Origin of the sequence: Flagellimonas flava (genome assembly GCF_050617915.1) — a bacterium.
GTDB lineage: Bacteria > Bacteroidota > Bacteroidia > Flavobacteriales > Flavobacteriaceae > Flagellimonas > Flagellimonas flava_A.
In genome coordinates this window covers 1-461,373 of record NZ_JBODQE010000002.1, presented here as the reverse complement: position 1 = coordinate 461,373, position 461,373 = coordinate 1, and the positions used below count along the sequence as shown (strand labels likewise).

The window sequence follows — 461,373 nt, the reverse complement described above, 5'->3', positions numbered from 1 at the left end:
ATGGTTACTAAAAAAGAAATGAACAACACAGCGGTAGACATCCAAACGAATGTTGCAAACAAAAACTCTTAAATGAAAGTTTTCCAAAAGAAATATCTGGCACTTTTTATCATGGTCCTTACCGTTGTTGCTGTCACGGCTCAAACAGATACCAATAGTGTTGCAGCATCAGATGTTAAGCCAGCAAAGAAGAAACAAAAGAAGAAGAAAAAGGTAAAACTTCCGAGCATTGATTTGAGTCATTGGAAGGTGACCATCCCGGAAGGTAAAGGCAAGGGAGGAGCCATAAGTGTAGCCCCCCCGGAGATTTTGCAATATGCAACCAATGAGACCTTAAAACCTTATATGTACAATGATTCCACATCTGGTGCCTTGGTGTTTTATGCATTTCCAACCACGGCCACTACCGCGAATACCAAATATTCCAGATCTGAGCTACGGGAACAAATGGTACCTGGCAACGACAACGTGAACTGGACCTTTCCACAAGGTGGTACCCTAAAGGCTAAATTGGCCATGGACGAGGTATCCCGGGATAGAAATGGGAAGTATCACCGGGTGATTATTGCACAAATACATGGAAGATTGACCAATGAGCAAAAAGAACTTATTGGACAAAAAGATAACAATGCCCCGCCCATCCTAAAAATATATTGGGATAATGGGAAAATTAGGGTGAAGACCAAACAATTGGTTAATCCAGCGGTTTCTTCCAAAGGAATTTTATATAAAGAGGCTTGGAAAGATGACAAAGGAAAGAATTTCCAAGAAGAAGTAGGTTTCGGGAAGTTCAATTTGGAGGTCAAGGTTTCAGACGGGAAAATGGTGGTCTCGCTCAATAAAAATGAGTTTTTTGTTTACGACAATCCAAGTATTAAGCGCTGGGGAATCTTTGAAAACTATTTTAAGGCAGGGAACTATTTCCAATCCCGGGATGAAGGAGCATATGCAAAAGTCAAGTTTTACGAACTATCAGTAACGCATTAGTAATAGGTTTAATGAGCAACTATACACACATATTAGGCTTGCCACTTGTACTCTTTATGGGTTTGATCCTATTCAATTGCGAACCATCTTCAGAGGAGGTGCCAATAAACACTCAAGTAGAGGACGACCCAACGGAGGATGTGGTTGATGATACGGTTTCGGAAAATGGGGAACTAGACTATTTGCTTCCAGAAATTGATTTGAGTCATTGGAAAGTAACCTTGCCAATTGGAGGGCCGGATGAGGTGAAACCGCCAGAGATTCTGGATTATGCCACTAATGAGGCGTTGCTTCCATATATGTACAACGATTCCACAGATGGCTCGTTGGTTTTTTACACTTTTCCAGGGTCATCCACTCCTAATTCCACTTATTCCAGAACAGAATTGAGGGAGCAAATGGTGCCAGGGAGCAACAACACCAATTGGACGTTTTCCGAAGGAGGGAGAATGAGAGGAACCCTTTCGGTTCCTTTTATTTCGGAAGACGAAAATGGGAATAAATATCGGACCATTATCATGCAGATTCATGGCAGATTGACCAACGAACAACGGGATTTAATTGGAGAGGATGATAATAATGCGCCGCCAGTTTTAAAGATCTATTGGAATGATGGTAAAGTTAGGGTACACACTAAAAAATTGAAAGATTTGAATGTGTCGGATGAGGAATTATTGACTACTTCGGCATGGGAGGATGATGAACCCTATTCTTTTCCGAATCCTGTGGGTACAGAAAAATTCTCATTGGAGGTTATCGCAACAGAAGGACGCATCGAGGTGATATTAAATGGTGAAGAATCATTCATTAAGGAAAATGAAGATCTAGAAAAGTGGGGAATCTTTGAAAACTATTTTAAGGCAGGCAATTATTTAATTAGCAAAGATGAAGGTACATCTGCTACAGTAAAATATTATGAATTAGAGGTTGAACATTGAGTTAGTTAGGTTTTGGTAGCTATTGGCCAATTATATTGGCCAATAGTTAATCAAACAGCATGAAAATTTGGGAGTTGGTATTACTATAAACTATGTTTTCCTGATTAGGACAAATTGATTAAATTTAACAAACCAATCTGGTTAACCAATTTTATTTGAGATAATTTATGAGAGTTGACATTCTTACAAAGAGTGAGAACCGAGAGGTGCAAAAGGAAATAATCTCCAAGTTGCGTGATTTGATAAGTTATAAGAATCTCGAACCAGGCGATAAATTGCCTTCGGAAAGAATGCTTTCGGAAAAATTTGGGGTGAGCAGGAGTAATGTCAGGGAGGTAATCCAAAAACTGGAGTTTTTTGGGATTCTAAAATCAAGGCCTCAGAGCGGAACTTTTATTGCGGATATTGGTCAAATAGCCATGAGTGGCATGATGGCCGATATTTTAAGACTGGAGGATCCTGATTTTAAATCCCTGGTTGAAACGCGAATTCTGTTGGAGCTCAAAACAGTGCGCTTGGCGTCCTTGAGGAGAACGGATGAAGATTTGGGCAAAATGAGACAGGCGTTGGATGCTTACAAGGAAAAAGTATTAAACGGACAAGATGCGGTTCAGGAAGATCTGTTGTTTCACTTGGCCATTGCACAGGCAAGTAAAAATGGCACCATGAATACGTTCATGTTGATTATTACCCCGGAGATTATCACAAATTTTGAAAAGTACCATGTATGTGATGCCAACCTCTCCTTTCAGGGAATTCAGGAACACGAAGATATTTACGAAGCAATAAAAAATCAGGACCCAAAAATGGCCAAGGAGAAAATGAAGGCACATTTTAAAATCTTGTATCAATATTGCTATAACATTTAACGGTCATTGTAATTAGGGTAAAAACAAAAATGCACGCTTTTGTTTTTGCTGGTTAAAAAATTTGGAGGGAAGAAAACTAAACAGAATACGATAGCTGTTCCTACCTATCTGTAGGAATTACTTATCATGTTTAAGAATCAAAAGTGTTTGATAAATAGGGCTGGTTTGGATTGGAACCATTTTGCCTACAGGGAAAACTCTTGTCGTACTTCCTTAAAACTTTAAAAAGATGAAATTAAAAGGCTTACGTTGGTGGGTAATAGCATTAATATGCATTGCTACCGTTATAAACTACATAGATAGAACGGCATTTGGCGTAATGTGGCCCGAGATGGGTAAGGATTTGGGCATGGATGAGGCGGATTATGCAGTTATGTTGAATGTCTTTATGATTACCTATGCACTGGGCAAATTCCTGTCAGGAAAACTCTACGATCAGATCGGTACGCGATTTGGTTTTGTGTTCTCCATTGCCTTATGGTCTGCCGCCGCCGTACTTCACGCATTTGCCAGGGGTTTGGTATCACTATCCATAGTGCGTGCCATGTTAGGTCTGGGTGAAGCGGGTAATTGGCCGGGAGCCGTAAAAAGCAACGGTGAATGGTTTCCAGTTAAAGAACGGGCCATTGCCCAAGGTATTTTTAACGCTGGAGCCTCTTTAGGCAGCGTAATAGCACCAGCCTTGATCGCATACTTGTATGCACAATTTGGATGGCGTACTACCTTTATCATTTTAGGTCTGGCCGGTTTTGTTTGGATTTTCCCTTGGCTAATCGTCAACAAGGCAAAACCAGAGAAACATCCATGGATCACCGAAGAGGAAAGGAACATGATTCTCTCTGACCAAATTGCCCCTGTTGAGGAAACCCAAAAAGAAAAAGGATCTTCCTTGGCAAAAATTCTGAGCTACAGAGAATCTTGGGGTGTTCTGGTTTCCCGATTTTTCATAGAGCCCATTTGGTGGCTGTTTGTAGGATGGATGCCTTTATATCTAAACTCAAAATTTGGTTTTAGCATTGAAGAAATAGGGTCAACCATATGGATTTCCTACCTAGGCGGAATGGCAGGAAGTATTTTAGGTGGATGGTTCTGCGGGAAACTGATGGAAAAGCATTCGGTTGATTATTCAAGAAAGATGTCCATTCTTATAGGAGGTGTCTTGATTTTCTTGGGACTCTTGGGAATCATATTCTTCGTGAAAGGCAATAATCCGATGACCTTCATTTATATAGTGGCGTTGGTACTATTTGGTTTCCAATTTTCCATTGGCAATATCCAGACACTTTCAAGTGACCTTTTAAAAGGTCCTTCCGTGGGAACATTGGCAGGTCTGGCAGGTACCGTAGCTGCTATTTCGGTTATTATCATGAACTGGCTTATACCAAAGATAACCACGGTCTCGTATACCCCTGCATTTATAATAATTGCCGTACTGGCCCCACTGGCAGTACTATCAATATACATTTTAATACGAAAAATAAAACCAGTCGAACTCGATTCGATATAACGCACATCAAATAAAAAAACAACAAATGATATCAAAAGAAAAAGTAGCCGTTGTAACAGGTGCAACCGGCGGAATTGGCTTTCAAGTTGCAAAAAGACTCGGAAAGGATGGATATACTGTGATCTTGAATGGAATAGAGGATGAAGTAGGAGCACAACGGGTAGAAGAGCTTGCAGCAGAGGGCATCACGGCAGAATATTTTGGTTTTGACGTAACGAACGAAGAAGCGGTGAATTCCAACATCAATGCCATTGGTTCGAAATACGGAAAAATTGACGCATTGATAAACAACGCCGGAGGCCTGGGGGGAAGGTCTAGATTTGAAGAGATGTCCACAGAATTCTATAGAGGGGTAATGGCTTTAAATCTTGATTCAACATTTTTTGTTTCCCGGGCGGCCATACCGTATCTTAAAAAAGGAGAAAACCCATCAATAATTAACTATACTTCCATTGCAGGATGGAATGCAGGAGGTCCTGGCGCAGGCATTTATGGCACATCAAAAGCAGCGGTACATGCCATGACACGAGCGCTGGCAAAGGATTTGGCGGAATATGGTATTCGTGTTAATGCGGTATCCCCTGGAACAATTGATACGCCATTTCATACGCAGATTAAATCGACCAAACCTGAAGTATTTGCTTCTTGGAAAAATAACATCTTGTTAGGGCGATTGGGTGAACCCGAGGAAGTTGCCTCCGTTATTTCCTTTTTGGTGGGCAATGATGCGGCATTTTTAACAGCCGAAACCATCCAAGTTGGTGGTGGACAAGGTTTAGGAATATAAATTGAAAATGAAGAGATTAGAAGGTAAAATAGCGGTCGTCACTGGAGGCTCTAGGGATATTGGGAGGGCTATTTCGGTAAAACTTGCCAAAGAAGGCGCAAAAGTGGTTGTGAATTACTACAACTCTGAATCGGCCGCCATGGAAACCGTGGAAGAAATTAGGTCCCTGGGACAGGAAGCCATCGCTGTAAAAGCAGATGTTTCAAATCTTGGAGACATTGAGAACCTAAAGAAAAAGGTGGTTGAAGCCTATGGTGATAAAGTTGATATTCTAGTGAACAATGCTGGAGGGCTTTTTGCCAGAAGAACGTTGGAAGAATTTGACGAAAGTTTTTACAATCTGGTTTTGAACGTAAATTTTAAATCCACAGTGTTCGTGTCCCAAGCGTTTGAACCTTTAATGGGCCAAGGCGGCTCCATAATAAATCTATCATCCTTGGCAGCAAGAGATGGCGGAGGGGGTGGCTCGGCTTTGTACAGTTCTTCCAAAGGGGCGGTTAGTACATTCACCAGGGCTATGGCCAAAGAACTCGGACCCAAAGGAATTCGGGTAAACGCCCTTTGTCCTGGCTTAATAGGAACCAAGTTCCATGATGACTTTACAAAAGATGAAGTTCGGTCCAAAGTAGCGGCCGGGACTCCTTTACGGAGGGAAGGTAGTGCCCAGGAAGTTGCTGATTTAACAGCTTATCTGGCCTCTGATGAAGCCTCTTTTATCACTGGGAACAACATTGATATTAACGGTGGCTTGGCATTTAGCTGAGAAAAAAGAGCAAATCTGGAAAATTGAGCGGTTGGTTTTTGATTAGCTCGAGACACTTGAATAACTTTAAGTGATAGCAGTTTAAATGTAAGTATCAAATTGTGAGATGGCTGAAAAGCAAAACCTATTTAAGAAACTAATTGCTCTTGTGCTGGCTTTCGGCCCTGGTATTTTTGCCATTGGCTATACCATTGGTACGGGAAGTGTTACCTCCATGATTGTGGCAGGTAGTACCTATGGGATGCAACTTTTATGGGTACTGTTGCTCAGTTGTTTTTTTTCTGGAATTCTAATTCATGTGTATGGCAATTTTACCTTGATCACAGGGGAAACTGCCCTCTTTGCGTTTAAAAAACACCTTAAATGGGGTAGGGTCATGGCAATTCTCGTCATTCTGGGAATTGCCTTGGGGCAGTGGAATTCTTTGATGGGAATCATGGGTATTTCCGCCAACATCATTTATGAGATATTCGCAATTTACTTCCCACAGATTTCCGAAAACAAATATGAAGTGGTGATCGTTATCGCCGTGTCGGTAACATCTATTTTGTATGCCCTTCTTTTGGTTGGCAAATACTCTTTCTTTGAAAAGATCCTTGTCATTTTTGTTACCATCATGGGATTCTCTTTTCTGATTTCCCTGTGTATGGTCTATCCATTGCCAGTTGATGTGGTACGCGGACTTGTTCCCAGCATTCCCGAAGTATCTGGAGGTAAAATGCTGGTGGCCGCATTTGTGGGAACCACCATGGCAGCGGCAACATTTTTATCGCGCCCACTCTTTGTAAAGGGCAAGGGCTGGACAGTGAATAACCTTAAGGAACAGAAAAAAGATGCCATTTTAGCGGCCATCTTAGTATTTGCTATTAGTGCGGCTATTATGGCCGTTGCAACCGGGGCACTTTTTTATGATGGGAAACCAGTGACCAAAGTACTTGATATGGTCAACACCTTGGAACCCATAGCTGGGAAATTCGCATTGACGCTATTCTTTTTTGGTACCCTAAGTGCTGGACTTTCTTCAATTTTCCCCATTTTACTCATTGTTCCCATTTTAATAGCAGACTTCCAATCCGGCGAATTGGATACCAGTTCCAAACAGTTTAAGCGAATTACGGCCTTCGCCTGTCTATTTGCACTGATAGTTCCCATATTTGGGTCAAACCCGGTTGAGATGCAGATTCTCTCCCAAATTTTTAATGTTTTTGTACTGCCGCTGGTGATCATCGGGATTATGCTTCTGATCAATAACACCAAATTGATGAAGGGAAACAAGACAAGTAGGTGGATCAATATAAGCCTAATTGCTGCATTATTCTTTTCCCTTATTATTTCTTACAATGGAATTTTGGCTTTGACCGATTATTTCTAGCAAGGTTCACTTAACTATGACCTGCTCTAGAAAAAGTTTATGTGAGTTCACGCCCACAAGATTAGAAATTATGAGAAGGTTATGGATTGAACCAAGCTAATTTGCTAACAGTAAGTTGTTCTCGAGTGTTCGTAAAATAGCCGGAGAACAAAGGTTTTTAGATCTATTTTGCATTTGGCTGGAAAATGTTGGAAATTAACTGAGGTTAATTGTATATTTGCACCCGCAAAATAGGTCGTGTAGCTTCCCGATAAATAAATCGGGACTGGCAGCTTCGCCACGCGACAGGAAATAGCAAGGTCGCGTAGCTCAGCTGGATAGAGCATCTGCCTTCTAAGCAGACGGTCGAAGGTTCGAATCCTTCCGCGATCACACTCTAGAAACCCCAGTATTACTGGGGTTTTTTGTTTTCTGTTTACCTGAAAAATGTCATGTAGTTCCATTAAAAGTTATTTACTGATGGGAAATATTTACAACCTTAACGAAGTTGACTAAACCGAAACACTGTTTGCCCACAAATACTTTACCGAAGCCTTTAAAGTTGGGTTCTTTAGTGTTTTTCCAAATATTAAATTATCCTTATGAATCGATTATAATAATTGTCATTTTTCAATGATAATGACATTTTTTATACATTTATTGCATGGAAATTTCATTTAATCAAGTATTAGATTGAAATGTCAGGCACTAAAAGGAAAACTAACGAACTACTCTTAGCGGAATTCAAAAAAGGGAACAAAAAAGCTTATCATAAGCTATTTGAACTTTTTTGGGAACCCATGTTTGTTCGTGCCAAGTCCATCGTTTTAAATGAAGATGCAGCCAAAGATATTGTCCAGGAAATATGGATCAATTTGTGGCAAAAAAGAGCAAATTTGGACATCGTTCATTTTGAGGCGTACATCTTCCGTTCGGTCAAATATGGTTGTTTTAAATATTTGAGGGATAACAAACTCAATGCAGTGCATCTGCAAGTACTGGATTCCCTGGAACTGAGTGGGGCGGCAAAAGTGGAAAACCAGCATAACCTGGAACAGACCCAGTTCATTATAGAGAAATCCTTAACGGAATTATCCCCAAGGTGCCAACAAATTTTCCGACTTAGTAGAATGGAGGCAGCTTCCAATGAAGAAATCGCCAAAAAATTGGGTATTTCAAAAAGGTCTGTGGAAAATCAAATGTCTATAGCGCTTAAATCCATTCGTCAGAATCTGGGATTGGCACAATCCTCCCTTACCGCACTTATCACTTTGATTGCAAATCTTTAATTTTTTTCAGTCTTAAGGTAGCGCTGGCTATGGCCATCCCATTATGTTAAAGAAATGTTAAAGTGCATTTTTCAATGTGAGTTGCAAGCCTTTTCTGGTTCATCATAGTATAGCGCACCAATTATGCAAGAGAACGAATTCAGAAAGTTATTGGATAAATACTTGGATGGTACCATTTCCGAGCAAGAATTGGAACTGTTGGAAAAGTTTAAGGATGATGTCAATCTAGCCAATTTAGAACCCCACTTTAAATCCGAGGCACACAAAAAAGACATCAAAGAGGCTTTGTGGAGTTCAATCCAGTCGCAAACCCAAAATGATTCCAGAAAAAAATCTTCTATTTGGAAGGTATCCGCAATAGCGGCTACTTTCCTGGCCCTGCTTGCTACGGCTTATCTTCTTATGCAAAATACTGCCCTAGGAACAGATGTTATCATACCTGAAAACGCAATTACCCTGCAACTTGAAAACGGGGATATTCAGGTAATCAGCGAGGATGGCGAAGTGGAAGTACTGGACAAGGATGGTAACATAATAGGGAAACAAGATGGTAAAAGCTTAAAATATTCGGTAGTGAGTTCCAACAGGGAATTAGCATATAACACCTTGACTGTTCCCCATGGAAAAACCTTTCAACTTCAACTCTCCGATGGTACAATTGCGCACCTTAACGCGGGATCTTCCATAAAGTACCCGGTTCAATTCATGGAAGGCTTGCAGCGACAGATTTTTGTGGAAGGGGAAGCTTTTTTGGATGTTGCCAAGGATTCCAATCATCCATTTGTAGTGAATACCAATGGCCTGAATGTTCGGGTTTTGGGAACACAATTTAATGTTTCTGCCTATCCGGAGGATGAAACCACAGAGGTAGTCCTTGTGGAGGGTGCAGTAAGTCTATATACGGAAGATGATGGATACGGTTCGGATAAAAATGTAAAATTGGAACCTGGGTTTAAAGGGAGTTTTGATAAAGCCAGCAACCATATTGACACCTCCAAGGTCATTACCAGTCTGTATACGTCATGGGTAAATGGCAAACTGGTGTTCCGAAATATGACCTTTAGCAACATCATGAAGAAGTTGGAAAGACATTATGATGTCACCATTGTAAACAACAACAAGGATTTGACACATGATCTGTTCAATGCCAACTTTGGTAAAGAGCCCATAGAAAATGTACTTATGGAACTAAAGGCCAATTATGGCATTGATTATCAAATCCTGGATGAAAAAATAGTCATAGAATAACTAACAAACAGCTAAACTTAAAACACAAAACTGCCTATGGGATAAAATTCAAAAAAGATGTAACCAATTACGAATGATTACTTCTTGTTATGGTCAAAATAGGCCATAAAAAAATCGGAAAATGCTAGGAACATCTTCCGATTGGTCGAAGTGATTAAACTTAAAAGATTAACCACAATTAACACTATAAAAGTATGAAAAAACTTCTTACACCTAAAAGAAGCCTATTTCCAGTATTTAAATATGACCTAAAAATGAAACTCAGTACGTTGTTCATCTTGGCCGCTTTCTTTTCAATGCAGGCCAATGACGCCTACGGGCAACGTGCAAAGGTGACGCTGGATTTGGACAACGTTTCCGTTGGACAATTAATAGATGAAATTGAAAGTAAAACCGAGTTTGAGTTTGTTTACAAGATCAAAGACGTAAACATAGACCGGATTGTATCGATTAAAGTGGATCGAGAGCGCATAAGCAAGGTGCTTAACCAGATTTTTCAAAATACCAATACAACCTTCAACCTTAACGATAGGCGGATTTATTTGGTAAAACGCAGCGAACCGGAACCGACTTCCCAACCGCAAGGGGCCAATGTACAACCCAACCTGCAGTTTTCTGTGAGCGGAACGGTAACGGATGTGGATGGGCAACCTCTGCCCGGAGCCAGTATCATTGAGCAAGGAACAACCAATGGGGTCAGTTCTGATTTTGATGGCAACTATACTATTGATGTATCCTCACAAGATGCTGTTTTGGAGGTCTCCTATCTAGGATTTTCCACCCAACAAATTGCCGTTAGTGGTCAATCCACGGTGAATGTGCAATTGCAACCCGATGCTGGGAAATTGGCCGAGGTGGTGATCATAGGTTATGGTTCCACTACCAAGGAGAAATTTAACGGAGCTGTCTCCAAAGTGGATAGCGAAGCATTGAACAATTTCTCAACCGCTAATTTTGAGCAGGCTTTGGCCGGTAACGTTTCGGGGATACAAATTCTGGGAAATGGGAAAAACCCAGGGGAGAATTCCGTAGTTCAAATTAGGGGTCTCAACACGCTTACCGCTGGAACAAACCCCTTGATTGTGATAGATGGGAACCCATTGTCCGAAGGTTCTTCCTTTAGTTCCATCAACACCCAGGACATCGAATCCGTTAACATTCTGAAGGATGCCGCATCGGCGGCCATTTATGGATCTAGGGCATCCAATGGAGTTATTCTGATTACCACCAAAAAAGGAAAAAAGGGAAGCTTAAAAGTTACCTATGATACCTACTATGGATTCCAAGACCGAATTGACAATTTTGAATTGGTAGATGCCTATGATGCGGCGCTGTTTGATTCAGATTCCAGAAATTTTGGATATGTTTCGGGAGGCCCAGGACGAAGTGTTTCTGATGATAATGCCACCCGAGATGCCAATGGAGGAGGAAAACGAAGTAGAATCCCTGGATATCTTCAAGGGTACCTGGACGGACAAGCTGGACTGACCAATACCAACTGGACGGACGCCGTTTTTCGTACCGCTTCCCAGCAAAATCATTACCTAAACCTAAGTGGTGGTTCTGAAAACACCGATTACTCCATATCCTTTGGCTACTTGGATCAAGAAAACATTATCATGGATTCTGATTACAAGCGCTATACAGCCAATGTGCAACTCAATTCACAGATTAGTGATCGTATTCGCTTTGGGGTTACATCCAATGTCTCTTTAGTGAATTCCAATCCTACAGGTGAGGCCGGTTGGTCTAACTATGGGTTAGGGAATAGGGCTCAGCCAGATCCCAGTTTTTCCATTATTTTGATGCAACCCTATTATCCCATCCGTAACCAAGATGGAACCTTTGCCATTGCAAACCAATTGCATGACAACAATGACAATTGGGACGGACCCATTTCAGAAAACACTGTGGCCCAAACTGCATTGACCGACTTTTTTGAAAGAAGGCTACGGGTTTTTGGAAACGCTTACCTTGAAGTGGAGCCCTTGGAAGGATTGAAGTTTAAAACTTCCTTGGGTGGTGACTACAATTCCATATTTACCGAGTTTTTTGCCCCTTCAAACATTGGGAATTACAGAACCCCTGTGGCCAACAATCGTACCCAGGCAATGGAAAACAATGCAAGAAGGGAAAACTTCATCACAGAGAACCTCTTGACCTATAACAAATCCTTGGACAAACACAATTTTGATGTTTTGTTGGGTTTCAGTTACCAAGAAGAGAGTGTTTTCAACACCAGGTTGGAGAGCAACAACTTTGCGGATGACAACCTTCGCAATATTTCGGGAGCAACCAATCCTTCGGCTGAGGTAAGAAGAAGCAAATGGGCACTTGAATCCTATTTTACCCGTTTGCAGTACGATTACGACAGCAGATATGCCCTTTCAGGTTCCTTCAGAAGGGACGGTTCATCCCGCTTTGGAGCCAATACCAAATACGGAAATTTTGCTTCCGTTTCTGCGGGTTGGACGCTGAGCAATGAATCATTTTTCCCAGAAGATGCATTGGTGAGCTTTACCAAGTTAAGGGCAAGTTGGGGACAAACGGGAAATAACCAAATAGGGGATTTTGGTTCCATAGCCTTGATAGAACCGGATAATTATGTTGTTGACGGACAATTGGTACCAGGTTCATATACCGCAACGTCACCTAATCCAGATTTGTCATGGGAAACCAACACCGCACTGAACGTTGGATTGGACCTAGGTATCTTGGACAACAAACTACTGTTCACTGCGGAGTACTATAAATCCAACACTACGGATTTATTGTTGGAGGTACCTGTACCACAGCAATCTGGTTTCTCCCAATCATTGCAGAACATTGGTGAATTGGAGAATAGAGGATTTGAATTCGAAATCCGTGGGAATAACTTTGAGATTGGCGACTTGGCCCTCTCGTTTAACGCCAATATTACCAGTAGTCAAAACGAAGTTTTGGCGTTGGGAGAAGGGCAGGAACAGATTATCCAGAACAATGGAGGTATGGGCTTTCTCACCAAGGTGGGTGGAAGCATTGCAGAATTTTATGCATACGATATCCAAGGAGTATTCAGGACCCAAGCAGAGATAGATGCAGCTACCATCACCCCATTGGCCGGTACCGAGGTTGGGGATTATATCGTAAGGGATGCTGATGGAGATGGGCAAATAACCCCAGATGACAGGGTGACCCTTGGTGATTACAATCCTGATTTTACCTATGGTTTTGGTTTTAACCTGAACTACAAAAACTTTGACTTTACCGCCCAATTTGCAGGAGTTGAGGGACGGAAGGTCTCGGACCGGATGGTCTATTTTGCCGAAAGTGGGGAAGGGTTTTTTGTACCTACCCAACACTATTTTGACAATTACTATTCGGATAGAAATCCAAATGGTTTCTTCAGAAGACCGGATTTTTCCAGTTTTTCTTCCGCAGGTAGGTTGACCCGGGCCTCAAGTCTTTCGGTATACGATGCGGACTACTTCCGTTTAAGAAGCATGCAAGTGGGATACAACTTCCCAGAAAGTGCCACGGAGTATTTGGGCATCGATTTCCTTCGACTTTACCTGACTGGAAACAACATTTTCAACAGTACCAAATTCAGGGGATATAACCCTGATGCCTTGGATACCAGAGACAGCAATAACCAACAGACCTTGACAAGGGGCTGGATCCAGTCTGCTAGTCCGTTGACACGCTTTATAGCGCTTGGATTAAACGTTAAATTTTAAACCAAAAACTTAAGACAAATGAATTTCAATAAATATATATTTCTAATGGTTGGTGTCTTGGTAGGGTTGACGTCCTGCGAAAAGGAATTGGACATCGTACCTATTACCGAAAAGGCTTCCAACAATTTTTACACCAACGAACAGGAGTTGGAAAGTGCTGTGGCGGGAGTTTATGCCCAGCTTCAGAATGGAGGGCTTTACGGGCTTGATTTAATTGGTGTTGGCGAGATTTCTGGAGAAGACTCCTTTGAAGAAATAGCTGCCAATGACGGTGGTCGTTTTGGACAATTGGACGACTTTTCCACCAATGCAGGAAATGATTTGGTAGGGGATATTTGGAGAGAATCTTATAAGGGAATCCAACGGGCCAATACGGTGCTGAACCGAATAACGGATATCGAATATGAATCCAGTGCCTTAAAAACCAATAGGATAGGGGAGATGAAGTTTGTTCGGGCCCTATTATACTTCAACTTGGTGCGTTTGTATGGGGATGTTCCCTTGGTTGTGATAGAAACCGAAAGTCCTTTTGATTTCTTTGGACAGGGTCGTACCGCCTCCTCCGAGGTCTATGCCCAAATTCAGGCAGATCTCAACGATGCCATCCAAGATTTACCTGTAGAGAAATCCTCCGGAAAACCAGCCAGGGGTGCGGCCCAGGCCCTATTGGGCGATGTGCTTTTGACGCAAGGTAATTTTAGTGGAGCGCTGACCAATTATGAAGCCGTTGTTAACTCAGGGGTATATGACTTGGAGCCAACAACAGCCGATATTTTTGGGGTAGCCAACGAAGGGAATTCCGAAATTTTGTTTGAAGTACAATTTGCAAGTGGATTTTTGGTGGATGGAGAATTCGAGGGTAGTCCCGCTGGATCCCAGTTTCGCCCATCTGGAACCACGGCAAACGCCAAAGGCCATAATTTAACTACACAGGCCTTTATAGATTCCTTTGAGGCAGGGGACACCAGGCTAAACGACTATGTGGCAGTTGACGTGGGCGCCAACCCCTTTTACTTTTCCACTAAGTACGAGGTATCTGCTACTGGTGCTGACGATGGTGGCAGTGATCATCTCATTATCCGTTATGCAGATGTCATTCTTAAATATGCGGAGGCGTTGAACGAAAACGGTCAAACCGCAGAGGCCATAGTGCAGTTGGATGCCATACGCGCCAGAGCTGGACTGGCTGGTACAACGGCGACCACGCAAGTAGACGTTAGGGATGCTATTAAGCAAGAAAGACGTTTCGAGTTTATCGGGGAAGGACATCGCTGGCTGGATCTTAAGCGGTACGGCAATGCGGTGGAGGTCATGAATGCTTTCTTCAGCAGTACGGGAGCCAATGTTACCATTGACGCCACTAAGTTGATCCTTCCCATACCGCAAAGTCAATTGGATACCGACGCATCCATTACACAAAACCCGGGATATTGATCCAAGGGCTAAACACACACAAGATGAATTCTTGTAACTAGTAGAGAGATAGTTAGTTTGAGTTAGTTTTTTTAATTCAATTGGGGGGACTATGTCCCCCCTTTACTTCTTTTTACTTTCTAACTAACGAAGCACACAGTATGAAACGATTATATTTTTTGACCGCTCTCCTAATATGGGTTGGTTGCAAGGAACAAAAGGAAATCCAGGAGCATATTGCTTCTGAAGCAATACCAAATGTAAGCTCGATTGCAGATAAAATTGCCAATCTAAAGGATTCGCAAAACAAGGAAGTGATGGTAGTGGCCCATCGTGGCGATTGGCGAAATGCCCCTGAAAACTCCATACAAGCAATTCAAAACTGCATAGATATGGGGGTAGATATGATTGAGATAGACATCAGGGAAACCAAGGATGGACATTTGGTGCTTATGCACGATGACACTATCGATCGCACAACCACGGGAAAAGGTGCAGTTAAGGAATGGACTTTGGACTCCCTGAGAACCTTGAGGTTGAAAGACGGTTTGGGCGTTCCCACTCCCCATGTAATCCCAACCTTGGAGGAAGCACTTAGAACGACCAAGGACAAAATTTTGGTAAACTTGGATAAGAGCTACCCCATTTTTGATAAGTGTTTTCAAATTGTAAAGATGACAGGAACCTTGGATCAGGTCATCATAAAAGGAACTAAGACTAGAGCGGAAGTGGAACAAGAATTTGGAGCTTATCTAGACCAGGTTTACTTCATGCCCATAATTCGGTTAAAAAAAGGAAGCGACCAAATTGTATCTGATTATTTAAAGCATCAGAAACCTGTTGCATTCGAATTTATTGTTACCAAGGATACGCTTGGCTTGGATTCCTATTTCAGCCAAATTCGGAACGAAGGAGCAGGGGTATGGGTCAATTCCCTATGGCCCCGATTAAGCGCGGGACATGACGATGAAAAAGCCGCTATGGATATCAATACCTATCAATGGTATATTGACAATAATATAGATATCATCCAAACGGATAGGCCAAAGTTGTTGTTGGAATTTTTAAGAAGCAAGAATCTGCATAAGTAAGGGTGATATGATTTTGGATTCTGAATTAATTGTCAACCCTGACGGGAGTATTTTCCATTTGCATCTGAAGCCGGGCCAGATTGCAGATAAAGTAATTCTTGTGGGAGATCCTAAAAGAGTGAGCGTATTTGAATCCTTGTTTACGGAGATCGAGTTCAAGATAGCCAATAGGGAATATGTTAGCATGACAGGCCAATTCAATGGGAAGCGGATTACCGTGGTTTCAACAGGCGTTGGCATTGGAAATATTGACATAGTCATGAATGAGCTGGACGCCTTGGTCAATATTGATTTTGGCTCAAGGGAAATCAAAAAAGCAAAAAGAAAGCTCCAATTTATAAGAATTGGTACCTCGGGGAGCCTTCAAAAAGATATCCCTGTCAACTCCTATGTGATTTCCGAAAAATCAGTTGGTTTTGATAATCTCTTATATTTCTATGATGATGAGGCAGAAGTAGTAAATGAGGAGTTCCGAAGATTGCTTCGGATATTGGTAGGAGGACATTCCATCTTTCTGAACCCATATGTGGTGGATGCCTCCCCAAAACTCCTGAAAATGTTAAAAAGCAAGGACACGTTTACAGGAATCACCATAACGGCACCAGGATTTTATGTTCCGCAAGGACGGGAACTGCGCCTTTCCAAAAAGTTGGATGATATCAATAACAAACTTTCCGACTTTGAATATCACGGATACAAAATCACCAACTACGAAATGGAAAGCTCCGCGCTTTATGGTCTCGCCAAAATGTTGGGGCACGAAGCCATTGCCATTTGCTTGATTATTGCCAATAGGTTGAATAAGGAAGCCAATCAGAATTATCGGGACAATGTAAAAGAACTTATAAGCTATGTTTTATACAAAATTACCACGGATGATGCTTAAGAGAACCGGAATATGTATTGGCTTGACCCTAATATTGGGGATGGGCTTTGCACCCAAACCCGAGGCGTATAAAGCCTGTCAAACGGATTCAGAACCTGAGAAATCCAATAGGAGTTTTCCAATGTGGGAAGAAGGCTATTTGGACATCCACCATATCAACACAGGTAGCGGCAACACTACCTTTTTTGTGCTGCCTGATGGCACCACCATGCTATTTGATGCGGGAAGTATGGACAAGGAAGGGTTTGAGAAAAAGTACGCCCCTTTAAAGGCAACTTCGCCGGTACCTGATGATAGTAAACCCACTTGGGAGTGGATTTCCGACTATATAAGACGGGTTACCCCAAGAGTTCATCAAGATTCCATTGACTATGCGCTGGTTTCCCATTTTCATTCCGACCACTATGGAAGTTTGGTGGAATTGGGTAGGGAAATTCCCTTTGGGAAAATTATAGATCGAGATTCCCCATCTCTAAGTTTCCCCGTTGATCTTACAAGCTATCTGAAGGATGATAAAATTTTTCAGGATTACCTGTCTTTTATTTCCGAAGAAAAAGTACCGACTGAAGCCTTGAAAGTTGGTAGTCAATCCCAGATTCACTTAAGAAATAGACAGGCTAAATATCCAGGTTTTTCTATAAGAAACATCAAAACCAACGCAACGCTTTGGACAGGAAATCAAGAAGAAACCCGCAAACTTTTTACTGCTGAGGACATGACTGCTTTTTACAACGGAGGGTATAATGAGAACCCATTAAGTCTGGCAATTAAAATATCGTATGGCCCCTTTGATTATTTCACTGGGGGTGACAATACAGGGCTTCAAGGTTATGGACTACCACCATGGTTTGATGTGGAGACCCCTATGGCTAAAGTGGTAGGGCCTGTGGAGGTCACGACCCTTAATCATCATGGAAATAGGGATGCCACCAATGCTTTTTTTGTGGAAACGCTTGACCCCCAAGTTGTGGTTCAGCAGTTGTGGTGCTCAGACCATCCAGGCCAAGAAGTTTACCAACGGCTTATTTATCAAGATGACGAAACAAGTTCCAGACATATTTTCTCCACCAATATGCACCCAGAGACCTTGGTTACCTATGGCCCGTGGTTTAAAGATAATTACAAAAGCCTGCAAGGACACATTGTTGTTCGGGTAGCCCCAAATGGCTCAACCTATCAAGTCTATATTTTGGACGAACCCACCCTCAAGATTAAAGAAGAATATGGTCCTTATCAAAGCAAATAAAATGAAGATTGGAATTTACGCAGTAATTGTACTTTTTACGCAATTGGCTCTAGCACAACAGGAAGCCAAACCTAAGCTGGTTGTTGGAGTTGTGGTTGACCAAATGCGAGCCGAATATTTGTATCGCTTTCAGGAGAACTACGGAGAGGATGGTTTTAAAAGATTGATGCGGGAGGGCTTTAATGTCAAGAACATGCACTACAACTATGTGCCAACGGCCACAGGCCCTGGACATGCATCTATCTATACAGGTACTACACCGGCAAACCATGGAATAGTCGCCAATGATTGGTATGACAAAACTGCGAATAGAAATATGTATTGTGCCCAAGATGAGCGTGTTTTTTTAACAGATGGAACCTCCAATGTAAAAAAGGAAATCAGCAGATATTCCCGATCTCCCAAAAACTTACTGGCCTCTACCATTACAGATGAATTGAAACTATTTACCAATGGTCGTTCCAAAGTGATTGGGATTTCCCTCAAGGACAGAGGAGCCATATTTCCTGCGGGACATTTGGCCAACCACGCCTTTTGGTATCATGAGCAGACTGGCAAATTCATAACTAGCTCATATTATTCAGACAAACTTCCCCATTGGTTGATGGAATTCAATAGAAGACAACTAGCGGATTCCTTGCTCAATTTGACTTGGAATATGTTGAAACCCTCGGAGAAATATCAAAATAGCGGACCTGATGCTGCTGCTATGGAAAAGGTATTCAAAGGAAGGACGGATGCCACATTTCCATATGGTCTAAAACGGCTTCACAAAGCCAATGGAAACTTTGCCATGATGCCTTATGTTCCCTTTGGGAATTCATTGCTGACAGCCCTGGCTAAAACGGTTGTTAAAGGAGAAGGTCTAGGACAACGAAATGAAACCGATTTTTTGACCATAAGCTACTCCAGTACCGACTATATAGGGCATAGTTATGGCATTAGATCCAAGGAATTGGAGGATACCTACATTCGAATGGATGGGGAAATAGCCAATCTGTTGTCCTTCTTGGATTCCAAAGTGGGAAAAGGCAACTATCTTGTGTTTCTTACCGCAGACCATGCTGCCAGTGATCATCCAGATTTTCTTAAAACCTCAAATTTACCTGGGAATTACTTCGGAGTGGAATCCATCAAACAACACTTGAATGAGGAACTGTCCAAGCTTTTTGGAATGGAAAATTATGTTGCATTCATGGACAAAACGCAGGTTTATCTTAATCCGGTAAAAACACCAAAAAAAGAAATACTCAAAGCGGCCATAGATTTTTTAAGCAAGATAGAAGGAATTAAAGAACTGTATGTTCCTGAATTCCATTCCAACAGGAATCAGGACATGGATTCGGTTTTTAGAAGAAGTTTCCACTCGGATAATTCGGGTGATATTTTGTTGCATTTCAAATCCGGTTGGATACCAAAACGGTTGGCGGGGACCACCCATGGTGCTTTCTACAATAATGACAAGCACGTGCCTTGCCTATGGTTTGGATGGAATGTCCCGACGGGGGAGACGGTTAGCCCCAAAAGTATTGACCAAATTGCACCAACTCTTTCCATGCTATTGAATATACCCCTCCCTTCCCATGCTTCCAACAAGCCGATTGGGGAGTTGTTCCGTTAAAAGATAACTCTGGTGACATTTAAATCGATGCTTTGGCCAGTGGATTTAACTCCCTTTGCAATGGTCAAAGATTCCATCCTTGATTGCAAGTATTTTTGGGGACTTTGACTATCTTAGGGGTCATTTCTTGCAATTGTCTGTATAAGTTGTACTTCTGGAATTCAAAAGGCCAAACCACCAGAATAAAATTTTAATGGGTTTAACCTAAAAAAGAATGCTCACCGCTTACCGAATCATTGTTGTCTTTTTCTTTTGCACGGTTTCCATTCACTCGCAAAACTTACTGCCCCCTATTTATAACTACAAACTGTCAGAATATAAAGGGGCAAGTAAAAACTGGGGAGTAGCGGTCAACCCGGATGGTGAACTCTTTGTGGCCAACAATAAAGGATTGTTACACTACAATGGTGAAAAATGGGTTTTGTACAAACTACCAAACAACACCATAGTTCGGTCTGTGGCCGTGATAGGAGATAAAATTTTTACTGGATCTTATGAGGAGTTTGGGTTTTGGTTAAAGGATGATTTGGGCTCGTTGCAATATACCTCACTTACCCATCTTATTAAAGACCATGAATTTACCAGCGAGGAGTTCTGGGAGATTCGATCCGTGAAAGACCAAGTCGTATTTAGATCTTTTTCTGCCATTTATACCTATAATGGTGATACAATTGCGGTCTTGGATCCAACCCAGGTTATTTCGGATATTTTGGCACTTGATGGCAAGCTGATTGTTGGCGGCAGCTCGGAAGGTCTGTTTGAGTTGGGTGAAGATGAACTGGTTCCTTTGGAAAATCAGGAAATTTTGATGGGTAAGGCGGTAACGGATATGATTCCTTATGGGGATGGTATTCTAGTTGGAACCAAGCTCAACGGCTGCTACGTCTTGAATGAAAATGGGATAAGGCCCTGGGAGGCGGCACTGAACCAGGAACTCAAGCAACACCAACTGAACAAAATCTTAAGATTTGATGGCGAACAGATTGCGTTTGGCACCATTAAAAATGGAATATATCTGTACAATCAAAATACTGATAAGTCCAAGGTGTTGAATCGGGAGGCGGGTCTTCAGAACAATACGGTCTTATCCATGGCACGGTTTCGGGATCAATTATGGCTTGGTCTGGATAATGGAATTGCTAGAGCTGAACTTCACAACCCCATTACCTACTACACGGATTTTTCGGGGACCTTGGGAATGGTCTATGATATGGCCCTTCACAACGATAAACTGTATTTGGGCAGTAATACCGGGGTATTTTATTTTGATGAAAACGAGCTTAAGTTCGTAGAAGGGTCACAGGGTCATGTCTGGGATTTGGAAGTTGTGGAAGGGGATTTGCTATGCGGCCATAATACAGGCACATATAAAGTGGAACTAGATAACTTTGAGCAAATTTCTTCTTTTTCTGGAGGTTATGGTTTAGTAAGAATACCGGAACGCCGTTCGGGTTATATACAAGGCTTTTATAATGGTCTGGTTAAATATGAAAAAGATGGGGTAGGAGACTGGGAGGTTTCCAAAATTGAGGGAATTAACGTACCCATCAAATATTTGTGTTTTGAAACACCTCATGTGCTCTGGGCCGCTCATTCTTATAAAGGATTTTACAGAATCCAACTGGATGACACCTATTCAAAAGTGGTGGACATAAAAGAATACCTAGGGTCACAGACCCCCAGTGCTTATAACATCAAAATTTATCAAATCAAAAACCAAATTGTTTTTCGAGGGGAGAAATCTTGGTATAAATACGACCCCATTCTTGACCGTATTAGTGTTTTTGAGGAATTTCAAAAATTTAATAGCCAGGAATTGTTGTTCTATGAGGAAGATCAATTTTGGTTTGTCAACAGGGATGGTAAAAAAGAAATAATACATACGGATTTAAAGCAGGACAGCCTGGCCATATCAGATTTTTCGCTGAATGAACGTTTGGCGCCTGATTCCCAAAACTTGATCAAGGTTAACGATTCCACTTCTTACATCACCCTAAGTGATGGGTTTGCTATGATTCATGAAAACACCTTAAAGGATTGGTTACATGGATTAAGTCTTCCCATTCCACATATAAATCTTGTTCGGGATGAGCGTTCAGCCTATTCCGGTATACAGGACCCTGTTCGTGTACCGTATAAAAACTCACAGATCTTGACTTTTGAGGTTTCTTCGCCCGAGCTTTTGCAATCCAGATATCACTATGAACTCTTGGGACCAAAAAGTTACGCTGAGTTTGTGGAAAGCGGAACTATTCAATTCCAAAACTTGTCCCATGGAGAATACCTTTTCAAGGTCTCCAATGTAGGTCATGACAATAAAATTTCTGAAGCTCAAACTTTTGCATTCGAAATTGCACCGCCTTGGTTTTTATCAGGCGTTAGTATAGCACTCTACGTATTGTTAGGGATTGCTACCGTATTTGTAGTTCGCTATTATAACAGACGAAAGTTAAGGAGAAAGCAAAAGGAACTGGAGTTGCAAATGAAGAAGGAACAAGAAGAGCAAATGGCGGCCATGGAAAAGGAAAAACTGGCCAGGGAGATTAAGCTCAAACAGAATGAGTTGGCCAGTACAACGCTCAACATAGCCAAAAAGAATGAAATGATTCTTGAGCTTAAAAACATGCTGTTGGTCAATAAAGACAAGTTTTCCAATTCGCAGCGCTACCGTTCATTTATTAAAAAATTGAACAGTTCCATACAAGACACGGATGACTGGAAGCGTTTTGAGGTCAATTTTAAGGAGCTTCATGAGGACTTTTTTGAGCGTTTGCTCAAAGCCTATCCCAAACTCACTCCAAAAGACCTTAAACTATGTGCCTATCTTAAAATGAATTTGTCCACTAAGGAAATTGCCCCTCTGATGGCCATTTCGGTAAGGGGTGTGGAAATACATCGGTACAGATTACGGAAAAAGTTGGAAATAGATAGCTCTAAAAGTTTATCTAACTTTTTAATAACCTTCTAAGAACCTTGGAAAACTGAAGTTTTCCTACAATTCACTGCAAAACAGCAATACATCATTACTACATCATTATTAAAAAAATCTTTCTCATTTGAACATATTTACTACTGCAAAGCCTATGAAAATAGAGCTTTCCAGACGGTTCCAAAGTGATGTATTTTTTATGTACCCCTTTTAACTATGGAGGGGGAGTTCCATTATTAAATTAGCAAAAACATAACTCAACTATTAAACAATTATGAAATTTGGAAACGTATTATTGGTAATATCACTTTTGTGCTGCCAAATCGTTGCATTTGGGCAAAATGATATTACGGTTTCAGGAACCGTGAATGATGAGCTGGGAGAACCTTTGCCCGGAGCTTCAGTAATCTTACAGGGTACTACAATTGGGGTACAGACTGATTTTGATGGAAATTACTCCATTTCCAACATTGACCCTAACGGCACCTTGGTTTTCAGCTATATTGGCTATAGTACCCAAGAAATAGCTATAAATGGCCAAACCACTATAAATGTAACGCTACAGGAAGACACCCAATTCCTGGACGAGGTGGTTGTGGTAGGATATGGTGAATTAAAGGTAAAGGACCTCACATCTGCCATCACCACAGTTGATTCCGAGGTGTTGGAGCTTGCCCCAGTGGGTCAACCCATGCAAGCCTTGCAAGGACGGGTAGCAGGACTTCAAATTGTGAACAATGGAGGTCCAGGGCAGTCGCCCACCGTGCGAGTTCGGGGTATTGGATCCTATGACACCAATCTAAACGACAACTTTGATCCAAGTCAACCGCTTTATGTGGTGGATGGTGCATTCTTTGGGGATATCACCTTCCTAAATCCAACGGATATCGCATCGGTTTCCATTTTAAAGGATGCTTCGGCCGCGGCCATTTATGGGGTACGTGCGGCTAATGGGGTTGTTCTTATTGAAACCAAATCGGGAAAATTCAATCAAAAACCACAAATCACCTATGATGGTTATTCCGGTTATCAGGTACCACAGAATGTATTGAAAATGGCCAATGCCGAACAGTTTACAACTTTGGCTTTGGAATCAGGTTCCGATCCTGATGCAGAATTTATTCTAAATGCGATGCAACGATATGGACGTAGTAGAATTAATCCCAACGTACCAGATGTAAACACGGATTGGTATGATGAGGTAATGCGATTGGCCTTGATTCAAAATCACAGCATTGGAATCTCTGGAGGAAGTGAAAATGCCACCTATGCCATTGGAGCCAACTATTTTGAGCAAGGAGGTATTCTAAAAATGAAGAACGAATATGAACGCTTTAACTTAAGAAGTAAAATAGATTATAAAGCCAATGATTGGCTTAAAGTGGGTGGAAGTGTTGTATTCAGTAATTCAACTCGGTTTGATGCGGAGGCTTCCGCATGGCGAAGAGCATATTTTGCGGTTCCCATACTTCCAGTTTTTGATCCACTTTTGGCAGAGGATCCCAGTGTTTTTCCAACGCCATATGCCAACGCCCAGGATTTGGGTTACCGTGGAGGACAAAATCCATTTCCTATTATGGACTTCAGCGAGAACCGTTCCAAAATCAGAAACATTGTAGCCAATTTCTACGCAGAGGTTGACCTCGTACCGGAGAAATTGAAATTTAGGACGGCCTACAACCACAACTTTGAGACCATTGACAGAAGGGAAGTACGACTACCCTATTTCATAGGCGATAATTTCCAAAGAGTGGATGCATCGCTCTTAAAAAGAAGTACGACCACCTCCAACCAGATTTGGGATAATACCCTTACCTATACGGATGATTTCGGCAAGCACAATTTCACAGTATTGGCGGGTTCCTCATTTAGGGATGAAGCTATCGATTTGATTCAGGCAAGAGGCTTAAACTTTCCACTTACGGGTGAAGAAGCTTATTTTATCAATCTTGCGCAAACCATTGTGGAAGAAGATACCTTTGATGGAGGTGCTAGGGAATTTGGTTTTTCCTATTTCGGAAGGGTGTCCTACAACTTTGACAACCGCTACCTGTTATACGGAACGTTCCGTGCGGATGGTACCAATAAATATCAGGAAAAATGGGGTTATTTCCCCACTGTTGGTGCAGGCTGGGTAGTATCAGAAGAGAGCTTTTTCCCAGAAAACAAGACACTTAACTATCTAAAGCTAAGAGGAAGCTGGGGTGAATTGGGGAACGACAGGGTTCCTTCCAGTGAGGGTTCCATTACCTCGGAAGTGGTGACTACCGCATTGGGTGACATTCTTTTTAGTGGTTTAAATACCAGTAGCGATTTCACTGCCCTTAAATGGGAAGTAACCGAAGAAATCAACGCTGGACTTTCGGCAAGAATGTTCAACGACAATCTTTCTATTGAAGCCGACTATTATATAAGGGACACCAAGGATGCTGTCATTCCTGTTCTGCGCCCTCTTATTCCTGGTTCTACTAGACAAAATGTGGGTGAAATCAGAAATAGCGGGTTGGAAATCGCCCTGAACTGGGACAAAAGAGTTTCTAATGACTTCAGCTATTCCATAGGGGCCAACTTTGCTTCCTTGGATAACGAGGTACTGGGTCTGGGCGGAGCGGAATTTTTGGATGCCGGTACTGCCGAATTCCGTCAGCGATCCATTGTAGGTGAATCCATATTTGCTTTCTATGGCAGGGAGATTGTCGGGGTGTACCAAAATGAAGCCCAAATACAAGCTGATCCGGTGGCGGTTGCCAATGATTTGGAACCTGGGGACTTTATTTATAGGGATATCAATGGCGACGGCGACATTAACGATGACGACCGAACTGTTTTAGGATCTTTCCTTCCCTCATATACCTACGGAATCAACATTGGGTTCAATTATAAAAATTGGGATTTCAGCACTAGTGCCATTGGTCAAGGAGGGAATTCCATTCTCAACCGAAAGCGCGGTGAGGTCATCTTTACAAACGATACCAATTGGGACCGTGACTTTGCCGTAAACAGATGGCATGGTGAAGGTACTTCTAACAGCTATCCCTCTTCGGCAGGAATTAGAAAGGGATGGAACCAAAGGCTGAACGACTTTTTCATAGAAGACGGCGATTTCTTTAGAATTCAAAACATAACCCTGGGATATACCATCAATAAAGGTGGGAGTCAACAAGGAATACCACAGGTAAGAATCTATGCTACAGCAGAAAAGCCATTGACCTTGTTCAATTACAATGGATTCAATCCTGAGGTGCCGAATGGGGTGGATAACGAAACCTATCCAATACCTGCAGTTTATACCATTGGAGTAAACGTAAAAATCTAAAAAAAAGAAAATGAAGCTAATCAAGAAAATCAAGAACATAACCCTAACGGCACTCCTTCTTTTTGCCGCAGTTGGTTGCTCGGACAAACTGGATGAGCCACAATTGAATAACAATTTTGCTGGGGGTACGGACTTTACAAATACCGATGACATGATACTCTCCATCATTGGAGTGTACGAAGCCTTTCAATCCCGAGGTTGGGAACAACCTTTGCTGATAGCAGTACGTGGAGATGATGTCAATGCCGGTGGATTGGGAGATCAGCAGGATTTTGCGGAAACTGATCTGTTCAACTACAACAAAGATTATTGGATGTATAATTCCCTTTGGGAAAACATCTATGTGGATGTGATTACGGCCCACACGGGTATGGAGCAAATAGCCAGGTACCAAGAAGTCGCGGATGCGGCGGGGCAGGCTCTGGGAGATCAATACATTGCAGAGGCGAAAGTGTTGAGGGCTATCATGTTATTCCATATTTCACAAGTTTGGGGGGACGTATTTATTCCTACTTCTTCAGAAACATCTGAACTTTTTGATGTAGAGACGGTGCCAACCCAAGCCGAGGTTATGCAGCACATTTCGGATCAAATGGATGAAGCTCTGCCATTTTTACCCGATGTACGTCCAAATGAGAGACTGGACCTACCAGGTGGGGTAACCGAATATACGGCCTTGGCCATAAAGGCTTTAGCTAATCAAGAATTAGGAAATTATCAAGTAGTGGCTGATGCTTGCTCTGAGATTATCAGCTCCAACAAGTTTAGTTTGTTCCCAGATTTCTACGAGCTATTTAAAACCCCTGGGAAATTAAGTGATGAGAGCATTCTAGACATGCAATACTCAGATTTTGGACAAGGCGAAGGAGATCGTGAGGGTCACTTGTATGCACCTTACGGACCACAGGGATGGACGCCAGCTGTGGACGGAGCTTCCAGCGGTTGGGGCTTTTTTGAGCCCAGTATGAAATTCATCAAGTTTATGTTGGATCGTGGAGAAACCGTGCGCTTGGAAACCAGCGTATTGTTCACCGACAGGGGAATCGCAGAACTCCAAACTGACCCTAATTACGCCACATTACCTGCTTTCGTAAGCAACACTACAAGAGATGGGGATGTTATTGAGGATTATGCCCGAGCCCTGTTTGCCAGTGGAAAACACTATTTACCTTCCAATCAACTGATATCTGGAAGAACAGCATATGGAAGCAATAAAAACTTCAACATTATAAGGTATGCAGAGATTTTGCTCATGTATGCCGAAGCTTTGGCCCAAGGTGCAACCACATCGGGAATGTCCGCGGATCAAGCCGTGAATTTGGTTCGGGCCAGAGCCAATATGCCAGCTGTTTCAGGCGCTACCTTAGATCAAATTTTGGATGAAAAGTTTGCCGAGTTGGGAATGGAATGGGGAAAGAGATATTACGATATGGTCCGACTCAATAGAACCAGTGAACTAAGTTATGATGGGCGAACTTTTAGTGCCGACAAGGCGTTCTTGCCCTATCCACAGGCACAAGTAGATCAGTTTCCAATCCTGGGCAACTAACAGAAATAACCGAAAAGAACTAAACGATGAAAAAAACATATAAAATACTAGCAGCCTTAGTTACGGTGGTATTTTTTACCGCATGTGATCAAGGTATAGATCCTATAACCGAAGTCGGTGCAGGTGCGGATGAATCTGCCCCACAGGTCACCATCAATTACCCCACAGAAGGGACAGAAATCAAGGTTTTTGAGGATGAGACCACCTTGGATATCGACATTAGGGTTACAGATGACATTGAGGTCAAGGACATCAAGGTACTTTTGGATGGAAACCAAATAGCGTCCTTCAATACATTTAAGGACTACAGAATTGTTTTGGAAGAATTCACCTATGATGGGCTGAAGGACGGAGACCACAAACTAACGGTCACGGCTTCGGATATAGAGGGGAAAACAACAACGGAAGAGGTGAATTTCGCCAAAGCCCCTCCCTATGTTTCCATGTTTGATGGGGAAGTGTTCTACATGCCTTTTGATGGTGATTACAGGGACTTGATTGGATTTCAACAGGCTACTGAAGTTGGAGCGCCTGGCTTTGCAGGGGGTGGCTTTGTGGGATCGGATGCCTATAGAGGTACCACCGATGCTTATTTGGAGTTTCCCATGGATAATTTAAAAAGCAATGAATTTAGTGCTGCATTTTGGTATAAAGTCAATTCTACCCCGGACCGCGCAGGTATTTTGGTGGTTGGCGATGATGCGGATGATCGCCGTCAAGGATTTAGATTGTTTAGGGAAGGAAGTGCTGATGAGCAGCGAATCAAGTTGAACGTGGGCACAGGAGATGGCGAAAGCTGGAACGATGGAGGTGTTATAGATGTTAATGCCGGGGAGTGGGTGCATATTGCCATTTCTATTTCCGGAACAAAAAGTACGATCTACTTCAACGGCATGGAAACGCTTTCAGCCGATTTGGCGGCACCCATTGATTGGACCAATTGTGAGGTGATGACCATTGGCGCAGGGGGTCCAACTTTTGACTATTGGAATCACAAGTCTGATTCCAGTGACATGGATGAGCTGCGTATTTTCAACAAGGCGCTTTCGCAAACCGATATTCAAATCATGCTGAATGCGGTGAATCCGTATATCCCTAAGTTCCCTGGTGAGTCATTGTACATGCCGTTTGAAGGAGATTACATTGATTTGGTGGGAAGCAAAGTGGCCCAACAAGTGGGATCCACTGGATTTACCAATGATAGCCAGGAAGGAGATCAAGCCTTTATGGGAGCTACGGATTCCTATATCAATTACCCCGCTGAAGGACTTTTAACCAATGAGTTTAGTGGTGCGTTTTGGTACAAGGTCAATGCAGATCCAGATCGTGCTGGAATCATTGTGATTGGGGACGATGCGGATGACCGTTTCCAAGGATTTAGATTGTTCAGGGAAGGTAGTGCGGACGAGCAGCGTATCAAACTAAATGTAGGAACAGGTGCAGGTGAAAGCTGGAACGATGGAGATGTGATTGATGTGGCTGCAGGAGAATGGGTTCATATTACCTTTACCATAGCCAATGATAAGAACACCATCTACTTTAATGGAGTGGAAGCTCGCTCTTCGGATATGTCGGCACCTATAGATTGGACAGGTTGTGAGACCTTTAATATTGGTTCGGGTGGCCCCACCTTTGATTATTGGAACCATTTGTCCGACCTAAGTGCCATGGACGAGCTTCGTTTCTTTACCAAAGCATTGAGTTTTGAGGAAGTACAAGAAGTCTATGGGGGAGGATATCAACCACTTGATGGAGAAACATTATACCTTCCATTCAATGGTAACAATACCGATTTGGTGAGTGGAGCTGATGCCACTACGGTGGGAACACCTGGAACGGCAGGCGAAGGAGTCAGTGGGGATGAGGCCTATGCTGGCGCTACGGATTCCTATTTAACCTTTCCAACCACAAACCTGACAGGCGATGAATTTAGTGCCACCATGTGGTACAAGATTAACGCTGACCCTGATAGGGCTGGAATTTTGGTCATGGGACCACCAGATACAGAAAATGCAGAATATCCTGATGTACAGAATTTGAGAACCAATGGTTTCCGATTCTTCAGGGAAGCAGGGGGAGATGGACAGGTATTCAAGCTCAATGCTGGTAACGGCACAGCAGATAGCTGGTTTGACGGCGGAGCAACCGCTTCAATACCAAGCGACACGACAGATTGGGTTCATTTGGCCTTCACCATTTCAGGAACAGAATGCGTGGTCTACATCAATGGTGATGTTGTGGCGCAAGGTGCATTTGACGGAATCGATTGGAGCGGATGTGATGTATTGTCCATTGGATCGGGTGCTCCGAGATTCACCCAGTGGAATCACAAATCGGATTTGAGCTATATTGATGAGCTTAGATTGTTCAACAAAGCTTTGACACAGACCGAGATTCAAGACATTATAAATTAGTAGCAATTATTAGAGTTAGTTAGTTTTCAATGAGGTTATTTTTAATTTCAGTTCTTTTGGTCGTTGCATCCATAGTAGCGGGATGCAATGGCCAAGGGACCAACAAAAAAGCCATAGCTCAAAATACTTCGGCTAAAACATATTCAGATGAAGATTTGTTGAACCTGGTTCAAGAACAGACCTTCAATTATTTTTGGGAAGGAGCAGAACCAATTTCAGGACTCGCCCGTGAGCGCATCCACTTGGATAACATCTATCCCAGTCATGACAAGGACGTGATCACCATTGGAGGTTCCGGCTTTGGCTTGATGGCCATTTTGGTTGGTGTGGAACGTGGTTTTATAAGCAGGGAACAAGCATTGCTTCACTATGAAAAAGCAGTATCCTTTTTGGAAAAAGCCGACCGATTTCACGGGGCTTGGCCCCATTGGCTGCAACCAAGCGGCAAAACGGCACCTTTTAGTCCAAAAGACAATGGGGGAGACCTTGTGGAAACCGCCTTCCTTATCCAAGGGCTGCTTGCGGTAAAATCATACTTTGGAAACGGAAATGAACAGGAACAGCAGCTCTGTGAGCGCATTCAAAAACTCTGGGAAGAGGTGGAGTGGGATTGGTATACCAAAAATGGGGAAGAGGTACTCTACTGGCATTGGAGCCCGGAATACCAATGGGAAATGAATTTTCCAGTGGGTGGATACAATGAAGCCTTGATCATGTACATTTTAGCGGCCAGTTCTCCTACCCACCCTATTGAAAAAAGTGTGTATGAAAAGGGTTGGGCCAAAAGCGGTAACATCACCAAGGATACGATTTATTATGGCTTGGAAACAGAACTGGATCATTATGAACACGATAGTTCGCCAGTTGGGCCTTTGTTTTGGGCACATTATTCTTATTTGGGGTTAAACCCCAAAGGGCTTACGGATACTTATGCAGATTATTGGAAATTGAACGTAAACCATGCTCGGATCCATTACAACCACAGTATGGAAAACCCAAAAGGCTTTAAGGGATACGGAGAGAAATGTTGGGGTCTGACTTCCAGTTATTCTCCCAAAGGTTACGCTAGCCACCGACCAGATAGGGACATTGGTGTAATTTCACCCACGGCAGCCCTCTCGTCCATGCCGTACACCCCTAAAGAAAGCATGCGTTTCCTTCGATATATGTACACAGAACAGGATAGTCTGGTAGGCAAATATGGACCGTATGATGCATTCAGCTTGGACAAAAAATGGTATTTACCTAGGTACTTGGCCATCGACCAAGGTCCCATTCCTGTAATGATTGAAAACTATCGAAGTGGGTTGCTATGGAAACTGTTCATGTCTAACCAGGAAGTGCAAAATGGTCTTGATAAACTAGGTTTTCAACATTCCAAAACCGAAAATGATGGGTAAGGTTTCTTGCTTTTTTCTCTGTTTGCTCTGTCTTTTTGGCGCCTGTGGAGAAGATGATTATACCTATACCCCAATCGCATTTCCAGACGATGACGAGCCTGTGGTTCCAGAACCCTCAATAAGCGATGAGGAACTTTTGGATTTGACTCAAAGGGAGACCTTCAGATATTTCTGGGATTTTGCAGAGACCAATTCGGGTGGGGCGAAAGAACGGTATCACCCCAATGACCCTGGCAGGGACTCGCATGTGGTCACTTCTGGAGGAACAGGCTTTGGACTGATGGCTATTTTGGTGGGGATTGAAAGGGGATATATTACAAGAGAACAAGGGGTACAACGTCTTTCCCAACTGTTGGACTTTTTGGAAAACGCAGATAGATTCCACGGGGCTTGGTCCCATTGGATAAATGGAAGTACGGGCAACGTTATACCTTTTAGCCCAATGGACAATGGGGGGGATTTGGTGGAAACCGCATTTCTTGTCCAGGGACTAATCTGTGTAAAAGAGTATTTCAAAAATGGAACGGATGTCGAAAAAGAGCTGTCAGGACAGGCGGATACGTTGTGGAAAGAAGTGGAATGGAATTGGTACACCCAAGAAAAAAATGCTTTGTATTGGCATTGGAGCCCCAATTTTGGATTCGATATCAACCTGGAACTAAAAGGATATAATGAGGTGCTAATAACCTATGTTTTGGCAGCCGCATCTCCTGATTATGGGATTACTAAGGAGGTCTACACCAATGGTTGGGCTTCAAATGGCGGAATCAGATCTTCCAATACCCAGTACGACATTCCTCTAATTGTAAGGCATCCAGGAGCCCAACAGTATGGAGGGCCGTTATTTTGGGCGCATTATTCCTATTTGGGACTGAACCCAAAAGGGCTTTCCGATGAATTCGCAAACTATTGGAGCGTAAACCTTAATCATACCAACATCAACTACAATTATTGCGTTGAAAATCCCAAAAACTTTGAGGATTACGGACCTGATTGTTGGGGTCTTACTGCTAGTTATACCAGAAACAGTGATGGAAACCTGGGCTATAATGCCCATCATCCCGCCAATGATACTGGGGTGATTTCGCCCACTGCTGCTATTTCTTCGATTCCCTATGCTCCCGAAAAAGCACTGGAGGCCATGCATTATTTCCATCGGAACAAGGATAAGTTACTCGGCCCGGCTGGATTCTATGATGCCTTTAGTCCTGAAAATGATTTTTGGGTGGCAGAAGCTTATTTGGCCATTGATCAGGGGCCTCAAATACTCATGATAGAAAATTATAGAACGGCACTGCTCTGGAATCTTTTCATGCAGAATGAAGATGTTCAGAACGGACTTGATCTGTTGGGATTCCAATACAACAAATAAACCCTTAACAATTTAGTGGGACAATCTCTTTCTAACAATTCAACATGACCAAAATCCAATATTACTTTTTTTTCCTGATAGGAATTTTAATCACAAGACATTCCTTGGGTCAGATTAATTCGCACATTCCAGAAGTGGAGATCTTGCTGGAGAAAATGACCTTGGAAGAAAAAATAGGACAATTAAATTTACTTACTCCAGGAGGTGGGGTGGTAACGGGCGCAGTGGTAAGCAAAAATGTGGAAGCCAAAATCAAGGCAGGTCAGGTTGGGGGACTGTTTGGGGTTTCTGGCCCGGACAAGGTCCGGATGGCACAAGAAATGGCTGTAAACCATACGCGGCTTAAAATTCCGTTGCTCATAGGAGCTGATGTTATTCATGGTTACCAAACCACCTACCCCATTCCATTGGGGATGTCCTGTAGTTGGGATATGGACTTGATGGAAGAGGCTGCGAAGATGGCCGCAAAAGAAGCCACGGCAGATGGGATTATGTGGAATTTTTCTCCGATGGTGGATATTGCCCGCGATCCCAGATGGGGACGAATAGCGGAAGGAGCAGGGGAGGATCCTTTTTTGGGTTCAGCTATTGCCAGAGCTATGGTTAAAGGATATCAGGGACAGGATTTAACCGCTCCGAATACCATGTTGGCCTGTGTAAAACACTTGGCGCTTTATGGAGCTTCCGAAGCTGGGAGGGATTATCATTCCGTGGATATGAGCAAGATCAAGATGTTCAATCAGTACTTGCCTCCGTACAAAGCTGCTGTGGATGCAGGTGTTGCCAGCGTGATGAGTTCCTTTAATGACATCGATGGCATTCCCGCATCGGGCAATAAATGGTTGCTTACAGAATTGTTGCGTAAACGTTGGGGGTTCGTTGGATTCGCAGTTTCGGATTATACATCGGTCAATGAAATGGTAGCACACGGTCTAGGCGATTTGCAAGCCGTTAGCAGTTTGGCCTTAAAGGCCGGTTTGGATATGGATATGGTGGGAGAAGGATTTCTCACCACCTTGAAACAATCTGTTGAAGAAGGCAAAGTGACCGAAGCTGATGTTACACAAGCTTGTAGAAGAGTTTTGGTGGCCAAATACAAAGCAGGTCTGTTTGATGACCCCTTCAGATATCTTGACCCAAATCGCCCCAAACGGGATATACTGACTGCTGAAAATAGGGCATTGGCTAGAAAACTGGCGACCCGTTCTTTTGTTCTTCTCAAAAATCATGATCAAATCCTCCCGTTGCAAAAAAGTGCGAAAATTGCCTTGATCGGCCCTTTGGCGGATAGCAGAAACAATATGTTGGGTACTTGGGCACCTACGGGAAATCCAGATTTGGCGGTTACCATCCTGGAAGGGTTTAAACATGTAGCTCCAGGTGCAGATATCCAATATGCTAAAGGTGCCAATATTTCCAATGATAAGGATTTTGCCAAAAAAGTTAATGTATTTGGCCCTCGGATTCAAATTGATAAAAGGCCTGCAAACCTATTGCTGACCGAAGCCATAGAAACTGCAAAAAAAGCGGATGTTGTAGTTGTGGTTGTCGGTGAAGCCACGGAAATGAGCGGGGAAGCCGCAAGCCGCACCGATATTTCAATTCCTGAAAGTCAAAAGAAACTGATCAAAACCTTGGTAGATACGGGGCAACCTGTGGCGGTGGTATTAATGAGTGGAAGACCCTTGACCATTCGGGAAGAATTTGATTTGCCGATTGCCTTGTTGCAAGTTTGGCATCCCGGAGTTGAAGCAGGAAATGCGGTAGCCGATGTTGTCTTCGGGGATTACAATCCATCGGGTAAGCTTACCGCTACATGGCCAAGAAATGTAGGACAGATTCCCATTTACCACAGTGTAAAAAATACAGGAAGACCGGCTCCAGACGAAAAATTTCAAAAGTTCACCTCCAATTATTTAGATGCTCCCAATACACCATTGTTTCCCTTTGGGTATGGATTGAGTTATACCACCTTTGAATATTCGAACTTAAAATTGGATAAACAGGAAATCCATCAGAATGAATCATTGGAGATACAGGTGGAAGTTGAGAATACCGGAAATTATGATGGGGAAGAAGTGGTTCAGCTCTACCTGCGGGATGTAGTCCGCTCCATAACCCCGCCCAAGAGGGAACTAAAGGGATTTAAAAAGGTTTTTGTCAAAAAAGGTGAACGCAAAATGGTGCACTTGACATTGGAACCTGATGATTTGAAGTTTTACAACGGGAACTTGGAATTTCTTTCTGAACAAGGAGCCTTTGAAGTTTTTGTTGGGACAGATTCCAATGCCGATCTGAGGACAACTTTCACTTTAAAATAGAATCAAATAGGCAATAATAGACGGATGCAAAAAGTGATTACATACATAGGCATTTTATTGCTTGTGGCTTGTAAAGGTCAGAAGCAGGAGACCAATATTGCACCACCCAATATTATTTTTATCATGGCAGATGACCATGCGTTCCAGGCAATCAGCGCATATGGTCATGAATTGTCTCAATTGGCACCCACTCCCAATATTGACCGCATCGCTGCCAACGGAGCAATTTTTCAGAATAGTTTTTGTACTAATTCCATTTGCGGCCCTAGTAGGGCTGTAATTCTAACGGGAAAACACAGCCATCTCAACGGATTTAGAATGAACGGGGAAAGGTTTGATAACAATCAGGCTACCTTGCCCAAATACCTTCAAAAACTGGACTACCAAACAGCGGTCATTGGAAAATGGCACCTACATGGGCAACCAACAGGATTCGACCATTGGGAAATTTTGAATGATCAGGGGAATTACTATAATCCAGAGTTTATTCAAGGAAAGGATACCACTATAGTTGAAGGGTATGCTACAGATATCATTACCCGGAAAAGCTTGGATTGGTTACAGGACAAAAGGGATGATAAGAGACCTTTTTTTATGATGGTCCACCATAAAGCCCCCCACAGGAACTGGATGCCGGCTTTGAGACATACAAACAAATATGATTCGGTTACTTTTCCGTTGCCCGATACTTATTTCAACAAGCACAAGGGTCAACTGGCGGCACAACAGCAGCAACAGACCATTTATACGGATATGTACGAAGGGCATGATCTAAAAATGACGGCAACACTGGGAGACCCAAGGTTGGCCCATAATCCTTGGACAACGGATTTTGAAAGAATGACATCCGAACAACGGAATGCATGGGACAAAGCCTATAATGCCAAGAATGATGCTTTTCATGAAGCCAAGCTTTCTGGTAAGGAATTGGACATTTGGAAAGGACAACGTTATCTGCAGGATTATTTGGCCACGGTAGCCGCAGTGGATGAAGGGGTAGGGCAAATCCTAGATTACCTGGGGGAAACAGGACTGGATGAAAACACTTTGGTGGTGTACACTTCGGACCAAGGATTCTATTTAGGCGAGAAAGGATGGTTTGATAAGCGGTTTATGTATGAAGAATCCCTGAGAATGCCCTTATTGATGCAACTTCCAGGTGTTATTGAGCCGGGTTCCTCAGTGGATGCGATGGTACAGAATCTGGATTTTGCACCCACCTTTTTGGACTTGGCAGGTGGAAGCCAATATGCTTCCGAGATGCAGGGCGAATCGTTTACAGGAGTTTTGGAAGGTTCCCAAACTGATTTTAAAGAAGCCATTTACTACCATTATTATGACTACCCGGCCTTCCACATGGTCAAAAAACAATATGGCGTACGAACCAAAAGATACAAACTCATACATTTCTATGATGACATTGATGCATGGGAGTTTTATGACCTCAAAGAAGACCCCAGTGAACTGTACAATGCCATCAACGACCCCAGTTACGCAGAAGAGATTGAAGAGTTGCATAAAAAATTGGACAGTCTCCAAGCGCAATATGGAGTAACCCAAAAGGAATTTGAAAAGGCATCACAACAAGATGTGGACAAGGCTTTTGCCCAGTTTAAAAAACTGAGAGGTGCCGACTAAGCTGCAATCATCCAGTGATTGAGAAGTTACATCACAATGTCATTAATCCATTGATAAGGTTCGGGGATATCCGTATCGTCTATGAGCTGTCGGATATCTATTTCAATTCCTCGACTCAAATCAGTAATGGGAACGTCATTGGGCCCCCCTTCAAACGGATTTTCCGTGTTCTCCCCAATGGCTTCCATGGTGTGAAAGACCCAAGCTATCAAAGCACTGAATGGAATGGAAAACCATGCGAAATGCTTTCCTATAAAGAGTTGAAGATTTTGCGTTACCTCAAAATAGGCCGGATTCTCATTTAAGTCCGAAACAATACGATCTCCTATCACTTCAAACCCTTCCATTATACCAAAGGGGACCAATAGGATAAACACCCAGACAAATACATAGTTCAAGGTGGCAAACTGTCTGGGGTACGGAAAATTCTTGATTCGCTCACTTTTCCCTTGGAGGGTATGTAGTTCGGTGAGCATTGCCATCATTTCCATATGGCGAAAATCCTCAATCAAACCTTGGTCCATAAGTTCTCCCAACCTTTTGGATTGAATTCCCAACAGTTGCGACGCCTGATTTCCTTTTTTGAAAATGGTATCAAATTCAGCTTTGGAAATATAGGGAGCGATGGCCTCTTCTATAGGAACGGTGTCTTCCAACACGGTATATTGGGTTTCGCGGAATTCCTTGTTGGACTTCTGATTTTTAAGGTGCGATTCCCAGGGTTTGTCCTTCCTTAATTGATATCGCAGGGCAGTGAGCCAGGCAACATGCCGATGTACCAATTCTCTTTTTATGGTTTTGAGCTCTTCATCGGCAATCGGATTTTTAGCGTGTTTATTGGTGATAAAATCCTTGACCATGATAGTCCAAGACCTAGAGGTGTTAACGATTCCTCCCCAAATCTTTCGCGCTTCCCAGAGTCTATCGTAGGACGCGTTGTTCTTAAAACTCACAATAAAGGCCACGGCGGTTCCCAACACTCCTAGAGGTAACCACGGTATATGGAGCCACTTCCAGCGTAAAACATCAAAAAGAATAACAGGGACGGTGGCTAACAGAAGAAAGAGTAAAATATGTCTACGGGTCCATCGGATTACGCCTTTAACTGGAAATATTCTTCGGGTGTACATGAGTTAGTTGGATCAAAAGGATTCAACTACAAAATAGCCATTTTTTACAATTCTTGTGTTATTGGGAGCTGACCAAATCATGTAAATATGATAAATATCATGTGTTCAACTACGACACCTTTCTATTTTTACATAATAAAGGATAAAATAGTCTTTTATTATCAAATACTAATCAATTTACCATGTTATCAAAAAAACAAGCACGTACTTTTTTTCTTGGAGGAACGGTAGTGACATTTCTTGTCTTTATCGGACTTACGATTTATTCCTTTAGCAAGGAACAGGATCAATCCAACTATGAGAACATTACCGAGCAGGTTGTTCGGGGAAAACAATTGTGGGAAGCCAACAATTGTATGGGGTGTCACACCATTCTAGGTGAGGGCGCCTATTATGCGCCAGAACTCACCAAGGTCATAGATCGAAGAGGGGAAGGTTACATCAAGGCCGTACTTACCACTCCTAATGCCTGGGCACCCAATGGAAGAAAAATGGTGGCCTATGGATTTTCAGACGAAGAAGCGGCAGACTTAATCGCCTTTTTTGATTGGATAGACGACATTGATCTCAATGGCTTTGATACCGTGGTATCGCCATTGGCAAAAGATAAAACCAACAACTAAACCCAACGTTATGAAATACAAATCACAAAAAGTAGCCTATTGGTTTTTTGCACTTTCCATGCTGCTATTAGTTTTACAATTGGTCTACGGTTTTATCATGGGCTTTGCCCGTGTGGGACTGGATGGGCTTCATGATTTTATACCCTTTAATACCGCTCGGGCGGTGCACACCAATTTGTTGGTGGTTTGGCTGCTTTCAGGGTTTATGGGGGCAGCTTATTACATTATCCCGGAGGAAGCACAGCGCGAATTGGTCAACGTGAAATTGGCCTATGTGCAATTGATTTCACTTGCTTTGGTAGGTGTTGCGGCCATAGTGGGCTATCATTTTAACTGGTGGGAAGGACGAAAATTCCTGGAAATTCCAAGACAATTGGACTTTTTGGTGGTAGCCAATGTACTCTTGTTTTTAGGCTTGATTTTGGTCACCCTGTTTAAAGGAAAACGAAGGACCACCACAGCCTTGGTACTCTCCATGGGACTTTTGTTTGCAGCACTTCTGTATTTACCTGGAATGTTGCCCTTTGATAGTCAGGTAATGGACTCTTTCTTCCGTTGGTGGGTAGTCCACCTTTGGGTTGAAGGCGTTTGGGAACTGATTATGGGAGGTATCCTTTCCTTTTTGCTGATAAAGCTAACAGGAGTGGATCGGGAAGTCATAGAAAAATGGCTTTACGTTATTGTAGGACTTACATTCCTTTCAGGTGTATTGGGAACGGGTCACCATTACTATTATATAGGGGTGAACAAGATTTGGTTGGTTGTTGGAGGGATATTTTCCGCCTTGGAACCCTTGGCTTTCTTGGCCATGGCCTTGTTTGCGGTGAACATGTACCGCAAAGGAGAAAAAAGACACCCCAACAAGCTGGCATTGTTCTGGACTTTGGGTGCAGCCATCGTGTCCTTTTTGGGCGCGGGGTTGCTAGGTTTTGCCCATACGTTACCACAAACCAACCTGTATACCCACGGAACTTTGGTGACCGCCATGCACGGACACCTGGCATTTTGGGGCGCTTATGCAATGATTGTGTTGGCCATTATATGCTATAGTATGCCCAACATGACAGGAAGGAAACTGTATTTGAGTGCAAGGGGCAGGGCCGCATTTTGGCTTTCAAATATTGGTATGATTGGAATGACCGTGGCCTTTGGAGTTGCAGGTGTTGCCCAGGTGTACCTGGAACGAAAGTTTAAAATGGAGTTTATGGCAGTGCAGAATGAAATTAGCATACACTTTTGGGTGTTATTGATCTGCGCAACCATTTTAACCTTGGGAATTGCCTTGTACATTATCGACTTTGTCAAACACGGTAAACCAACTGATCAGGCTTTGGAACTACAAAGGTGAATCCAAGAGCGAAGAGAATAACAAGGCTTAAAAGGGGATTTTCCATCGACGACACCCATAATATCATGGAGGATTAAGAGCATGAGAAATCCCTGGGAAAATTTTGGAAACAATCGATAAATAGGTCTATTAAGCAATCTTAGCCAGTGGTGAAGCATTCAATTTACTCATACCTGACTCTTCAAGGATTGCTTCAATCATGATTGCTTTTTAGACCTTAAATTATAAGCCATGATCAATTCAGTGGAAACAAAAAGTACCCAAATGGAAATAAATTCCAAGTCCAAGCCTTTTTACAAATCCGTAGGGAAGGAGGTAGACATTTTTAAGCATGCGTATAGTAGTAGGATTCCATTTTTGTTAAAAGGTCCCACAGGTACTGGTAAGTCCCGATTTATCGAATACATGGCCCATGAACTGGACCAACACTTGATTACGGTTAGTTGTCATGAGGAAACCTCTTCCACGGATTTGATCGGACGATATATTATCAAAGGAGCTGAAACGGTTTGGATGGATGGCCCCCTGACCATTGCCGTTAAAACTGGAGCCGTATTGTATTTGGATGAAATTGCCGAGGCTAGGCCCGATGTGATCGTGGCCATACATTCGTTGACCGATCACCGTAGGGAGCTGTTTATCGATAAATTGGGAACTACGGTAAAAGCGCATCCCAATTTTATGTTGGTTGCTTCCTTTAACCCTGGCTACCAAAGAGGATTTAAAGAACTAAAGCCTTCAACCCGGCAACGTTTTGTCGCTATTTCCTTTAGCTATCCGGAGGCCAAAGCTGAGGCGGAAATTTTGGTACAAGAAACCAACATTTTGGAGGCTGATGCCAAGAAACTGGTCAACATTGCAAATAAAATCAGAAATCTGACGGAGTTGGGACTTACGGAATCGGTTTCTACCAGATTATTGGTGGATGCCGCTAAATTGATTCGTTCAGGTTTGCCTAAAAGATTGGCGGTACATGCCGCTGTTGTGGAACCCCTCACAGATGATTTGGATGTTATTAGTGCACTGAACGATCTATGTGATTTAATGATCTAAAGACCAAGATTGATTCTTGGGTCTTGAATCTTGATACTCTCATTACTAAAAGCCAAAAGCATGTTTGAGTTTGAGCCGGATGAATACATCTTTACCAAGTTTGCCCACTATTTCAAAAAACGAAAAAAGAATAGAGAGGCCAACTTATCCCATGCGGTTCACCTTTCCGATATAAAACCTCGACTCACCATCTTTGCTCGGGCAGTTACAGGAAAACCTATTGAACTCTATGCAGCCGAAAGGGAAGGGGGCTACAAAAACAACAATTTCTTTCTACCTCCAAAATATGCCCAATTTGCCACTGTCAAGGAAAACCTCTCTTTTTACTTGTTCAGAATCCTATACTTATCCGTTCAAAAAAACTTGGGCTTAAACTGGAAAGACGGTAACGAACATGAGTTGATAACTTCCCAGGAACAAGCCCAAAAAACCTCTTCGTTGGTGTTGGAACAATTGTTCCGGGAATTTCCTGTTACCCAGGAGTATTATCAAAGGTTGATATCCCATTATTCGGTTCAGACAAAACCGAAAGTGTTACCGGACTTCTCTTTTATATATGGCAAATGGATGCGGGACACTGCTGTGGAAGAAATGGGAGACACTTTGGAAAATTTTTCCCAGAAAGTAAAAAAGACAACCCAAGACCAGCCCAAAACAACCTTAAAAGCCAATGCCGTAGAAGAAATTGTTTCCGTTCAGGTAGATGAAAAACAAGTGGAGGATGCGGTATTACAACACCAGTTTGAAAAAGTGGAAACTGCCGATGAGTTCGGAGGTAATTTCAGGAACATGGATGGAGATGATGACTTGGAAGATCATGCCAATGCCCTTGAGGATTTAAACATGAAATTTACCGTTAGGGTTGACGATACAGCACATTCCGTTTACCAAGCAGATTTTGTGGAGAATACTACCATTGCGGAAAGTGCAGATAGGGACAGCGGCGGCTATTTTGTCCGCTATGATGAATGGGATCAATCCAAACGTAGCTACAAAGAAGATTTTTGCAAGGTGTACCCCAAAACGATTGAAAGAATCGACCCAGATTATTATAAGGAAGCAATTGCCAAAAACAGGTCGACTTTATTGGGGCTGCGAAAAATGTTGACAACGGTAAATAACAAATATCAGCAGCAACGAAGACAGACCCAAGGGGAGGAGTTTGATTTGGATGCCATAACAGACCTTTTTGTTGATGTGAATAAGGGTCATACCCCTTCTGAAAAAGTATACCTGTCCAAACGTAAAAAGGAAAAGGATCTTTCTATCCTTTTACTGCTGGATAGTAGCTTGTCCAGCGATGGCTATGCTGCTGGGAACAGGGTGATAGATGTTGAAAAGCAAGTGTCCATTCTTTTTGGTGAAATATTGGAGGAATTCAATATTGATTTCTCCATCAATAGTTTTTATTCGAAAACCAGGAATCACTCTTCCTATATCACCATGAAGGGCTTTGATGAGGATTGGAATCGAGCGAAATTCAAAATCGGGGCAATAGAACCCAGCGGTTATACGAGAATTGGACCTGCCGTGCGACATTCGGGAGCCTTGCTGGACCAAAGGGATACCAAAAACAAATGGGTCATTCTTGTTTCTGACGGAAAACCCAATGATTATGATAGGTACGAAGGAAAATATGGAATAAATGATATCAAGCAAGCCTTACGGGAACTCAACGAAATTGGAATCAACTCCTATGCCTTGGCTATTGAAGCCCAAGCTAAATATTACCTACCCCAAATGTTCGGACAAAACCACTATCAAATTTTGACCACACCTGTGGAGTTATTGCAATCCTTGGTAAAACTTTATGAAAGAATTAAACATCAGTCCTAATTCTCTTGGACGACTTCAAAGTCCTTTAATGATATAAACCTGCCCTTTTGTTTAATTTCTTCCACAAACTCCTTTATGGTTTTGTCTTTGAAATCGGCATAGATTTTTTTCTTGAACGGAGCCACGGTGAAATGTACGGGGCATGGATTTTCATCTCCGCAAGATGGCAAGCCCAAAAAGCAGCTATCAAATTTTGACGTGCCATCAATACACTTGACAACATCCCAAATGGAGTTTTCTAGATTGTGTTCATCCAAGAAAAAACCTCCTGTGGGCCCTTTATGGGAAGAGACCAGCTTGTTTTTGGCTAACTGTTGCAACAATTTGGCCAAAAAAGGTTGGGGGGTTTCCAAGGCTTCGGCAATTTTCTTAACCCCCACTTTTTCCTCTTCCTTGACGTACATTGCCAAATAAAGAATGGATCGGATAGCATATTTACATGCGTTGGATAACATAAACTTTTGCTTTGTTCAAATGTATAGAAAGATGTTTTAGTCCGAAATAGAATCGCTGGAATTCTTACAAAGGTTATCCAGCAGGAAAATGTTTTGTAATCATTCAAAACGCACTTTCTGAAATGTCTTTTCGTCTTAATTGAAGAACCAAAATATTACCGATGGCAAATGCCAAAATACCTGTAGCCAACACCAACAGCCATGGATAATGCTGAATCACAGGTTCTTTGAACCAAACCATTGTGCCTTTATAGAAAATAAGTCCTTCCGTTAGCATAAAACCTAGAAAGTACAATACCATGGACCTTGATGTGAGCCGGATTATTTTGGAATGGAATAAAAAAGAAAGGACAGTCACGCTAACAACACCCAAAAAAATCCAATGCAAATACCCAATGACCAGGTCAATGTTGCTAGAAATCCTGGAAGCAAAATAGGGAATGGACCCCAATAGTTGCATAAGCAATTTGACCAAAAAGAAGATAGCTGCAATTTTTAGTGAAAGATGGAACAGCTTGGACATCCTTTTAATCTCTTTTTGGAAAGGCAATACATGTTTGACCAAAATAGAAAAAGCAAACAGCTGCAATACTGACCCTAAGATGGAAATGACATAGATGGAGTTGATAGGATTCATCCATAACAAAGAGATGCAAAAGGTTGTCACGACACCAAGGTTCATGGTCCAAAAGAATTGGGTGAAAGCAAAGCGGGGCAATGCTATTTCTTTTTGTTCCAAAAAATATAGCAAAAGCCCAAGGAGCGCCATTATAAACCATCCATTGTATTGAAAATGCAAATAGAAATAAATGGCATTCCGGTACAAATCCGAACCACTTCCGGCGGTATTCATTATTGCTCCCAACGCCCATGGACCCAAACTGGATAGCACCATATACCAGAGGGAGACATATATGCATTTATAGGCGGGGGTTTTCTTTTGTTCCTTTGAAGTGTGTCTTACAAAAACCCACATAAAGACATAGGAAGCAAAAAGGAAAAGCGTCGAAAAAATGATTGAAAATAAAGCATATCCCGTAAATGGAAAGGTCAACAACATTCCAATAATGGTCACTTGGGTGCACCAAAACAAGACTCTATACTTACTTTGTATGGATGCTTTGCCCAGGTACGCCTTATAGATCATGGTGGTCAAGGCAGTGTAGGTCCAGCCCAACAAAGCCACATGGGAATGGGTATGCACCATATAACGGTAATCAAAGGAAAGCTCAACAACTGGGAACAAGCGTAATGCAAGTCCTAAAAGAGCAATCAAAAGAAAATAGCCCAAGGCAAGAACGCTGTGTTTTTTGAGTGAGTGCACCAAACCAATTTACCCTCTAAAAGTACAGCTTAAAGTGATTTCTACGGTACACAGACGAATTAAAAAGGGAGGCTTTGCTGGTCGAATCCAAAGTTTGATGCCCAACCAATCAAAACGCTATTTTCTCTATAAATGGGTGGCTTATGGGCATAGAACGTTGTTATTCAAATGGATGTGAAGATGCAAATCCACTTCAAATTCTTACAAGGTTGAAGAAACTTGTTAAACTTTATAGAGCTTGAAAGCGTAGAAATAGTTTTAAGGTATATTATTTTTGCTATATAGTCTTGATTGTTGCTATTTGGTTTGAAACAGAATTGATTAAGTTGAACTGGCGTTTGTATTATTACCGTTAATCTTTACCATCTTGGCCAAAACGGCAATCAAAATTGAAACAGGAAAACTTCGGTACAAAAAGAAAGGTTCCCAATAAGGATGAAAAAATGGAGTAAAATCTTTAAGTAAAGCATGAAAATTAGAATTAAAGGCAATTCGGTTCGATATAGATTGACCAAGACAGAGGTAGAAACCTTTTGCAAGACCGGATATTTTGGGGAACAAACAGCATTCAATACCAAGACTTTGACCTATGCATTGAAAGCGGTGGATGCGGATAACTTGGGAGCCGAATTTGAGGAGGACACCATAACTTTGTTGGTTCCCAAAAAATTTACTGCAAACTGGTTTGAAAACGACAAGGTCGGCTTTGAAAACACGATGCTATTGGACAACAAAAGTGAGCTTTTCCTTCTATTGGAAAAGGATTTTGCGTGCTTGGACAATACCACCGAGGATCAATCCGATAATTACCCCAATCCTAAAGCCTGTTAACCCAAATAGGACTATAGCAGTTCAAACAATTTCGGCAACCAGAGGCTTAATTGTGGGAAATAGGTAATCAGGAACAACGCAATAATCATGGCCACAAAGAGTGGGAGTAAGGGCTTTACCACCTTCTCAATGGTAGTTTTGGCAATACCTACCCCTACAAACAGCACGGAACCCACTGGAGGGGTACATAACCCAATACAAAGATTCAAAATCATAATAATTCCAAAGTGAACCGGATCAATTCCAAGTTTGGTCACTATCGGAAGAAATATGGGGGTGAAAATCAATACGGCTGGCGTCATATCCATAAAAATCCCAACAAACAGTAACAACAAATTAATGATAATCAAGACCATGATTTTATTGTCGCTTAAGGCCAATAAAGCGGTGCTTATGTCTTGTGGAATATTTTCATAGGACAAAGCCCAGGACATACTCATGGAAGCTCCAATCAATAACATCACCACAGCTGTGGTTGCCGAGGAATCCAACAGAATTTGAGGAAGTTTTTTAAAGTTGATTTCCTTATAAATAAAACCCAGAATAAGGCTGTAAAGCACAGCTATAGCGGATGCTTCAGTGGCGGTAAAGATTCCCGAGACAATCCCTCCAATAACAACTATCAACATAAATAAGCTAGGGAGTGCTGTGAAAAAAGTCTTTACTACTTCCTTAATGGAGCTTCTGTTTCCAAGTTTATAGCCTTTTCTTTTGGCCCAGATAGAAGCCACGATCATTAAGAAGGCACCGGTCAAAATTCCTGGAATATAACCAGCTAGGAACAGAGCTGCAATGGATGCACCACCACTGGCCAAGGAATACACAATGAGAATGTTGCTGGGAGGAATCAGCAGGCCCGTAGTAGCTGAGGTAATGTTCACGGCTGCCCCAAATTCTTTGGAGTATCCATCCTTTTCCATTTCAGGACCCAAAATACTTCCCATCGCAGAGGCCGATGCCATGGCAGAACCGGCAATAGCCCCCATGAGCATGGCGGAAATAATGTTGATCAAAGCCAAACCTCCGGGAAGGGCTCCCACCAGTGTTTTGGCAAAAGCTATCAGTCTATGTGCAATACCCCCTTTGTTCATTAACTCGCCCGATAAAACAAAGAACGGGATGGCCAAAAGCGCAAAGCTGTCAAGTCCTGCACCAATTCGTTGCGATACAGCCGTAAAAGCTGGCAAAGCGGGAATACTCACTAACATGGTCAACAATGATGAAATGGCAATACTCCATGCTACAGGTGTGCCCATGCCCAAAAGCACGATAAAACTCAATATCAAGGTTAGAATAGGGATGTAGTCCATGTTTATAATTTTTTAAGATCAAGGAGTTTGTAATAAATAATGAGGATACCGCTTATGGGCAGAATCAAATACACTATAGCCAAAGGCAGCTGTAGGGCAGGGGAGTATTGTTCCAAAACATAGGTAATATATACCAATCTGGAACCCCCAATAACCAATGCTGCCAAACTGAATAGTATAATCATGATGCCTACGACTTTCTTGAATCGCTTTTGAGCCTTACCACTCATTTTGGATGGGATAAGATCAATGGCAACATGGCCATTCTTGCCAGAAACATAGGCTGCACCCAAAACACCAAGCCAAATCATTAAATACCGTGCCAGCTCATCCGTAAAGGAACTGGGTGAGCTTAGTATATATCGACTAAAAACCTGCCATAATACGTTAATGACCATGATTGCCATAATGACAATCAAAGCTTTACCTACTATTAGGTCTATTTTGTTGCGTAATCCCATAATTATTTGGTTTCCTGTATTGCTTTAATTAATTCGTAAAATGCTTTATCCTCTTTGTATTTATCCAAATTGGATTTGAGCTTCTCCGCAAAAAGTGTTTTATCCGGTCTAATGATCTCAACCCCTGCCTCTTGAACTGCATCCAATGCTTCTTGTTCGGATATCGCCCAGAGCTTCCTCTGATGTACTACCGAAAGGTCCACGGCCTGTTTTAACCATTGTCGCTCCTGTTCGTTAAGTTTCTTCCAAGTATGTGTGCTGGAGAGAACCACATCGGGCAAAACTGTATGTTCATCTAGGGAATAGTATTTGCAGACTTCATAGTGTCTGGATAAATAAAAGCTTGGAGGGTTGTTTTCAGCACCGTCCACCACTCCTTGTTGTAATGAAGTATACAGTTCGCCCCAAGAAATGGGTGTGGCTGCACCACCAAGTCCGTTCACCATGTCCATGGCCGTAACACTTTCCATAACCCTGATTTTAAGGCCATCCAGATCTTCGGGTTTGTGAACAGGGCGGTCTTTGGTGTAAAAGCTTCTGGATCCTGCATCATAGTATCCCAATCCTTTTAACCAGTATTTTTCTCCCTCATCCAATAGATGCTGCCCAATAGGTCCGTCAAGAACTTGGAAGGAATGTTCTCTGTCCCTGAAGACAAAGGGAAGACCCAAAACTTTCATTTTTGGTGCAAAGTTTTCCAACACCCCAACAGATACCTTGGTCATATCCAAGGCTCCCAGTTGCAAGAGTTCCAGACATTGTCGCTCTGTACCCAATTGTTGGTTCGGATAAATTTCCAATTGCATTTGACCCTTGGAAATACTGTCAAGATCCTTACTCATTTGCACCATAGCTAAATGTACAGAGTGCTTCACATCCAGTCCATGGGCTAATTTTAAGGTACGTATGCCACCAGTTGTATTACAACCTAGAAGTAAGATTACCGCCAATATCGGGAAGATATGGCGTGAGATTTTTTTATGGAATCGAATGAACTGTGTCATGTGGTTAAAATTGTTGTTTATTACGAGTCAAGGCCTCTAAATAATAATAATCCGCATAGTTTAAAGGCACATCTATTTCTGCCCCATGGGGAATACTGCCCACGGAATGATCCAGGACAAATCCTTTGTTTTCTCCAAGAGCAGCTGAGTAGGTTTCAGATGCTAGCGACGAAAGTATCTTATCAATGACGGGTCGATAGGAGGTGCTAGTGAAAGCGTCCAATTCTATCAAGGCCGATACTACTATGGCCGCAGCCGAAACATCACGGGGTTCTTCCGGAATGTTGGGAGCGTTGAAATCCCAATAGGGAATTAGGTCCGCAGGAAGGTTTTCATGCTGCAGGTAAAAACTTGCAATATTTTCGGCAAGTTTTAAATATTCGGTGTTCTGGGTAAAGCGGTAACACAAGGTATATCCGTACAAACCCCATGCTTGTCCCCGGGCCCAAGAACTTTCATGGGCATACCCTTGGGCGGTTTCCTTGCTTCGGACTTCCCCAGTTTCTGGATCATAATCCACTACATGATAGGAACTATGGTCTGGTCGAAAATGATTTTGAAGCGTGGTATTGGCATGGGTAATGGCGATATTGGCATATTTTGGATTGTTTGTCAGTTTTGAAACCTCGAATAGTAGCTCAAGGTTCATCATATTGTCCACAATCACAGGGAATTTCCATCCCCTTTCTGATTGCCATCCTTTATCCACATTCCAACTCTGAATACAGCCAACTTTAGGGTTGAATCTTGTAATCAGTGAATCCGCAGCGGTTACCATTACTTCTTTGAAGGCTGGGTTTTGGGTAATCCTGTACCCGTTTCCGTAAGAACAGTTGAAGATGAAGCCTAAATCGTGATTGTCAATGTTGTATTTGTGGGATTCATAAGGAGCTTGAAACTTTTCTGCGGCCTTTCTCCATTTTTCATCACCTGTATGCTCATATAGATACCAGCAGCTCCCAGGAAAAAATCCTTCCGTCCAATCAAACCCCTTATTGATCCAATGGATTTCCTTTTTGGCATTTAAAGTTCTCGGAATGTCGTTGGCTTTTTCGGCCGCTTGAAGTAGATGGTTCAATTGTGTTTCGGCCTTCCCCAACAATTGTTCAGCATTGGGGACTGTCTCTTTTTTGGTGCAAAAAAACAGCACCAAACATAGCAGGGATATTGTTATAAGTTTGAAATACTTCATGTCTTTGGGAGTATGATTGGTTTTTTTTGGGTAGAACCCCGTTTAATCAAAGTAGGTTCCAGAATTATGGTCTCAGGGTCAAGCGGATTGGGTTTTGCATGGATTTGCTTGATCAGCAGTTCCGTAGCCAATCTCCCCATTTTTTTACCCGATTGATCCACCGTGGTCAAAGACGGATCAATAACTGAGGAAGTTGGTCCATTACTAAAACCGACGATGGCTATTTCATCTGGGATTTTGACCTTTTTTCTTTTTAGGAACTGCATGGCACCCACCGCAGCTACATCATTGGCAGAAAAAATGCCGTCCACTTGAGGCAGAGACTCCAATATTTTCTGGGCTGCATTTGCCCCATCCTCTTCCATCAAATTGGAATCGATGACTAAATCGGGTTGAAATAGAAGGCCATTTTTTTCCAAAGCTTCCTTGTATCCATTGAATCGGTTTTGATAGAGTTTTAAGTCTCTGGGCCCAGCAAGATGCGCAATGTTTCTGCATCCTTGTGAAATAAGGTGGTCTGTGGCATCAAAACTGCCCTGATAATCGTTTAATAGCACATTGTTGTTTCCAGGGATGTCGCAATGTCTATCAAAAAAAACCGTCGGGATACCGTTCTTTCGAGCCAATTCCATATGCTCATAGTCCAGTGTTTCCATGGAAATGGATACAATCATACCATCCACTCTGTTAGCGACCAAGGTTTGTACCAGATTGGTTTCCCTTTCCAACTTTTCCAAGGATTGGCACATGATCACGTTGTAGCCATTTTCAAAGGCAGTTTCTTCAATACCTTCAATGGCAGAGGAGAAGAAAAACCTGGAAATCCGAGGAATGATAACCCCTATGGTATTGGTTTTGTTCTTGCGAAGATTGGATGCCAGAACATTCCGTTGATAGCCCATTTCTTCCGCCTTGGCCAAGATACGTTGCTTGGTCTTTTGGGTGACTCTGGGACTGTTGTTGAGGGCACGGGATACCGTGGAACTATCAATCTTGAGCGCAGCTGCTATATCGTGTATGGTAACATTGTTGGCATGCATAGGGGTAGTGTAATCAACACTGAGGTCTAAATATATGAAAATAATACAATCGATTGTATTTTATTTTTTTACATAACTTTGTTTGATTGATTTCCATAAAAATATAACAGCATGAATACCCAATATGAAAGCCGATATGCCTCTAATCCAGAAACGGTAAAGCAATATGATACTACCAAGCTCAGGGCGGAGTTTCTCGTGGACAACCTGATGCAAAAAGATAAAATCGTCATGACGTATTCCCACTATGATCGCTACATTGTGGGTTCTGCGGTTCCCGGAAAAAGTTTACAATTGGAACCCATAGCTCCATTAAAGGCGGATTATTTTTTGGAACGCAGGGAATTGGGGATTATTAATGTTGGAGGGGCAGGAACGGTTGAAGTGGATGGTGCCCCTTACCATTTGGCACACAAAGATGCACTCTACATAGGGCAAGGAAACAAGCAAATTGTGTTTAAGAGCGATGACCCTGTGCAACCGGCTATGTTCTATTTCAATTCGGCACCGGCTCATACTTCATATCCAACTAAAAAGGTCAACTTGCAAGAGGCCAATGCATTGGAACTCGGAAGCATGGAAACCGCCAACCACAGAATAGTACATCAGATGATCATAGGAGGGGTGGTGGATACATGCCAAATGCAAATGGGAATGACCACTTTGAAATCTGGAAGCGTCTGGAACACAATGCCCGCCCATGTACATGATAGGCGTATGGAAATCTATTTTTACTTGGATGTTCCGGCAGAACAAGCTGTATGTCATTTTATGGGCCAGCCTGAAGAAACAAGACATATCTGGGTGCATAATCATCAAGCGGTGATATCTCCACCCTGGTCCATACATTGCGGCTCGGGGACTTCAAACTATTCTTTTATTTGGGGTATGGCTGGGGAAAATTTGGACTATTCCGATATGGATGTGGCTCCGATTACCGAACTTCGTTGAATCAATCCGTTGACCATGAATAAAATTCTAATTACCCTTTTAAGTGTCGCTTTTCTAAATGCTTGCGCTCCCAAGGATTCTGGTTTCACCTTTGTTGTTGAAAATGACTTGGATATGGATAGAGCATTTGAAACGGTTGAGCTTACCAACGCCTTTTTAAAGGTTGACAATCTGAACAACTACGGCATCCAGGATTTTGAAACGAAAGAAATTTTGGTAACCCAGGGAGTTGATACGGATAAAGATCAGTATGCTGACGTGCTTTTGTTCCAGCCTAAGATTGATGCAAATTCCAAAAGAAAATTTGAATTGATTGAAATTCATCATTCAAAAAGACCCAAGTCCAAATCGGTATGTTTTTCACGTTTTGTTCCTGAACGGATGGACGATTATGCCTGGGAAAACGACAAGGTGGCTTTCCGGGTTTTTGGTCCAAAGGCACAGAAACTGGCTGAAGAGAATCAAGAGGGGGGTACGCTATCCAGCGGAGTGGATGCTTGGTTAAAAAGGGTGGAACGTCCCATCATCAACAAATGGTATCGCAAAGAATTGAACACCGAAGGAAGTTATCATGAGGATGATGGTGAGGGTTTGGACAATTTTCATGTAGGACCAAGCAGAGGGGTAGGAGGATTGGCTGTAAAAAGGGACAGTACATATCATTTTTCCAAGAATTTCACCAACTGGAAACACATTGCATCTGGACCTATCAGAACTAGTTTTTATTTGGAGTACGAGAATTGGGATGCCAAGGGTGTTTTAATCAAGGAATCCAAGATTATTAGTTTGGATAAGGGAAGCAACCTATCCAAATATGAGGTAAGTCTTGATGGAGCGGAATACATTGCTGCTGGGATTACCTTACATGAAAAAGACGGAGTAGTCAATGGAAACAAAGCGCAGGGGTGGCTAAGCTATTGGCAACCCCATGGTGATTCTGCATTGGGTATGGCGATTGTAGCACCTACTTCTGTTTTCAAGGATATGGAATCGTATGAAACAGACCAAACGGATTTGAGCAACGCCTATGCACATCTACAAATGGAGAATGGCAAAGTAATCTACTATGCTGGTTTTGGATGGAAAAAAAGTGGTCAGTTCCAATCCCAAAAAGAATGGGAAGACTATTTGTCCCAGTTCGCCCTAAAACTTTCCAACCCGTTGATAGTTCATTAACCAAATTGATAACCGTGTCCTTTGAATTCGCGAACAGTTTACAATGTATTTATAACAAATAAATGGCTCAAGGTGATTGATTCCTATACCTATGATGAAGTATATTGTTTGCTCAAACTGAAATGGGAATATTTCAGTTAAAAAGAGCGAAGCCAGAAGTCCAATTAAACAACAATCCATGAACTCCATTAAACCAATCTCATCATTTGCCTTATGCACCATGCTACTTCTGTCTTTTGGTAGCTGTAAACACGAAAAGCCAGCACCAAAAGAACAAACTGCGCAGAAACCCAACATCATTGTTATTTACTTGGATGATTTAGGATATGGAGACGTAGGATTCAATGGGTCTACAGAATTACAAACGCCCAATATGGACAAGCTGGCTTCTGGAGGTTTGGTGTTTACCAATGGATATGCCTCATCAGCAACTTGTACACCAAGCAGATATGCGCTGCTAACTGGGGTATACCCTTGGCGTGAGAAGAACGCGAAAATTTTGCCCGGCACAGCCCCCTTGATTATTGGAACTGAACAGATGACCTTGCCCAAAATGCTCAAGGGTGTTGGATACCATACCGGAATAGTTGGGAAATGGCACTTAGGTTTGGGAAGCGGACAGGTAGATTGGAACACTACAGTATCGCCTGGACCCAATGAGGTTGGCTTTGACCACTCCTATATAATGGCGGCAACCCAGGACCGGGTTCCAACCGTTTATATTGAAAATGGTACCGTGGAAGGCCTTGACCCGGATGACCCCATAGAAATTAATTATGCGGAAAATTTTGAAGGGGAACCCACTGGATTGGACAATCCGGAAGAGCTAAAAATGAGATGGCATCACGGTCATAATAATAGTGTGGTCAATGGAATTCCTAGAATTGGGTTTATGAAAGGGGGTAAAAAGGCGCAGTGGCGCGATGAGGATATGGCCGATGTATTTTTAAAAGAAGCCCAAGATTATATCAAAGCACAAAAGGATGCTCCTTTTTTCCTGTATTATGCGCTGCAGCAGCCCCACGTACCAAGAACCCCACATGAACGTTTTGTAGGGAAAACAGGACTGGGACCTAGAGGTGATGTCATTTTTGAAGCGGATTGGTGCATAGGGGAGTTGGTAAAGACCCTGGAAGCAGAGGGAATATTGGAAAACACCATGATTGTTTTTACCAGTGACAATGGACCTGTACTCAATGATGGCTATTATGATGATGCGGTAGAAAAAAATGGGAGTCACACGCCATGGGGACCCTTTAGAGGAGGGAAGTATAGCTTGTTTGAGGCGGGTACGCACGTGCCATTTTTCACCTATTGGAAAGGAACCATTAAGCCGGGAACCTCAAGTGCGTTGGTATGCCAAATGGATTTGCTCTCTTCTTTGGCCACACTTGTGGGTAGTGATGTTGAACTTGAAGATAGTGAGGATTTATTGGCTGCATTTTTGGGAGAGAGCTCACAAGGTAGGGAGGAGCTGGTCATTGAAGCTTCAACCCGAACTGCCCTCCGCAAAGGAGATTGGGTAATGATTCCGCCCTATGGAGGACAAAAAGTGAGCCCCAACGTACAAATAGAATTGGGCAACTCGGATGAATTCCAACTCTACAACTTAAAAGAGGATATTGGGGAAACCCAAAATTTGGCGAAATCCAATCCGGAAAAACTTCAAGAATTGATTGCGGTATTCGAAAGGATTAGGGGCGAAAACATGAATATTGAGCCACTGGAACTCAAATAGGATTTGTTTCCGGGTCTCTTTGAAATCCTGCTTCCATCTTTGAGAGCAATTGCTATTTTCCTGAAAATGAGGAATCCATTTCCGTTTTCCTTCGTGTTCCACGAAAATTTACGAAAAGGTTTTCGAAAAAGTTTCGTAAAAATCGCATCGCTATAAATATCTCATAATCAATTAAGTAAGAACAGAATTCCATTTAGAATAAAGCTTGACTTGTATTCAAATGGAACCATTTTACACAAAAACACCTCCATTTACCCATGGCAATTTCTACATTTGGTTAAACCCAAGCCACTTGTTACATGTATTACTTAGGAATTGATTTAGGAAGTTCTTCCATCAAAGTTGCTTTAGTGGATAGCTCCAAAGGAAAGAGCGTTGGGGTGGTTCAGCAACCCGAAGAAGAGATGTCCATGCATGCCGCCCAAAAGGGATGGGCAGAACAGAAACCAGAGGACTGGTGGTTTCATGTGTGTGAGGGCATTCGTCGAATAAAGAAAAGCCACAATGTTTCCAAAAAGGAGATAATAGGCATTGGCATATCGTACCAAATGCATGGTCTGGTAGTGTTGGATAAGGAAGGTATTCCCCTTCGTAAATCCATTATATGGTGCGATAGTAGAGCTGTGGAAATTGGCAACCAAACCTATGAAGCCATTGGAATGGAAAAGTGTGATACGCATCTGTTGAATTCCCCAGCAAATTTTACCTCTTCCAAATTGCGATGGGTCCAAGACAACGAGAAGGAGATCTATGATAACATAGATAAGTTCATGTTGCCGGGAGATTATTTGGCCTATCGGTTTTCCAACGAAATAAATACAACCATTTCCGGATTATCCGAAGGTATTTTTTGGGATTTCAAACAAGATGAAATCTCACAGGACATTTTGGATTATCATAATTTCTCCCAAGCCCTTGTCCCGGAAATAGTGGAAACTTTTGGCGTTCAAAGCAAAGTATCTGCAAAAGGAGCTGAGGAAAGCGGGTTATTGGAAGGAACTCCTATCATGTACAGAGCTGGGGATCAGCCAAACAACGCATTGTCATTAAATGTGTTTCACCCGGGGGAAGTAGCGGCAACTGGAGGAACTTCTGGGGTGGTATACGCGGTAACCGACAATCTTTCTGTTAAGGAAAGCTCCAGGGTCAACAACTTTGCCCATGTAAATTACAAAAAAGGTGAAGTCCAAAATATAGGCAAACTACTCTGCATCAATGGAGCTGGAATCCAGTACCGTTGGTTGCTCAACAACTTGGCGGTTTCGTCCTATGAGGAAATGAACAATTTGGCAGCCGGAGTGGAAATAGGTTCAGATGGACTTTGTATTGTTCCCTTTGGCAATGGGGCCGAACGCATGCTGATGAACCAAGATGTGGGAACCCGCATCCTGAACTTGGATCTCAACCGTCACACCAAAGCACATATGTGTCGAGCAGCCTTGGAAGGGATTGCTTTTTCCTTTGTGTATGGTATGGAAATCATGAAATCTGATGGCATTGACCCCAAGGTAATCAAAGCGGGTAACGACAACCTTTTCCGATCGGATATCTTTTCAAATACCATTGCAACATTAATTCAACAAGAAATAGAAATATACAATACCACAGGAGCCATTGGGGCGGCCAGGGCCTGTGCGATTGCAGAACAAGGGTATGATGGTTTTTCGGCCTTTATGCGAAACGATCACGTAATGACCTACATGCCCTTCGAGGATAGGGAATCGTATCAAACCGCATATCATAACTGGAAAAAAGAATTGGAACTAATCATTAAAAAATAAGATAAAATGGGACTTATAGGAGACAAAGAATACTTTAAAGGAATTGGCGAGATTACATATGAAGGCAAGGAATCGGACAACCCTTTGGCCTTCAAATTTTATAATCCGGAGCAGGTAGTTGCAGGCAAGACCATGCGGAAACACTTTAAGTTCGCCATGGCGTATTGGCATACCCTCTGTGGAACGGGAGGAGACCCATTTGGTCCAGGTACCAAACAGTTTCCATGGGCTACAAGTTCTGACGCAGTGCAAGCTGCAAAGGAAAAAGCAGATGCCGCATTTGAGTTTATAACCAAAATGGGCTTTGATTACTACTGCTTCCACGATTTTGATTTGGTGGATGAGGCTTCTACTTTGGCCGAATCGGAAAAAAGGATCCAAGCAATTGTGGACTACTTGAAGCAAAAGCAGGACGCCTCGGGTGCCAAGCTCTTATGGGGAACCTCCAACTGTTTTTCCAATCCAAGATATATGAACGGGGCAGCCTCCAATCCCAATTTTGATGTGGTGGCCAGGGCAGGTGCCCAAGTAAAGATTGCCTTGGATGCCACTATGGCGTTGGAAGGTGAAAACTATGTATTCTGGGGAGGCAGGGAAGGTTATATGTCCTTGTTGAATACCAACATGAAGTTGGAACAGGACAACATCGGGAGGTTCTTGAATTTGGCCAGGGATTATGCACGAAGCCAAGGGTTCAAAGGAACGTTTTTCATTGAACCAAAGCCTATGGAGCCTACCAAACATCAATACGATTTTGATGCCGCTACCTCCATCAACACCATACGGGAATATGGGCTGGAGAACGATTTTAAATTGAACATAGAGGTAAACCACGCTACCTTGGCACAGCACACCTTCCAACATGAATTGCAAGTGGCGGCCAATGCCGGAATGTTGGGTAGTATTGATGCCAATCGTGGTGATTATCAAAACGGATGGGACACCGACCAATTTCCAAATAACGTTTTGGAAACCACGGAGGCTATGTTGGTCTTCCTAAAATCTGGCGGACTGCAAGGAGGAGGAATCAACTTTGATGCCAAGACCCGAAGAAACTCCACGGATCTGGAAGACATCTTCCTAGCACATATTGGTGGTGCAGATACCTTTGCCAGAGCCTTGTTGTTAGCCGATGAAGTACTGCAAAAATCTCCTTACGAATCCTTGTTGGATAAGCGCTACAGCTCTTTCCAATCGGGCAAGGGTGCAGATTATGTGGCTGGAAAACTATCCTTGAGCGATCTATATGACTATGCTGGTACCAAGGGTGAACCCGAACAAATTAGTGGCAAGCAGGAATTATATGAAAACATTTTGAACCAATACAGCTAAAAAAAACAACTATATGGAATCAATATTGGAAACAGCGGACTGGTGGGTCCTTGGAGGATACCTCGCGGCCTTGATTGCAGTGGCCGTTTGGGTCGTACTTCAAAAGAACAAAAACACTGAGGATTACTTTTTAGCCGGTAGAAATGTGGGCTGGTTTGTAATCGGAGCCTCAATTTTTGCATCCAATATTGGTTCTGAACATGTTGTGGGTTTGGCGGGAACAGGAGCTGAGTCCGGGATGCCCATGGCACACTACGAGCTGCATGCATGGATTGTGTTGTTACTAGGTTGGCTATTCCTTCCGTTCTATTTTAGAAGCAGGGCCTTTACCATGCCTGAATTCCTCGAAAAGCGATTTGATAGCCGTTCCCGTTGGTTTTTATCAGTTTTTTCCTTGGTGGGATACGTGATTACCAAGGTGTCGGTGACTATTTATGCGGGGGGAATCGTTGTTTCCGAATTATTGGGAATCCCATTTTGGTACGGAGCCATTGGCATTGTGATTTTTACAGGAGCCTATACCATTATTGGTGGAATGAAGGCCGTAATATATACGGAAACGCTCCAAACGGTAATTTTGATTGCAGGTTCCTTGATCATCACTTATTTGGGCCTTCAACAAGTTGGAGGATGGGAACAACTCCGTGAAGCAGCAGGCAGTCAACATTTTAATATGTGGCGACCTATATCTGACCCTGATTTTCCATGGACTGGGATGCTGATTGGAGGAACCATTGTTGGGGTATGGTATTGGTGTACAGATCAATACATTGTTCAGCGTACCCTAGCGGCCAACAATATTAAAATTGGTCGACGGGGAGCCATCTTTGGCGCCTATTTGAAGCTACTTCCTATTTTCATTTTCTTGATTCCTGGTATTATAGCTTTTGCACTGGCCCAGCAGGGTGTATTGACCTATGAAAAAAGTGATGAGGTATTTCCGGTACTGGTCAAGACTTTGTTGCCAGTAGGGTTAAAAGGTTTGGTAGCGGGAGGTCTTATGGCGGCTTTGATGAGTTCACTGGCATCCGTCTTTAACTCTTGCTCAACGATCTTCACAATAGATATCTATAAAAAACTAAAACCCCTGACCGAGGAGAAAAAGCTACTCCGTATTGGAAAAATAGCAACATCCATTGTGGTGATATTGGGTATCATTTGGATTCCCATCATGGACAAAATAGGCGGAGGTGTTCTATATCAGTACCTCCAGAGTGTTCAGTCGTACATAGCACCACCCATAACAGCGGTTTTTCTATTGGGAATTATTTGGAAAAGGGTGAATTCACAAGCGGCCATAGTTACCCTTTTTAGTGGGTTGGTCATAGCCGCCTTGCGTATCATGGCAGAAATCTATCAAGCTGATTTATCTGGAGCTTTGCTCACTTTTGCTACCATAAACTTTGCCCATATGGCCATTTTTATGTTCATTTTTTCCGTGGTGGTATGCATTGCGGTCAGCCTTGGGACCAATCCGCCCAACTACGCAACCATTAGTGGACTATCGTTGGGGACTTTAACTGAGGAGGATAGAAGGCTGAACAAAGAAAGTATTTCCACCATTGACATCGTACTTTCGGTACTTTTGATCGTTGTGGTGATAAGCGTTTTGTCCTATTTTGTGGGTTAAATGATATAACCCTTGCTTGTTGGGGATAATTCGATTTTTGAGGATACGGTTTATCATTTTGGAATGAGCCTATGAAAAAAATAACCTTAAAAGATATAGCAGCCCATTTTGGGGTTTCCGTTTCCACGGTTTCCAAGGCTATTAATGATAGCCATGAAATAAGCAACGACCTTAAACAAAGAATCCAGGAATTTGCCAAGGAACACCATTACAGACCCAACCATGTAGCATTGAGCCTTTTAAAAAAGAGCACCAAGACCATTGGGGTCATTGTTCCCAATATTTTGAATTATTTTTTCACCCAGGTCTTTTATGGGATTGAGCAAACGGCCAATGCCCGCGGGTATGGCATCATTAGTTGTATTTCGGATGAATCGTACCTGAAAGAATGTCAGACAGTGGATTTGCTAAGTTCGGGAACGGCTGATGGTATCATTATGTCACTTTCTGAAGAAACACAAGCAAAAGGCAATGTGGAACATCTTCAAGACCTCATTGAAAATCAAATTCCCATGGTCATGTTCGATAGGGTTTCAGATGATTTGGATTGTGATAAAATCGTAGTTGATGATTTTGAAGCGGGATACAAGACAACTCAACATTTACTGGGGACGGGGTGCCAAAAAATAGCCATTGTCTCTTCCATCTATAATTCCAGCGTTGGGAAGCTACGGGTGGAAGGCTATAAAAAGGCGCTTCAGGAAAATGGAAAGGACTTCGATGAAAAATGTGTAGTAAAAGTGGGAAGGAACGATGATTTGGAACTTCTCATCTCCCTGCTCATTGCGGATAAGGAAATTGATGGCATCATAGCCTTGGATGAAATGACCGCGGTGGACACTTTGAATATTCTTAAAATGAAAGGTGTGGACGTACCTGATCAAATATCGATTGTAGGGTTCACCAATGGACGTTTGTCCAAATACGTTTCCCCTGCACTTAGTATGGTGAGTCAACATGGAAAATACATTGGTGAATTGGCCGCAAACATTCTGATTGATAGAATTGAATACAAGGGAGAAATGCCTTTTACTACCAAGCTTGTGAAAACCACGCTTATTGAGCGGGAATCTACCAAAAAACTGGGAGCCAAATCCAGTACAGTTGGGATAGACCATTCTTGACCATAAAATGGTCTTATCTGGAACTTTGGGATGTGTTTGGGTTAAATAATCATTATAAAACCCAAGTCTATTGGTAAGCTGACCATTTTTTATTTCCTTCGGGACTAATTTAATCGAGATGACACTTTTTGTTGATATGGATGAGGTGTTGGCCGACACCTATTTGGCCCATTTGGAATTGTACGAACAGGATTATGGAATAAAACTAAACCCTGAAGATTATCAAGGTAAGGAGGCTTGGGAGAGTGTTCCAAAGGAGCATTCCGCATACATGAAAGGACATGCCTGGGAAAAGGGCTTTTTCAGGGATTTGAAGCTTATCGAGGGAAGCCAGAAAGTCATGTCCGAACTGGACAAGAAATACGAGCTCTATATAGCTTCCGCAGCCATGCAATTTCCTGAATCCCTAAAAGAGAAATCGGATTGGTTGGATGAGTTCTTCCCCTTTATCCCATGGCAACGAAGAATATTGTGCGGACACAAGTACATTCTAAAGGGAGACATTCTCATTGATGATAGGGCTTATAATTTGGAGAACTTCGAGGGACGCTCCATTATGTTTAGCTCTCCCCATAATATAAATACCAATGGTTTTGAAAGAGCAAACAATTGGGAGGAAATCGCAGCCAAACTTTTGTAACTTGGGGCATGCAAATGCCTAGACTTTGGTGCAAGCTTCTTGCTATGTGCAGTTTCTTTCTGCTTCAAGCCTGTTCCGCACAGACACAGATTATTGAGGATAATGTGGAAACGGTTACTCGAGAGAACCTTAGCTACTATCTGTACTATCCCCAAGATTATGAAACCGATGGTGATAAGAGTTTCGGTTTATTGCTGTTTTTGCATGGGGGAGGAGAAGCAGGAGGTAATTTGGAGGAAGTCAAGGAAAATGGCCCGCCCAAACTTTTGGTTGAAGGCAAGCAGTTTCCATTTTTGGTCTTGGCTCCCCAAAATCCTCATAAAAAGAAATGGTGGAACGCCGAGGCTGTCAAACAACTTTTGGATTCCGTAGTGGCCACCAACAATGTAGATGTGAACAAAATCTACCTAACAGGTTTGAGTCGTGGTGGAAGCGCAGCCTGGGAATTGGCAACCCAATATCCAAACACTTTTGCAGCCATGGCCGTGGTCTGTGGAATGACCCCATTGCCCTACGCGCATTGGATAGATAAGAACATGCCTATTTGGGTCTTCCATGGCGAGGATGACAAGGTGATATCCGTGGAAGAATCCGATAAAATGGTGGAAAAGCTGCGGAAAATGAATTACAAGGTGAGATATACCCGATATGGAAATGTTGGACATAATTCATGGGAACGGGCCTATACCACAGATTCCTTATATACCTGGTTTGCCAATCAAAAACGAATAAGATGAAAAAACTTTTGCTTATAACCTTGGTTTTGCTCGCCGCCTGTAAAGAGGTCAAAGAAAAACCAGAGGAAGCTAACACCACTAATGCACAAACTGTCCAACAGGAAATAAAGGACACGATAATTCAGGTTCCAAAACGTGTTTTTAAATCTTTTGAGGGGTTGGCGGATACCACCTTTGTACGATTGGCCGATTTTAGTGATGATTTTGCATATGATATGAGGTATGCAACGGAGAACAACTTTTTAAAGGCCAAGGTGTACGACTGCGCGGAATGTTACACACGAGTAAAGACAGCTAAAGCGCTTATTACAGCAAATAAGGATTTCCTGGCAAAAGGAGTAAAAATCAAGTTTTTTGATTGCTACCGTCCCAATAGTGTCCAGTATAAAATGTGGGAAATTGTGCCCAATCCGCAATATGTTGCTGATCCGGTGAAAGGATCCATCCATAATAAAGGAGGTGCCGTGGATATCACCTTGGTGGATATGGAGGGGGAAGAATTGGATATGGGAACCGATTTCGATTTTTTTGGGAAACGCGCTTACCACGATAATATGGATTTACCCCAAAACATCTTGGACAACAGGAAATTGTTGAAGGAGACTATGGAGGCCCATGGTTTTTGGTCCATCCGAACAGAGTGGTGGCACTATAACCTATCTGCAGGTTCAAATGATAAGGTGGCTAACTTTAAATGGGATTGTGATTAAAACCAAAAAGAATATGAATAGATACCACCTCTTTCTTGTTTTCATGCTACTGTTTATGCATGGCCTATTTGGGCAAGATACAATTATGAATCTGTGGCCTAAAAGTGTACCCAATCAGCTAGACATAGGGGAAAAGGAGGTGGATACTTTGGAAAATATTCGTTGGATACGCTATGTACAACAACCATCCATAGAGGTGTATCTGCCAAGTCTTCCAAACAATACAGGGAAAGCCATTTTGTTATTTCCGGGTGGAGGTTACCAAGGATTGGCGTACAACTGGGAAGGAGTGGATTTTGCCAAGGCATTTAATGCGCAGGGAATTGCGGGTATTGTAGTTAAGTATCGTTTGCCCAATTCCAAAACCATAGTTAAAAACAGGCACGAAGTGCCCTTGCAAGATGCCCAAAGGGCCATTAGATTGGTAAGAAAGATGGCACCAAAATGGAACCTTGACCCCAACAAGATTGTAATCATGGGCTTTTCTGCTGGCGGCCATTTAGCCTCAACCTTGAGCGTTCATTATGATGAGAAGGTCTATGAAAAACAGGATGAGGCGGACGATCTTGGGGCTAGACCCAATTTTATGGCATTGATTTACCCAGTGATCACTATGGACGATAAGATAACCCATCGAGGGTCTAGAGAAGCTTTGTTAGGCGACCAAGGGTCAGATGAACTTATGAAGCGTTTTTCCAACGAGCTGCATGTGAACGCCGATACTCCGCCAACATTTTTATTGCATGCTACGGATGATGAGGCCGTAGTGGTTGAAAATAGTCTTAGGTTTTATAGCTCCCTCAAGGACCATAAGGTGCCGGTAACCATGCATATTTATCCTTCAGGCGGACATGGTTTTGCGCTGGGACTGAACCATACTTTATTGAACGGTTGGCTCAATAGATTTTTTGAATGGTTGGCTTCTATGGATTAGGTATCAGCTTTCGCCTTACGCTTTTAAAATTGCATTCAATTACACTTTTTTGACACGATAACAATTCGCTTGTTGTCCTTATCCGTGGTAAAGAACAGATAAGTTTCCCCGCCATCCTTGATCTTGTGCTTTTTACGCAGTTCGGAAACGGAGAGGGGAAAGTTGCGGGTACTTACGTTGGCTTTGGAGTTTAATAAGGATTTCATTCCATTTTTGGAATAGGGTAGGACTTCTACAGTTTTAAAAGCTCTACCCGGAAAATTCAAGCGCTTTTCCGAAGTGTACAAATGGGAATGTTGATGCAGTTTCTGAACCCCAAAGGATTTGCCAATGGATTTGAATCCGCCTGATTTTAAAATGGCAGCATTGGGTTCATAAAGATAGTTTTGGGGTTTGTCCAATTGAACGCTTATCCGTTGTTCGTCCTGTAGGTCAAAATCGAAACAAACTTGTTGGTCTTGAAATAGGTTGGCTGTTTTTATCCTGACTTCTCCAACATAGCCGTGTTCCAAAACATATAAAAGTTCCTTTACCTCATTTTGAACTGCAACTACGTGGATCTCTTTTACGAAATTGAGTTCTTGGATGCCCTGTTTTATATCCAAAAGGGGAGAGGTTTTGATCAAGATTCGGGATGCTTTTTCAAAAAGTGATGGAAGATGTTTTGGTAAATTGGGCAAACAATCCTCAAGCAAAAACACCTTTCCTTTTTTGTCATTCCTTCTGGAGGGGTCTACAAAAATCCAATCAAAAGTATGTTCGGTTGTTTTCAGAAATTCCAATCCATCACCAGGAATGCAGGTGATGTTTTTTCTATCTAAAACCTTAAAATTATGCTCCGTAATTTGACTCAAATTTGAGTCCATTTCACAATAAAAAACCGCCTCAAAATGGGATGAAAAAAAGTAGCTGTCCACGCCAAATCCTCCAGTAAGATCCAACAGTTTTTTTCCTTGTATCAAACTTGCTTTGTAACCTGCGGTCTGCTCAGAACTTGTTTGTTCAATATGCAGTTTGGGAGGGTAGTAAATGGTTGGTGTTTGGAACCAGGTTGGTAGTTTTTCGCTACATTTTTTTTTGGCTTCCATCTGGATTACGAGCTCTTTTTGCGAAATGCCCTCAAAAAGCGGTTTCTTAAGCAAAACTGACATGATGTCAGTATTCCAATTATTTTCTATAAAGTTTTGAACACCAGTATTTAATATCAATTTATTCAAACTGATACTATAAATTTTTTGTTAGCTTTTTCACGACCTCGTTTTCTGCTAAAAACTCCTTTAAAATCACCTTAATTGCGGTATATCCGGGTACGGCAACCACCATTCCAACGACTCCAAAAAGTAAACCGGCAATGATGATCACCAAGAAGATTTCTAAAGGATGGGACTTCACGCTGGTGGAAAAAATAAAGGGCTGGGAAAAGAAATTATCGATCAATTGACCGATCACCAAACCAATCAAAACGTACATGGCTTTGGGAAGAATTACAGTGCTGAAATCTGCACCCAAAAAACTGGTCATGGTCAGGGTGATCATGATGGCACCGCCAATGATTGGACCGATGTATGGAATGATGTTGAAAAGGGCACAAAGAAATGCAATCACGATGGCATTTTCCACCCCTACAATTAACAAGGCTATGGTATAAATTACAAAGAGGATGAACAATTGTAACAAGATTCCCGCAAAGTATCTGGACAACAAATTATTGATTTTGTCAACGGACTTTACCAAGTTGTTTTCCTTGTCATCGGGGACAAAAGTGAGCATCCCATTTTGAAAAAGTTTGCTGTCCTTCAAAAAGAAAAAAGAGATGAACAGCACCGAGAAAAGACCAATACTAAAACTGCTCAAGGCATTCATGAAGGAGTTAAGAAAGTTGGGAATAAAGCCAAGATCCAATCCCTCCAGAACATTCTTCTCCAAATCAGAGTCCTCTATCAAATGGCTTACACTGTCTGTAGTTGCCCCAAAATATTCCAGAATCTGAAGGTATAGGGTATTGACGTCTGCTTTTAACGAATCAATATCCAATAGGGAAAGATTTCTACTCTGCTCGTTGATCAGTGGGATAAACAAGGCCAGAATGCCCAAAAAAATAGCCAACATAAATACCATGGTTGCAATCACGGCCAGGGTATTTGGGAATTTGAGTTTTCTTCTGAGGAACAGAACAATGGGTCTTCCCAACAAGGCAATAACTGCGGCTATGGCCAAGTACGCCAGAACAGACTGGATTTTATACAGCAAATAGCCAATAAGCACTACACCTACTATGATGGCTACCGCCCTCAAAATTCCGTTGGCAATGGTTTTGGATCTCATGGTTTAACTTTTAAATGCGTATTCCACAATATTGGCTCCCATTTGCAGGGCTTTCAATCTAACTTCTTCTGGATCGTTATGCACGGAAGGGTCTTCCCATCCATCCCCTAGATCACTTTCAAAAGTGAATAGCAGGAGTAGGCGACCTTGGTCAAAAATTCCCAGCGCCTGGGGCCGTTTGCCATCATGCTCATGAATCTTGGGCAAACCATTGGGAAATTTGTATTGTTGATTGAAAATGGGATGGTCCGCCCCCAATTCCTCCAGTTGTTTTTCGGGAAAGACTTTTTCCAGTTGACTTACCAGATAAGGCTCCATGCCGTAGTTGTCATCCACATGAAGGAAACCGCCAGCAAGTAGATACGTTCTTAGGTTTAGCGCTTCTTCATCAGTGAAAAAAACATTCCCGTGGCCAGTCATGTGTAAATATGGATATCTAAAAATGGATATACTACCAGCCTCCACGGTTTGTGGTTCGGGATTGATTTTCGTTCCGATATTGGCATTGCAAAAGGCTATCAGATTGGGTAGTGCCGTGGGGTTGGAATACCAATCCCCTCCACCTCCGTATTTGAGTACGGCTACTTCTTGTGCATGACCCAAGGTCATCACAAAAAAAGTTAAAAAGAGCAAGCGTGTCGTAAGTAGTTTCATGAACCTCCGATTAACCAATGAATCAAATGTACAGTATTCATGATTAAAAAAATCATAATTTCTTCCATGGCACTTTTTGGGATGTCTTTGGCCATCTTATACAAGGCGGATAAGACTGAGGTTCTGCCCAGTCCACCTATGGAGGTTGAAAACATGGCCAATGAACCCATTGTGGTCTTGGAACTGTTTACCTCCCAGGGATGTTCCAGTTGCCCACCCGCCGACCGGCTTTTGGACAAGGTGAAAAACCAATTCCCCGATGAGGTTTTTGCACTTTCGTATCATGTGGATTATTGGAATTACATTGGTTGGGAAGACCCTTTTAGTAAATCGGGATACAGCAAAAAGCAGGGACAATACAATTTGAAGTTCAGAAACCGTAGCAACTATACGCCGCAGCTTGTAGTTAATGGAAAAGACCACTTTGTGGGATCCAATTCCTCAAAATTATATGCAAGCATCAACACCTATACCACAGAAAACCCAGCAAATACAATTCAACTTAGCAATGTTCAGCGTACATCTTCCGAAGTAAAGTTTGATTATACTTTATTTGGGAATTTGGAAGGGAGACAAGTAAGGTTTGTTTTGGTCTTGGATGAGCGCACAACCCAAGTCAAACGGGGAGAAAACCGAAACAGATCACTCAAGAACAGCAATATTGTGGTTGCCGAAAAGTACATCATTTCACCTGAGAGAAATGGGAACGCTTACCTACCCATCCCAAGTTTGGTTTCCCCAAATGATAATATTACAGTGATGGCCCTGGTGGAAACGGAGAATTTGGATATTGTTGGGGCGACCAAAAAGGCCTTACGCTAACTATTGATCATAACAACGGTGGTGCAAGCGACTATTGCTGCAGTTTCCGTTCGTAGCCTATTGTTCCCAAGAGAAACTGGAACAAAACCTTTTTTCAACGACAATTGAATCTCCGCTGTTGAAAAATCCCCTTCGGGTCCAATAAGAATAGTTACATCCTTATCTGCGGCTGCCATTCTCTTTAACTCCATTTTTTCCCCTTCATCGCAATGGGCAATAAATTTTAGCCCTTCCACTTGCTGCTCCATAAACTGTTTGTATGAAATGGGAGGATTTAGCTTAGGTAAAAAGGTCTGCAAGGATTGTTTCATGGCCGATTGCAGCACCCGCTCCATCCGATCTTGTTTAATAATCTTGCGCTCGGACCGTTCGCATATGATTGGAGTAATCTCGTCCACTCCAATTTCAGTGGCCTTTTCCAAAAACCATTCATAGCGGTCGTTCATTTTGGTGGGGGCTACAGCCAGATGCAAATGATAGCGCTTGGGAATGCTCTTCTTTTCCGATACGATCTGTGCTTTACACTTTCTGGGATCTGCAATCAAGATTTCAGCTTCGAACAAATAGCCCATCCCATTGGTGATATGAAGAATGTCTCCCTCTTTCTTCCGAAGTACTTTGGCGATGTGCTTGCTCTCTTCGGGGTTAAAAAAGAACTGTTTAAAACTATTGTCCAACGAAGGATTGTAGAAGAGCTGCATAAATTACAATTTACCTTTGGCGTGTTCCAATCCTAGCTCGATCCAACCTTGAAGTTGTTCCTCTGTTTTGAATCCTTCTGGGGAAACAAAGATAAATTCCTTCATGGGTTTACCTGTAAAGTCCATGGGTCGTACAAAATCTTGCTGCAACACCGCCTCCATTTTTTCGGAGATTACCCGAACCATCAAATCATCCTTAACGGGCCCAACGGTCATCTTTCCTCCATATAAAAATGCGATGCCCCCAAACATTTTCTTTTCGGTAAAGGGTTCTGGAAACAATTTTACTGCTGCTCTAATCCGCTCAGCAAGTTCTTCATTATAAGCCATGGGTTAAAGTTAATGGTTATGTGTGGAAAGTTGAATGTCGGATGTCCAATGTTAAGTTCTAAATTTTAAATGCTCAATGGATTTCCAATTCAACATTTAAAACTTAAAATTGAACATTAGCTTCCGATTGCGTAACGCGCCTTGGCTGCTACACTTAGGTCTGTGCACTTACCCTCTAAGAATTTAAGATAGCCCACAATCCCGATCATGGCCGCGTTATCCGTACAGTAGGCAAATTTGGGAATATAGGTTTGCCAGCCCATGGTTGCTTCCGCTTCCTTCAATCGAGCCCTAATACCTGAATTAGCGGCAACCCCACCTCCAATGGCAACCTGTTTTATCCCGGTTTGTTTTACAGCCAGTTTTAGTTTGTCCATCAAGATTTCCAAGATGGTATGCTGAACGGATGCACAAATGTCTTTTATGTTTTCCTTGACAAAGTCTGGATTTTTCTGTGTTTCCCGTTGCAAGAAGTAGAGAATACTCGTTTTTAATCCACTAAAGCTGAAGTTGAGACCGTCCACCTTGGGTTTTGGGAAGGGATATGCCATGGGATTTCCTTCACGAGAATATTTATCCACTAAGGGGCCTCCAGGGTAGGGCAGTCCCATGAGCTTGGCACTTTTGTCAAAAGCCTCCCCAACGGCATCATCCAGGGTTTCGCCCAAAACTTTCATATCAAAATAATCGTTGACCTGAACAATTTGGGTGTGTCCACCGCTAATGGTCATTCCCAAAAACGGAAATTCTGGTCTTTGGGTGTCCTCATCGTCAATAAAATGCGCCAAAATATGGGCTTCCATGTGGTTGACCTCGATCAAGGGAATATCCAGTCCCAGAGCCAATGATTTGGCAAAGGAAGTGCCCACCAATAGGGATCCCATAAGTCCTGGTCCGCGGGTAAATGCTATGGCGGATAGTTGTTTTTTGTCGATATTTGCCTTGGCCAAGGCCTGATGGACCACAGGAACAATATTTTGCTGGTGTGCCCTGGAAGCCAATTCTGGGACAACACCTCCATATTGCCTGTGGATCTCTTGCGTTGCCACCACATTACTGAGCACCTCGGTATTGCAAAGTACGGCCGCCGAAGTATCGTCACAAGAAGATTCTATGGCAAGGATGTATTTTTTTTCTGTAGTCACGAATTTTGGAACAAAAATTGGTCGAGCAAAGGTAAAACATAAAGCCCTATCAAAAAATTAAGGAAAATACTGTTGCGCTTGGTATTGGCAATTCTGCTGATCATGGTTTTGGGCTCCTTGGTTTTGTCCATTCCCGCAGTACAGACCCGCATGGCCAAATATGCCACGGAATCCCTCAACGCTGAGTTTGGTACCAACATCAACATTGATCGGGTAAGTCTTTCACTTTTTAGTCTCAATACGGGAATTAAGGGCATCTATGTGGAAGATTACAAGAAAGATACTTTGGCCTACATTGAAAAACTCACCACCTCCATTCTGAATCTTAGGAACATGGCGAATGGCAAAATGGAATTTGGTGACATTGCTGTTGATGGATTGTTCTTCAATCTAAAGACGTATGAAGGGGAAAGGGATACCAATCTAGATGTTTTTGTAGCAAAACTGGATGACGGACAGCCACGGGCGCCCGGTACACCGCCATTCTTTATGGCTTCGGATGAAATAGAAATTGCCGAGGGGAGATTCAGGTTGACTGATGAAAATGTAGAAAAACAAGTGGTCCTGGATTTTGTGGACTTGGAAGTCAAAGCAAAGGACTTTCAAATTCTTGGACCTGATGTGACCTTGCATATCGAAGAGTTGTCTTTACTGAGTAAAAGAGGAGTGCGTTTGGAAAATTTGGCAACGGAATTTACCTATACCAAGGAATATATGCGCTTTGAATCGCTCAACATTCGCACTAAAGAATCAGAACTGAAAGGACAGCTGGTTTTTGAATACGACCGTGAAGATTTTAAGGAATTCTTGGACAAAGTCAACATAAAGGCCCAGTTTACAGAGTCCACTGTATCGCTGAATGACGTCAATAGCTTTTATAACGAATTTGGAAAGGATAGATCTGTTACATTTTCTGGTGACTTTGGCGGGGTATTGAATGCCCTGTCCGTGAACAATCTCTTTCTGGAATCCGGTCGAACGGGAATCAGGGGCGATTTTCAATTCAACAATATGTTCAGCAAGGATGCACCTTTCGTGATGCAGGCGGAGATGAAAAATTTGACCTCGAGTTACTATCAATTAAGGGCTATTTTGCCCAATATTTTGGGAAAGACCATACCTCCACCCTTGCGAAAATTGGGTCAGTTTACCATTCGGGGAGATGCTGAGGTCACCGAAACCTCCTTAGATGTTCAGGTGAATCTGAATACGGCTATAGGAAGCAGTTATGCCGACCTTCAAATGACCAACATACAGACCAATGAAAATGCATCCTATATTGGGTTTATTTCCTTGATTGATTTTGATCTGGGAAATTTTGTGGAGGAAGAGCAATTGGGCTTGACTTCCATGGACGTAAATGTGGAGGGTAAAGGTTTGATTTCCGAATACCTGAATACCGAAATCATTGGGCAGGTATACAAGTTGGATTACAATGACTATATGTATACCAACATAAGGGTTTCCGGAATTTTGAAGGAGCAACTTTTTGATGGATCTCTGGTCAGTAACGACCAAAATGTGAAATTTACCTTTGAGGGTTTGGCCGATTTTGCGGAAGACGAAAACCAATTCAACTTCATAGCCTCGGTAGACCACGCAGACCTCAAGAAAATGAATTTTATTCAGGACAGCGTATCTGTATTTAAGGGGGACCTTAATATGAACGTTGCCGGAAGCACTTTGGATAATATTGTTGGACAGGTTCGTTTCTCCAACACCGTATATCAGAACAAGAATGAAACCTACTACTTTGACGATTTTGCGGTTACCTCTTCTTTTGATGCAGATACCATACGAACGGTGGAAATTAATTCCCCGGACATCATTACAGGCTATGTAAAAGGGAAATTTAAGGTGGAGGAACTGGGCAGATTGGTGCAGAATTCCATCGGGAGTATCTATACCAACTATAAACCCTTTGAAATATCAGAAGGACAACATCTCAGTTTCAATTTTAAGATCTACAATAAGATTGTGGATGTCTTTTTCCCTGAGGTGGCCTTTGACCCCAATACCTTTATACGGGGCAATATAGTTTCTGATGAAGGGGACTTTAAGCTCACTTTTAAATCCCCCAGCATAAAGGCCTACGGAAATGAACTGGATGATATTGAGCTGAAGATAGACAATAAGAACCCCTTGTTCAACACCTTTGTTTCTGTCGCCGACATGTCTACCATTTACTATGACGTCAAGGATTTTAATCTGATCAACACCACCCTTAAGGACACCTTATTCTTTAGAACCGAGTTCAAGGGGGGGAGGGGTTATGATGACAGTTACAAGCTCAACTTTTACCACACCTTTAATCAGCAGAACAAATCTGTTATAGGATTGAAGACATCGGACATTAACTTTAAGGGCAATACTTGGGTTTTAAATAAGGACGGGGATAACAAGAACAAGGTCATCCTGAATAAAACCCTGGACAGTATCCGTATTGAGGATGTGGTGATGGACAATAACAACAGGGAACAGATCAGGTTAAGGGGTGAACTGGCAGATTCCACCTATAAAGACCTGGATCTTCAGTTTAAAATTGTTTCCTTGAACAAGATTACCCCAGACATTGATAGTTTAAAGTTGGATGGCTCCGTTGACGGATTCCTGAATATACTTCAGAAAGATGGGAACTATTTGCCCACTTCCAGTCTTAATGTGAGAGATTTTAGCGTGAACGATATGCGCATGGGAGACTTGGAGATAGGTATTTTCGGTAACAATGACCTTACCCAGTTTGGGGTGAATTCCTGGCTGATTGATAACGGCAAGGAAGTGATGAGCGTAAACGGGAAGGTGTTCAATCGCAATAATCAACAAGAGCTTAACCTATTTGCCAATTTCACGGGCTTCCAATTGGAACCGTTTAGCCCATTGGGAGATGGGGTTATTTCCAACATTCGGGGAAGATTGGATGGCAATACCAGAATTGTGGGGAATTTGGACAATCCTTCCATTAATGGGATTCTCAGTTTGAATGATGCAGGCTTGGGGATACCCTATCTAAATGTGGATTACAATTTTGCACCCTATTCGCGCGTCCGCCTTTTTGACCAAACCTTTTACTTTGAACAGGTAAGACTTTCAGACGTGGTGGAAGGCACCGAAGCTACTTTGGACGGCACCATAAACCATACAGCTTTTGGGGATTGGTCCTTGGATTTGGATGTGGATACCAATAACGATCGTTTCATGATTCTCAATACGGATTTTGATGAAGAGGCGCTATACTACGGAACCGGTTTTATAAATGGAACGGGAAGTATTTATGGTTCCACGGATGCATTGACCATTGCCGTGGACGCTACAACGGCAAGAGGAACCTCATTAAAAATACCATTGAGCGACGTAACCACGGTAGGGGATTACTCCTTTATCAACTTTGTGGAAAAGGGTAGCGCGGAAGCTTTTAAGGAAGAGCGGACCCTGGAAGATTATCAAGGTTTGGAAATGGCCTTTGACCTGGCTGTGACACCGGATGCAGAGGTAGAGATTGTGGTGGATCAAAACACGGGTAGCTCGCTTAAGGGAACAGGGGAAGGAATTCTGTTGATTGAGATCAATACCAACGGTAAGTTCAATATGTATGGGGAATTTGTGGCAGTTACCGGAGAATACAACTTTAAGTATGGTGGGGTAATAGATAAAAAATTCCAGGTACGACCGGGGGGAACCATTCTATGGGAGCGAGATCCCTTGGAGGCCCAATTGGATTTGGAAGCTGTATACAGGCTCAATGCCAATCCCGCTCCCTTGCTGGACGGACAGGCGTACCAGTCCAGAATTCCTACCGAAGTGGTGGTACGGTTGGATGGAGAACTGGAGAGCCCTAACATTGCTTTTGACATTGATTTTCCAGGAACCAATTCTGTGGTGCAATCCGAACTGGAATACAGACTCCAAGACCCTACGGTAAAGGAACGAAATGCATTTTTCCTTTTGGCTCAAGGAACCTTTGTTGATGAAGAAGCTGGAATTAGCCAGCAAGCAGTAACAGGAAACCTAATTCAGACGGCATCCGGATTACTCAACCAGCTGCTGGGAGGAGAAAATGATAAATTTAATTTGGGACTTTCCTATGAGCAAGGGCAGTTCAATACCGAGGCAGATATTCGGACGGAGAATAGAATTGGGGTTACCGTTTCTACCCAGATATCAGACCGAATCTTGGTCAATGGAAGGGTAGGGGTTCCTGTAGGTGGTGCCGGAGTATCGGAATCTGTTGTTGCAGGTGATGTGGAAGTTCAAGTACTTTTGAATGAGGAGGGCACGTTGAGTGCCAAGATTTTCAATAGGGAAAATCAAATCAGGCAATGGGCAGAACGTCAAGGGTATACTCAAGGTGTGGGTTTATCTTACCAGGTGGATTTCAACAGTTTCAAAGAGCTGATGCAGCGAATTTTCAAGAAACAGGAAGAACAACCTGCCCCGACGACACAACCCGAGCAATCCACAGAAATTATGGGTAAGGATAGTTTGATTCGCTTTACCCCAAAAAACCGCGTTACCAAAAAGTCATTCAAATAGGGCTATTTTTTTTGATTATTCAATAAAATTTTCACGAAAACGTTTGAGAATTTTACTGAAATCAAATTAGTTAGTATGTCATTCGTAAATTAAATAAAGTTTCCTAGTTTTGGCTTTTTAAATCATTTAATGGCTTTAGAAATTAAGAAAATAGGCGTGTTCACGTCGGGAGGTGATTCTCCGGGAATGAATGCCGCTATTCGTTCTGTTGTGCGAACTTGCGCATATTTGGAAATTGAATGTGTGGGGATTTATCGGGGATATCAGGGAATGATAGAAGGTGATTTTAAAACTTTGGACGCCCGTAGTGTCAACAACATAATCAACAAGGGGGGAACCATTCTTAAATCTGCTCGTTGCGAGGAGTTCCGCACCCCAGAGGGACGTAAGAAAGCCCACGATCAGCTGGTCAAGGAAGGTATTGATGCATTTGTGGTCATTGGAGGCAATGGAAGTTTTGGTGGTGCTTTGGTTTTTAATGAAGAGTACAACTTTCCGGTAATGGGAATTCCAGGTACCATAGATAACGATATTTTAGGTTCTACATATACTATTGGTTTTGACACGGCCATCAATACCGTGGTAGAGGCCATAGATAAGATTCGGGATACGGCAAGTTCGCATAACCGTCTGTTCTTTGTGGAAGTGATGGGGCGTGATGTAGGGCATATTGCTTTGAACGCAGGTGTTGGTGCAGGAGCCGAGGAAATTTTGATTCCTGAACAGAACTTGGGACTGGAGCGCTTGGTGGAATCCTTGAAACGAAGTAAGAAATCGGGAAAATCTTCCAGTATTGTTATTGTCGCCGAAGGGGATAAAATTGGAAAGAACGTTTTTGAGCTTAAAGAATATGTGGAGGAACATCTTCCGATATACGATGTAAGGGTCTCGGTTTTGGGACACATGCAACGAGGCGGAAATCCCACTTGTTTTGATCGGGTACTGGCCAGTAGAATGGGAGTAAAGGCCGTGGAAAGCCTCTTGGAAGGTAAATCCAACTATATGGTGGGAATACGGGATAATAATCTGATTTTGACCCCGATTGCAGAAGCAATTAAGGCACATACGGAGATTGATGAAGAACTCATCCGCGTCTCCGATATAATGACTACATAATTAAAACCAAATAAAGTAAAAATGTCAAATTTGAAAATAGGAATCAACGGATTCGGGAGAATTGGAAGATTGGTCTTTAGGGCTACCGTGAAAAGGGACAACGTTGATGTTGTGGCCATTAACGATTTGTTGGATGTAGAGCATCTTGCATATTTGTTGGAGTACGATTCTGTACATGGAAGGTTCGATGGAACAGTGGAAATTAAGGATGGAAACTTGGTTGTAAATGGAAAAACAATCAGGATTACTGCAGAAAGAGACCCAAAGAACTTGAAGTGGGATGAGGTTGGTGCCGATATCGTTGCTGAATGTACGGGTATCTTTACCACTTTGGAAACTGCCCAATACCATATTGATGGTGGTGCCAAAAAAGTGGTTATTTCTGCGCCGTCAAAGGATGCGCCCATGTTTGTGATGGGAGTAAACCACCAAGACGTGAAAGCTTCCGATAACATTGTATCCAATGCTTCCTGTACTACCAACTGTTTGGCGCCTATGGCCAAAGTATTGAACGACAAGTTTGGTATTGTTGAAGGTTTAATGACAACCGTTCATGCCACCACAGCTACCCAAATGACTGTGGATGGGCCTTCCAGAAAAGATTATAGAGGCGGAAGAAGTGCATTGTTGAATATTATACCTGCATCTACCGGAGCTGCTAAAGCGGTGACCAAGGTAATTCCAGAACTTGTAGGTAAGCTTACAGGGATGGCCTTTAGAGTTCCCACCGCAGATGTTTCTGTTGTGGATTTAACCGTTAAGTTGGGCAAAGAGACCTCATACGATGAAATTAAAGCAGCTTTCAAAGAAGCTTCTGAAGGCGATTTGGCTGGAATTTTGGGTTATACCGAAGAAGCAGTGGTATCCCAGGATTTTGTTGCGGATCCAAGAACCAGCATTTTTGATGCAGGAGCAGGGATGGAATTGAACTCTTCCTTCTTTAAAGTAGTTTCTTGGTACGATAACGAATCCGGATATTCCAACAAATTGGTGGATTTGGCCGAGCACGTGGCAAGCCTTTAATTTACTATCTTAATATAGAATTTCGGGAAGTGGCTAGCTGCTTCCCGAAACCTAACTAAAAACCGACCTATGATATTGATTGTTGACAGTGGAGCAACCAAATCGGATTGGATTGCCTTGGATGAGAAAGGGGAACAATTATTTATGACCCAAACCTTGGGACTTAGTCCAGAAGTGCTCACCCGCGAGGTAATCGAGGATCGATTGGCCAACAATTTTGAATTGTCCAAAAACAAGGAAGTCGTAAGTCAGTTATATTTCTATGGGGCGGGTTGCGGAACCGATAGAATGAAGAATTTCCTTAAGGAGATCTTTAAGGATTTTTTCCCCAATGCCAAGGCAGAAGTTCGGGAAGATACCTTTGCAGCCATATATTCCACAACCAAGATTGGGCATCAAGGTATAGTTTGTATTCTGGGCACGGGATCCAATTGTAGCTACTACGATGGTCACCAACTCTTTCAAAAAGTGACCTCCCTCGGATACATTCTTATGGATGATGGTAGTGGGAATTTTTTCGGTAGAAAATTACTTCGGGATTACTACTTCCATAAAATGCCACAAGATTTGGGTATCAAGTTTAGCAAAGAGTACAATTTGGAAGCTGATGTAATCAAGGAAAACTTGTACAAACAGCCCAATCCAAATACTTATTTGGCAACATTTGCCCGTTTTATCATCGAAAATAAGGAACACCCCTACTGCCGTGGTGTTATAGATAAAGGATTGCAACAGTTTGTGAACAACTACATCATGCAGTTCGAATTGGCCACCAAGGTACCCATCAACTTTGTGGGTAGTATTGCGCATTTCCTCAAAGATGAATTGGCTACCGTATTGGAGCGCAACGATTTAATTTTGGGAGTAATTCGGCGTAGACCTATAGAAGGCCTAATGGAGTTCCACAAGGAAACTATTTAACCGCAATCATAGAAATTTCCACATTTACAAACTTTGGCAGGTTGGCTACTTCCACGGTTTCCCTGGCTGGTGCCGTATCCGCATCAAAATAGGAACCGTACACCTCATTGATTTGCGCAAATTGGTGCATATCCTTGATAAAAATGGAGGTTTTTATCACATGCTCAAAAGTCATTCCTGCTTCTAGTAGAATGGCCTTTAAATTCTCCATGGATTGTTGGGTCTCCTTTTGAATATCTCCTTCTACCAAATTGCCCGTTTTGGGGTCAATGGGAATTTGCCCAGAAATATAAAGGGTGTCCTTGATCAATACAGCCTGATTGTAGGGGCCAATTGGAGCTGGGGCATGGGGAGTGTTGATTATTTTTTTCATGGAGATGTAATTTTAGTACGGCTAATGTTAACAAGTTAGCGAATTTACCTCACGCTTCTAAAAGGTTGACTTCGGTTTTCCCATTTCAGGTCACTCAAAATATTGGCTTTTATACCAATGAAAAAGTACCAACGCTCAAAGCGCCCAAAAGGTGTCCAATCAAAGCTCAACCTAAAACTGTCCAAATCCCGTTTAAATGCAAATCGGGTATCGGCAAATCCTTTGTTCTTAATATCGTAACCAGAAGTGACACCAACCTCCCATTTTGGGGTTAGCTTCACATTTCCATTGAACATGATGGAATGGTTGGTAATTTCGTTTTGCCTGTTGCTGTTATTATATGTGGCCACGTAGGTAATCCGCATATCCCACGGAATTTCATTGGCATATAATGGATTATTTACATCATCGTCGGTTTCCCGTTCATCCCGATCAAATTGGAATTCCCCATCCCTGGCTCCCTTTAATTCAAAGGGGTTGGCACTGTAATCAGGATCTCTGTCCTTGGAATCATCCTCACTTTTCTTTCCTCCTTTCTTGAACATTTCGCTGTCCAACCTAAAACCGGTGTTCAATCTAGCCGAGGTTAGCCTAAAGAGACCACCGCCATTTTTAATATTAAAGGTGTTTATACGTCTCCCATTATTATCTATGGCATAAGGATCCAAGGTGGCCGAGAAGTTGATGGGGACATTTTTGATTATTTGGGTGGCCCCACTAACATTCACCGGACTTAACTTAAGGGAATCCGCTTCAAAATTATAATTGGTAGAGAAGCTGAGGTTGCTCAATATCTGCACTTTCTTGGGTTCCAGAACCGTGGAGTCTTTATCCCGTACCTTGGCCTCCAAGGTATTCTGAATGGCAAAGCCAATGGAATTTCCTCTACTTAGGGAAGGTCTACCATAAATACTGGTTTCAAAAGGAGTGTATTGCACTTCGTTGTTATCACCATCCGTATAGGTCTCATAGAATTTTTCAAAGGAGGGCGAATAGTTATAGCTTATGGAAGGTCTGATGGTATGTCTTATGGCCTGGATCTTTTTGTCCTCTCCACGATTAAAGGTTCCGTACAGCACGGTTCCAATACTGGCTCCCATGCTATAGCGGTTAAATCGGTCAAACCCCGCGATGGTATCGGTTACCACGGTTTGCTCTTCTTCATCAAACCTACGGTTTATGGTCTCCAAAGTCCATACGTCCTCATAATTACCATTCAAGCTTACGCTGAGGTATTTGGCCACTTTGAAGTTGGTCCCGATAGGGATGCGGTGTCTGGCCCCAACACGGGCATCCTCGAACATCTTACTTGTAAAAAAGTCCTCCTCCGTTGTGGTTATGCTGTTTTGAGCATTAACGTCATACTGAAAGTTGATATTTTGAAGGATTCCTTTTTTAATTCCATCTCGTTTGGCCAAAGGAAAAATACGTTCCATACTGGCCTGAAATGTCGGTAAGGACATGCTTATGGCTTGGGTTCTGGAGTTTTGCGAGTGCGTCAGGGTCAAACTAGTGTTGACTGAAGGATAGGCCGGAAACGTCTTGGAATAACTAATGGAAGACGCAAAAGTGTTGGTCTGTGTATTGGATCTGTTTACCTGATTAAGCGAGTTGGTAAAGAACTGGCTACTACCCAAGTTTACCGATGCCGAGAATCTTGAGTACGGACTTGCCTTGGGATCCTGGGTATGTTGTATTCGGATGTTGTAGTTGCTGGTACGGCTAAAATCATCAAATCCTTTCTGGCTTCTGATCAGGTTTTCATAACTAATATTGATGCCCCCATTGAACTTATACCTTTTACGATAACGGGTTGCCGATCGGAAACCGTAACTGCCGTTGGTGTAATAATCCCCCGTAATTGCAATGTCCGCGACATCGCCAATGGGGATATAATACCCCCCATTTTGGATAAAATACCCCCGCTGCGGGTCGTTTCCGAACGTTGGAAAAATAAGCCCCCCTTCCCGTCCCTGACTTAATGGGAAATACGCAAAAGGCAACGCTATAGGGGTTGGGACGTCAACAATATAAAGATTACTGTACCCAGCTATAATTTTCTGTTTGGGAACAAACTTGGCTTTCCGAATTCTGATGTAGTAATCCGGGTCAACCGTATCCTTGGACGTTGTCAATTTTCCTTCACTTAAGAAGTAAACAGAGTCGTTTTCCTTTTTGGTCACTTCCGCATACACCTTCATGGCATCACTACCCAGTTTTCCCAAACCAGCTTGCTGCTCCGAGCGGGAATTCCAGATAAGGGCCTTTTGCGTGTCAAAATTAAAACGAATGGAATCCGGTCTTACTTCATTGGTTCCTTGTTTAAAAAAAGGCAACTGGGAGTAGGTACCGGTGGAGTCTTTTAAGCGGCCGGCATATACTTCGTTTTTAACGTAGTCCATTACAATGACACCGGCCTTTAATTCGGTGTCCTGGTAATAAATTTCAGCCTCGTCGTATAAGTAAATTTTATTATCTTTCTGGCTCAACTTCACGTAGTCCTTGGCCTTATATTTGATTTTGTCCAGGAGCAAAGGTTTTTTACCTCGAACACTATCAGCGGCCACGGAATCAACGGTAATAGAATCATTCAGTATGTTGGCGGGCATTAAAGGCGCCGTAATACTATCCTGCAATGGCTTAATGGGCAAAGGGATAATAGGATCTTCCTGAGCTCTTAGGATTAGTAAGTTACCGAGAAGAACAAATAGGAGAACTAGAAAATGTTTATTTGATTGCAACGCTATAAATCCTATTTTTGTGCTAGTTTGGCTCAGTTTTTGGGATCAAACTTACATATATTTTTTGTTCTGTTGATTGGGGATTACAATATTTTTAACCTTAGCGGAACACCTTTATTGTATAGTTCTTATGAATAAAAGTTGGTTATCTTTTCTTATAGTCCTTTTAATTGTTATCCCCCTGACTTCGTTCACCAATAATGATACCGAAGTACCTCCTAAAGATAAGTTTGTGGTTGTTTTGGATGCTGGTCACGGTGGACATGATCCAGGCAATTTGGGTAATGGGTACCTCGAAAAGAACATCGCATTGGGGATTGTCCTCAAAGCAGGAGCGGAGTTGGAAAAACACCCTGATATTAAGGTGGTGTATACCCGTAAGGATGACAGTTTTGTGGATCTTTTTGTTCGCGGGGAAGTAGCCAATCAGGCCAATGCGGATTTATTTGTATCCGTGCATTGCGATTCCCATAACTCGGATGCCTATGGAGCTGGCACCTTCGTTCTTGGTCTCCACGCCAATCGTCAAAATTTTGAAGTGGCCAAAAAGGAAAACTCCGTGATTTATTTAGAGGACAACTATGAGCAGCGTTATGCCGAATATGATATCAATTCTCCAGAGTCCGTAATTGGATTAACCATTATGCAAGAGGAGTTTTTGGAGCAAAGCATTATGTTGGGTAAGAAGTTGCAGGATAACTTCACCAAAAGATTGAAGCGGAAGGATCGCAAGGTGAAACAAGCAGGATTCATTGTGCTGCACCAAACTTTTATGCCCAGTGTATTGGTAGAGGCAGGATTCCTTACCAATAAGAGTGAGGGGGGGTACCTAAATTCGTCCAAAGGCCAAGCAGAAATGGGAAAGGCCATAGCCGATGCCATTTTGGGCTACAAGAACGACATATCAACCGTAACGGACACTTCGTCCGCTCCAGTGGTCATCGAAGATTCATCAGGAGCGGTACATATGACCACACAGGACGAAGGACAGTCCAAACAAGAAGTTGTTGGTACAAATACAAATACCTCAAAGGAAAAAGAAACAGTCGCGGTTAAAAAAGAGGAAATAAAAACAGCACCCAAAAGTGATGTGGTTTTTAAAGTCCAGTTGATGGCCAGTGGAAAAAATATTCCCTTGAGAGGAGAGAACTTTAGGGGATTGGATATGCTTTCCAAAGAACCTTTCAAGAACTTGTACCGATATATGTACGGGGAGGCTACAACATTTGATCAGGCCAAAAAACTCAAATCCCAAGCGGACGCAAAAGGATATACTACTTCCTACATTGTGGCTTACAAAAATGGGGTTAGGGTACCTATTAAGACCGTGTTATAAGAGGTGATTAAAACCGTGGTAGCTTTGTCAAAATTATTCCTAATTTTGTTTAGAACCGTAAACCGAACCTTGTGAAACTATCCAGGGAAATTAAAACTGGGATTATTGTACTTACTGGAATCCTGGCATTCATTTTTGGCCTTAGTTATCTTAAATCCTCCTCCTTATTTGAAGACAGCAAAACGCTGTATGCCATCTACGATCATGTGGGAGGGTTGCAGCCCGGCACCCAAGTAACCATTAATGGCTTGGCTGTTGGCAATGTGAACAGCATCAAATTCAAGGACGGATCGGGTAAATTGTTGGTCACTTTTTCCATCAATGATGACTTTGAATTTTCCAAAAACAGCAAAGCAGAGTTGTATGATACGGGAATCATTGGAGGGAAAGGCATTCAAATCAACCCAGTGTTTGATGGTGCACCGAGCGCCAGGTCTGGGGATACCTTAATTACCAACACCAAACCTGGATTAACCGAATTGGTTCAGCAAAAATTGACCCCCTTACAAATGAAGGTGGAGGGAGCCGTGTCCCACGCTGACACCCTATTGATGAATGTAAATAAGGTGCTTGATGACCAAACCCGAATGGAATTAAGACAGAGCATTGCAGGCCTCAATGAGCTTATAGCATCGTTTAAAGTAAGCGCGGACAAGTTCAGTATCTTGTTGGAGAACAACAAGGAACAACTGGACAATTCCTTGAAGAATGTGGACAAAATAACGACCAACTTCTCCAAACTATCAGATTCCTTGGCCAACGCTGGTTTGGCAGGAACGGTATCCAATTTTAAGACCACCGTTGAAAAGTTGAACGCCGTTCTGGAAAAGATAGAGAAAGGGGAGGGGTCATTGGGCAAATTGGCCCAAGACGACAAATTATATGACAACTTAGCGGCCGCTTCTAGGGAACTCGATTTATTGCTGCAGGATTTCCGATTGAATCCAAAGCGTTATGTCAATGTTTCGGTATTTGGGAAAAAACAGAAGGATTACGAACTTCCGGAAAACGACCCCGCAGCTCAAAAACAGGAATAATAGATGGAGTACTTACCCAATATTTTATTCACCCTGGCCCTGATTTTTGGAATCGGATTTTTCATCAAAAATGTAAAAAAGCTTACCAGGAACATCAACTTGGGAAAGGACGTGGATGTAAGTGACCATAAGCCCCAACGTTGGAAAAACATGCTTCGCATTGCCTTGGGTCAAACCAAAATGGTGGTCAGACCTATTGCTGGACTCTTACATATTATTGTGTATGCAGGTTTCCTGATCATCAATATTGAGGTGCTGGAAATTATCTTGGATGGCATCTTGGGAACGCATCGCATATTTGCGCCAATGGGAGCTGTTTATGACTTCTTGATTGGTTCTTTTGAAATTTTGGCCGTATTGGTCATTGTTTCGGTAGTAGTTTTTTGGATTCGAAGAAATACGATCAAACTACAGCGTTTTATCAAGCCAGAAATGGAAGGTTGGCCCAAAAAGGACGGGAATATTATCCTATATATAGAAACGGTGCTTATGTGCCTGTTCCTTACCATGAATGCGGCTGATTTTCAATTGCAGCAGCTGGATGCTCCGCATTATGTTAAGGCGGGAGCTTTTCCTGTCAGTCAATATATAGCTGGCCTGTTCCAGGATTTTTCTATTTCCACTTTGATTTTGATTGAACGGAGTGCCTGGTGGATTCATATTTTGGGCATTCTTGCTTTTTTGAATTACCTCTATTACTCCAAGCACCTCCATATCATTTTGGCCTTTCCCAATACGTTCTATGGAAAGTTGAGTCCACAAGGGCAATTCAATAATTTGGAAGCGGTGACCAATGAAGTTAAGTTGATGATGGATCCATCGGCTGATCCTTATGCTGCTCCAGCTGATGACGCCCCCGAACCCGAGAAATTTGGAGCTTCGGATGTTATGGATTTGAGCTGGGTACAGTTGATGAACGCCTATACCTGTACGGAATGCGGTAGATGTACCTCGGAATGTCCGGCCAACCAAACCGGAAAAAAGCTTTCACCCAGAAAGATTATGATGGATACCCGTGACCGATTGGAGGAAGTGGGCAAGATTATGGATGCCAACAAAGGCGAGTTTGTATCGGATGGAAAACAATTATTGGATGACTATATTACCAGAGAGGAACTCTGGGCCTGTACCACATGCAATGCCTGTGTGGAAGCCTGTCCCGTTAGCATAGATCCTCTTTCAATAATTGTAGAGATGAGAAGGTATTTGGTCATGGAGCAGTCCGCTGCGCCAACAGAATTGAACAATATGATGTCCAATATTGAAAACAACGGGGCGCCTTGGCCTTATAATCAAATGGACCGATTGAACTGGGTAAACGAATAAATGAAGTCCTATGAGTGAAGTACTTACGGTGAAGACCATGGAAGAGTTTATGGCTGAAGGCAAACAGCCCGAAATATTGTTTTGGGTGGGTTCTGCTGGCAGTTATGATGATAGGGCCAAAAAGATTTCCAGGGCTTTTGTGAAAATATTGAACCAAGCCAATGTGGACTTTGCAGTTTTGGGGCCAGAGGAAAGTTGTACTGGGGATGTGGCCAAGCGTGCGGGTAACGAATTTCTGTTCCAAATGCAGGCCATGATGAACATTGAAATTCTAAATGGCTACGAAATAAAGCGAATTGTAACCTGTGACCCCCATTCCTTCAATACCCTAAAAAATGAGTACCCTGGTCTGGGAGGGAACTACCAAGTTGTCCATCATACACAGTACATCAAGGAATTATTGGATGATGGACGTCTGTCCTTGGAAGGCCAAGTCTACAAAGAAAAACGCATCACTTTTCACGACCCTTGCTATTTGGGAAGGGCCAACTCGGTCTATGAGGCACCAAGAGAGGTGCTCCAGAAAACCAACGCGGATATAGTGGAAATGAAACGCCATAAGAAAACTGCACTGTGTTGCGGAGCCGGTGGGGCACAGATGTTCAAGGAACCGGAAAAAGGGGATATGGACATTAATGTAATGAGAACCAAGGACGCCTTGGAAACCAAGCCCCATATCATTGCCACGGGATGCCCGTATTGCAATACCATGATGACGGACGGAATTAAGGCCCATGAAAAAGAGGAAAGTGTTACTGTTTTGGATGTGGCCGAACTTATTGCAAATTCTATTTAAACATGCTAATTGACTTTGAATCCCTTGCGGATAATTCAAGAATATGGATTTATCAGTCCAACCGAAGCTTTACAGAGCACGAACTGAAGGAAATTGAAGCTGGACTATCCGGTTTCTTACAGGAATGGACAGCTCACGGAAGCGATTTACAAGCAGGTTTCGAGATTCGGTACAAACGTTTTATCATCATTGGTTTGGATCAGTCCCAGTCAAGTGCTTCAGGCTGTTCCATAGATGCATCTGTCCATTTTATACAGAGCTTGGAACAAAAACATGGTGTGGAACTCATGGATCGAATGAATGTCTCTTTCAAGCAAGGAGAGTTCATTGCATATAAATCTTTGAAAGACTTCAAAAAAATGGCAAAAGCCAAGTCCATTTCCAAAAACACCATTGTTTTTAACAACCTTGTGGCCAACAAATTGGAGTATATGGAACATTGGGAAGTTCCTGCCGAAGAAAGCTGGCATTCCCGTTTTTTATAGATGATATCTGTAAATTATCCCAATTTCAGTGCATTGTTCGATGAAATGCAATATTTTTATCAGCAATAAGTATATGCCCTAGAATGTTACTTATGCGGATAAACTTTTACCTTCCCCTCTTTTTCTTTGTTCTAATTAGTATGCAGGCCCAACAGAATCCGTTGGTGGCCAACGATACTTTGGCACAACAGAACTGGGTAGATGCCCAGTACAATGCCATGACGTTGGAAGAGCGGATTGGGCAGTTGTTTATGGTCATGGCCACATCCAACCAGGATAGGGAGGCCAGTGACAAAATCAAGCAGTTGATTACCGAGCATCATATTGGTGGGGTGGTCTTTTCAAGGGGAGGTCCAGTTCGTCAAGCTAAACTAACCAATGAATTTCAAGAAGCTTCCAAAACACCACTGCTGGTAGGCCTGGATGCCGAATGGGGACTTGCCATGCGTTTGGACTCTACCCATGCTTTCCCTTGGAATATGACCCTGGGAGCCATCAAGGATAGCTGTATTATTGAAAAAATAGGTTTTCAAATTGGAAAACACGCCAAAAGATTAGGAGTTCACATCAATTTTGCGCCGGATATCGACGTAAATAACAACCCACAGAATCCCATTATAGGGAATCGTTCCTTTGGAGAAGATCCCAAAAGTGTTGCGCAGAAAGGTATTGCTTTTATGGACGGTATGGAAAGGGCAGGGGTTTTATCCTGTGGAAAACACTTTCCCGGTCATGGCGACACGGCAACGGACTCCCATAAATCCCTTCCTATAATTGAGTCGACCAAGCAGCGGTTGGATACTGTGGAACTGTTTCCATTTAAATCATTGATTGATAACGGGCTTAGTTCTGTAATGGTGGCGCATTTGGAGGTGCCCCAGGTGGAATTTTTGAGGGCGGGACTGCCTTCTTCTCTTTCCGATCAGGTGATAACAGAGCTTTTACAAAATGAATTGGGATTTAAGGGGCTGGTGATTACGGATGCCCTAAACATGAATGCGGTTGCAGAATTTGCACCAGAGGGGGAAGTGGAACTCAACGCCTTTCTGGCTGGGAATGATATGCTCTTGATGCCCAAAAATGTACTTCAGGCCAAGGATAAGCTTGTGGAAGCCTACAATCGAGGGATTGTTACCGAATTGAGATTATCAACATCCGTCAAAAAGATTTTGATGGCCAAGTATAAGGCCGGTCTTCATGAATACAGACCCATTAAGCTGGATGGGCTTTATGAAGATTTAAATACTGTGGATAATGATGTGCTCCACGAAGAGGCCTTGGAAAACGCCATAACGGTGGCTAAAAACAATTTTTCATTGCTGCCCATCAAGAAATTGGAGAACAAAAAAATTGCTTATGTCCATTTTGGCGATGATTCGGGCGATACATTTCTCCAAACCTTGAATCAATATGCAGAGGTGACAGAGATAAAGGCCAAGGATGCAGCGGGCTATCGAAATCAATTGACCCTATTTAATTTGGTGATCATAGGGTTCCATAAAAACAATTCGAGCCCTTGGAAATCCTATAAATTTTCCAAAAACGAATTGTTCTGGCTGCAGGAAATTTCAAGATTGCGAACCAGCAACACGATACTGGCACTTTTTGCAAAGCCGTACGCACTATTGGACGTAGCCAAATTTGATACCATCGATGCCTTGGTGGTAGGATATCAAAATAGCAAGATTGCCCAAGAAAGTGTCGCTGAGGTCATTTTTGGGGCTGTCGGGGCCAATGGAAAGCTACCAGTATCTGCCCATCCAGATTTTCCGGTAAATACAGGGATTCAACTCCAACCACTGCAACGATTGGGGTATACCATCCCGGAAAGGGTGGGAATGAGTTCTGGAAAACTGGCTGCTGTGGACAGTTTGGTAAGACAAGGACTGGATTCTTTGATGTACCCTGGCGCGCAGGTGTTGATTGCAAAAAAGGGAAAGGTGGTTTATCATAAGAACTTCGGAAAACCTACCTACAACTCGGAAGAGATAATCGAAGAATCCCATATCTATGATTTGGCTTCCTTGACTAAAATCCTATCCACGTTGCCCATGATAATGAAGATGGAAGAGGAAGGAAAAATAGCATTGAACAATACCTTCAAGGAATTGGTGCCAGAGTATGAGGAAACCGAATTAAAGGATGTAACTGTACTAAAAGCCTTGTCGCATTACGGTCGACTTCCAGCCTGGATTGCATTTTATATCCAGACTTTGACCAAAAATAGGAAACCTTCCCCTGATTTTTATAGAAACACACCTACAGAAGGATTTTCGTATAAAGTGGCGGACAACCTTTATTTAACCGATGCCTATAAGGATTCCATATACAATAGGATTGGGCGCCAAGAGTTAAAGTCCAACAGATACCGTTATAGCGATGTTGCCTACTATGTATTTAAAAAGTACATAGAAGAAACTTATGGAGAATCCATAGATAAGTTGGTCAATGACTTTTTGTATGTTCCCATGGGATTGCGAAGAACCACGTTTAATCCTTTGGATAGGTTTTCCAAAGAGGAAATAGTTCCTTCAGAAGAGGACAACTATTACCGACACCAGACCATTCAAGGGTATGTGCATGATATGGGAGCGGCCATGCAGGGGGGTGTTGGGGGCCATGCAGGCTTGTTCAGCAATGCCAATGACGTGGCCAAAATCATGCAAATGTATCTCCAAGGTGGGGTCTATGGTGGTGTTCGTTTCTTGAATGAGCGTACCATTAAAAAATTCAACACCTGTTACTTCTGTCATAAGGATGTTAGAAGGGGAGTAGGTTTTGACAAGCCCCAACTGAAAGAAAAAGGACCAACCTGTGGCTGTGTGTCCAGAAAGAGCTTCGGACATAGCGGATTTACAGGAACCTATACTTGGGCAGACCCGGATGAGGAGTTGGTTTATGTGTTTTTATCCAATAGAACTTACCCTTCGGCATCCAACACACTTTTGGTAAAATCAGGACTGCGTACCCGAATTCAGCAAGCTATTTATGATTCCATTATAAATTAGAATGTAAATATTGCTTTAGATTTGTTCCTATGAAAATTGCAATAGTTTGTTATCCCACTTTTGGTGGTAGTGGTGTTGTAGCTACCGAATTGGGAATCGCCCTGGCCGAACGCGGACACGAGATACATTTTATAACCTATAAACAGCCAGTTCGCTTGGAGTTGTTGGGCAACAACATCCATTTTCATGAGGTGCATGTGCCAGAATATCCCTTGTTCCATTATCAGCCATATGAATTGGCTTTATCCAGCAAATTGGTGGATACGGTTAAATTCTACGGGATTGAGCTCTTGCATGTACATTATGCCATTCCGCATGCCTACGCTGGATTTATGGCTAAAAAGATGCTACAGGAAGAAGGGGTTTTTATCCCAATGATCACCACCCTGCACGGCACAGATATTACCTTAGTAGGTAAACATCCTTTTTATAAACCGGCGGTTACCTTTAGCATCAATAAATCCGATGTCGTAACTTCTGTCTCCGAAGCGTTGAAGCAGAGCACTTTGGACACCTTTACAATTGAAAAGGAAATAGAGGTCATCCCTAACTTTATAGACAGCTCCAAATACAGTCAGGATTACACGGACTGCCAACGATCGTTAATGGCCAATGATGATGAGCGGATCATCACGCACATCAGTAATTTTAGAAAGGTAAAACGCATCCCGGATGTCATCAACATTTTTTATAAGGTCCAGAAGGAAATTCCTGCCAAGTTGATCATGGTTGGCGAAGGACCCGAAAAAGAATACGCTGAGCAGCAGTGCGACGATTTGGGAATCAAGGAAAAAGTGGTTTTCCTGGGGAATAGCACGGAAATTGATAGGATTCTCTGTTTTAGTGATTTGTTTTTATTGCCTTCGGAATCAGAAAGCTTTGGTTTGGCGGCCTTGGAAGCCATGATCAATAGGGTAGCGGTCGTATCCAGTAATACCGGTGGTATTCCAGAGGTGAACAAGGAAGGAATATCAGGTTATTTGGCAGATGTTGGGGATGTGGATACCATGGCAGCAAAAGCATTGGAAATCCTTCGTAATGACGAAGTTTTGGAAAAATTCAAGGAAAACGCTTTCAAAGTGGCGTCTAAGTTCGATATTTTGAATATTTTGCCCTTGTATGAGGAGGTTTATGAAAAAGCCTATAAGTACAGATTTAAGAACACCTATTGATGTATGAAGTACGCGCTGTTGATTATACTTGTTTGCATGGCTTCCTGTAAAGCACAGAAAGAGGGTCAGTCCCAAGGCGACCCAGACATTGTGCTGATAGCCCAGGATGGTTTTAGCGGCATACAGGAATATGAAGCAGGGGCCATTAAGGATACCAAGTCCCTTAACAAGTTCTATTCACGAATCAACAGAACACGAAAGCCTGGCCTTCCCGTACCTGTGGTGGATTTTTCCCAAGAAATGGTTATTGTGGTTTGTTTGGGCGATTATCAAGGTCAACCAAAACCAGTAATTGCACGGGTGGCCGAAACGGATACGGACGTGTCTTTGGCTTTGGAATTGGGCAGCGCTTCCAAAGAAGAAATTCAAACCACCGTAATCTCAAATCCCTTCTACGTATTTAAGATGCCTCTGACTACCAAAAAGGTAGATATTCAGAAAGTTGCGAGGTAGCTTATCGATACTTTTTGCCTTTCATCTTATTATCGAAAAATTGAGGTACTTGAAAGTACAAAACTGGTAAATTGCCCTCTTTAATTTAGTTTTGTCATAGATAACCTCAAATCACAGCTATGAAAACTTTGAGAACGCTGCTCATTTTGGCTATGTGCTTGATTTCTCTTCATTTGAATGCACAGGAGCAGCCAGAATTGACTGCAAAGGACAGTATCGTAAAAAGTTCTTGGATTTTTACAGTGGGAACCAATTTCGTTGACGATTCCGGTGACGAATTTGGAAGCCTTTTTGATATTGAGGATAGCTGGAATACGGTTCCTTACCCATCTCGGATTAGCATAGGGAGGTATCTTAAAAATGGAATTGGTTTGGAAGCAATTGCCACTTATAACAAGTACAAAGAAGGCAAAGTTGTGGATAATCAAATCAACACTGAGGATATAGACTATCTTGGGCTGGATTTTAGACTCAGCTATGATCTTAATATGATTTTGGGCGAAACGGGTTTCTTTGATCCGTATGTGGGCGTTGGAGCAGGGTACGCAGATGCCAATAATCAAGGTAGGGGAACATACAATGCCATTTTGGGCTTTAGGACCTGGTTTTCGGAGCATTGGGGACTGGATTTTAGCTCCACAGGTAAATGGACCATGAATACCGAAAACTCTTCCAATCACATTCAGCATGCAGTTGGGTTGGCTTATCGCTTTGCAACCGAAAAAGGACTTTCCAGAAAAGGTGAGGAAAAGAAGGCATTGTTGGACGAAATTGAAAAAGAGCAACAGCGCATCCAAGATTCCATAGCGGAACAACAAAGAGCAGAGGAAGAAGCACGCCTGTTGGCAGAACGATTAAAAAGAGAAAAGGAGGCAGCTGAATTGGCAGCCGCTGAGAAAGCCAAAAAAGAAGCCCAAGAAGCACGCAGAGCCAAGATAAGAAGTGATATTGAAAGCCTGGGCAATGTGTTCTTTAGCTTGAATTCTTCCTATCTGACTCGAAGGGATAAGCAAGTACTGGACCAGCTAGCACAGATTTTAACGGACAATCCATCTTTGATAATTAAAATTGAAGGGCATACGGATTCTAGGGGAAGCGACCATTATAACCAATGGTTATCGGAACGAAGGGCCAAACGCACATGGGAGTATATAGTGGGCAAGGGAGTATCTGAAGACAAGGTGCTGAATGAGGGGTTTGGAGAAAGCAGATTGAAAAATGAATGCGATGACAATACACCTTGTTCAGAGGAAAAGCATTCTAAAAATAGAAGGTCAGAGTTTATTATCCAAGCATTGGATTAATGGGAATCCTGATCGTGGTTTGAAGCAAAGGGATTTTGTTTAGAAATGCAAGATAAAAGCTAATAGTTAAAGAAGATTGCAACTTAAAATATGTAATGAATCTTTAAAAAAAAGAAGCTAAATTAGAAGGTTGCCGATGGAATGATTGCAATTGGTATTTTTACCCCATTTGGTTGGCCTACAAGAACACTAATTAAGACATGAAAAAGAAAGTATTTGGTAAATTTTTACTACTACTTGCCTTTATTATCTCATCATCGGTCTTTGGCCAATATGACAAGGTTGTTATTATTGGTGCCTCTATTGTTGAACAGACTTTTGGCCAGGACCTAAATAATCCCAACGCTACCAGGACAGCAGAATGGCAGGCTAATGGAGTGAATGTCGATGTATATGGCTACGGTTTTAGTGGCTATGAAATCAATGATATAATTACAGAGGTGCAAACTGCAATGAGCACCTATACCACCAATACCTTGTTCATGATTCATATTGGGGGTAATAATGTAAGTACCACAAGACCTTACAGTACGGCCACCCCAGCAGAGCTTCAAAGTATTAGCGATGATTACGATGCGCTTATCACGGCTATTGGACAAACACGGAAAGAGGATGTAATTCTTATGCCCATTACTTTTAGAACCTATTCCATCGCAGAGGATATTGCAAATAATCAAGAATTGGGTAGCTTGCCTTACAATCGGGAAATTTTGATTCCGAAGATACTGGCCAATACCCCTTCACAGATTAATATTGATGGGAATCCGATTGTCGACCTTTACAATTTCACCCATCAAAATTATACCACCTATTTTGATATTGGAGGACCAGGTTTTGATGGTATTCACCCTTCAGTAGCGGGACGCACACTTCTATCTGATTTTATGAGTGGCAGAGCTTCTTACTGGGTTAATGGTGGAGCAGTGCCAGATCCTCTAACTTCAAATATTGCGGTAACAGGGGTAAGTCTGTCTTCAAACGCAGAAAGCCTGACTACTGGAGAATCCGTGACCTTGGTTGCGACGGTAATTCCAAACAATGCAACCAATCAAACGGTAATGTGGAGCAGTGATAATTTAGCGGTTGCAACAGTAACCAATGGGCTGGTAAATACTCTTTCGTCAGGGACTGCAATAATTACAGTTACTACGGATGACGGAGGCTACACTGATACTGCAACAATCACGGTAAACGATGACACAGACGGAGATGGCATAACGGACAATCTTGAAGCTAATCCGGCAGCGGCGCTTGATCCTTGCCTCCCGGTTCAGGCAGCTGGATACACGGGATATAATGCCTCCAATGGCATCTGGAGTACCGCAGACTGTGACGGCGATGGGGTGAGCAATGGGAACGAGGATTCCAACGGGACGGACCCCTACCAAGTTTCCGGTGATGCCGATGGCGACGGTGTTGATGATGATAACGAGACCAATGACGGAACGGATTTGAACAACCCTTGTGATCCTGTTCAGAGCGTCGGATACACAGGTTATAATGCTTCCAATGGCATTTGGAGTGCCGCGGACTGTGACGGTGATGGGGTAAGCAATGGGGACGAGGATTCCAACGGGACGGATCCCTATCAGATTTCCGGTGATATCGATGGCGACGGCATTGATGATGATAACGAGACCAACGATGGAACAGATTTGAACAATCCCTGTGATCCCGTACAGAGTGCCGGATATACAGGTTACAATGCCTCCAATGGCGTCTGGAGTGTCGCAGACTGTGACGGCGATGGGGTGAGCAACGGGGACGAGGATTCCAACGGGACCGACCCCTATCAGATTTCCGGTGATACCGATGGCGATGGCATTGATGATGACAACGAGACCAACAATGGAACAGATTTGAACAATCCCTGTGATCCCGTACAAAGTGCCGGATACACAGGTTACAATGCTTCAAATGGTATATGGAGCGCTGCGGACTGTGACGGAGACGGTTCAAGCAACGGAGATGAAGTGACCAACGGAACTGACCCATATGATTTTTCTTCGAACAATGATATGGACAATGACGGAATTGCCAATGAAGATGATAATTGCCCCGCAACTCCCAATCCGGGGCAAGAAGATTTTGATCTTGATGGAATAGGGGATAGTTGTGATGATGATATGGATAACGATGGGATACCCAATTTGGAAGATGACTGTGATGACACCGCTCCGGGTGCTGTAGTAGATGAAAATGGATGTACCATTCCCTTGGATGCCGATAATTTCGAGGTCATGGTAACCGGTGAGTCCTGTATTGGAAGCGGAAATGGGAGTATTTCGGTAAGCGCCAAAGCCATTTTAAATTATTCTGCGGTACTAACAAATGATGCGGGAACAGAGCTCGAAAGCGAGCAGTTCACACAAAATTTGGAGTTTGGGAATCTTCCCTCTGGAACATATGGATTGTGTATTACCATAACCGGTGCTTTCAATTTTGAACAGTGTTATACCCTTCAAGTACCGGGTGTTGAGCCATTGAGTGTTAATCTCAGTGCAGTCACAGCAGAGAATCAGGTGGAATTGAAACTTTCAGGATCGGACTTGTATACGGTGGAGCTCAATGGGGAAATCTTTAAAACATCCGAGAGTGATATCACATTGAACCTTGACAAGAATGAGAACGAAATAAGAATCAGTACAGAGGAAGATTGCCAAGGTATTTATGAAAAGCTGATCATTGTTGGATCAGAAGGTTATGTATACCCCAATCCCGTAGATGAATCTGATTTGAATGTGTATGTGGGGATTGAAGGTTTTGAAAAAGTACAATTAAGCGTTTTTGACACCAACGGAGCTTTGGTGGCCGTTCACAACCTGGAAACAGATGCAAACGGATTTGTCAAGACGAATATTTCGTCACTGTCCCAAGGAGTTTACTTTTTGACAGTGACCACAATAAATTCACTGACCCATTATAAGGTCATTAAAAGATGATAGGACACACAATAAGAACTAACGAAAAAATGATAAATAGATAACCAGATGATTCATTCAATTTTAAAAGGGAAAGGGATTACTTTACTGACCTTTCTAATGTTTTTGATAAGCTCAAGTGCATTTGCCCAGACGGCAAACGATGAGGATTTTGACGGGGATGGAGTCCTGAACGGTGCGGATTTTGATGATGATAATGACGGGATTTTGGATTCCGACGAGCACGATTGCAATGTGGATCCACTTGATATGGCTTGGGGATCCCTAACTTGGGCGGGAGGTGATCCAGGTGATGATTTTGCATCAACTGCAACTTCCACTGCAAGTGATGGAACCGGTATTACCGCGAGTAATACGGAGACGGATTTCCCAGAATTGCTAAACGGCGGATTTGCCACCAGTGGCACTACATTTAATGGCGTTGAAGGACTGCTGTTGCAAGCAGGTACAGCCCAGTTTTTGGACAGTGTAAACATTCTGAGATATCGGGTAAGTTTTGACAGACCTGTAGTGGGACTTTCTTTTAGGATTGTGGATGTGGATATGAGGGATGTAGTAGATGGAGATCCTTATATTGGACAGGTAAAAGTTACCATATCAAACCAGGGCCAAGAAATTACCCCCACCCCAACCACGGATTATACCGTAGGATCTTCCGTGACTGATGTAGGAGGAGGCTTTTTTAGGGGTAATGCCTGGGTTAACGGAACCCCAGATATAGGTGATGTTGTGTATTCTTTGAGTTATCCGGTGGACGATGTTTTTGTAGAATTCATGAATGTGGATCCCACAACAACTGCTGCTACTCCTGGTGGAATGGCAATTCTCATTTCAAACATGACTTGGGACTGTGCCTATAGGGATTTCGACAGTGATACGATTGCAGATCATTTTGATACGGATAGTGATAACGATACTTGTGTCGACGCCTTGGAAGGAGATGGTGGATTTACTTTGGCCGATATTGACGCAGCTGATAGTTTAGGTGATACGGTTGATTTAAATGGTATTCCAACCATTGCTGGTGCTGGTCAGGCTGATGTAAGCAGTACCAACGCCGCCGTTACTTCGGATGAATGTGATGACGATGGAGATGGAGTGAATAACGTCACGGATGGTGCAAACTCCCTAAACCCTTGTCTTCCTGTCCAGGCAGCTGGCTATACCGGCTATGATGCCACCAATGCCATATGGGCTGCAGGGGACTGTGATGGAGATACCATTTTGAATGGCGATGAGGACACTAATGGCACCGATCCCTATAATGCGGATACAGACGGTGACGGTACCACGGATGACGCTGAGGCATCTCCTGCAGAAGCAGTTGATCCTTGTCTTCCTGTCCAAGCGGCAGGTTATACAGGTTACGATGCTACCAATGCCATTTGGGCAGCTGGCGACTGTGATGGCGATACGGTTTTGAATGGGGATGAGGACACCAACGGTACCGACCCTTATGATGCCGATACAGATGGCGATGGTACGGGAGATGGTGCTGAGGCTACACCAGCTGAGGCTCTTGACCCTTGTTTACCGGTCAGGGCAGCAGGCTACGCTGGTTACGATGCCGCCAATGCCATTTGGGCAGCTGCGGATTGTGATGGCGACACTATTCTAAATGGAGATGAAGATACTAACGGTACTGACCCTTATAATACCGATACGGATGGTGACGGTACCACGGACGATGCCGAGGCTACTCCAGCAGAAGCAGTTGACCCATGTCTTCCTGTCCAGGCAGCTGGCTACACAGGCTATGTTGCCACCAATGCCTTATGGGCTGCCGGGGATTGTGATGGTGATACCGTGCTCAATGGAGATGAGGACACTAACGGAACTGATCCCTATAATACTGATACAGATGGTGACGGTACTGGAGATGGCGCCGAGGCAACACCTGCTGAAGCCTTAGATCCTTGTTTACCGGTCCAGGCTGCGGGGTATACCGGATATGATGCCACCAACGCCATTTGGGCAGCTGCAGACTGCGACGGTGATGGCTTGGTGAACAGTTTGGAAGTTACCAACGGCACAGATCCCTACCAGATGATTGATACGGATGGTGACGGAATAGATGATGATAACGAAGTTAATGATGGAACGGATGCAGCGGATCCTTGTGACCCGGTTCAAGCTCCAGGTTATACAGGATATGATGCTGCTAACGCAACTTGGGCGGCCGCAGATTGTGATGGTGATGGCGTAACCAACGGGGACGAGGTTACCAACGGTACTGACCCCTATGAGGCGTCCAACGATACTGATGGAGATGGAATTCTTGACGATGCAGAGGTAAATGACGGCACTGATCCCAATGACCCTTGTGATCCAGCCCAAGCTCAAGGCTATACAGGATATGATTCCGCAAATGCTATTTGGGCAGCAGCTGATTGTGATGGTGATGGTCTAACCAATAGTGAGGAACTTACCCTTGGAACAGAAATTTACAATGCCGACACGGATGGTGATACCATCAATGACGGTCAAGAAGTTACTGATGGAACCAACCCTTTTGATGATTGTGACTCCATAGGAGGTACTCCGCTACCCGAAACGTTCTGTGATAGGGATAATGACGGACTAAGCGACGATGAGGAAGTTACTTTGGGGACTGATCCTGATAACCCTGATACCGATGGCGATACCATTGAAGATGGTCAGGAAGTAGCTGATGAGACCGATCCATTGGATCCATGTGATTCGGAAGGTGGAACACCGCCTCAAGGAACCATTTGTGGTGTTGAAATCGGGAATTCCATTTTGACTCCTGATGGAGATGGTATCAACGATATATTCAGAATTGAGAACATTGAATTGTATGCCAACAATAGTGTGGAAATTGTTAACCGATGGGGAGCCACGGTTTTCAGAACGGATAATTATGACAACAGTTCCAACGCTTTTGCAGGAATTGCGAATACCGGGGCTTCACTTAATAAAGGAAATGTACTACCGGCTGGAGTATACTTCTATATAATCAATTATGTAGATGAAGGTCGATCTAGAAATGCCTCTGGATACTTGTACATTAACCAATAAAAAACTTAAGAAAAACTTACAATGAAAAAGTCCATTATAATTACGTTAATCACAGCTTTGGGAATTGTCAATATGACCAATGCCCAGCAGGATCCGCAGTATACGCAATATATGCTGAACACAATTGTGGTTAATCCAGCTTTTGCAGGTGCAGGAAACGTCCTAAGTGTTACGGCATTGCACAGGTCACAGTGGATTGGCCTGGATGGAGCACCAAAAACACAAACAGTGAGCATAGAAAGCCCCTTATCTGAAAGACTTGGGGGAGGATTGACCGTAATCAATGACAATATTGGGGATGGAACCGTGCAGCAAACCGATTTCAATTTCGCGTTTTCCTATACCATTCCAGCTTCCCGCGAGGGCAGTTTGGCCTTTGGGCTAAATGTTGGTGGAGAACTGCTGAATGTGGATTTCACCCAACTTGTAAACTATGGCGTAGAACCCAATCTACCCAATATAGATAGCAAGTTCTCGCCAAACGTGGGACTAGGGGTGTATTACTATCAAGAAAAGTTCTTTGCCGGTGTTTCTGTGCCAAGTTTGTTGGAAACTGAGCATTTTGATAATTCCTCCGATGGGACTTCCTTCCTGGCCAAGGATAGAATGACCTATTACTTGATCTCTGGATACAGATATGAAATTAATCCTAGCCTTGTTTTGCAACCAGGATTTTTGGTTAGAGCTGTAAGTGGAGGTCCTGTTCAGGTGGATTTGACCGCCAATATGACCTTTAACGATAAGTTCTCGGTAGGAGCAGCATATCGATTGGATTCCGCAGTAAGCGCTCTTTTTGGAGTTAAGTTTGCTGAAAAGTTCCTAGTGGGGCTTGCCTATGATGTGGAAACATCTACTTTGGGAAGTACACAATTCAATGATGGGTCATTCGAAGTTTTTCTGAGATATGACTTTATCAATAGAATTAATAGAAGAAACGTAAGCGGCCGTTTTTATTAGAAACGGACTCTCGGCTTTGTTGGGGGAAAACTACTCCCAACAAGGCTCTTTCTTTTACCGCTTGATATTGATTTGACCATTGCGATTTAGAGATGACCTATAGTGGAAGCTCTTACGCTTTGGTCTTTATTTATTATGGCAAACTTGATTGCATTCCTTTTTAACCCATCTTTATAACTAAAAGCTTAATATACCTTTTAGGAGTTTGAAGGTAGCGTTCAAGGAATCCATCACACCGCTACTCGCATTCTTGGGCTCTGTCCAAGGTTTTAAAATATTCCGAAACAACCTTGGCGATCAAATCCCTTCCGTGATTGTTCCAATGCCGATCATAAATAAGTGTAACTGGTTTTTCAGAGAGCTCAAAAGTAGGCGCAAAATCGATGTACTTAAAATTGTTTTCTCGGCAATACTTTAAAAACGAATCGCTGGTTTTTCTGGAGTCCAGCAAAAGGGTAGTCTTGCATTTATCATAACCGTACAGCTCCACAAGACTTTTAAAGTTGTCCAAAAACTGCTTTTGGGTTTCAGGGGTTTCTTGATGCTCCAGTTTCTCCAAATGCTCCTGGAATCGTTGGTCGGGGTTGTCATCCAGAGATCGTCCTGTCAACAAATTCTTGATAGGCTCAATAACACCAATTTTGGAACCATAGGAAAGCAGCTTTATATTGTCTCTTACCTTAAAAATGGTGGAGGATAACTTTTTAATTCGCCCCACGTTGGGTTCATACGAACCACGGTAAAGATCACTTTGATAGTTGAGATACAGGATAATTTCATCCGTCAGGTCAAACTGCTGTTTATAAGCGTGGATGAGATGCATTTGGTTAGCCAGATCATAACCTGCATAGCCATATTGATAAACTTCGGTATCATCCAGTTGCGCTTCTATCTTAACGGCTATGGAGTTGTCAAAATCCTGATGGAATCCCTCTATAAAGGAATCCCCAATCAATGCAATTTCATATTTATCCTTTGAGGGGGTAAATTCTCTATGGGAGTTAAACCCAGCCTTGTTGATGTTGAACTCGGAAAAATTTTGATTGCGATTTCCGGTAACGGAATAGCCCCGATACCCGGGCACACGCTTTTCCACACCCAAATCATCTATAAATCGTGGTGGGTCTTCGGCATACAAATGAAAGGCTCTTACCATTATCTCCAATAGTAGAAGAATCAGAAATATGTATAACAATAATTTTAACACTAACTTCTTCATACGGCTAGAATTGGAAATAGATAAATGAACGGTTCACCCCATCATCATAGAATAGGAGCATGGCCAGGACAATAATGGTATACATTAAAAACCGCACCGTCTTGGATTTGAATTTGAACGGACTGCGTTCGTCTTTTCGAATCAGATATTCATAAATTACAAAAAATGCCAGCAACACATAATAGTCCATCATCCTATACCCCATAGGGTTAATATAGCATTCATAGGTAAAGTTGTTGATGATTTGGTCTATGTATTGAAATGAATCCGTCAAAGTGGGGGATCTAAAGAAAATGCGGGAAAAAGTGACCAAAGCAAAGGTCAAAAGCACCTGGAAAATTTCAAATGGGGTAGGGAAGATCCTGTTTTCACCTACCACATTATGTGCATACATTCGGTTTCTGCCCATTAAGAAAACGGGGATGTAGAATAGAGCATGTAACGCTCCCCAAAATATAAAGGTCCAGTTGGCCCCATGCCAAAAACCACTGATCACAAAAATGACGATGATGTTCCTTACAGACTTAAGCTTGCTGACCCTTGACCCACCCATGGGTATATACAGATAATGCCTGAACCAAGTGGATAGCGAGACGTGCCATCGCTGCCAATACTCCGCCACATTTCTGGAGAAATTGGGAAACTTAAAGTTGGACATGAGCTCAATCCCGAAGAGTTTGGCAGTTCCGATTGCGATATCAGAGTATCCACTAAAATCCCCATAAACCTGAAAACTAAAAAAACAGACCCCCATAATCAAGGTAGAGGCAGAATAGGTACCATAATTGGCAAAAATATCATCCACAAGCGGGGCCAATGAGTCGGCTATGACCATTTTCTTGAAAAGGCCCCACAAAATGAGCTTTAAACCACTACTGGCCTGTGCATAATTAAAAACCCGACTATTCGTTATTTGAGACAATAGATTGGAAGCCCTTTCAATTGGGCCGGCAACCAATTGCGGAAAGAAGGATACAAAGGCCGTAAACGCAATAAAGTTTTTGGTGGGGACTAGTTTCTTATAGTAAATGTCAAAGGAGTAGGACATGGTTTGGAAGGTATAGAAGGAGATACCCACTGGTAGAATAACTTGGAGCGTCCAAGTGCTCTTTATGTCATAACCCAAGGTGTGGAACAGGTCAATAAAGGAATCCACAAAGAAATTACTGTACTTAAAAAAACCTAGCATACCAATGTTAAATGCCATACTGACCCATAACCAATACCTGGCCTTCCTTTTAACATCTATATTTTGGTAAATCTTTTGTCCAACGAAAAAGTCGACAACCGTACTGAGGAAAATCAACAACAGAAACCGCCAATCCCACCAACCGTAAAAGAGGTAACTGGCGCCAATGAGGAAAATGTTCTGTACAACAACATTTTTTTTGAACACAAACCAATACAGGGAAAAAACTGCAGGGAGAAATAGCAGATACTCAATGGAATTAAATAACATGTATTATTGGTTTGTTGGATTGAATAGGATTGATTTTGTTTTTTTTTGGCCTTTTAAAATATAGTGGTCCTTGTTAGCGGAATAATAGAGAGTCACATGATCCGAATGTTCCTGGGTCGCAAAAAGAAAATCGTTAATCACTTTTTTGCTAAAGGGTAATTCTTCATAATCCACTTTTATTTCTTCCAATGGCCCTGTTTGGGAGGAATCCACATCCATAAACCTGTACTGTGGACCCAAATTTGGTTTCATAGGCTGTCCCTTCAATTTTCTCTTGATTCTGTTCACTTTGGTATTGACTCCCTTAGCTATTAGAAACGCCAAAATCCTAGATCTGTTGCCCTTGAATTGGGCATGTAAAAATCCTTTTATGGAGTACTTTGGGTAATAAAAATGATGATTGAAGCGGTAGCTGGTATTGCACCACCACTTTTTATAATCCAAATCGCCCCAGCCCATATCATATTGGATAAATCCATTATCCATACACCATTCCAATAATTTGTAGATTACGATTTGACCAAGACTAAACTTGCCATAATCCAAATCATAGGAGGAAATGTAGCCAAACAACAGCCGATCATAGACATAATTAAAGGAAAAGGCTATGGGCAAATCCTTGTCATAAACCACAAACAATGAGGCTTTTCCCTGATTTATAAGATCAAAGGAAGTGGCATATACTTTATCCCAGATGGCCAGGGTGCTACTTTTCTGTCCACGCTGCTTAAATCTTTGGACTATCATGGATCTTAAGCGTTCCATTAAAAATTGGTAATCCGATTCCTCTATTTGGTGGTGGAACAGCTTGTATTGTATATCAAAACAGCTTTCCAGTCTGCGGCGCGCGCGGTTAATGTTTTCGCGTTGCTTTTTGTTTTGATGGCGTAAATAATCGTCCGCACTGGAATAACCATCCAATCGGATTGCATGACCCTTGACTGTGGGGAACATTCTTTTTGTCATACCTTCTGAATCAAAAACATTGATTTTAAGATGGTCCGGTACATGCGAAAAGGAATAGATTTTTTTGTCTTTATCCGAGGTATTTGAATGATCAATGAGGTTGTCTTGCCCGTCCGAGAGCCGAATATGGGAATACACTTGGGAAATAGGCCCTTGTTTTATGTATAGGTCAGTAAATAGCGATACACTTTCTTTTTTCATAAAACAGTTGGTTACGCTTATATGCTTGACCTTAGGACTTTGATACCTTTATTTTTTCCCAACACAAGGTACGTATTTGAAAGATTGGTCAACTCCCTCACAGTGATGTCCGTGGAATGATCCCGATATTGATATTGAAAATTGAAAACCAGGGGCTTAAGCCAAAAATAGGTAGCTGTATGAATGCTAACCTCTTTATAGGGTTCGCTCAGGAATGCGTCAGTCTTGTTCTGTAAGTCTATTTCCTGAATTTCGGGTCTTTCCGTAGGCTTGGCTTTGTTGGCCGTGCGGCTTAGAGCTGCTTTTTTTTGCTTTTCCGCCTTTTTAGCCTCCTTGTAATCCTTAAATCGATAGGTCAAAACTCTCAATGGGACGATCAATCGATGCACCAAAGAGTTGGGATTATAGTAAATGTGATGACCAAGAAAGGCAACATTGTTGCACCAGTCGTATTTGTAAGACTGGTCCCCCCACATAAAGTCAAGAATCCCATAGTTGTGTTCCAAACACCATTCCACATGCTTGGTAATGTCTATATGCCCAAGCCCAAATTTGGCGTAATCAATATCGTAGGATCTAATGGCACCATTTAGGATGTCCTGAAAATGAAAATTCAGACAGATGTCGATGGGGCGGGAGTCCGCATAGATGATATGAAAAGAAGCTTTTTTATCCAAGATCAAGTCAAATGCTCTTTTTTTAAGTGCTTTTAGTTTTCCAGCTTGATTGAATTCCCTGCCTATTTGATCAAATCGACGCTTAATAAGTTCCTGCATGTTGTGGAACAACTCCTCATACCTGTCTTTTTCTATCTCTCCAAAGTATACCTCGTAGCGGATATCAAAACAGGACTCAAGCCTTTTCATCCTACTTTTTAATCGACTTCGTTGCTTGGAGCCCATTTTGGAGTTCATATAGTCCGTGACGCATGAAAACCCGGTAAGATCAATATGAAAACCTTTTATTCTACTAATTTTTAATTCTTTAAGTTGATTATCAAGAGTGTGTGACACAGGTTTTAGATACTCGGGAATGCATCGTATTTCCGTAATTCTGGATAACCAGGCTTTTGATAGGGTTGAATCGGGGTTTACATAATTTTTCCCTGTTCGGGTATTACGAATCGTATGGTAAATAGGTGGAACATGCTGTTCTTTAAACAGACAAAAGGTAAAATTGTAATTGGAGATTTTGACAATTCCCATACCTTTTTGCTATACGTTTAGTTTTACACCCATTTTCTTGTCTTGGCCAACCAAAAGGAAGGTCTTGTCCGTTTCATCCATCTTAAATACATTCAGATTTTCCAAATGTTCTTGATGGAGATATAAAAACTCATAGCAAATCCCTTTTAGCGAACTATGTTCCGATAAACTAAGATCTAAAGGGGCCAATTCTTTTTGGGTTTGTCTATCATCCACCTCCAAAAATTGGTAATCCAAACTTTCCTTTTTATTGTTTTTTAAGGCATATGTAAATCGATGCAAGGTTTCATTGAGTTTTTTCTCCCTTAAGTATTGTTTCAAGGAAAACAAGCTTTTAAGTGTATAGGCCAAAACTCGAGATTTAAAAGAGCTTTTATCGTATACAATGTGATAGTGGAAATCGAACTTTTTATTGGCCCAGCGGGTTTTATAATCGAAATATCCTTTGGAAAAGTCAAGGATATCCCAACCATTTTTGGTGCACCAGTCTATCAAGTTCATGATTTTGATGCTTCCCAAATGAAACTTTGCATAATCTATGTCAAAAACCGTAATGGCATCAAATATTCTTTTGTCCGATAGGTAGCCCAAGGTTACGCTAATAGGCTCGTTGTTGTTGTACAGGACAAAGAGTACGGCCTTTTTCTCCAAAATCATGGGATATGCCACGTCTTTATAAAAGTTCCATTCTTCGGGATCTAGGTTATTGTTGGAAATTTGTTTTTCCCCGAAGCGTTTCTCCAAAAGGTTTCGGAAACTATCAAAAATAGCATCATACTCCTCTTTTGATATTTCACCGCAATGGGCTTTGAAGGAAACATGGAAAGACTCCTCAAGCCTTTTTTTGTATTTCCTCAACTTATAGCGGCTACTTTTTTTGAAGGTCTTGGACATATAGTCATCCAAGGAACTAAAGTCACCAAGCTCTATAAGGAACCCTGGATATTGTTTAACCGGATATAGACCTAATGGACAATTCTTGATGTCCTCATTTATTGTGTCGAAATCAATAACATCATAAATAAGAAAGGTCTTACCCTTTTCTTCTTTTCCGCAATTTGGGTCGAACTCGTAGTGTACCCCTTTGGTCAAATTTTTACCTGCATTGATGTGCAGACCGGGAATCTTGGACTCGTAAAATGAAAGGTTTTTGGCAAAATTGAAAGTGCTGGCCTTCTTGTCCCCCAAGAAATGCTTGGACCAGAAAGATAGAAAAGTGGTTGAATTGAAGGGGTTGGTATTGATCATTTTGTAGTATTGCGTTGCGCATCATTTTAGAAATAATGTGCTGTACACCTTTTTTGTTATTTCATTTCTCCATTGATTGCACTTATTCCTGGGTTATTTAACCAGGTACCAAACATAGCAGTTGTACATTTCTTTGGGGAAAATGACTTTACGTAACTAACAAAAGGTAACTACCAAAATCAATATATGGGGGCTATCCGCCACAACCACTGGATTAAATCATCTATCCATGCAATTTTCCACTGGTAAATGTTTTTTGGGCCAAGTGGATTTGCGACCTCTTTCTCATAGCTGAAACAGGATCACATTTTGCTTTCTATCAACTCTTTTAATCCAGAAACCGTACCTGAGCCTTCAATTTCTTCGGCAGATAACGGTACACTATATTCTGAATCACAAAAGGCAATAATGGACAAAACAGTCAATGAGTCCCAAGCTTCAAAAGATTGAAGTTCATCGCTTAGACCTACAGCCTCTTCTTCCAGCAATTCAGCAATTGAAGTTTCAAAATTTTCCATTCGTTGTTATTTATAGTCAATCATTTCACAAAAATCGAGCTTTTCCAATTTCATTAGCAGGGAGGCCCAGCTCAAACCGGCACCAAAACCTGCGATGCAAACCAAAAATGACTCTGTCAGTAGTTTATCCGCTAAATTGAAAGTAATGGCGGTAGGAACACTAACACCGCTGGCGTTTCCAAAGTTCTCAACAACATTGTGCGGCATTTTATCATGTGGCACCCCCATTTTATCAGCAAGCTTCTTTAGCATAAACTTATTGGGCTGATGGAATAGGTAATAGTCCACATCCTCCTTGTCGCAATTCGCCTTTGACAGTAAATTATCAATCATGGGAGGCACCTGTTTTTGCACAAAATTAAAAACGTCATCACCCTTCATGACCAAATGATCCAATGCTCTGGAATTTCCATTCTTATCCGTCTGTAGTTCTGCTGTCTCTGGTGTAGAGGGCATTTTAAATCCACCTGCGGGTATGATCAACGACTCCGCACCTGTTCCGTCCACGTTAATGGTACCATAAATGGTGCTGTCATTGGAATCTTTTTCTACGATGGTAATGGAAGCTGCATCTCCCGTCAATGGACGGCTACCCCTATCCTTGGCAGAAACTTTGCAACTCATCATATCGGCATTCAGGAGGACTACTTTGTTCACCTCTTCCTGATCTAACAGCATAAAGGCCTGGTTAAGACCAACGGGATATCCAGAACACGCTTGGTTAATGTCCAACAACATCATATCCTGTTTTAATCCAAGCTTTCCTTGGATAATGTGGCTTGTAGCTGGAACAAAATGGTCCGGGGATTGGGTTACCAACACGATACCATCAACGTCTTCCTTCTTTAAAAGACCTTTGTCAAAAAGGTAATTCATGCCATAAATGCATAAATCGGATACTGCAGTACCCTCTTTTACGACCCTACGCTTTCCATAACCCATAATCAGCTTAAGCTTCATGGATTGTGCCCGCGAGAAGTCATAGTTGTCAATTTCATCATCAAAATTGACCTCATTCTCAGGCAAAACCGTAAGAATCCCCGTAATTTTCTTATTTCGAAATTTTAGGTTCATTCCGTAACTCCGTTTTTGTTAAGCAATTGAATAATACCTTCAACACTTGAAAAGTTTTCAGGTAAAATTTCAGTACCGTCAATGGATATTCCGAATTCTTCATCCAGGGAAGCAACCAAACTCACTATATCAAATGAGTCCAACATGCCTTCTTCAATGAAATTACTGCTTTCAGAAAAATCAAATTCTGGTCTGATCTCCGTCAAGAATGTTAAAATTTTATCTTTCAAATTGAACCGTATTGTTAGTTATGTGCATCTTTTGAGATACCCTATATATTATTAATTTGTTTATTTAACAAGGCCCTGTCAATTTTTCCCGTGGTTGACTTGGGCAATACATCCATCTTAATGTATTTGGTAGGTATCATATGCTTGGACAATACCTCCCTTAGCTTTATCCTGAAATCCTTTACAGGTATTTCGGTTTCCGATTCGTACACCAAAACGATTTCCTCATTCGCCTTATCAAAAAACACGCCGGCGTTTATGGTATCGAATACACTTAAAATATAATGTTCTATTTCCCCTAGATCGATCCTATATCCAGAAAGCTTAATTTGAAAATCCTTTCTTCCGATATAGATATATTCTCCTTTTTCGTTTAAAAAGACAATATCACCAGTCCTGTAGATTCTTTCAGGTACTGACTTATTTAACGGATTTTGCACAAAAACCGTATTGGTTTTCTCAAAATTATTCCAATAGCCCAGGGCCAGGGATGAGCCCCTAACACATAATTCCCCTTGTTCACCTACCTCGCAAAGCTCGTCCTTATCGTTCAATACAAGGATATCCGTATTTCTACAGGGTATGCCAATAGGCAAGGACTCGTCCTCATTAAAAGAATCATCTACAATATGGTAGACACAGGTTCCCGTTATTTCTGTTGGGCCGTACATATTGCCATAAACAATCTCCCTTTCCAAGCTTTTGATCCAATAGTTCAAGTGCTTGGGAGGCATTACCTCTCCACCAAACAATACCTTTTGTACGGTAGGGATCTTGTTTGAATCCAGGAGTTTAAGATTGGCAATATTGACCAAGACCGCCGGCACCCAGAAAATGAAATTGATTTCATGTTCGTTGATGTAATCCAACAAGGTGGCGGGGAAAATAAATTTTTGTTCGGGAATGATATAAAGTGTCGCGCCCCTGAATATCATGAGATAAATATCCAAAGTGGACATATCAAAGATAAATGGGGTCTGATTCCCGATTTTTTCGTTTTCGGTTATGTCAAAAGTGTCGGCGACCCAGTTGATATAATCGATTATGGATAGATGTGAGATAACGACACCCTTAGGTACTCCTGTAGATCCTGAGGTATGTAGAATATAGGCAGGATCGGTATCCACACATTTTTTGTAATTGAAACTTTCGTCTACCTTCTCATTGACATCGAGCTCGTCCAAATTGATAATGTCAACGTCCAGATCACATTTCTGAAGGTTGGCCAAGAATTTGTTGTTTGTGATGATGCATGAGGGCTTTAAAGCTTTTAGAATGGCCTCAATTCTCGGAACTGGATTTTTTGTGTCCAACGGGGTATAGCAGTTGCCACTGTACATGGTACCCAAAAACGAAGCGATGGCATCATTGGTTTTTGGCAAATAGATGGCAACAGGGCTGTTAATGGCATCACTTTTCTTAGCTATTTGGGTTGCTATAAGTTTTGCGCGTTGGGTTAACTCCTTGAAAGTTAATTGGGAAGTACCGTCTACAACGGCTAATTTATCCGGGAATTTATCAACGGTACTTTCGAAATATTCAATTAGGTTAATTTTTATCATAATGGTACGCTAAACACATAAAAAGGTTGAAATCTGTGACGACAAGAAAACCATTCCATAGCTGATTACGATTGCTAGGAGGATGATCTGTGTACTTGTTGCCGAACTCAGTTGAAATCCGATTGCTTACTTTTCTGCTGATTAACAAATTTGGGGGTGACAAAATGTATTTGGAAACTTGACCATTCAAAGACACCGAAGCGGTGTCTTTGAACAGCTAGTTAAAACAGTCAGTAATTGTGCTTTAGAACTTCAAGTACCTTTCTGGAATTGGGAATTCTGGAGTAGCTCTTTGCCAGTACATACTTAGAATCCACCATCTTTCCTGATAGTAGGCCAACTGAATACTGTGTACGTTTCTCACGTAAGACTTACCAGCGGCCATGTCCTCTTTGCTGTGGAAAGACTCACAAGTACTCACTACGTGCGCGATGTTACCGTAAGTTTCTTCTACCCGTCCAATTTCTCTTTCATAAAAACCGGTTTTTCTAGTGGTTTCCATCCACTTCCCAATTCGCTCAATATATTCATTACAAGACAAGAACTGAGGCCTCATATTACCGTTTGAATCGTTTTCATAACTGATTAATTTGCCCTCAGGATGGAATAAGAACCTGTAGAAATCCCAATCTCTGGGCTCTCCTGGCTCCCCGCCTATACATGCGTAGGAGGTTTTTATGATGTCATCCATCGTCTGTACACTTTTCAGATATTCTTCTTTCATAATAGAAATGTTGTTTTGGGTTATATAATATTTATTTTAAAAAAATTAAACAGCTAGAACGATTTGTCTACTATTATTATTGTTATTTCATTGTTCTTACAAACCAGTCATGTTTTTGTAAACCTTGATAGGTCTGCTTGTAGGAATTTATTCAGAGGACTTAAATAAACGAGTTTCCTCTTTTTGCTTTTGAAATCACGTTTTAGGGTCCTTGATTTGGTTCCCAAACCATTACAAAAAAAATACATCTTCCTGACAACCGAATTTTTTTCAGTTGAAAGCCTTAAAAGTATCGACCATCCTCCCAAAATGACAAACGCCCAAATTATTTTTGAAATCCAACCGGAATGATGTGCAGATTTTGGAGTTGAAAAGAATCCCTCCATATTTGGGTATTCAATGGGAATAACCTTTGTTTCATTGGATTACATCTTAAAGAAATCGTAAATGATCAATAGGTTTCTTGTTGAACCAAATCAACATCCAACTGAATTTAAGCAAAACCAACCCACGGAAATCCTATTCCAACATGTCAAGAAGCCAAGCTTAGTTCGGATAGTTGAAACTAGACCTTGGTTTAAATCTAGCCCACCTTTGGTATGGCCATCACTTTTTCCTTAAAGCGATAGAAAACGGTCGTATCATCCTTTACATTTTTGTCCACGATCATACCCGCCTGGATCACATTGTTGTTGCCCACCTCAATACCTGGAATCACCAAAGAACGTAGCCCAAATTGATTGTTATTGCCCACTTTCACAGATCCAGCTACACCGGCAACTGAAAAGAAGTTATTGTCTCCCACCACACAATCATGGCTAATAAAACAATAGGAGGTAAGAAGATTGTAACTTCCTATGGTAGCATATTTTTCAAGGATACAGAACGGAAACACAATGTTTCCCTCTCCAATGGTCAATTCCTTGGCCATTACCACACTATGGTGGATAAAGCTTCCAATCTTGGCGTTCTTTTCTTTTAAAGCCTTGATCATTTTTTCCCTAAAGGGAATACTCATCACAGCGATCAAAACTTCCTCATCTTCCTTGGGTTCATAGGAATCTATGTCGCATAGGACCGGAGCGGAAAAGTTGTATTTTTCGTAATGGTCTTTTACGTGCTCCGCATAATCTATATAACCTAGGATATTGATTTTTTCCTCTTCTGGGACTTTAGTATTGTGATCTTCTATGTAGAATGTAACTTCCGAGGCGCAACCCCCAGTTCCTAAAATGATAATGTTTCTCATTGTCTCCGTATTATTTGGTCGGACTAGACCTTTTGTATTATTTGATTTAAGCGGGGGTGTTTTAATGCTCATAGCGAAATTATGTATTTTCTATGAATCAAATTTGCCCTATTTGTTGAATTTAATGTATTGATATAGTCATTTTAAAGATTCGCTTCAGTACTGCCTGTTCCCATTAAACCCTGCTTTCAATTTGAATTCCTTTTAATGTGGGGCAACTTTTATGGCAACATTATTTATGCACTACGCTAGCCCTGTACTGAGGGAAGAATCTCAGATCCAAATTGTCACAATACATAAGGCCGTTTTTTTGCTCAACCAATTCCTGATAGATTTCCTTGTTTACCGTATACTTCCAAACCCTAAAAGGGAACGTATCTTTGGAGAATCCTGATTTAAAATAGAACAAAGAATCTTCCTTGCTGCCAACGCCGCCACCAAGATTGAAATAGCGATATTTTTCATGGGTTCCCCTGATCCTCATTTCGTCTATCAATAACTTCACAGGGTTTAGATCTAGATATTGCTCACTAGTTCCAGAGAGATGGTATTGAATGTAGGCATCCTTCTTCGTGAAAAGTGCTCCACCAGCTATTTTGCCTGTTTTGTTCTGTATGGCCAATAGCAATTCCGTATCAAAGTGGGGGCTCTCCAGTAAATCGAGAAAATACTTCTTATCAAAAAGGTATTCTTTGTTGGCATTTACCCGGACCATGTTTTCATGGTACAATGAGATAAAGGTGTCAATGTCCGAATCCGTTTCGGCATGCCTTATGGTATAAATGGACCTGGATTTGTTAATGTAGGTCCTTAATCTTTTAAAATAATTTCCCCACTGCTCTTCCAAGCTTTTGGTGAGATCAATGTAAACCACCCTTCCCAAGGTTTCCGTTTGTCCCAAATGGAACAAACAGTGTTCTTGATTGGGAATAAAGGAGTTTAGTCTGGAAAAAATGGAAACAATATTTTGTTGTTCGAACAAATCCTGAATCTCTTTCCGAAAATCACTGAAATCACATTTCGAAGTTACATTTTGGGTGATGGGTCCAGGATACCCGTATACCGAGGTCGCATCTTTGTACAGGGAATATTCGATATCTCGAAAGAGCAATGGCAAAAGAATGGTTCTGTTCTTATCATGATAATGAATCAAAACTGGTTCCTCTCCATTCACTTTGGATGCATGGTGGTAGTCATAGGTGTGATAAAAATCAGCGGAATCACATCCTTTTACAAGAGCATCCCATTTTTTCTTCTCCTTTACGATTTCAATCATCCTAAGAATTTGGTCTTTCGATTGGTATTAAGTTTGGTCCCTAGTTAAGGTATTGGTTTGATATTCCATACAAACTTTGACAACAAAATTCATTAGTCCATGTTCCCATTTTATCAGCCCATTTTTTAAAGTCAAAGCCTAATTTCATGCATTCATATAGGGTATAGGGCATTAACTTGCGTTTCCACCCCATGCGGCCCAAGCATCTTCTTGTTTTTCGGTATACACATCGTCGGATTGGAATACCTTCTGAACCGTTTTAAACAGAATTTTCACATCAGTGCCAAAACTAAGGTTGTCCACATACCACACATCATGCTCAAACTTTTCTTCCCAAGACAACATGTTTCGGCCATTTACTTGTGCCCAACCTGTTATTCCAGGTTTTACCTGGTGTCGTCGTGCCTGTTCTTCATTATAAAGGGGAAGGTAAATGGTCAATAGGGGTCTTGGGCCTACTATGGACATGTCTCCCTTTAATACGTTTACCAATTGCATCAATTCATCCAAAGAATGGTTTCGGACAAAAGCACCCACTTTCGTTACCCGATCTGCCTGATCTTCCAATTCGCTGTCCTTATCTTTTGGGTCTCTTAGCGTCTTGAACTTTATAATGGTAAATATTTTCTCGTTCTTACCTGGTCTCTGCTGAAAAAAGAAAGGCTTGCCTTTATTGGCAAACACCAATAAAATGATCAAGATAATTATGACTGGCGAAAACACGATCAATGCCACAAGTGATATTGAAAAGTCTAGTACTCTTTTAAAAAACTTTCTGTACATAATGAATGAATCTTTTTAGTAATATCTCTTTATAATACTTCCAAGATTTTGGATTTTAAAGTCTTAAAAATTGGTTTTTTCAGGCACAAAGAAAAAGTAAAAAAGTTGTTCATGTACCAACCAAACCAAATATTAGCCAAAATGCTAAATCCTTTGGATGAACGAAGGCTAATTTCGAAAAATGACATTTTTTTCGCTATTGCCCATGGAATTTCTCCTAATTCCTTATTTATTTAACGTTGAAAGCCTAATTTAGGTACAAGTCCTGTAAAATATTCATTTACAGCCACTTGTGAACTAGAGCCAAATGCCTTCCGGAATAGGTTTCTCTTCAACCACCTCTATAAGCAGTTGGTTGGGCCCGCGAACAAAGAAACTCTTCAGTCCGTGCACCTGATCGGTCTTAATTCCCTGCACTATTTCAACCTTGGCAGACTGCATTTGTTCTAAGACGGGTTCAATGTTTTCAAAAGAAAATGCAAGATGGTCAAGCGAGGTTCCATCTGTAAGCTTGAACTCTGACGGAAACCACGTTCTTTCCTCCACAGGCTTACCGTTCACGGTAATATTGATATTGCCCACATACAGCCTATTCCATTTGAACAAACCGGTTGCCCAGGTCTGTGCACTTTCGTATTCCGGGGCCAGGCCCAAATGGGATTCAAACCATTGCATGGTTTCATCTACATTCGTAGCCAATAGATGAATATGTTCAAAAGTATGGTTTCTATTGCCGGTAAACACCTCCACAACCTCCTTGTCGGGACCAAAAAAGTACATCCAATGGCTATTGTTCAATGGATTTATGGGCGTATGCACTTCTATGCCCTCCTTTACCCGCCAATCAAACTCCGAAGGCCCATCTACCCCGGACCACCCAATATGCCATAAACTGGATCCATCATGTGTTTCTGGGGCTTCCTTGACCTCGTCCAGCAACAGAAATGACTTTTCGGTAAACAAGGCATCCGATTTCCCCCGGTATCGAATCCTTTTGGCGCCAAAATATTTCTCGTAGAATGCTAAACTCTTATTGATATCCGTGACGTTTAGATGGATATGATGAAAATTTGCCTTATTCATGTTAGGTTCTTTTAGTATTGATTGGAAAAAGCCGTTTTCTGCTTATGGATGCACATGAACATAGTAGTGGAACTTTTTAAGTTCATTTGGAATGCTTGGCTTGAATGTTTTCTGAAACTGAATTGACTACTTCGGCAAATTCTTTGCACAAAATAGATTTATCATATTTGGTTTCCGCCAGATTTCGGGCATTCAATCCCATGTTTTTGCAAACCTCTGGATTATCCTTTAAAAAAGTGATTTGGTTTGCCAAATCCTCTGGATTTTTTGGATTTACAAAAACACCGCACTCATATTTCTCCACCATGTCCTTGGTCCAACCGGGAGAGTTGACAATTATGGGCTTTCCAGCAGATAAAGAATCAAATAGTTTGTTTGGGGAATTGGTGGCCAAGATTGGAATATCTGCAAAGGTTACCATGGAAACATCACATAAATTCACGATTTCCGATAGTTCCTTTAAGCCAAATCCACCAAGGAAATGTGCATTTCGTATTCCCAGGTTTTCACATTTTGCTTTGAGTATGGGTTCTGTAGCCCCACCTCCCATAAAAACAAATTCTATCTCTGGATTGTCTTTTAAATGTTTGATTCCCTCAATAATGAAGTCCATGCCATTGGCCAATCCCATGGATCCGAAATAAACCGTTTTGAACGCATTCGGGTTTAATCCCAGTTCCTTGCAAAAAGCATCGTTCTTTTCCCGATTCCAATAGACATCTATCTTGGACATATTGGGAATCATGGATACTTTTTCTGGGGCGATCCCTCTTTTTATCACCCCATCTTCCATGCCGGGAGAAAGGGCAACCACATGTTCTGCATTTACATAAATGGTCTTTTCGAACCACAACGCCAACTTGATCAGAAGCTTGTTGTTCAATCCGCCCATTTGTATTGGAACTTCGGGCCACAGATCCCTTACTTCAAAAAGGAATGGGGTTTTTTTGAATTTTTTGACCACTAGGGCTGGAAAACCTATGGTTAGGGGAGTGGAGGTAGCAATGACCAAATCCACATTTTTTTCTTTAAGGGCCATTCTAGCCGATTTGAGCATAAAGCTGACAAAGGAGAGCAATCGTTTAAAAATGCTCATGTACTGGCTATAGGGTACCTTTAAATAGATGACATCTATCCCATCAATGTTGACCCTTTTGATTTTTGAATCTATTTTACTGGAGGTGGCCAACATGGTAACTTGATGACCCTCTTCTATAAGTTTACGACTTATCCAATACGATCGGGTGCCTCCGGGTTCTTTTGGTGTTGCGAAGTATTGGTGTATGTAAAGTATTTTCATTAATGGTTATTCAATAATCGGATTGCACTTTTATGGGCATTTGGAAATTCTCTGGTTTAAAATAAAGACCAAATCTTTAACCTTAACGTTGCCATGCATTACATATTACTTGCCACAAGCTTAATTGCCATAAAAAAATTGAAGGCAAGCATGGCAAGGATTACTTACTGGCCGATACATTTATGTAAGACTTGGAGGAAAGCGCAAAAATAGGATTTTCAGGATAATCTGTGCGACCAATTAGCGAGATTCAAAAATTTTATTCGCTCGAAGAACAATCTTAAAAATCCCCTTGTTTTTTATTTGTTGGATGAATTCCGATGTGGTATTTGGAACATTGGATTCAATTATTCGATAAAACTAGTATTTTGACTAGTAAGTTGGTGCATCCACTCTTTTTTTAATTTAATTTGCCCTCAGATTTCAAAGTGTCTAAATGATAAGCTTATTAAATAGGATAAACGACTATTGTCTGTACCTTCTGGTGTTTTCCGTTACTTTTGAGAACTGGGATCCCTTTAATTTGGTAGGCTATTCGGTCACCTATTTTGCAACCATCATGTATTTGGGAACCTGGGTTCCGTTGATTGCCAGGAATTTTCAATTTACCCCCTTTAAAAAAATTGTGATACCCTTACTGCTCTTTATTGTGGTGGGGTTTATATGTTCTGCCATACACTCGGAGTATGTCCACGAATTGAAATTTGCATACCATTATAGAGCACTTCTTTTAATAGTGCTGATGACATTTATCGCCTCCCATATATACTCCAAACCAAAAATGTTGCCCCTGGTTTTGAATTGCTATTTGGCCAGTGTGCTCTTGGCCTTTTTGCTGATAACGGCTGGCAAAGGTGTTACGTATGAAAATGGCAGGCTGTTGCTATTTGGGGAGAATCCGAACATTATTGGGGCCAAATCTGCCTTGGCTTTCTTAATTACCATTTCAAGGTTAATAAACAAGTTCACCATTAAAAGGGCTGTTGTTATCCTTATCATTTGCATTCCATTTATAAGCATAATTGCAATGTCCGGTTCAAGGGGAGCCTTTGTTTCCATGTTTTTAGGGCTTACGGTACTGCTGCTGTATAGAAAGACGGATATTCTAAATAAAATGGCGCTGATCATTTTTGGAGTACTTGCCTCGGCCATGCTGATTACCTATTTGTTGGAAACAAATCCCGTAATGGCAGAACGTTTTGCCGCTACGGTGGAAAGGGGGGATATTGGAAGAAATGTACTTTGGGCAGCTGCCATTGAAGTTATAAAGGACAATATTTTTATTGGCGCCGGTTTTGAAGGTGTAAAACCCCGCATGTATGAGCATTCGGGTGTTTTTATGAATCCCCATAACATTTTGCTCTATGTTTATATAGCCAGCGGCCTCCCTGGAATAATCTTGTTTGTTACCTTTTTGGCCCGTTTGGTTAAATTATTGTTTCTGCACTACAAAAGGTATGGAGATTCGTTGAACCTGGTTATGTTCGTGATCGTTGTGTTCAATATGTCCAAACAAGGTGGTAGTATAGGAAAAACACTGTTTTGGTTCTTTTTTGCGGTGTTGATGGGTTCCACTGCCCACGTCTTATCCAGGGTTAAACAAAAAAAGCTGGCTTAATGAAAATATTGGTAGTATCTAATAATTATCCATCGTTAGAGTATCCAACAAGAGGTGTATTTGTCTACAACCTTATACAGCAATTTTGCAAATTGGGACATGAGGTAACGGTAATTTCCCCTAAAAACATAATGGCTTCCCGCCGCAAAAAGGTTGAATCCTATGGTGAAGAGAACTGTACCGTTTACCGCCCTAAGTTTATCTCGGCATCCGCCAGAAAAATAGGCCCCCTATATACTTACATGATTACCAATTGGGGTCAGGTAAAAGCGGTTCAGAGGACAGTAAGAAAGCACAATTTGGAGTTTGATTTTGTTTACGCACATTTTATGATGAATGGGATAATTGCCGTAAACGCGCTCAAAAAATATAATAAACCCGTATTCTGTGCCATAGGGGAAAGCAATCTCCTAGGTTTTACAAAATGGTACCCGAAGGATTATTTTAAAAAGAGCAGTCATGGAATTCATGGTTATATAGCTGTTTCAAATAAATTAAAAGACCAGTTGGTGGTTTTTGGGATTTCTCCCGATCGTATTTACATGAAACCCAATGCTGTGGACCTAACTAAATTCTATAAAAGGAACAAGGAAGAAATGCGGCAGAAATACAATCTGCCCACAGATCTTAAACTGGTAGCCTTTGTAGGCAGGTTTATGCAACATAAAGGGCCTTTACGGGTATTGGAAGCGGTTAAAAATTTAGCCAATGTTGGTGTGCTTTTCATGGGTAGTGGGCCTCAAGACCCTGAAGGCGATTCCGTTATCTTTAAAGGCAGTGTGCCTTCCTATCAAATACCTGAATTGCTTTCTGCCTCTGATCTCTTTGTACTGCCCACACAAAAAGAGGGGTCGTGCAATGCTATTGCAGAAGCCCTCGCCTGTGGATTACCTGTTGTATCCTCAGATATTCCGGAAGTACGAGATCAATGCACCCCCTCTTTTTCCATTTTGGTGGATCCTTTGGATGTAGAAGGCTTGGAAAAAGCGATAGATACTATTCTATCCAATGAAGAACGAAGGATTGAAATGTCGAGTAACGCCTTGGAGTATTCCAAGAATTTTGAGATAGGGGAGAGGGCAAGTAGTATTCTGAATTTTATAAAGGGTAGGATAGAGGCATAGGATAAGCGGTCACTTCGCCAAGCAAAGTTTATGAAAGAAAAACAAACCATCATATATATATTATCCAACCAACGATCGGGATCCACACTCATCGAGAACATTCTGTCGAAATCTTCCCAAATGGTCTCCATTGGGGAATCCTATCTTTTGGGCGGCCATATTCAGAAGACAGGCCCCGGCGGGGCTTGGGATTGGAATTGTTCCTGTGGTTCCAGTATGGAAACCTGCGAATTTTGGAACAAAGTATATCAAAAGCTTGGTGTTACGGACCCCAAGCAAATTAAAAATACACAGATAGATGCTCCCAAGGGAAAGGAAGCGGCGCACCAAATAGAAATGAACGAGGAGGCGCGATCTTTGATGAATAAGGTGTACAAAGCCGTATTTGAAATTACCAATTGTGACGTACTGGTGGACTCTTCCAAAGAGGCCTTTTACGGAACTTCCCTTTACCAAAAATCTCCTTTTAATTTTAAGTTTATCTATTTAAAAAGGGATTTACGTGCCGTATCCATTTCAAGGGATAAATGGCGAAAAAAATACAACAAAAAAGACATGAGCCTTCTCAAGTTGCTTGCATCCAACTACCTACACAGGTTAACGTGTAGGTCTATGCTGAGGAACGTGAAGAAAGAAGATGTTTTTCACTTAAAATACGAGGAGTTTTTTAAAAACCCCCAGCAGACCTTGGACGAAATGTCGGAATTCTTCGGTTTCGATAGATACGAGGTCCCAGAATACATGGAACTTAATGATGACCATACCATTGCCGGTACCCCCAACCGTTTTAAAAAGACCAAAATTCAATATGATGACCGATGGCATAACGTAGCCAAAAAGCATCCACTTTTTAACGGGCTGGGGTATATACTTAATAAACTAGGATGAGCCTCACCAAAAAAATAAAGAAGGCTGGTAAATGGCAGTCATTGTCTGTTATCTCCTTGAACATTTTACAGCTAGGTTATATAGCTATAATGACCAGGCTACTGCTAAAAACAGATTATGGTCTAATGGCGGTGGTAAACGGAATTATAGGAATAGGCAATATTTTTATTCAAGGTGGTATGGGCTCGGCCTTGATTCAACGCCAGAATGTAAATAACAAGCACATAAATGGAGCGCTGCAAACCAGCCTTCTAATAGGGTTTGTCCTTTATGCCCTTTTCTATTTAGCGGCCCCATTTATATCTTCTGTGTATAATGATGCCCGATTGGATGAACTGATCAAGGTTGCATCCTTAAACCTAATATTGCTTTCCCTGAGCAATATTTCGGGCAACTTGCTATTAAAAAATTTCGATTTCAAGCATGTATCGCTGGTCAACATAACCTCCAATATCATCGGCTATGGACTTGGGGTATATTTGGCATTTAATGGGTATGGTGTTTGGTCACTCATCATTGCAACACTGCTCGCCTCTTTTATCAGTACCATAGTATTGTTTTACTTTGCCCCAATAAAAATCAGTTTTAAAATTCACTATCGCGAAGCCCGTGAATTGTTCGGCTTTGGTTCAGGTATGATGTTATTGTCCTTTAGTAACTTTTTGTCGAACAAGGGATTGAATCTGGTTTTTGGAAAGATTTTCACTCAAGATATTCTGGGTATCTATGAAAGGACTGCAAGGGTGAAGAATCTTCCAAGTCAATTTCTTGCCAATATTATCAATAAGGTAATGTTTCCGGTCATGTCGGAAATTCAGGACGAAAATGAAAAACTGGTCAAAATTTACAAGTTTGGGCTGGGATTGAGTAATTCACTAATGATTCCTACCACCGTATTGTTGGTGTTTTTCTCCTCCGAAATTGTACAGATTCTTATGGGATCTAATTGGACAGAAGCAGTGCTGCCTTTACAGATAATGTTGTTGGTGCTAACTTTTAGCAATTCTGGAAAAATGACCGACGCGGTCATTCGGTCCAAAGGACTTATTTACAAGAATGTGACCCGCAAGTACATTTTTACGGCAATTATCATCGTCCTTTCCGGGACGTTGGGATATTTTTTCGGAATCAATGGAGCTGCTGTAGGAATTGTGATCAGCCATTTTATAAATTATTTAATGATGATCGTTCTCGTGAAAAATGTTTTCAAGGGAACTTTTCGCGAGTACTTCTTTCAGCCCTTTCTAGCAGGGTTGAAACTGGGACTATACCTTGGAATGTTGATCGTTGGATATAAATTACTGTTCAATTTATGGGGAGAGACAGATGTGACCATGTTTATTGTATTCGTGGTGGGCTTAATGGTAATAGCTGTTGGCATAGCTAGATTTAGACCCTCCCTGTTTGGATATTATCTAAAAGAGGCGATCAACAACACCATAAAAAAGATTTGAAAACGTTCATAGTGTTGAACGTGGCAAAGATATTTTGATTACTTAAAAAGATTATACATTTTAAATGTTACTTCAATTATGAAAAGTCAGGAACCAATCAACTTCTGGGGAATAGGGGCACAAAAAGCTGGGACCTCATGGTTATACTACAATCTATCCAAAACCCCTGGTTTTGCGATACCTCCTGTTAAAGAATTCCACTATTTTGACCGGGATACCAAATACCCCTCGCCCAACTTCCTTTCCAAGACCAAGGTAAAGGATAGGATTGGGAGCGCGGCGTATTTGAAAAAGGCTGCCAGGTCCATAGGCTCCTCACTCGTGAAAGGGAAAATGAAGCATGTGGCCTTCTCATTCAAATGGTTCTTTTCGGATTATAGTGATGAGTGGTATAAGTCCATATTTGCTCCCTTTAAAGGGCTTAAGGGGGAGATTACCCCTAGTTATTCCATGCTGAGCAAAGAGGATATTTCCAGAATGTATGCCATGGCCCCCAATGCAAAGTTGGTCCTGATGCTTAGAAACCCAATTGATCGGGCTTGGTCTCATTTCAGACATACCAAAAAACGTATTGAAGGTTTTACCCTTGACAATTTTGAGGAAAGTGAAATCTTGGCCTTTATGAAAAGTGATGGACAGGTGCTACGATCGGATTATGTTCGTACCATCGAAAATTTTACCAGCATATTTCCGAAGGAACAACTGTTGATTGGGTTCTTTGATGCCATAGTTGAAGCTCCAGAGCAATTACTGGAGGAGGTAATTCAGTTTATTTCAACCAGCAATGATGCTGAGGAAGCCTTGAACAAGTCATGGAATGCAGATGAAGCCGCAACCAAAAAAGTGGTAAATAAATCCATAGAATTGGATTGCCCTCCGGCAGTTTTGGCTTTACTCAAGGATATGTATCACGATATGATATTGGACCTGGCCAACCAATATGGAGGCTACTTTAATAAATGGTACTTGGAATCTTATGGTAAGCCTTCAGAAAACCAGGACGATAGATTGTTCTGTACCACAATGATAAAATAGCACCCGCCCAAACCCAATAACAATTAGTTGAAACGGCAAAGTGTATGGGAAGATGAGGTAGTTATTTGCTGATTTTCATCACGCAAAGGGCCCTTTTCCCAGTATGCACTGAATCAAAACAGATATACTCCCCGCTTGGATCCATTCTGGGGTGCAGGTCACAGCACCAGTGCTTGAAGTTTTGGGATTGAAATCGTTTAAAAGAGTTCAATCTGGCCAAAAGCACAACTTCATCTGTGTTGCAATCCACGCTGTACAAATTGGCCATTCTGTATTTGTCAGGATAGGTATCCGTTACAAAGGAATCATCGGTAATAAAACTTTGATGCCCATCTGAATTCAATCTAGGGTAGGCCACTCTTTTGTGTTTTTGTAAAGTAGGCTCTTCAAAAAGTACATGGCTATCAATGTTGCCAGTTCTACAATACGCGATTATTTGATTTTTATGGTTCCATACGTAATGCGAAACCATGTCATTAGTTGGCGCAACATGACATTTTCTCGTTTCCAAATCAATGGTCAGTAACCTGGAGTGCCTTTTGTTGGTGTAGGACACATCTGCCCATCGATGCAAGAAGGAGATATATCTGCCGTCAGGAGAGAACAAAGTATGGGTTACAAAATGGTGGCAGTCCTCATACTCCGGGGTAAGCGTACCAATTTCCGTTAGTTCCTTGAGGCTAACCAGCATTTCCTTGGTATCTGTATTTACATCCCCAAGAAACAATCCGGTGTTATCCGGGATTTTAATATCGTTAAAACTGTCGTCATCGTAAACAGCATAGCCGTAGCCCGGCATTAATCGTTCCAACCTGCCATAACTGAAAGTAGCGGCATAGTTCCCACAAGCGGAAACAGAATCCATAGGAAAGGACAGGGATTTCTCGGTGTTGGTACTTAAATCGTAAACCGTGGAAATTAGCTTGTCCCCACTTGCATTATTGTATATGAGGCTGTTCTTCCCCAACCATTGCAAACGACTTCCCTTATGGTAATTCCAAGCAAGGGTTTCACCAACTTTGACAAAATCCCCCATCTTACCGTCAAAGGGAAAATACCCTATTTCCAGAATATCACCACGCGTGGGCATATGCAAGGGAATCGTCAGTTTATTCGCCAACACTTTGGAACTGTCATGGGAAAAAGGGGAAACGTCATGAAATCCAAAGAAATGGTTTTCCTTGGCATCTATCTCATTTATAGAATAGTCTTTTTTATTGGGGAGGATATCAAAAAAAGATTGGTATAAGTTTCGGATAGCAATCTTGATTTTGGGATTGCCTTTTACGGTATCGTAAACTAGTTTTTCAATCTTGTTCATTGTACTGGTACATTGTTTTATAAAGATTTGCTATGCTGTTCCAATTAAAAGGTTTTACAAGCTGGGTAAAATCCCTATAGGTTTCATAACTATTGACCATCTGTGTTATTCCATTGCAGATTTCTTCCAAATTATCCGGGTTCACGGATACCCCAACGCCTTTTCCTTCCAAAAAGCCGTCTATCCCTTCACCTGAGGCATAAAGAACAGGTTTCCCTTGGGATAAGGCTTCTATGTAAACCAAACCAAACAATTCTCCTTTGGCCGGCATGGCAAAAATATCAGCATGTCTATATGCTTGCAGAAGTTTTTCCTTGTCCTTGATTTTTCCTTTGTAATCTACCCAATCGTATGATTTGATCTCATTTAAAAAGCTGTTGTAGAATTCCTTTTCGTATTGGTTTTCTCCTCCAACAACGGTCAGGTGGTACTTCTTATCCGTGGTTTCATTTAATTTTTCAAGGGCCTGAATCAAAGGGAGCACATTTTTCCTTTGCATAATCTGTCCCACGTATAGCAAGTTGACTCTTTTGTCCAATGATTTCCCAGATGGATTTTGAAGATTTTCCAACCAAAAATCGTTTATTCCATTGGGCATGATTTTGACTTTTGGGGAAATCTTGGATATAAAACCTCCCGGCATCATCTGGAAAAGTTTATCCCGATAGGTAGGTGAAATGAAAATAACCTGTTCCGCTTCTTCCAACACCTTTTTTGCCTTGAACCTTCGGTGGTACATATACTTATATTGCAAGGCGATGTCCGTAGTGCGGACGGCCACAATATACTTTAGACCAAATTTCTTCTTAAGATTATAGGCCACCACACCATCCGTAAATAGATTATGCGCATGTATAAAGTCGACGTTCTGATGCGCTTTTTTTTGGATCAGGGCATTGGTGATCTCCTTGATCTTTCGGAAATAGTTGTACTTATGGTTGGGTTTTATGACCTTCTCAAAAATCAGCTCCCCTTGATTTAAGTCCACTTCGTTTTCCGGTTTCCGGTCCGTCTTGATGGGAATATAGACCCGTTGTTCCAAATCAGCATCCAAAGTAGAATACAATTGGGAATAGAGGTGGTTATCTATATAATATGCATTGAGGTGGAGAATCTTCATTGATAAACGATCTTTGAAATATAGTTAATGTGTTGGCGTTTTACCGCTTCAATTTGAACCTCACATAAGTGCGCTGCTAAAATACTAGTTTAAGGATTACTGGCCCCACTATATTTATGATTTATTCTGAACGTTAAGAAGAAGGAAATGTTGTTGAAATGTTTAAGGCGATAAAAGACAAAGCCATTTGGTTTTTTGTGCAGGCAAGCTTGGAATCAAAGTCGTTTGGAGTACCGCTAAACGGTTGTAAACCCCCGTTTAATATTCGATGGTGTCTTATTGTTTTATCTCGGAACAGCCTGAATTTCAACGATCCAAATCTTTATGAAATGTTAAATAAATATGTAGTTCATCGAATAAAAAATCGACAAACATCCAAACCCATGTAAATTACCGTAATTTGAAAACGAACTGGAACCCAATATTGCACTTTAACCAAATTAATGGGCATTTCATCGAAAAAATTTAGCAGTAATCCATTTATCAACCCTGAATCGAATTACTCGACATTTACTTAACCTAATTATATTGCCATGCTGAACACTAATACCCCACTCAAAGTGTTTTCTTTACTTATTTACATTCTAATTTTTAATCTTTCTTGTGCCAAGGACTCGGACTTGTTCTATGATGTTATCCAAGAGGAAACAGAAACGAACAAGGAGATAGAGGAAAGGAACAATGAAGATGAAAATGCGTCAACCGGTGGAGAAGATACTTCCGAAGAAGACAACACTGCAGAGGAAGATAATACGGACAACGGAGAAGACAATACAGATGACCAATCCAAAGGACAAGGCTCCTTAATTTGGTATTCAGATTTTGAATCAAATCAGTGGAATCTTAGTGGTTCTGGTGACAATACTTGGGAATACGAAGCAAGTAGGGGAGAACCACATACCACCACAGATTCAAGAGCTGGTTCCAAAGCTGTTCATTTAGGTGATTACAATAATCATGTTACAAGAAATGAAATCCATAGAAATAGATTGTCCGATTGGGGAGAGCATTGGATAGGTTTCTCCATGAAAGTCAAGAAAGCGGCACAAAGCTCCAGGGTTTATGCCCAGTTCAGAAACATGAGGCCAGAAGGTGCTCCCGATCATGGAGGGATCAATCCTGTTACCTTACGACAAGGTTCCAATGGGAAAATGTTCTTCGCCACTTCAACAGATGAACGAATGGTTAATGTAATTCAAGACAGTGGTGCAAGTACAGGAACGGAAAACACACACTTCAACTATAATCTTGATGAATGGATTGATATTGTGATCCATTGGGAGTTGGACCCTGTTGATGGATTTTTGGAAATCTGGGTAAACGGGGATAAGATTGTTGACGAAACTGGAACCACAACCTACAAATACGCCAACGTAAGTGGAATTCCCTACACTGGTGAAATCAAGCACACCATTGGGGTCTATTGGTCTTCGCAAAATACTCCTCAAGGAGATGTTTACTTTGATGAATATAAGGTGTGGAAAGGAGCAGGGACTTACGAAAATGTTAGTCCAGGAGGTCTTAGCCCCAACAATTAATCTCAATTTACAACAGGTACCACATTGTTAATCTTGGACCCTAATCAGTGGTTTAATAGTGGGATACCCTTCAATATTATAAAAGCGTGAGCATTGCTGTGTGCCGTCATTTCTGTGACGGAGAATAAGTACTACTGCGACCTTTGGACAAATTGGAATGTACTTCGGTAATTGAATTTAACCTACTTGTGGGCGGATCATATGAATCTGTAGCCGTAAATCAACATAAGAGGCCAACAGAAAATGCGGATAAGAAATTTGTAAAAAATAGGCATCGGCCTTTTCTTTCCTTTCTTTGTGCTGAAAACAAAGGTTTCGCTATTTCGTACCCCATTGCCTCCTATGGTATGCCCAAAAGTTAAGGGGTGGCCATTGATCACGGCATCACGAACCTCGCTAAGATCTATTTCCAAAAACTTGGAGAGTTTTTCGAAAATAACCTCTGGCTTTGCACCAAAATCTTCATATTTGACGAGCATCACCTTTTTTGGCCTTATTAATTTGATCAACCCTATCATGGTATTACCTACCATCCAGGATATGGCTTCAATCGTCATATACAAAGGGGCCAGTTTTGGATTGAGATAGGTTTTTCGAAGAAACTTATAGCCTTTGCCCCTTCCTATGAATTTATATTTACTTGCTGCAACCCCATCTGGGTGTTTGACTAAGTGTATGATTTTGGAGTCATCATAAAATTTGGCAAGCCATAAAGCCCTGTTGGGATTTTTTGATGAATCAAGTATGGCTTTTTTACCAGCTACCTCTAACAATCCTTGGGTAAATTGCTCTGTATCTTTCACCAATTCCCTATTGAATTTGGAATTGCCAAATAAGGTGTCCATAAATTCCTTGACATGTCCTGATTTCACAGTGTCTTTGGCAAACTTGTCCCAACTCTGTTCGGTCTTTGACTCGTAATTCTGACGAACAATTGTCCAATAACCGCAATCATTCATTCCCTTGCCACAACTACACATAGCATTGAACCTTCCAAGTCCGGAAACCAATTCACCGACGCTTTCAATTGATTTGGAATTTCCAAGCATGGCATCAATCACGGTACTGCCACTGCGTCCTCGGCCTGTAATGTATATGTATTTCATCAAGAAATTAAAATTGGTTTTTCCGAATCAAAACTACTGAAAAAATAGTTGGATGATGTGCAAACACGTTTAAAGGAATAAATACTCGGGAAACTGAAAATGACTTAAAGTTTCCCATTTTTGGACACCATTAAAACAGGTGAACTGTGCAAGCTTTCCATAGCTATTTCAGCCCATTCCCCGTTATTTATTTATACGGATTTAACCCCTTATTTATACAAATGGTTGAGAACATCTGAAATAATTGTCGCTTCAACAAATACTTTCCGGGTATTGGCGTTATGAGTTTTAAATTCAATAAATTGGCGTCTCAATTTTTTGAACTAAACGGGAATAAAACATAGATATGATAGTAATTGCAAATGGTGCGTTCAAGTCTGGTTCTACCTGGCAGCGAAATTTGTTAAAAGGTTTGATGGATTTTCAGCCACTACCGGAAAATTTTCAAAGCAAGAAGCATGATAGTTTTGTTGGTATTGATCGTTTGGCAGATATTGTTAAATCCTCGGAGATTAAATCGAACAACTATTTGGCAAAAGGACATATTTACAAAAAAGACCATATAGAATTGCTTGCCAGCAATGTGGATGATGTAAAAGTATTCATGATTCAGCGGGATATTCGGGATGCCATAGTTTCACATTATAACCACTTCATTAATGTGCGCTCCTTTAAACCATCATTTAAGACGTATTATTGGTTGGTTGGACGCTATAAGGCCATACAGCTCGCAAAGTACAATAAGAATTGGGCATCATTTCAAAACAATGTCTTTCATTCAACCTTTGAATCCTTAAAAAAGGACACTCCAGGAGAATTGAAACGGTTTGCGGAATTTCTTGGTGTTACCCTAGACCAGAAGCAAATTGAGGACATCATTGAAACCAACAGTATTAAGAAGGTAAGGGAGAATTCTCCGCGCAAATGGTTTTTTAGAAAAGGTGAAATTGGGGATTATAAGAATTACCTAACGGCTTCAATGGAAAAGGATTTGGAAAGAATTCAAAAAAAGAACAACCTATTGGACAAACTAGGTTATTTCCTCATTTTTGAACTAAGACGCAGTTTATCCTAACTGGTCGTAAGCGCAGCAATGAAGCTCCAATAAAATATATAGAAAGATCGGTATTTTCAATTTAGGACTAGGACTTGGATAAGACAAAAAAGGGCTGGATGTTAAAATCCAGCCCTTTTTACTTTCGATTAATACACTTGTTTGAAGCGTGTCACTTTTTCCCAATTTGGAAATACTCAAAGCCAAGCTCTTCCAACGTTTGGTCATCGTACTGATTTCGTCCATCAAAGATGATGGGTTCGTTGAGCTGCTGTTTGAGCTCTTCAAAATCTGGTGCCCTAAACTCTTTCCATTCCGTGAGCAGAATCATGGCATCTGCCCCATGTAAGGTTTCATATTTGGAATTACAATAGGAAACATTTGGAACGTCCTTGAGGTAAAACTCCTGCGCTTCACCCATTGCTTTTGGGTCATACGCTTGGATACTGGCCCCTCTTTCAACCAAATCCTTGATAATATAGATTGCAGGTGCTTCCCGCATATCATCTGTTTGTGGCTTAAAGGCCAATCCCCAGACGGCAAAGGTTTTTCCTTTTAGGTCCTCTCCAAAACGATTCACTACTTTTTTTGCTATTACAAACTTCTGGTCATCGTTAACATCTTCGACCGCACCAATTATTCTAGCGGAATACCCATGTTCCTGCGCTGTTTTTTTCAAGGCCTTCACGTCTTTTGGAAAACAGGATCCCCCGTATCCACTTCCAGGATAGATGAAACTATATCCAATTCTGCTATCCGAACCAATTCCTACGCGTACTTTGTTAACATCCGCACCTACCAATTCGCAAATGTTGGAAATTTCGTTCATAAACGAAATTTTGGTAGCCAACATGGCATTGGCCACATATTTGGTCATTTCTGCAGAGCGAACATCCATAGTGATCAAACGATCCGTACTACTTCTAAAAAACGGGCTGTACAGGTTGCGCATCTTTTTGGTGGATTCTTCATGATCGGAACCTACCACCACACGATCAGGTTTCATGAAATCATTGATAGCATCACCCTCCTTCAAAAACTCAGGATTTGAAACCACATGAAAGTCGATGTCCGCATTTCTGGAATCCAGTTCTTTTTGAACTGTTTCCCTTACCTTGTCTGCAGTTCCTACGGGTACAGTTGATTTATCAACAATGACCAAGGAATGCTGCATGTGCTGTCCAATCTCTTTGGCCACCTGCAGCACATACTTTAGATCGGCAGAACCGTCTTCGCCCATTGGAGTACCTACAGCAATAAACGCGATATCACATTTATCAAGATTCTCAGCCAATTTGGTACTGAAGTGCAGTGTTTTGTTCGCAATATTTCTTTCGACCATGGCCTCCAAGCCTGGCTCATATATTGGGATGATTCCGTTTTTAAGATTTGTGATTTTCTTTTCGTCCACATCTATACAGGTAACTCTGTTACCCATTTCAGCGAAACAAGTTCCACTCACAAGACCTACATATCCGGTACCAATTATTGTAAGATTCATTTTATGTTATTTTTTTAAACAAGGTAAATGTCATTATAATAATGACAGAACCATCAAATTATTATTTAAGGAGAATAAATTTGTTTAGGAAATTTTGCTTTTTCATTTGAGCATATAACACACACTACATCTAGATGCTAACTTTTAAAGTGCAGCGGACAATTTCCATTAAAATTAAATGGCGGTCATTGTCAAAAGCTGGCACATTGAAAAGCCAGGATTAAATAATCATACCTGCGGCAACTGTTTCGTTGGTGTTTTCGTCAATCAGAATTAAATTCCCTGTGCTTCTATTGTCCCTATAGGAATCTATCATTAAGGGTTTTGTTGAACGTATGCGTACTTTACATATATCGTTCATACCGATTTCCTTGTCTTCCATATTACGCCCAAGCGTCTCAATATCAATTTTGTACAGCACCTCTTTGATCATGGCCGTTTGCTCATTGCTGGTGTGCTTTAAGGTATATTTAGCCCTGGGCTTTGCAGGGTCGTTGTTCATCCAGCACAACATCACCTCCAAATCCTGAGCGGGTTCCGGCTTGTTGTTGGACCTTACGATCATATCGCCACGACCAATATCGATATCGTCTTCCAAAGTCATGGAAATTGACATGGGAGCGTAGGCCTCTTCAAGCTCACCATCTGGCCCTTCAATAGTTTTGATTTTTGAGGTAAAGCCAGAAGGCATTACGGTAACTTCCTCACCTGGTCTGAAAATACCACTGGCTATTCTACCGGCGTATCCACGATAGTCAATGAACCCTTCTCGCTGAGGACGTAATACGGTCTGTACTGGGAACCGTGCATCAACGCTGTTGAAATCACTACTGATATGAATGGTTTCAAGGGTATGCAACAAAGGTGCGCCTTTATACCAAGGCATGTTTTCCGACCTGTTCACCACATTATCCCCCAACAGGGCACTAATTGGAATAAAGCGTACGTCCTTCACCAACAACTTTGATGAAAAATCTTGAAACTGCTTTATAATGTCATTATATACTTCCTCCTTGAAATCCACAAGGTCCATTTTGTTGATACAAACCACCAAATGGGGAATTTGTAACAGGGAAGCAATAAAGGAGTGTCTCTTTGTTTGTTCAATAACCCCATGTCTCGCATCAATCAGAATAATGGCGGCATTCGCGGTAGATGCACCTGTGACCATATTTCTGGTATACTGAATGTGTCCAGGTGTATCGGCTATAATGAATTTTCTCTTTGGAGTGGTGAAATAACGGTAGGCCACGTCAATGGTAATACCTTGTTCACGCTCGTCTTTTAGACCATCGGTGAACAATGCCAAATCCAAGCCTTCATGACCTTTTTTTAAGCTGGTATTTTCAATGGACTCCAATTGATCTTCAAAGATTGATTTAGAGTCATATAGAAGCCTTCCAATTAGGGTGCTTTTTCCGTCATCAACACTTCCGGCTGTAGTAAATCTTAATAGTTGACTATTGTTTAATTCCATATCTATTTTTCTAAAAATACCCTTGTCTTTTTCTGTCTTCCATTGCGCTTTCAGAGCGTTTGTCATCGGTTCTATTACCTCTTTCGGTCTGTCTCATACCAGAAACTTCCGCAGCAATTTTTTCCAATGTATCCGCATCTGATTCTATACCACCGGTGATGGTGATATCACCAAGTGTTCTAAATCGAACTTTCTTGGTTACGATTTCTTCTCCATCCTCAAGCTTTAAAAACTCCGAATTGGGAATCCATGCATCACTTCTCCAAACTACTTCCCTTTCATGGGCATAGTACAATGAAGGTATTTCGATTTGTTCGCGTTTGATGTAGTTCCAAACGTCCATTTCTGTCCAATTACTAATGGGGAACGCTCTAAAATGTTCTCCTTCAAAGTGTTTTCCGTTGAAAAGGTTCCAAAGTTCTGGACGCTGGTTTTTGGGATCCCACTGGCCAAAATCATCTCGGTGGGAAAAGAATCGTTCCTTTGCCCTTGCCTTTTCTTCATCTCGTCTTCCACCGCCAATGGCGCAGTCTACCTTGTGCTCCTCAATGGCGTCTAAAAGGGTAGTGATCTGCAGGGCATTACGGGTTGCACTTTTACCTTTCTCTTCGGCAACTCTACCTTGGTCTATGGATTCCTGAACAGAACCTACAATTAGATTCACGCCAAGCTGTTTTAGGATATTGTCCCTGAATTGGATCGTCTCCGGGAAATTATGACCCGTATCCACATGCATCAAGGAGAATGGGATTTTGGAAGGAAAGAATGCTTTTTTTGCCAAGTGGGTCACTACAATGGAATCCTTTCCTCCTGAAAAGAGGATTACAGGATTCTGAAATTGTGCCCAAACCTCCCGTAATACGAAGATGGCCTCGGACTCTAACTCGTCTAAATAGTTTAAATAGTACTTACTCATTTTTGAGTCTTATTTGGTTCTTTATCTTATTATATATGATGTCAACAGATTCATCTATGCCATATTCATTTGAGACCTCTACGTCTGGATTTTTAGGCGCTTCATATGGCGCTGAAATTCCGGTCATGTTTTTGATCTCTCCTTTGCGTGCCTTTGCGTACAGGCCTTTCACATCCCTTTGCTCACATACCTCCAAACTGGTGTTCACAAACACTTCAATATAGTTGTCGGCCCCTACGGTTTGCTTTATGAATTCCCTGTCCTTTTCATAGGGGGCAATAAAGGCCGCAAGGGTTACAACACCAGCATCAATAAAGAGTTTAGAGATTTCGGCAATACGCCTAAGGTTTTCCGAGCGGTCTTCAGGGTTAAAAGTGAGATTGCTGTTAATGCCCTTGCGAACATTATCCCCATCCAACACATATGTTTTAACGCCATCCTTATAGAATCGTTCTTCCAAGGCATTGGCCAAAGTGGATTTTCCAGAACCGGAAAGCCCCGTGAAGAAAATTAGAAGTGAATTGTGTCCATTCAGTTTTCTCCTTTTTTCTACATCGATCTTGTAGGAATGGGCAATTATATTCTTTTCCATGTTTTTGATCTAACTATTTTGTCAAGTCCAAAGTTGATACGGTACCATGCCCTTTCATGGTAATAATACAATATCATTTTGGTGATTACTTCCAGAGTTCCAATCTTCAATCCTGTAAGCGGGTTTCCAGAGATTATCCAAGAAATGACAATTGTATCAAGAGTGCCGATCACACGCCAGGAAACGGTCTTGAACAAATGTCGTTTTCTACTTTCGGGCATCTTGATTCTGACCCAAGCCCTTTCGTGGAGGTAATACAAAACCATTTTGGTAAAAACCTCCGAAAAACCAATCTTAAGTCCAGTGGCAGGGTTCCCTGTAATAATCCAGGACAACACTATGGTGTCCAGGGTTCCTACCAACCTCCAGGTGATGGTTTTGGCAATATGTCTTTTATGGGATATTCTACCCATAAATCCAGAGATCTTACCCACAGTTTATTGGCTTACTAAAAAATAGGGGTTCAACAAATTTTCTTTATTATAAGGTAATTCCTCATTGGTCTGCTGGGAAATCACCTTTAATCCAACTGCATTGCAAATCGCATGGCCAGCTGCAGTATCCCACTCCATGGTAGGAGCAAATCTAGGATAAAAATCAGCCTTACCTTCGGCGACCAGACAGAATTTAAGTGAACTTCCTTTGGAAACAACTTCTATTTCATCAAAGTCATTTTCAATGGATGAGATAAAATCAAGGGTATCTTGGTTCATATGGGAGCGACTGCCTACAACGCGAGCCAACGCTTTGCTTGTTTTACTCATAGAAATACGATCCTCTGCCGCAAATAGTTCATTTGTAAGATTGAGTTCTTCATCTAAGATGGTTTTATAAGCAATCTTTTTGGTAACATCTGCGTAGTAAAGTTCGCGGCTAACAGGGACATAGATCACACCTAGAACAGGTCTTCCCTTCTCACAAAGGGCAATGTTCACGGTAAATTCGCCATTTCGCTTTATAAACTCCTTGGTGCCATCCAGTGGATCGACAATCCAACATTTATCCCAATGCTTTCTATCATCGTATTCCAGGTTTTTGTTTTCCTCGGAGATAATAGGAATGTCGGTTTCAACCAGATATTGGTTGATAAGGGTGTTGGCCGCAGTATCCGCCTCAGTCAAAGGGGAACGGTCATCTTTTATTTCCAGTTCGAAATCGGGTTTTCTATAAATTTCCATAATAGCCGAACCACCGGAGATGGCGGCTTTGATGGCTATTTCAATAGGTTCGGTAAATGATAGTGTGTTGTTTTTCATATGATGACAAAATTCAAAAATACAGTCAGCAATAACAATTTTTGACACGTTTTTACGGTGTACGTTTAAAAAAATCGATTATCATGAACAATTCTAAATTTTAAGGTTGCTTCAGGGGGGTGAGAGAGTCGGATGAAAGTAAAAAATTACAAATGAATGGCAATTTACGTCAGTATAACTTTTAAACTTTATAATATTGTTTGTACCAGTTTATAAATTCTTGTACCCCATTTTCTATCTGCGTGTCAGGGCGGTAGTCATAATCTTTGATAAGCTCATCCACATTGGCCCAGGTTTTACTAACATCACCAGGTTGCATGGGCAGCATTTCTTTTTTGGCTTCAATCCCCAAGCTTTTTTCAATTGCTCTGATAAAAGCCATTAGCTTAACGGATTTGTTGTTGCCAATATTGTAAACCTTGTACAATTCGTCAGAGGACTTTCTTTCTGAAACATCCTTGACCACAACACGCACTACACCTTCTACAATATCGTCTATATAAGTGAAATCCCTTTCCATTTCTCCGCTGTTGAATACCTTAATGGGTTTGCCCTTTAGCATGGCATCCGTAAAAAGGAACATGGCCATATCTGGTCGGCCCCATGGACCGTATACTGTAAAGAACCGAAGACCTGTTGTCAGGAAACCATATAAGTGACTGTAGGTGTGTGCCATGAGCTCGTTGCTCTTTTTTGTGGCCGCATATAGGCTGATTGGGTGGTCCACATTATCTGAAGTATTAAAAGGTATCTTTTTGTTTAATCCGTACACACTTGAACTACTGGCGTACACAAGATGTTTTACCTTATTATGCCTACAGCCTTCCAATATGTTCAAGAAACCCACCACATTGCTATCCACATAAGCTTCGGGATTTTCAAGACTATATCGTACACCAGCTTGTGCGGCAAGGTGGCATACCACATCAAATTTTTCGGTCTCGAACAATTTTGGCAATTCAGTGCGATCTTCCAGATTCATTCTAACAAATTTGAACTGGGAAGAATGAATGGAGCTGTCTGAAACAGAATTGAATTTTTCAGCTTGGGAAGAATCTATTCCCAGTTCCTTTAACCGAGCATATTTGAGACCGACATCGTAGTAACTATTAATGTTGTCAAGACCTACTACTTGACAATTTTGTGCTATCAACTGGGCCACTGTATGAAATCCAATAAACCCAGCTGCCCCAGTTACCAATACCTTCATTCAATTCTGTTTTTTGAGGTTATACTATTTAATGTATGAATGCGATTTTATTGAGCGGCCAAATTAAATAATTACGGGGAAAGTATACCTTATTTATAGTACCGTTAGTTGTAATACCCGATAAACGGATGAACGGTAATTCCCCGCCTTCTTTATTTGGAAATGATGGGGTCAACTAAATGGTAATGGCATTCAATCGATTTTTTTTACATGTTCGGCGAAATATCACCTGGTTTTGATCCTAACTCTATGTTAAGTTGGTAACTTTAGTTTTTAATGTGACTCTTGAGTTAATTTTCAACGAATTGCAGTCCCCTTAATTAAAAGTTTTTAGTACCTGATTTGATAACAATCTATTAGTTACAGCTAAAGTAAAAACCACTGAACTTGGAAACCGAAATTCAATCTAAAATTTGGCTGTCCTCGCCGCATATGGGAGGAACAGAACTTTCTTTTGTCCATGAGGCCTTTGATACCAATTGGGTAGCACCATTGGGGCCAAACGTTACTGGATTTGAGGAGGATATTGAAAACTATCTGGGACATGATGTACATGTGGCAGCTTTGAGTTCGGGAACCGGAGCCATACATTTGGGCCTTAAGTTACTTGGAGTATCTGAAGGGGATGAGGTGCTTTGCCAAAGTTTTACGTTTTCAGCATCAGCAAACCCTATAACTTACCTTGGTGCCAAACCGGTCTTCATTGACAGTGAGTCGGAAACCTGGAACATGTCGCCCAAACTGCTTGAGGAGGCCATCATTCAAAGAATATCATCCGGAAATAAGCCAAAAGCTATTGTAACTGTTCATCTTTATGGAATGCCCTATAAGGTGGAAGAGATTCATGCCATAGCAAACGATTATGGCATCCCTGTTTTGGAAGATAGTGCAGAAGCCCTGGGTAGCACCTATGGTTCAAGGCCGTGTGGTACTTTTGGTGATATAGCCATATTATCTTTCAACGGAAACAAGATCATTACAACTTCTGGAGGAGGCGCCTTGGTATCCAAAACAAAAGAATACAGGGACAAGGCAATTTTTCTAGCAACCCAAGCTAGGGACAAAGCTGTTCACTATCAACATTCTGAGATTGGACATAACTATAGAATGAGTAATGTGTTGGCCGGAATTGGAAGAGGTCAGATGCAAGTTTTGGATGATAGGGTTGTAGCAAGGAGGAATAACTATAGATTCTATACCGAACAACTTCGTGAATTTGATGAGATAACCTTTCTGGACGAGCCTTATGGGATGTTCAGCAATAGATGGTTGAGTTGTATTCTCACACCTTCCTATGAGGTAAGGGAAAAGATTCGTGTGGCTTTGGAGCATGAGAACATTGAATCCAGACCGCTCTGGAAGCCTATGCACCTGCAACCCGTTTATGAAAATGAAGTTAGCTTTTCCGATGGCACTTCGGAAGACCTCTTTAACAGAGGCCTGTGCTTACCAAGTGGTTCCAATTTATTGGAACAGGACTTGGAGCGCATTATTAAAACAATAAAAATTGCTCTTTCATGATACAGAACTACCTAACTAATACGGTAGAAAGATATGCCTCCAAATGGCTGGTGTTGGCAATTGACGTGGTCATTGTGGCATTTTCATTTGTACTGTCGTATTTTATACGCTTCAACCTGACATTCAATTTTGATGTAGATAAACTTTTCGTTCAACTGCCTTGGGTCTTGTTCATTGCCTTGATTTCCTTTTTAATGATAGGCTCTTACAAAGGCGTTGTGAGACATACAGGAATGCGGGATGTTTACAACATCTTCAATGCCATTTGCTTGGCAAGTATCTTTACGATTTTCCTTGTACTGGCAAACAGAAAATTTCAATTGGCGGACAATTTTACCATTCCATTGTCCATCATTATCATAAACAGCCTTATTTCTTTTGTAACCCTAGTAGCGTCCAGGTACGTTTTTAAAACACTCTTTCATGGATTCATAAAAGAGAATGGATTCAACTCTGCCAAAAACGTGGTGATTTATGGTGCAGGCAATTCGGGGATTTTAACCCATGGAGCACTGACCAATCATTCCAAGAGTAATGTAAAGGTGGTGGGTTATGTTGATAAGGACAAGAAAAAGATTGGCAAGTTGATCAACGGTGTCAATGTTTATGGCCCAGAAATTCTGACCAAGGATTTCATTTCCAAAAAGGGAATTTCCGAGGTCATTTTTTGTATCCAAAATATAGATCATAAAAAACTCAACCAATTGGTTGAGGGCTTGGTTGATTTTCCCGTACAGGTTAAAATTATCCCTCCTGTTGAAGACTGGATCAATGGAGAATTGAAGGCATCGCAAATCAAAACGGTTCAAATTGAAGATTTACTGAACCGCAAACCTATTGCCATTACCAATTCCAAAATAAGCGAGGAAGTAAGGGATAAGGTGATTTTTGTTACGGGTGGTGCTGGATCCATCGGAAGTGAAATCGTACGACAAATATGCAGATATAACTTCCGTTCCCTAGTAATAATTGATCAAGCGGAATCCGCTTTGTACGACTTACAACAGGAATTGAAGCAGAAGGGATATCATAATTTTATTCCGATCGTGGGAGACGTGAGTGATAAAAATAGGATGAATTATATCTTCCAGGAGCACAAACCGGATTTGGTTTTCCATGCAGCTGCTTACAAACATGTACCGTTAATGGAGTATAATTCCTATGAAGCAATCAAAATAAATATTGCCGTTACAAAGACCATAGTAGATCTGGCCATTCAGTACAATATTGACAAATTTGTACTGGTATCCACAGACAAGGCGGTGAACCCAACCAACGTCATGGGAGCTAGTAAAAGAATTGCGGAAATCTATGTGAGTTGCAAGCAGCAAGAAAGCAAGACCAAGTTTATCACTACCCGTTTTGGCAACGTATTGGGTTCCAATGGCTCTGTGATTCCTTTGTTCAGAAAGCAAATTGAACATGGAGGCCCCATTACCTTGACCCATAAAGAGATCACACGTTACTTTATGACAATTCCCGAAGCTTCCCAATTGGTTTTGGAAGCTGGAGCTATGGGCAAAGGAGGGGAGATCTTTATTTTTGATATGGGTGAATCTGTGAAGATTTACGACTTGGCAAAGAACATGATTAAGCTGTCAGGCTTGAGTTACCCTGAGGACATTGATATTAAGGTAACCGGCTTAAGGCCAGGTGAGAAGTTGTATGAAGAACTGTTGGCAAATGGTGAAAATACACTACCGACCTATCACGAGAAAATAAAAATAAGTAAGACGAGAGACTTGGATTATGTAGACTTACGATCTAAAATTGATGAACTTTGCATTAGCAACTTGTTTTTCAGTGAAAACACCATTCAACTTATGAAAAGTATAGTTCCCGAATATATTTCGAAAAATTCAAAACTTTGCGAATTGGATAAAGATGAAAAGGTTAGTTTTGAAAAAAGTACCCTTGTAAAACCAACTAGTTCGTAATTTTTAAATTAAAATTAGATAATCAACATGTTTAGATTTAACAGCCGCCCGATCAAAAGTTATAGCTTTTGTTTATTGTTTCTAGTCCTCGCTTCATGTGCCTCAAGAAAAGATGTAGTCTACTTTCAGGATACAGGGGACTTCGAGACTTTGGTCAATAACAATACTTCCGTATCCAAATTTAAAGTGGATGACTTGGTTTCCATTCACGTATCTTCCTTAAACCCTGAAGCCAGTGCACCTTTCAATCTGTTCAGGGGAGCTTCGGAAAGTGGGTTTAGGCCGGAACAGGTAGACTATTTGGTTGATCAAGATGGAGAAATTGATTTTCCAGTGATTGGAAAGCTGAAAATCGAGGGCTTGTCCCCAGAGGAATTAAGGGCTGTTTTACGTGATAGATTATCAGATTATCTGAAAGACCCTATTATTAACATAAGACTCCGCAATTTTACCATTACGGTACTTGGAGCGGTAAACAGGCCAGGCACATACCCAGTAAATGGAGAGCAAATAACGATTTTGGAAGCACTTGGTCTTGCTGGAGATTTAACGATACGAGGTGTTAGGGAAAACGTTTTGGTGGTTAGGGATTTTAATGGGACAAAGGTATATACCCGTATTAATTTGACCTCTAAGGAAATGATTAAGTCCCCCGTTTATTATTTAACCCAAAATGATGTGGTATACGTGGAGCCCAACAAATCTGGTATTCAGGAAACTTCGTTGGATGAAAGGGCATCTATCTATGTCTCTATTATCTCGTTGGTGATTACTTCCACAGTATTGATGATTACAAGAAGTTAAATTGGATTTTAATGAAAACTGAAAATTCGGAAGCTCTCCATAGAAACGAGACTACCAGCGACCTACTTAAGCCAATTTTAAAGAATTGGAAATGGTTTGTTGCATCCATATTTGTAGCAATTCTACTTGCATTTTTATATATCCGCTATGCTGTGCCGGAATATGGCATACATGCAAAAATTAAGATTCTGGAAGATCAAAACTCGACTTCGGAGCTGGGAGCGTTCAGTGACCTTGGGGTTTTGGGTGGTGGTCGAAACAACGTACAGGATGAAATCGAATCCCTTAATTCCAGGATGAATTTGATAAAGGTGGTAGAGGAGTTGGGACTGAACACAAAGGTAATTGCTCTTGGAAGCATAAAAAATACCGTTTTGTATGACGACCAACCCTTTAACGTAAGTTTCTTGGCCCCCGATTCCATAGTACAAAAAACGGAGCACGAATTTTTCGTCACTTTGGACTCCCAAACCTCGTTTGATTTTGCCAATGAGGAGGATGCTCCTTTTTCCAAAGAATCCTTTGGAACTCCAATTGCCTCTTCTTTGGGGGATTTGATCATAACTCCAAAGAGTACTTTGGATATTGAGAAGCTAAAGGGAAAAAAATATAAGGTCAAAGTAAGTCCTATTGCCAATGTTGCGGAATATTATCAGAGGAATATTCTAATTACAGTCACCGACATGCTTTCCAATATTATTTCGATTAACCTGAATGATGCGGTACAAAAAAGAGGCAAGGATGTTATAAATACCCTGATTTCCATCTATAACCAAAATGCGGTTGACGACAAAAAGGCAATTGCTGATCGAACCTCCAGTTTTATCAATGACCGAATTGCTGATATTTACGGGGATTTGTCCAATGTGGATCAAAGTGCAGAGGATTTTAAATCCGGAAGGGGAATTACCGATATAGGTGCGCAAACCAATGTGAACCTGAACATCGGGGCAACAAACCAACAGGAGCTTCAAAATGCTTCCGTTCAATTGGATATTGCATCCAGTATGAAAGACCTTGTGGACGGACAGAGTGGCTACGAGTTACTTCCGACCAACGTAGGACTTAACGACGAAACCATTGCGGGTACAACAGCTCGATATAATGAACTGGCTTTGGAGCGTAAACGACTCTTGGAAAGTTCCAATGAAAAAAACCCCATTATTGTAAACTTGGATAGGCAGCTGGATGGTTTAAAGCGAAGCATGAAGTCCAGTTTAAATAGTGTGGAAAACAACCTGACACTTCAGGTAAATAGTCTTAGCAGTCAATTATCCAGAATAAACTCACGTATATATTCCGCTCCTAAAAATGAAAGGGCGCTCCGCGATATTACGCGGCAGCAACAAACCACGGAGTCTTTATATCTGTATTTGTTGCAAAAAAGGGAAGAATCCCAGATTACCTTTGCTTCTGCTTCCCCAAAATCAAAAATTATTGATTCGGCTTATCTGATGAGCAAAGATCCTGTTTCTCCAAAGAAACCGGTTATCTATTTGGCTTCATTCATTCTTGGTCTCTTGGTTCCTTTTGGTTTTTTCTATCTGAAAGATATGATGGACAACAAGGTGCACAATAAGATTGAGTTGGAAAAGGTAATTTTCAATAAAGCCCCTGTCATTGCAGAATTGCCTAAAATTGGTAAAAAGGCAACCAAATTGATTAATGGAATGGATCGCTCCGTCTTGGGTGAATCCCTCCGAATATTGAGAACCAACCTGAACTATGTTCTTAAAAATAAGAATGGTCAGGAACGTGGTCATATGATTTTGGTTACCTCCAGCGTTCCAGGGGAGGGAAAAACGTTTATCTCCTCCAATTTGGCAATGGTATTTGCTAGTACAAAAAAGAGAGTACTGCTGGTGGGAGCTGATATCAGAAACCCTAAACTGAAAAACTTCTATTCCGATCTAGGACTAAGGATGAACGGGGAATTGGGTGCTAATGGAAAATCCAAAAAGGGCTTGACAGAATTTCTGCATGATGACAATCTTCAGTTCAAGGATACAATTACTCCCGCGGTTATCAACGACAACATGATAGATATTGTGTTTTCGGGTAAGATTCCGCCAAACCCGGCCGAGTTGCTCATGAGTGGTAGACTAAAGGAATTTATGGACCACGCCATTGAAAAATATGACTACGTGGTCGTGGATTCTGCCCCAATGCTTGTGGTTACGGACACCTTGTTGATTAGCGATTTTGCACATCAGATTTTATATGTTACCAAAGCCGGTGTCACCGACCGTAAAGTATTGGAGTACCCCATTAAGCTTGTGGATGAGAAAAAGGTCAAGAACCTGTCCTTTGTGGTTAATGGCGTTAAGGAAACCAATTTGGGATATGGCCGAAACTATGGTTACGGTTATGGAAGAACGGTCAAGAAGTGGTGGAACTTTAATTGATCAATAAAAGGTCTGAATCGTATTTTCTATAACAGGTAGTATTTTACTCAGCACTTTTTGGGACACATTGATTTCCTTTAAGGCGGTGATATGTCGTATATGATGGGCATCTGAAGCACAGTAATCGTAAAGCTCGTCATCCAACAATTTAAGGGCTATCCTTTGTATTTCAGAACCGTAATATCCAGAAACCGACAGCAAGTTTAGCTGCAGTTGAACTCCATTTGATTTAAGCTCAGAGTAAATTTGGGGTTGTTGATGGAAGTAGCTGTATCGCTCTGGATGTGCTAAAATTGGAAAATACTTCTGCTCAAAGATTTTTTTGACAGCGCTGTCAAAGCCAAAGGCGGGCTGTAAATATGACATTTCTACTAAAAGATGCTCGGTTTTTAGGGGTACAACCCCATTGTTTTCCAACAAAGGCTCAAATTCGTCATCGATCATATGTTCCGCGGCATAATCAATTTTGACATTTTCAACGTCTTGTTTCTCCAATTCACTTTGAAGTAGCTCAAACGAAGTTCTAATAGAGTCGGGAGTATTGGGATAGTAGTGGTTCATGATATGCGGGGTAAACACAAAATTGGTCACCCCGTATGCCGCAAATGCCTTGATGAGCGATAAGGATTCATCCACCGTTTTTGCACCATCATCAATACCCGGTAGAATATGGTTGTGAATATCTACCAGCCCATGAAGATAATCCGCTAAAAAAACTTTTCTATTAAAAAAGTTGAACATGCATAAAATTTGGAATCCAAAGATAATGGATATCTCGACTACACAAAGATCTATTTTCCGATACAGAAATTGGAGAAGATGTTACCCAAGAGATCATCGGTAGTGACACTTCCGGTTATTTCGCCCAAATGATAGAGCGCTTGCCTAATGTCTATGGCCATAAGATCACTGGAGAGCCCCATGTCCATACCTTCTTTCACCTTTTGAATTTCCTCTAAGGCCTTTAGCAAGGCATCGTAATGTCTACTGTTGGAAACAATGGTGGCGTCCCCACTTAAAGCTCCCGACACCACTAGGGATGACAGTTTTTGCTCCAACTCTGGAACACCAGTCCTATCCTTGGCAGACAGGAACAACAAATCCGAAACGGAACGCTGTATTTGATCCTGTTCGGCTTGAGTTAACAAATCCACCTTGTTGCAGATGGGAAGCACCTCCTTGCTAGGGTATTTGCTTTTAAGGACATCCAACTCCTCTACATCAAAATCCGGACCGTCGAAAAGGAACAAGATCAACTTGGCGTTTTCAATTTTGTCGAAAGTCTTTTCAATCCCAATTTTCTCTACCATATCCTGGGTTTCCCTGATTCCAGCGGTGTCAATAAATCGGAAATTGATTCCTCCGAGGTTGATCTGGTCTTCTACAGTGTCCCGAGTGGTTCCAGGAATATTGCTCACTATAGCTCTTTCCTCATTCAGCAGGGCGTTGAGCAATGTGGATTTACCTACATTAGGCTTGCCAACAATGGCTATGGGTATCCCATTTTTGATGACGTTACCAATGGCAAAGGAATCAATGAGTTTTTTTAAAACTTCGCTTATTCGGTTGAGCAGCGCATTGAATTGGGTACGATCTGCAAACTCCACATCTTCTTGTGAAAAATCCAATTCCAGTTCAATCAAAGAGGCGAAGTTTAGAAGTTCCTCCCGTAATTTTTGAATTTCATTGCTAAATCCACCCCTCATTTGCTGGACAGCTATTTCGTGCGAAGCCTCGCTATCGCTTGCAATCAAATCCGCAACTGCTTCGGCCTGGCTCAAATCCATTTTACCATTTAAAAAGGCTCGCAAGGTAAATTCGCCAGCAGTGGCCATGCGGCATCCCGTTCTCAAAAACAATTGAAGTAGCTGTTGCTGTATATAGGGAGATCCATGACAGGAAATTTCCACTACATTTTCTCCAGTATAGGAATTTGGACCCTTAAATATGGATACCAGCACTTTGTCCAGTACTTTTTCCTGACTTACTATGTGACCCAAATGGATGGTGTGACTCTTTTGTTTGGTGAGGTCTTTGGGTTTTATGGGTTCAAAATGTTTAGAAACCAAGGCAATGGCTTCAGGCCCGGAAATTCGGATAATAGCAATGGCTCCAGTACCTGGAGGCGTGGCCATGGCAACAATGTTATCGGAATATGACATGTGCGCAAAAGTACGAAATACCCAATAGGTGTAACATTTGGGCGCAAATCACCACTAATAAGGTACATCATTAAAATCAATCAAAAATGGAAGTCATTAATCAAAATGTATTACGAAAGGACAACACGCTGTTGTCCGTAGCTCACTTGACCCAGTTGCTACATTATGTTACCGGGTTTGGAGGATTTATTGTCCCTCTTGTTATTTGGCTGTCTTCAAGGAAGACCGTTGAGGGGATGAACGAACATGGAAAAGCCATCATTAACCTACAACTAAGTCTATTACTGTACATTATTGTCAGTATTCCGGCCATCCTTTTGGTTGGTTTGGGATTGATAGGCCTTCTAGGGGTTGCAATACTAGGTTTTGTATTACCGATAGTCAATGCAGTAAAAGCGTCCAATGGGGAATCTCCATCTTACTTTTTAACAATTCCCTTTGTATAAAAAAGGCTGGAATTCAATTCCAGCCTTACTATTCTATAGGTCGATTCCTTAACTATTTAGCATCACTGGCATCACCAGCATGGTCACGTGTTCTCCTTCGTCCAATCCATCAATGGGAGTCAAGATACCCGCTCTGTTGGGCAAACTCATTTCCAAAGAAACATCTTCAGAGTTTAGATTGTTCAGCATTTCCAGCAAAAATCTGGAGTTGAAACCAATTTGCATGTCATCTCCTTGATAGGAGCAGGACAAACGCTCTTCTGCCTTGTTGCTGTAGTCCACATCTTCTGCGGAAATATTTAATTCGGCGCCCGCAATTTTCAATCGAATTTGATGCGTGGTCTTATTGGAGAAAATGGAAACCCTTCGAACAGAACTAAGAAACTGATTCCTTGAAATGGACAGTTTGTTGGGATTTTCCTTTGGAATTACGGCCTCATAATTGGGATACTTACCATCAATTAGCCTACAAATCAATTCAGAATTGTCAAATATAAACTTGGCATTACTGTCATTGTACTCTATGGTTACCTCGGATTCAGAGCCCGCCAAAATCCCTTTCAAAAGATTCAAAGGTTTTTTGGGCATGATGAACTCTGCAACCTGGGAAGCTGTTACGTCTTGGCGCTGATACTTGACCAATTTATGCGCGTCAGTGGCCACAAAAGTTAGATTTTCTGTGGAAAACTGAAAGAACACCCCGCTCATCACCGGTCTTAGGTCATCATTACCTGCAGCAAAAATGGTTTTGTTGATTGCGGTGGCCAGAATATCCCCCAAAAGAGTTGTGGTACTTGGGTTGGAAACTTCCACAGCTTTCGGAAACTCAGCTCCATCCGCGTAGGCCAAGGCATACTTACCATGATTGGAACTGATTTCAACCGTATTGTTGTCCTCTACCACAAAAGTGAGAGGTTGCTCTGGAAAAGTCTTTAAAGTATCCAAAAGCAAACGTGCTGGAACCGCTATTGCTCCTTCCGCATCTGAATCCACTTCAAGTACAGAACTCATGGTGGTTTCCAAATCGGATGCCGATACGGTCAACTTGTTCTGTTTTAAATCAAAAAGAAAGTTGTCCAAAATGGGTAAAGTGTTGCTGTTGTTGATGACACCACCCAAGACTTGCAATTGTTTTAATAAATATGTGCTGGATACAATAAACTTCATTCAAGAAATTCTTTAAACATGGTTTCCTGTTGGATTTGTTAAGTCAAACAGGCTTTCAAAATGGATAAAAACAAATATATCTTAAAAGGACATAGCAAAGAAACAAACTTATCAACAGCTAAACAGCAAATTTCCGCTTTCTGTAGAGTCCAAATAGGATTCCGAATACCAAGGTTAAAAGTACTGGGATTGCTATGTTTACAATCTGCCATTTGCTTTTTTGTGCTGCAATTTTCTCAACATCCAAAAGAGGAATGGAAACCCTTCTATTTCGAATGTTTATAAGTCCGGTATCCTCCAGGAGAAAATTAATGCAATTCACCAAAAATTCCTTGTTTCCATAGGAGCTATTGGTCCATTTATCATAACCCAATTCCAGCGGAACACCATTGCGGAGTTGGTTTTTGATGACATCCCCATCAGAAATTACAATCATTTTGTTGGATGGCCCCTCTTCAAGCGTGTTTTCCAATTCAACAGGCTTGATCCGGTTTTTGAACATGGAAACAAAGTCACCTTCAACAAGGACTGCCAAAGGTTGATTGCCATCAGTATATGATGCCCTATTGGGAGGTTGATTCAAAATGTCCAAACCAATCGGTTTAGGTGTTCCTTCTGTCTTGGATAGGGGAGAACTTCGGAGCAATACGGTATGATCATAGTCGTTTTCCAGTACTTCCATGGCACTGGCAAATTGATAGCGGACCGCCTCGATATTGGTGTTTATAGGGTGGTTATTCTGAGAGAACACCATGGGGTTGTAATACCAAGGTACAGGATTGTATTGGGAATCATTTCCATCTCCCGAAGCCAAAACAATTTGGGTGAAATACATATCGTTCACTAGAACTGGATTGATACGAACCCCAAATTTGAAGAAAAAGTCCTTGAGGTTAAGCTCCCTGGGTAAGGCAATGGCATTGCCACCTCCCGCAAATATACTGTCCAGTTCAATGGCCACCTGATCCATAAGCCATATGGATTCACCACCGTTGATCACAAACTGGTCCAAAACGTATTTTTCTTCATCAGTAAAAGCCTCCGTGGGCTTGGCTATCAAGGCCAGATCAAAACCTTTGAGTTGGTCCAAAACCGATTGGGGGTTGGTAGCTACAGAATCCAAGGTAATTGCACCAATATTGTAGTAGTCCCGAATGGTGGTGAGATAATCAGCAATATGGAGGTCGTCCAATTCCCCATTTCCTTTGATAACGGCAACGCGTTTTTTTTCTGATATACTCAGTTTGGTAAAGGCATCTGCAAATGCATATTCCAACTGCTGAACGGAATTGTTGACGCGATCCTCCATGGTAGACCCTAATTTGTTCTTGAGCAATGGCACTTTTACGGTCTGGTTTTGATAGTTGACCATGGCCCATGGAAAGACCAGTTCCTGAGATACTTTTCCGTTTTCTTCCACCGTAACCCGGGCAGGTTCCAAACCAATACGCTGTAAATCAGAAATGGTCTGCTGGGTGTTGGTTTCGTCCTCCAAGGGATCCACCAGATTAAACTGTATGTTTTCGTTTGTAGAGGTGTAAGATTCCAACAACTGAATGGTCTCAGCCTTTAATTTTGAAAATTCCGGAGGAATATTCCCGTCCAAAAGAACATCCACGACTACTGGGGAATCAAATTTTTGGGCTACAGCGATTGCCGGCTCTGAAAGCGTGAACCGTTTGTCCTCGGTAAGATCAAAACGGGCATAAAGAAAACTCCCAAACAAATTAAGGATGACTACCACTGCCAAGGCCTTTCCCACTGAAATCAAAAACTTTCCACTCATTTGGTCAATTCTTTAAGACGTTGATGGGTTAGGAAAAGGAATAGGAGGGTAATGGAAATAAAGTATATCAAATCCCTGGTATCCAATACCCCTTTTGAAATTCTGTTGAAATGAGCGTTGCCCCCAATACCTTGGACCAATTGTTGTGTTTCACCTGAGGAAAATAGGGAGGACATGGCATCAAACCCATTAAAAAGGAAAAAGCACAGGACAATTCCCAGGATAAAAGCAATAATCTGACTCTCGGACAAGGTTGAGGTAAAAACACCTATTGCAGTAAAGGCAGCTATCAAAAACAGCAGTCCGAAGTAAGACCCCAAAACCACCCCAAAATCAAAGTTACCTTCAATAATGCCTAGTTTGGAAATGGCGAAAACATAAACAAGGGTGGGTAAAATGGCTATAACGCAAAGGAAAAAAGCGCCCCAAAACTTTCCCAGAACCAACTTCCAAATGGAAATAGGCTTGATTAGGAGAAGCTCCAACGTACCCGCCTTGCGCTCTTCCGAGAAACTCTTCATGGTTACGGCGGGAACCAAAAAAGTGAAAATCCAGGGTGCCAGCAGAAAGAAGTTACCCAAATCCGCAAAACCATAATCAAAGATGTTGTACGCTCCCTTAAATACCCATAAGAAAAGTCCATTGAGCAATAAAAAGAGCCCAACGATCAAATAACCGATGGGGGAGGTAAAAAATGACTGGACTTCTCTTTTAAAAATGGCAAACATGCTGTTCAATTATCAATAAACAATTGTCAATGTGCAATGGTTCTGCTGCTGCAAGGCAATTTGACCTAGTTGGCTTTCTATTTCACTTTGCATTTTTCATTTTCCATTATCAATTTTTTCAACGCTCCAAGCTTCGGGTTTATCCGCAAACAAAGCTTTTGTCTTTCCCCAAACCTCCTTGAAAAAATCCGATTTACGGTAATTTTCCAAATCAGACTCCTTGTTCCAATGACTGTAGGTGAAAAATACACAGGGATTTTTGATGTCCTGATATCCTTCAACCTTTAGGCAACCTTCAAATTCCAGGATTTTGGATTGGGAGGCTTCAAAAATTCGCTCAAAACTAGGAATATTTTCGGGTTTAAAAGTGAGTTTTACAATGCGTACCAACATTTATAAAAAATTTATGGTTACGGTATCCCTATAGCCCAGACCAAGTAGGCTAGAGGCCCCACCAACCGTTTTCAAATCACTTTTATAAATGGCAAGCTCTACATACCCTGCCGAATTGAACAGCGCCAATGCATCCCCAGGGCCCTTACGCTGCCCGCGATCCAACTGAAAATTTATTATCCCATTATAACTATTGTGAATGGTCTTGATTTTATTGGTTCGCGCAATTACTTCAAAGTCACGTCCATTCCTATAAGCTTCAAAGAGGCTTCGTTGGATATTGGTGATCACGTTACCGTAATTATCAATGTAAATTACATTGCCAACAATGCTTTTACCTTCATTGGTGATGCGGGGTTCAAACTCCCGTAGCTCCTTCAATGCTGTAAATGGCTTACCAATGACCTCCAATTTTCCACCCCTTGCAATATGGCAGGCCACTTCCACAAAAACATTCAAGACAGGAAAGGAACTGGGGTTGAGATTCGGAATATCAATCTCCATGACTTTTTCAGGATTGGATTCTGACGTTATCAAGGAAATAACCCCGTTGTTGGCACTGATGATATACTGGTCTTCCACCTGAACCACTATATGCTGGTTTTCCGGCGAAAGTTCGGAATCGACCCCCACAATATGAACCGTTCCCGGAGGGAATGAGCGATAGGCATTTTTAAGGATATAGGCACATTCCTGGATATTGAATGGGCTTACGGCATGTGAAATATCAACAACATTAACATCCGGAAGGTTGTTGAGGATAGTCCCTTTTATGGCACCTACAAAGTGGTCTTTATATCCAAAATCTGTAGTTAAGGTTATGATTGCCATGCAATACTGTTGATATGTTTTTCGGTGCTCAAATTGATTTTTGGTTAAGTTTGTGGAGTAAAATTAACTAAAAAAGAAAGAATAAAATTTCTTCAAAAATAACCTTTAAACAGCCCACTTTTTTTGAACGAACTTATTATTGAACTGACGGAGATTAGCCCACAAGACTTTTTTGGGCAGAGGAATGAGAATATTGAACTGCTGAAGAAATATTTCCCAAAACTTAAGATTGTTGCGCGCGGAAGTAAAATAAAGGTGTATGGCGATGAAGAACTCTTGGAAGAGTTTGACAAGCGCTTTGATATGCTGACCAACCATTTTGCCAAATACAACAAGCTGGATGAAAACATGATTGAGCGGGTACTTACCAGTAACGGCCAAGAAGAACTTTCTTCATCCAAGAGCAGTGGGGAAGTTTTGGTACATGGGGTAAGCGGTAGATTGATAAAGGCGCAGACCGTAAACCAAAGAAAATTGGTGGATGCCTGTAAAAAGGATGACATGGTCTTTGCCATAGGCCCTGCTGGAACAGGTAAAACCTATACTGGAGTAGCATTGGCCGTGAAGGCCTTAAAGGAAAAACAGGTCCGAAGAATAATTCTCACCAGACCTGCGGTGGAAGCAGGGGAGAACCTCGGCTTTTTACCTGGCGACCTCAAAGAGAAGCTGGACCCCTACATGCAACCGCTTTACGACGCGCTGAGGGACATGATTGCCCCTGAAAAGTTGGAAAAATACATCGAGGACGGTACCATCCAAATAGCCCCCATGGCCTTTATGAGGGGAAGAACTTTGGACAATGCCTTTGTTATTCTGGACGAGGCCCAGAATACTACGCATGCCCAAATGAAAATGTTCCTTACCCGTATGGGTAAAAATGCCAAGTTCTTGTTGACCGGTGACCCTGGCCAGATAGACCTTCCACGAAGGGTGATATCTGGACTGAAGGAAGCGCTCTTGATTCTTAAGAATGTGGAAGGAATCAGTATCATTTATCTGGATGATAAAGATGTTATCCGTCATAAACTGGTAAAAAAGGTCATTGACGCCTACAAGAATATTGAGCATCAAAATTAACCGCACATGTCCAATACCATAATGGAGACCAACTTCAGGTTTCCAAAACAAAAAGACGTTTACAAGGGAAAGGTTAGGGAAGTATACACTTTGGAAAATGATATTTTGGTGATGATTGCTACTGATCGCCTGTCGGCCTTCGATGTGGTAATGCCCAAAGGAATTCCCTTTAAAGGTCAAATCCTGAACCAGATTGCCACCAAAATGATGAAAGCCACCGAGGATATTGTTCCCAACTGGCTAATGGCTACTCCAGACCCCAATGTGGCGGTGGGCAAGGCCTGCGAACCTTTTAAAGTTGAAATGGTCATAAGGGGCTATCTTTCGGGCCATGCGGCTAGGGAGTACAAGGCTGGCAAAAGAATGTTGTGCGGTATGCCTATGCCCGAGGGCATGAAGGAAAATGATAAATTTCCCGAACCCATAATTACTCCGGCAACAAAAGCCGAGCAAGGGGATCATGACGAGGATATTTCACGGGAAGAAATTTTGGAGAGAGGCATTGTCTCCCAAGAAGATTATGAGGTCTTGGAACAATATACCAAGGCACTTTTCCAAAGAGGAACAGAATTGGCGGCGGAACGTGGACTGATTTTGGTAGACACCAAATACGAATTCGGAAAAACCAAAGAAGGTCAAATTGTATTGATTGATGAGATCCATACTCCAGACTCTTCCCGCTATTTTTATGCTGAAGGATATGAAGAACGCCAGGCCAAAGGTGAAGCACAAAAACAGTTATCCAAGGAATTTGTGCGACAGTGGCTGATCAGTAATGGTTTCCAAGGATTGGAAGGGCAAACCCTGCCAGAAATGAGTGATGCGTACATTGATTCTGTTTCTGAACGATACATCGAATTGTATGAAAGCATTACGGGCGAAACTTTTGAAAGGGCAGATGTGACCAACATACAGGAGCGTATTGGTGGCAACGTATCAGACTTTTTAGGTCAGCTTTCCTAGTTATCAAAATTAGACCACTTTTTGTGAGTATCTGTGAATAAAGGCAGGTAGTTTTTTGAGATTTCATATATTTCAAGAATAAACCAACCTGTTAATGGAAACATCACTTCGCAAAAAGTACTGGAAGGAAAATCTCCGGTACCTAACAATCCTTTTATTTATTTGGTTTCTGGTCTCCTACGGATTTGGGATTCTCCTGGTGGATGAATTGAACATAATTCGTTTAGGGGGATTTAAACTGGGGTTCTGGTTTGCCCAGCAAGGCTCCATTTATGTTTTTGTGATCCTGATTTTTGTTTACGTCCGCCTGATGAACAAGTTGGATAAAAAATACAAGGTAAACGAATAAGCTATGGGAATTCAGACTTGGACGTTTATCATTGTAGGACTCACTTTTGCACTTTATATAGGAATAGCCATTTGGTCACGAGCCGGTTCCACTAAGGAATTTTATGTGGCCGGGGGAGGTGTATCACCATTGGCCAATGGACTGGCCACAGCTGCAGATTGGATGTCCGCAGCATCCTTTTTGGGAATGGCTGGGCTTATTGCTTTTTCAGGCTATGATGGTTCCGTGTATCTAATGGGTTGGACTGGCGGCTATGTTTTGTTGGCTCTTTTGTTGGCTCCTTACTTGAGAAAATTTGGCAAGTTTACCGTACCGGATTTCATTGGAGACCGTTATTACAGCAACGTAGCAAGAACAGTAGCGGTCATAGCTGCTCTATTTGTTTCCTTTACCTATGTGGCCGGACAAATGCGCGGGGTAGGCGTTGTATTTTCAAGATTTTTGGATGTTGAGGTGAATACAGGGGTTTATATTGGAATGACCGTTGTTTTGTTTTATGCCTTTTTAGGTGGGATGAAGGGGATTACCTATACCCAGGTGGCCCAATATTGCGTACTCATCTTCGCCTTTATGGTTCCCGCTATTTTTATTTCGATAATGGCTACGGGAAATCCAATTCCGCAGTTGGGATTGGGTTCTGCAGGTGAGGATGGGGTATATCTATTGGATAAATTGGATGGCTTGATGACCGATTTGGGCTTTACCGCCTATACGGACGGTACTAAATCCATGACAGATGTCTTTTTTATCACTGCGGCCTTGATGTTGGGAACTGCTGGACTGCCGCATGTGATTATCCGATTTTTCACGGTTCCCAAAGTGAAGGATGCTAGGAAATCGGCAGGATACGCATTGCTGTTCATTGCCATTTTATATACCACCGCACCAGCCATTGCGGTGTTTGCCAGAACCAATTTGATGGAAACGGTGGAGGATACACCTTATACGGAAATTCCATCTTGGTTTACCAAATGGGAGGATACCGGGCTGATTGCATGGACCGATAAAAATGAAGACGGCAAGATTCAATATCTACCTGGTACGGCCATAGATGGTAAAAAGCCACTATTTGTGGACGAAAGAGGCAGCTCGGGTCAGCGTTTAATTTCCAATGCCAGCGCATCACCAAATGAACTCTATGTTGATCGGGACATCACGGTACTTGCAAATCCTGAAATTGCAGGGCTTCCCAACTGGATCATTGCCCTTGTGGCGGCTGGGGGATTGGCAGCTGCATTGTCTACAGCTGCTGGATTGCTATTGGTGATATCCACCTCCATTTCCCATGATTTGATCAAAAAACAATTTGCCAAAGACATTTCAGACAAGAAGGAATTGCTCATCGCTCGACTTTCTGCCGTGTTGGCGGTTATTGTGGCGGGTTATTTTGGAATTAACCCACCTGGTTTTGTAGCTTCGGTGGTGGCGCTGGCCTTTGGGCTGGCGGCTTCTTCCTTTTTCCCGGCTATTGTCATGGGAATTTTTAGCAAAAGAATGAACCGCGAAGGAGCAATTGCAGGAATGGTGGCAGGATTGGGAATTACTACCTATTATATTGCACGATTCAAACTGGGCTGGGTAGGAAATCCAGAAACCAGTGGTGCTGATAATTGGTGGTTTGGTATTTCTCCCGAAGGCTTTGGAACCATGGGTATGTTGGTCAATTTTGCAGTTGCCTTATTGATTTCCAGATTTACAGCGGCACCTCCCGAAAATGTGCAGCAAATCGTGGAAGATATCAGAATACCAAGTGGAGCAGGAGAGGCTTTAGATCATTAAACCCCATCAATGTCATTGACATTAATGGGGCCTCCATTTTAGTTTCTTCCGGCCATAACGCCTCCGTCAACATCCCAAACGGCTCCTGTTACCCATGAGCTATTGTCCGTAAGCAAAAAGTGGATCGTTTTGGCAATGTCCTCCGCTCGACCCACTCTACCAATAGGGTGGAAATCATTAAAACCTTGCAGGGTTTCCTCAATCTTATCCTTTTCAATAAAGGCACCATAAATTGGAGTGACCACAACTGCCGGAGAAACTGCGTTTACCCGTATATTATGCTCTGCCAACTCCATTGCCAAGTGCTGGGTAAATGAGTGTAGACCGGCCTTTGCCATGGAATAGGCCGAGGAAGGTGTGGCTTTTATGGCCTGTTTTGCCCACATGGAACCAATGTTCACAATGGAACCACCACCGTTTTTCACCAAAATAGTACCAGCTGCCTGGGTGATGAAGAAGAAAGCCTTGTTGAAATTGTGATAAGCATCATAATCAGCTTCTTCGTGCTCCAAAAAAAGCTTAGGGCTAAAGTAGCCAGCAGCATTTACCAAATAAGTCAAATGGGGTGCCTCCATGGGTAATTCTAGACAAAATTGGGTAATGGCACCAAAATCGTTTAGATCAAGTTCCACAGTTTTTACACTTCCTTTGGAGTCCAATTCCGCCGCTACTTTACCAAGATTCTGTTCATTTCTTCCTATGATAATGACTTCAACACCATCATTTAACAAAAGTTCTGCGGTGGCCCTTCCCATTCCGGTGGTGCCACCAACTATTAAAGCTTGCTTTGTCATATGTTACATTTTAGATGATGTAAAATTCCTGACAATGCAGAAGAAAAAATGGTGATCCAGGGACAGTTTCTGGTAGTTTAGAGCACCTTCCGTTGAAATTCCTTTGGAGTTGTGCCCGTACCTTTTTTGAAGTATTTGGTAAAGTAGGTAGGATCTTCAAAACCTAGGGAATATGCAATTTCCTTAACAGATGTTTTTTGGTTGGACAACATTCGCTTGGCTTCCAGCAGTTTACTTTGTCGTATGATATGGGCTGGGGTGTCCATCAAGTATGTTTTGCAGATTCGAGTCAAGTTTTTGGCATTGGTACCAAGGGCACTTGCATACTCGTCAATACTTTTGGGTGCATCCAACCATTGGAAAATGAGTTTTTTAAAGTCCGAGGCCATTTTGTACTCTGGATGCGACTTGGGGTCTAGGTTGTTGGCTTTGCTTCGCAAACGTTCCACCAAGTACAAGATGGTTTGAAAATGGTGATAGACCTGCTCACGGTAGTTTTGGTCCTGGGCCAGGATTTCGGACTCAATGTAAGAGGTGATCAATCCCATTTTTTGAATTTCCGTTGTTGGCATCTTCAGAAAACGATTTCCAATCTCATTGAATATAGTGGTGGAGAATCGCTCCATCCTTCCTGGGCCATGGATGTTGATGAACTCATCGTTAAAGTGGAATAGAAACCCCTTATTGGATGAATCCGGACAGAAATAGTGGATTTGGTTTTTGTTGATAAAGAAAACTGAATGTGGCTCATGCTCGATTACTTCAAAATCCACATAATGCCTTCCTTTTTCCTTGAACCAGATAATTTGGTAAAAGCTGTGCCTGTGCGGAACGGTAGCATGTTTCAAGTTTTTGTCCAGGTACTTTCGTGCATTATTTACCTCAAAATGAAGCTTGGAAGGGTCATTTTTATGAAGGTCGTACCTTTTTATCTCTGTCATTCGTCTAAGTTGATGAGTAGGTCGAAGTTACATAAAACCCTTACGTCGATAAAACACCAATCGCTATTAAAACGGTTGGTTTTTTTATATTTTTAAGGTTCTGAATTAACTAAACCAAGCGCATGAGCAATTACCACATCAAACACCTAGAGGAGTATTTTCAGGTGTATCGAAAATCAGTCAGAAATCCTGAGGAATTTTGGGAAGAAGTAGCAGAGGAGCATTTTGTCTGGAGGAAGAAATGGGACTCCGTTTTGGATTGGGATTTCTCCAAGCCTGAGATTAAATGGTTTGATGGTGCGCAGCTCAATATCACAGAAAATTGTATTGACCGACACTTGCATATTAGGGGCAATAAAACGGCGATTCTTTTTGAACCCAACGATCCTAAGGAGCCAGCTGAGCATATCACCTATAGGCAATTGCACGAACGCGTTTGTAAGTTTGCGAATGTTTTAAAGGATAACGGAGTTCAAAAAGGGGATCGTGTGGTCATCTATCTCCCCATGATTCCGGAATTGGCCATTTCCGTGTTGGCCTGTGCCCGGATTGGAGCTATTCACTCTGTTGTTTTTGCTGGTTTTTCCTCCACAGCTTTGGCTACACGAATCAACGATTGCGATGCCAAAATGGTTTTGACTTCTGATGGTTCTTATCGTGGTGCAAAGACCATTGATTTGAAGGGAATTGTGGACGAGGCTTTGGGGCAATGCCCAGGAGTGGAATCTGTATTGGTGGCCAAAAGAACTGGTGCCAAAATCCATATGGAAAAAGGACGAGATCAGTGGCTGCAACCGTTGCTGGATAAAGCTTACTCGGATTACCCGGCGGAGATTATGGATGCAGAAGACCCTTTGTTCATTCTATATACCTCGGGTTCTACAGGGAGACCTAAAGGAATGATGCATACCACAGCAGGTTATATGGTGTATACCGCTTTCACCTTTAAGAATGTGTTCCAATACCGCGAGGAGGATGTGTACTGGTGTACCGCTGATGTTGGATGGATTACGGGACATTCTTATATCGTTTATGGACCGCTGGCCAATGGAGCAACCACCGTGATGTTCGAAGGGGTTCCTTCCTATCCGGATTTTGGTCGATTTTGGGAAATTGTACAAAAACACAAGGTAACCCAGTTCTATACAGCACCTACAGCCATTAGGGCTTTGGCCAAGGAGAATTTGGAATTTGTGGACAATTATGACCTATCAAGCCTTAAGGTATTGGGTACGGTTGGAGAACCAATCAACGAAGAAGCTTGGCATTGGTACAATGATCATGTGGGAGAGAAAAAATGCCCTATCGTAGATACCTGGTGGCAAACCGAAACAGGGGGGATTCTGATTTCTCCTATTCCATTTTCCACACCAACCAAACCCACTTACGCAACCTTACCCATGCCTGGGGTGCAACCTGCATTAATGGATGAGAATGGCAAAGAAATTAAAGGAAACCAAGTAGACGGTCGACTTTGTATCAAGTTCCCGTGGCCTTCCATTGCAAGAACCATCTGGGGAGATCACCAACGTTATAAAGACACCTATTTTTCTGCCTTCGAAGGCAAATACTTTACTGGAGATGGCGCTTTGCGTGATGAGGTTGGCTACTATCGGATTACCGGAAGGGTGGATGATGTAATCATTGTTTCGGGACACAATTTGGGTACAGCTCCTATTGAAGATGCCATCAACGAACACCCAGCGGTGGCAGAGTCCGCTATCGTAGGCTTCCCACATGATATTAAGGGGAATGCGCTCTACGGATATGTCATTCTAAAGGAAACAGGTGAATCTCGTGATCGTGATAATCTGAAAAAAGAAATCAACCAAATGATCACAGAACACATTGGGCCCATAGCCAAGCTGGATAAAATACAGTTTGTACCTGGTTTGCCCAAAACCCGTAGTGGTAAGATCATGCGTCGGATATTGCGTAAAATTGCTTCAAAGGACACAAGTAATCTTGGAGATATTTCCACCTTGTTAAACCCAGAAGTGGTAGAAAAAATCATAGAGGAAGCTTTGTAACCGATGTTGTTTTCCCGCTTGTTGTTTCTTGAAAATTCTAAAAAAATCCCTTCTAAAGGGAAAATTTTGAGGACATTGGCACTTACCGTAGTTTTTGTCCACAATGTTGGCCATAGCCAAGCTCAAGAACCTATTTTTCAACTTGACTTTGACTCCCATGGATTTGAGGAGACCAGAATTTCCAAGGAAGATGCTGTCTATATGGTTGACCTATTGGAATCCGAGTTTGCCGATGGAATTTCAGGAAGGGCATTGGATCTCTCTGCCAATTCCGCTCTTAGAAGACCTGTTAAGTTGGAAAAAGAAACCTTTCCCTACTCCCAGAAAAAGTCATTTTCGGTACAGATTTGGGTAAAAACCTTGCCAAATGCCATAATGGGTACCCCAATAATGGGAAATAAAAAGTCAAATGACCCCGATTCCAAGGGTTGGCAGCTTTATACCCAGGAGAACGGCGCATGGGCGCTTACGTTGCACGATGGCAAAAATAGATTTGAATATAGACCAACTGCCAAACGGCAGCGAATCAACAATGGGGAATGGCATCAAATCACTTTTGCGGTCAATCAAGACAAGGAAGAGGTATGGATGTATCTGAATGGAAAAAACGTAGCCATCTACAACACCCCTGGTATTGGTGATTTTCAAACAGAATTGACCACCGTTGTTTGAGGGTCCGATGAAAAATGGGAATATGGATCCAATGCGCAATGGAATTCCTTCAATGGTTTTGTGGATGAAGTAAAGATTTGGGATAGGGTGGTAAGTCCAGCAGAAATTCAGGAGCAGTATGCTAGATTTTATCCAAGTACCCATCAGGAAAAGAACCGGATTCAACCCCAACATCTTAGAGTTTTGGCCTGGAATATCTGGCATGGAGGACATCGATATGGTGAGGCCGTTGGCGTACAGCGGGTAATAGAAACAATAAAAGCAACCGATGCCGATATTATTGGCTTGATTGAGACCTATGGCTCAGGTGAAATAATAGCGGATGCCTTGGGATATCACTTTTATTTGATCAGTTCCAACCTGTCCATTATGAGCAGGTATCCAATCACTGAAACGATAACGGCATTTAAACCTTTTAACTTTGGTGGGGCAAAACTTAGTTTGGGTAAGGGCAAGGATCTCATATTTTTCGATACATGGCTGCATTACCTTCCCGACTATGGCCAAGGGGTGATCGAAGGAAAGAAATCGGCCAAGCAGTTGATTGCAGAGGAGGGAAAAACACGCCATGCAGAGGTACGGGCCATACTTAAGGAAATAGCACCATATCTGGAGGAGTCCGCGGAAACACCCATAATTATGTCTGGGGATTTTAACGTAGGCTCCCATCTGGATTGGATTGAGGAAACTAAGGGAATCCATCACAATAAAAAGATTAAATGGCCCGTGACTTTGGAAATGGCCAACGCTGGCTTCACTGATAGTTATCGGGAACTGCACATTGACCCATTGCTTGATCCTGGTTTTACATGGACTCCCAGAGCCGCAACTTCATCGGACAAATACGGATTGCGCGACAGAATTGACTATATCTTTTATCAAGGCGAAAATCTTAGTGCCATTGAATCCAAGGTAGTGGATTACCACCCCATCATGTTTCCTTCCGATCATGCCGGGGTATTGACCGTTTTCCGAATTGACTAAGATCTACAGGAGCAACCTAAATTCCAAAAGTTAACACATGAGTGTAAGGCAAGGCTATGGGATACAGACAAAGTATCACAAACCATTGCATCATGAAAAATATTGTTTCCTGGATATTACGTTTAGCGGCGGCCCTAATTTTATTGCAAACCCTATTCTTTAAGTTTACCGGAGCTCCTGAAAGTATCTATATATTTGAGCAAGTGGGCATGGAACCCTGGGGTCGTTACGGTAGTGGGGTAGTGGAGCTGATTGCTAGTGTTCTGCTACTTTGGCCAAGAACCGTAGGTTTGGGCGCCTTGATCGGAATTGGGGTGATTTCAGGTGCTATTTTTTTCCATTTGACCAGTTTGGGTATCGAAGTCCAGGGAGATGGCGGATTACTCTTCTATTTGGCAGTCATTGTTTTTCTGTGCTGTGCGGTACTATTGAAAATGTATTGGGAGCAGTTAAAACAGTTGCTTCTTTCGTTTCGATAAGCAGTAATTCAGAAAAGAAATTTATTGCCCATTCTAAAACCTTAAAACGAGGTTAAATCCTTCATTTTCTTAAGCCAGCTTAATCAAAAATTCACTGCTAGGCGGTAATTTTGTTTTAGGTTTTATTAAAACAAGATTAGATTGACACATAAACATCAGATTGTCATTGTTGGCGGGGGCTTTGCAGGATTGGAATTCATCAAAAGCATGCAGGACTCGCCCGAGTTTAATATCATTTTGGTAGACGCAAACAACTACAATTTCTTCCCGCCCTTGATCTACCAAGTATCCACTGGATTTATGGAGCCATCGGCCATAAGTTATCCCTTTAGAAAGATTTTGAGGCGAAGGAAAAACACGCGGTTTAGACTTGGGGAACTGAAAGAAGTTGTGCCTACCGAGAACAAGATTATCTTGGACAATGGGGAACTCTTTTACGACACCCTGATCATGGCTACGGGAACGGAAACCAATTTTTTTGGGAACAAGAACATCGAAAAGTACAGCCTTCCAATGAAGACGATAAGTGACGCCCTTTCACTCCGAAATGTGATCTTCACGCGCTTGGATAGGGCCACCAGACTTACAGATAGCGCTGCACGGAAAAAGTTGCTCACTTTTGTGATTGCTGGAGCTGGACCCACGGGGGTGGAACTTTCTGGGATTTTTGCTGAGATGCGTGATCATATCTTGCAAAAGGATTATCCTGAATTGGACAAAAAGGATTTAGGAGATATCTATTTGTTGGACGGACAAGATGCGGTTTTGGCAGCCATGTCCGCCAAATCCCAGAAATATACCTACAAGAAATTGAAGGAACTTGGAGTGAAAATTATGCTCAATACCTTGGTGACCGATTTTGTGGAAGAAACTGTCCATTTGTCCAATGGAAATACCATTGACGCCAAAAATCTGATATGGGCAGCGGGCGTCTCAGCAAGAACCTTTAAGGGTTTTGAAGAATCCAGTTTTGGTAGGGGCAAAAGATTGAAGACCAACAGGCAGAATTTGGTGGAGGGTTACGACAATATTTATGCCTTGGGTGACTGCGCTTTGATCTTGGGCGACAAAGAATATCCTGATGGGCATCCGCAGTTGGCGCAACCCGCATTGCAACAGGCTAAAAATTTGGCCACCAACTTTTTGGCCAAAAATGGCAAGTGGAAACCGTTTGCATATAAAAATAAAGGCTCCTTGGCCATTATTGGAAGAAATAAGGCTGTTTTGGACCCGCCCAAGGAACGCTTCTTTGTAAAGGGTTTTTTGGCCTGGCTCATCTGGATTTTTGTTCACATTATGGGCTTGGTAAACTTCAAGAACAAGATACGCACCCTATATAACTGGATTGGTTATTATCTGTACAAAGACCAGTATTTTAGGATGATCATTAAACCCAGGGAGAGGGGATAAGGGTTTAAAAATTTTAAAACGGACATCAAATCCTTTCGACCGGAGGGGTGAAATCTAAACTTTATAATTGGCTACGATAAGCTAAACAATTGGACGCCACGCCGTAGTATAAAATAACCGACCCGGCGATCGTACTTTAGCTTTACTTAACTATTGGCAAAACTTTTAACAAGCTGGGCCATGGTTTTGAGCTTTTTGGTCATCGTTATTTCATTTACAGAGCAATATCCCATAACTAGTCCATTGGCCTCCGAAGGATTCTTATAGTAATTCCCCAATGGGTGGGCAATAATCCCATTTTGAACCAAGTATTCCGACAGATTTTTATCCAAAATGTCCTCCTTTAATCTTCCGATTAGATGTAATCCCTGGGTTTTTTCTTCAATTGAAATATACTTGGAGAGGTTCTGTTTAAAAAAGTCAATGAATATTTTACGTCTCCTGGACGTAACTTCCATAATATTTCTTAGATGGTCGTTAAGATAGTCCCTTTCAATAAAGGCATTCAAGGTTTTTTGCAAATAGGGTGAAATAAATCTGCTGGAATGCTGGTGAAGCGCCAGGACAGAATCCAACATAAAATTGGGAACAATAATATAGCCAACGCGAAGCGAAGGATGTAGCAATTTGTTGAATGTTCCCAGGTACACGACCCTGCCATTCGTGTTTAAGCTAAAAATGGCGGGTAATGGATTCTCCCAATTACTGAACTCATGATCATAGTCGTCCTCAATTATTAACGACTGATTATTTTGCACCCATTCGCTTAATTTAATTCGCCTATCCATACTCATTTTAATTCCAGTTGGATACTGGTTGGAAGGAGTTGTATAGATTAATTTGGGTTTTTTACTTCTAAAGGATTCCAAGTCTATACCATCCTTGTCCACCGGTGCGTTAAAAATCTTGGCCTGAAGTGCTTCCAGTATTTTTCTAGCATTGGGGTAGGTCGGGTTTTCTATTACCACCTGATCGCCATCATCAACCAGTACACTAAAAATGAGATATAACGAATGCAGAGATCCCGTTGTAATCACAATTTGATGTGGGTCGCATTCAATATTTCTGTAGAATTTCAGGTAGTTGGCAATGTTCTCCCGTAATGACTTAATTCCGCTGGTGCCATAATAGGTTAACTCGGAACTGGTAACCTTTTTCCAATATTCATTGGATAAGGTCTGCCATTTTACCAATGGAAATAGGTCCAATGGCGGTAAACCGGGCCTAAATGGAACGCCCTTGCCTTCCTCGGTAAAGGTCATTTTCTTGCCAAACCTAAGTCCTAGCTTGGACAAATGCGACTTGCGTTTTACATTGGCTGGTGGTAATGGCGAGATACTTCCTTGTCCCATCATTTTTTTTGGTGCAACAAAAACACCGGACCCTGTTTTGGACCACGCAAACCCATCACCAGCTAGTTTGTCATAAGCTTTGATTACCGTGCTCCTGGAGACGCCCAGGTCCTTGGCCATCAATCTAGTAGGTGGTAGGGCATCATTTTCATTCAGTGTGCCAAAAACAATGGCTCCACGGAGCGCATGATACAATTGTTGATAAATGTTGTCATAGGGCAGATTGGTATCGAACCCATGTTTCCTCAGGATGCTTTTAATGTTGTATCTCAAAATTGGTATGCTTAATTCTAAAAAATTGGTAGGTGTAATTTAAGACAACTTTAATATAATTTCAAGTAGCTAACAACAAACCAAAAAACATTGACTCAAATACCCGCAAAATATGTTTGGGTAATATGCTTGTTATTCTTTGCGATTTCCTGCGCAGGGGTACCTAAAGTACGTTTTGAATCCCCTGTGGATACAAGTTCCAAGGCCATAGAACCACAGATCAAGAGGACTTTTTCCATTCCCAATATTGGGGTATATGCCAGTAACGAGTTTGATGGTGCACGGCTCAATGGTTTTACCGCATTGAACGATTCCACCGCCAAGGTGGTCATCAAACCCGAAAATACCCCGATCAATAATAGTCCGTATTACGCATTTACCATTTGGTCAGATAACAAACGACCCTTCTACCTAACCTTCGAATATCCTAAAGGGTTTAAACACCGCTATACTCCAAAACTGGGCCGGTCTGGCCATTGGCAAATTATTGATTCCTCAGCTGTATTTAAGAAGGATTCTATAGTTACCATTAAATTGGATTTGGACAAAGAGCCGATTACCGTGGCTGCACAGGAAATCCAATCCTCAAAAGATGTATCGGATTGGTATATGCCCTTTGTTACAGATATTTCTTATGTGCAGAAAAACATTCTTGGGAAAAGCACCTTGGGAAGGGATTTGGTTGTTCTGGATATCAACAAACCATCAAGCCAAAAGAAAGCGCTCGTAGTACTTATGACCAGGCAACATCCACCAGAGGTTACGGGTTTTTATGCGTTTCAGGCCTTTTTGGAGACCATTTTGGATAATTCAGAATTGGCAAATGCATTTTTGGATCGCTATAGGGTGTTGGCATTTCCACTTATGAATCCGGATGGTGTGGATCTTGGCCATTGGAGACATAATGCAGGTGGCGTGGACACCAACAGGGATTGGTCCAAGTATAGACAACCAGAAGTGCGGCATACTGTGGACCATATCCACAGTATTATGAAAAATGAAGATTTGGAATTGGTTCTGGGACTGGACTTTCATTCTACCTGGTACGATGTTTTTTACACAAATACAAAAAGGGAAGGGACTACAATGCCCCAATTTGTGGACGATTGGTTCGGGGCGCTTGAGAAAAACATAGAAGGTTATAAGGTGAATGAACAGGCCGGAAATAGCAAAAAACCAGTATCCAAGGGTTGGTTTTTATACGGACATAATGCAGTGGGAATTACTTATGAGATTGGAGACGCCACTCCAAAACAACAAATAGAAAAGTTTGGAACTGTCTCATCACGGGAAATGATGAAACTATTAATTAATCAATAAACAACTGAGGAACTAACTTAATTCAAACCATATGAGAAAAACCCTCTTATCTTTAATTTTTTTGTTTTTGGGACTGTCAGTAGTCAGTGCCCAACAGACCGTCACCGGAACAGTAAGTGATGGGGACGTACCCTTGCCAGGGGCTTCGGTCTTGGTAAAGGGAACCACCAATGGTACAACCACAGATTTTGATGGAAACTATACCATTTCAGTGGAAGTTGGCCAAACCCTTGTATTTAGTTATGTAGGTTTTGCAACACAGGAATTGCCAGTAACGGACCAAACAACCACCATCGATGTTGTGTTGTCCGAAGATGCCCGGGCTCTTGATGAGGTCGTGGTAACGGCTCTCGGTTTTGTGGAACAACGGGACAAAATGGCCTCCACTTATTCCAAAATTGATGCGGATAAACTAGTACAGCCGGTAGAGAACAAAATCATAGATGGAATAGCTGGTAAAGCTGCCGGTGTAAGCATCAATGCTACCTCAGGTGATCCAGGTGCTGGTTCCAATATTCAAATTCGTGGAACAAGTTCCTTGAGCGGATCGAGCCAACCATTGATCGTTGTGGATGGGATACCCTTGAACAATGACAATCTAGCGGGATCCGGGGACGATGATCAATCCGCAGGAGTTTCCCAACAGTCAAGGCTGAACGACATTAACCCCGAGGATATTGAGTCTTTCCAAGTATTCAAAGGAGCTTCCGCAGGAGCATTGTATGGTTCCCGGGCTTTGAATGGTGTAATTGTGATAACCACTAAAAAGGGTAAGGCTGGTAAATTCAATATTAATTATTCTACAGGTGTTTCCATTGATCAAATTTCAATAAAGCACCCCTTACAAACTACTTTTGGACAAGGAAATGGTGGTAGTTTCGTAGCCGATGCGCAAAGGTCTTGGGGAGATAGGATTTCTGAAAGAGCAGGAGGCGCTGATGCGGTAGACACCTCGGGCCAATTCTTTGAATCTTTGGTTTCCGATAATATTATTTATCCCATTACCCAAAAGAACTCAAGGGAGATTTTCACAGATAGAAACTTTGACCAAGTTTTTCAATCTGGTATTACGTATGACAATAAGGTTTCGGTAAGCAGCGGAAACGAAAAAGGCACCTATTATATAAGTGCGGCCCATGTTAACCAAGATGGGATAATTAAAAATAGTTTTTACAAGAAAACGAATTTCACTGTTAATCTAACCCAAAACCTGACAGATAAACTACGGACCAATTTTAAGGCCAATTATGTACATACAGGGTCTAACCGAACCCAGCAAGGTTCCAATACAGCTGGATTGTATTTAGGTCTTTTAAGAACTGCACCAGATTTTGACCAATCGGATTATATAGGTAACCACCACAGTAGCACAGGCTCTATTACGCCCAATAGGCACCGCGGTTACCGAAGATCATTGGGAAGCAGCGATAATGTCATCTATAACAATCCACTATGGACAGTGAGGGAGCAAAAGAGTACGGCCAAGGTTAACCGATTGATCGGAACCGGGGAAGTGGCCTACCAGTGGAATGACAACATCAGCACCATAGTAAGAGGTGGTGTTGATTTCTATGTGGATACCAGGGTCTATTTCTTTCCATATTATACCGCTGGTGCCGCCAGAAGATATGGATTGTTAAATGATGAGACCATTAATAATGAGGAATATAATGGGGATTTATTGACCAATTTCAACTATGCAATCACAGATAAGTTAAACTCGAATATTGTGGTTGGTTTTGGTATTAATGATAGAAGAAGAAAAAGAATCTTTACAGAGGCAGACAATTTTATTGCCAACTTTAGAAGTCCCTTGGATGCTTCTGAGCTATCTGCCAGGGAAAATATTGGATCGGAGACAACAAGAACCAATAGAAGGAACATTCGTTTTTACGGTACCGCCAATTTTGATTTTGCAGATCAGTTGATATTACAATTGGGAGGGGCCTTTGAAAAGCACTCGGTATTGCCATCATCTGATAATGGTTTCTTTTATCCAAGTGCGGAATTGGGTTGGACCTTTACCAAAGCATTGAAAGATTCGGGCCCTTTATCGTTTGGAAAAGTAAGGTTGGCCTACGGGCAAGTGGCAAACGTTCCCATAGCGCATAGAGAGCAAACCGTTTTTGAGGTGGGAACCTTTTCATCCTTTTCTGATGAGATTGCCTTGGAAAACTTTGGTGGTGGATTTCAATTTGATGAGCGTTTGGGAAATTCCAACCTGAAGCCGGAAATCAAGACCGAATACGAAGTGGGCCTTGACCTAAGGTTCTTAAGAAATAGACTGGGTCTTTCCACCACCTATTATACCAACAAAACTGAAGATGTGCTATTAGATCTTGCCTTGGTACCTTCACTCGGTTTTGATGAAATCTATGCCAATGGGGCGACCATAGAAAATGACGGTCTTGAAATTGAGTTTAGATATGACTTCTTAAGAAAAGAGGATTGGAGAGGTAGCATTGCCTTGAACTATAGTACAAATGACAATATTGTTAGAGGAGTAAATGGTGAGGGAGAATTTATCCAAGAATTTTCTGAAGGGACCTCCATACAATCTGTGGCTATTGATGGCGAGCCTTTAGGAGTACTGTACACCCAGGGAGCCCTAAGAAATGCTGATGGTAGTTTAGCCTTGGATGCAAATGGCTTTCCACAAGTGGACACCGGCGGCAACCTTATTGTAGGTGACCCCAATCCAGACTGGAGAGGTGGCCTTCAGTTTGACCTTTCGTACAAAAACCTTTCTTTGGCAGCATCTTTTGATACGAGCCAAGGGAATGATCTCGCGCAGCGCACCAGGTTTATCCTGTCATTTTTCGGAACCCATGCGGACGTAGGAAAGACTATTACACTTAATGAGGACTTGGTGAATTTTGATGGGGATGTAATTCCTGCCGGTTCCGTGGTAAGAGGTAATATTGGAAATTTTGGCGCCGGAAATGTACTCCTTGACGAAGCGTATTACACCTCACTATATGGATTTGGAGATGGTAAGTTAAATGAATTTGCAGTAGAGGACGGAAGTTGGACACGTCTAAGGGAACTGTCGCTGACCTATACCCTGAATTCGGAGAATTTTCAGAAGGCCACAGGATTGAGTTCTGTACAGTTTACCGCTTCAGGTCGTAACTTGATCATTTGGTCAGATGTGGTCGGAATAGACCCAGACATCAATCAGTTTGGTGTTGGTAGGGCACGCGGATTGGATTACTTCTCCAATCCTGGATCGAGAACATATGCTTTTGGAATCAATTTTAATTTTTAAATGAAGGAAACTATGAAATCTAGATACAAATTAATCTTATCATTGATTTTTCTAACATCGACAACAGCATGTGACGATTACTTAGATGTAAATGAAAATCCTAATCAATTGGTGGAAGTTCCTTCAGGAGATTTAATGCTCACCGGAACATTATTGGCCAATGCCCAGATACAGCAAGGACAACTGGCCAGAACAAGCATGTATTACACTGGTGGGTTAATCGGACTTCAACTGGTACAGCAGACTTTGTATAATTATGACTATACTCCTGGAGATTCCAATGCGGTTTGGGGACATTTGTACAATGGTATTTTGGTTCAAAACAAAGAGATTCGCAGACTTTCTCCTGATGTTGGCCGCCTGCAGGGAATTATAGATGTCAATGAAGCTTTGGCAGTTGGAACGGCAGCATCCCTGTTTGGCGATATTCCATATTCAACAGCTACTCCGGATAATCCAGGAATAGCTTCAGAGGATCCTACTTTGGATGCACAGGCAGATGTTTACGCTGCGCTACAAACGCTTTTGGACAGTGCCATTCCAAAATTGCAGAATGGTTCTACAACCAGTATTACCAATAGCCAGGACAATTACTTTGGTGGGGACGCCGATAGCTGGATTACTGCAGCCTATACACTTAAGGCACGCTATTATTTGCAAACTAAGCAGTACGCCCAGGCGTTGGCCAATGTGGTGAATGGGATCAACAGTGCCGCTGGAACCATGCACTACAACCCCATAGGGGATGTGCCGGGAAACAGTAACATCTTGTTCAATTTTGTAAATAGTAGTAGAGCAGGGGACATGACCGGCGAAGGTACCTTTTACAGGGATTTGATGGATCCAGCAAATGTAAATAGCAGGAACAATGCCAAGACCGATGAAACTGCACGTAGAAACTACTCTTTTATTAGTGGGGATGGCGAACAGGCTGGCGGTATTGACGATGCAACCACACCAATGAAATTGGTTAGCTATGAGGAAAACCTCCTTATCTGGGCAGAATGCCTCATCCGAGCCAATGATGATGTGCAAGGTGCAATTGATAAATTGAACGAGCTGAGGGCGTATCTGAACACCGGTGCGGCATTTAACCTGATCAATGGAGATGAAACTTTCCTCTACGATGCCTATGTACTGGCGGATTTTGAAGCAGGCGGTATGGAAAATACGGATAATATTGCCACGGATAGAGCTGTGCTTAGGGAGATTATTGAAGAGCGTTACGTAACAGGGTTTAGTACCTACATGCCCTTCAATGATGCCAGGAGATTGCGTACCGAAACGGATTTACTGGTGCCCTTTCCGTTAAACAACGGGAGCACAACGGTTAATCCCCAAAGGTTTCTGTACGCTCAGGATGAGATAAATAACAACAGTAATTTACCCAATCCCATCCCAGATTTGTTCACTCCAACACCGGTTAACCAATAACATGGAACAATCACCAACCAATTAGTGTTTGAGTTAGCTCAGTTCCCGAAGGCTGCCTATGCGATGGATAGGCAGCCTTCCTTGGGAAAAGACCTTTTGACAATGTAAAGTAGCTTCAAATGTTCAAAACTTCCTTCTTTTTAGGCTTATTATTGCTATTGTCCGCATGTGTTGAAGAAAAATCTTCAATAGACATCCTAATTGTGAACGGAACGGTGTATGATGGCATTTCAGAAGTACCTTCGCAGTTGGATATTGCTATTCAAAATGGCAAGATAACTTCCATGGGCACGTTGGATGAACAGGAGCTTAACCCAAAACACCTTATCGATGCTTCCGGCAAAATAGTTAGCCCAGGCTTTATTGACCCCCACACACATGCTGATAGGGATTTGATAAAGCCAGAGACTGCGCATAATATGCCTTTTCTAATGCAGGGGGTTACCACCGTTGTGGTCGGTAGTGATGGTGACAGCTTTCTTCCTTTAAAAAAACATGCTCAATTGTATGATTCCATCGGAATCGGTACCAATGTGGTCCAGCTTGTTGGGCACGGTTCAGTTCGCAAGCAAGTCATGGGGAAAAGTGACCGTAAGCCCACGCCTTCGGAATTGAAGGAAATGAAGGCATTGGTTCAGGAGGAAATGGATCAGGGCGCCTTTGGAATGTCAACAGGACTCTTTTATGCCCCAGGAAGCTATTCAAATACAAATGAAGTGATTGAGTTGGCAAAGACCGTTGCAATGAACGATGGTATTTACGACACTCATCTTAGGGATGAGAGTTCATTTACGGTTGGGTTGGTCAATGCGGTACAAGAAGCCTTGGAAATTGGGAAAAAAGCGCAAATACCTATTCATATTTCCCATATTAAGTGTCTGGGGAAGGATGTATGGGGCAAAAGTCAAGAAGTTATAGACCTCATTGAACAGGCCACAACCATGGGTGTGCGTGTAACGGCCAACCAATACCCTTATGAAGCTTCAGCAACCAGCCTAAAAGCGGCCGTGGTACCTCGATGGGCAGAAAGCGGTGGTCTGGACTCCCTTTTTATCCGATTGGGGAATCCCAACCTTGAAAAACGTATTTTGGATGAAACCAATCGAAATATGGAAAGGCGGGGTGGTCCATCAAAATTGTTGATAGTCAAACTGCCAGATACCACCTATGTTGGGAAGAACCTTGAGGAAATTGCACAACTTTTGCAGGTTACACCCCAACAGGCTGTCTTTGAATTGTTGCAAATCGGGCATGCAAAAGTCGTTTCGTTCAACATGGCTTTGGAAGACATCCATAATTTTATGCAGCAGGATTGGGTAGTCACAGGTTCCGACGGGAATACCGGACATCCAAGAAAATATGGATCTTTCCCTAGAAAATATGCCAAATATGTAAAACAGGACCGTATTATAAGCCTTGCCAAGTTCATCAATGGCAGTACCCATAAAACAGCAGAAATCTTTAAAATACCACAGCGAGGGGCAATTAAGGAAGGATATTACGCTGACATTATCATTTTTGACCCTGACAAGTTTGAGGACCGTGCGGGGTACACAGATGCTTTTTTATATGCCAAAGGGCTCGAATATAGTATAGTTAATGGCCGGATGTCGGTAGAAAAAGGACGGTACACGGACCAATTGAATGGAAGTGTGCTTTTAAAACAACAAGCTCTTAAATGATGCAATATGATTGATTTGAGTTCTAAAATGTCCATGGTGAAGCCATCCGCTACCTTGGCGATAAATGAGCTTTCCGCTAAACTAATCAATGAGGGAAAGGAAGTCTACCGTTTGGGGTTTGGTCAATCCCCATTTCCGGTTCCGGAAATCATTGTAGAGGAGTTAAAGAGGCAGGCACATCAAAAGGACTATTTACCCGTCCAGGGACTTTTGCCATTGCGCCAAGCTGTGGCCCAGTTTTTCCAAAGGGAATATCAGCTTGCCGTGGGACCAGAAAATGTCTTAGTTGGCCCGGGTTCCAAAGAGCTTATTTTTAATTTTCAGGTGGCCGTTGACCTTGATGAATTACTGCTTCCAACACCAAGCTGGGTCTCATATGAGCCACAGGCCCTCCTAAGTGGTCATAAAGTGGTATGGTTGGACACCCAAGAGGGCAATGGGTATAAATTGGACGCTAAGCTGTTAAGTGATTATTGCCGTGAAAATCCTGGCAAGAAACGGGTCATTATTTTAAACTATCCGTCCAATCCATTGGGAAGCACATATAGCGAATCAGAGCTAAAGGATTTGGCAGAGGTTTTAAAACAAGAGGAAATAGTGGTCATTGCGGACGAAATTTATGGAGAGGTACATCATGAAGGGGAACACCATACCATTGCAACCTACTATCCTGAAGGCACCATTATAAGTACTGGACTCAGTAAATGGGCCGGTGCGGGGGGATGGCGATTTGGAATTTTTGTATTTCCCAAAACCCTGGATCACATTAGAAAAGCCATGGCCGTAGTGGCCAGCGAAACCTTTACTTCGGTTAGTGCCCCGATTCAGTATGCTGCGATCGAAGCCTATAGAGAGAATCAGTCCCTACAAACCTATTTGAGGTGCTCAAGACAAATATTAAAAGCAGTAGGCTTTTACGTCTATGAAGAACTTACCAAAATAGGAGTAACAATGCCCAAACCGGAAGGGGGCTTTTATCTGTATCCGAATTTTGGAAAATGGAAAAAACAACTGAACTCAAAAGGTATCAACAATAGTGAGGACCTTTGTAGCACATTGTTGAACGAAACTGGTGTGGCCTTGTTACCTGGAATGGCATTTGGGCACCTCCCTGAGCATCTAACTGCGCGACTCTCCTATGTAGATTTTGATGGTAAACAATTGCTTGACCTCTTGATGAAGAACCCTGAAACTGACATGGGACCCCTGTTTGTTCAAAATAACTGCCCAAAGATGAAACAGGGCGTACAAAACCTTATCACATGGCTTACTGCTATTTAAAAAAAATCATCCCCTTAACTATAATGGCTATGACATTTATAGGATGTGAAGATGACAATAAGAATTTTTTGGGAGTCGTTTCATCAGCCTCTCCGGAAGCATCACGAGCGGGAGAGGTCATCTTGAAAAAGGGTGGCAACGCAGTTGACGCTGCCATAGCGGTATCTTTTACCCTAGCGGTTACGGAACCGGCTATGTCAGGTTTGGGCGGGGGTTCTCAGGTACTACTTTCTACTAAAAACCAAAAACCCATCGCTATTAATGGCACCACTTATTCTCCTGAAGCGACCGTGTCCGAAAGCGGGGACACCCTAAGTTTCCATAGGCGTAGTACCATACCGTCAACGGTTAAGGTCCTGGACTATCTGTATCGTCATTATGGAAGTGGAAAGGTTAAGTGGGAAGAGCTTGTCCAACCAGCCATTGGTTATGCAGAAAATGGATTTGAGATTGGACCGTTCAGAGCTAAGGTGTATCAAAAATATGCTGAAAAACTTAAGGCAAGCCCCCATAATACCCACTTGTTTTTGATAGATGAACAAGTGCCCAGGATTGGTGAAATACTTAGACAGCCCATATTGGCAAAGACTTTGAAAAGGATCGCCAAATTTGGTGCCGATGATTTTTACAAGGGGGAAATTGCCCAAAGTATTGCTATTGATATGATGGAAAATCAGGGATGGTTAAGCTTGGAAGATCTCCAGTATTTTCCAGACCCCCAAGAATTGGAACCATTGGCCATAACATATCAAGGTCACCAAGTATATTCCCAACCACCTCCATGCGGCGGCTGGACGGCATTATTGATCATGAAATTATTGGAAGCCAATTCCCAAGGTAAACAACCGAGCACTGATGATATTATTGATGCACTATTTCTGGGCCAAAATGACCGTAGACTTAATCCCGTTGTGGATCTAGTGGATTACGAAACCCAGGTAGCCCAAAAACTGTCCGATGATTACGTTCAAAAACTATTGGCGTCTACTAATGAGGCAGAGGATTCATCGGAGGAAATAAAGACGAATTCTGGGGAAACTACCCATTTTTCAGTAGTGGATTCTGAAGGGACTGTAATAGCGGTAACATCCAGTATTAATGCCTATTTTGGGTCTCTAGCGGCTTCTGAACGCTTAGGTTTTCTTTATAATTCCTATATGGACGATTTTGTTTTTGGTAATCCGGAGCATCCCTTTGTTTTACGGCCCAATGCAATGGCATATTCATCCATGTCTCCTACCATTGTTCAAAAAAATGGGGAAAACGCGTTGGTTATTGGTAGTCCTGGAAGCAGTCGTATAATCTCCTCTGTGGCCCAGTTGACTTCCCAATGGATCCATGAGAAGGATATTGCCAAACTTATTGAAAAACCAAGGGTTCATGTAAACCGGAACAGGGCTTATCTTGAAGAAAAAGAGGACACAATACATGTAGATAGGCAACTAGTCCAAAAGTATGATCTTGAGTTTCGGGTACCGGACGAAAGCCTCATTATTTATGAACAGCTAAATTCGTATTACGGAGGTATTCATGCCATTGCCAAGGAAAAGTCCCAATGGATAGGGGTAGCTGACCCAAGGCGGGATGGCCTTTCCATCGTTGTAAAGACAGATTAATATTATAGACAAATGAGAACCATTCATATACTATTTGCTCTCCTGTTTATCCCATGGCTTGCATGGACACAGACTGCCATTGAATCCATAGCGGAGTTGGAGCTAGAGAAAGTTGCACCTCAGACCAAACAGAATTTTTGGCTTAAAATAATCGACAATGGCATGTCAAGACCGGTAGAGGTGCCTGTAATTGTGGTCAAGGGACAAAAAGATGGACCGGTACTCTGTTTAACCGCCGCCCTACACGGAAATGAGCTTAACGGAATACGGGTAATCCAGGAAGTTGTGGACAATATAGACCCTGGAAACTTTAATGGAACCCTAGTCGCCATTCCAGGGCTCAATGCTATCAGTATTACGCAACATCAAAGAAGGTATATAGATCAAGAAGATCTGAACCGGAATTTTCCAGGCAAGGAAACAGGCAATAGGTCACAGCAATATGTTTGGCAAATCAAAGAAAAAATACTCTCCAAAATCGATTATTTGGTGGACATGCACACCGCGAGCTTTGGTAGGGTAAACACCCTGTATGTTAGGGCAGCCATGGAGGATGAAAAGATTGCCCAAATGGCACGACTCCAGGATGCGGATATTATTTTGAACAGCAATGGCAGACCCAGTGCAAATGAACAGATTGCTGCAACCAGGACCATGCGGGCCGAGGCCATGTTAAAGGGAATTCCGACAATTACAATTGAATATGGGAATCCCCAAGTTTTTCAACCAGAGTTGATATCAAGGGGAAAAAAAGGAATTCAAAACCTCATGGCATGGCTACAAATGACGAATGAGGAAGTTTTAACCGTTCCAAAGCCAACACTTTGCAAAAAGTCGTATTGGATTTATATGAAAGAAGGCGGTTATCTGGAAGTTTTGGTGGCCTTAAACCAAAAGTTGGACAAAGGAGACCTTGTTGCTATAACACGAAACCCTTTTGGGGAAGTCATCAATGAGTATTATTGTCCGGAAGATGGAATCGTTATCGGGAAAAGTAGCAATCCCATTAACATGAACGGAGGTCGAATTATTCACTTAGGAATTTTGGATGAATCTGGAAACTGAACTATTGCCATGGTTGATCAGTGTCGCAACCATCTTGGCGGTTGTTTTCCTAGATAAATGGGAGAACAAGCATATTAAGAGCATTCTGGATTGGTTTCCGGCCATACTTTTCGCCTATGTGATTCCAGCTTTGATTTCCAAAATTGGAGGTTTTGATTTCTCGGGCCATGTAATCCATGAAATAAGCAAGGATTACATGATTCCACTGGCCATAGTCACAGTAATGAGCAGTTTGTCAATTAGTCAATTGAAAGCTATGGGATGGAAACCCATTGCCGTTTTTGTGGCTGGTTCGTTCTGGATAGCCCTATTCCCCGTTGCTTATATTGGACTTACTTTTGATAGCGACTTGGTTCAGGGTTTGTTTGCAGAGCAACACTATTGGAAGGGCATACCTCCTGTGGTAGGAGGCTGGATTGGTGGAAGTACCAGTCAATTGGTATTAAAGGAACTGGTGGAATGTCCAGAGAATATTTTTCTTAGTATCCTGATTCTTGACAATATCTTGGTTAATGTTTGGACCATCCTTATGTTTCAGGGTATTAAAAGAACCGACCAGTTGAATTCTAGACTGCGCATATCCGACAACAAAAAGCCGGAATCATTGAACATGGACCAAAAAAACACTTTGCACCCGGTATCGGTAGTTCCTATACTTCTCTTATTGGTCCTTATAGTTAACATGTTTACAAATAGCTTGGTAATCAAAATTATCTTATTGTCCGGTATGGGTTTAATACTCAGGAACTTTATAAAAAAATGGCCTTTTAATTTCATACTTAAATTTGGGTCCATTTTAATCATAACCGTAATGGCCATATTAGGGTTAAAACTCAAGTTTGATTTGGTGCAAATCCACGGACCTCTGCTTTGGTTTTTGATAGTGTGGTTGGTTAGCCACTTCCTTTTTATGCTTTTTGTGGCCAAAATCCTCAATATAAATGCGGTTTGGGTTCCTATTGCCAGTATGGCCAATGTTGGGGGAATTGCTACCGCACCCGCGGTAACGGCGGCCTACGAAAAAAAGTGGATGCCGCATGCCATTCTACTCGCGGTATTGAGCATGGCAACAGGAACGTTCTGGGGGATGATAACCATATTTTTATTGCAGAGTCTGTTCCAAAATTAAACTCATCTAGGGTGGGAGAGTCAAATGGGGTCAATGGAAATACCAAAAGGGACAACGAATGGGACTTTTAAAGGAATGTATTTTAGCCTAATAAACAAGTCCTATCCAATATGGTAAGTCAAAGTATTTGATTATCCCAAGAACTGGCCAAGGGATGCAGGCTGTTGCAGCAACCATCCCGTAAGGCTAAATCGAGGTTTGTTGGATGCAATGACACGATGCGGCATCTCTGCACTTTTAAACATCACACATTTTGCCCCTGTTGGCTCAATTATTAATGATGTGCCATCCTTAAGGAAAAGCTCCAACTCACCCCCATCTCCTTTTTGCCATCCCTTGTTCAAATAGATGACAACTGAGATCGTCCGATTACTTCGATTGTTGAATTGATCTAAATGTTTGTCATAATGGCCACCTTTTGGATAATGGGCCAAATGAAATTCGTACCCTGATAAACCTAGGAAGCAGTACCGGTTAAATATATAAATGGTCTCATCTACCAACTCCCAGAAATTTTGTAGACAATCGTCACGTTTTCTGTCGAGCCAATACGTAAGGTCACCACGGATGTCCTGACGCACCATATTATTATGCAATGCTCCTACTCCGGCTTTTCTAAAAGTATTTAAGTGGTCTAGGAAGAAGGATCTAATCGTCTTGAATAATTCTTGATCCAGGAAATTATCAATGATTACAAAATCATTACCGGAAAGCTCATCCATCCAGGAGAGCCAATCCTGCAAATCATGATACTTGTTCAATTCTTAAATTGATATTTATCTAACAATCATTCTTAAATAATTGGCAACTTAAACTTAAGTTCAGCATGTCTGTTCATCTATTTGAATACGCGGATTAGGGCAAATGCATTGAATCCCTCCAAAATTAAACTACTGGCCAGCGGTTCAACCCTCGTTGAAATAACAATTCAAAATGGAATCCATCTCTTTCTCCCCTTTTTCGATTTGGTTTATTTCCAACCATTTTGCCGGGGGTATTATGGCTCGAAGTGGTTGGTCAACTTTGGAAACTTTCTTGAATGCCCTAACCAGTTTCTTGTCCCAAACTTTATGATATTTTAAAACATCATCAGGGTATACAATTTTTCGTTTGGTACCTTCGTCACGCCCACGGAATGGTTCATTTATGTTCAGGTATCCGTAGTCATCCGTCAACTCTTCCCCTGGATAAATATCCCTTATTGCCAGTTCAAAATCATATGCCGTACTCAAGCAATTGGCTTTAAAACTGTGATTGACATATCTTGCATTATCCCAACATAGGACATAATTTCCGCGATGGTCCCTAAACGCATAGGTGTCGAGAATTCCCTTGTATTTCATTTCCAGGGAATTAAAAGTTGCCCGCGAAAAAATTTGGTCAAATTCATCCAAAACCCATGTAATGGTACCCATTGGAATGAATGCTCGGGCCACCAATCCATAGCCTACTTCAGAGTTAATGAATTTTACCTCAGTATCTGGATGTATCATTTAGATCAAATTTCAATTAGTACATTATCTCCCAGTAAAACGTAAGACCCTGGTCTTGTGGAATTTGAAGCTTTTTTGGAATTCCTCAATTTTTTTTCGCAAAACCATATGGTGTTCTTCATTCAATTCTCTTGGAACCATCGGACTGCCATTGGGACTACCCTCCAACAAATGCCCATAAGAGATAATTTCCAACCCGAGATTGTGCAATGAATTCTTTAAACTTTTTGTTCTTTTCTTCATCGCCAATATCACACTGACAGCTGCGGAGTCGGTTTGGCTCAATTGCCTTTCAAGAAACACCAACTCATTGTCCAAGTGCTTTAACGTGGATTTCCAACTTTTGATCTCACGCTGAAAATTGGAATAATCCTCTGATGCATTCCAGCTCATTTAAGCAGATTTTTGAGATTCTACATACTTTCTTTGAAGTTTATTTTTGTTATTACTTGAGGCATAATTCAGTTTACGCTCAATGGTCTCGATTATCACATTGGCTATATCCAAACCGGTGGCATTTTCAATACCTTCCAGTCCTGGGGAAGAGTTCACCTCAAGTAAAAGCGGTCCTCTGTTAGATCTAATAATATCCACTCCCGCAACGTCCAAATTCAACATTTTAGCGGATTTTATCGCCAATTTTCGTTCCTCAGATGTAATCTTTATAAGGGAGGCCTTCCCTCCCTGATGAATATTGGCCCTAAACTCACCTTTTTGGGCCTGTCGCTGCATGGAGGCTACAACCTTGCCATTGACCACAAGACATCTTATATCTTGCCCATTGGCCTCTTTTATGAACTCTTGTACCAAAATATTGGTCTGTACACTTTTGAACGCATTGATGACACTTTCGGCCGCTTTGTTGGTCTCGGCCAAAACTACTCCCATACCTTTGGTGCTCTCCAGCAATTTTATAATGAGCGGTGCCCCATTTACCATGCGGATCAAGTCTTTTGTATCCATGGGGGATTTGGCAAAGCCCGTTATTGGAATCTGTATGTCATTTTTAGAAAATAGCTGGGAAGCATATAGTTTGTCCCTGGATTTGCTGATCGCATCGGATGAGTTCAAACAATAGACTCCTAGGTTATCAAATTGACGCAAAAGTGCGCATCCATAAAAGGTAACGCTTGGCTTTATTCGGGGAATCACAGCATCAAACTTGTCCAAAATGTTACCGCCCCTGTACCTGATCTCAGGTGAACCGGCGTCCAATTTCATATAAGCGTTCTCCACATTTAAAAATACCACCTCATGTCCACGTGCCTCACCGGCTTCTATAATCCTCTTATTGCTGTACAAATTTGGATTACTGGCCAATAACCCGAGGGTCAATCCATTTTTCTCCTTTCCAAAAGGTTGATATAGTTCTTTTATTTCCTCTGAGGACAGTTCGCCCTGGCAAAACCCTCTTGATGAATCGACTAGATACCGTCCATTCAGGGCTTCCCTTCCCAGAATCATGCGATACTCCATAGAATCCCTATTCGCCAACGTAACCTCAATTTCAAACGTGTCGCCACCAATTTTGACCTTAGTCTTGATTACCGGCCTTTCTTCGGAAATGCCAACTGAACTTTTCACCGAACGGACATCAATGAGTTTGGCCTGACATAATATGGATATGCTTCGATTATCCTGTATCGGGTTAACCTCAAATCTGACCCATTCTTCCAAGTCCTTGTTGAAAATTTTTATTTTATTGGCCTGAATGGACGAGGTCTTGGCCCCTGAATCCACTCTCACCTTAACCGCCGGAATTCCCAAATCATCCAATTGGCACCATTCCTCACTTCCCAAAACACTTAATTCAGTCAATTTTCGCCTCTTTATTCTCCCTTACGGGAATATCTTATTTGGTTTATTTTCTATTTGCCCCCATGAGAGAAATGTGGCCCCAACCTCACCGATAAAATGTCAATCCCTATTAAATTTGGTTGTATGGGCCACAATGAACTTCAAATCATGTTTTACATCAATTGATCAACTCCAGATCAACGATATAATAAACTCGATATTCTTCGTCATTCTCATCAATTTCGGTATCCGTTTCGTAGCCTATCTTAAATTTCTTTCCAACGTACTCATCGGAGTCCAAATCATATCTTTCAGCTGCCCTTACATCAATATCCGAGAATTCATACTCCAACTCATCATCGTCAACAAACATGTAAATCCCTTCTTCGGAGCCAACATAGGTTGCCTCAATGATGATTTCCTGGGCTGAAGGTGATTTTATAGTAGCTGTCAATGCAATAAAAATGATAATCAATGCTTTCATGGTTTTATGTTTAAATGTTTTTTTCTGCTTTTGAATTTTTGTTCTTGATTTTTTTGACCATCTTATGAGAAGTGGTTGAATTTTAAATTGTATTTCACATGTATGAAAATGGCCAAGAATTGATAGACAATCCAAATTTAAACACGGAATGCGAAAATGCCATTCGGAGCAGAAACAAACTTTTGTAAATACAAACTATGGTAAGAAGAATACATTTCGGAAATCAGCCCTATTATTCGGTGCCCTATCCCTAGGGCGGCTTTTTGGGTAGATTTCCTTATCCCCATAAGCCCGAATTTGAAACAAGTTTTCAAAATGAGAGGCAATGCGTCCAATTAAGCGGACTCATTTACTAATAGTAAACTTAATCAAAAAATTAATCCAATCTCTTTCTTGCTATAGATATTATTTTTTTACGTTGGATAAGACTGCGATGTTCCCCAAAAGGCAAGACTTATAAATCAAGGCCCAAAAAAATAGTCTAGATGGTTGAATGCAAATTGCTTTATCTAATGGGTTGAATTTCTAACAGAAGTGAGGCTAACCGAAAACTATGGTTAGTTCTTTTTCAAAATGAAATGTATTTGTTCATGCTAATATAAGGTTCTATCCTCGTGCTTAAGAATGGATTATTGCCTTTTGAAAATCAATAAAATACAGAGGGATAAGAAGAAAATAAGCAATCAATCAAAACCTGTTGTACTAATAAAATAAAAAGGCTATCAATTTCTTGAAAGCCTTATTTTTATTGTAGCGAGAGGGAGACTTGAACTCCCGACCTCAGGGTTATGAATCCTGCGCTCTAACCACCTGAGCTACCTCGCCATTTTGCGGTTTTGCGGGTGCAAATATAAAGTTTAATTTTCGCTGAATCAAAATTCATTTTAATTTATTATTTGATATTTATTTTTATATCTTCCCAAATTATACATCAATCTTGAAAAGGAAAAATAGAACACTAGAATGAGTGATAAGGTCAAATTTGAAATTGAGTTTGTAATACAGGCTTCACCGCAGTTGCTTTACCAATATATATCCACCCCTTCCGGACTATCAGAATGGTATGCCGACAATGTTAATTCCCGTAGCGAACGGTTCACTTTTATTTGGGATGGCGCCGAAGAGAATGCCAAAATGCTCAAAAGAAAAAGCGATGAGTTTGTGAAATTTACTTGGGAAGAAAATGATGATGACAGCTATTTTGAGATGCGCATCATCGTAGATGAAATCACCAAAGATGTTTCCCTGTTTATTACAGATTTTGCCGAGGAAGACGAAGTGGACGAAGCCAGAATGCTATGGGAAAACCAAGTTTCGGATTTAAAACAAGTACTCGGTTCCAAGTAGCAGTATTCCTTGCTAAAACGTATATTTGGTCCCGATTTTAATCGGGACTTTTTTATGGTCAATTTCAACGGTGCTTTACTTTCCAAGGATTCCAATATCCTTACACATTCCAATCGCGGTCTTAAGTTTGGGGATGCCCTTTTTGAAACTGTACGTTGCGTAAACGGAACCATCTTTTTTTGGGAGGACCATTACTTCAGACTAATGTCCTCCATGCGAATACTTCGTATGGAAATTCCCATGGAGTTTACCTTGGAGTTTCTTGAGGGGGAGATCAAACGCACCGTGGAAAAAAATGGCTTGGAAGATAGCCCTGCCAGGGTACGACTCACCGTTTTTAGAAATGATGGTGGATTGTATAGCCCTGAAACCCATGACGTGTCTTATTTAATTGAAGTGTCGCCCATGGAGTCGCCATTCTATTTGATCAACGATGGGCCCTATGAAGTTGAATTGTTCAAGGATTATTATGTGAACAAGGATATGCTTTCCAACCTAAAGACCACCAATAAAATATTAAATGTGGTGGCCAGCGTCTTTGCCCAGGAAAATGGATACCACAATTGTCTTCTAATCAATGGCGACAAACAGGTGGTTGAGGTCGTTAATGGCAATCTTTTCTTGGTACAGGGCAATACCGTTAAAACCCCGCCTTTGAGTGATGGCTGCTTGGATGGCATTATCCGAAAGAAACTCAATGAAATCATCGCTGCCACGGAAGGAATGGAATTGATAGAGGATTCCATATCGCCCTTTGAACTTCAAAAAGCGGATGAATTGTTCCTTACCAATAGCATCCAGGGAATAGTTTCCATAGGCAAATACCGCAAAAAAGAATACGGAAATGCTATCGCAAAATCACTTTTGGGAAAATTAAATACCAAGGCAAGGCTGGGATAACCTAATTTAAAGAGGGATTTTCGGGAGAATTGGACCAGAGGAGATAATCACCGCCCAATTCCACCATTTTTTCCTTCCAAAAGGCATTGGAGGATTTCTCCAGGATACTACTTTCATATTCGTTCTGGACCACCACCCATGATTTGGAATCCAACTCATGATCTAATTGATGGGAACCCCAACCGGAATACCCCAGAAAGAATCGAATGTCTTGTTCCCCTATAGTTTTGTTATTGATGAGCTCTACGGTCTTTTCAAAGTTCCCTCCCCAGAAAATACCATCAGAGATTTCAATGCTATCATCAATCAAATGGGGCACCTTGTGTATAAAATAAAGGTTGTCCTGTTCCACAGGCCCGCCATTGAATACCTTAAAAGGAATGGTGATTTCAGAAATAAGGTCGCAGATACTATAATCCAAGGGTTTGTTCAAGATAAAACCCACAGAACCTTCTTGATTGTGTTCCGCCAAGAGCACCACAGATCGGTTAAAGGAGACATCTCCTGTAAGAGCTGGTTCAGCAACCAGCAACCTTCCTTTTATGGGCTTTAAGCTTACCATTTTACTAGGTTCTCATAATTAAATGTAACATAATATCCGTTAATTACAAAAACCTGGGATAGGGACTTAAAACAAAAAAGCACTTCCGTGGGGAAGTGCTTCGTTATATTGTATAACCTATCTAATTAGTTTACAGAGCTGCTCAATTCTGCTCCAGCTTTGAACTTTACAACGTTCTTTGCTGCAATTTGGATAGTTTGTCCAGTTTGCGGATTTCTACCTTCTCTTGCATTTCTCTTGGATACAGACCAAGACCCGAAACCTACCAAAGAAACTCTGTTTCCTTTTTTAAGTGATCCCTCTACGTTCCCCAAGAAAGATTCCAATGCTTTTTTGGCTGCTGCCTTAGTGATGCCAGCATCGGCTGCCATAGCATCGATTAATTCTGTTTTGTTCATAATGGAATTAAATTAATTGTTGTTAAAATAATTTTAATGCTGAACAAATTTATATGGATTTGCCTCAAACGCAAGTAAAACCAAGGGAAAGTGGGCTTTTTGTTGATAACTTGAAACGTTTGTTGATAAAGTCGAATTAAAATTGGGACTTTTGTGAGCCTAGTGTTAACAAGGGTTCAGCGAAGGTGGGCATTTTCATCCAGATTTAGACCATTAAGCACTTCATCGATTTTCATCCTCCTTTTTCCAGGAAGTTGTACTTCCAAAAGATGGAGATAACCTCCTGATGCTGCCACTTTTAACGTCCGTTTTTCCAAGATCAACTTTCCGGTTGGATGGTCATGATTTACGACCTCCATACGCGTCTTGAAGATTTTGATGGGGTCTTCCTTGCCTTGGTTCATCAAATAGCACCAAGCAGCGGGGTAAGGACTAAGTCCACGAATATGATTGTGAATATCCTGAAGGGAATGATCCCAGTTGATTTGACAGGTGTTTCTATGGATTTTATGCGCGGTCTTAATATCCGTGGCTTCTTTTTGGGGAATGCTGGTGACCGTTCCATCTTCAATTTGTTTACAGGTTTCCACAACCAACCCTGCACCCAAATCCATTAATCGGTCGTGTAAAGCTCCGGCATCATCTTCTGGATAAATCGGTGCCGTTTTTTGGAGAATGATGCTTCCCGTATCAATTTTATCGTCAATAAAGAAGGTGGTCACTCCAGTTTCTGTCTCCCCGTTGATAATGGCCCAGTTAATCGGCGCAGCCCCTCTATATTGGGGCAGGAGTGAGGCATGAAGGTTAAAGGTTCCATGATGCGGCATGCGCCAAACTACTTCGGGTAACATTCTAAAGGCCACAACAACCTGCAGGTTGGCTTGAAGTTCCTTTAGTTCTTTCAAGAACGCTTCACTTTTTAGGTTGGTAGGCTGCAGCACCTTAATATGGTGCGCTTTTGCATATTGTTTCACAGCGGATTCCTGGATTTTCCGACCCCTTCCTGCTGGCCTATCTGGAGCGGTAATGACTCCAGCCACATTAAAATTGGCTTCCAACAAAGCTTTTAGGCTACCCACGGCAAAGTCAGGGGTGCCCATAAACACAATTCGCAATCTGTTATTTTTCAATTTCGTACTCATTTCTTGCATTCAACCCAATCCGTTCGTCTTCCAGAAGCTCCTGTAGGGCCTTTAAAATCAGTTTTTCTTCAATGCCCAATACCTGTTCCAATTGTCTGGATGTTTGTGGTGCGGTCACGAGGATTTTAAAAATACTTTTCTTTAATTCTTCGGAAGGAACGGTATCTTTTTGGGTACAAATATCGCAAGTACCACACTTTTCGCTGGTCTTTTCCCCAAAATAATTTAGGATGAAAACACTTCTGCAAACCCTTGTATTTTGGACATAGTCCAACATGGCGGCCATGTTTTTCTGTTTAACTGAATTAAAATCCTTGATTTTTTTTGCGAAGGGATTAATCGTTCTGTCATCTTCCCGGGGCACCAAAAACTGGATTTCCAAATCGTTGTTGGAGCTCTGGTATTCGGCAACACCATCGGCCTGCAATTGCTTCAATACCTTTTTGATGGTTTTTTCACCTTCCCCTACTTTTTTGGAGAGCAAGTGAAGATTTATCTTAGTTTCATGCTCTGTAATTCCGCCGTAGGTACGCAGCACGGTTTGAATAATATGGGCAACTTTTGAATTGTCTTGTAAATATTGGAAAATTCCGTTTCGGGAGGCCACAAATTTCAAAGTGGTCTTTTCCGTAAAATTCTCAGATAGGGAAATCACTGAATTTTGATCCAAAATACGCAGGGCATGATAAGCCATATTGGGTGGGAATCCATAACGCTTACAAAAGGTGTTGAATTTGAAGCTCAAGGAATCCAACACCGATTCCCCGTAGGAAATCTGAAAGAAATTGTTGAGTTGAACGTAAAGTTGTTTTACAAAACCCACATCGGGTAAGGAAGATAAAAATTGTTGCTTTGCACGGTCGGCATCCTCCTGGGAAGTTATGATTAAAGCCGATGAAGGATTCCCATCCCGTCCAGCTCTTCCTGCCTCTTGAAAATAACTTTCCAAACTATCCGGGATTTGGTAATGGATCACCCATCGTACATCGGGTTTGTCCACGCCCATTCCAAAGGCATTGGTAGCCACAATGCAGCTCACATTTCCTTTGAGCCATTGCTGAAGCTTCTCTTCCTTATCAGCTTTGGAGATACCTCCGTGGAAAAAGGTAGATTTTACTCCATTTTTATTCAGGAATTCGGATAAGGAAACGGTCATTTTCCGCGAACGCACATACACAATGGAGCTCCCTCTAAATTGGGTCAGAATCTTTTTAAGTTGATAGTTCTTGTCTTCCGTATGCTTTACCCTAAAGCTAATGTTGGAGCGGGAGAAAGAGTCCTTGAACACTTGGGGCTTTTCCAATTGTAGGTTCTCCAAGATATCCTGCACCACTTTTGGGGTTGCGGTTGCCGTTAAGGCAATTGTTGGCGTTTCGGGGGTCAAATCCTTTAAAACGGCACATTCCAAATAGGCAGGTCTAAAATCGTTGCCCCATTGTGATATACAATGCGATTCATCAATAGCGACAAGATTCACGTTCATTTCCCGAATCCGCTCTTGAACCGTGGATTGCTGCAATCGTTCAGGGGAGAGATAAAGGAACTTGTAATTGCCATAAACACAATTGTCCAAAAGGTCATTGAGTTCGGAAAAAGGGATTCCCCCTGTTAGCGCAATGGCTTTGATATTTTTTTGTCTGAGTTGCTGTACTTGATCTTGAATAAGGGCGACCAAAGGGGACACCACAATGCAAATACCTTCCATGGCCAAAGCGGGCACCTGATAGCAGATGGACTTGCCACCTCCCGTGGGCATCAAAGCCAGTACATCTTTTTTGGCCAGAACGCTCTCAATGATTTGGCTTTGGGAACCCCTAAAATCTTCGTGCCCCCAATATTCCCTTAAAACGGATTTCGCATCTTTTTGCACTAAGTGGATTTCAAGTTGTCCAAGATAAAATCAACACGGGCATTAACGGGATCCTTTGGAACCAGAATGGGGTTATACCCAAATCTTATGTAGGTATCCATTAAAGCATCGTGGATTTTTTCAGCCTCCTCATAGGTTTCCAACCGCTCATTGTCCGAAACGTAAATTTCCTTCCATGGCGGAACTATAAAAATGGCATCGTAGAGGTGATTTTCGCAAGCATCTATGAACTCCTTGTCATAGGATTGGTCAAAAAAGTCCATGTAGGCCAGTACATCTGGAATCCCACGATCAAAAAAACTAATGGGGACTTTCATGTCCAAAGAGTCAATATAGTGCTTGGTTCTTCCATAAAGTAAGTCTTTGTTGAACTGCAACGCATCGTCCACAAATACCAAGGGGTTGGACACAAAAGAATCGGGTTCGCCTTCCATTTTGGCGTTGGAGGTCATATCCCTTATGATTTCATGAAAACAGTAATGACCTTGGTCTTCCAGGCCATTGATGATGGACGTTTTTCCGGTGCCAGGTGCTCCGGTGATAACAACTTTATGGTTCTTCAATCAGATAATTTTATCAACACAAAGTAATGAAATCGGACTAAGGAAAAAAAATTGCACACGAAGCCATATCTTTGTAAAAACTTGCAGCATGGAGAAGGAGAAATCCGAGGAGTTTTATTCACGTCTAAAGGAACAATTGTTGGAAAACAGCAGTTGGCCATCCAAGTACCTCTATAAGTTTATTGTGCCCACTGACGAGGATAAAATAGAGCAGATCAATACCATATTTGATAATACAGGAGCGGTGATTGAATCCAAGAAATCCAAAAAAGGAACTTATACCAGTATCTCCATTACGGTACAGTTGGAAAGTCCGGATGCCGTGATTGCCAAGTACAAGGAAGTTTCCCAAGTAGAGGGGGTAATATCGCTTTAAGTCACATTGCCATAATTTTTAGTATTTTGCGGACGTTATAGGATAGACTTCCCGTTAGTTAATTTCAATAAACCTATTAATTTGAATTCAGTAGACAACTTAGAATATAATACGGAGCGTCCAAAGCTTCACATTCCCGAGTATGGCCGTCATTTTCAAAAAATGGTGGATCATGCCGTTTCCATTGAAGATCGAGAAGAGAGAAACAAAATTGCCAAAGCCATTATAAGTGTTATGGGCAATCTGCAGCCCCATTTACGGGATGTTCCCGATTTTCAACACAAACTTTGGGATCAGCTGTTTATCATGTCCGATTTTAAATTGGATGTGGATTCCCCGTTTCCGATTACCTCCAAGGAAACCTTGCAACAACGACCGGAACCTTTGGAGTATCCACAGAACCATCCCAAGTATCGTTTTTATGGAAACAACATCAAGCGTATGATTGATGTGGCCATAAAATGGGAAAAAGGCGATATGCGTTCAGGTTTGGAATATGCCATTGCCAACCACATGAAAAAGTGTTATCTCAATTGGAACAAGGATACGGTAGAAGATCCGGCCATCTTTGCTCACTTAAAAGAATTGAGCGACGGTCAAATTGATTTGGCTCCGCATGGTGAAAACCTTACGGACAGTGGTCAATTCCTGAAGAACCGTTTGGCCAAGTCCAATAGGAATGGCGGTAGCAACAAAAAAGGGCAGAGAAATAACAGAGGCAAAAAACGGTATTAATTCCTTAGGTATCCATGGGAACATTTCGAATAGAGGGTGGACACCAATTGCATGGTGCAATTACACCCCAAGGGGCAAAGAACGAAGCACTGCAGATTCTTTGTGCGGTCTTGCTTTCGGCTGAAGAAATAACCATTAACAACATTCCTGACATTGTAGATGTCAACAAGCTTATTGCCTTATTGGAAGACCTGGGTGTCAAAATCCAAAAAAAGGGCAAGGGCAGTTATACTTTCAAGGCTGACGATATTAATCTGGATTATCTTCAGACCGATCAGTTTAAGCAAGATGGACGTGGTTTAAGAGGTTCCATTATGCTGGTTGGCCCACTTTTGGCCCGTTTTGGAAAAGGATATATTCCTAAACCGGGTGGGGATAAGATAGGACGTAGACGACTGGATACCCACTTTGAAGGATTTATTAAACTGGGGGCTAAGTTCCGATACAACCGCGAGGAGTATTTCTATGGGGTAGAGGCTGATAAGCTCAAAGGAACCTACATGCTTTTGGATGAAGCTTCCGTTACGGGAACAGCCAATATTGTAATGGCTGCGGTACTTGCAGAAGGAACAACCACAATATACAATGCAGCTTGTGAACCATACCTTCAGCAATTGTGTAAGATGCTCAACCGTATGGGTGCCAAAATCTCTGGGATTGGCTCCAACTTACTGACTATTGAAGGAGTTGATGAATTAGGAGGAACCGAGCACACCATGTTGCCAGATATGATCGAGATTGGTAGCTGGATTGGCCTAGCCGCAATGACCCGTAGCGAATTGACCATCAAGAATGTGAGCTGGGACGATTTGGGTCAGATTCCAAACGCCTTCCAAAAACTGGGAATCCAGTTGGAGCGCAGGGGAGATGACATCTATATTCCCAAGCACGAAAACGGATACGAAGTACAGAGTTATATTGATGGGTCTATTTTGACGATTGCGGATGCACCTTGGCCAGGATTGACACCTGACTTGTTGAGTATTTTGTTGGTTGTGGCCATCCAAGCCAAAGGCGAGGTGGTTATCCATCAAAAAATGTTCGAAAGCCGACTATTCTTTGTGGATAGGTTGTTGGATATGGGTGCCAAGATCATTCTTTGTGATCCTCACCGAGCCACAGTGATTGGACATGACTTTAAATCCACCCTGAAGGCCACCAATATGGTTTCTCCAGATATTCGGGCGGGAGTATCTCTCTTGATAGCGGCCTTGTCCGCCAAGGGTACATCAACTATCAACAATATTGAGCAGATAGACCGTGGTTACGAGAACATAGACGAACGTTTACGAGCCATAGGTGCCAAGATTGTTCGGGTCTAAGCCTTTTCAGACTGTGTCCTGAACTCCTTGGGCGACATTCCAGTATACTTTTTAAAAGTGGTGGCAAAATATTGGGACGTACTGAATCCCAGGTTATAGGCTACGTCAGTTATTGAATTGGATTTTAGCAGTTCTTCTTTAGCACGTTCAATTTTTAATCGGTTGATGTAGGCCTTGGGTGGAGCCCCAAAATGTTGTTTGAACCAACTTTTAAAGTAAGCGGTGGAGAAATTCACAAGTTCCGCCAGCTCATCTACATAGATAATCCGATGGATGTTTTTGGCAATAAATTCTTGAATAACCTTTGATCTTTCCGAAGGAACCACAATTTGTGCCATCTGGGACAATTCAAGAGTTTCCAACAGCAGTTGAACCAATATTTGGTTGGTGGTGAGTTGTACAAGGGTGTTCTGTTCCATTTCAAGCTGACCAACAAGTTTTTGCAGGAGATTCTTTTGGCTTAAAGCACCTCTAAAAACATGTCCGGTATTTTCATGCAGTGATGTAATGAGATAATCCGACTGATCTTTTGGAAGATGAAAGAGTCGGCCTTTGGTGTGATCTGTATGGATTTGCAGCCAGTACAATTCCCCAATATCTTCAGGATAAACCCCAGAACTATGGTCCTGGTTGGGAGGTACAATCAAGATGTCGTTGCCTCGAAGTTTTAGCAAGTTATCCCCCAATTCATAATATTGTTGACCCCTAATGCAATAACAAATTTCCAAAACGTCCTGGTGCTGGTGAGCTTCAAGAGTAGGTTCCACGCTGCGGTAATGGTAATATCCCAAATCCATGAACCTTGGATAGCCAAAATCCGGCAGATGAAACACTTTGCGTTTATTTGTTTGATTTTGCATGAACTTGTTCAAAAAAATAAGGTCATACGAATTTAGAAGACTTTTTTCAGAAATCCCATTTAATTTGAATCGTCAAGTATAAACCATAAACCAATGAAAGAATTGTTTTTAAAACAAGGCTATGCCAAATTAGACCGTCTGATACCAAACTCAGAGGTGGAGAATCTAAGGGGCTTGTATGATGATCTGCTTCAGGATAAGGAGCGCACCCTGGGATTACGAAGTGATTTGGGCGGGGGAGAAGGAGGTACAGTGGAAAAAATCACTCAGATTATGCGCCCCAGTATGGTTGAACCCAAACTCACTGAAACTATTTCCTATCAACTGGCCTTGGATCATGTAAAAGATATGTTAGGTGGGGATATGGAGCTCGATTTCGATATGCTCATCAACAAAGCCCCTCACACCAACACTCCAACACCTTGGCATCAAGATGCCGCTTATTGGATCAAGATGCCTGACAAACGATCGGCCAGTTGTTGGATATCTTTGGATGAAGTCTACGAAGAAAACGGCTGTATGTGGTTCATTCCCAAAGACGCAGATACCATTTTACCCCATAAGCATTATACCGAAGGTGGTGCCTTGCATTGCGAAACAGACGGAAAGAACGCCGAATGTATTCCCTTAAAACCTGGAGGCTGTACTTTTCATGACGGCTTTACTCTTCATTTTAGTAAAGGCAACACCACAGATTCGCATAGGCGCGCATTAATTCTTAATTTCAGGCCTAAGGCGATGATCCAGTTGGAGCGGGAGCAAGGTGTGGATCATACCGGGGAACGAAAAGTACGGAACAAATAGTCTATGGAAATAAAATGGATTTATCCCAGGTGGGGGAGTGCCCACTTGGATTGGAAAGCGTTTTTGGGCAAAGTCAAGGAACATGGCTATCACGGCGTGGAAATAGATTTACCGTTTGGTCAGGAAAGGAAAGAAATCGCGGCCATGTTAACCGATTTTGAGCTGGACTTTGTGGGGCAGCATTGGCAAACCCAGGAAGTAGATCTTGCAAAACACAAGGAGGAGTACAAACGTCATTTGCTCAATTTAGCCGAAGAAAAGCCTTTGTTGATCAATTCCCACACGGGACGGGATTTCTTTTCTTTTGAACAGAATTTGGAGCTAATCAAACTCTCAGAAGAGGTTGAGGAAGATACAGGTGTTCCCATTGCTCATGAAACCCACCGATCACGATTTCCCTTTGCGGCACATGTTTGTAAGCAATATTTGCATGAAGTGCCATCATTAAAGTTGACCTCAGACCTTTCCCACTGGTGCTGTGTGGCGGAAACCCTATTAGACAACCAGCAAGAAGCAGTGGATTTGGCCATAAAGCGTACCTATCACATCCATGCTCGGGTGGGATCCTCCCAAAGTCCTCAGGTGATTGACCCTAGGGTTGATACCTATAAAGAAGAATTATCCCAATTTAAAAACTGGTGGAAAGCGATGCTGAACAATGCTCAAGCGGCTGGTAGACCTTATGTCACCATAGCTCCCGAGTATGGCCCCTTGCCCTATGCCTTGCAACATCCTCAGACAGGGGATTTGTTGGGAGATCAATGGGACATAAACCAGTTTATCCGAAAAGAAATCGAAGATTTATGGAATTAGTTATGGCTCCAATTGTTGGGGTCATCGCTATCGTTGGGTGACAGCCCCAAGATATCCCCCTGGGTATCCACCCCTAGGCCTACCACACTTCGGTTTACATAATTGAAATAACTGACCACTTGATTGACTTCCAGGATTTCACCTTCGGTGAAGCCCACTTCACGTAGGCCTTCAATGTCTTCCTTGGTGATATCTGTATGGTTCAGGGTAAGTTTTTTTGCATACCTGCTACCCCCATAAAATTTGCTTGAAAAGAAGTCCGATAGGGTGTTCTTTAGGACAGCTTCCTTGAAAGTGTCTGCTCTGGAATCATCGCCCAATAATCTTTTAAAACCCTCAAAATGATGCTCAAAACAATAATCGCACTGGTTGAGGTGGCTCACATAAGTGCCTAAGGCTTCCAAATACCATTTGGGCAAGGTGTTGTTGGAATTATGGAGCACATTTTTATAGAGCGCCATGTGACCCACCAAGGTGTGTGGCCGTAAACTGTGGATGAGCAATACGTTGTCCACATTGTTGTTGGGGCCTTTGACACGGTCATAAATTCGTTTAAGTTCCTTGTTGGCCTCTTCGTAGGCGATAACTTTGATCCAGCTCATTAATACATGGTGTTGGGGTTGGCAGATTCTTTTGGAATTTGCTGGATGGCATCCCAATGCTCACAGATTTTTCCATTTTCATCAAATCGGAAGAAGTCCATGGTCACGTATTGGTCATTGCCTGGCCAGGTTTGGTGGGTGTGCAAGGCCACTAAATTGCCTTCGGCTATGCAACGCACAAATTCAATGGATTTCTCAGGATACTCAGCCTGCATCCGTTCAAAATAATTGATAAACCCTTGGGTGCCATCGGCCACATCTGGGTTGTGCTGGATGTATTCCTTTCCAATATATTTTTCAACTGCCCCTTTTGGGTCGCCCATATAGGCCGTTTTGTAAAAGGCAATGGCGTTTTGTTTGTTTTGTTCCAGATTCATGTTTGTTGTGTTTATTTGTCGTCAGTTCGAGTAGGTTTTCGATAGAAAACCATATCGAGAACTCATTTGACCAAGCCCGTCAATTCGAGTTTTTCCAAAGGAAAAGTATCGAGAATGAGGGTTTTGGCATATAAAATTCTTGTTTTCGATACAATTTTTTCAGCAATAGACTGAAAAAATCACTCAAACTGACGAATTTCAAGAAATAAGCTGTCAAAGAATATTTCTAATATCCGTCCAATTGATCAATTGAATGTCACCCCTGGTGATTTGAGCCTTGGCAAAATCGCTGGTAAAGAAATCAAAATCTATCTGCCGCCATTCCGAACCAAAGTTGGGATGGTTCACCGTAACCCCCTGCATTTCCTGTTCGTCAAAAGCTGGATGAATCAAGATCACATTGAAACCCTCAACCAAGTCATCAAACACACCCGCGTAATAGTCCCATAACTGACCCTTTTCAAAATACGAAATATCCCCAATGTGGACTTTGTCCACTGGAATGGCCTCGGGTTTTATCGGGCTACTTTCATCTAGACCCACCATATCAGATAATTCTCGACTACGCTGCACAGGAAGCTGGTAACGTTGTCCCAGTTCCTTATAGACTTCAAACAAATCAGGGCGACTTCCCACACTGTACATGTGCGAATCCAAATGGGAAGGGGAGAGACCATAGGCGAGGAACTTTTCAATCTGGGCAGAGAGTTCCTTGCGGACATCTTTGGCCGTGGCATGTTCCCGAACTTGTTCCCGTTTTTTATAGAAATGCCCATTGGAATCTACCAAGGAGGGCACTTCCTTAACGGGCAATACAGGGCCAAACTTATAGTTTTCCCATTCGCAAGTGAGGGTAAGGTGCACCCCATGGTCAAACTGAAGATTTTGTTTTGTCCACCGCGCCATTTCGTAAAACCAAGGGCAGGGCACCATTATGCTACAGGAGTTTACAATACCATTTTGCAAAGATTGCATGGTGGCCATATTCTCTGAATGGGAGAGTCCAGCATCATCGGCATGGATCATTAAAAGTTTGGTGTTTGCTGGAAAACCGAGTTTTTGTGCTAGATTCATTCTACTTCGATTTAGTAGAAACTAAAAGCTCACGAATATCCACATCAAGGAATTTTGCAATCTGGTACAAATTTTCAACCGAAGGTTGTACATCATTGGTGCACCAACGTGACACCGTGGATTCAGTTTTGTCAAGATGCTTCGCAAGAGTTTTAGATGCGACGTTGTTCTCAGCTAAAACTGCTTTTAAGCGATTGTAGTTTATTTTATCCATTGGAATAAGTATGGCAAGATATGCTAAATATAAAGCCTCTGAAACTTATTGCCAGTATTGAAAATTGCCTTTTTATGTAAATTTATTTCGCTTTTAAATAATATTATTTGCAATAAATTATTATTTATTATATTTTCGATTAAATTAATCTTCGTCCCAAAGCAATTATCATGAGCAAAAAAATGACCAAGGCCGACTTGGAGACCCTTGTTGAAGCACAACAGAAAAATCTAAGTATGATGCACGGGCTTTTTATATCCCTTAGACAGCAAAACGAAATCTTGTACCATACCAATGTAAAGTTACGGGAGGAGGTTTTGGAGTTGAAGGAGAAAAGGTAGAGTTCGGAATATATTAAAAATCAAATCTGAGTTCGGATTGGATAATTTCGAATTCCAAAGAATTGAACTTCTCCATTTTCATTTTTTGGTGGGTTAACTCTCCAATTAATATAAGTGGACTTTGTTCATATCCGCTTCCGAATTCAACGTCAGTACGAAATATGCCTTCTTGCAACGGTGTATTGTCCTTAATAAATATGGGTGTTGCACCTACTACTGAGTCATGCCTTTTACATTTTTCTTGATAATCAATGAACTTGGTATGTCTCTTTTCAGTATCGAACAATACTTCATTGGACGATTTAAATAGATACAAACCCTTTTGTGAAGGAACAGGATAAAAACTTAAACCATCATATTGATTACGTAGGCAAAAATCTCTAAATTTTTGACTCACAATCAAAGCTGAATCATAAGTAAACGAAAAATCAAAACTAGAATTGGAAACCTTGAATTCTTCACTCAAGTAGTTCTGTCGATTTTTCACATAGTCTAGAACATCGCAAATTTTTCTCCCATTTCCGATTGGATACAAATGAGAACCATTATCTGGACCAAAGAGGCCATAACCTAAAATCAATGTTTTATTGTTAAATTAATCAGTTAGTAAATTAGCTTATTAAGCACATTGGAACATTGATTATTTCTCCACCAAACTCCCATCAGGGTATTGGGCAAACCGTCCTTTATCCTGATCATGCACATTATCGGGGTAGGGCCAGGGCCAGCCACCAAACTGAGTCAAACGGTATTCCTCCATAGCTTGCTGGATTTCCTCTTCAGTGTTCATTACAAAAGGGCCATATTTGGCCACGGGCTCATCTATAGGTTGCCCTTGCAGCATTAAAAAATGAGCTTTCTCAGAACCGATTTTGATGGTCACTTCTTGGAAGGGGTCTAATGCAATTCCAAAATTTGGGTTCACCTTTCGGTCACCAATATAAATCTCCGAACCTTCGTAGAAATAGAGTGTCCGTGTGGCCAAGGAGCTAATTTTAGGCAAGGTATATTCCGTTTTGGCATCCACATGAATGTTCCAAATGGCCACTTGATGCTCGCTTTTGGCCGCCCATGAATTGGGCGCGGGGTCATTGGCTTGGGTGCCCTTGTAGTTCCCTGCAATCACTTTTATCTGGGCGTTGCCCTCGTCAATAACGGGAATATCCTCGTGCCAGAGCATCTTAAAATGGGGTTCCACAAACTTATCGGCCTTGGGCAGGTTCAACCAAATTTGGAACAGCTCCAAAGGGTTGTCCTTATCGGTATTGAGCAAAGGGAACATTTCGGAATGTTGTACTCCACGGCCTGCCGTCATCCATTGCACATCGCCTTGACCAAAGCGGCCAGCTGCACCCAAGGAATCGGAATGGTCACAGAAGCCTTTGTTGACTATGGTGATGGTCTCAAATCCGCGGTGGGGGTGGTACGGAAAACCTGGAATGGTTTGCCCGTGGTACATGCGCCAGCCATCTTTAATGGTAAAGTCGTTACCGATATTTCTACCTTCCAACAGTTTTGGATCTGGGCCCAATTCTCCGTTACCCGTTGGGTAATGATCCAAGTGGTACACACAGAATAAAAAGGGGTCTTGGGTCTGCCAAGGGAAGCCCAAGGGGAATGTTTGTAATATAGGATCTGGCATAGATTATTTTTTTGGTTCAATTGTCTTCTTGAGCGTGAGCGAAAGATCTCAGCTAGGATTAGTTCTCGACTCCGCTCGAACTGACATCTGATTCAATTTCTTACCCAAATTTAATCATGTTTTGCATCATTGATTTCAATCCAATAGCCCTCAGGGTCTTGGAGGTATATTTGAAGAACGCCATCCGTACGATGATCGCTAATGCGTCCCTCTTTTCCCTTCCAGTCATAAAAGGACACTTCCTTTTCATTTAAATGCGTTATGAGGTCTTCCAATTTTTGAGTAGACAGGCACAGGTGCAAGCTCTTGTCCCTTTCAAAATCCTTGAAATCTTCCTGAATCAAATGTAATTGGGTATGGCCGGCAATTCGAAACCAACGACGATTGGGATTGTTTCCAGGAAATGGAATTTCTTCCAGATTTAGAACGTCCCGGTAATAATCGCCCATGACCGCAATGTCCTTTACGGGTATGGCCTTATGGTCAAACTTAAAGTCAAAACCCGTTTTGGGAGCTGCCTTGAACTGGGTTTTTAGATACTTCTGTTTCCATTCCCCATCTTCATAACTGCCCACCGTAAGATTATAGGTGTGATCATCCACATATTCCCAATAATCAGTTACTGCGGATTCACCATAGGCATAGGTATAAATGATGTCCTTGCCTTTGGCAATGACCGTTCCTTCGGTTACTCCTCCAAAAACATCAAATTCCCAGAACTTTATGGTTCCAGAACCTTTGTCGTATTTACGGATGCCATGATTTCTAGGCCCATAGGTAGTCCGTTCTTGGTTGGTATGCCCATCTGCCTCTGCAATTACAAGTACGTTGTTTATATCGTATCTATAGGTGATGTCCTGTTTAAAGACAGAGCCATCTCCCCAGTTTCCTTCCGCACTCCAAGTTTTTCCAATTAAGGGGTCAAACATGGATAAGGGGTTGTCCTGTGCTTGCAAGTGTAATAAGCCTGCAAAAAGCAGGCTTAAAATTGTGATTTTCTTCATTTGATTTTAATTGTTTCCGATAGGGGGAGGGCCATCTATCATGGCCTCATATTTTTCATCCCCTTTTCGGGTCTTGAATTCTTCTTTGACCTTGGTCACCAATTTAGGATTTTCGAACAAATCTGCCATGGTCATGGCCATAGCCTTGGTAGCATAGACCATTCCTTTGTGTCCAATACTCATTCCACCACAGGCTACCACTGCCCAAGAATGCCAAGGAGTGTCTTTGGGAGCCACGGTAACACTTAGATTGATATTGGGAACATTCCAGCTTACATCTCCCACATCTGTGGAACCACCGCCAGGAAATTCTTCTGTTTCCTTTAAGGGTTCAATTTTGCTGTCCATACCCACTTCGGGCTTGCCCGTGGCCTTTTGGATTCCTTTGCCAAAGGCAATTTCTTCCTCGGTATAGGTGATAGGGCCTAGCAACTCCAAATTTTTCTGCATGATTTCTCCTCCAGTGCGATTAACCAGCATCTCATAGATTCCAGAAACCAAGGAAATCTTGTAATCTACATCGGCCATGATGGCAGCACCTTCGGCCATTTTTTTCACGCGCTCATAGGTAGGGAGCATTACCTTTCTTTTGGGGTCGCGAACACGTACCCAAATCTTGGAATAATCAGGAACCACGTTTACCACCTGTCCGCCATCCTGAATATGGTAATGGATTCGGGAGGTAGGTTTAATATGTTCCCTGTAGTAATTCATCCCTGTAGTGTACAGTTCAAGCGCATCCGAGGCACTGCGTCCGTTCCAAGGGTCTGCAGAGGCGTGCGCCGCCTGCCCATAGAACTCGACAATAAAATCAATCAAGGAAAGACCACTTTGTACATCGGCTTCAATATTGGCTCCAGGATGCCAGCTCACGTTTACGTCCACATCGTCCCAAAGTCCAGCTTCTACCATCCAAACCTTGGCAAAATACTTTTCTTCGGCAGGGGTGCCCAAAAACTTAACGGTGCCTTGGAGTTTACCAGATTCAATTTGTTCCTTTATAGCGATGGCAGCGCCCAAACTGGCCGCACCAAACATATTGTGTCCACAACCGTGGCCTGGAGCACCATCAATTCTAGGATCTTTGGTAGGAACCGTCTTTTGGGAAAGGCCTGGGAGGGCATCAAACTCACCTAAAACACTAATGATAGGCTTACCTGAGCCATAGGTGGCCGTAAAGGCCGTTGGGATATCCGCCACCCCACGAGTGACTTTCAATCCATTTTTTTCAGCATAGGAAGCAAGTACCTCTGCGGATTTTGATTCATTGAAAGCAGTTTCTGCATATTCCCAAATGGAATCACTAAGCTTGATAAGATTTTCCTTATGGTTTTCCACTGATGCGACAATCGCCTTCTTGGTGGAGTTCATTTTTTGGGCGCCTAGGCTCATCGAGAATAATCCGAGGAGTAGGAGGGTTGAGATTTGTTTCATTATCTAGATATTTGAATTAGTCTTTGACACGGGATTTCATCAACAGAAATAGCTTGGGACGAGTAAATAATCCTGTTGATAAAACGAAAACTAAAAATACTGAAAATGCGTCAACCCACCGCTGCTTTATACACTTTTAGACAACGCTCCCTGGCCATTTGATGATTCACCATTTCTGGAGGATAGCTAAGTTCCTGAAATTCAGGCACCCATTTATTTATATATTCCCCTTGGGCATCAAATTTACTGAGTTGACTTGTGGGATTGAAAATGCGGAAGTAGGGTGCAGCATCAACCCCAGATCCAGCGGCCCATTGCCAATTACCTACGTTACTTGCCAATTCATAGTCCAGTAGTTTAAGGGCAAAATAGGCCTCTCCCCACCGCCAGTCGATCAAGAGATGCTTGCACAGAAAACTGGCCACAACCATCCGTACCCTGTTGTGCATATATCCCGTGGCGTTCAGTTGCCTCATACCGGCATCAACCAGAACAAACCCCGTTTTTCCTGTTTTCCAAAGATTAAATTCGGCTTCGTTGTTTCGCCATGAGATATTGTCATATTTGGGTTTAAAGGCTTGGGTGACGGTATGCGGAAAGTGCCAAAGTATCTGCATAAAAAACTCACGCCAGATAAGTTCACTCAAAAAGGTCTTGTTTTCCGAACTTATAGCTTTTTGAACTACCTCTCGAATGGAGATGGTTCCAAATCTAAGATGGGGTCCAAGTCGGGAAGTCCCTTTATCCAAGGATGGAATGTTTCGGGTTTCTTCATAGCGATTAATTATTCCTGCATCCAGATTAAAATCCGCTACTTGCACCTTGGAGCGTTCAAAGCCAAGGGCATCCAAATCAAGGAACGGCAGTTCTTCCGATTCATAAAACTTGTGGAAATTGTCTGAATCGTACTTTTTTAAATGTACAGATGGATTGAAAAGGGCCATCCATTGTTTTTTATAAGGCGTATAAACTTTGTAGGGAAGTCCACCCCCATTAAGGATTTCATCCTTTTCAAAAATGACCTGATCCTTGTAGGTTTTGAATGTTACCTTATGCTGATTAAGTAAGTCCTTAATTTCTTGATCTCGTTTTATGGCATATGGCTCGTAGTCGTGGTTGGTGAATACGGAGCTCACCGAATATTTTTTGAGTAGTTCGCTAAAAACTTCAATGGGTTTACCATGATAAACGCCTATAGCGCGGTTATGATGGTCATTCAACTCACTATTCAGTCGGCGCAACTGGTCGTGTATAAAGGTCACACGGGCATCGGACTTAGGCAACCTATCCAAGATTTCTGTGTCAAAAATAAAAATGGGCAATACACCCAAACCACTTTCAAGCGCATGATACAAGCCTGTGTTGTCTGCAAGGCGCAAATCACGCCTAAACCAAAATATGGCAATGGACTCACTCATTTTTACGAATTAACAATTGGTTGGTTTAGCTATAAAACTTTCGGGCTAAAGTGCTAAACAGTTTTTAAAACCAAGAATTGGTCGTCGGTTTGGGGTTCACCGAATAATTTTTCCAGCTTTTGTTTACGATATTCAAAAATCTGGTTCAGTTGCCGTTTGATAAATAGGAAATGCAACAATTCTCCAAAAGGCCCAAAAGGCAGGCTGTAATCCACAATATCTTCCATGATCACGCCATTCCCGTGCTCTTTGATAAAATGTTTGTGATGCCAAAATGCATAGGGCCCATGGCGTTGCTCATCCACAAAATAATGGCCATGTTCCATATGGGTAATTTCAGTTATCCATCGCACTTTAAAAAAGGGAAAAGGCCTAACGGTGTATGAAATAATTTGACCTGGAAACATGGGTCTATCAGCGCCCGAAAGAATCTTGAATTCCATGTGCGCTGGGGTAATTGCACTAAGATTTTCAGGATTGGAAAGAAATTCCCATGCCTCCATCAAGTTGATGGGAAGATACTGTTTTGTATGGAGCCTATGTAGTCGCATAATATCAAAGATACTAAAAATGTTTAACATGATAGTAGAAAAGTTAAACAAAATAACAACTCAATTGATTAACAGCATATTAGACCAAAATTGTAACTTGGAACCTATAATTACAGGTTGATTGCTATGAAATGTCTTTGTCAAATACTTTTATCGTCCTTGCTGATGTCTGTTGCACATGGACAAATTAGTTTTGAGAAGATTGCCGATTTGCCTGGGACGATCAACGAGACTTCCGGACTTATTTACTTTGATGGCAAATTGATTAGCCATAATGATTCCGGTAACGATGCGGCGCTTTATGAACTTGATCCTGCGGATGGTTCGATTATTAGGACGGTGGCCTTGACCAATGCTACCAACATAGACTGGGAAGATTTAGCCCAGGATTCAAATTACATCTATATAGGGGATTTTGGAAATATTAAGGGAGATCGAACTGATTTGAAGATTTATAGAATTACAAAATCAGATTACCTTACCTCAGACACGGTTTTTGCCGAAGAAATACACTTTTCTTATGAAGACCAAACCAATTTTACTTCGGATTCTTTTGGCAATTGGGATGCGGAAGCCATGGTTAAGTACGACGACAATCTTATAGTTTTCACCAAACAATGGAAAGACTTGGGTACTGTAGCTTATCGGATTCCCAACACCCCAGGAACCCACAACGCAGTCCGTTTGGATAGCTATCAAGCGGATGGATTGATTACAGGAGCTACTTATGATGCCGAAACCGAGCAGCTCGTTTTGATTGGATACTCACAGCTATTGATGCCGTTCTTGGTACAAGTGGAACAACCCCAAGAAGCTGCGATCTTTTCAGGGACAATAATCAAGACGCCACTGGATTTAGGTATCAATCAGATTGAAGGGGTGACACAATTCAACAATACCTATTACCTAAGTTCAGAGCAGATTAGAAGACTCATTCCTCCTATTTCAGTGCCGTCCAGTTTGTTTTCATTGACTTTTTCTGAAGCACCAACTCCAGATCCAGACCCCAGTCCCGAACCCGAGCCTGAATCGCCTACCGGGGGTGAAGGGGAGCAAGACCTTATCCTGTATCAGCCCATGGGCACTTTGACCCTGGACTACAATTTGAATGAAGGAACAGATCTCTTCGGGTATGCCATATTTGATGTTGGGGGAAAGAGGATTTTAGTCCATGATTTTAATTCCAAACCTCAAGGCTCTATTGATACCTCTTTTTTGCAACCCTCCATTTACTTCATATCCTTCCATCTTAGGAGTGGGAGAATTGCGAAACCCTTTATCATAAAATAGTCCGATTTCTTTTATGGATTTCTTAACAATCCCAACCTCCCTTAATATTTAGCTTTGTTATACTAACGAATCTAAAACACTATTTAAAAATGAAAAAATTAGCATTATTTGTATTTGTAGCACTCCTAACGGTTTCCATGGAAGCACAGATAGACACTCCTGCGCCAAGTCCAAGTTCTGTACTTGAGCAAAAAGTGGGCTTAACAGATGTTACTGTGGACTATTCCAGACCTTCCATGCGTGGTAGAACCATTTTTGGTGATTTGGTGCCCTACAATAAATTGTGGAGAACAGGGGCCAACTACTATACCAAAATCAGTTTTAGTACTGATGTGACTATCGCCGGTCAGGATGTAAAGGCGGGAACCTATTCCATTTTTACAAAGCCTACGGCAGAAAACTGGGAGGTGTTCTTTTATACCGATACCCAAGGTGGTGGTGTACCAAGCGATTGGGATGACAGCAAAGTAGTTGCAAAAACAACATCTCCGGTATATAAAATGCCCATGGCTGTTGAAACCTTTACCATCAGTATTGATGATCTAAAAACTACAAGTGCGAACCTTGGTTTTATTTGGGAAAACACCTATGTAGCGGTTCCTTTTGGAGTTCCAGCAGATGCCACTGTTATGAAGTCAATAGAGACAACTTTGGCCGGCCCAAGCGCTCGTGATTACTATATTTCTGCAGTGTACTACTATAGCGAGGGAAAAGATATCAATAAGGCCAAGGAGTGGATGGAAAAAGCCATATCCATGACTGACGAACCAAGATTCTGGCAATTACGTCAGCAGTCCTTGATTTATGCCAAGGCTGGGGATAAAAAAGCAGCTATTGAAACTGCCAAAAAATCATTGGCCAAGTCTGAAGAGGCAGGAAATGATGATTATGTCAAAATGAACAAGGATTCCTTAAAGGAATGGGGAGCACTTTAGTAGTTAGCCCTTAAGATTTTGAACCCACGCTTGCGTGGGTTTTTTTATGTCTTGACTGGAGGTTTCCCCAATAAACCGTCAAAACTCTCTATGACCATGGCCAAGATAATGACCAAACCACAACCAAAGGCATTTAGCCATAGGTAGGACATCCAGTCCATATACCAACCGATAATTACTATGATTTGTGTTACAATAGCGGCAACAAAAACAGAATTACCCTTAACAAACTTCACAAAGAAGGCCAAAAGGAATATACCCAATACGTTCCCGTAGAAAATAGAGCCGATAATGTTTACCAATTGGATTAGGTTGTCGAAAAGGTTGGCCACACAGGCAATGATAATAGCCATTATCCCCCATAGCAAAGTGAATCCTTTGGTGGCCCAAACGTAATGTTTGGCATCTTTTTCCTCCTTTTTGTTTCGTTTATACAGGTCCAAGGCCGTAATGGTGCCCAGTGCATTCAATTCGGAAGCAGTGGAAGACATAGCCGCTGAAAGAATTACCGCCAGCAATAGCCCAATAAGCCCCGTGGGCAAATTATCCAGGATAAAGTGGATAAAAACGTAGTCTTTGTCGTTGGTTTCAACAGAATCATCGGCCTGGGCAATTAGGGTTTTGGCTGCATCCCGATTGGCTCGTTCCTGTTGGTTAATTTGCATGATATCCAACTCGGCCTGCTGAATGGCATTGTATTCCTTTAGTGCTAGGGCAGAGGAGAAGCTTTCTTGGGCCTTTTTCTTTTCTTGCTCCAAGGCCAAATGTCCCTCTTCCAATAGTTCATAATCAGCTGCATATTTTGACTCTTTTACCGCCTCAGTGGCCGCAGGATTGAAATTAAGCGGGGAGGCATTGTACTGATAAAAAACAAAAACCATGGCTCCTACAAGCAGGATAAAAAATTGCATTGGAATCTTGAAAATACCGTTAAAAATCAGCCCTAATTGGCTTTCCCGAACCGACTCCCCGGATAGGTAGCGCTGTACTTGGCTTTGATCCGTTCCGAAATAGGCCAGAGCCAGAAAGAATCCCCCCGTAATACCACTCCAAAAGGTGTATCTATTGTTGGTATCCAAGCTAAAATCCAAGATTTGGAGTTTGTTATTGGCGCCCGCAATTTTTAAGGCCTCACCAAAGGACACCCCGTTGGGGAGGGAACCCAAAATAAAAAAGAAAGCGAAGAACATGCCCACCATAATGATAAACATCTGTTGCTTCTGCGTAACGCTTACCGCTTTGGTTCCTCCGGTAACGGTATAGATAATGACCAGAATACCGATAATGATATTTAGGGTCCTTAAATCCCAGCCCAATACAGCGGACAAGATGATGGAAGGAGCAAAAATGGTAATTCCGGCTGCCAAACCTCTTTGCACCAAGAACAAAATGGCGGTCAAAGACCTGGTCTTTAGGTCAAATCGGCCTTCCAGCATTTCGTAGGCGGTATAGACCTTAAGTTTTCTATAGATGGGAATAAAGACCAAGCAGATGACGATCATGGCCAAGGGCAATCCAAAATAGAACTGTACAAAGCCCATCCCATCGTGGAATGCTTGTCCAGGAGTGGATAAAAAGGTAATTGCACTTGCTTGGGTTGCCATAACGGACAATCCGATGGTCCACCATTTGGCATCATTTCCGCCAAGAACATAGTCTTCCACATTTTTACTTCCACGGGTTTTCCATACACCATAGACTACAATAAAAAGCAGCGTACTGCCCAGAACAATCCAATCTAATATCCCCATTAAGGTTTAGGTATTAAGGGTCATGATGAAGTAGAAAATCAAAATGTAAATGAAGTTGAGCAGCAATACAATGGAGTATTCCCGTTTCCAAACCCATTTATTTTCCATGCTATCCTTTGACATTACTATCTGTTTTAACTTCGCTCTTACCTATGGACAACATGTTGGCGAAAAGTTTGTAAGCACCTGAAACCCCTGCCGGGAGCTCCCGGAAAAAGCTCAAACCTGTGTATATGTAGTGACCTTCTCCGTAGGGGGCAACCAAGAGGCTTCCTTCTTTGGCCTCCTCGCCCTCGTCCGTCATGGAGAGCACTGGTGTAAACTCAGGACTCCACTCTTTTGGGAAGTAGAGACCTCTTTCCTGAACCCAGCCATCAAAATCACTTTCTTTAATGGTATTTGGAAAATTGACCAAGGAATGGTCATTGGCAATAATACTTACGGCAGCGTTTTCGTCCGTTACCCGATCTCTGGAAAGGGTGAGGTCGTAAGGGGCAATGTTTTCAAACTGCTTGCTCCATCTGCCCGCGGTGTTGTATTGAACAATCATGTTACCACCATTTTGGACATATTCAAACAAAACAGGTTGCTTAAACTTTAGGGATTCCACAACATTGTAGGCCCTAATCCCAACTACTACCGCATCATATTTATCCAACGACCCGCTTTGAATGTCATTGGGGTCTATGGTATGGACTTGATAGCCAATTTGCTTTAAGCTTTCGGGTACCTTGTCACCAGCACCCATTATATATCCAATATGCTCACCTGATTTCTGGATGTTCATGCGGACCACTTTGGCTTCTGCGGGAAGAAGGATGGATTGTTTAGGAACATGGTCATAGGTAATTTCAACCAGTTCTTTATCGAATGTCTGGCCTTCAAGATGTGCCACAGCCTTGATTTTTCCCTCATTATCATCAACAGGTGGGGTTACTTTAAAAATAATAGCTTGTTCCTGTCCTTTTTGTTCTATGGAAAAGGAAGCATTTCTTGGAGAAACCGTCCATCCATCAGGATGTTGAAGCTCCAAAGTTCCTGATACGTTGTTTTTTCCAGCTCTCACGTGGACCAGGACATCTCTGGGTTGGGCGTCCGAGAAGATCAATACATCCTCAGAAATTTTGGAGGTTACTTGGGGAAGAACGGTAAAAGGCTCGTATAATTCTCCCTTATCCGGTTTGGAATATCTATGAATAATCGGTTTATTGAAATCGATAGTGGTTCCAGAGAAATCCAAGCTAAAGTTAGCAGTAAAGGCACTTGGATTTTCAGCTTTACCAATCATATTTTGGTCAGAAACCTTGTACATGCCAAGGCTCCAAGGAGTGGTTAACCAATACGGGCTTGAATTTCCAAGGTTACTGTCGACCGATATATCCAAGCTCAAGGTTTCTTTTTTGTTGTTGGCCAAATCAAGATTGGGCTCCAATTTTTCCTTGGATTCCAAAACGGAAATTTCTTGTAGTTTGATTAGCTGGGCGCTTCGGTTCACTATCTCTATATTGAGCTTGGCTTGATCACCAATGGTTGTTGAACCTGAATCAGCACTAACTTCCATATACAATCCAGCACAATCGAGGATGAGTTCTTGTAGCGCTTCGGATTTTAAGTTTTTCCAATGCTCGTCTTCCACAGCTTGCAATAAGGTATAGGCCTGTACCAAGTCTGGAACATGAACAGAGGGATTGGAATAGTTGAAGTTTTCCTCCACCTTGTACAAAATATCCCCTATCGCTTTACCACCTTTAATCCTGGACCAAGTTGTATTGATCCCATCAAACAAATTGTTGGAAGCGGGAAGGTCGCCTTTCAGTAGTTCCACATATTCTTCTTGGGAACCTCTGGTGGTTAGTCTACCAAATCCCTGGCATAAATGCTGACTACTGGCAATGGATGCTATTTCGTTGTTGGACAATCCCAACTCTGGATAATATACGCCTATATCCAGGCTCAACATGTTGGACTTATCTGCCTTTTCAAAGTTTTCCCGACTCCCGTAGAACCACCATGATGTATTGAAAAATACCCGTTTGGGCTGCCAAGCAGAAGTCAATCTCAATTGTTCAGGATATGCATTGGCATCATTGGCCAAATCAAAAGCTTCCACACTCAGCATAGCTGAAGAGGTGTGGTGCCCGTGCGTGCTTCCCGGAGTTCTATGGTCAAATCGATTGATGATTACATCTGGCTTGATATTCCGAATGGCCCAGACCACATCGCCCAACACTTTGTCTTTGTCCCAAATTCTATGGGTCTCTTTAGGGTGTTTGGAATATCCAAAATCATTGGCTCTGGTAAACCACTGTTCGCCTCCATCAACCCGTCTGGCTGCCAACAGTTCCTGGGTTCTAAGAACACCCAATAATTCACGAAGCTCGGAGCCAATAAGGTTTTGACCGCCATCTCCCCGAGTCAGGGACAAATAAACAGTGCGCGCTTTATCGTGATTGGACAAATAAGAAATCAATCGGGTATTTTCATCATCGGGATGGGCCGCTACATAGAGGGCAGTTCCCAAAAAGTTCAGTTTCTGAAGTTTATGATGAATTTCTGTTGAAGAAGGTTTATCCGGAGCTTGGGAAAATAAAGCTGTGGAAAAGCAAATGAAGCTTAAAAAGCCAACCCAATATTTTTGCATACCTGATTATTTTGGTGGTTGCGCCAAATATAGAAAGATTAGCTCCAGCCTAAATGCAATTTAGAACATCTTTAACAAGCAATAAACGGCATAAAAAGAGGAAATCTATAGACCTAAACTATCCCTCAAGACCATGTCATCATTACTGTTTTGTCCCCAATAAGCTGTTTTGATGGATTTTAACTTGGTGGCCTTGGTGGTCATCTGTTTGGCCTTGGGACCAAAACCACTTTTAAAGGTTTCCGTCCAACTTTCAACGCTATATGGAAAATCTGTGGTAAACGTTATGGCCAAGCTGCGTTCCAATTCTGGATAGTTAATGGTATAGGTGCTCAAGCCATCAACTTGTTTTACTTCGGCAGTTGCATCATAGGCCTTTAAGGGTTTGTGACGCAGACGGGCAAATTCCAACGAAGGGATGATTTTTAATTCTCCGGTAGGTAAATCCTTGGGGTTGATTCTGATCTTGTTCCAAATCTCGTTTTCCAGGATATTTTTCTCCAGGTTGAGATTTTGATCGGCCTCGGTCTCAAAATAAGAGTGTGAGGTAAACTCAAAGTCATTCCTATTGTTAATTTGTGAATATACATGCCCGCACCATTCCTGCATGGAAAGACTGGTCTTGATCGCATGCTGATTATCATGTACAGGATAAAAAGTGCTGCTCATCACCGAATAGGGATAGATACCTGTAAGGTATTTTTTGGTAGCGTTAAGCTTCAGAACAGAAACATTGCTTTGATTATTGCCGTCTGCTTTAACTTGTTTTTCCGGTAAAAAGGGTTCGGTTACATAAATTAGTACCGCTGTTCCGTCCCTAAGTTCCCCATATCGGGCTTGCTCTAGTTTGTACGAAGTAATTTCCGCATTGCCCGCATACCAATAGGATTTAAAGTCTTCGGATAACTTCTTTTTAGGTTTTTTGGGTTTCACGACCGCGGTTTCCGCATTCACGGGATTTTCTTTGTTGGACGCTTTGGTGGTGTCCACACAGGAATAGATGAATGTAGCACCCAAAATCCCCAAAAAAGCAAATTTGTACACGTTTTTCATGGCAGTAAATTTCTTTAAAGTTACGAATGTATGCTTAGGAAACCAGTTGCATTAACGTTTTGTAAACTAAATGGGTAGGTAGGCCCACAACATTGGTATAGGAACCCTTGATTTCCGAGATTCCAACCATCCCAATCCACTCTTGGATTCCATAAGCCCCCGCTTTGTCAAAGGGCTGGCATTGTTCTATGTAATATTGGAGCTCTTCATCGCTAAAATCCATAAACTTTACATGGGTGGTAGCACTAACCACCTTTTGTTGTTTTGCCGTGGTAAAGCATACAGAAGTAATCACCTCATGCCAATCTCCAGACATGGTTTGCAGCATGTGTAGGGCTTCACTCTGGTTGGGTGCCTTGGCCAAAGACTTTTTCTTATGCCATACTACGGTGTCCGAAGTGAGCACAATTTCATTGGGCTCCAAAGTATCCAGAAAAGGCTGCGCTTTCAAAACGGCCAAAAATTCCGAAATCTGACTGCCCTGCAGTTCTTCTGGATAAATTTCCTCCACTGATTTGGGCCTTACCTCAAAGTCCATCCCCAAGTCTTCCAAGAATTTCTTGCGTCTTGGGGAACCTGAACCCAATATCAATTTATGATCCTTGAGTTTTTTCTTAAGCGGGTTTTCAATCATTGCTGGCACTGTAATTGTCGTTCCAATCCCCACGCACCTTTAATACCTGCTCAATGATATCCCGAACACAGCCGTCGCCCCCATTTTTATGGGACACGTAGTCGGATATGGCTTTGACCTCCACTACGGCATTTTGGGGAGAAGTAGCCAAGGCAACCATTTTCATGGGCGGGATATCCGGAAGATCATCCCCCATATATAGCACTGTATTTGGATCTATACCATAAATGTCGAGGAATTCTTCCAAAGGTTCCTGTTTGTGATGAGCTCCCATATAAATGTCGGTCACCCCCAGACCTTTCAGTCGTTCTTTAACGCCTGGATTAGTACCTCCCGAGATAACACATATTTTATATCCCTTGGTCAATGCGGTCTTAAGGGCATAACCATCCTTGACATTCATTTTTCTTAGCATTTCCCCTTTGGAGGTCACGAGTACCGACCCATCCGTTAGAACTCCATCTACATCAAAAACAAAGGTGGAAATCTGATGGAGCAGTTCTTTATAGTTCTTTTTCATATTCGGTTTTTATGGCTTCGCTTAACAAACGATAGATTTCTTGTTCGGTGTGATCGCTCATCAAACTTAAATGTTGGTTCATACTTTTTTCATCACCTCTGCGCGCCGGGCCCGTTTGGGCTTCTTTGGGCTGTAGGGACATAATTTTATTTGACGTTTCTTGAATCAGAGGTTTTAGCAAATCAAATGAGATCTTGTTCCTTTTACAAATAGCTTCTCCAATACCATAGAGGTAATTGGTAAAATTATTGGTGAATACTGCGGCAAGGTGAAGTTGTCTGCGTTGTTCTGTATTGATAAGATAGACATTGGAGGATATGGCCTGAGCCAAGTCCTGTAAAACCTCCAAACCTTCTTCATTTTGAGCTTCCAGACAAATGGGAATGGAATCAAAATCCACGGATTTACCTTTGGTAAAGGTCTGCAAGGGATAAAATACACCACGATTTTCAGCAGATAATACGTTCATTGGGGTAGCCCCAGAAGTGTGGGCCACAATCCCTTTTTTGTCCAGCAAGTGACCAGAAACTTTTTCAATAGCTTGATCGCTCACTGCAATAAGGTAAACATCCGCATTCGCAATGTCTTTGGGTTCCGAACATAGTTTGGTATAGCTGGAAAACCATTGCAGATTGCCCTGGTTCCTACCGTAGACCTGAATCAATTGAATGGAATCGGTTTTGCTAAAAGTTTGGCACAAATGCTGGGCCAAATTACCTGTTCCCAAAATCACAACGGAAATCATGGCACAAAAATAAGAATGTATTATATCGAAGCTGACAATAATCCAAATTTGTTAACATGTTCAGCGGATTTAGGGATTTCGATTTATGGGAATCTTGGGATATTTTGATTGGAAAATAGCTTAATTTTGCAAGCTAAAATCACGTCCTGTTAGATGATTGACCTCCTTAAAAAGACCCTCTTTTCCACTAAACTTATGGCTGTACTTTTTCTATTGTTTGCAGCAGCTATGGGCATTGGCACTTTTGTGGAAAGCTGGTATAGTACTGAAACCGCGCGAATTTACATCTACAACGCCACCTGGTTTGAAGCCATTATGGTGTTCTTTATGATCAATTTTATTGGGAATATTTTTCGTTACAAACTCCTCAGTTGGAAAAAATGGCCTGTCTTGATTTTGCACCTTTCATGGATTTTGATCATTCTTGGGGCTTTCGTTACTCGGTACATTAGTTATGAAGGGGTAATGCCCATACGTGAGGGAGCTACGGAAAATCGTTTTTTTTCGGACAAGACTTATCTGACTGCTTATGTAGATGGGGATATCAATGGAGAAACAAAGCGCAGGATTTTGGAGGACGACCTTTTGGTTACTGCAGAAGGAATGCGGTCAAGATTGCCGTGGAAATCAGATTTCAATGGACAGCCATTCACCATTTCTTATGTCAATTTCATTGATGGGGCCAAAGAAGGGCTGATTCCTGATGAGAATGGAAATCAATATTTGAAGCTTGTTGAGTCGGGAGATGGACAAAGGCATGAACACTATTTGGAAAGCGGGAAAGTAGCTAGTATACATAATGTGCTGTTTGCTTTGAACAAGCCAACAGATGGAGCTATTAATATTCATTCTGATGGGGAATCCTATCAAATAAATGCTCCATTTGAAGGTCGATTTATGCGCATGGCAGACCAATTCCAAGGCGAAGTTGCAAAAGATAGTTTGCAGCAATTGCAACTGCGGTCACTTTATACCATGGCAGGCATGCAATTTGTAATACCGGAACCTTTGGTCAGGGGAAGTTATGGCATAGTGGAGATGCCCAGGGACGAGGTCACCAAGGAATCTTTGGACGCTGTGGTGGTTGCCATTACGGCCAACGGGGAAACGGTTGAAAAAACGCTATTGGGAGGCAAGGGGAGTTCCAATTTTTCAGATAAGATAAAAGTCGGGGGATTGGATTTTAGCCTCAGCTATGGATCCAAGGTCTATGAACTTCCATTTTCCATTAGGCTAAACGACTTTATTGCGGAAAAATATCCAGGAACCGAAACAGGATATGCCTCCTTTATGAGCAAAATTACCGTAAATGACCAACGTTCCTTTGACTATGACGTGTTTATGAATCATGTTCTGGATCACAAAGGATACCGTTTTTTCCAAGCCAGTTTCCATCCCGATGAGAAAGGAACCGTACTCTCGGTCAATCATGATTTTTGGGGTACTTGGATAACCTATGTCGGGTACTTTCTTCTCTATGCGGGTCTAATGGGCATCATGTTCTTTGGTAAAACCCGATTTAGGGATTTAACGGCTTCTTTAAAAAAGGTAACAGAGAAAAAGAAATCATTAGCTACTCTTATTGCTATTCTTTGCACCCTCAATGCATTTTCCCAAGAACATACCGCAGATGACGGCCATGACCATAGGACGATGCCTACACAAGCTCAGATCGATTCCATATTACAGAGTACTGTTGTTTCTGAAGAGCATGCAGAGGCTTTTGGAAAGTTGGTCATACAAGATGAGGGCGGGCGGATGAAGCCTATCAATACGTTTTCTTCTGAGCTGCTAAGAAAATTGAGCCTAAAGGACAAGTTTGGGAATATGAATTCCGATCAGGTCTTTTTATCAATGATGCTTAATCCCCCCGCTTGGTACAATGCAGAGTTTATTGCAGTGGATAAAAAAGGAAAGAACGATAGTATTCGCAAGGTATTGGGTATTCCCAAAACTCAAGAATTTATCAAGGCAACTGACTTTTTTGATGACAGGGGTGTATACAAGTTGGGGCCTTATTTAAATGAGGCAACTACGGCACTTAGTCCGAATAAATTTCAACAGGATTTAAAAGACGCCAACATTCGATTGAGTCTTTTAGATCAGGCTTTGAGCGGTAAAATCATTAAGATATTTCCGTTATTGAATGATGAAAACAACAAATGGATTTCTGCGGTGGAATATAGGGGAGGGCAACATCATGTGTCGGATTCCTTGTATTCCAATTTCATAAAAAATTCAATGCCGTACTATTTAAGCACGCTTAGGGCGGCAATTACTATGGGAGATTATTCCCAACCCGACAAATTATTGGAGGCCTTTAAACAAAACCAGAGAAATCATGGCATGGAGGTGCTTCCGAGTGAAAAAAGGATAGAGACCGAAGTCATTTATAACAAATTGGACATATTCAACCGATTATACAGGTATTATGGCCTGATTGGACTGTTGCTGTTTGTTATTCTCATTTGTCAAATTTTTAAGGATAGGGAGATTTGGAAGGCAACTGCTTATGCACTCAAGGGAGTTATAATCATTTTATTTATTTGGCATACGGCGGGCTTAATTCTTAGGTGGTATATCTCGGGACACGCACCATGGAGTGATGCGTATGAAAGCATGCTTTTTGTGGCCTGGGCAACCATGGGGATGGGAATGCTCTTTGTACGAAAAAGTATTTTGACCTTGTCCGCCGCCGCTTTTGTATGTGCAATGTTATTGTTTTTTGCGCACCAAAATTGGATAGACCCTACCATTGGTAATTTAGTGCCTGTTTTGGATAGTTATTGGTTAATGATCCATACCTCGGTAATTGTGGGTAGTTATGGCCCATTGACAGTAGGTATGATTTTGGGTGTTGTCTGCATGATATTGATTATTCTTACCACTAAAAAGAATAAACAGCGGATGGAACTGAATTTAAAGGAACTGACACTTATTAATGAAATTGTATTGACCGTTGGACTTGTAATGTTGACCATTGGAAACTTTTTGGGAGGTCAATGGGCCAATGAAAGTTGGGGGCGCTATTGGGGCTGGGACCCCAAGGAAACCTGGGCCTTGGTTTCCATAATGGTATATGCTTTTGTCCTCCATATGCGTTTGGTTCCTGGTTTGAGAGGAAGATGGACCTTTAATTTTGCAAGTATAATTGCCTTTGCCAGTATTATGATGACCTATTTTGGGGTGAATTTTTATTTGGTGGGATTACATAGCTATGCCAGTGGAGAACAGGTTATTACCCCAAGTTTTATTTGGTATACGGTACTGGGTGTGTTGATTTTGGGAGCTGTCAGCCTGTGGAGGTATAAAGTAAATTATGCCAAATAATTGGGGGGTCCCCTTTGTGCTTTCAAAAAAAATTGCATCTTTGCACCATCATGAAGTTATAAGAATTATGTACGCAATAGATGTCACATTGGCCTTTAGGCCGAAAATGTAACCGAAAATCTTGTTTCGGTTTAGTGACGTTTACCCTCTTTTTTTACTCATAATTCTTTTTATAATGACATCTTCAAATAAATTATCACTTAGAAAATTTTTCAATTATTTCTGGATTGCTGTATCTGGAAAAGAAACTGAGTTTACTTCTGGAAGTATTCGCAAGGCCATCTTCATGCTTTCCATTCCAATGATTTTGGAAATGCTGATGGAGTCCATTTTTGCCATTGTGGATATCGCCTATGTATCACAGGTCAGCGTTAATGCAGTGGCTACCATCGGTCTAACGGAATCCGTGATTACCCTGATTTATGCACTGGCCATTGGATTGAGCATGGCCGCAACAGCCGTGGTTGCCCGTAGGATTGGGGAGAAAGACGTTCAAGGCGCTAGGATTGCTGCTGTTCAGGCTATTGGTTTGGGTGTGCTGGTCTCCATTGTTTTGGGAATTGTGGGCATTTTGTGGGCAGAGGAAATCCTACAGTTGATGGGAGGAGAGCCCGATCTTATTGCCGAAGGCAGCGGATACACCAGATTCTTGATAGGAGGGAACATAACCATCATGTTGCTGTTCTTGATCAATGCCATTTTTAGGGGAGCTGGGGATGCATCCATCGCCATGTGGACCCTGGTATTGTCCAACGGACTCAACATAATCTTGGACCCCATTTTCATTTTTGGAATGGGTCCAATTCCTGAGTATGGCGTTATGGGAGCTGCTATTGCTACGAACATTGGAAGAGGTTCTGCAGTTTTATTTCAACTGGGAATTCTGTTCTTCGGATGGGGCAAGATCAAATTGGCCATGAAAGATTTGGTGGTCAATATCCAAGTTATGATCAATCTGATCAAAGTATCACTGGGTGGAATTGCCCAATTCCTGATAGGAACTTCCAGCTGGGTTTTTCTTATGCGGATCATGTCCGAATTTGGAAGCGAGGTACTTGCCGGATATACCATTGCCATCCGGGTCATCATGTTTACCTTGATGCCTGCTTGGGGTATGAGCAACGCGGCGGCCACCTTGGTAGGCCAGAATCTGGGAGCGCAACAACCAGATAGAGCGGAAATTTCCGTTTGGAAAACAGGAAAGTACAATGCCTATTTTATGGGCTTGGTGTCCTTGGTGTATTTGATATTTGCCAAGAACATTATTTCCCTGTTCAATGATACACCAAGTGTGGTGGAAAGCGGCGCCCTTTGCCTACAGGTCATTGCCATTGGGTATGTGTTCTATGCCTATGGAATGGTGGTTACCCAAGCTTTTAATGGAGCAGGGGATACCAAGACACCTACCAAGATTAATTTCTTTTCCTTTTGGATGTTCCAATTGCCCATTGCGTACGTTACTGCCTTGGTGTTGGATTGGGGTGCAACTGGCGTTTTTGTAGCCATAACTGCGGCAGAAGTATTGCTCGCCGTAATGGCGGTAATCTGGTTCAAAAAAGGAAATTGGAAGAAGGTTCAAGTATGACCTGTTTCGTATCTTTAGCATAAACATTTGCAGATATGAATCCAGAAAAAAAGGGAATCAATACGATATGTACCCATGAGGGTGGCGTTGAGGATGTTTTGTTCAAAGGCGCCACCTCTCCAATTTACACAAGCACATCCTACGCCTTTGAGGATGTGGATGTAAAACGCTATCCGAGATATTTCAATACGCCAAATCAAGAAGCATTGGGCAAAAAACTGGCGGCCTTGGAACATGCGGAGCAAGCCATGATCTTTGGAAGCGGTATGGCCGCAATTAGCACTGCTTTATTGACGTTTTTGCAAGCAGGGGATCATGTTGTTTTTCAGCAGACCTTGTATGGAGGAACCTATAATCTAGCCGTGACCCAGTTGGAAAGGTTCGGTATTTCCTATTCCTTTACCACAGGATGGCAAGTGGACGACTTTGAACGGGAACTTAGGGACAGCACCAAGCTTATTTATATTGAGACACCATCAAATCCGTTGTTGACCATTACGGATTTAGCTGGAGTGGCCAAGTTTGCCAAGTCCAAGGGCATCATGACCATGATTGACAATACCTTTGCAAGCCCAATAAACCAAAACCCCATCGATTTTGGTATTGATGTAGTGTGCCACAGTGCCACCAAATACATGGGTGGGCACTCGGATATCTGTGCCGGGGTTGTGGCATCATCCAAAGAAAACATGGAAAGCGTATACCAAACCGCCATTTGTTTTGGAGGTAGTCTTAGCGATTATACTGTTTGGCTACTGGAGCGCAGTTTAAAGACTATGGGCTTGAGGGTGAAAGAGCAAAATGCCAATGCAGCTAAAATGGCAGCCTACCTTGAGGAAAATCCAGATATTGTACATGTTCATTATCCAGGATTGGAGGATCATCCTGATCATTTGTTGGCAAAATCCCAGATGAAAGGTTTTGGAGGAATGCTCTCCTTTGAGTTGAGCGATGAGGTGGATGTTTCCCAATTCTTTAAGCAATTAAAACTGATAAAACCCTCCATGAGTCTGGCTGGATTGGAAAGTACGGTCTCATCTCCAGTGACCACCTCCCACGCGCTCATGAGTCTGAAAGACCGGCAAAAACAGGGAATTAAAGATTCTTTGGTTCGTTTTTCGTTAGGAATTGAGAATATTGAAGACCTAACTGGGGATATCGAACAAGCGATAACGGAGGTAAAATCCATGCAGGTGCATGCATAGCAAACATTCATGAAATTAGATATTTTAGTTTTTGGCGCCCATCCTGATGATGCAGAGCTGGGGGCAGGAGGAACCATTGCCAAGGAAGTGGCAAGAGGTAAAAAAGTTGGAATCATTGACCTTACCCGAGGAGAACTTGGCACCAGGGGAACTCCTGAGATTAGGGATGAAGAGGCAGCCAAAGCTGCAGAGATCCTGGGAGTGGCCGTTAGGGAAAACATGCAATTTGCAGATGGTTTTTTTGTGAATGATAAGCATCATCAAATGGAAATCATTAAAATGGTTCGCAAATATCGCCCGGATGTGGTGCTTTGCAATGCCGTTGATGACAGACATATTGATCATGCAAAGGGCAGTCAACTGGTAAGTGACGCCTGCTTTTTGAGTGGTTTGGTAAAAATAGACACCAAAATGGACGGAGATGACCAATGGCAGCAACCCTGGAGACCAAGAGTGGTTTATCATTTTATCCAATGGAAAAACCTGGAACCAGATTTTGTGGTGGATGTATCCGGCTTTATTGAAAAAAAGAATGAAGCTATTTTAGCATATAGCTCCCAATTTTTTGACCCCAAGAGCGATGAACCCGAAACACCTATCAGCAGTAAAAACTTCATTGATAGTGTAACCTACAGGGCAAGGGATATGGGACGCTTGGTGGGTGTGGAATACGCCGAAGGATTTAATGTGGAACGCTTTGTTGCTGTGGACAATCTGGATGCGCTGATCTAACTAGCTTTTTGATATTTGTCCTCCGCTTTGGGAACTGTGAAGAAGAAAGTGGATCCCTTTCGCAGAACACTTTCCACCCATATTTCCCCTTTGTTCTTTAGAATCATTTCCCTACAAAGTGATAGTCCAAGACCCGTTCCTTTTTCATTGTTGGTTCCGTAGGTAGTGATGTTGGTGGTGTCCGTAAATATTTTTTTCTGGATTTCCTTGTTCATTCCAATTCCCGTATCCCTGATCATAAGCTGCCAATCATTTCTCTTTTCTTCGGCTTCAATGGTAATAAGCCCATTCTCAGGAGTAAATTTGATAGCATTGCTCAGCAAGTTTCGGATAACGATATCAATATGGTTTTGATCGGCCCAACCTACAGGATTTTCCGGTAATTGGTTTATGATTTTTATCGATTTGCCGGACGCCACTTCCGAGAGCAGCTGTATGTTGCTATTTACTATTTTGTCCAAGGAAATCCTTTTGGGTTTCGTGGCTACCCCATTTAATTGGGTCTGTCCCCAAGAAAGTAAATTGTTTAAGGTAAAGGAGATATTTTCAACATCGGATTTGAACTTGGGTATGAACGACATGAATTCATTTTTTCCTATTTCTCCATCTGTAAAGAGTTTCAACATACCTTGCATAGCTCCTACAGGTCCCCTTAGATCATGCCCGATAATGGAGAACAATTTGGTTTTTGTTTTGTTGATTTCATGAAGTTCGGATTCCCGCTGGCTTACCACTTCCGATTTTTGCTGTAGTTCAACGTTTAACTTTTTCTGGATATGGGCGTTGCGCCTTACCATAAAGGTGACCACACTGAGAACGATTAGAATCATTATGGCAAAGTAGATGTAACTCCTTTGCTTGGCCAAGGCCAATTTGTTGGACTTGATCAATTGTTCCTTTTCCTGCTCATACTGCAATTTGGTCTTTAACATGGAAAGGCTCTGTCTGTTTTTGTCCCTGAATAAGGAATCGGAAAGTTGTTTGAAATTCTCCAAATGCAGCAAAGCCGTAAGGGTATTTTCCTTGTCCTTGTACAATTTGTACAAAGTTTCGGAGCAGTCAATCTGACCTTGCAAGGATTGGATTTTTTTGGATAGAAACAATCCTTCCTTGGCATAGACCATTGATAGACTATCTTTTCCCAGACCATAGTACACCTTCGCCATCCCATTTAGGAGCTGGATTTTTTCCCGATCATCATCCAGGTCTTTGTGGAGCAAGCTACTTTGGTCGTACCAGTACAGGGCCCATTGGTACTTTTTCTGTTCCAAATAAATACTTCCCTTAACCTGATAGGCATAAGCCAACCATTCGTACACCCCATGTTCTTCAAAGTTGGCAATACTCTTGTTGATGTTGAACATGGCATGATCAAAGTTCTTCGCATCCTTGAAGAGCGAAGCCATATTACTTTGTGTTTGTGCATGGAAAATTTGATCACCCAATTTCCGGTTTATGGCTTGCACCGTATCATAGTAAACAAGGGCGTTGGCAAAATCTTTTTGGTCAGCATACAGACTTGCGATGTTTTCGTTTAAAATGGACAACATCCTATCACTTCCAACTTGTTTGGCTACATCAATCCCTTGCAAATAGAGATTAAGGGCCTCCGCCACGTTTCCCTCATAATAATATTCATTGGAGAGGGCATTGATGATACTTAGCTCACACTCCTTATCCCCTGTGTTTTTTGATAACTGCCAAGCTTTTTGAAGGATGGGCATAGACTTTTTTCGATTCCCTTGATCGGAGTAGTAGCTCCCCAAATTTTCAAGTGCCCTAATTTCTCCGTGTGAATGGCCAATTGCTTTGCTATAATCCATGGCCCGATTGTTAATGGAATACAGGCTATCGTTATTGAAGAATCTATAGGAGTCAGCAAGTTTAATAAGCAGTTTAATATGGGTGGTATCCTTCGGATTAAACCTGTTTGTGATTTCCAAACGCTTTAATCGAAAAGCTAGACTATCCCGCTCACTACTTTGGGCATAGGATGAAAATGTAATAATGAACAAAAAGAGCCAAACGACTACTTTACCGGGTTTAAAAAGTTCCTGATAGCAATGCTTTTTTTGGGACATGGGGCCTAAAACTAAATGAGATTAAAAATACCCGCGCGAGGCCGCTTTAGAAACTAAATGTTGTGAACACGCAAAAATTGTGTGTTTTGTCTGACAAAATGCGCATTTCATCGATGTTTTAATAATACTAGCTAGTCTGGTAGGGGATTCCATAAGAGATTTAGTAGGTCTAAAATCGGCCTGTTGGAGTTTTTATGTGGGACAAAAAGATGGACAAGAATACTGTTGAACAGCCCATTAAAAACTTTTTTTATTTTATTGGTTGTGAAAGGTGAATTTCTTTTGACAGAAAAAATAAAAAGGAGTATTTTTGCCTCCGCTTTAAATGGTGGTTGTAGCTCAGCTGGTTAGAGCGCTGGATTGTGGTTCCAGAGGTCGCCGGTTCGAACCCGGTCTTCCACCCAAATAGCAAAGCCCTCCGCAAGGATGGGCTTTTTTTGTGCAGTATGATCAAGGAAGAACGGGTGAGAAGCTTGTCCTGAGCTGTGCCGAAGGGAACCCGGTCTTCCACCCAAATAGCAAAGCCCTCCGCAAGGATGGGCTTTTTTTGTGCAGCATGATCAAGGAAGAACGGGTGAGAAGCTTGTCCTGAGCTGTGCCGAAGGGAACCCGGTCTTCCACCCAAATAGCAAAGCCCTCCGCAAGGATGGGCTTTTTTTGTGCAGTACGATCAAGCAAGAACGGGTGAGAAGCTTGTCCTGAGCTGTGCCGAAGGGAACCCGGTCTTCCACCCAAACAACAAGCCCTCCGCTAGGATGGGCTTTTTTTGTGCTACTAAGCCTCTATTTTGCCGACTTGTCCACGACCACCCTTTTTTCCCTATTCGCTACTTCCCACGCGGTATAAAAAACAAGCCTGGTCCTATTTTCCAGAAGATCATAATTTATTTTATCTGGAGTGTCCCCTGGTCGGTGGTAATCTGCATGGGTGCCATTAAAATAGAAAATGATGGGAATATTGTTTTTGGCAAAGTTGTAATGATCACTGCGGTAGTAAAAACGATTTGGATCATTCTCATCATTGTATTTGTAATCAAACTCTATTTGAGTGTATTTGGCATTGATTTCTTCGGATAAATTGTGCAGTTCCGTACTTAACTTGTCCGAACCAATCAGATAGAGATAGTTTCTGTTCCCGCCTCTTTTGGGATCTATCCGTCCTATCATATCAATGTTTAAATTGGCAACGGTCTGTTCCAAGGGAAAAATGGGGTCAACATCGGTATAATACTTGGAGCCCAACAGCCCTTTTTCTTCACCCGTTACATGAAGAAAAACAATGGAACGTTTGGGACCATGCCCCGAATCCGATGCCTTTTTGAATGCTTCCGCTATTTCAAGTAAAGCCACACTGCCAGAACCATCATCATCCGCACCGTTATTGATTTGTCCATCTGCAGTTACACCAATATGATCTAAATGGGAGGAGACGATCAAATATTCATTGGGTTTCTCGGTTCCTTTTATAATAGCCGCCACGTTTTCAGAATCTACTTGTCCATTGGAACTTTCTATGTTCAATTGAACAGTCGCAGCAAAGGCGGCAGCATTATGATCTGATTCAATATCCGGTTTTAGCGCTTTTACCGACCCCTTGTTCAGAAGTATTAAGACCTTGGCATCAGATTGATCTTTTAAGGTCATTTGACCGCTCTTGTTATTTTTCATGAAGTCAAAATATCCTTTGAATCTGGGATAGTTTGTTGTGTCATAATAAAGTACGGCCTTGGCTCCTTTTTCCATGGCGAGACCTGATTTTTTCCCCACACCTTCACTCATATTGCTCCACATGGACTTTTCCTTGGTTCCAGAGAGGGTGTATGTGCCATCCTCATTTACAGGTTCCCCGGCTTTGATCAAGACCAGTTTTCCTGTTACATCCACATTGGAATAATCAGAATAAGAACCTTCCTCAATGCCATAACCAACGTAAACCAGCTCCTCGTAACTTCCTTTCGCTTGCGAAAAACTAAGGATATCATCACCCAACTCAAAGGTGGAACCATTAAAGGAGGCCGTACCTTCGGGCACCTGGGCAATTTCTAAGGGTACTTTTTGCAAATAATCGCCATTGGCTTTGGCCGCAGGGATTCCCAAAGATTCATAATACGACTTAAGATATTCCACAGCCTTCTTTTGCCCTGGTTGTCCAGTTTCCCGACCCTCAAACTCGTCCGAAGCATAGACATAAAGATGTTCCTTCAAATCTTCTTCCGTTATGGTCTGGGCATAGGTAACCGGATCTACAGCACTTTTGGACACGGTATTGGTTTCCACTGTTTTTTGCGATGAATTGCAGGATATTTGAAAACCGAGCAGTAAAAGAAGTATGAATCTCATTTCTAGGAATTTGTTCAATAATCTGCCAAAAATAACAAACAATTTGTATCAAATCATTGGTTTATGCAATTAGCTTATTTCCTTCCTATATTTTGTGGGGTTGATTCCTTTGATATCCTTAAAAGTTTTGTTGAAATTGGATATAGAGTTAAAGCCAGAGGCAAGGGCAGCTTCCACAATGGACAGGTCTTTGTTTTGGTTCAATAATTGGCAAACATGTTCAATACGGATTTCACTCAAAAATTTGAAGAAGGTCTTGTTTGTTCGCTGTTTAAAAAATCTACAAAAAGCATTTGGCGTCATATGCGCCAGTCTCGACACCGTTTCCAAATCCACTTTTTGATTAAAATTCCGCATCACAAAGTCAAAAACCACCCTTAGTCTTTCGCCATGATCGTGTGAAATCTCTTTGGAGTGGACGAATCTTGACAGCCGTTGCCCTTGGGAACTGCTTATCGTTTTTAGGAGTTTCAATAAAGCCATGAATCGCGCAAAGTGTCCTTTGGTGTGGATACCCTTTATAGCGAGTGCTACTTCATCCCGTTGACTTTGTAATTTATATCCTGTTTCGGCATAGCTGAAAAAAGTTTGGAGTTCCTCCATTTCCCTAAGCTCGAAGAAAGAATCCCCAAAGGAATCCAGCGAAAAGAATATGGAAATCATCTGTACATGTTGGGTACTTTGATCACTTTTAAACAAATGGGGAATATGGCTACCAACAACAAAACAATCTCCGGATGTAAAAGAGTGCACACTGTCACCCACAATTAACTTTCCATTACCTTGAACAATAAGGCTTATTTGTATTTCCTCATGCTGATGGAGCTTGTCATAGAACTCAAGGCCTTGATCCTTTTGAACTATGATGTTCTCGCCGGGCTTTTTGGGAATCTTAAAGGAATAAACCTTCATTTATTCAAAAATTACCTTAAAAAGAATAAATGTAAGTAAATGAAGGTAATATATCGTAATATTTAGCTAATTTTCAGGAATTATATGCAAGGAACTCCCTTTACATTTGCGAAAACTAATCGAAAATGACAAACATAAGCTGGAAAGGGGTAATGCCTGCCGTTACCACCAAATTTACTCAAGATGATAAGCTGGACCTTGAAATGTTCTCCGTGAACATCAATGCCCAATTGGAGGCTGGGGTCCATGGAATTATTTTAGGAGGGACACTGGGTGAGGCCAGTACCTTGGAAGATGAGGAAAAGAAGGTATTGGTGCAACACACAGTTGAATTGGTGGACGGCAAGGTTCCGGTTATTATGAACATTGCGGAGCAATCCACAAGACAGGCCGTCAAGGCTGCGGCTCTTGCCCAGGAGCAAGGAGCGTCTGGACTTATGATGTTGCCTCCCATGAGGTACAAATCTACCGATCGCGAAACCGTGGAATACTTTAAGGCTGTAGCAGAGAGCACTTCCCTTCCCATAATGATCTACAATAACCCTGTAGATTATAAGATCGAGGTAACTTTGGACATGTTCGATGAACTTTTAAAGTACGATAATATCCAGGCGGTAAAGGAATCAACGCGGGATATTACCAATATTATCCGAATTAGAAACCGATTTGGTAAGAGACTGGGCATTTTATGTGGTGTTGATACCCTTGCCATGGAAAGCCTGGTTATGGGAGCGGACGGTTGGGTGGCTGGTTTGGTCTGTGCCTTCCCAAGGGAAACGGTAGCTATTTATGAGCTGGTCAAAGCAGGGAGAATAGAGGAAGCTGCAAAGATTTACAGCTGGTTTATGCCTTTGTTGGAGTTGGATATCAGCCCACAATTGGTACAGAACATAAAGCTGGCGGAAGTGGCCACGGGTATTGGAAGCGAACAAGTTAGATTACCAAGGTTACCTTTGCATGGAGAAGAACGCCAAAGAGTTCTTGCCATTATAGAAGAAGGAGTAAATACAAGACCCGAAATTCCAAATTTTTAATGCCGATACATACGTTTAAGTGCATTGATGCCCATACCTGCGGAAACCCTGTACGCCTTGTGGTAGAGGGAGGCCCCGAACTCCAGGGAAAGACCATGGAGGAAAAACGCCAACACTTCCTAAAAAAATACGATTGGGTCAGAACTGGGCTTATGTTTGAACCTAGAGGGCATGATATGATGAGCGGAAGTATTCTGTATCCACCGCATGACCCAAAAAATGATGGGTCCATTCTCTTTATAGAGACCAGTGGTTGTTTGCCCATGTGTGGTCACGGAACCATTGGTACCATGACCATTGCCTTGGAGGAAGGACTTATCCAACCCAAAGTAAAGGGAAAGGTGAACCTGGAAACACCTGCGGGATTGGTTGAAATATCCTACTCTCAACCTCAGGATAAAGTGGAATGGGTACGGATAACCAATGTGAAGAGCTATTTGGCTGCGCAAAACTTGACGGTTGAATCTTCCTTTCTCGGAGCGTTGAAATTTGATGTTGCTTTTGGAGGGAATTTTTATGCAATTGTGGATCCACAATCCAATTTTTCCGGGGTGCAGGATTTCTCTGCTGGGGAATTGATACAGTTTTCCCAAGAATTTCGAAAACGAATCAACGAGAAATACCCAGATGCTTTTGTCCATCCAGAGAACCCTGCTATCAATGGAGTTACCCATATGTTGTGGACAGGGAATCCATTGAACGAAACATCTTCCAGTAGGAATGCAGTTTTTTATGGGGATAAGGCTATTGACCGATCGCCCTGTGGTACAGGAACTTCTGCCCGCATGGCTCAATTGTTTACCCGAGGAAAGTTAAAATTAGGGGAGGAATTTATCCATGAAAGCTACATAGGATCTACATTTGTAGGGAAAGTGGAAAGGGAAACTACCTTGGACAACAAAGTGGCCATTATTCCAAGTATTCAGGGATGGGCCAAGGTCTATGGTAGAAATACCATCACCATTGACACGGATGATGATCCCTATGCCCACGGATTCCAAGTAATTTGAAATGGGAAAAAATAAGAGTGTTATCGTAGTTGGTGGAGGCATTGTTGGCCTTTCCACAGCCTATTTTTTACAAAAGGAAGGACATCAAGTAACGGTTTTGGATAAATCCAACATGGATTCCGGGGCGTCCTATGTCAATGCGGGTTACATCACCCCAAGCCATATTGTTCCCTTGGCTTCACCGGGAATGATCTCCAAAGGAATAAAATACATGTTCAATTCGTCCAGTCCCTTTTATATGAAACCCCGTTTAGATCCGGATTTTATTAAATGGGCCTGGTACTTTAAAAAATCTTCTACCGCAGAGAAGGTACAGAAGGCAATGCCGGTAATCATGGATATCAATCTTTTGAGCCGATCGCTATATGAGGAGATTTGGAATTCTGGGGATTTGGGAGAGTTTCAATTGGAGCGCAAAGGGTTGTTGATGATGTACCAGACTAATAAGGAAAGGGATCATGAGCTAGAAGTTGCCGAACATGCCAAAGAACTTGGTTTAACCGTTCATCACCTGGACTTGGATGGATTGCGAATTCTTGAACCCCATGTGGAGCTGAATGCAAAGGGAGCTTTTCATTATGAATCGGATTGGCATACCACTCCGCCTCAGATTATGGAGCGTATGTTGGTCCACCTCCAAAAAAATGGGGTTGATATCCGAAAGCATGAAGAAGTTCAGGACGTGACCATTAGCACTGACAAGGTTACAGGCGTAAGAACCAATGAACGTGATTATCAGGCTGATGAAATTGTATTTGCAGCTGGGTCATGGACTTACAAACTGTCGAAAAAATTGGGAGTCCAATTACCCTTACAGGCAGGAAAAGGGTATAGGATAAATGTGAAAACCCCGACCAACATTTCCATGCCTGCCATTTTGATGGAAGCTAAAATGGCCGTAACACCAATGGATGGTTTTACCCGTTTTGCCGGAACCATGGAATTTTCCGGAATCAACAATAAGATTAGAAAAGAAAGAGTGGAAGCCATTGCCAAAGGAGCAAGTCGCTATTACAAAGGACTCCAAATTCCGGAAGAAGATAAACTAAACGCCCAATGTGGGTTAAGACCGGTAACTCCTGACGGATTACCCTACATAGGTACATCCAACAAATACAGAAACCTTCATTTGGCAACAGGCCATGCCATGATGGGATGGAGCCTTGGACCAGCTACCGGAAAATTGATCACTGAATTGATTTCGGGGTCAAAACCTTCCATGGACATCAATCCATTTCAGCCTGAACGAAAGTTTTGATTTCCAGCTTTTAAGGATAATCGACAACTGGCATTCTTTTTGTTTCATAATTGTATCATTTCGAAGTAATTTTACAATATGATTAAAAAATACCTCATTGTTTTTATTCTTTTGACCGCACACTATGGGATGTTTTCCCAAGACCTTCAAATGCTCAAGGTTCAGGACTTTGATTTAAGGGGGAAGGTTAAATCTTGTTTGGTAATTACGGATTACGGAAAGGAACTATTTGAATTTGATGAAGAGGGGTTCTTAATCCGAACCATTACCCAATACAATGAAACGGACCAAGATATTACCTTGTACAAATATGAAGAAGGACATTTAGTTGAAAAACGAATGGAGAGCTACAAAGACAATATATTGGATGCGGCTACCTCCATGGTCAATTTTTATACCAGGGACAGTTTGCAACCTGGGAAATTGTTTGAGCGGATTGTTTCCTACGACAAGGAATTCTTGGAGCAGCAGGAGTACCTATTTGATGAGGAGGAACGACTTGTGAAAATCATTACTTCCAATGCCGAGGGTGTGGATGAATGCACTGTTGAATATGTCCCTTATAAGAATGAACTTACCACGAGTTATTTTGGCAACGGTATTTTGGAAAAATCAATAAGAACTTCGGAAAAGAAGATGGCTATGGGTTCACAAAGGATTGTCCTGACCAAGGAGTTTATAGGCGGAGAACCCAATAAGGCTACAGAAGAAATTTTCAATGCTAATGGAAAGTTGGATTCCGAAGAGTTTTTTCATTTCAATGAGGTCCAAAAGAAATTCGAATCTGAAAGGAAACTTATCTACACATATGATGCGGAAGGTATGTTGGAAAAGGTAACTACCCGTACCTCCAATTCGGAATCCGTAAAGGAATACATCCATCAATTTGACAGCAATCCGGATAAAAATTGGATCAAACAGATCATTACCCCGGACAATACCTATTCAACCAGACGGATAACCTATTTTCCAGTAGCGGAAGTTGGGGAAGAAGGTGAGCCTAATTGATTATTTTAGCTCTAACAAATCCCACAGATTACCATATAAATCCTCAAAAACCACTACTGTTCCATAAGGCTCTTCTCTTGGTTCTTCCTTAAAAACCACATCTTTGGTTTTCATTTGTCCATAGGTAGCCCAAAAATCCGTGGTGTGTAGAAACATAAATACCCTGCCACCAGTTTGATAGCCAATGGCAGCTTCTTGTTCAGGTCCTACTGCTTTGCCTAACACCAGTTGGCATTGCGAATTTTTGGGAGAAACCAAGACCCATCTTTTGCCCTCACCCAAATCAATATCCTTGATCAAATCAAAATTCAGCTTGTCCGTGTAGTACGAAATGGCCTCGTCGTAATCCCGTACCACAAGGGTAACGTGGGTCAAATGCTGTTTGGGGCTTGTCATAATTCTAAATCAATTGGTTCAATAATTCCGGTTTTACCTCATGTCCTCCTTCAAAATGAATCACCTCTGCTTTTCCAAAAAAAAGCATATCCATTTTTTCCTCTTCCAGCTTTCTGCGCTCTGGGGTTAAATAATGATCGTTACTGCCATATACCAGGGTGATCTTTGTGGATTTCCAATCCAAAAAATCAAAATCTACCGGAACCAATTCTTTCGGAATACCACCCGCATACATCACCAAAGAATGGCATTGGATTTTTCCGCGAACCATCCAGCGGGTAACAATGGACACTCCTTGTGAAAAACCAAAAAGCACCAAATTAAGGTGGGAGGGTATGTTCTCTGCTTCAAAAACCGCATCAATATAGTTCAGCACATTTTCCGTTTCCAGTTGGGTATTCTCTTTGGTGAGCCAACTGGCGCCTACATATTTGAATTCATCTTTGAGGTAGTATTTGGAAGGTGCTTGTGGGGCAATGATATAGTTTTCCTCTGGATCCAACTTTGAAAAATATCGAATAAAAAATCGGCTTAAATAACCCATACCGTGAAAGACCATCCAAACGTTTTTGGTCTTTTCGCCCAAAGTGTTCAACGTCTCGTAACTATTTTGGGTTTGGTAAACCACCCTTTTTTCTGTCAGTTTCATAAACCGTCCAACTTAATATTTTAAAGCGATACCTTTGCGTAATTTTACAAAAATTAAGGGTATGGAAGAACACAAAGCCAAAATACTTGAGGTGTGCAATAACATTTGCAAGGATACCTTAATGGAAACCTTGGACATTAGTTATGTGGATGTAGGTGAGAATTTTTTGATAGCCAAAATGCCCGTGTCCCCGAAAGTGCATCAACCTGATGGTGTTTTGCATGGAGGTGCCTCAGTTGCTTTGGCGGAAAGTGTGGGAAGCGCCGCATCCTATGTGTTCTTGGATGGACAGGAATTCTTTGTGAGGGGAATCGAGATTTCCGCGAATCATGTCAGATCCGTTAAAGATGGTTTTGTATACGCTAAAGCTTCCATCATTCATAAAGGGCGCACTACGCAATTGTGGGAGATAAAGATTACCAATGAGGACGGCGACCTAATTTCCAATTGTAAATTGACGACTATTGCCTTACCCAGAAAATAAAGATTTCCAGGAGGTGTTGGATGATTTGGCCTTTGCACTTGCCAATACACAGCCATTTGCGGTTTATCGCAAACCCAATGAAACTAGGGTAAAGGCGGTTTTTCAGGATAGTAACGCACTCAATTTAGCCTTGGATTTTGACGAGAAGGGTTTTGTTTTTGTCCCTTTTGATTGGAAGGACAATGCAATACTGATTCAGGCTGACAAAGTTGTTACATCTTCGTTCGAAGCTAGTAGTGGGCTTGTTGGGGAAGTTGATGAGCTTTCTGAAAGTGGGAAACAATCCTTTTTGGAATTGGTTCAAAAAGGAGTGACCCAAATTAAGCAGGGAGATCTGAAGAAAGTGGTATTGTCCAGAAAGATTGACTTGGAATTCCATCAGTCCCCATTGGAGGTGTTTCAACGACTTCTTGAAAATTATGCCAAAGCTTTTTGCTATTTGTTTCATCATCCCAAGGTGGGAATTTGGTGTGGTGCCACTCCAGAAACATTAGTACATATTGCCAAAGAGGAACTTAAGACCATGTCCTTGGCGGCAACGCTACCTTATTTGGAAGGTGTACAACCCCAGTGGGGTTCCAAGGAAGTAGAGGAACAGGAAATGGTTTCGGGTTACATTCTGGAGCAGCTCTCTGAAATTGCCCATGGCTTGGAGATGGAAGCTGTTAAGTCCTCCAAGGCGGGAAACCTTTGGCATTTGAAATCCGAGATCAAAGGCAAACTACAAAACAGTACTTCGATAAAAGATGTGGTCAACGCCTTGCATCCAACACCAGCGGTCTGCGGTATTCCCACTAAAGAGGCCAAGGATTTTATTCAAGGTAATGAGGGCTATCCCCGTACGTTTTACACAGGATTTTTAGGGGAATTGAATCTGGAAGAAACTGCTTCCGCTTCGCTGTTTGTGAATCTGAGATGTATGGAAATCGAGACTGGAAAAGCTTCCGTTTTTGTAGGTGGGGGAATCACCTCGGCATCCGATACTGAAAAGGAATGGACTGAGACACAGAATAAAAGCAAAACATTGCTCAACATCTTGCAATTTGTAAGCCATTAATTTTAGGCGGAGAACATTTTGGAGCTTATTTTTGTAATCCATGATGTATTCCAATATCCCCTCGGCCCAAACCTTGGTTCTTTATTTTCAATCTAGGGGAATCAAAAATATTGTGATTTCCCCAGGTTCCAGAAATGCCCCTTTGACCCTGAGTTTTACCAAGAATCCATTTTTTTCCTGTTTTAGCATTGTGGATGAACGTTGCGCTGCTTTTTTTGCACTTGGGATGGCCCAGCAGTTGCAGGAACCTGTGGCGGTGGTATGCACGTCTGGGAGCGCGATGTTGAATTTCTATCCAGCAGTGGCCGAGGCATTTTACAGTGATATTCCTTTGGTGGTTGTTTCGGCGGATAGACCCACTGATAAGATTGATATTGGGGATGGGCAAACCATCCGACAAGAGCATATTTTTGAAAAACACATTGGGTACTCCGCCAACCTAAAGCAGGATAGTACCCATGGTCTTGAACCGGTCAAATCCAAAGACAGGCAAGAGACCACTCAGGCCTACAATGAATTGGAAATTGGCAAGGCGCTTGATATTGCCTTTAAAACCTCTTCCCCAGTTCACATTAATATCCCCTTTGAAGAACCCTTGTATGACCTCGTGGAAAATCCGGCTGTTGAATTGTCAAAGGTTCAAACCATGGATGATGGGGGTTACCAGGAAACGGATTGGTCACATTTGCTCCCCATTTGGAATGCCAGTCCACGAAAAATGGTGTTGATCGGAGTAAACCCTCCCAAGGACTTGGATGCAGCAATAGTGGAGTTGTTGGCCAATGATGAGAGTGTATTGGTTTTTACCGAAACAACATCCAATGTGCACCATCCCAATTTTTTTCCAAGCATTGACAGCATCATAGCCCCTATAGAAAAATCTTCAGACCGGGAAAGCCTCTTCGAGGCACTTCAACCGGATTTGTTGGTTACCCTTGGTGGGCTGATTGTTTCCAAAAAGATAAAAGCCTTCCTACGTAAGTACCAACCAAAACATCATTGGCATATAGATTCCAAAAAGGCTTACGACACCTTTTATTGTTTATCAGAACATGTAACAACCCATCCCAACACCTTTTTTGGAAATGGGCTTGGGAATTTTCAAAAAATTGAAAGCTCATACAGAAATAGTTGGTTACAAAGCAAGAACAACTATGAACTGAAGAAACAGGCCTATCTGGAAAAAATTGGGTTTTCTGATTTCACTGTCTTCCATCAAATCCAGCGTGGGATACCCAAGGATTATCAGGTGCATTTGGCCAACAGCTCAACGGTAAGGTACAATCAACTGTTTCCTATGGATTCCTCATTGCATGTTTATTGTAATAGGGGAACCAGTGGGATTGACGGGAGCACGTCAACAGCAATTGGAGCGTCCGTTTTTTACGACAATCCCACCTTGTTGATTACTGGGGATTTGAGCTTTTTCTATGACAGTAACGGACTTTGGAACCAATATATAAGACCTGACTTTCGAATAATATTAATCAATAATTCAGGAGGAGGAATCTTTAGGATTTTACCTGGCTTTGAAGAAACGGAAGAGTTTTCCACTTTTTTTGAAACCAGTCATCAGCTTAATGCTGAAAACTTGGCGCAAATGTTTCAATTTGAATATCTAAAAGCGGGGAACGAAAAAGAAGTAGGGCAGGCCCTGAAAAATTTCTATGAAACCTCTCAAAAGCCCAAGATTTTGGAAATCTTCACGCCTAGGGAAGCCAATAACAAAATTTTGCTCGACTACTTCGATTTTATATCTTAGAAGCTATAGATAATAACCATAAAAACCAATACTTTAACCATGAACAAAAGGGAGGAATTAATTGTGAAATACGTCGCCGATATCAAAGAAAAATTTGGTGAAAATCCAGATATGGATTTACTGACCAAGGTAACGGTGGGCTTGGGGCCGTCCATTTATAATTTGGATGCCTCCAGGGTTTCGGGGTCTGATGAAAAAGAACTGGACACCGTGAAAAACAATTACCTCATTAACAAACTTGGGCTAGCGGACAGTGATGAGCTTATACAAGCTGTGAACGGTATCATTGATCAGTATGGTCGCGCAGACAAGAACAAGTACAGAGCAGTAATCTACTATATGCTCTGTAAGCACTTTGGAAAAGAGTCGGTCTATAACTAGACGGCAATAAAAAATATCATCTGGCTGGTTTCTTGGGAGACCAGCTTTTTTATACCCATAATTTCAATCTACCTTTGCCGCATGATAGCCTTGGGAAATTATAACACGCTTAAAGTTTTACGCAGCACAAGAATAGGTCTTTTCTTGGGAGATGGAGAGGGGACGGAAGTCTTGTTGCCCAATAAATATGTTCCCGAAGATTTTGAGATTGATATGGAATTGAAGGTCTTCTGCTATCTGGACAGTTCAGAGAGACCAATTGCCACTACTTTGGAACCCTATATTATACGGGACAGATTTGCCTATTTGAAGGTGGTTCAGGTGGGTTCATACGGAGCATTTTTAGATTGGGGCCTGGAAAAACACCTATTGGTTCCATTTAGAGAACAGGCGGTTAGAATGGAGGAAGGGAAAAGCTACATCGTACATTGCTATTTGGATGAGGTTACCTTCAGATTGACCGGCTCCAGTAGAATAAATAAATTTCTGTCCAATGAAGGTTTTGACCTCAAGCCCAACACCGAAGTCAACCTTCTTGTGGCTAGAAAAACCCCTTTGGGCTGGGAAGTTGTGATTGAGGACAAATACAAAGGGCTTGTTTTTGAAAGTGATGTCTTTAAACCCATTGCTATTGGCGATAGGCTCAAAGGATACATCAAAATTGTAAGGCCGGACAATAAGATAGATGTTTCCCTGCAACCCCTGGGAGCCAGAATGTTGGAACCAACCGCCAACTTGATATTGGATAAATTAAAGGAAAACCAAGGATTTCTAGGGCTGCATGACAAGTCAAGCCCGGAGGAGATCCAAACGCAATTGCACTTAAGTAAAAAAGCCTTTAAAAAGGCGATAGGCACCTTGTATAGGGAGCGAAAGATTGCAATTAAGGACGATGGTATCTATTTACTGTAGGGCATATTCCTTGAAATAGTTTGGAAATTGTTAACGGATTTGATACCAATCCGTTTTTTTCTTTCCCCAAAAATTATACATTTGTATAAGTGTATATTAACTCCTTGACAGCTATTTGATTAGGATGCTGATAGGAAAACTAGCCTTACCTAATATGCCATTTATTGAAGAAAGTGATTTACTGGATCTGCATAAGGATATTGATAAAGCCCAGATTATCAATGAAAGACTTTTAGACCAGATTAAATATAAGAACAAAGATTTGCGCAAGATTAAACTGCAGCGCAATATACTTCTGGGATTCACGGCCCTTTTTATCGTGGGTACTTTGGCCATTACTTCTTTTACCGCAGGACTGAGCAGTAAAAATTCGTTCGAGAATCAGAACAGTTTATTGGTTTCCATAGATAGTTTGGATGTTATCAAGGCCCGAATTGACAACTTAAAACTTCAAAACGAAGAATTGAGTTTGGTGAGGGAGTTCTATTTGGCCAAGGCCTTTTTGGAAAAAGAGACCATCTATTCAGTGCAGGTGAAATCCTTTGTGGACAACAACGTAACTTTGGCTTCCGAAGCATTGACCAATACCCTTTTCGTGAAGACCAATCCTTTCTATGCCTATTCCTTGGGTAACTTTGAAACCTTGGGCGAGGCACAATCCTTTAGGAAGCAGTTGGTCAATATGGGATTCAAGGATGCCTTTGTAGCTTCTTATCAAGACGGGAAGCGAGTAAAAATTGAAGATCCTTATTAATCTTGGGGAGTTTAAAGGCTTGGATCCAAGCTGCTAGGTTACGCACATTACCACTATCCTTATCAGGTATCATAGTCGGAACGGCATTGGCCGTATACCAAGGACAATTCAATTCCACCATTTTTACCCTGGCCTTGCTGACTACCATAGGATTTCAAATCACGTCCAATTTTGCAAATGATTATGGGGATGGCGTTAAAGGCACCGATAATGAAGATCGCATTGGGCCGGCAAGAGCACTACAGAGCGGAATTTTGTCACGCAAGGCTTTGAAAAAAGGCATCATCATAGCTATTGTCATAAGTCTGATATTGGCCTTGACCTTGGTTTACATTGCCTTTGGTAAAGAAAACCTCAAATATATCATCATCTTTTCTGTATTGGGTATCTTAAGTATTTGGGCCGCAATCCGATATACCATGGGTGACAATCCTTATGGTTATAAGGGCTTGGGAGATGTCTTTGTGTTTTTGTTCTTTGGCTTATTGGGCGTATTGGGAAGCATGTTTTTGTATACCAAGTCTTTGGATTGGATTTCCATACTTCCTGCTATTTCCATTGGACTCTTATGTGTGGGCGTTCTCAATTTGAACAATTTAAGGGATGTGGTTTCGGATAAAAAACACGGCAAAAACACCTTAGTGGTTAAAATGGGTTTTGAAAATGGCAAGCACTACCATATGTTCTTGATTGTGTTATCCTTTTTCTGTTTTTTGACGTACGCTATCTTAAGTATCCAGGAATTTCAATATTGGTTTTTCCTATTGGCCTTTATTCCCATTTTTGTTCACCTGGCCAAAGTGGTACGTACCAAGGAGCCCATATTGCTGGATGGAGAGCTCAAAAAATTGGCGCTAAGTACCTTTTTACTGTCCCTTTTGTTCTTCATGGCAGTTAAGTTTTTTTTGTAATTTTGATTAACAACCCACTAAACATTAGACAATTTGGAACACGCCATTAAAATATTGATTGTAGAGGACAACGTAATTATTGCAGATGATATGCAATCCATGCTGGAGGAAATCGGCTATGAGATTGTGGACAATGTAATAGTGTACGAACAGGCTGTGGAAGTACTGAAGAACAACCATGTGGACTTAGTACTTATTGATATCATACTGGCTTCGGACAAAACAGGAATAGATCTTGGAAAACATATCAGGGATGTCTACAACATTCCTTTCATCTTTGTTACCTCCAACTCGGACAGAGCCACCGTTGAAAATGCCAAGACGGTTAAGCCCGATGGCTACTTGGTAAAACCTTTTGAGCAGCAGGACCTGTATACCTCCATAGAAATTGCACTTTCCAATTTTGATTACGCAAGAAAGGAAAAGAGCAAGGAGATTGCAGGGAACGAAGGAGATACTTTTACGTCCAACTCCGTGTTGAAGGATTCCATTTTTGTAAAAAAACAACACCTGTATTACAGAATTCAATTTAGCGATATCCAATTCATCAAAGCAGACAATGTTTATTTGGAAGTAAATACGGTGGATAAGAAATTCTTGGTAAGATCGCCCTTGAAGGATTATTTGGAAAAACTTCCAAAGAACAAATTCTACAGGGCGCATAAATCCTACATTGTAAATGTGGATCATATTGATGCCATAAACTCTAAGGACATCATGATCAATAACAACCTCATTCCAATTTCCAAAGATTTCAAGGAGTTTATCATCTCGTCCATGAATAGCTAAAGAGATAGGATGGAACAAGAAAATTTAAGGGTGCCTTTGGGCACCTTTTTTTATATCACACACTCAATTATAGGAATAACCACAAGATTTGGAAGGTTCACAACATTAGTTTCTCCATCTGGAAGAACGCCCATACTTTAGCAGTGTTATTAGTTCAGAAAAGTAATTTTTTCATTTTCATATAGTGTTCTCGTAAAAGGGTCTTGTCGTAATCGGCAGGACCTTTTTGGTTTTACAAAGGTTTTGGAGAGCTTCAGTTCCATGAAATGCACAAAACACCGACAAAATACATTTTTGCATACAGCAGAGAGGGTTTCACAACAGAAATGGACACTTTCACAACAATACCCGATAAGTCTTTTCGAATGCATTTAATTTTGTTTCAAATCCTACGTTAAATTAAGGAGGACGTCATTGATTTGGAAGCAGGAATGATGAGACACTGACCTAGGAAACAACAAAAAACAGAACGTACAAACTAAAATCTTCTTAAGCACTACCCGTAAGATTAATGATGCATAACCTCAAACCATTATTTTCAGTCCTATTTTTTGTACTGCTTTTGAATGTCTCTGCACAATCTGTTGATAGTGAAGAAATCAGTGCTTTGACGGAATTCCAGAATACCAATGGTTCCCAGGATAGGTTTGATGTTTTCTTTAATGTCGTAAACCGATACAACGTTAATTCAGCCTATGATTGGTTGGATACCGTTAAAGTATATCTTTCCAATGCCCAAAAAATAAATGATAGCGTTGCCACCCAGTTATATAAGGTAATGCAGGCACAGTTGTACAATGATCTGGGGGAGTACGATAAGAGCGTCGCATTGGCCATGGAACTCTATGCCGCAAAAGATACCATGGACGCGGGTTCCAGAAAGGTAATACTGGATGTGCTGGACAACAACTATGCGAACCTTCAACTTTATGACAAGCAGATAGAAATCCGAAAGCAAAAGCGAGAGTTTGGGTATACGGACAATGTGGCTTTCTACGATATCTATAGCAATCTTGGGCTGCACCGAAAAGCCCGGAACCAATACATTATGGAGGTTAAGCCTACCATTGCCGACAATGACTCCTACGGGCTGGCCAAGTACCACAGCAAAGTGGGGAACTATCTCAGATTGGATAATTCGGCCCCAACGGCCCTGAGCGAGTTAAAAAAAGCAAAGGCCTATTTGGACGTATTCCTGAACGACATCTCCAAAGAAAAGACAGAGGAACAGCTTTTTGAAAGCGAATTGCTCAAGGCCGAAATTGAAGGTAACATAGGGAAATGCCATGTGTTGCTCAGTGAATATGAGGAAGCTATTCCGCTGCTGGAAAACAGCATTGAGGTCTTGAACACCTCTTCTAGGAGTGATCATAAAAGCGAGGTGATAGAGAATACCCTCAACCTTGCCGATGCAAATTTACATTTGGAAAGATACGTAGCTGCCAAGCGTAGTCTGGACATTCAATTTGAAAACATTAGCATACTTCAAAATATTAAGCGCAACAGTTTGTTGGCCGCCTTTTATGATAAAGTGGAGAACTTCAGAAGTGCGGCTTTGTATTATAAACGCAACGAACGCATCAAGGATTCCCTTACCCAAAAACAATCATCCATTATTAAACAACAATTGGTGACCATTGTGGCCAATGAGGATTTGGAAAATTCCCAACGCTTGATTGATGAGCAAAAGCGTATTAATGAATTGGCGCGAAGCGAAATGAAGGCCAAGGACGAGCGTATCAACCTAGTGTTTATCTCCTTGATTTTTACGCTGCTGGGTTTTGCGGGATTGGTGTATGCTTACCTGAAAAGTATCAAGAATCAGCGTCTGATTGCAGAACAAAAGCACATCATTGAAAATGCCCTGGTAGAGAAGGATTCCTTGTTGAAAGAAATTCATCACAGGGTAAAGAATAACCTTCAAATGGTTTCCAGTCTTTTAAGCCTTCAGACCAAAAACACCAGGAGCAAATCTGCTATTGAGGCCTTGGAAGAAGGTAAGAGTAGGGTAAAGGCCATGGCCTTGATCCATCAAAAACTCTATCAAAATGATGATCTTTCCGTTATTGAAATGCAGGGCTATATCGAAAGCTTGATCAATAGTGTACAGTCTGTTTATAAGAAAGGTGGTCATAATATTAGTATCACCATAGACGCGGAGGGCACCGAATTGGATATCGACAGGGCCATTCCATTTGGGCTAATACTGAACGAACTTGTTTCCAACTCGTTTAAATATGCCTTTCCGGAAAATGACGAAAACGGAAAAATCTATATCCACCTTCGCAAAAATGGGGACCAGGGCTATTTTGAATATACCGACAACGGAATAGGCCTACCGGAAGATGCGGATGAACGTGCCCATTCCTCCATGGGCATCCGATTGATGAATAGATTGGTGAACCAACTCCAGTCCAAGCTCAATATTGACAAGGCCACCGAGGGGGTACGTTTTTGGTTCAACTTCAGCTAAATTATTTCCTTTCATTGCATCCTAAATTGGTTAAATTTGAAACCATCGGATGAAAGCGAGCTACTCAAAGTACATTCTACAATTTAAAATACCCAGCGGGACCTCCCGAGGAGTGATGACTGAAAAGGAAACCTGGTTTCTCTGTCTTCAGCAAGGAGCTAAAAAGGGAATTGGGGAATGCGGAATCCTTAGAGGCCTAAGTGTGGATGATGTGCCGCATTACGAGCAAAAATTGGCCTGGGCCTGTGATAATATTCACCTTGGCAAAAAAGCGTTATTGGAGGAGTTGTTGGAATTCCCGTCCATCCAATTTGGATTGGAACAAGCCTATTTGTCCTTGGAATCAAATCATCCAATGGAATTGTTTACCACGGATTTTGTTCAGAAAGAATCTCCCATTCCAATCAATGGTTTAATTTGGATGGGCGATGAGAACTTCATGCTTTCCCAATTGGAGGAGAAACTGGGGTCTGGCTTTCATTGCATCAAAATGAAAATTGGAGCCATAGATTTTAAAAAAGAATTGACCATTTTAAAATCCATCAGAAAAGTTTTTGGCCCCGAAGAGATTGAACTTCGTGTAGATGCCAATGGCGCTTTCAAGGCATCCGAAGCTTTGGACAAAATCCAGCGTTTGTCGGAATATCAGCTACATTCCATTGAACAGCCCATAAAGCCCAAACAGTGGGATGCGATGGCGAAGCTTTGTGAAACAACTCCAATACCCATTGCCTTGGACGAAGAACTGATAGGAGTTTTTGATGTAACGGAAAAGACAAAAATGCTACAAACCATTCAACCGCAATACATAATTATTAAACCCAGCTTGATAGGCGGTTTTGGAGGTGGGCAGGAATGGATAGATTTGGCGCAAAAACAAGATATAGGTTGGTGGATTACCAGCGCCTTGGAAAGCAATATTGGACTAAATGCCATAGCGCAATGGACCTATACGTTGGGAACCAAAATGCCCCAAGGTTTGGGAACAGGTAGCTTGTTCACCAACAATATAGAGAGTCCACTGGAAGTTTCCGATGGAAAACTGTTTTACCGCTCGGACAAAAAATGGAATATGAACTTAATTGATAATTTATGTACATAGCACAAGGATATAATGGGGATATAGGACTTTGGAAGTACCTTTTTTTGCCCCTCGGCTTTATTGGATTGATGGCCGTTAATTATGTGATGACCATTAATTCTCCGATCAGTGTGGAGGATGCTATGCAGCAAATGATCAGCGAATGGGGTTCTAATTTGGTTTTGATCCTGGCCTTGGTTCCATTGGCTGTGGGCTTTTTTGTGGTATTGGGATGGACCAAATTGATTCACCAGCAATCCATTACCTCCCTGACCACCTCTCGTAAAAAGATAGATTGGAAGCGTATCTTTTTTGCTTTCGGATTATGGGGTGGGGTAACGATCTTGATTACGGCCATTGACATTTATTTTTCTCCAGATCAGTATGTCTTGAATTTTGACATAGCAAAATTCCTCTCGTTGGCAGTAATTGCCATTTTACTGATTCCATTGCAGACGAGTTTTGAGGAGTATTTGTTCCGAGGACATATGATGCAGGGTTTGGGGATTGCCACGGGCAGACGATGGATTCCGTTGTTGGTTACCTCTGCATTGTTTGGAGTGATGCATGCGGCCAATCCCGAAGTGGAAAAATTGGGAATGGGGATTATGGTGTATTACATTGGAACTGGACTTTTCCTTGGTATTTTAACCCTGATGGATGAAGGCTTGGAATTGGCCTTGGGGTTCCATGCTGCCAATAATTTGATTACCGCGCTTTTGGTAACCGCGGATTGGACGGCCTTCCAAACCAATTCCATCTACAAAGATATTTCTGATCCCGTTATGGGATATGATGTGCTGGTTCCTATTTTTGTGGTCTTTCCATTGCTGTTGTGGTTCTTTGGCAAAAAATACAAATGGACCAATTGGAAGGATAAATTGTTTGGTCGTGTGTTGACCAAGGAAGAATTCGTAGCTTCGAATGATGCGGAATCCCTCATGGCATAAAATACATCCTAGTTTTAAGCTTAATGGCATTCATTATGCTTGTAATGAACTGCCTGAGGTAGGCTATAGTTTGATTAAGGAAGGTGTCCCATTTGAGAAATCAATAGGCGATTTTTTGGTGGAGTGGGGGATGGAAACTGCCACTGTGGTTGTTCAAACCTCTGGTTCCACAGGAACACCAAAAGACATTGCCTTGAAAAAGGAGCACATGGTCAACTCCGCTTTGGCTACGGGTTCGTATTTTAATCTTGAGCCTGGAAATTCCGCTCTTTTATGTTTACCCTGTTCCAGCATTGCTGGCAAGATGATGTTGGTCAGAGCCATGGTGTTGGGGCTGGAACTGGATTATGTGGAACCCTCGTCCATGCCTTTATCAGGAATCCGTAAGACCTATGATTTTTCCGCCATGGTGCCCCTACAAGTAGGAAAGTCCTTGGTTCAATTGAATCAAATTAAGAGCTTGATTATTGGAGGTGCTTCTGTTTCATTTGGATTAAAAGAGAAACTGCAAACGGTTTCCACGACCTGCTATGAAACTTACGGAATGACCGAAACTATCTCTCACGTTGCAGTAAAAGCAATTCAAAATTCAAAATTCAAAATTGAAAATTCTGGGAATCCAATAGTCGAACAATCCAATAATCGAACCATCCAACAATCCAACTTCTCTGCCCTCCCCAACATCACCTTCTCCCAAGACTCACGAAGCTGTTTGGTTATCGAAGCCCCCAAAATCTCCGATGAGCTTGTTGTCACCAATGACATAGTAGAACTCATCAGCAAAACTGAATTCCAATGGTTGGGACGATATGATTCCGTCATCAATTCTGGAGGGGTAAAGCTAATTCCTGAACAGATAGAGAAAAAGTTGGCGTCGTTGATTCCCTCACGCTTTTTTGTAGCCGGAATCCCGGATAAAACTTTGGGCCAGAAGCTCGTTTTGGTAATCGAAGGAGAAGAAAAGGATAGCTCCGAATTGCTTCAGCAAATAAAATCGTTGGAGGATTTGGATAAGTATGAAGTACCTAAAGACATCCTGTGTTTATCAAAGTTCATCGAAACGACGAGTGGTAAAGTAGATAGACTCAAAACAAAAGGTGCTGTTTTGAGCTAGTCTAACCCAAATAAACGCTTCCCTTTTAATTTTGACCTACTTACTCATTCCCAATTTCCTTCTGTTGTAATTGACCCTAGGTTTGATACAAATCCTAAAAACTGTGTCAATTATGAAAAATCAAATTACATTTCTGATCATAACATTCCTTTGCAGTTTTAGTCTAAGCGCTAAAACCATCACAGGGGTTGTTACGGACGAGCAAAATCTTCCCTTGCCGGGAGCTACGGTACTTGTTAAAGGAACCTCTAAAGGAACCCAAACCGATTTTGATGGTAAGTATAGTCTTGAAGCCAACCAAGGTGAAACTTTGGTTTTCGCTTACATTGGTTATGTTGTCAAAGAAGTCAAAATTGGGACAACTAACATTATCAACGTTAGCCTTGAACAAGATTCCGAAATGTTGGAAGAGGTGGTGGTGGTCGGATATGGCGTTCAAAGAAAAAGCAAGGCCATATCTTATTCCGTGAAAAGCGTGGCGCCTTCCCCGGCTCAAATTGCGAGGCAAAAAAGAAAGGATTATCACAATTCCATTGCTCAAGCACTTAGTGGGAAAGCCGCAGGAGTAAACATCTCAAATTCTTCAGGAAATGCTGGTAATAGTCCTCGGATAGTAATAAGAGGAATGAGTTCCATTAAAAGGGCCAAAGACCCACTTTATATTGTGGATGGAGTACCCATCAAAAAGGAGAATACCCCTGTAGTTTCCCAAATAAATTCAGAAGAAATTGAGAAGGTAAATGTGTACAATGGTGCCAAAGCAAGAAAACTCTTTGGTTCCTCAGCCAAAAATGGCTGTGTGGTCATCACCACAAAAAAAGGGAACTATCAAATTGAAAATGATGAAAAATATGCCCAAATCCATGAGAATCAATTTGAACGGGTATCCTTAAGCCCCTTGTCCACCTTCTCTATCGATGTGGATAAGGCTTCCTATAGCAATGTAAGACGGATGATCAACAATGGCCAACAAATTCCAGTGGATGCGGTCAAGGTGGAGGAAATGGTGAATTACTTCAATTATAGCTATCCCCAACCTAAAGAACATCCATTTTCCATTACCACCGAGGTTGCAGGTACCCCTTGGAACCCTGACACTAAACTGGTTCGCATTGGGCTTCAAGGCAAGTCTTATACTGATGATGAATTGCCTCCTTCCAATCTTACCTTCTTGATTGATGTTTCAGGTTCCATGTCCAGCCAGAACAAGTTGCCCCTTCTAAAGTCCGCTTTCAAGTTGTTGGTAAATCAGCTAAGGGAAAAAGACAAGGTGTCCATTGTAGTCTATGCTGGTGCAGCAGGGGAGGTACTGCCTCCAACAAGAGGGAGTCAAAAAGAAAAAATTAGAAACGCTATTGAGAACTTAGAAGCTGGTGGGTCTACAGCTGGAGGAGCAGGAATTAAACTGGCCTATAAATTGGCGCAGAAAAATTTCATCAAGAATGGTAACAACCGCGTTATTTTGGCAACAGATGGAGATTTCAATGTAGGGCCCTCGAGCGATAAGGACATGGTAAAACTCATCGAAGAAAAGAGAAAAACAGGAGTGTTTTTATCCGTATTGGGTTTTGGAATGGGCAATTACAAAGATTCCAAAATGGAAAAATTGGCCGACAAAGGGAATGGGAACCATGCTTATATTGATACCATGCAAGAAGCACAAAAAGTCTTTGGCAAAGAGTTTGGCGGAACTTTGTACACCATAGCCAAGGATGTAAAAATCCAGGTAGAATTTAATCCAGCACTTGTACAGGCATATCGACTCATTGGATACGAAAACAGATTGTTGGCGGATGAAGATTTTATTGATGACACCAAAGATGCTGGAGAACTGGGAAGTGGGCATACGGTAACTGCTTTGTACGAAGTAATCCCAAAGGGTTCCAAAAGCGATTATTTAAAACCAGTACATGATTTGAAGTATACGCAAAAATCCGAGGCAACAGTCTCCAACGAACTGCTAACGGTTAAGTTCAGGTACAAAAAACCTGATGGTGATGTGAGTACAGAAATTACCCAAGTGTTGGAAAACAAAAACTCTGAAGTTTCTCCAGACTTTAATTTTGCCGCTTCCGTAGCCCTTTTTGGATTGCATTTACGTAAATCCCAATTTACCAATGGCGCATCCTTGGAAGATGTGGTCAGCTTGGCCAGAAAAGGAATGGTCAACGACTCGGAAGGGTATCGGGCTGAATTTATCCGATTGGTAAAATCCTATTCAGACAGTATGTAAGCAAAGTGCCTTCGGGCACTTTTTTTATGTTTTTGAAATGGCGTATTTTAAGGGAAATATTTCCAACATGCAAAAACTTGTCTGCCGCTTCTACCTTTTACCCCTTCTTCTTTTACCCTTTACGCTAAATTCCCAACAAATCCTTCCCGAACAGGAAAGAGCGAGGGTGGTGGATGAAATTCTGGAAGAGCGCTTCAATACCTTGCTTCCCACTTTAATGGATCAAACAGGACTGGATATGTGGATTCTGATTTCCCGAGAGTATAATGAAGACCCTGTTCTCAAAACCATGCTACCCGCCACTTGGCTGAATGCCAGAAGGAGAACCATCCTGCTATTTTATCGAGATAAAGCAAATGACACCATAGATAAACTTGCAGTGGCGCGGTACAATGTAGGCAAGAGCATCCAATCCGCTTGGGACAAGGAAAAGGAACCCAACCAGTGGAAACGTTTGATTCAGCTTATTGAAGAGCGTAATCCAAAAAGTATTGGGCTTAATTTTTCCAAGGATCACAACATAGCGGATGGATTGGACAAGACGGACTATGATGAATTTATGGCCAACCTTCCCAAAAAGTTTCATTCTCGGATTATATCGGCTGAACAGTTGGCGGTTAGATGGATAGAAACCAGAACCCCAAGGGAAATGGTCATCTATAACCAGTTGGTGGATATTACACACGATATTATAGCGGAAGCATTTTCCGAAAAAGTGATTACCCCAGGAATAACCACCACCACGGAGGTAGAGTGGTGGATGCGCCAAAAAGTGACCGATTTGGGGCTTGAAACTTGGTTTCATCCCACAGTGGATGTACAGCGCACTAGCGAGGAATTGGTAAGCCATTTGTATTCCTTTTCGGGGCGACCTGACGATTTGGTCATTCAGCCGGGGGATTTATTGCATTGCGATTTTGGTATTACCTATTTGCGCTTGAATACCGATTGCCAGGAACTGGCTTATGTACTTAAACCCAAGGAAACTGCAGCTCCTTCCTACTTGGTAAATGCACTCTATGATGGAAATCGAGTACAGGATTTTCTAACGGAAAACATGATCAAGGGTAGGACGGGCAACGAAATCTTGGCCAAAGCCTTAAGCGATGCCAAAGCAACAGGATTGCGCCCAGCTATTTATACCCATCCTCTTGGATCCTATGGACATTCTGCGGGGACAACTATTGGAATGTGGGACGCCCAAGGTGGGGTAATGAAGGATGACGGGGATAATTATCCTCTTAATCCAAACACGGTTTACGCCATAGAACTAAATACTACTGTAAACATCCCTGAATGGAAAAGGGATATTCGGGTGATGTTGGAAGAAGCAGGGTTTTATGGAGAGGATGGATTCAGGTATGTAAATGGTAGGCAAACCGAGTTGCTCCTAATTCCCCGAGTAAAGGAACATCAGGGGAATTAAGTTGCAAAATAGCCGATGGTGTAGGTCAATTGTTGGTTCTACTGGCATCGAAGCAATAAAATTGCTAATTTGTATAGCGTCAATCATAAAGAACTGCAAAATGGTAAAATCAAAAAAAGTTGTACTCGTAATTAGCCTGGTGTTTGCGCAAGTATCCTTAGGGCAGATAAAAAATGTTCAGGGCAGCGTTACCGATGGAAAAGAACTTCTAGAAAACGTCACCGTTAGTATCAAGGACACGGATATTGGTGTAAAAACAGATAGTCAGGGAAAATATCAGATTGAAGTGCAGGAAGGAGAAACCTTGACTTTCAGTTTTATGGGAATGAAAACGGTTGAGATTGTAGTGGAAGATGTAACCGAGTTCTTGAACGTTTCACTTAAAAGTTGGGTTGAGGAACTTGATGAGGTGGTGGTATCCAAACGAAGAAAAAAGTCGCAACAAGAACTTTTTCAGGAGTACGGTACAAATAAAGATTTAATAAAGACCTCTTTTGGCATATTGGACAAAGAGAGTTTGGGTCATTCCTTAAAAATTATTGATGGGGACGACCTTAGTCCTGCGGGTCAGGATTTTGTGGATGCCCTGGAATCTTGGATTCCGGCTTCGGTGGTTTTTAGACCGAGTGCATTCCGTATTGCAGCCCAAGGCTCCTTGACTCAATTACGAAAACAGGGGAGGCCGACGGATCTCACAGCTCCGGTTTTGTACCTACCACGGGCGCTGAGGCATCCCAAACCCCTTCCGGCACTATATGAAATAGATGGCGTTGTGACTACCGTTCCCCCTACTTTTTTGCATACTTCGGAAATAGAACGAATCGCCGTATTGGAATCCTTGGCAGGTCTTGCAAAATATGGTACTCTGGGGGGAGGGGGAGTGGTCATTATCAATACCAAAACGGGTAACTTCAGCCCCAACAGGACTCCCGAGAGAGAGCCTCTGAACCCAGCCTTACTTCGGGACAATTATTTTGAGGACAAGGATGTGGTGCTGGAATCCAGTCTGGAAACTCCTATTTATCTAGAGAAGATTGCGGAAGCCAAGAATCAAAAAGAGGCAAGGGACAGTTATGAAGACATGGAAAAAATGTATGCCAACTCTCCCTATTTTTATTTGGATTGCTTCACCTATTTTTCGGAGCGGATGGGGGATGACAAGTTTGCACTTCGGATGGTAGAGACATTGGAGGAGCGTTTTGGTACAGACCCTACTGTTCTAAAGGCCTTGGCCTATAAACTGGAAGCCCAGGGAATGCATCAAAAGGCGCATGAAATCTACATAAAGGTTTTTAAACTTCGACCTGGTTACGTGCAGTCTTATAAAAATTTGGCCTATAGTTTTAAGAGCATTGGCGAAGTGGAAAAAGCGGCTGCGTTATATGCTAGATATAACTACCTGATTGGAGAGGATATTTTGGGGGAATCCAAGGAATTTGAATCCGTCATGGACAAAGATTTCAGTAACCTGCTTGTACTCAACGGTTCAAAATTATCCAAGTTGGCTGGAAAGGGCATTGGCGACTCTGACGATTTTGATGGTACCCGATTGGTTTTTGAATGGAATGATGGGGAAGCGGAATTTGAAATTCAGTTTGTGGACCCTAACGGACAGTACTTTACCTGGGCCCATTCGCTGGATGCAGATCCAAATCGAATTACAAAGGAGAAACAAGTAGGCTTTTCCAGTGAGGAATACCTCATTTACAAACCGCTTAATGGAACTTGGAAGGTGAATATTAAATATTTGGGCAACAAACAACTTACCCCTGCGTATTTGAAAACTACTGTGTACCATAATTTCAATACGAAAAATCAAACCAAGGAAATCAAAGTTTTTAAGCTACGGGCAAGAGATGTAAATCAGCAATTGTTTGCGCTTAATTAAAAATCACGGACCCACTATGAAGACTAAACTGATTTGGACTTTCTTGTTATGCTTTGGAATGACCTTCGGCTTAATCGCTCAAGAAATTAAGAATGTGACTATCTGTTGGGATGTTTCGCATTCCATGCAGGACAGGGATTTGGAAAAGGAGTTTTACTTTTTGGATGCCTATTTCAAAACCGTTCAGAATGCAGCTGTCAGCCTATTGCCTTTTAGCAATGAAATAGTTTCCAAGAATCAATTCACGGTTAAGAACGCAGACTGGTCGGCGGTAAAAGATAAGCTCAAAACTTTCAAATATGATGGAGCGACTTCTTATGCCTCCTTGGGCGATTATGTGGGAAGCGGCGATGTCTTGTTATTTACAGATGGAAAGCAGAACCTGGATTCATCTTCACCCAGCTTTGAAGGCGAACTTTATATTGTCAATAGCAAAAAGGATTTTGATAGGGCCAGTCTTAATTTGCTATCTATTGTAAACAATGGTAATCTGATTAATCTAACCGAAAAGAAAGCCAATACGGATACAGATGGGGATGAGGTAAGTTACTCTGGAACCGTTTATGGTGGGGCCGCTGGTTTGGCTGCTGTGGATGTGTACATTAAAGAAGAACCTGCTAATAAGGTTAGCACGGATAACCAAGGTTCTTTTCAAATTAACGCACCAGAGGGAAGCACACTTGTCATAGCCTATAGGAATCGAATCACAGAACATGTTTTGGATGAGGTCAAAAACTTGGATTTTTCCGTAAGTGATGGAGAAATTCAACTTCAGGAAGTGGTTGTGACCGAGGAAGTTGGGAATGATGAACCGGAAGAAATCACCACCGCGTATGGGAAAGAAAACAAAGATAAAATTGGTTATGCGGTGCAATCTATCAAGGAAGATGCCATTCCTGATGCCGCCACCACTGCCAATACTGCAGTACAAGGAAAATTCTCAGGAGTTAGTTTGGGTCAAAATGAAGACCTGAGTCAAACTAAAATGCGACCCAGCAATTCCATTTTGGGCAACAATTATAGCTTGATCGTTATTGATGGAGTACCCATGGAACGCTCCAATTCTTTTACCGGAGAAATAGCTGGTACCGGTTTTATTGATCCACGTAATATTGCAGAGGTCACCGTATTAAAGGGACTGGCAGCCACTAATCGATACGGTAGTATGGGTGCCAATGGGGTACTCATGATCACTACAAAAACTGCCATTGTGGATGGCCCAAAGGGCCAGAAAAAAGACTTGGCCCGATTGACCAACAACGTTTACGACGGAAAGTTAAAGGTGAACAAAAAGAGCTTGGTAACGCCTTATCTTAAGGAATTGAAAAATGGAAAAAGTGTGCAGGAGGCCTATGATTTATACTTAAATCAAAGAGGAAAATATTGGGACACCCCTGAATATCTTGTGGACGTGGCTTCCTTCTTTTATAGTTCCGACAAGGGCTTGGGCAACCGTATACTGTCCAACACTTTGGAAAAACCAACGCCAGGTTATGAGGAATTAAGGGGAACCTATTTAAAATCCATGGAAATCGGGAACCATGAATTGGCCTTGGTGGCAGCCAACAAAATGATTACGGATTTCCCCAATAAGATTCAACCTTATCTGGATGTGGCCAAAGCGCAGGAAAAGTTGGGTAACCATCAAATGGCCTCCAACCTTTACAATGCTATTTTGGATGGAAGTGCCAATCCCAAGGTAAATTTTCTAGGCTTGGAAAAACTGGTGGGTGCAGATTTAAGGAATTTGGTCAATCAGGAACGAAAACACTTGGATATATCCAAGGTGTCCTCCTCATATCGAAACAATCTCACGTACAATGCCCGATTGGTTTTGGAATGGAACAATACCGATGCTGAATTTGTGGTTCAATTTGTAAACCCGCAAAAACGCTTTTTTAACTGGGAGCATACGGTGGCTGCGGATAGAAAACGGATCATGGATGAAATTCAACATGGTTTTGGCAGCGAACAATTTGAAATTGTGGGGCCTGAAACCGTGGGCGATTGGATTTTAAATGTCACCTACATGGGCAATAGAACTTCTGGCAATAAGATGCCAACCTTTTTAAAGTGCACGGTGCAATACAATTTTGGTAAGGCCAATCAGTACAGCGAGGAATTCCTGGTACGACTACAGGAAAATGGCGATGAGCAGCAATTGGCCAAATTCGCTGTCCAATAACTAGACCTGCAATACTCCCATGTTGAATTTTTTATCCGTGGGGCTGTGATTGGCGGCCTCAATTCCCATTGAAATCCATTTTCGGGTCTCCAAAGGATTTATAATGGCATCTGTCCACAACCTGGCCGCGGCATAGTAGGGTGATATTTGGTTGTCATAGCGTTTTTTAATGTTGTCGAACAATGCCTTTTCCTTTTTGGCATCCAAGGTTTCCCCATTTTTCTCCAAAGACGCCTTTTCTATCTGTAAAAGTACTTTGGCCGCAGAATTCCCACTCATTACCGCCAATTCTGCACTGGGCCATGCCACAATCAGTCTTGGGTCATAGGCCTTTCCACACATGGCATAATTTCCAGCTCCGTAGCTGTTACCAATGACCACGGTAAACTTGGGAACCACGGAATTACTAACAGCATTGACCATTTTTGCACCATCCTTGATGATGCCGCCATGTTCACTTTTACTCCCCACCATAAATCCGGTTACATCTTGTAAGAAGACCAACGGGATTTTCTTTTGGTTGCAATTGGCGATGAAGCGCGTAGCCTTATCAGCCGAATCGGAATAAATAACCCCACCAAATTGCATTTCGCCTTTTTTGGTCTTGACCACCTTCCGTTGGTTGGCCACAATTCCAACGGCCCAGCCATCTATTCGGGCATAACCGGTAAGCAAGGTTTTACCATAACCTTCCTTGTATTGCTCAAATTCTGAATTGTCCACCAAACGCTTGATGATTTCGAGCATATCGTATTGATCACTTCGGGATTTGGGAAGGATGCCATAAATGTCCTCTTCTTTTTCTGCAGGACTTTGAGCCTCAATTCGGTTATAGCCCGCTTTTTCGAACGAGCCTATCTTACCAACTATATTCCTGATTTTGTTCAAGGCATCCTTGTCATCCTTGGCTTTGTAATCCGTCACTCCACTGATTTCCGAATGGGTAGTGGCACCGCCTAAAGTCTCATTGTCTATACTTTCGCCAATAGCGGCCTTTACCAAATAACTTCCAGCAAGGAAAATACTTCCGGTTTTGTCCACGATCATGGCTTCGTCACTCATAATGGGCAAGTAGGCACCTCCAGCCACACAACTTCCCATGACGGCAGAGATTTGGGTAATTCCCATACTGCTCATGACCGCGTTGTTTCTAAAAATCCGTCCAAAATGTTCCTTATCGGGGAATATCTCATCTTGCATGGGCAAATACACCCCAGCACTATCCACCAAGTAAATGATAGGTAGTTTGTTTTCAATGGAAATCTCTTGGGCCCTGAGATTTTTCTTTCCTGTTATAGGGAACCAAGCTCCCGCTTTTACCGTGGCATCGTTGGCCACCACCACGCATTGCTTCCCTTGGATATACCCAATCTTGACCACCACACCTGCACTGGGGCATCCACCGTGCTCCTCGTACATGCCTTCTCCAGCAAACGCTCCAATTTCTAGCTGATCGGAATTTGCATCCAACAGATAATCAATGCGTTCCCGTGCTGTCATTTTTCCTTTAGCGTGGTGCTTTTCAATTCTTTTCTTGCCACCACCAAGCTTAGTTTGGGCCAATTTGTTACGGAGTTCGGAAAGTTTAAGCTTATTGTGATCTTCGTTTTTATTGAAGTTTATATCCATAATTTCAATATGATTTCATCGTCCCGCTAAAGATAAGGAGTTATAATCATTACTTTTGATCTCTATGGATTCAAAGATTAAGTGGGGCATTATTGGCCCAGGAAACATTGCCAGAAAATTTGCGTCGGATTTACTCTTGATTGAAGATGCTCAAATAAGTTCAGTAGCCTCAAGAAGTCTTGAAAAGGCGGAAAAATTTGCAACTGAATTTAATGCGGAACACGTCTTTGATAGTTACGAAGCACTGTTTACCTCCAAAACTGTGGACATTGTTTATATAGCCACACCCCATAACTTCCACAAAGATTTGTCCATTCAAGCCATGCGTCATGGCTTGGCTGTGCTCTGCGAAAAGCCAGCTGGAATCAATCGGGGAGAGGTTGAGGAAATGATAGAAGTGGCAAAGGAGAACCAGGTATATTTTATGGAAGGATTGTGGTCACGTTTTAACCCCTCCATCCAAAAGGTAAAACAACTGGTGGATGAAGGTAGTATTGGGGAACTGGGCTATCTGCATGCAGATTTTGCCTTTTATGGTTTGGATCGTGATGCTGATTCTCGGGTATTGAACCCAAACTTGGCATCCGGTTCTTTATTGGATATTGGAATTTATCCCATTTTTTTAGCCTATCTCCTTATGGGCAAACCTGATGAAATTCATGCTGTTTCCAATTTTCATCCAAATGGAACCGAAGTGCAGACTTCAATAATTTTTCAATATCCCAAAAGCCAAGCTGTGCTGTACAGTGGAATTAGCAGTAATTCTAAAATGGAGGCGGAGATATCGGGAAGTGAAGGAACCTTGTTTCTTCAGCCTAGGTGGCATGAGGCTTCTGCTTACACTATCGATAAAAAAGGAGTGCAGGAAACCGTAGAACTTCCTATCCAGGGCATTGGATTTGTTTATGAAATTGAGCATGTACATCATTGCCTGCGTAAGCAGTTATTGGAGAGTCCTTTATGGTCGCACCAGCACAGTTTGGACTTGGTGGAGCTTTTGGATACCATCAGACAAAAGGCGGGGATAAAGTTTCCTTTTGAAGCTTAAACTTGCCTCTGTCACTTTTGGTTCTTACATTTTTTACGATATTTGATTTTCTACTGAACTAATGATATGGGAATGAACAAAAATACGGTGCTGGCTTGGGCCACTTGGATTATGATCTTGGTAGGTTTGGGTATGATCGCACTTGGGGCTTTTAAATATGATGAGGTGGCGGGTTACGGATTTGCTTCCGTTGGCATAGGATTCTTTGCTATTGCATGGGTCTTTAACGCGCTCAAAGGCCGAGTTTAATTTCCTTTTTACATAATTCTAATAACAACCTAATGTCAGACGATAAGAAGGTCATTTTTTCAATGTCCGGGGTGACCAAGACTTTTAAAACGGCCAACACCCCAGTTTTAAAGAATATATATCTCAGTTTTTTTTACGGCGCCAAGATTGGAATCTTAGGACTTAACGGTTCGGGAAAATCCACCTTGCTGAAAATCATAGCTGGGGTTGACAAGAACTACCAAGGCGATGTGGTTTTCTCTCCGGGATATACGGTAGGGTACTTGGAACAAGAACCTCAATTGGATGAGGAGAAGACCGTTCTTGAAGTCGTGAAAGAGGGAGTGGCCGAGACGGTTGCCATATTGGACGAGTACAACAAGATCAACGATATGTTTGCATTACCTGAAGTCTACGAAGATGCGGACAAGATGCAAAAGTTGATGGACAAACAGGCTGCCCTCCAGGATAAAATTGATGCTTCCAACGCATGGGAACTGGACACCAAACTGGAAATAGCCATGGACGCATTGCGTACTCCTGAATCGGACAAAAAGATTGGGGTACTTTCTGGTGGGGAGCGCAGAAGGGTTGCTCTTTGCCGATTGTTGTTGCAAGAACCGGATGTATTGCTGCTGGATGAGCCTACCAACCACTTGGATGCGGAATCAGTACATTGGTTGGAACACCATTTGGCCCAATACAAGGGAACCGTTATAGCGGTGACCCACGATCGTTATTTCTTGGACAATGTTGCAGGCTGGATTTTGGAATTGGATAGGGGAGAAGGCATCCCATGGAAAGGAAATTATTCCGGTTGGTTGGATCAAAAGGCGAAGCGTCTGGCCCAAGAGAGCAAGCAGGCATCCAAACGTCAAAAAACCTTGGAGCGCGAGCTGGAGTGGGTGCGTCAGGGAGCTAAGGGAAGACAGACCAAACAAAAGGCCCGTCTGAAGAACTACGACAAGCTTTTGAGCCAAGATCAAAAACAACTGGAAGAAAAGTTGGAGATCTATATCCCCAATGGCCCCAGGTTGGGTACCAATGTAATTGAAGCCAAAGGGGTAAGCAAAGCTTACGGCGAGAAACTACTTTACGAAGATCTGAATTTCAATTTACCCCAGGCTGGAATTGTAGGTATCATTGGTCCTAATGGTGCTGGTAAGACCACCATTTTTAGAATGATCATGGGCGAAGAAAATCCAGATAAGGGTGAATTTTCTGTGGGTGATACGGCCAAACTGGCCTATGTGGATCAAAGCCATTCCAATATTGACCCCGACAAAACCATTTGGGAAAATTTCAGTGATGGACAAGAATTGGTGATGATGGGAGGGAAGCAAGTCAATTCCCGAGCCTATTTAAGCCGATTTAATTTTTCAGGGAGCGAACAGAACAAAAAAGTCAACATGCTTTCCGGTGGGGAACGCAACAGACTCCATTTGGCAATGACCCTCAAGGAAGAAGGAAATGTGTTGTTGCTGGATGAGCCCACCAACGATTTGGATGTTAACACATTAAGGGCTTTGGAAGAAGGATTGGAAAATTTTGCTGGCTGTGCAGTGATTATTTCCCACGATCGATGGTTCTTGGATAGAATTTGTACGCATATCCTTGCTTTTGAAGGAGATTCCCAAGTGTATTTCTTTGAAGGTTCCTTCTCTGATTACGAGGAGAACAAAAAGAAACGCTTGGGCGCGGATATCATGCCCAAGCGTATCAAATACAAAAAGTTGATTCGTTAGAATCAACCAACGGATTTACTGTTCTGATTCCAAGCTTTTAAGTGCCCGTTGCAGTAGACTTTTAGCATCTTCAATATAGGCTTTTTGATGGTGCTCCAGGCTATTGGGGTCGTTTTCCTTTTCAGGTGAGCTTTGTTTGAAGCCATTTCTGAATTGGATTAAATCTGAAATAGCCTTCTCCGCTCTGGTCAATTTATCATTGGCATGTTTATCAAAAACCTTGAGCATTTCCAGCTCCATGGAATTCTTGTCTACTTCGGAATCGGCATAAGCTTCATGCTCCAGGGTTGTATCGGCACTATCCTCAACCACTGTTTCGGGCACAACGCCAAGAGTGCATTCATCCAGAATGGTGATCAGTTCATTGATCAATCCCATCGATTTCTTGGAAAAAAAGCGTCCAGCATCCCAATCCACAGGTTCTATGGCCTTGTTTAGGGCTTCTATGGCATCCAATCGCTTATCTTCGGATTTAGCACAAGCGCATTCTGCCATAAAACTCTCGGATTTTTCCAAGGCGATCAAAGCCCTTTCGGCATAATACATTTGATGTTCAAAATTGGTTGCGCCCATGGCCTTTTTGGTATGGCTTAGTCCATAGGTGATTTTGGCATAGAAATTATCACACTGATTGGAAAAGGAAAAATGCGCCATTAAAAGGCACACTAGGGCAAACAAAGAAGAGTGTTTGTTAATCATGGTTAAGTACTGATTTGGGTTGGTACTCTAACCTTAACGAAATTTGGGCTTCAATATTTTATGCGATTAAAATTCATCATTAGGATACCAGTCCAATTGCACTACCTCAATATTTGGATTTCCGTTGTTGACAATGGTCTTAAACATTTTCACGTCGCTTACGTTGGGTCTACCCCTGTAGTGATATGGATAGATCTCTTTAGGCTGAAACTCTAAAACAGCATCTGCAGCGCTGTAAACGTTCATGGTGTACGGCAGGTTCATACATACAAAGGCCTTATCAATATTTTTTAAAGCCCTCATTTCAGGGATATCTTCGGTATCCCCAGAAAAATAGAGCCGTTGCCCTTCCATATCAAGCACATAGCCATTGCCTCTCCCTTTGGTATGAAATTTAAGGGCTTCTTGGCGAAGATTATACATGGGTATTGCCTCTATCGTAATTCCGTACCGTTCTTTAGAATCCCCATTGTGCAATACATCGATTTGGGGGGTAAATTCTTGGGGCATCTTATCAGCTACTGCTTGCGGTACCATAATCTTGGCTTTGTGCGTATCCAGTTCTTGTATGGTCTCCAAACTAAAATGGTCTCCATGAATATCTGTGATGAGAATGAGATCGGGGAGTTCTTGGCCCTCAAAGGCCTTTTTGCCACCCACTGGATCAATATAGATGGTGATTTCGTTCCATTCCAAGACGGCCGTTGCATGCTCAATAGGGATTATTTTGACGTCTTCCGTTTTCGGTTTTTCCACAATCATGACGGCTTGCCCCATGGATTTGGGGCCTGCCCCACATAAAAAAAGGAAAAAAGATAGGATTGTTAATAATTTTTTCATGAGACAAAATTTTAGAAAGCCCTTTAAAATTAGTACATCCAGACTATATGTCCATATTTTTTTAACATAGTTTACATGCAAATGATCCAAATCAAAAACTATAGCGTATATAACTCAGAACACAATTGATCAAATCACTTAATAGCAAGAATCAATTAATTTAAAAGTTATGACTGAAACAAAAAGTAACAACGGATTAAAGGTAATCGCAGGTTTGTTGGCTGTGGTTCTTTTGGGGACCATTATCTATACGGTTAGCCTTTACCAGGATAAGAAAAAAACCACTACTGCTCTTACGCAGGAGAAGGAATTGGTTGTAGAGGATTTGAACAACCTAAAATCTGAGTACGACAAAGCAATTTTGGAGAGCAACGCTACCAATGAGGAATTGGTTGCCGCTCGTGACAACATTGCTAAATACATTGATTCTGTACAAGGAATGAAAGCTGATATCGCTTCTCTTTCAAGATACAGAAGACAAGTAAGTGTACTTAAGGCTGAAAGAGAAAAATTATTGAAGCAAGTAGATTCTTTGACTACTTCCAACACCTTGTTGGCTATGCAAAGGGACAGCACTTTTGTAGAGTTGGAAAAGCAAACCGTATTTAACGATTCTTTGGTTGTACAGAACACTCAATTGGCCGATGCCGTTGAAAGAGGATCTGCACTAAGCCTTTCTACTTTTACTGTTGATGCCGTAAGGGAAAGAAACAGCGGTAAATTGGTTTCTACTTCTAGAGCAAAGGCTACTGACAAGTTTAAAGTTTGTTTTACCGTTGCTGACAACGTAATTGCTGAAGCCGGTGACCGTGAGTTCTTTATTGAAGTGTTGGATCCCCAAGGAAATGTATTGGGAGACAGCTTCTCCAAATCTAGCGAAGAAGGTGCTTCCATTACCTATAGCAAAGGAACCAACTTTTACTATGAGAACAGCTCTTTGGATGTATGTGATTACATCAATAAGCCTGCTTCCGATTTCCAAAAAGGAAACTACATGGTAAATGTTTATGACGGTGGATTGAAGTTATTGGGAACTTCCAAATTCGCTCTAAAATAGTATACACTATCCACATTTTACAAAAAAGCCCGATCTGTAATGGATCGGGCTTTTTTATTTGAGGGGTATTTAAATTACTTTAAACTACCCACCATGTCTTCAGGTTTTACCCAAGCATCGTATTCTTCAGGGGTAACGTATCCCAAATTAATGGCTTCCTCCCTTAAAGTAGTGCCATTTTTATGAGCTGTATTGGCAATTTCTGCTGCCTTATAATATCCAATTTTGGTATTCAAGGCCGTCACCAACATCAATGAGTTGTTCAGCAAAGTTTTAATGACTTCATGATTCGGCTCAATTCCAACTGCGCAGTTCACGTCAAAACTTACACAACCATCTCCGATGAGTTGGGCTGATTGCAAAATGTTTGCTGCCATCATGGGCTTAAAGACGTTTAGTTCATAATGGCCTTGCGTACCACCTACGGACACAGCAACATCATTACCCATTACTTGGGCGCAAACCATAGTCAGTGCCTCGCATTGGGTAGGGTTAACCTTTCCGGGCATAATGGAGCTTCCGGGTTCGTTCGCGGGAATAATAATTTCTCCAATACCGGATCTAGGTCCCGAAGCCATCATACGGATATCGTTGGCAATTTTGTTCAGGGAAACGGCCAACTGTTTTAAAGCACCATGGCTCTCAACGATTGCATCGTGCGCAGCTAGGGCCTCAAATTTATTCTCAGCCGTTTTGAAAGGTTGTCCGGTAAATTCTGCAATGTATTTGGCTACCAAAACATCATACCCCTTGGGCGTATTCAATCCAGTTCCAACAGCGGTTCCTCCCAGAGCAAGCTCACTCAAATGTTCCAGTGTATTCTTCAAAGCTTTCAGACCATGGTTCAATTGTGAAACATAACCGGAAAATTCCTGACCCAAGGTTAGGGGAGTGGCGTCCATCAAGTGTGTACGTCCAATTTTGACCACATCCTTGAACTCCTTGGATTTTTTATCCAAAGTATTCCTTAATTGTTCAACTCCAGGGATGGTTACCTCAACAATTTTTTTGTATGCGGCAATATGCATTCCCGTAGGAAAGGTATCGTTGGAAGATTGACTTTTGTTGACATCATCATTGGGCTGAATGGTTTTTTCTCCTTCACCAATTTTCTTACCAGCAATCTCATGTGCCCGGTTGGCAATCACCTCGTTCACATTCATGTTGCTTTGGGTTCCAGAACCGGTCTGCCAAATGACCAAGGGGAATTGTCCATCGTGCTGCCCTGCGAGGATTTCATCACAAACTTGACCAATCAAATCCCTTTTGGATTCAGCGAGAACTCCCAGTTCATGATTGGCATAGGCAGCGGCTTTTTTCAAATAGGCAAAACCGTATACCACCTCCAAGGGCATAGAGGCAGGGGCACCAATTTTAAAATTATTACGGGAACGTTCCGTTTGGGCTCCCCAATATTTGTCAGATGGGACCTTGACTTCGCCCATCGTATCTTTTTCAATTCTGAAACTCATTTTTGCTTTTTTAAGGATATGCAAATTTAGGGGTTCAGTCATTTATTTTACATGACATATGTCCAAATCAACATTTTTTGAATACAGATTTGTTTTTTTTGATGAAATGAAGGTATCTTTGCCAAACAAAAGCAAACCACATGTTCGAATTTGACCAATATTTAGGATTTCTAGCATTTTTAACCATCTTGACCATAGGTTTTTGGTTGATGATTTTCTTATTGACTTTTGTAGTACCTTACTGGTTGTTCGGCAACCTTAAGGAAATGTACCAGGAAAGACGTGAGGCCAAACGCGCCAAACGAAACGAATAGATAAAAAAAAGCCCCCGAAATTTTCGGGGGCTTTTTTTATGTTTTGGATTTCTTTTTATCCTTCTTCTTCTTTTTCTTCTTTTTGGCCTTGAACTTATTTTTCTGCAGTTCTATATAGGCCAAGTATTTGTCTTCCGGGAGGCCCGCCTTCATCTCCGAATCTTGGCGTTCCTTTATTTTTTCCACTTCTTCCCGCATTTTTTCAGGCTCCAGCTCCAAGATTTGAAGTTCAATACGCTGTTGGACGGATTTGACCAGCGTGGTTCTTACCACAGCAACTTCAAAAGGATCCAATCCAAGTTCTTCGGTAATCTTTGGCATTTCAAGGTCCACAATTTCTTCTGCGGTAAGCGGATCGGCCTTTTTGGGTGGATCTGCCGCCTGGGGGATAGTACTGCGTTGTCTACCATATCTGCTACCGTAGCCATAGCCATAAGGACTCCCGTAGCCATACTGCGCTACCAAATCATTCACACAGAACAAGCCCAATAGCGTGGCCAATATATATAAGGTTCGTGTTTTTTTCATAATCAAAAACAGAATTGTTTATCGTTGTTTTTCAATGGATTACCCTAGCCCAACAAGATACTAATTTTATCTGCAGGTCTTCCTATGACCGCCTTATTATCTTTTACAATAATAGGTCGCTCAATCAATTTTGGATATTGTACCATAGCATCAATAATTTCAGAATCCGTGAGACTTTTACCCTTGAATTGTTCTTTCCACACAGCTTCATTTTTACGAACCAATGCCTCTGGTGAAATGCCCAAATAACCAATTAGGGTTTCCAACTCTTCTCTCGAGGGAATTTCTTCCAAATACCGTACCACTTCAAAAGATTCGCCGCTGTTTTCCAAAAACTCAAGTCCTTCGCGCGACTTTCTGCATCTAGGGTTGTGATATATTTTTATCATCTTTTTTTCAATTAACAATTAACAATGTACAATTATCAATATAGTTTTAAGTTCCAAACACCAAACACCAAACACCAAACACCAAACACCAAACACCAAGCACCAAACACCAAACACCAAACACTACTCCTCTTTCTGCCCCATCATCATTAAAAAGGCCTTCAAAAAAGGATTGATTTCCCCGTCCATCACCGCATCCACATTACCTGTTTCCTCAGAGGTACGTACATCCTTGACTAATTTATAGGGGTGCATCACGTAATTTCGGATTTGTGATCCCCATTCAATCTTCATTTTGGATGATTCAATCTCTGCTCGGGCTTCCTGTTTTTTGCGAAGCTCAATTTCGTACAATTGGGATTTCAACATTTTCATGGCCGTAGCCCGGTTATCGTGCTGTGATCTGGAGTCTGAACATGAAATTTGAATTCCAGTAGGCTTGTGCACCAGTTGAACCTTGGTTTCCACCTTGTTCACATTTTGTCCGCCAGCGCCACTAGATCGTGCCGTTGTTATTTCAATATCCGCTGGGTTTACCTCAATTTCAATCGTGTCATCCACAAGAGGGTACACATACACAGATGCAAAGGAAGTATGTCTTTTGGCATTGCTATCGAATGGGGATATACGTACCAAGCGATGCACCCCATTTTCCCCTTTCAACCAGCCGAATGCAAACTCACCTTCAATTTGGAGGGTCACTGTTTTGATTCCGGCCACATCCCCTTCCTGATAGTTGAGTTCTTTGACCTTGTATCCATTTTTCTCACTCCACATCAAGTACATGCGCATCAGCATGGATGCCCAATCGCAACTTTCCGTACCGCCCGCTCCAGCAGTAATCTGAAGTACCGCTGTAAGCTCATCTCCCTCCTCGGAAAGCATGTTCTTGAACTCCAGGTTTTCTATGGATAACAGGGCTTGGTCATATTGAGAGTTGACCTCCTCTTCTTCAACTTCCCCAGCTTGGAGAAACTCCATCAAAACTTCCAAATCACCCACCAAAGATGTGGCGAAATTGTAATCTTCCACCCATTTTTTCTTGGATTTCAAGGCTTGCATTTGTTGCTGTGCTTCTTGCGGGTTGTCCCAGAATCCGGGAGCTGCAGTTTTCTCCTCTTCGTTTTCTATTTCGATGAGTTTGGCATCAATGTCAAAGATACCTCCTTAACGCGCCAAGGCGTTCAATAAGATCTTTTTGCTGATCTGTGGTAATCATAGAATTTATTTCAGGCAAAAATAAGGTTTCAATGCAGTCAGACAACGAAATTTATATAATTTTAGCTAGAACTAATTCGAATATGAAAAAATACATTCCTGCTCTCCTCGCGATTGCCGTTTACTCCCAATTTTCAGTTGCCCAAAATTTTGAAAAAGCCAAGGATTACCAAAAGTTCAATGGGTATTTCAATTTTTATTACGATGATGCTTCCGACAAAATTTTTCTTCAAGTGGATGATCTGGAAAAGGAATTTCTTTATGTGTATTCCCTGAGTAGCGGAATTGGAAGTAACGATATAGGTCTGGACAGGGGACAATTGGGAAATGAGCAGGTAGTTTATTTCAAAAAAACGGGAAACAAGCTGTTGCTGATTCAACCCAATTTGACTTTTAGGGCGATTACCGAGAATGAACTGGAGCGCAAATCCGTGGTACAGGCTTTTGCAAAATCTGTGCTGCATGGATTTAAAATAGAGGAAGAATCAAAAGGGAGTTATTTAATAGACATGACCGACTTTTTGATGCGTGATGCCCATGGGGTTTCTGCAAGATTGAAAAACACCAAACAAGGTTCATATAGCTTGGATAAATCCAAAAGTGCCTTGGCTTTTGAGCGTACAAAGGCCTTCCCAAAAAATGTGGAATTTGATGTTACCCTTACGTTTAAGGGAAATGCACAAGGGGACTGGATACGATCTGTAACTCCAGATCCTTCGTTGGTCACAGTTGCACAACACCATTCCTTAATTGAATTACCGGATGACAATTATGAAAAAAGAGAGTTCGATCCTCGTTCAGGGTCTAACCTGTTCTCGTATTATGATTATTCAACGCCCGTGCAAGAACCTATTCTAAAAAGGTATATATCAAGACACCGCTTAAAGAAGAAAAACCCCAATGAGGAGGTGAGCGAAGCTGTTGAACCTATCGTATATTACCTTGACAATGGAACCCCGGAACCTGTTCGCTCTGCGCTTTTGGATGGTGGTCGATGGTGGAACCAAGCCTTTGAGGCCATAGGATACAAAGATGCCTTTCAGCTTAAAATTTTACCGGATGATGCGGATCCAATGGATGTAAGATACAATGTGATACAATGGGTGCACCGGTCCACAAGGGGCTGGAGTTATGGTATGAGTGTGAAGGATCCCAGAACAGGAGAGATTATTAAAGGGCATGTTAGCTTGGGCAGTTTACGTATTCGCCAAGACTTTTTAATAGCCCAAGCATTAATGAACAAACCCTTTGCAGAACGGGACGATAACTATCAGCCCATGTTGGAAATGGCACTTGCCAGGATTCGTCAGTTATCTGCACATGAAATTGGACATACCTTGGGATTTGCCCATAATTTTGCTGCCAGTACCAATAACAGGGCTTCAGTAATGGACTATCCCCATCCACAATTTGAGTTGAAGGATGGAACTATCGACTTCTCAAATGCCTACGATACTGGCATAGGGGATTGGGACAAGGTAACGGTTGCCTACTCCTATACTGATTTCCCAGGTGGTACGGATGAACGCGCAGGACTTAATGCCATTTTGAAAAAAGCCCAAGATGATGGACTTCGGTATATATCCGATCAAGATGCCCGACCTAGGGGTGGATCGCATGCTCTTGGACATCTTTGGGACAATGGCAAAAATGCCGCCCAAGAATTGGAAAGGGTAATGGAAATAAGAAAAACCGCAATCTCCAATTTTTCCATGGATAACATTCGGACGGGGGAACCCAATTCAGTTTTGGAGGACGTCTTTGCTCCCTTATATTTCTTCCATAGATATCAAACCGAAGCTGTTTCCAAGCTGATTGGCGGTTTGGATTATAATTATGCCACCAAGGGAGATGGACAACACACCGTGCGCACTATTAGCGCTGCCAGACAAGAGAATGCGTTGGAAACCATCCTTTCTACCTTGAATGCTGCAAACATAGCTTTACCTAAGGACAAACTGGCACTGTTCCCTCCGAGAGCCATTGGGTATGGAAAAACAAGGGAGTCCTTTAAGGGTAGAAGCGGAGTGGCTTTTGATGCGCTATCCGCAGCCGAAACTGCCGCAGATATGACTTTGGGATTGGTATTGCATCCTGAAAGGGCTTCGCGCCTCATCCAACAAAAAAGTCTTGATAAAGACCAATTAGGCTTGAATGCTGTTTTGGAAAATACCATTCAAAAAACCTTTGATGAATCACATCGTGATCCCTATCTGCAGGAAGTACAACAAACAATCAACTTTAGGGTATTATATCATATCATGAATTTGGCCGCCAACAAAGAGGTGCATCCGCAAGTAAATGCCATTGCCAATGAAACGCTAAGAAGTTTGAGGTCTTCTTTGTTAAGTAAAGGGAAAGGCACGATTGCAGCAGAGACAGTGAGACGTATTGATGCCTTTATGAATGCCCCAGCCAAGTTCAAACTGATTGCAGTGCCCAAAATTCCGGATGGTTCTCCTATTGGGATGGATTGTTTCCATTAGAGTTTGTCAAATTCCAATCATCTAACAATCCAATAATCCAAAACAGCAAATGGAAATTAACCTTATAAGCGATACAGTCACTCGCCCAACCCCAGGGATGTTGGAGGCCATGATGACCGCCAAAGTAGGGGATGATGTGTTTAAAAATGACCCCACCGTGAACGCTTTGGAAGAAAAAGTTGCTGAATACTTTGGTAAGGAAGCTTCCCTGTTTTTCCCCAGTGGCTCCATGGCCAATCAAACAGCCATTAAATTGCATACGCAGCCTGGAGAACAGCTTATTTGTGATAAGTACGCCCATGTGTTTAATTATGAAGGAGGAGGGGCAAGTTTTAATAGTGGGGTGTCCTGCAGATTAGTAGATGGAAATCGCGGAATGATGACCGCTGTTCAGGTTGAGGAGTCCATAAATCCACCCGACTTTTATCACAGTCCCTTGTCTACCTTGGTTTGTATAGAAAATACGACGAACAAAGGAGGTGGAGCGTGCTGGAATTTTGAAGAATTAAAGAAAATACGGCAGGTTTGCGATCAAAACCAGTTGCATTATCATTTGGATGGTGCCCGACTTTGGAATGCACTAGTAGCCAAAAACGAGAATCCCAAAGACTACGGCGACCTCTTCGAGACCATAAGCGTGTGTTTTAGTAAGGGGTTGGGATGCCCAGTGGGCTCGGTCTTGGTTGGCTCAAGGGAGGCCATGGACAAAGCGCTTCGGGTGCGTAAAATTCTTGGAGGTGGAATGCGGCAATCGGGATTTTTGGCGGCAGCCGCCATTTATGCCATGGATCACCATATTGATCGTTTGTCCGAGGATCATGCAAAGGCCAAGGAAATTGGGAATGTGCTCCAAAGATTGGATTTTGTCCAAAAGGTAGAACCCATTGAAACCAACATCATTATTTTTGAATTGAATGAATCCAAAATGACCTCTGATGCCTTTTTGGGAAAACTGACCGAAAACCAGATTTCCATCATAGGAATGGGGCAAGGGAAATTGCGGATAGTCACACATCTGGATTACACCCAGACAATGCACGATCATTTTATAAAAATCCTCAAAACTATAGGTTGATTGCCTATTTAAAAAGGGAATCCATTCCAGGTATATTGGGCATACCCTCTTTGGCCACAGCGGCCAATTCCGTCTCATTGACCTTGGTGGCCTGTTCTATGGCTTTATTCAGTGTTAGCACCAAATAATCTTCCAATTGCTCTTTGTCTTCAAGTAGACTATCATCAATGGCAATTGATTTTAGTTCCCTATTGGCGGTAATAGTGATTTTTAGTAACCCGTCTGAGGATTCCTCATCAATCAACACGGTATTCAAACGTTCCTTGGTTTGCTTAACCTTTTCTTGGGTCTCCTTGAGTTTACCCATCATTCCCATAAAATCTCCAAACATGATATAGTATAGTGTAAATTCAGGTCAAAAGTAATAATTTGGGCAAAATCTGTCGCGATGAAACTATCACTTTATACCTACTTAGGTTGTTTGATATGCCTTATTTTTGCAGCCGCTTGTAAAAATAAAACAGAAGACCGCATGAGCATTACTCCGCCAATAGCCAAAAAACACCCCAAGAAGCTTGAAAAACACGGGGACCTTAGAATTGATGATTACTATTGGATGAACGATAGGGAAGATCAGAAGGTTTTGGATTACCTCAATGCTGAGAATGCCTACTATGCAGAAATGAGCAAGCATACCAAGGATTTTCAAGAGGAACTTTTCCAAGAGATGAAATCCCGCATCAAGGAGGATGACAATTCGGTTCCCTATAAATACAATGGCTACTGGTACATAACCCGTTATGAAAAGGGAGGGGAATATCCCATGTATTTTAGAAAGAAAGAGGAAATGGAAGCCCCAGATGAGCTCTTGTTCAATTGCAACGAAATGGCCAAAGAACACGAATTCTTCAATTTGAGAGGAATTTCCGTGAGTCCTGATAATGCCTTGGCTTCATTTGCCACAGATACCGTATCGCGAAGACAGTACACTATCCAAATCAAGGATTTGGAATCTGGACAAATTTTTGATGACAAGATTGAAAACACAACAGGAAGTTCTGTTTGGGCCAATGATGGAAAAACCTTGTTTTATACCAAAAAGGACCCAGTAACCCTTCGCGCCGACAAGATTTATAGACATACATTAGGTACTTCGGAAGCAGAAGATGTATTGGTTCACCATGAAAAGGATTCCACCTATAACACTTTTGTGTATAAAACCAAATCGAAGAAATACCTGGTCATAGGGTCGGTAAGTACGCTGACATCGGAGTATCAAATTTTGGATGCCAATGACCCAGCAGGGGAATTCGCCATATTTTCCCCTAGGGAACGGGGAGTGGAATATAGCATTTCGCACTACAACGGCAACTTTTTTATCCTGACCAATAAGGATGGGGCCACGAATTTTAAACTGATGAAGACCACGGATGCCAAAACTTCTTCAGAATACTGGGAGGAGTTTATTCCGCACAGGGAAGAGGTCTTGTTGGAAGATGTGGAGATATTCAAAGATTATTATGTGCTTTCGGAAAGGGAAAATGGTCTTAACCAGTTAAAGATTAACCGATGGGATGGTTCAGCATCTTACTATTTGCCCTTTGATAGCGAGACTTATGTGGCGGGAGCTTCCATCAATGTGGAATTTGATTCCAAGATGTTCCGATACTATTACAATGAAATGGGGGCACCCTATGCCATTATCGATTTTGATATGGAGACCCAATCCAAAACAGTTTTAAAGGAACAAGAGGTGTTGGGCGGAAAGTTTGACAAGGCCAACTATAGAACCAAACGGGTTTGGGCCACAGCAAGGGATGGAGTACAAATCCCAATTTCCATGGTCTATCACAAAGATGCCAAATTTGACGGCAGCAGTCCACTGTTGCAATATGCCTATGGTTCCTACGGAAGTACTATAGATCCCTATTTTTCCTCTATTCGCTTGAGTTTATTGGACCGCGGGGTTGTGTATGCCATTGCCCACGTAAGGGGAGGCGAGTATCTGGGCCGAGGATGGTATGATAATGGAAAATTACTCCACAAGAAGAACACCTTTACCGACTTTGTGGATTGTTCCAAATACCTGATAGCAGAAAACTACACCAGCCCTGAACATTTATATGCAAGTGGTGGTTCTGCTGGTGGACTTTTGATGGGAGCCGTTATCAATATGGCGCCGGAGTTGTATAATGGCGTTATCGCTGCGGTACCCTTCGTAGATGTGGTAACTACCATGCTGGACGATTCCATTCCATTGACCACTGGCGAATATGATGAATGGGGCAATCCCAATGAAAAGGAATACTATGATTATATGAAATCCTATTCTCCCTATGACAACGTTGAAGCCAAGAAGTATCCCAACCTCTATGTTTCTACAGGATTGCATGATTCCCAGGTGCAATACTGGGAACCGGCCAAATGGGTGGCCAAATTACGGGAGTTGAAGACCGATGACAATCTTTTATTCTTGGATACCAATATGGATGCAGGTCATGGTGGTGCTTCGGGCAGGTTTGAATCCTTAAAAGAAACTGCCAAGGAATATGCTTTTATCCTGGATTTGGAGGGAAAAATGGAATAGCCTAAATACCTTTACAGCAATTTGACAAAAGTGGTTTTGGATGATGGAATCCATCGTTGATTGCGTAATTTAGAGGCTACTTAATTGTAGCATATCTAAAACCAAAACCTCAAAATGAAAAACAATTTCATGGCGGTCTTGTGTCTTCTCGCAACCTGGACCGCACTCTCGCAATCTCCCAACGATTGGGAAAATCCGTTAGTGACCAGTATTAACAAGCTTCCTGCTCGCGCTACCTCCGTTTCGTTTCCCGATGAAGCCATGGCTCTCAAGGGAGACCGTAAGGCTAGTCCCCGTTATCAGAGCCTTAACGGTACTTGGAAGTTCAATTTTGCCCCGACAGTGGAGCAAGGACAGGTTCATCAAGACTTTTATAAAACAACATTTGATGTATCCACTTGGAGTGGTATTCCTGTTCCGGCCAATTGGGAACTTCATGGCTATGGAAGGGCCATTTACACCAATGTGACCTATCCTTTTGTGCCCGTGGATCCACCCTATGTCCCAAAAGATGATAGTCCTGTCGGATTCTATCGAACCAATTTTACAATTCCAGCCAATTGGGATAATAACAAAGTAGTTATCCATTTTGGAGGTGTCACTTCTGCATTTTATCTGTGGATCAATGGAAAAAAAGTAGGCTATAGCCAGGGGAGTCGATTGCCAGCGGAATTTGACATCACTGATTACTTGCAAGAAGGGGAGAACGTTCTGGCAGCCCAAGTTTTTAGATGGAGTGATGGCTCATATTTGGAAGACCAAGATCATTGGCGTTTGAGCGGCATTCATAGGGACGTTTATCTGGAAGCTTTACCCAAAACGCATATCTACGATTTCTTTGTACGCGCCTCATTGGATGATGCTTTTGAAGATGGCAAACTCAGCGTTCGGCCCAAGCTTCAATTGGAAGAGGGGGTAGATGTTTCCAATTGGGAACTATCCATGCAGCTGTTTGATGGAAACTCCAATCCAGTATTTGACAAAGCGGTTGCAAGATCCGTTTCGGAGCTCTTAAGGGAACAATATCCGCAAAGGGCCACAATCGATTTTGCATTTCTGGAAGCTGAAGTCAGTAACCCTAAAAAATGGTCGGCAGAACATCCAAATTTATACACCTTGGTCCTGTATTTAAAAGATGCTACGGGAGCCATTGTAGAAACAAGGAGCAGCAAGGTTGGGTTTAGGTCTATTGAAATCAGGGATGGGGAGTTTTTCGTGAATGGCCAGCCTGTTCTCTTATATGGAGTTAACAGGCATGACCATAGCCAGCATACCGGTAAAGTGGTATCCGAAGAGATAATGAGAAAAGATGCGCTGCTCATGAAGCAGTTCAACTTTAATGCTGTGAGAACTTCGCACTATCCCAATAACCCATTTTGGTATGAACTATGTGACGAATATGGATTGTATGTTATAGATGAAACCAACCTTGAAACCCACGGTATAACAGGAATCTTGACTAACAACCCGGATTGGGCACATGCCCATGTAGATCGGGCAAAACGGATGGTGGAAAGGGATAAAAACCACCCTTCCATCATTTTTTGGTCTTTGGGAAATGAGAGCGGAATGGGGCCAAATCATGCTGCTATGTCGGGTTGGATAAAGGATTACGACCCTACCCGATTTATTCACTATGAGGGAGCCCAGTACCGAAGTTGGGACAGCGGGTTGACCGATCCACCTTATGTGGATATCCGTAGTAGAATGTATAATTCCATAGAGTACATGGTGAATCTTGCCAATGCCCCAAAAGACCCTCGTGCGGTAATTTATTGTGAGTATGCGCATGCTATGGGAAATTCTTTGGGGAATTTTACCAAATTTTGGGATGCCATCAAGGCCAATAAGAGGTTTATTGGTGCTTTTATCTGGGATTGGACAGATGGTGCACTCATCAAAAAATTGGATAATGGCAAAGAGATGTGGGCCTACGGAGGCGACTACGGAGAAACCATTCACAGTGGAAATTTCAACAACAATGGGGTTATTAGCCCCGACCAAACCCCCAAACCGGCTACTTGGGAAGCCAAAAAGGTGCAACAACCTGTTGAAATCACCTCGGATGATCTGATGAATGGAATATTCAAACTCAAAAACAGACATCATTTTACTTCATTATCCCAATATGATGGCTTCTGGAAATTGGAAGCGGATGGGCAAACAGTGCAAGAAGGCACATTTGAGGTGCCTGATGTAGGAGCCCAGGCGACAGGAACGATTCAAATCAATTACAAACAACCCAAGGTGAAACCAGGAGTTGGCTACTATATTACCTTGAGTCTTAGATTGAACAGGGATTACAATTGGGTAAAGGCAGGTCATGAAACCTCCTGGCAACAGTTTGAATTGCCATTTTTTGAAGTGGCTCCCGAGCAAAAGCTAAAAGATAGTAGGGAGTTGTCTGCAGAAGAAACAGACAATGCTATTACTGTCATTACCAAAACTGGTAAAGTTCAGTTTGACAAAAAAACCGGTGCACTCACTTCTATAGATTTACAGGGAACAGAATTGTTAAAAGGAGCGATACAGCCCAACTTCTGGAGACCTCCAACTGACAATGATGTTGGATCTAACATGCTGGAGCGGCAAAAGTATTGGAAAAATGCAGCCAAGGACAGAACATTAACTTCTTTTGAAGTTGTCTACCAGGGCCCCAAAAGTATGATTTTGCAGGCGACTTATGATCTGCCAAAGGTATCTTCCGAAGATGGTGGACAACATCCAACTTTAGTAGTCAGATATTCAGTATTTGGCGATGGTGAAATTGCTGTGGAAAGCTCGTTTACCCCAGTAGTTGACCTTCCTAACCTACCTCGATTTGGTTTACAATTGACCTTGCATGACGATTTTGATGCTATGGAGTGGCTCGGGAAGGGCCCTCACGAAAATTATGTGGATAGAGCTACCTCTTCCGCTTATGGTCTGTATAGCAAATCGGTTAAAAATGACTTTTTTCATTATGTACGGCCACAGGAAAGCAATAATTATACTGGGGTGGATTGGGCAAGACTTGCTGATAAATCCGGCAAGGGGCTTGAAATTTTGGGCAGTGTTCCTTTAAGTGTCAGTGCATGGCCATATACGATGGAGGATCTTTCGGACCCCAAGGGACATATTGTGGAATTGCCGGAAAGGGATATCATAACCCTTAATGTGGATTACCGACAAATGGGCGTGGGAGGAGATGACAGCTGGACCATCAATGCTAGGCCACATGAAGAGTTTCGTCTGCCTTCCAAAGAATACAATTATGGTTTTGTGATTCGACCCATATTATCAAAATCCAAAAGGATTGACCATAGTATGCCGCCAATCAAGGAATCCAAGGAAAAGTTGGATAAGGCGTTGCCATTGGACTAATTTGGGGAAATCAGGTGTATGGGGGTAATTCTTGGGTAAAAAGCCGCTTAAAATAAAAAATACTATTTTTGTCCCGGATTAATTGTTGGCATGTTCGGCAATTGCCCCTTACCTAAACCCAGTTATGAAAAAACAGATAAGTGCGTGTAGCAGTATTCTTGATTTAATTGGAAATACCCCTCTTGTTAAGCTAAACAAAATCGCAGAACCCCTTACCGGTAATTTCTATGCTAAGGTAGAGGCCTTTAATCCAGGCCATTCCTCCAAGGATAGAATTGCAGCCTATATTATTGAGGAGGCGGAGCGCAAGGGTATTTTGAAACCTGGAAGCACCATTATTGAAACTACCTCTGGTAATACAGGGTTTAGTTTGGCCATGGTGAGCATTGTTAAAGGTTATAAATGTGTATTGGCGGTAAGTTCCAAATCATCGCCTGATAAGATAGACATGTTGAGGTCCATGGGAGCTAAGGTATATGTATGCCCGGCTCACGTTAGTGCGGATGATCCACGATCATATTATGAGGTGGCCAAAAGATTGCACAGCGAGACCAAGAATTCCATTTATATCAACCAATATTTCAACGAACTTAACATAGAGGCCCATTACAATACCACCGGTCCTGAAATTTGGAACCAGACCAACGGTACAATCACCCATTTGGTAGCCTGTAGTGGAACAGGAGGTACTATTTCCGGAATTGCCAGGTATTTAAAAGAGCAAAACCCTGAGGTAAAGGTATTGGGAGTAGACGCTTATGGTTCGGTATTGAAAAAATTTCACGAAACCGGGGAATTTGACCATAATGAGGTATACCCATATCGCATAGAAGGATTGGGTAAAAATTTGATTCCTGCTGCTACGGACTTCAATTGCATTGACCGATATATTAAGGTAACTGATGGTGAAAGTGCCCATATGGCCCGTAAAATTGCCCACTCAGAAGGGATGTTTGTGGGCTATACCAGTGGAGCGGCCATGCAGGCCTTGTATCAGTTGAACACTGAAGGTGAATTTTCAGAGGATAGCAATGTAGTGGTCATATTCCCAGACCATGGTTCAAGGTATATGAGTAAGGTGTACAGTAATGAATGGATGGAAAACCAAGGGTTCTTCGACATCCAGAACGCTGAATCACCTGAAAAAGTGGAGTATATCAAGTAATACGAGAGACTTTTAAAAATATGGAACGGCAATGGTTTTCATTGCCGTTTTTTTATGTGCCCATTTCATTGTGAGGGCTTGCCAAAAATATATATTTTTGCATTTGAATTAATTTTAGGGTAGATGAGAGATTTATTTGACAGGATTATTGAAAATAAAGGGCCTTTGGGAAAATGGGCGTCGCAGGCAGAAGGATATTTTGTATTCCCAAAATTGGAAGGTCCTATCTCTAACCGGATGAAATTCCAAGGAAAAGATGTTATTACCTGGAGTATTAATGACTATTTGGGATTGGCCAACCTACCTGAAATTAAAAAAGTGGATGGGGATGCTGCTTATGAGCATGGTTCTGCCTATCCCATGGGTGCCCGTATGATGAGCGGACACACCGATTATCACGAACAATTGGAGCAGGAATTGGCTGCTTTTGTTAACAAAGAAGCTTCTTACCTATTAAATTTTGGTTATCAAGGGTTCATGTCTGTAATAGACGCCTTGGTTTCCAAGGATGATATCATCGTCTATGATGTGGATTGCCACGCCTGTATTATTGATGGGGTCCGATTGCATATGGGCAAGCGTTTCACCTTTAAGCACAACGATGCGGAGAGTTTGGAAAAAAACTTGGAGCGTGCCACCAAACTGGCCTCAGAAACCGGTGGTGGTATTTTGGTGATTTCCGAGGGTGTATTTGGTATGCGCGGAGAGCAGGGAATCCTAAAGGAGATTGTTGACCTCAAAAAGAAATATAAGTTCAGATTGTTGGTTGATGATGCCCACGGTTTCGGAACACTGGGTAAAACAGGAGCGGGAGCAGGAGAGGAGCAAGGTGTACAGGACGAAATAGATGTGTATTTGGCCACCTTTGCCAAATCCATGGCAGGAATTGGAGCTTTTGTAGCTGCTGACAAAGAAATTATAGAATACCTAAAATATAATCTACGTTCCCAAATGTTCGCCAAGTCCCTTCCCATGGTCTATGTCAAGGGAGCCTTAAAGCGTCTGGATATGTTGCGTACAAGACCGGAGCTAAAGGCCAAACTTTGGGAAAATGTAAATGCCCTTCAAAATGGCCTAAAAGAGCGTGGATTTGATATTGGAACTACAACTAGCTGTGTAACCCCAGTATACTTGAACGGAAGTATTCCAGAAGCCATGGCTTTGGTAAAAGATCTTAGGGAAAACTATGGAATCTTCTGTTCCATTGTGGTTTATCCTGTGATACCCAAAGGACTGATCTTATTGAGATTGATTCCGACCGCAACCCATACTTTGGAAGATATCAAAGAGACTCTGGATGCCTTTTCCGGCATTCGGGAGCGATTGCAAAACGGAACCTATAAAAGACTTTCTGCAGCGGTCGCCGCCGCCATGGGGGAATAGGTGGAAAACATTTTGGATTAATATCCTTTCTCTTCCAGTCTTTTTATCATTTTTTCACTGATCTTCAATCCCCATTGTTGTCCAACAGTCATTGATTCTGCTGTGATTTGGGGTGTGTTGTTAGCGAATTTTTTCCCAACAGGGGTCAAATAGAAGGCCACAAGCTGCGACAAATCTTCTTCCGTCAGGTATTTTTGATAAACAGGTGTCAGCAATTGCACCAATTCATCAACCGAGGTTTTTTTGAATTCTGCCTGTAGTTCATCCCAAGTACCAGTGTCCACCGAGGTATAATTTTGCTTGATCATATCAAACATTTGATCTATGACCGTTACAAAAGTTTCATGGGACCCATTAACAGCGAAAAGCTCCCCTAGTGCTTTTTCGTAGTTTGAGGTCTCATTTTGGGCAGTGACTGATAGCCCAATTAAACAAATACAAAGGATTGCGTACTTTTTGGCGGAAAGTAAAAATTTCATGCTGAGGTTTTAAGGTTGTTCATTAGTCTACAAAACGGCTAAAGCTAGCTAAAATTGTGATTCCTAAATTCCACTGCACCAAACTCTGAATCCTATCTAGTCAACCAATTAGCTTAAAGACTTTTTATATGTTCTTCTTCGTTTATGGGTTACAGGGTCAAAATGCTTCCACATTTGCCTGATTGCCACGTTTTCTTCCAATTCTGGGGTACGGATGCAGTTGACCACCCCGCGTTTTTTGAAAGTTTTGTAGTATTCGTTGAATATAATTGCGGTAACACCTTTATTCTGATAATCTGGACGGATTCCAATCAAATAAAAGATGACATCCTTGCTGTGTTTCTTGGCCTTCAACAAATGGAACACTCCTGTTGGGAAAAGTTTACCATTGGCCTTTTGCAAGGCTTGGGAGAAAGACGGCATTACAATGGCAAAGGCGACCAATTGATTATCGGAATCAACAATAAATTTAATGTATTCAGGATTTATAAAGCTGATGTACTTCTTTTTAAAATACTCTTTCTGAACATCGGTAATTTTTACAAAAGAGGCTAAACTGGAATAGCTGTTGTTGAACAAATCGAACATTTTGTCCACCCAGGGCATGATTTCCTTGCTATTGCTAAAGTTGAGTTCCCGTAGTGAATACCGTTTCTTGATCAAGAGATTTGCCTTTTCAAAAATCTTTGGATCGGCATTGGCAAACAAAAACTTGTTTTCCAGATATTCCTTTTCCTTCACAAAACCATGGTGCTCGTAGTGCTTTTGATAGTATGGATGATTATACCAGGTGATCATGGTTCCGATATGGTCAAATCCGTCAATGAGCACTCCTACCTTGTCCAGATTGGAAAAGCCAACAGGCCCTTCCATATAGGCCAGTTGATGTTCTTGTCCAATTTCAGCCACCTTTTCCAACAAGGCGGCGGAAACATCCAAATCATCTATAAAATCAAACCAGCCAAAGCGCATCTTCTTCAGATTTTGTTCTTTGACTTCCAGCCAATTGATGATCGCAGCCACCCTTCCTACTAGCTTCCCATCCTTGTAGGCCAGAAAAAAGGAGGCCTCGGCGTTTTGAAACACAGGGTTTTTATCCGTATTGAAAGTTTCCATTTCATCGTTAATGATGGGAGGAACCCAATAGGGAGAATCTTTATAAATGGAAAAGGGGAATTTTACAAATTTCTTTAAATCAGACTTGGATTGTACCTGTTTTACTTGAACCATACAAAGTAGTTTGTAGGGTCAATATTAGGAATAATCTCCCAGATGAAAAATGATATCAGGAAATCTTAGAAATCCAACTTATCTTTCTTCTTCTTTTTACTTTTTTTACGCTTTTTCTTGGTAGCGTTTTTCTTGATTTTCCCACTTCCGCTGCCTTTTTGGTTAACGGAAACCAATTTGTCCTTGTGGTAGTCCAATCTATAGGAGAAGCCTAAAACTGTGAATATGCGGGATGGGTCGTTCTTAAAACCCGAACCTAGATGAAAATCTGCCTGAAAATTGGGATTGATGAGATAGGCCGCCCCAGTTCGCAACAAGATATCGGAATACCGGTCGCTGCTGAACCCTTGACCTTCCAAAAACACACTCCATTTGGGATCTCTAAAAGAATGTGAAACGGACATCGCATAACTCCATTCCGGAAAGTCCGTTCCTATACGGTCGTAGGCCACATTGGAAATGAGAACAAATCTAGGGGATAACCTACTTTGGGTATTGATCCCTACCCGAGGTGTTGCAACATCGTCCCCTGGATAAAATGGATTGTCCCCAAGGGTAAAAGTAGCTCCACCATAGATGGAAACTGCAGGAATCAGGTTCTTCCATTGAAAAACATTGTTGGCCCTCCAGCTATAAAGATTGGGTTTGTTGTTTTCCGGGTTCTTGAATGGATCATAAATCAAAAATTTAAGACCCAATCTATTTCTAGAGAAATCTGTGCGTCTTTCCTTCGTTCCCAAATCAGTAAAGGTGATGTTCTGTGAAATAAAGGACCCTTCATAAACCAGTTCCAAAGTTTCAAACAACAGCCCATATCTTAGGGCAAGGTCGGTTCCAAAAATATTCGAATCCGTATTTAAGGAGGCGTCGTCCCGTTGCTCGTAAACCAATCCCATTTCCAACTGTACCACATTTCTTCCAACGGCATAGGCGCTGACGGCTCTACCAGGCCTGTTGGAATTGATAACATCGGTGTATTGGGCCAAGGAAATAAAGGGAACCAAAAAGAAAAGTAAGGAGATTTTTCTCAAACTAGGGGAATCCATATAACTGATTTTAATACTTTTTTATGAAACTTAAAGTGCGTTTACGGTACTAACAATGTAATTTTGATGCAATAGCTATTGTTATATGGTTTTATTACAAACGATTTTACTGGTTGTATTAGTATATTATGCGGTCAAATTGCTGCTAAAATGGCTGGCACCCCGATTGCTGAATTATGCGGTACGCAAAACTGAAGAACGATTTGGGCAACAATTTGGTTCGTATCAGGATTACAGTGAACCCAAGGAAAAAGAAGGAGAAACAAGTATTTATAAGCAACCCAACCCAAAATCCAATCCCTCAAAAAAAGTTGGAGAATACATAGATTTTGAAGAAATTGACTAATATTTGTCTTTTCAAAATCAATCCATGAACCTTTCCGTAAAAGCGCTAAGCACCCATATTTGTGTCATAGCATTCTTTATCCTAGCATCCCTGGTCTATTTTTACCCGGTGCTTCAGGGCAAGGCTATTTTCCAGTCAGATATTGCCCAATACAATGGCATGGCCAAGGAACGCAATGATTACAAAGCGTTGACGGGGGAGGAATCGTACTGGACGAATAGTGCGTTTGGAGGTATGCCAACCTATCAACTTGGGGCAAACTATCCACATGATTATATTAAAAAATTGGATCGGCTGATTCGTTTTCTCCCGAGACCTGCCGACTATCTGTTTCTATACCTTTTTGGATTTTATATTTTGATGCTTTGCCTTAAAGTCGAGTATCGATTGGCCATATTGGGGGCACTTGCTTTTGGTTTTTCTACCTATTTGATTATCATCCTGGGGGTTGGGCATAATGCCAAAGCTCATGCGCTGGGATATATCCCCATGGTTTTGGGCGGGATAGTGCTCGTATTTAGAAAGAAGTACTTATTGGGCTTTATTTTAACGGCACTGGCCATGGCCTTGGAGATAAATGCCAATCATTACCAAATGACCTATTATTTTATGTTATTGGTTTTGATTTTGGGCTTGGTGCAGTTGGTTTACGCCATCAAGGATAAAAAACTAAAACATTTCTTTGCCTCCGTCGGGATTTTGATTGGCGCCGTTGCACTTTCCATCGCCACTAACGCCACTGGACTTTTGGCTACCAAGGAGTACGCAGATTGGAGTACCAGGGGCACATCGGAATTGACCATTAACCCTGATGGCAGCCCAAAAGTGGCCACCTCTGGATTGGACTACGACTACATAACTCAGTACAGTTATGGTATTGCCGAATCTCTCAATCTGTTTTCTCCGCGATTGTTTGGAGGTTCAGGAAACGAGGATTTGGGTTCCAAATCCAAAGCCTTTGAATATTTAACCGACCAAGGTCTTTCTCCAACCAAGGCATTGGAGTTTTCCAGTGGGATGCCGTTGTATTGGGGTGACCAACCCATTGTGGCTGCACCAGCCTATGTAGGTGCCATAATTTTCTTTCTCTTTGTATTGGGCTTGATTGTGGTTAAAGGCAAGAAGAAATGGTGGTTATTGTCCGGGGTTGTTTTGTCCTTGCTGCTTTCATGGGGCAAGAACTTTCCGGCTTTGACACAGTTTATGGTCGATTACTTCCCGTTGTACAACAAATTTAGGGCGGTTTCTTCCATTCAGGTGGTGTTGGAGCTGTGCATGCCTGTGCTGGGGATACTGGGTATTCGGGAGTTGTTCAGAAATTCAATGAAATCCAAGGACAAACTCCGTTCCCTAAAATTGGCCTTCTTTATTAGCTTAGGACTTACAGTCTTCATTTTCTTGTTGAAGGGCTTCTTTGATTTTGAAGGATTAAGGGACGAGACGTATCGCGGGTATTTTGGAGATGAATTGATGACCATGATACAACGTGACCGTGAAGCCGTTTACATCAGTGATACCATTCGCTCTTTGATTTATGTGTTGTTGGCGGCTACCGTGTTATGGTTCTTTATCAAAGATAAAATTGGAAAGAATTTGATGGCGATTGCTTTAGGTGCCTTGATCTTATTTGATTTGATAGGGGTGGACTTACGGTATGTCAATGAGGGTGATTTTGTGCGCCAACGTCGTGTGGTAACGCCATTCCAAGCCAGCCAGATTGACCAAATGATCCAACAAGATGATTCCGTCTATCGGGTGTTTGATCCGCAAGAAGGATTGAACGGGGCTAGAACATCGTACTTTCACAATTCCATTGGTGGGTACCACGCTGCCAAGCCCAGACAATTGCAAGATTTGTTTGAGCACCATCTGTACCAAAACAATCTGCAGGTGCTGAACATGCTCAATGTGAAGTACATCATCCAGCAAGACGAAGAAGGCGGCAGTTTTCCAGCCATAAACGATGATGCCAATGGAAATGCCTGGTTTGTTGGAAAAATAAAACCGGTTGGTTCCGCCAATGAAGAGATTCAGGGGTTGGCAGATTTTAATTCCAAAGAAGAGGCTATTGTAAATACCAATGCCTATCCTACAGTTACCAAACTGAATTTTGAATTGGATTCGCTGGCCTCAATAACCCTCGTGGATCATCGCCCCAATGTGATCAAGTATCAGACAAATAATGCAAATGATGGGTTTGCCGTTTTTTCGGAAATGCACTATCCCCAGGGTTGGAATGCATTTGTTGATGGCAAGTTGGAACCCCATTATAAAGTAAATTATGCGCTAAGAGGGATAAAGGTTCCTGCTGGGGAGCATACCATAGAGTTTAAGTTTGAACCGACGGTTGTTCAGTTGGGAAGCCAAATCGCATTAACAAGCAATATTTTATTGGGATTGATTATCATTGGTGGACTTGGTTTTTCACTCAGACCTAAAAAATCCAAAAAGGAATAATGCGCAAAGTCTTGGTCATAGCGTATTATTGGCCACCTGCGGGTGGGCCAGGGGTACAGCGTTGGCTGAAATTTGTTAAGTACCTCCGAGATTTTAACCTTGACCCCGTAGTCTATGTTCCTGAAAATCCCCATTATCCTTTGGTGGATGAAAATTTACTTTCGGAAGTACCGAAAGATGTTAAGGTTACAAAGCGACCCATCAAAGAACCCTATGCCTGGGCTTCCCTATTGTCCAAAAAGAAAACCAAAACCATTAGTTCTGGAATTATCTCTGAGAAAAAGCCGTCATCTCTTGAAAAAATCTTGCTTTGGATTCGGGGAAACCTATTTATTCCGGATGCGCGAAAGTACTGGGTAAAACCCTCGGTCAAATTTCTTTCAGGGATTATCGAAAAAGAAGGAATTGAAACCATAATCACTACAGGTCCCCCTCACAGTCTGCATTTAATTGGATTGGAACTCAAAAAGAAGATGAACATTCAATGGATATCGGATTTCCGTGATCCTTGGACCACTATTGGGTATCACAACAGGCTTAGGTTGACCAAAAAGTCGCAGAAAAAACACAAAGATTTGGAAAAGAGAGTTTTGACAAACTCGGACAAGATTGTGGTCACCAGCAGGACTACCCAATTGGAGTTTGAAGCTATAACCGACCGACCCATCAAGGTGATCACCAACGGGTTTGATGAAGTGTTACGACCTTTGGAATTGGACTCCAAGTTCACTATCTCACATTTGGGCTCGCTACTAACAGGAAGGAACCCTATTGTGCTCTGGGAAGTGCTACAAGAACTGGTTAACGAAAGACCGGAATTTGCAAAACAATTGAGCATACAGTTAGCAGGCGTAGTGGGGGAGGAAGTATGGGAATCCATTGGCCAACACGGCTTGCAGTCCTATACAAATCAATTGGGATATTTACCCCATCAACAAGTAGTGGAAGTACAGCAAAAGTCACAGATACTGTTGTTACTGGAAATAACTTCCGAAGAGACCAAAGGAATCATTCCAGGAAAATTATTTGAATACCTGAACGCAAAACGGCCCATTTTGGCCTTGGGACCCACGGATTGGGAAGCGGGGAGGATAGTAAAAGAAATAAAAGCGGGAATCTCTTTATCTGCTACAGATGCCCCAGCATTAAAAAATGTACTTTTGGATTGGTTTGAACAATTTGAAAAAGGTGCATTGAGAGCCAATTCCATAGGAATTGAAAAATTCCACCGCCGGGAATTGACCAAGGAGCTGGTAAACTTTATAGCATGGGAATCGTCTTAAAACAGACAGTAACAAATACCATCACAACCTTTATTGGGTTTGGGTTTGGGGCCCTAAACACCCTTTTTCTCTACACCAATATTCTTGAACCTTCCTATTATGGGCTGGTTACCTTTATTTTGGCCTCTGGTGCTATACTAATGCCCATAATGTCTGCAGGGGCGCATAATTCCATGGTCAAATTTTATAGTGCCCAGGATGACAGGAGCAAAAATGGATTTCTGACGCTAATTCTATTGGCGCCCTTAATGATCATTTTGCCCTTGACCTTATTGGTCTGGCTATTTTATGACAACATTGGGGACTTTCTTTCCATGCAGAATTCCCTGGTCAAGGATTATATCTGGTACTTATTTTTGGTTGGATTGTCGCTGGCCTATTTTGAGGTATTTTATGCTTGGGGCAAGGTTCATTTAAAGTCCATTTTTGGAAATTTCTTAAAAGAAGTTTTTGCCAGGGTATGCGCCACCGTTTTGTTAGTGTTGTTATATCTGGAAATTATCTCCCTCGACATGTTTTACCAAGCCCTGGTTGGAGTCTATTTGCTTCGTACGCTTTTGATGAAATTGTATGCTTATTCCCTGCAACGCCCAGTTCTAAATTTCAGTTTTCCGAAGGAGACCAAACAGATATTGAGCTATGGTTTGTTAATGGTTTTGGGAGGGTCTGTTGCTTTAATTCTGCTCGAGATTGATAAGGTCATGATCAATCAGTTTAGAACATTGGATCAGGTGGCGTATTATGGAGTTGCCATTTATATTGCCACCAGCATTATAGTACCTACTAGGGCCATGCATCAAATAACCTATCCGATGACCGCCGGTTATTTGAATAATGGGAATACCTTTGAGCTGGAAAACCTGTATAAAAAGACTTCCCTGACTTCCTTTATCGCTTCTGGAATCCTCTTTGTTTTGATTTTGCTCAACCTGAACGATTTGTACCTGATGATTCCAGAGGAATACCGGGATGGATTTTTCATTGTTTTTCTTATTGGTCTGGCCAAGGTTTTTGATTCTTTATTGGGCAACATCACTGCTATACTCTATTATTCAGAATACTATAAATGGGTATTGACCATGGGCATTTGCTTTGCATTGGCGACCATCTTGCTCAATTTATGGTTGATTCCCATTTACGGAATTGAAGGTGCGGCCATAGCGAGTTTCATTGCTATTTTCCTTTTTAATCTCTCCAAGTTGATTTTTGTAAAACTCAAATTTGGGATGCTACCGATGACGGCTGCCACCTTTAAGGTGTTTGCCACACTTATGTTGATTGGAGCTTTGTTTGGAATTCTTCAGTTCCCATTTCATCCTTTGGTCAATATTGGATTGAAATCGGCTTTGGTTATTGCCATGTATTTAGGAATTCTTTTTCGTTTTAACATATCTGAGGATGTGTCCGGAGTTTTGGCCAAGTGGTTGAAACGAAAAACCCCGTAGCGGATAAATCCAACTACGGGGTAACAACTAACCAACCTAAAAACTATCTTTATTGCACTCTTCTGGAGCTTCTTGTCCTAGTGCCTGTATTGTTACTTCTTCTGGAAGTGGTATTCCCTGAACTTTTGCGTACCGTTGTTTTGGTACTTTTGCTTACGGTTCTTTTGGGAGCACTGCTTCTGCTTGTCACTGACCTGCTAGTACTTTTTCTAGCCTGAGGCTGTCTGTAGCTATTATTTGTGCTACGTGAAACCGTTCTCTTTTGAACATTGTTCCTACTGGTTACAGACCTGTTGTTATTTCTGGTCTGTGGCTTCCTATAGGTAGTGCTTGTACTACGTGTAACCGTTCTACTTTTTGGCGTAGAAGTGACCTCTCTCTTAGTGACTGTACGGCTGTTTGGCCTTTTGGTCACCTCTCTTTGGGTTACAGTTCTTCCTTCATTGTTTCTCCTAACACTATTACTATTTCTATAGTTGCCCTGCTTTATGGAGCGATCAACACCTGTACCTCTTTTAACGCTTCTATTGGAACGACTTACCGTATTGTTTTTTCTGTAATCGTTGTTTCTATAATCGTTTCTATCGGTATATCGGTTGCTTCTACCATAGTCGGCTCCATCTCTTCGTACATGGTTACGTCTGGTAACGCGCTTGTCATTTCTATAGATATTACCTCTTTTATTGTTTCTGTCATTATATCGGTCGTATCTATATACCTTTCCTCTATGGGCATAACTTCTTCTATAGTTATGTCTGTAAGGTCTATAGTAGGTGTACCTAATAGGTCTATAATACCTTCTATAGGGATTTGTGTATACATTACAGAATCCAACAGAGGGTCTGATGAAATACCTATGGAAAGGCCTATATACATAGTGTCTGTTATAGATATTGATATATCCAGTATAGTGACTAAAAACTCCGCCGTTGTAAAAGATGTTCAATCCACCGACTCGTCTTACGCGACCGTTTCTATACCATACGTCCACACCACCAATTTGTGATACACGACCGTAATAGTCATAATAAATAGGAATGTTCTCAACCTGAACTACAGCACCATAATCATCATATTGGACAAATGGATTGTAGTTATATCCGGAATTGAAGGTCACACCTACATTTCCAATTCGGGCACCTATACCCACATTTACTTGATTGTCGATATAGAAATCGAACTCGCCATCTGGGTAAACTGAAAAAGTCACCCCATTTTCGACAAAGATGAATGAGTTCCCGTAACGATACGCATTTGTAACAAAGGCTGTATCCTCTTTGGCTGCCTGGATGTTTGGAACACCCAAAAGCACTGTTGCTATAATGAGTACTAACTTTTTCATACTATAGGGTTTTAAATTCTGAATGCAACTATTTACATTCTGTATAGCATGAACCAAACAGCGTGCCAAAAATCACGTAATAGTTGTAAGATACTGATTAACAGGGATATAAAAATTATTATTCCAGAATTACGAAGACCGACCTTCGGTTAAGCTGATGATCGGATTCTGGGCATTCCACTTCATTGGTGCAATGATTAAGCAGTTGGGTTTCACCATAACCTTTGGCAGTTAGGCGGTTAGCATCTACTCCATTAAGAACCAGCCATTGCATGGTAGCATTTGCCCTTCGTTGAGACAATTTCATGTTAAACGTATCACTGGACCTTGAATCTGTATGGGATTCTATATGAATGCGTAAATTGGGATAGGTTTTAAGGGCATGCAGGATTTTGGCCAGTTCCACTTCGGCATCCTTTCTGATTATATGGGCACCATAATCAAAATAAATAGGTTGGAGTTTAAGCCTGCATCCTAAGTCATTCACTGCACAATCTGGAAGTAAGAGCTGTATGTCCACCTGTAAATTTCCAGAGCCACGGGGAACGGTAATTACTTTTTCAGTAGGTTCATAATCCAAGTTTTCATGTTCTACCCGTACGGTATATTGTTTGCCACAATCCAATAGATGCTCAAAAATATATTTGCCGTTGGAGCCAGTTTTGGTTTGTTCTTTTGGCTTATTACTTTCGTCCAGCAGGGTAACCACCGCTCCATAAATTGGCTTTTTGGTTGTAGTATCGCTAACCGAGCCTTCTATGGTAATTTCACCACAAGATTCCCAAACCCTATAAATATCATCTGAGACACTACCTGGTTTTCCATCCCGATTTGAGGACAAGTACCCCACTTGTTTTTCTTCATCCATAATAAACCCAAAATCATCCATCGCGGTATTTATTGGCCGTTTTAGATTCATCACTTGTGCGCTGGAATCCTGGTTCAAGGAGATTGTAAAAATGTCCAGACCACCAAGTCCCAGATGGCCATCGCTGGAGAAATATAGATTGTTGTTAGTGCTGATGAAAGGAAAAGTCTCCCTTGCCTCCGTGTTAATGGATGGACCTAAGTTAACTGGCTGTCCATAAGAGAAATCCCCAAGGATATCAACATACCATAAATCCGATAATCCAAGGGTACCATTCATGTCCGAAGAAAAGTACAATCGCTTTTCATCCGGACTAAGAGCCGGATGGGCAACGGAATGGGAATCGCTATTGAACGGTAGTTCACGTACATTGATCCAGCTTCCATTCTTGTCCTTGGTAGCTTTGTAGATTTTTAAACTTACCAATCTTTCTTTACTGTGTCTTTTTTTGCCATCTATGTAGTTGTTCCGGGTGAAATAAACCGTGTTTCCGTCTTTGGTAAACGCCGCTGTTGATTCATGGTACGGTGTGTTTATTTCACCTTTCAAGGGTTGTGGATTAAGCAATTTCCCGTCTTCATCCAACTCTGCTTGATACAAATCCAAATAGGGGAGACCGGACCATTTATGAATTTTGTTGCCCTCAGTCTTGGAAGAAGAGGAGGCGTACACCAATTTATCTTGATAAAAAGCTGGACCAAAGTCTGAACTGGTCATAGATTTGGTAATGTTTAAAACCTCATATTCTTTTGATAGAAATTTGGCCAGACTATCCAATGAAGGATAGTTATCCATAAAAATAGAGGCCAATCTTGAGGAGGCCGACATACCGGCATAGGTTCCCATTATTGTTTTTGAGCCATGATAATCCCCTGTACTTTTTAAACTTTGGGCGGTTCTGTGGTAGTAAATGGGCTCCATATCCTCGGGATATTTGTTCAACAATTGCTGGTACCATTTAACGGCCTCAGTGTATTCACTGTTGAAATAATAGGTGTCTCCCAGTTTCTTCAGTATTTGGGCCGATTCATATCCGTTGGCCACTACTTTGAGATAGATTTCACGGGCGTCAATATAATCGTAGGTGTCAAATTCTTCATTGGCCTTTTTAATGACGCTCTTCTGACCATGTATATGGCCAACCGCTATAGAAACCAAAAGAAATAGAATCAGTTTTGGGGTTTGCATAAGACTCGGGGTTAAAAAAATCGTGGTGCAACAATCCGCTCAGCACGATTAAAAATGTCAAAACGCACAAAAGCTTCATAAGAACCATTGCTGTAATCTTTTAAATCTGTGGATTGATAATCATAGCCAACACCTGCAAAAACAGCATCCGAAATTTGGAATCCCAAAAGACCGCTTAAGGAGGCGTTCCAACGATACGAAGCTCCAAGAACAAACTTGTTATTGAGCATAAAATTGGCCGACATATCCCATTGTAGAGGAGAACCGCTTACCAGTTTTAATAAGGTCGCGGGTTTAAATTTAAGGTTGGGATTGAGGTCAAAAACATATCCGGAAATCAAGAAATAATGCAGACGTTCAACCGCAACGCCCTCCAAATTTGGATTTTCGAGGGAGTTTTTGTCAAAATGTTCGTTGTTTAGGAAATTGGGAACAGAAAGCCCAAGGTAAAATCGGTCTGAGTTGTAATATATGCCAGCACCAACTTGTGGTTGAAGTTTTCCATCAATCCCAGTTTGAAAATACGGATCATTGGGTTCTTGGATATTGAGTTTTTCATAGTTGACATCCAAATAATCCATGCCAGCTTTGATGCCAAAGGATAACTTGCTAAGTACATTCCTGGACAGGTACAAGGCATAGGCCAGGTCCAAAACTAAATTGGATTCTGTTGCCGGGCCAATCTGATCATGGACCAAAGACATGCCGATCCCCATATTGTCGTATAAACCCACTGGTAGATTTACGGTAAGGGTTCCTGTTCTTGGAGCACCTTCCAAACTAACCCATTGTGATCGGCCCAATATGCCAATACTCAGTGTTTCACTAGAGCCTGCGTAAGCAGGATTCACTACTTGGGTGTTGTACATATATTGGGTGTATTGTGGGTCTTGTTGTGCATTCGCAACAGGAAACATGCCCAAACTCATATACATAAAGCATATGAGACTTTTGAATTGTATACGTGTGAAGGGAGATATTTTGATGCGATTCATTATCAATTTTAATCACGATTGATGTATAGATAGCCCGAGTAAGTTTCTTGTCCTGGATTGAGGTTCTCAAATTTCAGTGTATAGAAATAAGTGCCGCTTGGAAGTGTTTCTTGTTGTGAAACTGTTGCGCGACCTTCCGAAATACCTGAGAATAGCTTATTGCCAATACCATAGCCCTCTGCTTCGTACACCAAAACACCCCATCTGTTGAATATTTTTAAAACATTATCCGGATAGTTCTCTATACCATTTATTCTGAAAAAATCATTGATACCATCCCCATTGGGTGTAATTCCGGTATAGATTTCGAAGTTCTCATTGATCGGGTTGGGGTCAGGCCCTTCAGGATCACAAGCATCAATGACTTCGGTACTGGTTGGGTCATTTTCTTCATAAGAGTTGTTATCGGATAGGTCCATCACCGTTTGCTGAGTGATTGTGGACAGAGCGGTAACTTCAGCTTGATTTTCCACTTTTCCTGCTTCAATATCTGCACTGGTCAAGGTGTAAGACGCTGAATATTCCCATTCTTCCCCAAGATCTAAAAGGCCATTGGAGTTGGAATCCCCGGAAACCATGGATATGTTTGTTCCTGTGCCTAGAAAAGAATCCGAAAGGGTCACATTTGCAAGTGGTTCACCACCACGATTGGATACATAAAAGGTATAATCAATGGCTTCTGGGCATTCATCTTCATCTGTATCGCTCAGATATCCCAATTTGATCAATCCAATTCCTGGCGCCGCAACCTCACAAGATCCCCCCACCAAAATTAAGGTGGCATCATCTTCATCAAAGCTGTTGTCATCCGAAACATCGGTTACCTGATCATTATTCTGGGTCCACCCAGTTACCGTGGCTTGGTTGACCACATCTCCATTGGCCAAGTCCTGGTCTGTGATGCCATAATAGGCTTCATAGATCCAGGTTTCATTTGGGGATAGTATGCCGTCATTGCCATCATCGCTCCCGTTTATCGGACCTGCAACCGTGCCATTGAACAAGAGTTGATCTTCCAACACCAGATTACTTAGGGAAACATTTCCTGTGTTTGCCACTGTAAAGCGATAAAAAACACTCTCGTTGCAGCCATCTTGGTCCAAATCTTCGAGGGTGGCCTCTTTGATTAGTCCAATTTTTGGATCTTGGCATACTGAAAAATCTGTTATGGTCGGTGCGTCCAATGTGGTATCGGAAGGGTGTGAGAAATCAGTGATGGTAAAGTCTTGAAAACCTAGTACGTTGGCATTTACACTTGCGGTATTTGTAATTGAACCGTTGTCAAAGTCAGATTGCTGAATAACATATGTTGAGGTAAATAGCCAAGTCTCATTTGGAGAAAGCAAATTATCATTATTGGCATCTTCAGTTGGACCCACGATGGTCAATGGCAAATTGAGATCTTGTATCAGAATGTTCGAAAAAGTATGGGAAGTACTTTCGTTCCTTACGGTAAAAAAGTATCCAATTTGGGCGCAACTTCCAATAATTGATTCTTTAACAAGGCTTATTTTGGGAACACAGGATGAGATATCCGTTACGGTGGGGCCGTCCATCGAGGTGTCCGTTGGGTGTGAATCATCGGAGACTGTCAGTGCGTCTCCCGCCACATTGGCGTCCACCTGTGCCTGGTTCTGTACCTGTCCGTTGTTGAGATCGGTGGCGGTGATTGGGTAGTTGGCCGTAAAGATCCATGTCTCGTTCGGGTCGAGCAGGCCGTCGTTGTCGATGTCCCCCGAATCCGGGAGTGCGGGCACGGTCAACAGCGGGTCGGAAACCACAACGTTGTCCAATGGCTGGTTGCCCTGGTTCTCCACCGTAAAGTTATAACCTATGCTGAGGCAGTCGGCGCTGACAGTTCCCGTCTTTATGAGGGAGATGTTGGGGATACATCCGGAAAGATTGGTTATGGTCTTGTCGTTCTCAAAAACACTGTCGTCATCGGATAGGTCCGTGACGGTGAGGGCGGGCTGTCCCACCACATGTGCGTTGACCTCCGCTTGGTTCTGTACCTCCCCATCATCAAAGTCCGTCTGCTGGATGGCATAGGTCGCGTTATAGCTCCATGATTCGCCTACGCTGAGTATCCCGTCAAGTCCGACGTCGTCCGTTGGCCCGTTGATCACGAGCGCGGGAAGGTCGTTGTCCTTGACCTCGTCCACGGTGAGATCTAGGTTGCCCTGATTGGCAACGGTAAAGCTGTAGTCGATGCTCAGGCAGTCAGCGCTCACGGTGCCCGTCTTCAGGATTGAGATGTTGGGCACGCAAGGGGAGACATCGGTTATGGTGGGGGCATCCAATGTCGGGTCATCAGGGTGCGACTGATCGGAGATCGTCACTGCCGGAAGCCCCAGCACGTGCGCATCCACCTGTGCGGTGTTGGAGACGGACCCTGCGTTGAAATCGCCCTGCTGTATGGCGTAGGTGGCGTTATAGCTCCAAGACTCTCCCACGCTGAGTATCCCATCGAGCCCGACATCGTCCGTTGGCCCGTTGATCACAAGGCCCATATTGTCAATATCGGTCACCGCCACGGCCTCCAGGTCCTGGTTGCCCTGGTTGGCCACGGTAAAGGCGTAACCGATGGTGAGGCAGTCGGCGCTCACTGTGCCCGTCTTCAGGATGGAGATGTTAGGGACGCATGCGGAGACATCGGTCACCGTTGGTGCGTTTAGCCCCACATCATCAGGGTGGGACTGGTCGGTCACCGTCTGAGCCGGATTGCCCACTACATTGGCTTCCACCTGAGCCTGGTTCTGTACTTGTCCATTGTTAAGGTCGTTCTGTTGTAAAATATAGGTAGCCGTATAGCTCCATGTTTCGGTACCATTCAATTGTCCGTTCATGTCATCGTCGCCGCTTGGTCCGTTAATTACCAGTCCAGGGATATCGTTGTCGGTTACCACGATATTTTCTAGATTGAGACTCCCCATGTTTGTGACTTCAAAAGTGTATTCAATACTAGTACAATTGGTATCCACGGCTCCAGTTTTGATGATGGATATGCCGGGAACACAAGAGGATATATCGATCACCGTTGGCGCGTTTAGCGCCACATCATCAGGGTGGGACAGGTCGGTCACGGTCTGAGCCGGATTGCCCGCTACGTTGGCATCTACTTGAGCTGAATTTGATACAGATCCGGTATTAAGGTCGCTTTGTTGTATGGCATAGGTTGCGGTATACGTCCATACCTCGACCAAATCCAATTCCCCATCAAGGTCAAGGTCTCCGTTGGGTCCGTTGATTATGAGGCCTGGAATATCAATTTCTGCAACCACTACATTTTCAAGAGCCTTGTTGCCTTGATTGGTAATGACAAAGGTATAGTCGATGTTCAGGCAATCGGTATCGATAGCTCCTGTCTTGGTGATGCCAATTCCCGGCGCACAACTGGTCAGGTCTGTTATCGTGGGACCATCCAATGTTTTTTCTGTTGGATGCGATTCATCTGCAATGGTCAATGTTGGAAATTCAACTACATCGCCCTGAACAGATGCTATATTTGTTATCTCTTCGTTTTCCAGCTCGGTTTCCGGAATGACATAAGTTGCAGTGTATTGCCAGACCTCGTCCAAGGCCAGGACACCATCATTTCCAGTATCACCACTAGGGCCAGTGATAACCATAGCGGGATTGTTCTTGTCTGAAACCAATACATTGGTCAGGTCTTTGACTCCCTCATTGGTTACGATGAACGTGTAATCAATTTCGGTGCAATTGGCATTGAGTGCTGCCTCTTTAATAAGTGCAATTTTTGGAACACAATGGGAAAGGTCCGTCACTGTTGGACGATCTTCATCTGGACTTGTATGATCTGATAAGTCCATAGCCCATACCGTAGGGCTAGAACCATTTAGTTCGATTTGAAAATGAAATTGGGCCTCTGCTTGTCCGGCAATAATCTGGTCATGTGTAATGGGACGGGTTACTTTATAGACCCAGGTTTCACCAGGTTCCAATACACTTGAGATGCCTTCATCCCCACTGACCAAGTTGGAAATAGTATTACCATTTTCATCCCTAAGCCAATGAATGCTAAAAGAATCAGCGGGGTTACCATCATGGGTCACTTCAATGGTGTATTCAATAGCAGCGCACCCACCTTCCTGACCGCCAGTGTCCATAGTTTTGTGTTCGGTAGTTATTACATTTACACCAGAAATACATGGAATGGGTATCACAGTTTGATTTTCGGAGCCATCGGCAAAACTGCTTGGATGGGAATCATCTGTGTACACTTGTAGCGGCTGTCCCACTATATTGGCACTAGCGGTTACCTGTGAGTGGATCTGTCCCAAAGGGAAAAGTGATTCATCAATTGGTCTATATGCCAAATATTCCCATGTCTCACCTGGATCCAGGAAACCATTGAGGTTGTCATCTCCTTTGAGAGAACCCATATCCACAGTAAATAGTGGGTCAGCGGAATTGGTTATGATTATATCTTCAAAAACTTCCCCATTGTCACTTGTATTCCGAACGTATACTTGATACCCAACATATTCGCAGCCTTCTTCGTCTCCAAAAAAATCGAAAGTCTTGCCTTGTAATACAACGCCAATACTTGGCACATATAAATCGCCTTTGTAGGGTTCCAAGGTTTTTATGTTTTTAAAACCTACCAGGCTAAGGGTCAAAATACCCATAAGACCTAAAATAAACCTGGTTTTTGATATAGATTGGGACATGGTAATGAACTTTAATGGTTGAGGGGTTATGGAGTTTTCACCCTTCCGAGTTTTCCAATGCTGGAAAACCCACCTTCCAAGCTCCTTCGCAATCGCTCAGGATTGCAGGAAGGAGCTGTTAAAGGTGCTATCTTATGACCAGTTTTTTAATGGTGCCATAGATGGAGTCTTTGTGGTAAATGATCATAACATACATTCCAGCAGCAACGTCGCTTACATCATACCCTGATTCATTGGGTCTAAAGGATTTGATCAGATTACCTGATAGGTCGTAGATTTCAACTTTATCAAATGCTATTTCTGAATCTATCAGAACAATGTCTTCTGCAGGGTTGGGGTGGACAGAGACTCGAACAGGTTCTTCTTCTTCTTCTTCTTCCTCTCGGATGTCGTCATCGGAATCCTCTTCTTCTTCGGCCTTTTGGTCTGGGCAGAATGGGGGGTGATCTACTGCTGGGTTATTAGAAAGGTGGAATTCTGGAAAACTTGGAATTGGGATGTTGTTTTCATCATACTGTATTATGGGAGGTTCGTAGCTGCAAAGGTTTAAATATTCTAGTAGCGGGTTTGCATGGATAATGAATGAAATGCCTACTTCGACAAGATTTCTTAAGTCAATTGTTTTGAGCGAATCATTGGAGGATATGTGTAGGTCGATACCAACCGATTTTAGCTTTTGGAGTTTAAGTTCTTTAAGATTCACATTGTTATGTATATGAATAACCGTTTCTATAGCCACCAGATTTGAAGTTTCGATAGATTCCAATTTTGGGTTGTTATAAAGGTTTAAATCTCCCGCTGTTTCTAAAAGGGGTGCATTGATCTTACTTAATAGCTCATTGCTGGAAAATTCAAATCCCCCTCCATGTTCTTCGTTGGTACCGCAATGTCCAATATTAGTAAGTGAGGGAAGGTCAATTTCCACCAACGACGGATTTAAAAGGAATGAAATCCTTTCGCACACTGTTTTTAATTTAGGTGTCTCAACATGTTTCAATTTTGGATTATCCGTAAATGCAAAGAGAGCTCCTATATAATACAATTCAGGAAGTTTAACATCTGATAGAAGAGGGTTTTCTGACATTACAACATAGTCACCTGTCATTGCCAGTTTCGGAAAAATTGGCTCAATCAAATCTTCATTATTATAAATTGCCAGTTCACCTTCAATTTTTTCCAAATTCGGGAACTCTATACTTACCAAATTTGATGTGTAGCAAAAATTGAGGTTTGTTATAGACTTGAGATTGGGAAATATCAATTTTGTTGGGGCAGCATATTTTTTATCGCAATAAAAGAGGTTTCCGTCATTATTTATCTCCAGCTCATTATCAGTTATTTCGATAACTATTGTATCAATTGAATTGGTAAGTTTGGTTGAGGTTGAACCGTATGTAAGGTTAAAAACCAAGATTAAAATCAAAAAAGTAATTTTTTTCATAAGCATATTTCAAGTGATTCATCAATGGATTTGGGATATTTTAATCCGCAACCTAAAAGTAGAATGGGCTATGCTTGAAATTGGGGCTAAATTGATGGATGGCCCTTTTGAATTGACGGATGGGGTTATTTTAGCAATGGATTTGATTGAGAGAAGGATGCTGGAGGCTAGGAGTTGGATGTCAGATGTCAGTGAACAGTTATCAGTGAACAGTTATCAGTGATCAATGCTAAATGCTAAATTCTAAATGCTAAATGGAATTGGATTCAAAATTCAAAATTGATAATTCAAAATCCAGATGTCTTGGGTCTTGAGTACTGCTTCTTTCGTAAGTTAACGGTCGACAGTTATCAGTTAACAGGAAGCAATTAACAATGAACAATTAGCAATGGTCAATGTTCAATTTTAGGTTGGGAGTAGGATGGTGGAAGCTAGATGCTGGATGTCAGATGTCAGTTATCAGTTATCAGTGAACAGTTATCAGTTATCAGTGAACAGTTATCAGTAATCAGTAATCAGTAATCAGTAATCAGTAATCAGTAATCAATGTTAAATGGTGAATTCGAAATGTTGAATGAAATCGAATTAAGAATTCAAAATTGAAAATTCAAAATCAGGATGTCTTGAATTTGCGCTTGAGCTTGAACTTGAGTTTTATACTTGAATCAAACCTTTTCCCTTAAATATTTCGCGGTAACAGACTCTTTGTTTTGTGCCAATTCCTCTGGAGTGCCTTCTGCAACAAGGTTACCCCCATTTTCACCACCTTCTGGGCCAAGGTCAATGATATAATCAGCACATTTGATCAATTCAATGTTATGTTCTATCACCAGAACAGAATGGCCTTTACGAATGAGTTCATCAAAAGACTTCAACAACTTTTTAATGTCGTGGAAATGGAGTCCCGTTGTAGGTTCATCAAAGATGAACAAGGCTTTTTCCTTTGTATTCCCCTTCACTAGAAAGGATGCCAGTTTAATACGCTGTGCCTCGCCCCCTGATAGGGTAGAAGAAGACTGCCCCAAAGTCACATAGCCCAATCCCACATCCTGCAATGGCTGTAGTTTGCCTACAATTTTATCTTGATTGAAGGCCTTAAAATGGTCAATGGCCTCATCAATGGTAAGACTAAGAATATCATGAATGCTCTTTCCTTCAAACTGGACTTCCAGAATCTCTTTTTTGAATCGTTTGCCACCGCACACATCGCATTCCAAATGCACATCGGCCATGAATTGCATTTCTACAGTAATCTCACCTTCGCCCTTGCATTTTTCGCATCGACCGCCATCCACATTAAAAGAAAAATGCTTGGCCTGATAGCCTCGCAGCTTGCTCAGCTTTTGGGAGGCGAATAGACTTCGGATATCATCATAAGCCTTTATATAGGTCACCGGATTGGATCTTGAAGAACGCCCAATGGGGTTTTGGTCCACAAACTCCACATGTTTGATATGTGAATATTTCCCCTCAATTTTGGTAAACTGCCCAGCTTTTTCACCATAGCCACCTACCTCCTTCAATATAGAAGGGTATAGGATTTTCTTTACCAAGGTACTCTTTCCGCTTCCAGAAACGCCAGTGACCACCGTGAGCATATTTAAAGGAAAGGTAACATCTATGTTTTTTAGGTTGTTTTCCCTTGCTCCAACAATTTGGATGTAATTTTTGGAATTCCTGCGGTCAGCTGGCACTTCAATTTCTTTGGTGCCATTTAAATAATCAGCGGTGAGGGAATTGGCCTTAAGAATATGGTCCAAACTTCCGGTGGCCACCACTTCACCACCCAAGGTTCCCGCTTCGGGGCCAATATCGATAACCTCGTCGGCGGCCTTCATAATATCTTCATCATGTTCCACCACGATTACCGTATTCCCCAAATCCCGAAGGGATAGCAAGACTTCTATCAAATTTTCAGTGTCTTTGGGATGCAGGCCAATACTGGGCTCGTCCAAGATATACATGGAACCCACCAAACTACTGCCCAGGGAGGTTGCCAAATTGATGCGCTGACTTTCTCCACCGGACAAGCTATTGGACTTTCGATTTAAGGTGAGATAACTCAAGCCCACTTTACTTAAGAAATCCAGACGCGTAGTGATTTCTTTTAGTAAACGCTGGGCAATTTTATTGTCGTGCTTGGATATTTGCAGCTGTTCAAAAAAGGGAGCCAGCTTTTTAATGGGTTGTTCTATCAAATCTGAAATGGAATGCCCGCCAACTTTTACATAATCTGCCTCTTTCCGAAGTCTTTTGCCCTTACAAACAGAACATTTGGTCTTTCCTCGATATCTAGACAGCATTACCCTGTTCTGGATTTTATAGCTTTTCTCCTCCAGCATTTGGAAAAAACCATGGAGTCCGGTAAAATGCTCGTTCCCGTCCCACACCAGTTGTTTTTGTTCTTCGGAAAGTTCAAACCAAGGTTTGTGAATGGGGAAATCAAATTTGTATGCGGAATTGACCAATTGGTCTCTGTACCAAGACATACTTTCGCCACGCCAAGGAAAAACGGCATTTTCATAAACCGATAGAGCGGTGTTGGGAATCACTAAATCGGCATCAATACCAATAACGTCCCCATAGCCCTCACATTTGGGGCATGCACCATAGGGATTGTTGAAACTGAACAAATGCACGTTGGGTTCAAGGAATTTCATTCCATCCAGCTCAAATTGATTGCTGAACATCTTGGTTTCCCCACTTTCCAAGTTTTCTACGGCGCATTGTCCCTTACCTTCAAAATAGGCATTGTCCACTGCATTGGCCAAACGGTTGTAAAAATCCTCATCATCCTTAACAATGACCCGATCTACAACTAAATCAAATTCCCGGCCTATATCTTCTGGCACCTGGTCAATCCGAAGTACTTGTCCTTGATATTTGATACGGGCATAACCTTGTTTGGAAAAAAGCTCCAGGGATTTTAGCGGTTCCCTATCTTCCTTAATTATTATAGGGGCCAATAACAATAGCTTGGTTCCTTCTGCCAACGGCTTTATATAATCAATGACATCGGTTACCGTATTTTTCTTGACCTCTTTACCAGAAATGGGGGAAATGGTCTTGCCGATACGGGCAAACAACAGTTTTAGGTAGTCATAGATTTCGGTGGTGGTACCAACTGTGGATCTAGGGTTGGTGGAATTCACTTTTTGCTCAATGGCAATGGCAGGAGCTATACCTTTAATATAATCCACTTTCGGTTTGTCCAATTTGCCCAAAAATTGTCTGGCATAGGATGACAAGCTTTCCACATAGCGTCTTTGACCTTCAGCATATAGGGTATCAAAGGCCAAACTGGATTTCCCAGAACCCGAAAGTCCTGTGATGACCACCAGTTTGTTTCTGGGAATAACAACATCTATATTCTTAAGGTTGTGGAGTTTGGCACCTTTTATGATGATGTTTTTCTTGGGATCTATATGGTCAACCGCTGTCATATGTTAAAATTTGAGACCCAAAGATACGGTACAAGGTACTTAATACGTATATTGCATGAGTTAACATCGGAAAAAGCCCAAATCACAACATTGTTTTTTCGCGGGCATACTGTTTTTCTATATTTGGTATGTAATTAAAACGCTGATAGGCCTATACAGAAATAATTACTTTTTTAAAATTAAGCTAATAACTCTCAGCCCTTCTTAGGAAAAGGAAGGCTGGCGATTATAACCAAAAAAGTAATTTGTATGGAACTACAGATTGATGACTCGATATTAGTCAAGGATTACATTGCCGGAAACGAAAAGGCTCTTGAGACCTTAATCAACAGGCATAACCAAAGAATTTCCAGTTTTATTTATTCTAAAGTATTGGATAGGGATGTTGCAGAGGACATCTTCCAGGATACGTTCATTAAAGTAATCAAGACCCTTAAAAGAGGTTCCTATAGTGAGGAAGGTAAATTTTTGCCATGGGTTATGCGAATTGCCCATAACCTGATCATAGACCACTTTAGAAAGAACAAAAGGATGCCAAAGTTTGAAGGGAGCGATGATTTCAACATCTTTTCTGTCATCAAGGATGAGAAGCTCAATGCTGAAAAACAAATTATCAAGGATCAGATAGATAGTGATCTTACCCTTTTGATCGAGGAATTGCCTGAAGATCAGAAAGAGGTTTTGATGATGCGCATCTATAAGGATATGAGTTTTAAGGAAATCTCTGAAAACACTGGTGTAAGCATCAATACCGCCCTTGGTAGGATGCGATATGCACTGATCAACCTGAGAAAAATAGTGGAACGAAACAATATCGTTTTAACGAATTAATCTGCATTCCATCGAAGACGACAATATTTCAATTCTAGCGGCGTTATCTAATTGTAACATTAATGCTAGAATATGGAAAACGTTTACTCTGAAGAACAAGAAACCGTAAAATCGGTAAAAGCTAGACGAGAAACCATTGATTTCTTATTGAGCTATTCAAAATCAATTAAAGTAGTTGATTACAAAAAACACAAGTTTGAAGTTACTTTGAACTAAGTGATTGAAAGACAACGCAAAAAGAGCCGCAATTAGCGGCTCTTTTTGGTTTTATGGTATTCGTCCAGAACGGATTTTCTTCCTATTGTTTTGGTAATTATATCTTTTTCCAAGTCCCAACCCCGTGCAGGGGAGTACTCCCTTCCGTACCAAATGATCTGCAGATGCAACCGATTCCAGATTTCTTTAGGAAAAAGCCGTTTGGCATCCCGTTCCGTTTGCACCACATTTTTACCATTGCTAAACCCCCATCTGTACATTAATCTATGAATGTGGGTATCCACTGGAAACGCAGGAATCCCAAAGGCTTGGGAAACCACAACGCTTGCCGTTTTGTGTCCCACGGCAGGTAATTCCTCCAATAGGGCCATGTCCCGAGGTACCTTCCCATTGTACTTTTCAATCAGGATTTGGGACAATCCATGTATACCTTTGGATTTCATTGGAGAAAGCCCCACAGGTTTAATTATTTCCCTAATTTCATCCACAGACAATTTAACCATATCATAAGGATTGTCAGCCTTGGCAAACAACAATGGTGTAATTTGGTTGACTCTTACATCAGTACTTTGTGCGGACATCAGCACCGCTATAAGAAGGGTATATGGATCTTTGTGATCTAGCGGAATGGGAATAGTTGGATATAGCTCATCCAAGGTGCGGACGGCAAAATTGACTTTTTCTAGTTTAGTCATTTTTGTTTAACTTTGAATAAAATAAATTAAACAATTGATTTAAAGGTAAATACATATGAATACTTTAAAAGTAGGAGATAAAGTACCAGAATTTTCAGCAAAAGACCAAGATGGAAACACAATTAAATTGAGTGATTACAAAGGTAAAAAATTGGCCGTCTTTTTTTATCCCAGGGCCAATACACCAACCTGTACGGTAGAGGCCTGCAATTTGAGGGACTATTATGCCGAGCTTCAGGACAATGGTTATGAAATCTTGGGGGTTAGCGAGGATTCTGAAAAGAAACAAACCAATTTTAGAAACAAGTTTAATTTTCCCTATCCCTTACTTGCAGATACAGACCATGAGGTTATTGAAACCTTTGGAGTCTGGGGTCCAAAGAAGTTCATGGGTCGTGTTTTTGATGGCATACACCGCATCACCTTTGTCTTGGATGAAGATGGAATTATTACCAAGGTCATTGACAAAGTAAAGGCCAAAAATCATGCAGCACAGATTTTAGAGTAAGTTTTGGATTTTTAAGACAATTCTAAAATTTTGTGATTTCTTCAAAAAATAAGGCTATTCTTTTGATTATTTAAATAATTGGGGTAATATTACTATTGATTTCCAATTATTGTGGATTGGAATCGACTCAACTAACTCTAACAATGGCCTCTGAAAATTTGTTCATTCAGACTCCTGTAGCAGTCTCTCATGATAGTAATGAGAGTTTTGAGGTCATTCATGATTTATATTTCAACAAGCTTTTTTTAATCGCCCGAGGATACATTTCTTCCAAACAGGATGCAGAGGAAATTGTACAGGATGTTTTTGTGAAATTGTGGAAAAAGCAGGAAGAAAACCATAGCATAGACAACCTAACGGGCTACCTGTTTCGAATGACCCGCAATGCTTGCCTCGACTTTCTGAGAAGCAAAAAGAATGTGCTGGCCATAGAGACCAATCTTGAACAGCGTCAGAATCTTTTGAACTTCCATGCACTTTCCAACGAAAGCGCTTCGTCCATAATTGAGGATGAATTGCACAAGCAAGTTGATAAAGCCATTGACCAGCTCCCAAAAAAATGCAGACAAGTCTTTGTCAAAAGCAGAAAAGAAGGCCTGAAACACAAAGAAATTGCCAAAGACCTCAACATTTCCACTAAAACAGTTGAGAACCATATCTCCAAGGCAATCAGGCTTTTAAAGACCCAATTAAGGGAACATTTCACTTTCGAATAAAAAAAATTGAACCTCAAGTAGGGGATAGGTGGTCTTTTATACGTCATTAATATAAAAGGCACACGCTGCAATGAGGAATAAGCACATTTACGATCTTATTGAAGAACGACTTGGTTTTCACAAAAAGAAGCAAGTAATAGAATGGCTACTTAAAAACAAGAGAGCTCAAAAAAAATACCATCAGGCCAAGGCAGAACAAGTCGCTCTGTCCTTACGGGAAGACACTGGGGAAGTTAAACCGGTTCATCCAAGAAAAACTAGGGCACTGCTGAAGTATGCTGCCGTACTTGTTTTACTTTTTGGTCTTACATTCTATATTAACTACTCTGCCAAGGGCACAGCCGTGGAAACCGAAAACGCCATGGTAATGATTGCCACTTCCATTGGTGAAAAAGAAGAAGTTGTGCTGTCTGATGGAACGAAGGTAATAGTAAATGCCAATAGCGTTTTATCCTATCCTGCAAATTTTACTGGAAACACCAGAGAGGTGATGCTAAAAGGAGAAGCCTTTTTTGAAGTAACTGAAAACAAGGAAAAACCATTTATTGTCAATACCAATGAAGGTATGGATATCAAGGTTCTGGGAACTGTTTTCAACGTAAAGTCCTATCCGGAAGATAAAAAAGTAGAGACCACCCTGGTAAGTGGGAAGGTTCAGGTTGTGGAACGAAAGGATAATAAAACAGTGTTGCTCTACCCTTCGCAACGGGCAACCTATAACAAATCTGATGACCGTTTGATTATTGACAAGGTTCAAACCGAACCTCTTATTTCTTGGAAGGATGGCAAATTGATTTATGACGAGGCCCCTCTAAAGGATGTGATCAAGGATTTGGAGCGGGAGTATGATGTAACCTTTTTGGTCAATTCCGAAGAATTGCTTGAATATAAATTTAAAGGGGTGTTTGATAATCTCAGTATAGATCAGGTGTTGAGCTTGTTTGAACTATCATCACCCATAAAGTGTACCCTAAAACAAAACTATGTAGTACTGGAAAAACAAAAATAAAACCGAAAGAATAAAAACAAAAAGAGGGCGTCTCGCAAACACCCCCTTTGACTAATTACCCAATTGTAGCTAATTAAGTAACTAAAACCATTCAAAATTATGAAAAAAAAGAGACTTTTTTTTTCGTCAATCCCCTTTATTCGGATTATGAAGATTTACTTTCTGTTGGTATGTTTTAGTATGGTAAAAGTCTTGGCATCAGACCTTTACGCTCAAAACATTACCTTGAACATGAAAAATGCCAAACTCAAAACGATTCTTAAAGAAATTGAGAAAAAGAGCGATTACAGCTTTTTTTACAACAGTAGCATCGTCAACGTTGATAAAAAACGGTCGTTAAGTGTTAGCAATACCGTTATTGATGACGCGTTGAGTGTGCTGTTTCTGGAAACTGAGATTGATTACAGTTATGTAAGAAACCAAATCATCCTTTTTCCCAAAAACCAGCCGGAGATCAAAGAAAAAATCGAGAACCTTTTACGTGAGAACGAGCAAAAGGTTAGCGCAAGTATCAGCCCGGAAAAAATTAATGAGGTCTTGATTGACCACCTTCAGAACACCATTACGGGAACCGTTGTGGATGCGGCTACAAACATAGCCGTCCCAGGAGCTTCGGTTGTTGTAAAGAACACCAACAATGGTACAGCCACCGATTTTGATGGCCTGTTTACCTTGGAAGCCGCGCCAGATGCCGTTTTGATCGTGAGCTATTTGGGGTATAGAACCATGGAAGTGCCGGTTAATGGCCAGACCAACCTTACAATCCAGATGCAAGAAGATGCTTCGCAGTTGGATGAAGTGGTGGTTGTGGGATATGGTACACAAAAGAAGGCCACAGTAACGGGAGCCGTTACAGCAGTAAAGGGTGCTGTATTGGAATCCTCCCCGGCCATTAGTGTTTCCAACTCGCTTGCAGGTCGTTTGCCTGGGGTGGTAATCATCCAAACCAGCGGTGAGCCAGGTAACGATGAATCAAACATCACCATTAGGGGTACAAATACTTTGGGTAACAATCAGCCATTGGTGGTTATTGATGGAATTCCAGATAGAGATGGTGGAATTGGACGTTTAAACCCCAATGATATTGAGAACATTTCCGTACTAAAAGATGCTTCTGCAGCTATTTATGGTGCAAGAGCGGCAAATGGTGCAATTATCGTAACTACCAAGCAAGGACAGCAAGGTAAGCCTACGATTACCTATACGGCCGATTTTGGCTTGAGCCAGCCCACTTTCGTACCTGAAATGGCAAATGCTGTGGAGTATGCGGATATAAGAAATGAATTGCCTATTTACAACTTACCTGCCAGTGAGTGGTCTGCAGCGTCCCAAGCTATCCGTACCAACGGAAGCTATACGCCAATAGATCCGGGAACAGGGGTTGTTAACGCAGTCTTCAGTCCTGCGGATGTGCAAGGTTATCTGAACCAGTCAGACCCTTATCTCTACCCAGATAGTGATTGGTTTGATGCAACTTTTAAGGATTGGACAAGCCAGAGCAGACATAACCTATCCATTTCTGGAGGTTCGGAAAAGATGAAATATTTCTCTTCTTTAGGGTATTCCGATCAAGACGGTATCTACGAAAATTCAAGTACCAGATACCAACAGTATAACTTTAGATTGAACACCACAGCAACCATTAACGACTATGTTACCGCAAAGATGAGCATGGGATATAGAAAAGAGGATAGATCTCTTCCCACTGAAAGCTCTGATGCAATTTTTAGAATGTTGATGCGTGGTAAGCCAACAGATGTGGCCGTATGGCCTGGAGGTTTACCTGGTCCGGATATTGAAAATGGACAGCAACCAGTGGTAATCGCCACCAACGAAACAGGATATGATAGGGAGAAAAGGGATTATCTCCAATTCACTGGATCTGTAGATATTACCAACCCATGGATCGATGGTTTAAAATTGACCTTGTTGGCCGGTGTTGACCAAAGATTTGACCAGCGAAAATTATGGGAGACGCCATGGGATCTTTACTTTTTGGATAGGGATACCTATGTAAATACGGGCGAGGTAATTCTTAATGGAGCTCAACGTTCCTCATTCACGGATCCCAGATTGCAACAATGGTCCAGGAACCAATTGAATGTGAACCTTACCGCGCTTTTAAATTATGAGAAATCCTTTGGAGATCACACTATTGGCGCTTTGGCCGGTGTAACCAGGGAGACCATCAATATTGAAGAGCTGTTTGGTAGTCGATTAAATTTCCTTTCTGATGCCATTGACCAACTTACCGTAGGTGGTGAAGATGGACAGGTTGCAGATGGTGTAGCCTTCAACAGAAATAGATTAGGTTATTACGGAAGGGTACAATACAATTTTAAGGAAAAATACTTGGCGGAATTTATCTGGAGATATGATGGTTCCTACATTTTTCCTGAAAACGATAGATTTGGATTCTTCCCTGGATTCTTGGTAGGTTGGAATATTTCCAATGAGGAATTCTTCAATGTGGATTTCATCAACAACCTGAAAATCAGGGCTTCTTATGGGCAAATGGGTAATGACCAAGTTGCTTTTGATGACGATGGCGATGGTCAAATTTCCAATGATGAGCTTAGGGAATATGCATACCTTTCCATATATGACTTTAACAGATATCCGATTAACGGAGCTGTTCAGACCACCATACTGGAGCCGCTATTGGCCAACAACAACTTTACTTGGGAGCGCGCCAACAACTTCAATATTGGTTTGGATGGTAGGCTCATGGACAACAAGATAGCCTTTGTATTGGAGTATTTCTTGAACAAAAGGGATCAAATCCTGATTCAGCAAACCGGTTCCACACCTGGTTCCTCTGGTATTGCCGATAGATTACCACCTGTTAATGCGGGTGAAGTGACCAACAAAGGATTTGAATTTGCAGTAAACTATTTTGGTGGAGACCCTGACGGATTTAGTTGGGATGCCGGAATTAATGGTGGGGTTGCGAAGAACACGGTGGATTTTATGGATGAAGTTCCAGGGGCACCTTCCTATCAAAGAATGGAAGGAAAGCCAATTAGAAGCCACTTTGTGTTCCAATCTGATGGAGCATTTTTGGATGAGGCCGATATAGCCGCCAATACCTTGGACTACAGTGGGGTTACTTCCCAGCTTAGACCTGGTGACATGAAATTTAAGGATATCAATAATGATGGCGTTATTGATGGGGACGATCAAGTTCGTTTGGACGAAAATGATACCCCAACCTTTAACTTTGGTGCAACTTTTAATGCACAGTATAAGAATTTTGATCTTTCAGTGTTGTTACAGGGAGCAACAGGAGCTTCCCTGCGTATTTTCACTGAATCCGGTGACATAGGTAACTATTTAAAGCATAGCTATGACAACCGATGGAGTATAGACAATCCTAGCAGTGTACATCCAAGATTGGCCAGCAGGGGAGATACCTATTATACAGGTGGAGCCTTTGGTCAAAACTCTTATTTGTTATTCAGCAAGGATTACCTTAGAATTAAGAACGTAAGCGTGGGATACAATTTTCCTACGGACGTTATTGCACCTTTTGGGCTATCCGCCGCAAGGGTGTACTTGAGTGGTCTGAACTTGGCAACCTTTGCCGAAAACAAGATTTTCGACCCCGAATCCAATGCTGGAAACGGAAGGGCTTATCCACAATCTAGGGTAATCAACGCAGGATTTAGTTTAACTTTTTAATAAAATTGGTTATGAAAATTATGAAAAAATGGGTTGCATTTGTTTTGATGGCCTCGGCGCTGTTTATTTCGTGCAACGATGACTTTTTGAACACACAGCCCAAGGATAGTGTGTCTTCGGATGCAACTTGGGGAGATGGCGCTTTATCACAAGCTTTTGTTTTTGGAATTTATTCTGCACTGGGTAACGCAGGCTTTGAAGAGGAAGGACTTTCCGCCTTGACAGATGAAGCTATGTTTACCCACTCAGGTAGGGGTATAGATGTATTAATGGAGGGAACCTCCACACCTTCTAACCTGGGTAACACAAGGGTTCTTCCAACATGGGAGGAATTGTACGGCGCTATTCGTAACGCAAATATTGCCTTGCAGGAATTACCTGAGGCAACTTTTGATGATGCAGACCTCAAGGAAAGATTAATGGGTGAAAGCCATTTCCTTAGAGCATATTACTACCATCAATTATTAAGACACTTTGGTGGTGTACCACTTATAGATAGACCATATGAACTTGGTGAGGATTTTAGCATAGCCCGTAATACCTATGCTGAAACTGTAGATTTTATTATCAGCGATTTGGATGCTGCAGCCGGAATGTTGACTGGGAAGGAAATCACAAAAGGTAGGGCAAGTCAATTGGCTGCTTTGGCCTTAAAGGCCCGTGTACTGTTATATGCGGCTAGTGATCTGCACCATGGCCCAACAGCTTCCGGGAATTCCGGAACCCTAAGTTCATTTTCCAATCTAGCGTTGGTAGCCTATACGGGCGGTGATCAAGCTTCTCGTTGGCAAGCGGCCAAAACTGCGGCAAAAGCTGTTTTGGATATGTCATCAGGATATAAATTGGATTTAAATGCACCAGTATCTGCCGAAGAAGGTGAGGCCAACTATGTTTCCCTTTCCATGGGAGGTGGAAGTAGCGTGGGCGATGCCGCCGCGGCTGTAGAATTGATTTGGGAGCGAACCCATACAGGTTTGTATACCGAAGAAAATGATTGGCCACTGGGTGGAATCAATGTTGGGGTAAACAACGGGCCTAACGGTTATCACAACTGGGCAGGAAATACCCCAATTCAACAATTGGTGGATGACTACGAAATGATGGATGGTTCCCAGTTTGATTGGAACAATCCAACTCATGCAGCAGACCCATTTGCCAATAGGGACCCGCGTTTCTACGCAACGGTACTTTACGATGGAGCCGATTGGAAACCTCGCCCATCTGACGTTGTAAGTATAGATCCAGTAGATCAAATCCAGACAGGTTCCTATGATGATGGCTCTGGAGGAACAATTCCTGGTGTGGATACCAGACAGTCCCCAATTGAGGATTGGAATGGAAGTAGAACCGGATATTATGTAAGAAAGTTCATTGATCCAGATCCAGGATTGGTAGATAACCGATCCAATGCACAGGTAGTGCCATGGCCGTTCATAAGGTACACGGAAGTTGCCCTGAATTACGTGGAGGCCTGTATTGAAACTGGAGACGAAGCTGAAGCAATTACTTGGCTGAACCGAATCCGATACAGAGTTGGAATGCCTGCCATTGCTGATACAGGAGATGCTCTCAGAGACCGCTATAGAAATGAAAGACGGATTGAGTTGGCCTATGAGGAGCACAGATATTTTGATGCAAGACGCTGGATGATTCCTGCAGAGACCATTGGTAGGGGAATCAAGGTAATGCAGACATCGGCAACCCTCAAAGGTGGTCAAACAGCACACATACCGTACAGACATGACAAGGATGTATACGATTATCTATACGTACCCATTGATAATACAGACAATGAAACCCGTATTTGGGATGACAAAATGTATTACAGGGTAATCAGTAGGGATGAAATCAATCGTAACGAATTGTTGGAACAAAACCCCGGATACTAATTTGAATATTAAGTTTAGGTTTATTAGTTAATTTCGTTTGAGTTAGTGGAAAATCCGTCCTTTCATTAGGATGGATTTTTTCCATTCCAGATATGATACATAACCTCAGAAATATTACTTCGGCTTGGGCGCTTTGCCTGCTGTTACTTTTTGGATGCAAACAAGAATCCAATGAACCGGCAAATTCCAAAGAGCTCCAAGCTGAGGAGAGGTTATTTACCCTACTGTCCCCTGAGCAGACCAATATCCATTTTGAAAATCGGCTGCAAGAGAATCTGAACATCAATGTTTTGATGTATGAATATCTCTATAACGGTGGAGGGGTGGCGGTAGGCGATTATAATGGGGATGGGAATATCGACATCTATTTTTCAGCCAATTTGGGCGACAATCAACTGTACCTAAATAGGGGGGATATGCAGTTTGAGGATGTTACCCTGGCTTCCGGGACTTCTGGAAGAAAAGGACCTTGGAAAACAGGGGTAAGCTCCGTGGACATCAATAGTGATGGTAAGTTGGATATTTACCTTTGCTACTCGGGCGCCTTACCTGATGAGAAAAGAAGGAATCAGTTGTTCATCAATAAAGGGAACAATGAAAATGGAATTCCCATTTTTGAGGAAAGTGCCAAGCAATACGGATTGGATACTCCCGGATTTAGCAATCAAGCCCATTTTTTTGACTATGACCATGATGGGGATTTGGACGTCTTGATGCTCAATCATAACCCAAAATCCTTACCCGTATTGAATGAGACCAGTACCAAGAACCAATTAAAAATTGATGACCCGCATCGCGGCCTTCGACTGTTCAAACAAACCAATGGCTTTTTTCAAGACGTAACCCCAAATTCTGGCATAAGCGGTTCGGCCTTGAGCTACGGGTTGGGATTATGTATTAGTGATGTCAACAATGACGGTTGGGAAGATTTTTACGTTTCCAATGATTATACCATCCCAGACTATCTCTATATAAATAATGGCAACGGTACTTTTACAGACCAGCTGAAAACCAGCATGGGCCATACCAGCCATTTTTCCATGGGAAATAACATTGCGGATATTGATAACGATGGGTGGATGGATATCTATACCTTGGATATGCTACCAGAGGATAACCGCAGACAAAAACTGCTACTTTCTCCTGAGAATTATGAAAAATTTGATTTAAACTTACGCAGCGGTTTCCACTACCAATACATGCGTAATATGTTGCAGCGCAACAACGGAAATGGCACTTACAGTGAGATAGGACAGCTTGCTGGAGTTTCCAATACCGACTGGAGTTGGGCCGCACTTTTGGCGGATTTTGATAATGATGGCTGGAAGGACCTGTACGTAACCAACGGCTATTTTAGGGACTATACCAACTTGGATTTCATTAATTATATGGAAGACTATGTCCAGTCCAAAGGTAGATTGGTCAGGGAGGATGTATTGGAAATTATCAAACAAATGCCCTCAACCGATTTGTTGAACTATATGTTCATCAACAAAGGCGGACTGGAATTTGAAAATAAAACCCAAACCCTGGGATTGGATCAGGTGTCCAACAGTAATGGTGCAGCTTATGCCGATTTGGACAATGATGGCGACTTGGATTTGATCGTGAACAATATCAACAAGCCTGCGTTTATTTATCAAAATGAGTCCGATGAAAAATACAATTACCTTCAAGTAAAGTTAAAAGGGAAGCCAGGAAATTTGCGGGGCTTGGGCGCAAAAGTAAGCTTGTATTCCCAGAACGGAATCCAAATTCAGGAACAAATGACCACCAGGGGCTATCTATCGTCTGTTTCAGATGTGATGCATTTTGGTTTAGGCGACTTGACTTCCGTGGATTCTCTAAAAATAATATGGAGCAGTGGTAAAGTACAGACGTTGACCCAGGTTTCGTCCAATCAAGTGCTAGAGCTCGAAGAGACCAATGCGGTTCCTTCAGTTGATAAAATTGCTCAAAGTTCAGGGCAACTCTTTAAAGAAGTTTCCTCGCCAATTGATTATGCCCACCAACAAGTGCAGATCAATGATTTTAAACGACAATCACTATTGCTCGAAGAGTTTTCTCATAACGGCCCATGTCTAAGCAAAGGGGATGTGAACAATGATGGTAGGGAAGATATTTTTATTGGGGGAGCCCAAAACCAATCAGGTGCACTATTTGTGCAAGATGCCAATAGTGGATTTCAAAGACTGAATATTCCAGATTTTAATGTGGACAAGGAATTTCACGATTCCGCAGCATCTTTTTTGGATGTCAATGCCGATGGCAACCTTGACCTTTATGTAGCCAGCGGAGGTTATCACCATTTGAATGCTGGGGACGAACTTTTGCAAGATCGCCTGTATTTAGGTGATGGAAAAGGTAATTTCTCGAGAAGAGTAGATGCACTCCCTGTAATGCAGGTTAGCACAGGCTGCATAGCATCCCATGATGTTAACGGAGATGGATACCCCGATTTGTTTGTGGGAGGTAGGGTGGTTCCCGGTCGATATCCTGAAACCCCTGAAAGTTTTATTCTGATGAATGATGGGAAGGGCAGTTTTAAAGATGAGACCGCACAACTGGCACCTGAGGTTTCCGAATTGGGAATGGTTACAGATGCTGCTTGGGCAGATTTGAATGCCAACGGAAAACAAGAACTGGTTGTAGTTGGTGAATGGATGCCCATTACTGTCTTTTCTATAGAAAAGGGTAAGCTGGCTGAATCAACATCCCAATTTTTCGGGAGTTCGTATCAGGGATGGTGGAACACGGTGCATATTGAAGATTTGGACAAAGATGGAAAGCTGGACATTGTTGCCGGAAACATGGGAACAAATACGCAGTTTCAAGCCTCCTCCACGGAACCTTTGGAACTTTATTATGACGATTTTGACCAAAATGGCGCAGTAGACCCCATATTCTGTTTTTACATTCAAGGAAAAAGCTATCCTTATGTAACCAGGGATGAACTGTTGGGGCAATTGACCCATTTAAGACCCAAATTCAATAGCTATAGCAGCTATGCGGATGCCGACTTATTTGAAATTTTTGACAACGAAATTACTTCCAAAGTTGAAAAGCTCTCCGTGAATCACATGGAAACAATGTTGTTTATGGGAACAGCAAATGGAACATTCAAGGAAATGAGGCTTCCTGGACAAGCTCAATTTTCTCCTGTGAACGAGATTGTATCCCAGGATTTTAATCAGGACGGTCACATAGACCTTCTGTTATTAGGCAACAATCATCGTTATAAATTACGATAGGGAAAATTTGATGCCAACTATGGAACACTATGCTTGGGAGATGGGAATGAAAACTTTTCATATACGGAACAGACCACGTCTGGATTGCGCATAGATGGAGTTGTGGAAAGTGCCGTGATTTTGGATGACCTATTGCTTGTGGGAATTCAGGGTCAATCCCTGGAGGCCTATCAATTTGGGGCTAATTAAATGTGTACATGAAAAAAGAGATTAGAAAATTATGCTGGATTATTGCCGGTGCAGTCTTCATAAATTCCTGTAGCAAACCTAGAGATTACACAGAACAGGACGTAGTCCTGGAATGGGCTAAAATGGCTACGTATATTACCCAGTTTACTCCAGCAAATTCTCCAACTTTTGCTTCCCGTGGGTTTGGTTACATTGGACTGACCATGTATGAGTCCGTGGTGCATGGTTTTGAAAACAATAATTCGTTGCAAGGTCAGCTCAACGGTTTGGATCAACTTCCACAACCCGAAAATGATAAAATCTACAGCTGGGAATTGTCCCTGAATGCAGGACAGGCTCAAATTTTACGACAGATTTATCTGCAAACTTCAGATGAGAACAAAGCCCGTATAGATTTGTTGGAACATGATATATACCAGAGTTATTCGGATAAGATCAACGATTCGGAAATTGTGGAACGATCTGTTTCTTACGGAAAGGAAGTAGCAAATGCCATTTTCGAATGGTCAAAATCTGACGGAGGGCACAGAGGGTATCTTTATAATTTTGATAAGGAAATGGTTCACCCAGAGCGACCAGGTTCTTGGAAACCTCCGTTGTTTGCACAATCTTTCAGTCATTATCCCTTGCATCCGCATTGGGGTGAAAACCGAAGGTTTTTAAAGGAAAATTCAGCACTGGAGCTACCTTATATGATTCCGTATGACACCATACCTGGCTCTCCCTACTATGAGGAATTTATGGAGGTCTATAAAAAGGATTTGGCACTCACCCAAGAAGAGAAAGAAGCGGCCATTTGGTGGGGAGATGATCCAGATGTGTCATTTACACCCCCAGGTCATTCCTATTATTATGTAACCTTGGCCGTAGAGAAGAAGCTTCCCAGTATGATTGAGGCAACGGAAGCTTATGCCAAAACAAGCATTGCCGTGGCAGATGCCTTTATCAACTGTTGGGAATGGAAGTATCGCTTTTTCTCTGAACGGCCGAACACCTTTATTCCCAAGTTTATTGATCAAGAATGGGAGTCCTTTTGGCCTGATCCTCCTTTTCCAGCTTTTCCATCGGGTCATGCCATCAATGCTGGTGCAATGGCCACAGTGTTGGAACACGAGTTTGGAAAGGAAGTCCAGATTACGGACAGGGCCCATGAAGGGAGGGAACGGGACGAAGTTAGGGATACGGATTTTGTGGTACGATCTTTCAACTCCTTTTGGGAAGCGGCCCAAGAAACTGCGGATTCTAGGTTTTATGGGGGAATTCACACCCCCCAGGACAATAATGTGGGCTTAGAGGAAGGAGTGAAAATTGCTAAAAATGTAATCAACTTAAACTGGAGGAAATCAGACTGATTATGCGCAAACTTTCCCTGGCCAACTGCTTGATTCTTTTATGTCCTTTCCTTCTTCAAGCACAGAAAATGTTCACCGATGTTACGGAGGATGCTGGAATTGATCATCAGTTTCTGGTCTACGAGGGAACCTTTGGAGGTGGGGCAGTAGTTTTCGATATAAATAACGATGGGCTGGAGGATCTCTATATTACCGGCGGCACAACATCGGACGTATTATATCTGAACCAGGGGGAAGGGAAGTTCAAAAACGTATTTGAGGGATCTGGTTTGGAAGTGACAGCGGATTACGTTACGCAAGGAGTGGCCAGTGCAGATGTTAACAAAGATGGATGGCGCGACCTGTTTATAACCACCATAAATTCCGAGGATAACACTACCGTAATTCCTAGGGCAAAAAATCTGCTTTTTATCAATAATGGGGATGGGACCTTCACGGATGCCACCACGGCCTATGGTTTAAAGGAGTTTAACTCCTTCAGTACGGGCGCTTCATTTGGGGATGTAAATGCGGATGGCTATCCCGACCTGTACGTGGGCAACTATTTTGTGGAGTTCACGGGAAAACTGGGAATACTGAAGGATGCCACTATCGCCAGCGCCCATCAGACTTCAAAAGATTATCTGTTCATCAACAAAGAGGGAAAGCATTTCGAAAACCAGTATGAGGAATACAATCTAGGCCATAAAGGCTTTGGTTTTGGAAGTATTTTCACGGATTATGACAATGATGGCGACCAGGACATTTTTGTCCATAACGATTTTGGTTATAAGGCCGTGCCCAACTTCCTATATAAAAATAGATCACCTTGGAAGGGTTTCAAGGATGTGAGCGAAGACAAAGAAATGGATCTTAAGATCAATGCAATGGGAGCAGCCGTAGGCGATTATAATGAGGATGGCCTACTGGATTATTTTGTGACCAACATCAAATTCAACTATTTGATGCAAAACCAAGGCGGCAACAAACCCTTTGTGAATGTGGCCAAGGAAACGGGGGCCTACAGTTTTGCTATTAGCTGGGGAGCTAATTTTGCCGATTTTGACCATGACACGGACTTGGATATCTACGTTTCCAATGGGGACTTAAATCCCAATTGTAATCCCATGGCCAATTTTTACTACGACAATCAAAATGGAAGTTTTGTGGAAAATGCCAGTTTAAAGGGAATCAATGACCCGGGGGTGGGCAGAGGTTCTGTGGTATTTGATATGGACAACGATGGGGATTTGGATATTTTGGTGGTCAACCAAAAGCCTATCCATGATAACTACCGAGTGCCTTCCGTTACCAAGTTGTTCCGGAACGATGGTGCTAAAGGGAACTGGTTTAAGGTTGCCCTTAAGGGTACGGCATCTGAAGCCAATGGCATTGGTGCAAGGGTAGAGGTGTTCTCGGATGGGAAGCATATGATTCGGGAAATTGATGGAGGTAATTCCAGTCACATGTCCCAAAATTCCGCAATAGCCCATTTTGGTCTGGGAACGGCCAATACGGTAGAAAGGATTGTGGTGACTTGGGCCGGGGGCAAAAAACAGGAGCTTACCAACCAAAAAGCGAACACCTCCATTTTAATCATGGAAAACCCCGAAAGCAAAACCTCATTCTGGATTTATGCTATTATTGGATTGGCGGTTATTCTAGCTACCTGGCTATTTCTAAAGTATAAAAAGCGATGAGCAACCTTACAAATTAGGAGCTTTTGTCCTCAGCTATCAGCTTTCTGGTAAAAAGTTGTTTTTCCTGAATTATCTCTGCAATACCTTCAGGAAGCATTTCCTCCCAGCCTTCTTCCCCGCTGGTAATACGGCGCAAAACTTCTCGGGAGAAGATATGCATGATATCTGGATCGTAGTCGATAATATCCATCACCTTACCATTGTACTTGAAGAATTTGTAAAGTTCTTTCATACGAGGATGGACCTTCACGTTGTTGCTGGTCATAATTTGACCTGTTTCGGGATCCTTCATCGGATACAAATATACCTTTAAATCCTTGAAGAACAGTTTTCCAAAGGCTTCCAAGATACCACCACTTAGATGACGGTAATATTTTTCGTCAAATACATCCACCAAGTTGTTGACACCCATGGTAATACCAATTTTGGCCTTGGTGTAGTTGTTAAAGTATTCAACTAATTTATAGTATTCCTTAAAGTTGGAAATCAACACGGTATGTCCAAGGGAACAAAGCAATTCTGCCCGATCCATAAAATCCTGCTCATCAATTTCACCGGATGCTTTCAGGTTAGAGAGGGTAATCTCAAAGACCACAATGGTATTTTCGTATTCAACTGTTTGTTCACGAATGAAAATATCATAGGATTTTTGGAACATGTCCATATTTACCTTGGTCACCGGTCTAAAACTCCCTCGAAGGGCCAAAATGCTTTTTTTGTACAACACGGCGGCAGGTAGTAAGTTATTGCCATCAGGACCAAACATGACCGCATCTGTCATTTCATTTCGGATCAGCTGAAGACTCATCAAGCGGTTATCTACATCCTTAAAGTGTGGTCCTGTAAAGTTGACCATGTCAATTTCTATGGTATCCCTATCTATATGATCATAGAGGTACTTGAGCAATTTTTTGGGCTTGTGGTATTTAAAAAAGGCACCATATATAAGATTAACCCCAAGAGTACCTAGCGTTTCTTGCTGCAGTCTCGCTTCATTTTGTTGAAAACGTATGTGCAAAACAATCTCATCATATTCCTTTTGCTTGGGATCCAATTGAAATCGGATACCTACCCATCCGTGTCCCTTGTAACGTTTGGAAAAATCGATTGTGGCCACTGTATTTGCAAAGGAAAAGAACAAATAATCAGGGTTGTTCTCACGACTGATTCGCTCTTCCACCAATCGCATTTCGTGTTCCAACATCCTTTTTAAGCGGGACTGGGTGACGTACCGCCCATCGTTCTCCACGCCATAAATGGCATCGCTAAAGGCCTTATCATAAGCACTCATGGCCTTTGCTATGGTTCCAGACGCTCCTCCAGCCCGGAAAAACTGCCGCGCAGTTTCCTGACCTGCACCTATTTCAGCAAAGGTTCCATAAATGTTGGGATTCAAATTTATTCGCAGTGTTTTCGCCTTGATTGAAGGGATATTTTCAAAGGCGTTTGTAGAATTCTTGACAGTGGACATAACCAATGGTTTATGGAAAACAAAGTTACACTCTTCCCCAAATCTATTAAATAAATAAGTTATAATTTTGGATTTAATGGATGATGCGATGACCATTACTTTTTTGGGCACGGGAACCTCCCAGGGTATTCCGGTTATTGGCAGCAATCATCCAGTATGCCTAAGTCCAAATCCGAAGGACAAGCGCTTAAGGGTTTCTGTCTTGGTTTCTTGGAACAATTTCAATTATGTAGTGGATTGTGGTCCGGATTTTAGACAGCAAATGCTCACACATTCAGTGACTAAGCTGGATGGTATCCTTTTTACCCATGAGCATGCTGACCATACTGCTGGAATTGATGATATTCGCCCATTTTTCTTTAGACAAGGTGATATTCCCATTTATGCACACAAAAGAGTGGTGGAATCCCTAAAAATTAGGTTCGATTACATATTTGCAGATGAAAATAGATATCCGGGCGCTCCAGCGGTGAGTGTGACCGAAGTTGAAAGTAATAAGCCGATATCTTTAGGTGGAATTAAGGTACTTCCCATTCGCGCCTTTCACAATAGGCTGGAGGTTTTTGGCTATCGCTTTGGGGATTTTGTGTATTTGACGGATGTTAAGCGTGTGGAACCAAGCGAAGTGGATAAAATGAAAGGAGCCAAAGTTTTAGTGGTCAACGCCCTAAGGGAAGAGGCCCACCATTCCCATTTTAATCTGGAAGAGGCCTTGGCATTTGCAGAAGAAGTGGGGGCGGAGGAAACCTATCTTACCCACATAAGCCATATGTTGGGCTTTCATGATGAAGTGGAAAAAAAATTGCCAAAGCATGTACATTTGGCCTACGATAATTTAAAATTGAAGATTTAAAAACTATGAAGAGTAAAATTTTCCTATACCTATTTGTTTTTGCCGCCTTGATTGTTCTTTATCAATTTGTAAGTGCCAACAATTACCAAAAGGCTATGAATACGGATTTGGATGGGTTACAAAGCGAAATTTCAGAATTGAAGGATTCCCTGCAAAAATCCCAACTCAAGATTTTGGATATTCAATATTTCTCCTTGGAAAATAATGACGATGCATTGGCTTATTATGAACACCTTGATTTGAAAGATCCAGTAAGATATATAGAAGATAAACTTTTGGAGACCAATGAAAGGAAGGGAAATAACCCCTTAGTTCCCTATGATGGTATGGAAAGCGATTTCAAAATCAATAAAATAAAGGTACTTAACCATAAATGGTTATTGGCCGATTTTTCTGATGGTAAATATTGGGGGGATTTGGTTATCAAATATGAACTTAAGGATGACCTCTCTGTAGATTTCACCCTCTTGGACCACCTGCTCTATACGCGTAGCCACTAAAGATACTTGGTCAACCAATCCCGAAAGGAATAGAAATTCTGTTGACTAACACCATGCCCCACAGGAAACTCCTCGTAAACGTGGGCAATGCCCATTTGGGTTAGAAATTCTGGGGTTTTTTGGGCCCATTCCAGCGGTATAACCTGGTCTACCTGACCATGGGATGCATAAATGTTCAATTGACTGTGGTCTTTGTCCGCATAACCGTCCAGCAGGATTTTTTCGTTGATATAGCCGCTAAGCGCCACCACATTTTTGATTTTCTCGGGATAAGACAAAGCCACGGAATAACTGAGAATAGTACCCTGGCTGAATCCTAAAAGCGTAATCTTTTCCGTATCCAAGTTGTAAGCTTCGCAGGCTTCATCAATGAAGGCAACAATTTTATCCCGACTGGATTTTGCCTGTTCATCATCGCTCCACTTCCCGTATTCGGCATCAAAATTTATAGCGTACCACGTATGACCAAAGGGTTCCAGCGAATAGGGAGCCTGCACCGAAATTACCATGGGTTCTTCCGGTAGTTCCGAAGCAAAGGAGAAAAGGTCTTCTTCATTGCTACCGTAACCATGAAACATAAAAATCGCAGGAATTTTGCCAGAAGTAAGGCTGGAAGGTCTCAGCAGGTATTCAAGGGATAATGCGGTGGGGGACATGAAATTAGTTTAAGGAATAAAGGTAAACCATTTTTGAAACTTTGCGCCCAGCCCTGGTAGCAGACCTTCACGGTTGTTGAATGCTCCAACAAAACCATATAAAATAGCTCCAAGATAGACTACCCAAAGAACTCCCCAAACCATGACATTGTCAACGTTTGTCAAATTCAGATAGATCGCCAAGGAATGGTAGATCAGATGTGTTCCAAAAGCCTGTCTGGCATGAAATCTGGCAAAAGCGTGCTTGGGCTCCATGTTCATGGTGATGGCAATCAAACAGCCTAGAATGGTAATATAGCTTACGATGGCAGTAGACCTGCCTAGTTTGGAACTACTCAAAATATTAAACAGTGAATTGGTTGTTGTTGATGATTCCCAGTGCCTTGCCCTTCAAACGCGTACCTAAAAACATGCTGTTTTTCGAGGTGGACCGAATGACATCTTCATTAAACTCCCATTCGATGGTTGGGTCAAACAGTGTCAAGCATGCGTTTTCTCCCTCCTTCAGTTTCGGGATTTGAAGTCCAAAGCGTTCGCGACCCTGGGTTAAAATGGAGATAGTCTCTTCCAATTCAAACATAGGGTTCAGTGTGCCAAAGGCAGTTTCCAATCCTATGGTTCCATTGGCCGCATTGTCAAACTCCACTCTTTTTTCCTCTATATCCAAAGGCAAATGATCTGAAGTCACAAAATCGATAACCCCATCTTTGATTCCTTTGATCAAGGCTTTGCAATCCGATTTTTCACGCAAGGGAGGTGAAACTTTGAAGTTGGTATCAAACTCCGTTAACGAATCATCTGTAAAGGCCAGATTGTGCACGGCAACGCTACAGCTTACGTCCAAACCTTTACGCTTGGCATTAGCGATAAGTTTAACGGAATTAGCCGTGGAAATGGTGGGAATATGCAATTTGCCTCCTGTGTATTCCAGAATAAACAGGTCTCTTGAAATCTGTAGTTCTTCCGCTAAGGCTGGAATTCCCTTGAGCCCTAAAGTGGTAGAGATTTCGCCTTCGTGTACTATGCCATTCCCTTTAATTTGTCCATCTTGGGGAAAAGACATTACCAATCCATCAAAATTTTGAGCGTAGAGCAGGGCTATTTTCAAAAGATTGGGATTGGATATTTGCTTTTTAAAATCATAAAAAGCTATCGCTCCCGCATTTTTCATGTCAAATAGTTCCGCCAAATCCCTGCCTTCATCATTCGCTGTTAAACTTCCAACAGGATAGAGATTGGTGGCGGAGCCATTACCTCGTTCTTTCAAAAAAACAATATCTGAGCTGGTATCCGGTACGGGTTTGGTGTTGGGATTCAACAAAATATCGGTAAATCCGCTGGCTGCTGCCACCTTCAATCCGTTGGATATGGTTTCGCGTTCTTCATAACCGGGTTCCCCAAAGCTTACGCTGCTATCAAACCAACCTAAGGATACATGAAGATTTTTGGCGGTAAATTCCTTGATGTTTGTAACCGAAGGAATGGAAGCCGCAATTTTTTCGATTACTCCTTTCTTAATGAGGATATCCCGCTTTTTTAAATGAAGTGCCTTGTTTTGTGGGCATACTATTTTTGCGGACTTCAGCAGAATGTTCATCTAATAAATTTTTGAATGAGGACTTCCAAGAGGGCCAAAAACAGTGCTAAAATAACAAACCATTTCCAATAAGCAGTAATGGTATTTGATGCTTTCAGATGTTCAAAAAGTCCAGTTACGGAATCTTGGACGCTAACATGCTCTGTTCCTTCCACTTCCGTATATCTTAACAAACTTTCCGTTCTGGGGTAGTTAAAACTGATGCGTTTGATTGTTTCTTCGGATTTCTGAATCCTATAAATACCATCTTCTGACGGGTTTTCATCAAAATCCAAACGTACCCTGTTGGTAAATGATTGCTGCCTTGGAATGAATTCATAATCCATTTTGGCAACCTTTAATATTTTATCGTTTCCTAGTTCAGCGGCAATGTCTATCCGTGTGGGTTGCCCCAGCATGTGCTGTATGACAGGCGCTTTTAGACTGAAGGCTGCCATATTATAAAAGGTAGGTACAATTAATGGGGAGTTCTTAAAATTGGAATTTTCCAATTTTAGAGCTGCCGTAAAGAAATAGAACCCATTGATTCCAGATAAGAAAGGCTCCCCTCCTTCAAAAGTAAGTAGGCTTGGAGCCTGGGTCACCAGTTTATAGGACTGGTTTACCTTTGGATATTGAAAGTTTTGTACACGTTTATTAAAAACGTTTTGGTACACGGGATGGTCAAAAGAAATTTCTGTAATGTTTTTATCCAAAACCTGGGTTTCCAGAAATTTGGTGGCAAAGAAATTGGACAACAAAGGGTTGTACGTGTTCAAATCGCAATCCACAGAAGGTACCAGTATCACCGTTCCGCCATTTTCCTTGAAACTTCGGAGCACTTGCTGCAATCCGTTGGGGATGGATTTCAATTCGTTGAGCACTACCACATGTTGATTCCCCAGGGCACTGTAATCCAACTGGTTTAAACCAAATAACTGAAGCTGAAATTCTTCCTTCGGAAATAGACGTTGCAGATAGTTGTTGTCCGATTCACTAATTGCAAGTACTTTTATTTTCTCCTTTTTATCAATATTGAAGTAAAACTGATTGTCAAAAGAAAGTCCATTGTCCTGAATACTGATTGTTCCAAGAATTTCGGTATCTGCGGGAATGGAAAGTTCCACTTTTGCATTTCCGTTTGAAGTGAAGTTTGCAGAAGTTTTGGCGATCAACTGATCTCCATTATGCAAGGATATCGGCAGACTTTCCTCATGGATACCGCCTGAAAGCCTCACCGTAAGTTTTGACTGATCGGCAGGATGTTCTTCCAAGCTTATGGAATCTATGGAAACATTTCTATCTAGCGAAGGACGTAAAGGCACCAAATAGGTTTGTAGGGTGGTGTCCTGTGCTCCAACCGATTGTCCCATGTTTTGTTGAAAATCCGAAATCAACACCAATTGTTTTATAGCATCCTCGGAATTTGAGAAAAGGCTGTTGGCGCGCAAAGAAATGGCATCAACGTCCAGTTGCTTGTGGGTATATGGTAAGGACAACAGTTCGTTTTTTATTTCATTTACGGTGACCTTTCTGAAGGTATTTTCATTGGTGAACAGGGTGAACACATTATCCTCTCCAACATTTTTTATCAAATCCTGAACAGCCTGTTCCAAAATGGAAAGTCCATTGTCTTTGGCCTGCATGCTGAAGGAATTATCCAAGTAAATAACCGTCTCCTTTGTTGTGGTTGCGGTTTGGGAGGCGCTAAAGGGTTGGGCAAATGCGACTACAAGGGCAGCAATCAATAACAATCTTGTGATCAGGAGCAACCATTTTTTGAGCTGGTTACTTTTTCTAGATTCCGAAACTACCTTTTGTAGCATGGCTACATTGGTAAATGGGGTTCTTTTAAACCTTCGTAATTGAAAAAGATGAATGAAAATGGGAATAAGGAGAAGTAATAGGGCCCAAAGGATTTCCGGATGTTTAAACTGCATTCCCAACTTTGATTAAGCAAATATAGGTGATACTAAGCTAATAGCGGTGTTAAGGGTTTGTTAGATTCGATTGTCAATTAACAATTATCAGTTATCAGTTATCAATTTTCAATTTTATTGCTCATTGCTCATTGCTCATTGCTCATTGTTCATTGCAAAACCTAGCAGAAGAAAAAATAGTCTTTCATGGTCTGTTGTCCCAGCGTGGAGAAGAATTCACGGATTTCCTTCTGGGCATTCTCATTGGCCACTGTTACCACGCTCTGGGGATTTTTCAGTTGTTTCAACGTTTGAAAATGCACTAATTCCTGTCCGTATATTTTTTTGCCAATTTTTGCAGGATTGTCGCATAACCACACAAAGTCTAAATCCTGATTTACCAGATTTTTTGCGATGGTCTTGCCTTTAAATCCTGCGCCCCAGACCACTAACTGTCGGGTAGGCTCATGGTCCAGTTTTAAAAAGTAATGGAGCTTGATGTCCAAAAAATAATTCTGTGCATAATGTTCATGGGTTCTGGATGTCCGGGTATCATAATCCCTCCATAAATGAAGCACTTCATTACAGGGAATTATTTTCAATTGATTTTCATAAAATCGAAAGGTGAGGTCGTAGTCCTCGGGATACCGATCGGGACGGAAAGCACCGCTCAATTCAAAATCATCCCTGTGCACCATCCAACAGGGGGAAGGGATTACGCATTCCTTGTAGATTTCATCATAGTTGTTCCCGTTTGCGGTCAGTGCATTTAACCATGTTTCATACCTTGCGTATCCATCGCTTATACCTCGATGGGAAAAATATTGTACTTGCCCCACGGCCACATTACCTTTTCCATGAATACCCAACAATTCTGCCATAACTTCCAAGCGATTGGGTTTCATGATGTCGTCAGAATCCATACGGGAAACCAAATCTCCAGAACTATAGGCATAGGCTGTTTGTAAAGCTGGAATAATTCCATTTCCAGAATTGGGATAAACTTTTATTCGGTTATCCTTCTTTGCGTAAGCTTCCAGAACTTTTCTGCTATTGTCTTCAGAACGATCATCAACCGCCAGGACTTCCCAATAAGGATAGGTCTGATCTAGAATGGAATCCAAACATACGGGAAGATATTCCTGGGTATTTTTAAATGGGATAAAAAGGCTAACGGTTGGATTTTGCATGAAACTGCCAAAAATTCCTGAATCATTTTAGTGATAAGATATCAAACTGGGTTTTGTACAATCGGCTACCACCATTTTGATAGCTTTTCAGATAATCCAAGAGATCATCCATGGAAACCATGTTGGAGCCAGGTTCTTGGCTTCTACGGCTGGTGAAGTACAAAATATTGTTTGCTGGGTCCACAAATGGGCAGTAGTCCATGTATTTTGAATTAATGGGTGCTGGTAGGGGTATGGCTTTGGTCCAATTCCCGGAATCGACTTTGAAACTAACGTAGAGGTCACCACTCCCTTGACCATCCTCACGATTGTATCCTCCAAAAATCAAGTAAGAATCATCAGGGGAAATGTAACTATTGTATTCAAAGCCCTCCGTGTTAATGTTCCCGCTCAAGGAAATAGGTTCGGCAAAACTCCCATCATTATACGAACTGAAAAAGATATCATCCCTTCCCAGCGCCCCAGGGCAATCACAGGTATAATATAAATTCCCGTTTTGGGCCACAGCAGGATAAAACTCATTGTGTTCGGTATTGATTGGTGAACCTATATTAATAGGTGTAGACCATTCAGAAGTCGAATTAGCCCTTTCCACGTACCAAATATCAAAATCTTTTAGGGTTGTTGACCCCTGGTCCACAGGTCTATTGGATACAAAATATAGGCGCAACCCATCTGGGGACAGAAAAGGTTCCAAATCTTTATATTTTCCGGAAAAAGAGGCAATTGTTGGCATATTCCAACCATTTTCCCCATTAACGGATTTCACGATTACGGACACCTCCTCGTTAGGGGATTGAATAGTGAAGTAGGATTCTTTCCCTTTTACATCCATGGTAAAATCCCTGATTTTATCGAACATGGGCAAATTTTCCAGAAGGGGTTGAACTTGAATGTTGTTTTGGGCACTCACATACCATCCGAAAAATAACGCCAAAAGCGGAATGTAAAATTTCATATTCAATTCTTAATAGCCATTTGAATGGTTTTGTTGGCAAGCTCGGCCATGATTTCATACCCTTTGGTAGTTGGGTGAACCCCGTCATCCGCCAGTTCCTTGGGAAGCCCATTCCTGTTATCCGACATGGCAGAAAAATAGTCCAGATAAAATATATTCTTATCCCTGGCCAGTCGCTGTAGCATATTGTTCAATTGGGGGATTTTTATGTTTGGAGCCATTTTGGGTTTCCATGGGTAGTCAAAAGCAGGGAGTACCGAACAGATTATGGGTGTAATGTTGTTAGCCTGCGCCAATTCCACCATGGATTGAATATTATCCCTTATCTGCTCCAGGGTCATAGGTCCAGTATTCTCTGCAATATCATTGGTGCCAGCCAAAATAAGGACCACCTTGGGTTTTAGATCAATAACATCCTGCCTAAATCGCAATAGCATTTGAGGCGTGGTCTGACCACTAATCCCCCGATTTACATAAGAAGGGTTTTCAAAAAAAGAAGGCATACCATTGGTCCACCCCTCGGTAATGGAATTACCCATAAAAACCACGCGATTTTCATCCATTGGAGCGGTTAATAACTTTTGGTTAGCATCTTGATATTTAGCTAGATTGGGCCAATCCTGGGCATGGGTATTTTTAAAAAATGAAAGGAAGGACAGCAAGGCAATAGCTAGGATTCTGTGTTTTGACATGATTGAAGGTGTTTGCTAAAAATAAACAAATTCTCTCATAAAAATTGTTAGCTTATTTTAGGTAAAGCACTATCGAAATCAAAAATAGTAGTACAATTAGGAATGCCATTAAACCCGCAGCCAAATTAGTTTTCCTATTGTCCTGGATCATTTCTTTTACCCGGCGCTTTGAATGTGGTGATTCTGGTTTAAATTCTAAAGTAGTTTCAACTGGATTGCCATAAACATCCGCTTTGGTCCTAATTTTTCTTTTCTTTAATAAGGCCCTATTGATTTTAACTACTTTGCTGGCATGAGAACTGAAACCCATAATGATGTATTTTCATTATATGTAGGTAAAATCGATGATTTGTTACAATAATTTTATTAAATAAGTATTTAAGTTGATAATAATTCAGGATTGTTGAGTAATTCCTGCATATTCTCGAAATACAGTCCCATATGTCTGCCATCCACCAAAGCATGGTGGGCTTGAACGGACAAAGGCATTAACTGCGTATTGTTTTGAGTGAAAAATTTCCCCCAGCTTATTCTGGGCACCGAATCATGGGGATGATAGTGCATCGCATGCTGAATACTGGTGAAACTAACCCAAGGGATAGCCGACATAAACAAGTAATCATCCCTTCCAGGTTCATCTTCAATGGAAGGGTTTGTTTTCATGGCTTCATTGATCCGTTTGGCATCATCGATAAAATCCTGGGCTCTTTTTTTAAATGGAACCGTGCAAAAACTAAAAACGTCCGCTTCGTTGGTAGGAACAGTAAAAGAGGGATGCACACTCTCATGCTCAACCACTTCATTTTCCCTAATTCTCCATCGAAACTCATTGATGTCATTAGCGGCTTTGGATAGCAAATAAACCAGATTATAGGTCAAGGGCAATTGCATTGACTTCACGTAAGGTAGAAATGAGCCAACGTCCAGATTGGCCGTAATGTTGAAATGCGGATGGTTCATATGATTGAAAAAAGCAAAATGCTTTTTCCGATGGGGATTGTCAAAGACAATTTTTTTCATTGAACCTTTCTAATTCTTAGGTGGTGTAATCATAATGTGGGCCCTATGGGTTCCAGGGTTCATGATCCATGCGTGCCCAGGAGGAGTTGGGGTGGTGGGTAATCCTGTGGATTCCCCTGTGGCAAAGGGAATGTAAAAAACATAACGCACATAGGGATTTTCAATTTCCTGGGTTTCCGTGTTTACATCTCCCGTAAAGACACATAAAGTGGTCTTGTCAGGCATTTTCAACTTTCCAGCCTTAACTTCCTCTTCCCGAATATCAAAGATTTCCTTTCCATCTTTACCTTGGGTTTTCAACTCCCGTCCACGTGCCATAAAGGGTTCCAGTTCCTTATGATATGCGGCAGTAGAGAACTTCTCCTTTTTGGGGTCAGCTGCCAATGCGATATAATCATTGCTTCCTTCGCGCAGCGTAACAAAATTCCCTGAAGCATCATAGCCATATACTTTGGCCCCATCTTTATAATCCGCAGGTACGGCCATCAGGGCAGTTTTGATTTGCCATTCCTTTGGAGGTATGGCCTGGGAGATGATACATTGGGCAGTGAGTCCGAATATCACGGACAAGATTGCTATTTTACTCATGATTTTAATATTTGGCACTTTTTCCATTGGCCGTTGTTCTTACTATAAAGTTTCTGAGGTCATCATTGGCTTTTTTCAAATCTTCCCTTCTTAAATACATCATATGTCCTGATCGATACCCTTTAAATTCAAACCTATTTTTCATCCGCCCACTTGGGTCAACCTGCCACATGGTGTACTTGGCATTGAAATAGGTAGTGGCACCGTCATAGTACCCGGATTGAACCAAAACGTTCAAATATGGATTCTGCGCCATGGCCTGTCTCAGATTATCCCTTGTATTGTCATCTTCATTGTTCCAAGGGTGTACGGGACCAAACATATTATACTTGATATCCGTTTTGAATTTAAGTTCTTCCTGAAGATAATAGTTGATTGCCGGGGTAAAGCTATGCAGCCAAGAGGTAAGCTCAGCAGAATAATCAGGTCCTTCTCCGAACAGTTGTCGGTCAATTCCTAAATAGCGACTGTCCAACCTTCCAACGTTATAACCACCATTTTCTTTCAATAGATTTTTCCAAAAGAATTGGGTAGGTACATCCAAATTGTGATCTAGGATATCCTTTTCTTTTAATCCCGAATAAAAGGCCATTTTTTTGGCAACCGCATTTCGTTCCGAGTCGGAAATAAATCCTCCTTTGGCGATGGCTGGGATCAAGGTGTTTACCGTGTAGTTTTCTGCTTCTGGTAAAACCTCCAACAAATCTTTGTTTTGAAGTTCTGATGGCAACGCCTTATGATGCCACGCTGCAGCCGTATAATAGGGGAGGTTCAACGCGCTTGAGACCGGCCCACCAACCCGGATGACTTTATAATCCGCCGGGGAAACCATGATCACCCCGTTGAGATACATCCATTGCTGGTTTTGTAAGGCCAAGGACAATCCCATAACGCGGGTTCCCCCATAACTTTCACCAATGATATACTTAGGGGAACGCCATCTGTTATTACGGGTTACAAAAGTATTCAACCATTCAGCCAAATAGGTAACGTCCGCGTTGATGCCAAAAAACTTATCGCGATCCACCTTGTCGCCTGTTTCGGGAATAGTTCTGGAATATCCGGTATTGGCTGGATTCACATATACAATATCGGTAACGTCCAAAACCGAAAAAGGATTTTGTTTTACTCCATAGGGCTGCACAGGATATCCCTCATCATCAATCTTGAGTACCCTAGGTCCAGTGTACGCCAAGTGCATCCAAACAGATCCGGAACCTGGTCCTCCATTGAAGGAAATCAACAAGGGGCGCTCTGCCCGGTTTCGTACATTGTTTCTTGTGTAATATGTATAATGGAGGGATGCAATGGGTTCTCCCATATCATCCCATACAGGTTGCGTCCCAGTAGTTGCTGTATAGCTAATATTGGCCCCATTGATAGTAACACTATGTTGTGTGGTGATGGTAGTGTCAATGGGTATTTTCCGGTTTTGGGCAAAGGTTAAAACAGTGCACAGAATTGTGCAAAGAACTAGGAAGTTTTGTTTCATTTTGTGTTAAAATTAGTCTAGTTCTAAAAGTAGGGATTTTGAGTGGATTTGAAAGAAATAAGTTCGTATAGATTAACACAAACCAGTCTCTTTTCTTCCTGTTTATTTCTAACTTTAAAGAACTCAAAACAAGGAGGTATGAAAACCATTTCCAGAAGAACCTTTAATTCCACTTTGGGCAAAGGTATTGGAGCTACAGCACTATTGGGCTCGTCAGCCTTTATCGTTGCCAACGCTGCATCACAAAAAAAGAAGAAATTGGGAATTGCCCTGGTGGGTTTGGGAAGTTATAGCACATACCAACTGGCACCTGCACTGCTGGACACAGAACATTGTTACCTAGCTGGAATTGTTACCGGAACTCCTGAAAAAGAAGGAGTTTGGGCATCCAAATACAGTATCCCTAAAGAGAATATATACAATTATCAAAATTTTGACACCATCAAAAACAACCCCGCCATAGATGTGGTATATGTGGTCCTGCCCAATAGCATGCATGCCGACTTTTGCATAAGGGCGGCGAAAGCAGGTAAACATGTGATCTGTGAAAAACCCATGGCAGTATCGGTTGCGGAATGCGATGCCATAATAGAAGCTTGCAAGGATGCGGACGTTAAACTGGGTATGGGTTATCGGCTTCATTCAGAGCCCTATACCCAAGAAATCAAAAAATATGTTAGGGAGAAAACTTTTGGTAACGTGCATTACATAACAGTAGATGCTGGATACCGTTCCAGGTCCAACCCAGAACAGTGGCGATTGAACAAAACCTTATCTGGTGGAGGAGCATTGATGAACATGGGGGTTTATGCCATTCAAAGTGTAATCTATGGAACCGGGGAGAATCCCTTATCCGTTTCCGCCCAAGAGTTCAGCACCAATCCCGACTATTTCAAGGATACAGATGAAACCATTACCGCCCAATTTGAGTTTGAAAGTGGAGCGGTTGGTAACATCATGACCTCACACAACATCAGGGCCAACCGCTTGTTTGCCTCCTGTGATCAAGGTTGGTATGAATTGGATCCTGCCAGCACTTACATTCCTTTGGCTGGACGCACTTCCCGCGGAGATTTGGACTTTCCACAGGAAAGTCAGCAAAAATTGCAAATGGATGACTTTGCCAAGCATATACTGTTTGGCGAACCCAATGTGGCTCCGGGTGAAATGGGACGTCGTGACATGATCATTGTGGAGGCCATTTACAAATCCATTGCCCGGGGAGGCCAGAAAATCCAGCTTGATATTCCGAAAGGCTACGGTCTATGATATTAGCTGGTCGTTTATGCTTTTAAAATGGTTTCAATCTGTTGTAATTCATCAGAACTGAAATCTACATTGTTCAAGGCTTGGATATTATCCAAAAGTTGACTCGCCCTACTAACCCCGACCAGCACGGTTGTAATTTTCTCATCACGTAATACCCAGGCCAAAGCCATTTGGGCCAAACTTTGGTTTCTGCCTTCGGCAATGGCATTAAGCTTTGCGACTTTGTCCAAAACTTCCGATGTAATCTGATCGGATTTTAAATAGCGGGCATCCTTAACCGCTCTGGAATCCTCAGGAAGTCCTTTGAGGTACTTGTTGGTCAGTATACCCTGTTCCAAAGGGGAAAAAGCTATGGAACCGATTCCCTTTTGACCCAAGACATCCAAAAGCCCATCCTCTATCCAGCGATCAAACATATTGTATCTCGGCTGATGGATAAGTAAGGGAGTTCCAAGCTCTCTAAGTATATCGTATGCTCTAGCCGTGTCCTCCGCATTGTATTGGGAAATTCCAACGTAAAGTGCTTTACCTTGCTGGACTATTTGATGCAGGGCGCCCATAGTTTCTTCCAATGGGGTATCCGGATCAGGTCTGTGGTGGTAAAATATGTCAACATAATCCAGACCCATACGCTGCAGGCTTTGATCTAAACTTGCAATCAGATATTTTTTGGACCCAAAATTTCCATACGGCCCCGGCCACATATCCCATCCGGCTTTGCTGGATATAATCAACTCATCCCGATAAGCTTTGAAATCTTTTTGGAATATACGTCCAAAGTTGTCCTCGGCAGCACCGTAAGGTGGGCCGTAGTTATTGGCCAAATCAAAATGGGTGATCCCATGATCAAAGGCGGTTCGTAAAATCTGTCGTGCTTTGTTAAAATCGTCCGTATGCCCAAAGTTGTGCCATAGCCCAAGGGAAATCATGGGCAAAAGGAGTCCACTGTTTCCGCATCTACGGTATTTCATCTTCTCGTACCGATCTTCGGAAGCGACATAGGTATGTATGCCAAAACTGTCATTTATGCTCATTGGTTGTTTGGATTTTGGTGTTAGACATTGAACCCAAAAATAACATACAATAGCCTAACAAAATAGTGCTAAAATTTTTCAAAAACGCCTAAACCAAAAAGCGCAAAATCGTATTTAACAGGATCCGATGCATCCAACCTTCTTAGATTGTTGTCCAATTCGGCAAGAGCCTTGGCATCATTTTGCTTCCGTTTGAGCAGTTTTAGTTTTCGGGCCACATTTCCTGAGTGTACATCCAAAGGGCAGGAAAGCTGTGATGGGTTTAAGTGTTTCCAGAAGCCAAAATCAACTCCGGTGTCATTATCTCGCACCATCCATCGTAAAAACATATTGATTCGTTTAGCAGCCGAACCCTTTGCTGGATCGGAAACATGTTTGGTGGTGCGTTGCTGATGGGGTAATTCAAAAAACACTTTCTTGAATTCAGAAATGGCAGGCTGCAGGGTTTCCTTTTGTTGAAATTGGGTAAACACAGCTTCCAATCCCCCATGTTTGGTGTAGATGTTTTGAAGACTTTTGACAAAATAGGTCAAATCCAAGGCGTTAAACGTACGGTGCACAAATGTGCCAAGCTTTTGCAATTCCGCCACAGTATGGTTGCAAACAAAATCATAAGGCGACCGGTCCATCAATTCCATTAGGGAAGAAGCATTTTTTATGATGCTCTTCCGATTGCCCCAAGCAATGGTCGCAGTTAAGAAGCCGCTGATTTCAATATCTGCTTTCTTGGAGAAACGATGGGGAATCTGAAGAGGGTCATCTTCCAAAAAACTGGGATGATTGTACTGCTCCACTTTGGCATCCAAGAATTCCTTAAGTTCAGCCTTTGTCATGCTATCTAGAGACAATCACACCATCTACCATGGTCAGTTTTCTATCGGCCATATTGGCCAATTTCGTGTTATGGGTTACCAAAATGAAGGTCTGACCAAATTCATCACGTAGTTTAAAAAACAATTGATGGAGGTTGTCCGCGCTTTCAGAATCCAGGTTTCCACTAGGCTCATCCGCAAGGATTACTGACGGATTATTGATAAGTGAACGGGCTACGGCAACCCTTTGCTGTTCGCCCCCCGAAAGCGCATTGGGCTTATGGTCGTAACGGTCAGAAAGTCCAAGAAAGTCCAACAACTCCTTGGCCCTCTTTTCTGCCTCGACCCTAGGTGTTTTCTTAATAAAAGCTGGGATGCATACATTTTCCAATGCCGTAAACTCGGGCAAAAGTTGATGAAATTGAAATATGAACCCGATGTGCTCATTCCGAAATCGAGCCAGCCCTTTATCGTTCAATTGATTCACTGGGGTGTCATTGATCAGCAAAGTACTATCGGTTTTGTTTGAAGGTTCATCCAAGGTCCCCAATATTTGCAAAAGGGTGGTTTTACCAGCCCCGGAAGCGCCTACAATTGAGACAACTTCACCCTTATTGATGGTCAGGTCAACACCTTTTAAAACCTCCAGGTGCCCAAAAGATTTTTTAATATTTGTGGCTATGATCATAAAATCCTTGCTTCGGGGAGTGAAAGTAACAATTACAGATGAGTGAACAAAAATTGGAGTTTTAAATAAAGGTTTTGTTAGGATTTACGACAATAAAATGCGGATTCATTTGGGGATGAATGCTGGAATGGATAAGTTTATTTTAAGGTTTGGCAAATATGGACATACAAGAGAACAAAAATTTGGAATTGGCAATTTTTGCCGGAGGTTGTTTTTGGTGCACAGAAGCTGTCTTTCAAAGATTGAATGGAGTAATTGAGGTAATCTCGGGTTACACGGGTGGAGCTATCAAGAATCCTGCCTATCGGGAAATTTGTACGGGTAGAACAGGGCATGCAGAGGCCATTCAAATCAAGTATGACTCAACCAAAGTCTCCTTTGTTGAGCTATTGGAAGTGTTCTTTGCCACCCATGACCCCACCACATTAAATAGGCAGGGAAATGATGTGGGCAGCCAATACCGGAGTGAAATCTTTTATACTTCCCAGAATCAAAAGAAGGAAGCCGAAGAGTTTATTACACTCTTGGAAAGGGAAAAAGTGTTCACAAATCCTATTGTAACAGCCGTTTCAGAAGCAAAACCTTTTTATATTGCGGAACAGGAGCATCAGAATTATTACAATGATCACTCCAATCAACCGTATTGTCAGTTTATCATTGACCCAAAAATCAAGAAATTGAACAAGCATTTTTCTAACAAGCTAAATACCGCAACATAGCCTATGGCGCCCTATCAGAATCTGGAAGAATACAATATTGAAATTACCAATGAGGTCAAGGATCGTTTTGCCAAAATCATTGACGAGATTGGGGAGGATGTGCAACGGGACGGACTTCAAAAAACTCCTGAACGAGCGGCCAAGGCCATGCTGTTTTTAACACAGGGATATGGCCAGGATGCAGCTGAAATATTGCGTAGCGCCATGTTTGAGGAGGATTATGACGACATGGTGATCATCAAGGATATTGAAGTGTATTCCCTTTGTGAGCATCACATGCTTCCTTTCTTTGGAAAAGCCCATGTTGCTTACATCCCCAACGGGCATATAGTGGGATTGAGCAAAATACCCAGGGTTGTGGATGTCTTTGCTCGCAGATTACAGGTACAGGAACGGTTGACCCATGATATATTGGAGTGCCTGAACAACACCTTAAAGCCAAAAGGTGTTGCTGTAGTTATAGAAGCAGCACATATGTGCATGATGATGCGAGGGGTTCAAAAACAGAATTCGGTGACCACAACTTCAGGATTCCGGGGACAATTTGAAAAGATTGAGACCCGCAATGAGTTCTTGAAACTCATCAGCTCGGATTTGTCCTAGGGGATTTCCCCATTTCATTTGGAATTGCTATTTTTCCGCAATGGCAAAGGTGGAAGACCAAAAATATCAGCATTTGCTTTTGGGATTATTGTTTGACGGCATTGGAATGCTGTCCTTTGCTATTCCGGGCATCGGCGAATTTTCGGATGTCATTTGGGCACCTGTGGCAGGTTGGCTTATGACTCGCATGTACAAAGGAAAAATTGGTCAGGTGGCCGGTGTTGTAACATTTGTCGAAGAACTTATACCAGGCTTGGATATTGTTCCTTCCTTTACCTTGATGTGGCTCTATACCTATGTTTTTGCCAAGCTCAAAAAGTAAAAGCCGCTGTAAACGGCTTTCAAACTTCTCATTAAAACTGTTTTAGTAAAGTTATCTTGCCAATAAATTGTCTAGTGCTTTGCATAGGATCAAAAATGTCCGTTTGGGTGTCGTTGAACACAAGGTATACAAAAGAAAGTGGCATATATTCCCAGCTCAAACGGGCGTTCCACCTTCCTTGCTCGTTAAAACTATTATACTGGTAAAAAGTGGAGAGTTGTACTCTGGGATTCAATGCCAGCCTTAAATTTGCGGAATACAGATTCGTGGTTAAATTGGAGTCACCAATCCCCACATCTTTGATGGTATTATGCTCGTATTCCAATGCCAGTGCAGCATGAGGAATGGGGGCAAAGCGGGCAGCAGCATTAATGGTATTTCGGGTTCCATTATAAAAACTGCCAAAATTATAACCTAGATCACCTGACCATTTTTTGGATTGGTCGGTGTTGTATTGAACCAAATAACGGGTGTAATAATAGTTGTCCTGAGCAATCTGGAGACCCAATGGAGCAAAATCAAAGTTGATGTTTTGCCAGGTTGGTGTTGCCGAAACCTCAAAAAAACTATTGTCCTTGAACCAAGTAAAAATTGGGAATATGTACAAACTAGCCTGTTGGAACTGCGTAGGGTCTGAGGCATCATGCAAATAATTGACAAACATCCCTGGATCCCACCGCCTGATCCAATCCATTTTTTTAGGTCTCACCACTAAATACCCGCCTGGATTATGTCTGATCACATTGGTTTGACGGACAAAACCCATTCTTGGATTGTAATTGGCATCGGTATACTCTGTAACCCATCCATAGTAGAATTTATTGGAGTCATTGCCTGCAAAAAAACGCCCTGCAAAGCCAGTTTCCCCAGTTTCCTCGTCTATGGAAGTGGATAGGATATACTGAATATCCCATTGACTTGTGGGGCGTATTTGCCCGTCTATAGTAATGGTCGTGTTATTGTTGCTATCCAAATTCAGATCATCATGCTCGTTATCCAAGCGATGCGTGACCATAACCCCAACATTGTTTTCCCTACCGTAATTCCTGAGATAGCGGAATACTCCAAAATTTGCTCCTGCAGACCCATCCGTTTCCCTTTGACGAACAAACAATCCAGCCAAAGCATTTTTTTCGGTACGTTGGGTAAAACGTGCGCCAACATCAATTGGTGCCGGGATGGCATTAAAGTTGCCCTGAAGTCCAATACGTCTGCTAAAAAAAGGTCTTATGGATTGCTGCAATCCACCAGCCCAGATTCCAGAATTTTCCAAAAAGAACTGTCGTCGCTCTGGAAAAAAGATATTGAAACGTTCCAAGTTGTTTACCGCTCTGTCCACATCGGCCTGGGCAAAATCGGTATTTACCGTTAAATCCAATACGGTTTTGGGATTCATGGCCCATTTGACATCAAAGCCCAACTTGGGATCACTGGCCTTTGAGGTTAAGATGTCTCCTTCCTTGTTTTCATCATACTGGTACAATGTATAGGGCTCTACCCTAATATTAGCCGAAGGAGGTGGAACTTCAATATCTGTCAATTTAGCGGCATAGGTCATTCTATAGGGGGTGAATGACTGCGGGATAGCTGGAAAAGTGGATACTTCCACTTCTCTACGGGCATAACGAACCATGGTCATTCCCAACTCGATGGTATTCCCATTTTCAGGAAGGTTGTAACGAAGAGATTTAAACGGAATTGCCATTTCCACCGTAAATCCTTGGTCAGATCGCTGGGTGCGTACCCTCCAAAGGGTATTCCAACCCGTATCAAAGTTGTTCCCATTGAAATTCTGGAAATCCCTTTGGTTCCCATAAGGTGTGGTCTGAAACCCTTGGGCATATTGTTTCAAGTTTTGGGGATCCAAGGCAACTCCAAAGATATCATTCTCGCCCCAGCTAAAATCCCGACGCAAATCCTGAATCCGAATTCCTGGAATTCCCAAGGAATCCTTGCAAAATGCGGATACATAAAGATTTTTGTCGTCATAAAGGAATTTCACCAAGGTCTTATAGGTAACCTTGCCTCCTTGTCTGGGTTCAATACGAAAAAAATCATCCACCAGTTCAACCTTATCCCATGCAGGTTCATCCAAACGACCATCAACCTGGATAGGCGACGCAGCCCTCGAAACTGAAATTTCCAAGGGCACTTCCGGTGGAGGAAAATTCTCTGCATTCTCTTCCTGGGCTAGAACACCATCTGTACATAGGAGCCAAGAAAAAATCAAAAAATAATATGCTCTCATGCTATGGTGTAATTATGTTTTTACTGGACTGATACCCCATTCCTTTTGCAAACCCCAGAGCCACCAAGCCCAATGCAATCACTACAAGGACCAATATGCTTTTTGTGGTGCTATTGGATTCCAAGGATACATACTCAAAGGCGGGTAGATTTTTGTAATCCTCACTGGAAAAGGGTTGATTGTTGTAGAGGAAAGGCAATAAATGCTGGCGCCAAGTTTCTGCAAAGGCCGTTACTTGCTTCCGATAATTTTCATAATCCCTTGTAGAAGTTCCAGCCAACGCGTTGAGTTCCTGCTGCACAATAATGGCAGGGGATACCCATTTGAGTTGGGAAATCCATTGCTGCTGATTCTGTAATTGACCTTCAAACTTTTGAATTACGGGTTGCAACTCTTCCCGAACCAATTGTTGGGATGCCATATACCGATGATAGAAGCTTCGGCCCTGGTTGGGGTCGTTGATCGCATATTCGGGATGATCCCTTAAAAAATTATCCAGGATTTCATCTTGTTTCTTTGTAGCCTCCGCCTTGGCGTTTCTCAATTGATTGATCATCAGCGTTCGGGAGGGCATAGGATAAAGTGTGCTGCCCATCTGATTCAGTGTGGATGGAATCAGCAGTACAAATAGTAGCCATAAGCCTATAAGAGCTATAGCATTTTTCGCTGAGCTTCCAACCCAAAGGTTGACTACGAATGCCAGAGCAAACCAAAACAAAATGTATCCCGCGGTGACACCTAATACAGGCAAAAGACTCCCTATACTGCCATCATTGCCATTGATATAGAATACAATTGTGAGTATAACACCAATCATTACAATGATCCAAAACAGTCGTATGACCATTTTTTGCAATACCCATGACGCCAACGAAATGGGCTGGGAAGCCAAAAGCCTCAACGTACCGCTTTCCCGTTCAGAGGAAAGGACATTATAGGTAAATGCAATGATGATCAAGGGCAACAAGAAAATAATGACAAATGCTGGATCAAAACTGCCAAACAATTGCTGAACAGGATTAGTGATTTCTGTGAAATTAAGGGCTAGATCGTCACCAGAGGTTTTTGGTTTTACATAGTGCGTAAATAAATCACTTTGCCCTGTAGAGATATAAGCTAAATTGGAAGGATCCATAGCAGCTACACGTGGATGATAGTTACCTACCGCCATCGGTTTGGATGGTATGGTCCAAGGCGAAGCAGAGACCTCCATACCACGTTCTATAGAGTCCAATAATATTAGCATTTCCAGATCGGATTCCTGTACCTCCTGATGGGCCGCCAGAATATCCGATTTTCTTTTGTCCACTTTTTCATGACCGTTGTAAAAGGCAAAAAAGAAGAGTGCAAAAAGGAGGAGGCTCAACAATTGGATCCAACCATTTCTAAGAAGTCCTTTTAGCTCGTATATAAAGTTAAACTTGTACATCGCTATAATTTTTTAGTGGTGAGAAATAGAAGGGAAAATGAACCCAATATCCAAGCGGATAAAATGGCCGAGTTGGAAGAGTTTCTTGAAAGGGTTTCGGAAAGTTCAGGCGGGTCATAATCAAATGCAGGCATTTCTTTCCAAGTGGACTCATCTGCCCTATAGCTCCATTCCCCATAAGAAGAATTTTCGGCAAAATTGCCATTAAGGAAGGCCTGTAGGTCTACTCTATATGTTTCTGCCGCATCGGCGAAGTCCCAGTGGGTGGCATAGTCCGTATTTGCAACGGCCATGCTCATAAATCGTGCAGGTAAAAAAGGAGATAACACGGCAAGGTTGCGGTACAATTTGGACTGTTGCTCAAATTGCGTTTTTAGATGTTTGTAATGCCTAAAATAGATTTCAGCGGTGTGTTCTTCTCCTTTCTGCATCCGATAGGCATCAAAATTGAATGGAAGTTGTTCCAAACTATCCACATTATGCTGCTTTAGCACTTCATCTTCCAGCATTTTAGCCTGTTTGTTCCATGGATCATGGCCATCAATTCCACTTTTTTGATCCTTGGTTATGCTCGCTGCGAATTCTTGTCTAGTAGGGTAGGGATATTGGGATTCTGCCATATTACTAGCGGCTTTTGGAACTGCCAAACAAGCTAATATCCAGACCCCTAGAGATAATACAAGAGAAATTCCCGATTTCTTCATTTTTGAGGAAATGAACAGGACCAAATTGATGAATATCACATAATAGGCCATGTAAACAAGGAACATAACTCCCAAAGATTCCCAACTAAAAACGCCGAAGTCCTTAAGATTGGACAGAACGACTCCAGCTACCACAAAAAGTACTGCTACAGCGATGAAAATAGGGGCAAAAATAGCCAACCACTTGCCAAAAATCAGTTTCCAGACAGGAGTTCCCTGACTTTTCAAAAGGACCAAGGTCCCCATTTCCTTTTCTTTGGTGAAGGCGTTGTATCCTAGAAATACAATCAGCAAAGGCAGAATAAACAAGAGTACAAAATCTGGGGTTAAGTCTCCAAATCGAGCCAATCCGGTTTGATCTGCTGCTTTGCTAAATTGGGCTTCGTTACGTTTATGGGCTTCCAGAAAAATGGAAGTACCGGTAAATTTATCAACCCCATGATCTACAAGGGAAAGAGGATATTTGGGTTTAAAGGCGTAGGTGCCATAATGGGCTGCGGAATGTGGGTTTTTTTCTCCTTGACCTTCCCAAATGTGGCGTTCAGCAGTTTCCGCTTCTTGATATTGTTCGTTGATCGTTGTGTATTGACTTTTACTGATCCAAGTGGCTACTGCCATCAATAGGACTACGATCAGAAAAGAGATTCTAACCCTTCCGTCCCGGGACAGCTCTTTAAGTTCTTTTAGAAATGTACTGCGTATCATAATGTTGCCTCTTTGTAACCCATCGTTTCCAAGTATGCGTGTTCCAAATCACTTAGGGATATCTCATCGGCAACAAATTCTTGTTTCAATTGACCATTTTTCATAATACCGATGTGTGTGGCAATTTCTTTTGCCCTAAATAGGTCATGGGTGGCCATGAGAATGGCTACGCCCTTACTTCGTAATTTTTGCAGCAACAAACCAAATTCGTTACTGGCTTTAGGGTCTAAGCCAGAGGTGGGCTCATCCAACAACAACACGCTGGCGTTTTTGGCCAGAGCCAGGGCTATACCCACTTTTTGTCGCATTCCTTTGGAAAAGGTTGAAATTCGTTGGTGGAAGGCACTGGTTTGAAGTCCAGCCTCTTCCAAAAAAGCCTCCAATTGGGCTTTATTAAGTTGGTTTCCTCCAATACCGGAGAAGTAATCCAGATTTTCAACAGCAGATAGGTTGGGGTATAGCATTAGGTTTTCTGGAATGTAGGCAAGGTGTTTTTTAGTCTTTTTTGGGTCTTCAGAAACGGCAAGACCATTTATAAAAGAACTTCCTGAAGAGGGCTTGATAAAACCCAGTAGCAGGTTGATTGTTGTGGTTTTGCCAGCACCATTGGCTCCCAACAAGCAGTATAGATCACCAGCTTTGATATTTAGGTTGAGACTATCCAGTACGGTAGCATCACCATAAATCTTGGAGAGATTGTTGGTTGTAATCATTTTGAGTTGTTTTTTGATTTGAAGTGTATATGCAGTCTCACCCTCAAAGCCGTTTTTGACTTCGCAGTGTAAGGAATCAGGGCCATATCCCTGATGCGGAAAGGCCTATTTAAGTTAGGGTGGAATCCAGGATAGGGGGACCTCGCCTATACTGGGTATATTGCCCAACAATTGAAGTGAGTTGGCTTTTGGATTCTGGAACCCAAAAGCACAGGGAACCGTGGGCTAGGGAATGGGTTTCTGCGGTGTAAACCACCGGTGTGGGGTTCAATTTTGCGCAGAGGTCACATGAATCTTCGCTGCTGCTTACCAATTCATGATTATGAGTTAGGTCCTGTTCAAAATCATTAGCATGAAAAATAAACATATGGTAAGCACCAAATAGCTGCTGTATGGATAATACAGCAACCATTAAAGTGCTTATGACCGTATGTCTAAATTCTTTATTCATGAAATAATTATGCTATTTACAGCACCTTGATTTTGGAATCAGGTGTTACTCTATAGTTAGGTTAAAGGTTTGTGTGATATCGGTTTCACCACCAGCATCAGCCAAAGTCCCATCATTGGGCTTTTTAGGCTCATGTCGCAAAGTTACCGTAAGAGTTCCCGAACTTGCATCCGTAGTGGTAAGTGTAAAAGTTATGCCCACTGGATTATTGGTTGTGAAATTGGTACCAGTTTCGTCAGAAACATAGTCAGATTCTTCATCAGCATATTCCATTGTGGCATTTAACCCGCCAGCAACAACATAGAAGAACTGATGCTCTGCCGCTTCACCTTCAATTTCCTCATTGACTTCTTCAGCTGGAGTTTCAGTTTCATTGAGGAGAACAACAGATCCGTTATAGGTTGTGTTTTCCGCCAAATTTCCTGAAATGGTGATTTCTGGCGCATTTGGACCGTCGCCATCCAAATCCCTGGATTGGAGCTCGATGGCAGTTCCGCCGCCATCAGGGGTAAGGGTAACCGTCATGGTAGTGATGGTTTCCTCTTCATTGATTTCCTCTGGGGAGTTATCATCACTGGAGCATGATGCCAAAAAACTTCCCGCTAGGATTGCCATTGATAAAAATTTGATTGTTTTCATGTAATAAAGGATTTAATAATTAAGTTTTAATTGAATCAAAATGTTTCTCCCTAAATCATCTGCAAAAAACCTTTGGCGATTTAGATAGTCCCTATAATTGGTGTTCAATAGGTTGTTGACCACCAATGAGGTTGTTATTTTTTTATTTCCTCCCCATGGAAATTCCATTTGGGAGCGCAAGCCCAACAGGTGATAGGCATCTGGGGCTGTATTTATTTCGAGCAGAACTTCCTGTTGCTGCTCCGGAGAAAAGACTGTTATGTTGTCCGGGGTCTCATTTTGTCTAAACACATATTGGCTTTCCAGGGAAACACTGAAATTTTTCCATTGGGGAATGCTGTACGTGATTTGATTACGCAAATTAGCTGCCGGAATATTGATTAGAGCTGTATTGTTGTCCATTTCCTGCCCTTTGACCAATGAAAAGCGATGGTCCGTTTTCCATGAGTTTGTCCAATTGGCGTAGGCCGAGAAATCCAGTCCAAGGAGCCTGGCGTCGGTCTGGCGGTATTCCCAAACGGGAAAAGCACCTCTAATGGTGAACTCGACTCCTGATGGCTCAAGAAGTAAAAAGTTTTGCACCCAGTTGGCAAAGGGTTCCACAGAATATCCCCAAGAATCAAAATCCTGGTTAAAGGAAGCGGTGAACTTGTGCGAAGTCTCGCTATCCACCCTTAAATCCCCTAGTTCAATTCGCGCAGCGGAATGATGCAAGCCGTCGCTAAACAATTCGGAAGGATTTGGCGCTCTCTGGGCCAAGGCATAGTTGAATTTTAAGGTCTCTCCCGTATCCCATTGATATTTTCCGCCAACTGTGGCCGAAATGTTATGATAGTCAAATACCGGATTGACCAATAAAGAGGTTCCCAAATCCTCTACAATTAAATCTTGGAATTCACTGTCATATCCGCGTTCATTCCATCTGGAAGTTTGATAAAATTTTTGCGCATCTATTCTAGTGAAATCGTAGCGAACTCCACCTTCCAGCAAGAATTGATCCGTGATTTGGATCTCACCCAATGCAAAAGCTCCCAGGTCAAACTTCTCATAATCAGGAATCAACCTACGAACTCCAGTCGCAGGATTGGGAAAATTTTCCTGATAGCGACCCAACAGCCCCACATGCATTTGATGATCTTCCTTGGCATCCCATTTAAAATCAGTGGATAGGGTATGGGTGGTCAATTCCAAATCTATGGAAGCCCGACCATCCAGTTCTCCTCGTCGAACATCAAATTCGAATCTTCGATTGCTTTGAAAATCATATTGGAAATTCCATTTACCAAGTCCTTCAAATCGTTTATAAAAATGGAGCTTGGCCAAATGATGTTTTACCTCTTGTTTTGGGTTTTGAAGATCATAGGTGAAATCACGTATAACCTCGGGTTGTCCGTTGTTTATGCTTCTGATTAGGTCATCCACATTACCAATATGGGAAGCCCGCAAAACTGCAATTTCAGAGGAAAAATAGGCATATCTAATGTCCCATCCCCAGGTGAACAAGCGCTTTCCGAACCTTAGGGAGGTGCCAAATTCCTGTACTCCTGTATTGGAAAGGACGTAATCTGGAGCTTCCAAATCCCCAAGTCGTTTGTAGGAACCTTGAGCCTTGGCAAACCAGCCTGAACCGAAAGCTTTTGTCAACTCAGAGGTTATTGTTCCTCCTCTTCCATTGGTATTGCCGCTGATTAGCGTTTTGCCAAAAATGGTATCCTTAACAGGAATTTTGGCCTGTTCCAGCACAATGGTTCCCCCAATGGCATCACCGCCATACTGTAGTGCGGAAGCTCCCTTGATTACGGAAACAGCGCCAGCAGTGTTTATATCGATATTGGGCGCGTGCTCATCTCCCCATTCCATATCTTGCATGCGCACGCCATCGTTTAGAATCAAAACACGGCTGCCGTTTAAACCATGAATAGTTGGCTTTACGATGTTGGCGCCGGTATTCAAGGAAGAAACGCCCCCCAACTCCCGCAAGGCATCACCTAAAGTTCCTGAACTATAGAGTTCCAAGGTTGGAAGCTTCAATTTTTCCTCGGATGCTGTGTTGGTCTTGTCGTTAATGGCTTCCCCAACCACATCCACTTCATCCAATTCCTCCAAATGGTGTTCCAACTTGATATCAATTTTGGTATCCTCTTGGACTGCTACATTCATTAAAATGGTGTTGCATTCGGGATGTGACACCTCCAATTCATAATTCCCAACGCAAACTGCGGAAATTAGAAAATTTCCATTCGCATCGGTTTCTACCGAATGGGCAGTTCCTACAATCAGGAGGGTCGCATTTTCCAAAGGTGATTTGCTATGGTAATCTGTTACTTTACCAGTAATGGTATGGGTGCAATTCTGAGATAGACCCCAAAAAGGGATTGCTATCATCAGCATGATGAAAAGCAATGCTTTCATACTTAAATCAATAAAATATTAGTGTTCATTTAGGACTCATATGCAAGTCCAGTTGCGGGATTCAAGCCATTAGGCCTGAGCAGAGGGTGGAGGCCTCGAAAAGAAGAAATGGGAGCTGGGAATTGGTACATTTATCTGATACTGGAATTCCACCTCTTCGGGAATGAAGAAAGTGTTGACTTCCGGTATCGTGACATTTCCAGTAATTTCAAAATTGGATTGCTGTGATTCCAATGCAATTTCGCAGATATCACAGTTTTCCATGTCATGTGTTTCTCCATCTTGATGGGAGTAAACATGCAAAGCAGAAACCTTCACCAACATGAGGGTGGCGAACAAAAGAAATACGGAAATCTTTTTTAAATCCTGCATTAGATGGCAAATCTAACCAATTTAATGGTAGGAATTATGTTAACAAAACCTTAAACTAGGGGATTAGGAACCCTAGTCCCATGCGCTTGAGCATCTTCTTTTCAAAGTCCCAAAAGAACTTAAACTGGCCAAAAAGCCATCCGAAGCAAATCAACAGTACCTGATATATGGGAAAAATAAGCAGGATTCTAGCAGTCCAATACAGCCAGCCGCTTACCAAATCCCTTTTTAATCCGATGATTTCGGTCAATGGTCCCGCCAATTTACCGGAGAGACTACCAGTGACGGCAAAAACGATAAATATGGCTATCATTTCCCAACGCTGTTCCACAATCCATTTATTGGATAATTTCTTGAAGCACCATAAAAAAAAGCGCAGCATCACATAATACAAAAGGACTGATATCCCAAGCGTGAATGGCCATTCCCAAATGCTGTTGTTCAATTCAAAGAGGTGCAAAAACCTCCTAGCTATTACATAGGCGGTAAGCAATAGCGATGCTACACCCAGGAAAGGAAAAAGGTATTGCCAGTTTTGGGTAATGTCCCAGCGCTCTTTTATTTTTTTCATCGAATAAATTTCGACGGCAAAAATAACATTTTATATCCTGGGAAGGAAGGGACCCAATCGCTGATTGTATTTGCGTTGGAAATAAATAAAATAGTTGTAGAGCTTGTAGTTTACATCGTACCCATAGTCTATATTCGGGTCATAATCAATCTGGAGCTGATATAGATTGGGATTGAATCTTTGGGGCTGAAGTACCCTTTGATTCCAATTAATGACCAACAATTGATTCCGGTTTTCAAGGAAGTGTTGGGAATAATAACCTTCTGGTCTGGCTATGCTTTGCAGCCATTGATAAAAACCGGGTTCAATGATAATGATTTCGTACTCTGTTTCTTCATCCTTAATTTCAACCTGTGCATCATCTTCCGAGGTAAAAACCGCTTTTTCCTCTTCGGATATGGCCACCGTTTCTTTTTGGGCCGTACAGGAAAGAATCAATCCTAGCATCATTACAGCCCCAAATACCTTTTGTAAAATGTTCTTTTTCATAATATTAAGGTACGAAAAAGCCATTTGAAATTTCAAATGGCCTTGTTAAATAACGTTAATTCTTGGATTATTTCCCGAAGAGGCCTCCCAAGAGCCCTCCAAGTCCACTTTTCTTTTGATTGCCTCCGCTAAGTACCATTCCGGCCAAATCGTCAATAACGCTACCATCGCCATCCGAATCCAGGAAGGTCTCAATAAGGGATTGTTGCTTGTTGGCAGAGCTTCCTCCACCCATAAGACCGCCCAAAAGGCCACCAAGGGCATCAGGTCTGCTTACGTTTTGCTGACGGGTCTGTTTGCCCAAAAATCCCAATAGAATGGGTGCTGCTATTTTTAAAATTTGAGCTATTGATCCAGCGTCCATCCCTGACTTGCTGCTCAAAGCACTTTCCACCTGAGGTTGCTTTGCTCCGAAGATATGTCCCAATATCCCTGCTCCATCATTCATTACACTTTGGTCCACACCACCGCCGAAGAGTCCACCAAGATCATCCAAAATACTTCCGTCGTGCTTTGAAGAAAGCGCGTTCATCAATCCTTCTGCACCGCTTTGGGTAGAGACATTTCTTTTCATGGCACCCATAAGCAAGGGCATGGCCATACTGAGCACATCTGCGGTCTTGTTTTCTGGCTGGCCTGTTTGACCAGCTACTCCGCTAATTAATTGTTTGCCCATTGGGCTGTTTAATAAATCTAATAATCCAGACATTCCTTTAGTGTTTAGTTAAGATCCACAATGTACAAAATTGAAGGTATCGATTCTGGGTTTGGTCAAAAAAACTTAGCCCAGTAAGCTAACCACCTGATTGGCCAGTTCCAAACCTATCCGGTCTTGGGCGGCCCTGGTGGATGCCCCTATATGGGGTGTCAAGGAAATTTTGGGATGCATCAGGATTTTGATTTCGGGAGTGGGCTCCGATTCAAAGACATCCAAGCCAGCAAATGACAGTTTTTCTTTTTCAAGGGCATCGATCAGTGCAACCTCGTCCAAAACGCCCCCACGGGCCGCATTGACGACTCCGGCACCGGTCTTCATCATTTCGAACTCTTTTTTCCCCAAGATATATCCATTTTGCGCTGGTACATGAATCGTAATGAAATCGGACGCTTGCAAAACTTCTTCGAAGGAATTTGCTTTCATGGAAAAGGTAAGGGATTGTCCATCAAAGAAAGAAACGCTCAAGGTGCAGTCCTCCACATTATGGTCTGCATAGAGTACCTTCATTCCCATGGCAAGCCCAATACGGGCCGTAGCTTGTCCAATTCTTCCAAAACCGATAATGCCCAAGGTCTTTCCCCTAAGTTCCATTCCATTGGTGTAGCTTTTTTTCAATTGCTTGAATTTGCTATCTCCTTCCAATGGCATGTTTCTATTGGAATCGTGCAAAAATCTGGCGCCACTGAACAGATGGGCGAAAACAAGTTCGGCCACAGAGGCTGATGAGGCAGCTGGTGTATTGATCACATGGATTCCCTTCGATTTGGCATAAAGAATATCGATATTGTCCATACCAACACCTCCACGGCCCACCAGTTCCAAATTGGGACAGGCATCAATCAAGGATTTGTCCACCTGGGTTGCGCTTCGTACCAATAACGCCTGCACTTGGTTGTCGTTGATAAAATTGGATAATTGTTCCTGTGCGACTTTGGTTGTTAGAACTTTAAAGCCTTCTTTTTCCAGGAGTTCTATTCCGGACTGGGAAAGTCCATCATTTGCTAGTATCACCTTCATAAATTAAAAGTGTTGAATTTTAAATGCTAAGTTTTGAATTGCCGCTGACTTGTTTTGACAATTTTGGTTAGAATTTTTATAATTTGATCAATTTCTTCGAGATAATCTGAAAAATCCACAAGTACCAACTTACTCTCATTTAACAATTTGAGCCAATACCTTGTTTCTCTTGCTTCCTTGGAAGCAATTGCCATTTTATGTATGAAATCTTTTTTACTTTGTCCTGCACCCGCCTCGGCCACATTGGCTCCGATACTTGTTGCAGATCTTAGTATTTGGTCGGCAAAAACAAACTCCTTTGCATTCCTGAGTTCTTTAACCAATTTAATAATGGACAATGCAAATTTGAAACTCCTCTCTTCAATCAATACTTAACACTTAACATTGTTCCATTTAAAATCAAAATCATCCTCTTTTTTCCAAATCACTCATAATATCCACCAAAACACCAACACTTTCCAAGGGCATAGCGTTGTACATGGATGCTCGATATCCGCCTACGGAACGGTGGCCGTTTATGCCGCTAATTCCTGCTTCCAGGCATTTTTGATCAAAGATTTCCTTCAGGGTCTCATCGGTGATATTGAAAGTGGCGTTCATAATGGAACGATCCTCCTTGGCCGCAAATCCTGAGAAAACGGGATTCAATTCTATTTCCGAATAGATTAGATTGGCCTTACGCTCATTGATTTCCTCAATGGCAGCAATGCCTCCCAGATCTTTTAACCATTGTAGGGTGAGCATGGAAACATAAACCGCAAAAACAGGAGGAGTATTGAACATACTATCCTTGCTGGCGTGCACCGAATAGTCCAACATAGAAGGGATTTTTCGGGATACCTTGCCCAAAATATCTTCCTTAACAATCACCAAAGTTGTACCGGCCGGTCCCATGTTCTTTTGTGCCCCGGCATAGATCAAATCAAATTTGGAGAAATCCAATTGTCGGGAAAATATATCCGAGCTCATATCACAAACCAAGGGAACATCTGTTTTGGGAAACTCCTTGATTTGGGTACCGAAAATGGTATTGTTTGAAGTCAAATGTAAATAATCCAGGTCTTTTGGGACGTTGTACCCTTTTGGGATATAATTGAAGTTTTGATCTTGGGAAGAGGCAACTTCCACAATTTCACCCATCAAGCGGGCTTCCTTAATGGCTTTTAAGCTCCATGTCCCTGTGTTGATATAACCTGCTTTTTTGTCCAGAAGATTATAAGCGGACATTAAAAATTGAGTGCTGGCTCCGCCTTGCAAAAAAAGTGCTTGGTAACCTTTGCCTTCCAACCCCAACAACTCCAAAGCCAGGGAGCGGGCCTTTTCCATAATGGCCACAAATTCTTTACTTCTATGGGAAATTTCGATGAGGGATAACCCAATGCCATCCAATTCCACAACGGCTTCTGCCGCTTTCTGCATTACTTCCTGTGGCAAAATACATGGGCCTGCGCTAAAATTGTGCTTTTTCATTTGATAGAGGTTAGTTGCAATCCGATTAATTAAGCGTCAAAGGTCTTAAAAAAACTTGGATCTAAAAATCGGATGGTCTTATCTAAAGCTGCTGTAAAAAATCCAAGGTGTCAATCCCATCTGCATACTCTTTGAGACCTGGTTTTTGGGTTTCCCCAAAACCTATCTCGGAAGCCAACAAACCTTTGGACACCACACATTGGATGTCCTCCTTTCGATCTTCAAGAAGGTTCTTGATTGCATCCAGGGAATCATATTGCTCATAAAATAAAGAAGCTATGGGAGAAGCAAAGCTTTCATCTTCCTTCAAAACCAAGAACCCATTGTCCAGTATTTTGAACTCACTCATCAAATACACCGCTTTGTTGTAGTCGTAATTGTTGGCATATTTATGTTGATGGATGATGTCCTTATATTCAAATAAGGCGTTGAAAAGGGGTTCAAAATTGTAATCCTTTGGCACATAGATTTTGGAGACGTTTCGGCAGCCTAATCCATAGTACCTAAAAATATCTTCACCCAGTGCTATCAGTTCTTGCTTGGTTTCATTTCCTGTAAGAACGGCAACAGCATTCCGATTTTTTCGTATAATGTTGGGCTTTTTCCCAAAGTAGTATTCAAAATAGCGACTTGTATTGTTGCTGCCCGTAGCTATCACAGCATCAAAATGGTCAAACTTTCCATCAACAAATTGGATGGAGTCCTTGAGCGAAGCTTCAAACCCAATCAATTGTTCTGCAAGATAGGGCAGGAGCACGGTATCATTGGAAGATAATTTGGCCTGAACCTTATTTCCGGAGAGCAACACGCAAATAAAATCGTGAAAACCAACCAAAGGAATATTTCCGGCCATGACAATCCCAATAACTTTGGCATTTTTTCCTTTTTCAAATGCATATTGGGCCAACCATGAGCCCATATTTTCCTCCGTCAACAGATGGGCCCAGTGTCCAAGGCTGTGCAGGATGTTTTCTTGGGTAAACCAACCATTTTGTTGTTCGGCCCTTGCCAATACTTCTTTAAAATCAGCGTTAGCATTATTGGCTCCAGAATTGTGGGATTCACAAAAATCCTGGATAAAACCACCAAGTTTAACAAAAGCTTGCACTATTGGGTTATGGGCCGTCATTATATTTGTACACTAAATTGGTAGGGTTTATTTTTGCGCAAAAGTACGCATGCTGAAATAAACTCAGCATATTGGAAAAAGAAAATTATGGCGATTATTATAACAGACGAATGTATCAACTGCGGGGCTTGTGAGCCAGAATGCCCGAACACCGCAATTTATGAGGGTGCTGATGAATGGCGCTATAGTGACGGTACTTCGTTGGTTGGCGATGTGGTGTTGCCCGACGGAAAGGCTGTAAATGCTGATGAAGTACAAGAACCTATCAGCGACGAAATCTATTATATTGCTCCCGACAAATGCACCGAATGCATGGGCTTTCACGAGGAACCCCAATGTGCCGCTGTATGTCCAGTAGACTGCTGTGTGCCTGATGAGGATCGGGTAGAGTCCGAAGATGTTCTTTTGGGCAAGCAGAAATTTATGCACCCCGACGGATAGGCTACATCATTTTAGCCACAATTTCCCTAAAAAGTTTAGCACAGACCATTGCGGTCATATCATTTATGTCCCTGGTAGGATTGTACTCCACAATATCCGCTCCCACCAAAGGCACTTGGATATCCTGAATCAATTGTATAACCTGCCGTGTGCTTAACCCACCTGGCTCATGGTGTGAAACCCCTGGTGCAAATGCTGGATCCAGCGCATCCATGTCCACTGAAAGGTATAGCGGGTTTGTAAATTGGGGCATGCTAAAGGAGGCAAAATCCTTCATTTCATTGATTTTGACCCCAAACCGTTGGGCATGCTGCCGTTGTTCCTCATTTAAGGTTCGAATCCCTACCTGTACCAGGTTTTCTACCAAACCATTTTCCATGATATTGTAGAACGGACAAGCATGGGAATACTTATCCCCTTCAAAACTGGAATACAGATCGCCATGCGCATCAATATGCAGTATATCCAGCTTTCCATAGACCGAATGAAATGCCTTAATCAGTGGAAAAGTAACGGAGTGATCCCCGCCAAATGTCAGCAAGGGTGTTCCTTTTTTTAGATTTTTGACGGTTGTCTTTTCAATATCGAAGTAGGAATCAATTTCAAAATCGCCTTTGTCATCAAAAATTTCAGGAGTAATTTTTTTGCCATCTTCAGCATAATAATTGGCGGAATGACTGTGGTATGCCTTACGGATCAATGGTGGGGCCAATGCGGGGCCCTTTAGAAAAGAGGACTTTGCATCAAACAAAATTCCTTGCAGTGTAATCTGAGTCATGGATTAAAGGTAGTAACATTGAACGGCTTTTATCAAAAGCATTTCTTGCTATTTTTGCAGGACTAAAACAGAAGCAACAATGCAGCAAAAAGAAAAGGATTATAATGGTTTTTGGAAACAATTGGGTTGTATTCTTTCTGTAATTGTCATTCTTGGAATACTTACCGTAATGGGGCTTGGTATCTATCTTTTCGTAAAAGGCTTCTAATCCATGTAGGATTGCTTTCTTTCCAAAACTTCAAACTATATTTGCACGCTTAAATCAATTGACAATTTGCAATGAACAATTAGCAATGGTCATTTGTCTTAAATCTAACGTCTAAAATCTAATTTCTACCTGATGAAAGCCGGAATTGTAGGATTGCCCAACGTAGGAAAATCAACCTTGTTCAACTGCCTGTCCAATGCCAAGGCCCAGAGTGCCAATTTCCCTTTTTGCACCATTGAACCCAATATAGGCGTGGTCAATGTACCTGATCCACGTCTGGAGAAATTAGAGGATATGGTGAATCCTGAAAAAGTCATTCCCGCGACTGTGGAAATTGTGGATATTGCCGGACTGGTAAAAGGAGCCAGTAAAGGTGAGGGTCTAGGCAACCAATTCTTGGGAAATATCAGGGAAACTGATGCCATCTTGCATGTGCTAAGATGTTTTGACAACGATAACATTGTCCACGTGGATGGTTCTGTGGATCCCATTCGGGATAAAGAGACCATTGATATGGAGCTGCAACTTCGGGATTTGGAAAGTGTGGAAAAGAAATTGGATAAGGTAAAGCGTGCTGCCAAGACCGGGAACAAGGACGCCCAGAAAGAAGCGGAAGTGTTAAACAAGATAAAAGAAGCTTTGGAAGCCGGCACCTCTGTAAGGGCTATTTCAATTTCTGAAGATGATCATTGGGATTATGTAAAACCTTTGCAACTGATCACGGATAAACCCGTAATGTACGTGTGCAATGTGGACGAAGGTGCAGCCGTGGATGGGAATGAATATGTGAAAAAAGTAAAGGAAGCCGTGGCCAATGAAAATGCCGAAGTAATTTTCCTGGCCGTTGGCACCGAGGCTGACATTACCGAACTGGAAACCTATGAGGAGCGACAGATGTTCTTGGAAGATTTGGGACTCACGGAACCTGGATCAGCCAAACTCATACGAGGAGCCTACCGATTGCTTGATTTAGAAACATACTTCACCGCAGGACAAAAAGAGGTACGTGCCTGGACTATCCCAGTAGGTGCTACCGCACCGCAAGCCGCTGGGGTAATCCATACCGATTTTGAAAAAGGCTTTATTCGCGCAGAGGTCATTTCCTATGTAGATTACGTACAACACGGTAGCGAAGCCAAAGTAAAAGAAGCGGGTCGTATGCGTGTAGAAGGCAAGGAGTACGTGGTACAGGATGGGGACGTGATGCATTTTAGGTTCAATGTTTAATTTTAAGTTTTAAATGTTGAATGCTAAATGCTAAATGTTCTGTTTGAAGTTCATTCAACATTAAGAATTTACAATTTAAAATTGCACTTGCTTCAACATCTAGCATCCAAAATTATTCCATCAACCCAAACCCTGTATCCGTCAATTGAAACACCCCATTCATAAATTGGAGGGTCATCACTGACTTTAATATTTAGACTTTAGGGCTTTCTAACTTTAAATCAAGTCCTAAATGAAATCCTTAAACCCTTATTCCGCAAACAAATGGCTACTTTGTGCGCTGCCCGTACTGGCTTTATGCTTGATTATTGCCTGCAGCGATGATGATAAAAAGGATAACCCCATAATTCCAGATTCATTATCCATAACAAGTTTTTCCCCATCGCAAGGTGAGGCTGGTACTGAGATTACCGTGATTGGTACTGGTTTTAGCACGGTTTCCAGCGAGAATACGGTAACCCTTGGTACAACACCTGTAACCCTTAACTTGGCAGAGGCTGGCAAACTGAAATTTAATGTTCCGGAAGGCGCAAGTTCGGGGACAGTAAGCGTAACAACAAATGGCGTCAAGGTTACAAGTACCTCCACTTTTGAGGTGGTAGTACCGGAACCAATATTGGAGATTTTGGATTATGATCCCAAGGAAGGGGAGTGGGATACATATGTGGTAATAGAAGGGAACAACTTTGCTCCTGCCAATAATGTTGTTCTGTTTAACGGTGTTATGGCCGAAGTGTTCCAGGAGAGCCCTAGTCAGATTACCGTAACGGTTCCCGAGAACTCGCGGTCGGGAAAGATAGAGGTCCGGGATCCAATCGATGACAGAAGCGCCATAACAGCGGATGACTTTACGGTGTTCCATGGTAGATGGACACAAATTGCTGATTTTGGTGGGGAAAAATCCTCTTTGTCAGTTGCATTCACTATTAGTGGAAAGGGTTATGTGGTTATGTCCGGGGAAGAACCGTCAACCGATGTTTGGTCTTATACCCCTGAGACTAACAAATGGGAAATAGAGCCAAATCAATTTGGCGGTATAGCACGTTATTCGGCAGTAGGATTTGTAATTGAAGATGAAGCTTATGTAGGTTCTGGAAGGAGAAACAACCTAAATTGGGGTGACTTTTGGAATTTCAAATCAGGTGTTTGGTCTACTGTCAATACATTTCCGGAAGGAGATCGTTGGTGGGCTGTTGGTTTTTCTAATGGAAATAAAGGTTTTGTTGGGACTGGCTTTAATGGGGACAATATGGAGTCTAAGGATTTCTGGGAATACGACCCCTTAGACAATTTATGGACACAAAAGGCTGATTTTGGTGGAGCGGCTAGATTTTCTGCTGCGGGATTTGTAATTGGAGAAAAAGGATACATAGGAACAGGATATGGAGGAAATAGTGGATTTAGTGATTTTTGGGAGTATGATATTAGTGAAGACAAATGGTTGAAAAGAGCAAATGTTGGAGGGGAAGAAGGTAGCTTGCGTTCCAATGCTGTTGGTTTTGAATTGAATGGCAAAGGTTATATCGGTTTGGGGATAGATGAAGCGGAGAATCGTTTGAAAGATTTCTGGGAATACGACCCAGACAATGATAAGTGGGTTGGTATTGCGGATTTTAAAGGTGATGCCAGAACCGGTGCCTCAGTTTTCGTGATTGATGGCAAAGCCTATGTAGGTCTGGGCAATTCTGATGACGATGAGCTTAAAGATTTCTGGGTATTTGACCCCGGCAATTAATTTCATTTATAGGTAATTTTTTCAGTTGTGAAAGCACCGGCTCCTTGGGTCGGTGTTTTTCTTTGTATTAGTACCATCCTAAGTATAATTCGTGCAAATCTGTGAAATTCGAGTCACGTACTATGCATAAGTACCTTATGTCAACCCAAATCAGGTATCCGTCAACTCAAAAGCCCAATCCGTCCATTGGCCCATAATTCCTAGCTGTAGAATCCCCACTTTAGTATAACAAGCTAAAAATGAATTAAATGAGGAGGTTTTTCAGCAATTTGTTTAAAGGAAAGCAGAGCGTATCCCTAAAGGAGGCCTACCAAAAAAGTGGGGAATACCTTTCAAGAACTAGAGCCACAGATGAGGAAGAAACTTTGGAGTGGCAAGCTTCCAATGCCTTAACAAGCGGAGAATTTGAAGAAGCCGTACAGCGCTATTTGGAATTGGCCATCAAATATCCATGGAACAAAGGAATTTACCTGAGCCAAGTAGGCGCTGGGTACTATTTTCTAACGGAATTTGACAAAGCTATAGCTTATTATCTGGAAGCCAAACAAGTCGGAATGGACGCAGCCCTGATAGACGATAACGTTTGGGAAACCTGTGAAACCCAATTCAACAACACATATAACAAAACGGATATTAAAAAATACCTGGAGTATTTCCCAGAAGGTAATCACGTGGACAAAGCCCAAAAGTTGTTGAATGGATAAAACTGCAGATTAAGAATGAAGCTTTCGTGCAAATTAGTGTCCAACTGTTGTGGCCAATTCATCTAACCTGCTTCCAGTACCGGTTTATTCAAAACCCCAAGCTTCAACCACTCCTAGATCAACCCAAACCTTTTATCCGTCAATTCAAATGCCCCATTCGTGAAATGGGAGGTAGTTTGCCCCTTTAAAAATCTGACTTTAGGACTTTCTAATTAAAAAACAAAATCTATGAAAGTCCTAAAATCTTATTCCGTTAAAAAATGGCTGATTTTTGGTTTGCCCATTTTGGCCATGTGCCTGGTCATTGCCTGTAGTAAAGACGATGGCAAAACAGATGATGGTACAGGAGGCTCGGATGACGACCCAACCCCTAAAACCATGACCTTTACCTCATTTAGTCCTGTAGAAGGTGAACGTGGCAGTACCGTTGAGTTGACCGGAACCAACTTTAGCACAACAGCAAGTGAAAACACCGTAAAATTTGGAACAGTTGACGCAGAGGTTACTGACGCCACATCAGGTTCATTAACAGTGACTGTACCGGATAATGCCACTTCAGGCACTATTAGCGTATCAACAGGTGCTACAACGGTGATCAGTACCAATGAATTTGAAGTTTATGAGCCTGCCAAATGGACTCAGGTAAAAAGCTATCCGAATGAAGAAGGTAGGTCTGCTGGGGTAAGTTTTGTTATTAACGATATAATCTATCATGGTTTGGGAAGTACCTTTGATCATTTAACAGAACATCAACTATGGTCTTACATTCCAGAATTGGATGATTGGTTCCGAGAAACTGATTTTCCTAACGCAGATGATCAGCTTACAAGCTCAGCTGTTTTTGTGATAGGAAATAAGGCCTACATAGTTGGTGGAAGCAGTTTGGAAAATGGAGACTCTTCTGAAGTTTGGGAGTATGACCCTACTATTGGTGGGGAGGGCGGCATGTGGACTTTGATGGAGACCCCTTTCCCTGGTACAGGTAAAGTTCAGGCAGTTGGATTTAGTATTGACGGCAAAGGTTATATAGCTGGTGGAGGTTATGATAACGGGGAATTTACCCAAAAGGTGGATGAAGTGTGGATGTACGACCCAACAAATGACAGTTGGACGGAGAAGATGGATTTTCCTGGTTCTGCCTTTACAAGAGGACTTAGTTTTGTTGTTGATTCTAAAGCGTATGTGCATTTGGGGCGCACAGAGGAGGATGGTAATGGTTCCAACGAATTTTGGGAATATTCTCCCTCAGGTGACACTTGGGTAGAAAAAGCCTCTATTCCGGGAAAAAGGTCAGGTGCCTTTGGATTTGCAATGGATGGTAAAGTCTATATAGGTTATGGGAGTGATTATGACCAAAACCAGCATACTGCAATCCATCGCCAAGATTTCATGGTGTATAATCCGACAACTAATGATTGGACAGATTTGATTACTCCTGAAGGTGTGGCAACAAGAAGCGGGGCAATAAGTCATGCTGTAAATGGTATAGGGTATATGGGACTTGGCAGCGAGAATGGAGTTAGTACGGATTTCTGGAAATTTGAACCTCGGAAAAGATTATAAAAACTTGATGAAGCAATTTTTTTGAGATCAATTTTTATGGGGAGAAGCACCGGCCCTTGGGTCGGTGTTTTTTTTTGGGTTGCTTAAAACAATTAGTGTCATTCGTGAAACCTGCCTGCCGGCAGGCAGGTTCGTGTCAACCCAAGTTGTTGTTAAAATAATACCCAAATGACTTGGTAAAACCCGCACAGGTACGTTTTGGACTTCAACAATACATCCAACCCATCTGTATTCGTGAAATTTAGTGCCACCTGCCTGCCGGCAGGCAGGTTCGTGTCCAACTGTTGTAACCAACTGATCTAACCTGCCTCCAGCTGTACGGGTTTATGCCAAACCCCAATAAAATCCCCTATCAACACCCCTTGTTGATTACTTTCTAGCCGCTGCCCTAGTATTTTTGTGCCTAAATTTTATATTAGCAAGGATTAACCCTAGTTTATGGCACAGACCCAGTATACAGAGGATAACATTCGTTCACTGGATTGGAAGGAGCATATCCGTATGCGTCCCGGTATGTATATTGGTAAACTTGGTGATGGCTCCTCAGCTGATGACGGCATCTATATTCTCCTTAAGGAGGTGATAGACAACTGCATTGACGAATTTGTTATGGGAGCTGGCAAGACCATCGAGATCAATATCAAGGAAAACACGGTTCATGTTCGCGACTACGGTCGTGGTATTCCCCTGGGCAAAGTGGTGGATGTGGTTTCCAAAATGAACACCGGGGGAAAATACGACACCCGTGCCTTTAAAAAATCCGTGGGATTGAACGGGGTAGGAACCAAGGCGGTAAATGCATTGTCCACTTCCTTCAAAGTTGAGTCCACCAGGGACGGAAAATCCAAGACGGCCGAATTTGAGACGGGAAACCTCATTAACGAGGAAATGCTGGAGGAAACCTCGAGAAGAAGGGGAACCAAAGTTAGCTTCGTCCCGGACGAGTCTATTTTCAAAAACTACAAATACCGTAACGAGTATGTAGAACGCATGCTCAAGAACTACGTTTATCTGAATCCTGGCTTGACCATTGTCTTTAATGGGGAAAAATTCCATTCGGAAAATGGGCTTAAAGATTTACTGGAGGACAATAATAATCAAGAAGATTTCTTATACCCCATCATTCACCTGAAAGGGAATGACATTGAAGTAGCCATCACCCATAGCAAAACACAATACAGTGAGGAATATCACTCCTTTGTAAATGGGCAGCACACAACACAGGGAGGTACCCACCAGGCCGCGTTTCGGGAAGCCATTGTAAAGACTGTCAGGGATTACTACGGTAAAAATTATGATGCTTCGGATATTCGTAAGTCGATTATCTCGGCAGTGTCCATAAAGGTGATGGAGCCAGTTTTTGAGAGTCAGACCAAGACCAAACTGGGTTCTACAGACATGGGAGGGAACCTGCCAACTGTTCGGACTTATGTAAATGATTTTATAGGAAAGTATCTGGATAACTACCTGCATAAAAATCAAGAAACGGCTGATGCCCTGCAGCGAAAAATTGTGCAGGCCGAGAAAGAGCGTAAAGAACTTTCAGGAATCCGTAAACTGGCCAGGGAACGAGCTAAAAAGGCCAGTCTTCATAATAAAAAGCTTCGCGATTGCAGAGTACACTTGCAAGACATGAAAAAGGACCGTAGGTTGGAAACTACCCTCTTTATCACGGAGGGGGATTCCGCTTCGGGTTCCATTACCAAATCCAGGGATGTGAATACCCAAGCAGTATTTAGTCTTCGTGGTAAGCCCTTGAATTCCTATGGCATGTCCAAAAAGATTGTGTATGAGAATGAGGAATTCAATTTGTTGCAAGCAGCGTTGAATATTGAGGAGTCCATGGAGGACTTGAGATACAATAACATTGTCATTGCTACGGATGCCGATGTGGATGGAATGCACATTCGACTGTTGTTAATCACCTTCTTTCTGCAATTTTTCCCGGAATTGATCAAGGAGGGGCATCTATACATTTTGCAAACTCCCTTGTTCCGGGTTCGAAACAAAAAGGAAACCATCTATTGTTACAGCGAGGAAGAAAAACGGAATGCCATCCAGAAACTGACCGGGAAACCGGAAATTACCCGATTTAAGGGGTTGGGTGAGATTTCTCCAGATGAGTTTCAACATTTTATTGGAGATGATATTAGATTGGAGCCCGTAATGCTGGACAAGGCGATGAGCATAGATACGTTGCTGAAATTCTATATGGGAAAGAACACCCCAGATCGCCAGGAATTCATCATCAACAATCTTAAAGTAGAACTTGACTTAATAGAAGAAAACCAACTATAAACCAATTAAATGACCTCCTTCTAAATGGAAGAGAATGAAGCACTGAATGATGAAGGTTTAGAAAGCCAGGAAAAGCCCCAAGACAGTCTTACCCGCGTAACGGGCATGTACAAGGACTGGTTCTTGGACTATGCCTCCTATGTAATCTTGGAACGTGCGGTTCCCGCCATTGAGGATGGCTTTAAGCCCGTGCAACGTAGGATCATGCATTCCCTTAAGGAATTGGACGATGGTCGCTATAACAAAGTTGCCAATGTGGTGGGGCATACTATGCAATATCACCCACATGGGGACGCCAGTATTGCTGATGCCATGGTTCAGATAGGTCAAAAAGACCTACTTATCGATACCCAAGGGAACTGGGGAAATATCCTTACCGGTGATAGTGCAGCGGCATCGAGGTATATTGAAGCTCGCCTTTCCAAATTTGCGTTGGATGTAGTGTACAGCCCCAAGATTACGGAATGGCAGTTGTCTTACGATGGACGAAAAAAGGAACCTGTCAACCTACCCGTCAAATTCCCTTTGCTATTGGCTCAAGGAGCCGAAGGGATTGCCGTTGGCTTATCGACCAAGATCCTCCCGCATAACTTTAATGAACTTATTGATGCGTCCATCAAACATTTGAAAGGACAGCGATTTAAACTTTATCCTGATTTTCCCACAGCGGGAATCATTGATGTGACGAACTACAATGAGGGAATGCGTGGTGGAAAGGTAAGGGTACGTGCCAAGATTTCAACCTTGGACAAGAATACCCTCGTGATCAATGAAATACCCTATGGCACCAACACATCTTCTTTAATTGATTCCATCCTTAAAGCCAACGATAAGGGGAAAATCAAGATTAAAAAGATTGAGGATAACACTGCGGCGGATGTGGAAATTTTGGTGCATCTGCCTAGCGGCCTTTCGCCTGACAAGACTATTGATGCACTCTACGCCTTTACGGCCTGTGAATCATCTATTTCGCCCTTGGGATGCATCATTGAGGATAACAAGCCCTTGTTCATCGGTGTTAAGGAAATGCTGGAGCGCTCTACGGATTATACGGTTGAGCTGCTTAAAGCAGAACTTGAAATCCAATTGGGTGAGTTGGAGGAACAGTGGCACTTTGCTTCGTTGGAACGGATTTTTATCGAAAACAGAATCTATAGGGATATTGAGGAAGAGGAAACATGGGAAGGTGTTATTACTGCTATTGACAAAGGACTAAAGCCCCATACCAAAAATCTGAAAAGAGCTGTAACCGAAGAGGATATTGTACGCTTGACCGAAATCCGAATTAAGCGGATTTCCAAGTTTGATTTGGAGAAAGCACAACAGCTTATTGAGAGTTTGGATGAACGTATTGCACAGACTAAACATCATCTGGAGCATTTGGTGGATTATGCGATTGACTATTTCAAAGATTTAAAGAAGAAATATGGCAAGGGTCGCGAGCGAAAATCGGAAATCAAGATTTTTGATGACATTGAAGCGGCCAAGGTGGTCATCAGGAACACCAAGCTATATGTGAATAGGGAAGAAGGTTTTATTGGCACCTCCCTTAGAAAGGATGAATATGTAACCGACTGCAGCGATATTGATGACGTCATTGTTTTCACCAAAAAAGGGGAAATGATGGTCACCAAGGTGGATTCCAAGACCTTTGTTGACAAAGGAATTATACATGTTGCGGTATTTAAGAAAAAGGACAAACGGACCACCTACAACATGATCTATAAAGAAGGTAGGGGTGGACCCAGCTACATCAAAAGATTTAACGTTACAGGAGTTACTCGGGACAAAATGTATCAACTGGCCGGGGACAAAGCTTCGGCGGAGGTATTGTATTTCTCTGCAAACCCCAATGGTGAGGCTGAAATTATTACGGTGCTGCTGCGCCAATCGGGCAGTATCAAGAAGCTGAAATGGGATTTGGATTTTGCCGATTTACTGATAAAAGGAAGGGCATCCAAGGGAAATTTGGTAACCAAATACCCTGTGAAGCGCATAGAACTTAAAGAAAAAGGAGTATCCACCTTGAAACCTAGAAAGATTTGGTTCGATGATATTGTGAACCGCCTCAATGTGGACGGACGAGGTGAGCTTTTAGGGGAATTTAAAGGCGATGACCTGCTATTGATCATTGACCAAAAGGGAAAGGTAAAGACCATTCCACCTGATTTGCTAACCCGCTTCAACGATGACATGATCGTACTGGAAAAATGGAATCCCAACAAACCAATTTCCGTAGTCCATTATGAGGGTGAAAAAGAGCGTTATTACATCAAAAGATTCCTCATAGAAAATTCGTCCAGGGAAGAACTGGTCATTTCTGAACATCCCAAATCTGTTTTGGAATTGGTATCTACAGATTGGAGGCCAGTGATTGAGCTTGAGTTTGTAAAGCCAAGGGGCAAGGATGCCAAATCCAACCAACAAGTGGATATAGAAAGTTTCATTTCGGTCAAGGGAATAAAAGCCATTGGTAATCAATTGACCACGGAAAAAGTGAAAAACATCAATGCTTTGGAGCCGCTTCCATTTGAAGAGCCCAAGGATCCAATTCCAGAGGAAATAGAGGTGGTGGATGAAGAGCCAATCGGTTTTTCAAATGACGAGAAAAAGGACAATGATGAAAGTTCTGAGCAAACTACTTTGTTTTAATGCGTTATTCTACCTATTTTGTGACCTTGGATACGCGGCTAACCCCACAGTTTAATACCCCCTTATGGATTTCACCAACCCTTTAGTATACGGAGTACCTGTATTTATTGTTTTTATTTTGGCAGAGCTGGCGTACAGCAAGGCACATGGAGACCATGAGCTATACAATTGGAAGGATCTGGCTGCCAGCGGGTTCATGGGAGTTGGATCCGCGATTTTGGGACCACTGTTCAAGGTGGCGTTCGCTATTGTGCTGTTCCAATCGGTATACGAACTATGTAATCCGGAAATAAACGGTATTCGTCAGAACATTTTAGGGTACCAATCTTTTGGCTATGCCTGGTATGTTTGGTTGCTTTGTCAGCTTGCGGATGATTTTACCTATTATTGGTTCCACAGGGCCAATCATGAAATTCGCTTCCTTTGGGCTGCCCATATCGTCCACCATTCTTCGGATAATTACAATTTGGGAACCGCGGTACGCAATGGATGGTTCACAATCGTCTACAAACCTCTATTTTATATGTGGATGCCGGCCATTGGATTTCCTCCTGAAATGGTAGTGGTTTGCTTGGGAATCGAAGCGTTATGGCAATTTCAATTGCATTCTGTCTATGTTCCAAAACTTGGATTTTTGGAAAAAATCTTCAATACGCATACCATGCATCAGGTGCATCATGCGCAAAACGTGGAATATCTGGATAAAAATCACGGTGGGTTTTTGAACATCTTTGATAAGCTATTTGGCACATGGAAAGCCTTGGACGATGATATCGATGTTAAATACGGCGTTATTCATTCACCGGATTCCTATAACCCCGTAGTGATTTTGACTCATGAGTATAGGGATATCTGGAATGATGTAAAAAAATCCAATAAATTATCCCACAAGTTGATGTACATCTTTGGCCCTCCCGGATGGAGCCATGACGGCAGCACGCTTACCGTGAAACAGCAACAGGCAAAGTTCAAGGAGTACAAAAGACTCAATCCCAAGTTGGCGTACCAAAGGCCCAACTAAAGCACTTTATTGCTCTGCGGTCTCCTTGTTATTTTTAGTCTTATTTTTCTTCATCCGAAGATCGAAGAATTCTACCATTAGTGAAAATGCTATGGCGAAGTACAAGTAACCTTTTGGAATTGCGCCAACCTCATTATCAAAAACAATCAAATGGGAAAGGTGGGCCGCTTCGGCAATTAACATAAATCCGATCAGGATAAGAAAGGACAATCCCAGTACCTGAACCGAAGGGTGTCTGTTCACAAACTCACCAACAGGATTGGCGAACAACATCATGATCACGACCGAAACTACTACCGCGGTAACCATTAAAACCAGGGCATCGGTTGGGTTGGGAGAAATACCGTTGGTCATCCCAATGGCCGTAAGGATGGAATCAAATGAAAAAACGATATTGATTACCGTGATTTGAACAATGGCATTGGTCAATGATGAGGAACGCGATTTTTTCACTTCTCTCTCATCATGTCCGCGATCCTCAATTTTCTCGTGAATTTCCTTGGTACTTTTATAGAGCAAGAAAAGTCCTCCAAAAAACAAGATGAGTGCCTGCCAACTAATCCCGCCGGTAATCCATGACTCGTCCAAGACCCAAAACGGTTTTTTCATATTGGTCAACCAGGTAATTCCAAACAACAATAAAATTCGCATTCCCATGGCCAAGACCAATCCAATGTTAGTGGCTTTGCGACGGTCTTTTTGTTCCAATTTACCAGCCGCTATGGAAATGAAGATGATGTTGTCAATCCCCAAGATTATTTCCAGAAAGGTCAAGGTAAGCAATGCCATCCAGGCATCCGGACTCGTAAAAATTTCAAACATGGTTAGTGTATTTTATGGGCGGTACCCTTAAATTTTCGTTTATCGCCAATGGCGTTGTATTCAAATGTATAAGAAGAATCTGAAGTTGTCAATATTTTTATGTGAATAGATTTCTCCTCTGCCTTGTTTTTCGGATTCAGGTTTCTAAGGACATATTCGCAATCATTGATCCATCTTACGGATGAAGAATCCTGTTTTCCTTCAAAATAATCCACCTCCAAATCATCCTTTCTAAGGAAAGTGGTGGTTTTGTTTTCACCATTGATTTCTGTAGTGAATGAAAAACGTCCGTTCTTAAAGTTGGTGCAATTACGCTCAGGTGGCTGCTGGCATGAAAGTATCAGGGAAAGAAGGAGAAGGGGTAACAGTTTTTGTAACATGCATGCAAAGTAAATGCAAAGAACTGAATGCGCCTGAACCTATCCGTTTTTTTTTGCGTCAAAAGATTCAAAGGTGCCATCGGCATAAAAAACCACCATACGCACGGGATCGGAATTTGGGTTTCCCGAATTTTTAGTGGGTGCCTCATGGCCCATCTGGGATGAAATCTGGGTAGGGGAGGTTTCCTTTTCTTGCGGAGCCGGAAATTTCCCCTTTCCAATCAGGAGCCAATACAAGTTGACTTCTGGATAAGTCTTTACCACCTTGAGCACAAAATCCAGACTGGGTTTATTTCTTCCGCTCAGGACATGGGAAATACTGGAGCGTTGCACTCCAATGGAGTCTGCAAAGGAAGAAACCGTAAGCCCAAAATGGTCAATTACCGATTTAACCCGAATGGCAATCTCGTTGTTCACAAAAATAAATTTCTATGGCTAAATTAATAATATGAATAGCCAAAGTCAACATAGAATTGGAATAAGAACGGCTATTTATATAAATTTAAAGTTTATGTAATGATATATAAATATCTGTTAATAAATGAATTATGAATATTTATAAAGAAAATTGATTTTTGTAATTACAATTGTGCCTCCCAGAAAGGACAACTGATTACAAGAGTGAACAAATGCTAACAAATATGTGTACAATTGTAAATTATGTTTGGATTACTTTTGTAAACTTACATTAGGATTGCGGTACATGATTCACTTTGAAAGGTATAAGGAAAAGACTATTGAGGGACGCTATGTAACTCTTAAGTCCCTGCAAAAAACATGGCTCAACACCCTGGACTCTTCTTTAGTTGAAACCATTGGCAGCTCGGTTCTAGGAAATGCTATTTTTTCCATAAATCTTGGGAGCGGTCCAAAGAAAGTGCTCATGTGGTCCCAGATGCACGGGAATGAATCCACCACAACAAAAGCGGTATTGGATTTGGTCAATTGCCTTGTTGCAGGAGGAGCTTGTGGTGAATCAATTTTGGAAAACTGTACCCTTTGCATAGTTCCTATTCTTAATCCGGATGGTGCAGCGGCCTACACCCGTGTGAATGCCAATGAAGTGGATCTTAATCGAGATGCAAAAAATAGAACGCAGCCCGAGAGTGTTGTCCTTCGAGAACTATTTGAACGGTTTCAACCTGATTTCTGCTTTAACCTGCACGACCAACGCACCCTTTTTAGTGCAGGTAAGGCGGATAAGCCCGCAACGGTTTCGTTTCTGTCCCCATCCAACAATCCGGAAAGAACCGTTGATCAAACCAGGACAGTAGCCATGCAGCTTATTGTTGCAATGAATCGAATGCTGCAAGATCAAATTCCAGGGCAGGTGGGAAGGTATGATGACGGGTTTAATGAGAACTGTATAGGGGACACTTTTCAGATGTTGGGTGTACCCACTATCTTGTTCGAAGCTGGTCATTTTCAAGAAGACTACCAGCGAGAGGATACCAGAAAATATATTTTTATGGCTCTGTTGGAAGTTCTAGGGGTAATTTCAAAAAATAGGATCACTGATTTTTCGCATCAAGAATATTTCGACATTCCTGAAAATGAAAAACTCTTTTTTGATATCCTTATTCGTAATGCGCATCTAATCAACGAATCCTTGCCAGTAAATCACCAAGTGGGTATCCGATTTGTGGAGACTTTGAAAAACGGGGCCATTGACTTTGTTCCTGAAGTGGCAGAGGTGGGAGAACTGGCCGCAAGCTTTGGCCATTCCAATTTGGATTGTTCCATTTCAGGCCATATGGAGCGGATCGAGCGTAAGAATCTTCTTCCGTTAATACAGAATATCAAGAGTTAATCTTGGTATTATCAGGTATTTGTTACATTTTGTTTAAAAAAAAGCCATTTTTTTTAAATATAATTTCTTAATTAACTAATTTTGATCAAAATATTCACACTATGAGCAAAGTTAAGTTAGACGAAATCGACCATCAGATACTGGATATGTTAATTGACAATACCCGTACACCTTTTACGGATATTGCCAAAAAGCTGCTGATCTCTGCTGGTACTGTTCATGTCAGGGTAAAAAAAATGGAAGAATCCGGAATCATCAAAGGATCTTCATTGACCTTGGATTACGTCAAATTAGGATATTCCTTTATCGCCTACGTCGGAATTTTTCTGGAGAAGACACACCAAACAAAATTTGTCTTGGAACGTTTGAATCAAATCCCATACGTGACTGTTGCTCATATCACCACAGGAAAGTTCAATATTTTCTGTAAGATCCGGGCAAAGGATACCACCCATGCCAAGAACATTATCTTTAAAATTGATGATATTGACGGTATCAGTCGAACAGAAACCATGATTTCCTTGGAAGAGAGCATCAATGACAAAAAGCGCTTGATGCATACCATCTTTAACGAGCTTTAAGCTTAAATACTTTTCGGATATGCTAAGTTCAGAACTTTCCCCGTCTGAATACAACCCTTTTTATCATACCTATATAAAGGCGTTGGGCGGAGAGGTAAAACTATTGGATCAGTTGGTGGATGGGAGAGATGTTTTTCTTTCCTTTCTCAAAGATATCCCTACCGCTAAACTTGGGTTTGCATATGGTCCAGAAAAATGGACCTTGGCAGAAGTGTTAATGCATATAATAGATGCGGAAAGGGTTTTTCAATACCGTGCTCTGAGGTTTGCCAGGAACGACGCCACTCCCTTATCTGGATTTGACCAGGATATTTATGTTCCCGAATCCAATGCTACCAATAAGGCCAAGGAGGAAATAATGACGGAATACAAAACCGTGCGGGATTCCACTATAGCACTTTTTCGTTCCTTTGATGACATAGCATTAAAACGTATGGGTATGGCAAGTGGTTCAGCTATGAGCACTAGGGCCATGGGTTTTATCATTTGTGGGCACCAAGCCCACCACATGGCTGTGATACGTGAACGGTATTTGAACTAGTTGAAAAAGTAGTTTTTAGTATAGGCCTTCGTTTTCTTGTTCTTGATCGAGATCCGGATCAGGGTTCAAGGATTCTTCACTCTCACCCAATACAGCTTCGGGCTTTTCTGCATTGCCAAGCTCCTTTTCCATGTTCTCCTCAAAATTGGATATGAAGTTGGAGAGACTCTTACTGATTTTCACTAAATAAATAGTGTCCTCCGTTTTTACTTCTACGGTTTCAATAATATCCCCGTTGGGTTTTTTCAGAGTGATGATGTCCTCATCCCCATAACCGTAGGGATAAGAGTCGATTAAAACCGCCGCCACTTTGCGGTCTAGTTTTTTGTAATCTATTAATACACGTTTCATTATGGATAGGTTTATGGTTTCCTATCCTAAGCTATAAATTTTTGAAACTGGCCAGGCTAAAGAGTTGTAAATGACAATTTTTAGTATACGTATCTAAGATTCTTTGTAGTAAGCAAAGGATTCTGCAAATAAATTTTCTGGAACCTTGACGTCCGTCACAGCTTTTCCAATGCTCTGGAGCAACACAAAGTTGATATCACCATGCGAGTTCTTCTTATCGTATTTTAAAAGCTCCACAATAGCGGTTATGTCCTCTGGGTCAAATTCCACTTTGTCAAAATGGGTCAGAAATGTTTCCTTGATTTCTTGAAGTGATAATCCCGAAAGCCCTTTTAACTTATGGGACAGGTAGCCCTCCAAAATCATGCCCACAGCAATGGCTTCCCCGTGCAACAAACTCTTTTTGTTTGGGTTTTCCAAAAAGTAGGATTCTATGGCATGCCCCAAGGTGTGTCCAAAATTCAGGATTTTCCTAATATTCTGTTCTGTTGGATCCTCTGTGACCACCTCATTTTTTATACTGATGGATTTTTGAATGGTGGCTGCATTCCCATAGTCCTTGGTTTCCCTTAGCGACTTCCAATAGGCTTCATCCTTAATTAAACCGTGTTTAAGCATTTCGGCAAATCCACTGGTCCGTTGTCTCTGATCCAGCGTGTGGAGAAATTCAGGAATGACCAAGACCATTTGCGGTTGGTTGATGACCCCAATTTGATTTTTAAGAACTCCCAAGTCCACTCCGGTTTTACCACCCACCGAGGCATCTACCATGGACAATAGGGTAGTGGGGATGTTTATAAAATCAATTCCCCGTTTAAAAGTGGAAGCCACAAACCCACCTAGGTCGGTGAGTACACCTCCCCCAAGATTGATCAATAGACTTTTTCGGTCTGCGCCTTGATCGGATAACCATTCCCACACCAGCATGCAGGTCTGGATGTGTTTGTTTTTCTCTCCGGATTCAATTTCAAAAATACCATCCACGGGAACCTCATCTCTCATCTTCTCCTGAAGTAGGGGAAGACAATATTTTTTGGTGTTTTCATCCACCAAAACAAAGATTTTTGAGTAGTTGCTTTTGGCAACATGTTGTCTCAGAGAGGCTTCCGCCAATTCTTCCAGATATACCTCGTAGGAGTGCGATTTAATGGAATCCATAAATTGTAATTGCACCGCTAAATAAAGATTATTTTTATAGATAATGATCCAGTATGGCTACTTATATTTGAATCTTTAATAAATTCACAACAATGCAGCCAGATTTTGAGAATACTGCAATAGCGTTCCAAATGAAAACCGACTCCGAATTGGAACGTGCATATTTCCTTTTTAAACTTATTGCGAACGAACCTTTGGTCAGAATTGGAACTGCGGTTACCAATTTTGCGATAAAAGCGCATTTGCCAATTGAAGGGTTGATACGGGCCACGGTATTTGATCATTTCTGCGGTGGAGTAAATGAGGAAGATTGCATCCCCATAATTGATAAAATGTTTGCCAATGGAGTAAGTGCCATTTTGGACTATTCTGTGGAAGGCAAGGAAGATGAAGATCAATTCGATTTTGCGCTTCAAAAGACGTTGGAAGTATTGGACTTTGTGAAAGAAAAAGAGGCCATCCCTTTTGCTGTGTTCAAACCTACAGGATTTGGGAAGTTTGAGTTGTATGAAAAAGTAAGCGCAGGGGAAAATCTGGATAAACAAGAAACGGTAGCATGGGAACGATTGCTGAATCGTTATGAGCAGGTGTGCAAAAAGGCATATGATTTGGATGTTAATCTATTGATTGATGCCGAAGAAAGCTGGATGCAACAGGCTGCAGATGATATTGCTTTGGACATGATGCGGAAGTATAACAAGGAAAAGGCTGTTGTTTTCAATACGTTGCAGATGTATCGTTGGGATCGAATGGACTATTTGAAGCAATTGAACCAATTGGCAGAAGAGGAAGGATTCAAAATTGGATTAAAGGTTGTTCGCGGAGCGTACATGGAGAAGGAAAATGATCGCGCCAAAGAACTAGGCTATAAAAGTCCCATTTGCATATCCAAAAAGGCCACGGATGAAAACTTTGATTGCGCCGTGTCCTTTATCATGAATAATTTAGATACCATTTCCATTTTTGCAGGAACCCATAACGAAGCAAGTTCCTTAAGACTCTTGGAACAAATGGAGCAAAAAGGTCTTGAAAAAAACAATCCCAATGTTTGGTTTGGACAATTGTATGGGATGAGCGATCATATCTCGTTCAACTTATCCGAAGCAGGTTACAACGTGGCCAAATATGTACCCTATGGTCCAGTGAAGGATGTAATGCCATATTTGATACGAAGGGCCGAGGAGAATACTTCAGTGGCAGGGCAGACCACGCGGGAATTGGCTCTGTTGCAAAAAGAAAAGAAGCGTAGGAAGTTGGATTTATGATACCAACTATTGTATTCCTTCAACAATGAGTCCATCTGGACAATTTTTAGCGATCATCTCCTTCTGTTGATTACCATCAGAAAGCAATACCTTATAAGTTTTGCAAGGCTCGGATTTGGTATCGCTGTTCCCAAAATCGATATCCCCATCCTTCAAAAAAGATTGGATTAAGATTGTGTCTCGGAATTGCACTGGGACTTGTTCGCCAAAAGACAATGGCTTGGAGCGCATGTCCTTGAGCACCCTACAGTTGGGAAAATAGCAGAAATCAATTCCGTTCTCCCCAGATTTTTTCTTGAGAAAGAACACAAGAAATACAATCCCTATGGACAGTCCTACCAGATACCATCCCAAGCGCCTTAAAAATGCCATTCCGTATTAAAAAATTAGAAAGTTAATATCATTATAGGTGAGTCCAAACCAGTCTCCCACAGATTTATTGGTCAGGATGCCGTGATACATGTACAAACCATTTCGCAGACCTTTATCAAAACGCAGCGAGTGTTCCAAACCGCCATCTTCACCAATCTTCAGTAAATAGGGCGTAAAGATATTACTTATGGAAATACTGGAGGTCCTTGGGTAACGGGACGGAATGTTGGGAACCCCGTAATGGGTAACGTCAAACTTTTCTATGGTGGGTTTGTCATGGCTGGTCACTTCCGAAGTTTCAAAACAGCCGCCCATGTCAATGCTGACATCAATAATTACCGCTCCTTTTTTCATGTTCTCTACCATGGAACTTGAAACTACAATGGGGGAACGGTCCTTCCCTCGGGCTGCCCCGATGGCCACATCACAACGTTTCAATGCCTTCAATAAATTCTTGGGCTGAATCGTGGATGTATAAACCGTTTGATTAAGATTGGTCTGTATGTTTCTTAGTTTGGTAATGGAATTGTCAAACACCTTGATGTTGGCCCCTAAGCCCAAGGCTGACCGTGCTGCAAATTCACCCACCGTGCCTGCCCCAATAATGACCACTTCCACGGGGGGTACGCCACTAATATTCCCAAACATGAGTCCATTGCCTTTGTTGGTGGTGGCCATTAACTCGGCTGCTATGAGGATGGAGGAGATGCCCGCAATCTCACTAAGTGATCTAACAGCCGGATACTTCCCATCGTCATCCCGGATGTATTCAAAAGCAATTGCTGTTAATCTTTTCTTGGCCAAGGTTTCAAAATACTCCTTGGACTGGGTCTTAATTTGCAAGGCAGAAATAACAATGGTCTGTGGATTGATCAAATCAATTTCTGAGAGGGTAGGAGGTTCCACCTTTAGAATAATGGGACAGGAAAAAACCTTTTTGGTGTCCCGACTTATTTCAGCGCCGGCTTCGGTGTAATCTGCATCCGTAAAGTTGGCGCCCTCTCCAGCTCCCGATTCAATAAGTACCCGATGTCCATGTGCTGAAATGGCGTTGACCGCATCCGGGGTAAGACAAATACGTTTTTCCTGATATTGGTTTTCCTTGGGAATGCCAATAAAGAGCTCACCTTTTTGTTTGAGAATCTCAAGGGTTTCTTCCTGGGGTAACAGTTGTTGTTTACTAAAAGGGGAGGAAGGTTGGTCCATACAATGCAAATCTGAAAGAACCGCAACGGGTTTAAAACAAATTTACATTTTTTTTGAAAGGGTGTGCTGTCGCTGTTCCAGTTTCTCACGTTCTTTACGTAGCTCTTCCTTTTCTTTAAGAATGCGAAGTTCGGTATCCATAGAATCCAGATCAATTCCATGGACGTGTTTGTCAAATAGCTTAATCCTTATGAAGTAAACGATCGGTACTATAACCATGGTGACGGCCATAACGTATAAAACCTCGTTTTCGTCAACTCGATTAGAGTCTGATGTAAAGGTAGAATACAATTGGAAGGCATACATGGAAATAGGTATTAAAATAGCATGATACCACCAGTTTTTACAGGTCACGAACCAAAAAATCAAAAGTAGTAACGGAACCAATTTTGTTAAGTAAAAATATAAAGCCGTCCCAGCATCCTCAAAACCATTCGATGACAATGTAAAAATTCCACCATTAATTTCTTGCTGGCCAATTGGAACATACTTGTATGAATAGAATATTATGGGCGTGAGAGCAATGATCAATGCCAGTATTCCCTCAAAAAACAGCTTACTTTTTATACGCTTTCTTTCTACCATTGTATATGCATAACTGCAAATACCTGATTTTATTGTAATAAAAAAACCCTTCAATGAAGGGCTTTTCGATTAGAATAAAATTAAATAAACCTATCGAGGTCTTTTAATTTTGTCCTTTTCAATACTTGCAGTTTGATCTTGGTCTACAGTAATAACATCAGTAGAAACCGCCGTCATCGCCAAAAATCCAATAGCAAGTAATCCAAAAAATAATCTTTTAGTGTTCATCGTAAAAGAGTTTTTGGTTAATAAATGAATTCATTTCAATAACAAATGTAGGAAAAATTACTTACCCACAATGCATTTCATCGATAAAAATTGCATTTAATCCAAAAAAGGGAACTTTTTACCGAATTCGATACCGTTAATCGAAATGTTGAAATAAGGTAGATGAATTAATTTTTACTCCAGACTAAACTCGATTGAACGAGTGTTTTCATCGATAAAGTGTAAGTAAATGGATACAGCCTGGGTAGGCAACAAAGAACTCACCTTTTCTGGCCATTCCATAAAGAGCCAAGCTTCTGTGGACAGATAGTCTTCGAGCCCCAAGTCCAAAGCCTCGGCTTCATTTTCAATTCGATAAAAATCAAAATGGTATCCCAATAGTTGACCCTGCTGATCATGATATTCATTTACCAAACCAAAAGTTGGACTACTGGCCTCATCAACGCCATCCAAATTTTTGACCAAGGCCCTGATCAATGTAGTTTTACCAGCTCCTATATCACCATAAAAAAGGAGTGTCTTATGTGGAACATTGTTCAAAATGGTTTGGGCTACTTGATCAATTTCCGATAATTGAAAGGTACGTTTCAAACTGAATTATTTTGGATCCAAAACTACAAAAGGAACAATCATTTCCTCCAAGGAAACTCCACCATGTTGATAAGTGTTCCGATAATAACTTACGTAATGGTTGTAGTTATTGGGATATGCAAAGAACATATCGTTTTTGGCAAAAATGAAACAGCTGCTCAAGTTTATATTGGGAAGATGTATGTCCTGCGGATTTCTTGAAGCCAGCACTTCCTTATTATTATAGGTAAGACTTCTACCGGTTTTATACCTAAGGTTTAAACTCGTGGCTTTGTCCCCAATAACTTTGGAAGGTTGTTTAACATTGATGGTTCCGTGATCGGTGGTCAGGATCAACTTCATGCCCAGGGATTGGGCTTGTTGCACAATTTCCAACAAGGGTGAATTTTTAAACCAACTCAAGGTCAGCGAGCGGTAGGCTTTGTCGTTCGCAGCAAGTTCCTTGATCACCTCCATTTCTGTTTTGGAATGGGAGAGCATGTCCACAAAATTGTAAACCACTACAGTGAGGTCATTGTCCTTTTGGGATTTGAAATTCTGGGCCAACTGCTTCCCTTGTCTAAGGTTGCTGATCTTATGGTATTCCCATTTAATATCCATGCCCAGCCTTTTAAGTTGGGCACCCAAAAATTCAGCTTCAAACAAATTTTTGCCTCCTTCATCCGTATCATTTTTCCACCAATCCGGATGTCTTTTTTCCATATCCAAGGGCATTAGGCCCGAAAAGATGGCGTTTCTGGCATATTGGGTGGCGGTGGGCAAGATACTGTAATAGGAACTCTCCTGCTTTTTCTTATAATGAACGGCCAAGGTTTCCTCAAAGGCCAACCATTGATCATATCGGAGGTTGTCAATAACAACCAATAAGGTTTTCTGATTTTCAATCTCAGGTTGAATCTTTTTTCGGAATAGGGTGTGCGACATTGTTGGGCCATCTCCATCCTTAAACCAATCCTGGTAGTTTTTATCCACGAACTTACTGAACTGGGCGTTGGCCTCCACTTTCTGGGATTCCAAAATCTCGAACATCCCAGAGTCTTCAATTTCTTCTAACTGAAGCTCCCAGTATATAAGCTTTTTGTAGAGCTCCACCCATTCGTCATAGCTGTTCACCATGGACAAGTCCATGGCAATTTTCCGAAATTCTTGTTGGTAATTTGCTGTGGTCTTTTCGGAAACCAATCGGGAGTTATCCAAGCTCTTTTTAAGTGAAAGCAAAATTTGATTGGGATTAACAGGCTTGATCAGATAATCTGCAATTTTTGACCCGATGGCCTCATCCATAATATATTCCTCCTCGCTCTTGGTAATCATGACCACGGGGATGGTGGCGTCGTATTTTTTTATTTCGTTCAGGGTTTCCAGACCAGAGATGCCCGGCATGTTCTCGTCCAAAAAAACAATGTCAAAAAAGGTACTTCGTATTTCTTCCAGCGCATCTTGTCCGCTTTGGCTGGTCACTACTTTGTAACCTTTGTTTTCAAGAAAAAGGATATGGGGTTTTAATAGGTCAATTTCATCATCGACCCACAGAATTGTGATCTTGTTCATATAGTGGTTATCTTTGCGGAATTAAACACAAAGCCCTTGGCACAGACCAATAAGCTCAAAGTATTTAACGATCCAATTTACGGTTTTATTGGAACTCCCAATGAACTTATTTTTAAGCTGATCGCCCACCCATATTTTCAGCGATTACGTAGAATTTCCCAAATGGGGATGTCCTATCTGGTTTATCCCGGAGCGCACCATACCCGATTTCACCATGCTTTGGGGAGTATGCATTTGATGACCAAAGCCATTCAGACCTTACGTTGGAAAAATATTGAAATTAGTGAGGAAGAGGAAACGGGTTTGCTCTGTGCTATTTTGCTGCACGATATAGGACATGGCCCTTTTTCCCATGCTTTGGAGGGTTTTGTGATTCCGAACTTCCATCATGAACAGTTGTCCCTGGAATTCATGACGGCTCTGAACAAGGAATTTGATGGGCAATTGGAAACAGGCATCTCCATTTTCAAAGGGGAATATCCCAGGCCATTTTTGAATCAGTTGGTATCCAGTCAATTGGATATGGATCGTTTGGACTATTTGAAGCGCGACAGTTTCTATTCAGGTGTTACAGAAGGTAACATCAATTCCGAGCGTTTGATCTCCATGTTGAATGTGGTGGATGGACATTTGGTGGTTGAAGAAAAGGGAATCTATGCTGTGGAGAAGTTTCTTATGGCCAGAAGATTCATGTATTGGCAGGTGTACCTGCATAAAACAGGACTTTGTGCAGAACAGATGTTGATTCGGATTATGCAACGGGCCAGGAAGTTGGTCAACGAAGGCAATACTTTGCAGGGAAGCGAAGCGTTTCTATTTTTCTTAAAAGGCGTATCAGAAACGTCAATCCCAATTTCCACATTAGACCTATTTGCCCAACTGGATGATGTGGATGTGCTATCCGCCATAAAATCTTGGCAAAAACATTCGGATGTTGTGCTATCCAGACTTTGCCAAATGGTATTGAACAGAAATCTGTTGCATGTGAAAATCAAGAATCGACCTATTTTTCGGGAGAAGATGGAGGATAAATTGGAACAGATACAAACCGAGTGGGGTTTGTCAACATCAGATGCATCCTGTTTTGTGTTCACTGGTGAGATATCAAACAAAGCATATAGCGGGAATCACCAAGCCATAAGCATCTTGAAGAAGAACGGCAAGGTCACTGATGTATTAAAGGAGTCGGACCAACTTAGCTTAAAGGCTCTGTCCAAGACAGTGACCAAATATTACTGCTGCTATCCCAAACAAGCCGTTTAACAAATTTTGTTACTTTTGCAGAAATGAAATTTACAGCCACCCAAATTGCCGGAATTTTAGAGGGAGAAGTTGAGGGTAATCCTCAAATTGCTGTCCACAAATTATCCAAAATAGAAGAGGGGGAAAAGGGTTCTTTGACCTTCTTGGCCAATCCAAAGTACACCTCATATATATACTCTACCAAAGCTTCCATTACTATTGTAAACAAGGATTTTATCCCTGAACAGGATTTGTCGACCACTTTGATCAAGGTGGATGATGCCTATAAATCTTTTTCCAAGCTGTTGGAATACTATAATCAGGTAAAGAACAATAAGGTTGGGATTGAAAATCCATGTTTCATTTCAGAATCTGCCTCTTATGAGGAAGGTTTTTATTTAGGGGCCTTTTCCTATTTGGGCAACAATGTGAAAATTGGAAAGGATGTAAAAATATATCCTAATGTATACATTGGCGACAATGTAACCATGGGAGACAATGTATTTGTTTTTGCCGGGGCCAAGATTTATTCAGAGTCCATTATCGGAAACAATTGTGTAATTCATAGTGGGGCCATAATTGGCGCCGATGGATTTGGGTTTACACCTAACTCCAATGGCGAATACAGCAAGGTTCCCCAGACTGGAAATGTTATTCTGGAAGATAACGTGGATGTGGGTGCCGGAACTACCATAGATCGAGCCACTTTGGGTTCTACCATACTTCGTAAAGGAGTAAAATTGGATAATCAAATACAAATAGCACACAATGTTGAAATTGGTGAGAATACCGCAATTGCCGCCCAAACAGGGGTTGCCGGTTCCACCAAAATTGGAAAGAACTGCCTCATTGGAGGGCAGGTGGGAATTGTGGGCCATATTACTATTGGTGATCGCGTAAAGATTCAAGCGCAATCCGGGATTGGGCGCAACGTAAAGGATGACGAGGTTCTACAAGGATCCCCAGCCCTGAATTATGGCGATTACAACAAATCTTATGTACACTTTAAGAATTTACCGAAGCTGGTAAATCAAATCTCCAACTTAGAAAAAAGAATTGACAGTGAGCAAGACTAGCGTAAAGCAGCGCACTATAAAAGACAAGGTTACCCTAAAAGGTGTAGGCTTGCATACCGGGGAAGATGTTACGATGACCTTCGTTCCCGCAAAGGAAAACCATGGATTTGCCTTTAAACGGGTTGACCTGGAAGGCGAGCCTATCATTGAGGCGGATGCCAACTATGTGGTAAACACCCAAAGGGGTACCAACCTGGAAAAAAATGGAGTCAAAATCCAAACTTCTGAACATGTTCTTGCAGCCTTGGTAGGTTTGGACATAGACAATGTCCTCATAGAACTGGATGCACCGGAACCCCCGATTATGGATGGTTCTTCCAAGTTCTTTGTAGAAGCATTGGAAGAAGCTGGAATTGTTGAGCAGGAACAGAATCGTGAGGAGTACATTGTAAAAGATGTCATTTCCTATAAGGACGAGGCGACTGGAAGCGAGATTACCGTAATTCCAGCAGAGGAATACAAAATTACGACCATGGTGGACTTTGGGACCAAAGTATTGGGAACCCAAAATGCCACCTTGCAGCACATTTGTGATTTTAAGGAAGAAATTGCAGATGCCCGTACCTTTAGCTTTCTTCATGAACTTGAAATGCTCTTGGAGCATGGTTTGATCAAGGGAGGAGATTTGAATAATGCCATTGTTTATGTGGACAAAGAGATTTCTGAATCCACCATGAAAAAATTGGAAAAGGCGTTCAAAAAGGAAAAGCTTTCGGTTAAACCGAACGGAATACTGGATAATTTAACCTTACATCATCCAAACGAAGCCGCAAGGCATAAACTGTTGGACGTTGTTGGGGATTTGGCTTTGGCCGGAACCCGAATTAGAGGCAAGGTTATTGCAAATAAACCAGGCCATTTTGTAAATACCCAGTTTGCGAAAAAACTTCAGAAAATAATAAAGCAGGAGCGCCGTAACTATGTTCCGGATGTGGATTTGAATGCTCCACCTGTCAAAGATGTGAACCAGATAATGGACATGCTCCCCCACAGACCCCCATTTTTACTGGTCGACAAGATTTTGGAATTGTCCGAGGAACATGTGATTGGATTAAAGAACGTTACCATGAACGAGCCCTTTTTTGTTGGGCACTTTCCTGGAGCACCTGTTATGCCAGGAGTTTTACAGATTGAGGCCATGGCCCAAACTGGGGGTATTTTGGTGTTGAGTACCGTACCTGATCCAGAAAATTACCTTACTTATCTCTTGAAAATTGATAACGTCCGATACAAACATCAAGTTGTGCCAGGGGATACCCTTATCTTTAAGTTGGACCTTTTGTCTCCAATCCGAAGGGGTATTTGCCAGATGGTAGGTAGGGCTTATGCCAACGGAAGGTTGGTTTCCGAAGCTGAAATCATGGCTCAAATCACTAAAGTAAAGGGAGAATAATATGAATCAACCGCTGGCTTACGTCCACCCAGGGGCAAAAATTGCCAAGAATGTGGTGATTGAACCTTTCACCACCATACATAACAATGTAACTATTGGAGAAGGAACATGGATCGGTTCCAACGTGACCATCATGGAAGGCGCCCGAATTGGAAAAAACTGTAACATATTTCCTGGCGCCGTAATTTCCGCCACTCCGCAAGATTTAAAATATCAAGGTGAGGAAACCACAGTCCATATTGGCGATAATACCACCATTAGGGAATGTGCTACCATTAATAAGGGTACAGCAGACCGAATGAAAACGGTCATTGGCAACAATTGCCTGATTATGGCATATTGCCATATTGCCCATGATTGCTTTATTGGCGACAACTGCATTTTCAGCAACAATTCTACTTTGGCGGGTCATGTGACCATTGGCACCAATGTGGTTTTGGCGGGAATGGTGGCCGTACATCAATTCGTTTCCATAGGAAACCATGCCTTTGTAACTGGAGGTTCCTTGGTTAGAAAGGATGTTCCTCCTTATGTAAAGGCGGCCAGGGAGCCCTTGTCTTATGTGGGTATAAATTCCATTGGGCTGCGTAGAAGGGGTTTTACTTCCGAAAAAATCAGGGAAATCCAAAATGTTTATAGAATTCTCTATCAAAAAAACTACAACAATACCCAAGCCGCGTCAATTATTGAGGTAGAAATGGAGGCAACTCCCGAACGGGATGAAATACTTCAATTTATAAGAGATTCCCAACGAGGAATAATGAAAGGATACTTTAGTTCAAATTAAGATTATGGCAAATACATCCGATATACGAAAAGGACTGTGCATCAAATACAATCATGATATCTATAAGATTGTGGAGTTTCTTCATGTTAAACCTGGAAAGGGGCCCGCTTTCGTGAGAACAAAACTCAAAAGTGTAACCACAGGAAAGGTAATAGACAATACTTTTTCTGCGGGACATAAGATAGAAGATGTACGAGTGGAAACTCGTTCGTACCAATACCTTTATGCGGAGGGAGATACTTTTCATTTTATGAATACGGATGACTACAACCAGATTTCATTGGAGAAAAGTTCCCTGGATGCTCCAGATTTGTTGAAAGAAGGCGAAGTGGTGACCATTTTGTTCAACACTGAGGATAATATGCCTCTTTCTGTGGAAATGCCTGCCAGTGTTGTTTTGGAAGTGACCCACACAGAACCAGGAGTGAAAGGTAATACTGCTACGAACGCCACCAAACCTGCCACTGTTGAGACTGGAGCACGTATCAATGTCCCTCTGTTCATCAACGAAGGGGATAAAATAAAAGTGGATACAGAGAAAGGCAACTACCAAGAGCGGGTAAAAGAGTAATGCGGAATGAAATTCCCTAGAACCTATAGCCTAAAGGAAATATCAGAATTAATTGATGCCAAATATGTGGGAAGTGCGGACTTTCCAGTTTTGGGCATGAATGAAATTCACGTGGTGGAGGAAGGTGACATTGTGTTTGTGGACCACCCAAAGTACTACGACAAGGCATTGGCGTGCAAAGCTTCGGTGGTTTTAATCAATAAGGAGGTGGAATGCCCAGAGGGCAAAGCCCTCTTGATTTCGGATAACCCGTTCAGTGATTTTAACAAGCTTACCCATCATTTTTCACCTTTTAAAAGTGCAAGTTCTGCTATAGCCGATTCCGCAGAAATAGGAGAAGGCACGGTAATTCAACCCAACGTATTTATAGGGAACAATGTAAAAATTGGTAAAAATTGTTTGATTCACGCCAATGTTTCCATCTATGATAATTGCCTTATTGGAGATAATGTAATCATACACAGTGGCTCGGTCCTGGGTTCGGATGCTTTTTATTATAAGAAAAGGGAAGAAGGGTTTGAGCGATTGTTATCTAGTGGCAGGGTAGTAGTGGAAGATAACGTAGATATTGGCGCTTCTTGTACCATTGATAGGGGAGTGACCGGAGATACCACCATTAAGGAATGGGCCAAGTTGGACAATCAAATTCAAATAGGACATGATACTGTAATAGGTAGAAAGTGTCAAATTGCTTCGCATACAGGCATAGCTGGTTGTGTGGTGATAGAGGATGAAGTTGTTCTTTGGGGACAGGTAGGGGTTATCTCTGCCATTACCATCGGAAAAGGAGCTGTGGTCTATGCGCAATCCGGAGTGGCCAAGAGCTTGGAAGGAGGCAAAGCCTATTTTGGCAGCCCGGCTGAAGAAGCCCGGACCAAAATGAGGGAAATCAACACCTTAAAAAACCTTCCATCGCTGCTAAAAAAGATAACAGGAAATAGCTGATAAAATACTTTAACTTTTAGCACCAATGACATACTTTTGTCGAGGCTAACAAATACAACATATGAGTGTCCTAGTAAATAAAGATTCAAAAATTATTGTTCAAGGCTTCACGGGAAGTGAGGGAACTTTCCATGCAGGTCAAATGATCGAGTATGGAACCAAAGTAGTTGGAGGGGTTACCCCAGGAAAAGGTGGTCAGGAGCACTTGGGCAAGCCTGTTTTTAATACCGTGGAAGACGCGGTGACCGAAGTGGGTGCGGACACAAGTATCATATTTGTACCGCCGGCATTTGCTGCTGATGCAATTATGGAAGCTGCCAGTGCCGGAATAAAGGTGATTATTACCATCACGGAAGGAATCCCGGTAGCGGATATGGTAAAAGCCAATGATTATATCAAAGATTTGGATTGCACTTTAGTGGGTCCCAATTGCCCGGGGGTCATTACTCCTGAAGAAGCCAAAGTTGGTATCATGCCCGGTTTTGTGTTCAAGAAAGGAAACGTTGGAATTGTTTCCAAATCCGGTACATTAACCTATGAGGCTGCTGATCAAGTGGTGCGTCAGGGATTGGGTATCACAACCGCCATTGGTATTGGAGGAGACCCTATCATTGGAACCACAACCAAAGAAGCAGTTGAGCTTTTGATCAATGATCCGGAAACGGAATGTGTGGTTATGATTGGAGAGATTGGTGGTCAGCTGGAAGCTGATGCTGCCCAATGGTATAAGGAAAGCGGAAGCTCGAAACCCATTGTTGGTTTCATTGCTGGTGAAACTGCTCCTGCCGGTAGAACCATGGGTCATGCTGGAGCCATAGTTGGGGGTAGTGATGATACTGCGCAAGCCAAGAAAAGAATAATGCGGGAATGTGGTATCCACGTTGTGGACTCTCCTGCAGAGATTGGCGTAAAGGTCAAAGAAGTAGTTGGATAATACAACCGTTAAAACTATTGTAAATCCCGTTTCTAGCGGGATTTTTTTTCGCTAAAACCTAAAACAAAAACTATATTTGAATATCAACCATTCAAACAAACTTGGAATATTATGAAACTATTGGAAGGCAAGAATGTCATCATTACCGGGGCAAGTAGGGGAATAGGTAAAGGAATAGCAGAGGTATTTGGCAAAGCTGGTGCCAATGTGGCTTTTACATATAGCTCCAGTGAGGCTCCTGCATTGGAATTGGAAAAGGAATTATCTGCAATGGGAGTAAAGGCCAAGGCCTATAAAAGTAATGCAGCAAGTTTTGAGGAGTCCCAAGAATTGGTGGCCAAGGTCTTGGAAGATTTTGGTGGAATTGATGTACTTATCAATAATGCAGGAATCACCAAGGATAAGCTTTTAATGCGAATGGGCGAGGAGGATTTTGATACGGTGATAGAGATCAATTTGAAATCTGTTTACAATATGACCAAGGCGGTGCAACGCACAATGCTCAAGCAGCGGCAAGGGTCCATAATCAACATGAGTAGCGTTGTTGGGGTGAAAGGTAACGCGGGCCAGGCCAATTATGCCGCTTCAAAAGCAGGGATGATTGGTTTTACAAAATCCGTTGCCTTGGAGCTTGGGTCACGAAATATCCGCTGTAATGCTATAGCCCCAGGTTTTATTGAAACTGAAATGACGGATAAGTTGGATGATAAAATGGTGCAAGAGTGGAGAGATGCGATTCCCTTAAAACGTGGTGGTAATCCAGAGGATGTTGCCAACGCTTGCTTGTTTTTGGCTTCGGATTTATCAGCATATGTTACAGGGCAAGTACTCAATGTGGATGGGGGTATGCTAACCTAAATTGAATGGAAATACAAACGGTACTACTTATACTCTTAGCGGCCATTGTCGCACTTACCGTTGTATTTTATCAATACTTCCATAAAAATCCCAGGAAAGGAACCCAAAGAATTATTTTGGCCTCCTTGCGATTTTTGACTCTTTTTTGCGCCCTATTACTATTGATCAACCCGCAATTTGTTAAGCGTGATTTTTTTGTAGAAAAAACCAAGTTGGTGTTATTGGTGGATGAATCATCGTCCATGGATATACATACAGATGAAGTTAGTATTCGGGAACATTTAAATGCCTGGACGGGGAATGAAGCGGTGCAGACACGATTTGAGATTCACGAATATGGTTTTGGAAATGGGGTCAATCCGTTGGACTCCATACAATTTACTCAGAACAACACGGATGTATACAAGGCTCTTACCGATGTAAATGAAATTTTTGGGAACCAACCCAAGTCCATCTTGTTATTTACTGATGGCAATCAAACTCTGGGCAGGGATTATGAGTATTTAAATCTTAACAACAATAGTACTGTTCACCCAGTAGTAATAGGAGATACAACCCAGTACGAGGATTTGTCCGTTAGGTTGATCAATACCAACACCTACGCTTTTCTGAAAAACAAGTTTCCTTTGGAAGCACAGTTGGTATACAGTGGAAACAGGGAAGTTACCAAATCTGTTTCCGTTCTAATGGATGGGAAAATAGTTCATCGGGAAAATATTCAGTTTTCAAGCTCAAAACGAAGTCAAACCATCAATACCTTGATTGAGGCACAAAGTGTAGGAGTGAAGTCGTTGCAAGTGCGTGTAGAATCCGTTCAAAACGAAAGGAACCCCTTCAATAACATGCGGGAGACAGCCATTGAAGTTATTGATGAGAAAACTAAAATTGCCATTGTTTCCGAGGTACTGCATCCTGATATTGGTACACTTAAAAAGTCAATTGAAACCAATAAACAGCGAACGGTGATATTATTGAAACCTACTGATAGTGCAGAAAAATTCAATGATGTGGGACTTTTTATTTTGCATCAACCCACCCGAAGGTTCAAAAACGTTTACGAGCGTATAGATCAACTTGGAGCCAACAAATTTACGATTGCCGGAACCAAAACAGATTGGCTTTTTTTAAATCAAATCCAAAATAGCTTCTTTAAGGAACGACTGAATCAAACCGAAGAGATAATCCCGGTTTTGAACAATGGCTTTGGCTTATTTGGATTGGGCAATTTTTCCGTTCAAGGGTATCCTCCATTAGAGGGGCAGTTAGGGGATATAGAACTCAAAAAAGAATCCGAGACCCTTTTGTTTCAACGCATTCGCGGAGTCAATTTGGATGTTCCCTTATTTTCAATTCTTACCGAAGGGAATCAGCGGGAAGCTATTTTGTTTGGGGAAAACCTCTGGAGGTGGAGGGCACAAAACTATCGGGACAACCAAAATTTTGAGGATTTTGATGCTTTGATAAGCAAGTTAATGGTGTATTTATCCAGTAACAGTGGAAGAAACAGGTTGGAGTTGGATTATGACAGGGTTTTTGATGATGCGAGTCTGGCCAAGGTTAGGGCCTCTTACTATGATGAGAGCTATGCGTTTGATTCTGCAGCCAGTTTAAAAATCAGCATACAAGGCAAGGAAAGTGATTTTTCACGCGAAGGGCCACTATTGCTTAAAGGCTCGTATTACGAAACAGACTTAAGTGACCTTCAAGCGGGCGAATATAGTTTTACGATAACCGTAGAAAGTGAAAATCTTAAAAGGTCAGGAAGTTTCAAAATCTTGGATTTTAACCCTGAAAAACAAACATATTCTTCAAATTTCGGCAAGCTTCAACGCTTGGCTGAAAATAATAGTGGAAAGGCTTATCTACCTGGCCAAATGGATGAATTGGCCCAAGAACTTTCCAATTCCCAACGATACACACCTGTCCAAAAGAGCACTCAAAATGTCGTATCTTTAATAGATTTTAAAGTGCTTTTGGGCATCTTGGCCATGACACTGGCTTTGGAATGGTTCATCAGAAAATACAACGGATTAATTTAAATACATACTAGAAATGGAAAGATTACCAAAGATTGCCCTGCCAGCTGTTGCAGTCATCATTTTTGTCATCATTGTGATATCCAAGTCGGCCGTGACCATTGGTTCCGGTGAGGCAGGAGTATTGTACAAAACCTTTGGTGATGGTGTTGTAACGGACAAACCGCCTTTGGGTGAAGGGTTTCACCTTGTGGCGCCCTGGAATAAAGTTTATATCTATGAAGTACGGAGACAGGAGATTTTCGAGAAAATGAAAGTACTGTCCTCCAATGGTTTGGACATCCAATTGGATGCCTCCGCCTGGTATCAGCCCAACTACAACGAATTGGGGAAATTGCACCAGGAGATTGGCGAAAATTACCTGCAACGGATTATCTTACCAACCATTAGATCTGCGGCGCGTAGTGTGGTTGGCCGATATACCCCAGAACAGTTGTACTCCAGTAAAAGAGATGCCATTCAAGCAGAAATATTTGAGGAAACAAAAAAAATTGTTGAAACCCAGCATATCGTTTTGGATGATATCTTGGTTCGTGATGTTACCTTGCCACCTACAATTAAAGAGGCTATTGAGCGAAAACTGAAACAAGAACAAGAATCCTTGGAATACGAATTTAGACTGGTCACTGCGCAGAAGGAAGCGGAGCGCCAGCGTATAGAGGCCCAAGGTAAGGCAGATGCCAATAAGATTTTAAGTGCCTCCCTTACGGACAAGATCTTGCAGGACAAAGGAATTGAGGCAACTTTGAAACTATCGGAATCCCCAAACTCCAAAGTAGTGGTGGTCGGATCCAGCGGGGATGGTTTGCCGTTGATTTTGGGAAATAACTAAATCATCCTTTTTTGATAAAAAAATATATACTACTTTTGAACACATAATGAGAAACAGAAACACACATCATCATTTTTATACTTGCCCTCAAGCGAGATAGAGATGTATTGTTGTTGTTAAAATATATTCTAACCCGTTTGAGAAATCAAACGGGTTTTGTTTTTAAGCCTGTTTTGGTTCCAAACAAAACGAAAGCAAGAATGACAAAGATTCGAATTGCAGTGCAAAAGAGTGGAAGGTTGAACGACGATTCCCTCAAGATATTAAAAGATTGCGGAATTGCCATTGACAACGGCAAGGATCAGCTAAAAGCCACAGCCAGAAATTTCCCTTTGGAAGTGTTTTATCTTCGGAATGGGGATATACCCCAATACCTTAGGGATGGGGTTGTTGATATTGCAATCATTGGGGAAAATGTGCTGATAGAAAAAGGGGAGGATATTGCCGTGGTGGAAAAACTGAATTTTTCCAAATGCAGGGTGTCCTTGGCAGTTCCAAAACGGATGGAATATAATACCGTCAAGGATTTTGAAGGGAAACGAATTGCTACTTCCTATCCCAACACGGTTAAAAAGTACTTGGAGTCCAAAGAAGTGTCCGCTGATTTGCACATCATCAACGGTTCTGTGGAAATTGCCCCCAATATTGGATTGGCCGATGGCATTTGTGATATTGTTTCCAGTGGTAGTACACTATTCAAAAACAATCTCAAAGAGGTGGAAATTATTTTGAAGAGCGAGGCGGTTCTTGCGGTTTCACCTGAGATTTCAGAAGAGCGGAAAGAGATATTGGAAAGGCTACAGTTTCGAATAAAATCGGTTTTACAGGCGCGTCAGAACAAATATGTCCTGCTAAATGCCCCTAATGATAAGTTGGATGAAATCATTTCCATTTTACCAGGGATGCGAAGTCCTACGGTTTTGCCCTTGGCGGAAGAAGGTTGGAGCTCGGTGCATACGGTAATCAACAGGGACACTTTCTGGGAAGTTATTGATGAGCTAAAACTGGCTGGGGCCGAAGGCATTTTGGTTTGCCCAATTGAAAAAATGGTAATCTAATGGAACGCATCGATTATCCGAACAAGGAAAGTTGGAAGGCCATTGTGGAACGACCTACCCAGTCCGTGGGCGATATTGAGGACGTGGTGGATGCCGTTTTTGGCGAAGTCAGAAATAGAGGGGATGAAGCTATTGCAGCTTACACCAAAAAGTTTGATCAAGTGGAATTGGAGTCCATTTTGGTATCCCAGGACGAAATCCAGAAAGCCATAAAAGAAGTTCCGAAACAGCTTCAAGATGCCATTTCCTTGGCCAAAACTAATATTGAAAGATTTCACACTGCCCAAAAAACGGAAAGGGTTAGCTTGGAAACCATGCCAGGAGTGGAATGTTGGCAAGAAAAAAGACCTATTCAAAAAGTTGGACTTTACATTCCGGGGGGAACCGCTCCGCTTTTTTCCACCATATTGATGTTGGCCGTTCCAGCGCAGCTGGCAGGATGCAACGAAATTGTACTATGTACCCCGCCAGATAGGCAAGGAAAAATAAATCCTGCCATTCTGTATTCGGCCCAATTGTGTGGGGTCACCAAGATTTTCAAGGTTGGGGGTATCCAGGCTATCGCTGGAATGACCTTTGGAACAGTATCTATTCCCAAAGTGTACAAAATATTTGGCCCTGGAAACCAATATGTGACCGTAGCCAAGCAGTTAGCCACCAAATATGGAGTGGCCATTGATATGCCTGCTGGCCCCAGTGAACTTTTGGTGGTTGCGGATGATTCGGCAAACGCGACTTTTGTAGCATCTGATTTGTTGAGCCAGGCAGAGCATGGTGTGGATAGCCAAGTAATTTTGGTGTCCACTTCAGACAAACTCTTGACCCAGGTTTCGGCAGAAATCACGGAACAATTACAAGCATTGCCCAGAAAAGGCATTGCTGAGAAATCAATGGCCAATAGCAAACTGATTTTGTTGAAGAATGATGACGAGGCCTTGGAACTTATTGATGAATATGGCCCCGAGCATTTTATAGTTTGTACGGAAAACGAGGAGTTTTATACCAAAAATGTTTCCAACGCCGGATCCGTTTTTATCGGAAATTATACGCCGGAAAGTGCTGGCGATTATGCTTCAGGCACTAATCATACACTGCCTACCAATGGCTATGCAAAGCAGTATAGCGGAGTAAATTTGGATAGTTTTATGAAGAGTATGACGTTTCAAAAGATTTCAGCTGAGGGAATCCAACGGATTGGCGGAGCCATTGAATTAATGGCAGAAGCTGAAGGGCTTCAGGCACACAAAAATGCAGTAACGCTTAGGCTAAATAGTTTAAAGAAAATCTAATGTCAGGTCGAGCGCAGTCGAGACCTAAATAATATGCTTAAAACGTTCAACATAGAAAACTTGGTAAGGGACTCCGTAAAAGGACTTAAACCGTATTCCTCCGCTCGGGATGAATATGTTTCTGATGGCAGTGCCATGGTGTTTCTTGATGCCAATGAAAATCCGTTCGAGAATGGGGTCAACAGATATCCCGACCCACAGCAAAGAAGTCTAAAAGCTTTGTTGTCTAACCAAAAGGGAGTTTCAGAACAAGGTATTTTATTGGGGAATGGTAGTGACGAAGTCCTGGATTTGATTTTTAGGGCCTTTTGTGAACCCAGTCAAGACAACATCATCACCCTGCCGCCTACTTATGGAATGTATAAGGTTTTGGCGGGTATAAACGCTGTGGAAAATAGGGAAGTACTCCTTACCTCTGATTTTCAACCAGCTGTTGACCAAATATTGGGAACGGTGGACGATCGCTCTAAGTTGATATTCATTTGTTCTCCCAACAACCCAACGGGAAATGCATTTGATTCTGGAGCAATCTTGGAATTGCTTGACAATTTTAAGGGCATTGTGGTTATCGATGAAGCCTATATCGATTTTTCAAAAACTAAAAGTTGGTTGGGGCAACTTCAGAAGTACCCCAATTTAATTGTAACCCAGACCTTGTCCAAGGCCTACGGTATGGCAGGTATTAGGCTTGGGGTCTGTTATGCTTCGGAAGAAATTATTGCCATTCTGAACAAAATCAAACCTCCCTACAATGTCAATCAATTGACCCAGGAAAAAGCCTTCGCCAGGGTATCGGACACTTCCGTTGTTGCCAATGAGGTAAACCAGATTCTTACAGAACGGGATGCGCTCGAAAAGGTATTGGGGGAATTTGACTTTGTACAAAAGATATACCCATCGGATGCAAATTTTTTATTGGTAAAAGTGGATGATGCCTATAAGAGATATGATGAGCTAATTCAAAATAGGGTAGTGGTCCGTAATAGGAGCAACCAACCCTTGTGCAATAATACACTTCGGTTGACCGTGGGTACTCCGGAGGAAAACAAAAAGTTGATAGCCACCTTAAAACAGTTACTATAATGGGAAAGAAAGTGCTATTTATAGATCGGGACGGAACCATCATCAAAGAGACCGTGGACGAGCAGATTGATGCTTTTGAGAAAATGATATTCTACCCCAAGGCGTTTACTTTTTTGGGTAAAATTGCCAAGGAACTGGACTATGAATTGGTGATGATAACCAATCAGGATGGGTTGGGGACAGAAGTGTTTCCCGAGGACACCTTTTGGCCAGTGCATAATTTTATCCTGAAATCTTTCGAAAACGAAGGGGTAGTTTTTGATGAAATCTTTATCGACCGTACTTTTCCCCAAGATAATGCCGATACCAGAAAGCCAGGAACGGCCATGTTGACCCAGTATTTTAAAAAAGATTATGACTTGGAAAATTCTTTTGTCATAGGGGATCGGCTGACCGATGTGGAGCTGGCCAAAAATCTGGGAGCCAGAGGAATTTTCATCAATGACGATACCCAATTGGGCACTTCGGAAATTACGGTAAAACAGGAAGAGCTTGAGGATTTTATCGCCTTGGAAACCAATGATTGGGAGAAGATTTATGAGTTCTTGAAACTGAGCAATCGAACGGCTCAAATATCCCGTAAGACCAATGAAACGGACATTAGGATAAATCTAAATTTGGACGGAACTGGCAAAAGTAACATCAGTACTGGACTTTCCTTTTTTGACCATATGTTGGATCAATTGGCACGTCATGGTCAAATGGACCTGGAGATCAAGGTTAATGGTGATCTGCATGTGGATGAGCACCATACCATTGAAGATACTGGAATTGCACTGGGGGAAGTATTTTACGATGCCTTGGGCAACAAACTGGGTATAGAACGCTACGGTTTTTGCTTGCCCATGGATGATTGCCTGGCCCAAGTAGCCATTGATTTTGGAGGACGAAATTGGTTGGTATGGGAAGCCGAGTTTAAACGCGAAATGGTAGGGGATATGCCCACAGAAATGTTCCATCACTTTTTTAAATCGTTTACGGATGGAGCCAAGGCCAATCTGAATATTAAGGCGGAAGGCACCAACGAACACCATAAGATTGAGGCCATTTACAAAGCGTTTGCCAAGGCCATAAAAATGGCGGTGAAAAGAGATGTCGAAAAAATGGTGCTCCCTTCAACCAAGGGAATGCTATAGGACTGATTTTCGATGGGGTTGACGGGATTATTCGCACGACCCATTCAAGAAATTAGTGTCAAACTATTAAGAAGTTGAGAGAAAAAAATGAAACTGGTCATACTCGATTACGGAGCAGGAAATATCCAAAGCATAAAATTTGCCATCAGACGCCTCGGCTATGAAGCCATTTTAACGGACAAGGTAGATGAAATTCTAGCTGCGGACAAGGTTATTTTCCCTGGGGTGGGAGAAGCTAGTTCGGCTATGGAAAAATTACGTTTCAGTGGATTGGATAAAATCATTCCAAAGCTGAAGCAACCCGTTTTGGGAATTTGTCTTGGCATGCAATTGATGTGTAATTCTTCGGAAGAAGGCAACACGGATGGATTGGGCATTTTTGATCTGGATGTAGTTCGATTCCCGAACACGGTTAAGGTTCCACAAATAGGATGGAATCAGATTAAAGGTCTGCAGTCTAACCTATTTAAGGGGATCCCTGAAAAGTCCCATATTTATTTAGTGCATAGTTTTTATGCCCCTCTCGGAACTGACACCATTGCGACCAGCGAATATGCTTTGAACTACAGTGCTGCACTGCAAAAAGATAATTTTTATGGAGTGCAATTTCACCCCGAGAAGAGCAGTGATATTGGAAGTTTGATCTTGGAAAATTTTTTAGAAACCATCTGATATGACCTATTATATATCGTCAGACAAGCAACAATTGGACATAGATAAAGTGCACCAGGCCATTAAGGCATCCTATTGGGGAAGTTATCGGTCCATGGAAATGACCAAGACGACCATAGAACAATCCATTTGCTTTGGGGTGTATTCTGAAAAGGAGGGACAGCTTGGTTTTGCAAGGGTGTTGACCGACCATGTGGTTTTTGCTTACATTATGGATGTGATCATATTTGAGCCTTATCAAGGAAAGGGATTGGGTAAAAAATTGATTCAGCATATTCTAGATCAACCTGAGATTAACAAGGTTCATACAGTAGCTTTAAAGACAAAGGATGCCCATAAGCTCTATGATGCCTTTGGATTCCAGAAAGTTGGGAATTCGGATATGTGGATGGCCATGGACAAGGCAAAATACAATTGAAAAATGAGACTTATTCCTGCTATAGATATCATTGACGGAAAGTGTGTGAGACTCTCCAAAGGCGATTACGATACCAAAAAGGTGTATAACGAACATCCTTTGGAAGTTGCCAAGGCTTTTGAGGATCACGGAATCCAATATTTGCATTTGGTGGACTTGGACGGCGCCAAATCCAAGCACATTGTCAATCATAAGGTTTTGGAAAGCATTGCTTCAAAAACCAGCTTAAAGATTGATTTTGGAGGAGGGCTAAAGTCAGACGAGGATTTACATGTTGCCTTTGAATCTGGGGCAGATCAGATAACGGGAGGAAGTATAGCGGTCAAAGACAAAGAAGTCTTTACAGCTTGGCTGCTTCAATACGGCTCGGACAAAATTATTTTGGGTGCCGATGCCAAGGATGAGAAGGTGGCCGTATCCGGTTGGCAGGAAGAATCCGACCAATCCTTGATACCGTTTATCCAATCTTATCAGAAAAAGGGAATTGCATACGTCATCTGTACCGATATTAGCAAGGATGGCATGTTGGAGGGCCCAGCTTTTGATTTGTACGGAAAGATTTTGGACAAAACCAAAAAGGTAGAGACCAAAATCAGTGGTAGCGGGGTAGAGGATATTGAGATTCCTGGAATTCATCTGATTGCCAGTGGGGGGATTTCGGCTTATGAAGAGCTTCAAAAATTGGCTGCCCTTGGTTGTGAAGGAACCATTATAGGCAAGGCGATATATGAAAATAAAATCAGTCTAAAACAACTGGAAAAACACATTTTGGAACATGGAGTCAACTAATCAATTGCAAAATGAAGTGATTCAAAATGCGATGTATCGTATGGATGAAAGCTTGCGTATGGTCAGAATATGTTTGGACAAGCTTTCAGAAGAAGTGATTTGGAAAAAGCCCAATGCATCTGCCAATAGCATCGGTAATTTGATTCTGCATTTATGCGGAAACATCACGCAATACGGAATAGCGTCTTTGAGAGGTTTGGTCGACAATAGAGATAGGGATGCTGAATTCTCTGCTTTTGAGGGATACAACAAAACCGAATTGTACCATAAGCTTTTGGATACGGTTGAACAGGCCAAAATGGCCTTTAGGGAAGCACCACTAAGTGAGTTGATACGAAAGCGATCCGTTCAGGGATTTGAGTTCTCAGGAGTTGGAAATATCATCCATGTGGTGGAGCACTTTTCATACCATACTGGACAAATCGCGTTGTGGACCAAGATATTGAACAATAAAGATTTAGGATTCTATGATGGGGTGGATTTGAATGTGAAGAATGAGGACAACTAATAGGATAAAACTAAAAGATACGTCACCCTGAACTTGGTTCAGGGTCGCATAAAATGGAGAACAGTTATGTGTATGTCATGACAAATAAGTACAGAACCACATTTTATATCGGTATCACCTCTAATTTGTCCAAAAGAGTCGTGGAACATCAGATGGGTTTTGGTTCAAAATTCACCAAAAAATATAATCTGGCTGAACTTATTTATTATGAAACTTACTCAGATATTGAACAAGCGATAGCACGTGAGAAGCAATAGAAAAATTGGCATCATGAATAGAAGATAAACTTGATTAAAAAAACAAATCCGAAGCTAAAGACTTTGGATTACTAAAGTGAGACCCTGAAACAAGTTCAGGGTAACGAAAAAATATGCTTACAAAACGAATCATTCCCTGCCTGGATATTAAAGACGGACGCACCGTGAAAGGCGTTAACTTTGTTGACCTTAGAGATGCTGGTGACCCTGTTGAATTGGCCGCCATTTATGCCCAAGAAGGTGCTGATGAGCTGGTTTTTCTGGACATTTCCGCAACGGAGGAGAAAAGAAAGACGCTAGCCGAATTGGTATATCATGTGGGTGAAAAAGTAAATATTCCGTTCACCGTAGGTGGTGGAATTTCTTCTGTGGAGGATGTGGACATACTGCTCAAAAATGGAGCGGACAAGGTTTCCATAAATTCCTCTGCGGTCAAAAGGCCCGAGTTGATCAATGAATTGGTCAGCAAATTTGGATCCCAATGTATTGTGGTGGCCATAGATGCCAAACGAATTGATGATCAGTGGAAAGTGCACTTGGTAGGAGGTAAGGTACCCACTGAAATTGACCTGTTCCAATGGGCAAAAGAAGTGGAACAGCGTGGCGCTGGGGAAATCCTGTTCACCTCCATGGATCATGACGGCACCAAAAACGGATTTGCCAATGAAGCCTTGGCAGAACTGTCAGCATTGGTTAACATCCCGGTGATAGCTTCAGGAGGTGCAGGAAGAATTTCCCACTTTACGGACACGTTTTCAGAGGGAAAAGCGGATGCGGCCTTGGCAGCCAGCATCTTTCACTTTAAGGAAATAAGTATTAAAGAATTAAAATCAGTGCTTAGGGAAGAAGGCATTCCCGTTCGATTATAACCGTATCAATCGCTTAGAAATGGAAGTAGATTTCAATAAAATTCCAGATGGATTAATACCAGCCATCATTCAGGATGCGCAGACCAAAAACGTGCTGATGCTGGGGTATATGAACCAAGAGGCTCTAGAGAAGACCCAAAAGACCCAAAAAGTCACATTTTTTAGCAGGACCAAACAACGGCTTTGGACCAAGGGAGAGGAAAGTGGCAATTTTTTGGAGCTGATTAGCATTAAACTGGATTGTGATCGTGATACCTTATTGGTGCAGGTTAATCCTGTTGGCCCCACCTGTCATAAGGGAACAGACACTTGTTGGGGAGAAGCAAATGAGCAGAGCTACGGTTTTCTTTCACAATTGGAGGAGATTATAGCCTCCCGAAAGGTAGATCAAGAAAATCCGGATAGCTATGTGGCCTCATTATTTCGAAAAGGAATCAATAAAATAGCACAAAAAGTTGGGGAGGAAGCGGTAGAAACCGTTATCGAGGCAAAGGACAACGATGACGATTTGTTTCTGAACGAAAGCGCCGACCTCTTGTTTCATTATCTGATACTCTTACAGGCCAAAGGTTATCATCTAAGTGATATTGTACACACCCTTCAGAAACGCCATAAATAGAGATAAACAAATGCGTTAAGGTTTCTCTAAAGCCATAGGGATTACATGGAAATACCTTATTTTTATGTAATGGCTATGAATACTAGAAAGGGTTTTCGGTTTACTACCTACGAAGCGCCCCATCAAACTCCATTTGAAAAACTTTTTGAGATTTTTCAAGAACTCATCACGCATACTTCCGGTGATGTGGAGGAGGCGTTGGATTGGCTTCGGGAATTGGACAAGGAATATGAGCTTACCGACGATGATTATACCATAGATGACTTTATTGAAGACTTGAAAGCCAAGGGCTTTATCCGTGAGGAATTCGAAGACAATGGCGAGCAAGGTGATGGGGAAGAAGGAGATAGTGAAGGAAACCTATCCATTACTGCCAAGTTGGAGCGTATGCTTCGGCAGAGGGCCTTGGATCAAATTTTCGGAAAGTTGAAACGTAGTGGAAGCGGGAATCATAAAACCGGGAAGTCCGGCAGGGGAGATGAACATACCGGAGAATTCAGGGAGTACCGTTTTGGGGATGCCTTGGAACATATTTCCATGACCGAGAGTCTAAAAAATGCCCAAATCAACCATGGATTGGACAACTTTTTGTTGAACGAGGAAGATTTGGTGGTGGAGGATACCCAGTATAAAGCCCAAATGAGTACAGTGTTGATGATTGATATCTCCCACAGTATGATTTTGTACGGTGAGGACCGTATTACCCCCGCCAAAAAAGTGGCCATGGCATTGGCAGAGTTGATTACCACCAGATACCCCAAGGATACCTTAGACATTCTTGTTTTTGGAAATGATGCCTGGCCCATTGCGATTAAGGAACTTCCGTATCTAAAAGTTGGCCCTTACCATACAAACACCGTAGCTGGTTTACAGTTGGCCATGGACATGCTCCGCAGAAAACGGAATACCAATAAGCAAATCTTTATGATCACGGATGGGAAACCGTCTTGTTTAAGACTTCCCAATGGGGATTACTATAAAAACAGTGTGGGACTTGATGATTATATTGTTGAGAAATGCTACAATATGGCCCAACAGGCACGCAAGCTCCATATACCCATTACCACTTTTATGATTGCCGAAGACCCCTATTTGATGCAATTTGTTAGGGAGTTTACCAAGGCCAACAAGGGCAAGGCCTTCTATACAGGCTTAAAAGGGTTGGGTGAAATGATATTTGAGGATTACGAACAAAATAGAAGAAAAAGAATAAAAGGATAGTAAGATACCATGTCAAAATTAAAGCATGAGAACATTAAGACCCTTGGTGAACTAAAGGCCGCGGGGTACTCTTATAAGAGCATCAAAGATGAATTACGGGTTAATCTCCTGGAAAAGATAAGTAATGGCGAAGAAACTTTCCATGGGGTTTGGGGTTATGAAAATTCTGTGATTCCCGAGCTGGAACGTGCCATTTTATCCCGTCATAATATCAATTTATTGGGACTAAGGGGCCAAGCCAAAACCCGCTTGGCGCGTTTGATGGTTCAATTGTTGGACGAGTGGATTCCGGTAGTGGAAGGATCAGAAATCAATGATGATCCATTTGAGCCCATCTCACGATATGCTTTGGAATTAATCAAGGAAAAAGGGGATAAAACCCCAATTGCCTGGATTCATCGAGATGAGCGGTTTTATGAAAAACTGGCCACCCCGGATGTTACTGTTGCCGATTTAATTGGGGATATTGACCCTATTAAGGCTGCCAATCTCAAATTGTCCTATGCAGATGATCGGGTTATCCATTTTGGGATGATACCCCGTGCCAATCGAAGTATTTTTGTCATTAACGAATTACCCGATCTACAAGCCAGAATTCAGGTAGCGTTGTTTAACATTTTGCAGGAAGGCGATATTCAAATTCGAGGATTTAAACTTCGTTTGTCATTAGATCTTCAATTTGTTTTTACCGCTAATCCAGAGGACTATACCAATAGAGGTAGCATAGTCACCCCTCTGAAGGACAGAATTGGGTCTCAAATTCTAACGCACTATCCAGAAAACTTGGAAATTGCCAAGAAAATCACGCTTCAGGAAGCCCAATTGGATCAACGGCAAAAGGAGATTATCCATGTACCCGAATTGGCTCTGGACGTCCTAGAACAAATAAGTTTTGAAGCACGGAAAAGTGAATATGTGGATGCCAAAAGTGGGGTGAGCGCACGAATGAGCATCACCGCATTTGAGAATTTGTTGAGCGCCGCTGAACGCAGAATTGCCCGATCTAAAGAAGAAAAGACAACGGTTAGGCTCATGGATTTTATGGGGATAATCCCATCCATAACCGGAAAGATAGAACTGGTTTATGAAGGCGAGCAGGAGGGAGCAGGTTCTGTGGCGGAAACACTGATTGAAGATGCCATCAAATCCCTTTTTCCTTCGTATTTTCCTAAAATTTCCAAGTTGGAGCGTAAAGATGCGGAAACGGTCTATGATGAGCTGATTCATTGGTTCTTCGAAGGGGAAGGTTTTGATTTGCTGGATGAGGACAACGACCAGGAATATCGGAATAAATTGGATTCTATTTCTCCCCTAAATGCACTTCTGGAGGAATACCATCCCTCTTTGGCCAAGGAAGATTCCTATTTTATGAAGGAATTGTTGCTATGGGGATTGGTAGCTCACAAAAAGCTGAGCAAACACCGTTTTACCCAAGGTTATCAATTTAAGGACTTGTACGGAAGTTATATTCGCGGATTGTAGCGGATTACATCCAGATGTTCAAATTGTCGTTATAATTTTCAAAATTATAACTGCCAACATGCCTTTTCCGTTGCCAGAAAGAAAACAACGTTAGCAAAGGTAATATGCAATACAAAACCAATGTGGTGATGCCTATTGGCTTAAAGGTGGATGGCACTACATAACTCTGCAATTCTGAATAGGAAGTTAGGATATCCGCAGTATCATAGATCTTGAATGCATATACAATCATGATGGCATAAAGTATATATTCGAGATTTCTCATTTTTGGATCCGGCAATTCATCTTCGGTAATTTTAAACCAAAGCACATAGAGGTATAAAAAGTGTACAATGGAAAGCAATGGGAAAATATAATTGTCCAGCTTAAAAAAGTAGAACTTATTGGTATACAGTCCATAAAAATTGGACACAGCCAGAATTACCAAAACAATGAAAATCAGAATGTTGGTTCTGCGCCACGTAAGGATGTTATCTAGTAGATTCATACTGTTTTGAGATTTGGGATCCTCAATTCTTTACTCAAAGAACGGGATAACGAATCGTTTTATTTCCAACAAATCGATGAACCGCCTGCAATGTTGGGTAAGTCGGTAAATATGTTGTGAATAGACCTTGCAGGCTACCTTTTTATCGGGAAAAACTTGAAAAAGGTGGCACTCCTCCAAAGCCACTCCAAGGGGCCATATTTGAACTTGGATAGCCACCATTTGCTCAACACCATTTGAAGCGTAATGACAAAGAGTGCAATTCCGAAGGTATAGAGATTCCTTAGCTCTCCAATATAGCCCAACCCCCAACCAAACAGCAGAAATGTTCCAATAACACTTTGCCCACAGTAATTGGTCAAGGCCATTTTTCCGTAGGGAATAAATTTTTCCAAGAACTTTTGGGGTTTCGTCCTTTTATAGAGAATAACAAAAACACTAATAAGTATAAAAGTAACTGCTACGTTGTTCAGATCCATTGCGGTTAAGCCCAACATGGCTGTCCAATTATCAAAGGTTACATTTTCTCCCATACTGCCAAAAGTCACTGCCATGAGTCCCCCGGACACCAAAAAAAGTACCAATGACCAAATCCAGGTTCGCTTAACCAATTTTTTCTGTTCTCTGAATTTTTTGAAGAAACCTGTCCTACCGATATAGAGTCCCAAAAGAAAATAACCAAAGGTTGCGTATCCACGACCGAATATTCCAAATTGGAAGTCCATTTTGTTTAGATGGCTATTGAATGCGTTTGCTGAAAAAACATCGCTTAAACTTCCTTCCTTCAAAATGCTATAGTACTCCAGTACCGAAGCACTTTCCGGGGACATTTCCATAACTCCAAACATATTTTGCCCTTGGGTAAAGAAAAACACGATATACCTTCCCATTCCAAGAAAGAGCAGGGCCACGAAGCCCAGAATCCAATTATTCTTGATTTTATAAAAAGGAATCAGAAAAATTCCCAGTAAGGCATAGATAGTAAGGATATCCCCCGCATAAAACAAGCTATGAACATAGCCAATGCCTAATAATAGCAGCAGGCGCCAGAGAAATCGCCCAGCAAAGTTCTCTCCTTTTTGATGTGCTTTATCCATTTGGATAAAAAAGCTAAGGCCGAAGAGAAAGGAGAACAAGGCAAAGAATTTTCCGCGTAGCAATAGCCCAATAAATCCGTCAACTACATAGTCCATGGGGCCTTGATGTACCGCCTCATTAAAACTTGTGGGGGAAGGCGCGCCTATATAGTTTTCTACCATATGGACGATTACAATGCCCGCAAGGGCAAATCCCCTAAGGGCATCCACAATATGAATGCGTTCTTGGGGAAGGGTATTGGAGTTAGTTTTCATGATGTTTGGATGATTGATGATGTTGATTGGACTGCAATTTTCCCGAAATGTTACACTTGAAGTTAAATATTTGATTTATAAATTGCTAGGGTAGTGCCAATGCTTTTTTTTGTATTTTGGATCAAAGGCTTTGATTCATGCAAAACTGGGTTTTAATTTTATGCATAGTCCTTGGGGTATACGCACTGATCAGTGTGCTGCTCTATTTTCTACAGGACTATTTTCTATTTAAGCCCGAAAAACTTCCCGAGGATTTTCAATTTTACTACAATAACCAAGAAACGGACGAGTACAATATTGAAACTCGGGATGGCGCCGTCATCAATGGCCTTCGCTTTAAGACCGAGAATCCCAAAGGAGTTGTTTTTTACCTCAAAGGCAACTCTAAAAGTATCAAAGGCTGGGGCAAGTTTGCAGTGGATTTTACGCGCCATGGTTATGATGTGATAATGGTTGATTACAGAGGATTTGGGAAAAGTACAGGCAGACGCACCCAAAAAGCGGTAAAAAGGGACATGCAGGTCATTTACAATAAAATCAAGGATAAGGTGCCGGAAAAGTATATAATCCTTTATGGGCGTTCCATGGGCTCTGGTTTTGCAGCAAAATTGGCATCCATGAACAATCCAAGAATGCTGATTTTGGATGCACCTTATTACAGTCTGAGCAAGGTGGCCAAAAAGTACATTCCCTTTATGCCCCTCTCCATTTTAATCAAGTTTCCCATGCCCACCTATAAATGGTTACGGTACGTAAATTGCCCAATTCATATCATTCACGGAACGGATGATAAGCTTATTCCCTATAAAACCGGGGTCAAGCTATCCAAAATAAAACCAAAGTTGACCAAACTTTATACAGTAATAGGAGGAGGACATAAAAATTTAAACAATTTTGAGTCTTATCATAAGATGCTCACAGAGATTTTAACCCAGAAACCCAAAAAAGTGGACTTGGAAGGCTCCAGTTTTCATGTCAAACATGCGTCAAAAAAAGCCAATGCAAAAGCTTAAGCGTGTTCTTCTTGTTCTTTTATCCCTGCTTATTTTAATCACGATTATGTTTTATACATTTCAGGAAAAGCTGATTTTTTTACCCACCCAATTGCCCAATGATTATGAATATTCCTTTGATCAGCCTTTTGAAGAACTATTTTTGGAAGCACCTGATGGTGCCCATTTGAATGCCCTTCATTTTACGGTGGACAACCCCAAAGGACTTGTGTTATATTTTCATGGAAATGCGGGTGATTTATCCAGATGGGGAAATATTGGGACTGCTTTTACAGCATTAGGATATGAAATAGTGGTAATGGATTACCGAGGTTACGGAAAAAGTTCTGGGGAACGCAGTGAAGAGTTGCTGTATGCGGATGCCCAACTGTTTTATAACCACGTAAAAGGAATTTATGATGAAAGCCAAATCATACTGTATGGAAGATCGCTGGGGACTGGTATTGCATCCCACCTTGCCTCCAACAATAGCCCCAAAAAGTTGATTTTGGAAACACCATATTACAGCTTGGTAGATGTGGCCAAGGGCAGGTTTCCCATATTACCCGTTGGTCAAATAATGCGATATAAACTACCCTCTTTTGAATTTTTAAAGTCGGTTGAAGCTCCCATCCGTATTTTTCACGGCACTGAGGACAGGGTAGTGCCCTATGAATCGGGTAAGAAGTTGTTTAATTCCATTTCAAATTTGGATAAGAAGATGTATACCATTCCGGGAGGGCGGCACAACGACTTGGAAGGATTTGAAATCTATAAAAACGGGCTAAAATCTGAATTAATGGACTAATCAAACAGTTCTGAAGACAGATATCTATCCCCTCTGTCGCAAACAATGGACACAATGGTGCCAGTTTCCAGGGTATTGGCCAGACGAATCGCAACTGCCGCAGCACCGCCACTACTGACTCCGGCAAATATCCCCTCTTCCTTGGCCAATAACTTGGCCATGGACTCTGCTTCTTCCTGACTGACCTCCATTATCGTATCCACTTTTTTGGGATCGAAGATTTTGGGAAGGTATTCCTCGGGCCATTTTCGGATACCCGGAATTCTCGACTCATCTGTCGGTTGGACTCCCACAATCTGGATTTCAGGATTCTGCTCCTTAAGAAAAGTGGAAGTTCCCATGATGGTTCCTGTTGTTCCCATACTGGATACAAAATGCGTTATCCCTTCTTGGGTGTCCCTCCAAATTTCAGGCCCTGTTGTTTTGTAATGAGCCATCCAGTTGTCGTTGTTGGCAAACTGGTTGAGCATTTTATAACCATCGTTGTGCACCTTGGCTTCCGCATAATCCCTGGCGCCTTCAATACCAATGTCCGAAGGTGTCAAAGTAACCTTGGCCCCATAAGCTCTCATGGTTTGTACCCGTTCTTTCGTGGAATTTTCGGGCATTACCAATTCAATATCCAAGCCAAATATTCCAGCAATCATAGCAAGTGCAATACCTGTGTTACCACTGGTGGCCTCAATGAGTTTGGTCGCAGAGGTAATCTCACCCCGCTCCATACCACTCCTGATCATATTAAGGGCCGGTCTGTCTTTTACGCTTCCACCCGGATTTTGGCCTTCCAATTTAAAAAGGAGCTTAACATTGGGATTGGTGTTCAACACCTTGGACTCAACAAGAGGGGTGTTCCCGATTAGGTCTAAAATGTGATTAGACATCCGTAACCGTCTTTATTTTAACTTCCGAAGTATGGAAAACTGTGGAATTTGGAGGTACGGAAGCTGTTAACCACGCATTTCCACCGATAACGGAGTTTTCACCAATCACCGTGTTACCGCCTAGGATAGTGGCATTGGCATAAATGGTCACATTGGACATGATGGTGGGATGTCTTTTTGTTTTCTGAAGATTCTTGGCTACATATAGTGCTCCCAGCGTTACTCCCTGATATATTTTTACATTGTCGTGAATAATGGCAGTTTCACCAATTACCACACCTGTGGCGTGATCAATAAAGAACGATTTACCAATTTGGGCTCCTGGGTTGATATCCACACCGGTTTGCCTGTGCGCATATTCGGTCATTAATCTGGGAACCAAAGGAAACCCTTGCTGATAGAGTTCATGCGCCAAACGATAAATAGCTATGGCATAAAATCCTGGATAGGCCATATACACTTCTTGAAGCGAAAGGGAAGCGGGATCTCCGTTCACAATCGCCTCGGCATCCAAATTCAACTTCTCCAGAATGCTGGGCAAGGTTTGCACATAGTTGTCCCAGACTTTCACGCAAGGTCGCTCCAAGTCCCAGCAAGCTAAATCGACAAGTCTGCTGAATTGCTTTTCCAGCACCTCTAAATTTTCAGCAACAGGGGTATTTACATCGAATAGCGTATGAAACAGAAGGTTGGTAAAACTCTCAGTTTCTTCTTTAAGTCTATAGTCTAAATAGGGTAATTTTTTATGCCTATTCAGTTCTTCAATGATTTTTTGCTTGTCCATGCTTTTAAATAAAGTTTAAAAATAGCCAAATGATTACCACGCGTAACAGAAATGGCTAACTTTAGCTTAAAAATAACATCTGATACCACTACTGTGAATAATTCCTTAATTACCAAAGAAGCATTTGATTTTCTAGAAGAGCTGGCCCAAAACAATAACAAAGAGTGGTTTTCGGAGCACAAATCAACCTTTAAGAAACATGAGGCTGATGTGAAGTCTTTTTATAAGCGCCTTCAAGAATTGCTGGACACCCATGATGAAATAGAAAAAATGAAAATGTTCCGGATTTATCGGGATGTTCGCTTTTCCAAGGATAAAACTCCTTACAAAACCCATTTTGCAGGTTCTTTTTCCCGTTTGGGAGCACGGTTAAGAGGAGGATATTACCTTCATATCAAACCGGGAGGGAGCTTTGTAGCTACTGGATTTTGGGCTCCCAATAAGGAAGACCTTTTCAGGATCCGAAAGGAATTGGAAATGGATGCAACGGATTTCCGAAAAGTAATCAATGGGAAAAACTTTAAATCGGTTTGGGGTGAACTACAGGGAGAGGGGGTTAAAACTGCGCCGAAAGGGTTTGACAAAGAGCATCCCGATATTGACCTGATCAAGAAGAAACAGTTCATTTTTGTGCGGAATTTTTCGGATGCAGAAGTATTGTCCCAAAATTTCATCAACGAGGTAAATGAATCCTTTAAGGCGATACGGCCTTATTTTGATTTAATGAGTGATATTCTTACCACTAATCTTAACGGCGAATCCCTTCTAGACTAAGACTTGGTTTTCCAACAACTGCACCTGGTCTTTCAATCTGTTGATGACCATATTCATCATGCGCTTGTTCAGGGCAGAGGAGTTTAGAATGTAATTCTGGTATTCATCAACCGTAAAATGACCAATGATCATACCTTTTAGCGAGTTACGGAATTTGATATCCTTTTGGATGGAATTTTCAATAAATTCCATTCTTTTTTCCAGTGTTAACTCGTAAAAAGCTCCTTTGTGCTTTCTAATATAGTTCTTAAAAACTTCGATGATCAAGTGGTTTTGAAGCTTGATAATTGGGCGCAAAGTTTGGTTTTGAAAACGTTCATCGGAACCCATATCACTGTGGAAGGTACCTTGCCCAATCTCTGGACGCATGTCCAGAAGTTGTTCGGATCTTGAATCCATGGTTGAAAGTTTCATTAAAATTACATAATCGGGAACCTCGCATTTTTAGTGGCCTCAATAGTTTTTAACGATGTTATGAACAGGTTTTTTTTATTCATAACTTCGTTTCACCGTAATCCATATAAGCATGAAATTTGGTAAAGTAGACCATCCAGAACTTGTTGATTTCACTATCCCTGAAGACCATCCTGATACGGAAGTGGTGTTGTCCAGCACCTCAGATAATGGTACTCCGAAAATTTATGTAGGCTGTGCCAAATGGAATAGGCACGACCTAAAGAATTTCTATCCCAGGGGAACCAAGGACGAATTGGTTTACTATGCCTCCCAATTCAATAGTATAGAACTGAACGCAACTTTCTATAGAATTTTCCCGGAAGAACAATATCAAAAATGGTATGACAAAACCCCGGAAGGATTCAAATTCTTTCCTAAAATGACCAATGAGGTGAGCCATTTAAGAAGACTCAACGATAAGGTATATGAAATTGCTGACAGGTATTTGGCGGTCACTTGCCAACTAAAGGAAAAACTGGGAACCATTTTTCTGCAGATGCACAACAATTTTGGCCCTAAAAATTGGGATAGGGTACAGCAATTTGTGGAATATTGGCCCAAAGAATTTCCTCTGGCCATGGAATTTAGACACACCGATTGGTTTACAGATGAAAAGGTAGCGCAGGAGCTTTACCATCTACTAAAAGAGAACAATATTGCCAATGTTTTGGTGGACACTGCTGGCCGTAGGGACATGATGCATATGCGCTTAAGCAACAACGAAGCATTTATACGATATGTTGGGGCCAATCATGAATCGGATTACTTGAGACTTGAGGATTGGGTACAGCGATTGGTGCAATGGAAGAACAAAGGTTTGACCAACATCCATTTCTTCGTACATCAAAATTTGGAACGGGAATCTCCCTTGTTGTCCGCTCATTTTATTGAAAAACTCAATGCCCATCTGGATTCCAATTTGACCATTCCCCAAACATTGATCAGTAGGGAAAAAGGTCTGTTAGGTTAGTTTCAAGACTAAAAAGCGTGTTTTTATTTGGCAATTATTGGAAGTCAAAATTGCCAATTTCTAAATCTACTCCCGTCAGATATTCTGATTTCATAATTCGATGGGTATTAGGATTCTTTTGGGATTGCACACCTCTTTTTTGATCTAATTTTGTTATAAAACAAGTCAAATAAATCCCTTATAGTATGAGATTTCACACCAGAAAATGGGTAAAACCTGAAGATCTTAATGCAAATGGAACACTGTTCGGAGGTAAAGTACTTGCGTGGATAGATGAGGAAGCGGCGCTATATAGCATTATACAACTTGAAAGTAAAAAGGTGGTGACCAAATATATATCGGAAATCAATTTTATGAGTACGGCCGTTGAAGGTGATATTGTTGAGATAGGTATGGAAGTAACGAAATTTGGGCATACTTCAATTTCATTGAACTGTGAAGTACGGAACAAAATGACCCATGAAAGCATCGTTACCGTGGACAACATAATCATGGTAAACCTTGATGCCAAGGGAAATCCTACGCCTCATGGTAAAACCAAGATTGAGTACGTTAAGGACAGGTTGGCCAAAAAAGACAAAGAAGCATTGGAAAACGCTTAAGATTGCTTGGCTTCAGCAATACTTTGAACTTGATCCAACACCCGAAGCAAGTTTTCGCCCCACAACTTGGCAATATCCTCTTCGGAATAACCTCTTTTGACCAGTTCCAATGTCACATTAAAAGTTTCGGAAGCATCAGACCATCCAGCTATTCCACCCCCACCATCAAAATCGGAGCTAATTCCCACGTGATCTATCCCGATAAGTTTTACCATATAGTCTATATGATCTACTAAATCGGTTACGCCAACAGCTTCTGGTACATTGGGATCCTTGGCAGCCTTCTCATTCCCAAGTTTGGATACTCTGGGGTAGTTCTCCATGAACTCATTTTGCTGTTCCTTGGTCAACGACGAGAACATGGAACGATCGTACCAGTTTAATTCCAGTGAATCCGCAATCTTTTGGTTCACTTCTTTCATATAAGCAGCTCTTGCTTCATGCTTTTCCGTATTTAAGTAGGAGCTAAAGGCAACCGTCTGGACCACCCCACCATTTTCCTTGAGAAGCAGCAATTGTTCGTCACTCAAATTCCTGCTGTGATCGCATAACGCCCTTGCAGAGGAATGGGAAGCAATAATGGGTGCTTCTGAAAGTTGGACCATCTGTTTCATCGATTCGGCGGAGGGATGAGAGATATCAATCATGATTCCCAGTCTATTCATCTCTCTTACAGCTTGTTTGCCCAAGTCACTTAAACCATTATGCAGCCATTCATTATCTGCTTCACCCGTATTGGAATCACAGAACTGGCTATGTCCATTATGGGATAGTGAAATGTATCTCGCACCTCGGTTATAATAGTCCTCAAACTTGGCAAGATCCTCACCAATGGGATATGCGTTTTCTACTCCGATCATGGCCACTTTTTTTCCGGTAGCCGCAATTCGTCTAACATCCACGGAGGAAAGTGCCAGTTCTATTCTGTCTGGTGCATATACCTCGCATAGCCTATGGATAGCTTCAAATTTGGAAATGGCATTGTCAGAGGCCGCTGCATAGCCTTCGGCATTCAAAGAATCCTGTCCCGTATAGACGATTAACCAAGCAACATCCAATCCGCCTTCTTCCATTTTAGGCAGATTTATTTGGGTTTCCAGTCGCTGTGTGTAGTTGATGCTGTCCGTGAAATTCTTCACATTGATGTCGTCATGGGTATCTATGGTAATGACCTTTTGATGGATTCTTAGGGCTTTCTCCTCCAAGCTTTCTGGTTTTTCGGATTTCTTTTCTGCGCATGAAAATAATAAAGTAAAACAGAACAAAATTTGAAAATATCTCATGGTCTAAAATTTACACCTACAAATAACGCATTTTGACAACAAAATGGAAGAGGTATGGAACATTTAGTTGTTGCCCGCGCAAAGAATATACATATTCAACCTATATAAGAATCATTAATTGACATAGTTTGGGAACTAGGGAGTTATTAACGTATTTGGAAAAACTGGAAATTGGATTAAGTAGCTTCTCTTATGAGGAACTGGGAACAGAAGAGGCTGGAAAACTCAAGCGCTCTTTCGATATTTTTAGAACAGGACTGGAAGACAAGGTCTTTGGCGTTCCAGAAATGAAACAGTTGGATGTGATCTACGAGCAAGTAGGGATCCAATCGTCGTCTTCATCGATTAATCATGAGAGTTTTAGCAAAGGTAATTCGGTAACGCAGTTGTTGACCTTGATAGCGCTGTTGGACAAGACCAACTTGGATCAACGCCAAAGAGAGATTGTATGGGCACTGCAAAAAGTAGGAGAACGGTTAAAAACTGATGAACTGGATCAATCCAATATCTCAGTACAGAATAACCAACAATTGATTGAAAAAAACCTCGAGTCCTTTATGACCACATCAAAGGTCAATTTAAAACCGGTCTTGGAGGAATGCATGGGCCAAATGGAACTTCTGGAGGAACTGGTTCGAATTTACAAACAGAACGTCTTGGAGTTTATCGGGAAGATCAAAGTGCATCTTCAAACTGAAAATTTTCGAGGTGTGGGTTTTGCCTGTCAAAAGATTGAGGCCTGCCTTAAAATGATGAAAACTGTTAGTTTACTGGAGATTACCGAACAAATGAGTACGGTCTGCAAGACTGATAATGACATAAAATACTTAAATTTCCTATACCAACAGTTCTTGGTAGAATACCCAAAAGTAGAAGAGTTGGTCGATTTTGAAATTGATGCGCTCAGAAATATGTAAACACCAACATGGTCAAAAACCTTCCGGAATATCATCAAAGTGTCTTCTATCCTTTATTGGAACATGCCACGGATGTGGACTGTAAACTGATGCTCATTGACCAAATGTTGGAGATAGGAGACAAAAAGGATTTGGCCTTACTGGAAGAACTGGAAACCCACGATAATCATAAAATCAGCAGCAAAGCTTTTGAAATTAGGTGCGCGCTCCTGGAAAAATTGGGCATTGCCGATCCATCAGAAAAAACACGTTTGCCCATGGACTTGTGCTTTATCTATGATGAGTTCAATATAGAACCCTCTGATGTGGATCCAGACCTTGATATGGACTTTGGTGTTCCGTTGGATATCCTGGATTCTGAGTAGTTTGGAACATGAATACGCTAGTTAAGTCCCATTACTCTTGTTTTCTTGTTGATTTCCTTTCTGTTAGGGCGAATATTGCCATAATCCAGAAACCCCATTAACAGGCTTCACAACTAAATTCACTTGTTTTACCACAAATTATTGGCCTTTCATAATCTTTGTCTTAAGTTCACGTTATAAGTATAACCCCAAACAAAAACCACTTAATAATTATGTTATACGATACCTACGGTGAAGAATATTTGGCATTTCTTCAAGAATTAAATGAAATACTGAGCTTAAACGAACTCGCAGAGTTGGATTATTTATAGAACAAACACCCCAAAACCTTAGTTCATGAAAAATCAAAACCAGGAAAACACCGCTTATTTGAGTTTTATCCAAGATTTAAATCAAATGCTGACAGATTTTAATATCAGTCAATTAAGCCGTCCATAAGTTGGACCTGGGTACAAAGCATTAAAAAAGGGTTGCCATACGGCAGCCCTTTTTCGTTTTAGGTCTAGCATTGGTTCTCAACCAAGATAAGACTTCAAAATCTTGCTCTTGGAAGTGTGTCTTAATTTCCGAATGGCCTTTTCCCTGATTTGACGCACGCGTTCCCTAGTCAAGTCAAACGTACTGCCTATTTCCTCCAAGGTCATGGACTGCTGATCTCCAATACCGTAGTACAGCCGAACAACATCTGCTTCTCGAGGAGATAGAGTCTCAAGTGCCCTGTTGATTTCTGTATAAAGTGATTGATGCATCAACTCCTTGTCTGGCTTGGGTGACTCCCCTGAGTTCAATACATCATATAGGCTGGACGTTTCTCCTTCTTTCAACGGTGCATCCATGGAAACGTGCCTTCCGGTATTCTTTAAGGATTGCTTCACCTCGGAAACGGTCATATCCAGTTCCTTGGCAATTTCTTCGGCAGAAGGCGGTCTTTCGTGAGCCTGCTCCAGATAGGAAAAAGTCTTTTTGATTTTATTGATAGAACCAATTTTGTTCAATGGAAGTCGTACCACTCGGGACTGTTCGGCCAGAGCCTGAAGAATGGACTGCCGGATCCACCATACGGCATAAGAGATAAATTTGAATCCACGGGTTTCATCAAACCGTTGTGCTGCCTTAACCAAACCCAAATTCCCTTCATTGATTAAATCGGGTAGGGTCAACCCCTGATTTTGATATTGTTTGGCAACAGAAACCACAAACCGAAGATTGGCATTGGTCAACTTCTCCAAAGCCGCTTGATCACCCTCACGAATCCTCTGCGCCAATTCCACTTCTTCTTGCGCAGTAATCAGTTCAATCTTACTGATGTCCTGTAGATATTTGTCAAGGGATTTTGATTCGCGGTTGGTTACTTGTTTTATGATTTTTAACTGCCTCATGGGTGTGTTTAGGATTGAAGTGAATTTAAGCATTCATAATACACTTTATAACACAATTTTCCAAGTGCCAAATGTTATTGTTATTAAAATGTTATTAGCATGTGGGAAAGTGATTCATTATCAGTGGTCTAGGCAATTGTTGATAGTATTTTAAAAGAAATGCGACCACATTGTCCAACCCAAGTGCAAAAAACTCCTAATTTTGTAAGGTTTGATATTTTGGAACCTTTAATCCATATTTTCCGTTGGAAATAGAAAAAGCCGTTAGCAAAAAAAACTTATACGATTACCAACAAGAAGATCTAAAAAAGATTTTCAAACACATCAATGAGCTGCCTCAAGGCACCAATATCCTGTACCAATTACCTACAGGAGGAGGAAAAACTGTGGTTTTTTCTGAAATTACACGAAAATATACCCAAGAAACGGGCAAAAAGGTCATTGTACTCACCCATAGAATCGAGTTGAGCGGGCAAACTTCCAAAATGTTGCACGGCTTTGGTGTGGCCAATAAAATTATCAATAGCGACGTAAAGGAGCTCTACGATCAAGATGAGTATATGTGCTTTGTGGCCATGGTGGAGACCCTAAATAACAGACTTCAGGAAGAAAAGGTAAAGCTGAACAATATTGGATTGGTGATTATTGATGAGGCGCACTACAACTCCTTCAGAAAACTTTTTAAATACTTTGAAGAATCTACCATTTTGGGGGTTACGGCCACACCTTTGAGTTCCAACATTAAACTTCCCATGAAGGATAATTACAAACATCTGATCATAGGGGAGTCCATTAAATCTTTGATAGAAAAACAGTTTTTAGCTAAGGCCAATCTCTATAATTACGATGTAAGCCTTCGTACCCTAAAGCTGGGTATTAACGGGGACTATACCGTAAAATCCTCCGATGAGTTTTATGGCAATCATAGCATGCTTGGCAAGTTGCTGACAGCTTACGAGGATGTGGCCAAAGGAACCAAGACCTTGATTTTCAATAACGGTATCAGCACTTCCCTTTATGTTTATGAAACCTTTAAAAAGGCGGGGTACAAAATCCGACATCTGGACAACAAGAACACGGCTAACGAAAGGCGCGAAATCCTGGATTGGTTTGCCAACACCCCGGAAGCCATTTTAACCTCGGTTAGTATATTGACCACCGGTTTTGATGAACCTTCGGTGCAATCCATTATCCTAAACAGGGCTACCCGTTCATTGACCTTGTATTTTCAAATGATTGGTAGGGGTTCGCGAATCCTGGAAAATAAGGATGAGTTTTCTGTAATTGATTTGGGGAACAATATTGCCCGCTTCGGGCCATGGGATGCTCCTGTGGATTGGCAGGAAATTTTCCACTTTCCTGATTTCTATCTGGAAAACATCAAGAATGATGAGGACATTGAACGGGAATTTGTTTATGAAATGCCTGAGGAGCTAAAGGCCAAATTCAGTAAATCCGAGAATATCACCTTTAACATTAAGGAGGAATACAAAAAGGTCTTTGCCCAAGGGAAAAAATCCAAGGAAGTATTGGAAATGAGTATTGAGCAGCATGCCAACATCTGCGTGGAAAACAGTGAGGATGTCTTTGATGCCAGAATCTTGGCCAAGGAGCTCAAGGAGGAAATTGCGTATAGGGTACGACAATATTCCTACTGTATCATGAACAACACCAAGAACTACAAAGAGTGGTTGGAAGAAGATTATGAACGAAAACTCCGTTCCAGCATTTCCAAAAAATTTGCAGCTCTGATGTAGACTGATGGAGGGTTGGATTCTTGGATTCCCTTAACACTGACAATTGTTGACTGTATATTGTTAATTGATAATAGTTCATCCAACAACGAGCATTAAAACTCATTTTCAACTTTCCACTTTCAATTTTAAACTTTGCTTTATTGTACATTACCAATTGTTAATTGATTATTGTTGAAGAAAATCCTCATCATCGGACAAGTATGGCCAGAGCCCACAACCACAGCAGCTGGGAAGCGGATGTTGCAATTGATCAACGCGTTTTTGGAGTTTGGATATGATGTGACTTTTGGTTGTGTGGCTGCTAGGACAGAACATAGCTTGGATTTGGAAACAATGGGAGTTAGGCAGGTGGCACTTCAACTGAACCATGCCAGTTTTGATGATTTTATCCAGGATTTACAACCCAGCTATGTAGTTTTTGACCGTTTCATGACCGAAGAACAATTTGGATGGCGGGTAGCAGAGTTCGCTCCTGATTCGGTGCGGATACTCAACACGGAAGACCTTCACTCATTACGTAAATCCCGCGAAGAATGCTTTAAAAAAGGGGAGGAATTCAAGGAGGGACACTGGAAAAACCATCCCATGACCATTAGGGAAATGGCTAGCATTTATCGCTCAGATTTAACGCTTATGATTTCCTCCTTTGAAATGCAACTATTGACCCACGAGGCCAATCTTCCTGAAAGTCTCTTAAAATATCTCCCTTTCATGTTGAATGCGCCCAGGGAGGAGCAACTGGCTTCTTGGCCGAACTTTGACCAGCGAAGGGATTTTGTATGTGTAGGCAATGGCAAGCATACGCCAAATGTGGAAGCCATTAAAAAATTGAAAAAGACCATTTGGCCTATCATCCGACAGCGTTTACCTGAAGCTAAACTTTGCATTTATGGAGCCTATCTGCCACAGCAGGTATTGGAAATGCACAATCCCAAAGAAGGTTTTGTTGTAAAGGGTTGGGTAGAAGATTTAAATACAACACTCCAGAGTTCTCGGGTGCTCTTGGCGCCCATTCAATTTGGAGCGGGCATCAAAGGAAAATTGGTAGATGCCATGTTGAATGGCACACCATCCGTGACCACACCCATGGGAGCTGAGGGGGTGCATGGTGATCTTGACTGGTCTGGGGCCATTTGCGCAGATTGGCAAAGTTTTGCCCAATCGGCTATAGAGCTATATACAGACACATCTAAATGGCAAGATGCCCAAAACCAAGGATTGGAAATACTCATAGATCAATTTCCAAAATCCAACATCCAAAATTCGCTAAAGAAGGATTTGGAAAAAGTACAGAAGCATTTGGAACAACGCCGTAGCGAAAACTTCATTGGCAGAATGCTACTACAGCAGGGATTGGCCGCCACCAAGTATATGGGGAAATGGATCGAGGAGAAAAACAAGAAGTAGGGACGAAGCTCTACTTTAACCACGTATTGGAATTTTTACGGGTATCGTAATTGACCAGATTTGATGGATAATTGATCCAATCCACTTGCTTTATGATTTTACCAGACTCGTTTAAGGTAAGCAGCGTGGTAAAATGCATGGCTTCAAATTCTGTATCGCTCCATTTAAATGGGGTAAAGTAACCACTAACGGTAACTCTGTTGTCATCCACCGTTATCTCATTAACCACCAAACTACTTTCTTCCAAGAGTTCAAAGTCTGGATTGGACCAATCAAAGAAATCCCTTAGAGCCTTTTTGCCCTCAATTCGGTCGCCATTAATGATATCTTCCAAAACCGCAGAATCATCATAAAAGTCTAAAAAACGTTCAAAATCTTGGCGCTTGTTGAACACATGGTAGAATTCTTCAATGGTTTCCCTGTTGGGATTGGTTTTTTGGGTTTCACAAGAACTCAATAGTGTCACCAATATCAAGATCCAACAAGAAAAGAGTTTACTATTCTTCATAATCGGGGTTTAAAGTTGAAGGAATTGGTGCTTCGGTGTTTGCCCACCATAGTTTAAGTTGCTCCAGAAGTTCTTCGGCTTTTTCAGGATACTCCAATGCAAGATTATGCTGTTCTCCAATATCCTCTTTTAGGTTGTAGAGCTCCATTTCCTTGTCTTCAAAATAGTAATGTAGTTTCCAATCCCCGTCCCGAATCACCGAACCTGGACGTGTTCGAAACAGAGGATCTCGATTCTCATTATTGTCAACATCATACGCCTGCAAATAAATGGGGAAGTGCCAGTATAACGCCCTTTCCAGTTGCCTTTCTGAACCGTATAAAATGGGCAATAGATTGGTTCCGTCTAGAGATTCCTCCTGGAAATCGATACCAGCAGCCTCCAGAAGAGTAGGGAACAGGTCCAAATTAGTGATGGGCACATCATTTTTAACGTTGGGTTCAATCTTATCCTTCCAAACAAAAAAGAAAGGTTCCCGGATTCCTCCTTCATAGTAACTGCCTTTGCCTGCACGCAAGGGCTTTTGTTGTGTTATTCCATACAAACCTCCGTTGTCCGAAGTAAAAACTATAAGCGTATTCTCCAAATGCTCCTTTTCTTTAAGCTTTGAAATGAGCAAACCTATGTTCCTATCCAAGTTTTCCACCATGGTAGCATAGGCTGCATTGTCTTGCCCGTGCGTTCCTAATTTGTCTTGATATTTTTCCAATAATGCCGTTATTGGTTGTATGGGGGTATGAACCGCATAAGGGGAATAGTATAAAAAGAAGGGGCCACTCACTGAATCCACAAACGCTACCGTTTGTTCCATGACCAAGTCCGTAAGATGCTCACTTTTCCCGGCTTCAATTTTTACATTTTTGTAGGGCGGATAATAACTGCTGGGATGCCCATTGTGCCCACCACCAATGTTTTTGTCAAAACCAAAGTCCAAGGGGTCATCACTTAAGTGCCATTTACCGGCATGGCAGGTGGTGTACCCGTTTTGTTGCAAAATCTGTGGAAAAATGGTGTGATTGTTCGCCAGGGTAGTTGTGTTTTTGGTCGGAATAAGTTTTCGTTGCTTGGTGTTACCCCTCTCTGAACTTGCTACGGTATAAATACCATGCCTGGGAGTCCATTGCCCCGTCATTAAACAGGCGCGGCTGGGCGCACAGTTAGCTGCAGCTGCATAGCCATTGGTAAAAGCCATGCCCAGTTGGGCCAAAGCATCCAAATTGGGAGTCTCGTAATATTCCGAGCCCATAAAACCCACATCCTTCCATCCCATATCGTCAATATTGATCAATACAATGTTGGGTTGGGTGGGGGTGTTTTCCTTTTGGGAACAAGAACAAACCATCCATGCAAAAACCAGATAAATAAGAACACTAAATCTCATGGAAGTGATATTAGCCCATATTTATCAGAATGCAAAATTTGAAACCTTTATTGTTGCTGGCAATTATCAAAAGAAAGCCACTTAGAGTCACTTCATTGTGATTCAATAAGAATCTAAATCAATCCAAATAATCATTGGCTGCGGCAACACGTTCGGTAACATGTGAATTTAGCTCACTAACAGCCGCTTGAAATTCAGAACTATTGTTTAGAAAGGTATAACCCTCAATTTCTGATGTGGCGTAAGGTTCTATCAATGCAGAATAAGTTGCATATTGAGACTGTATGTTGCTTATACTAAAAGCGTCATTGATTATTTCCTGAACGTAAGTGTCATATTTCTCTCTGTAAACAGTATCTTGATATAAATATCCTATCAATGGCCATTCGGATGCATTTAATCCTGAAAAATCCAAAGATAGTGCCCCACCCATTTTACCAGTTTGCAAGGCCTCATTATTGTCCCATGGTATCCATGTCAATTTATTGGTGTCTGGGCTGTTATATAAGTAGTAATTATGAGTCATGAGGCCATAGGTGTCCCAGTTCTGAATTACCGTGTTTACTGCTAGATATTTAAGGAATACATCGGTATCAAAAACGGCTTCCAGATTTTCCCGCCAAGTTGCAGCATCTGTTGTTCTGGAATCGTCATGCAAGATGGAAAGTAATTCAGATACATCTGAAAAATCGGCTTCATCTTCATTGTTTTTCTTAACGTATTCATCTTCATCATAAGTGCCTTCTGCGAAACTGGCCGCATCGCCATCAGGTTTATAAAGGTTGCCGTCATCATCAGAGTAATTTGCTGCTAAAACAGTATCCTCTACATCTTCTACCATGGTGTATACCCCAAAATATGTTGGACCTTCGCCAAAGTCCACGTAAACCGTAAAAAATGCCGTATGCGAACCTGCCAATCCGGCATTTCTAAACACATCTCCTGCTACTTTTTCCCTCAACATTGAGTTGTCGTCAAAATTATTCTTTAAATGCAATTTTTTAAATCCATAAAAACGTTGGTTGTCTATTTGAGGATAATCGTCTTCAAACTCATCAAAATCTAGTTTAAACGATAATTTTAAATTTCCTTGTTGCCAAGTGGATTGCAAACTTGAATTTCCTTTAAAACGAACTCCTACCCTATACCATTCAACTCCATTGTAATATACTTCTGCAGGCACAAAAATTGGGTCTTCGTCAGTATCTATCAATCCACCGCCAACCCCTCCTGAGCCAAAGGCACCATAGGTTTCCGCCATGTCATCTAACATGCTTTGCCAGCGAGCCTCCGTTATTTCAATATCAATGCGTTTTACAGCAAGGTCTTCAAAAACCTCGTCAAAATTGGGGTCCACATCATTACTATGGGTTTCAGTTGTCCAGTCCGTTGCTTCAAAATCTGTATCGTCCACGACCTCTTCCATATCATCTATTACTTGCTCTTCTTCGGCCGATGTAATATTATCATCGTCACTACATGCAAAAAATAACATTCCCATAAATAGAACCAATGAAACTCTAAATTTTACTTTTATTGCAGTTATCCTGTTTCCATTTGCTGATGCCATAGCCCATTTTAAATTTTCTTTTTTCATAATAAATCGATTATACTGTTTAGGTATAGTTAGATGCTTTCCGAAAAAAAAACTTGTGCTTTGGATTAGATAAAAGGGTTGAAAAATTGCTCCTAGCAGGATTGGGGACATATAATAAGTTCACGCTCAGGTGCAGTAGTATCAGATGTTATGCAGAAAATGAATCTGGTACTCGTTAAAAATAGGTCTATTTGATTTCAAAAGTTCTTAACAAACCCTTGGATGTGGGATTGGGAACTTCGGAGATAAGTACGTAGCTACCTGGGTCTAATTGAACGGTAAAATAGCCCGTACGCCCAGCGGGCATATCGTTTACCCCGCCCATAAAAGTGAGCCCCTTGGGTGCTGGCTCCATGAGTCCGGTAGGAGTGGCCCAGTTCATCCAGTTTTCCAGCTCTTCCATATTGGCATCTTCACCAAGCTTAACCAGATTAATGTCGTGACCCACAAAATTTTCATGTACAATCTGATCCACAAAATGTACCGAAAAGGTTTGGAGTCCGCCCACAATGGAATCCTTGGTAAAAATACCGGTGGTACTGGAGATGCTTAAGTTGATATTGGCCTTTAGTTCCTGATTCCCCGATTTTTGCTCTGAGACCACCAAATCCTTGGTCATGCCCATAGAGGTATGGAAAATGCCGTTGCCCATTTTTACGTAGCACTCCAAAATGTAATTGCCTGGCTCTAGATAGAGTGTTGTCTCTGCAGTTTTACCAGGTGATAACAATCCCGTGCCCCCAAGAAATTTAACCTCACTGAACCACTCCGGTAATTGGCCAAAGGCCTCCATGGCCTCATCTGTTTTGCCCTCATTGATAAGCTTCATCCCGGAATCAAATATGGGACCTATCACTTTTTCCGCATCCTCAGCTGTTTTACCTGGAGGATATTTGTCCACTAGGATAAAATGAGTCTGTGGGGATAAATTTTTATACCGAAAAGTGTTCCATCCTGAGCTTATGGTATCCGCCATTTGAAAATCCATGTTCTCCGTAATGACCTCAACCACCTTTCCCATCTCTGCAGGATCGGTAGATGTTTTCTTCTCGGGTTTACAGGACAGACAAAAAAGGGCTAGGTACACCAACAATAATGAAAGTGCCCTATGGGTTCCCATGCCATTTAATAACCTTTTCATGACATCCTTTTAAGTGCTCTGAAGTAGCGACAAGCCTGGTATTCTGACCAAACGTTTAAAAACTAGGGGAACTGTAAGGGATTGCTTACTAAGATAATAAATTTTGTAGACAAAACACTAATATTTAGCCCGTTAAGTTGGGTGATTAAAGGCCTAGAGTTGGTAAATGCTTTACTTTATGATAGTTAAGTGCAGCCTGTATGCAAGCCTTTAATTCTTCGGTAGGTAGCGCGGCGTCAATGGGCAACAAAATAGCCCGATTGCCCTCAAATGCGAAGGTATTGGCAAAAACCAATCGGAAAGTATGCACCAATTTGCTGGTACATTGAAAGTAAAACGCATATTGATTCGGAGACTTGGTTTTCCAATCCATCCGAAGGGTGCTTCCCTGTTTCGTCACAAAACTGGGTTCGCCCCACTTCAGGGTTTCTTCCAAATGGGTAATTCCTTCCACCTCGCTTGCTGCTTCCACTACCAAGGTTCTTAACCCCTGCATTTTTTCCTTTATATCCAAAGGATAATTCTGGATTCTATTTTCAAAATCAGGGTGGGTGGTGACTTTGAGTTTTCCCATATTCAAATCTAATTGAATTTATTGGAAGCGTATATCTATCTCAATATTAATGTCTTCAGGCAACCTTAGCTCGGATTTTTCAGTCTTCAAGATAGAACCAATTCCAATCAACATGGTCAAAAGACTGCACTACATAGACTGGCTACGGGTCATGGCATTTGGTACACTGATCCTTTTTCATTGTGCCGTACCCTTTGTGGAACATTATACTTGGGAAATCAATAACAAAGAGACTTCCCCTTGGATTACCCGTGTTATTTGGTGGCTGCACCAATGGCGTTTGCCTTTGTTGTTTTTTATAGCTGGAGTAGGTGTAAGGTTCTCTTTACGAAAGAGGTCAATCCCTGCTTTTATCGGAGAACGTTTTGTTCGATTGTTCATTCCGTTGGCCTTTGCCATTTTTTTTATCACTCCCTTTCAAGTTTACTTTGAGTGGTTGCAAAAAGGGAGGATTCAGGAGAGGTTCCTGGATTTCTACCCCACCGTCTATGACATAGTTCCCTATCCAGATGGGGCTTTTACTTGGAGCCATATGTGGTTTGTGGCCTATCTATTTGTCTTTACGATACTGCTGCTGCCTATCTTTTCCATGTCCAAGGTAAAATGGTTCGATCGCCTGAAACCTTTTTTCAATGCACTTTTTAAAAGCCCTATTGCCCATTTGGCACTAGCGCTTCCTTTTGTTCAGTATTTTTTTCTCTTGTATATAGATTGGCCAGAGCAGGGCAGTCTCATTAACGATTGGTATGTATTTGTTTCATCCATCACGTTTTACCTGTTTGGATATGTTTTGGGGAATTTGGAAACCTTCTGGCAGACCTGCTTAAAGTACCGTAAGTTTTTTGTGCGAATCGCTTTAGTTTTGGCCGTAATTCTCATTTGGAAATATTTTTGGAACTGGGAGTACAATAAACCCCAAGAACAAGAACAGATTTATGCATTTGGGTTGATGAATGGCTTTCATATCTGGACCATTATTCTGGCTTCTATTGGCTATACCATGAAATACCTGAATTTTGAAAACAAGTATTTGAGCTATTTGAACACCGCGGTCTATCCGTTTTATATTATGCACCAAGCCGTGATAGTTGCCAGCGGGTATTATATTCTGCAATGGGAATTGCCTATAATCGTTAAGCTAATACTATTGATTCTGATTTGCTTGGGGGCCATATGGGTATTGTACCACTATATCATCCGAAATACCATGTTGACGCGTGTGTTATTTGGAATGAAATGGAAGAAGAAAAAGTTGGGGTCGCCCGTTCCCTGATGGAAGTCAAGTTTTTCTGAAAATAGTTCAAAAAATAATTTGGTAATCATTTTTTTTTCTATGTTTACCGAACTAATGAGTCCATTTAAGGACGCATTGCCTTGAGTTTTGAAAACTTTTTTCAAGTTCGGGCTTTTGGGAATAAGGAAGTCTACCCAAAAAGCTGCCTTAGGGATAGGGCGCCGAACAGTTAGGCTGACTTCTGAAATGTTTTCTTCATCTTCAATTTTAAGTTGGCGAAATGCCGGCCAAAGGGGTACAGGTTATTTTGTAATTCGCATTTAGGGATTGGACTTTGTTTCCGATTTCCTTTTACTAATGCGATTTACCAATGAAGACGAAGTATTTAGACTTAATTGAACAGACTTACGATTTTCCGCAAGAGGAATTCCAACTTGTGGATGACAATTTATTTTTTCAAGGGGTAGACCTGATGTCCCTTGCCAGGCGATATGGATCCCCTTTAAAATTTACCTATCTCCCTAAAATTTCCGAAAATATTGGGCGAGCAAAACAATGGTTTGCCAAAGCCATGACCAAATATGGCTACAAAGGCAATTACCATTATGCCTATTGTACCAAAAGCTCGCATTTTCAACATGTGCTTAATGAAGCTTTAAAAAATCAAGTACATATAGAGACATCCTCTGCCTATGACATTGACATTGTGGAACATTTAAAAAGTGAAGGTAAAATTTCCAGTTCTACCTTTATACTCTGCAACGGATTCAAAAGGGGACAATATGTTCAAAAAATGGGGAGGCTTATTAATAATGGTCACGACAACTGTATTCCAATTTTGGACAACTATGAAGAGTTACAGCTCCTGGAAAAAGCCATTGATGGCAAGTTCAAGTTGGGTCTTAGAATAGCTTCTGAGGAAGAGCCCAAATTTGAGTTCTATACCTCTCGACTTGGTATTGGGTATAAAAATATAGTGCCATTTTATAACCAATCCATCAAGGGCAACCCACGGGTAGAACTAAAGATGCTTCACTTTTTTATCAACACTGGGATAAGGGATACTGCCTATTACTGGAATGAACTCTTAAAATGCCTAAAGGTTTACATCAGTCTTAAAAAAATCTGCCCCACTTTGGACAGTTTAAATATTGGGGGAGGGTTTCCCATTAAAAACTCTTTGGCCTTTGAATACGATTATGCCTATATGGTGGATGAAATTGTCCTTCAGATAAAACAAGCCTGTGAGGAAGCCCAAGTGGACGTCCCTGACATTTTCACGGAGTTTGGAAGCTTTACTGTTGGAGAAAGCGGAGGTGCCATTTATGAGGTCATACATCAAAAGCAACAAAATGACCGGGAAAAGTGGAACATGATCAACTCTTCATTTATCACCACCCTGCCAGATTCGTGGGCCATTAGCAAAAGGTTCATTATGCTGGCGGTTAACCGTTGGAATGACGAATATGAAAGAGTGTTATTGGGTGGGCTTACCTGTGATAGTGACGATTATTACAATTCGGAACAGCACATGAACGCTATTTACCTGCCCAGATATGACAGGAACAAACCACTTTATATAGCATTTTTCAACACTGGAGCTTATCAGGAAAGCATTGGTGGATTTGGTGGACTTCAGCATTGCCTGATTCCCCAACCCAAACATATTCTGATAGATAAAAATTCTGAGGGCCACATAGAAACTCGAATATTTAATGAAGAGCAAACGGCGGGCGACTTTCTCACCATCCTAGGATTCAAGCGGCACGGTGTCAGTGAAAATGGGCTGTCAAATGAAGAACAACTGGTATTGAGCCACTAATTACAAATATGCTTAAAAAGATGGACAAAAGAACCTATGCCGGAATTCCCAGTAATTATGCTACCCAGGAGAAGTCCAAGGTAGTGTTGATTCCAGTGGCCTATGATGGTACAAGCACATGGGGCAAAGGAGCAGATAAGGGGCCAGAAGCCTTTTTGGAAGCTTCAGAAAATATGGAATTGTACGATATAGAAACGGAAACCGAGGTCTATAAGGAAGGTATCTATCTTTCGGAAATACTTGAAAACTTTGAGTCTCCGGATGAAATGGTAAAAAGGGTGCACGGTGTGGTCAAGGATTTTCTCTTTAGAAAAAAGATGGTTACCATGGTTGGTGGGGAACATTCTATTTCTATTGGAGCTATCCAAGCCTTTAATGAAACCTACAATGACCTAACGGTGCTCCAGATTGATGCCCACGCCGACTTAAGGAAGGAGTACAATGGTTCCAGATATAACCATGCATGTGCCATGTATGAAGCGTCCAGAACCACTAATCTGATTCAGGTGGGTATTAGAAGCATGGACAGTTCGGAACTTTCTGTAATGAACCAGGAGAATGTCTTTTTTGCCCATGACATGGTAACGGATGAGTTTTGGGTTGACAAGGTTTTGGAATCATTGACCAAGCATGTGTACATCACTTTTGATCTGGACGCGCTGGATCCATCCATTTTGCCATCTACAGGAACACCGGAACCAGGAGGATTGTTTTGGTATGAAACGCTTGATTTTCTAAAAAGGGTTTTTGAAGAAACCGAAGTAGTAGGGTTTGATATTGTGGAACTATGTCCCAATAAACAGGAACGCTCTTCTGATTTTTTGGCGGCTAAACTTTACTATAAAATGCTGAGCTACAAGTTTCTGAATGAACATGGCCTAACGGAAAGGGAATATCGCCCATTGGGCAATTTTGAAGAAATGGAGAGAAAGGAGGAGGATTATGAATACTGATCAGGGAGAAATATCCCGTTTTTTGGACAAATACTTTTTGCATTTCAATGCGGCAGCCCTTGTAGATGCCGCTAAAGGATATAAAGAACAATTGAATAAGGAAGCCAAAATGCTGGTTTCGTTGGCAGGGGCAATGAGCACCGCTGAGTTGGGGAAAACGTTCTCGGAGATGATACGCACAGAAAAGGTGGACATTATATCCTGTACGGGCGCCAATTTGGAAGAGGATGTCATGAATCTTGTTGCCCATTCCCATTACAAAAGAGTGCCCAATTATCGGGATTTGACCCCTCAAGATGAATGGAACCTGCTTGAGAAAGGCCTTAATCGGGTTACCGATACCTGTATTCCGGAAGAGGAGGCGTTTAGGCGCTTGCAAAAACACATTTTTCAATTATGGAAACAGGCAGACGAAAACGGGGAACGGCTTTTCCCTCATGAGTTCATGTATCGTTTATTGCTGTCGGGCGTCTTGGAGAACCATTATGAAATTGATGTTAAGGACTCTTGGATGTATGCAGCGGCCCAGGCCAATCTGCCTATTGTGGTTCCGGGATGGGAGGATAGTACAATGGGGAATATATTCACCAGCTATGTCATGAAAGGTGAGCTTAAAGCCAGTACCATTAAATCTGGTATTGAGTACATGGCCTATTTGGCGGATTGGTATCGAAATAATAGCAAAAAGGGAATTGGATTTTTTCAGATTGGTGGCGGAATAGCAGGGGATTTTCCGATATGTGTGGTGCCCATGCTATATCAGGATATGGAAGAGGAAGATACACCATTTTGGAGCTATTTCTGCCAAATAAGTGATTCAACAACAAGTTACGGCTCCTATTCAGGTGCAGTGCCCAATGAGAAGATAACATGGGGCAAATTGGGTATAGATACTCCAAAGTTTATCATTGAATCCGATGCGACCATAGTGGCCCCATTGATTTTCGCTTATGTATTGAACATGTAGAAACCAACAAACCAGACCAAAAGATGAAAAGAGTAATTGTAGATTATAAAAAATTAAATGAGTCACTACTGAATTTACTGGTGGAAAAGTATCCGGACGGATACGGTGACAGGGACATTATAAGTTTCCGAAATTCAAATGGCGATTGGGTAGAATGCATTGAAGTGCAAACTGAGGATACCACCTATTTGGTAAAAGTAAGCCAACGTTTAACCATGGCCATGGAGGATTTCGAAATGGACACAACCAATGAAGATGCCTTAGGGGTGGACGAATCCAATGCGTTTGAAGAAGAATAAGAACTGCATGAAGAAGTCCAAAGTGGTAAAATCGCGTTTGTTGGCGATTCACCAGTCAAAAGTGATGGTGTTGCAAAAAGTTGGAAAAAAAAGGAAATATACCCTGCCCGGGGGAATCAAAAAAAATTCAGAAACCGAAATACAGGCGCTCATAAGAGAAACCAAAGAGGAAATAGAACTGGATATTGTCGATTTGAATTGCACATTTTTTCTATCCCTTGTTAAAAGCAGTACCGAAGAATTTATTAACCGGAACTATTACTACATACATATGGAGCCTATGGCAATAAATGTCAAGGAAAAGGAAAAATTCAAAAAAGTTCTCTGGTTGAATTGGAAAAAAGCTTTGGAGCATATGGATAGATCGGACCAATTGGCGGTAAAGACCTATTTTAAAAATGTAGCGGATAACTTTCAAAATCATGTAAAATATGGACACAAAATTTCATCTCGCATTGCCATGTAAAAGTATAGAAGAGACCAAGACCTTTTATGTTGAAACCATTGGAGCCGAAATTGGACGCAGTACCGAGAATTGGTTGGACATAAATCTTTTCGGGAATCAACTGACCTTTACACAAACGGGTGATTTTAATTTTGATTTTAAGAACTACAAACTGGATGATTATGTTTTGCCCTCTTTCCATTTTGGGGTAATAGTCTCCGTTGATATATGGGGAAAACTATATGCCCGCTTGTTTCAAATGGATTTGGAGGTAACTACAGAGGCTACTTTTATGCAGGAAAAAAAGGGAGAACACCTTTCTTTTTTTGTTCTTGACCCCAACGGTTTTATGGTTGAATTTAAAAGTTTTAAAAATCCTTCGGAGATTTTTGAATCTTGACCGAAACTTGAGACTCAGCTAAACTAGATCGATCACAATTTTCCCTTTATGTTTTCCTTCGCCAAAATATTGGACCAACCTTGGGATGTCCACAAGGGAATACGGTCCATCAATGGTTGGTTTTAGTTTGTTTTGAACATATAGTTCTGCAATACGTTCCAATCCCAAATTGGCTTTGAGGGCCAATATCTGATATTTTTTTGGACCTAGTTTGGATAAAACCCCTCCCAAAATTAGCAGGTGAACAAGACGACCCAACTTGCCGCCAATGGAAATGTATTTTCCGTTGGGATTTAACGCTCTTCTATACGCGAATGCAGACTGGTGTGTTTTACAGTCTAGAATAACATCGTAACGGCTTCCTGTTTTGGTAAAGTTTTCTTTTTGGTAATCCAAGACATGATCAAACCCTAGTTGTAGCATGGCTTCCAATTTATCGCTGGAATCCACGCCCGTAACTTCGCAGTTTTTAAGTTTGGCCAATTGAAGTCCAAGAGTGCCAACCCCACCGCCACCGCCATTGATTAACACTTTCTGACGTTCTTTTAAGTTTACCTTGTCAAAGGCCTGTAAGGCCAACAAGGAGGCATGGGGGAGGGCAGAAGCTTGCCCAAAATCCATATTGATAGGCATTTTCCTGATTGCATCCGGAGAAAGGCAGATGTATTCGGCAAAACTCCCGAAATTATGTTCTGAAATGTCTCCAAAAACCCTATCTCCAATTTTAAGGTCTTTTACTTGCTCTCCAACTTTGGAAACCACACCCGCCAATTCCATTCCTGGAATACTCTTTTTGGGTTTGAACAGGCCGAACATCAGACGGTACAAATAGGGTTTGCCCGTGGCCACGGCCCAATCATAGTCATTGATGGTGGTGGCTTTTATGTTGATTTGAACCTCATTTGCTTTGGGTAGCGGGGTCTGCACTTCCTGTAGTTGAAGTACTCTTTCTGGATGACCATAAGAAGTTTGAACAATAGCTTTCATGGTGTGCTAAGATCAGAAATTTTACACCAATCCAAAAGCCAATAACATTCTAAAAGTGATTAGGTCCCAATTATTTTATATTCCCACCAACTATCTCAAAACTAAAGGAAGCCCTACCTCCTGTAGCGGTCCAAAAGTTATAAAGGTTCCCCCATGAAGAAGCCGGATTCCCTTGCTTGGCAAAATTCTCCAAATTGGAATTCAAGGTATCCCAGGTATCTTGCGGCACTGCTCCAGTAGACAGTACAACCACAAGCGCTTTAAACTCGGTTTGGGCATTACCGTAGGACGGAACACGATCTCCATGTTCAGCTATGATATTGGAAGCGGTGTAGGTGGTTAGGGCATCTGCGGTAAAAACCCCAAATTCCCCAGTTGAAGCTGGATTTTCAGCTACTATAACGGACTCCAATTCGTCAGGACCAATGAGCCCCATGGCATATAGTTCCAAATTGGCATAGGGTACGGAATTTCCACCGTTGGCCACCGTGCCAAAGCCTACTTCGCCTCCCACACTTCCGCGATATCTGCCGTTGCCCAAGTCCTCAATTTCTTCAAAACCTCCCAATTGGCCACCCACATTGGAGTATCCCCAATGTCCTCCTGCAGCAGTGGGAATGATCCCGTGGTTGGTCCAATAATGTTGGATTTCATGCAAGAATGGGCCATTTCTTATATATTCCGCTCGCGGCATGTGAATAACGGTCTTTAACTTTCCCGAAGACCCAAAGGCAGCAGTGTTGTCCCAAATGTCCCTACCCAATCCCTCAATATCGTTTTGGGCGGGTGTTGACAATCCATAGTACAGGTTGTTGGGCTGGGAGTCCTCTACATTAAGGATGATGATAAAATCAAAGTCATCATTAAAATATTCATAAACCTTATTGGTCACCATTCGCATATCGCCCTCATCCACCAGAAATTTGTTGTATTCACTTTCGGAAAGAATCAAATTAGTGAATTGGTAGGCTTCATCAATGGTGAAACCATCTTCCAAGGTCAGGGTAGATGGAGCCTCAGGTTCTTCCGAGCTATCCGAATCATCTGGGTCGTCCGTATTTTCATTGTTCTCACCAGAGGTGTCCGTCATTTCATTTTCTGCTTCCGTATCGGGCATCACTTCCTCCGTACTACAGGAAATAACAAGAACGGAAAGCATAAAGAAAAGGGTAAAGGCGAAATAAGATTTTGGGGTGTTCATAAGTGTTCCTTTACCTATAGCAACGGATTCTATCAATTCATATTTTAAAGAAGCCAAAGATCTCGATGAAATGCGACGACCACTATCAATATGTCCAATCTATTTATCTTTGGGCAAATCTTTATTGAATGATGAATACACCTAATTGGCAGACGGCCATTGAATTTGAAGATATAACCTATAAAAAGTGCGATGGCGTGGCCCGTATCGCCTTTAACCGCCCCAATGTTAGGAATGCCTTTAGGCCCAAGACTACTAGTGAGCTGTACCAAGCATTTTATGATGCGCAAGAAGACACCTCCATTGGCGTTGTACTACTTTCTGCGGAAGGTCCGTCAACCAAGGATGGAAAATGGGCATTTTGCAGCGGTGGTGATCAAAAAGCACGGGGGCATCAAGGATACGTTGGTGAAGATGGATATCACAGATTGAACATCTTGGAAGTACAACGGCTTATTCGTTTTATGCCCAAGGTGGTAATCGCAGTGGTACCTGGTTGGGCCGTTGGTGGGGGACACAGTCTTCATGTGGTCTGCGATATGAGCTTGGCCAGTAAGGAACATGCCATTTTTAAACAAACCGATGCTGATGTGACCAGCTTTGACGGAGGTTATGGTTCAGCTTATTTGGCCAAAATGGTAGGCCAGAAAAAGGCCCGTGAGATATTCTTTTTAGGAAGAAACTATTCCGCACAGGAAGCTTATGAAATGGGAATGGTAAATGCAGTTGTTCCGCATGATGAATTGGAATCCACTGCCTATGAGTGGGCCCAGGAGGTTTTGGCCAAGTCCCCAACATCTATTAAAATGCTCAAATTTGCCATGAACCTAACGGATGATGGCATGGTTGGACAACAAGTATTTGCTGGGGAAGCCACTCGTTTGGCCTATATGACAGAAGAGGCCAAAGAGGGTAGAAACGCGTTTTTGGAAAAACGAAAGCCCAAATTTGGTAAGAATAATTGGATTCCGTAGACCTACTACCCAAAAATCTTTATGAAGAAAAAGACAGCGGTTTTAATTCCTGATGCCGAAGCAGGGGTCTTTGATAGAATCTTGTATTGCCTAGCTCAATCCAAGGGTATTGAAATCCATATTATAGTCCATGAAAAAAAACAGTTTTATAAGCATTCCCGCTTCATCAAGAGCGTAACCATATGTTCTTCAGAAACAACGAAAGAAGAGCTTCTGCAAAAAATAAATGACCTTTGTGAAAAGCTGGGAATTGATATCATTCTTCCCATACAGGAAGGTTTAATTCACTTTTTATCCTCGAATGAACAGCATTTGCCCAAGAATGTAAAAATTGTTGATTTACCCCCAGCAAACTCCATAAGTACGGTCACCAATAAAATTGCCTTTGCCAAGCATCTGGAGGACCATAACATACCTGCACCTCTTTCCTATGCAACCTCAGATTGTAAATTGCCCGATTATGAAAATTTGCGTTTTCCACTCTTGTTTAAGCCACATGAGGTAACAGAAACCGGGATGGGGAAGGGGATTGTGCTTTTAAAGGAAAAGGGAGCGCTGCAAAAGCTATGTAAACAAGAAACCAAAGATAGTGGGGAGTTTTTGTTTCAGGAGTACATAGCTGGATATGATATTGGCTGTGGGGTGCTATGCAAGGAGGGCGAAATAATTGCGCATACCATTCAAAGAGATATTCTGGGGGACAAACGCAATTTTGCACCGCCCAATGGGATACAAATAATGCATGACCCAGAAGTTTTATCCGTGGTTTCAAGTTTAATGAAATCATTGCATTGGAATGGGGTTGCCCAAATAGACTTGAGATATGACACTTCAAACGACAGAATCTTGGTCATTGAGGTCAATGGGCGCTATTGGTCAACCTTATTGGCGTCTTTGCGCGCTGGTGTCAATTTTCCAAACCTTGCAATTCAGTCGGCCTTGGGCAATGATCTGGGTGAAAAGCAATATAGCGAAATGAATTACTATAATCTTCGGGGATTTAAGTTCAAAATGAGGAAAAAGCCTTTGACCGTTTTGGCATTTAGACACATCTGGAACCATACGCCCATTCGGTATTTCCTTAAAGATCCAATGGTTTTGCTTGCAAAGCTTATGAGTAAGGCAAATTCTGTTGTGTAAGGAGGTAGTGTATAAAACTAAAAAGAGCCTTGCCACTTGGGTCAAGACTCTTTTACGAGAACACTATATGAAAATGAAAAAATTTACTTACGTAATTATTACATGGTAAATGTACCACCAGTGTTCCCGTAAAGGAAATTATTGTTGTGAAGTGCCCTTTTGTTGTGGTTAGCCTGTCTTTTTAGCACATTTCCTCGATTTACTGCACGCTTTTTACGACAGCGGAAAGAAAACCATTAACATCAAACTCTGGCTCTTCTGCCAGGCCAGTGCGAACAACAACAAGGTCTTTGGATGGAATCATAAATACATATTGCCCTTGATATCCATTACAGGAAAACAGATCCCTGGGTACATCGGGATACTTCCCTCCAGCATTCAACCAAAAATGCGCTCCGTACTGATCTTCAGAATGTATAGTGGGTTTGGTGATGTAATCCACCCACCCTTCATCAAAAATTTGCTCACCATTCCAATGCCCCCTGTCCAAATACAATTGGCCAAACCGACCCCAGTCCCTGGTATTGGCCCAGGAATAGGATGAACCGACGTAGTTCCCGGCAATATCAGCTTCCAAGACCATGGAGTGCATCCCAATTTTGTCTATAAAGGCTTCGTAGGGAAAGTTCAGGTACTCTTGATGGCTTCTAAATTGTTGGCGCAAAATCCCTGAGAGTAGGTTGGAAGTCCCTGAAGAATAATTCCAAACCTCTGTAGGTGGAGCAACCAAAGGTTTTTCTCGTTGGGCCAAGGTCATATCACTTTCCAAGAACAACATTTTGGTTACGTCAGAAATTTTGGAGTAATCCTCGTCCCATTCCAATCCACTTTGCATCCGCATCAGATGGTTTAAGGTAATTTCTTTGCGATTGTCCTTTTCCCATTCTGTTATGGGAGCAGGCCAAGCCATTTCCAATTTCCCCTGATGTTCTAAAACTCCGTAGCAAGTGGCCAGCACGCTCTTGGTCATGGACCATCCTAAAATTGGAGTGTCCTTTGTAAAACCCTCTACATACTTTTCGGCAATCAAATGCCCTTTGTAGAGAATCAGCAACGTTCTTGTTTTTTGAACCTCGGGATCACCAAAGGCCATCGCTATTGCTTGGTTGAGCTGGTCCTGGTTAATTTCAGCAAAAACTGAATCTAACGGAGCTGCCTGCCCATAAGGATAAGGAATGGTATCCTGTGGTTGTGTTCTGGTGGGTTTGAAGTTGGAGGCGTTCGGGTCATAGTCATCATTTACCAAGACTGTGCCCAAGCCTTCCCTGTACACAGATTTGCGCTCCATTAGCCCATATACCGAAGAACTGGCAGATTTTTCCTGCGTGTCCACCTCCGTATTGGCCAATTTGATCAGGGGTACATTGTTGTCGTTTTGAGTAATGGAGGCAGCAGACCTTTCAGCCACAAACACACTGGATGCCATATTCTTGGATGCATAACCAGAGATAATGTTCAATTTGGGATAATTGAGGTATACAACTACGCCGATCATTAGGAGTAGCAGTATCAAAATGCGCTTAAGTAGTTTCATGATTGAGATTTATCGTAAATTTCTGGAACTAAATATAAACATTTACTATATGTCCAACATAGGGATGATCATTGAAGAAAGAAGTCGTGATATTGGCGACTTTTTGGTGGGGAGATTAATACCATTTCGCAAGAAAAGAATGATTGGCCCCTTTATTTTTATTGATCATATGGGGCCTACAACGCTTGGACCAACCAAATATATGGATGTGGACCAGCATCCGCATATAGGGCTTTCCACCTTGACCTATCTTTTTGATGGGGAAGTCATGCATCGGGATAGTATAGGTACAGAACAGCTGATTCAACCAGGTTCGGTCAATTGGATGACTGCAGGAAGCGGGGTGTCGCACACGGAGCGTACTCCTTCGCATCTTAGAAATGGAAACACTTTTTTGGCCCAAGGATATCAGATTTGGGTGGCTTTGCCCCAACATTTGGAGGATATGGATCCCGTTTTTCATCATATTCCCAATAATGAACTTCCCAAATGGACGGAAGGCTCTGCAGAATTCACTTTGGTTGCAGGGGAGGGCTATAACAGAAAGTCGCCAGTGCCCACCTATTCCCCCTTGTTTATGGTGGAAATAAAGACCAAAGAAGCATTTGAATTGAATGTAAATGGAAAGCTTAAGGGAGAAATTGGAATTTGCATTGATAAGGGAAGCATTGAAGCCTGCGGAGAACAAGTGGGGAAAGGCAACATTCTGGTGAGCAAGGTTGAAGACACCTGTAATATTGTCGTAGCCCCGAATTCGCATTTGTTGTTGTTTGGTGGACAAGCCTTTCCTGAGGAAAGACATATCTATTGGAATTTTGTTTCCTCCGGTAAAGAAAAAATCAATGCCGCAAGATCGGCTTGGGCGAACAGAACCTTTCCCATGATGCCCAATGATAATACCTATGTACCCTTGCCCAAGCACGGGTTCTAAATTGCAAATCAAGCATAGTAAATGACCAGCATTCGAAAAGCGCTCCAGTTCACACCAATTTTGTTTTCAGTTTGTTTTATATTTCATTCCTGCGCCCCTGAAAAACCCAAAAGGGAGGAGGTGTTGTACCAGCAATACTGTGCCAGTTGCCATATATTGCCCAAAATTGAACACTTACCCAAGGATATATGGAAAAATGGTGTGCTCCCCGATATGCTTGCGAGAATGGAAATTGAAGAGATGCATCGAGGTCCCAACCAAGTGCAGTCAGGATTTCGCCCTAAAATCAAATTGGCGGATTGGATTTCATTGGAAAAATATATCGTTGAAATGGCACCCGAAGAGCTGGAGCCCACTAAAAATCCACCTTCGGAATTTCTGGATTCGTTCGAACCAAGAACGCTTGCCTTGGATGGACAAAATGGGGCATTGATTTCTTATTTGCAGGCCTCAGAAGGTGGAAATCAGATTTTTTACGGGGATATCCAAGGGCACTTAAATGCGTATGACTTTCAAAGTCAAAATATTGACACTTTATTTAATGGAAGTACGCCCGTAACCTGGTATAACCAGAGCGATTCCCTGGCAATCATTACGGAAGTTGGGATCCTTGACCCCTCTGAGCAGGAACACGGCAAGCTCATTTCCAAAAAAAATGGAGAGGTAAAATCCATCAATCATGTGTTGCATAGACCTGTGCATACCCTAATGGAAGATTTGGACGGTGATGGCACAGTTGAAATGGTGGTCAGTGAATTTGGTGATGAAACGGGACAGCTGTCCATCTTGATGCAAGAGGAATCGGGCAAATACAAAAAACAGACCTTGCTTAACCAGCCAGGTTGTATTCGTACCCTCTGCAAGGATATGGACAAGGACGGAAAATTGGATTTGATTACCCTTACTTCCCAAGGAAACGAAAGTATTACCATACTGTATCAAACGGAAAACTTGCAGTTTAGGGCAGAAAAGGTGCTTGAGTTCAGCCCAGTATACGGCAGTAGTTGGTTTGAGTTGGCGGATTACAATAAGGATGGCTATAACGATATTATCACCGTTAACGGAGACAATGCGGACAAGTCCTATGTTCACAAACCCTATCATGGTATGCGAATCCACCTAAATGATGGAACAAACTCATTTTCTGAAGCCTTTTTTTATCCTTTATATGGCGCTACCAGGGTGTTGGCCCGGGACTTTGATCAGGATGGGGATTTGGATTTTGGATTGATCAGTAGCTTTCCGGATTATGAAAATGCGCCTGAACTCTCTTTTGTTTATTTGGATAACCTGGATGCAACTACTTTTGATTTTTCCACTAAGACCATTAAAGAACCAAACGTAGGTCGCTGGTTCTTGATGGATGCCTTGGATACGGATCAAGACGGAGATGAGGATATTGTTTTGAGTAGCTTTACCTATGTTTTCACCCCGGTTCCGGAAATTTTGTCCAAGCAATGGGAGGAAAACAACGTTGACCTGCTTGTTCTGGAAAACAAATTGATTGAATAAGTTCCAATACATATTAGGTATTTTAGTGGTTGTTGGATGCTATGGATGTGCCCAACCCGTAAAGGAGGAAAAGGTGGTCGATAACTATCAATGGTATGGTCATGAAGTGGTTGTTTCCGCTTACAATTCAGTGTCCTGGCAAACCGAAGGCAATCCCAATATTGCAGCTTGGGGTGACACCCTAAAACCGGGTATGAAGTGTATTGCGGTTTCTAGGGATTTACTTAAAATTGGACTAAAACACAACACCATGGTGTTGATAGATACTTTTCCGGACACTTTTTATGTAAAAGATAAAATGCACCGAAGGTGGAAGAACAGGATTGATATTTACATGGGAAACGACATTGGAAAAGCAAGGCAATGGGGAAAACAACGCCTGAATATATGCTATGCCATTAGTGCAGATTCATCCAATCAAAATTAAAATTGAACCAAATGGGTAAAAAAATTGGACTATTGATTTTGGCAGTGGTATTCAATGCCTGCTCTGCTACAAAGGAAATTAAGGATAAACCAATTGTTTTTAATGAGGAACGGATAGCCCTCACCAAAGAATATTTGAAACAACGCTATAATTTGGAGCAGGACATACCCGAAATTGTCCCAAAAATGATTGTGCTCCATTGGACGGCCATCCCAACATTACAGGGCTCTTTTGAGGCATTTGAAAATCCGACCTTACCTAACTGGAGACCGGATATTAAAGGCGTAAGCGGGTTGAATGTCTCCACCCAGTTTTTGATTGATAGGGATGGGACCATTTACAGATTGATGGATGAAACCACCATGGCCAGGCATGTCATTGGACTTAACCATTGCGCCATTGGCGTGGAAAATGTAGGGGGTACTGCAGAAACTCCTTTGACCAAGGAACAGTTGAAGTCCAATATTTATTTGGTTGAGTATTTGGCAGGCAAATACAACATTGATTACCTCATTGGTCACTATGAATACACCCTTTTTGAAAATCACCCCTTATGGTTGGAAGTGGATGACGGTTATCGTACCGAAAAAACGGATCCTGGAACTGATTTTATGGAAAAGGTACGTAAGGCCACAAAAAAATTTAATTTTAAACCCGTTCCCACAAAACAATAATATGTTAAGAATTATTGCTGTTGTCTTAATTTGGTTTCTAGGCTTCAATTGCCAAGCCCAAGAAACTATCACCTCCAAACTTTACGAAACCTACGAAACCTACAAAGAGCCCACGCTTAACAAGAGACGAATTAAGTATAATCAATTACAGCCACTGATTCAAAGGTTTGAAGCCAATCCAAAATTTGAGGTTCAAAAAGTAGGGGAGTCCATTGAAGGGCGGGATTTAAAGCTAATTAGTATTGGAAGCGGCGATCAAAACATTTTTTTATGGTCCCAAATGCACGGCGATGAGCCCACGGCCACCCAGTCCATTTTTGATATTTTGAATTTTCTGGACGCCCGTGATTTTAAAGATGAAAAGCAAGAGATTTTATCGAAACTGAAACTTCACTTTTTGCCCATGCTCAATCCAGATGGGGCGGAGGTTTATCAAAGACGCAATGCATTGGGAATCGATATCAATAGGGATGCCTTGCGATTGCAATCTCCCGAAGGACGCACCTTAAAACGGATCAGGGATAGCTTGGATGCCAAGTTTGGTTTCAATTTGCATGATCAAAGCACCTATTATAATGCAGAACTAACGGACAAGCCAGCTACCATTTCCTATTTGGCAACGGCCTATAATTATGAAAAAGACATCAATGAAGTGCGTTCCAACGCCATGAAAGTCATTGTGTATATGAACAACATCATCCAAAACTATGCTCCTGGGCAAGTTGGACGTTATAGCGACGATTTTGAACCACGGGCATTTGGGGACAATATCGCCAAATGGGGCACCAGCTTAATTTTAATTGAATCCGGAGGTTATCGCAATGATGTGGAAAAACAGGAAATCCGAAAACTAAACTATGTTTCCATTTTGTCGGCCTTGTACACCATAGCCAAAGAAAGCTATGTGGACATCCCCATTGAAGATTACGAAAAGATTCCAAGAAATGACCGCAAACTGTTTGACTTAAAGTTGGAAAATGTGACCTACAAGCTCATGGGCAACGATTATATTTTGGATTTAGGTATTCATCGACGGGAAGTGGACTTGGAAGGACATCAAGACTTCTACTACAAAAGCATGATTGTAGATCAAGGGGACCTTTCCACCTATTATGGGTACGAAACTTTTGATGCATCCGGATATACTATAGTACCGCCCAATGTTTTTCAGGGTGAACCCAAAAATCTTGGGGGTATTTTGGGTGCGTTAAAGCAGGGGATCGGATATCTGTCGTCCAACAAAATAAGTTCCAATGCCTTCACAAGTGAACCCATCAACCAAATTCAATTGGGATATCAATTGCCAAGTTTTAAATTGGCGGTGGGACAAAACCCGACGTTCTTCTTGGAAAAGGAAGGTGTCATCACGCATGCCGTGATCAATGGATTCTTGCTGGATTTATCCCAGGATTTGGAGCATCAGAATTTTGGAAACGGTTTAATGTATCGTTAGTATCCAAACTGGATATTGGTTTCCGATCCGTATCTCAATAGCAGTACAAGCATGATGAACAGGGTACAAACAATGGAAGCAAACAAGGAGAGCACCATTCCCTGAAATCTTTTGGAAAATGGGCCAATAGCGCTATTTCTGATTATTTCTTTTACTACATCCATGACATTTTGTTTGAGTTAAACTTCTTCTTAGTTATTGGGATGCAATTAGTTGTTGTCTGTATAAATAGAACAACTGTTGGTCTAAAAACCCTACCCCCAAAAGCGTATTGCTTGCCTAAATTCCTACCTTCAAGCCTTCAATGCTATAAACTGAATTCAAAATCATGAGAAATTACACTTTGTTATTTGCCCTACTGTTTGCCTGCTTTATTGGAAATTCCCAGCAGCAAACCATTGACCTTTTCAATGGGGAAAACCTGGATGGATGGGTCAATCATGGATCCGAAAAATGGTATGTTGAAAATGGATTGTTGGTATGCGAAAGTGGGCCAAAAGCTGAATATGGGTATCTAAGTACGGAGCAAAACTATAAGAATTTTGAGCTTACGCTTGAGTTCAAGCAAGAAAGTGATGGTAACAGCGGTGTTTTTATTCGCTCTACGTTTGAAGGAACCAAGGTTTCTGGTTGGCAGGTAGAAGTAGCGCCACCAAACAAACATACAGGAGGTATTTATGAATCCTATGGTCGTGGTTGGTTGATTAAGCCGGATGCAGAAAAGGAAAAGGCCTTAAAAATGGGGGAATGGAATACCTTAAAAATAGTTGCTAACGGCCCAAGCGTTACTTCCTGGCTCAACGGAGTTGAAATGGTTCATATTTCCGACGAAAAAATTGGTCAGGGGGAAGGAGCGGTAGCCCTTCAAATCCATGACGGTGGGGGTATCAAAGTAAAATGGAGAAATATTAAGCTTAAGGCATTAAAATAAAACTTCAGATTTAATTAATAATCTAAAGTCTTAACAGGGGCCACCTTAAAACTGCGGAATTCAACCGGGCCATGATCACCCTGGATCATAATCGGCCCGGGTTCCCATTCCCTACTATCTAGGGCTCCACCGGTGATACCGGGAATCGTTTGATCACTGATAATAGTTTTACCATTGGCCACAATGGTCACCCGTCTGCCAATTAAGGTTATGTCATAGGTCTGCCATTCATTGGCAGGTTTGGCCGCATTTTCATTGGGTTCCAAAAACCCATAGATTCCACCAAAATAGATATCGGAAGGCTCCAATCCGGCATTGTCGGCAATTTGTACTTCGTACCTACCACGAAGGTAGATTCCGCTGTTACTTCCTTCAGGGAAACGGAATTCTGCATGTAATTTAAAATCGCCGAATTTCTGGTCACTTATCAAATTGGCGCCAGCTTGTGGACTGGTAAGAATTCCATTTTTGATTACCCATTGGTTTTCACCATCAGTGTGCCATCCATCCAAGTTTTCACCATTAAACAACGCTATGGGTTCATCCCATTCTGGATTGGCGTTATGGGGTAGTTTTGGAGATTTAACTCCCTTCCATGAATGCACAGAGCCATCCGTATAGGTCATTGTTCCACTTAAAGCGTTTCCATCCAATTTCCCTTCAATTTTCATGTCTTGCCCCTCGGGTTCCCATTGACGGGGAATCACGAATGAAAATCCGTTGTCCTTGGTAACCACTTCAGCAATAGGCCTGGCACTTCCGTTGTAGGATACATACCTACCTATCAAAGTAGCCACCCCAGACTTTCTTATCTCCAACCAAGAAGGAACGGTTTTACCGTTGAACTCCACTTCCAAATCCCATCTTCCTTCCAAGGGGTTTGCTTTTTGGGCGAATGTTAGTGATGAGAGCAGTAGGGCAACACTTAGGACAGCCCATCGATTAGAGATAGAAATCATGATATAAAATTTTAGTGAAGCGAAAGATACAGATAAATCAGAATCCGTAAGTCCGAAGTCTTTCAAAAAACTATTCACATCCTCCAGTGAACCCAGTGGCACTGAATTTGGTTTGCACGGCACCTTGAAGCCCGGAATGTGTCAATTGAATTACCAAATTGTTATCTCCACTTCCATCTCGCTTAGGGGTGCAGTATTCAAATAAATAAAAGCTATTGGCCTGTTCTGATACTCGCTGCGAAATTTGGGTGAAAGTGGCCTCCAATTCTTCCTTATTCCCTGCAAAAACACTAGCTGTGCGTCCAATATCCGTTAAAACTTCGGTGTCAATTTCAGCACCAAGACCAATGGTAAAGAAAGAAATATTCCGATCCGCATCAGTAACTGCCTTTAAAGCTGCTTGCTCCGTATACCGGGACGCCTGATCCGTTCCATCCGTAAAAATGACCACGGACGCAGCTCCAATTACACTTTGTTGGTTGTTGGCTTGAATCAACTCTTCTGCTTTACCTGTAGCTTTTATGACCGCTCCATATAAATCCGTTGAAGGATCGTTGCTGATATCAGTGGTAATGCCTGAAATGGCAGTGACCAATTCAGCGGATGAAGAGGTAAGGTCGTTGAGCAAATGCAATTCATCCTCCCCATCAAACCAATAGATTCCCATTTTAAACGAATCTGTTTCGGGGCTCGGCATTACATTATTTATAAAACTTGTTGAAGCCGATTTAAGCTCCTCGAGACTGTTTTCAAGAACACTATTGCTCAAATCCAAAATCAACAAGGTGTTGTTGCTGAATACTTGGGAATTTGGAGAGATACGCGCCAAGGACTCCGAAGATGAAATCGTATTGAAGCAATCGTCATTGCGCCCCTGTTCATAGATGGTAAACTGATTGGCCTCCAATCCCGAAATGGGATTTCCAAGCACATCGGATACCCTAAATAATATAGAGACCTTACCAGGTAAGGTGGTAAATTGATCCTGGATGGACAACAATAGTTCATTGTCTTCAAAACCCAAGCAGTTGTCAGGCTCCTGGCCAAGCCCCAATTCTTGATGGTTGATGTCAAAACTGACATCGTCATCGGCATTTCCGCAAGATGCGATCAACAAAACAAAAAGGTAAACAGGAAAAATCTTGAAAGGAATTTTCATTTTCAAAAGTTTGAGGTTCTGATTGCTTAACGCACAAATAGCATGAAAATTATTTTCAAATTGCTCATAACCATTAAAGAAAAGTTAAAAAAAGTGCGTTCCTGTTAAAAAAAAACCAGTCCATTCAATTTTTGGTAACTTCAACTGAATCTTTCTAATATCAATCAATACAATTAAACTATGCCAACGTATCAAATTAAAGTAAACGGGGAGTCCAAAACAGTGGATGTAGCCGAGGACACTCCAGTATTGTGGGTGCTCAGGGATCATCTCGATCTAGTGGGCACAAAATATGGTTGTGGAATAGGGCAGTGCGGTGCTTGTACAGTTCATGTAGATGGAACCGCCATGCGAAGTTGTTCCTTGACCCTTGCCCAAGTGGATGGAAAGTCCATTACCACTATCGAAGGACTATCCGAGGATGGATCGCATCCTGTACAGCAAGCCTGGAAAGAAGTGGATGTACCACAATGTGGCTATTGTCAAGCAGGTCAGATCATGACCGCAACAGCCTTTTTGGAAAACAACCCAAATCCAACGGAAGAGGAAGTTAAAAATGCCATGCACGGAAACATTTGCAGATGTGCTTCTTACACCCGAATCAAGAAAGCGGTTTTGACTGCTGCCGAGAACATGGGCTGATTCCAACACAACGTAAACCACCTCTAAAAACATCAAAATGTCATCAAATTCAACAATAACATTTAGTAGAAGGGCCTTTATGCGTACTTCCTCCTTGGCTGGGGGCGGAATGCTGATCGGCTTTAATCTTTTTCAGGCGTGTAAACCCAAGGCCGAACCGCCTGTGGATCTTTCACTTCTGAATTACAACGACTTTAACGCCTTTATCAAGATTGCAGATAATGGCGCGGTAACCATATATTCTCCAAACCCTGAAATTGGACAAGGCGTAAAGACCTCCATGCCCATGATCATAGCTGAAGAGCTGGATGTGTCCTGGAAGGATGTCTACGTGGAACAGGGCATATTGGATACTGAAAATTACCAGCGACAAGTAGCGGGTGGTAGCCAATCCATTCGTTTTGGTTGGGATGCACTTAGGCAAACCGGGGCAACGGCAAAACAAATGTTGGTCAATGCCGCAGCTGCACGATGGGGCGTGGATGCCGCCGAGTGCACCGTAAGTGAAGGTGTTATTGCCAACGCGGCCGGAGAAACTTTGGGATACGGGGATGTGGTCAACGAGGCTGCATTGCTGGAAGTCCCGGAAGAAGTGGCCTTAAAAGACCCTAAGGATTATAAAATCATGGGGAAAAGTGCCACCAACGTGGATATAGATAAGATCACAACCGGCAAACCGCTCTTTGGATTGGACTATAAAGCTGAGGGTATGGTTTATGCCGCTTTGGTTAGACCTCCTGCCTTTGGGAAAAAGTTGGTTTCCTATGACGACAGCAAAGCGAAAGGCATGCCAGGAGTGATTGATGTGGTCAAAATTGGTGAAAAGGTGAGAAACCTGTTGGCCGAAGACCCAGGTTTTGGAAGCAAGATTTCCTCAAGTGATAAAATAGCGGTGATAGCAGAGACAACTTGGCAAGCCTTTAAGGCCAAAGAAGCTATTGAAGCGGTTTGGGAGGATGATACTACGGTTGAAAGCACGGAGGATCACGATAAAAAACTTACCGCTCTCCTGGACGGAAACGAGTTCAATACCATGCGTTCCGATGGGGATGTAAAAAAGGCTTTTGCAGAGGCGGATGAGATTCTGGAACGTACCTATGAATCACCCTTCTTACCACACAACTGTCTGGAACCTATGAATTTCTATGCAGATGTAACGGATGAAAAAGTGCATCTGGTAGGGCCTATTCAAACCCCTGCTTGGAAAGCTGGTTTGGTTGCCAAAATGTTGGGAAGGGAAGAAAAAGACATCCTTCTGGAAATGACCCGTATGGGTGGCGGATTTGGTAGACGTTTGTTTGGGGATTTCGTTATTGAGGCTGCCGAAGTATCCGATGCCATAAGAAAACCGGTAAAAGTGGTATTCACCCGGGAAGATGATATGGGAATCGGAGTTTATAGACCTGCTATCAAATACCGAATCAAAGCAGGAATCAAAGATGGGAAAATCACAGCTTATCATCTAAAAGAAGCTGCTATCAATGATGGTATGTACGGATTGATTCCGAATTTCTTTCCGGCAGGTGCCATTGAAAATTACCAAGTGGATTCCGCGGCTTATGACAGTAACATTACCACCGGAGCTTGGAGAGCACCTTATACCAATTTCTTGGCATCGGCAGAGCAAAGCTTCTTTGATGAGCTTGCAGAACTAATGGAAGTGGACAAGATTCAGATGCGCTTGGATTTGTTGGACAAAGTAGATGCTGAAGCGGATGAACGCATCCAGTATTCTCCTGAACGAATGAAAGAGGTCATCAAGGTTGCTGTTGAAAAATCTGGTTGGGGTACCAAACCCAGTCATGTTTACCAAGGATTTGTGAATTACTATTGCCACAACTCCCATGTAGCGGAGGTGGCCGATGTAGAGATTGAAAATGGTGAACCCGTGGTCAAGAAAATAACTTGTGTTGTCGATTGCGGAATTGTGGTGAATCCGACAGGAGCAGCCAATCAAGCAGAAGGTGGTGTAATTGATGGGGTAGGGCATTCCATGTACGGTGATTTTACCTTTGATGGTGGAAAAGGACATGCCCAGAACTTTGATAAATACAGACTCATTAGAATGCGAGAGGTTCCTGAAGTGGAAACCCATTTCATCATGAATGAGCTTTCTCCAACAGGTTTGGGTGAACCAACTTTGCCACCAGCTGGAGGGGCTATTGCCAACGCATTCAAGGCAGCTACGGGCAATAGGCTATATCAACAACCATTCACCAAAAATCCAGAACTTTTAAAAGTACCTGAAAAGGAAGTAATAGGTTGATTTTATGACAATACTGTTGTTCGGGATAACCAAGGACATAGTGGGCAGCTCCACCTTGTCCGTTCCCACAGCTAGCGCTACAGGCAGAAAAATTCCAAAAACAGTCAAAGAGCTTAAAGAGTTCCTAGGGGAAACCTATCCGGAACTCAATAAGCTTTCTTCCTTGGCAGTTGCTGTAAACAATGCCTACGCCCAAGATGAAACATCCATAGACGCTTATGACGAAATTGCACTTATCCCGCCAGTTAGCGGAGGTTAACTGTGGGCAAAGTAGTATCTTGCACTTAGGTAGAGAAGCTGAACTATGCTGATAGACAATCACAACAGACAAATCAATTATTTAAGACTTGCGGTTACGGATCGGTGCAATCTCCGATGCAACTATTGCATGCCGTCAGAAGGAATTGATTTTGCGGAAAACAATAAGCTCCTTACAATCGATGAACTCATCCAAGTGAGCGAGGTTCTTATAGGGCAGGGGATAGATAAAATTCGGATTACGGGCGGTGAACCTTTTGTACGCAAAGATTTAATGCGCTTATTAAGGGCTTTGACCAAAATGTCCGGACTGAATGATATTTCGGTAACGACCAATGCTACGGTAATAGGCCCCCATATTGATGAGTTAAAAGAACTCGGGATTAGAAATATCAACGTGAGTCTGGATTCCATCAACAGGGAAACCTTTGAGCGGATTACACGTCGGAACCAGTTTGATACCGTCCACAACAACTTAATACGTTTGATTACCGAAGGATTTAATGTGAGAATCAACTTTATTGTGTTGGAGGGGCAGAACGAACAAGACATTATCCCCATTTTGGAGGTTATGAAACATCACAAGGTTTCGGTTAGGTTTTTGGAGGAAATGCCTTTTAATGGTGGCTCTAAAAACTTTGATGGTATCAAATGGGACCACAAAGCCATTTTGGAACATGTGGCTCATACTTATCCAAATTTTGAGAAGTTGGAATCCCCCAAAACGTCTACTTCGGTGAATTATAAAATCCCGGGGCATGCTGGAACATTTGGAATTATCCCTTCTTTTAGCCGTACATTCTGCGGGAGTTGTAATCGATTAAGGATAACGGCTACAGGAGATGTGATTACCTGTCTTTATGGGAAACCTAAAACAAATATCAGGGATATTATCCGAGGAGAAGCTGCTAAGGAAGGAGTTGAAAACGCCATCCTAAAAGCTGTGGGGTCACGAGCCAAAACGGGATTTGAAGCACAAAAAGAACATTCCCGAACCGTATTTGATAATTCCATGACCTCCATCGGCGGTTAATTCAAAAATCCAATTCAATTTATGTCAAAGGAAATCCCACAATTATATGGTTTGGTGCTTGCCGGTGGCAAGAGTACGCGTATGGGCTCTGATAAAGGCCTTATAAACTACCATGGTCGTCCGCAGCAGGAATATCTATACCATCTTTTGGAAGAAGTTTGTGCAGAAGTTTATCTGAGTATGAGGGATGAGCAACAGGCGTCCGTTTCAAATGAGTTTAATATTATTGTGGATCAAAATGAATATCGTGGGCCCTTTAATGGAATTTTAAGTGCCCATAAAGCACATCCCAATGTAGCTTGGATGGTCTTGGCGTGCGACCTTCCGCTTTTGGATTTGGAGTCCATAAAAGATTTGGCCGCGAAGCGAAATCCAGATATGTTGGCCACTTCATATGCTACTCAAGAAAGCGGTCTTCCAGAACCCTTGGTGACCATTTGGGAGCCTGAGGGGCTTAAAAAATCCATTGCACATTTGGAAAGTACCGAAGGCACCTGTCCCAGGAAATTTTTGATCAATTCAGATATACAATTGGTACATCCCAATCAGGATGAAGTATTATACAATGCCAATTCGTTATCCGATTACGAATTTGCCAAATCCAAATTGGGATAGCATGGATTTTAGGTACGACAGACAGACCCGTTTAAAAGGTTTTGGCCCTAATGGCCAGGACAAGCTTACCAAGGCCAAGGTTTTGGTCATTGGTTTGGGTGGATTGGGGCTACCTGTAGTACAATATCTAAATGCAATGGGGGTGGGAACCCTGGGTCTAATGGATCAAGACGTTGTGGAACTGCATAATCTTCAACGGCAAATATTATATACGGAAAAAGATTTGGGACAATCCAAATTGGAGGTGGCCCATGACAAATTGCAAGCACAGAATTCGCAAACCATTTTCGAGCTTTACGATACGCTTTTGACGAAGGAAAATGCGCTTGGGATTATATCGGAATACGATGTGGTGGTAGACGCTACGGATAACTTCCCAACACGCTATCTTATCAATGATGCCTGTGTTATTTTGAATAAGCCTTTTGTTTATGGGGCTTTACATGGTTTTGAAGGACATGTGAGCATGTTCAATTATAAAGAAGGTCCCACGTACCGCTGCTTATATCCCAATATGCCAACCGCCGAAGAAGTACCTGATTGTAATGACAATGGGGTTTTGGGGGTGATTCCAGGGGTAATAGGAACGCTCCAAGCCTTGGAAGCTGTTAAGTTGATAGCTGGTATAGGAGAAGTATTATCAGGAAAGTTGCTGATATACGATGGCTTAAGCCAGCAAATGAGCAAATTCAACTTTAAGACGAATCCCGTCAACAAAGAAATCAAAGCGCTCCAAGAGTTTTATGAAACACCTGATTGTGAAGTAATTCCCGAAATCTCAGCGGATGCGTATCGGAAGCTCCGAGGCTTGAAAACAGAACATGTATTGATTGATGTTAGAACGGTTGCCGAATTTGAAGCCAACCATTTATCCAAAGCCATAAACATCCCATTAAACCAACTGGATTCAAAGCAGTTTGATTTCATCGTGAATGATACAATCTATGTCATTTGTCAGTCTGGGAAACGAAGTGCCCAAGCCGTAAAACAACTGCAATCTAATTATCCTGACATTCAGTTTTATTCTGTTTTGGGCGGGATGAACCAAATGATGGCATTAAGCCACAATTCATAATGATTTCACACGAAAATGCGTTACAAGAGGTACTGAATCTTTCCTCTAATTTTGGTACCGAGGAGGTTGGTCTTTCGGATTCACTAGGAAGAATTTTGGCAGAGCCAATCTACGCAGATAGAGATTTCCCTCCGTTTGATAGAGCAACCAAGGATGGTATTGCCATAAATTTTACTGGAATTAAGTCAACAAACCAGAACTTCCCGATTTCTGGAATGGCGCAGGCTGGGAGTCCCCAACAACAACTTTTGGATACCTCACATTGTATTGAGGTTATGACTGGGGCCATGGTTCCCAAAAATGCGGATACCGTGATCATGTACGAGCACCTTGAAGAGAAGCATAACGGTTTTTCACTTCGTGAATCGGTCAAAAAAGGACAGAACATTCATTATAAGGCAAGCGATGTGGCCCAAGGAGAGGTGCTGCTTCCGGAAGGAATCCAGATAAACGAAGCAGAGATAGGTGTTTTGGCATCGGTGGGAAAGTCTAAAATCAAGGTTAAAAAATTACCCAAAATCGCCGTTATTTCTACAGGGAATGAGTTGGTTGATGTGGAGGAGAAGCCTGCGCCTCATCAAATCCGAAAGTCAAATGTGCATACCCTTCAAGCTTTGCTTAAAAGGTTACAAATTCCATCAGATTGCTTCCACTTTATTGATAATCCATCCATCCTGAAAGATAAATTGGGAGAAATCTTAAAAAATTATGACGTGATGTTGTTGAGTGGAGGAGTGTCCAAGGGCAAATTTGATTTCTTGCCCCAAACTTTTGATGCTTTGGGAGTGAAAAAAGTATTTCACAAGGTTCGTCAACGCCCAGGTAAACCTTTTTGGTTTGGACAACATAAAAAGTCCAACACGACCATTTTTTCCTTTCCTGGAAACCCTGTTTCCACTTTTGTAAGCTATCATGTATATTTTAAACCTTGGCTTAACAAAACTTTGGGAATGGCTTCCGCCCAATTTGATGTATTTTTAAAAGAACCAACGGAAAACACCACGGATCTTACCCTTTTTATTGGAGTTAGGGTAGATTGGGTCAACGGAAAACTGATGGCCACAAGAATCTCCACCACAGGTTCTGGAGATTTGATGGCGCTCTCCAAAGCAGATGGGTTTATTAACCTAAAGCCACAAGAAAAGGTAGAAGAAGAGCAATTGGTTCCGTTTATTCCAGCAAGAAACATGGTTTCATGACGCACGAGCTAAAGCACATCGTACAAGAATTCGAAGAAAAAAAGAAACTGGGAAGAAAATCGGTTTTGGCCACCGTCGTCGCATTGGACGGTTCATCGTACCGCAGACCGGGGGTTCGAATGCTGATCTTTGATAATGGAGATATGGTAGGGGCCGTAAGTGGCGGATGTGTGGAAAAAGAAGTTTTGAGACAGGCGGAATCTGTATTTGCCACCGCCCTTAGCAAAGTCATGGTTTACGATGGGAGGTACAGGTTGGGTTGCGAAGGCATTCTTTATATCCTTTTGGAAGAATTTAACCCTGACGCTGCGTTCCTTGACCAGTTTTGGGACACCATCAAAACACGTCAAAGCTTTTCCATCAGTTCGTATTTTAAAAAAGAGCCAGGCGAAAATCCAGATTACGGTACGTTGTTTCACTTCCAGAATGGTTCAAATCCAATAAATAATTCGGAAGTTTCAGATAGTAAAGGTCTACTGCAATTTGAACAGGAGATGCACCCATGTTTTCAACTGGTGATTATTGGAGCCGAACATGATGCCGTGCAATTGTGCAAATATGCCACCACCACAGGCTGGGAGGTCACGGTTGTGGCTAATCCTAGGGAAGAAAAATCCGAAAAAGATTTTCCAGGCATTAAACAATTGATAAGTGTGGAACCAGAACGCTATCAACCTACTTTGGACAATCAAACCGCTGTGGTTGTTATGACCCATAGCTATGTTAAGGATTTACAGTTCTTGATGGCCCTAAGGGAGCAAAAGGGAATATACATTGGTCTTTTGGGTCCATTTAGAAGAAGGGAAAAACTCTTTGATGAGCTTATGGAGCGTTGTCCAGATGTTTCTGAGGAATTTTTGGAAAGTGTCCATGGTCCAGCTGGAATTGATATTGGTGCGGAAACCCCGCAGGAGATTGCCATTTCAGTGGTTTCGGAGATTCTCACCGTGGTAAGGGGGAAGGAACCTACATTATTGAAGCATAAAATGGGTCGGATTCACACTTAGGTCATGACCAAAGAAATTTCAACGATTATTTTGGCTGCTGGGGCATCTACTCGTATGCAAGGAACTGTTAAACAGCTCTTAGCTTGGGGGAAGACCACCTTATTGGGGAATGCCATTGAACAGGCCAAACCTGTTTCTTCGCAAGTTTATGTGGTTTTGGGGGCTAACGCCAAGCACATATCGGAATCCATGGAGATAAAGGCAAATGTTGTCCATAACCCTGATTGGAAAACAGGAATGGGAAGTTCTATTGCTATTGGTATAAATGAGGTAATGAGATCTGCTGAAATTGCACAGGGAGTTTTGATTATGCTTGCAGACCAGCCATTAATAGATTCTTCTTTTTTGACCGAGCTTAAAACGAATTTTTTAGACACTTCTAGTAAAATTGTTGCCACCGAATATGAAAACGGACTTGGGGTTCCCGCAATTTTTCATTTTTCGCTGTTTGAAGAGTTGTCTGGATTAGATCAAAAATTTGGAGCTAGAAAGATGATTTCCAAATACAAAAATGATTGTATATCCATTCCGTCCATGGATAAAGCTCTTGATGTGGACACAATTAATGATTATAGTTATATAACTGAAAAACAAAAGGTTAATAATGAAAATATATAGTTCTACTTTAATCTTTTTTGTCTTATTTGGAACTGTTGCTGGTCAAGAAATGGGTTTTGAGGAATACAACCCAAAATCAACCTTGGTCGTACCGGAAAATCCTGTGAAGAGGGCAAAATTCACTTTTATTGACGTACATAGCCATCAGTTTAATATGGAATCCCAGGATTTGTCCGAATTGATCAGCGATATGGATCAGATGAACATGGGGGTGATGGTGAATCTGAGTGGGGGTTCGGGAGTTGGGCTAAGGGCAAAACTCAAAAATGTGAATGAAAATTATCCCAACCGATTTGTTGTTTTTGCCAACGTAGACTTTAGTGGAGTAGGCACCACCAACTGGGGAGAACTGGCCGCGGCCCAATTGGAATTGGATGTTAAAAGTGGTGCAAAAGGCCTTAAAATCTATAAAAGTCTAGGATTAAGATACAAGGATAACGAGGGCAATCGGGTGGCCATAGATGACCCAAGATTAGATCCCGTCTGGGAAAAGTGCGCTGAATTGGGAATCCCTGTTTTGATTCATGCCGCAGACCCAAAATCGTTCTGGGATCCTATGGATAGCAGTAACGAGAGATGGTTGGAACTGAAAACCAGACCTAGAAGAAAGCGTTCAGCGACCAACCCCGCTCCTTGGCAACAAATTATTGATGAGCAGCATAGGATGTTTAAAAAACACCCCAAAACCAAATTCATCAATGCCCACATGGGATGGTATGCCAATAATTTGGGTAGGTTAGGTGAGTTGATGGACGAAATGCCCAATATGTACGTGGGCATTGGTGCGATTATAGCCGAACTAGGACGTCAACCCAGGCAGGCCAAACAATTTTTCATTAAATACCAGGACAGGATTTTATTTGGAAAGGACAGCTGGAAACCGGAGGAGTTCCCAACATACTTTAGGGTTTTGGAAACGGCGGATGAGTACTTTCCCTACTATAAAAAATACCATGCATTCTGGGCTATGTATGGCTTAGACTTACCAAACGAAGTCCTGAAAAAGGTGTACTATAAAAATGCGGTGAGCTTGATTCCCGGGGTGGATACTTCCTTGTTCGAGGATTAAATCTACTTGGATTTCTGGGTTTGCTCGCTTTCCAATTCTTGCTTTCCCAAGTCTTGGAAAATACCGCAAGAAATCTGCTTTTTGATCAATGAATTGGCTGTCTTACGTTTGACCAGGGATTCAATTTCCTTATTTAAGAATTGCATAAGTGAGACTTTTATGGATTAACGCCGTTGTATTGCTTTTAGTATTTAAAAGTCACGCAGTCAACTGTTTCTCCACGTATTCCAGCACCACCATCCAGTTCATTTTAAGGATTAAGGCCGCCGTTGGAACGTTATTTTCTGCAATGGCATGAATTATTGCTTCATTTTGATTGTCCACATTTTCATAAAAACTGGCATCATTACCATATCCTTGCTCGTAAAATAACAAACGGGTTTTCAAATCCTCGAGAATTTGCAGCAATACAGTGTTAGTACAATTTCTAACTAAAATATGATGGAAATCAAACCTGGCCTCTAATCTTTTAAAAGGAGTATGGGATTGCTGAAGCCTGATTTGCTGCCTCCTCAACGCCTCAATATCCGAATCGGTATATTGTGACCCTTCCACAGCCATAATTTCCAATTGTGCAACCGTCTCATAGATATTCTTTGCCTCCTGCCTACTGAGTTGGGTCACTACAAAACCCCTGTTGGGAACAGCACAAATGACCCTGGACTGCTCCAGCTGGCTTAATGCTTCTCGAATTGGAGTTACACTTACTCCTAATTGACGCGATAATAGGGCAAGATTAATGGTTCTACCTACTTGGAGCTTTCCGTTTTGGATTTGATTGAGCAAATGGGATTTTACCTGGTTTCTAAGTATCAAAGTTTGCATATCGCTAAATATACAGAATCGTATACGATTTTTACCTGAACATCGGTAAAGCACAATAAAACAAAGGCAAGGGACCAATCCGTTAGTAAAAAACACATATATTGAATGCTACTTAGCATCAGTAAGGTTTTATTTGGAATGTTTAAAGGTGCCAAGCGCCTCTTGCTTAATTTTCTGACAATTTTATTTAATTTGAGCAATATATACGGAAGTCTTGATGAAACTCCTTTTTTCCCTAGTATGCATAATTGCACTTCCAACAGTCTTAATGGCTCAAAGTACTTTTGAGACCAATATCCTTACCCCTTTAAAAAATCAGCAGCCCTATTTTGAAAAAATCTATGTCCATACCAATAAGGAAATCTATCCCAAAACAGATATAGTCTGGTTTAAAGTATATGTGGCAACCAAAACCAACATGCCCGCCTTGACCACTACGTTGGTTTACGTAGATTTATTTGATTCAGATGGCAATTTAATCGAGACAAACAATGTTTTGATCAATAAAGGTGTCGGCGTTGGACAATTCTTTTTAAGCGAAGACTTGCCCGGAAAAGATGTATACCTCCAAGCGTATACCAACTACATGAAGAATTTTGGTGAGGAAAACGTGTATCATCATCGGCTTGATCTGCTGGATAAGACCTATAGGAGAGAAGGTTTGTCAAACACACTCTATGATGTCCAATTTTTTCCAGAAGGCGGGAACTTCTTAGAGGGAGTTGAAAATACTATGGGTATTAAGGCTTTGGTGAATGGTGAGCATACCGGTTTTGAAGGATATGTGGTCAATTCCAATAGAGAAAAAATTGTCAGTTTTTCTGAAGAACATTTGGGAATGGCCAAATGCAGTTTTGGTTATGCGGAAGGCGAACATTACGAAGCCGTTATTCAAATTAGGGATACCGTTATACGAAAAGCACTACCAAAGGCTAAAAGAACAGGTTTTGCCTTATCCATCTCAAATAGAACCCAGGATAGCGTCATGATTCAGCTGCTGACCAATGAAAATACCCTAAGGTCTTTTGAAGGAAACTATTCCCTTTTGTTACATCAAAAAAACCAGCTGATAGATTATTTGTCAATTGATTCCATTAAATCAAACAAGATTGAAATTATAGCCGAAAAAAAGCTCTTTCAAAATGGTGTCAATTCGGTTACCATTTTTAAAGGGGACACACCAGTTCTAGGAAGAAAGTTCTTTGTTGAAAGACCTGATAGCCCTAGGTCCAATATTGGGCTTCAACCCATAAAAAAGGAGCAAGATTCCATTTTGTACGAACTGACTACCTTGGATAGGGTTACAAAACATCCCATACGCACCAATCTTAGTGTTTCGGTACTTTCCGTTAATGATGACTACGCATACATCAATAGGGCAAGTATGGTTGGGGCATATTTGCTGTTACCCTACATCCGCGGACATGTTGACAAACCATTCTATTATTTCAACGAAAACAACAAGAAAAGATTGGAGCACTTAGACCTCCTACTTTTGACCCAAGGCTGGGTGCAGTATCAACAGATAATCCAAGAACTTCACCCGAAGGTCACAAACGACTTTGAACTTGGTTTTCATTTAAAAGGAAAAGTAGGTCCAATAGCATCGGACAGTCTGGTATTGTTGTCCAATAAAGATGAGATTATTGATAAAATATCGCTTCAAGGAAAAAAGGAGTTTGACTTTAAAAAACTACTCATTTATAAAGGGGACAGTATTAAAATAGCATTCTTAGAAAATGGTTCAGAGGCCATTAAGCCACAAACTTTGTTCGTGGATACCGTCACTCGCATCTCACTTCCGCTAAAATGGCATGCATTACGAAAACCGCATGTTCCTGCCTTGGAGAGCGAGGCTTTTTCTGATTTTTTTGACGAATTGGACAATGACAACATAACTCGTTTGGATGAAGTCGAGGTGAGCACAAAACAATTGAGCAAAAGACGTCTGGAGCGCAAAAGATTAATTAAAAAATACAAACCCCTGGTCTCCCATATTGGGTTGTACTACAATATGGACATTTCAGATACCTATCGTTCCAAAAACTATAACATATTTCAATTTTTAAATAGGGATGGAGTGGTGTTGAACACTTGGAATGGTGAGGAATGGTATTTAACTGCTGGCGGCAACGAGGCTCAATTGGTTGTTGATGGAAAACCGGCCAGGTCTGATGACCTGCGCCACCTGAATTTGCGTATGACCGATGTTGAAAATGTGTTTGTTGCGTCCGTTAGAGGACATAGATCCTACCAAGTTTTCACTACGGACAACTATAAAAAGGGAATCGAAGAATTGTTTCAAGGGCATGTTGTTAAAAAAGGGTATGACAAATCCATAAAGTACTATACCCCCTTATATGAATTCGATAGGCAGCCCTTACCCATTAAGGAAATAGATTGGAAGCCTAAACTTGTTTCAGGCAAGAAGGGTAGGGTAACGTTCAAAATTTCCAACAACTCTTTGCCCAATCCAATGTTTCTGATACGGGGGTTCTCCGTGGAAGGGCATATTATTGAGGAAACAATTTCAATGGATTAGTGTACCTCCACGATGGATTAAGATAGAGGCAAGAATCCAGGGTTATATTTTTCTCACTTAAAGTTCTTCATTCTAGACTTGGCTTAACTAGTGGGGTTAAATCGGGTGTTTTAAGTCTCCTTAGGTTGTATACAGCGAATTATACAGAATCGTATACGATTTACACATAAACATGCGTCAGCAGCTTTAAAAATGCTACATTAGGTAAAAATGAAAATGATTAGTCATGAAAAATGCAATCAAATACCCGCTCTTTTTAATGCTGTTCGGAGTGATGCTTTTGATGGCCTGCAGTAGTAGTAAATCTGATGATTACGAACCTCCCAGGGATGAGGAGGAAGCTAGGGCCCAGATGGTCGCCGACAGTTTGAGCGCAGTTCAAAATTCTAGTGGGGTCAACAATTGATTCAGTAACTACCACACCCACGTTCCAAATGTCTCTCTCCTCGGAACTGTAGTTGTCTTGAATGAAGAATCACACCACGGGGTTCAGAAAATGGGATTAATTCCCTAATTTTCTGAACCTTTTTGTTTTTCAATACAATTCCCTTTCCAATGAAACTACGATTTATCCCATTTGCGCTTCTTTGTTTGCTTATCATTTGCTGTAAGCGGCAAGATTCCGTTAAACCCGAAAGTTTATATCAAACAGAGCTATTCAAGGATGTCCAGCTTTCTGGATTGTTCAAGGACTCCAAAACCTTTGTGGACCTTGTTCCAAAAAAGCACTTTTTAGAACTGGAAACGGAGTACCTTCTTGCCAAACAGGAGGAGGGCTTTGATTTGTCCGCTTTTGTTGAAAATCACTTTGAGGACCAATCCATGAAAGCTTTGGAATTTGAGACAGATACCACCAAAACCATGTATGAACACATTGCATTGATGTGGGATAAGCTGACGCGAGGACCAGATGCTGTTGTGCCCCATGGTTCAAGGATATCACTACCCTACAAGTATGTTGTACCAGGAGGGAGATTTCAGGAAATCTACTATTGGGATAGTTATTTTACGTTGGAAGGGCTTTTAGTTGCTGGCAGGGATGATTTGGCCACCAATATGGTGGATAACTTTAGTTTTTTGATTGATTCCATTGGTTTTATACCAAATGGTACACGGAATTATTATAGAACAAGGTCGCAGCCTCCTTTTTATGCACTAATGGTGGGAGCTATAGCTCGAAAGGATCAAGAGATAATGGTAAAGTACTTGCCCCAACTAATTAAAGAATATGAGTTTTGGATGCACGGATCCGCCAATGGAATGAATGAGGACCCTATCGAACATGTGGTTCCCATGGGACAATCCAGCTTTTTGAATCGCTACTGGGACAAGGGAACAAGCCCTAGACCGGAAGCTTACAAGGAAGACCTGCATTTGGCCAGTGAATTGCCAACAGATTCATCCAAACAAGCTTTATACAAGAACTTAAGGTCGGCAGCAGCTTCTGGATGGGACTTTAGTTCTCGTTGGTACGGTGAAAAAGGGAAATTTGAAACGACCGAAACCACCGCCATCTTACCCATTGACCTGAATTGTCTATTGTATTATTTGGAGCAACTTATTGCAACTGGAGCAAATCTTGACGGGAAGCCCGAACTGGCAGAAAAATATAATCAGCTAGCTGAAAAAAGAAGCGCATTGATTCAGGAATACCTTTGGAATCAGGAAGAGGGATTCTATCTGGACTACAATTTTGAAAAGGAGGGCAGCACACCCAACCCTACTTTGGCAGCCATGTTTCCACTTTATTTTGAAATAGCTACACAAGAACAGGCAAACCTGGTCAAGGAAGTTATCATGACCCAATTTTTAAAGGATGGTGGTTTGTTAACTACCTTGGAGCATTCGGGACAACAATGGGACGCCCCTAATGGCTGGGCACCTCTACAGTGGATTGCGGTTAAAGGCCTGTTGAATTATGGTTTTAAAGAAGAAGCTATCGAAATCATACGTAGGTGGCTGGCGCTCAACGAAAAGGTGTATAGGAATACAGGTAAAATGATGGAGAAGTACAATGTGGAGGATTTAAGCCTGTTATCAGGGGGAGGGGAGTATGAGACTCAAGATGGCTTTGGCTGGACCAATGGGGTGGCGCTTGGCTTCAAGCAACTATTGACAGAGTTGGTGGAGTAAACCGTTTGACGTAAGTTTCTATTTCCAGACCAGACTATTTAGTGTAACATTCAATCAAAAACATGTCCAAATCCCTTTTGTTCATTCCAGATATCTCTGGATACACCAAGTTTATCCGGACTACCGAGATAGAACATAGCCAACATGTAATATCGGAATTATTGGAAGTGCTGGTGAATGCCAACACCCAAGATTTAAAACTGGCAGAAATCGAGGGTGATGCCCTTTTCTTTTATAAGGAGAATGAAGTGCCTTCCCAAGAAAATCTGCTGGCACAAATAGAGTCCATGTTTACGGCTTTTTATAGCCACCTAAAGATGTTGGAGAAAAATAGGGTTTGCCCTTGCAACGCTTGCGCCACGGCTCCCAATCTACAGCTCAAGATCATTGCCCACAGTGGACATCTACAGCATATTGAAGTACAGGGTACCCGAAAACCCTTTGGAGAACAAGTCATTGAAGCCCATAGATTACTAAAAAATTCTGTGGACAGTGATAACTATGCGCTGATAAGTCGGAAATTGGCGCTGGACATCATGTTGTCCCCATATTATTCCAGCAAGATGTTCAGGTTTAGACAAGGCTCTGACGTCTATGACGAGAAAGAAGTGGAATATATCTATTCCTTGATCGATCCCCAGGAGTTGAAACTACGAAGTTTCGTCCAACCCAAATTGCTAAAATTTGATGAACCTCCCCAAGTTGTAGTGGAACAGGATTTCCCGGTTCCGGCAGAAGAAGTCATGGAAAACATTACGAATTATGCGCTTCGGCACAACTGGCAGCAAGGGGTGGATAAATTGGAATACAACGAACATGAGGTTACCAGACTGGGAAGTGAACATACCTGTGTGATCAACGGTAAACATCTGGATTTTATAACCATTTCCAAGGAGACCGATCCCGGAAATTTGATCTATGGCGAACTGACGCATAATCATCCTCTGTTTGATGACTTTTATCAATTCTATATTTTTTCACCAAACCCAGATGGATCCAGCCACTTAAAAGTTGAGTTCTATTGGGAATCAAAGTCCCTGATAAAAAGAATTTTAGGATTCTTTCTAGGCAAAAAGGCAGTTGAAAAAAGTGCTAGGGGAGCAATCAACAACCTTTTTCAATTTATGCGGGCAAAGGATTGACAACTTTGTTTTAACTTGGTGAAAAACGAACATTTTGAAAACAACTTCAGGGTATTCAGGAACCCCTCTGGCCAAGAAATTGGGGATAAAGGAAGGATTTGCCATCCTGCTCGTCAATCAACCCGAGTATTATTTGGATTTATTTTCTGATTTACCTTCTGGAATTTCGTTTAAGGAACAGGCCCCGTCAGAATCAGTTGATTTCATTCATATATTCTGTACAACCAGGTCAGAGCTTGAAGAAGCCGTTGAAACCTACAAACCTGCTCTAAAAAAAACTGGCTTGTTATGGGTGAGTTGGCCCAAGGGAAGTTCCAAAATAACAACAGATCTTAAACGAGACCCGATAAGGGAACATCTTTTGGCTATAGGTTTGGTGGACACCAAAGTAGCGGCTGTGGACGAGGATTGGAGCGGCTTAAAATTTGTTTATCGAATAAAGGATAGATAAACTCATTTTTTCACATTTTTTTTAGATTTAAGGCTGATGTATTTACTTATCTTTCAGCGACTAATTCAATCTAATTTTTTAAAATGAAACACCGCTTGAGAATTTATTCAGCAATCCTATCTCTTTTTGTTTTTTCCCTTCACTTAACCGCCCAAAAACCAGATTCAACAACCTTTAAAGGACTCGAATTCAGAAGTCTGGGTCCAGCCCTTACTTCGGGTCGAATTGCAGACATTGCCATCCATCCAAAAAATGAAAGTGTTTGGTATGTGGCCGTTGGTTCAGGTGGAGTATGGAAAACCATCAATAATGGAACTACATGGAATCCGATTTTTGACAAACAGGCCAGCTATTCCATTGGCTGTGTTACTATTGATCCAAACAACCCAAGCACCATTTGGGTAGGTACAGGAGAAAATGTTGGAGGTAGACATGTTGGTTTTGGAGACGGTATTTATGTGAGTCATGATGAAGGAAAGACATGGAAAAACATGGGCCTGAAATCTTCCGAGCATCTTTCAAAAATAATTGTCCATCCAGAGAACTCTGACGTTATTATGGTCGCATCCCAGGGGCCACTTTGGAGCAAGGGCGGACAACGTGGATTCTATAAGTCCACGGATGGTGGAAAGACGTGGCGTAAAACATTGGGTAACAATGAGTGGACTGGTGTTACGGATATTGCCATGGACCCTACCAACCCGGATGTAATTTATGCAGCCACTTGGGACAGACACAGAACGGTTGCCGCGCTTATGGGCGGTGGACCTGGTTCCGGACTTCATAAAAGTACGGACGGAGGTGAGACTTGGACCAAATTGAGCAACGGACTTCCCAAATCCAATATGGGCAAAATTGGTCTTGCACTATCACCTTTTGATAACGAAACCTTATATGCTGCCATTGAGTTGGATAGAAGAAAAGGAGGGGTTTACATTTCCAAAAATGGGGGAGCTTCATGGACAAAGCAATCGGATGCGGTATCTGGAGCCACGGGGCCTCACTACTACCAAGAGCTGTACGCATCTCCCCATCATGAGGGAAAATTGTTTCTGATGAACAACGTGGTGCAAGTGTCGGATGATCACGGAAAGACCTTTACATCCATGAACGAGGAGAAAAAGCACGTGGACAGTCATGCCATGGCTTTTAAGAAATCCGATCCAAACTATGTTCTCTTTGGAACAGATGGTGGATTATATGAATCCTACGACTTAACAAAAACCTGGAGGTATTTTGGAAATCTGCCTTTGACCCAGTACTATAAGGTAGCAGTGGATGATTCTGCTCCTTTTTACAATATCTATGGTGGAACACAGGACAATGGCTCCCATGGAGGACCATCCAGAACCGCAAGCAGTGAGGGAATCTTAAATTCCGACTGGTGGATTACGTTGGGTGCTGACGGACATCAGTCTGCTACCGAACCTGGAAATCCAGATATCACTTACGGTGAATTCCAGCAGGGTTGGCTGTGGCGAATAGATCAAACCACGGGAGAAACGGTGTTCATTCAACCACAACCTGCAGCTGGGGAACCACATGAAAGATTTAATTGGGATGCGCCTATTTTGGTTAGTCCACACAAACCAACTCGCTTGTATTTTGCGTCATACCGTGTTTGGAAATCCGAAAATAGGGGAGATGAATGGACTGCCATTTCAGGCGATTTGACAAGAAATGAGGAGCGCTTGAACTTACCCATCATGGGACGTCAGCAAAGCTGGGACAACTCATGGGATGTATTGGCCATGTCCAATTACAACACGATAACTTCCCTTGCTGAGTCGCCAATTCAAGAGGGTTTGATCTATGCCGGAACGGACGATGGAATTCTTCAGGTTACAGAGAATGGGGGCACTAGCTGGAGAAGAATAAACCTAGGCACCATTAAAGGAGTGCCTTCCAGAGCTTTTGTAAACGACGTTAGAGCTGATCTATATGACGCTAATACGGTCTATTTGGTATTGGACAATCACAAGGAAGGTGATTTCAAACCTTACATCCTAAAAAGTACGGACAAAGGAAACAGCTGGACCTTCATCAATGGAAACCTTCCAAATCGATTGGTTACTTGGAGGATTGTACAAGATCACAAGAAAAAAAGCCTCTTGTTTGCTGCAACTGAGTTCGGAATTTATTTCACCAATAACGGTGGTTCAAGCTGGATGCAGTTGGACGGTGGATTACCCACCATTTCCTTTAGGGATTTAACCATTCAAAGAAGGGAAGATGACTTGGTTTGCGCTTCCTTTGGACGTGGATTCTATGTATTGGACGACATCTCGGCCTTAAGGGACTTTGACACTTCCAAAATGGGAGAGGCTACCCTTTACAAAGTAAAACCGGCTTATTGGTACATCGAAAAAGATGGAGTTTACGGTCAGGGTAATACGAAATATGTGGCAAAAAATCCACCTTACGGAGCGGTCTTTACTTATTTCCTTCCAGAAAAACTGAAAACTCTGAAGGATGCAAGGGCCAAGCGTGAGAAAGCATTGAACAAGCAGAAGTCAAGTATTGCTTTCCCTGGTTGGGAGGCCTTGGATAAAGAAAACAATCAGGAAAAACCTGAGTTGGTGCTTTTGGTAAGGAATGCTGCAGGAAATGTGGTCAATTCGGTAAAGGGAACAAATAAAAAAGGATTCAACAGAGTATCCTGGGATTTAAAATATGCAGATAGAACCGGCATCAAACTTGAAAAGCCCAAAGGTGGTGATGACGACTTTTTAGGTTCGCCGTATACGGCAACTCCTGGGAATTATTCGGTTACGCTATACCAGCGGGTCAATGGTGAGTTAAAAGAGCTTTCCGCGCCTCAAAATTTTGAGGTGAAACCGCTTAGAAAAGGAGCGTTACCTGCGAAACCTACCAGCGAGATTGATGCCTTTAGGGAGCAGTTCCAAGCTTTTCAGCAGAATATGACCGCAACGAATACCAATTTGGATAGAAGCATTGCCAAGGTAGATGCTATGAAGCGCGCCTTTGATCAAGCCTCAAACCCAACCGTGGCATTGTCCTCCAAAATTTATGATGTTAGATCTCAATTGCAGGCCATCAAGAAAACAATGACTGGAAGCCCATCCAGAAATGAGGTAGGTGAGAAGAACCCGCCTTCACCCGGAGATGGAGCATTTATTGGGCAGGTAGCATTGGGTAACACGTATGGGCCTACCGGTAACCACAAAGCTGCATTGCAAAGGGCTAGTAAGCAGTTAAGCGATGTTAAAAAGGAGCTTAATGCCCTTATAAAAAGTACCATTCCGTCCATTGAAGCAGAGCTGAAAGCTGCTGGCGCCCCATGGATTGAAGGGCAAGGCCTAATTGAGGATTGATTCCAAAAATGATAAAATACCATTCCACGTTTTGGCTTTTCTTTCTGGGTATAGTTGTCTGTGAGGCACAATACACCGAGGAAGATTGGCCAGAGCGTGATTTATGGATGAAGACGGAGTATCTTCTACAACTTTCGGGGATTGGAAGTGGCGATAAAGTGGCGGATATAGGATGTCATGAAGGATATTTGTCCGTTCGGTTGGCACGCTTGGTTAAGGATGAGGGTAGGGTATATGCGGTAGACGTGCGTTCTGACCGATTGGAAACCTTGAGGGAAAATGCCGCTGACCGTAACCTTAAAAACATCATTACCATTAGAGGGGATTATGATGACCCAAAACTTCCGGAGGATGAACTCGATGCCATATTCATTATTGACACCTATCATGAAATGGATTCCCATGAGAAAATTCTTAGACATGTCAAGGATGCCTTAAAAATGGGAGGCAAGGTGATACTTTTGGAAAAATTGAAAGACAGGGTCAGGGGAAAATCCAGAAGAGATCAGGTAAATGCCCATTCCTTGGGGCCAAAATACGTGCGAAGGGAACTGCGTCAAGCTGGCTTTACAATAATTTCCGAAATTGAAGATCATGGGGATTGGGAACGGGATGACAGCAAGCAAATGTGGGTGATCATTGCCCAAAAACAGCCTTAGTCCTTTTCTACTTCCTCCATCATTTGGTCAAAAGAAGTTATCCAACTGTACAATTTTCCATCCAAACTTATAATAGGATTGGATAATGAATCCATTTCCTCGCTGGATTTAGCCAAGAACTTGCCCAATTGTTCCTTTACCTCAGGTTTTTCATCCAAGGAAACACTCCTGAAAATGTAATTTTTGGAACTAAGTTGACTGACAATACTATCACAGCTTGCGCAGCCAGAAGAGGTGTAAACGGTAATTTGTTTTTTAGGTTTGATTTTGGGTGGTGGAATGTCCAACTCCTGAAATTCCTTTTTCAACGCCCGCTTGGAAAGACTATCGTTTGTCTTTAAAGTTTTGGTATACACCGGCTGCTTGTCCCGCATCAAAATAATGGTCTTCAAATGAACTCTGGAGGCTGCAGGAACCCGTATCCATCGAGGTTTGGCGGCGCTCTGCCTAAAATTACTTCCCTTTACTTCAAACAACACATCATAATCGGTAAAGGTTCTATTTTCAGCAAAAAACGCGATTCGGCTCTTACTTTTGGTCTCTGTAACCTTTACAGGGCCTACTTGGGCAGATAGGTGACTTACCACAAAACAGAATACCAGAGTCAATACCTTTTTCAAGGTCTGTAAAGCAATAATTTCGTTGTAAACAGCTAATAACATACCGTAAAATAAGACAAATCATTGGATTTTTACTGATATTGGGAATGAAGCGCGCATTTTATCGATTTGTTCCCTTGGATGACACTAAAGCCCATTCTTGTTACGTTAGTGCAACAACCCATAAACTATCGTAACATGAACAGACGTAATAGCACTTGGAAAGCATTAGCCTTATTTACATTGATAATTTCAGTTTTCCAATCTTGTAGTGAGGATGCAGTTCCCGCTGGAGATCAAACACTGACGGAAGCTAACCTTCAAACTATTTTGAGCACCGATGATATAGCAGGTACTGCGGACAATGCGCTTGCCGAATTGTTTGCCAACAGCGCTGCGGCAAAGTCTGCCAAGGGAAGCAATGACTGTTATTCTGCTGAATACACAGATACGGGATTCGTGGCCACTTTTAATAACTGTGTCCTGAACGGAACAGATAATGTTAACGGTACCTTGACGGTTACCTATGAAGTTGGAAATGAAACTGCAGCTTTTACAGCTGTGTACGAAGATTTTTATGTAGGTGATATCAAAATCAATGGTACCAGGGCTTATGCTCTTTCTGCCAACTCGGAGCAGAATGCCATATCATTTACCGTAGAGAGTGATATGACCATTGAAATGGCGGATGGAAGCATTATTTCTGAAAACGGGACCAAAACTTTTGGTTTCACCTTTGGCGATTCTTTGGAAAACAGCACCTTCAGCTTATCAGGAACCTGGCAGGTGGAGGCCGATGGCGATACCTATTCCGTTTCTACCGTAAGTGACCTTCAGGGCGCCTTAGGGTGTGAATACTTGACCAGCGGAAGCATGAACGTTGGCAAAAATGGATTGACCATCTTGGTTAATTTTGGGGAAGGGGAGTGCGATGATGACGCGACGCTAACCTATCCCGACGGTACGGTTCAGGAAATCAAACTTTAAAACTGAATAGTTACATCATAAAAAGACCACCTGTTTAAGGTGGTCTTTTTCGTTCCTAAAGAATTCGCTTAAAACTCCAATTCAAAATATAAACTACTACTTTCGTTGTCGTCCGTAACTTCCTCTCCCTTAATCATTTCGCTGTTAGCGTTTTCCAATATCATGTTGATTTTCCAGTATCCCGTCATAGTCAAGGATAGCTTTCCTTGATAGCTTTTGGATTCGGCATCGTAAACAAGAGGTTCATTGTTTGGTGAACTATGGTTGCCCATACCTGGCATTCGGGGATCTATATTTACCTTGTAATTTTCAACCAAAGGGAAGGACATCATGTTCTCCATCTTAAACAGCATAGCTGAAATGTCGTTTACCGCAACTTCCGGTTCCAAAGGCATCATGGCTAGGACATAACGGGTTTCGTCAGCTCCCATGAATACTGATACTTTCTGATTTCCATCCGCAGGGGCAATGACCTCAATTTGTTTGGAAACAGTAAAAGTTTCCCCATCCACGGTATATTCCACTTCCATTTCCCAATACTCCTCGGAATTCCCAGGCATTTGGAATACGGCATAACCCTTATAGACCGAAGCATTCTCAGTCACGGTAATATTGGATTTTGGGCAGGAATGCATCATTTCTGTCATGTGCATCATCGGCTTCCAGGAAATCTCGGCATTAGAGATATACGTATTGCTTGACTCATCTTTAATTCGAAGAAAGAGTTCATTGTAACCCACGGTAAATGCTTGCTGGGCTTCTGAATAAATCTCCACGCTATGGGTATTGGATTCAATAGCGGTCAGCATTACATAATCCGATAGGGGGTTATCATCAATTATTATAGGGTCGTCTTCACTATCAGAACAGGATGAAAATCCCAATATCAGCGTTAGTGCTATAAAAAAAGGTCTTATTGTTTTCATAGTTGATGTATTTCTGTTTTTAATGATTTAATTAATGGCGTAGGAAACGGTCATATAAAAATTCCGCCCCATTCTTGGAATATTGTTCCAATCGGTATAGGTGGAGTAGAAAGTGTCAAACACATTCTCAACTCCTGCTTTTACAAGCATTTTGTCTTTTTGAATTGAAAAGGTCTTTCCCAGTGATGCTGAAAACACCGTATAGGCAGTTGTTCGGTCTTCCCCAAACTCTGGATTGAAGTTTACTTGATCAGCCGCACCCTTCATGCTAACCGAACCTGAAAAACTTCCTTTTCCATATTGCAATTGGGCTGAATACGAAAGCGGGCTTATAAAGGGGAGGTTCCTATCATCTTGATCCTTACCTCGATGGTAGGTAACCATACCGCTAAGATCAAGGGCTGGGCTAAACTCATAGCCAGCATCCAAACCAAGATTATAAAGCGTGGCATAATCCAGGTTGTTGTAGACCTTAACACCTTCCGCACCAATGGTCATAACATCTAGGTTGGGGCTTACCTCCCCAATGATATAATCCATGGTATGGAAGTAATTGGCATCCAATCCCAGACTGAGTTTTTCCAAGGGCACGGATAGCTTCAATTTGGCCTCAAGAGCTTTCTCGTTCTTTAAGTCTGGATTCCCAATGTAGTCATGGTTGTCAAAACTGTTGAACAGATAAAATCCAAAGCCTTCGGACACCGTAGGAGCTCTGTCACCGTAAGACAAGCCACCCGTAAAGTGAACTGTCTTAAACTTCTTGTGATACTGCGCAGCCACACTTTTTAAAAATCGGGTTTGACGTTGTTCCATTTCGGGATAAAAGATGCGAAGACTGTTAAGCCCAAAAGAATCGGCAATATTGAACCCTTGAAATGTTGCTCTAGCGGACAATTTTAAGGTGCCTCCTTGCAGCGTAATATTATCCTCTCCATAAAAACCGGTATTCAAGGTTCTTACATCGGGCCAAGTCAGCATAAACATTTCTTGCTGATTGGGATCGTTGGGATACATGGTCATCTCTGCCAAAGAACGGTTGTAAAACCCATCCACTTTGAGCAAAAGCGAATGCTCTTCCAATTTTAATTGCGCCTGGGAGAAAAATCCATAGGTATCGCTCCATCCTGGCATATCCATGCGTATGGGAACATCCGGCCGCTGGCTATCATCCATTACATGGGTAATGGAATTGGCATAGAGCTTGGTTTCCCATTCCTCAAAATCCCCAATAAAATTGGATTGCTCCCAGCTGACAGAACCAATGAAAGCGCGCGCCAAAGAAACATCCATAGGCAGGGCTGGATACCCAACATCACGAGCCTCATCAAATATAAAACTGGCCAAAAGCTGTTTTCCTTCGGCAACCTTATATCCGGCATTGGCAGAGAGATTATACTTTTCAAATTGGGAATAGGCTATTTCCTCACCATTGCCATCCACATAATTGTCCGCCTTGCGATAAATAATATCCGTATCCAGATAAAACTGTTCATTGGAATAGTTAAGTTCTCCACCCACAATTTGGGCCATATTGTTGCTTTCGAATCCTGTTTCAATGGATGCGGTCCAATCCAGAGGTCTAAAATTGCTCTTCTCCAGACGTAGGTCCATGGCGCCCCCAATGGTTGCACCCTGTTTGGCTCCTTGCTGTCCGCCGGATACATGAACATCGGACAGATTGGAAACATCCACGTAGGAGGTTATCGGATCCATACGGTCCGTGCAGGCTCCAAAAATGCGCATCCCATCAATGGTCACAGCCAAACGTTCGGTGCCCATATCATTTAAAATGGGCTCCCAGGCATACGCACCCCGTTTGACCAAGTTTACTTTTTTGGAAGATTCCAAATACTCATCCAATGTGGAGAGTGGTTTGTGATGCGATTCGTGTTCCAGGTATTTTTTGTACGAAGAAATAAGTATCACCTCCTCCAAACTAACTGGCAAAATTGACTGGGTAAAATTATCCTGTAGGAGCTCCTGCCCATGCAATTGTCCAAAAAACGGGAAAAGACAAAGTAGGTAGCGTAGTAAAGTTTTTCTGTTGGGCATAATTCCTGCCAAGGAACATTGCCCAAGATTACTAATAAATTTCATCCTGATTGTTATTTAAAGAATTCTTAGGAAAGGGTAGTTGTTCCAGTAGAGTAGGGTAGCGCCCCCAGCAATCAAACAACTACAACAAGTAACATCAGGCGAATTCTGGAGGTTGGCTTATCTCCACCACAAAAAGATTGGAAAGCAGTAGGGGAGTTCCAGTAAATTTAGCTTTGGAAGTATTGGAGAACTGGGTTCCAAGTCCAGTAATCAACAACGTCTGAAAGAAGACAGGGTGTTGGATTTCTGTGTTTGGATTATGTTCCCCAAATGGGTTTTGTTCATCTTGCTCTGCGCTTTTTTCCAATTGCTTTGCTAGGTAACATTTACCATTACATTGTAGTTGTGGTTTCTCCTTGTTTTCGCACAACACTGTAACTATGTAATCGTAATTGGCCACGTATTCCACAACGGGCCAAAGCGGTCGTACCATCATGGATAAAGCAACGAAAAGGGTCACCAAACTTTTCATGTGCACAAAATTAGAGGGGTGTAGTTCCAAATAATATGACAATTATCAGATTTAGGATAATTATATCCTTTTTAGTGTTTAGGAATGAAGTATTTCCATTTTCAAGTTGTATAAGCTGTCTTGAAAGATGCTCTCTTACAGCGGGATAATGGCGTATCTTTGAGAGAACCACAACCCAACAATTATGGAACGAAGATCATTTATAGGCAAAAGTGTTGCCATGGGACTCCTACCTTCATTCCCCAAATCTTTTGAGCATTCCCAAATAATCAACAATACCGACAAGATCACTGTAGAAAAACATGTGAACGGCCAACCGCACAAGGGCAAGGTTTTGGCCGCCATCCAGCCACATAACGACGATATTGCCCTGTTTGCTGGGGGAACAGTGGCCAAACTCATTCAGGAGGGATATACAGGCTACTTGATACGCACCAGTAACGACGACCATGCCGGGAGGGGAGCCACGGTAGGAGAGGTAATCCATAACAATGAACAAGACAACGAACGGGTGGCCAAAGCTTTGGGACTGTCCAAAGTTTACGATTTGGGGTATAGAAACCATAGAATGGATAATATCAGCATCCAAGAGTTGAGGGGGAGGCTTATTTTTCTGTTTCGATTGCTGAAAGTGGATACCATAATCACTTATGATCCCTGGGGACATTATGAGGAGAACCCTGATCATTACATCACCGCCATGGCAGTAGAATCGGCCAGATGGATGTCTGCCGGCCGGCTGGATTATCCTGAACACTTTGAAACTGGGTTGAAACCGCATGCCGCTGCCGAACGCTACTATTTTGCCCGAGGGCCTCAGTTGGTGAACAGGATTGTGGAAACCACCCAGAACATTGACACAAAAGTGCATGCCAACGCAGTGATAACTACCCAAGGACCTGGTGGTGAAGCAGGGGCAAGGCTCAAGAAAAGCTTGTCCGAGAAAGGAAAACGGCTACCAATTTTGGGTGATGATGATAAAACGGCCAACGCGAATTACATCAAGCATTTTGTACTGGATATAGATTCGCAACGTATGCGTGGCGTTCCTTCAGATAAGGAAATTGGAAAGCCTTATGGACTGGAATGGGCGGAACGGTTTCATTATATAGGTCCGGAACCCTCTAAGTTATCCACATATATTGAGGAGCATGCCGTCGACAAAAAGCCGTAGAACCTAAATTTTATCAAATATTCAATAGAACGGAACTAGGGGATAGTATTTATGGGGTTCATTGGTTCTGAAATATTCTATTTGACATAATCATAATTATAGTACAAATGTCTTGTTTTGCTTTTCCAGCTGTTTATCCATTTGTAAGCTATAATTACATTATATCAAATATCCCTCTGCATTTCGTCATCTATGAGAATTATGAACAGGGTCATGAAACATTCCATAGCGGTCGGCTGCGCCGCATCTTTTCATTTGTATCTATAATTTGCCGTTATGTAAAATAGCCGCTCGGCCAACAGCATATTGCTTTGATAAAAAGTAAATGCCCTTGCATTTATTTTTATACGCAATTCTCAGCCACTTGGCCAGCGCCTTTAAAAGCTCAGCTTTTCGTTCTTATTGAATCTTTTAGCTTACTTGGAAATTTAGAGAAGAAAAATTTCACGGGCTTTTCGTCAGCCTGTCGCAAAAGCTTAAAATTTAGCTGCGCATAAATTTCTAAGCACTTGCTCACATCCTCCTCCAATTTAGCTTTCTTTTGTGGTGTCCATAACATTATGTCAAATAGGATTGAAACTTATGGTTGTTCTTTCTTTTCTTTTTTTTTGATAAAAAAGAAACAAAAAATCAAGAAGAAAATATGCTTCCATGCTCCCTTTGTGTCTTAATAGCTTTGCTATTTAGGCGCTATGCGCCCAACACAAAGCCCATGGCAATTGCTCTTTGTGTCAAGCCACAAATTCACCCTCTCGCCGGCCCGCATTTTCTTCATCCCGCCTCTTTTTTCAAGGTTTTGAAAATAAATTAAATTTTATTAATTTTGATTAAAATATATTTAATTTAATAAATATTAAATGGTGACTACTTTTAATGAAATCCTAATTAAAGAGGGAATTACCAAGGCTGAAATTTCAGAAAGGAATGGTTTAAACCCGACCACTATTCACTACTTGTGCAAAGACCCCAACTATCACAAAAAAAGGAAAGCTGTCACCAAGTATAAGGCCTTATTGGCCATCAACGAGATGGGTGGAAGCAACAAAGAATATGAATTAAATGAGGTATTCCCAGAATGATGATATATACAGAATTTGATAAACAAGGCCTGGCCAAGGCCGCAAATTGCAGAGAAAGAGTGTCCGGTTATACACATGACTTTTACAATTACCCAGCTAGATTCTCACCAATAATGGCCCGTGAATTTATAGAATATTTCACCGAGCCGGGAGATTTGATTCTGGACCCCTTTATGGGGGGCGGGACTACCTTAGTTGAAGCAAATTTGCTAGGAAGAAATTCTATCGGATTTGATATAAGTACTTTAGCAGAGTTTTTATCTTCTGTAAAAACTAATCCTCCATCTTCCAATAATCTAAAGTCTTTAGGACGCTGGTTAACAGTTGTAAGTAAAAATATAAGTTGCTCAAGCAGCATACCAAGACCTGTCGAGTGGATAGAAAAGGGATACCAAAGAAACTTGTCCACTCCTTCTACATGGCCTATTAGGAAAACGATTGAGCAGTATCTATACTATCTAGAACAAGAAAAATTTACAGCTGGCCAAAAAAAATTCGTCAGATGTGTTATTTTAAAGACTGGTCAATGGGCTTTAGATTCTAGAAAAGAAATTCCCACAGCAAAACAATTTAAAGATAAAATCTTATCCAATTTTGCCAAAATGGCAAAAGGCAGCCTGGAGTTTGTCGAAAACAAATCAAATACGTTGACGAAAACTATTAATGCTCCAGCAAAAGAAATTGGGAAATTTAAAAAGCTGTTTGAAAATAGTCCAAAACTGGTACTCACCTCCCCCCCCTACCCTGGAGTACATGTTGTTTATCACAGATGGCAAATTTTTGGCAGTAAAGAAACCCCTGCACCTTTTTGGATAGCAAATAGTTTAGATGGGCATGGGTTGACTTACTATGCAATGGGTAGCAGAAGTCAAAAAGATTTAAAGGATTATTTCTTTAACATTAAAGAATCTTTCAAATCAATTTCCAAGGTCTGCGATGAAAAAACCATAGTAGCTCAGATATTGGCGTTTTCTAACATTGAATGGCAGTTGCCAAAATATTTGAAAACTATGAATGAAGCCGGTTTTGAGGAAGTTTTAATAGAGAGTGACAGAATTTGGAGAGATGTTCCTAATCGCAAATGGTACGCTAATTACAATAAACAATCTTCTAGCTCCAAGGAGGTTGTTTTGTTTCACAAATTAATCAGCTAGTTGGTCGATTAATTCGCTTTTTAAATCCAAATCTCCAAATTCCTGTATCATCGGTATAATCATAGGGCTCATAGCTCTTGAGAATTCAAAGATTTTATCTTCGACACCTTCATAAACCTCAGAACTTTCATTTGAATTTTGTTTGCTGTCATATATCAGCGAAATGCCCAATAAAAGCATTCCATATTTATACTGACTCTCGAGAAGCTCCTTTTCTTTTATATTATCCTTTATTTCATAAGAAAGGTATACGTTGTCCATATTTACAAAAAAGTCAAACATGGGCTCACCTTGTTCGCCATCTCCGCTATTGCTTTTCGATTTCAATACTTTTAACGCGGAATATTTATTGAACTCATGAGAATCCCAGTCTTTTTCATAAACTGAAGTTATTTCTGGTATCTGAATTCCTCCAAGAGATTCTCTGTTATCCCCTTTGTCTTTTCCTGGAGGTTTTGTTCGAGGTTTTGCTTTACCAGGTTTTTTAATGGCTTTAGGATGAATGGTAAGCTCAAAACTATTTGCAAAAGGTGGGTTTACAATTCGCAGGGGATCCGTAACAACAAGTTTGAAATTATATACCCTCCCTATTTCATATTCTGAGTTAATGTCAAGATTTAAAGTTGCAATTCCATTGAGTAAGTTCAAGCTATAAGTTGTGTTAGTAACCTCAATAAAATCTTCCTCAGATTTGAGAAGTAATTTATATGACCCAGGCTTAGTTTTCCTATTGAAATAATCATTTTTTGCATCTGTCTCAAAGAAAATTCGTGATCTAGAATCAAAATTCACTCCTTTTTTTAATTCTTCACCATAATCCAATCTCTTGAATTTAAAATACTTTGGATAAAGTTCACCTTTAAAAGGTTTTTCTTCATCCTTTACTTTTTTTGATTTAAAAGGATTAGACAAACGATGTCCATTTAAGAAAATTCTTGATAGAGCACTAGAATGCTTAAAAACATTGGACAATACAGCTTCTATAGGCTTTGAATCACTTATTTTATCTTGTTTAAGCTTCCTTTTCCTTTCCTCTTGAATATCAGATAACCCTTGATGATGAGACAAGTAATCAATTATTTCTGTGATAATTTTATCCCTAAAGGGGCCTTTCCTCAAATGAACACGATCATTTACAAATAATTTTTCTTGAGCTCGATATGATAGTTCACTGCAATTGACCATTACTAATAGTGAATTTTTCAAAAACCCTAAACCCACTTTATTCCTACTGAATAATCTATCATCCAGCCAGCCTTGACTTTGGCCATTTAAAATAAATATTACACCCTTATCATTATCCCTGTACGTTTTGGCTTTGTCGTCTTTGAATGCATAGACCGTTATGGTTATCTGTTCACCATCAATCACTAATTCATTAGAGGTTGGATAACCTTCTTCTAGAGCCTTTCCTCTATCATCATGAAGTCTAACACGCAAACCATTTACTTGGTGTTCAAATGAACCAGGAGTCCCCTCATATCTACACTCATGCAATCTAAATGGCAATCCTAAATCCGGAGCTAATAAATCAAGTGGTCTCAACAAACCTCCATTTCCCTGAACATTTTGCTTGTTTTTTGTTTCGTATTCATATAGTTTAACTAATGTCCCCCATTCGGATTCGACCGAATAAGGCTCATTAAACTGAGCAAATATCGGGAGAGTATCACTTTCAAAATTCAACAATTCTCCCTTTGCAGGGTTCATATCCACATTGACAGGAGCTAGATACTTATATGTACTTGATGTTTCTTTTCCTTCTGGGTTTTCTCGTCTTACTAAAGTAAAACTCCAATTGTTATCTGATGGATTCGCATCTTCTCCCAATAATTTTGGGTTTCGTTTACTTACTATAAGTTGTAGGTTTTCCTTACCACAATAGACCAATGCAGCAGTTCCTCCCATGTTCCATTTCCCGTGTACGAAACTAATTTTTCTTTTAATTGATTCGCCTAACGACAAGATAGTCTTTGGCATGTTTAACGGTGTTTGACCTTCACCTTTATCAGCTATGTTAATGCATGGGTACTTATCTACTGACGGTTTATTTCCGGTTATATAAACAGATATGTTTTTTGCAACTTCTCTTCTTTTCTTTGTTGACCACTCTCTTACTTGTCCCGCAAGCTCACCTTCAGAATCATCTTCAAAAAATCTGGCTACAGCATGTTGAACACCTTTTGGAGCAGAATCACTTTTGGGGTCAATCCCCCTAATTAAACATTCATTCATCAGAATAGCATCCCGGCTATTTGTTATCTTTTCTACAAGAGCTGCTTCTGACTCATCTGCCTGATTTCCGGCTGCACTATAATTATTTTCCTTATCACCATAAAACCTCCAATATTGGTAATCGCTCCAATATTCTTGTGCTTTCAAAATTTCAATTACCTCATTTTCCGTGTCAGCTTTCATTAAGGAAAGACAAAGTTCTTTGTTGGTCATAAGGATAAGTTTATATATCTAAATCAAATTTTAAATCAAGTTCTTTTTCCAAAAGGTATAGTTGTCTAACGGTAAGATCGGAAAGAGGGGATTTCATTGATTCTTTATATTTTAAGAATCTCTTGCGATTCCTAACGGCCATGTTTTTTTTGCTAATTTTTGCCATATTCTGGTGTTTTAAAATTTAAACTCGGTGTCTTTGCCTTTTTCCAACTCCTTTGTAAAAGCCTTAATCACATCATTTACCTTGTCTTTTAAGGCTTTTTCCATTTTTCTTACATCATCTGAATTATATTCATAATTATTCTTATTCGAACATTTTTCAAGACTATCTAGTGTTTTTAATGCATTTGCAACCCTGTTAGCTGCTATTTTTTCAAATCTTTCTCTTCTAGGGGATTTTTTCATGCTTATGGGATTTATAAAAGCAAATATACATATATTTTTAATATATATCTATTCTTTAACACTACATTTACTATTATATAGTATTAAAAACATAATATGTAGTAAAAATTTGAATTGTAAAATCTCAAAAAATGGTTTTTAGGTTAAGAAGGGAATTTAAGTACTTCAACTTTTTCCAAGAAAAATCTTTAGCTCAAGCGGATTTATAATCGATTGAAATAATTATGTAGAATAAGCTAGAAGTAAGTCTGTAATGTATACATCGACTAACTCAGAAATAATTCATATTTTTACAGTATATAAAACACGTATAAGTGTCTCATATTAACTATTTTAATATTGCTAAATCTAATTGGGAAGAATTCAAAAATGAAACTTCTTTAGTAAAAAATACTGTCTTCACTTTTAAAGAAAACTATCCCGAAATAGATAAATGGTTTACTAACAAAGTGACCCCTGGGTTGATATCTGGAGATAGGTCAATTATTTTTCTAAAGTATAAGCAAGAGGATGCAGGTTTTGCCATTGTTAAAAATGATCTTGAGGAAAAGAAAATATGTACTTTCTATATTTTTCCAGAATTTAGGGGTAAAGGCATAGCTTCAAAATTATTTGAAGAGAGTTTCAATGTCTTAGGAACGGATAAACCTTTAATGACTATTCCAGAAAATAGGTTTCAAAAATTTAAAAAATATACCGAAAAATTTCAGTTTAAGCTCACCATGCAAGATCATGTCTATCAAAACATCTCTAAAGAGCTTGTCTTTAATGGAAGTCTCTAAATCAGAGTTTTTCAAAAATCGTTTATTCTTACCTCTAAAATCTGAAGCTTTTGATTGGTATCAACTCGGAAAATCAATTGAAATAAGACAGCAAAAAGGAAGATTCAAAAATATTCTTGAATCTAATTATAAATATGCTGAGTTAAGAAAAGGCTACAATGGTGAGTCGATTTATTGTGAAATAAGCCATATTAAAGAATTTGATAGTTTTAATGACTTAATTGATAATTATGATATTAAATCTATATTTCCTCCTTGCAATTCTGAGAAAGAGGCATTAGAAAAGTACACTAATTTCTATCTCGAAGAATATCCTCTAATTGCAATCTCCTTAAGATTCATATCTATAGTTTAATGTAATGTAGTTCGGAGTGATTTCATTGAACATTAAACTAGATTTAATCTCTTCGTACTTTGGTATGGCTTCAAAGTTACTTGCGTTTTCAATCCTCCTATTCATTGGTAGTTTCGGATGATTGGTGTCCACAGCGGAAATATAATCTTTAAGTATATGAACGTTAAAAAGACGTTTCTTTACTATCATATTTTCAAGTTGAGAAGTAAACTCAGCACACATAGAATAAATTAGTTCCGTTACCTCAATATTTTTATCAAATTCTTCTTTAAAACTAAAACTGGAACTGTCCATATAAAAACAAAAAATCGGATACAGTTTGTCTTCAATTTTTGTGAATATCGGACAAGTAAATAACGATTTTAGTTTGTCCTTTGGATCCCCCAATTTTTTATTACCAACAGTTTTCCTTTCATCTACATTCATCATTAACAATTTCCAAGCATCAAATTCACCTTTTTCGGCCGAAAGTCGCAAGGATCTACCAGTTGTCATGGAATAGCCAACTAAGCCATGTTCAATGGGAAAAATTCTTCCTACTTGTTTCTCTTCTGATTTAAAGGAATCATTGCTGCCAAAATATTGTGAAATTTGTTGATAAAATTCTTTGCCACTTCGCTTTATTGCTCGATGCATACAAATTCGAAAATCAATGTTATCAACTTCTTTAAATCTGTGTTTAACATAGCCAGAAACACCAGACACGAAGGTATTTGCTAATGTTAATAGCTCTGGTTCTACGAAACCAAACTTCTCTTCATAATAGTTTATAGGCCATATCGGATATAAATGGTTATTGGTGCTATCTTTTTGTATCTCTTTAAACTGGTCGATTAACTTTGGGTCCAAGCCGAAATCCTTCAATGGTGCTATTTTATCAGATCCATGTCTTAATAATATTTTCACCTTTTTATAGAGAGGTTGTTTTTTATTAATGTCATTAACAAGGCTGGTTATATTCTCTTGATTTTTGATTCTGTTTTTCTCATTAGTCTGTATTTCTTTTTCGGTTAGAATAAACTTTTCAGGCAAATCATATTCTAACTCAATCTTTTTCTTGTGATAAAAAATTGCGTTTAGCTGGAACAAAAGAAACATTAGAAGATTATTAAAAAATGAGGCTTTTTCAAGATTAAAGATCTCTTCGAATTGAAGCCTGTAATGATGAATCACAACCATTGTATCAGAACGCAATCTTTTTTTTATCTCTTCTTTACAAGAATCCAATAAATCTTCTGAATCAAGTTTGACCAATTCAGTAAACAAATAATTCTTTGTTGACTTTCCTTTGCTTTTTAGTTCATAGTAATTACTTTCTATTCCATTTAATTTTTCAATCAGCCTGCCATATTCACTTTTTTTCCTAAAGTTTCTAATAATCGAATCTGTTGTGAATCCTTTTATCCTTAAGCGAAACATATCCATTAGTGCCCCATCACCAACGCCAGAAATGATATAACTTACTTTATCGTTATTATATAAGTTGGCCTGTTCATATTGATCATTTCTCCAATATGAATCTCTTAATACATTTATGTTTTCATAATCAAGAGTTACTTTCTTTTCTATTCCAAAACCTATCGCAATAATAATTCTATCATAAGGCTTTGCTTTATGGCCATCGACACTTTGAAATGAAATTTTACAACTGCCTTTGGATCTTTCGATATCTTCTTTGCCTATGAGTATATTCCGATACTCATTGTATAGCCCTGAATCCTCATGTTCCTCCTTTATTCTATTAAAACTTCTGTAAATATCTTTGGAGACTGAGGAAGCTGTTTCATGCTTCCATCTAAAAAAAGGTAAATCTGAATATGGATATTCTGACAATGGTTTAGGCCAGCTATAGAAATTTGGATGAATTCTGCGAGTATCGCTTCCGTACTGAAAAGGTAAGAGAAATGAAGATTTTTCGAACAAATCTAGTTGACATCCCTTTTCTAAAGCAGCCAATGTGGAAACGCCGGACATAGTATACCACCCTCGCCGGATGAAAGTGAACCACCCTCGCCGGGCAAAGTGAACCACCTGC

At 41.8% G+C, this 461,373-nt stretch carries 404 protein-coding genes and 3 tRNA genes; 237 read left to right on the top strand and 170 right to left on the bottom strand.

Features of this window, described 5'->3' with window-relative positions; genetic code table 11:
- Nucleotides 1-72 precede the first annotated feature (72 nt).
- The 24 genes from ACRHOZ_RS07780 to ACRHOZ_RS07665 all read left to right on the top strand — a co-directional run bounded on the left by ACRHOZ_RS07780 (nt 73) and on the right by ACRHOZ_RS07665 (nt 36,651).
- Nucleotides 73-987 (top strand): polysaccharide lyase family 7 protein, encoded by a 915-nt coding sequence (locus ACRHOZ_RS07780; protein WP_431124235.1) that lies wholly within the window; start codon nt 73-75, stop codon nt 985-987.
- Between the two features lie 11 nt (nt 988-998).
- Complete coding sequence (locus ACRHOZ_RS07775; protein ID WP_431124233.1) at nt 999-1,925, top strand: polysaccharide lyase family 7 protein; 927 nt, start codon at nt 999-1,001, stop codon at nt 1,923-1,925.
- Between the two features lie 167 nt (nt 1,926-2,092).
- Nucleotides 2,093-2,794, top strand: a complete 702-nt coding sequence (locus ACRHOZ_RS07770; protein WP_431124230.1) for a FadR/GntR family transcriptional regulator — start codon at nt 2,093-2,095, stop codon at nt 2,792-2,794.
- Nucleotides 2,795-3,023: 229 nt separating this feature from the next.
- Nucleotides 3,024-4,301, top strand: a complete 1,278-nt coding sequence (locus ACRHOZ_RS07765; protein WP_431124227.1) for an MFS transporter — start codon at nt 3,024-3,026, stop codon at nt 4,299-4,301.
- Between the two features lie 25 nt (nt 4,302-4,326).
- On the top strand, nt 4,327-5,088 hold the full coding sequence (locus ACRHOZ_RS07760; protein WP_431124224.1) for an SDR family NAD(P)-dependent oxidoreductase: 762 nt from the start codon (nt 4,327-4,329) through the stop codon (nt 5,086-5,088).
- Between the two features lie 7 nt (nt 5,089-5,095).
- Nucleotides 5,096-5,851 carry an SDR family NAD(P)-dependent oxidoreductase gene (locus ACRHOZ_RS07755; protein WP_431124221.1) on the top strand — a complete coding sequence of 252 codons (756 nt, stop codon included), beginning with the start codon at nt 5,096-5,098 and terminating at the stop codon, nt 5,849-5,851.
- Between the two features lie 106 nt (nt 5,852-5,957).
- Nucleotides 5,958-7,223, top strand: a complete 1,266-nt coding sequence (locus tag ACRHOZ_RS07750) for an NRAMP family divalent metal transporter (protein WP_431124218.1) — start codon at nt 5,958-5,960, stop codon at nt 7,221-7,223.
- A 298-nt stretch (nt 7,224-7,521) separates the two neighbouring features.
- Nucleotides 7,522-7,595, top strand: a tRNA-Arg gene (locus tag ACRHOZ_RS07745).
- A 305-nt stretch (nt 7,596-7,900) separates the two neighbouring features.
- Nucleotides 7,901-8,491, top strand: coding sequence for an RNA polymerase sigma factor (locus ACRHOZ_RS07740; protein WP_431124215.1), 591 nt, complete (start codon nt 7,901-7,903; stop codon nt 8,489-8,491).
- Between the two features lie 123 nt (nt 8,492-8,614).
- Nucleotides 8,615-9,739, top strand: a complete 1,125-nt coding sequence (locus ACRHOZ_RS07735; protein ID WP_431124211.1) for a FecR family protein — start codon at nt 8,615-8,617, stop codon at nt 9,737-9,739.
- 194 nt (nt 9,740-9,933) lie between these two features.
- Complete coding sequence (locus ACRHOZ_RS07730) at nt 9,934-13,455, top strand: TonB-dependent receptor (protein WP_431124208.1); 3,522 nt, start codon at nt 9,934-9,936, stop codon at nt 13,453-13,455.
- 18 nt (nt 13,456-13,473) lie between these two features.
- Nucleotides 13,474-14,889, top strand: coding sequence for a RagB/SusD family nutrient uptake outer membrane protein (locus ACRHOZ_RS07725; protein WP_431124205.1), 1,416 nt, complete (start codon nt 13,474-13,476; stop codon nt 14,887-14,889).
- A 140-nt stretch (nt 14,890-15,029) separates the two neighbouring features.
- Nucleotides 15,030-15,959: a glycerophosphodiester phosphodiesterase family protein gene (locus tag ACRHOZ_RS07720; RefSeq protein ID WP_431124202.1), complete on the top strand. Its 930-nt coding sequence runs from the start codon at nt 15,030-15,032 to the stop codon at nt 15,957-15,959.
- A 7-nt stretch (nt 15,960-15,966) separates the two neighbouring features.
- Nucleotides 15,967-16,845, top strand: coding sequence for a nucleoside phosphorylase (locus ACRHOZ_RS07715; RefSeq protein ID WP_431124199.1), 879 nt, complete (start codon nt 15,967-15,969; stop codon nt 16,843-16,845).
- A complete protein-coding gene (locus tag ACRHOZ_RS07710) occupies nt 16,835-18,091 on the top strand; it encodes a ComEC/Rec2 family competence protein (protein WP_431124196.1) in 1,257 nt (418 codons plus the stop codon). Before ACRHOZ_RS07715 ends, ACRHOZ_RS07710 begins: the two co-directional genes overlap by 11 nt.
- A 1-nt stretch (nt 18,092) precedes the next feature.
- Complete coding sequence (pafA, locus tag ACRHOZ_RS07705) at nt 18,093-19,712, top strand: alkaline phosphatase PafA (RefSeq protein ID WP_431124195.1); 1,620 nt, start codon at nt 18,093-18,095, stop codon at nt 19,710-19,712.
- Nucleotides 19,713-19,926: 214 nt separating this feature from the next.
- Nucleotides 19,927-22,680 carry a LuxR C-terminal-related transcriptional regulator gene (locus ACRHOZ_RS07700; RefSeq protein ID WP_431124192.1) on the top strand — a complete coding sequence of 918 codons (2,754 nt, stop codon included), beginning with the start codon at nt 19,927-19,929 and terminating at the stop codon, nt 22,678-22,680.
- A 235-nt stretch (nt 22,681-22,915) separates the two neighbouring features.
- Complete coding sequence (locus ACRHOZ_RS07695; protein ID WP_431124189.1) at nt 22,916-25,957, top strand: SusC/RagA family TonB-linked outer membrane protein; 3,042 nt, start codon at nt 22,916-22,918, stop codon at nt 25,955-25,957.
- 10 nt (nt 25,958-25,967) lie between these two features.
- Nucleotides 25,968-27,506, top strand: a complete 1,539-nt coding sequence (locus ACRHOZ_RS07690; protein WP_431124187.1) for a RagB/SusD family nutrient uptake outer membrane protein — start codon at nt 25,968-25,970, stop codon at nt 27,504-27,506.
- Nucleotides 27,507-27,532: 26 nt separating this feature from the next.
- A complete protein-coding gene (locus ACRHOZ_RS07685) occupies nt 27,533-29,920 on the top strand; it encodes a LamG-like jellyroll fold domain-containing protein (RefSeq protein ID WP_431124184.1) in 2,388 nt (795 codons plus the stop codon).
- Between the two features lie 29 nt (nt 29,921-29,949).
- Entirely contained in the window at nt 29,950-31,320 is a 1,371-nt protein-coding gene (locus tag ACRHOZ_RS07680; RefSeq protein WP_431124181.1) for a glucoamylase family protein, read from the top strand.
- A complete protein-coding gene (locus ACRHOZ_RS07675; protein WP_431124178.1) occupies nt 31,310-32,692 on the top strand; it encodes a glucoamylase family protein in 1,383 nt (460 codons plus the stop codon). Before ACRHOZ_RS07680 ends, ACRHOZ_RS07675 begins: the two co-directional genes overlap by 11 nt.
- Nucleotides 32,693-32,736: 44 nt before the next feature.
- A complete protein-coding gene (gene bglX / locus ACRHOZ_RS07670) occupies nt 32,737-35,013 on the top strand; it encodes a beta-glucosidase BglX (protein ID WP_431124175.1) in 2,277 nt (758 codons plus the stop codon).
- Between the two features lie 24 nt (nt 35,014-35,037).
- Nucleotides 35,038-36,651 carry a sulfatase family protein gene (locus ACRHOZ_RS07665; protein WP_431124172.1) on the top strand — a complete coding sequence of 538 codons (1,614 nt, stop codon included), beginning with the start codon at nt 35,038-35,040 and terminating at the stop codon, nt 36,649-36,651.
- Between the two features lie 26 nt (nt 36,652-36,677).
- On the opposite strand, the gene ACRHOZ_RS07660 is transcribed toward ACRHOZ_RS07665, so the two are convergent.
- Nucleotides 36,678-37,781 (bottom strand): bestrophin family protein, encoded by a 1,104-nt coding sequence (locus ACRHOZ_RS07660; RefSeq protein WP_431124169.1) that lies wholly within the window; start codon nt 37,779-37,781, stop codon nt 36,678-36,680.
- Between the two features lie 182 nt (nt 37,782-37,963).
- Here ACRHOZ_RS07660 and ACRHOZ_RS07655 point away from each other — a divergent pair, with 182 nt between their 5' ends.
- The 4 genes from ACRHOZ_RS07655 to ACRHOZ_RS07640 all read left to right on the top strand — a co-directional run bounded on the left by ACRHOZ_RS07655 (nt 37,964) and on the right by ACRHOZ_RS07640 (nt 42,641).
- Nucleotides 37,964-38,404 (top strand): c-type cytochrome, encoded by a 441-nt coding sequence (locus tag ACRHOZ_RS07655; RefSeq protein WP_420399266.1) that lies wholly within the window; start codon nt 37,964-37,966, stop codon nt 38,402-38,404.
- A gap of 10 nt (nt 38,405-38,414) precedes the next feature.
- Complete coding sequence (locus ACRHOZ_RS07650; RefSeq protein WP_431124165.1) at nt 38,415-39,752, top strand: cbb3-type cytochrome c oxidase subunit I; 1,338 nt, start codon at nt 38,415-38,417, stop codon at nt 39,750-39,752.
- A 231-nt stretch (nt 39,753-39,983) separates the two neighbouring features.
- On the top strand, nt 39,984-40,805 hold the full coding sequence (locus tag ACRHOZ_RS07645; protein ID WP_431124162.1) for a CbbQ/NirQ/NorQ/GpvN family protein: 822 nt from the start codon (nt 39,984-39,986) through the stop codon (nt 40,803-40,805).
- 60 nt (nt 40,806-40,865) lie between these two features.
- A complete protein-coding gene (locus ACRHOZ_RS07640; protein ID WP_431124159.1) occupies nt 40,866-42,641 on the top strand; it encodes a nitric oxide reductase activation protein NorD in 1,776 nt (591 codons plus the stop codon).
- On the opposite strand, the gene ACRHOZ_RS07635 is transcribed toward ACRHOZ_RS07640, so the two are convergent.
- Together ACRHOZ_RS07635 and ACRHOZ_RS07630 are read right to left on the bottom strand one after the other, a co-directional pair.
- Nucleotides 42,638-43,096 (bottom strand): RrF2 family transcriptional regulator, encoded by a 459-nt coding sequence (locus ACRHOZ_RS07635; protein ID WP_431124156.1) that lies wholly within the window; start codon nt 43,094-43,096, stop codon nt 42,638-42,640. The two genes, ACRHOZ_RS07640 and ACRHOZ_RS07635, sit on opposite strands and share 4 nt — an antisense overlap.
- 103 nt (nt 43,097-43,199) lie before the next feature.
- Nucleotides 43,200-44,420 carry a hypothetical protein gene (locus tag ACRHOZ_RS07630; RefSeq protein WP_431124153.1) on the bottom strand — a complete coding sequence of 407 codons (1,221 nt, stop codon included), beginning with the start codon at nt 44,418-44,420 and terminating at the stop codon, nt 43,200-43,202.
- A 468-nt stretch (nt 44,421-44,888) separates the two neighbouring features.
- Between ACRHOZ_RS07630 and ACRHOZ_RS07625 the strand changes: the two genes are divergently transcribed.
- Nucleotides 44,889-45,251: a DUF7009 family protein gene (locus ACRHOZ_RS07625; protein ID WP_431124150.1), complete on the top strand. Its 363-nt coding sequence runs from the start codon at nt 44,889-44,891 to the stop codon at nt 45,249-45,251.
- Between the two features lie 11 nt (nt 45,252-45,262).
- On the opposite strand, the gene ACRHOZ_RS07620 is transcribed toward ACRHOZ_RS07625, so the two are convergent.
- The 5 genes from ACRHOZ_RS07620 to ACRHOZ_RS07600 all read right to left on the bottom strand — a co-directional run bounded on the left by ACRHOZ_RS07620 (nt 45,263) and on the right by ACRHOZ_RS07600 (nt 50,258).
- Nucleotides 45,263-46,561, bottom strand: a complete 1,299-nt coding sequence (locus tag ACRHOZ_RS07620) for a TRAP transporter large permease (RefSeq protein ID WP_431124148.1) — start codon at nt 46,559-46,561, stop codon at nt 45,263-45,265.
- A gap of 2 nt (nt 46,562-46,563) precedes the next feature.
- On the bottom strand, nt 46,564-47,022 hold the full coding sequence (locus ACRHOZ_RS07615; protein WP_431124145.1) for a TRAP transporter small permease: 459 nt from the start codon (nt 47,020-47,022) through the stop codon (nt 46,564-46,566).
- A 2-nt stretch (nt 47,023-47,024) separates the two neighbouring features.
- On the bottom strand, nt 47,025-47,864 hold the full coding sequence (locus ACRHOZ_RS07610) for a TRAP transporter substrate-binding protein (protein ID WP_431124143.1): 840 nt from the start codon (nt 47,862-47,864) through the stop codon (nt 47,025-47,027).
- A 166-nt stretch (nt 47,865-48,030) separates the two neighbouring features.
- Nucleotides 48,031-49,218 (bottom strand): glycoside hydrolase family 88 protein, encoded by a 1,188-nt coding sequence (locus ACRHOZ_RS07605; RefSeq protein WP_431124141.1) that lies wholly within the window; start codon nt 49,216-49,218, stop codon nt 48,031-48,033.
- Nucleotides 49,215-50,258, bottom strand: a complete 1,044-nt coding sequence (locus tag ACRHOZ_RS07600; RefSeq protein ID WP_431124139.1) for a LacI family DNA-binding transcriptional regulator — start codon at nt 50,256-50,258, stop codon at nt 49,215-49,217. The genes ACRHOZ_RS07605 and ACRHOZ_RS07600 overlap by 4 nt, the downstream gene beginning before the upstream one ends.
- Nucleotides 50,259-50,369: 111 nt before the next feature.
- On the opposite strand from ACRHOZ_RS07600, the gene kduI reads away from it, so the two are divergent.
- From kduI to ACRHOZ_RS07545, 11 genes are all read left to right on the top strand, one after another.
- Nucleotides 50,370-51,209, top strand: a complete 840-nt coding sequence (gene kduI, locus ACRHOZ_RS07595) for a 5-dehydro-4-deoxy-D-glucuronate isomerase (protein ID WP_431124137.1) — start codon at nt 50,370-50,372, stop codon at nt 51,207-51,209.
- Between the two features lie 15 nt (nt 51,210-51,224).
- A complete protein-coding gene (locus ACRHOZ_RS07590) occupies nt 51,225-52,385 on the top strand; it encodes a DUF4861 family protein (protein WP_431124135.1) in 1,161 nt (386 codons plus the stop codon).
- A 178-nt stretch (nt 52,386-52,563) separates the two neighbouring features.
- On the top strand, nt 52,564-54,123 hold the full coding sequence (locus tag ACRHOZ_RS07585; RefSeq protein ID WP_431124133.1) for a sulfatase family protein: 1,560 nt from the start codon (nt 52,564-52,566) through the stop codon (nt 54,121-54,123).
- A gap of 299 nt (nt 54,124-54,422) precedes the next feature.
- Nucleotides 54,423-55,904, top strand: coding sequence for a xylulokinase (locus ACRHOZ_RS07580; protein WP_431124131.1), 1,482 nt, complete (start codon nt 54,423-54,425; stop codon nt 55,902-55,904).
- Between the two features lie 6 nt (nt 55,905-55,910).
- Entirely contained in the window at nt 55,911-57,236 is a 1,326-nt protein-coding gene (gene xylA / locus ACRHOZ_RS07575; RefSeq protein WP_431124129.1) for a xylose isomerase, read from the top strand.
- Between the two features lie 13 nt (nt 57,237-57,249).
- Nucleotides 57,250-58,866, top strand: a complete 1,617-nt coding sequence (locus tag ACRHOZ_RS07570; protein WP_431124127.1) for a sodium:solute symporter — start codon at nt 57,250-57,252, stop codon at nt 58,864-58,866.
- 71 nt (nt 58,867-58,937) lie between these two features.
- Nucleotides 58,938-59,990, top strand: a complete 1,053-nt coding sequence (locus ACRHOZ_RS07565; RefSeq protein WP_431124125.1) for a LacI family DNA-binding transcriptional regulator — start codon at nt 58,938-58,940, stop codon at nt 59,988-59,990.
- 118 nt (nt 59,991-60,108) lie between these two features.
- Nucleotides 60,109-60,630, top strand: a complete 522-nt coding sequence (locus ACRHOZ_RS07560; protein WP_431124123.1) for a 5' nucleotidase, NT5C type — start codon at nt 60,109-60,111, stop codon at nt 60,628-60,630.
- Nucleotides 60,631-60,674: 44 nt separating this feature from the next.
- A complete protein-coding gene (locus ACRHOZ_RS07555; RefSeq protein WP_431124121.1) occupies nt 60,675-61,367 on the top strand; it encodes a dienelactone hydrolase family protein in 693 nt (230 codons plus the stop codon).
- Entirely contained in the window at nt 61,364-62,077 is a 714-nt protein-coding gene (locus ACRHOZ_RS07550; protein WP_431124119.1) for a M15 family metallopeptidase, read from the top strand. Before ACRHOZ_RS07555 ends, ACRHOZ_RS07550 begins: the two co-directional genes overlap by 4 nt.
- Nucleotides 62,078-62,090: 13 nt before the next feature.
- Nucleotides 62,091-63,011, top strand: coding sequence for an alpha/beta hydrolase (locus ACRHOZ_RS07545; RefSeq protein WP_431124116.1), 921 nt, complete (start codon nt 62,091-62,093; stop codon nt 63,009-63,011).
- A gap of 35 nt (nt 63,012-63,046) precedes the next feature.
- On the opposite strand, the gene ACRHOZ_RS07540 is transcribed toward ACRHOZ_RS07545, so the two are convergent.
- The 3 genes from ACRHOZ_RS07540 to ACRHOZ_RS07530 all read right to left on the bottom strand — a co-directional run bounded on the left by ACRHOZ_RS07540 (nt 63,047) and on the right by ACRHOZ_RS07530 (nt 65,990).
- Nucleotides 63,047-64,162, bottom strand: a complete 1,116-nt coding sequence (locus tag ACRHOZ_RS07540) for a THUMP-like domain-containing protein (protein ID WP_431124114.1) — start codon at nt 64,160-64,162, stop codon at nt 63,047-63,049.
- 73 nt (nt 64,163-64,235) lie between these two features.
- Entirely contained in the window at nt 64,236-65,336 is a 1,101-nt protein-coding gene (locus ACRHOZ_RS07535) for an AI-2E family transporter (protein ID WP_431124110.1), read from the bottom strand.
- A gap of 3 nt (nt 65,337-65,339) precedes the next feature.
- Entirely contained in the window at nt 65,340-65,990 is a 651-nt protein-coding gene (locus ACRHOZ_RS07530; protein WP_431124107.1) for a DUF4159 domain-containing protein, read from the bottom strand.
- A gap of 39 nt (nt 65,991-66,029) precedes the next feature.
- Between ACRHOZ_RS07530 and ACRHOZ_RS07525 the strand changes: the two genes are divergently transcribed.
- Nucleotides 66,030-66,812 carry a DUF1223 domain-containing protein gene (locus ACRHOZ_RS07525; RefSeq protein WP_431124105.1) on the top strand — a complete coding sequence of 261 codons (783 nt, stop codon included), beginning with the start codon at nt 66,030-66,032 and terminating at the stop codon, nt 66,810-66,812.
- Here the strand turns inward: ACRHOZ_RS07525 and ACRHOZ_RS07520 are convergent.
- The 3 genes from ACRHOZ_RS07520 to tsaD form a co-directional block, all read right to left on the bottom strand.
- The gene (locus ACRHOZ_RS07520) at nt 66,809-67,513 is read right to left on the bottom strand and encodes a 16S rRNA (uracil(1498)-N(3))-methyltransferase (protein ID WP_431124103.1); all 705 of its coding nucleotides are present in this window, start codon (nt 67,511-67,513) and stop codon (nt 66,809-66,811) included. The genes ACRHOZ_RS07525 and ACRHOZ_RS07520 overlap by 4 nt on opposite strands.
- A gap of 3 nt (nt 67,514-67,516) precedes the next feature.
- Nucleotides 67,517-67,843 (bottom strand): TfoX/Sxy family protein, encoded by a 327-nt coding sequence (locus ACRHOZ_RS07515; RefSeq protein ID WP_431124100.1) that lies wholly within the window; start codon nt 67,841-67,843, stop codon nt 67,517-67,519.
- A gap of 116 nt (nt 67,844-67,959) precedes the next feature.
- Nucleotides 67,960-68,988, bottom strand: coding sequence for a tRNA (adenosine(37)-N6)-threonylcarbamoyltransferase complex transferase subunit TsaD (tsaD, locus tag ACRHOZ_RS07510; protein ID WP_431124098.1), 1,029 nt, complete (start codon nt 68,986-68,988; stop codon nt 67,960-67,962).
- A gap of 102 nt (nt 68,989-69,090) precedes the next feature.
- Between tsaD and ACRHOZ_RS07505 the strand changes: the two genes are divergently transcribed.
- The 4 genes from ACRHOZ_RS07505 to ACRHOZ_RS07490 all read left to right on the top strand — a co-directional run bounded on the left by ACRHOZ_RS07505 (nt 69,091) and on the right by ACRHOZ_RS07490 (nt 76,578).
- On the top strand, nt 69,091-73,518 hold the full coding sequence (locus tag ACRHOZ_RS07505; protein ID WP_431124627.1) for a translocation/assembly module TamB domain-containing protein: 4,428 nt from the start codon (nt 69,091-69,093) through the stop codon (nt 73,516-73,518).
- Between the two features lie 129 nt (nt 73,519-73,647).
- A complete protein-coding gene (pfkA, locus tag ACRHOZ_RS07500; protein WP_431124096.1) occupies nt 73,648-74,634 on the top strand; it encodes a 6-phosphofructokinase in 987 nt (328 codons plus the stop codon).
- A 21-nt stretch (nt 74,635-74,655) separates the two neighbouring features.
- Complete coding sequence (gap, locus tag ACRHOZ_RS07495; RefSeq protein ID WP_431124093.1) at nt 74,656-75,657, top strand: type I glyceraldehyde-3-phosphate dehydrogenase; 1,002 nt, start codon at nt 74,656-74,658, stop codon at nt 75,655-75,657.
- Between the two features lie 69 nt (nt 75,658-75,726).
- Nucleotides 75,727-76,578, top strand: a complete 852-nt coding sequence (locus ACRHOZ_RS07490; protein WP_431124090.1) for an N-acetylglucosamine kinase — start codon at nt 75,727-75,729, stop codon at nt 76,576-76,578.
- On the opposite strand, the gene ACRHOZ_RS07485 is transcribed toward ACRHOZ_RS07490, so the two are convergent.
- Together ACRHOZ_RS07485 and ACRHOZ_RS07480 are read right to left on the bottom strand one after the other, a co-directional pair.
- Nucleotides 76,571-76,951 (bottom strand): RidA family protein, encoded by a 381-nt coding sequence (locus ACRHOZ_RS07485; RefSeq protein WP_431124088.1) that lies wholly within the window; start codon nt 76,949-76,951, stop codon nt 76,571-76,573. The genes ACRHOZ_RS07490 and ACRHOZ_RS07485 overlap by 8 nt on opposite strands.
- 44 nt (nt 76,952-76,995) lie before the next feature.
- Complete coding sequence (locus ACRHOZ_RS07480; protein WP_431124086.1) at nt 76,996-79,560, bottom strand: putative LPS assembly protein LptD; 2,565 nt, start codon at nt 79,558-79,560, stop codon at nt 76,996-76,998.
- 262 nt (nt 79,561-79,822) lie between these two features.
- On the opposite strand from ACRHOZ_RS07480, the gene ACRHOZ_RS07475 reads away from it, so the two are divergent.
- The 12 genes from ACRHOZ_RS07475 to ACRHOZ_RS07420 all read left to right on the top strand — a co-directional run bounded on the left by ACRHOZ_RS07475 (nt 79,823) and on the right by ACRHOZ_RS07420 (nt 97,547).
- The gene (locus ACRHOZ_RS07475; protein ID WP_431124083.1) at nt 79,823-81,028 is read left to right on the top strand and encodes an N-acetylmuramoyl-L-alanine amidase family protein; all 1,206 of its coding nucleotides are present in this window, start codon (nt 79,823-79,825) and stop codon (nt 81,026-81,028) included.
- A 71-nt stretch (nt 81,029-81,099) separates the two neighbouring features.
- Nucleotides 81,100-82,065 carry an MlaD family protein gene (locus tag ACRHOZ_RS07470; protein WP_431124081.1) on the top strand — a complete coding sequence of 322 codons (966 nt, stop codon included), beginning with the start codon at nt 81,100-81,102 and terminating at the stop codon, nt 82,063-82,065.
- A gap of 3 nt (nt 82,066-82,068) precedes the next feature.
- Nucleotides 82,069-83,391, top strand: a complete 1,323-nt coding sequence (locus ACRHOZ_RS07465; protein ID WP_431124078.1) for a 4Fe-4S dicluster domain-containing protein — start codon at nt 82,069-82,071, stop codon at nt 83,389-83,391.
- A 10-nt stretch (nt 83,392-83,401) separates the two neighbouring features.
- Nucleotides 83,402-84,187, top strand: coding sequence for a (Fe-S)-binding protein (locus tag ACRHOZ_RS07460; RefSeq protein WP_431124075.1), 786 nt, complete (start codon nt 83,402-83,404; stop codon nt 84,185-84,187).
- 2 nt (nt 84,188-84,189) lie between these two features.
- The gene (locus ACRHOZ_RS07455) at nt 84,190-84,672 is read left to right on the top strand and encodes an ABC transporter ATPase (protein ID WP_431124072.1); all 483 of its coding nucleotides are present in this window, start codon (nt 84,190-84,192) and stop codon (nt 84,670-84,672) included.
- A gap of 92 nt (nt 84,673-84,764) precedes the next feature.
- Nucleotides 84,765-87,680, top strand: coding sequence for a glycoside hydrolase family 3 N-terminal domain-containing protein (locus ACRHOZ_RS07450; protein WP_431124070.1), 2,916 nt, complete (start codon nt 84,765-84,767; stop codon nt 87,678-87,680).
- A 29-nt stretch (nt 87,681-87,709) separates the two neighbouring features.
- Nucleotides 87,710-88,852 carry an N-acetyl-alpha-D-glucosaminyl L-malate synthase BshA gene (bshA, locus tag ACRHOZ_RS07445; RefSeq protein WP_431124067.1) on the top strand — a complete coding sequence of 381 codons (1,143 nt, stop codon included), beginning with the start codon at nt 87,710-87,712 and terminating at the stop codon, nt 88,850-88,852.
- A 36-nt stretch (nt 88,853-88,888) separates the two neighbouring features.
- Entirely contained in the window at nt 88,889-89,305 is a 417-nt protein-coding gene (locus ACRHOZ_RS07440) for a hypothetical protein (protein ID WP_431124064.1), read from the top strand.
- A 119-nt stretch (nt 89,306-89,424) separates the two neighbouring features.
- Nucleotides 89,425-90,609, top strand: a complete 1,185-nt coding sequence (locus ACRHOZ_RS07435) for an OmpA family protein (RefSeq protein ID WP_431124061.1) — start codon at nt 89,425-89,427, stop codon at nt 90,607-90,609.
- Between the two features lie 200 nt (nt 90,610-90,809).
- Nucleotides 90,810-93,551: an Ig-like domain-containing protein gene (locus tag ACRHOZ_RS07430; protein ID WP_431124059.1), complete on the top strand. Its 2,742-nt coding sequence runs from the start codon at nt 90,810-90,812 to the stop codon at nt 93,549-93,551.
- 48 nt (nt 93,552-93,599) lie between these two features.
- Nucleotides 93,600-96,590, top strand: a complete 2,991-nt coding sequence (locus tag ACRHOZ_RS07425) for a gliding motility-associated C-terminal domain-containing protein (protein ID WP_431124056.1) — start codon at nt 93,600-93,602, stop codon at nt 96,588-96,590.
- A gap of 21 nt (nt 96,591-96,611) precedes the next feature.
- Nucleotides 96,612-97,547, top strand: a complete 936-nt coding sequence (locus tag ACRHOZ_RS07420; protein WP_431124053.1) for a PorP/SprF family type IX secretion system membrane protein — start codon at nt 96,612-96,614, stop codon at nt 97,545-97,547.
- 238 nt (nt 97,548-97,785) lie between these two features.
- On the opposite strand, the gene ACRHOZ_RS07415 is transcribed toward ACRHOZ_RS07420, so the two are convergent.
- The 15 genes from ACRHOZ_RS07415 to ACRHOZ_RS07345 form a co-directional block, all read right to left on the bottom strand.
- Entirely contained in the window at nt 97,786-98,766 is a 981-nt protein-coding gene (locus tag ACRHOZ_RS07415; protein WP_431124051.1) for a hypothetical protein, read from the bottom strand.
- A gap of 4 nt (nt 98,767-98,770) precedes the next feature.
- A complete protein-coding gene (locus tag ACRHOZ_RS07410) occupies nt 98,771-100,225 on the bottom strand; it encodes an MBOAT family O-acyltransferase (RefSeq protein ID WP_431124049.1) in 1,455 nt (484 codons plus the stop codon).
- A 3-nt stretch (nt 100,226-100,228) separates the two neighbouring features.
- Nucleotides 100,229-101,392, bottom strand: a complete 1,164-nt coding sequence (locus ACRHOZ_RS07405; RefSeq protein WP_431124046.1) for a GNAT family N-acetyltransferase — start codon at nt 101,390-101,392, stop codon at nt 100,229-100,231.
- 17 nt (nt 101,393-101,409) lie between these two features.
- Complete coding sequence (locus ACRHOZ_RS07400; RefSeq protein WP_431124044.1) at nt 101,410-102,597, bottom strand: GNAT family N-acetyltransferase; 1,188 nt, start codon at nt 102,595-102,597, stop codon at nt 101,410-101,412.
- Nucleotides 102,598-102,606: 9 nt separating this feature from the next.
- Nucleotides 102,607-103,845 carry a GNAT family N-acetyltransferase gene (locus ACRHOZ_RS07395; RefSeq protein WP_431124042.1) on the bottom strand — a complete coding sequence of 413 codons (1,239 nt, stop codon included), beginning with the start codon at nt 103,843-103,845 and terminating at the stop codon, nt 102,607-102,609.
- 302 nt (nt 103,846-104,147) lie between these two features.
- A complete protein-coding gene (locus tag ACRHOZ_RS07390; RefSeq protein ID WP_422351235.1) occupies nt 104,148-104,363 on the bottom strand; it encodes an acyl carrier protein in 216 nt (71 codons plus the stop codon).
- Nucleotides 104,364-104,369: 6 nt separating this feature from the next.
- Nucleotides 104,370-105,437 (bottom strand): 3-oxoacyl-ACP synthase III family protein, encoded by a 1,068-nt coding sequence (locus ACRHOZ_RS07385; RefSeq protein ID WP_420399330.1) that lies wholly within the window; start codon nt 105,435-105,437, stop codon nt 104,370-104,372.
- Nucleotides 105,434-105,643 (bottom strand): acyl carrier protein, encoded by a 210-nt coding sequence (locus ACRHOZ_RS07380; RefSeq protein WP_420399331.1) that lies wholly within the window; start codon nt 105,641-105,643, stop codon nt 105,434-105,436. The genes ACRHOZ_RS07385 and ACRHOZ_RS07380 overlap by 4 nt, the downstream gene beginning before the upstream one ends.
- 65 nt (nt 105,644-105,708) lie before the next feature.
- Entirely contained in the window at nt 105,709-107,229 is a 1,521-nt protein-coding gene (locus ACRHOZ_RS07375; protein WP_431124038.1) for an amino acid adenylation domain-containing protein, read from the bottom strand.
- Between the two features lie 244 nt (nt 107,230-107,473).
- A complete protein-coding gene (locus ACRHOZ_RS07370) occupies nt 107,474-107,920 on the bottom strand; it encodes a hypothetical protein (protein ID WP_431124035.1) in 447 nt (148 codons plus the stop codon).
- A gap of 616 nt (nt 107,921-108,536) precedes the next feature.
- Nucleotides 108,537-109,202, bottom strand: a complete 666-nt coding sequence (locus tag ACRHOZ_RS07365; protein WP_420399334.1) for a hypothetical protein — start codon at nt 109,200-109,202, stop codon at nt 108,537-108,539.
- A gap of 232 nt (nt 109,203-109,434) precedes the next feature.
- On the bottom strand, nt 109,435-110,478 hold the full coding sequence (locus tag ACRHOZ_RS07360; protein ID WP_431124033.1) for a GNAT family N-acetyltransferase: 1,044 nt from the start codon (nt 110,476-110,478) through the stop codon (nt 109,435-109,437).
- Between the two features lie 171 nt (nt 110,479-110,649).
- Nucleotides 110,650-111,261, bottom strand: coding sequence for a sugar transferase (locus tag ACRHOZ_RS07355; protein ID WP_431124030.1), 612 nt, complete (start codon nt 111,259-111,261; stop codon nt 110,650-110,652).
- A 297-nt stretch (nt 111,262-111,558) separates the two neighbouring features.
- Complete coding sequence (locus ACRHOZ_RS07350; RefSeq protein WP_431124028.1) at nt 111,559-112,344, bottom strand: VOC family protein; 786 nt, start codon at nt 112,342-112,344, stop codon at nt 111,559-111,561.
- A gap of 82 nt (nt 112,345-112,426) precedes the next feature.
- The gene (locus ACRHOZ_RS07345) at nt 112,427-113,644 is read right to left on the bottom strand and encodes a glycosyltransferase family 4 protein (RefSeq protein ID WP_431124026.1); all 1,218 of its coding nucleotides are present in this window, start codon (nt 113,642-113,644) and stop codon (nt 112,427-112,429) included.
- Nucleotides 113,645-114,080: 436 nt separating this feature from the next.
- Here ACRHOZ_RS07345 and ACRHOZ_RS07340 point away from each other — a divergent pair, with 436 nt between their 5' ends.
- From ACRHOZ_RS07340 to ACRHOZ_RS07320, 5 genes are all read left to right on the top strand, one after another.
- The gene (locus tag ACRHOZ_RS07340) at nt 114,081-115,262 is read left to right on the top strand and encodes an O-antigen ligase family protein (protein ID WP_420399339.1); all 1,182 of its coding nucleotides are present in this window, start codon (nt 114,081-114,083) and stop codon (nt 115,260-115,262) included.
- Nucleotides 115,262-116,386, top strand: coding sequence for a glycosyltransferase family 4 protein (locus tag ACRHOZ_RS07335; protein WP_431124023.1), 1,125 nt, complete (start codon nt 115,262-115,264; stop codon nt 116,384-116,386). The genes ACRHOZ_RS07340 and ACRHOZ_RS07335 overlap by 1 nt, the downstream gene beginning before the upstream one ends.
- 30 nt (nt 116,387-116,416) lie before the next feature.
- Nucleotides 116,417-117,274, top strand: a complete 858-nt coding sequence (locus ACRHOZ_RS07330; protein ID WP_431124021.1) for a sulfotransferase — start codon at nt 116,417-116,419, stop codon at nt 117,272-117,274.
- Entirely contained in the window at nt 117,271-118,728 is a 1,458-nt protein-coding gene (locus ACRHOZ_RS07325) for a lipopolysaccharide biosynthesis protein (RefSeq protein ID WP_431124018.1), read from the top strand. The genes ACRHOZ_RS07330 and ACRHOZ_RS07325 overlap by 4 nt, the downstream gene beginning before the upstream one ends.
- 78 nt (nt 118,729-118,806) lie before the next feature.
- The gene (locus ACRHOZ_RS07320) at nt 118,807-119,763 is read left to right on the top strand and encodes a sulfotransferase domain-containing protein (protein WP_431124016.1); all 957 of its coding nucleotides are present in this window, start codon (nt 118,807-118,809) and stop codon (nt 119,761-119,763) included.
- A 61-nt stretch (nt 119,764-119,824) separates the two neighbouring features.
- On the opposite strand, the gene ACRHOZ_RS07315 is transcribed toward ACRHOZ_RS07320, so the two are convergent.
- Complete coding sequence (locus tag ACRHOZ_RS07315) at nt 119,825-121,084, bottom strand: hypothetical protein (RefSeq protein WP_431124014.1); 1,260 nt, start codon at nt 121,082-121,084, stop codon at nt 119,825-119,827.
- Nucleotides 121,071-122,204, bottom strand: a complete 1,134-nt coding sequence (locus ACRHOZ_RS07310; protein WP_431124012.1) for a glycosyltransferase family 4 protein — start codon at nt 122,202-122,204, stop codon at nt 121,071-121,073. The genes ACRHOZ_RS07315 and ACRHOZ_RS07310 overlap by 14 nt, the downstream gene beginning before the upstream one ends.
- Nucleotides 122,205-122,737: 533 nt before the next feature.
- On the opposite strand from ACRHOZ_RS07310, the gene ACRHOZ_RS07305 reads away from it, so the two are divergent.
- Nucleotides 122,738-123,742 (top strand): heparin lyase I family protein, encoded by a 1,005-nt coding sequence (locus tag ACRHOZ_RS07305; RefSeq protein WP_431124010.1) that lies wholly within the window; start codon nt 122,738-122,740, stop codon nt 123,740-123,742.
- A 197-nt stretch (nt 123,743-123,939) separates the two neighbouring features.
- Here ACRHOZ_RS07305 and ACRHOZ_RS07300 read toward each other — a convergent pair whose 3' ends face one another.
- A complete protein-coding gene (locus ACRHOZ_RS07300) occupies nt 123,940-124,848 on the bottom strand; it encodes a sulfotransferase (protein WP_431124009.1) in 909 nt (302 codons plus the stop codon).
- A 346-nt stretch (nt 124,849-125,194) separates the two neighbouring features.
- Between ACRHOZ_RS07300 and ACRHOZ_RS07295 the strand changes: the two genes are divergently transcribed.
- Nucleotides 125,195-125,923 carry a sulfotransferase domain-containing protein gene (locus ACRHOZ_RS07295; protein WP_420399348.1) on the top strand — a complete coding sequence of 243 codons (729 nt, stop codon included), beginning with the start codon at nt 125,195-125,197 and terminating at the stop codon, nt 125,921-125,923.
- A gap of 151 nt (nt 125,924-126,074) precedes the next feature.
- Here ACRHOZ_RS07295 and ACRHOZ_RS07290 read toward each other — a convergent pair whose 3' ends face one another.
- The 7 genes from ACRHOZ_RS07290 to ACRHOZ_RS07260 all read right to left on the bottom strand — a co-directional run bounded on the left by ACRHOZ_RS07290 (nt 126,075) and on the right by ACRHOZ_RS07260 (nt 132,854).
- The gene (locus tag ACRHOZ_RS07290; protein WP_431124006.1) at nt 126,075-127,403 is read right to left on the bottom strand and encodes a UDP-glucose dehydrogenase family protein; all 1,329 of its coding nucleotides are present in this window, start codon (nt 127,401-127,403) and stop codon (nt 126,075-126,077) included.
- Between the two features lie 220 nt (nt 127,404-127,623).
- Nucleotides 127,624-128,880 carry a sulfate adenylyltransferase subunit 1 gene (locus ACRHOZ_RS07285; protein ID WP_431124004.1) on the bottom strand — a complete coding sequence of 419 codons (1,257 nt, stop codon included), beginning with the start codon at nt 128,878-128,880 and terminating at the stop codon, nt 127,624-127,626.
- Nucleotides 128,881-128,890: 10 nt separating this feature from the next.
- Complete coding sequence (gene cysD / locus ACRHOZ_RS07280; protein WP_422351253.1) at nt 128,891-129,796, bottom strand: sulfate adenylyltransferase subunit CysD; 906 nt, start codon at nt 129,794-129,796, stop codon at nt 128,891-128,893.
- Nucleotides 129,789-130,388, bottom strand: coding sequence for an adenylyl-sulfate kinase (gene cysC, locus ACRHOZ_RS07275; protein ID WP_431124001.1), 600 nt, complete (start codon nt 130,386-130,388; stop codon nt 129,789-129,791). The genes cysD and cysC overlap by 8 nt, the downstream gene beginning before the upstream one ends.
- On the bottom strand, nt 130,373-130,801 hold the full coding sequence (locus ACRHOZ_RS07270) for a DUF2061 domain-containing protein (protein ID WP_420399353.1): 429 nt from the start codon (nt 130,799-130,801) through the stop codon (nt 130,373-130,375). Before ACRHOZ_RS07270 ends, cysC begins: the two co-directional genes overlap by 16 nt.
- 24 nt (nt 130,802-130,825) lie before the next feature.
- On the bottom strand, nt 130,826-131,644 hold the full coding sequence (gene cysQ, locus ACRHOZ_RS07265) for a 3'(2'),5'-bisphosphate nucleotidase CysQ (RefSeq protein WP_431123999.1): 819 nt from the start codon (nt 131,642-131,644) through the stop codon (nt 130,826-130,828).
- Nucleotides 131,645-131,825: 181 nt separating this feature from the next.
- Complete coding sequence (locus tag ACRHOZ_RS07260; RefSeq protein ID WP_431123996.1) at nt 131,826-132,854, bottom strand: NAD-dependent epimerase; 1,029 nt, start codon at nt 132,852-132,854, stop codon at nt 131,826-131,828.
- Between the two features lie 432 nt (nt 132,855-133,286).
- Here ACRHOZ_RS07260 and ACRHOZ_RS07255 point away from each other — a divergent pair, with 432 nt between their 5' ends.
- Genes ACRHOZ_RS07255 through ACRHOZ_RS07240 form a run of 4 tightly spaced genes read left to right on the top strand, consistent with a single transcriptional unit; the run spans nt 133,287 to nt 139,521 of the window.
- Nucleotides 133,287-134,375, top strand: coding sequence for a DegT/DnrJ/EryC1/StrS family aminotransferase (locus ACRHOZ_RS07255; RefSeq protein WP_431124624.1), 1,089 nt, complete (start codon nt 133,287-133,289; stop codon nt 134,373-134,375).
- Nucleotides 134,372-136,312, top strand: coding sequence for a polysaccharide biosynthesis protein (locus ACRHOZ_RS07250; protein ID WP_431123993.1), 1,941 nt, complete (start codon nt 134,372-134,374; stop codon nt 136,310-136,312). Before ACRHOZ_RS07255 ends, ACRHOZ_RS07250 begins: the two co-directional genes overlap by 4 nt.
- A 27-nt stretch (nt 136,313-136,339) precedes the next feature.
- Nucleotides 136,340-137,116, top strand: a complete 777-nt coding sequence (locus ACRHOZ_RS07245; protein WP_422351257.1) for a polysaccharide biosynthesis/export family protein — start codon at nt 136,340-136,342, stop codon at nt 137,114-137,116.
- Between the two features lie 11 nt (nt 137,117-137,127).
- Nucleotides 137,128-139,521: a GumC family protein gene (locus ACRHOZ_RS07240; RefSeq protein ID WP_431123989.1), complete on the top strand. Its 2,394-nt coding sequence runs from the start codon at nt 137,128-137,130 to the stop codon at nt 139,519-139,521.
- Here ACRHOZ_RS07240 and ACRHOZ_RS07235 read toward each other — a convergent pair whose 3' ends face one another.
- Together ACRHOZ_RS07235 and mnmE are read right to left on the bottom strand one after the other, a co-directional pair.
- Nucleotides 139,522-140,262 carry a tyrosine-protein phosphatase gene (locus tag ACRHOZ_RS07235; protein WP_431123986.1) on the bottom strand — a complete coding sequence of 247 codons (741 nt, stop codon included), beginning with the start codon at nt 140,260-140,262 and terminating at the stop codon, nt 139,522-139,524.
- A gap of 50 nt (nt 140,263-140,312) precedes the next feature.
- Nucleotides 140,313-141,683, bottom strand: coding sequence for a tRNA uridine-5-carboxymethylaminomethyl(34) synthesis GTPase MnmE (gene mnmE, locus ACRHOZ_RS07230; RefSeq protein ID WP_431123984.1), 1,371 nt, complete (start codon nt 141,681-141,683; stop codon nt 140,313-140,315).
- An 86-nt stretch (nt 141,684-141,769) separates the two neighbouring features.
- On the opposite strand from mnmE, the gene ACRHOZ_RS07225 reads away from it, so the two are divergent.
- Nucleotides 141,770-142,129, top strand: coding sequence for a DUF4870 domain-containing protein (locus ACRHOZ_RS07225; RefSeq protein WP_431123981.1), 360 nt, complete (start codon nt 141,770-141,772; stop codon nt 142,127-142,129).
- Nucleotides 142,130-142,177: 48 nt separating this feature from the next.
- Here the strand turns inward: ACRHOZ_RS07225 and dnaN are convergent, their stop codons facing one another.
- From dnaN to ACRHOZ_RS07200, 5 genes are all read right to left on the bottom strand, one after another.
- Nucleotides 142,178-143,296 (bottom strand): DNA polymerase III subunit beta, encoded by a 1,119-nt coding sequence (gene dnaN / locus ACRHOZ_RS07220; RefSeq protein ID WP_420399362.1) that lies wholly within the window; start codon nt 143,294-143,296, stop codon nt 142,178-142,180.
- A 118-nt stretch (nt 143,297-143,414) separates the two neighbouring features.
- Nucleotides 143,415-145,082, bottom strand: coding sequence for a gliding motility-associated ABC transporter substrate-binding protein GldG (gene gldG, locus ACRHOZ_RS07215; RefSeq protein WP_431123979.1), 1,668 nt, complete (start codon nt 145,080-145,082; stop codon nt 143,415-143,417).
- Nucleotides 145,079-145,810: a gliding motility-associated ABC transporter permease subunit GldF gene (gene gldF / locus ACRHOZ_RS07210; protein WP_431123977.1), complete on the bottom strand. Its 732-nt coding sequence runs from the start codon at nt 145,808-145,810 to the stop codon at nt 145,079-145,081. The genes gldG and gldF overlap by 4 nt, the downstream gene beginning before the upstream one ends.
- Nucleotides 145,811-145,906: 96 nt before the next feature.
- Nucleotides 145,907-146,203, bottom strand: coding sequence for a putative quinol monooxygenase (locus tag ACRHOZ_RS07205; RefSeq protein WP_431123975.1), 297 nt, complete (start codon nt 146,201-146,203; stop codon nt 145,907-145,909).
- Nucleotides 146,204-147,034 carry an SAM hydrolase/SAM-dependent halogenase family protein gene (locus ACRHOZ_RS07200; protein ID WP_431123973.1) on the bottom strand — a complete coding sequence of 277 codons (831 nt, stop codon included), beginning with the start codon at nt 147,032-147,034 and terminating at the stop codon, nt 146,204-146,206.
- 123 nt (nt 147,035-147,157) lie between these two features.
- Between ACRHOZ_RS07200 and ACRHOZ_RS07195 the strand changes: the two genes are divergently transcribed.
- The 4 genes from ACRHOZ_RS07195 to ACRHOZ_RS07180 all read left to right on the top strand — a co-directional run bounded on the left by ACRHOZ_RS07195 (nt 147,158) and on the right by ACRHOZ_RS07180 (nt 151,202).
- A complete protein-coding gene (locus tag ACRHOZ_RS07195) occupies nt 147,158-148,111 on the top strand; it encodes a PhoH family protein (RefSeq protein ID WP_420399367.1) in 954 nt (317 codons plus the stop codon).
- A 6-nt stretch (nt 148,112-148,117) separates the two neighbouring features.
- Nucleotides 148,118-149,074 (top strand): phosphoribosylaminoimidazolesuccinocarboxamide synthase, encoded by a 957-nt coding sequence (locus ACRHOZ_RS07190; protein ID WP_431123970.1) that lies wholly within the window; start codon nt 148,118-148,120, stop codon nt 149,072-149,074.
- Nucleotides 149,075-149,168: 94 nt separating this feature from the next.
- Complete coding sequence (locus ACRHOZ_RS07185) at nt 149,169-149,423, top strand: DUF4212 domain-containing protein (RefSeq protein ID WP_431123968.1); 255 nt, start codon at nt 149,169-149,171, stop codon at nt 149,421-149,423.
- 3 nt (nt 149,424-149,426) lie between these two features.
- Nucleotides 149,427-151,202: a sodium:solute symporter family protein gene (locus tag ACRHOZ_RS07180; RefSeq protein ID WP_431123966.1), complete on the top strand. Its 1,776-nt coding sequence runs from the start codon at nt 149,427-149,429 to the stop codon at nt 151,200-151,202.
- Between the two features lie 38 nt (nt 151,203-151,240).
- Here the strand turns inward: ACRHOZ_RS07180 and ACRHOZ_RS07175 are convergent, their stop codons facing one another.
- Both ACRHOZ_RS07175 and ACRHOZ_RS07170 read right to left on the bottom strand, forming a co-directional pair.
- Complete coding sequence (locus tag ACRHOZ_RS07175) at nt 151,241-151,996, bottom strand: SDR family NAD(P)-dependent oxidoreductase (RefSeq protein WP_431123963.1); 756 nt, start codon at nt 151,994-151,996, stop codon at nt 151,241-151,243.
- A 77-nt stretch (nt 151,997-152,073) separates the two neighbouring features.
- Nucleotides 152,074-152,937 (bottom strand): helix-turn-helix domain-containing protein, encoded by an 864-nt coding sequence (locus ACRHOZ_RS07170; protein WP_431123960.1) that lies wholly within the window; start codon nt 152,935-152,937, stop codon nt 152,074-152,076.
- Nucleotides 152,938-153,059: 122 nt separating this feature from the next.
- Here ACRHOZ_RS07170 and acs point away from each other — a divergent pair, with 122 nt between their 5' ends.
- The 5 genes from acs (at nt 153,060) to ACRHOZ_RS07145 (ending at nt 158,512) form a co-directional block, all read left to right on the top strand.
- Complete coding sequence (gene acs, locus ACRHOZ_RS07165) at nt 153,060-154,967, top strand: acetate--CoA ligase (protein ID WP_431123957.1); 1,908 nt, start codon at nt 153,060-153,062, stop codon at nt 154,965-154,967.
- Nucleotides 154,968-155,042: 75 nt separating this feature from the next.
- Nucleotides 155,043-155,639, top strand: a complete 597-nt coding sequence (locus ACRHOZ_RS07160; protein WP_431123955.1) for a LamG-like jellyroll fold domain-containing protein — start codon at nt 155,043-155,045, stop codon at nt 155,637-155,639.
- A 60-nt stretch (nt 155,640-155,699) separates the two neighbouring features.
- Nucleotides 155,700-156,623 carry an endonuclease/exonuclease/phosphatase family protein gene (locus tag ACRHOZ_RS07155; RefSeq protein WP_431123952.1) on the top strand — a complete coding sequence of 308 codons (924 nt, stop codon included), beginning with the start codon at nt 155,700-155,702 and terminating at the stop codon, nt 156,621-156,623.
- A gap of 92 nt (nt 156,624-156,715) precedes the next feature.
- Entirely contained in the window at nt 156,716-157,102 is a 387-nt protein-coding gene (locus ACRHOZ_RS07150) for a DoxX family membrane protein (protein WP_431123949.1), read from the top strand.
- A gap of 141 nt (nt 157,103-157,243) precedes the next feature.
- Complete coding sequence (locus tag ACRHOZ_RS07145) at nt 157,244-158,512, top strand: NAD(P)/FAD-dependent oxidoreductase (protein WP_431123946.1); 1,269 nt, start codon at nt 157,244-157,246, stop codon at nt 158,510-158,512.
- Between the two features lie 146 nt (nt 158,513-158,658).
- Here ACRHOZ_RS07145 and ACRHOZ_RS07140 read toward each other — a convergent pair whose 3' ends face one another.
- Nucleotides 158,659-160,137 (bottom strand): PLP-dependent aminotransferase family protein, encoded by a 1,479-nt coding sequence (locus ACRHOZ_RS07140; protein ID WP_431123944.1) that lies wholly within the window; start codon nt 160,135-160,137, stop codon nt 158,659-158,661.
- Nucleotides 160,138-160,227: 90 nt separating this feature from the next.
- Between ACRHOZ_RS07140 and ACRHOZ_RS07135 the strand changes: the two genes are divergently transcribed.
- The 8 genes from ACRHOZ_RS07135 (at nt 160,228) to ACRHOZ_RS07100 (ending at nt 172,932) form a co-directional block, all read left to right on the top strand.
- Nucleotides 160,228-161,457, top strand: coding sequence for a M14 family metallopeptidase (locus ACRHOZ_RS07135; RefSeq protein ID WP_431123941.1), 1,230 nt, complete (start codon nt 160,228-160,230; stop codon nt 161,455-161,457).
- Between the two features lie 31 nt (nt 161,458-161,488).
- The gene (locus ACRHOZ_RS07130; protein WP_431123938.1) at nt 161,489-164,725 is read left to right on the top strand and encodes a SusC/RagA family TonB-linked outer membrane protein; all 3,237 of its coding nucleotides are present in this window, start codon (nt 161,489-161,491) and stop codon (nt 164,723-164,725) included.
- Between the two features lie 12 nt (nt 164,726-164,737).
- The gene (locus tag ACRHOZ_RS07125) at nt 164,738-166,159 is read left to right on the top strand and encodes a SusD/RagB family nutrient-binding outer membrane lipoprotein (protein ID WP_431123935.1); all 1,422 of its coding nucleotides are present in this window, start codon (nt 164,738-164,740) and stop codon (nt 166,157-166,159) included.
- A gap of 119 nt (nt 166,160-166,278) precedes the next feature.
- Nucleotides 166,279-167,841: an N-acyl-D-amino-acid deacylase family protein gene (locus tag ACRHOZ_RS07120; protein ID WP_431123932.1), complete on the top strand. Its 1,563-nt coding sequence runs from the start codon at nt 166,279-166,281 to the stop codon at nt 167,839-167,841.
- Between the two features lie 6 nt (nt 167,842-167,847).
- Nucleotides 167,848-169,122, top strand: coding sequence for a pyridoxal phosphate-dependent aminotransferase (locus ACRHOZ_RS07115; protein WP_431123928.1), 1,275 nt, complete (start codon nt 167,848-167,850; stop codon nt 169,120-169,122).
- Nucleotides 169,123-169,151: 29 nt separating this feature from the next.
- Nucleotides 169,152-170,738, top strand: coding sequence for a gamma-glutamyltransferase family protein (locus ACRHOZ_RS07110; protein WP_431123925.1), 1,587 nt, complete (start codon nt 169,152-169,154; stop codon nt 170,736-170,738).
- A gap of 12 nt (nt 170,739-170,750) precedes the next feature.
- Complete coding sequence (locus ACRHOZ_RS07105) at nt 170,751-171,803, top strand: succinylglutamate desuccinylase/aspartoacylase family protein (protein ID WP_431123922.1); 1,053 nt, start codon at nt 170,751-170,753, stop codon at nt 171,801-171,803.
- A complete protein-coding gene (locus tag ACRHOZ_RS07100; protein ID WP_431123919.1) occupies nt 171,787-172,932 on the top strand; it encodes a DUF819 family protein in 1,146 nt (381 codons plus the stop codon). Before ACRHOZ_RS07105 ends, ACRHOZ_RS07100 begins: the two co-directional genes overlap by 17 nt.
- A gap of 131 nt (nt 172,933-173,063) precedes the next feature.
- Here the strand turns inward: ACRHOZ_RS07100 and ACRHOZ_RS07095 are convergent, their stop codons facing one another.
- The 6 genes from ACRHOZ_RS07095 to ACRHOZ_RS07070 form a co-directional block, all read right to left on the bottom strand.
- Nucleotides 173,064-173,693: a 2OG-Fe(II) oxygenase gene (locus tag ACRHOZ_RS07095; RefSeq protein ID WP_431123916.1), complete on the bottom strand. Its 630-nt coding sequence runs from the start codon at nt 173,691-173,693 to the stop codon at nt 173,064-173,066.
- 144 nt (nt 173,694-173,837) lie between these two features.
- Complete coding sequence (locus ACRHOZ_RS07090) at nt 173,838-174,425, bottom strand: SET domain-containing protein (protein WP_431123913.1); 588 nt, start codon at nt 174,423-174,425, stop codon at nt 173,838-173,840.
- Nucleotides 174,426-174,449: 24 nt separating this feature from the next.
- Nucleotides 174,450-174,818 (bottom strand): hypothetical protein, encoded by a 369-nt coding sequence (locus tag ACRHOZ_RS07085; RefSeq protein WP_431123910.1) that lies wholly within the window; start codon nt 174,816-174,818, stop codon nt 174,450-174,452.
- The gene (gene rimK, locus ACRHOZ_RS07080; RefSeq protein ID WP_431123907.1) at nt 174,819-176,243 is read right to left on the bottom strand and encodes a 30S ribosomal protein S6--L-glutamate ligase; all 1,425 of its coding nucleotides are present in this window, start codon (nt 176,241-176,243) and stop codon (nt 174,819-174,821) included.
- A gap of 157 nt (nt 176,244-176,400) precedes the next feature.
- Nucleotides 176,401-176,706: a hypothetical protein gene (locus ACRHOZ_RS07075; RefSeq protein ID WP_431123904.1), complete on the bottom strand. Its 306-nt coding sequence runs from the start codon at nt 176,704-176,706 to the stop codon at nt 176,401-176,403.
- A 751-nt stretch (nt 176,707-177,457) separates the two neighbouring features.
- Nucleotides 177,458-177,531: transfer RNA gene (locus ACRHOZ_RS07070), tRNA-Met, on the bottom strand.
- A 138-nt stretch (nt 177,532-177,669) separates the two neighbouring features.
- On the opposite strand from ACRHOZ_RS07070, the gene ACRHOZ_RS07065 reads away from it, so the two are divergent.
- Both ACRHOZ_RS07065 and ACRHOZ_RS07060 read left to right on the top strand, forming a co-directional pair.
- Nucleotides 177,670-178,053 (top strand): START-like domain-containing protein, encoded by a 384-nt coding sequence (locus ACRHOZ_RS07065; RefSeq protein WP_431123901.1) that lies wholly within the window; start codon nt 177,670-177,672, stop codon nt 178,051-178,053.
- Nucleotides 178,054-178,107: 54 nt separating this feature from the next.
- Nucleotides 178,108-178,953 (top strand): aminotransferase class IV, encoded by an 846-nt coding sequence (locus ACRHOZ_RS07060; protein ID WP_431123898.1) that lies wholly within the window; start codon nt 178,108-178,110, stop codon nt 178,951-178,953.
- Nucleotide 178,954: 1 nt separating this feature from the next.
- Here the strand turns inward: ACRHOZ_RS07060 and ACRHOZ_RS07055 are convergent, their stop codons facing one another.
- The 5 genes from ACRHOZ_RS07055 to ACRHOZ_RS07035 form a co-directional block, all read right to left on the bottom strand.
- Nucleotides 178,955-179,515: a YqgE/AlgH family protein gene (locus ACRHOZ_RS07055; RefSeq protein WP_431123896.1), complete on the bottom strand. Its 561-nt coding sequence runs from the start codon at nt 179,513-179,515 to the stop codon at nt 178,955-178,957.
- Between the two features lie 125 nt (nt 179,516-179,640).
- The gene (locus ACRHOZ_RS07050) at nt 179,641-179,913 is read right to left on the bottom strand and encodes an HU family DNA-binding protein (protein ID WP_299381736.1); all 273 of its coding nucleotides are present in this window, start codon (nt 179,911-179,913) and stop codon (nt 179,641-179,643) included.
- A gap of 176 nt (nt 179,914-180,089) precedes the next feature.
- Nucleotides 180,090-181,055: a methionyl-tRNA formyltransferase gene (gene fmt, locus ACRHOZ_RS07045; protein ID WP_431123893.1), complete on the bottom strand. Its 966-nt coding sequence runs from the start codon at nt 181,053-181,055 to the stop codon at nt 180,090-180,092.
- A complete protein-coding gene (locus tag ACRHOZ_RS07040) occupies nt 181,033-182,925 on the bottom strand; it encodes a RecQ family ATP-dependent DNA helicase (protein WP_431123890.1) in 1,893 nt (630 codons plus the stop codon). Before ACRHOZ_RS07040 ends, fmt begins: the two co-directional genes overlap by 23 nt.
- Nucleotides 182,925-183,488: an AAA family ATPase gene (locus ACRHOZ_RS07035; RefSeq protein WP_431123886.1), complete on the bottom strand. Its 564-nt coding sequence runs from the start codon at nt 183,486-183,488 to the stop codon at nt 182,925-182,927. The genes ACRHOZ_RS07040 and ACRHOZ_RS07035 overlap by 1 nt, the downstream gene beginning before the upstream one ends.
- Before the next feature lie 88 nt (nt 183,489-183,576).
- Here ACRHOZ_RS07035 and ACRHOZ_RS07030 point away from each other — a divergent pair, with 88 nt between their 5' ends.
- The 3 genes from ACRHOZ_RS07030 to murA all read left to right on the top strand — a co-directional run bounded on the left by ACRHOZ_RS07030 (nt 183,577) and on the right by murA (nt 185,921).
- Nucleotides 183,577-183,864, top strand: a complete 288-nt coding sequence (locus tag ACRHOZ_RS07030; protein ID WP_431123883.1) for a DUF493 family protein — start codon at nt 183,577-183,579, stop codon at nt 183,862-183,864.
- A gap of 81 nt (nt 183,865-183,945) precedes the next feature.
- Nucleotides 183,946-184,599 carry a DUF4290 domain-containing protein gene (locus tag ACRHOZ_RS07025; RefSeq protein ID WP_431123880.1) on the top strand — a complete coding sequence of 218 codons (654 nt, stop codon included), beginning with the start codon at nt 183,946-183,948 and terminating at the stop codon, nt 184,597-184,599.
- A gap of 14 nt (nt 184,600-184,613) precedes the next feature.
- Nucleotides 184,614-185,921: a UDP-N-acetylglucosamine 1-carboxyvinyltransferase gene (gene murA / locus ACRHOZ_RS07020; protein WP_431123877.1), complete on the top strand. Its 1,308-nt coding sequence runs from the start codon at nt 184,614-184,616 to the stop codon at nt 185,919-185,921.
- Here murA and ACRHOZ_RS07015 read toward each other — a convergent pair.
- A complete protein-coding gene (locus ACRHOZ_RS07015) occupies nt 185,918-186,781 on the bottom strand; it encodes an AraC family transcriptional regulator (RefSeq protein ID WP_431123874.1) in 864 nt (287 codons plus the stop codon). The two genes, murA and ACRHOZ_RS07015, sit on opposite strands and share 4 nt — an antisense overlap.
- Nucleotides 186,782-186,874: 93 nt before the next feature.
- On the opposite strand from ACRHOZ_RS07015, the gene ACRHOZ_RS07010 reads away from it, so the two are divergent.
- Both ACRHOZ_RS07010 and ACRHOZ_RS07005 read left to right on the top strand, forming a co-directional pair.
- On the top strand, nt 186,875-187,585 hold the full coding sequence (locus tag ACRHOZ_RS07010; RefSeq protein ID WP_431123871.1) for a phytanoyl-CoA dioxygenase family protein: 711 nt from the start codon (nt 186,875-186,877) through the stop codon (nt 187,583-187,585).
- A gap of 3 nt (nt 187,586-187,588) precedes the next feature.
- On the top strand, nt 187,589-188,398 hold the full coding sequence (locus ACRHOZ_RS07005) for a sugar phosphate isomerase/epimerase family protein (protein WP_431123869.1): 810 nt from the start codon (nt 187,589-187,591) through the stop codon (nt 188,396-188,398).
- Here the strand turns inward: ACRHOZ_RS07005 and ACRHOZ_RS07000 are convergent.
- The 4 genes from ACRHOZ_RS07000 to ACRHOZ_RS06985 form a co-directional block, all read right to left on the bottom strand.
- On the bottom strand, nt 188,395-189,000 hold the full coding sequence (locus ACRHOZ_RS07000; RefSeq protein WP_431123867.1) for a carboxymuconolactone decarboxylase family protein: 606 nt from the start codon (nt 188,998-189,000) through the stop codon (nt 188,395-188,397). The genes ACRHOZ_RS07005 and ACRHOZ_RS07000 overlap by 4 nt on opposite strands.
- Complete coding sequence (locus tag ACRHOZ_RS06995; protein WP_431123865.1) at nt 189,000-189,377, bottom strand: nuclear transport factor 2 family protein; 378 nt, start codon at nt 189,375-189,377, stop codon at nt 189,000-189,002. Before ACRHOZ_RS06995 ends, ACRHOZ_RS07000 begins: the two co-directional genes overlap by 1 nt.
- A gap of 213 nt (nt 189,378-189,590) precedes the next feature.
- Nucleotides 189,591-190,451, bottom strand: a complete 861-nt coding sequence (locus ACRHOZ_RS06990) for a polysaccharide deacetylase family protein (protein ID WP_431123862.1) — start codon at nt 190,449-190,451, stop codon at nt 189,591-189,593.
- A 1-nt stretch (nt 190,452) separates the two neighbouring features.
- Nucleotides 190,453-190,665: a helix-turn-helix transcriptional regulator gene (locus ACRHOZ_RS06985; RefSeq protein ID WP_431123860.1), complete on the bottom strand. Its 213-nt coding sequence runs from the start codon at nt 190,663-190,665 to the stop codon at nt 190,453-190,455.
- A 170-nt stretch (nt 190,666-190,835) separates the two neighbouring features.
- Between ACRHOZ_RS06985 and ACRHOZ_RS06980 the strand changes: the two genes are divergently transcribed.
- Nucleotides 190,836-191,006: a hypothetical protein gene (locus ACRHOZ_RS06980; RefSeq protein WP_431123858.1), complete on the top strand. Its 171-nt coding sequence runs from the start codon at nt 190,836-190,838 to the stop codon at nt 191,004-191,006.
- Nucleotides 191,007-191,019: 13 nt separating this feature from the next.
- Here ACRHOZ_RS06980 and ACRHOZ_RS06975 read toward each other — a convergent pair whose 3' ends face one another.
- The 6 genes from ACRHOZ_RS06975 to ACRHOZ_RS06950 all read right to left on the bottom strand — a co-directional run bounded on the left by ACRHOZ_RS06975 (nt 191,020) and on the right by ACRHOZ_RS06950 (nt 197,055).
- Nucleotides 191,020-191,586: a hypothetical protein gene (locus tag ACRHOZ_RS06975; RefSeq protein WP_431123855.1), complete on the bottom strand. Its 567-nt coding sequence runs from the start codon at nt 191,584-191,586 to the stop codon at nt 191,020-191,022.
- A 60-nt stretch (nt 191,587-191,646) separates the two neighbouring features.
- Entirely contained in the window at nt 191,647-192,648 is a 1,002-nt protein-coding gene (locus ACRHOZ_RS06970; protein ID WP_431123852.1) for a pirin family protein, read from the bottom strand.
- Nucleotides 192,649-192,758: 110 nt separating this feature from the next.
- Entirely contained in the window at nt 192,759-193,652 is an 894-nt protein-coding gene (locus ACRHOZ_RS06965) for a VOC family protein (protein ID WP_431123850.1), read from the bottom strand.
- 6 nt (nt 193,653-193,658) lie between these two features.
- Nucleotides 193,659-195,086: an amidohydrolase gene (locus ACRHOZ_RS06960; RefSeq protein ID WP_431123848.1), complete on the bottom strand. Its 1,428-nt coding sequence runs from the start codon at nt 195,084-195,086 to the stop codon at nt 193,659-193,661.
- A gap of 110 nt (nt 195,087-195,196) precedes the next feature.
- Entirely contained in the window at nt 195,197-196,504 is a 1,308-nt protein-coding gene (locus tag ACRHOZ_RS06955; RefSeq protein WP_431123846.1) for a cryptochrome/photolyase family protein, read from the bottom strand.
- 53 nt (nt 196,505-196,557) lie between these two features.
- The gene (locus tag ACRHOZ_RS06950; RefSeq protein ID WP_431123843.1) at nt 196,558-197,055 is read right to left on the bottom strand and encodes an SRPBCC family protein; all 498 of its coding nucleotides are present in this window, start codon (nt 197,053-197,055) and stop codon (nt 196,558-196,560) included.
- Between the two features lie 165 nt (nt 197,056-197,220).
- Here ACRHOZ_RS06950 and ACRHOZ_RS06945 point away from each other — a divergent pair, with 165 nt between their 5' ends.
- Nucleotides 197,221-198,345: a T9SS type A sorting domain-containing protein gene (locus tag ACRHOZ_RS06945; RefSeq protein WP_431123841.1), complete on the top strand. Its 1,125-nt coding sequence runs from the start codon at nt 197,221-197,223 to the stop codon at nt 198,343-198,345.
- 89 nt (nt 198,346-198,434) lie between these two features.
- Entirely contained in the window at nt 198,435-199,280 is an 846-nt protein-coding gene (locus ACRHOZ_RS06940) for a DUF2911 domain-containing protein (protein ID WP_431123837.1), read from the top strand.
- 44 nt (nt 199,281-199,324) lie between these two features.
- On the opposite strand, the gene ACRHOZ_RS06935 is transcribed toward ACRHOZ_RS06940, so the two are convergent.
- From ACRHOZ_RS06935 to ACRHOZ_RS06910, 6 genes are all read right to left on the bottom strand, one after another.
- Entirely contained in the window at nt 199,325-201,031 is a 1,707-nt protein-coding gene (locus tag ACRHOZ_RS06935; protein ID WP_431123835.1) for a sodium:solute symporter, read from the bottom strand.
- Nucleotides 201,032-201,140: 109 nt separating this feature from the next.
- Nucleotides 201,141-203,672 (bottom strand): PIG-L family deacetylase, encoded by a 2,532-nt coding sequence (locus ACRHOZ_RS06930; RefSeq protein ID WP_431123832.1) that lies wholly within the window; start codon nt 203,670-203,672, stop codon nt 201,141-201,143.
- 105 nt (nt 203,673-203,777) lie between these two features.
- Nucleotides 203,778-204,725 (bottom strand): septum formation inhibitor Maf, encoded by a 948-nt coding sequence (locus ACRHOZ_RS06925; RefSeq protein ID WP_431123829.1) that lies wholly within the window; start codon nt 204,723-204,725, stop codon nt 203,778-203,780.
- Between the two features lie 34 nt (nt 204,726-204,759).
- The gene (locus tag ACRHOZ_RS06920; protein ID WP_431123826.1) at nt 204,760-205,359 is read right to left on the bottom strand and encodes a Maf family nucleotide pyrophosphatase; all 600 of its coding nucleotides are present in this window, start codon (nt 205,357-205,359) and stop codon (nt 204,760-204,762) included.
- Nucleotides 205,352-205,879, bottom strand: coding sequence for a KdsC family phosphatase (locus ACRHOZ_RS06915; RefSeq protein ID WP_431123824.1), 528 nt, complete (start codon nt 205,877-205,879; stop codon nt 205,352-205,354). Before ACRHOZ_RS06915 ends, ACRHOZ_RS06920 begins: the two co-directional genes overlap by 8 nt.
- Nucleotides 205,863-206,624, bottom strand: a complete 762-nt coding sequence (locus ACRHOZ_RS06910) for a Rossmann-like and DUF2520 domain-containing protein (RefSeq protein WP_431123821.1) — start codon at nt 206,622-206,624, stop codon at nt 205,863-205,865. The genes ACRHOZ_RS06915 and ACRHOZ_RS06910 overlap by 17 nt, the downstream gene beginning before the upstream one ends.
- A gap of 153 nt (nt 206,625-206,777) precedes the next feature.
- Between ACRHOZ_RS06910 and ccsA the strand changes: the two genes are divergently transcribed.
- The 4 genes from ccsA (at nt 206,778) to bshB1 (ending at nt 213,476) form a co-directional block, all read left to right on the top strand.
- Nucleotides 206,778-209,954 (top strand): cytochrome c biogenesis protein CcsA, encoded by a 3,177-nt coding sequence (gene ccsA / locus ACRHOZ_RS06905; RefSeq protein WP_431123819.1) that lies wholly within the window; start codon nt 206,778-206,780, stop codon nt 209,952-209,954.
- Between the two features lie 175 nt (nt 209,955-210,129).
- A complete protein-coding gene (locus ACRHOZ_RS06900; protein WP_431123816.1) occupies nt 210,130-211,539 on the top strand; it encodes an MATE family efflux transporter in 1,410 nt (469 codons plus the stop codon).
- A gap of 35 nt (nt 211,540-211,574) precedes the next feature.
- Complete coding sequence (locus ACRHOZ_RS06895; protein ID WP_431123814.1) at nt 211,575-212,744, top strand: trans-sulfuration enzyme family protein; 1,170 nt, start codon at nt 211,575-211,577, stop codon at nt 212,742-212,744.
- A gap of 9 nt (nt 212,745-212,753) precedes the next feature.
- A complete protein-coding gene (gene bshB1 / locus ACRHOZ_RS06890) occupies nt 212,754-213,476 on the top strand; it encodes a bacillithiol biosynthesis deacetylase BshB1 (protein WP_431123811.1) in 723 nt (240 codons plus the stop codon).
- On the opposite strand, the gene ACRHOZ_RS06885 is transcribed toward bshB1, so the two are convergent.
- Nucleotides 213,473-215,557 (bottom strand): tetratricopeptide repeat-containing sensor histidine kinase, encoded by a 2,085-nt coding sequence (locus ACRHOZ_RS06885; protein WP_431123808.1) that lies wholly within the window; start codon nt 215,555-215,557, stop codon nt 213,473-213,475. The genes bshB1 and ACRHOZ_RS06885 overlap by 4 nt on opposite strands.
- 327 nt (nt 215,558-215,884) lie before the next feature.
- On the opposite strand from ACRHOZ_RS06885, the gene ACRHOZ_RS06880 reads away from it, so the two are divergent.
- Nucleotides 215,885-215,960: transfer RNA gene (locus ACRHOZ_RS06880), tRNA-His, on the top strand.
- A 379-nt stretch (nt 215,961-216,339) separates the two neighbouring features.
- Here ACRHOZ_RS06880 and ACRHOZ_RS06875 read toward each other — a convergent pair.
- Both ACRHOZ_RS06875 and ACRHOZ_RS06870 read right to left on the bottom strand, forming a co-directional pair.
- On the bottom strand, nt 216,340-217,896 hold the full coding sequence (locus ACRHOZ_RS06875) for a M28 family peptidase (RefSeq protein WP_431123805.1): 1,557 nt from the start codon (nt 217,894-217,896) through the stop codon (nt 216,340-216,342).
- A 69-nt stretch (nt 217,897-217,965) separates the two neighbouring features.
- Complete coding sequence (locus tag ACRHOZ_RS06870; protein ID WP_431123803.1) at nt 217,966-218,808, bottom strand: AraC family transcriptional regulator; 843 nt, start codon at nt 218,806-218,808, stop codon at nt 217,966-217,968.
- Nucleotides 218,809-218,933: 125 nt separating this feature from the next.
- Here ACRHOZ_RS06870 and ACRHOZ_RS06865 point away from each other — a divergent pair, with 125 nt between their 5' ends.
- From ACRHOZ_RS06865 to ACRHOZ_RS06850, 4 genes are all read left to right on the top strand, one after another.
- A complete protein-coding gene (locus ACRHOZ_RS06865) occupies nt 218,934-219,842 on the top strand; it encodes a dihydrodipicolinate synthase family protein (RefSeq protein ID WP_431123800.1) in 909 nt (302 codons plus the stop codon).
- A complete protein-coding gene (locus ACRHOZ_RS06860) occupies nt 219,842-220,852 on the top strand; it encodes a 4-hydroxyproline epimerase (protein ID WP_431123797.1) in 1,011 nt (336 codons plus the stop codon). The genes ACRHOZ_RS06865 and ACRHOZ_RS06860 overlap by 1 nt, the downstream gene beginning before the upstream one ends.
- Nucleotide 220,853: 1 nt before the next feature.
- Nucleotides 220,854-222,110, top strand: a complete 1,257-nt coding sequence (locus ACRHOZ_RS06855) for an NAD(P)/FAD-dependent oxidoreductase (protein ID WP_431123795.1) — start codon at nt 220,854-220,856, stop codon at nt 222,108-222,110.
- 78 nt (nt 222,111-222,188) lie between these two features.
- A complete protein-coding gene (locus ACRHOZ_RS06850) occupies nt 222,189-223,118 on the top strand; it encodes a hypothetical protein (protein WP_431123793.1) in 930 nt (309 codons plus the stop codon).
- On the opposite strand, the gene ACRHOZ_RS06845 is transcribed toward ACRHOZ_RS06850, so the two are convergent.
- Both ACRHOZ_RS06845 and ACRHOZ_RS06840 read right to left on the bottom strand, forming a co-directional pair.
- Complete coding sequence (locus ACRHOZ_RS06845) at nt 223,119-223,514, bottom strand: VOC family protein (RefSeq protein ID WP_431123791.1); 396 nt, start codon at nt 223,512-223,514, stop codon at nt 223,119-223,121.
- Nucleotides 223,515-223,518: 4 nt separating this feature from the next.
- Nucleotides 223,519-224,163, bottom strand: coding sequence for an alpha/beta hydrolase (locus ACRHOZ_RS06840; protein ID WP_431123788.1), 645 nt, complete (start codon nt 224,161-224,163; stop codon nt 223,519-223,521).
- A 61-nt stretch (nt 224,164-224,224) separates the two neighbouring features.
- Here ACRHOZ_RS06840 and ACRHOZ_RS06835 point away from each other — a divergent pair, with 61 nt between their 5' ends.
- The 16 genes from ACRHOZ_RS06835 (at nt 224,225) to ACRHOZ_RS06760 (ending at nt 244,563) form a co-directional block, all read left to right on the top strand.
- Nucleotides 224,225-224,647, top strand: a complete 423-nt coding sequence (locus ACRHOZ_RS06835) for a PaaI family thioesterase (RefSeq protein WP_431123786.1) — start codon at nt 224,225-224,227, stop codon at nt 224,645-224,647.
- Nucleotides 224,628-225,704, top strand: a complete 1,077-nt coding sequence (locus ACRHOZ_RS06830) for a chorismate-binding protein (protein WP_431123784.1) — start codon at nt 224,628-224,630, stop codon at nt 225,702-225,704. Before ACRHOZ_RS06835 ends, ACRHOZ_RS06830 begins: the two co-directional genes overlap by 20 nt.
- A gap of 40 nt (nt 225,705-225,744) precedes the next feature.
- Complete coding sequence (gene menD / locus ACRHOZ_RS06825) at nt 225,745-227,466, top strand: 2-succinyl-5-enolpyruvyl-6-hydroxy-3-cyclohexene-1-carboxylic-acid synthase (protein WP_431123782.1); 1,722 nt, start codon at nt 225,745-225,747, stop codon at nt 227,464-227,466.
- Nucleotides 227,467-227,505: 39 nt separating this feature from the next.
- Entirely contained in the window at nt 227,506-227,847 is a 342-nt protein-coding gene (locus tag ACRHOZ_RS06820; RefSeq protein ID WP_431123780.1) for a DUF2853 family protein, read from the top strand.
- Between the two features lie 81 nt (nt 227,848-227,928).
- Nucleotides 227,929-228,759: a CvfB family protein gene (locus tag ACRHOZ_RS06815; protein WP_431123776.1), complete on the top strand. Its 831-nt coding sequence runs from the start codon at nt 227,929-227,931 to the stop codon at nt 228,757-228,759.
- Between the two features lie 154 nt (nt 228,760-228,913).
- Entirely contained in the window at nt 228,914-229,513 is a 600-nt protein-coding gene (locus ACRHOZ_RS06810; RefSeq protein ID WP_431123774.1) for an SPOR domain-containing protein, read from the top strand.
- A 2-nt stretch (nt 229,514-229,515) separates the two neighbouring features.
- Nucleotides 229,516-230,424 (top strand): 1,4-dihydroxy-2-naphthoate polyprenyltransferase, encoded by a 909-nt coding sequence (locus tag ACRHOZ_RS06805; RefSeq protein WP_431123772.1) that lies wholly within the window; start codon nt 229,516-229,518, stop codon nt 230,422-230,424.
- A gap of 33 nt (nt 230,425-230,457) precedes the next feature.
- The gene (locus ACRHOZ_RS06800; RefSeq protein ID WP_138832588.1) at nt 230,458-231,213 is read left to right on the top strand and encodes a LytR/AlgR family response regulator transcription factor; all 756 of its coding nucleotides are present in this window, start codon (nt 230,458-230,460) and stop codon (nt 231,211-231,213) included.
- Nucleotides 231,214-231,724: 511 nt separating this feature from the next.
- Complete coding sequence (locus tag ACRHOZ_RS06795; protein WP_431123769.1) at nt 231,725-233,686, top strand: sensor histidine kinase; 1,962 nt, start codon at nt 231,725-231,727, stop codon at nt 233,684-233,686.
- 49 nt (nt 233,687-233,735) lie between these two features.
- Nucleotides 233,736-234,788, top strand: a complete 1,053-nt coding sequence (locus ACRHOZ_RS06790) for an o-succinylbenzoate synthase (RefSeq protein WP_431123767.1) — start codon at nt 233,736-233,738, stop codon at nt 234,786-234,788.
- Nucleotides 234,779-235,717 (top strand): lysostaphin resistance A-like protein, encoded by a 939-nt coding sequence (locus ACRHOZ_RS06785; protein WP_431123765.1) that lies wholly within the window; start codon nt 234,779-234,781, stop codon nt 235,715-235,717. The genes ACRHOZ_RS06790 and ACRHOZ_RS06785 overlap by 10 nt, the downstream gene beginning before the upstream one ends.
- Nucleotides 235,692-236,831: an AMP-binding protein gene (locus ACRHOZ_RS06780; protein WP_431123763.1), complete on the top strand. Its 1,140-nt coding sequence runs from the start codon at nt 235,692-235,694 to the stop codon at nt 236,829-236,831. Before ACRHOZ_RS06785 ends, ACRHOZ_RS06780 begins: the two co-directional genes overlap by 26 nt.
- 112 nt (nt 236,832-236,943) lie before the next feature.
- Nucleotides 236,944-239,064 (top strand): YfbK domain-containing protein, encoded by a 2,121-nt coding sequence (locus tag ACRHOZ_RS06775; protein ID WP_431123761.1) that lies wholly within the window; start codon nt 236,944-236,946, stop codon nt 239,062-239,064.
- A gap of 67 nt (nt 239,065-239,131) precedes the next feature.
- Entirely contained in the window at nt 239,132-240,490 is a 1,359-nt protein-coding gene (locus tag ACRHOZ_RS06770; RefSeq protein ID WP_431123759.1) for a M24 family metallopeptidase, read from the top strand.
- A gap of 100 nt (nt 240,491-240,590) precedes the next feature.
- Nucleotides 240,591-242,378 carry a carboxypeptidase-like regulatory domain-containing protein gene (locus ACRHOZ_RS06765; RefSeq protein WP_431123757.1) on the top strand — a complete coding sequence of 596 codons (1,788 nt, stop codon included), beginning with the start codon at nt 240,591-240,593 and terminating at the stop codon, nt 242,376-242,378.
- Between the two features lie 16 nt (nt 242,379-242,394).
- On the top strand, nt 242,395-244,563 hold the full coding sequence (locus tag ACRHOZ_RS06760) for a TonB-dependent receptor plug domain-containing protein (protein ID WP_431123754.1): 2,169 nt from the start codon (nt 242,395-242,397) through the stop codon (nt 244,561-244,563).
- Here the strand turns inward: ACRHOZ_RS06760 and ACRHOZ_RS06755 are convergent, their stop codons facing one another.
- Nucleotides 244,564-246,192: an acyl-CoA carboxylase subunit beta gene (locus ACRHOZ_RS06755; protein WP_431123752.1), complete on the bottom strand. Its 1,629-nt coding sequence runs from the start codon at nt 246,190-246,192 to the stop codon at nt 244,564-244,566.
- A gap of 64 nt (nt 246,193-246,256) precedes the next feature.
- Between ACRHOZ_RS06755 and ACRHOZ_RS06750 the strand changes: the two genes are divergently transcribed.
- From ACRHOZ_RS06750 to ettA, 3 genes are all read left to right on the top strand, one after another.
- Entirely contained in the window at nt 246,257-247,240 is a 984-nt protein-coding gene (locus ACRHOZ_RS06750) for a Gfo/Idh/MocA family protein (RefSeq protein WP_431123750.1), read from the top strand.
- Nucleotides 247,241-247,312: 72 nt separating this feature from the next.
- Nucleotides 247,313-247,489 carry a CAL67264 family membrane protein gene (locus ACRHOZ_RS06745; protein ID WP_202619517.1) on the top strand — a complete coding sequence of 59 codons (177 nt, stop codon included), beginning with the start codon at nt 247,313-247,315 and terminating at the stop codon, nt 247,487-247,489.
- A 32-nt stretch (nt 247,490-247,521) separates the two neighbouring features.
- Nucleotides 247,522-249,213: an energy-dependent translational throttle protein EttA gene (ettA, locus tag ACRHOZ_RS06740; RefSeq protein ID WP_422351334.1), complete on the top strand. Its 1,692-nt coding sequence runs from the start codon at nt 247,522-247,524 to the stop codon at nt 249,211-249,213.
- A 15-nt stretch (nt 249,214-249,228) separates the two neighbouring features.
- Here ettA and ACRHOZ_RS06735 read toward each other — a convergent pair whose 3' ends face one another.
- Together ACRHOZ_RS06735 and ACRHOZ_RS06730 are read right to left on the bottom strand one after the other, a co-directional pair.
- The gene (locus tag ACRHOZ_RS06735; protein WP_431123748.1) at nt 249,229-249,912 is read right to left on the bottom strand and encodes a hypothetical protein; all 684 of its coding nucleotides are present in this window, start codon (nt 249,910-249,912) and stop codon (nt 249,229-249,231) included.
- Between the two features lie 66 nt (nt 249,913-249,978).
- Nucleotides 249,979-250,752, bottom strand: coding sequence for an MBL fold metallo-hydrolase (locus ACRHOZ_RS06730; RefSeq protein WP_431123746.1), 774 nt, complete (start codon nt 250,750-250,752; stop codon nt 249,979-249,981).
- Nucleotides 250,753-250,921: 169 nt separating this feature from the next.
- On the opposite strand from ACRHOZ_RS06730, the gene ACRHOZ_RS06725 reads away from it, so the two are divergent.
- Nucleotides 250,922-251,809 carry a hypothetical protein gene (locus ACRHOZ_RS06725; RefSeq protein WP_431123744.1) on the top strand — a complete coding sequence of 296 codons (888 nt, stop codon included), beginning with the start codon at nt 250,922-250,924 and terminating at the stop codon, nt 251,807-251,809.
- Between the two features lie 74 nt (nt 251,810-251,883).
- Here ACRHOZ_RS06725 and fumC read toward each other — a convergent pair whose 3' ends face one another.
- Nucleotides 251,884-253,281 carry a class II fumarate hydratase gene (gene fumC / locus ACRHOZ_RS06720; RefSeq protein WP_431123741.1) on the bottom strand — a complete coding sequence of 466 codons (1,398 nt, stop codon included), beginning with the start codon at nt 253,279-253,281 and terminating at the stop codon, nt 251,884-251,886.
- 140 nt (nt 253,282-253,421) lie between these two features.
- Between fumC and ACRHOZ_RS06715 the strand changes: the two genes are divergently transcribed.
- Nucleotides 253,422-253,595 (top strand): hypothetical protein, encoded by a 174-nt coding sequence (locus tag ACRHOZ_RS06715; protein WP_202619518.1) that lies wholly within the window; start codon nt 253,422-253,424, stop codon nt 253,593-253,595.
- A 36-nt stretch (nt 253,596-253,631) separates the two neighbouring features.
- Here ACRHOZ_RS06715 and ACRHOZ_RS06710 read toward each other — a convergent pair whose 3' ends face one another.
- From ACRHOZ_RS06710 to prfB, 3 genes are all read right to left on the bottom strand, one after another.
- Nucleotides 253,632-254,123: a hypothetical protein gene (locus ACRHOZ_RS06710; protein WP_420399443.1), complete on the bottom strand. Its 492-nt coding sequence runs from the start codon at nt 254,121-254,123 to the stop codon at nt 253,632-253,634.
- Nucleotides 254,124-254,167: 44 nt separating this feature from the next.
- A complete protein-coding gene (arsC, locus tag ACRHOZ_RS06705) occupies nt 254,168-254,512 on the bottom strand; it encodes an arsenate reductase (glutaredoxin) (RefSeq protein ID WP_431123738.1) in 345 nt (114 codons plus the stop codon).
- Between the two features lie 123 nt (nt 254,513-254,635).
- A protein-coding gene (gene prfB / locus ACRHOZ_RS06700) for a peptide chain release factor 2 (RefSeq protein WP_431123735.1) occupies nt 254,636-255,731 on the bottom strand; the annotation gives its coding sequence in 2 pieces (ribosomal slippage) (nt 254,636-255,667 and nt 255,669-255,731; 1,095 coding nt in all).
- Nucleotides 255,732-255,813: 82 nt separating this feature from the next.
- On the opposite strand from prfB, the gene ACRHOZ_RS06695 reads away from it, so the two are divergent.
- Nucleotides 255,814-258,216 carry a zinc-dependent metalloprotease gene (locus tag ACRHOZ_RS06695; RefSeq protein WP_431123733.1) on the top strand — a complete coding sequence of 801 codons (2,403 nt, stop codon included), beginning with the start codon at nt 255,814-255,816 and terminating at the stop codon, nt 258,214-258,216.
- A 49-nt stretch (nt 258,217-258,265) separates the two neighbouring features.
- A complete protein-coding gene (locus tag ACRHOZ_RS06690; protein ID WP_431123730.1) occupies nt 258,266-259,291 on the top strand; it encodes a threonine aldolase family protein in 1,026 nt (341 codons plus the stop codon).
- Between the two features lie 4 nt (nt 259,292-259,295).
- Here ACRHOZ_RS06690 and ACRHOZ_RS06685 read toward each other — a convergent pair whose 3' ends face one another.
- Entirely contained in the window at nt 259,296-259,622 is a 327-nt protein-coding gene (locus ACRHOZ_RS06685; RefSeq protein ID WP_420399448.1) for a YbaB/EbfC family nucleoid-associated protein, read from the bottom strand.
- 57 nt (nt 259,623-259,679) lie between these two features.
- On the opposite strand from ACRHOZ_RS06685, the gene ACRHOZ_RS06680 reads away from it, so the two are divergent.
- The 4 genes from ACRHOZ_RS06680 (at nt 259,680) to ACRHOZ_RS06665 (ending at nt 267,729) form a co-directional block, all read left to right on the top strand.
- Entirely contained in the window at nt 259,680-261,818 is a 2,139-nt protein-coding gene (locus ACRHOZ_RS06680; RefSeq protein ID WP_431123728.1) for a S9 family peptidase, read from the top strand.
- A gap of 114 nt (nt 261,819-261,932) precedes the next feature.
- Nucleotides 261,933-265,181 (top strand): glycoside hydrolase family 2 TIM barrel-domain containing protein, encoded by a 3,249-nt coding sequence (locus ACRHOZ_RS06675; RefSeq protein ID WP_431123726.1) that lies wholly within the window; start codon nt 261,933-261,935, stop codon nt 265,179-265,181.
- A 124-nt stretch (nt 265,182-265,305) separates the two neighbouring features.
- The gene (locus tag ACRHOZ_RS06670) at nt 265,306-266,346 is read left to right on the top strand and encodes a PLP-dependent cysteine synthase family protein (protein ID WP_431123725.1); all 1,041 of its coding nucleotides are present in this window, start codon (nt 265,306-265,308) and stop codon (nt 266,344-266,346) included.
- A 123-nt stretch (nt 266,347-266,469) separates the two neighbouring features.
- The gene (locus ACRHOZ_RS06665) at nt 266,470-267,729 is read left to right on the top strand and encodes an aminotransferase class I/II-fold pyridoxal phosphate-dependent enzyme (protein WP_431123722.1); all 1,260 of its coding nucleotides are present in this window, start codon (nt 266,470-266,472) and stop codon (nt 267,727-267,729) included.
- Between the two features lie 17 nt (nt 267,730-267,746).
- Here the strand turns inward: ACRHOZ_RS06665 and ACRHOZ_RS06660 are convergent, their stop codons facing one another.
- From ACRHOZ_RS06660 to ACRHOZ_RS06650, 3 genes are all read right to left on the bottom strand, one after another.
- Nucleotides 267,747-268,208 carry a DUF2059 domain-containing protein gene (locus ACRHOZ_RS06660; RefSeq protein ID WP_431123720.1) on the bottom strand — a complete coding sequence of 154 codons (462 nt, stop codon included), beginning with the start codon at nt 268,206-268,208 and terminating at the stop codon, nt 267,747-267,749.
- Nucleotides 268,209-268,316: 108 nt separating this feature from the next.
- Nucleotides 268,317-269,438, bottom strand: coding sequence for a GTP cyclohydrolase (locus ACRHOZ_RS06655; protein WP_431123718.1), 1,122 nt, complete (start codon nt 269,436-269,438; stop codon nt 268,317-268,319).
- Between the two features lie 65 nt (nt 269,439-269,503).
- Nucleotides 269,504-270,484 carry a transporter gene (locus ACRHOZ_RS06650; RefSeq protein WP_431123716.1) on the bottom strand — a complete coding sequence of 327 codons (981 nt, stop codon included), beginning with the start codon at nt 270,482-270,484 and terminating at the stop codon, nt 269,504-269,506.
- Nucleotides 270,485-270,569: 85 nt separating this feature from the next.
- On the opposite strand from ACRHOZ_RS06650, the gene ACRHOZ_RS06645 reads away from it, so the two are divergent.
- Genes ACRHOZ_RS06645 through ACRHOZ_RS06630 form a run of 4 tightly spaced genes read left to right on the top strand, consistent with a single transcriptional unit; the run spans nt 270,570 to nt 276,015 of the window.
- A complete protein-coding gene (locus ACRHOZ_RS06645) occupies nt 270,570-270,830 on the top strand; it encodes a DUF4834 family protein (RefSeq protein ID WP_420399456.1) in 261 nt (86 codons plus the stop codon).
- 24 nt (nt 270,831-270,854) lie between these two features.
- Nucleotides 270,855-273,287, top strand: a complete 2,433-nt coding sequence (locus tag ACRHOZ_RS06640) for a YfhO family protein (protein ID WP_431123714.1) — start codon at nt 270,855-270,857, stop codon at nt 273,285-273,287.
- Nucleotides 273,287-274,570 (top strand): glycosyl transferase family 1, encoded by a 1,284-nt coding sequence (locus tag ACRHOZ_RS06635; protein WP_431123712.1) that lies wholly within the window; start codon nt 273,287-273,289, stop codon nt 274,568-274,570. Before ACRHOZ_RS06640 ends, ACRHOZ_RS06635 begins: the two co-directional genes overlap by 1 nt.
- A complete protein-coding gene (locus tag ACRHOZ_RS06630) occupies nt 274,555-276,015 on the top strand; it encodes a lipopolysaccharide biosynthesis protein (protein ID WP_431123710.1) in 1,461 nt (486 codons plus the stop codon). The genes ACRHOZ_RS06635 and ACRHOZ_RS06630 overlap by 16 nt, the downstream gene beginning before the upstream one ends.
- Before the next feature lie 49 nt (nt 276,016-276,064).
- On the opposite strand, the gene ACRHOZ_RS06625 is transcribed toward ACRHOZ_RS06630, so the two are convergent.
- From ACRHOZ_RS06625 to ACRHOZ_RS06605, 5 genes are all read right to left on the bottom strand, one after another.
- Nucleotides 276,065-277,357, bottom strand: a complete 1,293-nt coding sequence (locus ACRHOZ_RS06625; RefSeq protein ID WP_431123708.1) for a hypothetical protein — start codon at nt 277,355-277,357, stop codon at nt 276,065-276,067.
- A gap of 118 nt (nt 277,358-277,475) precedes the next feature.
- On the bottom strand, nt 277,476-279,413 hold the full coding sequence (locus ACRHOZ_RS06620) for an OmpA family protein (protein WP_431123706.1): 1,938 nt from the start codon (nt 279,411-279,413) through the stop codon (nt 277,476-277,478).
- Nucleotides 279,414-279,424: 11 nt separating this feature from the next.
- Complete coding sequence (locus ACRHOZ_RS06615) at nt 279,425-280,408, bottom strand: PorP/SprF family type IX secretion system membrane protein (protein ID WP_431123705.1); 984 nt, start codon at nt 280,406-280,408, stop codon at nt 279,425-279,427.
- Nucleotides 280,409-280,416: 8 nt separating this feature from the next.
- A complete protein-coding gene (locus tag ACRHOZ_RS06610; protein ID WP_431123703.1) occupies nt 280,417-285,099 on the bottom strand; it encodes a gliding motility-associated C-terminal domain-containing protein in 4,683 nt (1,560 codons plus the stop codon).
- Between the two features lie 127 nt (nt 285,100-285,226).
- Nucleotides 285,227-286,540, bottom strand: a complete 1,314-nt coding sequence (locus tag ACRHOZ_RS06605) for a T9SS type A sorting domain-containing protein (protein WP_431123701.1) — start codon at nt 286,538-286,540, stop codon at nt 285,227-285,229.
- Nucleotides 286,541-286,553: 13 nt separating this feature from the next.
- Here ACRHOZ_RS06605 and ACRHOZ_RS06600 point away from each other — a divergent pair, with 13 nt between their 5' ends.
- Nucleotides 286,554-286,763 carry a hypothetical protein gene (locus ACRHOZ_RS06600; protein WP_431123699.1) on the top strand — a complete coding sequence of 70 codons (210 nt, stop codon included), beginning with the start codon at nt 286,554-286,556 and terminating at the stop codon, nt 286,761-286,763.
- 442 nt (nt 286,764-287,205) lie between these two features.
- Here ACRHOZ_RS06600 and uvrA read toward each other — a convergent pair whose 3' ends face one another.
- Complete coding sequence (gene uvrA, locus ACRHOZ_RS06595; protein ID WP_431123696.1) at nt 287,206-289,983, bottom strand: excinuclease ABC subunit UvrA; 2,778 nt, start codon at nt 289,981-289,983, stop codon at nt 287,206-287,208.
- A 249-nt stretch (nt 289,984-290,232) separates the two neighbouring features.
- Between uvrA and ACRHOZ_RS06590 the strand changes: the two genes are divergently transcribed.
- Together ACRHOZ_RS06590 and ACRHOZ_RS06585 are read left to right on the top strand one after the other, a co-directional pair.
- Nucleotides 290,233-290,814 (top strand): RNA polymerase sigma factor, encoded by a 582-nt coding sequence (locus tag ACRHOZ_RS06590; protein ID WP_138832656.1) that lies wholly within the window; start codon nt 290,233-290,235, stop codon nt 290,812-290,814.
- A 72-nt stretch (nt 290,815-290,886) separates the two neighbouring features.
- Entirely contained in the window at nt 290,887-291,030 is a 144-nt protein-coding gene (locus ACRHOZ_RS06585) for a hypothetical protein (RefSeq protein ID WP_431123694.1), read from the top strand.
- A 32-nt stretch (nt 291,031-291,062) separates the two neighbouring features.
- On the opposite strand, the gene ACRHOZ_RS06580 is transcribed toward ACRHOZ_RS06585, so the two are convergent.
- Complete coding sequence (locus tag ACRHOZ_RS06580; protein WP_431123692.1) at nt 291,063-291,725, bottom strand: endonuclease III domain-containing protein; 663 nt, start codon at nt 291,723-291,725, stop codon at nt 291,063-291,065.
- Between the two features lie 55 nt (nt 291,726-291,780).
- Here ACRHOZ_RS06580 and bcp point away from each other — a divergent pair, with 55 nt between their 5' ends.
- The 9 genes from bcp to ACRHOZ_RS06535 all read left to right on the top strand — a co-directional run bounded on the left by bcp (nt 291,781) and on the right by ACRHOZ_RS06535 (nt 305,999).
- Entirely contained in the window at nt 291,781-292,233 is a 453-nt protein-coding gene (bcp, locus tag ACRHOZ_RS06575) for a thioredoxin-dependent thiol peroxidase (RefSeq protein WP_431123690.1), read from the top strand.
- 143 nt (nt 292,234-292,376) lie between these two features.
- Nucleotides 292,377-292,949: an RNA polymerase sigma-70 factor gene (locus tag ACRHOZ_RS06570; protein ID WP_431123688.1), complete on the top strand. Its 573-nt coding sequence runs from the start codon at nt 292,377-292,379 to the stop codon at nt 292,947-292,949.
- A 70-nt stretch (nt 292,950-293,019) separates the two neighbouring features.
- The gene (locus ACRHOZ_RS06565; RefSeq protein ID WP_431123687.1) at nt 293,020-293,958 is read left to right on the top strand and encodes a FecR family protein; all 939 of its coding nucleotides are present in this window, start codon (nt 293,020-293,022) and stop codon (nt 293,956-293,958) included.
- 99 nt (nt 293,959-294,057) lie between these two features.
- Nucleotides 294,058-297,639, top strand: coding sequence for a TonB-dependent receptor (locus tag ACRHOZ_RS06560; protein ID WP_431123684.1), 3,582 nt, complete (start codon nt 294,058-294,060; stop codon nt 297,637-297,639).
- Nucleotides 297,640-297,659: 20 nt separating this feature from the next.
- Nucleotides 297,660-299,528 (top strand): RagB/SusD family nutrient uptake outer membrane protein, encoded by a 1,869-nt coding sequence (locus ACRHOZ_RS06555; RefSeq protein WP_431123682.1) that lies wholly within the window; start codon nt 297,660-297,662, stop codon nt 299,526-299,528.
- Between the two features lie 92 nt (nt 299,529-299,620).
- Nucleotides 299,621-302,779 (top strand): VCBS repeat-containing protein, encoded by a 3,159-nt coding sequence (locus ACRHOZ_RS06550; protein ID WP_431123680.1) that lies wholly within the window; start codon nt 299,621-299,623, stop codon nt 302,777-302,779.
- A 33-nt stretch (nt 302,780-302,812) separates the two neighbouring features.
- Nucleotides 302,813-302,968, top strand: a complete 156-nt coding sequence (locus ACRHOZ_RS06545; protein ID WP_431123677.1) for a hypothetical protein — start codon at nt 302,813-302,815, stop codon at nt 302,966-302,968.
- A gap of 8 nt (nt 302,969-302,976) precedes the next feature.
- The gene (locus tag ACRHOZ_RS06540; protein ID WP_431123675.1) at nt 302,977-304,320 is read left to right on the top strand and encodes a vanadium-dependent haloperoxidase; all 1,344 of its coding nucleotides are present in this window, start codon (nt 302,977-302,979) and stop codon (nt 304,318-304,320) included.
- A 2-nt stretch (nt 304,321-304,322) separates the two neighbouring features.
- Nucleotides 304,323-305,999, top strand: a complete 1,677-nt coding sequence (locus tag ACRHOZ_RS06535) for a CRTAC1 family protein (protein WP_431123673.1) — start codon at nt 304,323-304,325, stop codon at nt 305,997-305,999.
- A 13-nt stretch (nt 306,000-306,012) separates the two neighbouring features.
- Here the strand turns inward: ACRHOZ_RS06535 and ACRHOZ_RS06530 are convergent, their stop codons facing one another.
- Nucleotides 306,013-307,470 carry a TonB-dependent receptor gene (locus tag ACRHOZ_RS06530; protein WP_431123670.1) on the bottom strand — a complete coding sequence of 486 codons (1,458 nt, stop codon included), beginning with the start codon at nt 307,468-307,470 and terminating at the stop codon, nt 306,013-306,015.
- A gap of 88 nt (nt 307,471-307,558) precedes the next feature.
- Here ACRHOZ_RS06530 and ACRHOZ_RS06525 point away from each other — a divergent pair, with 88 nt between their 5' ends.
- Both ACRHOZ_RS06525 and ACRHOZ_RS06520 read left to right on the top strand, forming a co-directional pair.
- The gene (locus tag ACRHOZ_RS06525) at nt 307,559-308,323 is read left to right on the top strand and encodes an MBL fold metallo-hydrolase (protein ID WP_431124622.1); all 765 of its coding nucleotides are present in this window, start codon (nt 307,559-307,561) and stop codon (nt 308,321-308,323) included.
- A gap of 5 nt (nt 308,324-308,328) precedes the next feature.
- Entirely contained in the window at nt 308,329-308,823 is a 495-nt protein-coding gene (locus ACRHOZ_RS06520; protein WP_431123668.1) for a hydrolase, read from the top strand.
- Here ACRHOZ_RS06520 and ACRHOZ_RS06515 read toward each other — a convergent pair.
- The 10 genes from ACRHOZ_RS06515 to ACRHOZ_RS06470 form a co-directional block, all read right to left on the bottom strand.
- Complete coding sequence (locus tag ACRHOZ_RS06515) at nt 308,820-309,479, bottom strand: alpha/beta hydrolase (protein ID WP_431123666.1); 660 nt, start codon at nt 309,477-309,479, stop codon at nt 308,820-308,822. The genes ACRHOZ_RS06520 and ACRHOZ_RS06515 overlap by 4 nt on opposite strands.
- Before the next feature lie 9 nt (nt 309,480-309,488).
- On the bottom strand, nt 309,489-309,818 hold the full coding sequence (locus ACRHOZ_RS06510) for a hypothetical protein (protein WP_431123664.1): 330 nt from the start codon (nt 309,816-309,818) through the stop codon (nt 309,489-309,491).
- A 4-nt stretch (nt 309,819-309,822) separates the two neighbouring features.
- Nucleotides 309,823-311,076: a dihydroorotase gene (locus ACRHOZ_RS06505; RefSeq protein WP_431123663.1), complete on the bottom strand. Its 1,254-nt coding sequence runs from the start codon at nt 311,074-311,076 to the stop codon at nt 309,823-309,825.
- On the bottom strand, nt 311,073-312,995 hold the full coding sequence (locus ACRHOZ_RS06500; RefSeq protein WP_431123661.1) for a BatA domain-containing protein: 1,923 nt from the start codon (nt 312,993-312,995) through the stop codon (nt 311,073-311,075). The genes ACRHOZ_RS06505 and ACRHOZ_RS06500 overlap by 4 nt, the downstream gene beginning before the upstream one ends.
- A gap of 161 nt (nt 312,996-313,156) precedes the next feature.
- Nucleotides 313,157-314,164 carry a glycosyltransferase family 2 protein gene (locus tag ACRHOZ_RS06495; protein WP_431123660.1) on the bottom strand — a complete coding sequence of 336 codons (1,008 nt, stop codon included), beginning with the start codon at nt 314,162-314,164 and terminating at the stop codon, nt 313,157-313,159.
- A gap of 22 nt (nt 314,165-314,186) precedes the next feature.
- Entirely contained in the window at nt 314,187-315,122 is a 936-nt protein-coding gene (locus ACRHOZ_RS06490) for a hypothetical protein (RefSeq protein WP_431123659.1), read from the bottom strand.
- A 2-nt stretch (nt 315,123-315,124) separates the two neighbouring features.
- On the bottom strand, nt 315,125-315,814 hold the full coding sequence (locus ACRHOZ_RS06485; protein WP_431123657.1) for an SGNH/GDSL hydrolase family protein: 690 nt from the start codon (nt 315,812-315,814) through the stop codon (nt 315,125-315,127).
- Nucleotides 315,815-316,192: 378 nt separating this feature from the next.
- Nucleotides 316,193-316,834 (bottom strand): CatA-like O-acetyltransferase, encoded by a 642-nt coding sequence (locus ACRHOZ_RS06480; protein ID WP_431123654.1) that lies wholly within the window; start codon nt 316,832-316,834, stop codon nt 316,193-316,195.
- Nucleotides 316,835-316,843: 9 nt separating this feature from the next.
- Complete coding sequence (locus ACRHOZ_RS06475) at nt 316,844-317,422, bottom strand: hypothetical protein (protein ID WP_431123651.1); 579 nt, start codon at nt 317,420-317,422, stop codon at nt 316,844-316,846.
- A 4-nt stretch (nt 317,423-317,426) separates the two neighbouring features.
- A complete protein-coding gene (locus ACRHOZ_RS06470) occupies nt 317,427-318,914 on the bottom strand; it encodes a S10 family peptidase (RefSeq protein ID WP_431123649.1) in 1,488 nt (495 codons plus the stop codon).
- A 138-nt stretch (nt 318,915-319,052) separates the two neighbouring features.
- Between ACRHOZ_RS06470 and ACRHOZ_RS06465 the strand changes: the two genes are divergently transcribed.
- Complete coding sequence (locus ACRHOZ_RS06465) at nt 319,053-320,183, top strand: Gfo/Idh/MocA family protein (protein WP_431123647.1); 1,131 nt, start codon at nt 319,053-319,055, stop codon at nt 320,181-320,183.
- Between the two features lie 14 nt (nt 320,184-320,197).
- On the opposite strand, the gene mgrA is transcribed toward ACRHOZ_RS06465, so the two are convergent.
- The 3 genes from mgrA to ACRHOZ_RS06450 form a co-directional block, all read right to left on the bottom strand.
- Complete coding sequence (mgrA, locus tag ACRHOZ_RS06460; RefSeq protein WP_431123645.1) at nt 320,198-321,217, bottom strand: L-glyceraldehyde 3-phosphate reductase; 1,020 nt, start codon at nt 321,215-321,217, stop codon at nt 320,198-320,200.
- Nucleotides 321,218-321,285: 68 nt separating this feature from the next.
- Nucleotides 321,286-322,050 carry a TIGR02757 family protein gene (locus ACRHOZ_RS06455; protein WP_431123642.1) on the bottom strand — a complete coding sequence of 255 codons (765 nt, stop codon included), beginning with the start codon at nt 322,048-322,050 and terminating at the stop codon, nt 321,286-321,288.
- A 1-nt stretch (nt 322,051) separates the two neighbouring features.
- A complete protein-coding gene (locus ACRHOZ_RS06450) occupies nt 322,052-322,717 on the bottom strand; it encodes an ABC transporter ATP-binding protein (protein ID WP_431123640.1) in 666 nt (221 codons plus the stop codon).
- Nucleotides 322,718-322,875: 158 nt separating this feature from the next.
- On the opposite strand from ACRHOZ_RS06450, the gene msrA reads away from it, so the two are divergent.
- From msrA to ACRHOZ_RS06435, 3 genes are read left to right on the top strand one after another with little or no spacing between them, the layout of a single operon-like run.
- Complete coding sequence (gene msrA, locus ACRHOZ_RS06445) at nt 322,876-323,436, top strand: peptide-methionine (S)-S-oxide reductase MsrA (RefSeq protein ID WP_431123638.1); 561 nt, start codon at nt 322,876-322,878, stop codon at nt 323,434-323,436.
- 3 nt (nt 323,437-323,439) lie between these two features.
- Nucleotides 323,440-324,039 (top strand): GTP cyclohydrolase I FolE, encoded by a 600-nt coding sequence (gene folE, locus ACRHOZ_RS06440; RefSeq protein ID WP_420399491.1) that lies wholly within the window; start codon nt 323,440-323,442, stop codon nt 324,037-324,039.
- A gap of 40 nt (nt 324,040-324,079) precedes the next feature.
- The gene (locus ACRHOZ_RS06435) at nt 324,080-324,361 is read left to right on the top strand and encodes a hypothetical protein (RefSeq protein ID WP_431123635.1); all 282 of its coding nucleotides are present in this window, start codon (nt 324,080-324,082) and stop codon (nt 324,359-324,361) included.
- Between the two features lie 31 nt (nt 324,362-324,392).
- Here ACRHOZ_RS06435 and ACRHOZ_RS06430 read toward each other — a convergent pair whose 3' ends face one another.
- The 15 genes from ACRHOZ_RS06430 to ACRHOZ_RS06360 form a co-directional block, all read right to left on the bottom strand.
- Nucleotides 324,393-326,609, bottom strand: a complete 2,217-nt coding sequence (locus ACRHOZ_RS06430) for a DUF5916 domain-containing protein (RefSeq protein ID WP_431123633.1) — start codon at nt 326,607-326,609, stop codon at nt 324,393-324,395.
- A 1-nt stretch (nt 326,610) separates the two neighbouring features.
- On the bottom strand, nt 326,611-328,038 hold the full coding sequence (locus ACRHOZ_RS06425; protein WP_431123631.1) for an ABC transporter permease: 1,428 nt from the start codon (nt 328,036-328,038) through the stop codon (nt 326,611-326,613).
- Nucleotides 328,039-328,040: 2 nt separating this feature from the next.
- On the bottom strand, nt 328,041-329,447 hold the full coding sequence (locus ACRHOZ_RS06420; RefSeq protein ID WP_431123628.1) for an ABC transporter permease: 1,407 nt from the start codon (nt 329,445-329,447) through the stop codon (nt 328,041-328,043).
- Nucleotides 329,444-330,160 (bottom strand): ABC transporter ATP-binding protein, encoded by a 717-nt coding sequence (locus ACRHOZ_RS06415; protein ID WP_431123626.1) that lies wholly within the window; start codon nt 330,158-330,160, stop codon nt 329,444-329,446. Before ACRHOZ_RS06415 ends, ACRHOZ_RS06420 begins: the two co-directional genes overlap by 4 nt.
- Before the next feature lie 109 nt (nt 330,161-330,269).
- Entirely contained in the window at nt 330,270-330,611 is a 342-nt protein-coding gene (locus ACRHOZ_RS06410) for a hypothetical protein (RefSeq protein ID WP_431123624.1), read from the bottom strand.
- Nucleotides 330,612-330,656: 45 nt separating this feature from the next.
- The gene (locus ACRHOZ_RS06405) at nt 330,657-331,250 is read right to left on the bottom strand and encodes a type 1 periplasmic binding fold superfamily protein (protein ID WP_431123622.1); all 594 of its coding nucleotides are present in this window, start codon (nt 331,248-331,250) and stop codon (nt 330,657-330,659) included.
- A gap of 12 nt (nt 331,251-331,262) precedes the next feature.
- Nucleotides 331,263-333,662, bottom strand: a complete 2,400-nt coding sequence (locus ACRHOZ_RS06400) for a TonB-dependent receptor (protein ID WP_431123620.1) — start codon at nt 333,660-333,662, stop codon at nt 331,263-331,265.
- A gap of 69 nt (nt 333,663-333,731) precedes the next feature.
- Nucleotides 333,732-334,034: a hypothetical protein gene (locus tag ACRHOZ_RS06395; protein WP_431123617.1), complete on the bottom strand. Its 303-nt coding sequence runs from the start codon at nt 334,032-334,034 to the stop codon at nt 333,732-333,734.
- 55 nt (nt 334,035-334,089) lie between these two features.
- Nucleotides 334,090-334,605, bottom strand: a complete 516-nt coding sequence (locus tag ACRHOZ_RS06390; protein ID WP_431123615.1) for a DUF6787 family protein — start codon at nt 334,603-334,605, stop codon at nt 334,090-334,092.
- Between the two features lie 30 nt (nt 334,606-334,635).
- Nucleotides 334,636-335,094: a DUF6146 family protein gene (locus tag ACRHOZ_RS06385; RefSeq protein WP_431123613.1), complete on the bottom strand. Its 459-nt coding sequence runs from the start codon at nt 335,092-335,094 to the stop codon at nt 334,636-334,638.
- A gap of 67 nt (nt 335,095-335,161) precedes the next feature.
- On the bottom strand, nt 335,162-335,803 hold the full coding sequence (locus tag ACRHOZ_RS06380; protein ID WP_420399504.1) for a DUF937 domain-containing protein: 642 nt from the start codon (nt 335,801-335,803) through the stop codon (nt 335,162-335,164).
- 72 nt (nt 335,804-335,875) lie between these two features.
- Entirely contained in the window at nt 335,876-336,829 is a 954-nt protein-coding gene (locus ACRHOZ_RS06375) for a D-2-hydroxyacid dehydrogenase (RefSeq protein WP_431123610.1), read from the bottom strand.
- 26 nt (nt 336,830-336,855) lie between these two features.
- The gene (locus ACRHOZ_RS06370; RefSeq protein ID WP_431123608.1) at nt 336,856-337,197 is read right to left on the bottom strand and encodes a four helix bundle protein; all 342 of its coding nucleotides are present in this window, start codon (nt 337,195-337,197) and stop codon (nt 336,856-336,858) included.
- Nucleotides 337,198-337,234: 37 nt separating this feature from the next.
- A complete protein-coding gene (gene serC, locus ACRHOZ_RS06365; RefSeq protein ID WP_431123606.1) occupies nt 337,235-338,299 on the bottom strand; it encodes a 3-phosphoserine/phosphohydroxythreonine transaminase in 1,065 nt (354 codons plus the stop codon).
- A gap of 82 nt (nt 338,300-338,381) precedes the next feature.
- On the bottom strand, nt 338,382-339,428 hold the full coding sequence (locus tag ACRHOZ_RS06360) for an acyl-CoA reductase (protein ID WP_431123604.1): 1,047 nt from the start codon (nt 339,426-339,428) through the stop codon (nt 338,382-338,384).
- An 87-nt stretch (nt 339,429-339,515) separates the two neighbouring features.
- Between ACRHOZ_RS06360 and ACRHOZ_RS06355 the strand changes: the two genes are divergently transcribed.
- Entirely contained in the window at nt 339,516-339,869 is a 354-nt protein-coding gene (locus tag ACRHOZ_RS06355) for a 4Fe-4S dicluster domain-containing protein (protein ID WP_422351408.1), read from the top strand.
- A gap of 1 nt (nt 339,870) precedes the next feature.
- Here ACRHOZ_RS06355 and speB (ACRHOZ_RS06350) read toward each other — a convergent pair whose 3' ends face one another.
- The gene (speB, locus tag ACRHOZ_RS06350) at nt 339,871-340,647 is read right to left on the bottom strand and encodes an agmatinase (protein WP_431123601.1); all 777 of its coding nucleotides are present in this window, start codon (nt 340,645-340,647) and stop codon (nt 339,871-339,873) included.
- A 79-nt stretch (nt 340,648-340,726) separates the two neighbouring features.
- Between speB (ACRHOZ_RS06350) and ACRHOZ_RS06345 the strand changes: the two genes are divergently transcribed.
- From ACRHOZ_RS06345 to ACRHOZ_RS06310, 8 genes are all read left to right on the top strand, one after another.
- Nucleotides 340,727-340,855: a hypothetical protein gene (locus tag ACRHOZ_RS06345; RefSeq protein WP_422351410.1), complete on the top strand. Its 129-nt coding sequence runs from the start codon at nt 340,727-340,729 to the stop codon at nt 340,853-340,855.
- Nucleotides 340,856-340,987: 132 nt separating this feature from the next.
- On the top strand, nt 340,988-342,082 hold the full coding sequence (gene ychF / locus ACRHOZ_RS06340; protein ID WP_431123598.1) for a redox-regulated ATPase YchF: 1,095 nt from the start codon (nt 340,988-340,990) through the stop codon (nt 342,080-342,082).
- A 232-nt stretch (nt 342,083-342,314) separates the two neighbouring features.
- The gene (locus ACRHOZ_RS06335) at nt 342,315-343,817 is read left to right on the top strand and encodes an IPT/TIG domain-containing protein (protein WP_431123596.1); all 1,503 of its coding nucleotides are present in this window, start codon (nt 342,315-342,317) and stop codon (nt 343,815-343,817) included.
- Between the two features lie 248 nt (nt 343,818-344,065).
- The gene (locus ACRHOZ_RS06330; RefSeq protein WP_431123594.1) at nt 344,066-344,521 is read left to right on the top strand and encodes a hypothetical protein; all 456 of its coding nucleotides are present in this window, start codon (nt 344,066-344,068) and stop codon (nt 344,519-344,521) included.
- 228 nt (nt 344,522-344,749) lie between these two features.
- Nucleotides 344,750-346,084, top strand: coding sequence for a kelch repeat-containing protein (locus ACRHOZ_RS06325; protein WP_431123591.1), 1,335 nt, complete (start codon nt 344,750-344,752; stop codon nt 346,082-346,084).
- Nucleotides 346,085-346,522: 438 nt separating this feature from the next.
- Complete coding sequence (locus ACRHOZ_RS06320; protein ID WP_431123589.1) at nt 346,523-348,382, top strand: DNA topoisomerase IV subunit B; 1,860 nt, start codon at nt 346,523-346,525, stop codon at nt 348,380-348,382.
- A gap of 24 nt (nt 348,383-348,406) precedes the next feature.
- Nucleotides 348,407-351,034, top strand: a complete 2,628-nt coding sequence (locus ACRHOZ_RS06315; RefSeq protein ID WP_431123586.1) for a DNA gyrase/topoisomerase IV subunit A — start codon at nt 348,407-348,409, stop codon at nt 351,032-351,034.
- 64 nt (nt 351,035-351,098) lie between these two features.
- A complete protein-coding gene (locus ACRHOZ_RS06310; protein WP_431123584.1) occupies nt 351,099-352,055 on the top strand; it encodes a sterol desaturase family protein in 957 nt (318 codons plus the stop codon).
- A 6-nt stretch (nt 352,056-352,061) separates the two neighbouring features.
- On the opposite strand, the gene ACRHOZ_RS06305 is transcribed toward ACRHOZ_RS06310, so the two are convergent.
- The 3 genes from ACRHOZ_RS06305 to ACRHOZ_RS06295 are packed head-to-tail and all read right to left on the bottom strand — an operon-like array spanning nt 352,062 to nt 353,674.
- Nucleotides 352,062-352,877, bottom strand: a complete 816-nt coding sequence (locus ACRHOZ_RS06305; protein ID WP_431123582.1) for a TerC family protein — start codon at nt 352,875-352,877, stop codon at nt 352,062-352,064.
- 2 nt (nt 352,878-352,879) lie between these two features.
- Nucleotides 352,880-353,257 (bottom strand): DNA topoisomerase IV, encoded by a 378-nt coding sequence (locus tag ACRHOZ_RS06300; protein WP_431123580.1) that lies wholly within the window; start codon nt 353,255-353,257, stop codon nt 352,880-352,882.
- Between the two features lie 39 nt (nt 353,258-353,296).
- On the bottom strand, nt 353,297-353,674 hold the full coding sequence (locus tag ACRHOZ_RS06295; RefSeq protein ID WP_431123578.1) for a helix-turn-helix transcriptional regulator: 378 nt from the start codon (nt 353,672-353,674) through the stop codon (nt 353,297-353,299).
- Between the two features lie 286 nt (nt 353,675-353,960).
- On the opposite strand from ACRHOZ_RS06295, the gene ACRHOZ_RS06290 reads away from it, so the two are divergent.
- From ACRHOZ_RS06290 to ACRHOZ_RS06280, 3 genes are all read left to right on the top strand, one after another.
- The gene (locus ACRHOZ_RS06290; protein WP_431123576.1) at nt 353,961-355,067 is read left to right on the top strand and encodes a M14 family metallopeptidase; all 1,107 of its coding nucleotides are present in this window, start codon (nt 353,961-353,963) and stop codon (nt 355,065-355,067) included.
- A gap of 101 nt (nt 355,068-355,168) precedes the next feature.
- Nucleotides 355,169-355,648: an Lrp/AsnC family transcriptional regulator gene (locus ACRHOZ_RS06285; RefSeq protein ID WP_055392737.1), complete on the top strand. Its 480-nt coding sequence runs from the start codon at nt 355,169-355,171 to the stop codon at nt 355,646-355,648.
- A gap of 19 nt (nt 355,649-355,667) precedes the next feature.
- The gene (locus tag ACRHOZ_RS06280) at nt 355,668-356,189 is read left to right on the top strand and encodes a DinB family protein (RefSeq protein WP_431123574.1); all 522 of its coding nucleotides are present in this window, start codon (nt 355,668-355,670) and stop codon (nt 356,187-356,189) included.
- A gap of 15 nt (nt 356,190-356,204) precedes the next feature.
- Here the strand turns inward: ACRHOZ_RS06280 and ACRHOZ_RS06275 are convergent, their stop codons facing one another.
- Complete coding sequence (locus ACRHOZ_RS06275; protein WP_431123572.1) at nt 356,205-356,540, bottom strand: hypothetical protein; 336 nt, start codon at nt 356,538-356,540, stop codon at nt 356,205-356,207.
- Between the two features lie 93 nt (nt 356,541-356,633).
- Nucleotides 356,634-357,698, bottom strand: a complete 1,065-nt coding sequence (gene aroB / locus ACRHOZ_RS06270; protein WP_431123570.1) for a 3-dehydroquinate synthase — start codon at nt 357,696-357,698, stop codon at nt 356,634-356,636.
- Between the two features lie 92 nt (nt 357,699-357,790).
- On the opposite strand from aroB, the gene ACRHOZ_RS06265 reads away from it, so the two are divergent.
- A complete protein-coding gene (locus tag ACRHOZ_RS06265; protein WP_431123568.1) occupies nt 357,791-358,963 on the top strand; it encodes a proline dehydrogenase family protein in 1,173 nt (390 codons plus the stop codon).
- 6 nt (nt 358,964-358,969) lie between these two features.
- On the opposite strand, the gene ACRHOZ_RS06260 is transcribed toward ACRHOZ_RS06265, so the two are convergent.
- The 6 genes from ACRHOZ_RS06260 to ACRHOZ_RS06235 all read right to left on the bottom strand — a co-directional run bounded on the left by ACRHOZ_RS06260 (nt 358,970) and on the right by ACRHOZ_RS06235 (nt 363,496).
- A complete protein-coding gene (locus ACRHOZ_RS06260; protein ID WP_431123566.1) occupies nt 358,970-359,335 on the bottom strand; it encodes a DUF4258 domain-containing protein in 366 nt (121 codons plus the stop codon).
- Between the two features lie 6 nt (nt 359,336-359,341).
- Nucleotides 359,342-360,541, bottom strand: coding sequence for an alanine dehydrogenase (locus tag ACRHOZ_RS06255; RefSeq protein WP_431123564.1), 1,200 nt, complete (start codon nt 360,539-360,541; stop codon nt 359,342-359,344).
- 42 nt (nt 360,542-360,583) lie between these two features.
- A complete protein-coding gene (locus tag ACRHOZ_RS06250) occupies nt 360,584-361,126 on the bottom strand; it encodes a hypothetical protein (protein WP_431123562.1) in 543 nt (180 codons plus the stop codon).
- 90 nt (nt 361,127-361,216) lie between these two features.
- Entirely contained in the window at nt 361,217-361,354 is a 138-nt protein-coding gene (locus tag ACRHOZ_RS06245; RefSeq protein WP_431123560.1) for a hypothetical protein, read from the bottom strand.
- Between the two features lie 174 nt (nt 361,355-361,528).
- The gene (gene tsaE / locus ACRHOZ_RS06240) at nt 361,529-361,945 is read right to left on the bottom strand and encodes a tRNA (adenosine(37)-N6)-threonylcarbamoyltransferase complex ATPase subunit type 1 TsaE (protein WP_431123558.1); all 417 of its coding nucleotides are present in this window, start codon (nt 361,943-361,945) and stop codon (nt 361,529-361,531) included.
- Nucleotides 361,946-361,951: 6 nt separating this feature from the next.
- Entirely contained in the window at nt 361,952-363,496 is a 1,545-nt protein-coding gene (locus ACRHOZ_RS06235) for a PglZ domain-containing protein (RefSeq protein ID WP_431123556.1), read from the bottom strand.
- Between the two features lie 36 nt (nt 363,497-363,532).
- Here ACRHOZ_RS06235 and ACRHOZ_RS06230 point away from each other — a divergent pair, with 36 nt between their 5' ends.
- The 23 genes from ACRHOZ_RS06230 to ACRHOZ_RS06120 all read left to right on the top strand — a co-directional run bounded on the left by ACRHOZ_RS06230 (nt 363,533) and on the right by ACRHOZ_RS06120 (nt 385,571).
- Nucleotides 363,533-364,759 carry an HD domain-containing protein gene (locus ACRHOZ_RS06230; protein WP_431123554.1) on the top strand — a complete coding sequence of 409 codons (1,227 nt, stop codon included), beginning with the start codon at nt 363,533-363,535 and terminating at the stop codon, nt 364,757-364,759.
- 23 nt (nt 364,760-364,782) lie between these two features.
- Nucleotides 364,783-365,814, top strand: a complete 1,032-nt coding sequence (gene lpxD / locus ACRHOZ_RS06225; protein ID WP_431123552.1) for a UDP-3-O-(3-hydroxymyristoyl)glucosamine N-acyltransferase — start codon at nt 364,783-364,785, stop codon at nt 365,812-365,814.
- Nucleotides 365,801-367,207 carry a bifunctional UDP-3-O-[3-hydroxymyristoyl] N-acetylglucosamine deacetylase/3-hydroxyacyl-ACP dehydratase gene (locus ACRHOZ_RS06220; RefSeq protein WP_422351432.1) on the top strand — a complete coding sequence of 469 codons (1,407 nt, stop codon included), beginning with the start codon at nt 365,801-365,803 and terminating at the stop codon, nt 367,205-367,207. The genes lpxD and ACRHOZ_RS06220 overlap by 14 nt, the downstream gene beginning before the upstream one ends.
- Before the next feature lies 1 nt (nt 367,208).
- Complete coding sequence (gene lpxA, locus ACRHOZ_RS06215) at nt 367,209-367,994, top strand: acyl-ACP--UDP-N-acetylglucosamine O-acyltransferase (protein ID WP_431123549.1); 786 nt, start codon at nt 367,209-367,211, stop codon at nt 367,992-367,994.
- Nucleotides 367,995-367,998: 4 nt separating this feature from the next.
- On the top strand, nt 367,999-368,565 hold the full coding sequence (gene efp, locus ACRHOZ_RS06210) for an elongation factor P (protein ID WP_431123546.1): 567 nt from the start codon (nt 367,999-368,001) through the stop codon (nt 368,563-368,565).
- Nucleotides 368,566-368,571: 6 nt separating this feature from the next.
- Nucleotides 368,572-369,510, top strand: coding sequence for a UDP-3-O-(3-hydroxymyristoyl)glucosamine N-acyltransferase (locus ACRHOZ_RS06205; RefSeq protein WP_431123544.1), 939 nt, complete (start codon nt 368,572-368,574; stop codon nt 369,508-369,510).
- A 61-nt stretch (nt 369,511-369,571) separates the two neighbouring features.
- Nucleotides 369,572-370,444, top strand: coding sequence for a succinate--CoA ligase subunit alpha (gene sucD / locus ACRHOZ_RS06200; RefSeq protein ID WP_431123542.1), 873 nt, complete (start codon nt 369,572-369,574; stop codon nt 370,442-370,444).
- A 111-nt stretch (nt 370,445-370,555) separates the two neighbouring features.
- Complete coding sequence (gene fabG, locus ACRHOZ_RS06195; protein ID WP_431123540.1) at nt 370,556-371,302, top strand: 3-oxoacyl-[acyl-carrier-protein] reductase; 747 nt, start codon at nt 370,556-370,558, stop codon at nt 371,300-371,302.
- Between the two features lie 5 nt (nt 371,303-371,307).
- Entirely contained in the window at nt 371,308-373,341 is a 2,034-nt protein-coding gene (locus ACRHOZ_RS06190) for a VWA domain-containing protein (RefSeq protein WP_431123538.1), read from the top strand.
- Between the two features lie 13 nt (nt 373,342-373,354).
- Nucleotides 373,355-374,170, top strand: coding sequence for a prohibitin family protein (locus ACRHOZ_RS06185; RefSeq protein WP_431123536.1), 816 nt, complete (start codon nt 373,355-373,357; stop codon nt 374,168-374,170).
- Nucleotides 374,171-374,370: 200 nt separating this feature from the next.
- Nucleotides 374,371-375,228: an ATP phosphoribosyltransferase gene (hisG, locus tag ACRHOZ_RS06180; RefSeq protein WP_431123534.1), complete on the top strand. Its 858-nt coding sequence runs from the start codon at nt 374,371-374,373 to the stop codon at nt 375,226-375,228.
- On the top strand, nt 375,228-376,517 hold the full coding sequence (hisD, locus tag ACRHOZ_RS06175) for a histidinol dehydrogenase (protein ID WP_431123532.1): 1,290 nt from the start codon (nt 375,228-375,230) through the stop codon (nt 376,515-376,517). The genes hisG and hisD overlap by 1 nt, the downstream gene beginning before the upstream one ends.
- A 33-nt stretch (nt 376,518-376,550) precedes the next feature.
- A complete protein-coding gene (hisC, locus tag ACRHOZ_RS06170) occupies nt 376,551-377,600 on the top strand; it encodes a histidinol-phosphate transaminase (RefSeq protein ID WP_431123530.1) in 1,050 nt (349 codons plus the stop codon).
- Complete coding sequence (gene hisB / locus ACRHOZ_RS06165) at nt 377,600-378,736, top strand: bifunctional histidinol-phosphatase/imidazoleglycerol-phosphate dehydratase HisB (RefSeq protein WP_431123528.1); 1,137 nt, start codon at nt 377,600-377,602, stop codon at nt 378,734-378,736. Before hisC ends, hisB begins: the two co-directional genes overlap by 1 nt.
- A gap of 87 nt (nt 378,737-378,823) precedes the next feature.
- The gene (hisH, locus tag ACRHOZ_RS06160; protein WP_431123527.1) at nt 378,824-379,408 is read left to right on the top strand and encodes an imidazole glycerol phosphate synthase subunit HisH; all 585 of its coding nucleotides are present in this window, start codon (nt 378,824-378,826) and stop codon (nt 379,406-379,408) included.
- 1 nt (nt 379,409) lies between these two features.
- Nucleotides 379,410-379,826 (top strand): GNAT family N-acetyltransferase, encoded by a 417-nt coding sequence (locus ACRHOZ_RS06155; protein WP_431123525.1) that lies wholly within the window; start codon nt 379,410-379,412, stop codon nt 379,824-379,826.
- A gap of 3 nt (nt 379,827-379,829) precedes the next feature.
- Nucleotides 379,830-380,615, top strand: a complete 786-nt coding sequence (locus tag ACRHOZ_RS06150) for a HisA/HisF-related TIM barrel protein (RefSeq protein WP_431123523.1) — start codon at nt 379,830-379,832, stop codon at nt 380,613-380,615.
- Nucleotides 380,602-381,123, top strand: a complete 522-nt coding sequence (locus ACRHOZ_RS06145) for a DinB family protein (protein WP_431123521.1) — start codon at nt 380,602-380,604, stop codon at nt 381,121-381,123. The genes ACRHOZ_RS06150 and ACRHOZ_RS06145 overlap by 14 nt, the downstream gene beginning before the upstream one ends.
- 53 nt (nt 381,124-381,176) lie before the next feature.
- On the top strand, nt 381,177-381,380 hold the full coding sequence (locus tag ACRHOZ_RS06140; RefSeq protein ID WP_431123519.1) for a GIY-YIG nuclease family protein: 204 nt from the start codon (nt 381,177-381,179) through the stop codon (nt 381,378-381,380).
- A 113-nt stretch (nt 381,381-381,493) separates the two neighbouring features.
- On the top strand, nt 381,494-382,249 hold the full coding sequence (gene hisF, locus ACRHOZ_RS06135) for an imidazole glycerol phosphate synthase subunit HisF (RefSeq protein ID WP_431123517.1): 756 nt from the start codon (nt 381,494-381,496) through the stop codon (nt 382,247-382,249).
- A 19-nt stretch (nt 382,250-382,268) separates the two neighbouring features.
- The gene (gene hisIE / locus ACRHOZ_RS06130; RefSeq protein WP_431123515.1) at nt 382,269-382,868 is read left to right on the top strand and encodes a bifunctional phosphoribosyl-AMP cyclohydrolase/phosphoribosyl-ATP diphosphatase HisIE; all 600 of its coding nucleotides are present in this window, start codon (nt 382,269-382,271) and stop codon (nt 382,866-382,868) included.
- Nucleotides 382,869-382,937: 69 nt separating this feature from the next.
- The gene (locus tag ACRHOZ_RS06125; RefSeq protein WP_431124620.1) at nt 382,938-384,089 is read left to right on the top strand and encodes a vWA domain-containing protein; all 1,152 of its coding nucleotides are present in this window, start codon (nt 382,938-382,940) and stop codon (nt 384,087-384,089) included.
- Nucleotides 384,090-384,098: 9 nt separating this feature from the next.
- The gene (locus ACRHOZ_RS06120) at nt 384,099-385,571 is read left to right on the top strand and encodes a magnesium chelatase (RefSeq protein WP_431123513.1); all 1,473 of its coding nucleotides are present in this window, start codon (nt 384,099-384,101) and stop codon (nt 385,569-385,571) included.
- Between the two features lie 4 nt (nt 385,572-385,575).
- On the opposite strand, the gene ACRHOZ_RS06115 is transcribed toward ACRHOZ_RS06120, so the two are convergent.
- Nucleotides 385,576-386,058: a hypothetical protein gene (locus ACRHOZ_RS06115; protein ID WP_420399555.1), complete on the bottom strand. Its 483-nt coding sequence runs from the start codon at nt 386,056-386,058 to the stop codon at nt 385,576-385,578.
- Between the two features lie 134 nt (nt 386,059-386,192).
- On the bottom strand, nt 386,193-387,410 hold the full coding sequence (locus tag ACRHOZ_RS06110; protein ID WP_431123511.1) for a DUF418 domain-containing protein: 1,218 nt from the start codon (nt 387,408-387,410) through the stop codon (nt 386,193-386,195).
- Nucleotides 387,411-387,547: 137 nt separating this feature from the next.
- On the opposite strand from ACRHOZ_RS06110, the gene ACRHOZ_RS06105 reads away from it, so the two are divergent.
- Both ACRHOZ_RS06105 and ACRHOZ_RS06100 read left to right on the top strand, forming a co-directional pair.
- A complete protein-coding gene (locus tag ACRHOZ_RS06105) occupies nt 387,548-388,423 on the top strand; it encodes an alpha/beta hydrolase (protein WP_420399557.1) in 876 nt (291 codons plus the stop codon).
- Between the two features lie 46 nt (nt 388,424-388,469).
- Nucleotides 388,470-389,210 carry an alpha/beta hydrolase gene (locus ACRHOZ_RS06100; protein ID WP_431123509.1) on the top strand — a complete coding sequence of 247 codons (741 nt, stop codon included), beginning with the start codon at nt 388,470-388,472 and terminating at the stop codon, nt 389,208-389,210.
- Here the strand turns inward: ACRHOZ_RS06100 and cysM are convergent.
- Both cysM and epsC read right to left on the bottom strand, forming a co-directional pair.
- Nucleotides 389,207-390,091: a cysteine synthase CysM gene (cysM, locus tag ACRHOZ_RS06095; RefSeq protein WP_431123507.1), complete on the bottom strand. Its 885-nt coding sequence runs from the start codon at nt 390,089-390,091 to the stop codon at nt 389,207-389,209. The two genes, ACRHOZ_RS06100 and cysM, sit on opposite strands and share 4 nt — an antisense overlap.
- Nucleotides 390,084-390,875, bottom strand: a complete 792-nt coding sequence (gene epsC / locus ACRHOZ_RS06090) for a serine O-acetyltransferase EpsC (RefSeq protein ID WP_431123505.1) — start codon at nt 390,873-390,875, stop codon at nt 390,084-390,086. Before epsC ends, cysM begins: the two co-directional genes overlap by 8 nt.
- Nucleotides 390,876-390,968: 93 nt before the next feature.
- On the opposite strand from epsC, the gene ACRHOZ_RS06085 reads away from it, so the two are divergent.
- On the top strand, nt 390,969-391,649 hold the full coding sequence (locus ACRHOZ_RS06085; RefSeq protein ID WP_431123503.1) for a DUF2461 domain-containing protein: 681 nt from the start codon (nt 390,969-390,971) through the stop codon (nt 391,647-391,649).
- Here ACRHOZ_RS06085 and ACRHOZ_RS06080 read toward each other — a convergent pair.
- A complete protein-coding gene (locus ACRHOZ_RS06080; protein WP_431123500.1) occupies nt 391,641-392,048 on the bottom strand; it encodes a glyoxalase in 408 nt (135 codons plus the stop codon). The two genes, ACRHOZ_RS06085 and ACRHOZ_RS06080, sit on opposite strands and share 9 nt — an antisense overlap.
- Nucleotides 392,049-392,175: 127 nt before the next feature.
- Between ACRHOZ_RS06080 and ACRHOZ_RS06075 the strand changes: the two genes are divergently transcribed.
- On the top strand, nt 392,176-393,075 hold the full coding sequence (locus ACRHOZ_RS06075) for a DUF72 domain-containing protein (protein ID WP_431123498.1): 900 nt from the start codon (nt 392,176-392,178) through the stop codon (nt 393,073-393,075).
- Nucleotides 393,076-393,260: 185 nt separating this feature from the next.
- Nucleotides 393,261-393,677, top strand: coding sequence for an acyl-CoA thioesterase (locus ACRHOZ_RS06070; RefSeq protein ID WP_431123496.1), 417 nt, complete (start codon nt 393,261-393,263; stop codon nt 393,675-393,677).
- Here ACRHOZ_RS06070 and ACRHOZ_RS06065 read toward each other — a convergent pair.
- Nucleotides 393,674-394,960 (bottom strand): dipeptidase, encoded by a 1,287-nt coding sequence (locus ACRHOZ_RS06065; protein WP_431123493.1) that lies wholly within the window; start codon nt 394,958-394,960, stop codon nt 393,674-393,676. The genes ACRHOZ_RS06070 and ACRHOZ_RS06065 overlap by 4 nt on opposite strands.
- Before the next feature lie 128 nt (nt 394,961-395,088).
- On the opposite strand from ACRHOZ_RS06065, the gene ACRHOZ_RS06060 reads away from it, so the two are divergent.
- Nucleotides 395,089-395,877, top strand: a complete 789-nt coding sequence (locus tag ACRHOZ_RS06060; protein WP_431123490.1) for a hypothetical protein — start codon at nt 395,089-395,091, stop codon at nt 395,875-395,877.
- A gap of 8 nt (nt 395,878-395,885) precedes the next feature.
- Nucleotides 395,886-396,242 carry a hypothetical protein gene (locus ACRHOZ_RS06055; protein WP_431123488.1) on the top strand — a complete coding sequence of 119 codons (357 nt, stop codon included), beginning with the start codon at nt 395,886-395,888 and terminating at the stop codon, nt 396,240-396,242.
- 515 nt (nt 396,243-396,757) lie between these two features.
- Here the strand turns inward: ACRHOZ_RS06055 and ACRHOZ_RS06050 are convergent.
- A complete protein-coding gene (locus tag ACRHOZ_RS06050; RefSeq protein ID WP_431123486.1) occupies nt 396,758-397,621 on the bottom strand; it encodes a sigma-70 family RNA polymerase sigma factor in 864 nt (287 codons plus the stop codon).
- A 245-nt stretch (nt 397,622-397,866) separates the two neighbouring features.
- On the opposite strand from ACRHOZ_RS06050, the gene ACRHOZ_RS06045 reads away from it, so the two are divergent.
- Together ACRHOZ_RS06045 and ACRHOZ_RS06040 are read left to right on the top strand one after the other, a co-directional pair.
- Nucleotides 397,867-399,378: a DEAD/DEAH box helicase gene (locus tag ACRHOZ_RS06045; protein ID WP_431123484.1), complete on the top strand. Its 1,512-nt coding sequence runs from the start codon at nt 397,867-397,869 to the stop codon at nt 399,376-399,378.
- A gap of 171 nt (nt 399,379-399,549) precedes the next feature.
- Nucleotides 399,550-400,785, top strand: coding sequence for a glycosyltransferase (locus ACRHOZ_RS06040; protein ID WP_431123482.1), 1,236 nt, complete (start codon nt 399,550-399,552; stop codon nt 400,783-400,785).
- 10 nt (nt 400,786-400,795) lie between these two features.
- Here ACRHOZ_RS06040 and ACRHOZ_RS06035 read toward each other — a convergent pair whose 3' ends face one another.
- The 5 genes from ACRHOZ_RS06035 to ACRHOZ_RS06015 all read right to left on the bottom strand — a co-directional run bounded on the left by ACRHOZ_RS06035 (nt 400,796) and on the right by ACRHOZ_RS06015 (nt 405,986).
- Nucleotides 400,796-401,293 (bottom strand): nuclear transport factor 2 family protein, encoded by a 498-nt coding sequence (locus ACRHOZ_RS06035; RefSeq protein ID WP_431123479.1) that lies wholly within the window; start codon nt 401,291-401,293, stop codon nt 400,796-400,798.
- Nucleotides 401,283-402,674, bottom strand: a complete 1,392-nt coding sequence (locus ACRHOZ_RS06030; protein WP_431123476.1) for a sulfatase — start codon at nt 402,672-402,674, stop codon at nt 401,283-401,285. Before ACRHOZ_RS06030 ends, ACRHOZ_RS06035 begins: the two co-directional genes overlap by 11 nt.
- 118 nt (nt 402,675-402,792) lie before the next feature.
- Nucleotides 402,793-404,271 carry a CotH kinase family protein gene (locus ACRHOZ_RS06025; RefSeq protein WP_431123474.1) on the bottom strand — a complete coding sequence of 493 codons (1,479 nt, stop codon included), beginning with the start codon at nt 404,269-404,271 and terminating at the stop codon, nt 402,793-402,795.
- A 187-nt stretch (nt 404,272-404,458) separates the two neighbouring features.
- Complete coding sequence (locus ACRHOZ_RS06020; RefSeq protein ID WP_431123472.1) at nt 404,459-405,412, bottom strand: hypothetical protein; 954 nt, start codon at nt 405,410-405,412, stop codon at nt 404,459-404,461.
- A 145-nt stretch (nt 405,413-405,557) separates the two neighbouring features.
- A complete protein-coding gene (locus ACRHOZ_RS06015; RefSeq protein WP_431123469.1) occupies nt 405,558-405,986 on the bottom strand; it encodes a DUF1801 domain-containing protein in 429 nt (142 codons plus the stop codon).
- Nucleotides 405,987-406,035: 49 nt separating this feature from the next.
- On the opposite strand from ACRHOZ_RS06015, the gene ACRHOZ_RS06010 reads away from it, so the two are divergent.
- From ACRHOZ_RS06010 to ACRHOZ_RS05980, 7 genes are all read left to right on the top strand, one after another.
- Nucleotides 406,036-407,259 carry an acyltransferase family protein gene (locus tag ACRHOZ_RS06010; protein WP_431123467.1) on the top strand — a complete coding sequence of 408 codons (1,224 nt, stop codon included), beginning with the start codon at nt 406,036-406,038 and terminating at the stop codon, nt 407,257-407,259.
- A 331-nt stretch (nt 407,260-407,590) separates the two neighbouring features.
- Nucleotides 407,591-409,042 (top strand): arginine decarboxylase, encoded by a 1,452-nt coding sequence (locus ACRHOZ_RS06005; protein ID WP_431123464.1) that lies wholly within the window; start codon nt 407,591-407,593, stop codon nt 409,040-409,042.
- A gap of 8 nt (nt 409,043-409,050) precedes the next feature.
- A complete protein-coding gene (gene speB, locus ACRHOZ_RS06000; protein WP_431123461.1) occupies nt 409,051-409,995 on the top strand; it encodes an agmatinase in 945 nt (314 codons plus the stop codon).
- Nucleotides 409,985-410,962 (top strand): deoxyhypusine synthase family protein, encoded by a 978-nt coding sequence (locus ACRHOZ_RS05995; RefSeq protein ID WP_431123458.1) that lies wholly within the window; start codon nt 409,985-409,987, stop codon nt 410,960-410,962. Before speB (ACRHOZ_RS06000) ends, ACRHOZ_RS05995 begins: the two co-directional genes overlap by 11 nt.
- Nucleotides 410,963-410,985: 23 nt before the next feature.
- Complete coding sequence (locus tag ACRHOZ_RS05990; protein ID WP_431123455.1) at nt 410,986-411,261, top strand: hypothetical protein; 276 nt, start codon at nt 410,986-410,988, stop codon at nt 411,259-411,261.
- A gap of 7 nt (nt 411,262-411,268) precedes the next feature.
- Nucleotides 411,269-411,727 (top strand): NUDIX domain-containing protein, encoded by a 459-nt coding sequence (locus ACRHOZ_RS05985; protein ID WP_431123452.1) that lies wholly within the window; start codon nt 411,269-411,271, stop codon nt 411,725-411,727.
- A complete protein-coding gene (locus tag ACRHOZ_RS05980) occupies nt 411,693-412,106 on the top strand; it encodes a VOC family protein (RefSeq protein ID WP_431123449.1) in 414 nt (137 codons plus the stop codon). Before ACRHOZ_RS05985 ends, ACRHOZ_RS05980 begins: the two co-directional genes overlap by 35 nt.
- Nucleotides 412,107-412,124: 18 nt before the next feature.
- On the opposite strand, the gene ACRHOZ_RS05975 is transcribed toward ACRHOZ_RS05980, so the two are convergent.
- A complete protein-coding gene (locus ACRHOZ_RS05975) occupies nt 412,125-413,093 on the bottom strand; it encodes an NAD(P)-dependent alcohol dehydrogenase (protein ID WP_431123446.1) in 969 nt (322 codons plus the stop codon).
- 70 nt (nt 413,094-413,163) lie between these two features.
- Entirely contained in the window at nt 413,164-414,330 is a 1,167-nt protein-coding gene (locus ACRHOZ_RS05970; protein WP_431123443.1) for a hypothetical protein, read from the bottom strand.
- Between the two features lie 95 nt (nt 414,331-414,425).
- On the opposite strand from ACRHOZ_RS05970, the gene ACRHOZ_RS05965 reads away from it, so the two are divergent.
- Both ACRHOZ_RS05965 and ACRHOZ_RS05960 read left to right on the top strand, forming a co-directional pair.
- Nucleotides 414,426-415,268, top strand: coding sequence for a 1,4-dihydroxy-2-naphthoyl-CoA synthase (locus ACRHOZ_RS05965; RefSeq protein ID WP_431124618.1), 843 nt, complete (start codon nt 414,426-414,428; stop codon nt 415,266-415,268).
- Nucleotides 415,269-415,289: 21 nt separating this feature from the next.
- Complete coding sequence (locus ACRHOZ_RS05960) at nt 415,290-416,408, top strand: ATP-grasp domain-containing protein (RefSeq protein WP_431123440.1); 1,119 nt, start codon at nt 415,290-415,292, stop codon at nt 416,406-416,408.
- Between the two features lie 199 nt (nt 416,409-416,607).
- On the opposite strand, the gene ACRHOZ_RS05955 is transcribed toward ACRHOZ_RS05960, so the two are convergent.
- The gene (locus ACRHOZ_RS05955) at nt 416,608-417,942 is read right to left on the bottom strand and encodes a serine hydrolase domain-containing protein (RefSeq protein WP_431123437.1); all 1,335 of its coding nucleotides are present in this window, start codon (nt 417,940-417,942) and stop codon (nt 416,608-416,610) included.
- Between the two features lie 49 nt (nt 417,943-417,991).
- Here ACRHOZ_RS05955 and ACRHOZ_RS05950 point away from each other — a divergent pair, with 49 nt between their 5' ends.
- Genes ACRHOZ_RS05950 through ACRHOZ_RS05930 form a run of 5 tightly spaced genes read left to right on the top strand, consistent with a single transcriptional unit; the run spans nt 417,992 to nt 422,939 of the window.
- Nucleotides 417,992-418,873, top strand: a complete 882-nt coding sequence (locus tag ACRHOZ_RS05950) for a pirin family protein (RefSeq protein ID WP_431123434.1) — start codon at nt 417,992-417,994, stop codon at nt 418,871-418,873.
- A 21-nt stretch (nt 418,874-418,894) separates the two neighbouring features.
- On the top strand, nt 418,895-420,385 hold the full coding sequence (locus ACRHOZ_RS05945; RefSeq protein ID WP_431123431.1) for an FG-GAP repeat domain-containing protein: 1,491 nt from the start codon (nt 418,895-418,897) through the stop codon (nt 420,383-420,385).
- Nucleotides 420,378-420,812, top strand: a complete 435-nt coding sequence (locus tag ACRHOZ_RS05940; RefSeq protein ID WP_431123428.1) for a 3D domain-containing protein — start codon at nt 420,378-420,380, stop codon at nt 420,810-420,812. Before ACRHOZ_RS05945 ends, ACRHOZ_RS05940 begins: the two co-directional genes overlap by 8 nt.
- An 11-nt stretch (nt 420,813-420,823) precedes the next feature.
- On the top strand, nt 420,824-421,486 hold the full coding sequence (locus ACRHOZ_RS05935; protein WP_431123425.1) for a peptidoglycan recognition protein family protein: 663 nt from the start codon (nt 420,824-420,826) through the stop codon (nt 421,484-421,486).
- A 1-nt stretch (nt 421,487) separates the two neighbouring features.
- On the top strand, nt 421,488-422,939 hold the full coding sequence (locus ACRHOZ_RS05930; protein WP_431123423.1) for a M14 family zinc carboxypeptidase: 1,452 nt from the start codon (nt 421,488-421,490) through the stop codon (nt 422,937-422,939).
- Here ACRHOZ_RS05930 and ACRHOZ_RS05925 read toward each other — a convergent pair.
- The gene (locus tag ACRHOZ_RS05925; RefSeq protein ID WP_161991901.1) at nt 422,936-423,103 is read right to left on the bottom strand and encodes a hypothetical protein; all 168 of its coding nucleotides are present in this window, start codon (nt 423,101-423,103) and stop codon (nt 422,936-422,938) included. The genes ACRHOZ_RS05930 and ACRHOZ_RS05925 overlap by 4 nt on opposite strands.
- A gap of 164 nt (nt 423,104-423,267) precedes the next feature.
- Between ACRHOZ_RS05925 and ACRHOZ_RS05920 the strand changes: the two genes are divergently transcribed.
- Nucleotides 423,268-423,870, top strand: a complete 603-nt coding sequence (locus ACRHOZ_RS05920) for a 3-keto-disaccharide hydrolase (protein ID WP_431123419.1) — start codon at nt 423,268-423,270, stop codon at nt 423,868-423,870.
- Nucleotides 423,871-423,884: 14 nt separating this feature from the next.
- On the opposite strand, the gene ACRHOZ_RS05915 is transcribed toward ACRHOZ_RS05920, so the two are convergent.
- Together ACRHOZ_RS05915 and ACRHOZ_RS05910 are read right to left on the bottom strand one after the other, a co-directional pair.
- Nucleotides 423,885-424,829 carry a 3-keto-disaccharide hydrolase gene (locus ACRHOZ_RS05915; protein ID WP_431123416.1) on the bottom strand — a complete coding sequence of 315 codons (945 nt, stop codon included), beginning with the start codon at nt 424,827-424,829 and terminating at the stop codon, nt 423,885-423,887.
- 70 nt (nt 424,830-424,899) lie between these two features.
- Nucleotides 424,900-425,988, bottom strand: coding sequence for a vWA domain-containing protein (locus tag ACRHOZ_RS05910; RefSeq protein WP_431123413.1), 1,089 nt, complete (start codon nt 425,986-425,988; stop codon nt 424,900-424,902).
- Between the two features lie 180 nt (nt 425,989-426,168).
- On the opposite strand from ACRHOZ_RS05910, the gene ACRHOZ_RS05905 reads away from it, so the two are divergent.
- From ACRHOZ_RS05905 to ACRHOZ_RS05860, 10 genes are read left to right on the top strand one after another with little or no spacing between them, the layout of a single operon-like run.
- The gene (locus tag ACRHOZ_RS05905; RefSeq protein ID WP_420399588.1) at nt 426,169-426,630 is read left to right on the top strand and encodes a (2Fe-2S)-binding protein; all 462 of its coding nucleotides are present in this window, start codon (nt 426,169-426,171) and stop codon (nt 426,628-426,630) included.
- Nucleotides 426,631-426,667: 37 nt separating this feature from the next.
- The gene (locus tag ACRHOZ_RS05900; RefSeq protein ID WP_431123410.1) at nt 426,668-428,896 is read left to right on the top strand and encodes a molybdopterin cofactor-binding domain-containing protein; all 2,229 of its coding nucleotides are present in this window, start codon (nt 426,668-426,670) and stop codon (nt 428,894-428,896) included.
- A 4-nt stretch (nt 428,897-428,900) separates the two neighbouring features.
- A complete protein-coding gene (locus tag ACRHOZ_RS05895) occupies nt 428,901-429,155 on the top strand; it encodes a MoaD/ThiS family protein (protein ID WP_138832906.1) in 255 nt (84 codons plus the stop codon).
- Between the two features lie 45 nt (nt 429,156-429,200).
- Nucleotides 429,201-430,187 (top strand): GTP 3',8-cyclase MoaA, encoded by a 987-nt coding sequence (gene moaA / locus ACRHOZ_RS05890; RefSeq protein WP_431123407.1) that lies wholly within the window; start codon nt 429,201-429,203, stop codon nt 430,185-430,187.
- A 21-nt stretch (nt 430,188-430,208) separates the two neighbouring features.
- Complete coding sequence (locus ACRHOZ_RS05885) at nt 430,209-430,802, top strand: NTP transferase domain-containing protein (protein ID WP_431123405.1); 594 nt, start codon at nt 430,209-430,211, stop codon at nt 430,800-430,802.
- A gap of 1 nt (nt 430,803) precedes the next feature.
- On the top strand, nt 430,804-431,877 hold the full coding sequence (locus tag ACRHOZ_RS05880) for a ThiF family adenylyltransferase (RefSeq protein WP_431123403.1): 1,074 nt from the start codon (nt 430,804-430,806) through the stop codon (nt 431,875-431,877).
- Nucleotides 431,877-433,076 carry a molybdopterin molybdotransferase MoeA gene (locus tag ACRHOZ_RS05875; RefSeq protein WP_431123401.1) on the top strand — a complete coding sequence of 400 codons (1,200 nt, stop codon included), beginning with the start codon at nt 431,877-431,879 and terminating at the stop codon, nt 433,074-433,076. The genes ACRHOZ_RS05880 and ACRHOZ_RS05875 overlap by 1 nt, the downstream gene beginning before the upstream one ends.
- A complete protein-coding gene (locus ACRHOZ_RS05870) occupies nt 433,073-434,083 on the top strand; it encodes an XdhC family protein (RefSeq protein WP_431123399.1) in 1,011 nt (336 codons plus the stop codon). Before ACRHOZ_RS05875 ends, ACRHOZ_RS05870 begins: the two co-directional genes overlap by 4 nt.
- A gap of 3 nt (nt 434,084-434,086) precedes the next feature.
- A complete protein-coding gene (locus ACRHOZ_RS05865; protein ID WP_431123396.1) occupies nt 434,087-434,701 on the top strand; it encodes a nucleotidyltransferase family protein in 615 nt (204 codons plus the stop codon).
- Nucleotides 434,688-435,770 carry an amidohydrolase family protein gene (locus tag ACRHOZ_RS05860; RefSeq protein ID WP_431123394.1) on the top strand — a complete coding sequence of 361 codons (1,083 nt, stop codon included), beginning with the start codon at nt 434,688-434,690 and terminating at the stop codon, nt 435,768-435,770. The genes ACRHOZ_RS05865 and ACRHOZ_RS05860 overlap by 14 nt, the downstream gene beginning before the upstream one ends.
- A gap of 2 nt (nt 435,771-435,772) precedes the next feature.
- Here the strand turns inward: ACRHOZ_RS05860 and ACRHOZ_RS05855 are convergent, their stop codons facing one another.
- Both ACRHOZ_RS05855 and ACRHOZ_RS05850 read right to left on the bottom strand, forming a co-directional pair.
- Nucleotides 435,773-435,916, bottom strand: a complete 144-nt coding sequence (locus ACRHOZ_RS05855) for a hypothetical protein (RefSeq protein ID WP_420399597.1) — start codon at nt 435,914-435,916, stop codon at nt 435,773-435,775.
- A 52-nt stretch (nt 435,917-435,968) separates the two neighbouring features.
- Nucleotides 435,969-436,595 (bottom strand): GntR family transcriptional regulator, encoded by a 627-nt coding sequence (locus tag ACRHOZ_RS05850; protein ID WP_431123392.1) that lies wholly within the window; start codon nt 436,593-436,595, stop codon nt 435,969-435,971.
- A 268-nt stretch (nt 436,596-436,863) separates the two neighbouring features.
- Between ACRHOZ_RS05850 and ACRHOZ_RS05845 the strand changes: the two genes are divergently transcribed.
- The 7 genes from ACRHOZ_RS05845 (at nt 436,864) to ACRHOZ_RS05815 (ending at nt 446,857) form a co-directional block, all read left to right on the top strand.
- Nucleotides 436,864-439,137: a hypothetical protein gene (locus ACRHOZ_RS05845; protein WP_431123389.1), complete on the top strand. Its 2,274-nt coding sequence runs from the start codon at nt 436,864-436,866 to the stop codon at nt 439,135-439,137.
- Between the two features lie 226 nt (nt 439,138-439,363).
- Nucleotides 439,364-439,543, top strand: coding sequence for a hypothetical protein (locus tag ACRHOZ_RS05840; RefSeq protein WP_431123387.1), 180 nt, complete (start codon nt 439,364-439,366; stop codon nt 439,541-439,543).
- 149 nt (nt 439,544-439,692) lie between these two features.
- On the top strand, nt 439,693-441,270 hold the full coding sequence (gene treF / locus ACRHOZ_RS05835; protein WP_431123385.1) for an alpha,alpha-trehalase TreF: 1,578 nt from the start codon (nt 439,693-439,695) through the stop codon (nt 441,268-441,270).
- A 62-nt stretch (nt 441,271-441,332) separates the two neighbouring features.
- Entirely contained in the window at nt 441,333-442,412 is a 1,080-nt protein-coding gene (locus ACRHOZ_RS05830) for a DUF2652 domain-containing protein (protein ID WP_431123383.1), read from the top strand.
- A gap of 34 nt (nt 442,413-442,446) precedes the next feature.
- Nucleotides 442,447-442,863 (top strand): DUF3052 domain-containing protein, encoded by a 417-nt coding sequence (locus ACRHOZ_RS05825; RefSeq protein ID WP_431123381.1) that lies wholly within the window; start codon nt 442,447-442,449, stop codon nt 442,861-442,863.
- Nucleotides 442,864-442,946: 83 nt separating this feature from the next.
- On the top strand, nt 442,947-446,198 hold the full coding sequence (locus ACRHOZ_RS05820) for a VPS10 domain-containing protein (protein WP_431123379.1): 3,252 nt from the start codon (nt 442,947-442,949) through the stop codon (nt 446,196-446,198).
- 8 nt (nt 446,199-446,206) lie between these two features.
- Complete coding sequence (locus tag ACRHOZ_RS05815) at nt 446,207-446,857, top strand: class I SAM-dependent methyltransferase (protein ID WP_431123377.1); 651 nt, start codon at nt 446,207-446,209, stop codon at nt 446,855-446,857.
- Here the strand turns inward: ACRHOZ_RS05815 and ACRHOZ_RS05810 are convergent.
- Nucleotides 446,854-447,519 carry a glutaredoxin domain-containing protein gene (locus ACRHOZ_RS05810; RefSeq protein WP_431123375.1) on the bottom strand — a complete coding sequence of 222 codons (666 nt, stop codon included), beginning with the start codon at nt 447,517-447,519 and terminating at the stop codon, nt 446,854-446,856. The two genes, ACRHOZ_RS05815 and ACRHOZ_RS05810, sit on opposite strands and share 4 nt — an antisense overlap.
- A 135-nt stretch (nt 447,520-447,654) precedes the next feature.
- Between ACRHOZ_RS05810 and ACRHOZ_RS05805 the strand changes: the two genes are divergently transcribed.
- Nucleotides 447,655-448,443 (top strand): hypothetical protein, encoded by a 789-nt coding sequence (locus ACRHOZ_RS05805; RefSeq protein ID WP_431123373.1) that lies wholly within the window; start codon nt 447,655-447,657, stop codon nt 448,441-448,443.
- Nucleotides 448,444-448,511: 68 nt separating this feature from the next.
- Here the strand turns inward: ACRHOZ_RS05805 and ACRHOZ_RS05800 are convergent, their stop codons facing one another.
- The 3 genes from ACRHOZ_RS05800 to ACRHOZ_RS05790 all read right to left on the bottom strand — a co-directional run bounded on the left by ACRHOZ_RS05800 (nt 448,512) and on the right by ACRHOZ_RS05790 (nt 451,938).
- On the bottom strand, nt 448,512-449,369 hold the full coding sequence (locus ACRHOZ_RS05800; RefSeq protein ID WP_431123371.1) for a hypothetical protein: 858 nt from the start codon (nt 449,367-449,369) through the stop codon (nt 448,512-448,514).
- A gap of 27 nt (nt 449,370-449,396) precedes the next feature.
- Complete coding sequence (locus ACRHOZ_RS05795; RefSeq protein WP_431123367.1) at nt 449,397-451,466, bottom strand: TonB-dependent receptor; 2,070 nt, start codon at nt 451,464-451,466, stop codon at nt 449,397-449,399.
- Between the two features lie 94 nt (nt 451,467-451,560).
- Nucleotides 451,561-451,938, bottom strand: coding sequence for a hypothetical protein (locus ACRHOZ_RS05790; protein ID WP_431123365.1), 378 nt, complete (start codon nt 451,936-451,938; stop codon nt 451,561-451,563).
- Between the two features lie 184 nt (nt 451,939-452,122).
- Between ACRHOZ_RS05790 and ACRHOZ_RS05785 the strand changes: the two genes are divergently transcribed.
- The 3 genes from ACRHOZ_RS05785 to ACRHOZ_RS05775 all read left to right on the top strand — a co-directional run bounded on the left by ACRHOZ_RS05785 (nt 452,123) and on the right by ACRHOZ_RS05775 (nt 455,345).
- Nucleotides 452,123-453,112 carry a PIG-L deacetylase family protein gene (locus ACRHOZ_RS05785; protein ID WP_431123362.1) on the top strand — a complete coding sequence of 330 codons (990 nt, stop codon included), beginning with the start codon at nt 452,123-452,125 and terminating at the stop codon, nt 453,110-453,112.
- An 857-nt stretch (nt 453,113-453,969) separates the two neighbouring features.
- On the top strand, nt 453,970-454,191 hold the full coding sequence (locus tag ACRHOZ_RS05780; RefSeq protein ID WP_431123360.1) for a hypothetical protein: 222 nt from the start codon (nt 453,970-453,972) through the stop codon (nt 454,189-454,191).
- The gene (locus ACRHOZ_RS05775) at nt 454,188-455,345 is read left to right on the top strand and encodes a DNA methyltransferase (RefSeq protein ID WP_431123359.1); all 1,158 of its coding nucleotides are present in this window, start codon (nt 454,188-454,190) and stop codon (nt 455,343-455,345) included. Before ACRHOZ_RS05780 ends, ACRHOZ_RS05775 begins: the two co-directional genes overlap by 4 nt.
- Here ACRHOZ_RS05775 and ACRHOZ_RS05770 read toward each other — a convergent pair.
- Both ACRHOZ_RS05770 and ACRHOZ_RS05765 read right to left on the bottom strand, forming a co-directional pair.
- Nucleotides 455,334-457,793 (bottom strand): hypothetical protein, encoded by a 2,460-nt coding sequence (locus ACRHOZ_RS05770; RefSeq protein ID WP_431123356.1) that lies wholly within the window; start codon nt 457,791-457,793, stop codon nt 455,334-455,336. The genes ACRHOZ_RS05775 and ACRHOZ_RS05770 overlap by 12 nt on opposite strands.
- A gap of 177 nt (nt 457,794-457,970) precedes the next feature.
- Nucleotides 457,971-458,201: a hypothetical protein gene (locus ACRHOZ_RS05765; RefSeq protein WP_431123353.1), complete on the bottom strand. Its 231-nt coding sequence runs from the start codon at nt 458,199-458,201 to the stop codon at nt 457,971-457,973.
- A gap of 314 nt (nt 458,202-458,515) precedes the next feature.
- Between ACRHOZ_RS05765 and ACRHOZ_RS05760 the strand changes: the two genes are divergently transcribed.
- Nucleotides 458,516-458,983: a GNAT family N-acetyltransferase gene (locus tag ACRHOZ_RS05760; protein ID WP_431123351.1), complete on the top strand. Its 468-nt coding sequence runs from the start codon at nt 458,516-458,518 to the stop codon at nt 458,981-458,983.
- A complete protein-coding gene (locus ACRHOZ_RS05755; RefSeq protein ID WP_431123349.1) occupies nt 458,970-459,338 on the top strand; it encodes a hypothetical protein in 369 nt (122 codons plus the stop codon). The genes ACRHOZ_RS05760 and ACRHOZ_RS05755 overlap by 14 nt, the downstream gene beginning before the upstream one ends.
- Here the strand turns inward: ACRHOZ_RS05755 and ACRHOZ_RS05750 are convergent.
- The coding region (locus ACRHOZ_RS05750) for a hypothetical protein (protein ID WP_431123346.1) at nt 459,315-461,373 on the bottom strand (2,059 nt) is incomplete at its 5' end. The genes ACRHOZ_RS05755 and ACRHOZ_RS05750 overlap by 24 nt on opposite strands.

Excerpts from the sequence above, each read along its gene's own strand:
- ACRHOZ_RS07535 (WP_431124110.1), bottom strand. The coding sequence starts at position 65,336 with ATGAGATCCAAAACCATTGCCAACGGAATTTTGAGGGCGGTAGCCATC.
- ACRHOZ_RS07110 (WP_431123925.1), top strand. The coding sequence starts at position 169,152 with ATGACATTTATAGGATGTGAAGATGACAATAAGAATTTTTTGGGAGTC.
- ACRHOZ_RS07060 (WP_431123898.1), top strand. The coding sequence starts at position 178,108 with ATGGTCAATTTCAACGGTGCTTTACTTTCCAAGGATTCCAATATCCTT.
- ACRHOZ_RS07090 (WP_431123913.1), bottom strand. The coding sequence starts at position 174,425 with ATGATACATCCAGATACTGAGGTAAAATTCATTAACTCTGAAGTAGGC.
- bshB1 (WP_431123811.1), top strand. The coding sequence starts at position 212,754 with ATGAAATTAGATATTTTAGTTTTTGGCGCCCATCCTGATGATGCAGAG.
- ACRHOZ_RS06360 (WP_431123604.1), bottom strand. The coding sequence starts at position 339,428 with ATGACGGCCCATAACCCAATAGTGCAAGCTTTTGTTAAACTTGGTGGT.
- ACRHOZ_RS05810 (WP_431123375.1), bottom strand. The coding sequence starts at position 447,519 with ATGTTATTAGCTGTTTACAACGAAATTATTGCTTTACAGACCTTGAAA.
- cysM (WP_431123507.1), bottom strand. The coding sequence starts at position 390,091 with ATGTCTAATCACATTTTAGACCTAATCGGGAACACCCCTCTTGTTGAG.
- ACRHOZ_RS07395 (WP_431124042.1), bottom strand. The coding sequence starts at position 103,845 with ATGATCAATACCAACCCCTTCAATTCAACCACTTTTCTATCTTTCTGG.
- ACRHOZ_RS06650 (WP_431123716.1), bottom strand. The coding sequence starts at position 270,484 with ATGGATTCCCCTAGTTTGAGAAAAATCTCCTTACTTTTCTTTTTGGTT.
- fumC (WP_431123741.1), bottom strand. The coding sequence starts at position 253,281 with ATGAGTTTCAGAATTGAAAAAGATACGATGGGCGAAGTCAAGGTCCCA.
- ACRHOZ_RS06280 (WP_431123574.1), top strand. The coding sequence starts at position 355,668 with ATGCTAAGTTCAGAACTTTCCCCGTCTGAATACAACCCTTTTTATCAT.
- ACRHOZ_RS05850 (WP_431123392.1), bottom strand. The coding sequence starts at position 436,595 with ATGCAAACTTTGATACTTAGAAACCAGGTAAAATCCCATTTGCTCAAT.
- ACRHOZ_RS07235 (WP_431123986.1), bottom strand. The coding sequence starts at position 140,262 with ATGTTCAACTTTTTTAATAGAAAAGTTTTTTTAGCGGATTATCTTCAT.
- ACRHOZ_RS07405 (WP_431124046.1), bottom strand. The coding sequence starts at position 101,392 with ATGAAAAAAGAAAGTGTATCGCTATTTACTGACCTATACATAAAACAA.
- ACRHOZ_RS05955 (WP_431123437.1), bottom strand. The coding sequence starts at position 417,942 with ATGAAACTACTTAAGCGCATTTTGATACTGCTACTCCTAATGATCGGC.
- hisF (WP_431123517.1), top strand. The coding sequence starts at position 381,494 with ATGCTTACAAAACGAATCATTCCCTGCCTGGATATTAAAGACGGACGC.
- ACRHOZ_RS06760 (WP_431123754.1), top strand. The coding sequence starts at position 242,395 with ATGAAGACTAAACTGATTTGGACTTTCTTGTTATGCTTTGGAATGACC.
- serC (WP_431123606.1), bottom strand. The coding sequence starts at position 338,299 with ATGAAAAAGCACAATTTTAGCGCAGGCCCATGTATTTTGCCACAGGAA.
- ACRHOZ_RS07295 (WP_420399348.1), top strand. The coding sequence starts at position 125,195 with ATGATAGTAATTGCAAATGGTGCGTTCAAGTCTGGTTCTACCTGGCAG.
- ACRHOZ_RS06110 (WP_431123511.1), bottom strand. The coding sequence starts at position 387,410 with ATGAAAACTAACTCCAATACCCTTCCCCAAGAACGCATTCATATTGTG.
- ACRHOZ_RS07345 (WP_431124026.1), bottom strand. The coding sequence starts at position 113,644 with ATGAAAATACTTTACATACACCAATACTTCGCAACACCAAAAGAACCC.
- ACRHOZ_RS07320 (WP_431124016.1), top strand. The coding sequence starts at position 118,807 with ATGAAAAGTCAGGAACCAATCAACTTCTGGGGAATAGGGGCACAAAAA.
- ACRHOZ_RS06930 (WP_431123832.1), bottom strand. The coding sequence starts at position 203,672 with ATGCAAAAATATTGGGTTGGCTTTTTAAGCTTCATTTGCTTTTCCACA.
- ACRHOZ_RS06955 (WP_431123846.1), bottom strand. The coding sequence starts at position 196,504 with ATGAGTGAGTCCATTGCCATATTTTGGTTTAGGCGTGATTTGCGCCTT.
- ACRHOZ_RS06465 (WP_431123647.1), top strand. The coding sequence starts at position 319,053 with ATGAAAACCATTTCCAGAAGAACCTTTAATTCCACTTTGGGCAAAGGT.
- ACRHOZ_RS06855 (WP_431123795.1), top strand. The coding sequence starts at position 220,854 with ATGGGAAAAAATAAGAGTGTTATCGTAGTTGGTGGAGGCATTGTTGGC.
- ACRHOZ_RS06860 (WP_431123797.1), top strand. The coding sequence starts at position 219,842 with ATGCCGATACATACGTTTAAGTGCATTGATGCCCATACCTGCGGAAAC.
- ACRHOZ_RS06260 (WP_431123566.1), bottom strand. The coding sequence starts at position 359,335 with ATGGCATTTTTAAGGCGCTTGGGATGGTATCTGGTAGGACTGTCCATA.
- ACRHOZ_RS06710 (WP_420399443.1), bottom strand. The coding sequence starts at position 254,123 with ATGAAAAAAACACGAACCTTATATATATTGGCCACGCTATTGGGCTTG.
- ACRHOZ_RS07285 (WP_431124004.1), bottom strand. The coding sequence starts at position 128,880 with ATGGAATTAAACAATAGTCAACTATTAAGATTTACTACAGCCGGAAGT.
- ACRHOZ_RS07180 (WP_431123966.1), top strand. The coding sequence starts at position 149,427 with ATGGGAATTCAGACTTGGACGTTTATCATTGTAGGACTCACTTTTGCA.
- ACRHOZ_RS06400 (WP_431123620.1), bottom strand. The coding sequence starts at position 333,662 with ATGAAAGCATTGCTTTTCATCATGCTGATGATAGCAATCCCTTTTTGG.
- ACRHOZ_RS07385 (WP_420399330.1), bottom strand. The coding sequence starts at position 105,437 with ATGAACCTAAAATTTCGAAATAAGAAAATTACGGGGATTCTTACGGTT.
- treF (WP_431123385.1), top strand. The coding sequence starts at position 439,693 with ATGAAACTACGATTTATCCCATTTGCGCTTCTTTGTTTGCTTATCATT.
- ACRHOZ_RS07565 (WP_431124125.1), top strand. The coding sequence starts at position 58,938 with ATGAAAAAAATAACCTTAAAAGATATAGCAGCCCATTTTGGGGTTTCC.
- hisH (WP_431123527.1), top strand. The coding sequence starts at position 378,824 with ATGAAACTGGTCATACTCGATTACGGAGCAGGAAATATCCAAAGCATA.
- ACRHOZ_RS05925 (WP_161991901.1), bottom strand. The coding sequence starts at position 423,103 with ATGGATGTAGTAAAAGAAATAATCAGAAATAGCGCTATTGGCCCATTT.
- ACRHOZ_RS07305 (WP_431124010.1), top strand. The coding sequence starts at position 122,738 with ATGCTGAACACTAATACCCCACTCAAAGTGTTTTCTTTACTTATTTAC.
- ACRHOZ_RS06965 (WP_431123850.1), bottom strand. The coding sequence starts at position 193,652 with ATGAAGAAAATCACAATTTTAAGCCTGCTTTTTGCAGGCTTATTACAC.
- ACRHOZ_RS06005 (WP_431123464.1), top strand. The coding sequence starts at position 407,591 with ATGAAGACGAAGTATTTAGACTTAATTGAACAGACTTACGATTTTCCG.
- ACRHOZ_RS07515 (WP_431124100.1), bottom strand. The coding sequence starts at position 67,843 with ATGGCTTATAATGAAGAACTTGCTGAGCGGATTAGAGCAGCAGTAAAA.
- ACRHOZ_RS07450 (WP_431124070.1), top strand. The coding sequence starts at position 84,765 with ATGCGGATAAACTTTTACCTTCCCCTCTTTTTCTTTGTTCTAATTAGT.
- ACRHOZ_RS05830 (WP_431123383.1), top strand. The coding sequence starts at position 441,333 with ATGTCCAAATCCCTTTTGTTCATTCCAGATATCTCTGGATACACCAAG.
- sucD (WP_431123542.1), top strand. The coding sequence starts at position 369,572 with ATGAGTGTCCTAGTAAATAAAGATTCAAAAATTATTGTTCAAGGCTTC.
- bshA (WP_431124067.1), top strand. The coding sequence starts at position 87,710 with ATGAAAATTGCAATAGTTTGTTATCCCACTTTTGGTGGTAGTGGTGTT.
- ACRHOZ_RS06120 (WP_431123513.1), top strand. The coding sequence starts at position 384,099 with ATGTCAAAATTAAAGCATGAGAACATTAAGACCCTTGGTGAACTAAAG.
- ACRHOZ_RS07065 (WP_431123901.1), top strand. The coding sequence starts at position 177,670 with ATGAGTGATAAGGTCAAATTTGAAATTGAGTTTGTAATACAGGCTTCA.
- ACRHOZ_RS06625 (WP_431123708.1), bottom strand. The coding sequence starts at position 277,357 with ATGAAAAAGTTAGTACTCATTATAGCAACAGTGCTTTTGGGTGTTCCA.
- ACRHOZ_RS06590 (WP_138832656.1), top strand. The coding sequence starts at position 290,233 with ATGGAACTACAGATTGATGACTCGATATTAGTCAAGGATTACATTGCC.
- ACRHOZ_RS06895 (WP_431123814.1), top strand. The coding sequence starts at position 211,575 with ATGAATCCAGAAAAAAAGGGAATCAATACGATATGTACCCATGAGGGT.
- ACRHOZ_RS07300 (WP_431124009.1), bottom strand. The coding sequence starts at position 124,848 with ATGAAATACATATACATTACAGGCCGAGGACGCAGTGGCAGTACCGTG.
- ACRHOZ_RS05895 (WP_138832906.1), top strand. The coding sequence starts at position 428,901 with ATGACAATACTGTTGTTCGGGATAACCAAGGACATAGTGGGCAGCTCC.
- ACRHOZ_RS07710 (WP_431124196.1), top strand. The coding sequence starts at position 16,835 with ATGATGCTTAAGAGAACCGGAATATGTATTGGCTTGACCCTAATATTG.
- ACRHOZ_RS06615 (WP_431123705.1), bottom strand. The coding sequence starts at position 280,408 with ATGAATCGCATCAAAATATCTCCCTTCACACGTATACAATTCAAAAGT.
- ACRHOZ_RS06075 (WP_431123498.1), top strand. The coding sequence starts at position 392,176 with ATGAAATTTGGTAAAGTAGACCATCCAGAACTTGTTGATTTCACTATC.
- ACRHOZ_RS07645 (WP_431124162.1), top strand. The coding sequence starts at position 39,984 with ATGATCAATTCAGTGGAAACAAAAAGTACCCAAATGGAAATAAATTCC.
- kduI (WP_431124137.1), top strand. The coding sequence starts at position 50,370 with ATGAATACCCAATATGAAAGCCGATATGCCTCTAATCCAGAAACGGTA.
- ACRHOZ_RS07640 (WP_431124159.1), top strand. The coding sequence starts at position 40,866 with ATGTTTGAGTTTGAGCCGGATGAATACATCTTTACCAAGTTTGCCCAC.
- ACRHOZ_RS07690 (WP_431124187.1), top strand. The coding sequence starts at position 25,968 with ATGAAGCTAATCAAGAAAATCAAGAACATAACCCTAACGGCACTCCTT.
- ACRHOZ_RS06520 (WP_431123668.1), top strand. The coding sequence starts at position 308,329 with ATGAAGAGTAAAATTTTCCTATACCTATTTGTTTTTGCCGCCTTGATT.
- ACRHOZ_RS07460 (WP_431124075.1), top strand. The coding sequence starts at position 83,402 with ATGAGTGAAGTACTTACGGTGAAGACCATGGAAGAGTTTATGGCTGAA.
- ACRHOZ_RS06900 (WP_431123816.1), top strand. The coding sequence starts at position 210,130 with ATGACATCTTCAAATAAATTATCACTTAGAAAATTTTTCAATTATTTC.
- ACRHOZ_RS06455 (WP_431123642.1), bottom strand. The coding sequence starts at position 322,050 with ATGACAAAGGCTGAACTTAAGGAATTCTTGGATGCCAAAGTGGAGCAG.
- ACRHOZ_RS07660 (WP_431124169.1), bottom strand. The coding sequence starts at position 37,781 with ATGTACACCCGAAGAATATTTCCAGTTAAAGGCGTAATCCGATGGACC.
- ACRHOZ_RS06330 (WP_431123594.1), top strand. The coding sequence starts at position 344,066 with ATGAGGAGGTTTTTCAGCAATTTGTTTAAAGGAAAGCAGAGCGTATCC.
- ACRHOZ_RS06100 (WP_431123509.1), top strand. The coding sequence starts at position 388,470 with ATGTTTTATACATTTCAGGAAAAGCTGATTTTTTTACCCACCCAATTG.
- lpxA (WP_431123549.1), top strand. The coding sequence starts at position 367,209 with ATGAATCAACCGCTGGCTTACGTCCACCCAGGGGCAAAAATTGCCAAG.
- uvrA (WP_431123696.1), bottom strand. The coding sequence starts at position 289,983 with ATGACAGCGGTTGACCATATAGATCCCAAGAAAAACATCATCATAAAA.
- ACRHOZ_RS05805 (WP_431123373.1), top strand. The coding sequence starts at position 447,655 with ATGAACAGACGTAATAGCACTTGGAAAGCATTAGCCTTATTTACATTG.
- ACRHOZ_RS07780 (WP_431124235.1), top strand. The coding sequence starts at position 73 with ATGAAAGTTTTCCAAAAGAAATATCTGGCACTTTTTATCATGGTCCTT.
- ACRHOZ_RS07735 (WP_431124211.1), top strand. The coding sequence starts at position 8,615 with ATGCAAGAGAACGAATTCAGAAAGTTATTGGATAAATACTTGGATGGT.
- ACRHOZ_RS07315 (WP_431124014.1), bottom strand. The coding sequence starts at position 121,084 with ATGAACAAGATTGAAAAACTAGTTTACGATACCGTAAAAGGCAATCCC.
- ACRHOZ_RS06865 (WP_431123800.1), top strand. The coding sequence starts at position 218,934 with ATGACAAACATAAGCTGGAAAGGGGTAATGCCTGCCGTTACCACCAAA.
- ACRHOZ_RS05945 (WP_431123431.1), top strand. The coding sequence starts at position 418,895 with ATGACCAGCATTCGAAAAGCGCTCCAGTTCACACCAATTTTGTTTTCA.
- ACRHOZ_RS07260 (WP_431123996.1), bottom strand. The coding sequence starts at position 132,854 with ATGAAGGTATTGGTAACTGGGGCAGCTGGGTTTATTGGATTTCATACA.
- ACRHOZ_RS06420 (WP_431123628.1), bottom strand. The coding sequence starts at position 329,447 with ATGATACGCAGTACATTTCTAAAAGAACTTAAAGAGCTGTCCCGGGAC.
- ACRHOZ_RS05875 (WP_431123401.1), top strand. The coding sequence starts at position 431,877 with ATGATTTCACACGAAAATGCGTTACAAGAGGTACTGAATCTTTCCTCT.
- ACRHOZ_RS07030 (WP_431123883.1), top strand. The coding sequence starts at position 183,577 with ATGGAGAAGGAGAAATCCGAGGAGTTTTATTCACGTCTAAAGGAACAA.
- ACRHOZ_RS06665 (WP_431123722.1), top strand. The coding sequence starts at position 266,470 with ATGAGAGATTTATTTGACAGGATTATTGAAAATAAAGGGCCTTTGGGA.
- ACRHOZ_RS06795 (WP_431123769.1), top strand. The coding sequence starts at position 231,725 with ATGATGCATAACCTCAAACCATTATTTTCAGTCCTATTTTTTGTACTG.
- ACRHOZ_RS07170 (WP_431123960.1), bottom strand. The coding sequence starts at position 152,937 with ATGACAGAGATAAAAAGGTACGACCTTCATAAAAATGACCCTTCCAAG.
- ACRHOZ_RS06345 (WP_422351410.1), top strand. The coding sequence starts at position 340,727 with ATGCAGCAAAAAGAAAAGGATTATAATGGTTTTTGGAAACAATTGGGT.
- ACRHOZ_RS06690 (WP_431123730.1), top strand. The coding sequence starts at position 258,266 with ATGGAAATTAACCTTATAAGCGATACAGTCACTCGCCCAACCCCAGGG.
- lpxD (WP_431123552.1), top strand. The coding sequence starts at position 364,783 with ATGAAATTTACAGCCACCCAAATTGCCGGAATTTTAGAGGGAGAAGTT.
- ACRHOZ_RS07525 (WP_431124105.1), top strand. The coding sequence starts at position 66,030 with ATGATTAAAAAAATCATAATTTCTTCCATGGCACTTTTTGGGATGTCT.
- cysQ (WP_431123999.1), bottom strand. The coding sequence starts at position 131,644 with ATGAAAAACAACACACTATCATTTACCGAACCTATTGAAATAGCCATC.
- ACRHOZ_RS06300 (WP_431123580.1), bottom strand. The coding sequence starts at position 353,257 with ATGTTACAAAAACTGTTACCCCTTCTCCTTCTTTCCCTGATACTTTCA.
- cysD (WP_422351253.1), bottom strand. The coding sequence starts at position 129,796 with ATGAGTAAGTACTATTTAAACTATTTAGACGAGTTAGAGTCCGAGGCC.
- ACRHOZ_RS05785 (WP_431123362.1), top strand. The coding sequence starts at position 452,123 with ATGGAACGAAGATCATTTATAGGCAAAAGTGTTGCCATGGGACTCCTA.
- ACRHOZ_RS06885 (WP_431123808.1), bottom strand. The coding sequence starts at position 215,557 with ATGTCCCAAAAAAAGCATTGCTATCAGGAACTTTTTAAACCCGGTAAA.
- ACRHOZ_RS06640 (WP_431123714.1), top strand. The coding sequence starts at position 270,855 with ATGAACCTTTCCGTAAAAGCGCTAAGCACCCATATTTGTGTCATAGCA.
- ACRHOZ_RS06025 (WP_431123474.1), bottom strand. The coding sequence starts at position 404,271 with ATGAAAAAAGAAAATTTAAAATGGGCTATGGCATCAGCAAATGGAAAC.
- ACRHOZ_RS07610 (WP_431124143.1), bottom strand. The coding sequence starts at position 47,864 with ATGAGTAAGGATCTTGACAGTATTTCCAAGGGTCAAATGCAATTGGAA.
- ACRHOZ_RS06505 (WP_431123663.1), bottom strand. The coding sequence starts at position 311,076 with ATGAACATTCTGCTGAAGTCCGCAAAAATAGTATGCCCACAAAACAAG.
- ACRHOZ_RS06685 (WP_420399448.1), bottom strand. The coding sequence starts at position 259,622 with ATGTTTGGAGATTTTATGGGAATGATGGGTAAACTCAAGGAGACCCAA.
- ACRHOZ_RS07720 (WP_431124202.1), top strand. The coding sequence starts at position 15,030 with ATGAAACGATTATATTTTTTGACCGCTCTCCTAATATGGGTTGGTTGC.
- ACRHOZ_RS07330 (WP_431124021.1), top strand. The coding sequence starts at position 116,417 with ATGAAAGAAAAACAAACCATCATATATATATTATCCAACCAACGATCG.
- hisD (WP_431123532.1), top strand. The coding sequence starts at position 375,228 with ATGGAACGCATCGATTATCCGAACAAGGAAAGTTGGAAGGCCATTGTG.
- ACRHOZ_RS05960 (WP_431123440.1), top strand. The coding sequence starts at position 415,290 with ATGAAGAAAAAGACAGCGGTTTTAATTCCTGATGCCGAAGCAGGGGTC.
- ACRHOZ_RS05855 (WP_420399597.1), bottom strand. The coding sequence starts at position 435,916 with ATGCAATTCTTAAATAAGGAAATTGAATCCCTGGTCAAACGTAAGACA.
- ACRHOZ_RS06910 (WP_431123821.1), bottom strand. The coding sequence starts at position 206,624 with ATGATTTCCGTTGTGATTTTGGGAACAGGTAATTTGGCCCAGCATTTG.
- ACRHOZ_RS06935 (WP_431123835.1), bottom strand. The coding sequence starts at position 201,031 with ATGGGGATATTAGATTGGATTGTTCTGGGCAGTACGCTGCTTTTTATT.
- ACRHOZ_RS07365 (WP_420399334.1), bottom strand. The coding sequence starts at position 109,202 with ATGAGAAACATTATCATTTTAGGAACTGGGGGTTGCGCCTCGGAAGTT.
- hisG (WP_431123534.1), top strand. The coding sequence starts at position 374,371 with ATGACAAAGATTCGAATTGCAGTGCAAAAGAGTGGAAGGTTGAACGAC.
- efp (WP_431123546.1), top strand. The coding sequence starts at position 367,999 with ATGGCAAATACATCCGATATACGAAAAGGACTGTGCATCAAATACAAT.
- ACRHOZ_RS06385 (WP_431123613.1), bottom strand. The coding sequence starts at position 335,094 with ATGAAAAAGAACATTTTACAAAAGGTATTTGGGGCTGTAATGATGCTA.
- ACRHOZ_RS06495 (WP_431123660.1), bottom strand. The coding sequence starts at position 314,164 with ATGCAAAATCCAACCGTTAGCCTTTTTATCCCATTTAAAAATACCCAG.
- ACRHOZ_RS06745 (WP_202619517.1), top strand. The coding sequence starts at position 247,313 with ATGAACAAAAATACGGTGCTGGCTTGGGCCACTTGGATTATGATCTTG.
- ACRHOZ_RS07695 (WP_431124189.1), top strand. The coding sequence starts at position 22,916 with ATGAAATTTGGAAACGTATTATTGGTAATATCACTTTTGTGCTGCCAA.
- ACRHOZ_RS05935 (WP_431123425.1), top strand. The coding sequence starts at position 420,824 with ATGGGTAAAAAAATTGGACTATTGATTTTGGCAGTGGTATTCAATGCC.
- ACRHOZ_RS05930 (WP_431123423.1), top strand. The coding sequence starts at position 421,488 with ATGTTAAGAATTATTGCTGTTGTCTTAATTTGGTTTCTAGGCTTCAAT.
- ACRHOZ_RS06015 (WP_431123469.1), bottom strand. The coding sequence starts at position 405,986 with ATGGGAAAACTCAAAGTCACCACCCACCCTGATTTTGAAAATAGAATC.
- ACRHOZ_RS06480 (WP_431123654.1), bottom strand. The coding sequence starts at position 316,834 with ATGAAAAAAATTGTCTTTGACAATCCCCATCGGAAAAAGCATTTTGCT.
- ACRHOZ_RS07585 (WP_431124133.1), top strand. The coding sequence starts at position 52,564 with ATGAACTCCATTAAACCAATCTCATCATTTGCCTTATGCACCATGCTA.
- ACRHOZ_RS06010 (WP_431123467.1), top strand. The coding sequence starts at position 406,036 with ATGTCTTCAGGCAACCTTAGCTCGGATTTTTCAGTCTTCAAGATAGAA.
- hisB (WP_431123528.1), top strand. The coding sequence starts at position 377,600 with ATGGGAAAGAAAGTGCTATTTATAGATCGGGACGGAACCATCATCAAA.
- ACRHOZ_RS07245 (WP_422351257.1), top strand. The coding sequence starts at position 136,340 with ATGTTTAGATTTAACAGCCGCCCGATCAAAAGTTATAGCTTTTGTTTA.
- ACRHOZ_RS06535 (WP_431123673.1), top strand. The coding sequence starts at position 304,323 with ATGCGCAAACTTTCCCTGGCCAACTGCTTGATTCTTTTATGTCCTTTC.
- ACRHOZ_RS07700 (WP_431124192.1), top strand. The coding sequence starts at position 19,927 with ATGCTCACCGCTTACCGAATCATTGTTGTCTTTTTCTTTTGCACGGTT.
- ACRHOZ_RS05840 (WP_431123387.1), top strand. The coding sequence starts at position 439,364 with ATGAAAAATGCAATCAAATACCCGCTCTTTTTAATGCTGTTCGGAGTG.
- ACRHOZ_RS06660 (WP_431123720.1), bottom strand. The coding sequence starts at position 268,208 with ATGAAATTTTTACTTTCCGCCAAAAAGTACGCAATCCTTTGTATTTGT.
- aroB (WP_431123570.1), bottom strand. The coding sequence starts at position 357,698 with ATGGATTCCATTAAATCGCACTCCTACGAGGTATATCTGGAAGAATTG.
- ACRHOZ_RS07325 (WP_431124018.1), top strand. The coding sequence starts at position 117,271 with ATGAGCCTCACCAAAAAAATAAAGAAGGCTGGTAAATGGCAGTCATTG.
- ACRHOZ_RS07055 (WP_431123896.1), bottom strand. The coding sequence starts at position 179,515 with ATGGTAAGCTTAAAGCCCATAAAAGGAAGGTTGCTGGTTGCTGAACCA.
- ACRHOZ_RS07590 (WP_431124135.1), top strand. The coding sequence starts at position 51,225 with ATGAATAAAATTCTAATTACCCTTTTAAGTGTCGCTTTTCTAAATGCT.
- ACRHOZ_RS07355 (WP_431124030.1), bottom strand. The coding sequence starts at position 111,261 with ATGTACAGAAAGTTTTTTAAAAGAGTACTAGACTTTTCAATATCACTT.
- ACRHOZ_RS06125 (WP_431124620.1), top strand. The coding sequence starts at position 382,938 with ATGGCTATGAATACTAGAAAGGGTTTTCGGTTTACTACCTACGAAGCG.
- ACRHOZ_RS07755 (WP_431124221.1), top strand. The coding sequence starts at position 5,096 with ATGAAGAGATTAGAAGGTAAAATAGCGGTCGTCACTGGAGGCTCTAGG.
- ACRHOZ_RS06925 (WP_431123829.1), bottom strand. The coding sequence starts at position 204,725 with ATGAAAAACGTGTACAAATTTGCTTTTTTGGGGATTTTGGGTGCTACA.
- gldG (WP_431123979.1), bottom strand. The coding sequence starts at position 145,082 with ATGAGTGGAAAGTTTTTGATTTCAGTGGGAAAGGCCTTGGCAGTGGTA.
- ACRHOZ_RS07485 (WP_431124088.1), bottom strand. The coding sequence starts at position 76,951 with ATGAAAAAAATAATCAACACTCCCCATGCCCCAGCTCCAATTGGCCCC.
- epsC (WP_431123505.1), bottom strand. The coding sequence starts at position 390,875 with ATGGACAAGCAAAAAATCATTGAAGAACTGAATAGGCATAAAAAATTA.
- ACRHOZ_RS05860 (WP_431123394.1), top strand. The coding sequence starts at position 434,688 with ATGAAAATATATAGTTCTACTTTAATCTTTTTTGTCTTATTTGGAACT.
- ACRHOZ_RS07605 (WP_431124141.1), bottom strand. The coding sequence starts at position 49,218 with ATGAAGTATTTCAAACTTATAACAATATCCCTGCTATGTTTGGTGCTG.
- ACRHOZ_RS07415 (WP_431124051.1), bottom strand. The coding sequence starts at position 98,766 with ATGAAGAAGTTAGTGTTAAAATTATTGTTATACATATTTCTGATTCTT.
- ACRHOZ_RS06080 (WP_431123500.1), bottom strand. The coding sequence starts at position 392,048 with ATGGATTCAAGATCCGAACAACTTCTGGACATGCGTCCAGAGATTGGG.
- acs (WP_431123957.1), top strand. The coding sequence starts at position 153,060 with ATGAGCAATTACCACATCAAACACCTAGAGGAGTATTTTCAGGTGTAT.
- ACRHOZ_RS05975 (WP_431123446.1), bottom strand. The coding sequence starts at position 413,093 with ATGAAAGCTATTGTTCAAACTTCTTATGGTCATCCAGAAAGAGTACTT.
- ACRHOZ_RS06185 (WP_431123536.1), top strand. The coding sequence starts at position 373,355 with ATGGAAAGATTACCAAAGATTGCCCTGCCAGCTGTTGCAGTCATCATT.
- ACRHOZ_RS06490 (WP_431123659.1), bottom strand. The coding sequence starts at position 315,122 with ATGAAATTTTACATTCCGCTTTTGGCGTTATTTTTCGGATGGTATGTG.
- ACRHOZ_RS07475 (WP_431124083.1), top strand. The coding sequence starts at position 79,823 with ATGAATAAAAGTTGGTTATCTTTTCTTATAGTCCTTTTAATTGTTATC.
- ACRHOZ_RS07505 (WP_431124627.1), top strand. The coding sequence starts at position 69,091 with ATGGTTTTGGGCTCCTTGGTTTTGTCCATTCCCGCAGTACAGACCCGC.
- ACRHOZ_RS07750 (WP_431124218.1), top strand. The coding sequence starts at position 5,958 with ATGGCTGAAAAGCAAAACCTATTTAAGAAACTAATTGCTCTTGTGCTG.
- ACRHOZ_RS07520 (WP_431124103.1), bottom strand. The coding sequence starts at position 67,513 with ATGCAGCTCTTCTACAATCCTTCGTTGGACAATAGTTTTAAACAGTTC.
- ACRHOZ_RS07310 (WP_431124012.1), bottom strand. The coding sequence starts at position 122,204 with ATGAAGATTCTCCACCTCAATGCATATTATATAGATAACCACCTCTAT.
- fabG (WP_431123540.1), top strand. The coding sequence starts at position 370,556 with ATGAAACTATTGGAAGGCAAGAATGTCATCATTACCGGGGCAAGTAGG.
- ACRHOZ_RS06680 (WP_431123728.1), top strand. The coding sequence starts at position 259,680 with ATGAAACTATCACTTTATACCTACTTAGGTTGTTTGATATGCCTTATT.
- ACRHOZ_RS06540 (WP_431123675.1), top strand. The coding sequence starts at position 302,977 with ATGAAAAAAGAGATTAGAAAATTATGCTGGATTATTGCCGGTGCAGTC.
- ACRHOZ_RS06525 (WP_431124622.1), top strand. The coding sequence starts at position 307,559 with ATGACCATTACTTTTTTGGGCACGGGAACCTCCCAGGGTATTCCGGTT.
- ACRHOZ_RS05780 (WP_431123360.1), top strand. The coding sequence starts at position 453,970 with ATGGTGACTACTTTTAATGAAATCCTAATTAAAGAGGGAATTACCAAG.
- ACRHOZ_RS06235 (WP_431123556.1), bottom strand. The coding sequence starts at position 363,496 with ATGAACAAGATCACAATTCTGTGGGTCGATGATGAAATTGACCTATTA.
- ACRHOZ_RS06675 (WP_431123726.1), top strand. The coding sequence starts at position 261,933 with ATGAAAAACAATTTCATGGCGGTCTTGTGTCTTCTCGCAACCTGGACC.
- ACRHOZ_RS07240 (WP_431123989.1), top strand. The coding sequence starts at position 137,128 with ATGAAAACTGAAAATTCGGAAGCTCTCCATAGAAACGAGACTACCAGC.
- ACRHOZ_RS06780 (WP_431123763.1), top strand. The coding sequence starts at position 235,692 with ATGATGCGGAATCCCTCATGGCATAAAATACATCCTAGTTTTAAGCTT.
- ACRHOZ_RS07455 (WP_431124072.1), top strand. The coding sequence starts at position 84,190 with ATGCTAATTGACTTTGAATCCCTTGCGGATAATTCAAGAATATGGATT.
- ACRHOZ_RS06920 (WP_431123826.1), bottom strand. The coding sequence starts at position 205,359 with ATGATTGAAAACCCGCTTAAGAAAAAACTCAAGGATCATAAATTGATA.
- ACRHOZ_RS06985 (WP_431123860.1), bottom strand. The coding sequence starts at position 190,665 with ATGGATAAAATAAACTACAATCGCTTAAAAGCAGTTTTAGCTGAGAAC.
- ACRHOZ_RS06155 (WP_431123525.1), top strand. The coding sequence starts at position 379,410 with ATGACCTATTATATATCGTCAGACAAGCAACAATTGGACATAGATAAA.
- ACRHOZ_RS06275 (WP_431123572.1), bottom strand. The coding sequence starts at position 356,540 with ATGAAACGTGTATTAATAGATTACAAAAAACTAGACCGCAAAGTGGCG.
- bcp (WP_431123690.1), top strand. The coding sequence starts at position 291,781 with ATGAATACTTTAAAAGTAGGAGATAAAGTACCAGAATTTTCAGCAAAA.
- ACRHOZ_RS06305 (WP_431123582.1), bottom strand. The coding sequence starts at position 352,877 with ATGTTTGAAATTTTTACGAGTCCGGATGCCTGGATGGCATTGCTTACC.
- ACRHOZ_RS06105 (WP_420399557.1), top strand. The coding sequence starts at position 387,548 with ATGCAAAACTGGGTTTTAATTTTATGCATAGTCCTTGGGGTATACGCA.
- ACRHOZ_RS06715 (WP_202619518.1), top strand. The coding sequence starts at position 253,422 with ATGTTCGAATTTGACCAATATTTAGGATTTCTAGCATTTTTAACCATC.
- ACRHOZ_RS06980 (WP_431123858.1), top strand. The coding sequence starts at position 190,836 with ATGAGCAAAAAAATGACCAAGGCCGACTTGGAGACCCTTGTTGAAGCA.
- ACRHOZ_RS05980 (WP_431123449.1), top strand. The coding sequence starts at position 411,693 with ATGGACACAAAATTTCATCTCGCATTGCCATGTAAAAGTATAGAAGAG.
- ACRHOZ_RS07655 (WP_420399266.1), top strand. The coding sequence starts at position 37,964 with ATGTTATCAAAAAAACAAGCACGTACTTTTTTTCTTGGAGGAACGGTA.
- ACRHOZ_RS07775 (WP_431124233.1), top strand. The coding sequence starts at position 999 with ATGAGCAACTATACACACATATTAGGCTTGCCACTTGTACTCTTTATG.
- ACRHOZ_RS07370 (WP_431124035.1), bottom strand. The coding sequence starts at position 107,920 with ATGGATGACATCATAAAAACCTCCTACGCATGTATAGGCGGGGAGCCA.
- ACRHOZ_RS07740 (WP_431124215.1), top strand. The coding sequence starts at position 7,901 with ATGTCAGGCACTAAAAGGAAAACTAACGAACTACTCTTAGCGGAATTC.
- ACRHOZ_RS07650 (WP_431124165.1), top strand. The coding sequence starts at position 38,415 with ATGAAATACAAATCACAAAAAGTAGCCTATTGGTTTTTTGCACTTTCC.
- ACRHOZ_RS07600 (WP_431124139.1), bottom strand. The coding sequence starts at position 50,258 with ATGCATGCCAACAATGTTACCATACACGATATAGCAGCTGCGCTCAAG.
- ACRHOZ_RS06960 (WP_431123848.1), bottom strand. The coding sequence starts at position 195,086 with ATGAAACAAATCTCAACCCTCCTACTCCTCGGATTATTCTCGATGAGC.
- ACRHOZ_RS07150 (WP_431123949.1), top strand. The coding sequence starts at position 156,716 with ATGAAAAATATTGTTTCCTGGATATTACGTTTAGCGGCGGCCCTAATT.
- ACRHOZ_RS07680 (WP_431124181.1), top strand. The coding sequence starts at position 29,950 with ATGAGGTTATTTTTAATTTCAGTTCTTTTGGTCGTTGCATCCATAGTA.
- ACRHOZ_RS07555 (WP_431124121.1), top strand. The coding sequence starts at position 60,675 with ATGTGCAGTTTCTTTCTGCTTCAAGCCTGTTCCGCACAGACACAGATT.
- ACRHOZ_RS06265 (WP_431123568.1), top strand. The coding sequence starts at position 357,791 with ATGCAGCCAGATTTTGAGAATACTGCAATAGCGTTCCAAATGAAAACC.
- ACRHOZ_RS06735 (WP_431123748.1), bottom strand. The coding sequence starts at position 249,912 with ATGATTAACAAACACTCTTCTTTGTTTGCCCTAGTGTGCCTTTTAATG.
- ACRHOZ_RS06375 (WP_431123610.1), bottom strand. The coding sequence starts at position 336,829 with ATGAAGGTGATACTAGCAAATGATGGACTTTCCCAGTCCGGAATAGAA.
- ACRHOZ_RS07770 (WP_431124230.1), top strand. The coding sequence starts at position 2,093 with ATGAGAGTTGACATTCTTACAAAGAGTGAGAACCGAGAGGTGCAAAAG.
- ACRHOZ_RS06915 (WP_431123824.1), bottom strand. The coding sequence starts at position 205,879 with ATGAAAAAGAACTATAAAGAACTGCTCCATCAGATTTCCACCTTTGTT.
- ACRHOZ_RS07185 (WP_431123968.1), top strand. The coding sequence starts at position 149,169 with ATGGAAACATCACTTCGCAAAAAGTACTGGAAGGAAAATCTCCGGTAC.
- ACRHOZ_RS06775 (WP_431123761.1), top strand. The coding sequence starts at position 236,944 with ATGAAAAATCAAATTACATTTCTGATCATAACATTCCTTTGCAGTTTT.
- ACRHOZ_RS05995 (WP_431123458.1), top strand. The coding sequence starts at position 409,985 with ATGAATACTGATCAGGGAGAAATATCCCGTTTTTTGGACAAATACTTT.
- ACRHOZ_RS06875 (WP_431123805.1), bottom strand. The coding sequence starts at position 217,896 with ATGAGATTCATACTTCTTTTACTGCTCGGTTTTCAAATATCCTGCAAT.
- ACRHOZ_RS07120 (WP_431123932.1), top strand. The coding sequence starts at position 166,279 with ATGTTCAAAACTTCCTTCTTTTTAGGCTTATTATTGCTATTGTCCGCA.
- ACRHOZ_RS06820 (WP_431123780.1), top strand. The coding sequence starts at position 227,506 with ATGAACAAAAGGGAGGAATTAATTGTGAAATACGTCGCCGATATCAAA.
- gap (WP_431124093.1), top strand. The coding sequence starts at position 74,656 with ATGTCAAATTTGAAAATAGGAATCAACGGATTCGGGAGAATTGGAAGA.
- ACRHOZ_RS07615 (WP_431124145.1), bottom strand. The coding sequence starts at position 47,022 with ATGGGATTACGCAACAAAATAGACCTAATAGTAGGTAAAGCTTTGATT.
- ACRHOZ_RS06050 (WP_431123486.1), bottom strand. The coding sequence starts at position 397,621 with ATGAGGCAGTTAAAAATCATAAAACAAGTAACCAACCGCGAATCAAAA.
- ACRHOZ_RS06335 (WP_431123596.1), top strand. The coding sequence starts at position 342,315 with ATGAAATCCTTAAACCCTTATTCCGCAAACAAATGGCTACTTTGTGCG.
- ACRHOZ_RS07250 (WP_431123993.1), top strand. The coding sequence starts at position 134,372 with ATGATACAGAACTACCTAACTAATACGGTAGAAAGATATGCCTCCAAA.
- ACRHOZ_RS06070 (WP_431123496.1), top strand. The coding sequence starts at position 393,261 with ATGAGATTTCACACCAGAAAATGGGTAAAACCTGAAGATCTTAATGCA.
- ACRHOZ_RS06730 (WP_431123746.1), bottom strand. The coding sequence starts at position 250,752 with ATGAAAAAATTATTAACAATCCTATCTTTTTTCCTTTTTTTATGTGGG.
- ACRHOZ_RS05905 (WP_420399588.1), top strand. The coding sequence starts at position 426,169 with ATGCCAACGTATCAAATTAAAGTAAACGGGGAGTCCAAAACAGTGGAT.
- ACRHOZ_RS06285 (WP_055392737.1), top strand. The coding sequence starts at position 355,169 with ATGAGCAAAGTTAAGTTAGACGAAATCGACCATCAGATACTGGATATG.
- ACRHOZ_RS06035 (WP_431123479.1), bottom strand. The coding sequence starts at position 401,293 with ATGAAGAATAGTAAACTCTTTTCTTGTTGGATCTTGATATTGGTGACA.
- ACRHOZ_RS07465 (WP_431124078.1), top strand. The coding sequence starts at position 82,069 with ATGGAGTACTTACCCAATATTTTATTCACCCTGGCCCTGATTTTTGGA.
- ACRHOZ_RS05870 (WP_431123399.1), top strand. The coding sequence starts at position 433,073 with ATGACGCACGAGCTAAAGCACATCGTACAAGAATTCGAAGAAAAAAAG.
- ccsA (WP_431123819.1), top strand. The coding sequence starts at position 206,778 with ATGATTGACCTCCTTAAAAAGACCCTCTTTTCCACTAAACTTATGGCT.
- hisC (WP_431123530.1), top strand. The coding sequence starts at position 376,551 with ATGCTTAAAACGTTCAACATAGAAAACTTGGTAAGGGACTCCGTAAAA.
- ACRHOZ_RS06695 (WP_431123733.1), top strand. The coding sequence starts at position 255,814 with ATGAAAAAATACATTCCTGCTCTCCTCGCGATTGCCGTTTACTCCCAA.
- ACRHOZ_RS06790 (WP_431123767.1), top strand. The coding sequence starts at position 233,736 with ATGAAAGCGAGCTACTCAAAGTACATTCTACAATTTAAAATACCCAGC.
- ACRHOZ_RS07085 (WP_431123910.1), bottom strand. The coding sequence starts at position 174,818 with ATGAGCTGGAATGCATCAGAGGATTATTCCAATTTTCAGCGTGAGATC.
- ACRHOZ_RS07715 (WP_431124199.1), top strand. The coding sequence starts at position 15,967 with ATGATTTTGGATTCTGAATTAATTGTCAACCCTGACGGGAGTATTTTC.
- ACRHOZ_RS06810 (WP_431123774.1), top strand. The coding sequence starts at position 228,914 with ATGCCATTTATTGAAGAAAGTGATTTACTGGATCTGCATAAGGATATT.
- ACRHOZ_RS06555 (WP_431123682.1), top strand. The coding sequence starts at position 297,660 with ATGAAAAAATGGGTTGCATTTGTTTTGATGGCCTCGGCGCTGTTTATT.
- ACRHOZ_RS06750 (WP_431123750.1), top strand. The coding sequence starts at position 246,257 with ATGGATTCAAAGATTAAGTGGGGCATTATTGGCCCAGGAAACATTGCC.
- ACRHOZ_RS06190 (WP_431123538.1), top strand. The coding sequence starts at position 371,308 with ATGGAAATACAAACGGTACTACTTATACTCTTAGCGGCCATTGTCGCA.
- ACRHOZ_RS06835 (WP_431123786.1), top strand. The coding sequence starts at position 224,225 with ATGGAAGAACACAAAGCCAAAATACTTGAGGTGTGCAATAACATTTGC.
- ACRHOZ_RS07225 (WP_431123981.1), top strand. The coding sequence starts at position 141,770 with ATGGAAGTCATTAATCAAAATGTATTACGAAAGGACAACACGCTGTTG.
- ACRHOZ_RS05765 (WP_431123353.1), bottom strand. The coding sequence starts at position 458,201 with ATGAAAAAATCCCCTAGAAGAGAAAGATTTGAAAAAATAGCAGCTAAC.
- ACRHOZ_RS06115 (WP_420399555.1), bottom strand. The coding sequence starts at position 386,058 with ATGAATCTACTAGATAACATCCTTACGTGGCGCAGAACCAACATTCTG.
- ACRHOZ_RS06355 (WP_422351408.1), top strand. The coding sequence starts at position 339,516 with ATGGCGATTATTATAACAGACGAATGTATCAACTGCGGGGCTTGTGAG.
- ACRHOZ_RS06290 (WP_431123576.1), top strand. The coding sequence starts at position 353,961 with ATGATTCACTTTGAAAGGTATAAGGAAAAGACTATTGAGGGACGCTAT.
- ACRHOZ_RS06620 (WP_431123706.1), bottom strand. The coding sequence starts at position 279,413 with ATGCAAACCCCAAAACTGATTCTATTTCTTTTGGTTTCTATAGCGGTT.
- ACRHOZ_RS05985 (WP_431123452.1), top strand. The coding sequence starts at position 411,269 with ATGAAGAAGTCCAAAGTGGTAAAATCGCGTTTGTTGGCGATTCACCAG.
- ACRHOZ_RS06475 (WP_431123651.1), bottom strand. The coding sequence starts at position 317,422 with ATGAGTAAAATAGCAATCTTGTCCGTGATATTCGGACTCACTGCCCAA.
- ACRHOZ_RS06245 (WP_431123560.1), bottom strand. The coding sequence starts at position 361,354 with ATGAACACTAAAAGATTATTTTTTGGATTACTTGCTATTGGATTTTTG.
- folE (WP_420399491.1), top strand. The coding sequence starts at position 323,440 with ATGGCGCCCTATCAGAATCTGGAAGAATACAATATTGAAATTACCAAT.
- ACRHOZ_RS07570 (WP_431124127.1), top strand. The coding sequence starts at position 57,250 with ATGGAATCAATATTGGAAACAGCGGACTGGTGGGTCCTTGGAGGATAC.
- ACRHOZ_RS06410 (WP_431123624.1), bottom strand. The coding sequence starts at position 330,611 with ATGAATAAAGAATTTAGACATACGGTCATAAGCACTTTAATGGTTGCT.
- ACRHOZ_RS07435 (WP_431124061.1), top strand. The coding sequence starts at position 89,425 with ATGAAAACTTTGAGAACGCTGCTCATTTTGGCTATGTGCTTGATTTCT.
- ACRHOZ_RS07480 (WP_431124086.1), bottom strand. The coding sequence starts at position 79,560 with ATGCCCGCCAACATACTGAATGATTCTATTACCGTTGATTCCGTGGCC.
- ACRHOZ_RS07530 (WP_431124107.1), bottom strand. The coding sequence starts at position 65,990 with ATGAAACTACTTACGACACGCTTGCTCTTTTTAACTTTTTTTGTGATG.
- ACRHOZ_RS06515 (WP_431123666.1), bottom strand. The coding sequence starts at position 309,479 with ATGTCCCCCACCGCATTATCCCTTGAATACCTGCTGAGACCTTCCAGC.
- ACRHOZ_RS07765 (WP_431124227.1), top strand. The coding sequence starts at position 3,024 with ATGAAATTAAAAGGCTTACGTTGGTGGGTAATAGCATTAATATGCATT.
- ACRHOZ_RS07000 (WP_431123867.1), bottom strand. The coding sequence starts at position 189,000 with ATGAGCTGGATCAAAGTTATCGCCTACGAAGAGGCCAACAAGGAACTT.
- ACRHOZ_RS05845 (WP_431123389.1), top strand. The coding sequence starts at position 436,864 with ATGGCTCAAAGTACTTTTGAGACCAATATCCTTACCCCTTTAAAAAAT.
- ACRHOZ_RS06150 (WP_431123523.1), top strand. The coding sequence starts at position 379,830 with ATGAGACTTATTCCTGCTATAGATATCATTGACGGAAAGTGTGTGAGA.
- ACRHOZ_RS07270 (WP_420399353.1), bottom strand. The coding sequence starts at position 130,801 with ATGGGTAGAATATCCCATAAAAGACATATTGCCAAAACCATCACCTGG.
- ACRHOZ_RS07625 (WP_431124150.1), top strand. The coding sequence starts at position 44,889 with ATGAAAATTAGAATTAAAGGCAATTCGGTTCGATATAGATTGACCAAG.
- ACRHOZ_RS06450 (WP_431123640.1), bottom strand. The coding sequence starts at position 322,717 with ATGATCATAGCCACAAATATTAAAAAATCTTTTGGGCACCTGGAGGTT.
- ACRHOZ_RS05915 (WP_431123416.1), bottom strand. The coding sequence starts at position 424,829 with ATGATTTCTATCTCTAATCGATGGGCTGTCCTAAGTGTTGCCCTACTG.
- ACRHOZ_RS05820 (WP_431123379.1), top strand. The coding sequence starts at position 442,947 with ATGAAACACCGCTTGAGAATTTATTCAGCAATCCTATCTCTTTTTGTT.
- ACRHOZ_RS07665 (WP_431124172.1), top strand. The coding sequence starts at position 35,038 with ATGCAAAAAGTGATTACATACATAGGCATTTTATTGCTTGTGGCTTGT.
- ACRHOZ_RS07725 (WP_431124205.1), top strand. The coding sequence starts at position 13,474 with ATGAATTTCAATAAATATATATTTCTAATGGTTGGTGTCTTGGTAGGG.
- ACRHOZ_RS05815 (WP_431123377.1), top strand. The coding sequence starts at position 446,207 with ATGATAAAATACCATTCCACGTTTTGGCTTTTCTTTCTGGGTATAGTT.
- ACRHOZ_RS06395 (WP_431123617.1), bottom strand. The coding sequence starts at position 334,034 with ATGCAGGATTTAAAAAAGATTTCCGTATTTCTTTTGTTCGCCACCCTC.
- ACRHOZ_RS06570 (WP_431123688.1), top strand. The coding sequence starts at position 292,377 with ATGGCCTCTGAAAATTTGTTCATTCAGACTCCTGTAGCAGTCTCTCAT.
- ACRHOZ_RS07340 (WP_420399339.1), top strand. The coding sequence starts at position 114,081 with ATGATAAGCTTATTAAATAGGATAAACGACTATTGTCTGTACCTTCTG.
- ACRHOZ_RS05920 (WP_431123419.1), top strand. The coding sequence starts at position 423,268 with ATGAGAAATTACACTTTGTTATTTGCCCTACTGTTTGCCTGCTTTATT.
- ACRHOZ_RS06325 (WP_431123591.1), top strand. The coding sequence starts at position 344,750 with ATGAAAGTCCTAAAATCTTATTCCGTTAAAAAATGGCTGATTTTTGGT.
- ACRHOZ_RS07675 (WP_431124178.1), top strand. The coding sequence starts at position 31,310 with ATGATGGGTAAGGTTTCTTGCTTTTTTCTCTGTTTGCTCTGTCTTTTT.
- ACRHOZ_RS06430 (WP_431123633.1), bottom strand. The coding sequence starts at position 326,609 with ATGAGAGCATATTATTTTTTGATTTTTTCTTGGCTCCTATGTACAGAT.
- ACRHOZ_RS06560 (WP_431123684.1), top strand. The coding sequence starts at position 294,058 with ATGAAAAAAAAGAGACTTTTTTTTTCGTCAATCCCCTTTATTCGGATT.
- bglX (WP_431124175.1), top strand. The coding sequence starts at position 32,737 with ATGACCAAAATCCAATATTACTTTTTTTTCCTGATAGGAATTTTAATC.
- ACRHOZ_RS06030 (WP_431123476.1), bottom strand. The coding sequence starts at position 402,674 with ATGAGATTTAGTGTTCTTATTTATCTGGTTTTTGCATGGATGGTTTGT.
- menD (WP_431123782.1), top strand. The coding sequence starts at position 225,745 with ATGATGTATTCCAATATCCCCTCGGCCCAAACCTTGGTTCTTTATTTT.
- ACRHOZ_RS06470 (WP_431123649.1), bottom strand. The coding sequence starts at position 318,914 with ATGAAACAAAACTTCCTAGTTCTTTGCACAATTCTGTGCACTGTTTTA.
- hisIE (WP_431123515.1), top strand. The coding sequence starts at position 382,269 with ATGGAAGTAGATTTCAATAAAATTCCAGATGGATTAATACCAGCCATC.
- ACRHOZ_RS06870 (WP_431123803.1), bottom strand. The coding sequence starts at position 218,808 with ATGAAGGTTTATTCCTTTAAGATTCCCAAAAAGCCCGGCGAGAACATC.
- speB (WP_431123601.1), bottom strand. The coding sequence starts at position 340,647 with ATGACTCAGATTACACTGCAAGGAATTTTGTTTGATGCAAAGTCCTCT.
- ettA (WP_422351334.1), top strand. The coding sequence starts at position 247,522 with ATGTCAGACGATAAGAAGGTCATTTTTTCAATGTCCGGGGTGACCAAG.
- ACRHOZ_RS07430 (WP_431124059.1), top strand. The coding sequence starts at position 90,810 with ATGAAAAAGAAAGTATTTGGTAAATTTTTACTACTACTTGCCTTTATT.
- ACRHOZ_RS06250 (WP_431123562.1), bottom strand. The coding sequence starts at position 361,126 with ATGGTAGAAAGAAAGCGTATAAAAAGTAAGCTGTTTTTTGAGGGAATA.
- fmt (WP_431123893.1), bottom strand. The coding sequence starts at position 181,055 with ATGAGTACGAAATTGAAAAATAACAGATTGCGAATTGTGTTTATGGGC.
- ACRHOZ_RS06815 (WP_431123776.1), top strand. The coding sequence starts at position 227,929 with ATGATAGCCTTGGGAAATTATAACACGCTTAAAGTTTTACGCAGCACA.
- ACRHOZ_RS06970 (WP_431123852.1), bottom strand. The coding sequence starts at position 192,648 with ATGCCAGATCCTATATTACAAACATTCCCCTTGGGCTTCCCTTGGCAG.
- ACRHOZ_RS07175 (WP_431123963.1), bottom strand. The coding sequence starts at position 151,996 with ATGACAAAGCAAGCTTTAATAGTTGGTGGCACCACCGGAATGGGAAGG.
- ACRHOZ_RS05910 (WP_431123413.1), bottom strand. The coding sequence starts at position 425,988 with ATGAAAATTCCTTTCAAGATTTTTCCTGTTTACCTTTTTGTTTTGTTG.
- ACRHOZ_RS06320 (WP_431123589.1), top strand. The coding sequence starts at position 346,523 with ATGGCACAGACCCAGTATACAGAGGATAACATTCGTTCACTGGATTGG.
- pafA (WP_431124195.1), top strand. The coding sequence starts at position 18,093 with ATGAAGATTGGAATTTACGCAGTAATTGTACTTTTTACGCAATTGGCT.
- ACRHOZ_RS07335 (WP_431124023.1), top strand. The coding sequence starts at position 115,262 with ATGAAAATATTGGTAGTATCTAATAATTATCCATCGTTAGAGTATCCA.
- ACRHOZ_RS06205 (WP_431123544.1), top strand. The coding sequence starts at position 368,572 with ATGAAATTCCCTAGAACCTATAGCCTAAAGGAAATATCAGAATTAATT.
- ACRHOZ_RS06550 (WP_431123680.1), top strand. The coding sequence starts at position 299,621 with ATGATACATAACCTCAGAAATATTACTTCGGCTTGGGCGCTTTGCCTG.
- ACRHOZ_RS06145 (WP_431123521.1), top strand. The coding sequence starts at position 380,602 with ATGGAGTCAACTAATCAATTGCAAAATGAAGTGATTCAAAATGCGATG.
- ACRHOZ_RS06380 (WP_420399504.1), bottom strand. The coding sequence starts at position 335,803 with ATGTCTGGATTATTAGATTTATTAAACAGCCCAATGGGCAAACAATTA.
- ACRHOZ_RS07015 (WP_431123874.1), bottom strand. The coding sequence starts at position 186,781 with ATGCAAAATCAAACAAATAAACGCAAAGTGTTTCATCTGCCGGATTTT.
- ACRHOZ_RS07205 (WP_431123975.1), bottom strand. The coding sequence starts at position 146,203 with ATGTTGGTACGCATTGTAAAACTCACTTTTAAACCCGAAAATATTCCT.
- ACRHOZ_RS06405 (WP_431123622.1), bottom strand. The coding sequence starts at position 331,250 with ATGAAAACAATCAAATTTTTATCAATGGCAATCCTAGCGGGAAGTTTT.
- ACRHOZ_RS07200 (WP_431123973.1), bottom strand. The coding sequence starts at position 147,034 with ATGGCAATCATAACCTTAACTACAGATTTTGGATATAAAGACCACTTT.
- ACRHOZ_RS06500 (WP_431123661.1), bottom strand. The coding sequence starts at position 312,995 with ATGCAGTTTAAACATCCGGAAATCCTTTGGGCCCTATTACTTCTCCTT.
- ACRHOZ_RS07580 (WP_431124131.1), top strand. The coding sequence starts at position 54,423 with ATGTATTACTTAGGAATTGATTTAGGAAGTTCTTCCATCAAAGTTGCT.
- ACRHOZ_RS06425 (WP_431123631.1), bottom strand. The coding sequence starts at position 328,038 with ATGTACAAGTTTAACTTTATATACGAGCTAAAAGGACTTCTTAGAAAT.
- ACRHOZ_RS05795 (WP_431123367.1), bottom strand. The coding sequence starts at position 451,466 with ATGAAATTTATTAGTAATCTTGGGCAATGTTCCTTGGCAGGAATTATG.
- ACRHOZ_RS06390 (WP_431123615.1), bottom strand. The coding sequence starts at position 334,605 with ATGAAAAAAATAAAAGAGCGCTGGGACATTACCCAAAACTGGCAATAC.
- ACRHOZ_RS07105 (WP_431123922.1), top strand. The coding sequence starts at position 170,751 with ATGAGAACCATTCATATACTATTTGCTCTCCTGTTTATCCCATGGCTT.
- ACRHOZ_RS07255 (WP_431124624.1), top strand. The coding sequence starts at position 133,287 with ATGGGAGGAACAGAACTTTCTTTTGTCCATGAGGCCTTTGATACCAAT.
- ACRHOZ_RS05790 (WP_431123365.1), bottom strand. The coding sequence starts at position 451,938 with ATGAAAAGTTTGGTGACCCTTTTCGTTGCTTTATCCATGATGGTACGA.
- moaA (WP_431123407.1), top strand. The coding sequence starts at position 429,201 with ATGCTGATAGACAATCACAACAGACAAATCAATTATTTAAGACTTGCG.
- ACRHOZ_RS07490 (WP_431124090.1), top strand. The coding sequence starts at position 75,727 with ATGATATTGATTGTTGACAGTGGAGCAACCAAATCGGATTGGATTGCC.
- ACRHOZ_RS06435 (WP_431123635.1), top strand. The coding sequence starts at position 324,080 with ATGGCAAAGGTGGAAGACCAAAAATATCAGCATTTGCTTTTGGGATTA.
- ACRHOZ_RS07420 (WP_431124053.1), top strand. The coding sequence starts at position 96,612 with ATGAAAAAGTCCATTATAATTACGTTAATCACAGCTTTGGGAATTGTC.
- ACRHOZ_RS07350 (WP_431124028.1), bottom strand. The coding sequence starts at position 112,344 with ATGAATAAGGCAAATTTTCATCATATCCATCTAAACGTCACGGATATC.
- ACRHOZ_RS07075 (WP_431123904.1), bottom strand. The coding sequence starts at position 176,706 with ATGAAAGCATTGATTATCATTTTTATTGCATTGACAGCTACTATAAAA.
- ACRHOZ_RS07545 (WP_431124116.1), top strand. The coding sequence starts at position 62,091 with ATGAATAGATACCACCTCTTTCTTGTTTTCATGCTACTGTTTATGCAT.
- ACRHOZ_RS06845 (WP_431123791.1), bottom strand. The coding sequence starts at position 223,514 with ATGACAAGCCCCAAACAGCATTTGACCCACGTTACCCTTGTGGTACGG.
- ACRHOZ_RS07550 (WP_431124119.1), top strand. The coding sequence starts at position 61,364 with ATGAAAAAACTTTTGCTTATAACCTTGGTTTTGCTCGCCGCCTGTAAA.
- ACRHOZ_RS06995 (WP_431123865.1), bottom strand. The coding sequence starts at position 189,377 with ATGAATCTGGAACAAAACAAACAAAACGCCATTGCCTTTTACAAAACG.
- ACRHOZ_RS05800 (WP_431123371.1), bottom strand. The coding sequence starts at position 449,369 with ATGAAAACAATAAGACCTTTTTTTATAGCACTAACGCTGATATTGGGA.
- ACRHOZ_RS07115 (WP_431123928.1), top strand. The coding sequence starts at position 167,848 with ATGATTGATTTGAGTTCTAAAATGTCCATGGTGAAGCCATCCGCTACC.
- ACRHOZ_RS06840 (WP_431123788.1), bottom strand. The coding sequence starts at position 224,163 with ATGAAACTGACAGAAAAAAGGGTGGTTTACCAAACCCAAAATAGTTAC.
- ACRHOZ_RS06945 (WP_431123841.1), top strand. The coding sequence starts at position 197,221 with ATGTCTGTTGCACATGGACAAATTAGTTTTGAGAAGATTGCCGATTTG.
- ACRHOZ_RS07620 (WP_431124148.1), bottom strand. The coding sequence starts at position 46,561 with ATGGACTACATCCCTATTCTAACCTTGATATTGAGTTTTATCGTGCTT.
- mnmE (WP_431123984.1), bottom strand. The coding sequence starts at position 141,683 with ATGTCATATTCCGATAACATTGTTGCCATGGCCACGCCTCCAGGTACT.
- ACRHOZ_RS06255 (WP_431123564.1), bottom strand. The coding sequence starts at position 360,541 with ATGGACCAACCTTCCTCCCCTTTTAGTAAACAACAACTGTTACCCCAG.
- ACRHOZ_RS07375 (WP_431124038.1), bottom strand. The coding sequence starts at position 107,229 with ATGATAAAAATTAACCTAATTGAATATTTCGAAAGTACCGTTGATAAA.
- ACRHOZ_RS06065 (WP_431123493.1), bottom strand. The coding sequence starts at position 394,960 with ATGAGATATTTTCAAATTTTGTTCTGTTTTACTTTATTATTTTCATGC.
- ACRHOZ_RS07290 (WP_431124006.1), bottom strand. The coding sequence starts at position 127,403 with ATGAATCTTACAATAATTGGTACCGGATATGTAGGTCTTGTGAGTGGA.
- ACRHOZ_RS07010 (WP_431123871.1), top strand. The coding sequence starts at position 186,875 with ATGAAAGAATTGTTTTTAAAACAAGGCTATGCCAAATTAGACCGTCTG.
- xylA (WP_431124129.1), top strand. The coding sequence starts at position 55,911 with ATGGGACTTATAGGAGACAAAGAATACTTTAAAGGAATTGGCGAGATT.
- ACRHOZ_RS06655 (WP_431123718.1), bottom strand. The coding sequence starts at position 269,438 with ATGGTTCAAGTAAAACAGGTACAATCCAAGTCTGATTTAAAGAAATTT.
- ACRHOZ_RS05880 (WP_431123403.1), top strand. The coding sequence starts at position 430,804 with ATGGATTTTAGGTACGACAGACAGACCCGTTTAAAAGGTTTTGGCCCT.
- ACRHOZ_RS05950 (WP_431123434.1), top strand. The coding sequence starts at position 417,992 with ATGTCCAACATAGGGATGATCATTGAAGAAAGAAGTCGTGATATTGGC.
- ACRHOZ_RS06055 (WP_431123488.1), top strand. The coding sequence starts at position 395,886 with ATGGTCAAAAACCTTCCGGAATATCATCAAAGTGTCTTCTATCCTTTA.
- ACRHOZ_RS07190 (WP_431123970.1), top strand. The coding sequence starts at position 148,118 with ATGTCCAATACCATAATGGAGACCAACTTCAGGTTTCCAAAACAAAAA.
- ACRHOZ_RS05900 (WP_431123410.1), top strand. The coding sequence starts at position 426,668 with ATGTCATCAAATTCAACAATAACATTTAGTAGAAGGGCCTTTATGCGT.
- ACRHOZ_RS07685 (WP_431124184.1), top strand. The coding sequence starts at position 27,533 with ATGAAAAAAACATATAAAATACTAGCAGCCTTAGTTACGGTGGTATTT.
- ACRHOZ_RS07760 (WP_431124224.1), top strand. The coding sequence starts at position 4,327 with ATGATATCAAAAGAAAAAGTAGCCGTTGTAACAGGTGCAACCGGCGGA.
- ACRHOZ_RS07400 (WP_431124044.1), bottom strand. The coding sequence starts at position 102,597 with ATGGGAATTGTCAAAATCTCCAATTACAATTTTACCTTTTGTCTGTTT.
- ACRHOZ_RS06585 (WP_431123694.1), top strand. The coding sequence starts at position 290,887 with ATGGAAAACGTTTACTCTGAAGAACAAGAAACCGTAAAATCGGTAAAA.
- ACRHOZ_RS05775 (WP_431123359.1), top strand. The coding sequence starts at position 454,188 with ATGATGATATATACAGAATTTGATAAACAAGGCCTGGCCAAGGCCGCA.
- cysC (WP_431124001.1), bottom strand. The coding sequence starts at position 130,388 with ATGGAAAAGAATATAATTGCCCATTCCTACAAGATCGATGTAGAAAAA.
- ACRHOZ_RS06950 (WP_431123843.1), bottom strand. The coding sequence starts at position 197,055 with ATGCGACTACATAGGCTCCATACAAAACAGTATCTTCCCATCAACTTG.
- ACRHOZ_RS06670 (WP_431123725.1), top strand. The coding sequence starts at position 265,306 with ATGAAAAAACAGATAAGTGCGTGTAGCAGTATTCTTGATTTAATTGGA.
- ACRHOZ_RS07125 (WP_431123935.1), top strand. The coding sequence starts at position 164,738 with ATGAAATCTAGATACAAATTAATCTTATCATTGATTTTTCTAACATCG.
- dnaN (WP_420399362.1), bottom strand. The coding sequence starts at position 143,296 with ATGAAGTTTATTGTATCCAGCACATATTTATTAAAACAATTGCAAGTC.
- ACRHOZ_RS05755 (WP_431123349.1), top strand. The coding sequence starts at position 458,970 with ATGGAAGTCTCTAAATCAGAGTTTTTCAAAAATCGTTTATTCTTACCT.
- ACRHOZ_RS06990 (WP_431123862.1), bottom strand. The coding sequence starts at position 190,451 with ATGAATCTAGCACAAAAACTCGGTTTTCCAGCAAACACCAAACTTTTA.
- ACRHOZ_RS06785 (WP_431123765.1), top strand. The coding sequence starts at position 234,779 with ATGTACATAGCACAAGGATATAATGGGGATATAGGACTTTGGAAGTAC.
- gldF (WP_431123977.1), bottom strand. The coding sequence starts at position 145,810 with ATGTTTGCCATTTTTAAAAGAGAAGTCCAGTCATTTTTTACCTCCCCC.
- ACRHOZ_RS07425 (WP_431124056.1), top strand. The coding sequence starts at position 93,600 with ATGATTCATTCAATTTTAAAAGGGAAAGGGATTACTTTACTGACCTTT.
- ACRHOZ_RS06610 (WP_431123703.1), bottom strand. The coding sequence starts at position 285,099 with ATGTCCCAATCTATATCAAAAACCAGGTTTATTTTAGGTCTTATGGGT.
- ACRHOZ_RS07005 (WP_431123869.1), top strand. The coding sequence starts at position 187,589 with ATGGAAATAAAATGGATTTATCCCAGGTGGGGGAGTGCCCACTTGGAT.
- ACRHOZ_RS06645 (WP_420399456.1), top strand. The coding sequence starts at position 270,570 with ATGGTTTTATTACAAACGATTTTACTGGTTGTATTAGTATATTATGCG.
- ACRHOZ_RS06415 (WP_431123626.1), bottom strand. The coding sequence starts at position 330,160 with ATGATTACAACCAACAATCTCTCCAAGATTTATGGTGATGCTACCGTA.
- ACRHOZ_RS06020 (WP_431123472.1), bottom strand. The coding sequence starts at position 405,412 with ATGAAAAGGTTATTAAATGGCATGGGAACCCATAGGGCACTTTCATTA.
- ychF (WP_431123598.1), top strand. The coding sequence starts at position 340,988 with ATGAAAGCCGGAATTGTAGGATTGCCCAACGTAGGAAAATCAACCTTG.
- ACRHOZ_RS06580 (WP_431123692.1), bottom strand. The coding sequence starts at position 291,725 with ATGACTAAACTAGAAAAAGTCAATTTTGCCGTCCGCACCTTGGATGAG.
- ACRHOZ_RS06755 (WP_431123752.1), bottom strand. The coding sequence starts at position 246,192 with ATGGATATAAACTTCAATAAAAACGAAGATCACAATAAGCTTAAACTT.
- pfkA (WP_431124096.1), top strand. The coding sequence starts at position 73,648 with ATGGCTTTAGAAATTAAGAAAATAGGCGTGTTCACGTCGGGAGGTGAT.
- ACRHOZ_RS06630 (WP_431123710.1), top strand. The coding sequence starts at position 274,555 with ATGGGAATCGTCTTAAAACAGACAGTAACAAATACCATCACAACCTTT.
- ACRHOZ_RS06605 (WP_431123701.1), bottom strand. The coding sequence starts at position 286,540 with ATGAAAAAAATTACTTTTTTGATTTTAATCTTGGTTTTTAACCTTACA.
- ACRHOZ_RS07410 (WP_431124049.1), bottom strand. The coding sequence starts at position 100,225 with ATGTTATTTAATTCCATTGAGTATCTGCTATTTCTCCCTGCAGTTTTT.
- msrA (WP_431123638.1), top strand. The coding sequence starts at position 322,876 with ATGGACATACAAGAGAACAAAAATTTGGAATTGGCAATTTTTGCCGGA.
- ACRHOZ_RS06770 (WP_431123759.1), top strand. The coding sequence starts at position 239,132 with ATGCAAAAACTTGTCTGCCGCTTCTACCTTTTACCCCTTCTTCTTTTA.
- ACRHOZ_RS05990 (WP_431123455.1), top strand. The coding sequence starts at position 410,986 with ATGAAAAGAGTAATTGTAGATTATAAAAAATTAAATGAGTCACTACTG.
- ACRHOZ_RS07390 (WP_422351235.1), bottom strand. The coding sequence starts at position 104,363 with ATGGAAAATTTTGAAACTTCAATTGCTGAATTGCTGGAAGAAGAGGCT.
- ACRHOZ_RS07730 (WP_431124208.1), top strand. The coding sequence starts at position 9,934 with ATGAAAAAACTTCTTACACCTAAAAGAAGCCTATTTCCAGTATTTAAA.
- ACRHOZ_RS05885 (WP_431123405.1), top strand. The coding sequence starts at position 430,209 with ATGTCAAAGGAAATCCCACAATTATATGGTTTGGTGCTTGCCGGTGGC.
- ACRHOZ_RS05865 (WP_431123396.1), top strand. The coding sequence starts at position 434,087 with ATGACCAAAGAAATTTCAACGATTATTTTGGCTGCTGGGGCATCTACT.
- ACRHOZ_RS05770 (WP_431123356.1), bottom strand. The coding sequence starts at position 457,793 with ATGACCAACAAAGAACTTTGTCTTTCCTTAATGAAAGCTGACACGGAA.
- ACRHOZ_RS07100 (WP_431123919.1), top strand. The coding sequence starts at position 171,787 with ATGAATCTGGAAACTGAACTATTGCCATGGTTGATCAGTGTCGCAACC.
- ACRHOZ_RS07560 (WP_431124123.1), top strand. The coding sequence starts at position 60,109 with ATGACACTTTTTGTTGATATGGATGAGGTGTTGGCCGACACCTATTTG.
- ACRHOZ_RS07360 (WP_431124033.1), bottom strand. The coding sequence starts at position 110,478 with ATGATTGAAATCGTAAAGGAGAAGAAAAAATGGGATGCTCTTGTAAAA.
- murA (WP_431123877.1), top strand. The coding sequence starts at position 184,614 with ATGGGAACATTTCGAATAGAGGGTGGACACCAATTGCATGGTGCAATT.
- ACRHOZ_RS06850 (WP_431123793.1), top strand. The coding sequence starts at position 222,189 with ATGATTAAAAAATACCTCATTGTTTTTATTCTTTTGACCGCACACTAT.
- ACRHOZ_RS05965 (WP_431124618.1), top strand. The coding sequence starts at position 414,426 with ATGAATACACCTAATTGGCAGACGGCCATTGAATTTGAAGATATAACC.
- mgrA (WP_431123645.1), bottom strand. The coding sequence starts at position 321,217 with ATGAGCATAAATGACAGTTTTGGCATACATACCTATGTCGCTTCCGAA.
- arsC (WP_431123738.1), bottom strand. The coding sequence starts at position 254,512 with ATGATAAAAATATATCACAACCCTAGATGCAGAAAGTCGCGCGAAGGA.
- speB (WP_431123461.1), top strand. The coding sequence starts at position 409,051 with ATGCTTAAAAAGATGGACAAAAGAACCTATGCCGGAATTCCCAGTAAT.
- ACRHOZ_RS06765 (WP_431123757.1), top strand. The coding sequence starts at position 240,591 with ATGGTAAAATCAAAAAAAGTTGTACTCGTAATTAGCCTGGTGTTTGCG.
- ACRHOZ_RS06310 (WP_431123584.1), top strand. The coding sequence starts at position 351,099 with ATGGATTTCACCAACCCTTTAGTATACGGAGTACCTGTATTTATTGTT.
- ACRHOZ_RS06635 (WP_431123712.1), top strand. The coding sequence starts at position 273,287 with ATGCGCAAAGTCTTGGTCATAGCGTATTATTGGCCACCTGCGGGTGGG.
- ACRHOZ_RS06485 (WP_431123657.1), bottom strand. The coding sequence starts at position 315,814 with ATGTCAAAACACAGAATCCTAGCTATTGCCTTGCTGTCCTTCCTTTCA.
- ACRHOZ_RS06725 (WP_431123744.1), top strand. The coding sequence starts at position 250,922 with ATGACTGAAACAAAAAGTAACAACGGATTAAAGGTAATCGCAGGTTTG.
- ACRHOZ_RS06940 (WP_431123837.1), top strand. The coding sequence starts at position 198,435 with ATGAAAAAATTAGCATTATTTGTATTTGTAGCACTCCTAACGGTTTCC.
- ACRHOZ_RS06565 (WP_431123687.1), top strand. The coding sequence starts at position 293,020 with ATGAGGAATAAGCACATTTACGATCTTATTGAAGAACGACTTGGTTTT.
- ACRHOZ_RS06530 (WP_431123670.1), bottom strand. The coding sequence starts at position 307,470 with ATGTCCACTGTCAAGAATTCTACAAACGCCTTTGAAAATATCCCTTCA.
- ACRHOZ_RS07130 (WP_431123938.1), top strand. The coding sequence starts at position 161,489 with ATGAGAAAAACCCTCTTATCTTTAATTTTTTTGTTTTTGGGACTGTCA.
- ACRHOZ_RS07540 (WP_431124114.1), bottom strand. The coding sequence starts at position 64,162 with ATGTCAGTTTTGCTTAAGAAACCGCTTTTTGAGGGCATTTCGCAAAAA.
- ACRHOZ_RS06315 (WP_431123586.1), top strand. The coding sequence starts at position 348,407 with ATGGAAGAGAATGAAGCACTGAATGATGAAGGTTTAGAAAGCCAGGAA.
- ACRHOZ_RS06140 (WP_431123519.1), top strand. The coding sequence starts at position 381,177 with ATGGAGAACAGTTATGTGTATGTCATGACAAATAAGTACAGAACCACA.
- ACRHOZ_RS07635 (WP_431124156.1), bottom strand. The coding sequence starts at position 43,096 with ATGTTATCCAACGCATGTAAATATGCTATCCGATCCATTCTTTATTTG.
- ACRHOZ_RS07440 (WP_431124064.1), top strand. The coding sequence starts at position 88,889 with ATGGCTTCCTGTAAAGCACAGAAAGAGGGTCAGTCCCAAGGCGACCCA.
- ACRHOZ_RS07050 (WP_299381736.1), bottom strand. The coding sequence starts at position 179,913 with ATGAACAAAACAGAATTAATCGATGCTATGGCAGCCGATGCTGGCATC.